Here is a 453,601-nt window from a genome sequence, read left to right as displayed (position 1 = left end):
GTCGGTCATGGAGTGGTCCTTCACTTCATCGGGAGCGGGGCCGATCGACGCCGGGCTAGCCGGGTGGATCCGAGCCGTTACAACGTTGTAAGAGCAACGCGGGTCCATTCTCGCGGGGGCGCGGGGGACGTGTCAACGCGGGCGGCGGCGCGTCCGTCCCGGCCCGTGCGACGCTGGCGGGATGGACTCGGGATCCCCCACGAAGGCGCTCTTCCTCGGCGGGCGCTCGGGCGTCGGCAAGACGACGGTGGCGGCAGAGGTGTCGCGGATCCTCGCGGCGGCCGACGTCGCCCACGCCCTCATCGAGGGCGACGCGCTCGACCAGGCGCACCCGGAGCCGTGGCGGCAGGGCATCCCGCTGGCGGAGCGGAACCTGGCGGCCATATGGCGCAACTACCGCGAGGCGGGCTGGACGCGCGTGATCTACACGAACACCGTCAGCGTGCTCGAGCTGCCAGCTCTCACGGCGGCGCTCGGCGGCGAGGTGGAGGCGGTCGGCGTGCTGCTCACGGCGGACGACGCCACGGCGGCCGCTCGGCTCGCCAGCCGCGAGATCGGGTCGGGGCTGGCGGATGCGATCGCGCGGAGCGCGGCGGCGGCGCCGCGACTGGAGGCGGGTTCCGCCGACGCGGTGCACCGCGTCGCGACCGACGGGCGGACGGTCGCGGAGATCGCGGCGGAGGTGGTGGCGCTCAGCGGGTGGATTCCCGACTGACGACGGCACACCGGCAGCACGTGATGAGGACCGGAGGACTCAGCCGATCCGCGGCCACCCGCTCGTGAGGTACGCCTCGATCGCCCGGTGCCGGAAGCCGTACGCCGTGCCGCGATGGATGATCCCCCGCACCGTGTCGAGACGCCGCGCGGTGGTGCCCGCCTCGGTGGCCTTGGCGTGACCCGCCTCCGCGGCGATGCGGGTGAGCGTCCTATCCTCGGCGGGGAGTCCAGCCATCGCCTCGACGAACGCGCGCTCCCGATCGGGCAACCGGTCGAGGATCCGCTCCACGTGCGCGGTCGCCTCCCGCTCGGCGCCCCGCCAGCCGCTGAGGACGTGCTCGCGCGTGATGACCGCGCCCGCGCCCGCGTACCAGGCCCGCTCTCCGGCCAGCTGGAACAGGAAGGGCTCTCCCCGGCAGACGTCGACGATGGCGGAAGCGGCATCCGCCTCCATCCGGATCCGTCGCGTGCCGCCGCGCCCGTCGGGCACTTCCCATCCCGGTACGACGAAGTCCTGCAGCGCGGCGCGGATGTCGTCGTCGTCGATCGCCGCGAGGACGGTGGTCCTGAAGCGCCGTGCGAAGGTCGCCCCCTTGTGCGCTCCGGCCCGGTCCTCGAAGTCGGGTAGGCCGGTCAGGTAGACCGCGATGGGCAGGGACCTCGCGACCTTCGCGCCACCTGGCAGAGTGACCGCCTCCTCGTGGGTGTTGGCGTCGCCGAGAGCGATGAGGAGCTGGGAGAGCGTGCTCTCGTCGGTGATGTTCTGCACCTCGTCCACGTGGATGAGGGCGACATGGTCATGGCGCATCGCCGCGCGCCCCACCTCGACGACCAGCTCGGTCAGCGCCGCGTAGGGCTCCGGCCCGGAGCCAGCCGCCGACCCACCCAGCGTGAGCGAGATGCCGTGGACCGCCACGGTCTCCACGCGGCTGATGGCGTCCTTGATCCGCCTCTCCCGCGCGGCGGCCAGGCCCGCGGTGTCGGCCAGCTCGAGCACCGCCGTCGCCACCGCCTTCAACGGGTCGGCGCCGAGCGGGATGCGCAGCTGCGGCGTGACCCAGTCCCCGGCTCGAGCAGCGGTCTGCGCGATGCGTCGCACCAGCGACGACTTGCCGAGCCCCGGCTCACCGAGGATCGTGCGGCCCCGCTCGGGGAGCCCCCTGGAGATGCGCGGGCGCACGACGTCGCGCCAGTCGCCGAGCTGCTCCGTGCGGCCGGCCCAGACCTCGGGGACCGTGTCGGAGCCGGGGCTGAAGGGGTTGTCCGTCGAATCGCGCATGCTGATAACTTTATCAAGCCATTCATGCGCTGATAAAGTTATCAATGCGCCGAGACCGCGCGGCCGAGCTGCGCCACGCTCATCCGGCCGTCGCCCTGGAGCTCGGCGATGATCGCGTGATCGGTGGCATCGAGGGTCAGCGGCGGATTCGTCGGCATGGCGCCGAAGCTACCGGGCGATCCGCGGCGCGACGGCCCCGATGCCGCGCGACGCCCCTTCCTCGTCCCCGGCCCCGGCGCTTCGATGGAGGCATGCACACGAGCCTCTCCGCGACCGACTTCTTCGCCGCCAAGCTGACGTACGAGACCGACCCGGCCGACCTCGCCGCCGACCGCGCGAACGGTGCCGCGCCGCTCGTGGTCGACGTGCGCTCGGGCGCCTCGTGGGCGCAGGGGCGGATCCCGGGTGCCGTCCACATCCTCGGCGTGGAGCTCGCCGCGCGAGCCGCAGCCGAGCTGCCCGACCGGGACGCGCGGGTCGTCGTCTACTGCTGGGGCCCCGGCTGCAACGGCAGCACGCGCGAGGCCCTCACCCTCGCGACGCTCGGCTACACGCGCGTGCAGGAGCTGATCGGCGGGTTCGAGTGCTGGGCGCGCGAGGGATTCGCGGTGGTGTCCGACGCGGGGCGGACGCGGCGGGAGCCGGATCCGCTGACGGCGCCCGTCGACTGACGTCGCGGCGGCGGCCAGCAGGTCAGCCGCCGACGGGCGCGGCCTCCGCGACGGCCGCCACCGCCAGCTCCGCGAGCCGATGGTCCCGCTCCTCCTCGTGGGCGGTGATGGTGACGACCGCGTCGCGGGATCCGTCGACCAGCACGTACTGGCCGTAGCGGCCGTCGAGGCGCCAGGCGTCGCCCGGGCCGTCCCAGGTCGCGAGGCCGTAGCGGGCGAAGGGGGTGGTGGGATCGGCGCCGGTGCCGACCCAGGATCCGTGCATCCGGTCGATCCATTCCGCGCTCACGAGCTGCCGGCCGTCCCACGCGCCGCGGTCGCGCAGCAGTCGGCCGATGCGCGCGAGCTCGCCGGTGCGGAGCTCGAGGCCGCTGCCGCCCACGATGAAGCCGAGCGGGCAGCGGTGCCACTGAGGGTCGTCGATGCCGAGCGGTTCGAAGAGGCGCGGGAGGAGCCAGTCGCGCACGTCACCGACGGCCGCGGCGAGCATCCGCATGGCGACGTAGGGGCTGGCGTCGCTGTACTGGAAGACTCGGCCGCGGCTCGGGCGGCCGAGCATCGCCTGCGCGAGGTCGGGGCCGGGCACGGGCTCGTCGCCGAACCAGGCGAAGTCGACGCCGCTCGTCATGGTGAGGAGGTGCTCGACGGTGACCTCGCCGACGCCCGCGCCGAGGTCGAGGTCGGGCAGCAGCTCGGGCACGCGGGTGCCGAGATGGAGGATCCCCTCGTCCACCGCGATGCCGACGGCCAGCGCGCACACGCCCTTGGACACCGAGTACAGGTTCTCGCGGTCGTCGCTGCGCCAGCGGTGCGCGGCATCGTCGTCGCCGATCCGCACGACCGCGCCGTACGCGCCGAGCCGCTCGCGGTCGATCCCCTCGACGAGGCGGGCGAGGGCGTCGGCGGCGGTGCTCATGGATCCAGTGTGGCGCGGGGCCCGGCGGGGGCGCGCGCCTTCCCCGGGTGCAGGAACCATGCGAGGGTGGCGGCTCGGCACACGGCAGGGGACGGCATGAGGTCGGCGACGCGCATCACCATCGGGGTGCTGGCGACGGAGCTCGTCGTGATGGCGGTGCTGCTGCTCCTCGCCGACCGGTGGGAGGACATGGACTGGCCGGCGCTCGGGACGGAGCACCCGCTGATCGCGCTCGGGTTCGCCGTGCCGCCGCTCATCGTGCTGACCGCGGTCGTGCTCGTATTACCGGCTGAACACAGTGCATCGCGTTCGGGGACAATGGTGCCTCCTAGTGAAAATGAGGAAAATTACTTATTGGCCGGTGTCACGCGTCATCTTCAGCCACAAGCTCTTCAATAGACACAAAGGGGGCATAAGTTAGTATTCGCCCGTCGATACTGACGCGGAGCATCGCCGGCAGCACGTCCCAATCCTCAATGCGCTTATCGCCCCATTTGCGCTTGAGTGCGACTTGGACGAGGATTAATGCATCTTTTCCCCGAAACGCGCCCGCTTCCGGAGGATATGCGATCTCGGTTTCTACAATAGCCTTAAGTTCTGAGGCCGTAACCGTTCCTCCAGACGCTTGGCTCGCGACCGCACAAAAGCCGCTGAGCTTTAAGGCCAAGTTTTTAGTATCAATTCGCTGATGCAGCTCGACGCTATTAAAGTTAATACCCCATCCCCGAAGAGCATTTTGCCGGCGAACTAACCCTACGAGCATGGCAAACGTTATGGCCAAACGCCTGAGCTCTTCGACGCCGCCGTTCGCCGCGAGTTTTGTCGGACTTGCTAATTCCTTGATTACATCGTCAAAATACTCCGCACGAACTAGCTCTGCCTCTAGGTCTGCCTCGTTAAATGAGACAACAGGCATGCCTTCCCTGGAAGATCGCTCAGCAAGGTCATCAAAATCACGGTCGATTAAGCCAGCTACGCGCACGACTCCAAGTTCGATAGTTTGAGCCACTACGACAACCACTTCATCGCGAGTGCCGGCAGGGAAAGTGGCCCAACGCTTTCCTGCAACCCTGTCTAGGAGGCGCTGGTCGGAGGGACCCTCCACGACAACCACTCCGCGTCGGTCCGACTGTCGGCTATGGCGAATTCGGTCCGGTAAGTAATCGAGATCTCGGAGCGACTGCGTCATTAATACTCCCCCAAGCCAAGTTCGGATACGATTTCCCAGCGTCCATTTATAACGGCTGTAGAGTGCGTCGCCATCACAATTGATAGACCAGAGATGGCCGCCACTTCCTCAATGTCCGCAACAAACGAGTGCTTCCAGGCTGCATGAAGGCTGATCTCAGGCTCATCAATAAGAACGGTCGAACCCCGGGATGCCGCAAAGAGTAGCTGAGAAAATAGAGCGAGGAGATGCTGCTCCCCCGACGAAAGACGCGAGACGGGAATCGTTACACCATCGCGCTGGAATCGGAGTTCACCGTCGTTCTCAACGGTCATGTGCTTATCGTGGAACTTATCGTTTATGATCCTTGTAAGGATGGTGAGTCTCTCATGAATCGGCAAGAGCGGCTCAAGCTTTTTTACCCAATCCCGTAAGAAAAGATTCAGGACCCTCTTCTCGGTAGGGTTCATTTTCGGGCGCAACTTGACGTCGATCGGCTTTCCCGACAAGCCGTTCTGACTCAAAGCAGCGTTTAGTTGCGCGAGTCGCGCATATTCGGCTTCAATGTATCCTTGCTTCACCGTTTCGTGTGCCATGTTCATGAGATTAAAGGCAAAGCGCTCATCAGCCGACTGCGACGCCTCAAGAGACTTATTCTTTGCCTCGTGAATCTGTACCCGCACTCGGTCCGTGTATTGACTGATTCTGGCGGCAGCCCCCTTAAGATTTCTACGACTGGGCGGTAGGTAGGAATCGTCATCTCGAAGAGACGGCATAGTGTCGAGTCGTTTTGTGTCAATGAAGACTGACTCAGGAACAGAGCGGAGGTCCTCCAGCCAGGGGTTTGTATGAATCAACATTGCGCGCGCATTTCTATTTGGGACTCGTATTCCTAAGCGGCGCTCGATGTCCCGGGTCGTGGAAATGCGATCCGTACGCTCGTCCATCCATAAGTCGTCGTCGAGGGGATGAAGCCACGGAGGCAACTCCTGCGCCGCCGACGGATCAAAGTGTTGAGTCGATGCTCGAGTTGCTCCGAGGTGATTATTATTGTGGTCACTTCGAGATATTCGCACAAGTTCTTCTGTTTTTGTAGACTCTTTAAGTAAGGAAATATGCGAATTATCTTGGAGCTGGAGGACTGCTGACTTGAACGGTAGAGCGAGCAACTCATGGAAATCTAAGGCCAACGTCGCCCGCAAGATGCGCAACGCGTGCGTCTTTCCGCAACCATTTGGGCCTGCGAGAATACTTACTCCGGCCTTCGAAAACTCAATATTGTGATCTATGTGGCCAAACAGGCCCATGATTTCAAGTCTCGCTGGGGTCAAAGCGCCGGGCATTTTAGCTCCTAAATATACGAATCTGACAACTATTGCACAATTGCAGCCAGTGCGGTACTCCTCGATACGTCGAGATGCAGCCCGCACACCAACCTCATGGTGTTGCGCGGTCGATCGGTGGCACACCGGCGTATATGGTTCAGGCCGGCAACGTTTCGATATCAGTTTGCATCTCACGCGCGATAACCGCGCTACCCCGATCGCGATCAGAGAAAAGAACGCTAGCCTAGATTAAGGGAAAAAAGACTCACAAATAATCAATATACATATAGCCTTCCTTGAGTAGAGGCCGTCAAAACCTTCCAGGACCGACTCATCCTCTAACCGGCGCTAGTAGCCGGCGGTCGAGTCCTGCTAGTCGAGCCGGGCCATGCGATCCTTCGAGGCAGCAAGGCGGACGACATGCGTCGACGGTGGCGGCGAAGGCCAGCGGGCGAGAGGCCTAGGCGCGGACGACCAGCGCCGCGAGCCGGTCGAGGTCCGCGGCGACGAGGGCGGCGTCGGCGGCGAGCTCCTCGTCGGTCACGCCCGGGCGCTGGAAGAGCGTGAACACGACCTCGCTGCCGCCGTCGTTCGGGAGCACGCGCAGCGGGTTCCGGACCACGGTGCCGTCGGGGAGCGTCACGTCGTGGTCGAGGATCCCGAGCTCGCGCGGGCCCGTGAAGGCGATCTCGATCGCGCCCATCGGCGAGTCCGACAGCCAGCGTCCGCCCTCGAGCCGGATCCCCGAGCTGACGCCCGCCGCCCACTCGGGCAGCCGCGAGGGATCCCCCGCGACGGCGACGACGGACGCCACGTCGGCGTCGACGGATCGGGTGATGTGCAGCGCGGGCCAGGTCACGGTCCGACGCTACCCGGCAGCGGCGCGACCGCGGGAGGCGGGTCCGTCGCGAGCCGGAGCCCCCGCCTCAGTACTCGATGCGCCCGTGCCGGCTGTGGAACTCGCCCGTCGGCCCATCGGGTCCGACGAGCGCCATCGCGACGGTGGCGTCCGTGCCCTCGGTCACCGTCTGGTGCCCGCTGTTGCCGTTGAAGTCGGTCGCGGTGTACCCGGGGTCGGTGGCGTTGACCCGGAAGCCCGGCAGGTTCTTGGCGTACTGCACGGTCGCGGTGATGAGGGCGGCCTTCGAGGTCGCGTACGGCACAGTCAGCACGTGGCGCTCGTCGGTGTCCTCGCCGCGGAGGGCGCGCGGCCAGCCGACGCCCGAGGCGACGTTGACGATCACCGGGGCGTCGGACGCCCGCAGCAGCGGGAGCGCCGCCTGCGTCACCCGCACCACGGCGACGACGTTCGTCTGCAGCACCGCCAGCATCGCCTCGGGCGTGAGGTCGTCGACGCCCTGCGCGGTGCCGAGGATGCCGGCGTTGTTGACGAGCACGTCCAGCTCCGGCAGCTCCGACATCGCACGGTCGACGCTCGCCTGGTCGTCGACGTCGAGCTGCACGGGGTGGGCGCCGAGAGCGCGGGCGGCGTCGCCGTCTGCGGTGTCGCGCATGCCTGCGTGGACGGTGTGGCCGGCCTCGACGAGGCGGCGGGCGGTCTCGAGGCCGAGGCCCCGGTTGGATCCGGTGATCAGTGTGGTGGTCATGGGTCGAGCCTGCGCCCCGGTCGCCGCATCGCCCAGACACCGGTCGACGGGAGGACCGGCGGTACCAGGCTGATCCGCCCGCCGACGCGGAGGATGGGGGCATGACCGAATTCGCGAGCGTCCTCCGCTCCTGGCGCGAGCGCGTGCAGCCGGCCGACGTGGGCCTGCCCGCGGGATCCCACCGCCGCACCGCGGGCCTCCGCCGCGAGGAGCTCGCCGCGCTGGCCGGCGTGAGCGTCGACTACGTGGTGCGGCTCGAGCAGGGCCGGTCGGTGAACCCGTCGCCGCAGATGCTCGGTGCCCTCGCCCGCGCGCTCCGCCTCACCGAGGACGAGCGCGACCACCTGCACCGGGTCGCGGGCGTCGCCCCACCCGGTCGGGGGGAGGTGCCGCGGCACATCACGCCGGGGGTGCACCGCATCGTCGACCGGCTGGGCGACGTGCCGCTCGCGGTCTTCACCGCCACGCACGACCTGCTCCTGTGGAACCCGCTGTGGGCGGCGCTGAACGGGGATCCGTCGACGCGCACCGGCTGGGACCGCAACCTCGTCTGGACCTACTTCACCCAGGGCCACGCGGGTACCGACTTCGACGCCGTGCACGAGGAGGAGTTCGCGCGCGACCTCACCGCGGACCTGCGCACGGCGGTGGGCCGCTACCCGGCGGACCGCGCGCTCGCGCGGCTCGTGGCCCGGCTGCGCGCCGAGGTGCCGGAGTTCGCGCGCCGCTGGAGCGAGGCCCGCGTCGCCGAGCACCGGTCGAGCCGGAAGACCGTGACGAGCACGCCCGTCGGCCCCATCACGATCGACTGCGACACCCTCTCCGTGCCGGGCAGCGACCTGCGCATCGTCGTCTACACGGCCGAGCCGGGCAGCGCGGACGAGGCGCGGCTGGACCTGCTCCGGGTCACGGGCCTGCAGGCGCTGACGACGGCGCCGGTGGAGGCGGCGGGGGCCTGAGGGCGGTCCGCCGGGGCGCTCGCGCCGCGTGGCGGTGGATCAGCGGGCCGCCGCGATCCGGTCGAGCCACTCCGCGAGGAGCGTCCGCTCGCCCGTGCTGAGCCGGTCGGCGTCGGCCACGTGGGCACGCAGCGCGACGGCGCGCTCGACGAGGCCGGGCTCGCGGCGGGCGCGGCCTCCCGGCGGGGGCGTGAGGATGCGCTCGAGCACGGCCTCCCGCATCACGTCGACCAGGACCCGGTCGCGGTCGGCGGCCGGGCGGCGGATCGTGGACAGCAGCGCACCCGTCGCGGCCGCGTGGAGGAGGTCGACCGCGACGGGCTCGGCGACGCGCAGGCGTCCCGCGAGCGCGACCCGGTGCACGCGCTCCTCGAGGAGGGCCACGCCCGCGCGCACGGCCGGGGAGCCGGGTCCCCGGGCCGGGTCGCTCATGAGGGCGTAGAGGTCGGGGTTGGCGAGCCCGAACGCGATCGTCGCGTCCCAGCCCGCGCGGAGGTCGTCGACGGCGTCGGCCGCGCCCGCCGCGGCGGCGCGCACGGCCTCCGCCTTGGCGGCGCTGAACCGGGTCATCTCCCGCTCCGCGACCGCGTCGAGGAGCCCCTCCTTGTCGCCGAACAGCCGGTAGATGGTGGGGGCCTGCACGCCCGCGGCCTCGGAGACGGCGCGGGTGGTGACGGCCGCCCGGCCGGATGCGCGGAGGAGGTCGGCGGCCACGTCGACGATGCGGTCGCGCGTGCCCGCGCGCGGGTCGGCGGCGGCCTCGTCGGGTGCGGGAGCGTCGGTGGTCATGGACCGACGATAACGCACGGGTGTTAGCGCGGTAGTTCCCGTGCTACCTTTCGATCGTTACCACCGATAACACGAGACGAACGAGAGGCACGCACATGATCGTCATCACCGGAGCCACCGGCGCCCTCAACGGCGCCACCGCCGAGCACCTGCTGCGGACCGTCCCCGCGGCGGGCATCGCCGTCGTCGCACGCGACCCCGCGAGCGCGCGGTCGTTCGCCGACCGCGGCGTGGAGGTGCGCCGCGGCGACTATGCCGACGCGGCATCGCTCCCCACCGCCTTCGCGGGCGCCGACCGGCTGCTCCTCGTCTCCGCCAGCGATCCGGGCGCCGACGCCGTCGCGCTGCACCGCGCCGCCGTCGAGGCCGCGACGGAGGCGGGCGTGGGACGGATCCTCTACACGAGCCACCAGGGCGCCGCCCCCGACTCGCCCTTCGCCCCGGCCCGCGACCACGCCGCCACCGAGGGGATCCTCGCGGCCTCCGGCATCCCGTGGACGGCGCTCCGCAACGGCTTCTACCTGCACAGCATCGACCTGCTGCTGGGCGCCTGGCGCGAGACCGGCGTGATCCGCGTCCCCGCCGACGGCCCCGTCTCCTGGACGTCGCGCGCCGACGCCGCGGAGGGCGCCGCGCGGATCCTGCTCCAGGACGCGCCCGCCGACGGTCCGGTCACCCTCACCGCGAGCGCGGCGCCGACCATGGCCGAGGTGGCGGAGCTGGCGTCCGACGTCGCGGGCCGCCCGGTGCGCCTCGAGGTCGTGGATGCCGAGGACTGGATCGCCGGGCTGGTCGCCGTCGGCACGCCCGCCCCCGTCGCGCGCTTCCTCCTGGGGCTCCCGCTCGCGGCTGCCGGCGGCTTCCTCGCGGGCACGGACCCGCTCCTGGCCGAGCTCCTCGGCCGCGAGCCCGAGGGCGTGCGCGACCACCTCGCGCGCGGCTGACCGGGCGACCCGCGACCGGACGACCCGCGACCGGACGACCCGCGACCGGGCGATCCACGTCCGGGCGTCGGGCCGGCCGCACGACGGAGCCCCGGTCGCCGCGTCGCGAGGACGTGGCGCCTGGGCTCCGCGCTGCGGGCCGGAGTCGGCCGGATCAGCTCGGCTCGAGCACCCGCTCCGGGACGGCCGGCGCGCCCGCGGACGCGCCGACCGGCTCCACCGACGTGCGCACGTACCGCTCGTCCGCGATCGTGACGTGGTGCACGGGTCCGGCGATCTCGATCGCCGCCTCCGTCTCCCGCACGGCGCTCGACGGCCCCACCCACAGCTCCACCGCGCCCGGCTCGACGATGCGGCGGTACCGCGGGTCGGTGAAGGCGAGGCGGGTGGTGGGCACCTCGAACCGGACGCGCGCGGACTCGCCGGCGGTGAGGTCCAGCCGCAGGTAGCCGAGCAGCTGCGCGACGGGCCGCGTCACGCTGCCCTGCACGTCGCGGGCGTACAGCTGCACCACGTCGGTGCCGTCGCGGTCGCCCGTGTTGCGCACCTCGACGGTCGCCGTGAACGACTCCCCCGCCCGCACCTCGGACGCCGCGACCGCGAGGCCGGTGCGCGCGAACGACGTGTACGAGAGTCCGTGCCCGAACGGCAGCACGGGCGTCGGATCGGCGCTCGTCACCTCCGACGGGCCACCCAGGATCGGGTGCAGGTACGAGAACGGCTGCGCGCCCGCGGAGCGCGGGAGCGACACCGGGAGTCGGCCGGACGGCGACACCCGGCCGGAGAGCACGCCCGCGATCGCGGATCCGCCCTCCTCGCCCGGGAAGAACGCCTGCAGCACGGCCGCGGGGGCGGACTCGCCCTCGATCGCCCACGCCACCGCGTACGGCCGGCCGGTGAGCAGCACCATGACCACGGGGGTCCCGGTGGCCTGGATCGCCTCCACCAGCTCGCGCTGCACGCCCGGCAGGTCGAGGCTCTCGACGTCGTTGCCCTCGCCGACCGTGCCGCGGCCGAACAGGCCCGCCCGGTCGCCGACCACCACGACCGCGAGGTCGGCGCGGCAGGCCTCGTCGACGGCGGCGTCGAAGCCGGAGCGGTCGTCGCCCTCCACCTCGGCGCCGGCGACGAGCACCAGCTCGCTGTCGGGCAGCTCGACGCGCAGCGCCTCGGCCACGGTCGGGATCGCGAACCCGAGCGGGGTGCCCGGGTGGTGCGCGAGCACGTGGTTGGCGAACGAGTAGCAGCCCATGAGCGCCTCGGCGCTGTCGGCGTTGGGGCCGATCAGCGCGATGCGGCGCGGCGCGGGCCGGTCGGCCGACGCGAGCGGCAGGGTGCCGTCGTTCGCGAGCAGCACCACGGACTCCTCCGCGAGGCGACGCGCGACGTCCCGGTGGGCCGGGGTGTCGAGGTCGATGCTCGTGGGCGGCGCTTCGAAGGTCGCGTCGAGCAGCCCCAGCTCCTCCTTCTCGGCGAGCACGCGGAGCACCGCGCGGTCGACGAGCGACTCGTCGGCGAGCCCGGCGCGGATCCGCTCCGCCAGCGGCGCGAGGTACGCGTCGCCGGTGGGCAGCTCCACGTCGATGCCGGCGGCGAGCGCGAGCTCGGCCGCCTCGCCGCGGTCGCCCGCGACGGCGTGCATCACCTGGAGGAACGCGACGGAGAAGTAGTCGGAGACCACGACGCCGTCGAAGCCCCAGCGGCCGCGGAGCACGTCGGTCAGGTACTCGGGGGTGGCGCCGACGGGCGCGCCGTCGATCTCCGCGTAGGAGTTCATGACCGAGCGCACCCCGCCGTCGAGCACCGCCATCTCGAAGGGCGGCAGCAGCACGTCCTCCACGAATCGCGGGCCCACGTGCGCGGGCGCGTGGTTGCGACCCGACTGCGAGACCGAGTAGCCGACGAAGTGCTTGAGCGTGGCGTGGATCCCGGCCGACTGCAGCCCGCGGACGTACGCCGTGCCGATGGTGCCGACCACGTACGGGTCCTCCGCGATGCACTCGTCGACGCGGCCCCAGCGGGCGTCGCGGATCACGTCGAGCACGGGCGCGAGGCCCTGGTGCACGCCGAGCTCCCTCATGGACCCACCGATGAGCGCGGCCATCTCCTCCACGAGACCCGGGTCGAAGGACGCGCCCCACGCGAGCGGCGTGGGGAAGGTCGCGGCCTGCCACGCGGCGAGCCCGGTGAGGCACTCCTCGTGCACGAGCGCCGGGATCCCGAGCCGCGTCTCCGTCCGCAGCCGCCTCTGCTCGGCCCACAGCCAGGACGCGCGCTCGACCGGATCCACCGGCCGCGTGCCGTACACGCGGGTGAGGTGCCCGAGGCCGTGCTCGGTCGCCTCCTCGTACCTGCCGGTCGTGGCCATCTCGCCCTGCATGGGCGCGACGACCTCGCCGCCCTGGTCGACCCAGTAGCCGACGATCTGCGCGAGCTTCTCCTGGAGGGTCATGCGCGCGTGCAGCTCGCGCACGCGCTCCGAGACCTCGGGGAGCTCCACGGCGCCGGGCGCAGGGGCCTCCGCCCCGGTCACCCCTTCACCGCGCCGGTGAGGCCGCCGACGATGCGGCGCTCGAAGATCGAGAAGAAGATCAGCGCCGGGATCATCGACAGCGACGTGAACGCGAGCACCTTGGCCGTGTCCACCGAGTACTGCGAGGAGAACGACTGCACGCCGAGCGGCAGCGTGTAGATCGACGCGTCGCTCAGGAGGAACAGCGGCAGCAGGTAGCTGTTCCAGCTGCCGATGAACGCGAGGATGCCCACCGTGATGACGCCGGGCATCGACAGCCGCACGACCATGCGGAAGAAGAACCCGATGCGGCTGCACCCGTCGATGAACGCGGCCTCCTGGATCTCGTCCGGGATGGCCCGCAGGAACGGCACCAGGATGATGATCGTCGTCGGGAGCGCGAACGCGATCTGCGGGAGGATGATCCCCGGCAGCGAGTTGGTGAGGCCCAGCGAGCGGATCACGATGTACAGCGGCGTGATGGCCACCGTGATGGGGAACATGAGCCCCGACGCGAACAGCGCGTAGAGCGCCCCCCGGCCGAAGAACGTGTAGCGCGCCAGCACGTAGCTCGCCATGAGGCCGAGCACGACCGCGCCGACCGTGGTGCCGATGGCCGCGATGAGCGAGTTGCCCACCTGGCGCCAGAACATCGAGCCCCCGAGCACGTCGAGGTAGTTCTGGATCTGGAACGGCGACGGGAATCCCGCCGGGTCGGTCGTGATCTGCGCGTTCGTGCGGAACCCGCCCAGGATGATGTACGCCACCGGCGTCAGCATCAGGGCGATCAGCACGACCGCGACGAGGTAGGGGATCGGGTTGTTCCCCTGGCCGGGAGTCTTCGCCCGCTTGGGCTTCGGCGCCTTCGCCGAGTAGGTGGGATCCAGGTCCGCGTTGCGCGGAGCCGCGGTGACGGCGGTCACTTCTTCTTCCTTCCCGCACCCGTGAGGGCGCCGGCGGTGTCGCGGTTGAGGACGAACCGCTGGTAGATCAGCGCGACGACCAGGGAGATGAGGAACAGCACCACGGCGACGGCGTTGCCGTACCCGTAGTTGCCGGATCCGCGCCCGTTGGCCACGAGGTACGTGGCCATGGTCGAGGTGCCCGCGGTGGCCGAGATGTACTGGCCCCAGATGATGTAGACGAGGTCGAACAGCTGCAGCGAGCCGATGATCGACAGGAACGCCCAGATGCGCAGCGTCGGCGCGAGCAGCGGCAGCGTGATGCGCCGCTGGATCTGCCAGTACGACGCGCCGTCGATGGCGGCCGCCTCGCTGAGCTCCTCGGGGATGCCCTGGAGGCCGGCGAGGAAGAGGATCACCGCGAAGCCGATGTACTTCCACGTGATGATCGTCATGAGCGACCAGATCGCGATGTCCGGGTTGGCCAGCCAGTCCTGCTGGAGGTCGGCCAGGCCGATGTTCGCGAGGAAGCCGTTGAGCGCGCCGGAGCCCTGGAGCATGAGGCTCCAGCCGGTGCCGACGACGACCTCGGAGATCACGTACGGCACGAAGATCAGCACGCGGATGATCGACTGGCCGCGCAGCTTCCGGTTGAGCAGGAGCGCCACGAGGATCGCGACCGGGCCCTGGAGCACGAGCGACAGCACCACGATGACGGCGTTGTGCATCAGCGCCTCGTGGAACGTGGGGTCCTGGAGGATCGTGATGTAGTTCCGGAAGCCCACGAACACCGTGGGCGGGCCGAAGCCCTGCCAGCTGAAGAAGCCGTAGTAGGCCGCCATCACCACGGGGTAGATGACGAAGCCCAGGAAGAAGAGGAGGGCCGGGCCGACGAGGATCAGGACCTCGAGGCGACCGGACCAGCCGAGGCCGCGGCGTCGCGCACGGACCGCCGAGGGCGGCGTCGTCGCGACGCCGCCCTCGGGGTGTGCAGGATCAGCCGCGGGACGCTGCTCGTCGAGCGAGCTCTCGCGGATAGCCATGTCGGGTCGCCTAGGCCTTCTTGGCCGCGTCGCCGACGGTCTGGATGAGCTTCTCCGGGCTGCCGTCGCCCGCCATGAGGTCGACCACGCCGACGTTCATCGCGTTGCCGACGTTCAGGCCGTAGACGGTGTCGAGCCACTGGGAGACGTAGGGGGCGTCGTTGTAGGCCGCGATGATCTCCTTCAGGTACGGCTCGGTGACCGCGGTCTGCGCCTCGGTGTTCACGGGCGGGGCGTTGAAGGCCGCGTAGTACTCCTTCTGCACGTCGGCGGTGCCGATGTAGTTGAGGAAGTCGACGCACGCCTTCGGGGCCTGCGCGGAGCAGGAGTACCCGTCGATGCCGCCCATGATGGAGCCGGGCTCGCCCGCGCCGCCGGAGATCTCCGGGAAGGGGAACCAGGACAGGTCGGCCAGCGGCTTGGTGTCCGGGGTCAGGCCCGCGATGACTCCCGGGTCCCAGGCCCCCATGAGCTCCATGGCCGCCTTCTTGTTGGCGATGAGGCCGGCGGAGGAGCCGGCGCCCTGCTGCGCCGCGGTGGTGAGGAAGCCGTCGTTGAAGGGGTTCGTGCCCACGAGGTCCTCGACGTCCTGGCCCGCCTTGATCCAGCAGTCGTCGCTGAAGTCCTTGTCCGTGGCGGCCTTCTCGAGCGTGGCGGAGCTGCACTCGCGGAGCGCGAAGTTGAAGTACCAGTGCGCGGCGGGCCACGCGTCCTTCGCGCCGAGCGCGATGGGGGCGACGCCCGTGGCCTTGAGCTTCTCGACGGCCGCGTCCAGCTCGTCCATGGTCTTCGGCGTCTCCGTGATGCCGGCCGCCGTGAAGAGGTCCTGGCTGTAGAAGATGCCGCTGGGGAGCACGGCGACGGGCATGGCGTACGCCTTGCCGTCGATCGAGTTCGCGTCGAACGCGCTCTGCGCGATCTGGCCCTTCACGTCGGCGGAGATGCCGTCGGTGATGTCCATGACCTGTCCCGCCGCGACCGTGGCGGCGAGCTTGCCGCCACCGCGCTGCAGGAAGATGTCGGGCGCGTCGCCCGAGTTGAGCGCGGTCTGGAGCTTGCCGTCGAGGTCCTCGTTCTGGATCGACGTGGGCGTGACCGTGACACCCGGGTGCGCGGCGTTGAAGTCCGCGGTCGTCTTGTCCCAGAACGCCTTGCCCGGGCCGGTGGTGGAGTTGTGCCACAGCGTCATCTCGACGGGGCCGCCGTCGTCGCCGCTGCCGGATCCGCTGCCGCTGCAGCCGGTGAGGGCGAGGGCCCCCACGAGCAGGGCCGCGGATCCCGTGAGGATCTTCCGTGCCTTCATGTCGTTCTACCTGTCTCTTCATTGAGCGCACCCTGGCGGGTGTCGGGGCGGGGACGTGCACGAGCCGCGTGCCTGGTGCTGTGGGGTGCGACTCGGTCCGGGCCCTCTGTCGCGTCGTCGCGTCGTCGCTTCGTCGTGACGGGGGCCGGTCGGGCCAGTCTCGGTCGCGCTCCGATCTTCGTCAAACGTTTTCGAAATCCTTTTCTCCGGGCGTAGGGTCCAGTCCATGTCCCGCCGCGCCACCATCCACGACGTCGCCTCCGCCGCCGGCGTCTCGGTGTCCACCGTGTCCAAGGCGGTGAACGGGCGCTACGGGATCTCGGTCGAGACGTCGCGCCGCGTGATGGAGGTCGTCGAGCGCCTCGGCTACGAGTCGAGCCTCGTCGCGAGCAGCATGCGCTCCCACCGCACCGGCGTGATCGGCGTGCTGGTGGCGGGCTTCGAGCCGTTCAGCGCCGAGATCCTCAAGGGCGTGGGCGCGGCCCTCCGGAGCTCGCGCTACGACCTCCTGGCCTACAGCGGCTCCCGGCAGGTGGACAACACGGGCTGGGAGCGCCGGTCGCTCAGCCGACTGAGCGGCACCCTCATCGACGGCGCGATCATGGTGACGCCGACGGTCGTGACCGCGCAGACCGACATCCCCGTCGTGTCCATCGACCCGCACACCGGCCCCGCCGACCTGCCGAGCGTCGAGTCCGACAGCCTCGGCGGCGCGCTCCAGGCGACCCGGCACCTGCTCGAGCTCGGGCACCGGCGGATCGGCTTCCTGGCCGGCCGCCCCGACCTCCGCTCCGCGAGCCTGCGCGAGGCCGGCTACCGACGAGCCCTCCAGGACGCCGGCATCGCGTTCGACCCGGCGCTCGTGCGCGCGGGCCTCTTCCTCACCGCGGCGGCGCGGGAGCCGGCGCGCGCCCTGCTGTCGATGCCGGACCGGCCGACCGCGATCTTCGCCGCCAACGACCTCTCGGGCATCGCGATCCTGCAGGTGGCGGCCGAGCTCGGGATCCGCGTGCCCGAGGACCTCTCCGTCATCGGCTTCGACGACATCCCCGAGGCGTCGCAGATGACCCCGGCGCTCACCACGATCCGCCAGCCGATGCAGCGCCTCGGCACGACCGCGGTCGATCTCCTCATGTCGCTGATGTCCGGCACCGGGCCCGAGGCGATGCACGTGCAGCTGCCGACGCGGCTCGTGCGGCGGGCGACGACGGGGCCGCCGCCGGCGCGCAGCCGCTGACCGGCCAGGCGCCTGACAGGCTGGGCGCATGGACCACGACGACTGGGACGCCCGGGTCGCCGCCTTCTGGGCGACCGCCGACGACGAGCGCGCGGACGAGACCGTCGCCGCTATGCGGGCGCTGGCCGCCGAGCGCCCGGCCGACGATCCGCGGGCGCACTTCGAGCTGGCGTGCGCGCACGACTTCGTGGGGCGCGAGGCGGAGGCAGTGCCGCTCTACCGCACCGCGCTCGACGGCGGTCTGGATCCGGAGCACCGGCCGCTCGCGGTGATCCAGCTCGCGAGCTCCCTGCGGAACGTCGGCGAGGCCGAGCAGGCGGTCGCGCTGCTCGAGGCGATGCCCGACGACGCGCACGCACCCGCCCGCGACGCGTTCCTCGCGCTCGCCCTGCACGACGCGGGCCGTCCGGCGGAGGCGCTGGCCGTGGCGCTGCGGCGGCTGGCCGCGACCCTCCCGGAGTACGGCCGGGCGGTCGCCGCGTACGCGGACGAGCTCACCGAGCGCGGCTGGACGGAACCAGCCGAGGACTAGGAGCCGGGCGCCCCGCGCGCCGGGTCGATCGGAGTCGCGCCGGGTCCGGCACCCGGCCCAGCATCCGCGTCCTCCGCATCCGCCTCCGACCTCTTCGCGCGGGCAAGCCGGATCGCGGCACGGCCGGACGGCAGCGAGATGGCGACCGTGATCACGACGACCGTGATGATCCCCGCCGCGACGAGCAGCGTCTGCACGCTGAGCACGTCGGCGAGCGGGCCGAACGCGACCGCGCCGATCGGGGTCGCGAGCGCCATGACGATGCCGACGTAGCTGAAGACGCGACCGTGCATCTCGGGCGCGACCGTCTCCTGCACGAGCGTCATGAACGGCGCGGAGAACAGCGGCACGAACAGGCCGATCGCGAACGTGAAGCCGTAGAACACCCAGAGGTCGGGGCTGAGGCCGAGCCCCGCGGTGAACACCGCGAAGCCGAAGCAGCTCACGAGGATCAGCGTCATGCGGTCGGACTTCGCGAACAGCGTCGACACGAGCGCGCCGCCGCCGAGCATGCCGACGCTGAACGCGATCTCGAGCACCGCCACCATCCACACCTCGGTGCCGTAGGTGCGGGCCACGAGCAGCGGCGTGATGATCGTCGGCGCCACCGTGAGCAGGAAGACGAACGCGAAGACCACGAGCAGCCAGCGGACGACCGGGTCGCCGCCGATGTAGCGGATCCCCTCGACGAGGTCCTCGCGGTACGTCGACGTCTTGTCCGCGATGGACGCGAGGGTCGGCACCGCGACCGAGAGCAGGAACGCGATGCCGATGGCGGCCGTGATCGCATCGACGAAGAAGAGCGGCACGAGGCCGTAGGCGGCGAAGATCGCGCCCGCTGCAGCCGGCGCGAGCAGGGCCATCGCCGACTGGATGGTGCCGAAGATCCCGTTGACCCGCAGCAGCTGCTCCGGGGGCACGATCTGCGGGATCATCGCCTGCACCGCGGGCGTCTGGAACCCGGCGCCGACGGAGCGCACGGCGACCGCGAGCAGGATGATCCAGAGGTCGGTGACCCCGTTCATCATCAGCAGGGCGAGGGCGAGCGTGACGATCGCGATGGAGCTGTCGGACACGATGACGAGCACGCGGCGGTTCATGCGGTCGGCGAGGGTGCCGCCGAAGATCGAGACGATACCCTGCGGCAGGAACGCGCAGACCGCGTAGAGCGCGACCGCGAGGCCCGACCGGGTCTCGAACGTCACGTACCACATGACCGCGTATTGGACGAGCATCGAGCCGAACAGCGAGACCGTCTGGCCGCTGAGGAAGAGGGCCGCGTTGCGCTTCCAGCGGGCGGCGACGACGGCCGCGTCGGCGTCGCTCATCGCGGGCACGTCGGCCTGCGCTGCCGGGTCGCTCATCGGATCCTCGCCGCTCGCTTTTCCTCAGGTGTGGAACGCCAGGCTACGGGGCGGCGGGGGCGGCGCGCCAGGGGTGGGCGGGGACTCATCCCAGGCATCGGATCATCCGGTCGACGGCTGCCCGACGCCGTGGCCTTCGACCATGGACTGGAGCGTCGCCGGGCTGCGCGGAGCGGGCTTCGAGGGCTTCGTGCCGTTCGACCGCGCTGTGGACGACGCACCGGAGGCGAGCGGCGTCTACGTGGTCGCGCGGCCGGCCCTGACTCCTCCCGCCTTCCTCCCCGTGAGCCCGGCCGGATCGTTCACGGGCCGTGATCCGTCGTATCCGCCCGAGCGGCTCGAGGCCGAATGGGTGGCGGGCAGCGCCGTCGTCTACGTCGGCAAGGCCGGGCGAGCGCCGGGTATCCGACGTGGACTCCGAGCACGGCTCCGGGAGTACGCGGCCTTCGGATCGGGAAAGGCCATCGCGCATCGCGGGGGACGTGCGATCTGGCACCTCGACGACGCCGCGCAGCTGCTCGTCGCATGGCGGGAGACCGCACCTGCGCGCCGGGCGTCGGATGAGGAGTGCGAGATGCTCTCCGACTCCATGGCGCACCACGAAGGGCGCCTGCCGTTCGCGAACATGCGCGGACCGTCCCGTCGTGGCCGACCGCCCGACTAGACGCTCGTGAGGGTGTCAGGGTCGAGCATCACGCCGGGACCCGTAGACCCTCCTCGAGGAGGCGATGCTCGACGAGAGCGGCGATGGCAGCGTCCCAGCACCGCTCCCCCGTGGTCTCCGGCCTGGCCGCCCCGATGGCCGCGCGAGCCTCGCCGTGCGCAGCTGCGAGATCGTCGGCGAGCTGGATGAAGTGGCGCACCGCGTGGTCGCGCCTCCCCTGCGCCAGGCACTCCGCGATGCATGCAGCCACGTCGGCGGCAGCGGATCGGCGAACGAGTCGGCTCATGGGCACCGGAGCCTAGAGGTCCCGGCTCGCCAGCACCACGTCGGAGTCGGAGGGCGTGATCTGCACCGTGCGGATCCGATCCATCGGGAGGCTGGAGGTGGCGGCGAGCAGCCGGGACTCCGCCTGGCCCGCACCCCAGCTGGCGACGACCGTGCGCGTGCCGTCGTCGTCGATCGCGACGAGGTCGTAGGCACCCTGGCCGACGCCGCCGCCCGCGTACTCGCAGCTCCAGTCGAAGCGCGTGCCCCAGGGCTGCGGAGTGAGGGCGAGCTTCGCGGTGACGCCCTCGTCGAGATCGGAGCGCATGCTCACGGCGTCGGCGGGCAGGCCCTCGGACAGGTCCCCGGACGGATCCCCGGCAGCCGAGGAGGAGGCCGGGGACGGATCCGCGACGGGCCCGCTCACGCCGGCGCGGAGCGCGGAGCCGAGGCCCGCGCCGCCGACGAGGAGCACGACGGCGGCGGCCGCGAGGATCCAGCTGCCCGTGCGACGCGACAGCGGCGGGCGCGCGCCACCCGCGAGGGGACGACGGCGGCGGCGCGGCACGCGGTGGCCGGGCGCGTCCTGCGCCGGGGCGATGGGCTGCGGCACGGCGGGGGCCTCGGGCTCGTCCATGAGCGCGATCGCCTCCTCGACGGGCAGCATCCGCAGCACGCCGGGCAGGCCGGAGAGCTCGGCGAGGGAGCGCATGCACGCGTCGCAGCCCTCGAGGTGGGCCTCGAAGAGCGCGCGGTCGGTGGCGCTCAGGCTGCCGAGCACGTACGCGGCATCCCACTCGTGGATGTCGTCGGCGCGGTCGTTCATCGGGTGACTCCTCGTTCCTGCAGGGCGAGCCGGAGCGCCTTGAGCGCGTAGTGGAGGCGGGACTTGATCGTGCCGGGCGGGACGCCCTCGCGTTCCGCGGTCTCAACGACCGTGCGACCCAGGTGGTAGCAGCTGACGACCGCGCGGCGGTGCTCGGCGGACAGCGACGCGAGCGCCTCAGCCACGAGCAGGCGGTCGATGATGGCGTCGGACGCGTCGGCGACGGGATCCTCCGGCAGCACGTCCGTCGGCGTCTCGCGGCCGCGCCAGGCGCTGCGCCTGTCGTCGATCACGAGGTTCCGCACGACGGTGAAGAGCCACCGGCGGGCCGACTCGTCGTCCTCCGCGAGGATCGCCGGCGAGCGCCAGGCCCGCAGCAGCGCCTCCTGCACGACGTCCTCGGCGAGCGCCGGATCCCCCGTCAGCCGCAGCGCGTACCGCTGCAGCGCGGGAGCGTGCGCATCGTGCAGCGCCCGCATGCGGGCCGTGCTCTCCGTGGTCATCCGTGCCTCCTCCCTCCACGACGAGACGGACGGCCGGATGGTTCACCGCTCGCGGGAATCATCTCAGGGGATCCGCGAACCTGGCAGGACCCTGAGCCCGTGAACGATCTCCGCGGCTGGTCCGTCGTCCCTGATGTCGGCGCAGCCTCTCGCGGCGATCAGATGAGCACCATCCGGATCAGGAGACCCCCATGCAGAAGAAGACCAAGATCATCCTCGGCACGAGCGCGGCCGTGGTGGTCGTGCTCGGTGTCAGCGCCGCCGCGTTCGGCCCCGCCTTCTACCGCGACGTGATCGTCGGCGCCCCCGCGGCCGCCCCGTCCGTCTCGGCCGCGCCCGCCGACTCCACGCTCGACACGAGCGACCTGTCCGGCGAGTGGCAGATCGGCACCGGCAGCACCGCCGGGTACCGCGTCGCCGAGGTGCTCAACGGCACCGACGTGACCGTCGTCGGCAAGACCGAGGACGTGACCGGATCCATCACGGTCGACGGATCCACCCTCTCGGCCGCGACCGTGAAGGTCGACGTCGCGAGCATCGCCACCGACGCGGCCCCCCGCGACGAGTACTTCCGCGGCACCGCCATGGAGGTCTCCAAGTACCCGGACGCGACCTTCACGCTGACCCAGCCCGTCGACGCGGCCGTGCCCGCCGACGGTCAGGTCGCGACGGTCCAGGCGACCGGCGAGCTCACCATGCACGGCGTCACGCAGACCGTCACCGTGCCGCTGCAGGCCGCGCTCTCGGGCGACGGCGTGCAGGTGAGCGGATCCATCCCCGTCACCTTCTCGGACTACGGCGTGCAGGCCCCGAGCCTCGGCTTCGTGAGCGTCGAGGACCAGGGCACGGTCGAGTTCCTGGTGAAGGCCACGCCGACGAAGTAGCCGCCGGCACGGCCTCAGGGCCGCACGGCCGAGGGGAGGGGGAGCGCATCCGGGTCGCTCCCCCTCCCCTTCCGCACGCGCTGTCTACTCGTCGTCCATGTCGGCGGCGAAGCGGCGGAAGTCGCCGCGCTCCTGGTGCATGGACCAGAGCGTGTCCGCGAGCACCCGGGGGTCCTTCTCCTCGTGGCCCGGGATGATCGCGCCCGGGATGATCAGCTGGCCCACGTGGATCCCGTCGCCCGCGAGCGCCTCGTGGATCATCTGCCCGTAGGCGCTCTCGCCCGCGAAGGCGATGGAGGTGCCGGCGTACTTCGGCAGCGGCTGCACGGCGGTCCCGCCGTTGATGAAGAGGACGGTCCCGCGGCCGAGCACGCGCATGCCCTGCAGCACCTGGTGCACCGCGGCGACGGGCGCCTGGATGGAGAACTCGAACGCGCCGACGAGGTCGCCGGGGGTGGTCTCGAGCACCGGCCGCAGGAACTCCTTCTGCGGCAGCGGGCTGTACTGGAGCACCTCGACGGGGCCGAGCTCCTGCGCCGCACGGTCGAGCGCGGCGGCGAGCGCCACGTGGTCACGGACGTTCGCGGCGTACCCGCGGGCGGTGATCCCCTCGTCGGCGAGCGTGCGCGCGAGCTCGTCGACGCGCTCCTGGCTGCGCGAGATGAGCGCGACGGCGAAGCCCTCGGCTCCGAAGCGGCGGGCGACGGCGGCGCCGAGGCCAGCACCGGCCCCCACGATGGCGATGGTGGTCATGGTTCTCCTCCTGCGGATCGGACGGATGGGCGGCCGGGCGTCGGGTGCGCGCGCGGCTCGTGCCTCCGACGCTAGGCCGGGTCGGGCCGCGGCGTCCCGGTCGCAGGACCTCTCCGCCGACGAGCGGACAGCTCCTCGCGCAGCAGGCCTGAGAACGGCAGGCGCTCCTCGGGCGACGCGAAGCCGGGCAGCGGCGCGGATCCGTACAGATCGTCGCCCTCCGCGCGCGGGAACACGTGCACGTGGAGGTGCCACACGTCCTGGCCGCCCGCGGTCTCGTTGTGCTGGCGGATCGAGATGCCGGCGCAGCCGTACGCCGCGCGCATCGCGACGGCGACCTCCTGCACGAGGTCCATCACGGCGTGCAGGTCGTCGGGCGTCACGGAGTAGAGGTCGCGGACGTGGACCCGCGGGACCACCAGGGCGTGCCCGCGGTTGCGCGGCCACCAGCGCGGGGCGATGACGGCGACCGCGCGATCGCGCTCGGCGACGACGTCCTGCGGCAGCGGCGCGACCAGCGGCTCGCCACGCAGCAGCGCGCAGAACGGGCAGGTCGCCTGGTCGCTCACCGTCCGGCTCCCGGCGACGCCGCCGCCTCGAGCAGCGCCCGGGCCGCGTCGCGCGCGACCGCCATCGGGTGGGCGAACGTGCCCATGCCGAGCGTCACGAGGCCGCCCTCGTAGATCAGTATCAGCGTGCGGGCGGTGGCCGCAGCGTCCGGGACCCCGGCCTCGTGGCACAGGTCACGCAGCAGCTCGTGCAGCCAGGCCTTCTGCCGCATGACCTCGGGCAGCACGTCGTGGCCGTCGTCGTCGGCACCGAGGTCGCCGGCACCCAGCTCCGCGCGCGCGTTGATCGCGCTGCAGCCCTTGGGCGTGTTCGCGACGGCCCAGGTGATGGCCGCGTCGAACACCGCCACCACGCGGTCGATCCCCGGCTCCGGCGTGCGCGCCAGCCGCGCCGCGAGGTGCTCGCGCCAGCGCGCGTCGCGGTGCTGCAGGTACGCGACCACGAGCTGCTCCTTGGAGCCGAAGCGGTCGTAGATCGTCTTCTTGGTGACGCCGGCGGCCGCGGCGATCGCGTCGACGCCGACCACGTGGATCCCCCGCGCGTAGAAGAGCTCGGACGCCGCGTCGAGCACGCGGCGGGCTCCTGGGGTGAGCGGGGCGAGGTCGGGGACGGGGGTCTTCACACGCCGACTATACCGTTCTGTATAGTCAGGCCCATGGGAAGTAGACAGATCGGTGTACCTCGATCGCTCGTGACCGTCGTGGCCGCCACCGGGTTCGTGCTCGCGTGGAGCTCGGGGTTCCTCATCGCGGCCGTCGGCACGGTCGAGGTGCCCGCGACGACGCTGCTCGTCTGGCGGTTCGCGCCGCTCGCCGCGCTGCTCGTGGGTCTCGTCGCGACCGGCGCGGCCCGGGGGATCGCTCCGCGGATGCTCGGGCGGCAGGCGCTCATCGGCGCGTTCGCGCAGCTCGGCTACTGCGCGTTCGTGTACGCGGCGATCGGCGCGGGCATCGCGACGGGGACGACCGCGCTCATCGACGCGGTGCAGCCGCTCGTGGTCGCGACGCTCGTCGGGCCTCTCCTCGGGCTCCGCGTGCGCGGCGCGCAGTGGGCCGGGCTCGCGCTCGGCGCCGTGGGCGTGGTGCTCGTGGTGCGGTCGCAGGCGGGGGCGGCGGATGCGGATCCGGTCGCGTACCTGCTGCCCGCGGCGGCGATGGCGTGCCTCGTCGCCGGGACGTTCCTCGAGCGCCGGTCGCAGGGCCGGCCACCCGTGCTCGTGACGCTGACCGTGCACGTCGTCGTCACGACGGCCGCGCTCGTGGTCGTCGCGGTCGCGACCGGGACCCTGGCGCCGCCCGCGGATCCGGCGTTCTGGATCACGACCGCCGTCGCCGCGCTCGTGCCGACGCTCGCCGCGTACGGCCTGTACTGGTGGCTGCTCGAGCGGGTGGGGATCACGGCGCTCAACGCGCTGCTGTTCCTCGTCGCGCCGACGACCGCGGCGGCGGGCGCGCTCCTGCTCGGGGAGCGGATCACGGCGGTGACGCTCGCGGGGTTCGTGCTGTGCGGCGCGGGCGTGGCGGCGGTGCTGGTGACGGAGGCGCGGCGTGCGGGCGGTGCGCGACGAGAACAGCTCGTCCGCCGCGGACCACCCCACTCCGGGTGCGGATCGCCGCGAGCCCGCCGCCCGGGCCGCGTGACCCCCTAGCGTCGGGGCATGAGCGCTCCGCGGATCACCGTCGCCTGGGCGGGGCTCTGCGCCGCCGCCGTCCTCACGATGAGCGGGTGCGCGACGCCCGGCGGGGCGGACGGGCTCGCGGCGGAGGATCCGCCCGTCGTGCTGCCGACCGCCGATCCCACGCCCACGCCGACGCCCACGCCCGACAGCGCGGCCGGCGGCGGATACGCCGAGTGCGACGACGCCTCCCCCGCCGCGCTCGCAGCCGTGAACGCGAGCATCGCGGCGCACGACGGGCCGTTCCCCGGGTTGCGGCTCGACGGGCTCGAGACCCGGTGGGACGACGAGCAGCAGGTCTGGGCCCTCGCCGGGACGATCGGGCCCGTCGGCGACGACCCTGACGGCGGGCCGGTGTCCGACGATCGCGTGGCGCTGTGGGCCACGGATCAGGATCCGACGCGCGAGGACTTCGCGGGCACGCTCTGGTCCGCCGTGAACGGCGCCGACATGGTGTCCGACGCGCCGCAGCTCGGCTCGTTCCCGCAGCTGACGATGGACGGCCCGGTCCCGGCCGGGATGTGGTGCAGCGACCTCTACCCCGCGGCGGCCGGCGGCACCGGCGGCTGACCCACGGCCGGCAGCCCCCGCAGCCAGACGTCGACCTCGCGGGTCGACCGCAGCCGCACGATCCGGAGATGAGGGTGCTCGACAGCCGCGAGCACGACGCGCTTCCGTACCTTCGCGCGCCCCCGCCATCCCCACCGCACGATGTGGTCGGGGTCGGTGAGGACGGTGCGCATGGGCGGCTCGACGTTGCCGTGCCACAGCGGCTCGCGGCGCCAGCGGCGGACGACCGTGCGGCGGATCAGGCGCCCCATCTGCACCGCCACGGGCAGGTCGAGCCAGACGAGGGTGTCGGCGCGCGACGGCACGAGGTCCCCGAGCTGGGTCGTGTACTGCCACTCGGTGACCCAGGCCTCGCGCGAGGAGAAGGCCTCGACGTCGTCGCGGAAGGTGGGCAGCTCGGTCCAGGCGGGACCGTGGAAGAGGGAGTCCATCTCGGTGTGGGGCGTGCCCGTGCGCTCCTGGATCCGCCGCGCCAGCGTGGTCTTGCCGGCGCCCGACGGCGCGCCGATGAGGATGCGCCGGGCGGGGGGATCCAGGCGCTGGAGAGGTCCGAGCATCCCGCGATCCTAGGGCGGACCGGCGGACCGCCGTCGGGATCCGCCCCCGCCCTCCGCCCGGGACGGCCCGCCCGCCGCCGCGGTGCCGCTCGCTACCGTGGTACCGCCCACGACGCACGGCCGACCGACCGTCCGACCGGAAGGACCCGATCATCCGATCGCCCTCGCGCGACGACGCGCACCGACCGACCTCCCCCGCATCCACGATCGCGACCGTCTTCACGACCGCGACCGCGGCACCGACCTGGGAGGAGGGGATCGTCGTCGGCAGCGGCCGCCTCGGTGCCGTCGCGCACGGGCCCGCCGACGCGATCACCGTCTCCCTCGCGCACGAGCGCTGGTTCCCGCCGGTGAACCCGCGGCCGCACGCGCCCGACCTCCGGCCCCGCCTCGACGCGATCCGTCGCGCCCTCCTCGCCGGCGACCCCGACACCGCGACCGCCGAGCTCATGGCGGGCGCGCGGGACAGCGGCTACGGCGACGATCTCGTATGGACGGATCCGCTCGGCATCTGCGCGACCCTCGTGATCCGCACCGCGGGTGGAGTGGCGGGGATGCGTCGCACCATGGACCCGGTCGGCGGCGAGGCGGCGGTCGAGTGGACGGATCTCGCGGGCGGCCGTCACGCGCTGCGCCTCGTCGCGCCGCGCGACGGATCCGTCTGCTGGCTGGCGCTCGAGTCCGACCGGGATTCCGTGACGGTCGTCGAGCTCGGCCTCGGCGCGGGCGACACGACGGCGCTGTACACGGGCGGGCCGGACGCGTCCGCGGCGGTCCGGACATCCCTGGCGGGCGGTGCGCGCGGGATCCTCGCGGCCGAGGCCGGCGCGGGGGACGACGCGCTGCGGTCGGTCACGGCGGTCGACGCGCCGGGCGCGGGCAGCGCGGAGGGCGCGGGCAGCACGGGCGGCGCGGGCGGCGCCTGGGAGGTCGACGGCGGATCCGCGCGCATGACCGTCCGCACCGGCCCGGGCGCGACGGCGCTGCTGCGCCTGGCGGTGGCCGTGGGCCCCGCATCCGCGGCGCCGACGCCCGACGGCCCTCCGGCGACGACGCCCGCGTGGGACGAGCTGCGCGCCGCGCAACGCGCGACGCACGGCCGGCTCGTCGCGGCATCCGCCCTCGACCTCCACGGCGAGGCGCCCGCGGACGACGCCGACGCGGACCCGCATCCCACCACCGAGGGCCTCTGGGCGGCGGCCCGCGCCGGAGACCCCGCGGCCCGCCGCCGCGTCGTCGAGGTCGCGTACACCAGCGGCCGCGCGGCGATCATCTCCTCCACCGGCGAGCTGCCGGCCACGCTGCAGGGCGTGTGGCACGGCACCTGGCGCCCGGCCTGGTCGGCGGACTACACGCTCAACGGCAACGTGCAGAACGGCGGGATCGCGAGCCTCATCCCCACCGGCACGCCGGAGCTCGCGCGCACCCTGCTCGAGCTGGTGCTCCCCCACCTCGACGACTTCCGCGAGAACGCCCGCCGCATCTACGGCGCCGAGGGCACGCTGCTGCCGGCGCGCATGTCCACGCACGGACGGGCGGACCACTTCGACGCCGACTACCCGATGCCGTTCTGGCAGGGCTGCGGCGGCTGGATCCTCCGCGTCGCCGCCGACGCCGTCGCCACGACGGGCGACCGCGGCATCGTCGACGACCGGCTGTGGGAGCTCGCGGAGGGCGTGCTGCGCTTCGCCGAGACCGCCACGGTGATGGTCGGCGGGGTGCGCCGCCTCGTGCCCTCCTACTCGCCGGAGAACACCCCGGGTGGCGAGCGCATGCCGGCGGCGACCGACGCGACCATGGACGTGTCGATCCTCCGCGACGCCGCCCGCGCCACGGCCCTGCTCGGCCGGGCACGCGGCGACGACTCCCTCGACGCGCGCTGGGCCGCGGTCGTCCGCGACCTGCCGCCGTACCGCGTGGCCGACGACGGCACGCTCGCCGAGTGGCTGGATCCGCGCTGGCGGGAGCGGATCGCGCACCGCCACGCGTCGCAGCTGCACCCGCTCTGGGACGAGATCGATCCGGCGTTCGTCGGAGACGGGGACGAGTCCGCCCGGCTCCGCGCCGCGGCCGCCGCCACCGTCGCCGCGAAGATCGCCTGGCGCGCCGAGGACCCGACCGCGCCGCCCGGCCGCATGGGCATGGCGTTCGGCCTGGTGCAGGTGGGCCTCGCGGCCGCGGCCCTCGGCGACGGCGAGGCGGCGCTCACGTGCGTGGAGTGGCTCGCCGTCGACCACTGGAGCCCCGCCCTCACGAGCCGGCACGACGCCGGCCGCATCTTCAACCTCGACGCGAGCGGCGGCCTGCCCGCGCTCGTCGCGGCGATGCTGCTGGGATCCGACGCGGGGTCGCTCGCGGTCCTCCCGGCGCTGCCCGTGGCCTGGGCGCGCGGATCCGTCACCGGGCTCCGCGCGCGCGGCGGCCTGGTCGTCGACCGGCTCGACTGGGATCCGGATGGCGCGTCGCTCACGGTGCGGCGCGTGCCGGGCGCGGATTGGCTGGCGCCCGCGGGCGGCACTGCCCTGCGGCTGCCGCGGGCGGCCTCGGTGCGCGTGGACGGGCGCGAGCACGACGCCGGCGCACGCATCGCGTTCGTCAAGGACGCCGTGCGGATCGAGATCCGGTGGCTGCCGGAGCCCGTACGGTGAGCCCGATGCCCACCACCGACGCCGCCGCCCTCCTCGCCGCCTACGACGCCCAGCTCCGCACCGACGCCGAGACGCCGAGCGCGCTCGACGTGCGGCTGCTCGGCCCGCTGCGCCTCGTCGTCTTCCCCGGCGGGCGCGGCTTCATCACGTACGCCGACCTCGGCGGACTCGACGAGGCCGGCCTGCGCGACCTCGTCCCCGCGGCGCTCGCGCGCTACCGCGACGACCCCGCGATCACGACCGTGGAGTGGAAGACCCGCGGCCACGACCACGCGCCCGGGCTCGACGGGATACTCCGCGCGAACGGGTTCGTGGCCGAGGAGCGCGAGTCGATCATGCTGGGCGAGGCCAGGGCACTCGCGGTCGACGTGCCGCTGCCCGCGGGCGTGACGCTCCGGCGCGTCACCGCGGAGGCCGACGTGCGGGCGATGAGCGCCATGCAGGACGAGGTCTTCGGCGAAGCGGTGTCCGCGGATCGTGCCGACGCGATCCTCCACCGCCTCCGGCTCGACGACGGCATGGAGCTCTGGGTGGCCGAGGCCGAGGGACGGATCGTGTCGGCGGGCCGGCTCGAGCCCGTCGCGGGATCCGACTTCGCCGGCCTCTGGGGCGGCGCGACCGTGCCGGAGTGGCGCGGCCGCGGCATATACCGCGCGCTCACCGCGGCCCGCGCGCGCTCGGCCCTCGCCGCCGGCCGCACCCTCATGCACAGCGACTCGACCGATTTCTCCCGCCCCATCCTCGAGCGCTCCGGCCTCATCGCCTGCTCGACGACCACGCCGTACGCCTGGTCGCGCTGACGCTCGGCGCGCCGGCGCGTGATCGATTCCCTCACGCGGGGGTACCGTTGCCGCGTGAGCATCACGAGCAGCGCGGCGCCCTCGGGGCGTGGGGAGGTCGTCGGCGGCACGTCCGTCGGCACCAGGTAGCCACCGGATCCGTCGCCGCGCCCCACGAGGGCCGGCCGCACCCGGCGCGCCGTCGATCCCGAGGATCCGGCCGCACCCCCGACACCCGTTCCCGCGGCACCGCCGCGACCCCGCACGAAGGGCACCACATGCTCCCCCTGACCGAATCCGACATCCGCGCATCGCTCGTCAACGCCTCGCAGCGCGAGCGGCGCGACCTCCACCTGCCCGACGGCTTCGCCGACCTCGCCTGGGACCGCCTCGACTTCCTCGGCTGGCGCGACCCGAAGGCGCCGCAGCGCGGCATCGTCGTCGCGCCCGTCGGCGATGAGCTGATCGGCGTGCTGCTCCAGCAGTCCGCGACCGCACCGCGATCCCGCGCGCAGTGCACGTGGTGCCAGGACGTGCGCCTGCCGAACCCGGTCGTCTTCTACGGCGCGCGCCGGGCGGGCGCCGCCGGCCGCAACGGCAACACCGTCGGCACTCTCGTCTGCACCGACTTCGAGTGCAACGCGAACGTGCGGAAGCCCCGGCCGATCCCGTACCTCGGCTTCGACCCCGCGGCGGCGACGGCCCAGCTCATCGACGACCTGCGGGACCGGGTGGCGGCGTTCGCGGCGGACATCGCGTCGACCGCGTGACGGCGGCCTGACCGGGTGACGCGCCGACCCCTGCGCGACCGTCCGCCATGCTCGGAGCATGCTGCTGCGCACCGTGATCCTGTTCGCCCTCGCCGCGGTCGCCGAGATCGGCGGCGCCTGGCTCGTCTGGCAGGCGGTGCGCGAGGGCAGGCCGTGGTGGTGGGCCGGGCTCGGCGTGATGGCGCTCGGCGCGTACGGCTTCATCGCGTCGCTGCAGGCGGACGCGTCGTTCGGGCGGATCCTCGCGGCCTACGGCGGGGTGTTCGTCGCGGGCTCGCTCGTGTGGGGCGCCGTCGTGGACGGCTACCGGCCCGACCGGTGGGACGTGATCGGCGCCGTCGTCTGCCTGCTCGGCGTCGCCGTGATCATGTTCGGGCCGCGCGGGCAGGGCGCCTGACGCGGACGACGTGCAGCCGCGGTCCACGCGCGGACGCGCGCGTCCACCCCGGAGGGCGGACGCGCGCGTGGGTGGGTCGGCCGGGTCAGCGCATCGGGGCAGCTGGCCCGACCGGGTCGGTGGGCCGGCTCAGGACTCCGGCGTGCAGACGGTCGCGAGGGCCGTGCGGAAGGCCTTGCGGTGCGCGTCGTCGAGGCCCTGGCCGAGCTGGCCGCGGGCGTCCTTCACGAGGTGGCCGCACGCCGGGTCGGCGAGGGCGGCGGACGCGGCGCCGATGGCCGGGACGAGGCGCGCATCCACCGCGTTGATGCGCGGGCGGACGCTCGTGGTGAGGTCGGGCGCGGTCGTCGGCGCCTGCGCGGGGTTCGCGTGCCAGAAGGCGATGAGCGCGTACTGCACCTGCTTGCTCGCCGTGATCTGCGCGCGGATGATGCGCTCGGCGGCGACCGGGTCGACCCCGTCGGCCTTCGCGGCGGCGATGGTGGCGTCGACGACGGCCTGCTCGCGCGCGGGATCCGCCACGGCCTTGCCCGACAGGTACTTCGACGCGGCCACGTCGTCGGCGATCTCGAGGCGGTCGAGCGCGGCGGACGCGACGGCGGTGACCGCCTGCTGCTCCGCCGGGTCGCGCGGGCACGCCTGGGCGGGCGCGGCGGCGCCGAGGAGGGCGGCGAGGGTGACGGCGAACGCGGACGTGGTGAGCAGGGCGCGGCGGGGCATGGCGGATCCGTTCTTCAGGAGCGGGCGGAGGATGTCGGGCGCGGTGTCGGGTCAGGCGGTCGGGTCGGTCGGTCGGGTGCCGCGAGCATAGGCAGACGACGCGCCCGGGCGGACGCCGGAGTGCACAGGCCGGCCCGATCGGGGGCGCGCGGTCGCGGCGACCGCGTCGATAGCGTGGGCGGATGACGACGCCCGACACCGCGCCCGGCACGACCCTCGACCGGCCGGCGGATCGCGCGGTCCCCGGCGTACGCGGCGCGCTCCTCGCGCTGGCCGCGGGCGTCGCCGCGGCGGCGCTCGGCCTGCTGCCGTGGATCCTCGCCGGGCTGCGCCTGCCGCCGCAGGACCTGTGGGCGGATGACGTGACGTCCGCCGCCGACATGCCCTTCGCGCTGCTGCCCTTCGACCAGTACACGGCGGGCCTGCTGGCCGCGGTGATCCTGGTGGGCGGCGGCCTCGCGGGCGCCGCCGCACGCGTGCTGCGGACGCGCCTCCCCCGGCACGGGTCGTGGCTCGTGGTCGCGGGGCTGCTCGCCGCGCAGGTCGTGTCGCTCGTCCAGACGTCCGCGGTCACGGCCGACGGGCTCGGCATGGACGACGTCTCGGGCGCGGGCGACCGCACGGGAGCGAGCATCAGCGAGGCGCAGGTCTACCTCGTGGCGTTCGTGGGCGGCACAGCGGCGATGATCCTGCTCGCAGCCGTCGTCGCCGCGCTCCTCGCGTGTGCGCCCGCCGGGCTCGCAGTCGTCGCGGCGGCGTTCCCGGTCGTGCTGCTCGGCGAGTGGCTCGGCGGGCTCGTGTCCCCGGGCCCGACCGGGGTGCTCAGCGACGCGGCGTACGCGATCCTGCCGGTGATCTCGTGGGTGCCGCCCGTCGTGCTCGGCATCGCCGTCGCGCTCACCGGCCTGCGCTCGGTCGGCCGCGTGATCGGATCGGTCGTCGCGGTGCTGCTGCTCTGGCTGGGCACGGCCATCGTGGTCGGCGTCACCTACGCCCTCGGCAACCGCGTGCTCCTGCGCTATCCGCTGGAGCTCCTCGACGCGGGCGGCATGGTCGGCGGCGCGGTGCTCCGCGGCGAGGGCGGCGTGCTCGGGCGGCTCGCGGTGGCGGTGGTCGTCGGGATCCTCGGCGCGCTCGTCGTGCGCGCGGTGCGGCGACGGGCCGTCGGCGCGGGGTGACCGGATCCTCGTCGGCCGGCCGGTCGCGACCGCCGGCTCAGCCCGCGCGCCCGCGCAGCAGCCGCGGCAGATCCCGCATGTCGTCGAAGACGAGGGCGCCGGCGTCGCGCAGGCGGTCGGCCGGCGTGAGGCCGCCCGCGTAGCCCAGCGCGCGCATGCCCGCCGCCCGTGCGCCCTGCACGCCGTACGGGCTGTCCTCGACGACGACGCAGCGCGCGGGATCCACGCCCATGCGCGACGCCGCCAGGAGGAAGAGATCGGGCGCCGGCTTGCCGTGCGCGACCTCGGTGGCGCTCGAGATCCGGCCGTCGAAGCGCGGGAGCAGACCCGTGCGCGCGAGGTTCGCGCGGATCTTGTGGTGGCCGCCGCTGGACGCCACGCACGTCGGCAGGGCGATGGCGTCGAGCGCCTCCTCGATCCCGTCAACCGGACGCAGGTGCTCCGCGAAGGCGTCGGCGTACCAGTGGTCGTAGGGCGCATCCCAGTCGTCGGCGAGGTCGCGGCCGAGGTGCGCGGCGACCTCCGCCGTGAACGTCGCGTGCGACTTCCCGACGAAGCGCTCGACGATCTCCTCCGTCGTGACGTCCCAGCCGAGCTCGGCGAGGACGCGCTTGTCGACCTCGACGGCGAGCACCTCGCTGTCGACGAGCACGCCGTCGCAGTCGAGGATCACGAGATCCACCGGCGCGCTCACGCCGTCGTGCGCTCCGCGTCAGCGGCGGCGCGCATCACGGCGGACGGATCCACGAGGACGCGCGCGAAGGCCAGCTCGGCCGCGCCGATCATGAGGCGGTCGGGGCCGAGGGCCGCGCGGCGGATCCGCAGGGCCTCGCGGGCGCCGGGGAGCGCCTGGGCGGTGGCGCGGGCGAGGATCCGGTCGGGATCCGCCGCGTGCAGCGACCCGAGGAACCCGCCGAGCACCACGAGCGACGGGTTGAAGATGTTGACCACGTTGCGCAGCGCGACCGCCAGGTTGTCGATCTGCCGCTCGACCTCCGCCGTGACGGCCGGATCCCCCGCCTCGAGCGCCGCCGCGAGCACGTCGCCCAGCTCGTCGGCGCGGGCGCGCTCGAGGCCCGTGACCTCGAGCAGCGCGTCCTGGCCGACCGTGGTCTCGAGGCAGCCGACCGCGCCGCAGTGGCAGAGCTCGCCGCCGGAGTCGACGAGCGTGTGGCCGAGCTCGCCGCCGTAGCCCTCCGCGCCGCCGAACGGGCGGCGGCCGATGAGCACGCCGCCGCCGACGCCCGACGCGCCGCCGTTGAGGTAGACGAGGTCGTCGACGTCCCGGCCGGATCCGAACCGCCCCTCGGCGACGGCCGCGAGGCTCGCGTCGTTGGCGGCGAGCGCGGGCAGCCCGGTGGCCTCGGCGAGGAGCGCGGCGAACGGCTCGTCGACCCAGCCGAGGTGCGGCGCGAGGCGCACGAGCCCGCCGTCGAAGCGCACGAGGCCGGGGACCGCGACGCCGATGCCGAGCACGCGCGCGTCGGGCCGGGTCGCGCGCAGGCGGGCGCGCAGCTCGGCGATGATCGCGCCGGCGAGGTCGGCGGCCTGCGCGGCCGTGGGGATCCCGTCGGTGTCGCGGCGCACGCGCTCCTGCACGACCCCGTCGAGGCCGACGAGGCCGACCGTGACGGCGTCGATCTCGGGGTTCACCGCGAAGACGACCACGCGCGGATCCGCGGAGACGATGGGGCTCGGCCGGCCGACGCGGTTGGTGCCGGGCGGCTCCGACTCCACGACGAGCCCGAGCTCCTGCAGCTCGCCCACGAGCGCGGCGATGGTGGAGCGGTTGAGGCCCGTCTCGCGGGTCAGCTCGGAGCGGGACGCGGGCCCGGTCTCGTGCACGATCTGGAGGACGGTCGCGAGGTTGGAGCGGCGGACGTGGTCGGGCGTGGTGCCGCGGGAGCGGGGATCCGGCGCGAGCGGGACCGACCGGGCGGGATCCACGACCGACGCGAGCGGCTCGGGCGCGCGCGCGGCGTCGCCCGTCTCGTGCCCGGTCACTGGATCCCCACCCGACGAGGCTACCCGGCGGCGGCCGGGCGGGCGACGGCGGCGACGCCCTCGGGGCCCGCGCGGCCAGCGGTCGCCGGCGACCCCTGGAGCGCCTCCCGCACGCCCCGCTCGCGCCACGCCTCGAGCCGGGCGCGCACGTCGTCGCGCCGCTCGTCGGCGAGCGCGGTCGCGTAGGCGCGCTCGAGCACGTCGTCGATCGCGAGCCGCCGGCCCGTGTCCTTCGACTCGATCGCGGCCTCCACCATCGCGAGGCTCATCACGTTGCCGTGCACCTCTCCGTGCGGCCGCTCGCCCGTGCGCAGCGCGCGCACGAACGCGCGGAGCGAGCCGGCGATCTCCACGCCCACCGACTCGGCGGCCGCGGGCTCCGCGGGCGGGCCGCCGGGCGCCTCCGGGATCTCGCTCGTCGGGTCGTGGTCGCCGTCCCAGAGCGCGGTGCCGTGCGCGCCGCTGACCCGCCAGGATCCGTTCCACGATGTCTCCGCGCCCGGGCTGCACCAGCTGCCCGTGTAGACGTACCGCACGCCGCCCTCGAACGCGAAGACCGCGGTCGCTCCCGCGTCGCCGCGGTACCAGCTCCACGCGGGGTTGTACGACTCGCAGTAGACGCTCACGGGATCCGCGTCGAGCAGGTACCGCACGGCGTCGAACTGGTGCACGGCCATGTCGAGCAGCAGCACGTCGTCCATCTCCTCGCGGAACCCGCCGAATCGCGGGGCCTTGAAGAACTCGGTGGTCACGATCCCGACGCCGCCGAGGTCGGCCGCCCGCCGCTTGAGCGCGACGAGGTGGTCGTTGTAGCGGCGCGACTGGCTGACCATGAACAGCTCGCCCGTGATCTCCGCGGCCGCCGCGAGCGACAGCCCCTCGGCGACCGTGAGCGCGACGGGCTTCTCGCCGAGCACCGGGATCCCGGCGAACAGCGCTTGCGTGGTGACGGGGTGGTGCGCGCGCGGGATCGTGACGTCGATGACGGCATCGGGCCGGACCCGGGCGATCAGCTCGCCGAGGTCGGTGGACGCCTCCGCCGACGCCCCGTGCGCGGACGCGCCCGCCCGCGCCGCCTCCTCGTCGAGGTCGACGACGCCCACGAGCTCGACGTCGGGGTCCTCCGCGATGGTCTGCAGCCACTGCCGTCCCATGCCGCCCGCGCCGACCTGCACGACCCGCAGGCGCGCGCCGTCGGCGGGCGCGACGATCCGGTGAGCCGGGCCCGTGCGCTCCTCGACGGCCGTCATCGCTCGAGCGCCCCGGCGTAGTCGGTGCCGTCGTAGTACTCGCCGAGCTCGTAGCGCAGCAGCGTGGGCGTCTCGCGGCGGTCGGGCCGCGCCCACTCGCACGCGTTGGCGATCACCCGGCGGACGTCCCGGTGGTGGTACACGGGGAAGTCCTGGTCGCCGGGCGAGAAGAAGAAGATCCGGCCGAAGCCGCGGCGGTAGGTCATGCCGCTACGGAACACCTCGCCGCCCGTGAAGCCCGAGATGAAGACGAGCTCGTCGGGCGTGGGCACGTCGAAGTACTCGCCGTACATCTCCTGCTCGTCGATGACGATCGGGTTCGGCACGCCGCGCGTGATGGGGTGCTGCGGGTTCACGGTCCACACCAGCTCGCGGTCGTGCTCGCTGCGCCAGCGGAGGGTGCACGTGGTGCCCATCAGCTTCGTGAAGATCTTCGACCAGTGCCCGGAGTGCAGCACGATGAGGCCCATCCCGTCGAGCACGTGGCGGTGCACGCGCGCGACGACCTCGTCGTCCACCTCGGCGTGGGCCGCGTGGCCCCACCAGGTGAGCACGTCGGTGCGGGCGAGCAGCTCCTCGGTGAGGCCGTGCTCGGGCTGGTCCATGGTCGCGATCTCGACGTGCGCGTCGGGCAGGTTCTCCTGCACGCCCTCGGCGACGGCGCCGTGCATCCCGGTCGGGTAGCGGTCGCGGACGTGCTGCTCGATCTGCTCGTGGCGGTTCTCGCCCCAGACGGTGACGCGGAGCGGGGATGCGGTGTCGGTCATGGTGTCTCTCTCTCGGAGGGGTCGTGCGGGATGTCGGAGGCGGCGCGGGCCGCGTCAGGGGCGCGGGCGAGCGGCAGCCGGATCACTTGACCGCGCCGCCCGTCGCGCCCGCCGCGATGAAGCGCTGCGCCGCGAGGAGCAGCACGATCGCCGGCAGCGACGCGAGCACGGCCGTCGCCATCACCGTGCTCCAGTCGGCGGTGTACGTGCCGATGTACTGGTAGATCCCGAGCGTGATCGGGCGCACGTCGTCCGTCGTCGTGAGCGTCAGCGCGAACAGGAAGTCGCTCCAGGTGAAGAGGAACGTGAAGAGCCCGGCCGTGATCACGGCGTTGAGGCTCACGGGCAGCACGATCGAGCGGAAGGCCCGGAAGTTCCCGGCGCCGTCCACCTTCGCGGCCTCGATGATCGACGGCGGGATGCCCGCCATGAACGCCCGCATGATGAGGATCGCGAACGGGATGCCGGCCGTGGAGTCCGCGAGGATCAGGCCCGGGATGGAGTTCAGCAGCCCGAGGTCGTTGTACGCGGCGTAGAGCGCGTTCGCGACGACGATGCCCGGGATCATCTGCGAGATGAGGATCCCGAACAGCACCAGGTTGATCCAGCGGAACTTGAACTGCGCCAGCGCGTACGCCGCCGGGGTCGCGATGGCGAGGCTGAGCACCACGCTGCCGAGCGCGATCACGAGGCTCGTGCCGAGCGCCTGCCCCTGCTCCGAGAGCGCGGTCGCGTAGCCGTTGAACTGCGCCTCGAACGGGAACCACGCGGCCTGGATCGCCGGGCCCGCGGGCTGCAGCGAGATGTTGACCATCCAGTAGACGGGGAACAGCATCACGGCGAGGAGCGCGATCCCGACGACCGTGCCGATCCAGCTGCGGTCCGCGCGTGGTCGGCGGGAGCCCGACGACACCCGGCGGGCCGGGGCGGGGGCGAGGCGCTCGGCTGTGTCAGTCATCGACGGCCTTCCTGTTCGCGCGGAGGTAGACCACCGCGAACACCGCCGAGATGGCGATGAGGATGTTGCTGAGGGCGGCGCCCGACCCGAAGTCGAACTGCTGGAACGAGAGCGTGTACGACTGCGTCGCGATGGTCTGCGTCGAGTTCGCGGGCCCGCCGTTCGTGAGGCCGAGGATGATGTCGAGCACCTTGATCGTGTAGACGACGCCGAGCACGAGCACGACGCCCACCACCGGTCGCAGCAGCGGCCAGGTGATGTGCCGGAAGCCGCGCCAGCCGGTGGCCCCGTCGAGGGATCCGGCCTCGTACAGCTCCGGCGGGATGTCCTGCAGGCCCCCGTAGAGGATCGTCGTGTTGAACGGGATCCCGATCCACACGTTCACCGCGATCACCGTGATCAGCGCGAAGGCAGGGCTCGTGAGCCACGGCACCGGGTCCTGCACCAGCCCCGACCCGAGGAGCGCCTGGTTGAGCACGCCGGAGTCCTGGTCGAGGATCCACTTCCACACCGCGCTCGACACGATGAGCGGCAGCAGCCACGGCAGGAGCAGCAGCGCCCGCAGCAGGCCGTTGAGCGGGAAGGACCGGCGGAAGAACAGCGCCAGCACGAGCCCGATCACGAACTGCCCGGCGATCGACCCGGCCGTGAACAGGAACGTGTTGAGCAGCGCCGTCGAGAAGATCCCCGACGAGAGCACCGACGCGTAGTTCGCGAACCCGACCCACGGCGCCTCGCCCGTGTAGAAGGTGGTCGTCGTGTACTCCTGGAAGCTCATGACGATGTTCTTCACGACCGGGAAGCCGAAGAAGAGCACGAGGTACACGACCGCCGGCACCAGGAACATCACCTGGAAGAAGCGCTCCCACCGGAAGCGGGGACGGCGGCGCACGGGACCCCGCGCGACGGCGGCTTCCCCGGCGCCCCGGGCCCGCCCTGCCGCCTGCGCGGTCGGGCGGGCGGGGACGGCGGTCGTCGCCATCAGCCCTGCTCGGCGTTCTTCAGCGCGTCCTCCGGCGACGACTGGCCGGTGAGCGCCGACTGCACGGCCGTGTAGATCTTCGTGGCGGCCTTCGGCCACTCGGCCCCGAGCTCGCCGGTGCGCGCGCGGGCGTCGGCGACGAGGTCGACGAACACCTGCTCCTCGGGCACCTGCTGGCCGAACTCGGTGGCGACGGCGGTCTTCGACGGGATCGTGTAGCGCTTGGTGGCCATGTCGAGCTGGTTCTCGTCGGAGTTGAGGCACTCGACGACCTTCGCGGCCGTGGCCTGCTTCGCCTTGTCGCCCGTCTGCGGCACGGTCCACACCTCGCCGCCGAGCGGGGCGACGGCGGTGCCGCCCGCCTCGGGTGCGGGGAGCTTCGCGATGCCGTAGTCGACGCCCGACTCGGTGAGCGCGGGGATCTGCCACGGGCCGTTGATCATCATCGCCGTCTTGCCGGCCATGAACTGGTCGTTGACGTCGGACTGGGTCCAGTTGACGACGCTCTGCGACGCCGAGCCGTCCTTCACGAGGTCGGTCCAGAGCTGGAGCGCCTCCGCGGTCTCGGGGGTGGCGATGTCCTTCTCGTCGCCGCCGTTCGACCACATGAAGGGCAGGAACTGCCAGGTGCCCTCGTAGGTGGCGTTGGCGTCCATGGCGATGCCGTAGCGGTCGCCGTCCTTGAGCGCGGCGGCGGCGGTCTTCAGCTCGTCCCAGGTGGTGGGCGGCTGGATCCCCGCGTCGGCGAGCATCGCCTTGTTGTAGAAGAGCGCGATGGTGTTGACGGTGGGCGCGAGGCCGTACGTCTTGCCCTCGTAGGTGCCCGCGTCGACGACGCCCTTCGCGTAGCCGTCGGTCGAGATGCCGAAGTCCTCGAGCGGGGCGAGCGCTCCCGTCGCGGCGATCTGCTGCAGGTCGGGGTTGTCGAGCATGAGCACGTCGGGCAGCGTCTTCGACGACGCCTGCTGCAGCACCTTCTGGATGAGGCTCGAGCCCGGGATCGACGTGCGCTCGATGGTGACGCCGAGCGACTCCCCGCACTTCGTGAGGGTGTCGCCGATGACGGTGTCGTCGTTGCCCTCGTTGTAGTAGTCGGTGACGGTGATGGTCGTCGGATCGCCGCCGGACGAGGATCCGCCTCCCCCGCCGCCGGAGCAGCCGGCGAGAACGAGGGGGACGGTGGCCGCGAGGGCGGCGGCGCCGACGAGGCGGCGGCGGGCGGTGGATCGAGGGGACATCGCGTGGTCTCTTCCTTGAGGTGGCGGTGGATCCGGGCCCTGACGACGCCGTGATCCGCAGCTCGCACGCATCCGGGTGGCGTCGTCGCTGACCCGATGGCGGCGACGCTAACACCGCGCGACCATGCCTGTAAAGCGGTTAACCTGCAATGCGTCCGTCAGAGGAGCGGCCCGTCCCCTCAGGCGGGCCGCTCCGGGAGCGCGCGCCGCCGGCTAGCCGCGCATCGACGGGAAGGGCGCGGCCGGTGCCGTCGTCGGGACCCACACCGCCTTCTGCTGCGTGTACTCGTCGAGCACGCCCGGGCCCGACGAGCGCCCGTGCCCGGACTCCCCGAAGCCGCCGAACGGCACGGCCACGTGGATGGACTTGTAGGCGTTGATCCAGAACGTCCCGGCGTCCACGGCCGCGGCCACGCGGTGCGCGCGCGACACGTCGGAGGTCCAGACGGCGCCCGCGAGGCCGAAGCCCGTGGCGTTCGCGCGCGCGACCACCTCCTCCTCCGTGTCGAAGACGGAGACGCCGAGGACGGGGCCGAAGACCTCGGTGGTCTCCAGCCGGTGGCCGGGCTCGACGCCGTGGAGGATCGTGGGCATGATCCAGCTGCCGTCCGCGAGCGCGCCGTCGGCCACCGAGGCGGCGGGCGTCGCACCCGAGAGCCGCGTGGCGCCGTCCTCCTGGCCCGCCTGGATGAGCGAGCGGATGGTCGCGACCTGGCGGCGGGAGATGATCGGGCCGATCTCGGTGTCGGGGTCGAGCGGGTCGCCGAGCCGGAGCGCGTCGACCTGGGCGACGATGCGCGCCACGAGCTCGTCGTGCACGCCGCGCTCCACCAGCAGGCGGGATCCGGCGACGCACGACTGGCCGGCGCCCGAGAACACGGCGCTCACTGCGCCGCGCGCGGCCTGGTCGAGGTCCGCGTCGGCGAACACGATGTTGGCGCTCTTGCCGACGAGCTCGAGCACGACGGGGATCCCGGCGCCCGCCGCCGCCTGCGCGACCGTGCGGCCGACGGGTACGGATCCGATGAAGCTGAGCTTGCCCACGCGCCGGTCCGTGCTGAGCGCGGCGCCGACCGTCGTGCCCGCGCCGACCGCGACCGAGAGCACGCCCGCAGGCAAGCCGGCCTCCTCGGCGAGCTGCGCCAGGCGGATCGTGCTGAGCGGCGTGTACTCGCTGGGCTTGAGGATCACGGCGTTGCCGGCGGCGAGCGGGGCGGACGAGTTCCATCCGGCGGTGAACAGCGGCGAGTTCCACGGCGTGACCGCGACCACGACGCCCCACGGCACGCGCGTCGTGTAGGTGAGCCAGTCGCCGGGGACGGGGATGGTCTGGCCGGTGACCTTGTCGGCCCAGCCGGCGTAGTAGCCGAACATCTGGGCCACGCGGCCGGCCTCGACGCGGGCGTCGCGGATCGGCTTGCCGGTCGTCACCGTCTCGAGCACGGCGAGCTCCTCCTGGTGCTCGCCGATGGCGCGCGCGACGTCGCGGAGGATCGCGGCCCGGTCGTAGGGATCCATCGCGCCCCACGTGCGCGCCCCGCGGGTCGCGGCGGCGAGGGCGGTCTCGGCGCCCTCGGCCCCCGGATCCGCGTAGCTCGTGACGAGCTCGCCCGTCGCGGCGTCGACGAGGTCGATGGCGGGTCCGGATCCCGGGTGCACGCGCCCGTCGGCCCACGTGCCGATGCCGTCGGAGAACGCGTGGGCGATGAGGTCCCGGGCTCGCCGGGCGGGGTGCGCGGTCGGGTCGACCGCGTCGAGGAGCGCGGTGCGGGAGGTCGGGTCGGGGGCGGTCATCTGGCGGTGTCGTCCTTCCGCGCGGGGAGCTGCGCGGGATCCAGGGCGGTGGTCGCCGTGGTGAAGGTGGAGGTCGCGGCGACGAAGTCCGCGCGCGGGCCGAGGGCGGCGAGCGCCTGCTGCCAGCGCGCGTCCGTCTCGGCGAAGAGGCCGGGGGTGGCGCCGGTCGCGCGGGCAACGTCGTGCGCGAGCGCCACGTCGCGCGCCATGAGGCCCAGCGCGAAGCCGGAGCCGAAGCGGCCGTTGAGGATCTGGTCCGGGAACATCCGCTGGCTGACCGTGCTCGCGCCCGTGGCCGTGTTGAGCGCGGCGACCGCGGTGTCGAGGTCGATCCCGTGGGCCGCGGCCACGTCCATCGCCTCCGCGACCGCGAGCAGGTTGACCGAGACGAGCATGTTGTTGAGGAGCTTGACGACGTTCCCGGATCCAGCGGGGCCGACGTGGCGCCAGCCGCCGGAGGTGAGCGCCTCGAGGACGGGGCGGGCGGCGTCGACGGCCGGCGCGGATCCGCCGACGAAGGACGCGAGCGTGCCCGCGGCCGCGCCCGTGTTGCCGCCGGAGACCGGGGCGTCGACGAACGCGGCGCCGTGCGCGGCGGCGAGCGCGGCCATCGCGGCGCTCGTGCCGGGCTCGGAGGTGGTGGTGTCGACGACGGCCACGGTGCCGGGCACGGCGAGGAGCGCGGGCACCGTCGCCTCGACCACGCGCGCGGACGGCAGCGAGAGCACGACGTACGGGATCCCGGCGAGGGCGGACACGCCGGCGACCGTGGCGAGGCCGCGCGCCTCCGCCGCCTCGCGCGCCGCCGCGGACGGGTCGCAGCCGACGACGTCCCAGCCGCGGCCGGCGAGGGACGCCGCCATGGCGCCGCCCATCGATCCGAGCCCGACGACGCCGATGCGCCGCGGGGTGGTGGGGTCGAGCGGGTCGGTGGGGCTCATGGGTCCTTCCGGTGCCGCGAGGTGCGGCGGGTCGAAGCGGGTGGGATGCGGACGGGCGCGTCAGCCCGTGAAGGTGCCGAGCTGCTGCCACAGCTCCTGCGTGCGGCGGAGGGCTGCGCGGCTGCGCTCGGGGTGCGCCGACTCCATCCCGCTGAGCAGGCCGTAGACGACCGACGTGGTCGCCGCCGTGGACTGCAGGAACGAGACGCCCTCGCTGGGCACGACGAGCACGTGGTCGGCGCTGGCGGCGAGGCGGCCCCGGCGCATGTCGGTGATGGCGACGACGGTCGTGCCCGCCGCGTGGGCCGCGGTCGCCGCCGCGAGCACATCGCGCATCGGCCGCCACAGGCTCACGACCACGAGCACGTCGTCCGCGCCGAGCGCGGTCATGGCGGCCGCGAGGTGGGCGCCGCCCCGGCCCTCGAAGGAGACGGGGTAGCCCATCACGGATCCGAGGTGCGCGAGGATCGACGCCGGCGCGCCGAACGAGCCCATGCCGACCACCAGGATCCGCCCGGCGGAGGCGAGCGCCACGATGGCCGCGTCGCCCTCCGCCGGGTCGATGGACTCGAGCGCCCGCCCGAGGTTCGCGACGTCGCGCTGGATGGACGCGTGCACCGCGCCCGACGCCGCCGCCGGGTGCTCGCGCAGGGTCTCCTCGGAGGTCAGGGTCGCGAGGTACCGCATCCGCAGCTCCTGCTGCAGCTCGGGCCAGCCGCGGAAGCCGAGGGCCTGCGCGAACCGCACCACGGTGCTGGCGTTGACCTCGGCCCGCTGGGCGATCTCGGCGATCTCGGAGTACGACGCGAGCTGCTGGTTCTCGAGGAGCACGCGCGCGATGCGGGCGTGCGACGGCGTGTGCCCCTTCGTCGGCTCGAGCTCGTCGAGCCAGTCGGCGAGCGGATCCGCGGCGCTCACGCCCAGAACCCGAGCGCGAACTCCGCGATGACGGCCGAGAGCAGGAACGACGCCGTGATGGCGACGAGCCCGACGGGCACGATGCGCCAGCCGACCGTCTTCAGCAGCGCCGCGTCCTTGCCGAGGCTGAGGCCCGCGAACGTGAGGGTGGCGCACGCGATGGAGAGGAAGTCGATGGAGGTGACGACCGCGGTCAGCTCGGCGCCGATGGGCGAGTAGGGGCTCGAGGCCAGCGCCCCGATGGTGGTGACGAAGACGATCGCGGACACCTTGCGCGTCACCTTCGCCAGCAGCTGGCTCACCAGCAGCAGGGCGATGAGGATCGCGTAGCCGCCGACGATGGACCAGCTCACGCCGCCCGCGAAGATCGACGCGGTGCCGATGCCCACCACCGCGAGTATCGGGATCGTGATCCACGGCCGGATGTCCACGGGCGCCGCCGCCTCGGCGACGCGCTCCCGGAAGGCGCGGTTCGCCTCCTCGGTCGCGGCGGAGACCGGCGCGGGACCGGACGCGGCCTCGGCCGCCGCCTGCTTCCGCGTGAGGAACCGGTAGAACCGGTCGGCGAGCGGCAGCGCCACGTAGATGCCGACGTACACGCCGAGGACCGTGGTGATGAGGTTCGAGACCGCCGCGATGCCGAGGATCGCGTCCTGCTGGCCGGGGTACGCGGCGATGATGCTGGCGGTCGACGCGGCCATCATCGACCCGGATCCGACGCCCGCGCCCATCGCGAGCGCCAGCGGGTCGAACACGTCGGCCGACGCCACGAGCGAGGTCAGCAGCGTGATGTAGACCGCGCCGAACAGCGTGCCGAACACGTACATGGCGAGCACGCCGCGGTACTGGTCGGAGTCCGGCCCGTACTTCTCGCTCACCATCGCGAAGGCCGGCTCGCGGTCGAGCGAGAAGGTCGCGCCGATGGTGGCCTTGCCCATCCGCAGCAGCACGGCGAGCGGCAGGGCGAGCGCGACCGTGCCGAGCAGGTGCCCGATCTCCTGCAGCAGCAGCGCGGGTCCGGCCTGCAGCAGCGTGGGGATGTTCGGCCCGATGTTGAAGGCGAGCCGCGCGACGAGGAACAGCACGGCGACGCCCACGAACGCGTTCGCGATGCGCTGGAAGCCGAGGCCGACCGGTCGGATCCGCTGGAAGGACAGGGCGGCGGCGATGAGGAGGCCCCACACCATCGGGAAGAAGACGATGGAGGCGGATCCGAGCGGCAGGGTCCGTGACCCGATCACCTGGGCGACGAGCGCGATCACGAGGGCGGCGACGGCCACCGGCGCGACGCCGCGGAGGCCGACGATGGACCTCGTCCTCTCTCCGACGGTCGTGGTCATGGGCGGTCCCTTCGCGAGGTGCGCCGGCGGGAGGCCGGCGCGACGGATCGATGAGGAACGGTTCCTGCAATCGCCGTCGCGGAGGACGAGCTCTGCAATCGCCGTTGCACACGACACTAGGCAGCACGCGTTTCCGCGGCGATGCACGCGTGTTGCGGCCGTGTGAACGCGAGCCGGAGAAGCCCCCGTGCGCGCCGCCCCTTTACCGGGGGCCACGCGGCGCGGATCATGGCGACCACACCCGCCAGCTCGAGGAGGAGCCGCATGCGCCGGATCACCGCAGGACTGTTCGCGTCCGTCGACGGCGTCGTGGAGGCGCCGAACCTGTTCCAGTTCGACAGCTTCGACGCCGAGCTCGGCGCCGGGATGGCCCGCCTCATGGAGACGGTGACCACGGCCGTGCTCGGACGGCACGGCTACGAGGAGTGGTCCTCGTACTGGCCCCAGGCGCCCGCGGACGACGCGTTCGGCGCCTTCATCAACCCGATCGAGAAGCTCGTCGCGTCGACGACGCTCACCGGCGAGCTCGACTGGAACGCGACCCTCATCGAGGGCGACGTCGTGGATGCCCTCGCGGACCTGAAGCGCACGGACGGCGGCGACATCGGCGTCTTCGCGAGCATCTCCCTCGCGCGCGAGCTGCTGTTCGCGGGGGTGCTCGACGAGCTGACCCTGATGATCCACCCGGTCGTCGCGGGCGCCGGCCGTCGCCTGTTCGAGCCGAGCGATCCGGTGACGCGGCTGGAGCTGCGGCGCTCCGAGATCACGAGCGCGGGCAACGCGCTGCTCACCTACGCGCTGCGCGACGGAGGGAGCTGACGATGGAGCTGGTCTTCGTGCACGGCGCCCTGGTGCGCGACGGCGCCTGGTGGTGGGGAGCGACGGCGGAGCTGCTGCGCGAGCGGACCGGGATCCGCAGCCGCGCGCTGGCGCTGCCGTCCTGCGGCGAGACGACCGCAGGCGAGATGGCAGGCGGCCTCGTCGCGGATGCGGCCGCGCTGCGGCGCGCGCTCGACGGGATCGACGACGGCCAGGCGATCGTCGTCGGCCACTCCTACGGCGGCACCGTGATCGCGGAGGCGGGCCCGCACGCGGCCGTCGCGCACCTCGTGCTCATCTCCTCCTACCTGCCCGACGTGGGGCAGGCGCAGGCGCTGATCCTCGGCGGCGAGGCGGACCCCGTCACCCTCGAGGACGCGGGCGACGGGGCGCTCCGGGTGGCAGGGCTGGACGTCGCGTCGTTCGGCGCGCGCTTCCTACAGGACGCTGATCCCGCCACGCAGCAGCAGGCCTGGGCGCGCGTGACGCGGCAGGCGGCGGGGGCGTTCGTCACGCCGACCACGGCGGCCGGCTGGCGCGGCGTCGACTCCACGTACCTGGTGTGCGCGGACGACCTCCGTCGAGCTGCAGCGCGCGCACGCCGCCCGGGCGACGCGTGCCGTGGAGCTGCCGACCGGCCACCACCCGTTCGTCACGCGGCCCGACCTCGTGGTCGACGCGATCGCGGCGCTCCCGCGCGGCTGAGCGCGGCGCGTCGCTCCGCCGCGCGGCCCGCCGATAGGGTCGCGGGATGCGGATCTCTGTGCTCTTCGGCGGCGAGAGCGAGGAGCGCGACGTCTCCATCGCGAGCGCGGCGCAGGTCGTCCCGGCCCTCCGGGCGCTCGGGCACGAGGTGGTCGCGGTCGACACCGCGCGGGGCGCGCTGGCCGCCGCCGCCGAGGCGCGGATCCTCACCCCCGACGTCGGCGTGCGCCCGCCGACGTCCGCGGAGCTGGCCACCGCGGCCACGGGCGGGTCCGCCGCGGTGCTGCGCCTGCCGGCCGACCTCCGCGACAGCGACCTGGTGTTCCTCGCGCTGCACGGCGGATCCGGCGAGGACGGCCGTCTGCAGGCGCTCCTCGAGCTCGCGGGCATCCCGTTCACGGGATCCGGCTCCCTCGGCAGCGCGCTCGCGATGGACAAGGACGTCGCCAAGACGCTGCTGCGCGCCGGCGGCGTGCGGACGCCCGACTGGATCATCGACCCCGAGCCGGATGCGGTCGAGCCCGCCCTCGGGTTCCCGGTGGTCGTGAAGCCGACCGGGCAGGGATCCACCGTCGGGCTCTCCGTGGTGCGCGCCGCCGCGGAGCTGCCCGCCGCGCTCGAGCTGGCGCGGCGGCACGGCACCGTGATGGTCGAGCGGTTCGTGCGCGGCCGCGAGCTGACGGTCGGCGTGCTCGACGGCGAGGCGCTCGCGGTGGGCGAGATCGGCGTGCCCGTGGACGAGGCGTTCACCTACGCCGCGAAGTACCAGGCGGGCGCGATCGCGGAGACGTTCCCGGCCGACCTGCCGAGCGAGGTGGCGGAGGAGGCGCGGGCGGCGGCGCTGGCCGCCCACCGGATCCTCCGGCTCGCCGGGTACAGCCGCTCCGACTTCCGGCTCGACGACGCGGGCGCCCTCTGGATCATCGAGGCCAACAGCCTGCCCGGCCTCACCGCGACGAGCCTCCTGCCGCAGTCGGCGGCGGCCGTCGGCATCGGGTACCCGGAGCTGTGCGACCGGATCGCGCGGATCGCGTTGCGGGGGCGCGCGGGCTGACGGGTCGGGCTACCGCGCCGGCGCGACCGGCGGCAGCAGCCCCTGCTCGGCGGCGGCCGCGCGGGCGATCAGGAGGGTCGGGTCCTCGATGCCGCCCGCGGCGATGAGCGCATCGAGCTCCACGACGGGCATGCGGACGAGGCGCACCTGCTCGGACGGGTCGGAGCGGTCGGCCGTGCCCGCCGTGGTCGGGGTCGTGCAGGCGAAGACGTGCACGAGCCAGGACGCGCGGCCGGGGTTCACGGCGTAGGTGCGCAGCGGGCGGATCTCCGGCGCGACGAGGCCGAGCTCCTCCTCGAGCTCGCGGCGGGCGGCGTCGACGGGTCGCTCGGCAGCGTCGCCCGCACCGCCGGGGAGGTCGAGGATCCACCGGCCGAGCGGGTGCCGGTACTGGCGCGAGAGGATCACGGCGTCGCCGTCGATCACGAGGGTCGCGACCGCGAACGGCACGCTCTCGTCGACCTCGTAGCGCGAGGCGGACCCGTCGGGCAGCAGCACGTCGTGCTCGACGAGGACGACGCGGCCGCGGTGCAGGTCGCGGCGGTCGGTCGTGGCCCAGACGAGCTCGGGGTCGGGATGGGGTTCCGCGCTGCTCATCCGGCGAGCCTAGGCGGGAGCGTCCGGGCGGCGGCGCGCGACGATGGCGAGGTGCGGCCGCTGCCCGGTCGCCGTGCGCGTGTGCAGCTCGTCCACCTCGAAGCCCGTCGCCTCGATCCGCGAGGCCAGCTCATCCGGCTCCCAGCGCCACGCGCGCGTCACGGCGTGGTCGAACGGCTCGGTGACCGTGCCGGCGAACGCGCCGACGAGCAGGCCGCCGCCCGGCCGGACGACCCGCGCGAGCTCGGCGAGCGGCACGGCGACGCGGTCGGGCGCGTGGTGGATGAGCGAGTACCAGGCGAGCGCGCCGCCGAGAGCGGCATCCCGGGCATCGAGCGCATCCAGGTCGCCGACCTCGAACGGGACGCCAGGATGCGCGGCGCGGGCGTGAGCGACGAAGGCCGGCACGAGATCCACGCCGCGCGCGTCGAGGCCGCGGGAGGCGAGGTGCGCGGTCCAGTGGCCGGGTCCGCAGCCGGCGTCGAGCACCGGGCCCGTGATGCCGTCCGCCCACGTCGTGACGAGCGCGAGGTCAGCGGGGTGCACCGCGTCGAGGGTGCCGAGGTGCTCCGCGTACTCCTCGGCGCGAGCGGCGTAGGCCTCGCAGACCGGGCCCGTCATCCGCGGTGATCCGGAGACTCCGCCGCCCCGAGCGACCGCGACCACGCGACCTCGCGCGCCAGCTGACCGGTCGCGCGGAACGCGACGACCTGGCGGGCATCGGGCAGCGCGGCGGCGAGCGCGTCGCGATCGGCCTCCTGGAAGCCGAGGCCGCGCCAGAACGGACCCGACCTGCGCGAGAACAGCCACGCGCGCCCAGCGCCGGCGGCCGCCGCCTCGGCGAGCGCGTGCCGGGCGAGGGTCGAGCCGAGGCCCGCGGACCGCAGGGCGGGGTCCACCGCGACGCTGCGGATCAGCGCGTGCCGCCCGCCCGCGCTGAGCTCGAAGCCGGTGCTGCCGGTGATCCGCCCGTCGCCGTCGCGGCGGATCCAGAGCCGCACGCCCGGGTCGTCGAGCCCGGTGACCGTGAGGTCCGCCGCCGCGAGGAACGCGTGCAGCGCCTCGACGTCCGCGGGACCCACGGGCGCGAGGGCCGTCACAGCGCCCCGCCCACCGCGATCCCGAGGCCCGCCGCCGCGACGCAGACGACGAGCATCCCGACGCCGTTCGCGAGCGCCGCGCCGACCCGGCCCGCCTGCGCGAGCCGCACCGTCTCGAGGCTCGCGGTGCTGAATGTCGTGTAGCCGCCCATCAGGCCGCCGCCCAGGATGAGGAGGAGGTCGTGCGGGAGGCCCGCCTGCGCGGCCGCGCCCGTGAGGAGGCCGAGCCCGAGGGATCCGGTGACGTTGATGACGGTCGTGCCCCACGGGTACGCGGCGCCGAGACGGCCGCGGATGGCGCCGTCGAGCAGCAGGCGGAGGGCGGATCCGATGCCGCCGGCCACGCAGATCAGCGCGAACACGAGGGGGCCGGTCACGACGCCGCCCCCGTCGCGCGGCCGGCCGCGGTGCGGCGGTGGATCGCGGCGCCCGCGGCGATCCCCGCGACGGACGCCGCGGCGCCCACCACGAGCGAGAGCCCCGCGTACGCGAACGCGACGCCGAGCGCGGATCCCGTGAGCGACGCCGCGTCGGTCGCGAGCGAGCTGTAGGTGGTGAAGCCGCCGAGCACGCCCGTGCCCACCAGGAGGCGGATCGCGCGGCGCCTGCCCTCGTCGGGCCCGCGGCGGGCGAGCGACTCCAGCAGCGCACCGAGCACGAACGCGCCGACCACGTTGATCAGGAGGATCGTCACGGGTATGGCCCCGGCCGGCGCGGGCCAGGTGAGCGCGAGCGCTTCGCGGATCCCCGTGCCGACGGCGCCGCCGAGCGCCACGAGGCCGAGGGACGACCAGCGGAGGTGGACCGGGCGACCCGGATCGTCGTCCACCTCGACGTCGCTGTCGAGGGGCACGCTGTCGAGGTGCTGCGGGTGGTCGGTCATGGGGTCTCCCATCTCGGATGGCATGGCTAGCCAAGAGACAGGGACTGTCGTCGACGAGGGTGTCGAGGTTCGGGTACGGCGAGCCCCACCGCCGTGCCTCCCGCGGGAGGCCCCTCCCGCAGGAGGCGGGACCATTGAACCACGGGGGCCGGGCGGATCCCGCGCGTAGCCTGGGCGGATGCGGACCCGCCCCCTGCTCGTCGCCGCCGGAGCCTCCGCCGCGGTCGCCTTCGTCGCCAGCGAGGTCGCGCACCGCCTGGCCAGCACGCGCGGGCTCGACCCCCGCCGGCCGGGCACCGAGGTCGGCCGCGAGGCGATCGTGGTGCTTGGCTACGGCAACCGCGGTCCGCGCGCCAACGCCATCAACCGGTACCGGGTCCGTGCAGGGCTGCGCTCGATGGATCCGCGCGCCACCTCGAGCACCCTCATCCTCTGCGGCGGGTCGGTGATGGGCACCGAGCCCGAGGCCCGGATCCTCGCCAGGTACGCCCGTGACGAGCTCGGCTACCGGGGCCCGCTCGTCCTCGAGGACACGAGCACCAGCACGCGCGAGAACATCGCCAACGCGATCCCGTTCCTCGAGGACGCCGACACCATCCGCATCGTCTCCGACTCCGTGCACGCCGCGAAGGCCCGCCCCTACCTCCGGGAGCTGCGGCCCGACCTGGCCGAGCGCCTCGCGCGCGCCGAGGAGTACCGCGTGGGCGAGGTGCCGTGGATGAAGCCGACCGTGCTCGTCGTGCTCCTGCTGAAGCGCTGGGGCTGGGCGTAGGGGAACGGCGGGGAATCCGCTTCGTGGTCAGAACGCGCAGGGGTGGTGAGATCTTCCACAGGGACGACGCGGGATGCGATGCGCGCATTCCCGCAACCTGCGGAAACAGGCCGGGAATGGCCTGCGGCGCACGTCCGTGATGTCCGCGTGACGTCCTCTCGGGCGCCCTGTAGATAGTTTCCCTATCATTCGAGGATGACCGCCCTGCCCATTTCCGAGCTCGCCGAACGATCCGGCTGCTCCGTCGCCACCATCAAGTACTACCTGCGCGAGGGGCTGCTCCACCCGGGCGTCAAGGTCAACGCGCGCCGCACCGCGTTCGACGAGACCCACCTGGCCCGGCTGCGCCTCGTCCGCGGGCTCATCCACGTGGTCGGCGTCACCATCGAGCAGGCCGGGACGATCCTCGACCTCGTCGCGGATCCGCACCAGAGCGTGGTGGGCGCGATGCGGAAGGCCACGGCCGCGCTCCCCACCGGGGACCGCTCGAGCTCCGCCGCCGGGGAGGCCGCCCCGGCGCGCTCCACCGCGGCGACCGAGGCCCTGCTGGACCGCCTGGGCGTGCAGCACACCGCCGACTCCGTGCCCGTCGCGCAGCTCGATCGCGCCCTGGAGCTCGCGGAGGAGGCGGGGATCCCGCTCGACGAGTCGCAGATCCGCACCTACGTCGACGCGGTGCGGGACATCGCGGACGCCGACTTCTCGCGCGTCCCGTGGTCGGACCCGCAGGGCGCCGTGGAGTTCGCGGTGCTGGGCACGGCGCTCTACGAGCCCGTGCTGCTCGCCCTCCGCCGCGTCGCGCACCACGAGAAGGGCCTCACCATGGAGCGCGGCGAGGCCTGACCGGCTCGGCATGCGCCCCGCCGGCTTCGCGCAGGCCGTCGAGCGCTCCCGCCGCGGGGTCCGGCCGGTCAATGTGCTCGAGCACGCGATCCGCGCCGGCCCGCACCTCCTCTACACGCCCCGGATCTGCTGCGGCGCCCTCGAGGATCACGTCGCCGCCGGCCGCGTCGCCCGCGCGCTCGTGACGCGCGACGCCGTGGTCGCCACGGCCGTCCGCGGCGGGCACGTCGGCTACGCGCTCACCGTCACCACGGCGGCGGGCGACGCCGAGGGCGCGGACGGGCCCGTGCCGTACGTGGCCTGGTACCTCAACAAGCTGCAGGGCTTCGAGTCGGCGGCGACTACGTCGTGACCCTCGACTAGGCGGGCGAGATCGCGCCCGAGCACGTCATCGCCGACCACCGGGTCCAGCACCCGATCATCGACCTGCCGCTCCGGCAGCTGCAGAGGGGGGTCCACCGGCTCACCACGAGCGACCGCGTGGCGCTCGCGGGCTCGTACTTCCACTCGTCCGACCTCGGCTGGGACGTCATCGGATCCCAGGAGGCCGGCTTCACGTCCGGCACGCGCGCGGCCCGCACCCTCCTCGCGGCGCGGGCGGCGGCGGCCCCGGCGGCGGCTCCCTCGGACGCCGTGCCCGCCTGATCCGCGAACGCACGGGAGAGGGGCGGCGAGCCGATGCCCGCCGCCCCTCTCCCGTGCCCGTCGCGCGCTACCGCTCCGCGAGCCTCGCGTGCACGCGCGTGCGCGCCTCCGGCCACTCGGCGGGGAGCGACGCCTTCGGCGCCTCCCAGAAGACGAACACGCTCGACCTCATGCTCTTCGTCTGGCTCCGCTGCGCCGTGGCGTGCGGCTCCTGGCGCGCGTAGGCGTAGATCGCCTCCTTCGACTCCCACGCGGACAGCGTCCAGAACTCGCGCTTGAGCGGCAGGGCCTGGAGCGCGACCCCGACGTTGCCCGCCGTGCGTCGCGCCTGCAGCCACGCCCTGATGGAGTGCACGAAGAACGCCGGCACCGCGCGCACGGTCGTCAGCTCGAACCGCGAGGCCATGATCACGACCTCGGCGGAGGCGGACGCGGACGCGGACGCGGTCCGGGATGCGGGCCCGGAGGTCCAGGGGATCATCGGCATGGTCGTTCCTCCATCACACGGTGGCGCCCGCGCGCGCGGGCCGGGCCGGGTCGGCGACGGCGTCGCCTCCGGTGCTGCTCGGGGTCGGTGCGGCCGCGGACCTGGCGGTGCGCGGCAGGGCGGACATCGCGATGGCGCCCACGCCGGTGATGATCCCGCACGTGATGAGCGCGGGGCGCATCCCGTCCACGAAGGGCTGGCCGGGCAGGTAGTCGCCGTTGCCGACGAAGATCGCGGTGGCCAGGGCGATGCCGACGGCCATGCCGAGCTGGCGGAGCGTGCTGTTCACGCTCGACGCGATCCCGTGCTCCGAGTCCCGGCGCCCCGTGAGCACCGCGTTGGCGAGCGGCGCGAGGGTGAGCCCCATGCCGATGCCCGCGACGACCATCGGGACCACGACGGTGCCGTACTCGGTCTGCGCCTCCACCACGGAGGCGATGACGAGGATCGCGCCCGCCTGGAGAGCGAGCCCCGTGATGAGCACGGGCTTCACGCCAAACCGCTGCACGATGAACCCGCTGAGCGGCGCGACGACCATGGGCGCGAGCGTCCACGGCGCCGCCCGGAGGCCGGCCTCGAGCGCGCCGTAGCCCATCGACACCTGCAGGAACTGGCTGAGCAGGAAGATCGCGCCGAAGACGCCGGCGCTGAACAGGAGCCCGCCCACGTTGGCGAGCGCGAACGCCCGCTCGCGGAAGAAGCGCAGCGGCAGGAACGCGCGCGGGCTCCGGTGCTCGTGCCAGATGAAGGCGGCGAGGCCCGCGGCCGAGACGGCGAAGGCGCCGATGATCTCCGGAGCCGACCAGCCGCGCTCCTCCCCCTCGACGACCGCCCAGATGAGCGGGAGGGTGAACACGATGCCGAGGACGGATCCGGCGCCGTCGAACCCGAGGCCGGTGCCCTTCGACTCCCGCAGCGCGAGCGCCACGAGCGCGATGGTCACGACGCCGATGGGCACGTTGAGCCAGAAGATGCCCGGCCAGGTGAAGCCCTCCACGACGGCGCCGCCGATGATGGGCCCCGCCGCGATGCCGAGTCCGTTGACGCCGCCCCACACGCCGATCGCGATGGGCCTGACCTTCGGCGTGGTGGATGCGGAGACGAGCGCGAGGGAGAGCGGGACGATGCCCGCGGCCCCGAGGCCCTGCAGCGCGCGCATCGCGATGAGCATGTCGGAGCTCGTGGAGAGCGCCGCGCCCATGGACGCGAGCGTGAAGAGCGCGACGCCGGCGAGGAACACCCGGCGGCGGCCGATCCGGTCGCCGAGCGCCGCGACGGGGAGCATGAACGCGGTGAACACCACGCTGTACGAGTTGACGAACCACTGAAGCTGCTCGACGGTCGCGTCGAGGTCCTGCTTGATGATCGGCAGCGCGAACGTCATGACGAGGCTGTCGAGGGCTGCCATGAACATCGGCAGGGAGGCGGCGGTGACGGCGAGGACCACTCCGCGGGGCGGTCGCTCTGCAAGGTCGCGAGACATCGGTTTCCCATCGATGACGTGGTGGATGAACAGCTGGATAGTAGCACTTCCTAGTGAAGGCCGACAGGGTCGGATCACGCGCAGGACCGGGCACCCGCCCTGGCCGCGACCGCGCGCCGCCGGTACCGTCGCAGCATGAGCCCGCACGGCATCGTCGCCCCGCCCCCGCCGCCCGACCGCCAGAAGGCGAAGGGGCCGGCCTCCTACTTCCCGAGCATCGAGACGACGTACGGGCAGCCTGTCCAGCACTGGATCGACCTCGCCGACGCGCGCCTCGACGCCGAGCCGCACATGCAGGTGGTCGCCTGGCTGAAGGCCGAGCACGGCCTCGGGCACGGGCACGCCAACGCGGTCGTCGCGTTCGTCAAGGCGGCGCGTTCCGCCTAGGCCCGCCGGCCGTCGACGCGGGATCCCGCTGGCGCGCGTGCCGGCGCGCTCCGGTACCAGATCCGCCGCACCCGCGCGCGGATCATCCCGACCCGGCCGGGTCTCCCCAGGCGTCCGCCGCTTCTCCTCGCGGGCGGTTAGCGTCAGCCGCGATGAACACCCTCCGACCCCTCCTCGTGATGGACTACGCCTTCTCCTACCTCGGTGGGGCCCAGACGGCCGTCGTCCAGCAGGCGCTCGCGCTCGCGCGCGCGGGCCACGCGGTCACCGTCGCGGCACCCGACGCGACCTCCGTCCGCGAGCTGCACGGGACGGGCGTCGCCCTCTACGACGTCGCGCCCACCCTGCCCGTGCCCCTCCTCGGCCTGCCGGTGATCCGCGCCGACGCCGCCACCCGCCGCGACCTCGGCGCGCTGATGGACCGGTCCGGCACCGACCTCGTCCTCACGCACTCCGAGCACGGGCTCGCGGCGACCGCCCTGCGGCTCGGGCGCGAGCGGGGGATCCCGACGCTGCACACCGTCCACACCTTCTTCCTGCGCGGCCCGGCGTGGGGCGGGTTCCTCGCACCCGCCGTCACGGCCGTCCACCGCGCGATGACCGGGCTGCCGGATCCCCGGGTGCAGCTCGCCCCGCGCCGCCTCGACAGCGCCCTCCGCGGCATGACCCTCGCCGTCTGCCGCGAGGCCGACCTCGTGCTGTCGCCCTCCGCGCACCAGGCCGTCGCGCTGCGCCGCGCGGGCCTGCCCGCCGTCGAGGTGCTCTCGAACACGAGCTGCACCGCGCGCGGGGCGTCCGCCGAGCTCCCCGCGAGCGGCGCGCTGCGGCTCGTCTGGGCGGCGCGGTTCGCGCCCGAGAAGCGGCTCGACGTGATGCTCGAGGCGACGGGGCTGGTCGCCGAGCTGTCCGGGCCGGACGCCGTGCACCTCGACCTCGCCGGCGGCCGGCCGCGCGGCGCCGTCCCACCCGGCGTCACGGTGCACGGCCGCGTGTCGACCGCCACGGTGACCGCGCTCCTCCGCGGGGCGCACGCGGCCGTGATCACCTCGCTCGGCTTCGACAACCAGCCGATGATCGCCATGGAGGCCTTCGCGGAGGGACGCCCGGCGCTCGTCAGCGACCCCGTCCTCGCCACGGAGTTCGGCGGGGCGACGCTGCTCGCCGACGACACGGACGCGGAGGGGCTGGCCGCGTCGATCCTCCGGCTGGCCGCCGACCGGCGCCTGCTCGAGGGCCCCGCCCGCGACGCCAGGCACCTCGCGGCCGAGGTCGCCCCCGCCGCGCACGCCCGCGGCGTCGAGGAGGCCTGCCGTCGCGTGGCCGGCGCCCGACGCGGATCGGCCCCGGCGTGAGCGGCCCGACCACGCGACCGGGGACGCCCGGCGGTGGCGGGGGCGAGATCGTGGGAACCTCATCCGTGCGCATCCTCTTCTCCGTCGTCCGCATCGCCACCGCGATCGCCGCCGTCATCGGCGTCATCGCCCAGTACCACGTCAACTACGCCTACTGGCAGGACCTCGGCGTCACCGGCATCGCCGGGAAGTCGCTCGACTTCGCCCTGTTCTTCACCGTCGACGCGAACCTGCTCGGCGCGGTCGTGCTGATCGTCGGCGGCGTGCGGCTGGCACGGGGCCGCGTGGCGGATCCGGGGGCCGGCTGGGTCACGCTGCGGCTCGCCTCCACCGTCTACCTCGTCATCACGGGCATCGTCTGGAACGCGCTGCTGCGCGGCCAGCCCCAGCCGGAGCCGCTGAAGCTCGACTGGGCGGATCAGATCGTGCACGTCGCCGTGCCCCTGATCGTGCTGCTCGACTGGATCCTCGCGCCCGACCGCCGTCCGCTCCGCGCGGGCGCCATCGGCCGCGTCATCGCGTTCCCGCTCGCGTGGATCCTCGTCACGCTCGCCCGCGGCCCGTTCACCGGCGACGAGGTCTTCCGCACCGCCACCTACTACCCGTACGGGTTCCTGAACCCGGACTCGTCTCCCGGCGGGTACGGCATGGTCGCCGCGTACGTGGTGGGCCTCACGCTCGCCGTCTGCGCGATCACGGGCGCGCTCATCCTCGTCTCGCGGTTCCGCGCCCCGACCGACCCGCACCGCCGCGCGACGCCCGCTATACGCTGAGCACGCGACCGGCCGATCGCCCGCCCGTCGCCGCCCGAACCCGAGGAGCCGCCATCCCGACCATGCGAGAGGTCGCCGCGCGCGCGGGGGTCTCGATCGCCACGGTCTCCTTCGTCGTCAACGGCACCAAGGCCGTGTCCGAGCCGACCAGGCGGGCCGTCACCGAGGCGATGCAGGAGCTCGGCTACCGCAACAACGTCGTGGCCCGCGCGCTCGCCAGCAAGCGCACGCGGATCGTCGCGCTGCTGTTCCCCGCCGACGTGCAGCGCCTCAGCCGCATCGCCCTCGAGATCTTCATGAGCGCCGCCACGCGCGCGTCCGAGCTCGGGTACCACCTCGTGCTCTGGCCCACGGGCACGTCGCCCGACGACGTGTCCGACCTGGTGAGCGGTCGTCTGGTCGACGGCGTCATCGTGATGGAGGTGCGCATGGACGACTCGCGCATCCGGGAGCTCGCGGCGCTCGAGGTGCCGTTCGTCTCCATCGGGCGCACGGCGGACACGCACGACCTGCCCTTCGTCGACATGGACTTCGAGCGGACCGTCGCCGACGGGATCGACCATCTGCAGGCCCTCGGGCACCGCCGGTTCGGGCTCATGGTGGAGGACCTCGAGCGCGGGCCGCTGCGCGGATACGGGCCGACGACGCGCACCGAGCGGGCGTTCCTGCAGGAGACGGCGGCGCGCGGTCTCGGCGGCGCCGTGGCCCGATGCGCGCCGACGCCGGTGGGAGGACGCGCGGCGGCAGGCGAGCTGCTGGCGGCGGATCCGGGGATCACGGCGGTCATGCTGCTCAACGACCAGGCGGCGCGCGGCCTCATCTCGGGGCTCGACGCGGCGGGGCGGCGCGTGCCGGAGGACGTGTCGATCCTGTCGCTCGCGTCGTCCACCGAGGTGGGCGCGCTCGTCGAGCCCGCCCTCAGCACCATGGACGCGCCGGGCCCGGAGCTCGGCCGGCTCGCCGTCGAGATGCTGCTCGCGCGGCTCGACGGCACGGCCACGGAGCTGCCGCACGCGCTCCTGCCGTGCCTCCTGCACGTGGCCGCGTCGACCGGGCCGGCGCCGGCCGGCCGCTGAGTCGCTGGGGACCGGACCGGCGCCGGCCGACGCCGGCCGACGTGGCGGGTCAGGCGGGAGCGCCCGCCCGGTGCACGCGTGCCGCGGTGATCAGCGCGTCGAGCAGCACGAAGCCGACCAGCGGGATCCCGACCAGCGGCAGGGACAGCCCCACGCCGACGCCGACCGCGACGACCGCCGCGATCCCCCACCACGGCGCCCGCACGAGCGCGCCCGCCGGAGCCGGACGACCCGGGCGCGCGACGCCCGGCCGGCGCTTCCACCACATGAGGTAGCCGAACACGACCATCGCGGCGATGCCGAGCGCGGTCACCGCGAGGAGCAGCTGGTTCGGGAGCCCGAACATGGATCCCTGGTGCGTGTCGATCCCCCAGCGCGCGAGCTTCGCGGGCAGCGGGTAGTCGGCGAAGTCGGTGCGGCCCACGACCTGGAGCGTGCTGCCGTCGACGGCAACCTGGTCGACCTCGGTCGGGAAGCTGCGCTGGATCTCGCTCACGGTCCACGCCGTGCTCGCGTCCTTCGGCGGCGTGATCTCCACGAGGCCCGTGTTGACGTTGACGCCGCGCGCGACGCGGAGGACGTCGTCGAAGGTCGCGGGATCCACGGCGGGCGTCGTCGTGGGCGCGGCGGACGCATGATGGCCGACGTGCGGATCCGCCGCCGAGGCCGCGCCGGCACCCGCGCCCGGGAGCGCGGTCGTGAGCGTCGGCGTCTGCCAGCTGAGCGCGGCGCGCAGGTCGGTCACGTTCTGCCCGCCGAACTGCGACCACGTGATGCCCGTGGCCGACAGGAACAGCGCGCCCGCGACCAGCCACACGCCCGTCGACGCGTGCCAGGAGAGGATCCGCCGGTAGCCGGTGGCCTTCGCGTCCGGCCGCACGAGGTCGCGCTTCCGCGGGGACCGACGCCAGCGCGCGGCCCACAGGCCGAGGCCCGCGAGGGTCACGATGCCGAGCCAGCTCGCGGCGAGCTCGCTGTAGAGGCGGCCGGGGTCGCCGAGGCCGAGCGTGCGGTGGAAGTGGCTGATCGCGGTGCGCAGCGGCAGGGCGCCGCTCGTGCCGTAGACGGGCAGGTCGCCGCGGATGGACGCGTCCGCCGGATCCACGAAGATCGCCCGGGTCTGGCTCGGGATGAGGCCGTCGCCCGTGAACATGACGCGCGTCGTGTCGCCCGGCGCGGGGGCGGGGCGGACGGCGACGAGGGTGCCGGATCCGCCGACCACGGCCTCCGCGGCCTCGACCTGCTGGGCGAGCGGCACGGTGGATCCGGTCGCGGGCGCGTGCAGCTCGTCGGCGTAGACGATCTGCTCGGCCGTCGGCGCGAGGGCGTAGGCCGCGCCGCTCAGGGCCGCGGTGAGGATGAACGGGCCCACGAGGATCCCCGCGAGGAAGTGCAGGCGCAGCAGCAGCGGGATGAACCAGCCGCGCTGCGGGCGGGTGACCGCGGGGGTCGCGGCGGAGGCGTCCGTCGAGATGGGCGCGTCGGCGGACCGGGCGTGACCGGCGGCGGCCGCGCGGTCGTCCACGGCGGTCATCGACGGCCGCCCTGCTGCGGGCGGCGCATGCCGATGGTGAGGAGCATCACGGCGACGACGCCCACCACGAGGGCGCCGAGGCCGAGGAGGCGGGCGACCGGGTCGACGGGCGTGACGGCGGTGGAGCCCGCGGCGGCCTCCGTGCCCGTCGCCGAGGAGCCCATGCCGGCCATGCCGCCGCCCGTCCCGCTCGCGGCGTCGGTCAGCGTGATCGCCGGCGCCGGGTGGTCGGGCTCGGTGCCCGCGGCGGGCGTCTCGGCCCAGTCGGTGGATCCGGCGACGCAGGTCTGCAGCGTCGGGAACGTCACGACGTCCCCGGCCGCGCCGTCGACGGGCAGCAGCGCCTCGACCTGCACGGTCGCGCGCAGGGCGTCGGGCAGCGGGGTGTCGGCCGTGTAGGTGACGGTCGTGGCGTCGGCCGCCTCCTGCTCGGCGACCGACCAACCGGGCGCGAGGGTCGGCTTCACGGCCTGCACGTCGGTGGGGAAGCGGATCGCGAGCGACGTGGTGGCGGATCCCTCGCAGCCGTGGCCGACCGCGAAGGTCAGGACGCTGAGCGTGGCGGGGGCGGTGGACGAGGCGTCGAGCTCGACGTGCGCGGAGGCGGCGAGCGGAGCCGACAGGGCGAGCGCGAGGCCGACCGCGGCGCCCGCGATGACGCGGCGCGAGGCGGAGGGGGTGCGGGTGGTGCGGGAGGGCATGGCTGTCCTTCGGTGGAGGCACGGGTGTCCGTGCGGGATCCGGGCGTGCGGGAGGCGCGCGGCGGCACGACGACGGACCCCCGCGGCCACCGCCGCGGGGTGCGCGGCATGCGGGAGGGACGGGTCGGCGCGACGGCGCGGGACCGCGCCCGGGCTCCGGGGGAGCGGCGGGCGCGGATCAGGCGGCGAGCGCGGCGAGCGGCGGGCCGCGGCGTCCGCGGATCCGCGCGGCGAGCAGCGACTCGAGCCGCACGGGACGGAGGTCGGTCGCCAGCCGGCGCGGCCGGGGTGCGGCGGCCGGCTCGGCGAGCGCGGCGGCCAGGGCCACCGCGGCTCCGACGAGCATCCCGACGGCACCGCCCACGGCCGCGCCGACCCGCAGGGCGAGGGCGCGCACGACCCGGCGGATCGCGTCGGCGCCGGCGCGGAGCGAGCAGACGCTGACGAGGCCGGCGATCACGTGGGCGAGCAGCATGGCGCCGTCGTGGTCGGCGGGCATCCCGGCCATCGCGGAGGGACCGGCGAGGGCGCGCGCGGCGTCGGCCGCGGCGTGCGCGTGGGAGTGCCCGACGGACGCGGACGCGGCACCTGAGGCCGCGCCGCCCATGTCCATGCCGGATCCGGGGCCGGACCCGATCGCGGATCCCCCGAACGTGAACGCCGCGTGCAGCACGCCCTGGGTCGCGCCGATCGCGAGCACGAGGTGCGCGAGCGTCACCCGGCGGCCGCCGAGCCCGAAGCACAGCGCGACGCCGAGCACGAGGGCGAGCGCCAGCACGAGCGGATGCGGGATCCCGCCGCCGGCCGCCGCGTGCAGCGTCGCCGTGACGAGCGTGCAGACGAAGGCGGACAGCGCGGCGCGCAGCGTCCGCTCCTGCCGTGCCTGCACCCGTCCGCCTCCCGGTCGTCCGGTCCAGGGTACGCGAGCGCCCGGGGGCGTCAGCTCGCGGTCGGATCCACCGTCTTCCACGCGCTGCCGTCGGCCGAGCTGCGCTCCACGGCGTCGAGCACGCGCTGCACCCGGAGGCCGTCGGCGAACGACGGCTGGGGCTCCTGGCCCGCGGCGATGTCGTGCACGAGGTCGCGCACCTGGTGGGTGAACGCGTGCTCGTAGCCGAGGCCGTGGCCGGTGGGCCACCACGCGGCCGTGTAGGGGTGCTCGGGCTCGGTCACGAGGATCCGCCGGAAGCCCAGCCGGTCGGCGGGCGCGGTCGCGTCGTACAGCTCGATCTCGTTGAGGCGCTCGAGGTCGAAGGAGATGGCGCCGTCGGATCCGCTGAACTCCAGCCGCAGCGCGTTCTTGCGGCCGGTGGCCATGCGCGTCGCCTCGAAGCTGGCGAGCGCGCCGCCGGCGAGCTTGCCGGTGAAGTAGGCCGCGTCGTCGACGGTGACCTGGCCGCGCTCGCTCGACGCGACGCCGCCGAGGCCGCGCGTCTCGGCGAGCAGCGGGCGCTCCTCGACGAACGTGCGGAGCAGGCCGCTGACCGCGTCGAGCTGCTCGCCCGTGATGAACTGCACCGCGTCGACGATGTGCGCGCCGATGTCGCCGAGCGCGCCGGATCCCGCCGCCTCCTTGTCGAGGCGCCACGTCATCGGGCCCTCGGCGTCGGTCAGCCAGTCCTGCAGGTAGAGCGCGCGCACCTGGCGGAGCTCGCCGATCGCGCCCTGGGCGACGAGGTCGCGCGCGAACGTGATGGCGGGCACGCGGCGGTAGCTGAAGCCGACCATCGCGCGGATCCCCTTGGCCGCCGCCTTCTCCGCGGCGGCCGCCATGATCTCGGCCTCCTCGACGGTGTTGGCGAGCGGCTTCTCGCACAGCACGTGCTTGCCGGCCTCGAGGGCGGCGACCGCGATCTCGACGTGCGTGCTCCCGGGCGAGCAGATGTCGACGACGTCGATGTCGTCGCGCTCGATGGCCGCGCGCCAGTCGGTCTCCGCGCGATCCCAGCCCCAGCGGTCCGCGGACTCCTGCGTGCGCGCCCGGTCGCGGCCGACGGCGGACACCATGCGCGGCGCGAGCGGCAGGTCGAAGAACGCGGGGGCGACGCGCCAGGCCTGCGAGTGGGCGGCGCCCATGAACCCGTGGCCGATCATCGCGACGCCGAGGGCGCCTCCGGTCTCCGTGGGCGTCGCTGCGGGCTGCGTGTCGGACATGGGACTCCTTCGTCTCATACGGGGGTGCGGATCCGCGCGCGGGTGATTCGTTGCGGGTCGCGTCAAACCTACGGGGAGGCCGCGGGGCGGGACAAGGCGGCGGCGCGGACGCGACGACGGCCGGACCCCTAGGGATCCGGCCGCCGGTCGTGCGTGATGCGGGTCGTGCCGTGCCGCTACTCCGCGGAGCGCATGCGGCGGCGGGCGACGAGCGTGCCCGCGCCGGCCAGCGCCAGGAGCGCGCCGAGGCCGCCGAGGCCGAGGGCCGCGGCGCCGTCAGTGCCCGTGACGGGCAGGGTGTCGTCGTGGTGCGCGGCCGGCTTGGTGATCGGCTTCGGGGCGGTGCCCGCGGGGTCGATCGAGGGCACGGTGGGCGTCGGGGTGGGCACGCCCGGGATGACCGGTCCGCCCGCGTCCTCGCCGGTCAGCTCGACCGTGCCGCCCTGCGTGAGGCCCGACTCGAGGCCCGCGACGGACACCTGGTAGGTGCCCGGCTGGATGTCGCCGAACAGGATGATCGGCTGCGCGAAGGTGCCGTCGACGTCGGCGCGCACGAGGTCCTTGAGCGAGCGCGTGCCGACGCCGACGCCGCCGTTCTCGTCGCTGATCTGGATCACGCGGCCGTCGGGCGCCGTGACCGTGACCTCGACGGCCTCGTAGCGGAGGTAGCCGGTGGCGTTGACCTTGAGGCCGCCGAGGATGCTCGTGGCCTGCGCCACGGAGATCGGCGAGATGGTCGAGAACGACGCCTCGGCGCGCACGAACGGGCCGACGGGCGCCTCGGCGAAGCGCACCAGGCCGCGGATCTCGCCCTTGACGGTGAGGTCCAGGCCGACCTGCGTCAGCGTGACGCTCGCGGTCTTCGAGTCCTGGAGCAGCTCGGTGAAGCTCGCGGGGAACGCGTACGTGCCGTCCTCGCCGACGATGCCGATGCCGGCGATCGACTTGACGCCCACGGCGTTGAAGTAGCTCGCGGTGACGATGCTGCCCGCCGTGCCGGTGCCGGCGAACGGCACGGCTTCGTTGATCGGAAGGGCGACGCCGCGGTCGGGCGTGGTCCAGGTGAAGGGCAGCTCGACGACGGGGACGGTCGGCTCGAGCGTCGGGAGGCCGGTCGTGGGCGCGCCGGGGACGGTCGGGACGGCCGGGGTCGGCGTGGTCTCGACGGGGGCGTCGGCGACGGGGGCCGTCTCGTCTGCGGTCTCGGTGGGCGCGGGGGTCGGCGTCGCGTCGGCGGCGGGCGTCTCGACGGCGGGCGTCGGCGTCGCGGCCGGGGTCTCGACCGCGGAGGCCTCGACGGCCGGCGTCTCGACGGCGACGGGCGCGGATCCGACGGGGGCGGTCTCGGCGTGGGCGGCGGGCGCCATCGCGAGGGGCAGGATCACGAGCGACGCCGAGAGGCAGGCGCCGGCGGCCGCGCGACGGAACGACCTGCCGCGACCTGCGGCGGGGGTGGGACGGGTCATGACAGCTCCAGTGGTGCAGGACCGCCCGGGCGCGCCATTGCTGTGCCGCGATCGTGCGGTGGAGGGGACGCGCTCGGGGTCTCGAGGACGCGTCGGGGAGGTTCGGCTCCCCGCTCCCGACTGTAGGGATATCTGCTACCCACCTGGGGAAATTATTCGAGCAGTGTGACGCGTGTGACTCCTGATCCCCGGAGTTGCGGGGGTGACTCGCCGCGTCGGCCCCCGGATTGGGGTGGCCGCTGGCCGGCCATTCGGGCACCGCGGCGCGGGCCCGCGCGTCAGACGGCGGGCGCGAGCACGAGGTCGTCGCCCGCGACGGCGATCAGCGCGACCTGATCGCGGCCCGCCCGGCTGCCGGTCACGGACGGCAGGTCGAGGAGCGCGCGCGGGGCGACGAGGTCCCAGCCGGCGTCCGTCAGCCGGTGCACGAGCTCGCGGCGGGAGAGCCGACGCGTCGGCTCCTCGGCGAGCGCCTGCACGACGACGAGGTCCATCGGATCCAGCTCCAGCGGCACGCCCGCGAGCCACGCCTCGCCCGTGGTCGGGTCGAGCACGAGGTCGCCCGCGGTGATCATCGCCGGGGCCAGGCCGCGACGGCGGAAGAGCACGCGCAGCGTCTCGACGACCTCCTCGAGGCCGAACGGCTTGGTGACGTAGTCGTCGGCGCCCGCGCCGAAGGCCGCGAGCCGGTCCTCGAGCGAGTCGCGGCCGGTGAGGAACAGGACGGGGCTGGCGACACCCGCGCGCCGCAGCTCGCCGACGACCTCCACGCCCGAGACGTCGGGCAGCGTCATGTCGAGCAGGATCGCGTCGGGCGCGTCCTCGACGGCGGCGTCGATCGCGGCTCGGCCGGTGGCGAAGACGCGCACGTCCCAGCCCTCCATCCGCAGCGCGAGCGACAGCAGCTGCGTGATGGGCGCCTCCTCGTCGACCACGAAGACGCGGAGCACGCGGGGTGCGTCGCCGGGCACCGCCTGCTCGTCGTCGCGTGCGGCCGAGCTCAGCGTGCTGCCCATGCGGATCCTCTTCCGTCGTGTGCGCCGCCGGCCCGGGGGGACGGGCCGGCGGCGGATGCTCCTCGCGGAGCGCGCGGCCGGGGGTGGGCCGCGCATCCATCCTCGCGACCGGCGGCCTCGAGGTCGTCATCCCCGGGGACCGTCACGGGTAGTCCCTACGGCGCGCACGGGCGGAGCATCGGACACGTCGAGGAGGCGCACGGCGCGTCCGCAGGCGGACGGTGCGACGCCGTGGGCTGTCGCGCCGCCCGCGGGATCCGCGAGACTGATCCGCACGCCGACCTCACGGATCACCCCGCCCCGGCGTCTACCCGGTGTGGAGATGATGCAGCCGTTCGACAGGGTCGTGACCGAGCACGGCGCCGTGGTGCTCCGCGTGTGCCGTGCGGTGCTCGGCGGGCACGCGGACGCAGAGGACGCGTGGTCGGAGACGTTCCTGTCGGCGCTGGTCGCGTACCCGCGGCTCGGCCCCCGCGCCGACGTGCGCGCCTGGCTCGTCACCATCGCGCACCGGAAGGCCCTCGACGCGATCCGCGCCCGCGGCCGCCGCGCCATCCCCGTCGACGACGTGCCAGAGCGGGTCTCGGACCTCGGCGTGCCCGACTCCGGCGACCCCGACCTCTGGCGCGCGGTCGCCGCCCTGCCCGAGCGGCAGCGGCTCGCGGTCGCGTACCGGTACCTGGGCGGGCTCCCGCACGCGGAGGTCGCGGCGATCGTCGGCGGCACTCCGGAGGCCGTGCGGCGCGCGGCGGCGGACGGGGTGGCGAGCCTCCGGCGGACGATGGGGGCGGATCCGCCCCCGTCCCCGCGCGAGCCATCACCCGCATCCGCATCAACCCGAGGAGGACGACCGTGACCGATCCCGACGACACCATCCCCTTCCTCGACGCCGCCGCGCTCGAGCGAGCCGACCCGACCGCGCCCGCCCTCGACGCCCTCCGCCTCCGGCTCGCCGACCGTGCCGAGGCCGACGGCGCCCTCGACGTCGGCTTCACCACGATCGACTCCCCCGTCGGCCCGCTGCTCCTCGCCGCCACCGACCGCGGCCTGATCCGCGTCGCCTACTCCCGCGAGGACCACGACACCGTGCTCGGCGACCTCGCCCGGCGGCTCGGCCCGCGGATCCTGCGCGCCCCCAAGCGCCTCGACCAGGCCGCCCGCCAGCTCGACGAGTACTTCGCCGGCCGCCGCCGCGCGTTCGACCTCCCGCTCGACCGACGCCTGTCGACCGGCTTCCGCGACCGGGTGCAGCGGCTGCTCCCGGAGATCCCGTACGGATCCACGCGCACCTACCGCGAGGTCGCCGAGACCGCCGGCAGCCCGGCCGCCACGCGCGCGGTCGGCACGGCGTGCTCGACCAACCCGCTGCCCGTCGTGATCCCCTGCCACCGCGTCCTCCGCTCCGACGGCACGCTCGGCGGCTACATCGGCGGGCTCGCGGCGAAGACGACGCTGCTGGAGCTGGAGGGGCGGTTCTGACCGGGCTCCGCCGCGCGCGTCCCCCGTCCGGCGGACGCGGGCGCGACGCCCGGCTCCCTAGCGTGGACGCATGAGCGAACCGACGACACCCGCGGATCCCGCCGCCCCGCCCGCCGAGGAGGAGGACTCCTCGAGCACGAACGCCTCGCTGGGCATCACGTTCGCGATGCTCGGCCTCGTCCTCATGCTGACGCTCGACGACACCCGCGTTGCCGGGCTGCCGTTCATCATCCTCGGCATCACGTTCTTCGTGATGAGCGTGCGCCCGAAGAGGGCGAGGACGCGACCCGCTGCGACCGGCTCGGACGCCCCGTCGCAGCCCCCGGAGGCCGACGACCGCTAGAGCCGCACCGCGCCGTGCGGCTCGACCGTCGAGACGATCAGCTCGCGTCGTACGCCGTCGACCGGCTGCGCTCGGCCCACGCGTCGACGTCGGTGCGCAGGTCGTCGAGCGCGCCCGTGACGATCTCGACCGCATCGCCGCCGAGCAGCAGGTAGAAGGGAGCGCCCTGCTCGACCGCGTCCACGAGCACCTTCGCGCCGAGCGCGGGGTCGTTGGGCTGCGTGCCGTCGGTGGTGTCGTTCTCCTTGCGGCGCTTGCCGGCGGTCTCGGCGTAGTCGTCGATCACGGTGGACGACTGCGTGAGCGAGCGGCCCGAGAAGTCGGTGCGGAAGGATCCGGGCGCCACCACCGTCGCGACGATCCCGAGCGGCTCGAGCTCGGTGCGCAGCGCCATGGTCATCTGCTCGATCGCGGCCTTCACGGCGCCGTAGTAGCCGGATCCGGCGCCCGTGCGTGCGGCGCCGATGGACGAGAGGTTCACGATCGTGCCGCTGCGGCGCTCGCGCATGCCGGGCAGCACGGCCTTGATCATGCGGACGCTGCCGTGGAACTGGGTGTCGAACAGGCGCGCGACGTCCTCGTCGTCGCCCTCCTCGACCGCCGCGCGGTAGCCGTAGCCCGCGTTGTTGACGAGCACGTCGACGCCGCCGAAGCGGGCCGTCGCCTCGTCGACCGCGAGGGACACCTGCGCCGGGTCGGTCACGTCGAGGTCGAGCGCGAGGGCGTGCTCGGGGTAGGTGTCGGCGAGGTCCTGCGCGTTCGCGGCGTCGCGCGCCGTGACGACGACGTCGTGCCCGCGCTCCAGCGCCTCGACCGCGAAGGCGCGCCCGAGTCCGGTGGAGCATCCCGTGATCAGCCAGGTCGTCATGCGCGTTCCTCTTCCTCGTGGATGCGGTGGGGGCGGCCGGTGCGGCGTGCCCCCATCGAGGCTAGGCGCATCGCGCGGCGGCGGCATCGCGAGCTGCGGGCGGCCGTCGCCGGGCACGGTACCCGGGACCGGGATGCCGCCCGTGCCCACCTCAGGGGCGCGCAGGCGGCAGCCCTGACCGATCAGTGGTGGATGTCGTGGCAGAAGAAGTACTTGCTCAGGTCGTTCTTGGGCACGCAGACGTCCGCGCCCTTGGGGTGGAAGACGTACGCAGCCGCGCCCTGCACGACGGGTGCTGCCTGCACAGCGGTCGCGGCCAGCGGGGTGAGCGCGAGCGCACCGGCGAGGGCGCCGACTGCCAGCGCGGAGCGCGCAGTGATGGAGCGGGTACGGCGGATGGGCATGGTGATCCTGCTTTCTCGAGGAGGTGGTCGTCCGGGTCACGCGGGTACCCGAGGACGGATCCGCCACCGAGTCGCGGACGCGGAAGGATGTCCGTGGAATCTAGGGCCCGCCTCGGCCCGCCATGCTCCCGCTGCACAGCACGACAGGGACGCCCGTGGAGGAGCCGCTCGGCGGCGACCGGTCTACTGTCGGGACGGATGAGCGACGACGCCCGGCACCCCGAACCCGACCCGCGCACGTCGTGGACCGCGCGCCGCGGCCCTCTCCTCACCGTCGCCCTCATCGTCGGCATCTCGCCCTTCGCGACCGACCTCTACATCCCCGGCCTGCCGGCCATCGCCGCCGACCTCGACGCCTCGACCGCATCCGTGCAGCTGACGTTGACCGCCTTCCTCGTCGCGTTCGCCGTCGGGCAGCTGGTCATCGGGCCGATCAGCGACGGTGCGGGCCGCCGCCGCATCCTCCTCGCCGGGACCGCCCTCTTCACCCTCGCCAGCATCGTCTGCGCGATCTCGCCCGACGCGACGACGCTGATCCTCGCCCGCGTCGTGCAGGGCCTGGGCGGTGCTGCCGCCGCGGTCTCGGCCCGCGCCATGGTCGGCGACGCCTCCACCGGCGCGCTCCGCAGCCGCCTCTTCGCGACGCTCGCCGTCGTCAACTCGGTCGGCCCGGTCGTCGCGCCGCTCGTCGGCGGCGTCGTGCTGACGGTCTGGTCGTGGCGCGCCGCCTTCGTCGTGCTGGCCGCGCTCGGCCTGGCCCTCACGATCGCCGCGGCGCGCCTGCTCCCCGAGACCCTCGTGCGCACCGGCGCGGGCGGCACCTCTCCACGCGCTGTCCTCGGCCGCATGGCCGAGCTGCTGCGGATCCCCCGCTTCCGCTGGTACCTGATCACCGGATGTGCCGCGACCATCGGCTTCTTCTCCTACATCGCCACCTCGTCCTTCGTGTTCCAGGAGCAGTACGGCTTCGGCGAGGGCCTCTACACGCTGGTGTTCGCCTCCAACGCGTCCTGCATGATCGCGTCGACCCTCGTCTTCCGCCGCCTCATCGGGCGCTTCGACGAGGACCGCCTCTTCACGATCGGCCTGCTCACCTGCGCGGTCGGCTCGGCCCTCGTGCTCGTCGGGGCCGTCGGGGGGATCGGCCCGGCGCTGGTCTGGCCGGCCCTCGCCCTCGTCACGGCCGGCTGGGGGTGGGTGATCCCGGGCTCGATCACCCTCACGCAGGCGCTCGGCCATCGCCACCCGGGTACTGCCTCAGCCCTCGTCGGCGGCCTGCAGTTCGGCCTCGGTGGGCTCGCGACGCCGCTCGCGGGCGCCCTCGGCGGCACCGCGACCGCCATGGGCGCGCTGATGTCCGGCTTCATCGCGGTCGGGCTCGCCGCGCAGCTGTGGGCGTCCCAGGCTCGCAGCGGCGGGTGACGACCGCGACGGGCGGATCCCCGGTCGAGCGCGCGGGCGCCTCACGCTGATGCGGCGGGCGCGTACCCGCGAGGATCGACCCCTGGACACCGACGACGACCGCCGCCTGTTCCTCGAGCACCTGCGGCAGGAGGACCTGCCGTTCGCCGATGCCCGCTTCACCATCTCCTCGGTCGTCCTGGAGGGCCGCGCCGACGGCCGGCCCGCCGTGCGCTGGGACCTCCCGCGCGGATCCGTCACCCGCGCCATCGCGGTCCTCGGCCGCGACGGCCGCGGCATCTGGCGGCACGCCAGCCCGCGGACCACCGCCTTCCGCCTGCTCTCCATCCACATGGAGGAGTGGATCAGCGTGCCCGACACGGATCCGGACTCCGACGAGGAGCGCCGGTACGTGCTCGTCGACGGCCGGTTCGATCGGGTGCCGCCGCGCTCCGCTCCCGCGAGCCCCTGACCATCCGCGAACCGTCCCCCCGCATGACCGCACCCTGCACGCCCACCCGCCTCCCGCCCGGAAGTGGCACCATGGGCCGACGATGATGCCGGGCCCGACCGTCGCATCCGCGAGACGGGGTCCCGGCGCCGCCTCAGGAGGATCTCCGTGCACTGCCCGGATCACGGTCAGATGACGTCCCCGCCCCGCTCCGCCACCCCGGCGGCCCGGTCGTGAGCGCGCCGAAGCTGCTGCGCGCGCCCGAGCAGCGGCGCGCCCGCGACGGGATCACCGCGTGGCTCCTCGACGGCCTGCCCGGCGCATCCGGCGCGCACCCCGGCCCGCACGCCGAGACAGTCGAGAAGACGCACTCGTGGTGGCGCGTCATGTGCCTCACGGGCGTCGACTACTTCTCCACGCTCGGCTACCAGCCCGCCATCGCGGCGGTCGCGGCCGGGCTGCTGTCGCCGCTCGCGACGCTCGTCCTCATCCTCCTGACGCTGCTCGGCGCCCTGCCCGTCTACCGGCGCGTGGCGCGCGAGAGCCCGCGCGGCGAGGGATCCATCGCGATGCTCGAGCGCCTCCTCCCGTGGTGGGGCGGCAAGCTCTTCGTGCTCGTGCTGCTCGGGTTCGCAGCGACCGACTTCCTCATCACCATCACGCTGTCGGCGGCGGACGCGACCGCGCACGCCGTCGAGAACCCGTTCGCCCCCGCGTGGTTCGAGGGCAACGAGGTGCTGCTGACCCTCGTGCTGCTGGCCGCGCTCGCGTTCGTGTTCCTGCGCGGGTTCAAGGAAGCCATCTCCATCGCGGTCGTGCTCGTGGGCGCGTTCCTGCTGCTCAACGCGATCGTGATCGTCGTCTCCCTCTTCCACGTCGCCGGGCACCTGCAGGTCATCGACGACTGGTGGCTCGCCCTCACGGCTCAGCACGGCAACCCGCTCGTGATGGTGGGCATCGCGCTCATCGTCTTCCCGAAGCTCGCGCTCGGCCTCTCCGGCTTCGAGACGGGCGTCGCGGTGATGCCGCAGGTGCGCGGCGAGGACGACGCCGACGGGGTGCCGCGCGCCCGGATCCACGGCACGAAGCGCCTGCTCACGGTGGCGGCGCTCATCATGAGCGCGTTCCTCATCACGTCGAGCTTCGTGACGACCCTGCTGATCCCCCAGGCCGAGTTCCAGGACGGCGGCAAGGCCAGCGGCCGCGCGCTCGCCTACCTCGCGCACCAGTTCCTCGGCGACGGCTTCGGCACGCTCTACGACATCAGCACGATCTGCATCCTCTGGTTCGCGGGCGCCTCCGCGATGGCCGGGCTCCTCAACATCGTGCCGCGCTACCTGCCGCGCTACGGCATGGCGCCGCACTGGGCCGCGGCCGTCCGCCCACTCGTGCTGGTCTTCACGGCCATCGCCGTGATCGTGACCCTCGTCTTCCAGGCCGACGTGGACGCGCAGGCCGGCGCCTACGCGACCGGCGTGCTCATGCTCATCACCTCGGCTTCGGTCGCGGTGACGCTGTCGGCGAGGAAGGCGGGACAGCGGAAGCGCACCGTCGGCTTCGCGGTCATCGCGGCGGTGTTCGCGTACACGACCGTCGTCAACGTGATCGAGCGGCCGGACGGCGTGCGCATCGCGGCGCTGTTCATCCTCGGGATCCTCGCGGTGTCGATCGTCAGCCGGATCCAGCGCTCGTTCCAGCTGCGCGCGACCTCGCTCACGATGGACGAGCGGGCGCGTGCCTTCGTCATCGAGGACGCGGAGGACTACGGCGCGGTGAGCATCATCGCCCACGAGCCGGACGAGCCCGACGAGGCGCTGACGGAGGAGGAGCGCATCGCCGAGTACCGCCGCAAGGCGAGCGACGAGCGACGCGACAGCGGGATCCCGGCGCGCGCGCCCGTGATCTTCCTCGAGGTGACCCCGGGCGACTCGTCGGAGTTCGAGGAGGACCTCGTGGTGCGCGGCATCGTGCGCTGCGGCTTCCGCGTGCTCCAGGTCACGAGCGGCAACGTCCCCAACACCATCGCCGCGGTGCTCCTCGCCGTGCGCGACCTCACGGGCGTGAAGCCCGGCGTCTACTTCGAGTGGACGGAGGGATCCCCCGTCGGCAACCTCCTCCGCTTCCTCGTGACGGGCACGGGCGAGGTCGCCCCGGTCACGCGCGAGGTGCTGCGGCGGGCGGAGCCTGTTCGGGCCCGACGGCCGGATGTGCACGTGAGCTGAGGCACGCGCTCCCTGTGGAGCGATCCTCCGTGACCCGATCTTCCGTGTCCTAGCATGCGGGCGATGCCGATCTGCATCCCCGACGAACGGACACCTCATGCCCATCCGCCCGCGGAGCGCCATCGCGCTCCTCGCCCTCACGATCGCGGTCGCCGCGAACGGCCTCACCGCGGAGGCCGCCTCGGCGGCGGACACCGCAGGGGACACCTCGACCCAGGCGCTCGTCGCCCGCGCGCTCGACGCCGTCGGCCAGGGCGCGGAATCGACCGCCGACTGGACGGCACCCGACGCGGTGGATCCATCCGCGCTCCCGCACACGGCCGGCGGCGACGTCGGCGTGACACCCTCGGACACCGACGACTCCCTCGTCCGGGTCGCACCGGGAGAGACGCAGGCGGTCACCGTCCTCCGGGACGGAGCCGACGTCACGTCGTTCGCCCTCGACCTCCCGGATGGCTTCCGGGCCGTGCCCCGCGGGGCGGGCTACGACATCGTCGCCGCGCTCGGATCCGGCTCGGGCAGCATCAGCGCGGGGCACATCGCGGACCCGTGGGCGGTGGACGCGGCGGGGCGCTCGATCCCGACGCGCTTCGCCCTCGAAGGCGACACCCTGGTCCAGACCATCGACGCGGAAGGCGCCGCATACCCTGTCGTCGTGGATCCGCTCGTCACCTTCGGCCTGGCCAACGCACCCCAGGGAGTCGGGTTCTACGTGAACCTGCTCGGCTCCCAGATGCGGGAGGTCACCGCCGTGGCGGCCCTCCTCCTGAGCGCGGGATACTTCGGCATCTGCAAGGCCGCCGGTCGTCTCGCAGCTCCCGCGGCGAAGCTCATCGGGTGGCTCTGCGCGGCCATCGGATCTCCCAACGTGTTCTCGATCGTCGACCTCGTCCACCGCATCTACCAGTCGAACAGGTTCGGCTTCTACGCCTGCTACCAGACGCGGATCGGCAGCGGTCGCGCGTTCGTGTGGACGGAGCACGCGAATTGCGCATGAGGGCGAAGCCATCCCGGATCCTCTACCACCTGACGCTCGCGACGACGGCGACGCTGGGCCTCGTCATGTCCGAGAGGGTGTCCCGGGTCATGGCGCTCGGTGCGTGCTGGGCTCTCGCGTCCTTCCTCCTCGACGCGCGAGAACGCCGACGAGGGCAGGGCGCCACGACGTCAGGGTCGGGAAGGTCCACCGTCTACCTCGAGCTGCACCCGCTGATGCTCGCCGCCGCGGGTGTGATCGCCTTCGTGCGACGCGACGACGTGGCAGTGGTGCTGATCACCACGGGGATCGCAGCGGGCCTGTCGACCGTCCTCGACATGCTCGAAGGACGCGCGTCGGCGGGAGCGCGATGTCATGGACGAGAGCGGCACCTCGACGGCTTCCGCCATGCCCGGCGATCCCCCCTCGTCCTCGCGGCCGTATTCCTCATGGCGATGGGAGGTCTCTGCGTCAGCATCCCCGACGACCCCGGTGCGGTCACGGCGGCGGCCAGCGGAGGGTTCGCTGCGCTGCTCCTCCTGACAGCGCTCGTGATCCGTGATCGACGGCACCGCCTCGCGACGACGGGCACGGGCGCGGGCGTCGGCGAGGGCTGACAGGAGCGGAGCGCGGGGCTCACGCCGCGCCCCCGCATTCGCCACGGGCCCGCATCTCGCCTATCGTTCACCTGAACGATAACGAGGAGGGCCCGTCCCGATGCCATCGATCGTCACCACCCGCACCGCATTCGCGGACGCGAGCTCGCGCACCATCCGCATCGCCGACCGTGCAGCGCGACCCGACCGGCCGGGCACGCCGAGCCGTCGCGCCATCCTCGCGGGCACCGCCGGGATCGCCGGCCTCGGCCTGCTCGCCCTCACCGGGTGCGCCACCGGCGCGAGCAGCACGACCATCCCCGAGGCCGCCGCGACCGGCACGCCCGTGCAGGGCGGCCGCCTCCGCGTCGCGCGCCCGGCCGCATCCGCCGCCGAGACCCTCGACTCCGCCAGCTCGCTCTCCGCGTACGAGTACCTCGGTGCCCTCTACAACCGGCTCGTCAAGCTCGACGAGCAGGGCGAGACGATCCCGGACCTCGCCGAGGAGTGGTCCGCATCCGCTGACGGCATCACCTGGACCTTCCGCCTGCGCCGCGACGTGCGCTTCCACGACGGCACGCGCTTCACGGCCGCCGACGCGATCGCCTCCATCCAGCACGTCATCGATCCCGCGACGGCCTCCCCGCAGGGCGGCGTGCTCGGCGACATGCTCGATCCGGGCAGCATGTCGGCGCCGGATGCGCACACCCTCGTCTTCCAGCTGAAGACCCCCAACGCGGAGTTCCCGTCGCTGCTCACGGCCTACCAGTGCTACATCGTGCCGGCCGACGCGATCGCGACCATCGGCAGCACGGGCATCGGCACGGGGCCGTTCCGCCTCTCGTCCTTCCACCCCGCGGGATCCGGCAGCGTCGAGGCCTTCGACGACCACTTCGCCGGCCGGCCGGTGCTCGACGGCATCGACTTCTCCTCCATCCAGGACACTACGGCCCGCGTGAACGCGCTGCTCGCCGGGCAGATCGACCTCATCTCGCAGACCAACCTCGACTTCGCGACCGCGCGCGTCGTCTCCGCGTCGAGCCGCGCCACGGTCGCGCGCGTCGAGAACGCGCAGTGGTACACGATCCCGATGCTCGCCACGAGCGCCGAGTTCCAGGATCCGCTCGTGCGCCAGGCCATGAAGCTCGCGTACGACCCCGAGCAGATCCTCGCGACCGCGCTGCAGGGCACGGGCACGGCCGGCTGGGACAACCCGGTGCCGCCGTCGCTCGCCGCGTTCGTCGACGTCGACCGCGCCTACGACCCCGACCAGGCCAAGGCGCTCCTCGCGAAGGCGGGCGTGCCGGGGCTCAAGACGACGATCCACACCTCCAGCTACGAGTCGGTGTTCACGCCCATGGCGGTCGCCTACCGCGACCAGGTGAAGGCCGCGGGCATCGACCTCACGGTCACGAACGCGTCCTCCGACTCCTATTACACGGAGATCTGGATGCAGAAGCCGCTCATGGTGAGCTACTGGTTCACCGGCCGGCCCATCGACCAGCTGCTCAACCAGATCTTCCGCACCGGCTCCTCCTACAACGAGAGCGCGTGGTCGAACCCGACCTTCGACGCGCTCCTCGACGACGCCCGCGCCACGATGGACGACGCGAAGCGGCTGACGCTCTACCAGGACGCCCAGCGGATCGTCGTGGAGGACAGCGCGGACATGACGCCCATGTTCGGCGACCGGCTCGTGGGCATCTCCCGCGACGTCGTGAACTACCGCGAGTTCGGCTTCGAGTTCGACCACCTCACGATCGGATTCCGTCGATGAACGCCTCCGCGCAGGTCGCCCGCCGCCTCGGCACCGCGATCCTCACGATCGTGCTCGCGTCGCTGTTCGTGTTCCTCGCGATCCAGCTGCTGCCCGGCGACGTGGCCCAGCAGCTCCTCGGCCAGGACGCGACGCCCGAGGCCGTCGCGACCCTTCGCGAGTCGCTCGGCCTCGACCGCAACGTGTGGCTGCGGTACGGCGACTGGCTGCTCGGCGCCGCGCGCGGCGACTTCGGCACCTCGCTCGTGAGCGGGGATCCGGTCGCGCCGGCCCTCGTCGTCGCCTTCCGCAACAGCATGCTCATCGCGGTGCCGGCGATGCTCGTCGGCGTGACGCTGTCGCTCGTGCTCGGCGTCGTCGCTGGAGTGCGCCGGGGCCGTGCGAGCGACTCGGTCATCAGCATCGTGAGCCTCGTCGTGATGAGCGTGCCCGAGTTCATGGTCGCCACCGTGCTCGTGCTGCTGTTCGCCATCACGATCCCCGTGTTCCCCGCCGTGGTGCTCCGTGGGAGCGACGCGACGGTCGCCGAGCTGCTGCCCTCGGTGGCGCTGCCGGTGATCGTGCTGACGCTCGCCATGGCCGCCTACATCGTGCGCACCATGCGCTCCTCGACCATCGACGTGATGGCCTCGGAGTTCGTCACCACGGCCGAGCTCAAGGGCCTCACGACCCGGCAGGTGGTGTGGCGGCACGCGGTGCCGAGCGCGCTGCTGCCGACGCTCAACGTCGTCGCGCTCAACGTCGCCTGGCTGCTCGGCGGCGTGGTCGTGGTCGAGAACGTCTTCAACTACCCGGGCATGGGCAAGCTCATGCTCGAGTCGGTCTTCACGCGCGACCTGCCGACGATCCAGGCCATCGCGCTGCTGAGCGCCGCCGTCTACGTGGTCTGCAACCTGGCGGCCGACCTCATCGCCCTCGCGCTGGATCCGCGGCTCCGCACGAGGCAGAGCGCGCGCCGCACCCGGCCCGCCCGCTCCGCCGCCCGACCCAGCCCTCGACGGAAGGCCCGCGCATGACCGCGACGCCCCTGCCCACCCGCCGAGGCGGCCGCCTGCGCGGCTGGACGACACCGCTCCGGGCGTCGACGGCGCTCTCCGTCGGGCTCGCGATCATCTCGATCCACGTCGTGCTCGCGGTGCTCGCGCCGTGGATCGCCGGGCACGACCCCGTCGCGACCGACTCGACCGACGTGCTCTCCGGCACGACGTGGGCGCACTGGCTCGGCACCGACCAGTACGGGCGCGACGTGCTCTCCCGCGTCCTCAACGGCGGCCGGTACGCGCTCGTCGTCACCTTCCTCGCGACCACCATCGCGGTCGCGGTCGGCACGGTCGTCGGCTGCGTCACCGCATACGCGGAGGGCTGGCTCGACGAGGTCGTGATGCGGATCGTGGACGCGCTGCTGAGCGTGCCGTCGATCCTGGCGCTCCTCGTGGTGGTGACGGTCTTCGGATCCGGCCTCTGGGTGATCGTGCTCGCGGTGACCGTCGTCTACGCGCCCGCCGTCACGCGGGTGGTGCGCGGCGCCGCGCGGACCGTGATCACGCAGGACTACGTCACGGCCGCGCGCGCCCGCGGCGAGCGCCCGCTGAGCATCGTGTTCCGCGAGATCCTCCCGAACGTGCTCGACGTCGTGCTCGTGGAGTACGCGATGCGCGCCTCGTGGATCGTGCTGCTGATCTCCTCGCTCTCCTTCCTCGGCTTCGGCGCGAACCCGCCGACGCCCGACTGGGGGCTCATGGTGCAGGAGAACCGCACCGCCCTCACGGTCGTGCCGCTCGGCACGCTCGCCCCGATCGTGGCGCTCGCGACCCTCGTGGTCGGCCTCAACCTCAGCGCCGACGGGCTCAGCAAGTCGCTCGGCGTCGACCGCGCGCAGAGGGGGATCGCATGATGCCCGGCAACGTCGAGGACACCCTCACCGGCCAGGTGCGGCTCGGCACCGTCGTCCGCGTCGCCGACCTCGCCATCTCGTACGCGGCCGGTCGCACCGACGTGCCCGTCGTCCGCGGCGTGAGCTTCGAGATCCGCGCCGGGCGCGCGCTCGGGCTCGTCGGGGAGTCGGGCAGCGGCAAGTCCACGGTCGCGCGGACGCTGCTCGCGCACCTGCGCCGGGGATCCCGCATCGTGGGCGGAGCCGTCGAGGTCGCCGGCGACGACGTGTTCGCCCTCTCGCCCGCCGCGACGCGCGAGCTGCGCGGCGGCACCGCGGCGGTCGTCGCGCAGAACGCCGGCCAGGCGCTCACGCCGTCGATGCGCGTGGGCCGCCAGCTCCGCGAGGCGCTCGAGAGCCACGGGCTGCCGAGCGAGGACGAGCGGGTCGAGGAGCTGATCCGGCTCGTGCGCCTGCCCGACCCCGCGACCATCGTGCGGCGCTACCCGCACCAGCTGTCCGGCGGGCAGCAGCAGCGCATCGCGATCGCGATGGCCGTCGCCGCGCGCCCCCGCGTGCTCGTGCTCGACGAGCCGACGACCGCGCTCGACGTGGTGACGCAGGCGGCGGTGCTGACCCTGATCCGCGACCTCGCCCGCGAGCTCGGCATGGCGGTGCTGCTCGTCAGCCACGACCTCGGCGTCGTCTCGACGATGGTGGACGAGATCGCCGTGATGCGCGACGGCGTCATCGTGGAGCACCGGCCGACCGCCGAGCTGTTCGCGTCGCCCGAGCACCCGTACACGCGGGAGCTGCTGGCCGCGATCCCGGGCGGCCCCGGCGCCGCGGGCCCGGCCCCGGCCTCGGCTGACGACCAGGTGACCCCGATGGTCGTCGCCGACGGCCTCGTCGTCCGGTACGCGCGCGGTCTGCCGCCCGCGGTGTCCGACGTGTCGTTCACCATCGCGCCGCGCGAGACCCTCGCGGTGGTCGGCGAGTCCGGCAGCGGCAAGACCACGCTCGCGACCGCCCTCGCGGGGCTGGTGCCCACCGAGTCGGGCACGTTCCGCTTCCAGGGCGACGGGGTCGAGGGCGACCTGACCTCCGCGGTCGCGGGCCGGTCGCCCGCGCTCCGGCGCGCGGTGCAGCTCGTGTTCCAGAACGCGGACACCTCGCTCAACCCGCGGCGGACCGTCGGCGCGGCGATCGCGCGGCCGCTCAAGCTCTTCACGGGCCGGGCATCGGCCGAGCGCGTGGGCGAGATCCTCACCGAGGTGGGGCTGTCGCCGGACTTCGCTGCACGGCTCCCGAACCAGCTCTCGGGCGGGCAGCGCCAGCGCGTGGGGATCGCCCGGGCGCTGGCCGCGGGTCCGCAGCTCGTGATCGCGGACGAGATCACGACCGCGCTCGACGTGCGCGTGCAGGCCGAGATCCTGGATCTCCTCGCCCGCCTGCAGCGCGACAAGGGCCTCAGCTGCCTCTTCATCAGCCACGACCTCGCGGTCGTCCGCGGCGTCGCGGACCGCGTGGCCGTGATGACCGGCGGGCGGATCGTGGAGATCGGCCCGACCGAGCGCGTGTTCCAGGGGCCGAACCACCCGTACACGCGGCAGCTGCTCGCCGCGACGCTCGAGCCGGGCGCCACCGAGCTGCCGCGGGTGGAGGACGTGACGGCCACCTGGCGCGACGCCGCCGGTGGCGGGTGGAGGGAGCTCGGCGACGGGCACCGGATCCGGGACTGGGAGGACGCACGATGACCGACGCCGCGCACGAGACGACCGCGAACGCGACCGAGACCGGCGACGCCGTGACGCATCGCGACGTCTGGATCCCGATGCCCGACGGCACCCCCCTCCACGCCCGCGTCTGGGCTCCCGCGACCGACGAGCCCGTCCCCGCGCTCCTCGAGTACCTGCCCTACCGGCTCGACGACTGGACGGCCCCGCGCGACAGCGAGCGGCACCCCTGGTACGCGGCGCACGGCTACGCGTCCATCCGCGTCGACATCCGCGGCACCGGATCCTCCGACGGCCTGTTCGTCGACGAGTACTCCGCGCAGGAGCTCGACGACGGCGTCGCGGTGATCGAGTGGATCGCCGCGCAGGACTGGTGCACGGGCGCCGTCGGCGTCTTCGGGATCTCGTGGGGCGGCTTCAACGGCCTGCAGCTCGCGGCCCGCGCGCCGGAGGCCCTGAAGGCGGTCGTCACGGTGTGCTCCACCGACGACCGGTTCGACAACGACGTGCACTACATGGGCGGCGCGGTGCTCGGCATCGACATGGCCGCATGGGGCGCGACGATGTTCGCGTTCAACTCGCGGCCCCCGCGGCCCGAGGTCGTGGGCGACTGCTGGGTGGGGCGCTGGCGCGAGCGGCTCGAGTCCAACCGGCCGATGACGCCCACCTGGCTCGCGCACCAGGAACGCGACGACTACTGGCGGCATGGCAGCGTGTGCGAGGACTACTCGTCGATCGACGCGGCGGTGCTCGCGGTCGGCGGCTGGGCGGATCCGTACCGCGACGCCGTGCTGCGCCTCGTGGAGAACCTGCCCGGGCCCGCGAAGGGCATCGTCGGCCCCTGGTCGCACCAGTACCCGGACCGCGGTCTCGCGCCCGGCCCGTCGATCGGCTTCCTGCAGGAGACGCTGCGCTGGTGGGACCGCTGGCTGAAGGGCGTCGACACCGGCGTGGAGTCGGATCCCGCGCTCCGCGCCTTCCTCAGCGACTCCGAGCCGCCCGCCACGAGCTACCCCGAGCGCACCGGGCGCTGGGTCGCCGCGGAGTCGTGGCCGCCGCCCGAGTCCGTCGCCGCGCAGCCCGTGCTGCCGCTCGCCGCGTTCCACGGGCCGGCCGCCGCGGGCGACGCCGTCGTGGTCCGCTCGCCCCAGCGCACCGGGCTCGACGCGGGCCGCTTCTTCCCGTTCGGCAACCCGACCGACCTGCCACCGGACCAGCGCGCGGAGGACGGCCTCTCCGTCTGCTTCGACCTACTGCTCGACGAGCCGCTCGACGTGCTCGGCAACGTGCTCGTCGACCTCGCGGTCACGAGCGACCTGCCGGACGCGAACCTCGTGGTGCGGCTCTGCGACGTCGCGCCCGACGGGTCGTCCACCCTCGTGACGCGCGGCGCGCTCAACCTGAACACGCGGATCGACCGCGCCCGGATCGACCCGATGGTGCCGGGCGAGGAGGAGACCGTGCGCGTGCCGCTCGTCTCCACGGGCCACGCGTTCCCGGCCGGGCACCGGCTGCGCCTCGCGGTGTCGTCGGCGTACTGGCCGTGGATCTGGCCGCACGCCCGCGAGGCGACGCTCGTCGTCGCGCCCTCCCGTAGCGCCGTGACCCTGCCCGTCTGGACGCGCACCGAGGACGACGGCGTGCGCTTCGAGGAGCCCGAGCGGTCGACGCCCATCGCGATCCAGCGGATCCCCGACGACTCCGGCCTGCCCGAGCGCAGCGTCACCCACGACGTCGCGACCGGCGAGTGGACCCTCGACGTCGACCCCGGCTACGGCGGATCCCGGATCTACCCCGACGGCCTGGTCTTCACCGAGTCGAGCCGCGAGACGTACCGGATCACCGACGGCGACCCGACGTCGGCCGTCGCCGAGTCGCGCTGGGCGATCGGCCTCGAGCAGCCGACCTGGCGCGCGCGCCTCGAGACCACCTCGCGCGTGACCGCCGACGCCGACGCCTTCCGCGTCGTCAACACGCTCCGGGCGTGGGCGCGCGACGGCGGCCCTGGCGCGCCCGAGGTGCTCGTCGCCGATCGCGTGTTCGACGACCTCGTGCCGCGGACCTCCGCGTGAGCGCGGGGACGGGCACGACCGCGACCGCGGGCACGACGGCGACCGCGACCGCCGCCCGCCGCGGCGGCAAGCGCGAGAAGCCCGAGGTGCGGCGCGCGATGATCGTCGAGGCGGCGCGCGCGGTGATCCTCCGCCAGGGCCTCACCGCCACCGGCCTCCGCGACATCGCGGCCGAGGGCGGCGTCTCCGTCGGCACCGTGACGTACCACTTCGCGAGCGTGGCGGAGATCCTCGACGAGGTCGTCGTGCTCGAGACCGACCGGTTCTACGCGTCGATCGTCGAGGAGGTGGACGCGGATCCGGATCCCGTCCACGGCATCCGCCTGCTGGTCGAGCCGCTCTTCACAGGCGCCGAGGAGGCCGAGGCGCACTGGCGCCTCTGGTCGGACTACTGGACCGCCGTCGCCCGCCAGCCCGGGCTGTCCGCCGACCGCCTGGAGCGCATCCGCGTGTGGGAGGCATGCCTCGTCCGCACCATCCGCCGCGGCGTCGAGGGCGGCGCGTTCCGGACGGTGGACGCGCCCGAGGTCGCGCTCAAGCTCGCGGCCTACAGCGACGGGATCGCGACGCAGCTGTCCCAGAAGGCGCCGGGCCTCGACCACGCACGGGCGCTCGAGTGGATCTGGACCTTCCTCGACGCCGAGCTCGCCGATCCCGCCGAGGGGACGCCGCTCTTCCGCTGACCGGGGCATGATGAGCGAGGCGACGCGGCCCGACGGCACGCGGACGCCGACCCGCCCACCGCCGAACGCCCGGAGGACCCATGCTCATCGAACCCGTCGACGCCGCCCGCGCGCACGTCAGCAGCCACGTCGACCCGGACGACTTCGACGCGTTCTGGGCCGACACCCTCGCCGAGGCCGCGCGCCACGACCTCGACGTGCGGCTCGCGCCGGTGGAGACCGACCTCGCGCTCGTCGACGTGCAGGACGTGACCTTCGCAGGATCCGGCGGCACCGACGTGCGCGCCTGGCTCCGTACCCCCGCGGGCGCGACCGGCCCGCTGCCCACCGTCGTCTCCTACGTCGGCTACGGCGGCGGTCGTGGACGCGCCGAGGAGACGCTGATCTACGCGGCCGCCGGCTTCGCGCACCTCCAGATGGACACGCGCGGCCAGGGCTCGTACTGGAGCGCCGGCGACACCGCCGACCACGGCGAGGCCGGACCCGCGATCCCCGGCTTCATGACCCGCGGCATCGCGTCCCCTGAGACCTACTACTACCGCCGCCTCTTCACCGACGCCGTGCGCGCGGTCGACGTCGCCCGGTCGCTCGACGTCGTGGATCCCGCGCGCATCGCCGTGCAGGGCGGCAGCCAGGGCGGCGGCATGGCCCTCGCCGTCGCCGGCCTCCGCGACGACGTCGCCGCGGTCTCCGCGTACGTGCCGTTCCTCTGCGACATCGAGCGGGCCACCCACATCACCGACGCGTACCCGTACCACGAGGTCGTCGACTACCTGAAGACGCACCGGGGTCGCGGCGAGGACGTGCACGCGGTGCTGCGGTACTTCGACGGCGTCGCCTTCTCTCGCCGCGCGACCGCGCCCGCACGCTTCTCGGTCGGTCTCATGGACGCGACCTGCCCGCCCTCCACCGTCTACGGCGCCTTCAACTCCTACGCGGGCGAGAAGGAGATCGTCGAGTGGGAGTACAACGGCCACGACGGCGGCGGCATCGACGACGAGCTCGGCACGCTCGCGTTCCTGCGGCGGCGGATGGGCTGACGCGGCCGGGCGACGACCACCGGTGACGCCCGCGGATCGGCACCGGGATGGGGGCACGGCCCGCCCCGACGTCGGCCGTTGCGCGTAATCTGGGAGCACCTCGCCGGTGGAGCGAGCGGACCGGGAGGACGTCATGCCCCGGCCCCGCATCCGCCCCGCGAAGCCCTCCAAGCCCGGCGCCCCGCCGCCGTCCGTGGCCGCCCGCGTCGCCGCGGATCCGGCGCAGAAGGAGGTGCTCGTCGAGGAGGCGCTGCTCCTCGTGGGCGTCGCGCTCCGGATCCAGATGGTCAACCTGATCATCCTGCGCACGCTCCGGGAGCGCCGCCCCTACGACGAGGAATCGCTCATCGAGGCGCTCCGCGGCGAGCTGGCCGAGCTCATCGGCGAGAAGCGCGGCGAGGCCGAGCGGCTGCGCATGGCCCGCGACCGCGCGGCGCTGCGCGACGGCAAGGGACGCCGGCCCGACGACTACCGCGAGGGCGACGTGCCCGGGCTCCGGCTGCGGGCCGAGATCGCGGAGGAGATCGTCGAGCGGTTGGGCGCCCTCTCGCGCGACCCGGAGGCGCTCCGCGAGGTGCTGGTCATCGCGCGCGACTCGGCGCTGGAGCAGATCGTGCGCGCGCGGCTCAGCCCGCAGCTGCTGCCGGGCGCGTTCCCCGCGGAGGGGCGCGACGACCGCGTCGACGAGCTGCGCGCCGAGCTGGCGCGGCTGGCGGCGGATCGGGAGCGGGCGGCCGAGCGCGCCGAGGAGAGGGCTCCCGGCCGGACCCGCGTGCGCACCGGCGGCCGCGGGCGGCCGCAGAAGGTCTGACGCTCACCGCGCGAGCGGCGACCCGGCCGCTCAGGGCGCGAGCGCGAACCGGGGCCCGACGCGCTCGCCGGTCGCCGCATCCGCCGCGAGGCTGCCGATGAGCGGCGCGAACTTGGCGCCGTGGCCGGAGCAGGGCGAGACGATCGTGATCCCCTCGACCCGGTCGATCACGAAGTCCTCCGTGGGCGTGCTCGTGAAGAGGCACGTCGCCTCCGCGTACGGCACGGGCTCGACGCCCGGCAGGTTGCGGCGCACCCAGTCGACGACGCGGGCGCGGTTGACCGGATCCACGACGCCGTCCTGGTGCGCGGCCGACGGGATCACGCGCCCGCCGTCGAACTCCGCGACCTTGTGGCCGCGGTGGTCGGCGTCGCGGCCGCCGGGCAGCGCGTAGACCTGCATGCGCTCGTCCATGTGGATGGAGGTCGGCACGGACCGGGCGGGCGGGCCGTCCATGTACGCACCCTGCCGGTACGGGAAGTGGAACACCTGCTCCTGCCGCACGCGCAGCGGTGGGATGCGGTCGAGCGCGGCGCGCGGCAGAGGCAGCGCGCCGCCGAGCAGCTCGGGCAGCCACGCCCCGGCGCCCACGATCACGCTGTCGCCCTCGACCCGGCGGCCGTCGACGGATCTCACGGCGAAGCCCGCGCCGACCCGCTCGACGGACACGGCCTCCCACCCCTCGTGCACGACGGCGCCGTGCACGACGGCGAGGTCGAGCATCGTGCGCACCGCGGTCTCGGCGTCGACGACGCCCGCGGCCGGGTGGAACAGCACGTCGGAGTCGAAGGACATCTCGGGCCAGCGCCCCTCGGCCTCGCGCGCGGTCATCAGCTCGTGCTCGATGCCGACGCGCTCGAGCACCCGCGCGAGCTCGGCGGGGCGGCGCACGAGGCCGGAGTCGACGGATCCGGTCGGGGTCACGAGCCGCGAGCCCGTGGTGCGCTCGAGCCGGTCCCAGAGCACGCGGGCGTCGCGCATCAGGCGCACGTAGAAGGGGTCGTCGTAGGCGTAGCGGAGGATGCGCGCGGATCCGTGAGAGCTGCCGAGCATGCTCGCCGGCCGGTCGCGCTCCAGCACCGTGACCTCGTGCCCGCGGCTCGCGAGCTGCCAGGCGGTGGCCGCCCCCGCGAGCCCCGCGCCGATGACGACATGGTGCGATGCGCGCCCGCGCCCGGTGGATCCCGCCATGCCCCCAGGCTACGGGCGGCCCGCAGCGGCCGGCCGGGCCCGGCGGGAGCCGTAACCGGTGCGGGCGGGGAGGGGACAGCGGCAGGCGGCCTCAGAAGAGGAAGAGGCGGATGAGCATCGAGCCCCAGCCCGCGAGGGCGCACGCGAAGCCCGTCACGAGCATGGGCCGCGTCGGCCGACGGTCGTCGACCATCCCGCGTGCCGTCATCCAGACGAAGCAGGCCATCAGGCCGACGAGTCCCACGACCGACAGCACGAGGAGCGCCCTCTCGACCACGTCAGCGGCGCGCGAGGGCCTCGAAGGCCGGGAGCGCGTCGGCCGCCGGGGGCAGGGCCGCGATCTGGTCGCGGATCCGACCGGCCGCATCCGCGAAGGACGGCACGCCCCGGATCTCGCGGACCGCCTCGGCGATCTCCTCGGGCGTCGCGGTGGCCGCGTCCAGCATGCGGCCGACCCCGAGCTGCGCGATCCGCTCGCCGTTGAGCCGCTGGTCGGCGCCCATGGGCAGCACGAGGAGCGGGACGCCGGCCGCGAGCGCGCCGGCGACCGTCCCGGATCCGCCGTGCGTGATCACGACGTCGACGCGCTCCAGCACCGCGCCCTGCGGCACGTACCCCTCGAGGCGGCGGCGCGGCGTCGCGCCCGGGAAGGCAGCGGGATCCACGCACGGCCCGATCGTCGCCAGCACCCGCGCGTCCGTGGTCGCGAGGCCGTCGAGGATGCGGTGCAGCAGATCCCCTGAGCGCGTGTTGAACTGCGTGCCGAGGGTCGCGTAGACGCGCCAGGGCTCGTCGCCGGCGGCGAGCCACCGCACGGCCGGGTGGTCGTCTGCCGTCTCGGGCGCCTCAGGTCGCACCCGCAGCACGGACCGCGGCGCCGGCTCCGCGCCGGAGGCCGCGCCCGGCCCGGCACCGGCCACGGACTCCGGGAACGGCACGACGAGGAGGTCGCCCGCGAGCATGGCGAGCCCGGGATCCGGCGCGAGCCCCGCCTCGGTCCGCAGCGCGTCCAGCGCGTGCGCCACCGACGGCCGCCAGCCCGAATACGCCGAGGCGGTCACCTCGACCACGACGACCGGCACCCCCGCGCGCTCCGCGGCCACCATCGCGCCGAAGTCGAACTCGTCGCAGACGACGAGGGACGGGGTCCAGCCGGCGATGGCCTCATCCACGCTCCGAGCGGCCGTCCGCGCCGCCTCGCCCAGGAACACCTCCTCCACCTGCGCGTACGGCCGCCGGGGATCCGCGACGACGAGGCGGCCGGTGCCGCCTTCGGTGCGCGCCGCCCCGGTGTCGCTCGGGAACAGGGGCGCGAAGTCCGCCCGACCCGCCACGAGCTCGCGCGGTCCGGCGAGGGCCGTCTCGTGGCCCCGCGCGCGTGCGGCGCGGGCGAACGGCAGCAGGGGGTTCAGGTGGCCCTGACCGCGCGCGAAGGAGAACAGGATCCGGAGCGGAAGGGGCATGGGACCACGATCGCCGGTCCCCGCAGGCACGAGGAGGCCCTTTCCACACCCGCTCGCCACCCGCGCCGTCCGGGAGACTGGACGCATGTCCTCCCCCGTCACGCTCACCGCCCGCGCGCTCCTCCTCGACATGGACGGGACGCTCGTCGACTCGACCGCGCTCGTGGAGGAGATCTGGACGATGCTCGCCGTGCGCTTCGGCCACGACCCGGCCGACCTCCTGCGGCGGATCCATGGCGTGCGCGCCGCCGACAGCGTCGCCCGGTTCGCCCCCGCCGACAGCGACGTGCCCGCCCTCCTCGCCGAGCTCGACCGGCTCGAGCTCGACGGCAGCCCCGCGACGGTGGAGATCCCCGGCGCCCGCGACCTCGTGGCCGCGCTGCCCGCCGGATCCCACGCCCTCGTCACGAGCGCCGGCCGCGAGCTCGCGCGCGCCCGCCTCACCGGCGCCGGCGTCCGCGTGCCCGACCTGCTCGTCACCGCCGAGGACGTGGCGAACGGCAAGCCGCACCCGGACGGCTACCTGCTCGCGGCCTCGCGCCTGGGCGTCGACCCCGCGGACGCGATCGTCTACGAGGACGCCGAGGCGGGGATCCAGGCGGGCCTCGCCGCGGGCATGCGCGTCGTCGTCGTGGGCGACCACGCGAGCGACGCGACCGTCGGCCTCCCCCGCGTGCGCGACCACCGGGGCACGACGGTCGAGGTGCGCGATGGGATCATCACGCTCACGCTGCCCGGCGTCTGACGCCGACCGCGCCCCTGCGCATCGGCTCGGAGCGACCTGCGCGGCACCCGTGATTGGGCCACCTGGCCTAATCCAGCGATACGGTCTTCCCATGACCTCCCGCTCCCGCTTCCCCTGCCGCAGGGCCGCATCGTGAGGTGGCTCCTCCTCGGCGCCGCCATCGTCTCCGAGGTGGCCGCCGCGCTCGCCCTGCAGGCCGCCGTCGACGTGCCCGGCTGGTACGCGCTCGTCGTCGCCGGATACCTCACCGCGTTCTGGTTCCTCACCCGCGTGCTGAAGGCGGGCATGGCCGTCGGCGTCGCCTACGGGATCTGGGGCGCGTCCGGCGTCGCGCTCACCGCGGTCGGCGCGACGGTGCTGTTCGGGCAGCCGCTGACGGGCCTCATGATCCTCGGCCTCGTGCTCATCGTCGCGGGCGTCCTGCTCGTCGAGCTCGGCTCGCAGCGCGCGCACGCCGCCCGCGCGGCCGCCGCATCCGCCGCGACCGCCGCGCCCATCCGCGCCACCCCGACCGGCGAGGCCCGCTGATGGCCTGGCTGCTGCTCGCGATCGCCATCGTCACCGAGGTCGCCGCGACCATCTCCTTGAAGCTCGCGACCGACGGCCGGAAGCGCTGGTACGCGGTGGTCGCGGTCGGCTACGTGACCGCCTTCTCGATGCTCGCGGGCGCTCTCTCGCTCGGCCTCCCCATCGGCGTCGCGTACGGCATCTGGGCGGCGACGGGCGTGGCCCTCACCGCGATACTCGGCCGCGTCCTCTTCCGGGACCCGCTGACGCGCACGATGCTGGCCGGCATCGCCCTCATCATCGGCGGCGTGCTGCTCATCGAGCTCGGGCACTGACGTCCGCTCCTGATCCGCCGCCACGTCACTGCGGATGCGGCGTCTCCCCGCGCTCGAGCATCGCGACGAGCTTCGCGAGCCGGTTCGCGCGGACGGTCGCGTTCGGCGCGGTCGTCACCCGGTGGATCACGGCATATCGATTGACCTTGGTGAGGGCGGCGAACGTCGCGGCGACAGCGGGCGACGCGGCGAGCGCGGCCGTCAGATCCTCGGGCTCCGCCGCCGACGCCTGGCCCGCGTAGGCACGATCCCAGCGGCCGTCGGCCTGCGCGCGCTCGACCTCGCGGATCCCGGCCGGCCGCATCCGGCCCTCCGCGGTGAGCGTCGCGACCAGGCCGATGTTGCGCTCCGACCACAGCGACGCCTTCCGCCTGGGGGTGAAGCGGCGGCGGAAGATCCGCTCGTCGATGCTCGCGGTCTGCCCGTCGATCCATCCGCTGCACAGCGCCTCGTCGAGGGCCTCGGCGTAGGTGAGCGAGGTCGGATCCGTGGTGCCCTTCTTCGCGAGCACCAGCCACACGCCGTCGGACGACTCCTCGTGCGCGTCGAGCCAGGCGCGCCACGCGGCGCGGTCGGGGACGGTCAGGAGCTCGTGCGCGGCGGCGGGCATGGATCCGATGCTACGGAGCGCCGCCGACGACGCGGCCCCGGTCAGGCGCGGTCGACGGAGAGGCCGGCCGAGATCCACGCGCTCGTGCCGCCCTCGACGTCGACCGCGTCGACGCCACGGGCCGCGAGGGCCTCGGTCGCCCGCGCGCTGCGGCCGCCGGACTGGCAGATCACGTGCACGGGGGCGTCGGTCGGCACCTCGTCGACGCGCGCGTCGAGCTGCGACATGGGCAGGTTCACGGCGCCCGGCGCGTGGCCCGCGGCGTACTCGTCGGGCTCGCGGACGTCGATGAGGACGGGCGAATCCAGGGCGGCGAGCTGGTCGACGGTGATGCGGCTCATGCGGATGCTCCTCGGGTGTCGGTGCTCCCCACGCTAGCCGCGGAGGTCACGCTGGGTCGCCCAGCGCGACCACGAGCTTCTCCGAACCCGATGCCTACCAGATTCATTCGCGCTACCGTATGATTCTGGTCACACAGAGGAGGCGACATGGCGGAGATCAGCGCGGCCGAATACGCGAAGGGGCAGAGCATCTCCGCTCGCAGGGTCCAGGCGGCGGCCGCGGCCGGCGTGCTACCTGCCCGCAAGATCGCGGGCAGGTGGGTCATCGACGCCGCCGAGGCTCGGCACGATCAAGTCGGGCGGCCGCTGTCGTCGCGCTCGGTGCGCGCGCTGCTCGCGCGCCTCTCCGGGGACGACGCATGGCGCGCCGGATTGTCCGCGAGCGAAGCGAGTCGCGTGATCGGGCGTCTCACGAAGCTCCGAGACGCCCCGAACGCAGCGGAGGTGCTGGCAGCCTGGATGCGCAGCGCTCGGCCCGCGGCCCGGTCCTTCCTCGTGGCGGACGAGGACTTGGAGGACCTGCGTGCGGATCCTCGACTCGTGGCCGGGGGGATCAGCGACCTCCGATCGGGCCTGTCGGACGCGCGGGAGCTCGAGGCGCACGTGCACGTCGACGATCTCGACCCGATCATCCACGAGTACCTGCTCGTCTCGGGCGATCGTCCGAACGTCCTCCTGCACGTGCAGGAGCGTCCCGTCCAGCGGCCCCTGCCGCTCGGGGAGCTGATCGCCGACCTGTCCCAGCACCGGGGGCCGCGCGAACGCGCGGCGGCCGCGCATCTCCTCGGGGAGGTCGCATGATCGTCGAGGCACCCCCTCTCCGGCGCGCCCAGGCAGAGGCATGGCATGCGCTCTTCGAGGTCCATGAGCGGATCCCGACCGGGTGGGCGCTCGTCGGTGGCCAGATGATCCAGGCACTGTGCTGGGAACGCGGCGCCCACGCCAATCGCCCGACGGTGGATGCGGACACCGCCCTCGACGTCCGCGCTCATCCGCGGATGCTCATGACGTTCACGACGGCGCTGCGCGACATCGGCTTCGAGCCGGACGGCACGAGCTTCGAAGGACATCAGCATCGATGGGTCCGCGGGGAGGCACTCATCGACGTGCTGATCCCGAGGTTCCTCGGCGAACGGGCCGACGGCCGCCGCGGCGCCGGTGGTGGGACCACGGTCTCCGCTCCCGGGGCGCAGGGCGCACTCGACCGATCGGCCGATGTCCTCTTCCGCGTCGAAGGCCAGGTCGGGACCATCCGCCGCCCGACGCTGCAGGGCGCGATCCTCTCGAAAGCCGCAGCTCTCGAGATCACGGGAGACGACACCACGCGGCACCTCGTCGACATCGCCACCCTCGGAGCGCTCGTGACGCGACGAGACGATGCGGGCGCGAACATCACCGCGACCGAACGCCGTCGTGCGCTGACTGCGGCGGCCCTGATCCGGCGCGACGCCACGTATGCGCGCCTGGCGGGCGTGGACCCTTCGGTCTCCGAGCGGCTGCGCCTGGCCTTCACCGAGCCTCCGCTCGCTGCACCCCGCACCTCGGACAGGCGGGCGCATCCGGCGCGCAGATCCCGGTCATCCGGCAGATCGCGGTCGCTAGAGCGCGACCACCAGCTTTCGCGCCGAGACGCCCGCGCGCAGGCGGTCCATCGCCGGCTGGATCGCCTCGAGCCCGGTGCCGACCACCTCGGCCGCCGGCGCCGCGACGTAGCGGCCCTCCGCGAGCGCGGCCGGCAGGAAGCGCTCCCAGAGCATCGGGCCGACCTCGTCGTGCATGAGGGCGCTGCCCCATATGAAGGTCGCGCGGATGCCCCTGGCGCGCGCGCGGATCATCAGGGCCGGGGTCGCGGTGCCCATGCGGATGCCGAGGCGCACGAGCGGAAGCCCGACGCGGCCACCGCGCGGGAGGGTCTCGAACGACACGGGCGGGCTCGCCATGCTGACCCGCGTCGCGCCCGTCGCGATGGCGATGTCGACGGCCGGGCCGCCGGATCCTGTGCCGATGGCGAGCACGCCCGCCACCTTCCGGTCGCTCGCCGCGAGGTGCGCCGTGATGTGGCGGACGACCGTCGGGCTCCGGTAGTCGAACGCACCGGTCGCGCCGAGACCCGTCACGAGCTCATGGTTGCGCGGGGACGCGGTGGTCACGACGTCGTACCCGGCGGCGACCGCGAGCTGGATCGCGTTCATGCCGACGCTCGTGGATCCGCCCCACACCACGACGGTCTCGCCCGTCGACGGGGTGGTCGCGTCGGGCATGCGGAGGCCGAGCTGGCCGGCGCCGAAGAGGCCGGACGCGGCAGTGGAGATCCCGAGCGGGAGGACGGCGGCGTCCTCGAAGCGCATCGCATCCGGGATCGGCGACGCGAGATCGGTGCGCACGACGACGCGCGACTGGAACCCGCCCTCCGGCGCGTGTCGCCGCCCCTTCTCCATGCCGACCGCGTACGCGACGACCCGGTCGCCGACGGCGAAGCGCGTGACCCCGGGGCCGACCTCCTCGACCTCGCCCGCGACGTCCTCGCCGAGCACCGCGGGGTGCGGGAGCCAGCGGTACATGAGGTCGCCCATGTGCTGCTTCATCGTGTCGAGCGGGTTGATCGCGACGGCGCGCACGCGGATCGCGACCTCGCCCTCCCGGGGAGCGGTCCGCGGCGCGGGTCCGACGGTGAGGTCGGCGGCGGACGAGGCGAGCCAGGCGGCGGTCTCGGTGGGCATGCGGTTCTCCGATCTGCGGATCGCGCTGCCCGATGACATCGCGTGTCATCACCATACACACCCATGACACGGAATGTCATCACTAGGATCGACGCATGAGCAGATGGCAGCCGGACACGCGTGAGCGCCTGGCCGCCGCCGCCCTCGAGCTGTTCCGCGAGCGGGGCTTCGCGGAGACGACCGTGCCCGAGATCACCGCCCGGGCCGGGCTCACCACCCGCACCTTCTTCCGCCACTTCGCGGACAAGCGCGAGGTGCTCTTCGCGGAGGAGGACGAGCTACCCGCGCTCGTCACGCGCATCATCCGCGAGGCGTCGCCCGACCGATCCCCGCTCCAGGTCGTCGAGGACGGCTTCCCGGAGGTCGTCGCGTCGCAGTTCGCGGAGGGGCGCGACACCCTGCTCGCCCGCAAGCGGATCATCGGCGCCGATCCGGGGCTGCAGGAGCGGGAGATGCGCAAGGTCGAGGCGATGCAGGAGGCCGTGCGCGCGGGCTTCGTCGAGCGCGGGTCGGATCCGCTCACCGCCGTGCTCGTCGCCCACGCCACCGCGACCGTGTTCGGCGTCTCCATCGGCCGCTGGCTCTCCGACGGCGGCGGCACGACCGACCTCGCCGAGGTGCTGCGCGAGACGCTCGCCGCGTTCCGGGCGCTGATGGGGGCGGGCGCGTGATGCGGGTCACGTACGACGCGGTCGCCGATGCCGCGTACGTCGAGCTCGCAGGTCCGCTCGGCGAGTCTGAGGCGGCCACGACGATCCACTCGATCGCGACGCCCGGCGACCGCGGCGAGGTCGCGCTCGACTTCGACGCCGACGGGCGCCTCCTCGGGATCGAGGTGCTTCGCGCGAGCGCAGTGCTGCGGGCGTCGGTGCTGGCGGATGCGGTGCGGGTCGGCTAGCTGCCGCGCAGCACCTTGGTCATGGCGCGACCGCGGGCGACCTCGTCGACGAGCTTGTCGAGGATCCGGATCTCCTTCATCAGCGGGTCGTCGAGCTCCTCGATGCGGACGCCGCAGATCACGCCGCGCACCGCATCGGCGAGCGGGTTGAGGCGGGCGGCGGCGAAGAAGTCCTCGAAGGTGGTCTCGGCGTCGAGGTGGTGCTGGAGCTCCGCGGCATCGAAGCCGGTGAGCCAGGTGATCACCTGGTCGACCTCCGCCTGCGTGTGCCCCTTGCGCTCGACCTTCTTCACGTAGAGCGGGTAGACCGCGGCGAACGGCGTCGTGAAGATGCGGTGCATGGTCGGAGCGTAGGCCCGTGCGGTCGGGGGTGCCAGGTACCGTCGCGTCGCTCCCGACGAAAGGCTCCCATGTCCGAGGACGACGAGACCTCCTACCTGCTCCGAAACCCCGCTGGCGCGAAGACGCTGCTGGAGGCGCTCGAACGAGCGCGTCACGGGGAGTCCATCGAGCGCGAGCTGATCGAGCCGTCGGATGACGCGGAGCCGTACGACCCGCGGGAATAGGCGAGCGCCCCGCCGCGGTTCGAGTCCATGCAGACGCATCCACCCGGATGCCGCCGCCGTCGAGCACGAGGAGCGTCCCATGGCCACCAAGATCGGCTTCCTGTCGTTCAACCACTGGCAGGACGTGCGCGGATCCCGCGTGCGCACCGCCCAGGATTCGCTCCTGCAGTCGATCGACCTCGCGGTCGCGGCCGAGGAGATCGGCATCGACGGCGCGTACTTCCGCGTGCACCACTTCGCGCCGCAGCAGGCGTCGCCGTTCCCGCTGCTGGCCGCCATCGCGAGCCGCACCAGCCGGATCGAGATCGGCACCGGCGTCGTCGACATGCGCTACGAGAACCCCCTCTACATGGCGGAGGAGGCGGCCATGACCGACCTCATCTCCAACCGCCGGGTGCAGCTCGGCATCAGCCGCGGATCGCCCGAGCAGGTCGAGGCCGGCTACGAGTCGTTCGGCTACGTGCCGCTCGACGGCGAGACCGACGCCGACATGGCCCGACGCCACACGGGCCTCTTCCTCCGCGGGCTCGAGGGCGAGGAGCTCGCGACGGCGACACCTCAGCGCGGCATCATCGCCGGAGGCGTCGCGATCACGCCGCAGTCGCCCGGCCTCCGCGAGCGGATCTGGTGGGGCGCCGGCACGCGCGCGACCGGCCAGTGGGCGGCCGAGCAGGGCATGAACCTCATGTCGTCGACGCTCCTCTCCGAGGACACCGGCGTTCCGCTCGACGTGCTGCAGGCCGAGCAGATCCAGCTGTTCCGCGACGGCTGGGCCGCCGCCGGGCACGCGTGGGAGCCGCGCGTGAGCGTCAGCCGCAGCATCATCCCGATCGTCGACGACGAGTCGGAAGCTTTCTTCGGCATCCGCTCGCAGATCGAGGGCAAGGACCAGGTGGGACAGGTCGGCGGCGAGAAGTGGCGCTTCGGCCGCTCCTACATCGGCAGCCCGGAGCGCCTCATCGAGGAGCTCGGCGCCGACCAGGCGATCGCCGCGGCCGACACCCTCCTCGTCACGATCCCCAACCAGCTCGGCGTGGACTTCAACCTCCGCTCGCTCGCCGCGATCAAGCAGATCGGCGAGGCGCTGGGGTGGGACCGGGCTGACGTGGCTGTGGGCGCGTCGGCCTGATCCGCTGACGCCTGCCCGCCGACCGCTCAGTCGCCGGTCGGCCGCTTGCGCTGCTGCTTCGTCGCGGAGCGCTGCGTCTTGGCCGCGAGGCGACGGTGCTGCGAGCCCTTCGTCGGTCGGGTCGGCCGACGCGGCGCCGCGTCCGGCGCGAGCGCATCCGCCACGATCTCGCGGAGCGCGTCGAGCGCGGCCACCCGGTTGCGGAGCTGCGACCGCTGCTCGGAGACCGTCACCGTGATTGCGCCCCCGACCAGGCGCCGGCCGAGCCGCTCGAGGATCCGCGCCCGCTGCGGATCGGTCAGCACCAGGGACTCCACCGGGCTCCACGTGAGCTGCACCCGGCTGTCCGAGGTGTTGACGTGCTGCCCGCCGGGCCCCGACGACCGGGAGAACCGCCAGCGCAGCTCGGCCGCGGGGATGGTCAGCGCGGGGCCGACCTCGAGATCCATGCGGCAAGGGTCGCACGGAGCGGGACGTGCTCGTGCGAGCTGTGGCCCTTGCGGGTCAGCGCTGCACCCCCGCCTCCACCGCCCCCGGCCGCCGCGCCGTCAGGTACAGCCGGTGTGCCGTGATCACCACCGCGAGCCACGCGCCGCTGAGGAAGAAGGCCGCGAGCACGTCCGTGAACCAGTGGTGGCCGAGGTACACGCGGGAGGCGCCGATGGTGAGCGCGAAGATCACGGCGACCGTGATCGAGAGCACGCGCGTCACCCGGCGGTGCTGGCGGAGGAGCAGCAGGTAGGCGAGGATCCCGGCGATCGCGACCGCGTTCAGCGTGTGGCCGCTCGGGAACGACGGCGAGGTCTCGTACGGCGGCACCGCGTCGGCGAGGGCGGGGCGGGCGCGTCCGATGAGGTCCTTGCCCGCGATGGTGAGCAGCAGGGATCCGCCGCCGGCCGCGACGACCAGGATGATCGGCGTCCACGAGCGGCGCCGCACCGCGAGGAACAGCATCGTCGCCACCGCGATGATCGGCATGACCACGACGCCCGCGACGTCCGTGTACGCGGTCGCCACGTCGTTCAGCCACGGCGTGCGGATGCCGATCATGAAAGCGAGGAGCGGCTTGTCGAGGCCGGCGACCCCGTCGGCGTCGGTCACGTTGTCGTAGACCTGCGCGGCGATCGCGGAGAGGCCGAACGCGAGCGCGAGGCCCACCAGCAGCGTGATCACGAGGGCGGCGTACGGGCCGAGCGCCCGCATGATCCGCTGCACGACGCGGGCGAGGATCCGGCCGACGGGCGTCACCCAGCGCGTGAGGTCGCGGTCGCCGAGGAAGCGGTCGCGGCGGAGCTCGCCCTCGACGCCCTGGTCGGCGGGGTCGAGGGGGGCGAGGGGCCTGCGCCCGGGGGTGTCGCTCATCGGGGATCCTCCACGTCCGGCGGGGAGTCCCGCCCGTCGAACCTACCGACGGCGGGCCGGGAGATGACCGCCGCCTCCGAGCCCTGGCCGATCCGCGCAGCTCCTCGTCAGCCGCCGCCCCGACCGGCCTACGTTCCAGGGGATCCACCGAAGGGAACACCATGACCACCGCGATCGTCCTCAACTGCACCCTCAAGCCCTCCCCCGCTCCCTCGAGCACCAGCAAGCTCGCCGGCGAGGTGCTCGCTGAGCTCGCAACGCACGGAGTGACCGGCCGCGAGATCCGCCTCGTCGACCACGACATCAAGCCCGGCGTCGAGAAGGACATGGGCGACGGCGACGCCTGGCCCACCGTCCGCGAGGCCGTGCTCGCCGCCGACATCCTGATCCTCGCCACGCCCACCTGGATGGGCCACATGTCGTCCGTCGCCTCCCGCGTGCTCGAGCGCCTCGACGCCGAGCTGTCCGAGACCCGCGAGGACGGCAACCCGATCCTGTTCGGCAAGGTCGCGCTCGCGGTCGTGGTCGGCAACGAGGACGGCGCCCACAAGATCACGGCCGACTTCCTCCAGGGCCTCAACGACGTCGGCTTCTCGGTCCCCGCGCAGGGCGGCGTCTACTGGAACGGCGAGGCGATGAACAGCGTCGACTACAACGACCTCGACGAGGTGCCCGAGCGCGTCGCGTCCGTCACCGCGACGGCCGCCCGCAACGCGGCGCACCTCGCGGAGTTCCTGTCGCAGCACGACTACCCGGCGGCGCCCGCCGAGTGAGACCCGCGTCCCCCCGCTCCGCATCGGGGCAGGGGGACGCGTCTGGCCGCACGCGCCGGTCGGGTGCCGTCGGCCGGTGCTTCGCTGGAGGGGCGTCGCCGGGGATCCACCCGCCGCCGCGAACCGCCGACGAAGGAGTCCCCCATGCCCGCATCCGCGAACGTCACCGTGCTCGGAGCGGGGGTGCTCGGCGCGCAGATCGCGTTCCAGGCCGCGAACCACGGGAAGACCGTGACGAGCTACGACGTGGACGACGCGGCGCTCGAGGCCGCGCGCGGACGGCTCGACGCGATCGTCGCGCAGTTCGTGTCCGAGTCCGGCGAGGAGACGCGGGAGTCCGCGACCGCCGCGGCCGCCGGGATCACATTGACGAGCGATCTCGCGGCCTCCGTCGCCGACGCCGACCTCGTGATCGAGGCGGTCCCCGAGCGCCTCGAGCTCAAGCAGGACGTCTACCGCCGCATCGCCGAGGCGGCGCCCGAGCGCACGGTCTTCGCCACCAACTCGTCGACGCTGCTGCCCAGCGACATCGCCGACTCCACCGGCCGCCCCGACCGCTTCCTCGCGCTGCACTTCGCGAACCACGTGTGGCGGCAGAACACGGCCGAGATCATGGGCACCGAGCGCACGTCGCCCGAGGTGTTCGACCGGGTCGTCGCGTTCGCGGAGGAGATCGGCATGGTGCCGATCCCGCTGAAGAAGGAGCAGCCGGGCTACGTGCTCAACTCGCTGCTCGTGCCGCTGCTCGGGGCGGCCTCGGGCCTCGTGCTGACCGGCGTCGCGGATCCGAAGACGGTCGACACCACCTGGCGCATCGCGACCGGCGCGCCCCTCGGCCCGTTCCAGATCTTCGACCTCATCGGCCTCCGCACGGCCTACGCGATCTCCGCGGCGAGCGATGACCCGGGCGCGCAGGCGTGGGCGGCCCACCTCAAGAGCGAGTACCTCGACAAGGGCAAGCTCGGCAGGGAGTCGGGCGAGGGGTTCTATGCGTACCGGTGATCACCCCCGAAAGGGAACAACGCGCTGAGCCCGTCGCCCCGATCAGCTGGATAGGTTCGAAAGGCATCCCCGAGCACTCGGCCGTCTGGGACGTAGACGAATGGAGTCGCTCCCATGGCGAACGCACCTGTCCTGCTCTTCCTGCACGGCGTCGGAGATGGCGACATGGAGAACACCTGGCGGGCGCACCTCGAGCGCGGACTCCGGGAACTCGGATATCCGGACCTCGACGGTGCGGAAGTCGTCGCCCCCAAGTACGCGCACGCACTGCGCGGGTGGGACGAGAAGCAGAGCGTGCCCGGCCTCACCGCCAAGCAACCGGTCCGCGAGGCGGCACGCACGAATCGCCGTGAGTTCGAGCAGCGCATGGGGGCCATCGAGTTCCGCCTGGGACGCGAGGACGCGGGCTCGGGAGTGCCATTCGCTGAGGCGGCTTTCGACGTCGTCTCGAGGAACAGCAGATTCGCGCAAGCGCACAACTACGCGACCGACGCCCAGATCCGCGCGCAGGTGCTGAACCTGATCCTCGCCCGGGTCCCTTCGAACGGGGACATCGTGCTCGTCGGACACAGCCTCGGCTCCGTGATCGCCGCAGACCTCCTCCGTCGGCTCCCTGCCGAGGTGCGCGTGACGGGCTTCATCACCATCGGCAGTCCGCTCGCGCACGGGAGCGTCAACGTCGACAAGCTGCGCGATGTCCTGCAGGAGCCGCCGGCGAACCTCGGCTGGTGGGTCAACTTCTGGAACTTCGGGGACCCGGTGTCCTCCCATCGGGGCTTGTCGTCCGTCTTCCCCTGGATGATCGACTTCCGGATCAACACGCGGCAGGTCGGCATCCCAGCACATGCGGCCGCGGCCTACCTGGCCCATGAGAGAGTCGCCACCGCGATCGGCTACGCCCTCTTCGGCTCGCTATCTCGCGAGGTGGCCCGCGTGGAGCGCGGTGTGGATGTGCCTCTGGACGCCAGTGAGGGGCTCACTCTCCTCGCCCTCCGATACGGCCACTTGACGGCACACCAGCTCGAAGGCTCCGATCGCGACCGCTTCGTCGGGGCCCTGCGCCTCGTGCAGGCAGCAGCCGTCGACCAGATGAAGAGACGGAATGAGACCGACGGCCGCCCCTTGGCCTCCCGCATCGCGGAGCTGGACTTCGACGTCGCAGACGCTGAGGCCGTCGCTCCCGAGCCAACCCCGAGCCGGCACCTCTCGAAAGAGGACGCGGTCGTGGTGATGACGGTGCTGGCCACCGAGAACGTCATCCGACCATTCGAGATCTCCGTCGCGAGGGACAAGCGGCAGCGCGCGATGGAGGATCTGACGGCCGAGATGGGGCTGTCGAGCCGCTACGGCACCGACGTGTTCGAGGCGGCCAAGGAAGCACAGGACGTCCTGACCGCCAGCCGCAACGTCAACTGGCTCAAGTGGGGAGCTGTCGGAGCCGGTGCAGCGGCGATCGTCGTCGCGACTGGCGGGCTCGCTCTCGCTGCGGGGGCCGGCCTCGCCGGAGCCGCCGCCCTCACCAGCGCCCTCGCTGCTTTCGGGCCAGGCGGGATGATCGGCGGGCTGCTGACCGCGGGAACGCTCGTATCCGCGGGCGGAGGTGGGATCGCGTTCGGCCTCGCGAACTCGGGCACGGCCGCCGAGACGCTCGAGTCGGTCGTCCAGACCCGGCTCGCCGCGACCATCCTCCGCAACCGACAGGGACTCGAGCCGGACCGGGCCGTCTGGGATCTCCTCGTCCAGACGGAGATCGCCGTCCGGCGCGAGCATGAGCGGCTCGACGAGTTCAGCGACGAGACCTCGCCCGCCCTCAAGGAGCTGAAGCGCAAGATCGTCACCATCGAGCGCGCGCTGGAGTACCTGGCCGACAACGGGATGGAGCCCGAGATCTCGGAGTACCCGGACGGCGACAGAGACTGAGCCCCCCTGGCTGCGCTCAGGCCCCCGCCGCGCCGCCACCCAGCACGAACCGCACCAGCCGCGTCACGCTCTCCGCGTGGTCGCCCTTGCGGCCGAGCACGCGGAGCACGATGACGCCGAGGATCGCCTGGCCGAGCTCGTCGACGGGCGCGTCGGCGGGGAGCTGGCCCGCGCGGATCCCCGAGGCCAGGCGCTCCGAGAGGTCGCGGTCGACGCCGAGGCTCGCGCTCAGGCTGTCGCCGACGGCCGCGTCCTCGGCGGCGGCGGCCACGAGCGAGCGCACGAGCGGACCGCCGGTGGGCGCGTCGATCTCGGCGAGCACGTGGGTGAGCCAGCCCTCGATGTCGGCGAGGAGGTCGCCCGTGTCGGGCACGGCGAACTCCACCGGGATCAGGCGCCCCTCGGTCATGCACTCGGCGATGAGCGCGCCGCGCGACGGCCACCACCGGTAGATCGTCTGCTTGCCGACGCCGGCCTCCTTGGCGACGCCCTCGATCGTGAGGTGGTCGTAGCCGACGGCGTGGATGAGGCGCACGGTCGCGCCGAGGATCGCCTCGCGGGCCGCTTCGCTGCGGACCCGTCCGGTTCGGTGCTCGTTCACCTGCACAGGGTAGCTCCAGAAACTAGACGAGACGTAGCGTATCGTCGAAGCGTCCGAAGGAGATGACATGGCGTCAGTGCTGTACCGGCTCGGTTCGATGGCCGCGCGTCGCGCGTGGCTCGTGATCGTCTCGTGGGTGGTGATCCTCGGGATCGGCGTGGGCTCGTTCCTCGCGTTCGCCGGCACCCTCGGCAACAGCTTCGACATCCCCGGCACGGCGTCCGGCGCCGTCACCGACGAGCTCGCGCAGACGCTGCCCGACACCGCCGGCGGCACCGGCACGGTCGTCTACCGGACCACCGACGGCTCCGCCTTCACCGCGGCGCAGGAGCAGGCGATCTCCGCCCTCGCCACGAGCGCGGGCGACCTCCCGGGCGTCGCGCGCGTCGTGGATCCCTTCGCCGTCACCCAGCAGCGCGCCGACCAGGCCGCGCAGCTCACCAGCGGCGACGCGCAGATCACCGCGGGCCGCAGCCAGCTCGACGCCGCGCAGCAGCAGCTCGACGCAGGGAAGGCGCAGCTCGACGCAGGCCAGCAGCAGCTCGCCGCCGCGCGGCAGCAGGCCGAGGCCGCAGGTGCGCCGGCCGCGCAGATCGCCGCGCTCGACGCGCAGCAGGCCCAGCTGGATGCGCAGACGCAGACCCTCCAGGAGCAGCAGGCGACCGTCGACGCCAATCGCACGCAGCTCGAGTCGGGCGTCGAGCAGGCCGAGCTCGGCCGCACGCTCCTCGGCCTCACGGACGGCATCGGCGTCGTCTCGGCGGACGGGTCGACGGCCATCGTCAACGTCTCCTTCACGGATCCGCGCCTCGAGCTCTCCGAGGAGACCAAGCAGGACACCATCGCCCACTTCCAGGACTCCCCCGTGGACGGCACGAGCGTCGACTTCGCGACCGACCTGGCGCAGGGCGTCCCCGAGATCTTCGGCATCGGCGAGGTCGTCGGCCTCGTCTTCGCGGCCATCGTGCTCATCGTGATGCTCGGCACGGTCATCGCCGCGTCGCTCCCCATCGTCACCGCGGTGGTCGGCGTGGGCGTCGGCGTCACGGCATCGCTCGCGTTCTCCGGGATCGTCGACATGGCGTCGGTGACCCCGGTGCTGGGCGTGATGCTCGGCCTCGCGGTCGGGATCGACTACTCCCTCTTCATCGTCAACCGGCACCGGAAGCAGATGCTCGCCGGCACGGGCGTGCGCGAGTCGATCGGGCTCGCCAACGGCACCTCGGGCACTGCGGTCGTGTTCGCGGGATCCACCGTGATCGTCGCGCTCCTCGCCCTCAACATCACGGGCGTGCCGTTCCTCGCGTTGATGGGCACGGTCGGCGCGGTGTGCGTGCTCGTCGCGGTGCTCGTCGCCATCACGCTCACGCCCGCGGTGCTCGGCCTCGCCGGGACGCGCGTGCTGCGGAAGCGCGATCGCGCCCGCGCGTCGGCCGCCGACCCGGCCCGGCCGCAGGAGGCCGCGACGACGCTGAAGCCCATGTCGAACGCGCGCGCCGTGCTCACGGTGCTCGGCACGGTCGTCGCCCTGCTCGTGATCGCGATCCCCAGCCTCTCCATGCGGCTCGGCCTGCCCGACGGATCCAGCGAGCCCGCCGGATCCACCAGCGAGCGCGCGTTCACGACGGTCGCCGACGAGTTCGGCGAGGGCGCCAACGGCCCGCTGCTCGTGGTCGCCGACGTGCCCGCGGGCGTCGCCGACGGCGACCTCCTCGCGACCCAGGTCGAGGTCGCGCAGGCGCTGCACGACCTCGACGACGTGGTCGCCGTCGCCCCGGTCGCGAACACCGACGACGGCACCGTGCTCGCATTCCAGGTGCTCCCGCAGGAGGGCCCGAACAGCGCATCCACCGAGGAGCTCGTGCAGGACATCCGCGCGCTGCCCGAGCTCGACGGCGGCATCACGCTCGGCGTCGCCGGGCAGGCCGCCACCAACATCGACATCTCCGAGGCGCTGGCCGCGGTGCTGCCGCTCTACCTGCTCGTGGTCGTGGGCCTGTCGCTGCTGATCCTGATCGTGGTGTTCCGCTCGATCCTCCTGCCGCTCATCGCGACCGGCGGGTTCGTGCTGTCGCTGTTCGCGACCTACGGCCTCATCGTCGCGGTGTTCCAGTTCGGCTGGGGCGCGAGCCTCATCGGGCTGGAGAGCAGCGGACCGATCCTCAGCTTCCTGCCGGTGATCCTCGTCGGCATCCTGTTCGGCCTCGCCATGGACTACCAGCTGTTCCTCGCGAGCGGGATGCGAGAGGCGTACGTGCACGGCGCCGAGGCGCGGCTCGCGGTGGTGCAGGGCTTCCGGGCCGGGCGCGCGGTCGTCACCGCGGCGGCGCTCATCATGGTGTCGGTGTTCGGCGGGTTCGTCTTCTCGGAGTCGACCATCATCCGGTCCATCGGCTTCGGCCTCGCGTTCGGCGTGCTACTGGATGCGTTCGTGGTGCGGATGCTGCTGATGCCCGCGCTCATGCACCTGCTCGGGCGCTCGGCCTGGTGGCTGCCGCGCTGGCTCGACCGGATCCTGCCGGACGTCGACATCGAGGGCGCCGCGCTCGAGCGCACGCACCCGCACGCGTCGGCACCGGCGGCGGACCTCCCTGCCGGCCTCCCCGCGGACGGCGGGCACGGCGCGCACGCGGCCCCGCCCACCGCGTCCACCATCCAGGCGGAGACGGCGGCGGCCCCGCGCGACTGACCCGGCGCCCGGTATCGTCGGAGCGGGCTCGCCGTCGTGCCCGGGAGGCGAGCACCATGACCACGTCCGATCGCCGACCGGGAGCCGCTGACGCACCCGCATCCGACCGCCTGCCCGTCGTCGTGGTGGGCGCCGGCGTCATGGGCGCGCTGTGGATCCGCATGCTCGCCGGCTCCCCGCACGCCGCGCTCGTGGGGGTCGTCGACCTCGACGTGCCGCTCGCGGAATCCGCCGTGCGCGCCGCGGGGCTCGACGGGATCGCCGTGGGCGCGTCCGTCGCCGAGGTCGCCGCACGCTCCGGCGCGCGGGCCGTGGTGAACGTGACCGTGCCGCAGGCGCACCGCGTCGTGAACGAGCAGGCGCTCCGCGCGGGCCTGCCCGTCCTGTGCGAGAAGCCGCTCGCACCCACCGTCGCCGAGGCGCTCCGCCAGGTCGCCCTCGCCGACATCACCGGCGGGCTCCTCATGGTCAGCCAGTCGCGCCGCTACTTCACGCACCTCACGGCGTTCCGCGAGGCGGTCGCGCAGGTCGGGCCGCTCGCGGTCGTGCACGCGCAGTTCCTGCACGAGGACCACGAGCCGGGCTTCCGCGAGCAGATGGCGCACCCGCTGCTCGTCGACATGTCCATCCACCACTTCGACCAGCTCCGGTACGCGACGGGCGAGGAGCCCATGGCCGTGCGCTGCAGCTCGTGGAACCCGCCGTGGAGCTGGTTCGCGGGCGACGCCGCCGCGACCGCCGACTTCGAGCTCGCGTCCGGCGCGCGCTTCGCGTACGTCGGCAGCCGCTGCACGCCGGGCATGCCCACCTCGTGGAACGCCGACTGGTGTGCGTACGGCGAGCGCGGCGCCGCGCACTGGGACGGCGACGACGTCGTCGGCCTCGACGTAGAGGGCGGCCGGTTCGACGTGCCCGAGCACCCTGAGGGCATCGCCGCGTCGCTCGAGGAGTTCGTCGGATCCCTCCGCGCCGGCACCACCCCGCCGACGGAGGTGCGGCACAACGTGCTCAGCCTCGCGATGGTGGAGGGCGCGATCCGCAGCAGCGAGCGGGGAGGCGAGCGCGTCGTCATCGCCGACCTGCTCGAGGACGCGCTCGCCCAGGCGATCGCCGACGAGCGGAGCGCGGACGTCGCCGACCTGCTGCGCTCGTGGACGAGCGCGGCCGACGGCATCCGCACCCCGGCCTGGGGATCCGCACCCGCCGCCACCCCGCCCGCCACAGCCGCGCGCGACGCCCGCTGACCGACGCGCCCGCCTCCCGTGCGGCGCCGTCCCATCCCGCCGCGGCAGGCTGGCATCGACCGCACCTCCCCTCCGTCTCGACAGAAGGAAGCCCGATCATGACCGACAGCACCGCGACCGCGACCGCCACTCCCGCCGTCCCCAAGCCCGAGCACCCGCGCCCGCAGTCCACGCGCCCCGACTGGCTGAACCTCAACGGCCCGTGGCAGTTCGAGCGCGACCGCGGCGACAGCGGGCTCGAGCGCGGGCTGCTCGAGCGGGACCTCGCGGAGGAGATCCTCGTGCCGTTCGCCCCGGAGTCCACCGCGTCGGGCATCGGCGACGTCGACTTCCTCACGGCCGTCTGGTACCGCCGCACGGTGCGGATCCCCGCGGGCTGGAGCGGCCGCCGCGTCCTCCTCCACTTCGGCGCGGTCGACCACGACGCGACCGTGTGGGTGGGCGGCGAGGAGGTCGCCCGGCACCGCGGCGGCTTCACGTCGTTCACGGCGGATCTCGGCGTGCGCGCCGACGAGGAGGAGCTGACCGTCGTGGTCCGCGCCCGCGACACCCGCGACGAGCCGCAGGCCCGCGGCAAGCAGGCGACCTGGTTCGAGAACACGTCCTGCTTCTACACGCGCACCACCGGGATCTGGCAGACGGTGTGGCTTGAGCCCGTGCCCGAGGCCCACATCCGCTCGGCGCACATCGAGCCGCAGCGCGCGGACTCCTCCTTCACCGTCACCCCCGAGCTCTCGCACCGCACGGCCGGCCTCGTGTTCGAGGCCGTGCTCGCGGACGCCGCCGGGGAGATCACGAGGTCGCGGATCCCCGCGGGCGACATGGGCGCGCGCGTCACCCTCCGCATCCCCGCGGTCCGCGTACGCGAGTGGTCACCCGAGGACCCGCATCTCTACGACATCACGCTGCGCCTGGTCGACGCCTCGGGCGATGACGACCGCGTGGTCGACGAGGTCGCCTCCTATGGCGGCCTCCGTTCCATCGCAATCGACGGCCGCGACGTGCTCCTCAACGGCCGCCGCGTCTTCCAGCGCCTCGTGCTCGACCAGGGCTACTGGCCCGACACGCTCATGACCTCGCCCGACGACGCCGCCCTCGTGCGCGACATCGAGCTGTCGATGGCCGCGGGCTTCAACGGCGCGCGCCTGCACCAGAAGGTGTTCGAGGAGCGGTTCCTGTTCCACGCCGACCGCCTCGGCTACCTCGTGTGGGGCGAGTTCGGCGACTGGGGCGCGGGCGGCGGCCTCGGCAAGGACGCGCAGCAGCCGACGGCGTCGTTCATCACCCAGTGGATCGAGGCGGTCAGGCGAGACCGCTCGCACCCGTCGATCGTCGGCTGGTGCCCGCTGAACGAGACGTACCAGGCGATCCACGACCGCATCACTCAGCTCGACGACGTGACCGCCGGCATGTACCACGCGACGAAGGCGGCGGATCCGAGCCGTCCCGTCCTCGACGCGTCCGGCTACTCGCACCGCGTGCGCTCCTCCGACGTCTACGACTCGCACTCCTACGAGCAGGATCCGGACGCCTTCCGCCGCGAACAGGCGGGCCTCGCCGACGGCCGGCCGTTCGTCAACGACCTTGACGGCCGCGCGATCTCCGTGCCCTACGCCGGCCAGCCCTTCTTCGTCTCCGAGTACGGCGGCATCTGGTGGAACCCCGACGAGATCGACCGCCCGCAGGCCGACGCCAGCGACCCGGCACGCGCGGTCTCGTGGGGCTACGGCGAGCGCGTCGCCAGCGTCGAGGAGTGGCACGCCCGGTTCCGCGGCCTCACCGAGGTCCTGCTCGAGGATCCGCTCATGTTCGGCTACTGCTTCACGCAGCTGACCGACACGTTCCAGGAGCAGAACGGCATCTACGACTTCCACCGCCGCCCGAAGTTCGACATCGCCCGGATCCGCGCGGTGCAGGAGCAGCGGGCGGCGTACGAGGTGCGGGACGACGCCTGACGCTGCACCTGGACTTCCGAACACGTTCCGAATAACATGACGGCATGTCCCTCCTCCACGGCGCCCGCACCACGACCCGCCGCTCATCGGATCTGAGCAAGCACTCGGCGGACGTGTTCGCGGAGGCGGAGCAGCACCCGGTCCAGGTCACGCGTCGGGACGGGGAGACCCTGGTGCTGATGTCACAGAGCGCAGCGGATGCGAATTCGCAGCTCCTCCAGTTCGCGGCCGACCTCATCACCGTCACGCTGGACGACGCGGGCTCCCTGTCCTCGCGCATGACCCAGCGGTTCCCGTGGATGCTCGCCCTTTCGCCCAAGGATCGCGAGACCTGCTCGCGCGAGCTCGTCGACGCCGCGCGCGCCTCCTTCTCCACCGGCCAGCCCCACCTCGCGATCGCCGAGCTCACCTCCTGGCGCGAGACCGCGACGGCCATCGCCGCAGGGCTCGCGTCCTCGCCGGTCGAGTGGCTCGCCCACCCGGCGCCGGTCGAGCGCCCCTGACCGTGGCGAAGGATCCTCAGGTCCCGCGGCCGACGAGGAAGTCCGAGTACACGATCGTCTTCGCCTCCGAGGGCGCGCGGAAGGGGTGGCAGGATCTGGCCGCGACGATCCGCGGACCCCTGGCGGACACATGGGACTTCCTCATCCGGACGCCGACCGAGCGCACTCCGACGAACTACCCGCTCAAGGGCGAGGAGCTCGGGATCATCACCCGCGCGGGCACGCGCCACGTGCGCTGGCAGCACAAGCCGACCGCTCGGGGCGATGCCCGCATCTGGTTCTACGTCGCAGGGCAGACGGTCTTCCTCGAGCAGGTCCACACGAGGCACCCGAACCAGACGAAGTAGCGCACGCACGACGAGAGCCCGCCCCCGCGATCCACATGGACCACGAGGGCGGGCTCTCGTCCGGGGCGAGGCCGCATCACCTCCCGGCGAGCGACCCGCCGATCCCGCCGACGCTGAAGTACTTGTTCAGCAGGGCGAAGATCAGCACGGGCGGCAGCATCATGATGACCGCGACCGCCATCACCGAGCCCCAGTCGGCCGCGTTCTGCTGGAAGAACGTGTTGAGGCCGATGGGGAGGGTGTACTTCGTGAAGTCCTGCAGGAACAGGAGCGCGATGAGGTAGTCGTTCCAGGCCAGCAGGAACGAGAAGATCGCGGTCGACAGGATGCCCGGCAGTGAATTGCGCAGCACCACGTGGATGAATCCGCTGAACACGCTCGCGCCGTCCATCCAGGCCGCTTCCTCGAGGGTGATCGGGATGGAGTCGATGTAGGCCGCCATCATCCAGATCGCGACCGACATGGTCGACCCGATGTAGATGATCGCCACGCCCTGGAGCGTGTTGATGAGGCCCATCGCCGAGAACGTGATGAACAGCGGGATCGCCGCCGTCACCACCGGCAGGGCCTGCACCACGAACAGCACGAGTGAGTACCCGGAGACGAGCTTCGACCGCGAGCGGCTGAGCACGTACCCGGCCGGCGCCGCGATCACGACCGAGACGAGCACGGTCACGAGCGCGACGATCAGGCTGTTGCCGAGCCAGATCATCACGTCGGTGCCGCCGAGCACGCGCTGGAAGTTCTCCAGCGTGAAACCGGTCGCCGTGGAGTTCTGCCCCGGCTGGGTGGAGAGGAACAGCACCGCGAGGATGGGCGTGATCACCACGAGCGTGATGATCGCGATGAGCAGGAAGCGCCACCACTGGCCCTTCTGCTCGCGCTGCTTCGCGGAGGTCCGCTTGACGTCGCCGAGGGTCGCCGATGTGGCGCCGCCGACGGCGAGTGCCTGGCTCATTCGATGTCCGCCTTCTTGATCTGCCGGTACAGCAGCGTCGACACGATGACGAGCACGGCCGTCATCATGAAGGCCACCGCGGTCGCCGGGCCGGTCTGCAGGTTCTGGAACGCCTGCTGGTACGCCAGCACGATCAGCGACGTCGTCGCGTTCACGGGACCGCCCTGCGTGAGCAGGAAGATCGTCGGGAAGTCGTTGACGCAGAAGATCGTCATCAGCACCCAGCTGATGTACGTGGTGCGGGAGATGATCGGGAGGGTCACGCCGCGGAACGCCTGCCAGGCGCTCGCGCCGTCCATCTTCGCCGCCTCGTAGACGTTGGTGTCCACCGACGCGAGCGCCGAGGACATCATCATCAGCATGAACGGGAAGCTGATCCACACCTTGAAGACGCAGACCACGACCTGCGCGAGGACGGGATCGCCGAGGAAGTTCGCGTCGGGGAACCCGAGCCTCTCCAGGATGATCGGCACGGGGCTCTGCGGCGTCGCCACGAGCCAGTTCCACGAGGTCGCCGAGACGACCACCGGGACGATCCACGGCAGGAGCAGCAGCACCTTGAAGAACCCGTTGGCGGGGATCCGGGTGCGCAGCAGCAGCGCGAGCGCGAGCCCCACGATCCACGACCCGAAGACGCCCACGACCGTGAACACGATCGTGAACGTCGTCGCGTTGCGGAACGACTCCGAGGTGAGCACGTTCGCGTAGTTCTCGAGCCCGACGAACGGCGTCTGCCACGGCAACGTCGACGGCGTGCCCTGCTGCAGGGACTGCAGGAACGAGTACACGACCGGGTAGACGTTGAGGAGCACGAGCAGGATGAGGGACGGCAGCGCGAACAGCGCCAGCGTCTTCCCCGCCCGGCCGAGCGGCGTCTTGCCGCGGCCCTTCCGCGGCGCGGCGGGCGGCCGACCGGGGCCGGCCACTCCGACGCCGCGACGCGCCAGCCCGATCTTGTCGGCGACGCGGGTGTCCACCGCCATCAGATCACCCCGTCCACGTCACGGCCTCCGGGACGACGCGGATCACGCGGATCACGCGCCGGCCTCCAGCTCCTTCTGCAGCGTCTCGAGGGCGGCCTTCGCCGTGACGGTGCCGGCGAGGACCGCCTGCGTGAACGAGATGGTCGGCTGCGTGCCGTCGACCTTGGTCACGTTCTGGAACACCGTGTTCGAGCCCGGAGCACCCCAGGTCTTCGAGATGGGCTGCCAGTCGTTGAGGATCTTCGTGGTGTTCGGGTCATCCGCGTACGCCTCGTCGGCGATGGACTTCAGCGGCGGCAGGCCGATGCCCGTCTGCTTCGTCCAGAGCGACTTCATGTTCTGGTAGTAGTACGTGAGGAACGCCTCGCTGTTCTCCTGGCTGGGCGTCGACTTGTACATCATGATGTTGTTCGGGAAGTAGAGCGCGCCCTTCTCGCCGCCGGGGCCCACGAGCGGGTCGCCCACCACCATCTGCGCCGCCGTCTCGGGCGTCACGTTCGCCGTGGCTCCCGCGCCGTCCCAGAACATGCCGAACGTGCCCGCGTCCATCTGCTGGTACGCGTTGTCGGAGGTGTAGGTGGCGCTGCGGGGATCCACGTAGCCGTTCTTCACCATGCCGAGCACCCACTCGACGGCCTCGATGTTCTTGTCCGTCACGACGTCCGGGTTCTGGTCGCCGTCGAAGAGACCGCCGCCGTTGTTGATCATGTGGGCGACGATCTGGTGGAAGCCGGTGAAGGCGCCCGCGCCCGAGCGGGTGCCGTAGCCGTAGACGCCGATCTTCTTGAGGGCGGCGCACGCGGCCTCGTAGGAGTCCCAGTCGGTCGGCACGTCGGCGCCGGCCTTCTCGAGCAGGTCCTTGCGGTACCAGTACATGCGCATGTCGAGGTTGTACGGGACGGCCGCGTAGCCGTTGGCCGTCTTCAGGGTGTCGACGAGGCCGGGGAGGAAGTCGTCGTAGATCCCGTTGCCCTTCCACGTCTCGATGAGGTCGTCGGCGTACGCGATCTTGCCCTGCGACTCGAAGAGGAACGCCGTCGTCCCACCGCCCGAGCTCACGGCCGGGCCGTTGTTGGCGGCGACCGCGGTCGAGAAGGTCTGCGTGAAGTTGGCCCACTGGACCTGCTGGTAGCTGACCTTGCCGAACCCGCTCGCGGGCTTGTACGCGGCGGAGATCACCTTGTCCTCCGTGAGGAAGGCGGGCGCTCCCCAGGGCATGTTCCAGAACTTGAGGTCGCCGGCGGCGCCGCTCGCGCCTCCGCCGCCGCCGCTGCATGCGGCGAGGAGGCCGACCGCCGCGGCGCCGACGCCCGCGCTCAGGAGGGATCGTCGGGTGAGGCCGTTGCCGAAGGCGCTGGATGACTGCTGTGGCATTTCTGACTCCGTTGTCCGGTGGTGCTGTGTGTGGTGGAAGGGAAGGGGCTGGGTCTAGGGGCGCGCGTCGGCGGCGAGCGCGGGCGCGGCGGCGAGGAGCGAGCGGAGGTCGGCGACGTCGTCGGGCACCTGTCGGCCGTGGGCGCCGTCGCGGGCGAGGCGCATCGCGGTGCGGTGGCCGGACTCGAAGACGACCGGGAGGTCCTCGCGGCCGGCGGCGTCCGTGACGCTCGCGCGCCCCGGTGCTGCCGTGCCGGGCGCGGGGAGGGCGACGTGCGCGGCGCGGTCGCCGACGACGAGCCGGAAGGTCGCGCACGCGTGGGCGTGCGCCGTGACGACCGCGCTCACGATCACGTGGACGCCCGAGGCGGTCTGGCCCGAGAGCATGAGGTGGTCGGGGGTCCGGGCGAGCGGCGCCAGCTCGGTGAGCGGGGATCCGACGAGCACCTGCGCGGTCAGGGCCAGCGCGCGGGCTGCGCCGGCGAGGTCGTCGGTCGACGCGACCGTCGCGCGCGCCTCGAACAGGGCGCCGGGGGCGGCGAGGCGGTGGATCCGCGGGGCGACCCGGCGCACGGCCTCGTCGTGCCGCCACGGCACGTCGAGCACCACGGGGACGCCCGCCGCGGCGAGGTCGGCGAGCTCGGGGTCGGAGGCGGGACCTGGGTCGAGCACGAGGAGGGCGCGGGCGCCGGATCGGGCGGCTGCCGTCGCGCGGCCGGCCCAGCCCGCGCCGCCGGCGACCACGACCACGTCTCCCGCGTCGTCGGTGCGGCGGAAGGACTCGGGCAGGGAGGCGAGGGTCGCGACGGCCGCGTGCGCGTGGGTCGCCGATCCGCCGCCGTCGATGCGGAGGGTGAGGGCGGTCATGCCGCGACCTCCGTCCGGGGTGCGTCCACGCCCGTCGCTGTGGGGACGGCGCCGCCCGACCGGATGATCGCCGCGCTCTGCTCCGCGATGTCCGTAGCCAGGTCGAGGTCGGCGAGCTGCGCCTCCATCGGCACCGCCCCGGCCCGGCCCGTGATCACGTCGTGCACGTGCTCCCACTCGCCGACGTAGCCGTTGTCCGGGTAGGGGCCCCAGCCGGTGGTGCCGCGGGTGTCCGTGAGGGTGGCGGTGCTGGATCCGGCGTGCACGTAGGAGAGCGAGAAGTCGACGTGGAGGGAGCGGTCGCGCGCGACGGCGTCGAGCGTCCACTCGGGATCCCACGATGCGCCGCCGATGCCGTGGATCTCGAGCACGCTCTCGCCCACCATCGCGACGATCTCGTAGCCCCACGGCCGGAGGGCGCGCGCGCTGAGCACGCGCGGGCGGGCATCGGGCAGGAGGCGGCGCGCGAGCGGGAGGTCGTGGATCGCGAGGCCGAGCACGCCGCCGGTGACCGCGAGCGCCTGCGCCTCGACGTCCGGCTCGCCCGCGACGCGGGGTGCGGGGCGGCCGACGATCTCGGTGGCGGAGTCCTCGGAGTCGGGGTTCGGCGGGATGACGGCCGAGATGCGGACGGTGTGCGGCGCGCGGCCGGAGGCGTCCCAGGCGTCGACCGCGGCGATCCACGCGGGGTCGAAGGCGTGCATGGTGCCGACGATCACGGGCACGCCGTGCTCGGCGGACGCGCGGGCGATGGCCCGGCCCTCCTCCGCGGAGACGGCGAGCGGCTTCTCGCAGAGCACGGCGCGCTTGCCGGCGCGGCACGAGGCGATCACCTGCTCGGCATGGAAGCGGTTCGGGCTGCCGATGACGACGACGTCCACGGCCGGATCCTGGATGAGCGCGTCCGCGTCGGTCGAGTGCCGGGCACCGGCCCGGGCGGCGACCCGCTCGGCGACGTCCGCGTCGACGTCCATCACGTGGACGACCCGGAACCGGTCCGCCATGCGCGCCAGGGTCGGCAGGTGGATGGCCTGCCCGACCGGCCCGGCCCCGACAAGGCCCACACCGAACACCTCTTCGCCCACGACGCCCTCGTCCCTAGCAATGATCACCGCGGAACGAATACTGACGCTTCGTTTACGGTTGAGTCACTGTACGTCCGGGTCCATGGACGCACAAGAGGGAGGATCTGCATCGTGACCGAGTCGAGGAGCGCCGCCCCGCGACGCCGCGCATCCTCGGTCACGACGGAAAACTTTCCGCATGCTGGTGCGGATGCGGGCACGGATCCGGGCCCGGGCGAGCCCCCGGGATCGACGGCTCGCGGCCTCTACTCCACGGGCGTCCGCCGGCGCGCGGAGATCGTCGCGGCGGCCGTCCGCGTGTTCGGCGTCCGCGGCTACGGTGCCGCGACCATCAAGGAGATCGCCGACGAGGTGGGCGTCTCGCCCGCGGCCGTGCTCCGCTACTTCCGCAAGGAGGAGCTCCTCACGGAGGTGCTGCGGCAGTGGGACCGGCAGCAGCCGTTCGTCTCCGAGGCCGCCCCGGGCCTGCCCGCGCTCCGCGCCTTCGTCGACCTGATGCGATACCACGTGGAGCACCGCGGCTTCCTCGAGCTGTACCTGACCTTCGCGACCGAGACCAGCGACGCCACGCATCCGGCGCACGAGTACATGCGCGGCCGGTATGCGCGCACGATCGCGCAGATCCGCCGCCGCATCGGCGAGGCCGTCGCCCTCGGGCAGGTGCCGCCCATGGACGACGCGACGCTCGCCTACGAGTCCGCGTGCTTCCTGGCGATCCTCGACGGGCTCGAGATCCAGTGGATCCACAACCCGAGCCTCGACCTGCCGGCCCTCGTCGGCGAGTACGTGGAGCAGTCGATCGCGCGCTGGCGCGGGGGCACCCGGGCCGCGGTCGCGCCGGGCTCGGCGAGCTGGGGCTGAGGTGGGCGACGTGCGCCGCCGCGATCCCGAGCGCGGGCCGCGGATCGTCCGGATCCTCTGGATCGCGGGCTTCGGCATCGGCACCACCACCCACGTCCTCGACATCGTGATCGGCGGGGCGGACGTCTACGCCGGCTTCCCGCTCGCGCTCCGCGCCTTCTGGCTGTCGCTCACGGTGCTGGATCCGCTCGTCATCGCCCTGCTGGCCCGACGGCGCCGCACCGGGGTCGCGCTCGGCATGGCCGTGATCGTCGCCGACATCGCGGTCAACTGGACGGTGTTCGCGACGATCGGCGGCCTCTCGGGGTGGGGCGTGGTGGACCAGACCCTGTTCGCGATCCTCGTGCTGACCACGGCGCCGACGCTGCTCCGGTGGTGGCGACGCCCGGAGGCCGCGGCGCGCTAGCGACGCCGCGTCAGCGCCCGCCAGCGCGGCTGCTCGGTGACCACCACCGCGAGGCACAGCGCCGTCACGGCCACGGCGATCCACGTCGGCCAGATCGCCCACGCCGCCAGCGACGCCGCGACCAGCTGCAGCAGCACGAGCAGGATCGTCACGATGCCGGGCGCCGCGACCGGGCCGTCGCCGCCGGGCCGGTCGCCGGGGGTGCTGAAGACCGCGGGGAGGCCGATCAGCAGGACGACCGCGCAGACGGCCAGCGGGATCGAGTGCGGCCACAGCGCCCATGGGGTCGCGACCCACGCGATCAGCTCGGCGAGGAACCGCAGGCCGCCGGCGAGAGGGTCGTGCCCGGGCGGCCGTGTGCCGGGCCGCGCCGCCGTCCGCGTCCCTGGTCGCACGCCGCTCACGACGCGCGCCCGCCGCCGGCCGTCGCCCGGAGGCCGCCGTCGAGGAACGCGACGATCCAGCCGAAGCTCACGTCGATGTCGGTCGCCATCTGGAAGTCGTCGGCGACCTCCAGGGTCGCGAAGCCGTGCAGCACGCTCCGCAGCATCCGCAGCGCGTGGATCCGGTCGGCCTCGTCGAGCCGGTACCCGTGCAGCACGGCGGACAGGGCGTCGAGGGCGCGCTCGCGGGCCGGGTCCAGCGGATCCCCGTCGCCCGTCGACCGCGCTCCGACCGTCGCGGCGTAGCGCCCCGGGTGCGAGGTCACGTAGTCGCGCAGGGCGTGCGCCGCGCCGGTCAGCGCCTCCTCGCCGGATCGACCCTGCGTGGCGTCACGCATCGCGTCGCCCGCCTCGGCGGTGGCGAGGACGGCGATCCGGTGCTGGAGGTCCGCGAGGGAGGCGACGTGCTTGTAGAGCGACGGCGTCTTGACGCCGAGCCGCTCGGCGACCGCGCCCATGCTGAGGCCCGCGAGGCCGATCTCGTCGGCGAGCGCGGCGCCCGCCTCGGTGACCGTCGCGGCGTCGAGCCCGGCCCTAGGCACGGGCGCCCGGGGTCGTCGCGGCGAGCGTGCGGCCGAGGAACGGCAGGAGCAGGGCCAGCACCCGGTCCGGCGTCTCGGTGTGCGGGTAGTGCCCGGCGCCGTCGATGACCGCGAGCTCGCCGAGGCCGTCGGGCAGGTCAGCGAGGATCCGCTCGCCCTCGGCCCGCGGGTCGGCCCAGTCGGGATCCGCGCCGCCCTCGACCACGAGCACGGGGCACCGGACGTCGGCGAGCCGCGCGCCCGCGTCCGCCGGGGTCGTCTTCGCCATCGCCCGCAGCACGGCCATGCGCTCTGGTCGCTCGAGGCTCGTGCGGATGCGGGCGCTCTCGGCGGCCCAGTCGGCGGGCTTGGTGGGGAACGCGAGGTCGAGGTACTTCATCCAGCCGGCGAGGCTGCCGGCGAGGAGCACGCGGGCGAGCTGCACGGTGGCCGCCCTGTGGGCCTTGGCACGGAGGAGACCGCCGATGTCCGCCGACTGCGCGCGGGTGAACGGCGCGAGCTCGACGACGCCGGTGATGACGTCGGGGGCGTCGGCCGCCGCGATGGTCGCCGCGCCGCCGCTGATCGACTGGCCGACGACGACGGCCGGGCCGCCGAGGTGCCGGACGAGGGCGACGAGGTCGCCCGCGATGTCGGTGCGGCTGTAGCCGGTCCAGCCGGTGCTCGACTCCCCGCAGCCGCGGACGTCGACGTTCGCCACCCGGTAGCCGGCGGCCACGAGCCCCGGCACGAGGAAGCGGTAGGAGCGGCGGCTGTCGCCCATGCCGTGCGCGAGCACGACGAGCGGGCCGTCGCCGCTCAGGTCGTAGGCGAGGGTCTCCGCGCCGATCTTCAGGGTCTCGCTCATCGTGTCCTCCCGGGCAGCTAATCGTCTTAGCTACAAGCTAACACGCTTAGCCGCTCGGGGGAAGACCGTCGTCGGACCCGCCCCGACTCCCGACTCAGTGGGCCGCGACGCCCTCCGGGACGGGCTCGGTGGGGCGGCGCACGAAGAACGACGCCACGATCGCGGCCAGCGAGATGAAGCCGCCGATCATGAAGGCCGCCTGCACGCCGGCCGCGGTGGCCGTGACCTCCGACTGGCCGTCGGCGAGGCCCGCGACCGTCGTGGTCGTGAGCACCGTGACGAAGAGCGCGGTGCCCGCGGCGCCCGCGAGCTGCTGCATCGTGGAGACCGTCGCGCTGCCGTGCGAGTAGAGGCGCGGCGGCAGGGATCCGAGCGCCGAGGTGAGCAGCGGCGTGAACATGAACGCCAGCCCGGCGTTGAGCACCAGGTGCACCGCGATGACCCAGCCGATGGACGTGCCCTCGTGCAGCATCGTGGTCATGCCCCAGAGGGCGATGCTCACGATGATGGCGCCGGGGATCACGAGCGGGCGCGGCCCGACGCGGTCGAAGAGGCGGCCGACGATGGGCGACAGGATCGCCATGAGCGCGCCGCCCGGGAGCAGCAGCAGGCCGGTCTCGAGCGTGCCGAGCTCGAGCACGTTCTGCAGGTAGAGCGGCAGGACGATGAGGCTGCCGAACAGCGCCATCATGCTGACGCTCACCATGATGATCGCGACCACGAACGGGCGGCTGCGGAAGGTGCGCAGGTCCATGAGGGCGCGGTCCTGGCGCTGCAGCGCGATCTGGCGGGTGATGAAGGCGGCGAGCGCGAGCACGCCGACCGTGATGGGGATCCACAGCGGCAGCGGCGCGTCGCCCTCGGCCGACTCGCCGAGGCTCGACAGGCCGAAGATCAGGCCGCCGAACGCGAGCGTCGAGAGCACGACGGAGAGGATGTCGAACGGCAGCTTCCGCGGGGTCGTGAGGTTCGTGATCTTCCAGAGGCCGAGCGTGAGCGCCACGAGCGCGATGGGCAGCACGATCCAGAACATCCAGCGCCACGACAGCGAGCTGAGGATGAGGCCGGAGACCGTCGGGCCGATCGCCGGGGCGACCGCGATGACGATGGAGATGACGCCCATGAGGCGGCCGCGGCGCGCGGCGGGCACCAGGTTGAGCACGGTCGTGAACAGCAGCGGCATCATGATCGCCGTGCCGCTGGCCTGCACGATGCGGCCCACGAGCAGGATGCCGAAGCCGGGCGCGATGGCGGCGATGAGCGTGCCGATCGAGAACAGCGTCATGGCGGCGCCGAACACCTGGCGCGTGGAGAAGCGCTGCAGGATGAAGCCGGTCGCGGGGATCACGACGGCCATCGTGAGCATGAAGCCGGTGGTGAGCCACTGCGCGGTGGCGGTGGTGATGTCGAGGTCGGCCATGAGGCTCGGCAGCGCGACGCTCATGATCGTCTCGTTGAGGATCACGACGAAGGCCGCGACCACGAGCAGGCCGATGACGAGCGGGGCGCCGTGCGGCAGGCGCTCGTCCTCGGGCGCGACGGCGCGGTCGGACGCGGCGCGGGCCGCGGCGGGCAGGGTCTCGTCGCGCGAGGTGGCGTCGCGCCGGGTGTCGGCGGTGGGCGGCGTGGTCATGGGGTGTCTCCGGGGAGTGGATGGCGGGGCGCACGCGACGCTGCGGAGCGGGGACGATCCGGATGTCAGACTCGGACCATGTGGCAGTCTATGACACGAACGGCGGATCCGGCAGGTCGGATCCGCGGGAGGCGGAGGACGACATGAGCGCAGCGAGCGACCCGGCGGACGCGGCCGGCACCGGCGCGACCGGCCTCCGCGAGCGGCGGCGCATGGCGACGACCACCGAGATCAGCGAGGCGGCCCTCGCGCTCTTCGAGCAGCGCGGCATGGCGGCCACCACCATCCACGACATCGCGCAGGCCGCTGGCGTCTCCGACCGCACGTGCTTCCGCTACTTCCCGAGCAAGGAGGAGTCGGTCCTCACGCTGCACCCCGTGTTCGACGCGCCGCTCGACGCCTGGCTCGCCGACGTCGACCGTGGATCCGCGCCGCTCCCCCAGCTCGAGGCCGTGTACGAGCGCGTGCTCGCGAGCCTCGACGGCGACCTCTCCGCCATCGCCCACCAGCAGCTGCGCGTGCGGCGGCTCATGGCCGACGAGCCGCAGCTGCGGTCGACCGCGGTCTCGATCGACGCGACGCGCTCGTGGGAGCTGGCCGAGCGGATCACGACGGCGTTCGGCGGCCGCATCACGGCGCAGGAGGCGCGGCTCGTGACGGAGCTCGCGGGCGTCGCGGTGCGCGCGGCCTTCGACGAGTGGGCGGATGCGCGCACGGCCGGCCTCGACGCGACGCTGGTCGCGTCGTTCGCGGCGGTGCGCCGCCGGCTGCGCGACATCGCGGGCACCGGCGCGGCCTGAGGAGCGGGCCCCGGGCGCGCGGGCGCCGCTCAGTCGAACAGGTTCGCTCGCAGGCCGCCCGGCGCCAGCTCGTCGCGGAGGATCCCGCGGCGGCGGAGCACGGGCACCAGGTCGTCGAGCATGCGGTGCAGCGTGACCGGGTGCAGGTCGCCCGAGAGGAGCAGGCCGTCGTTGTCGGCGTCGTCGCCCAGCTCCTCGACGAAGTCGGCGAACGCCTCGGCCGTGCCCACGAACCCGGCCCGCTCGGACACGAGGCCCTTGCGCGCCTTCCGCGTCAGCAGCTCGCGCAGCGGCGCATCCTCGGTGCCGCCGTAGAGGCCCGCGATGGTGCCGTGCGAGACGTGCTCGCCGAAGACGCCGCGGTCCACCGGTCGGTCGAGGTCGAGGCCCGTGAGGTCGGTCTCCAGGTCGCTGGACCAGCCGAGCGCGATCGCCCGCAGCTGCGCGTCGGTCGGGTGGCGCGACGCGTCGACGACGCGGCGGGCCTCCTCCTCGCTCGGCACGATGTCGGGCTTCACGACGAACAGGATCCGGATGTCGCCCGGCCCGCGACCGTGCGCGGCCGCCGCGTCGAGCACCTTCGCGCGGTACGCCAGCAGCTTCGCGGGCTCGAGCGGCGCGAGGCCGAGCTGCACGTCGGACTGCGTGCCGGCGAAGGACAGGCCGCGGGGGGATCCGCCGGGCGAGACGATCACGGGGTCGCCGAACGCGGAGGGCACGGCGTTGAGCGGCCCGTCGACGGAGAAGTGGGCGCCGCGATGCTGGAACGCGTCGAGCAGGGATCCGTCGGCGAAGCGGTCGGTGGCCGGATCCTCGACGAGCGCGCCGCCGTCCCAGCTGTGCCAGAGGCGGCGGACCACCTCCATCCACTCGTCGGCGCGGTCGTACGCGCCGTCGTGCGGGAGCGGCGCGAGGCCCACATGCCGGGCGCTGCCGACGTCGGTGACCAGGTTGATCCCGAACCGGCCGGCGCTCAGGTGCTGCAGCGTCTGCGCCTGCCGGGCCGCGAGGTACGGCGGAGTGATCCCGGCGTTGACCGTCGGCACCAGGCCGATGCGCGAGGTCGCCGCGAAGAGCCACGGCGCGAGCAGCAGCGGGTCGTGCTTGGGGCCGCCGTACGCGCCGCGGACCCGCAGGTCGAGCGTCTCGGGCGAGCCGAGGGAGACGGCGTCCTCCATCACGATGAGCTCGAACCCCGCCTGCTCCAGCTCGCGCGCGGACTGCTGGTAGAGCTCGGGCCGGGTCCAGTCGTGGTTCCACTCGCGGTACGGGTGGCCCCAGCCCTGCGGGCCGAAGCCGCGGGACAGGAACCAGCCGAGGTGCTGGCGGCGGGCCACCGTCAGGATCCGATCGCGCGTGCGGCGGCGAGGCCGCGCTCGAGGTCGCGCAGGATGTCGGCGATGTCCTCGATGCCGATGGACACGCGCAGGAGCCCCGGCCAGATGCCCGCGGCGTCGCGCTCCTCGGGCGTGCGGCCGGCGTGCGTGGTGGACGCCGGGTGCAGCACGAGCGAGCGCACGTCGCCGAGGTGGGTCATGCGGCTGAACAGCCGCACCGCGTCGGTGAACGCCTCGGCAGCCGGCTCGCCGCCCGCGAGCGTGAACGAGAACACGGATCCCTGGCCGTCGGGCAGGTACGTGAGCGCCAGGTCGTGCGACGGGCTCGACTCGAGCCCCGCGTAGTCGACCGACGACACCTCGGGCCGCGCCTCCAGGAAGCGCGCAACCGCGAGCGCGTTGGCCGAGTGGCGCTCGACGCGCAGCGACAGCGTCTCGATCCCCTGCCGCAGCAGGAACGAGCTGAAGGGCGCGGGCGTCGGGCCGAAGCGGGAGGCCACGATCTCCCGCGCGTACGCGGCGAGCGCGCCGCGGCCGAAGCGGTCGGCCCAGCTCGCGCCGCCGAACGAGCGCTCGGGCTGGTTCAGGTGCGGGAAGAGGTCGGGACGGGCGGCCCAGTCGAAGGATCCGCCGTCCACCACCACGCCGCCGAGCACCGAGCCGTGGCCCGCGAGGAACTTGCTCGTCGAGTGCACGACGACGTCGGCGCCGTGCTCGATCGGCCGCAGCAGGTACGGGGTCGCGAGCGTGTCGTCGACCACGAACGGCAGGCCGTGGCGGTGGGCGACGTCGGCGATCCCGGCGAGGTCGAGCAGGTCGTTCTTGGGGTTCGGGATGGGCTCGCCGAACAGCACGCGCGTCTCCGGGGTGATGCGGCGGGCCCACTCGTCGAGGTCGCGGTGGTCGTCCACGAAGTCGACGCCGATGCCGAGCCGGCCGAGGTTCTGGCGGAAGAGGCCGCGGTTGCCCTCGTAGATGCTGCTCGAGGAGAGGATCCGGTCGCCGGCCTGCAGGATCGCCAGCAGCGCCGTGGTGGTCGCCGCCTGGCCGCTCGCGAGGAGGATCGCCTCGGTGCCGCCCTCGAGCTCGGCGAGGCGTCGCTCGACCTCGTCGGTGGTCGGGTTGCCGTTGCGCGTGTAGAGGTAGCCCTCGTCGACCCCGGCGAACCGGTCGCGGGCCTCGGCGAAGCTGTCGAAGACGAAGCCGGCGCTGAGGTGCACGGGCGAGACGCGGGCGCCGTGGTCGCCGTCGATCGCGGATCCGGCGTGCACCTGGCGCGTGGTGAAGCCGGCGGTCGCCGGGGCCGCGGCGCCCGACCCTGAGGCGGAGGCGACCGGCGCGGCGGCGCGGATCCCGTCGAGCACGCTCACGCGCCGAACGCCCGACGCGAGGCGATGGCCGCGCCCTCGACGAGCGCCCCGAGCTTCGCCCACGCCACGTCGGTGGCGACGAACTCGTAGCTCGCGAAGGTCGAGAGGCCGCAGTCGGTGCCGGCGATCACGCGGGTCGGGTCGCCCACGGCGTGGACGACCTCGAGGATCCGGTTGGCGATCACCTGCGGGTGCTCCAGGTAGTTGGTGGTCACGTCCACGACGCCCGGGATGAGCACCGCGCCCTCCGGCAGCGGGTGGGCGCGGAACGACGGCGCCTCGTGCTGGTGCGCGGGGTTGCCGAGCGGGATGCTGAACGCGCCCACGTCCGCCCGGTACAGGTGCGGGAGCAGCACGTCGACGGGCACGTCGTCCTGGTGCGGGCCCTGCCAGTTGCCCCAGCACACGTGCAGGCGCACCCTCTCGCGCGGGATGTCGCGGATCGCGTGGTTGAGCGCGTCCACGTGCAGGTCGACCGCCGCGAGGAACTCCTCGAGCGTGGCGTCACCGAACTGGATCACCCGCTCCATCGCGAGGTCGGGCGCGTCGAGCTGCAGCGTGTGGCCGCGCGCGACGATGGCGTCGTACTCGAGCTTGAGCTGGTCGGCGAGCGCGAAGACGTAGGCGCGGTCGTCGCCGTAGTGCGGGTTCGCGGCGTCGAGCAGCAGGGTCGTCGAGACGATCCCGGGGGTCGCCGCGGAGAAGAACGTGCCGGCGGGCGCGAGGCCGCGGCCGGCCTGCACGGCGAGCTCGCGGTCGAAGCCGTCGAGGTCCTCCGTGATCCCGGCGAGCGCGGGGTCGTACTCGAGGAGGCCCTGGGCGACCGGCGGATCCCAGACCCGCGCCACGTCCGCGCCCTCCACGATCTGCTTCGCCTGGAACGCGGCGTACTCGGGGAACTTGATCGAGTCGAGCGTGGGCTTCCGGTGACCGGCGCCGCCGAACCCGTCGATCCGCTCGAGCACGTAGGTCGAGAAGCCGACGCGCGGCACCTCGCCGTCGTTCACGATGTCGAGGCCGGTCTCGAGCTGTCGGCGCACGGTGTCGGCGACGGCCGACGCGGTGACGTCCGCCAGCTCGCCCGCGTCGAACGCGCGCCGCTGGTCGCGGGCGACGAGCAGCCGGGTCAGCTCGGGCGTGCGCGGGAGGCTGCCGGCGTGCGTGGTCAGGATGCGGTCGGTCATGCGGGTGCTCCTCGGTGGATGACGGCGGGGGTCGGGACGCGGGCGGGGATGCGGGCGGATGCGGCGGATCCGACGGCCGCCGCGATCCGCCGCACGGCCTCCCGCAGCACGTCGGGATCGCAGGCGAGGTTGAGGCGCGCGTGGCCGGCGCCCCCGGTGCCGTAGCAGTGGCCGGCGTTGAGGGCGACTCGAGCCCGCTCGAGCAGCACCGCGGCGGGATCGGCGCCGAGGCCGAGCGGGCGGAGGTCGAGCCAGGCGAGGTAGCCGGCTGAGGGGCGGTGGTGGACGACGCCGGGCAGGTGCTCGGCGAGGAGGGAGGCGAGGAGCTGGTCGTTCGCGACGATTCGGGCGATGGCATCGTCGAGCCAGTCGGTACAGGAGAACGCGACTCGGTTCGCGTGCAGCCCGAGGATGCTCGTGCGACAGGCCACCTCCTCGACGAGGCCGTCGAGGAGCTCGTGGGTGCGCGGATCCCCCGCGATGACGAGCGAGCACTTGGCGCCCGCGAGGTTCCAGCCCTTGCTCGCCGAGGTGACGCACACGGAGCTGGCGCCGAGCGACTCGGCCAGCGGCGCGAACGGCGTGAAGGTCGCGCCCGGGAGTGTGAGCGGCGCGTGCACCTCGTCGCTGATCACGAGCACGTCGTGGCGGGCGGCCAGCCGGGCGACGGCCGCGAGGGTCGAGGCGTCGTGGACGAGCCCCGTCGGGTTGTGCGGGTTGCAGAGGAGGAACGCGTCGACCCCGGACGCGAACGCGCGCTCGAGCCCCGCGAGGTCGAGGGACGCGCGGCCGTCCGCGACGAGCAGCGGCACCTCCTCGACGCGCGCGCCCGCCTCCTCCACCAGCTCGAAGAACGGCGGGTACACGGGCGGCGTGACGACCACGCGGCCGCCGCGCGGCACGGCGAGCCGCAGCGTCTCGACGATGCCCACGCTCACGTCGGTGGCGATGCGCACGCGGCGCTCATCGACGACCCAGCCCCAGCGCTCGCGGGCGAACCGGGCGAAGGCGGGCGCGAGCGGGCCGGGCCCGTCGAGGTAGCCGACGTCGGACGCGCGCACGCGGCGCACCAGCTCCTCGACGACGGGCTCGGCGATCGCGTAGTCCATCTCGGCCACGAACAGGGGCAGCACGTCCGCGGGGAACCGCGTCCACTTGATGCTCGTGCGCTGGCCGCGGATCTGCTCGATCGGCGCCGTCGTGACCTCCACCATGGCGGCCATGGTGCCGCCCGCGGGGCAGCGGCCGCCAGCGCGCGCGTCACACGCCGACACGCGCCGCCGCCGGCGCCGCCTCCCGGTCACGCCGCGGTGCGCTTCGTGTGGACAGATCCGCTGACCTCCAGGGACCGCTCGCTACCGTGCACCACCTGGCCGCGGTCTCCCCGCGCACCCGATCGAGGAGTCCGAGCATGCGTCATCCCCTGCACCGCGGGCTGCCCCTCGTCTGCGCAGCTGCCGCCCTCGGCGCCGGGTGCGTGGCCGCCCTCGTCGTCGGCACGTCCCTCGTGTCGGGCACGGTCGGGCTGCAGCGGCTCCTGCTCGCGGATCCGACCGAGCCCGAGCCCGTGCTCGCCGCCTGCACCTGAGCCGCGGTCCCGCCCACCTCCACCTGCCCCGCCACGCCCCGGTGACGTGCCCGACCGGCGCGCGCCGCCTTCGAACGGAAGCCCCGACATGCCCTCCTACCTGCTCTGCGCCCCGCCCATCTACGGCCACGTGGCGCCGCTCGTCGCCGTCGGACGTGGCCTCGTCGCCCGAGGGGCCGACGTCACCCTGCTGACGGGCGCGAAGTACCGCGAGGCGGTCGCCGACGCCGGGCTCGCCTTCGCGCCCCTGCCGGCCGACGTCGACTTCGACGACGCGCAGCTCGACGGCCGGCTCGCCGAGGCCAGGGCCGCGCGCGGCGTCGCGGCGATCCGCAAGGGGATGATCGCCATGTTCGTGCGGGTGATCCCCGGGCAGCACCGCGCCATGCGCGCGCTCCTGGACGAGGGCCGGTGCGACGCGGTGCTCGTCGAGTCGGCCTTCACCGGGATCGCGCCCTACCTGTCCCTGCCGCGGGCCGACCGCCTCCCCGTGCTGGGCATCGCGACCACGCCCGTGACGCTCACGAGCGTCGACGCGGCGCCGTTCGGCCCGGCCCTCCCGCCCGGCCGCGGGCCGCTCGGCCACCTCCGCGACCGGGCGCTGACGGCGGCGATCCGCCCGGGGCTCACGCGCCCGCTCCGTCGCGCGGTGGACGCCGTGCTGGCCGAGATCGGCGCCCCGCTCTCCGAGACGGACACCTTCGACTACCCCTACCTCTCCTACGACGGCCTCTTCCAGCTGAGCGTCGCCGACCTCGAGTACCCGCGCCGCGAGCTGCCCGACACGGTGCGCTTCGTGGGGCCGCTGCGGGCGGCCCCGGGCAGCGCGGACGATGCGACGCTGCCGGACTGGTGGCCCGAGCTGGTCGGCGACCGCCCGGTCGTGCACGTCACCCAGGGCACCATCGACAACACCGACCTCGGCCGGCTCGTCGCCCCGACGCTGCGCGCCCTCGCGGACGAGGACGTGCTCGTCATCGCCTCCACGGGCGGGCCCCCGGTCGAGGAGGTGGAGCGCGCGCTCGGCGGCCCGCTTCCCGCGAACGCGCGCGTGGCGGAGTTCCTCCCCCACGACCTGCTCCTGCCGCATTGCAGCGCGGTCGTCACCAACGGCGGCTTCGGCGGCGTGCAGCGGATGCTGGCGAACGGCGTGCCGCTGGTGGTCGCGGGATCCACGGAGGACAAGCCCGAGGTCGCGGCCCGCGTCGCCTGGGCCGGGTGCGGCAGGGACCTGCGGACGGGCACGCCGCGGCCGGAGGCCATCCGCCGTGCCGTGCGCGACGTCCTGACCACGCCGTCCTACCGCGCGCGGAGCCGGGAGCTCGCCGCGACGATCGCCGCGCTCCCGGATCCGCTGGACGTCATCGCGGCCGGGTTGGACGCAGCGGTGTCCGCGCGGCGGGGTCGGTCAGCGACGCACGACGCCTGACTGGGCCGGCTCCGCCGCCAGTGCGGTCAGTACTGCGAGAGCGCGAAGAGGATCCCGCCGATCACGAGCACGACGGCCGCGGAGGCGAGCAGCCCGAGGGAGGCCACCGCGATGCCGCCCCCGATGAGGCGCGGCCGCTCCGCGGGGTGCCGCCGAGCGTCGCCGATCCCCCGCCGGACGCCCACGACGCCGATCACGAACGTCGCGATCGACGCCGCCGAGAACGGGAACACCCCTATCAGGAGCTGCGGCTGGAGGCCCCAGTACGCGGCCACGATCGACGCGACGACGCCCACGGGCCCGATGAGGCTGAGCCAGCCGAGCCGCCAGGCGCGGGATCGCGGGCGGAGGGCGGTGTCCGGCGGATCCGTCATGGGTGAAGGGTATTCGCCGACCGCACCTCACGGACGACTGCGCGCCCCCGTCACGGCCCCCGCGCCGCTGCCCGGCACGCGCCTCACGCGATGCGGATCAGCTTCCGGTTCGCGAACTCATCGACCGCGTGGCGGCCGAGCTCGCGGCCCGAACCCGAGCGCTTCACGCCGCCGAAGGGCAGCTCGGCCGCGTCGCCGAGCACGAGGTTGACCCAGACCATGCCCGCGTCGATGCCGTCGGCGACCCGCAGCGCCTGCTCCGGATCCGTCGTGTAGACGTACGAACCGAGGCCGAAGGGGGTGTCGTTGGCGAGCTCGACCGCCTCCTCCTCCGACGCGACGCGGTAGAGCGCGGCGACGGGCCCGAAGAACTCCTCGCGGTAGGCGTCCATCTCGGGCGTCACGTCGGCGAGCACCGCGGGCGGGAAGAGGTTGCCGTCCGGCTCGCCGCTCGCGAGCACGGTCGCGCCCTGATCCACCGCGCGGGCCAGCTGCTCCGTGAGCCGCTCGGTCGCGGCGCGCGAGGAGAGCGGGCCGAGCAGGGTGCCGTCGGCCATCGGATCCGCGGGCTGGGCGGCCGTGAGCTGCTCCGTGAAGCGCGCGGCGAAGTCGTCGTAGAGGTGGTCGATCACGAGGAAGCGCTTGGCGCCGTTGCAGGACTGGCCGTTGTTGTCGAGTCGCGCGTTGACGGCGTCGGTGACGGCCGCGTCGAGGTCGTCGGTCGACAGCAGGATGAAGGGGTCGGATCCGCCGAGCTCGAGCACGACCTTCTTGAGGTGCCGGCCGGCGATCTCCGCGACGGCGGCGCCCGCCCGCTCGGATCCCGTGACGGAGACGCCCTGCACGCGCGGGTCCGCGATCACGCCCTCGATCTGCGCGTTCGACGCGAGCACGCTCACGTAGACGCCCGCGTCGGCGCCCAGCTCGGCGGCCGCGTCGCGGTACATGCGCTGGATCGCCTCCGCCGACTCCGGGCACTGCGGCGCGTGCTTGAGCAGGATCGCGTTGCCGGTCACGATCGCGGGAGCGGCGAACCGGGCGACCTGGTAGTACGGGAAGTTCCACGGCATGATCCCCAGCAGCACGCCGAGGCCGGAGCGGCGCACGAACGCGGATCCGGTGCCGTCGGCGAGCTCGATGGCCTCGTCGGCGAGGAACTCCTCGGCGTTCCGGGCGTAGTAGGCGTGGATGTCGGCGGCGAAGTCGACCTCGCCGAGCGCCTGGTCGAGCGGCTTGCCCATCTCGCGCACGATGATCCGGGCCAGCTCGTCGCGCCGCTCCACGTGCAGCTCGGCGACGCGCGCGACGAGGGCGGCGCGCTCGGCGATCGAGGTGCGGCGCGACCAGCCGCGGTACGCGCCCTCGGCGGCGGCGATGGCCTCCTGCAGCTCCTGGTCGGTGATCTCGGGATGCTCGGCGACGGTCCCGCCGGTGGTCGGATCGGTGACGGCGTAGCTGCTCATGGGGGCTCCTCCTCGTGCTGCCGCGCGGGTCACGCGGATGGGCCCACGATATCGAGCGACCCCGCAGGCCCCGCGCCTGTCCGGCGCGCAGGAGGGGCGCGGGACCGGCGGCCCCGCGCCCCGGGCCATCGGCTGAGACCTAGCCGGCGGCGACCGCCATCTCGTTCGGCGTGACGTCGAGCGTCGCGCTGGTGAGCACCTCGCCGGTGGCGAGGTCCACCGCGTGCACGGTGTTCGCGGACGGCTCCGAGACGTATCCGATGCCGTCGGCGACGACGATCGAGGGGTGCGGGTCCTGCCACTCGGCGGGGCCGTCCCACGCGTCCATGACGGGGTACGCGTCGGTCAGCTCGCCGGTCGCGGGGTCGAGCACGTGGATCCGGCCGTCCGAGGCGATGATGTACGCCTTGTCGTCCGGGCCGCGCGCGACGTCGCGGAACGTGTAGCCGACGCCCTCGGGCATGTCCACGACCTCGTAGGTCCTCGCCTCGGTGTCGATCAGGGTCAGCGCCTCGAGCAGGTAGCCCTCGGCGTCGCGGTCGGACTTGTAGTCGCCGACGATGATCGGGCTGGTCTCGCTGACATAGGCGTTGCCCATGCGGCCGTACGGCTGGTCGGGCGCGGTGAGCTTCGTGATCGCGCCGTCGTCGTAGAGGAGCGCGCCGTCCTCGCAGCCGAAGACCACGACCTCGCCGGCCGCGGTGCCCTCGCCGTGGACGCCGGGGCACTGGTCGCTCTGCGCCATGACCGCGCCGGACGCGTCCCGGGCCTCGATGCCGTTCCGGCCGTCCGCGTTCCCGACCGTGGTGAGGAAGGTCCCGTCCTCGAGGACGATGGAGACGCCGTGGTGCGCCTCGACGCCGTCTATGGTCTCGACCTCGGGCATGCCGTCGGCGGAGGCGAGGTCCGCGGTGTCGAAGACCGTGGTGTCGCTCGTCCCGTCGGCGTAGAGGATCGTCTTGCCCGCGTGGCGGACGACGTGGCCGGGGGTGTCGGCCTCGAAGACCATGTCGGTCAGCTCGGGCTCGTCGCCGGTGCCGGCCGCGGTGTCGAGCACCTGGAAGCCCTCGCTCATCGTGACCATGACGTGCCGGTCGTCGCCCGCGGGGTTGAGGCGGGTGAACTCCTCGGAGTCGAAGTCCGAGACGGTCTCGAGGGTCTCGCCGTCGAGGACGAGGATGCCGCCCTCGTAGGAGACGGCGACGCGGGGTCCGACTGCCTCGCCGGATCCGGCCGCGGACCCGGAGGTGGGGGAGCCCTCCGGGGCGGGGGTGGAGCAGGCCGCGAGCGTCGCGGCGAGTCCCAGGGCGACGGCGGAGTAGCCGGCCCGTCGGAGGCGTGGGGTGCGCATGGTGGTTCCTTCTCTGTGTGATGGATCGCAGGCGCTCAAGGGGAGAGCCCGGTGGCGATGCGCTGCGTGTTGACGCGCATCATGGAGAGGTAGTCGGGGGCGCCGCCCTCGGGTCCGGTGAGGGACTCCGTGAACAGCTCGACCACCTCCACGCGGATGTCGGCCTCGCTCGCCAGCGCCTGCACGAGGCGGTCGGGCTGCGAGGACTCCGCGAAGATCGTGGGGACGCCGGTCTCCTCGACCGCCGACACGAGGTCGGCGAGGTCGCTGGCGGACGGCGCGGCGAGGGTCGTGCCGCCGGGGATCACGGCGCCGACGACCTCGAAGTCGAAGCGGTCGGCGAGGTACCCGAAGACGTGGTGGTTGGTGACGAGGGCGCGGCGCTCCGCGGGGATCGCGGCGAACGCGGCCGTCATCTCGGCGTCGAGGGCCTCGAGCGCGCCGCGGTAGGCGGCCGTGCGCGCGGCGAGCCCTGCGCGATCCACGCCGTCGATCCCCGAGAGCACGGGCTCGAGCGCGTCGACGACGTCGACCATGCGGGCGGGATCCGTCCAGAAGTGGGAGTCCGGCATGCCGGCCGCGTCACCCTCGCCGTAGTCGAGGACCTCGATGGCGTCGCCCGCGACGAAGGTCCGCACGTCGGCGGCGGAAGCTGCGTCGAGGTGCTGCTGCAGCCCCTCCTCGAGGCCGAGGCCGTTGGAGACGACGAGGTCGGCGGAGCGGAGGCCCGCGGCCTGCTGCGCGGAGATCTCGAACGAGTGCGGATCCGCGTTCGGCTTCATCAGCGTCACGACCTCCGCCTCCTCGCCGACGAGCTCCTCCACCACGTCGCCGAGGATGTTCGTCGAGACGTAGACAGTGGGCCGGTCGTCGCCCGCGGCCGCGCAGCCCGTGAGCCCGAGGGCGGTCGCGGCCGCGGCCGTCGCGGCGAGCGCCCTGCGGATCCCGCGCCCGCTCATCGGCCGCTCTCCGCGGTGAACGCCGGCTCGGTCGCGGTGTCGAAGGTGCGGGAGACGCGGGCGCCGTCGGCGAAGTCGATCTCGTGCAGGCGCTGTTCGACCGGGCCCGCGAGGTAGGCGCGCTGCTGGTCGGCGACGAGGGTCGGGATCCGGCCGGCGGCCAACGAGTCGGCCACGAGGGGTCCGGTGTCGGCGAGCACGGCGCCGTCGCCCGCGGACATGACGAGCACGCGGCCGTCCACCGTGAGGGCGAGCAGGTGGTCGTCGGAGTCGTCGACGGCCGTCACGTGCACGAGCGGAGCGGGCGCGGGCAGCAACGTCCAGGCGCGCTCGCGGGTGTCGAGCAACCAGATGCCCTGGTCGCCCGCGAGGCCGGCGACCGTGGGGCGGCCCTCGCGGGTGTCGAAGGACGTGGCGGGCGGCGTGGTGGTGCCCTCGGGGTAGGGGATCCGCTCGACCGCGAGCTCGTCGTCCGTCAGGGTGGCGAGGAGCGCGCCGTTCCCGCAGCCGATGACGGCGCCGACGCGTGTCGTGATGGTGCCCGCGGGATCCGGGCACGGCTCGACGAGGCCGGTGCGCTCGCCCTCGGCCGTGTGGCCGACGACGGTCGCGTCCGCGCCCTGCCCCTCGGTGACGAGCGCGCTGGATCCGACGGGCACGACCATGCCGGGGCCGGGCTCGCCGTCGAGGCGGAACAGCTCCTCGACCTCGCCCTTCGACAGTGCCTCCGTGTCGAGCAGCACGGCCTCGCCGGAGTCGGGGAAGAAGAGGCCCGTGCCGCCCGTCGTGGACAGGTTGGTGGTCGCGACCGTCGCGGTGCCCGCGCCCTCGACCGTGCCGAGGAGGCGCGGATCCGCGCGGTAGTAGTGGAAGTGGTCGACGTGGTCCCAGGTCCAGACGCCGCTGTCGACGATCTCGACGCCCGCGTCGGTCTGGGCGAAGAGGTAGCGGCCGTCGGAGGTCATCGCGGTCGGTGCGCCGATGGAGCCGAGGTCGGTGACCGACTCGTCGAGCAGGTCGAGGTGCGTGACTGCGCCGGTGGGATCGATGCTCGTCAGGCCGAGGCGGGGCTCCGAGAGCTCGGCGGCGCCCGTGACGGCGCCGTGGCCCTCGCCCTGCTCGTCGGCAGTTCGATCTGTGGCTGGTGCGTCGGTGGGAGCGGTCGAGCACGCGGTGAGGGCGAGCGCGAGGCCGGCCAGGAGTGCGGGAGCGGTGGTGCGGGAGCGCACGTGGTCCTCTCGGGTTCGGGGTGGGGTGCGGTGGGCGGACGTCAGGGCGATCACGCGGGGGCCGCGGGGGATGCGGGGACCGGACGCGAGCGCAGAGCGGTGAGGCCCGCACGCGCGGCACCCGAGAGCCCGGCGACGGCGATCGCGGTGGCCGCCACCGACGCGCCGGCCGCCGTCGCCGCGTGCCAGGACACGAGGAGCCCCACGAACACGGCCGCGATGCCGAGCGCGGCCGCGAGCGCCATCCGGGTCGGGATCCGCGTGGTCCAGTGCCCGGCCGCGACGGCCGGCGCGAGCAGCAGGCCGACGACCAGCAGGGATCCGACGGCCTGGTACGACGCGACGACCGCGAGGGTCACGAGGCCCACGAGCGCGGCCTGCGCCGAGCGGGGGCCGAGGCCGAGCACGGCCGCGATGCGCGGATCCAGCGCGAGCGCCACGAGCGGCCGGTGGAAGGCCCACGCCACGGCGAGGCCCACGACGGCCGCGCCCGCGAGCAGGGCGATGTCGACGGGCGCGATGGCGAGGATGTCGCCGAAGAGGATCGCGGTCGCGTCCGTGGCGAAGCTGCCGGAGTGGGAGATCACCACGACGCCGAGGGCCAGCATCGCGACGAACAGCAGGCCGATGCTCGTGTCGTAGGAGAGCCGGCCGCGGCGCTGCAGGGCGGCGATCCCGAGGCTCATCGCGACCGCGCTGAGCGCGCCGCCGACGAGCACGGGCAGCCCGAGGACCGTGGCGAGCGCCACCCCGGGGAGCATCCCGTGGGCGAGCGCCTCCCCCAGGAAGGCCATGCCGCGGATGACGACCCACGTCCCGACGACGCCGCAGAGGATCGCGACGAGCGCGCCGCCGAGGAGGGCGCGCTGGAGGAAGTCGAGCGCGAACGGCTCGAGGATTCCGCGGGTGAGGAACGACACGATCGCCGACCCTAGTCGAGAATGAGAATGCTTATCAACTGAGTAGTGTTGGTCGCATGCCATCTTCGAGGCCCACCGCGCCCGCCGCCGTCCTGCGGGGGATCCGCGTCGAGCTCGGCACCCATCCCGCCCTCGCCGGGGTGGACCTCGACTTCATGCCGGGCGCGCTCACCGTGATCGCGGGACCGAACGGCGCCGGCAAGTCGACCCTGCTGGAGGTGGTCGCGGGGACCCGCCCACCCACCTCCGGCACCCGGACCGCAGCGGATCCCGCGGCCTTCGTCCCACAGCGGACGGCCGTATCCGACCGACTCCCCGTCACCGTCCGCGACGTCGTGACGGTCGGGGCCTGGGGCCGCGTGCACCGGTGGCGCCGGCTCGACCCGGACGCGCGCCGCGCCGTCGACGACGCGCTCGACCGCCTCGGCCTGATCCCCCTCGCGTCGCAGGGATTCGCCGCGCTCTCGGGCGGCCAGCGGCAGCGCGCGCTGCTCGCGCAGGGCCTCGCCCGCGGCGCCGGCCTCCTTCTCCTCGACGAGCCGACCACGGGCCTCGACACCGCGAGCGCGAAGCGGATCCGCGCGATCATGCGCTCCGAGGCGTCCCGCGGCGTCGCCGTGGTGTGCGTCTCGCACGACCGCGCGGTGATCGACGACGCCGACCGCGTGGTGCGCCTGGAGGACGGCCTCGTGGTGGCGGACGCCGTGCGCTGAGCATCGGTCGATCGCCGGTTTCGCCGTCGACCGCGGCCTCGGTCAGGAGCCGGTGCCGCCCTCCCTAGTGCCCCGCGCCGAGCTCCCCCGCGAGGCGGCCGTGCATGGCGGCGGACGAGTCGTTCATCCCGCTGATGACGGCGCGCTTGCCGTGGCGCTCGTACTTGTACGTGATGGCGTCGAGTGCGGCGACCGTCGACGCATCCCACACGTGGGATCCGGTCATGTCGATGACCACGCGCTCGGGGTCGCCCGCGTAGTCGAACTGGGTGGTGAGGTCGTTGCTGGAGGCGAAGAACAGCTCGCCGATCACGGCGTAGTGCGCGACCGGGGCGCCGTCCTCGTCGGTGCGCTCCGTGCGCTCGACCGTGGCGAAGTGGGCGACGCGGCGGGCGAAGACGATCATCGCGGCGATCACGCCGATGATGACGCCGATCGCGAGGTTGTCGGTGAGGACCACGACGATCACCGTGAGCACCATGACGAGCGTCTCGCCGACGGGCATGCGGCGCAGGGTCGACGGCCGGATGCTGTGCCAGTCGAACGTGCCGACCGAGACCATGATCATCACGGCCACGAGCGCGGCCATCGGGATGATCGCGACGACGTCGCCGAGGCCGACCACGAGGATCAGCAGGAAGACGCCGGCGAGGAACGTGGAGATGCGGGTGCGGGCGCCGGATGCCTTCACGTTGATCATCGTCTGGCCGATCATCGCGCAGCCGCCCATGCCGCCGAACAGGCCCGAGAGGATGTTCGCGCCGCCCTGGCCGAGCGTCTCGCGGGTCTTGCGCGAGGGGGTGTCGGTGATGTCGTCGACGAGCTTGGCGGTCATCAGCGACTCGAGGATCCCGACGAGCGCCAGGGCGAGCGCGTACGGCGCGATGATGCGCAGCGTGTCGAACGTGAGCGGCACGTCCGGGATGAACAGGGTCGGCAGGCTGTCGGGCAGCGCGCCCTCGTCGCCCACGGTCGGCACGGCGAGCGCGGTGACGACCACCGCGACGGTGATCACGACGATGGCGACGAGCGGCGCCGGGACGACCTTCGTGATCCGCGGCATCAGCACGATGATCGCGATGCCGACGGCGACCAGCGGGTAGACGAGCCACGGCACGCCCACGAGGTTGGGGATCTGCGCGGAGAAGATGAGGATCGCGAGCGCGTTGACGAACCCGACCATCACCGAGCGCGGGATGAAGCGCATGAGCTTCGCCACCCCGAGGAGGCCGAGCACGATCTGCAGCAGGCCGCCGAGGATGACGGTCGCAATGAGGTAGTCGAGGCCGTGGTCGCGCACGACCGGCGCGACGACGAGCGCGATGGCGCCCGTGGCCGCGGTGATCATGGCGGGCCGGCCGCCGAGGAACGCGATCGAGACGGCCATCACGAACGACGAGAAGAGGCCGACGCGCGGATCCACGCCCGCGATGATCGAGAACGAGATCGCCTCGGGGATGAGCGCGAGCGCGACGACGAGGCCGGCGAGCACCTCGCGGCTGAGGAGGCGCGGGCTCCGCAGCGCCTGGAGGACGGTGGGGCTGGGATGCCGCACGGGCGGCGCGGGGACGGTGGGGGTGGCTGTTCCTGAGGCCATGGCTGGGCTCCGTTCTGTGGCGGGCATCGCGCCCGCTCCAATGAGGTTCGAGGGCGCGTCGTCGCGCGGGTGACGGGCGGCCGGGCGGGCCGCGGGAGGGGGAAGGGGATCGGAGCGGGGCTCCTGGTGCAACCCTAACGTGAAGTGAGGGTTGCCGTCACCTCGGCTCCCGAGCGGGCTCCCGGAGCGGGCTCGCGGAGCGCCCGGGCGGACTCCCCGTCCCGGGCATGGGAGACTCGACCCTGACCGCGCATCGCGCGCCGCCGCTCACCACCGTGACACGGACCTCAGCCGACACCGGCTGGTCCCTGATCCGACCGGGCGCGATACGGCACCCGCACGACGCGCATCGCCCCCGTCGCCCGCGACCCGGCGCCGCACCACCCGTCCACCCGGACGGCCCCTGACATCACCGGAGGCACCGTCTCCACGCACGAACCGCGCGAGCACGACCCGCGCACCTCGGCATCACCCGCACGACCTGACCAGAAAGGCACCATGCCTCCCACGTCCCACGCCCACGCCCTCGACATCGCCAAGCCCGGGCGCCTGCCCCGCGGCGGCCTGCGCGTCACGCCCCTCGGCGGCCTCGGCGACGTCGGCCGCAACATGACGCTGTTCGAGTACGAGGGCGAGCTGCTCATCGTCGACTGCGGCGTGCTCTTCCCCGAGGAGAGCCAGCCCGGCATCAACGTGATCCTCCCCGACTTCAGCACCCTGCGCGGGCGCCTCGACAAGATCACGGGCATCGTCCTCACGCACGGCCACGAGGACCACATCGGCGGCGTCCCCTACCTCCTGCAGGAGCGGCCCGACATCCCCGTCATCGGATCCCGGCTCACGCTCGCGTTCATCAGCGCGAAGCTCGAGGAGCACAAGATCAAGCCCGTCACCCGCCAGGTGAAGGAGGGCGACCGCATCACCGCGGGCAAGTTCGACCTCGAGTTCGTCGCCGTGAACCACTCCATCCCCGACGGCCTCGCCGTCGCGATCCGCACGGGCGCCGGCATGGTCCTGCACACGGGCGACTTCAAGATGGATCAGTTCCCGATGGACCGCCGCCTCACCGACCTCGGCGCGTTCGCGCGCCTCGGCGAGGAGGGCGTGGACCTCTTCCTCACCGACTCCACCAACGCGGAGGTCCCCGGCTTCACGACCGCCGAGAAGGACCTCACGCCCGCCATCGAGAAGGTGTTCCGCACGGCGCCCAAGCGCATCGTCGTCTCCAGCTTCGCGAGCCACGTGCACCGGATCCAGCAGGTGCTCGACTCCGCCGAGCAGTACGGCCGCAAGGTCTCGTTCGTTGGCCGCTCGATGGTCCGCAACATGAAGATCGCGTCCGACCTCGGCTACCTGCGCATCCCCAAGGGCCTCGTCATCGACCTCAAGGCGCTGAACAAGCTGCCGGACGACAAGGTCACGCTCATCTGCACGGGTTCGCAGGGCGAGCCGATGGCGGCGCTCAGCCGCATGGCGCGCCGCGAGCACATCATCGAGGTGGGCGAGGGCGACACGATCCTCCTCGCCAGCTCGCTCATCCCCGGCAACGAGAACGCCATCTACGGCGTGATCAACGGCCTGATCCGCTGGGGCGCCGACGTCGTGCACAAGGGCAACGCGAAGGTGCACGTCTCCGGCCACGCCAGCGCCGGCGAGCTCGTGTACTGCTACAACCTCGTCAAGCCCCGCAACGTGCTGCCGGTGCACGGCGAGTGGCGCCACCTCGTCGCCAACGCCGCGCTCGCCGAGAGCACGGGCGTGAAGAACGCGCTCGTCATCGAGGACGGCGTGAGCGTCGACCTCGTCAACGGCCGCGCCACGATCTCCGGCCGCGTGCCCGCGCCCTACGTCTTCGTCGACGGCATGACCATCGGCGTCGCGACCGAGGAGGCGCTCGAGGAGCGCCGCACGCTCGCCGCCGAGGGGCAGATCACCGTGCTCGGCATCTTCGACGAGAAGGAGCAGAAGCTCATCCACCCGGCCGAGCTCATCACGCGCGGCTTCGTGGAGCACGATGGCTGGATCCCCGAGGCCGAGGCCGCCATCAGCACCGCCCTCAAGAACGCCGCCGCCAAGCGCCACCTCGACGGCGTCGCCGCCGAGCGCGCCATGAGCGACGGCCTGCAGCGCTGGCTCCAGCGCCGCCACCGCCGCACGCCGGTGGTCACGGTCATCGTGGTGGACGCCGACTAGCGGGACCCGCGGAGACGCGACGAGGGGCGCGTGCGGGCTGAGCCCGCACGCGCCCCTCGTACGATGCTCCGGTGCCCACCCGGATCCGCCTCGCCACCGCCGCCGACCTCGTCGCGCTGCAGCGGATCGAGGACGACGCCGACCGCCTGCTCGTCGACCTGCTGCGGCCGGAGGTCTGGCCGCCCGCGCCGACCGGAGCGTCTCGCGCTGCGGAGCCGGGGTCCCTGCTGGTCGCGGAGGATGCGGCCGTGGCCGACGGCGCGCTCGTCGGCTTCGCGCACGTCCTGGAGATCGACGGCCTGGCCCACCTCGAGCAGGTCTCGGTGCCGCCCGAGCACGGCCGCCGCGGCCACGGGCGCGCGCTCGTCGAGGCGTCCGCGGATGAGGCCCGGCGACGCGGCCACCGGCGGATCACGCTGCGCACCTTCGCCGACGTGCCGTGGAACGCGACCGCCTACGCCCGCGCCGGGTTCGCGGAGGAGCCGCCCGCGACGACGTTCCACCTGGCCCTCGTGGAGACGGAGGCGCGGCTCGGGCTCGACCGGCTCGGGCGGCGGATCCAGATGGGGCGCGCGCTGGGTTGAGCGGACCCGGGCGTCCGCCGGGCTCAGCTCCCCGGCTTCTGCAGCTCCCCGGTCACGTACTGGGCGCGGCCGAAGCCGAAGGACCAGTCGGCGGCGGTGTTCTCCACGAAGCCGATGACGAGGTCCTCGCCGGCGACGCCGACCTCGGCGAGGGAGGCCGCGAGGGTGCGGAAGAACTCCTGCTTCTCCTCGGTGCTGCGGCCGGCCTGCGTGAAGATCTGGATGATCACGACCTGCTCGGACCGCTCGATCCCCAGCCCGACGTCGAGGGCCGTGAGCCGACCCGGCGCGTGCTCGGTGACGATCTGGAAGCGGTCGCGCTCCGGGAGGCCGTAGACGTCGACGAGCGTGCGCATGAGGACGTCGCCGATCGCGGTGATCTGCGCGTCGGGTCGTCCTTCGACGAGGTCGATGCGGATGAGGGGCATGGGGTTCCTTTCGGTCGGTCGGGGTTCGGAGGCGGCGCGGAGGACGACGGGCGCGTCGCCCGGCCTTCACCCGAGGTACGCGAGCACGGCGAGCACCCGGCGGTGGTCCTCGCCCGTGTCCTCGAGGCCGAGCTTCGAGAAGATGCTCGTCACGTGCTTCTCGATCGCGCCCGTGCCGATGACCAGCGCCCGCGCGATCGCCGCGTTGGTGCGGCCCTCGGCCATGAGCGCGAGCACCTCCCGCTCGCGCGGGGTCAGCGCGCTGAGGGGATCGCGTCGTCGGGCCATGAGCTGCGTCACCACCTCCGGGTCGAGCACGGTGCCGCCGGACGCGATGCGGCGCACGGCGTCGTCGATCTCCTCGAGCCGGGTCACCCGGTCCTTGAGCAGGTAGCCGATGCCGGCCGTGCCGCTGCGGAAGACCTCCTCGGCGTAGGCGGCCTCGACGTACTGGGAGAGCAGGAGCACGCCGATCCCCGGCACGCGGCGGCGCGCCTCGACCGTGGCGCGGATCCCCTCGTCGGAGAACGTCGGCGGCATGCGGACGTCCATAACCACGACGTCGGGGGCGTCGTCGGCCAGCGCCGCGAGGAAGCCGGCGGCGTCCGCGTGCTGCGCGACGACGTCGATGCCGGCCTCGACGAGCACGCGCGCGAGCCCCTCGCGGAGGAGCACGGCGTCGTCGACCACGGCGGCCCGGATGCGCGCTGCATCCCGGCGGTCGTCCATGGTCCCGAGCGTAGCGAGCGGGTCGCTCACGCGGCGGGGTCGGGCGATGCGGCGACCGGTCCGCCCGCCTCGGGACCGGTGCCGGCGGATCCGTCGGTCGGCACGCCGTTCAGCGTGAGCAGCGGCACCCGTGCCGTGATGCGCGTGGGTCCGCCCTGCGGGCTGGAGATGCTCACGTCGCCGTCGAGCGCGCCGATCCGCCCGACGAGCCCCTCGAGGCCGTGGCCCTCCTGCACGGAGGCGCCGCCCCGGCCGTCGTCGGTCACGCGGGCCACGAGGATCCGCGCGCCGTCGAAGTCGCGCATCAGCACCAGCGTGACGTCCGCACGGGTCGCCTCGGAGTGCTTCGCGACGTTGGTGAGGAGCTCGCTGACGGTGAAGTAGACGTTGCGCTCGACCTCGGTCGGGAGCACCAGGGCCTCGGGCAGGTGGACGTCGAGCGCGACAGGGACGGTCGCCCGGGACGCGAGGGCCTCCAGCGCGGCGACGAGCCCGCGGTCGAGGAGGATCGGCGGGGCGAACCCGCGGGACAGCGCGCGCAGCTCCTCGAGGGTGTCGTGCGCGTGCTCGGAGGCCTCGGCGATGAGCGTCCTCGCCCGCTCCGGATCCGTGTCCAGCGCGCGCTCGGCGGCCGCGAGGTCCATGCGGAGGCGCACGAGCCGCTGCTGCGGTCCGTCGTGCAGGTCGCGCTCGATCTGTCGGAGCGTCTGGCCCTCGGCCGTCACGGCTCCGGCGCGGGACTGCTCGAGGCCCTGCACGCGGCGCTCGAGGGCGTCGGACTTGAAGCCGCCGAGGAGCGCGTGGTCGGTCCAGTAGTGGGCGAGCACGGCGCCGCGCGCCCAGAGCGGGAGCAGCACGACGGACAGGATCATCGCGGTCACGCCGAGGACGCCGGCGAGCGCGAAGGTGCGTCCCGCGTCGTAGCCGTGGTCGGTGAGCACCTGCTCGAAGCGCCAGCCGTAGCCGAGGATCGCGATGCCGCCGGCGATCGGGCCGAGGAACCCGGCCACCAGCAGGGCGCCCGCGCCGAGCGTCACGAACGACACCAGCGGGTAGACCACGACCGCGTGCAGCAGGTGCAGCCAGTAGTGCGGGTTCGCGACGGCCGAGAGGATCCGCATGGCGCGGTTCTGCTGCCACCTGGGCGTCCAGTCGACCGGGCGGATGGGGCGGGGCTCGGCCCACCCGATCCGCACCCGCTCGACCGCGCCCAGCCCGCGCGCCGCGAACAGCGCGACGAGGAGCGCGACGGCCGCGAACAGCCCGGACGCGGACCACAGGATCGAGTCGAAGAGGCTGTAGACCGCGGTGGGGAGCGCGAAGTAGACGGTGGCGAGCAGCAGCGCGGTGAGGGCGAGGTACCCGAGGTCGCGCGGGAGGTGGCGCCAGGCGTCGGCGTAGAAGGAGCGGCGGCGGACGGCGGGCGGCGGTGTGCCGGCGCCCTCATCCGTGTCGGCTCGGTCGTCGGCGTCCGCGGGTGCGGCGGGGAGGTCTTCGGGTGGCACGGGCGTCGATTCGGCCTCGGTGGTGGGCGATGTCTCGTTCATGATCCCAGCCTCGCGAGGCGCCGGTGCGGCTCCCATCCTGCCCGCTCCCGGATCCGAGGTGGGGTCAGCCCCACCCCCGGCGGCGACGGAGCGGGCGACGAGTAGTTCAGCCGATCACGGTGCGGCCGAGCCGACCCGGCGACCGAGTAGGGACAGGGCATCGGTTTCGCGTGCGGGGCACGCGCTCCCCATCCATCGAGCTCGGCACGCATTCGACAGCATCGGCGCAACCCACCTCCGGGAGCACCTCACATCGGACGCATCAACATTCGTAGTACCACTCCTTACAGTGCGCCGCCGAGCAGTAATTGCACCAGATGGCAACGCAGGCTATGAAGACCGGGATCTCGGGAAAAGTGAAACCACAGGGGCCGCAGCATTCAAACAGCCCTTGGAAGTCATATCGGCAACACGTGCCGATCGCATTTCCGAGCACAGTACAGCAGCTCGAAGCCGCATCCGCCGCCTCTATGCTGCCCGATTCGCCAGAAGCCATCATCTTGGCGTGAGCAGCCGGCACGAGATCTCGAACGAGGCTGTCACCTCCCGCCCAGAGAGTCTGCACAGCCTGACGATTCAGATGCCCCGTTCCGAACTCCTTCGTCAGCACGAATACGGACTGCGCATCCAAGATCAGGGAGCACTTGCCGACCCTGTTGCCGCGGGTGTTGACCGACATGGTGGCCTGTGCGACCGCCGAGGATACGACGTCCGGCGCATACCCCTCTTGGACGGCCGCCGCCACCGCTGCCCGATGGAGGACCGCCAGATCATCGGCGCCCGCGCTAGCAGTCGCCGCGAGCGGCTGCAGGTACCACGGATGGTCGGATTCACGGATGGGCGTCGCCGAAGCCGATGAGGCGAACGCCGTGAATGGTCCGCCCTGTCCGGTTGCCGTGAGCGCGGCGGCCCCGATGAGGCCCCTCAAGATGCTGCGTCGAGTCGACATGCGCATGCCTTTCGATTTGAATGGTGATTATCTTCCTATTGCACGATACGAATTGGAGCTGATTACGACGACAAGGAGGCACCCGCATGCCACGACGATGATCTCGCCGGAATAAGCCGGCGCCGCGGATGACATTCCGGCGACCGCCAGCGAGGCGAGCATGACGTTGCGGACGATGAGGAGCGGTGAGACGCGATCGCTCCCCGCGCAGCCGCAATCGTTCTCGAGGCCGCGGAGCAGAGAGGATGCGATGGCGGCAGTGAATGCGGCGAGCAGCAGAAGCAGGACGCACCCCGTCACGGCGGGCCATAGCCCAGCGGCGAAGAACAAGCCGGCGACGAACTCGACGGGAGGCAGCGCGGCAGCGAGCAATCTGGCTTGACGGGGTCCGACGATCTTGTAACCCATGATCTGGGACCAGAAGTGTCGAGACCGGCTCAGTTTCGCGCTGCCCGTCCAGACGAAGAATCCACCTGCGCACATGCGGGCAATGACCAGCAGCGTCCCCAACATGAGTGTCCCCACAACACGGGCGTGGTAGGCGAAGAGGCCCGCGCACGAGAAGCTAGGTGATCCCCCGTCGCCGTGACGTCTTCATCCACACCATCGCGGTCGGCCGGACCACGGACGCCCCTAACGCCCCCGCGCCGCCCGCCCGCGCCACAGCAGCCACACGAAGTACGGCGTGCCGACGAGCGCGGTCACGAGGCCGGCGCCGAGCTGGCCCGGGGCGATCACGGTGCGGCCGAGCAGGTCGGCGAGGGTCACGAGGGCGGCGCCCAGCAGGATCGCGACGGGCACGACGCGCGCGTGGCGGGATCCGACGAGCGCGCGGGCCGCGTGCGGCGCGACCAGGCCGACGAAGCCGATCACGCCCACCGCCGCGACCGCCGTCGCCGTGAGCACGACCGCGATCGAGAGGGCGAGCAGGCGGGAGCGGCCGAGCGAGAGGCCGAGCAGGCGCGGGGTGTCGTCGTCGAGGGCGACGAGGTCGAGCATCCGGTGCCGCGGTGCCGCGACCGCCACCGCGAGCACGAGGGCGGCGAGCACCGGGAGGGCGTCGTCGACGCCGCGGCCATAGGTGGATCCCGACAGCCAGGTGAGAGCCTTCGCACCGTTGAACGGGTCGGTGAGCACGATGATCATGCTGATGGCCGCGGCCGTGCCCGCGGAGACGCCGACCCCGATGAGCACCAGCCTGTTCTGCGGGAAGCCGCCGCGCGCCGCGAGGCCGAAGACGACGGCCGCCGCGGCGAGCGCCCCGAGTCCGGCCGCGCCGGCGATGCCCCAGCCCGACGCGAGCGGCGCGGTGGTCACGAACAGCACGGCGCCGAGCCCCGCGCCGCCGGAGACGCCGAGGATCGCGGGATCCGCGAGCGGGTTGCGGGTCACGGCCTGCACGAGCACGCCCGCGAGCGCGAGCGCCGCGCCCGCGAGCACGGCGGCGAGCACGCGCGGCACGCGGGTGTCGAGCACGTAGCTGACGACCGGGCCGGCGGTGCCGCGGATCCCGTTGACGACGTCGCCGAGGAGCAGCTTCGCGTCGCCGAGGAGCACCGACGCGAGCAGCAGCCCGACGAGCACCGCGACCAGCGCGCCGACGACGAGCGCGACCCGGCGGCGGGAGACCACGCCGTGGCGCTCGGTGGGCGCGGGCGTCGCGCTGTCGCGGGTGCGCACGGCGAGGACCACGAGCACGACCGCGCCGATGAGGGAGGTGACGAGCCCGGTCGGCACGGCGACGGACGCCTCGGCGCCGACCACCGCGCGCAGCAGCACGTCGGCGAGGAGCACGACCGCCGCGCCCATGAGCCCGGCGACGGGGATGAAGACCCACGAGCGGCGGACGCCCGGCACGAGCCGGCGCAGCGGCCGCACGAACGCGGGCGCGTACAGGCCGACGAAGCCGATGGGCCCGGCGACCGTCACCGCGGCGGCGGCGAGCAGCACCGAGGCGAGCACGGCGATCACGCGGGTCGCCCGCACGTCGACGCCGAGGCTGCGGGCGGCGTCGTCGCCGAGCCCGAGCGCGTCGAGCCGGCGGGTGATGAGCAGCAGGATCCCGAGCGCGACCACCACGACCGGCGCCATCTGCGCGACCGCGTCGAAGCCGTTCTGGCCGATGCCGCCCTGGCCCCAGCGGTAGAGACCGGAGGTCTGCTGCGGGAAGAGGAGGAGGAGCGCGCTGGTGACGGATCCGAGGCCGAGCGCGAGCGCGCTGCCCGCGAGCACGAGGCGCACGGTGCCGGATCCGAGGCCCGAGACCGCGAGCACGATCGCCGCCGCGACGAGCCCGCCGACGAACGCGACGCCCGCCCCCGCGAGCACCGGCAGCGTGAGGCCCGTGACCGCCGCGACCGCGAGGGCCGCGTACGCGCCCGCGTTCACGGCGAGCGTGTCGGGCGAGGCGAGCACGTTGCGGCTCACCGTCTGGAGGGCGGCGCCGGCCGCGCCGAGGGCGAGGCCCACGAGGATCCCCGCGGCCATGCGCGGCAGCCGGGACGCGACCACGACGGACGCGTCGCCCGGCGTCGCGCGCCCGGTGAGCGCCTGCCACACCTCGCGCGGCCCGACCGCGGCGGTGCCCTGCGTGACGTCGATCACCGCGAGCACCGCGACGACGAGCGCGAGGAGGGCGACGACCGCGACCGCCCGCACCGGGATCCGGCCCGCCCCGTCGGCGCGCGCGACGGCGGCGAGCGACGGGACGGGTCCCGGGATCGACGCCGCGGCGGCGGACGCGTGAGGCGCGTCGGCCGCCGGGGGCGCGGTGCGGACGGGAGCGGTCATCGGTTCAGCGGGATGCGGGTCAGCCGGCCAGCAGGTCCGACACGGCCTTCGCGTACGCCGTCATCGACGCCGGGCCGCCGAACGCCCAGATGCCGTCGGGCATGCGGTGCACGTCGCCCGCCGTCACGAACGGCAGCGACTGCCACACGGCGTTGCCCGCGAGCGTGGAGGCGAACGGGTCGTCGCCCTGCGTGGAGTTGGAGTTGTAGAGGAACTGCACGTCGCCGACGGTCGTGAGGCCCTCGACGTCGGTGGATCCGAGGCCGTAGGCCGGGTCGACCTCGCCCGTCCACGCGTTCTCGAGGCCGAGCTCGGTGGTGACGTCGCCGATGAGCGAGCCTGTCCCGAACGGGCGGATGGCGACCGCGCCGGCGTCCACGTACGCGTCGGCGAACAGGAACTTGGATCCGGCGAGCCCGGCCGCGTCGAGCTTCGCCTTCGCGTCCGTGACGGCCTGGTCGTACGCGCCGATGACCTCGGTCGCCTTGTCCTCGGTGCCCGTCGCCTTCGCGATGAGCTCGAGGTTGTCCTCGCTCTGCTGGATCTGCTTGCTGCCGTCGGCCGAGTTCACCTGCAGCACGGGCGCGATGGCCTTCAGCTGCGTGATCGCGTCGGCCGGCAGGTCGGTGGTCGCGACGATGAGGTCGGGCGCGAGCGACGCGATGGTCTCCACGCTCGGCTCGCCGCGCGTGCCGATGTCGGCGGGCTCATTGACGAGCGGGACGGCGGACGACCAGGCGCTGTAGCCGGCCACGTCCGCGACGCCCACGGGATCCACGCCCAGCGACACGAGGTTCTCCACGACGTTCCACTCGGTGCCGACGACCTTCGTCGCGGGCCCGTCGAGCGTGACCTCCGCGCCGGTGCCGTCGGTGAGCGTGATCTGCTCGCCGGCCGGCGTCGTGCCGGCGCCCGTGGACGCCTCCTCGGTGGTGCCGCATGCGGTCAGCGTGAGCGCTGTCGCGGCGGCGAGGGCGGTCATCGCCAGGGTTCGTCGTCTCGTGATCACGGGTGGAGCCTCTCGTTCCTGTGGTGGTGGCGGGCGACCGCGCGGGTGCGCAGGCTGCCCGTCGTCGGGTCCGCGTGGACCTCGACGGGGATGCCGTAGACCTCGGTGAGGAGGTCGGGGGTCAGCACCTCGGTTGGGGTGCCGGTCTTGACGATCCGGCCGTCGGAGAGCAGCGCGACGGTGTCGGCGAGCGCGGCGGCCTGATCGAGGTCGTGGAGGACGACGCCGACGGCGATCGATGCGTCGTCGGCGAGGTCGCGCACCAGGTCGAGGAGCTCGACCTGGTAGCGGAGGTCGAGGTACGTGGTGGGCTCGTCGAGCAGCAGCACCCCCGTCTCCTGGGCGAGGCAGCTCGCGAGCCACACGCGCTGGAGCTGGCCGCCGGAGAGCTGGTCGACGCCGCGGTCGGCGAGGGCGACGAGGCCGGTGAGGTCGAGCGCGCGATCCACGGCCGCCCGGCCCTCGGGATCCGCCCCGCCGAAGCGCCCGCGGTGCGGGTAGCGGCCGAACTCGACGACGTCACGCACGCTCAGGCCGCCGGGAGTCGGCCGGCCCTGCGTGAGGAGCGCGACGCGGCGGGCGAAGCGGCGGAGGGAGAGGTCGAGGGCGTCGGACTCGCCCGCCTCCGCGCCTTCCTCGCGCAGCACGAGCGACCCGGAGCGCGCTGCCTGGAGGCGCGCCATCGTGCGCAGCAGCGTCGACTTCCCGCTGCCGTTCGGGCCGACGAGCGCGGTGACGCAGCCGGGCCGGATCTCGAGGCCGGCACCGTGCACGACCTCCGTGTCGCCGTACGCGACCGTGATGCCGCGGGCCTCGAGGGCGGATGCGGCGGGTGACGCGGGCGCCGGATCCGGGTCCGCGGCGCGCGCGATCGGGGCGGTCGAGGCGGGGGAGGTCACGCAGGTGAGGTTAGCCTAACCTCATCACCCGCGACAAGCCGGGGCGGCGATCAGCCCGCGGGAGCACCGGCCGCCGCCGCGCCGGCGCGCGCGTCGACGAGCGCCGCCGACAGGTGCGCGCCCCACGAGCGGTAGGTGCGCTGGTACCGGCTCTCCTCCCCGTCCGGCCGCCACAGCGCGCGCGCGAGCTCCTCGGGGAACGTCACGGCGCGGGTGAGGGGCAGGCCGTCGACCACGTCGCGGGTGTGCCGGTTGAGGGCCTGCGCGTGGACGCCCGCGGCGAGGCGCGCCGGCCGCGAGAGGCTCCCGGCGTTGTCGAGCGGCGGGAAGTCGGCGACGAGGATCCACGCTCCCTCCGGCAGGTGCGCCCGCAGCGCCTCGATCGCGACCCGCATCTGCCGGCTCCACGCGCCGGTGGAGGTCACGCGCAGCACGTCGGTGATCCCGGCGAGGAGCACGACCGCGTCCGCCCGCGCGAGGTCGGCCTCGGCACCGGCGATCACGGCCGGCGCCTCGCGGAGGCGCGAGCCCGGCAGGGACGCGATGGACCAGGCGACGCCGCGGCCCGTGCGGGTCGCGTGGTGCCGCGCGAGGAACGCGGGGAGGGCGATCTGGTGCGTGCGGACCCCGAGGCTGATCATGCCCGTCTCCCCCACGACCGCGATCCGGTCGGGGTCCGGCCCCTCGACGGTGCCGTGCGCGGCGTCGTCCGGGTGGATGTCGCCGGACACGTCCGCCCGGCGGTAGAGGAACTCCCCCACCCGGGCGGCGATGCCGGGGAGGGCGAGGACGTGCACGAGGGGGGCGAGGAGACGTCGCATGGGGGTCCTGGGGCAGGGGGCGGATCCGGCGCGCTCCGTTCCGGGCGCCGACATCCGGCGGCCCGCGCGGAGGGGCGGGGGGCGCGGAGAGCGCGCTCTCCGTCGTGCGCGCGGTGGGTGCTCTGCGCGACTCGGGGTCCAGGGGATGCTCCAGCCTAGGCGCGCGCGGTCGACGGGTGCCGGGTTGCGTGGTCGACGGTCGCTCAGCGGAGGTCGGCGGATGCCAGCCGGTGCGCCCCGCGCAGCCACGCCACGAGTTCACCGGCGGTGGCGTCGGCGGACGACGGCAGCGGATCCGCGCTCGCCAGCGCGTGCGCGATGACGCCGGGCGCGCTGCCCAGCACGGCGTCGAGCAGCGCCGGGCCCCGCAGCCCGACCTCGCCGAGGAGCTCGACCTCCCGCGCATTCAGGCCCACGGGGAGGTCGCCGTTGCCGAGGTCGGTGCCATACGCGATCCGGCCGCCGAGCGCCACGTACCCGCGGGCGTTCTCGAGGGCCGTCGCGAGGTCGGTGCCGTCGTGGATCGCCAGGGTCGAGATCCAGAGCACGTCCCGCGCCGCGGACTCGCGCAGCGTGGCGTCGTCGAGCCGCTCGGTCCACGGCACGTGCACGAGCACGTCGGCGCCCGCCCGGATCGCGCGCGCCGCCTGTCCCGCGCCCTCCGCGTGCACGGCGGCCGGCAGCCCGGCGGCGTGCGCGGCGTCGACGAGCGCGGCCAGCACGTCGTCGGCGAGGAGCGGCCCGCCGTCGTGCAGCACGATCTTCACCGCGCCGGATCCGCCCGCCCTGGCCTCCGCGACGGCCGCCGCCGCGTCCTCGGCACGCGCCACCTCGCGCACCGCAGCTGCGGGCGCCCACGCTCGATCCGAGGGGTAACCGCCCATGGCGGTGTGGAACGGACCCGCGTAGCGGACGTCCACCCCTGCGGGCGGGCGAGCGGCGATGCGGGCGATCTCGGCGGGATCCCACCCGAGGTCGACCACGGCCGTGACGGGCGACCCGGCGAGCGCCGCGCGGTCCACGAGCCCCAGGTGCACGTGCCGGTCGACCACGCCGTCGCTGATCGCCAGGTCGAGCCGTCCGACCACCGCCTCGGCGGGATCGGCGAGCGTCACGCGACCGCCGGCGATCCGCACGGCGACCTCGCGGTGGATCCGGTCGAGCCGCAGCTCCCGCACGCGCCAGACGCCGCTCGGCGCGCCGCGCCCGGCGCCCGCGTCCTCGTGGTCCATGCGCCTCCTCGGGTCCCGCCGAACCTAGCGCGCCGACGACCTCACGTCCGCTCCCCCTGCGGCGTCTACCCGGGGGAGGCGGCCGCCGCCTCGCTCACCTCGACGATCGGATCACCATGGACGCCGCCCACGTGCGCATCGACCCCGCCATCCTCTACTTCGGCACGCCCGTCGCCCTCCTCAGCACGGTCGGCGTGGACGGGCGGGTGAACCTGGCGCCCATGTCGTCGCTGTTCTGGCTCGGCAGCACCGCCGTCCTCGGCATGGGCAGCCGATCCCAGACCGCCGCCAACCTGCGCGACACCGGCGAGGTCGTGATCAACCTGCCCTCCGCGGACCAGGTCGACGCGGTGGACCGCCTCGCGCTCACGACCGGACGCGACCCCGTGCCCGCCGACAAGGCCGCCGTCGGCTACCGGCACGTCGCCGACCGATTCGCCCACGCCGGGCTGACGCCGCACGCATCCGAGACCGTGGCGCCGCCCCGCGCCCTCGAGTGCCCTGTGGCGCTGGAGGGGCGGGTCATCGCGGCGCATCCCCTCGAGGAGGGCGGCGCGGCGACGTACGAGGTGAGGGTCACGCGGGTGCACGTGCACCGGGCGGTCCTCGGGGAGCGGACGGACCGGATCGACCCCGACCGCTGGCGCCCGCTGATCATGGTCTTCCAGCGCTTCTACGGGCTGACCGCTGAGGTGCACCCGTCGCGCCTCGCCACCATCGACGAGGAGTGGTACCGCTGACGTGCCCCGTGCGGCGGCATGTGCAGGAGCCGCGACGGCGGATCCGCGCGGCCCGTAGCCTCGTGCCCCTCCCGTCCGAGCCGCAGCCCGAGGTCCCATGCCGCACGCCCCGCACCCGCGCACGCCGCCCGGCGTCGGCACATCGCACCGCGGCCGCCCCTGCCGCATCGCCCGGGGAGGCCGCGCGTGCTGAGCAGCCCCGACCGCGACGACGACCTCCTGCAGGAGCGGCTGCGCGCGCTGCATGACGTCTGGCCGGGGGATCCCGCCGACGACGACCCGCTCCGCGCGACCCGCCGCGCGACGGCCGCAGCGGATGCCGACCGGACCACCGCGGGGCGGCCGCCCGGCCTCCTCCGCCTGGCCGGGCGCGCGGTCCTCCGCCGCCTCGGATCCAGCGCATCCGGCCTCCCGCTCCCGCCCCGGCTGCCGCCCGACGAGGACCCGCCGCCCGCGCGCCCCTGACCCTCCCCCGCACGGCGCCCGAGCATCGCTACCGTGGACACGTGCCCTCCGCCGCCCGCCGCCCCGCGCCGAACCCGCGCTCCGCAGCCGCCCCCGGATCCTCCGCCCCGCGGATCCGCGCATGAGCCGCCCCGGCGCCGCCCCCACCATCCACGACGTCGCCGCGCGAGCGGGCGTCTCCAAGTCCGTCGTCTCGCGCGCCCTCTCCGGCGCCCCGGGAGTCGCCCCCGCCACGCAGCAGACGGTCCGCGACGCCGCGGCCGCGCTCGGCTACGTCGCCAACGCCCACGCGCGCGGGATGTCGGCGCACCGCACCCACACGCTGGGCGTCCTCGTGCGCGACGCGTCCACGCCCTTCTACGGGCACCTGCTCACGGCGCTGCAGCAGCGGGCGTCGGAGCGCGGGTACCGGGTCGTCACGGCGACGGGCTTCGGCGCGTTCGACGTGGTGGAGGAGCGCAAGGCCCTCGAGACGCTCGTCTCGCTGCAGGTCGAGGGGCTCATCGTGTGCAGCGGCGCGCTCCCCGTCGCGGACATCCTGCCGTCAGCGCGCCGGATCCCCACGGTCGTCGCGGGCCGCCCCGAGGTGGACGCGTCGCTCAGCAGCGTCTACTGCGACGAGACGGCGGGCGGCCGCGGGCTCGCCGACCACGTGGCGTCCCTCGGCCACCGCCGCGTCGCAGTGCTCACGCTCCCGCCCGCCATCTCCCTCACGATGTCCGCCCGCACCCGCGCGATGCTCGACCGACTCCGCGAGCTCGGCCTCGACGCCGTGCACGTGCGCGGGGAGGAGCACCGGGGCGGGCACATCGAGGGGGCGGACGGCATCGCGCAGGCGATCGTCGACGCGGGCGGCGTCACCGCGATCATGGCCCCGAGCGACGGGTGGGCCCTCGCGATCCTCGACGGCCTGTGCCGCCGCGGCATCACCGCCCCCGACGGCGTCTCCATCACCGGCTACGACGGCCTGCCGCCCTTCACGAGCGCGCTCCTCGACTTCACGACCTGGCGCCAGCCGATCCCCGTCATCGGCGCCCTCGCCGTCGACGCCGTGGTCGACCGCATCGACGGCACCGTCACGGGCACGTGCCACACCGCGGTCGACGGCGCGCTGATCCCGGGCCGCACGGCCGCACGCCTCCGCGCCTGACGCACGCCGCGCGGTCGCCGCGCGGGCACCGTCCCCGCGCCCGCGCACCGCGCGTCCACCCGCCGTTCACCCCGCGGCCGCGCTCGCCGATCCGCGATGTGGAACCATCGTCGTCGCCACGTAGGGAACGTTCCCTGCGCTCGATCGACGCCTGGAGGATCCCCATGGACCACGACGACCCCACCGCATACGCGCTCGCCGCCCCCGACACCGCGCCCGCGTCGGCGAGCCGGGTCGAGATGCGTCCGTCGCTGCTCCCCCGCGACGACAGCGACCCCTACCGCTACGGGATCTTCCTCCGCCCCGACGCGCGCACCTGCCGGGCCGTGACCGTCGTCACCGACCAGATCCGCGCGCAGTACGGCCTCGTGTCCGCCGGCGCCTTCCCCCCGCACGCGACGCTCATCGGGAGCCAGCCGTTCGGGCACGACGAGCCGCGGGTGATCGAGGCGGTCACCGAGCTCCTCGCCGACCGTCCCGCGTTCCCCGTGCACAACGCGGGCGTCCGCGAGCACGGCTTCGGCTTCGTCTACGACGTGGACGGCCTGCCGGACGGCAGCCAGAACGCCGAGCTGCTCGCGCTCGCGGCGGACATCGACCGCGTCGCGGCACCGTTCCGCCGACCCATGGACTCCCCCGAGCACCACTCGTTCGACCCCGCGCGCTTCCGGGCGCACCTCTCGCTCGCCTCGCACGACCTCCTCGTCCGCCCCGACCTGCACGACGAGGTCGGCGCCTTCATCCGCGAGCTCGACGAGCCCGTGCCGACGGGCTTCGTCGGCGACACGGTCGTCATGTACCGCACCGCCAGCCCGGACTGGTCCGGCCGCTGGTGGACGACCCTCACGTGGGAGCACGTGCGCACGTGGACGCTCGGGGGCGCCGCCCTCTGATCGCCGATCGGCGGGTTCCCGGGCCTCTCACCCTCGTCTCACCCTCGGATCACCCGCTATTCGTGCACGACTTGTCCTCCAAAGAGAGGACAGGCGACGTAGAGTCCTCTTCAGCACAGCGGATTCCCCCCGATGCCGCCGTGCGAATGGATACCCGAGGAGCGCCCGCCGCGTCCCCCCGCCGAGCGGGGCAGCTCATCAGATCCCTCCGCGAACCGACCCGAACGGACGCGGCAGCAGCAGGAGCCCGGCGCGCGCCGTACCCGTGGACGCGCCGGGCTCTTGTCATCGGTCCGGCCGGCCGGACCCCGGTGGGTCACCGGCCCCGCGATGTCCGCCCCGCGCCGCGCGCGCATCGGGTGCACGGTGCACGCCCGCGACGCGCGAGGATGGGATCACAGCACCAGGGGGGCACCATGCGGACGACCGTCTACACGAGCACGGCCACACGGCAGATGAGCGACGACGACCTGGCCGAGCTCCTCGGCCAGTGCATCCACAACAACGAGCAGACCGGCCTCACCGGCCTGCTGCTGCACCGCGACGGCAAGTTCATGCAGGTGCTCGAGGGCCCGCACGACGCCGTGGAGTCGGTGTTCGCGACCATCGAGGCCGATGCGCGCCACACCGACGTGCGGCTGCTGCTCGACGAGGAGATCCCCGCACGCCAGTTCCCCGCCTGGTCGATGGGCTTCCGCACGGTCGACGACGCGACCCTCCGCCAGCTCCGCGGCTACGACGACTTCCTCGACCGCCCGGCGTCCGCCGCCGCGCGTCCCGACGCGCCGTCCCGTGCCCGCTGGCTGCTGGAGTGGTTCCGCACGCACCCGGCGTGATCCCCGCGGGCCTCGACACCGGGCCCGAGCGCGTGCCACCATATCGACATTCGTTGTAACGATGATCGATGGGACGCACCATGGCACGCACACCCCTCGCCGGCACCGGGTCGGCCGCGCGCGTCACGCGCGGCGTCCTGTGGACGGCCCTCGCGATCGCCGTGCTCGTGCTGCTGGCGGTGGCCGTTGCGGCCGTCGTGAGCGCGGTCGAGACCGTGCGGACCGGGGTGGTGCACACGTCGCTCGAGATGCGCGGATCCTTGCCGACCGAGGCCGACGCCGGCCCCGCCGACCTCCGATCGGGCGCGTACCGCACCGCTGAGGTCGCGGTGGGCGAGCTGTCCGGCGGCATCGTCGCGCTGCACGTCGTCCGCATCGCGCTCGACGCCTCCGTCGGCATGGCGCTCGCGGGCACCGTCGCGATCCTCGCCCGCCGGCTGCTCCGGCCGGATCCGCTCGCCCGCCGCCTGAGCCTCGTGGTCACGCTCGCGGGCGGCACCGTGATGATCGCGGCTCTGCTGTCGCTCGCCGCGCGCACGGGCGTGGCCTGGATGGTCGGCGACGCGCTCAACGACCCCGCCGAGGGGCTCGACGGCTTCTGGCCCGTCGTCGCGGAGGTAGACGCGTCGACCATCGCGCTCGGCTTCGCCCTGATGATCGTGGGCCTCGTGGTCGAGCACGGCGAGACCCTGCAGCGCGACACCCGCGGCCTGGTCTGATGGGCGCCGACGACGACGGCCCCACCGGCGTCCACTGCCGCCTCGACGAGCTGCTCGCGGCCCGCGGCATGACGCTCACGCGGCTGAGCGCGATCGTGGGCGTGAGCCAGGTGAACCTCTCCGTGCTGAAGAACGACCGGGCCCGGGCGATCCGCTACTCGACCCTCGTCGCGGTCTGCCGCGCGCTGGAGTGCGAGATCGGCGAGCTGCTGGTGCTGGATCCGCCGACGTCATGACGAGCGCGGCGCGGACGCCGGCCGGGCGGGGTCAGCCGCGCAACGCGGCGAGCGCCTTCTCGACGCGGCGCGCGCGGGTCTCGGCGGTCTTCGCCTCGGCGATCGGATCCACGACGGCGCGCTGCCGGCTCGACGAGAGCGCGCGGAACGCCGCAGCCAGGGCGGGCTCCGCGGCGAGGGCGGCGGCGACCTCGTCCGGGATCACGGCCTCGCGCGGCTGCTCGTCGAGCTCGATGGTCACCTCGACGTCGTCGTCGGCAGCGACGCCCGACGCGGCGCGATGCGCGGCGCTCAGCGGGATGAGGTGCTGGCCGCCCATCGCGCCGACGCTCGTGCGGTACGTGTAGCCCGCGACGGTGACGACGACCGCGGGGCGCTTCCCGGCGCCCAGCTCGTCGAGGGCCTCCGGGGCACCGGGAGGCCGGTCGCGCTGACGCGGGCCTGCAGGACGCGGGTGCGGAAGGTGGGCATGGCGGCTCCTCGGCGAGCGGGCGCGGGCCGGGCGGCCGCGGTGGACCCGAGGCTAGGCCCGCCGGTCGGGCGTCGTCGAGACGGCGACCGTGAACTTCGCGTTCCGACCCGCCTCGCGCGTGGGGCCCACGATGCGGGTCAGCTGCGGCCGGTAGCCGAGCGGGCTGTTGTAGACGGTCCAGAGCTGGCCGCCGGGGCGGAGCATGCGCGCGGCGGCGGCGAACAGGCGCGGCGCGAGGCCCGCGTGGACGGTGGCGCCCGTGTGGAAGGGCGGGTTCAGGAGCACGAGGTCGGCGGATCCGTCGGGCACGGTGGATCCCGCGTCGTCGCGCACCACGGTCACCCGGTCCGCGACCCCGTTCGCGGCGACGGTCGCGCGCGCCGAGTCGACGGCCGCCCACGACTGGTCGGTCGCGATCACGCGCAGGTCCGGCCGGGCGAGCGCGACGGCCGACGCGAGGACGCCCGTGCCGCAGCCGAGGTCGACCGCGACGCGGGCGTGGGCGGGCAGGTCGGCGAGGAAGGAGAGGAGGAAGCGCGTGCCGATGTCGACGCGGGCACCCGCGAAGGCGGCGCCGTGCGCGCGCACCTCGAGGCCGAGGTCGGGGTGGGACGCGCGGCGGGGGTAGGCGTCGCCGTCGTCGACGGTCGCGGTCAGCGGCTGTCGCGCGACGACGATCCGCGACTTCTGCCGGGCGAGCGTGGCGTGCACCTCGCCGAAGCGGCGGCGGAGCACGTCGGTCATCGCGGGGGTCATGTGCTTCACGCGTCCGCCGGCGAGCACCGTCACGTCGTCGGCGGCCGCCCGCGCGAGCACGCCGGCCCACTCGTCGAGCGCGTCGAGGCTGCGGGGCAGACGCGCGACGACGACGCGGGCACCGGCAGCTAGGGCGTCGTCCAGCCCGTGGTGGGCGATCTCCGCGGTCTCGCCGATCAGCTCCGCGTTGAGGCGGAGCGCGGTCTCGGAGGCGAGGGCGTCCTGGTGGACGCGGATGCGGATGGGATCCGGCGCCCCCGCTCGACGCAGCGCGGCGGCGGCGCCGAGCGCGAGGGCGCCGTACTGGTCGCCGACCACGACGAGCTCCTCGGGCCGGACGGGATGCCCGGCAGCGGAGGCCGCGTCGAGCAGCGCCACGAGCTCGTCGAGGAGCAGCCGGTCGGCCGCGTCCACGGCGAAGAGGTTCTCGGCCTCGACGTCGGGCCGACGGCGGAGCGCGCCGAGGTCGAGCAGGTCGTCGGCGGCGGATGCGGGTGCGGGTGCGGGTGCGTCGCTCACCGCGCGTCGCGCCCGGAGCCGTCGCGCTCGTCGCGGGGCATGGCGAGCGCCGCCCGGTACAGCACGACCTCGGTCGGCCGCGACGGCCGCACGCCCGCGCGCAGCGACACCACGTCGCCGTCGCCGCGGGCCGCGAACACCCGGCGGCCGGGCCGCGACAGCAGCTCGTCGGCGAGCGCCGACTCCAGCTGCCGCACGCGACCGCGGAGCTCCGTCACCTGGTTCTCGAGCTCGAGGATCCGCGCGATGCCCTCCAGGCTCACGCCCTCCGCGCCGAGCCGGGCGACCTCCCGCAGCTGCACGATGTCGCGCATCGAGTAGCGGCGGGAGCGCCCGGCCGTGCGGGTGGGCGACACGAGGCCGAGGCGGTCGTACTGCCGGAGCGTCTGCGGGTGCATGCCCGACAGCTCGGCCGCCACGGAGATCACGAAGACGGGGGCGTCCTCGTCCATCGTGTCGCGGGGATCCACGTCAGCTCCTGGCCCGCTCGATGAGCTCCCGGCGCGGGTCCTCGCCGGGTCCCGAGCTGGCGAACGCGTCGAGCGCCACGCGCTGGGCGTCGGTGAGGCGGGACGGGACCGCGACCTCGATGCGCGCGAGCAGGTCGCCCGTGCCCTTCGGGGTCGTGACGCCGCGGCCCTTGACGCGCAGCACCTTGCCGCTGGACGTGCCGGGCGCGACCTTCAGCCGCACCGGGTCGCCGCCGAGCGTGGGCACCTCGATGGTCGCGCCGAGCGCGGCCTCGGGGAACGTGACGGGCACGTTGACCCGGAGGTTCAGCCCGTCGCGCTCGAACACGGGGTGCGGTCGCACGTGCACGGTGAGGATGATGTCGCCCGACGCGCCGCCGTCGCCCGATGGCTCGCCCTTGCCGGCGAGGCGGATCTTCTGCCCGTCGGAGACGCCGGCCGGCACGCGCACCGTGAGGGGGCGGCCGTCGGAGTCCTGCAGGCGCACGACGTCGCCCTGCACCGCGGTGAGGAAGTCGATCGTGGTGGTCGCCGTGACGTCGCGCCCCTTGGTGGGTGCGCCGTAGCCGCGGTAGCCGCCGGTCGACTGGCCGAAGCCGCCGTTGCCGAACATGCCGCCGAGGATGTCCTCGAACCCGCCCTGGCTGTACTGCGGCTGGCCGGATCCGAACCCGGCCGTCCGCCGCCCGCGGCCGCCGGCCTGCTGGCCGAACATGCCGCCGAACACGTCCTCGAACCCGCCGCCCGGCGCGCCGGCACCGGGCGCGCTGAAGCGCGCGCCGGATCCCATCGCGCGGATCTGGTCGTACTCCTTGCGCTGCTCCTTGTCGGCGAGCACGGCGTGCGCCTCGCTGATCTCCTTGAAGCGCGCCTCGGCCGACGGATCCGGGTTGCTGTCCGGGTGGTACTGCCGCGCGAGCTTGCGGTAGGCCTTCTTGAGGTCGGCCTCCGAGACGTCCTTGGACACTCCGAGGACCTTGTAGAAGTCCTTGTCGAACCAGTCCTGGCTGGCCATCAGACGCCTCCCTTCTTCTTCGTCTCGTGGTGGGGGCCGCACGACCCGGTCCGGGCGCCCGCGCGTGCGGACGCCCGGACCGGGGTGGGTGCAGCCGGATCGATGCTGCGGTTGATGGCGCTACTCCGGCTTGTCGACGACGACCTTCGCGGCCCGCAGCAGCGTCTCGCCGATGTAGTAGCCACTCTCGACGACGTCCGCCACGGTGTCCACCTGGACCTCGGGGTTCGGCTTCTGGAAGATCGCCTCGTGCACCTGCGGGTCGAAGGCGTCGCCGACGGCGCCCACCTTGACCAGCCCGATGCGCTCCACGTTCGTCCGCAGCTTGGCGACGATCGCGGTGAGCGGTCCGCCCTCCGCCAGGTCGCCGTGCTTCTCGGCCCGGTCGAGGTCGTCGAGCACCGGGAGGATGCCCTTGACCACGTCGCCGACCGCGCGCTGGCGCTCGATCTCGCGGTTGGCCTCGGTGCGCTTGCGGTAGTTGGCGTACTCCGCGGTGACGCGCTTCAGGTCCGCGAGGTGCTCGGAGTCGCCCTCGACGGGCTCCGCCCGGGTCTGCTCGATGAGGTCCTGGAGCTCCTCGTCCATGGGGTCGGTCGTCTCGACGTCGGGGCCCTCGGCCTCGACGAACGCGCCGTCCTCGCCCGGGACGGAGGCCTGGTCGGCTGCCTGGTGCGCCGTGGCGTCGGGTCCGTCCGAGGACGGGGGGACCGACTGCTCGGCTCCCTCGTCCTCGGGCCCGCGGCCCTCGCCGTTCGCGGTGTCCTCGGTCATCGGTCGGTCTTCTTGTCCTCGTCGTCCTCGTCCACGACCTCGGCGTCGACGATGTCCTCGTCGTCCTTCTTCGCCTCGGACGCGCCCTCGGGGGTCTCGCCCGCGGCCTGCTCCTGCTGGCCCTGCGCGTAGATGGCCTCGCCGAGCTTGGTCTGGCTGGCGGACAGCTTGTCGAAGGCGGTCTTGACCGCGTCCTCGTCGTCGCCGGCGAGGGCGCTCTTCAGGCCGTCGACGTCGCCCTGGACCTCGGACTTGACGTCCTCGGGCAGCTTGTCGTCGTTCTCCTTGATGAGCTTGTCGATCGAGTAGGCGAGCTGCTCCGCGTTGTTGCGGACCTCGGCCTGCTCGCGGCGCGTCTTGTCCTCCGCCGCGTGCTCCTCGGCCTCGCGCACCATGCGCTCGATGTCCTCCTTGCCGAGCGAGGATCCGCCCGTGATGGTCATCGACTGCTCCTTGCCGGTGCCCTTGTCCTTGGCGGACACGTGCACGATGCCGTTGGCGTCGATGTCGAAGGTGACCTCGACCTGCGGGATCCCGCGGGGCGCCGGCGCGATGCCGGTGAGCTCGAAGGTGCCCAGGTTCTTGTTGTCGCGGGTGAACTCGCGCTCGCCCTGGAAGACCTGGATGGCCACGGACGGCTGGTTGTCGTCTGCCGTGGTGAAGGTCTCGCTGCGCTTGGTCGGGATGGCCGTGTTGCGCTCGATGAGCTTGGTCATGATGCCGCCCTTGGTCTCGATGCCGAGGCTCAGGGGGGTGACGTCGATGAGGAGGACGTCCTTGCGCTCGCCCTTCAGCACGCCGGCCTGGAGCGCGGCGCCGACGGCGACGACCTCGTCCGGGTTGACGCCCTTGTTGGGCTCCTTGCCGCCCGTGAGCTTCTTCACGAGGTCGACGACGGCGGGCATGCGGGTGGATCCGCCGACGAGGACCACGTGGGCCACGTCGCCGACCGACACGCCGGCCTCGCGGATGACGTCCTCGAAGGGCTTGCGGGTGCGCTCGAGCAGGTCGTTCGTGAGCTCCTCGAACTTGGCGCGGGTCAGCGTCTCGTCGAGGTTGGCCGGGCCGTTCTCCGTGAGGGAGAGGTACGGCAGCTGGATCGAGGTGCTGGTGGAGGAGCTGAGCTCCTTCTTCGCCTGCTCGGCGGCCTCCTTGAGGCGCTGCTTGGCGATCTTGTCGTTCGAGACGTCGACGCCCGTCGACTCCTTGAAGCGCTTGACGAGGTGGTCGACGATGCGCTGGTCCCAGTCGTCGCCGCCGAGGCGGTTGTCGCCCGCGGTGGAGCGGACCTGGATGGTGCTGAAGTCGTCGTCCTTGCCCACCTCGAGGAGGGAGACGTCGAACGTGCCGCCGCCGAGGTCGAAGACGAGGATGAGCTCGTCCTCCTTGCCCCGGTCGAGGCCGTAGGCGAGGGCGGCCGCGGTGGGCTCGTTGATGATGCGGAGCACGTTGAGGCCCGCGATCTCGCCGGCCTCCTTCGTGGCCTGGCGCTCGGCGTCGTTGAAGTACGCGGGGACGGTGATGACCGCGTCGGTCACCGAGTCGCCCAGGTACTGCTCGGCGTCGCGCTTGAGCTTGCCGAGGATGCGGGCGGACAGCTCCTGCGACGTGTACTTCTTGTCGTCGATGCCGACGGTCCAGTCGGTGCCCATGTGGCGCTTGACGGACGAGATGGTGCGGTCGACGTTGGTGACGTTCTGGCGCTTGGCGGTCTCGCCGACCAGCACCTCGCCGTCCTTGGTGAACGCGACGACGGACGGCGTGGTCCGCGCGCCCTCGGCGTTGGCGATGACGGTGGGCTCTCCGCCCTCCAGGACCGAGACCACCGAGTTGGTGGTACCCAGGTCGATTCCTACTGCACGAGCCATGGGGTGTTCTCCTTCTGTTGCCGCGGCGCCCGGATCACGGGGGTCGCTTCGTGTGGTGACGCGGGTGTCCCGCGGAGTCTCGCTCGCGGTGCCGCTTCGTCAGCGGCGTGCTACTTGAGCCGCGATGACTCAACTCTACCCGGACCACGCCGAGCGTCAAGTCGCGGTGGCAGGAGTTGAGCGATGTCGGCTCAACTCACAGGATCCACGGCCCGCGGTCCGCTCCCGCGGAGGCGATGTGCCCCGGCCGGGGGGCCGGAGGGCCGAGACGGGGGCTACTGGTTCACCTAGATCGCTACTGGGTCCCTTTTCCCGGGTCGACCTGCTGATTTAGCGTTGCCGACGCGAGGCCGGGGGGCCTCGGGACGCCCTTGACGAGGACGTGGTCTGCAGGGGGTGGTCGAGGTGGTCGGTACGCGTGCGCGCCATGCCGCCGGACCGGGTCATGTCGCGTCCGGCGCGCGCTCCCGCCCCGGGATCCGCCGCCTGGCCGCGCTCGCCGCCGCGGCCGTCGCTGCCGCCCTCCTCGTGACCCTGCCCGCGCAGACCGCGACCGCGGCATCGCAGCTGGTCGCCGAGTCGTTCAGCGGGACGAGCGTGGCCGACGCCGCGTGGAAGCCGCTCGGCAGCGCGTGCCTCACCCGCGCCACCTCCGCGCCGACGAGCGGGTCGACCATCGGCGTGTGCTCGAGCAGGAACCAGTCGCTCCCCGCGAGCGCGAACCCGGGCGCCCTCCAGCTCACCGACAACCGTGCCAGCGCGGTCGGCGGCGTCGTCTACGACAACGCGATCCCGGCGAGCGGCGGGCTCGACATCAAGTTCGACCAGTACCAGTACGGCACCTCCTCCGGCGGCGCCGACGGCATCGGGTTCTTCCTCACCGACGGATCCGTGCCGCTCACCGCAGCGGGCCCGGCCGGCGGAGGCCTCGGCTACGCCCAGACCACGACCGCGGCGGGCGTCGCGGGCGGCTACCTCGGCGTCGGCCTCGACGCGTTCGGCAACTTCTCGAGCCCCACCGAGGGGCGCGGCACGGGCTGCACCACCCCGGTCGCCGGCGTCGGCCAGCGCCCGAACGCGATCGCGCTGCGCGGACCCGGCACGGGCCTCGCGGGCTACTGCTACCTGACGGGCGCCTCGCCCGCGACGAGCCTGCGCGCGACCACCGACCTGAGCACGCCGACCACCAGCCTCGGCCGCACGATCCGCATCACGGTCTCGTCGGCGCGGCTCCCCGTCGTCACCGTCTACATGGGCGCGGCGGCCGGCGCATCCACCGCCTCCCTCACGCAGGTCCTGCAGTACCGGATGACGACCCCCGCCCCCTCCTCCTACAAGCTCGGCTACCTCGCCTCAACGGGCACCTTCACGGACACGCACCTGATCCGCGAGGTGAGCGTCTCGAGCCTCGACAACCTGACCGCCCTGACCCTCGTGAAGCAGATCGACCGGTCGACCGCGCAGCCGACGGCCTACGCCGAGGGGCAGACGATCCCGTACCAGTTCGTGGTCACCAACACCGGCGGGCTCACGCTGTCGAACCTGTCCCTGACCGATCCCCTGGTCTCGCCGATCTCCTGCCCCGGCGGGCTGCTCGGGCTGGGCCTGTTCCTCGTGGGCACGTCGGTGACGTGCACGGGCACCCACGTCGTGACGCCCGCGGAGGCCATGTCCGGCACGCTCGTGAACACCGCGTCCGCGCGCGGCGTCAACACGCTGCTCGCGAGCGTGACGAGCAACTCGAGCTCCGTCACCGCGCAGATCGTGGCGCCGGCGCCCGCGCTCGCGCTGACGAAGACCGGCACGCTCACGGACTCCAACGGCAACGGCCGGGCGGACGTCGGCGAGCGGATCGCCTACTCGTTCGTCGCGCAGAACAGCGGGAACGTGTCGCTCTACACGGTCGCGGTGGCGGATCCGCGCGTCACCGGCATCAGCCCCGCCTCCACGACCCTCGCGCCCGGTGCCTCCCAGACCTTCACCTCCGCGGCCTACACCGTGACCCAGGCCGACGTGGATGCCGCGACGCCGATCGTGAACACCGCCACCGTCTCCGGGAAGACCTTCGCCGGGGTGGCCGCGCCGACAGCGAGCTCGTCGACGAGCACGCCGGTCAGCGGATCCGCGGCCCTGACGCTGACCAAGGGCGCGACGCTCACGGGCGGGTCCAAGGCCGGCTCGACGGTCGCGTACTCCTTCTCCATCCGGAACACCGGCACGGTGCCGCTGACCGGGGTGGCGCTCACCGACCCGCTGCCCGGGCTGTCGGCCGTGACGTACACGTGGCCGGGCACGGCGGGCACCCTCGCCGCGGGGGCGACCGCCACCGCGACGGCGAGCTACACGGTGCGGCAGGCCGACGTCGACGCGGGGCAGATCGCGAACACCGCGACCGTGCGTGGCGCGAGCTCGGGCGGCACCCAGGCTCAGGCCACCGCGACGCGCACCCTGACCCTCGACCGCACGGCGACCCTGGCGTTCACGAAGACCGCGACGCCCGGCAACGTGCCGGCGGCGGGCGGCGTCGTGACGTACGCGTTCCGGCTGCAGAACACCGGGTCGACGACGCTCACGAGCGTCGCCATCGCGGATCCCCGCGCCGGGGTCTCCGCGCTCTCCTACACGTGGCCCGGGACAGCCGGCACCCTCGCGCCCGCCCAGGTCGTCACGGCCACCGCCACGTACACGGCCACGACCGCGGACGTGGCGGCCGGATCCATCGTCAACACCGCGACGGCCACCGCGACCGCGCCGACCGGGCAGGTCAGCGGCACCGCGACCGCGACGGTGCTCGCCGTCGCCGACCCGCTGCCCGACGCCGCGACGACGCCGCAGGGCGTGCCCGTGGTGATCGACGTGCTCGCCAACGACGGACGCGCCGCGACGGGCGCGACCCTCAGCCGCGCGCAGCTCTCGGCGACGCCGGCGCTCGTCGGCGGCGCGGTGGGTCCCGTGCCCGCGTCGCCGACGGCCGGCAGCGCCACGTGCGTCGCGAGCGGCACGGATCGCGGCAAGTGCACGTACCGGTCCGCCGAGGGCTTCACGGGCGTCGACGTCTTCGACTACGCGCTGCAGAGCGGCGCGGGCACGTGGAACGTGCGGGTCACGATCACGGTGACGGCCGTCAACCGCGACGCCGTCGCCCGGGCCGACCGGCTGGTCGCGACCATCGGCGGGCCGGCCGTGACCATCGATCCGCGCGCGAACGACACCGACGTCGACGGCGACTCCCTCGCGATCACGGGCGCCACCCCGCCCGCCGCGCTGCCCGGGTCCTTCGGCTGCACGGCCGCCGTCTGCACGTACCAGCCGCCGGCCACGGGGACACCGGGATCCTCCGTCGTCGCCTACGCGATCACCGACCGGCCGGCGGCGCCCGGCACCGGGATCGTCGCATCGTCCACCATCACGGTGTTCCTGGATCCCGCCCCGCTCGTGCCCCGCGGATTCACGCACCGGGACGACGCCAGCCTCGGCGCCTCCACCGGCACCTGGACGAGCACGACGACCGTCACGGGCGCGACCGCCAGCTGCGTCGCCGGCCGACCGGTCACGGCGCTCGCCTGGACCGCGGTCCCCGGTGCCACCGACCAGCTCGTCGAGCGGCGCGTCGCGGGCACGACGCCCGGCGCCTGGATCACCGTCACCCGCCTCGCCGGCACCGTGACGTCGTTCTCGGACGACCGGCTCGGCGAGTCCCGCTCCTACCAGTGGCGCGTCCGGCCCGACCTGCAGCGCTGGGTCGGCATCCCGAGCGCGCCCTCCCCCGCCGTCGCCCAACCGGCGACCGTCTCCGCGGTGGGCTGCTGATGCCCGCCCCGCGACCACCCAGGCCGCATCCGCCCCCGGATGCGGCGACCGACCTCGACCGACACGCCCATCGCCGCACCAGCAGGAACAGCACCCGCACGACCCGCGCGCACCGCGCACCGCGAGACCCATCGAGAGGAACCACCATGAGCACCACCACAGCACCCCAGCGTCGTCGCCCCTGGAAGAAGATCGTCGCCACCGGCGCGGTCGTCGCCGTGGGCACGATCATCACCGGCGGCGCGTTCGCCATCTTCACCGACTCGGACACGGCGACCCTCCAGGCCGACGCGGGTCAGCTGGACATCGAGCTGGCGACCGGCGACTACACGATCACCGACATCGCGCCGGGCGACACCGTCCAGCGCCCGATCGTGCTCTCGCTGCCGAACGCGACCAACGACGGGAACCTCGTCGAGTCGGTCACGTTCGCGTACGAGGTGACCGACGAGACGCTCGGCACCGAGGACCCGGCGGTCCCCGGCCCGAGCGAGTCGCTGGTGACGGGCACGGAGGGGCTGCAGTACACCCTGCAGACCTGCTCCACGGCGTGGACGCCCTCGGCCGCGGACCCCGCGGGCCCGTACACGTGCAGCGGGACCGCGACCACCACGGGCACCGGCACCCTCGCGTCGCTCACGGGCGCGGGGACGACGTTCACGCCGGCGAACTTCGGCGTGGTGCCGTCGGCCGACGGCACCTTCCCGAGCGACACCGCCGACGTGACGCTCAACACCCTGATGGTCCTGCAGCTGCCCGACACCGCGGACAACGACTACGAGAACGCGGCCGCGACGCTGACGTTCACGGCGTCGGCCATCCAGCGCGACGGCCTGCAGCGCTGATCGCCGCCGATCGGGCCCCGGCACGCGCCGGGGCCCGGTCGGCCGGCGTCGCGTCCGCGCGGCGTCCCGCTCCACCGCACCACCCCCATCCGTCCCGCCCCCGGAGGACACGACCATGCGCGCACACCACGGCACCGGCAGCATCGCCGCCGCCGCGCTGTGCCTGACGCTGGTCGCCTCCGCCCCGGCAGCCCCGGCTCGCGCCGACGCGCGCCCCACCGCGATCGACTCCCCGTCGCTCGAGGTCGAGGAGCTCACCGGACCCGACATCCCGCTCGACGACCTGGCCCCCGGCGACACCGTCGACTGGGCCGCCGACGTCACCAACGTCTCCGGCGACTCCTCGCCGCTCTCCGTCCGCCTCGACGCCATGCGCTCGATGGCCCTCACCGGCGACGCCCTGGGCGGGATCCAGCTGTCCGTCCGGCTCTGCGAGGACGGCTTCGAGACCCTCACGGCGCCCATGCGCTGCCGCGGCCCCGTCGAGCCCCTCGGATCCGGCCCCGCCGCCACCCTCGACAGCGTCGTCACACGCACCCCGCTCCTCGCGGGCGAGACCGTGGGCATCGCCGTGCGCGTGCGGTTCCCCGCGGGCGCCGACAACGGCATGGAGTCCACCGCCGGGATGGTGCGCATCGGCTTCGCCCTGGTGGACGACGGCGGCACCGGCACCGATCCGTCGACCGGCGGCGGCACGGGCTCGGGCAGCGGCTCGGGCACCTCGCCCGCCGGATCAGCCCCGGCCGCCGACGCCCCGCGCGACCTGCTCCCCGTCACGGGCCGCGACATCGCGTCCGCCCTCGCCGGCGCCCTCCTCGCGCTCCTCGGCGGCGGGATCCTGCTGCTCGCCGGCCGCCGACGCCGCCGCACCGCCGAGGCCGCCTCGTGATCCGCGACCGCGCCGCGCGCACCGCCGAGCCCGCCCCCACGGACACCGCCCCGACCGCAGCGCCGACCCTCCGCAGCCCGGCACGCCGCGCCCTCGGCGTCCTCGGCGGGCTCCTCACCGCCGCCGTCGGGCTGGCCGTGATCGCGGTCGTCGCCCTCTCCGCGCTCGGCGTCACGCGCTTCGTCCCCGTCCTCTCGAACTCGATGGCGCCCGGCATGCCGGTCGGCTCCCTCGCGATCACCGCCCCGACGCCCCGCGGGGAGGTGGCGGAAGGCGACGTCGTCGTCTTCACGGCCCCCAGCGGCCCGCGCGTGCGGGTGATCCACCGCGTCACGCACGTCTTCGGCCCGGAGGACGCGGAGCGCCTCGACGGCTGGTCCGACGACCGCCTCGCCATCCAGACCAAGGGCGACAACAACCCCTCGGGCGATCCGTGGATCGTCACCATCGGCGACGACGCCGTGTGGGAGCGCACGTCGGTGGTCCCGTTCCTCGGCTGGCCGTTCGTCTGGCTCGGCGACCCCATCACCCGCGCGATCGCGTTCGCGGTCGTCGGCGCGACGGGCACCATCTGGCTGCTGACCGTGATCTGGCGCCGTCCGCCGCGCACCACCGGCGGGCCGGCCTGATGCCCCGCCATCGCGCCGCGCCCGACGCTCCCGCCCGCCCCGTGCCGCACGGCCGTCGCGCCGCCCGCCGCCCGGTCCGCCGCCGCCGGACCCTGCTCGTCACCGCGATCGCGGTGACCCTCGCCCTCGCGGGCGCCGGCACCGCGTACGCCGTGTTCGCCGACCGCGCCACGTCGCGGGTCACCGTGCGGGCGGGCGCCGTCGAGCTCGACTGGGGCGGCGGCGGAGCGGATCAGCTCGCCGTCCCCATCACCGGGCTGCGGCCGGGTGACGCCCAGGTGCGGCTCGTGGACCTCGCGAACACCGGCACCGTCCGGGCGTCGGAGCTCATGGTCACGCTCGGCGGCACGGCCGTGGCGAGCACGTCCGACGGCCTACAGGTGGCGTTCGACCGCTGCACGGTCGCGTGGACCGGCGCGCCCGGCACCGCCACCTGCTCGGGCACGATCACCTCGGTGGTGGCCGACCGCCCCGTCGTCGGACGCGTCGCGCTGCCGGGATCCCCCGCCCGCGCGGTCGGCGGTCGGGACCACCTGCGCCTCACCGTGCGGCTGGCCGCCTCGGCGCCCACCGGGGCGCAGGACGTCACCGGATCCGTGACCCTCCGCGTCGACGGCAACCAGCGCCCGGGGCAGCAGCGCTGACCCCGATCGGGACGCCCAGGGTCACGAAAGCATCACGGGACCCATCGGCCCGGCGACGGGCACCGAAGCACCATCCGACTCCAACCGGCGACCACGTCGGCCGCCCTGAGAACAAAGGATCCATCATGCGCAACCTCACCAAGTCCGTCTTCGGCCTCGCCACCGCGGGCTTCCTCGTCGTCGGCCTCGCGGCCTGCTCGACCCCCGCCGAGAGCCCCTCGTCCTCCGCGTCGTCCGCCCCGTCCGCGACCGCGACGACCGAGGCCAACCCCACGCCGCTCGCGACGATCCCGACCCTGACCGGCGTCGACACCCAGGTCACCCTCGACTCGGGCTTCACCGGCGCCCTCACGACCCTGGGCCTGACCCCCGGCGTCATCGGCACCGCGACCCTCGACGGCTCCACCGGCACCCTCGCGTTCCCCATCACCGGCGGCAACGTGAAGTACTTCGACCCCGAGCAGTCCTACCGCCCCTACGTCCAGGGCGAGATCGACCACGCCGGCTCCGGCATCAGCCTCACCGCCGGCTCGACCGTCGTGAAGCTCACCGACTTCGTCATCGACCCCGGCACCAGCCGCCTCACCGGCTCGGTCCAGGTCGGCGACGGCGAGGTCATGAAGGACGTCTACATCTTCAACCTCGACGGCACGACCCTGAAGCCCCTCCAGATGGAGGGCGACAACGCCGTCCTCGAGGGCACCACGGTCAAGGTCAGCCCCGACGCCGCCAGCCTCCTGAACAGCACGTTCGGCACGACCGCGGTCACCGACCAGCTCGTCGTCGGCATCGCCAAGATCACCGTCAACACCAAGTAGCACCCACCCCGGGCTCGACTCCGGGACAGCACCACCACGAACGGCCCGGCCCACGACGCCGGGCCGTTCGTCGTGCGCCCGCCGGTCGACGGCGGGTCGGCGACGGCGGCGCGCGAGACGACGTGCACGCGGGCGGATCCCGGCCCCGGACGCAGGGAAGCCCCCTCGCATGCGCAACGAGGAGGCCCCTGCCAGGTGACTCGGACCCGGCGCATGGGCTTCGGAACGGAGGGGCGATCGGGCGGGCGGGCCGACCCGCACGGCCGTGACCGGATGACGCACGGCGAGCGTGACGTAGCAGGAGAAGCCCGCGAGCGCCGCATCCATGCACATCGGAGGCTCCCAGCCGCGGGTCGCATCGTACGTGCATGAGCGTTCAACGAATCCCCGTCTCCCTGCTCGCCTGCGGCACCGCCGCCCTCGCCGGCGTGGTCGTCCTGGCCGGATGCTCCGCTCCCGGCGCAGCCTCGGCCGCCTCCGACACCACCCCCGACGCGACCACCGCCGTCGCCACCACCGCTCCCAGCGCGGCGGGCGACGGCGGCACCACGGCCGACCGCGCGGACTCCGACACGGAGGACCGGAACGCGACCATCATCTCGACCCTCTTCACCGCGGCGTTCCCGGATCCCGCCTCCGCCGGCGCGCAGGCCGCCGTGCTGGCGGCCGTCGCCCCCGACTCGACCGCGAACGGCGTCGGGGCGAAGGCCGGCCCGAGCGGCGTGCTCGACGAGTTCGCCATGGCGCACCAGCGGGTGCCCGGCGCGCATGCCGTGATCAAGCACATCGCCGCCGACGGCGACCTCGTGGCCGTGCACTGGCAGGTCGCCTCGAACCCCGACGACGAGCGCACCGGCGAGGCCGCGGTCGACCTCTTCCGCCTCGCGGACGGCAAGGTCACCGCGCGCTGGACGTTCGACCAGCCGATCCCGCAGGGCAAGCCCGCGAGCGGCAACACGAACACGATGTTCAGCGACCTCTACCAGGGCGAGGCCGACGCGCCCGAGCTGACCGAGCAGCAGGAGGAGGCGAACCGGCAGCTGGCCGTGGGCGCCTACGACACGCTCTTCCGTGATCACGACGCCAGCGTGCTCGACCGCTCGTTCGACCCGGCGTACCTGCAGCACAACACGGTCGCCGCGAACGGCACGGCGGCGCTCAAGGCCTTCTTCTCCGGGGGCGCGCAGTTCCCGGCGCAGCAGTCGGTCATCTCCATCGCCGACGACGACCTCGTCTGGACCTTCTCGCAGCCGGTCGGCGCGAAGGCGGACGACCCGTTCCTCGCCGCCGACATCTTCCGGGTCGACGGCGGCCTCATCCGCGAGCACTGGGACGTGGTGCCCGCGAGCTGATCCACCGCTCGCACGGACGACGGGACGGTCATGCGACCGTCCCGTCGTCGCGTCAGCGGCCGGCGTTGTAGTGGTTCTGGACCTGCGTCGCGGTGAGGGCCGTCTTGTACACGGCCGCGAAGCGCATGCTGCCGACGAAGTAGGCGGATCCCGCGTTCGGCCACCCCGACGTGTTGTCGTAGCCGATCCGCCAGTAGCCGCTGTTGCTCTCCGGGGCGGTGAAGCCCGTGTTCTGGGCGACGCGGGCGCCATCGAGGTACAGGGTCATGCCCGTGCTGGGCGACATCGTGGCGACCACGTGATGCCAGGCGCCGTCGGCGACGTTGGCGGAGCTCGTGATCGTCTGGTAGCCGCCGTTGTAGGTGCCGAAGGACAGCTGGCCCGTCGTGGAGACGTAGGTGTGGCGGTCGTAGGCCGACGAGGATCCGGCCTGCGAGTTGCCGAAGCCGATGAGCTTGCCGCCCTTCACGGTGGTCTTGAACCACACCTCGGTGCTGAACGTCGCCGGGCCCTGGGCCTGCAGCGCGTTCGTGACGGAGTCGCTGCCGTCGAGGACGTAGGCGCCGCCTGTGTCGCGCGAGCAGGCCCGGCTGCTCGTCGTGTCGCTCGTCATGCCGCCGCGGTACGTGCCCGGGTTGGAGCCGGTGGCGGCGTCGACGGCGGTCGTGGATCCGGTCGCCTCGTTGAGCGGGTAGGCGAACAGCGCGTTGGCCTTGTCGGCCGCGAAGGCGCTCGAGCAGGTGAAGAAGGCCGCGGACGACGCCGCGGTGTTGTTCGAGTTGGTGATGGCGGCGGTGTACGCGCCGCTCGTGCCGGGCGCGAGGAGGAGGACGGCGCCGAGGGCGACCGCGGAGACGGAGGCGGCGATCGCGGCGACGCGGGCGGCGACGGTCATGCGCGGCGCTCCTCGCGCTCGGCGGGCAGGCCGACGACGAGCGTGCAGAGGAGGGGGAGCGCGCAGAGGCCGAAGAAGAGGATCCAGCCCCAGAGCGGCAGGTCGAGCGTGGACGTCACGTCGTGGAAGCGGCCCGCCTCGGCCGCGGGCGCGGTGATCGTGCCGACCTGGCCGGCGGCGAGCGTGGTGTGGGTGCCGCCCTCGGCCGCGATGCGGATGGGGAGCATGCCGGTCGACACGACGGTCGCCTCGACGTCGTCGCCGCGGGTCGCGGCGTCGAGCACCACGAGGCCGACGAAAGGCTTGAGCAGGAAGACCGTGAGCGCCGCGACGAGCGCGCCGCCGAGCATGCGCAGGGAGGCGCGGTGCGTCGGCGAGCCGATGGGACGGGTGAGCACCATGACGATGACGAGGCCGGCGAGCAGCAGCGGCACGCCCTTCGCGAGCCAGCCGAAGCCGGGGAGGATCGTCGTGGCCTCGCCGACGAGGTGCGCCTGGTCGGTCTTCCACGGATCCACGGCGCCGTTGATGTCGCCCCGGGTGGTGATCCCGTCGGCGTCGACCGCGATGACGCGGTGCGTGTAGGTCTCGTCCGGCGTGGTGGAGGGGTGGAAGCTGACGACGTCGCCGACGTGCAGGTCCTCGAGGAGGACGGGGGTCGTGAGCAGCAGGGTGCCGACGGGGGCCGTGGTGCCCATCGACGGCGTCTGCACGACGAACCAGCGGCCGCCGGACGCCTGGAAGAGGAGCGTCACCGCGACGAGGGCGGTGAGGAGGACGGTGGCCGCCCACATCAGGACGGTGCGGCGGCGGATCGTGCGGGAGGTGCGCGCGGCGCGTCGGGTCGCGCCGCGCACGGGGAGGACGGGGGAGGCGGGGTCGAGGTCCGCCTCCTCCGTGACGAGGTCCAGCTCGATGAGGTCGAGCTCGAGGGCGGCGATCGCGGAGCCGGTCGCGCGGTCCTGGATGTCGGTCATGGGCACCTCCCGGGTCGAGGGGTGCGGGGCCGCCTCTCGGCGGCCCCGCGGGGGATCCAGCTGGGGGGCTGGCGGACTGGGCTAGGCGGCGAAGGTCCAGGTGAGGGGCAGCGAGGCGCCGAGGCCCTGGTACGTGTTGCCGGCCGAGGCGTCGAGCGTGACGGCGAAGGTGAAGTCCGTGCTGCCGTTGGCGGCGAGCGCGGTCAGCGTCTTGGCGGAGGATCCGGCGAGGGCCGCGGCGGTGCCTGAGTAGACGGGGGTGGCGCTGCCGGCCGCGGTGATGACGACGTTGAGCTTGGCGCAGAAGTCGGTGGCCGAGCCGTTGACGGTGCCGTTCTTGGTCTGCGTGCAGGCGGCGCCGGGGGTCAGCGTGAAGGTCGAGGCCTTGGAGGTGCCCACGTTCTTGATGTTCACGACGCTCGTGACCGTCTGGCCGGGGGTCATCGTGGTCGAGCCGCCGAACTTGTTGATGGTGGAGCAGGTGGCGGCGTTGGAGTCGACGCCGGACGTCGCGCTCGTGCTGAGGCAGGTGACGGTCGGGGCGCCGGTGGCGCCGGCCTGCGACTCCTGCATGACGAGCGAGCCGGAGGCCGCCGTGTTGGTGTCGTTGGTGATCGAGGCGACGAAGCCCGACAGCGTGCCGGACATCGAGACGGAGAGGAGGACGGCGGCGGCGACGCCGCCGGCGATGGCGAGGGGGGCGAAGCGGACGCGCTTGGTCTTGGCGGCGGCGATGTGGTGCGACATGGTCTGACTCCGGGTGTCTCGGGGAGGTAAGGGGCTGGGTGAGCCCCTGGGGTGGGAGCTCGGTGGCTCGCTGTGCGAGTAACTCGAATATACAGCTACTCGGATTGCGCGCAATCCCCCCACTGCGGGGGGGCACCCGTTCGCCGAGGGGATCGCGGCCGCCACGGCGCGTTACAGTCGCTGGACCGCCCACGGATCCGCCGGATCCACCGACGCAGGGACACCCGAGATGACCCCGGAGAGAACCGCCCGCCGCCGCGACGATGCCGCGGCCGTGGATGCCCTCGCCAACGCGCTGCACATGATCGAGACCGCGCAGCGCCATCTGCGCACGCGCATCGCGCAGGACATCGGCGTCAACGTGACCGACCTGACGGTGATCAGCGTGGTCGGCGACCTCGGCCGCATGACCCCCAAGCTGCTCGCCTCGGAGATCTCCATGGGCACGGGCGCGGTGACCGCCGTGATCGACCGGCTGGTCGGCGCCGGGCACCTGGACCGCGTGCCGAACCCGAAGGACCGCCGCAGCGTCTTCCTCGAGCTCACGGCCGCGGGCCGGAAGACCCTCGCGCGCATGGAGGCCGACTACCGCACGGCGGCAGCCGTGGCGCTGCGGGCCTCCCCCGCGCTCGGCACGGAGGAGACGGCCGAGGACATCGCGCGCGCCGCGATCGCGATGACGGCGCACACCATCGACGGCCCCGACGCGACCGCGACCGCGTGAGCGAGGGCTGCCAGGTGGTGCTCGTGGACGCGGCGGGGCGGATCCTGCTGCAGCTGCGCGACGACATCCCGACCATCCCCTTCCCCGGCATGTGGGCGATCCCGGGCGGCATGCTCGAGCCGGGCGAGACGCCGCTCGCGTGCATCGTGCGGGAGGTCGAGGAGGAGCTGGGCGTGCGGATCGCGCCGGCCGAGGTCGCGCACCTCATGACGCGCACGCGCTCCTACGGGATCGAGCACACGTTCACCGCGCCGCTCGACGTGGCGGCGGAGGACATCCGGCTCACCGAGGGGCAGCGCGTCGCGTGGTTCCCGGTGGCCGAGGCGATCGGGATGGAGCTGGCCTACGAGGACGCGGACGTGCTGCGGGAGGTGGCGGGGCGGGTCGCGCGGGGCTGAGCCGTCACGCCGGGTGCGCGCGCTCGGCGTCGAGGATCCCGCGGAGGGACGCGGCGTCGGCGGAGTAGCACGCGGCGTCGGCGCGGAGGTGCGGCTTGCCGAGCTCGTCGGCCTTCGCGAGCGAGATCCCGGCGAGGTCGTGGAGGCGCAGGATCGTGATCCGCAGCACGTCGGCCCAGGTCGCGTCGGATCCGTACGCGTCGAGGAGCAGCTCGACACGGCGGCGGGCGTCGTCCATGCCGGGCGCGCCATCCTGCGCGGAACCGGACAGCGGCACCGCGCGCGTGGCGAGGTACGCGATGTCCCAGATGCGCGGGCCGGGCGAGGCCATGTCCATGTCGATCACGCCCACGAGCCGGCCGTCGGCGAAGACGAGGTTGTGCGGCGCGAAGTCGTTGTGGCAGATCACCTCGGCGGGCACCTTGACCTCCGACTGCCAGACGGAGCCGCCCAGCATGAAGCCGATGCTCGCGTCGTGGAGCTCGCGGAGGCGGCGGCCGGCCTGGACGAGCACGTCGTCGGCCCAGATCCAGCGCGGCAGCGGGTAGACGGGCACGTCGCCGTGCATGAACGTCAGCCGCTCGCGACCGCCCTCGATGCCGAGCGGCTGCGGGATCCCCTCGACGCCCGCGAGCGCGAGGTGCCGGAGCCAGCGGTGCACGGTCGGGGTCCACGGGCCGGCGTCTCGGGTGACGGTGTCGCCCTCGCGATCGACGCGGTTCATGTTGCCGCCTTCGAGGGGTCCGTCCATCGGGCCAGCGTAGGGGCGGGCCCGATCGGCTCGCGACCCGGCCGCGACACGTCCACCGACTAGGTTGCGACCATGACCACCGCCGCGCCCGGACGCATCGACGAGCCCGCCGCCCCTCCCCGCCGACGGGTCGCCGCGTGGGCGCTGTGGGACTGGGGATCCGCCGCCTTCAACGCCGTGGTCACCACCTTCGTCTTCAGCACGTACCTCGCCAGCAGCCTGTTCGTGGATCCCGCGATCGTCGCGGCCGCGGGCGACGACACGCGGAACCCGTCGCTCGTCGCCGCCAAGGCCGACACCTCCGGCGTGATCTCGCTCGCGCTCACGATCGCCGGCCTCCTCATCGCGGTGCTCGCGCCCGTGCTCGGGCAGCGCTCCGACGGGTCAGGCCGCCGCCGCCTCTGGCTCGGGATCAACACCGGCATCGTCGTTCTCGCCATGCTCGGCATGGTGTTCGTCGAGCCCGTGCCCTCCTACCTCTGGCTCGGCGCCGTGCTCCTCGCCACCGGCAACGTGTTCTTCGAGTTCGCGAGCGTGAACTACAACGCGATGCTCGTGCAGGTGAGCACGCCGCGCACGGTCGGCCGCGTGTCCGGCCTCGGCTGGGGCATGGGCTACGTGGGCGGGATCGTGCTGCTCGCGCTGCTGCTCGGCCTCTTCCTCTTCGACTTCGGGACGCCGGGCGCCTCCGGCCTCCTCGGCCTGCCGTCGGGTGCCGAGGGCGGCGCGCTCGACGTGCGCATCGCGATCCTCGTGGCCGCGATCTGGTGCGCCGTGTTCTCGATCCCCGTGCTCGTGGGCGTGCCCGAGATCCCCGCGACCCCGGGCCGGAAGCGGCAGGGCATCGTCGACTCGTACCGCACGCTGTTCCGCCGCATCGCCGAGCTCTACCGGGAGTCGCCGCGCGTGCTCGTGTTCCTGCTCGCGAGCGCGGTGTTCCGCGACGGGCTCGCGGCCGTCTTCACGTTCGGGGCGATCATCGCGGCCCAGGTCTTCGGCTTCTCGACCACCGAGGTGCTGCTCTTCGGCGTCGCGGCGAACGTGGTCGCCGGCATCGGCACCTTCGCGGCCGGCTGGTTCGACGACCGGTTCGGCGCGAAGCCCGTCATCCTCGTCTCGCTCCTCTGCCTCATCCTCGGCGGATCCGCGGTGCTCGCCGTCGGCGACGCCAAGGCCGGCTTCTGGGCGACGGGCCTGTTCCTCTGCCTGTTCGTGGGACCCGTGCAGTCGTCGAGCCGCACGTTCCTCGCGCGCATCTCCCCCGCCGGCCGCGAGGGCGAGATGTTCGGCCTCTACACGACCACGGGCCGCGCGGTCTCGTTCCTCGCGCCGGGCCTGTTCGGCATCGCGGTGGCCATCACGGGCGACACGCGCTTCGGGATCATCGGAATCGTCATCGTGCTGCTCGCGGGGCTGCTGCTCATGCTGCGGGTGCGCGGGGCGGATGCGCGGGTGGCGTGACGACCGCCCAAACTGGCCGATCGCGAATAGGCGAAATCCCTCTAAGTGGGCGACAAGCCATCCCTACTTTCATTAGGGGAAGTAGCAGCGAGCCTTGATCCCTAGTATGGCAGGTCTAGGCCGCGGATATATAGTCCTGCGAGAACGGAGGCGGCTATAAGAAGACCTCCGTGCCCCGCAGCTCGAAGATTACCGTCCCGTCTTAGGTCTAATCTCGACTCCTTGACCGACGATCTCGTTCGAGGCAGCTTGCCCTCCGGATCTGAATCTGCGCTCCTCCGCCAGTGAGTCGTAAAGTCCGCGATGAGCAGGCAGATCACCCCGCCGATGGACGAGGCGAACGAGATGATCTGCCATACCATCTGCTCCCCGGCACAAGATGCAAGTATGACGAGCAGTATAGACAAAAGGCTTACGCCGACAGTACCAATTATCACGTCACGACGCCACGGGTTGCGAATAAAAGATTTCATAGGCTGACCTTATACCGATGAACCCGTTTCAGATACTGAGCTGGATACCTGAGCCGTCGCCTCATGCGCCTGCTCGGACTCTCCTTAGCTCGAGGTCACACTGGAATCCGACCCTAGTTATGAGTGATTCAGTGAATCGGCGCGAGCGGCTCCCCGTCAGTCGAGCGACCCGCCGCCCACCTTCACGTCGGTCGCGTTCGCGAGCGTCGCGCGCACCACGGCCGTGAGGGCCGTCGCGAGCTGGTCCATGCGCATGTAGGGGCGGTCGGTGCCGATCGCCTCCTCCGTCGAGTACGGGATGTGGACGAAGCCGCCGCGGGTGCCCGGGCGGTCGCGCAGCTCGTGCATCAGCAGGTAGAAGACGTGGTTGCAGGTGTAGGTGCCTGCGGTCTGCGAGACGACCGCGGGGATCCCCTTCGTGCGCACGGCGGAGACCGCCGCCTTGATCGGGAGGGTGCTGAAGTACGCGGCGGGGCCGCCGTCGACGACCGGCTCGTCGATGGGCTGGAAGCCCGTGTTGTCGGGGATTCGGGCGTCGTCGACGTTGATCGCGACGCGCTCCACCTCGAGCGTCTCGATGCCGCCCGCGAGGCCCACGGAGATGACGACGTCCGGATCCACCTCGGCGAGCGCCGCCCGCAGCGCGTCGTCGACCTTCGCGAAGTCGACGGGCAGCTGGCGCACCTGGATCTCGGCGTCGCCGTCCCAGCGGTCGCGCACCTCCTGCACGGCCGTCCACGACGGGTTGCTCGTGTCGCCGTCGAAGGGCTCGAATCCGGTGAGGAGGACGGTGGGCATGCGGGGGCTCCTGACGGATCGGGGCGGGTCCCGTCCACGGTACGCCCCGCTCGGGGCGGACCCGGACGGGGGGATGCGGCCGCGGCCGAGCCCGGAGGAGCATCGACGCGGGGACGAGGACGCCCCAGGAGGAAGGACCGCATGATCCGCACCACCGGGGGACGACGTCTCCCGCTCACCGCTCTCGCCGTCGTCGTCGCCGCCGGCACCGCATTCGCGGGGGTCGCGCCCGCGCAGGCGGCCACGACGACCGCGCCCGCCGCCGACGCCGTACCCGCCGCCGCCTCGACGACCGCCGCGGTGCGCATCCCCGCGCCCGTGGTGAGGCCCGAGTGGTTCGACTTCGGCACCCAGCCGGTGTTCCACGGTCTCTTCGAGGTCGACCTGACCGGGATCCCGGAGGGAGCCGATCTGCACTACGAGTACCAGCTGGACGGGACGGGTCCCTGGCGCACCGGCGGATCGGGGTCCGTGACCGGGTACACGGACGAGGTGTACCTGCCGGGGACGGCCGGGACCCATCTGCTCAGCGTCCGCGTCGCGGGCACGGTGGACGGCGCGGCGGTCGTCGGCGCCGCGTCCGCACCCCAGGAGGCCCGGTTCGTCGGCGGCTCCCTGGAGTACACCCCGGAGGTGATCGTGGACGGTCCCTCCGTCACCTTCCGCTGGGATGTGCGCAGCGCTCTGAACGGCTTCACGCCGGAGGAGAGCGCCATCTACTACTCCGTCGACGGCGCGCCCCTGATCGAGGTGGGAGGAGTCGGCTCCCTCACGGTGATGCCGGGCTACGGCAAGCGCGTGTCCTTCGACCTCACCTTCGGCTACATCGCCGACAGCTATCGCGAGGTCCACGTCGACGGACTCACCGCCGACGCACCCGGTGCCAAGGCCCTGACCGCTCCGCTGCCGTCCATCGTCGGCACGGCCGAATACGGGCAGACGCTCTCCGTCCGCACCGGCACCTGGCAGCCCGCCCCCGTGGAGCTCGAGTACCGGTGGTTCCGTGACGGCGAGCGGATCCGAGGCGCCGAGGACCCGACCTACACGGTGACCGCGTACGACGCCGGCCACCGCATCACGGTCTCGGTGCGCGGATCCCGCGACGGCTACATCTCGCAGACCCGCACCTCGGGCCCGACGAAGAGGATCGCCGCCCCGGTCATCACCGCGGGCACGCCGCGCATCACCGGCAACCCGGTCGTCGGCCGCACGCTCACCGCGCAGCCCGGCGTCTGGAAGCCGTCGTCGCTCGAGCTCGGCTACCAGTGGAAGCGCGACGGGAAGGCCATCGCGGGCGCGACCGCGAAGACCTACACGCTGACGGAGGCGGACCGCGGGCACACCGTCACCGCCGTCGTGAGCGCCGTGATCTACCTGTACGACAACCAGGCGCGCGCGAGCGCGGGCGTGAAGGTGCGCTGACCCGCGCATCGCACGCCCGACGGGCCCGGCTCCTCCACGGGGCCGGGCCCGTCGGCGTCCGCCCCCGTGCGGGTGGTCCCTCGTGCGCGTGGTCCCTCGTGCGGCTGGCTCCCTCGTGCGGGAGCGCTCCCGGCCGATAGCTTCGGGGGATGATCTCCTCCGGCATCGGCTTCGGCCTCACCTGGTACCTGTTCGTCTCGCTCGCGGTCGTCGTGCTCGTCGTCGTGCTGGCCGTCGTGCTCATCCGGCTCGCGCTCGCGGCGCGGCGGACGCTGCTCATCACGACGACGCTGCAGGAGGCCCGGCTCGAGCTGATCCGCGAGCAGACCGCGCGCCTGCAGGCCGACAGGCCGGGTGCGCCGGACGCCGGTCCCGTCGATCCGATCGCCTGAGCGGATGCGCGACATGGAGAGCACCGAGCCGCCCAGCATCCTGCTGCCGGCGGCGTACGACGTGGTCTGGTCGGTCGTCGCGGTCGTCGTCATCGTCGCGATCGTGATCGCCCTCGTGGCGCTCGTCCGCTTCGCGCGCGCGGGCCGACGGGCGCGGGCCGCATCCGCCGCGCTCGACGAGGCCCGGCTCGAGCTGGTGCGCGAGCGAACGGCGCGGCTGCGGGCGGGGCTGCCGGACACGGGCGGCGTGGACCCCGGGGATCCGGCCGCCTGACGCGGGGACGCGCCGCGCGGATCAGCCCACGGGCTCCGCGAACACGACGCGGTTGTCCTCGTAGTGGCCGACGCTGCGGTCGAAGATCCCGCCGCAGGTGATGAGGCGCAGCTGGTCGGTGGGCTGCGCGCCGAAGACGCGCGCGGTCGGGAAGTCGGCCTTGGCGAAGTCGGCGACCTCGGTCACGGCGTAGCGCGTGGATCCGCCGCCGACGTCCTGCACGGAGACCTCGTCGCCCACGCCGAGCTCGGCGAGCCGGGCGAACGCGGCGGGCCCGACGCGCGAGTCGACGTGCGCGGCGATCACCGTGGGTCCGCGACCGCCGGGGCGCCCGCCGCCCGTGAACCAGCCGACGTCGTCGAAGTCGACGGGCACCTCCATGCGGCCGTCGGCGGCGATCCCGAGGTCGATGAGCGGCTGGTCGAGGTCGATGGCGGGGATCGCGACGCGGGTGGGGACCGCGCCGAGGCCCTGCACGACCGTGGGGGAGGTCGTGGGCGGGTCGCTCGGCGCGGTGGTCGGCGGCGCGGACGGCGCTGCGGTCGCCGCCGCGGGGGGGAGCGGCCGGAGCCGGTCCCGGGTCGGCGGGCGCACATCCCGCGAGGACGGCCAGCGGGATCAGCGCGCCCGCGAGCACCGCGGCCCGGCGGGCGCGCCGCGCGGGCGACGCGTCCGCCGGGCCGTGGTGCACGGGGATCAGGACTCCTGCGCCAGGCGGCGGCGCATCAGCACGACGCCGGCCGCGGCCAGCGCGACGGCACCGCCGCCCGCGACGACCGGGAGGGCCGAGGTCGTGGTCGCGGATCCGCCGGCGCCCGTGTCGACGCCGCCGACCGGCACCTGGGTCAGCTGGCCGCGCACGGCACCTGCCGTGAACGACGCGGTGTGGGTGTCGGCCGCGAACGAGGCCGGGTCGGCCTCGATCTGCGCGACCGTGAAGCTCGTGCCCGTGTCCTGGTCCTGCGCGTTCATGATCCCCGTGGTGAAGGGCCCCTGCATGCAGCCGGAGCTCGTGCGCGTGCCGTTCCCGGCGTCCACCGGGTTCGGGAACGCGATGCGGGGCGGGCCGGCCTTGCCGACGGCGGCCTGGTGGATGTGCGTGGCCGTCTTCGCGGGGCTCTGGTACTCGCCGGTCACGCCCGTGAGGGTGATGTCGTAGCAGATGGTGTTCGACGCGGAGTCGAGGCGGAGGTCGAAGCGGCCGGTCGCGCCGGGCTCGCCGGGGGTCGCGACGCCGTCGGCGTTGAGCACCTGGTCGGGCGTCGCCATCACGGTGAACGCGCTCGTGAAGCGGTCCGGCTCGGGGACGGTGGTCTCGGCGGACGCGGGCGTCGCGGCGAGGAGGGCGAGGGCAGCCGCGGCGGCGCCCCCGATGGTCATGTTCCGGACGAGTCTCGTGTGCGTCATCGCGTGCAGCCTCTCGTGGTGGGGCACCCGGGCGGGCACCGCTTCTGACAGGGCATACGCACGGCGGGCGGCGGGCGTTCATCGGTCGTGGAGATCCGTCGAGGACGCGTGTCGCGGCGATCCGCGGTCCCTCCCCACCCGACCGATGAACGCCGGGCCCCCTGCCGACGTATCCCCCGGTGAGGGCGCGCACCCGCCGCCTAGGCTGGAGGGGATCACGATGGCGCTCGTCCTGACGCGTCCGGCCCCTGCACCCGAGCGGAGCACGATGAGCGCGTCCCCGCCCGGCTTCGACGTGCGCGAGGCGTTCGCGGAGCACGGCGGTGCGCTGCTCGGCTTCGCGGTCAACGCCCTGCAGGATCGCCAGCTCGCCGAGGACTGCGTGCAGGAGACGTTCCTCCGCGCCTGGCGCGCCCGCGACTCCTTCGACGGCGAGCGCGGCAGCGCGCGCACCTGGCTGTTCGCGATCGAGCGGCGGGTGATCCTCGACGTGCACCGCGCCCGGGCCCGCGCGCCGCGCATCGTCGCCGAGGACGAGGCGCCCGAGCAGGCGACGCGGGAGGCGGATCCGCTCGACCGGCTCGGGATCGTCGAAGGCCTCGCGCGCCTCAGCGACGCGCACCGCGAGGCCGTCGTCGCGGTGCACCTCACCGGGCTCAGCTACCAGGAGCTCTCCAGCGCCACGGGCGTGCCCGTCGCCACCCTGCGCACGCGCGTCTTCCACGCGCTCCGCGCCCTCCGCACGCATCTCGACGAAGTGGATCCCGCATGACCGACGACCGCACCCCCGAGCAGCACGGTCGCGAGCCCGACGACCGCCGCGGCGAGCTCATCGCGGCGGCCCTCGCCGACGACCTCTCCCCCGCTGAGACCGCGGAGCTGGATGCGATGCGCGCGGCCGACCCGACGATCGACGAGGAGATCGCGCTGCTCGGCGGGCTGCCGGCGGCTCTCGGTGGGCTCGGCTCGTGGCAGGAGGCGGAGCCGAGCGACGAGCTCGCGCGCCGGGTCGGCCTGATCGCGGACGGGCGCGGCGAGGTGGAGCCCATGGCGGCGACCACGGCGACGACCGCCGCGGATGGGCCCTCCGACCTCGACGCGCACCGCGCGCGCCGCGGATCCGGCCCCCGCCGCACCGCGTTCCTGATCGCCGGTGCGGCAGCCTGCATCGCCGTCGGCGTCGCAGGAGGTGCGTTCCTGGCGACCCCGCGCGCCGACGTCGCGAGAGGCCCGGCCGGCACCCTCGGCGCCGTCGAGGACGTGACCTTCGCGGGCGCGCCCGCGGGCGTCGACGTGGAGGGCGACGTCGTCGCGCACACCTGGGGCACGGAGACGCTGCTCACGGTCGACGGCCTGACGGTCGGCGACAGCTACTCCGTGGTCGTCGTCGACGCCGCGGGCGGCGAGCACTCCTCCGGCACGATGCTCGGATCCGCCGTGCGCATCGACTGCCGCCTCAACGCCGACGTGCTGCGCCGGGATGCCGCGTCCGTCGAGATCCGCGACGCCGCGGGCGACCGCGTCGCCGTGGCGGAGCTGCCGCCCGTCGACGCCTGACGCGACCGTCCGGACCCGAGAGGACGCGCCCCGAGGGGCGAGCCCCACCCCCTGTGACGACTGCCCGTCGCTCGCTGTGCTGCCGCCCTCCACCGGCAGCATCGCGCGCCCTGAGCTGCCCGGCCGCGAAGTGCAGTGCGCCGCCGGTGACCCGGGAACCTCGGAGGAAGCGGGGGTTTAGTTGTGTCAGTGCAACTACTATCGCGGATCCCCTGGGGGGAACTCCTCCCGGATTCCGTGGTCGTGGCGGCAGCCGACCACGACGTGGACGGAGGCCTGGCCGGCGACGAGAGCGACGCCGTCGCGACCGCGCTCCCGGGCCGCCGGGCGGAGTTCGTGACCGGTCGCGTGCTCGCCCGGCGGGCGCTCGCGGCCCTGGGCAGACGACCCGGATCGATCCCCGTCGCGCGGGACGGAGCTCCCGTGTGGCCGGCCGGGATCGTCGGCAGCATCACGCACTGCGTGGGACTCCGCGCGTGCGCCGTGGGACGACGCGACGAGCACGCCGGGATCGGCATCGACGCGACACCCGCGCGCCCCCTCCCGGGAGGCGTGCTGGCGCGCGTGGCGGACCTCGGCAGCGCGCCCGTCGCCGCGGGCCTCGACGCGCTCCGGGCGACCGGGGTCGAGGCCCCCGGCAGCGTGCTCTTCGCCGCCGCCGAGGCCGTCGCGAAGGCGCGGACATCGGCGCAGGGCGGGTGGCACGGCATCGACGGCGCGGAGATCGCGCTCCATCCGGACGGCTCCTTCGCCGTCCGCGCACGTCGGGGACCGGACTTCACCGGGACCGGGCGGTGGGCGGTGGCCGGGGGGCTGGCGCTGGCGGGGATCGCGCTCGACGAGCACTGGAGCCGGCGCGCAGGGGCGCGCCGGGACGAACGACGAGAGGACGGACACATTGGGGACCGAGCACATGAGCACTGAGCAGATGGGGACCGAGCAGATGGGGAGCCAGCACGAGGACACGTCGATCGAGGCGATCTTCGCGCAGCACGCCGACCGGACGGCGCTGCGGCAGCGATCCGGGCCGGAGGTCACGGACATCAGCTTCCGGGAGCTGTGGGACCGGGCGGGCGCGCTGGCCGCGGCGCTCGGCGAGACCGTGTCCGCCGGCGACCGCATCGCGGTGCTCGGCACGGCGACCGCGGACGCCGTCACCCTCGACCTCGCCGCGTGGATCCTCGGCGCGGTGAGCGTGCCCCTCCAGGCGAGCGCGCCCGTCGCGGCCCTGCGCGCGATCGTCGAGGAGACGACGCCGGTCTGGATCGCGGCCACCGCCGACCAGGCCGCGACGGCCCGGGCGGTCGCCGAGGCATCGGGCGACGGCATCCGGACGATGCGGCTCGACACCGACACCGACGCGGACACCGACACCGACGCCGCCCTGACGCTCGGCGCGCTCGTCGCCCGCGGGGCCGGTCTGCCGACCCGGAGCCCGTGGCACCCCGCACCCGGCGACGACCCGCTCGCGCTCCTGCTCTACACGTCGGGCAGCACGGGCACGCCGAAGGGCGCGATGTACACGCGCTCCATGGTCGAGCGGATGTGGCACGCCCTCCGGCCCGACCCCGCCGCGCCCGCCGACGCATCCACGACCGCGGACGACGGAGACGCCGCAGCCATCGTCGGGTACGCGTACCTCCCCATGAGCCACCTCACCGGCCGCTCCTCCCTGCTCGCCACGCTCGGCCGCGGCGGCACGGTCGCGCTCGCGACCTCGACCGACCTGTCGACGCTCTTCGACGACCTGCGGACCTTCGCCCCGACCGAGTTCGTCTTCGTGCCGCGCGTCGCGGAGCTGGTGCGGCAGGAGGGCGACCGCGAGGAGCAGCGCCGACTCACCGCCGGCAGCACGGACCGGGACGCGGTCCGCGCCGAGGTCCAGGCCGACCTGCGCGCCCGCGCGTTCGGCGGACGGATCCGCCGGGCGATCTGCACCAGCGCCCCTCTGACACCCGAGCTCCGCACCTACATCGAGGGCTGCCTCGGGATCACGCTGCACGACCTGTACGGGTCGACCGAGGCCGGCGGCATCCTCCACGACGGGGTGATCCAGCAGCCTCCCGTCACCGAGCACAAGCTCGTCGACGTCCCCGAGCTCGGGTACCGCACCACCGACCGCCCGCACCCGCGGGGCGAGCTGCTCGTCAAGAGCGCCTCCGTGATCGCCGGGTACTTCCGCCGGCCGGACGTCACCGCCGCGGTGTTCGACGAGGACGGCTTCTACCGGACCGGCGACGTCATGGCGCAGACCGGACCCGGCACCTACGAGTACGTCGACCGTCGGAACAACGTGATCAAGCTGTCGCAGGGCGAGTTCGTCGCGGTGGCATCGCTCGAGGCGACGTACGGCGGGACGCCCGAGGTGCACCAGATCGCGCTGCACGGCGACAGCCGGCACGCGTTCCTCGTCGCGGTCGTCGTCCCGGCGGAGGCCTCGGCATCGGAGCGCGACATCCTCGCGGCCCTCCAGCGCACCGCCCGCGAGCACGGCCTCGCCCCCTACGAGGTGCCCCGCGGCGTGATCGTCGAACCGGATCCGTTCACGGTCGACGGCGGCATGCTCTCCGACGCCGGCAAGCTCCTGCGCCTGCGCCTCACGCAGCGGTACGGCGAGCGCCTCGCCGCCCTCTACGACGCGCTCGAGGAGCAGCAGAGCGGCACCCTCGTCGCCGCGCTCCGCGAACGCGCCGACGACGAGCCGACGGTCGACACGGTGGTGCGCGCCGCCCTGCTGCTCCTCGGGGCCGAGGTGTCCCCCGCGACCGCCGCCGCGGCCCGGTTCTCCGACCTCGGCGGGGACTCGCTGTCCGCGCTGACGTTCTCCGGGATCCTCGAGGACGTCTTCGGCACCGAGGTGCCCGTCGGCGTCCTCACCGACCCGACCAACGACCTCGCCGCCGTCGCCGCCTACGTGGAGCGCTCCGCCTCCGACGACCGGCCGACCGTGACCCGCGTGCACGGCGCCGGCGCATCCACCCTCCGCGTGGGCGACCTCCGGCTCGACCGGATGCTCGGCGGCATCCCGACGCCGGTCCCCCGGGCCTCGGCCGCCCGGCCGGGATCCCGCACGGTCCTGCTCACCGGCGCGAACGGCTACCTCGGCCGGTTCTTGGCCATCGACTGGCTCGAGCGCCTCGCTGCGACGGGCGGCACGCTGGTGTGCATCGTGCGCGGCGCCGACGACGCCGACGCCCGGCGCCGCCTCGAGGCCGCGTTCGCCGCGGATCCCGCGTTCGCCCGGCGCTTCGCCGAGCTGTCGGGCTCGCTCGAGGTGCTGGCCGGAGACGTCAGCGAGCACCGCCTCGGCCTCGACGACGAGCGGTGGATCGACCTGGCCGCGCGGGTCGACCTCGTCGCGCACGCGGCTGCCCTCGTGAACCACGTCCTCCCGTACTCGGCGCTGTTCGGTCCGAACGTCGTCGGCACCGCCGAGGCGATCCGCCTGGCGATCGCCGCCGGCAGCGTGCCCGTCACCTTCGTCTCGAGCGTCGCGGTCGCGGGCGGCGCGCAGCCGGGCGCGACCGCCGACGCCGAGCCGTCGGCGCCCGGCGCGCTCGACGAGCACGCCGACATCCGCGCCACGATCCCCGAGTGGGCCGTCGGCGACGAGTACGCCAACGGGTACGGCGCGAGCAAGTGGGCGAGCGAGGTGCTGCTCCGCGAGGCGCACGAGCACCACGGCGTCCCCGTGGCCGTGTTCCGCTCCGACATGATCCTGGCGCACCCCCGCTGGCGCGGTCAGGTGAACCTCCCCGACGTCTTCACCCGGCTGATCTGGAGCGTGCTCACCACCGGCCTCGCCCCCGCATCGTTCGTGAGGCGCGGCCCCGACGGCGAGCGGCAGCGGTCGCACTACGACGGCCTGCCCGCCGACTTCACGGCTGCGGCGATCGACGGGATCGGCGCAGCGCTCACCGAGGGGCACCGCACCTTCAACGTCGTGAACCCCCACGACGACGGCGTCTCGCTCGACACCTTCGTCGACTGGCTCCGCGAGGACGGCCACGACATCGAGCGCGTGGACGACCACGCGGAGTGGGTCGACCGCTTCCGCGCGGCGCTCGGATCGCTGCCGGACGCGGACCGCGCCCGGTCCGTCCTGCCGCTGATGCACGCGTTCGCCTCGCCCGAGGAGCCGCACGCCGGCTCGGCGATCCCGGCGGATGCGTTCGCCGAGGCCGTCCGCGCGGTGCGCCCGCTCGGGTCGCCGGACATCCCGTCGCTCGACCGCGCGCTCATCGCCAAGGTGGCGGACGACCTCGCGTTCCTGGGGCTGCTCGCGCCGGCGCGGGCGGCGGCTGCCTGACGCACGCGCCCTGAGATCGAGGGGCCGGCAGCCACGCGCTGCCGGCCCCTCCGCACGTATGGGTGGCCAGTGGCGGCGACCGGATCCGTCGCCCCGGAGAAGATACACGCCGGTAACACGAGGGAAACGGCCGCGATACCGGGCAGAACCACACTGGACGGAAATACCTATCGCTCGATAGATACTCCGACCGGGCAACCGGATCTCCGGCGCACACGCTCCATCGCGCCCTCGTGAGAGGCCAGAACATTGAGCACCCCGAACCTCCCGCCGCACCCGTCGGCCCCCACCCCCGTCATCCCGCCCGGCTACGCCCAGGAGCTGCATCGCGGCGTCGGTCCGTTCTCCTCCTTCGCGGCCGGGTTCTCCTTCGTCTCGATCCTCACGACCGTGTTCCAGCTCTTCGGCCTCGGCTTCGGGCTGGGTGGCGCGGCCTTCTTCTGGGCGTGGCCGATCGTGTTCGTCGGCCAGCTGCTCGTGGCGCTGAACTTCGCGCAGCTCGCCGCGTCGTGGCCGATCTCGGGCGCGATCTTCCAGTGGTCGAGCAGGTTGGCGGGCACCACGTTCGGCTGGTTCACCGGCTGGACCATGATCGTCGGCCAGATCCTCACGGTCGCCGTCGCGGCCATCGCGGTGCAGGCCGTGCTGCCGTCCATCTGGGCCGGGTTCCAGATCGTGGGCGGGCCGGGCGCGGATCCGTCGGTCGCCTCCCCCACGGGCTCCGCGAACGCGGTGCTGCTCGGGATCATCATGCTGGCCATCACGACGGTCGTGAACATCCTCAGCGTGCGGCTCATGGCGCGGGTCACGACCGCGGGCGTCGCCATCGAGATGGTCGGCGTCGTCGCGCTCGTCGCCGTGCTGTTCCTGCTGCCGAAGCGGGGACCCGAGGTGGTCTTCACGACCGCGGGATCCGCGAGCGAGGAGCCGTACGTGTGGGCCTTCCTGGCCTCCTCGCTCATGGCCGCCTACGTGATGGTCGGCTTCGACTCCGCGGGCGAGCTGGCCGAGGAGACCCACAGCCCCCGGAAGACCACGCCGAAGACGATCATCCGCGCGCTCACGGTCTCCGGGCTCGGCGGGGCGCTCCTCATCGTGGGCGCGCTCGTCGCAGCGCCCAGCCTCACCGACGGGAACCTCGCCACGCAAGGCCTCGCCTGGGTGATCACCTCGGTCGCCGGCGAGGTGGGCGGCCGCCTCCTCCTCTGCGCGGTCGCGGTGGCGGTGTTCGCGTGCACGCTCGCCGTGCAGACCTCGGGTACGCGCATGATCTACTCGATGGCCCGCGAGAAGGCGCTGCCGTTCCACCGCCAGCTCGCGAAGGTGTCGCCGCGCACGGGCACACCGGTGCTCACCTCCGTCGTGGTCGGGGTCGGCGCGGTGCTCGCGCTCGCGGTCAACGCCGGGCAGTCGGCGATCTTCACGGCGCTCTCGAGCCTCTGCATCGCGATGCTGTACCTCGCCTACCTGGGCGTCACCGGGCCGCTGCTGGTCGCCCGGATCCGCGGGCGGTTCCCGGCCGGCGGCGTCGACGAGGACGGCGAGCCGCTGTTCACGCTCGGCCGCTGGGGGATCCCGATCAACGCCGTCGCGGTGCTCTTCCAGGCGGCGATGGCCGTGAACCTGATCTGGCCGCGCCCCGAGATCTACGACCTCACGGGCGAGTCGTGGTGGCTGCAGTACAGCGCGCTCCTCTTCATCGGCGCGACGCTGCTCGTGGGCTGGGGCTACCACGCGTGGCGGCACCGCTCCGACGGGCCGATCCGGCTGACCGAGGTGCCGACCACGGCGACGATCCCGGTGGTCGAGCCGGCGAGGGCGTCCATCCGATGAGGGATCTGCGCACGACCGACAGCGTCACCGCCTCCCGCGCCGACGCCCGGGCGCAGGCCGACCGCCGCAGCGAGTGGATGCCGTACGTGCCCGCGTCCTCCTCCCCGTCCCGGCCGGACGGCGTCGCGGCGGATGGGCTCACCTGGGCCGAGACCGTGGCGCCGGGCGGGTACGCGCACCGGGTGCTGGCGCGCGGATCCCGCCTGCGGTTCGACGACCCCACGGGCGACGCGTGCGCGCACCTCGTGCTGCACGACGCACTCGCGCCGTGGGAGCGGCTCAACGTCGCCGACACCGTGAAGATCCCGTGGCAGGCGTACCTCGGCGAAGGCTCCCCGCTGCTGAGCGGCGACGGGCGGATCCTCGCGAGCATCGTCGAGGACGACTCCGGCCACCACGACGCCCTCTGCGGCACCTCGACCGACGCGCTCAACGACCGGCGCTACGGCGGATCCGCGCCCGAGGGCCCCACGCCGAGCGGCCGGTCGCTGCTCGTGAAGGCCGCCGCGAAGCACGGTCTCACCCGGCGCGACCTGCCGCCCGGCGTCTCCTTCTTCCAGGGCGTGCGGGTGGAGGCCGACGGCGCGCTGCGGCCCACCGGATCCGCGGGGCCGGGCACGCACGTGACCCTCGTGGCCGAGATGCCGCTCATCGTGCTGATCGCGAACGTGCCGCACCCGCTGGATCCCCGGCCCGAACACGTCGTCGGCCCGCTGCGGATCCACGCGTGGCGCGGCTCCCCCACCGGCCCCGGCGACGCGCGCTTCCACGCGACCCCGGAGCTGACGCGGGCCTACCTGAACTCGATCGACCACTGCGAAGCGAGAGGAACCTGATGACCCGCACCGTGGCATCCCCCGTCCCGACCGGCGCCGTCCACGCGCCCGATGCGGTGCTCGACTGGGGATCCTCGCTCGTCGAGGGCACCGTCGTGCGCGACGACCGCGTCGCGCCGCTCGCGCCCTGGTCGGCCGTGGTGCGCGCCGGCGAGGTGCTCACGATCGTGGACGTCGGCGGCAACCAGTCCGCCGACTGCCTCATCTACGACGCCCAGGATCCGGACGAGCGCTACAGCGTGCCCGACACCCTCGTGGCGCAGGGCAACGCGTACATCCGCACCGGCACCGTTCTCATGTCGAGCGAGGGCCGCCCGCTGATGACCGTGGTCGGCAACGAGATCGACCGCCAGGACACCCTCGGCGGCGCGTGCTCGAAGGAGTCGAACACGCTCCGCTACGGGCACCACACCGCGTACCAGCACGGCTGCCGCGAGAACTTCCTCACGGAGGCGTCGCGGCACGGTCTGGGGGCGCCCGACATCGTGTCGAACATCAACTGGTTCATGAACGTGCCGGTGGAGGCCGACGGATCGCTCGGCATCGTCGACGGCATGAGCGCGCCCGGGAAGCGGGTCGCCCTGCGCGCGGAGCGGGACGTGCTGGTGATCGTCTCCAACTGCCCGCAGATGAACAACCCGTGCAACGACTTCAGCTGCACGCCGCTGCGGATGATCGTGGTGCAGCCGTGAGCGCGCTCGAGAGCGGCGCAGCAGGCGAGCGCCGCGCGCTCGACCTCGACACCGTCCTCGTCGCCAACCGCGGCGAGATCGCGTGCCGCGTGATCCGCACCGCGAAGGCCATGGGGATGCGCACGGTCGCGGTCTTCTCCGACGCCGACCGGGCAGCTCCCCACGTGCGCGAGGCCGACGAGGCCGTGCGGCTGGGCCCGGCGGCACCGCGCGAATCGTACCTGCGCATCGACGCGATCATCGAGGCCGCGCGCGCGACCGGCGCCGGCCTCATCCACCCCGGCTACGGGTTCCTCAGCGAGAACCTGGAGTTCGCGTCGGCCTGCGAGGAGGCGGGGATCCGCTTCGTCGGGCCGACCGCCGACCAGATCCTCGCGTTCGGCGCCAAGCACACGGCGCGCGAGCTGGCCGAGGCGGCCGGGGTGCCCCTGCTCGCCGGCACCGGGCTCCTCGCCGACGCCGACGAGGCGGTCGCGGAGGCCGAGCGCATCGGCCTGCCCGTGATGCTCAAGGCCACGGGCGGCGGGGGCGGCATCGGCATGCAGGCGTGCGCGACGGCCGACGAGGTGCGGGAGGCGTTCGGGCGGGTGACGCGGCTCGCGGAGTCGGCGTTCGGATCCACCGGCATCTTCCTCGAGCGGCTCGTGCGCCCGGCGCGGCACGTCGAGGTGCAGCTCGTGGGCGACGGCCAGGGCCGCGTGGCCGTGATCGGCGACCGCGACTGCTCCCTCCAGCGCCGCAACCAGAAGGTGATCGAGGAGGCGCCCGCGCCCGCGCTGCCCGACCGCGTGCGCGCGCAGCTGCACGACTCGGCCCGCGCGCTCGCGGAGTCGGTCTCCTATCGCAGCGCCGGCACGGTCGAGTTCGTCTACGACCCGGTGCGCGAGGAGGCCGCGTTCCTGGAGGTCAACACGCGCCTGCAGGTCGAGCACCCCGTCACGGAGGAGGTGCACGGCGTCGACCTCGTGGAGCTCATGCTGCGGCTCGCGCGCGACGGCGCCGCCGGGCTCCCCGACGACCTCTTCACCCGGGAGTGGATCCCGGAGGGCCACGCCGTCGAGGCCCGCGTCTACGCGGAGGACCCGGCGAAGGGATACCTGCCCTCGAGCGGCCTCGTGACGCAGGCCGTGCTGCCGGCGGGACCGGGGATCCGCGTCGACGGCTGGATCGAGACCGGCCTCGAGGTCTCCGCCTCCTACGACCCGCTGCTCGCCAAGGTCATCGCCACGGGCGAGACCCGCGACGACGCGCTCGACCTCCTCGGCGAGGCGCTCGACGGGTCGCGGATCGACGGCATCGTCACGAACATCGGCCTGCTGCGGGCGCTCACCGACGACATCGAGCTGCGCACCGCCACGCACTCCACGTCCACGCTCGACGAGACGGACGATCCGGCGCCGCGCATCGACGTGGTCTCCCCCGGCACCATGACCACCGTGCAGGACCTGCCCGGCCGGCTCGGGTACTGGCAGGTCGGCGTGCCGCCGAGCGGCCCGTTCGATCCCGTCTCGCTCGCGGAGGCGAACCTCGCCGTCGGCAACCCGGAGGGCGCGCCGGGGCTCGAGATCACGGCAGACGGACCCGTGCTGCGCTTCTCGACCGCGTCCGTCGTGGCCGTCACGGGAGCGCCCGCACCGGTCACGATCGACGGCGAACCGGCCCCGATGTGGGAGCCGCTCGAGGTCGCCGCCGGGCAGACGCTCGCGATCGGCCGCGCCGACGGACCCGGGCTCCGCCTGTTCCTCGCCGTGCGCGGCGGGATCGACGTGCCCTCGTACCTCGGATCCGCGTCCACATTCACGCTCGGCCGCTTCGGCGGGCACGCGGGCCGGGCGCTGCTCGCGGGCGACGTGCTGCGGCCCGGATCCCCCGACTCCGACGCCGACCACCCCGCGTTCCCCGCGGGCGCGCGCCTCGGGATCATCGGCGGCCCGACGCCCGCGCACCGCCGGCCCGCCCTCACGTCGACGTGGGAGATCGGCGTCACCGAGGGCCCGCACGCGGCGCCCGACTTCTTCACGCGCGCCGACATCGACGTGCTCTACGCCACCGACTACGGCGTCCACCACAACTCGGCGCGCACCGGGATCCGGCTCATCGGCCCGCGGCCCGGCTGGGCCCGCGAGGACGGCGGCGAGGCGGGGCTGCACCCGTCGAACATCCACGACACCCCGTACGCGGTCGGCGCGATCGACTTCACGGGCGACACCCCGATCATCCTCGGCCCCGACGGACCCTCGCTCGGCGGGTTCGTCTGCCCGGCGGTCGTCGCGAGCGGCGAGCTGTGGAAGCTCGGCCAGCTGCGGCCCGGCGACACCGTGCGGTTCGTGCCCGTCACCGAGGCGGCGGCGGCGTCGCTCGTGGACGCGCGCGCATCGCTCCAGGTGATCCGCGCGGGCGGCGACGGCGACGACGGCGTGATCGGCCGGCTCGAGCCGACGGATGCGCGCCCGGGCGTCGCGTACCGCCGCGACGGCGACGACAACGTGCTCGTCGAGTACGGCGACATGACCCTCGACATCGCGCTCCGCATGCGCGTGCACGCGCTCATGACCCGCCTGCAGGAGCACATGCCGCCCGGCGTGCTCGAGCTGACGCCGGGCATCCGCTCGCTGCAGGTCCGCACCGACGCGCGCGTGCTCAAGGCCACGGCCGTCACGCGGCTGCTGCAGGAGCTGGAGGACGAGATCCCGCCCACCGGGCAGCTCGTCGTGCCGTCGCGGAAGGTGCGGCTGCCGCTGTCGTGGGACGACCCGGCGACGCGCCTCGCGATCGAGCGCTACATGGCGGGCGTCCGTGACGACGCGCCCTGGACGCCGTGGAACATCGAGTTCATCCGCCGGATCAACGGCCTCGACTCGGTCGACGACGTCTTCCGCACGGTCTTCGACGCCAGCTACCTCGTGCTCGGCCTCGGCGACGTGTACCTCGGCGCTCCCGTGGCCACGCCGCTGGATCCGCGCCACCGCCTGGTGACCACGAAGTACAACCCGGCGCGCACGTGGACCGCCGAGAACTCGGTCGGCATCGGCGGCGCGTACCTCTGCATCTACGGGATGGAGGGGCCGGGCGGGTACCAGTTCGTCGGCCGCACCGTGCAGATCTGGAACCGCTTCCGCCGCGGCGGCCTCTTCCAGGAGGACCCGTGGGCGCTGCGCTTCTTCGACCGCATCGAGTGGTACCCGGTCGGCGCGGAGGAGCTGCTCGAGCTGCGCGCCGAGACGGACGCCGGACGCGGGCGCTATGAGACGGAGGACGGCGAGTTCTCCATCGCCGACCACCACGCGTTCCTCGCCGCGAACGACGCGTCGATCCGCGACTTCCGCGACACGCAGACGCGCGCGTTCGAGGAGGAGAAGGCCCGCTGGCGCCTGTCGGGCGAGTTCGACGTGCGCGACGAGCCGCCCGTCGTCGAGGCGGCGACCGTGCCGATCCCACCTGGGGCAACGGCCGTGACGGCGCCGTTCACCTCCACCGTCTGGCGGGTGGACGTGCGCCCCGGCGATCTCCTCGGAGTCGGCGACGCCGTGCTCGCGGTCGAGGCCATGAAGATGGAGTCCGTCGTCGGCGCGCCGGTCGCGGGGCGCGTGCTCGACGTCCACATCCGGTCCGGGGAGCAGGTCGCGCCCGGGCAGGTGCTCGCCGTGATCGGCGCCGGATGATCCCCACCTGCGAGGATGGCCGGATGGCCAAGGACGACAAGCCGGCCCGCGTCGGTCGCCCCCGCGCGGTGCCCGACGCCGGGTCCCCGCTGAGCCCGCGCGAGCAGATCCTCGACGCCGCCGCCGCGCTCTTCGCGGAGCACGGCCTGAGCGGCACGTCGACGCGCGCGATCGCGGAGCGGGTCGGGATCCGGCAGGCCTCTCTCTACTACCACTTCGCCGGCAAGGACGACCTGCTCGTCGAGCTGCTCACGCGCTCCGTGCGCCCCAGCCTCGACGTGGTCCGCGGCATCGAGGACCTCGTGCCCGACCGCGCCACCGCGGCCGCCGCCCTGCACGCGCTCGTGATGGTCGACTTCCGCACGCTCGCCGACACCCCGCACAACATCGGCACGCTCTACCTGCTGCCGGAGGTGCAGGGCGAGCGGTACGACGGCTTCCGCCAGCAGCGCCGGGAGCTCCAGGACGCGTACGGGCGCATCGGCACGGCTGCGGCGAGCGCCGACGTCCGCGCGACCATCGGGCCGGAGGCGCTGGGGGCCGTGCTGATCCAGCTGGCCGAGCTCGTGATCCAGCTGCGTCGCCGCGGCGAGCCCGGCGACGTCGACCGCGACGCCATCGCGGCCACGTGCCTGCGGGCGTGCGGGCTGGGGACGGCCGGGATCGCGGAAGCGCGTCGCGAGGCGCAGGAGCTGCTGGCGACCGTGCCCGCGCTCTAGCCGGCGCCGGTCTCGACGACCCGGCTCACGACGACGCCGGCGGCAGCCCCGCCTGCTGGCGCACCCCGGCCAGCAGCAGGTCGAGCCCGGAGCGGAACACGTCGAGGTCGTCGTGCGTCGCCATCTCGCCCGCGGCGTCGTGGGCGAACGGGTACTCGTCGGGGTCGAGCTCCCGCCAGCGGTCGGCGAGCGTCCCCAGGAAGCCCTCCCGGTCCAGCCCGCTGTCCAGGAACTCCTGCGGCGGCGGCTCGGCGAGGTCGGCCGCGACCCCGACCACGTAGCTGACGATGGACGACACCGCGTGGAAGCGCTGCCGCGACGTGAGGTCGAGCCCCAGGAGCTGCTGACCGATGCGCTCGTACATCAGCATCGAGTTCGGCTGCAGCCCGTTGTTCCGGAGCATGTACTGCCCGAACCAGGGCCGGCGCACGAGCTCGTCGAAGAGCGCGAGGGCGACGGCGCGTACGTTGCCGACCGGGTCGGATCCGTGGGTCAGCCGCTCGGTGTCCGCGAGGACCCGGCCCATCACCTCCTCGGTCACCTTCTCGAGCAGCTCGTCGCGGCTCGCGACGTACCAGTAGATGCTCGCCACGCCCCCGCCGAGCCGAGCCGCCAGCGCGCGGAAGGTCAAGGCCCTCTCCCCCGACTCGTCGAGGATCCCGATGGCCTCCGCCAGCACGGTGTCGAGCGAGTGCGACGCCCGCTGGCGCCCTCGGGCGCGGGCGGGCGGCGTGCGGGTGCTCTCCGTCTTCGGGGATCCATTCGCGGCCATGCCTTGCATCCTACCGAACGTCGTTCCATACTATCGAACGTCGTCCGATACTCGTACGGCGTTCGATGAGAAGAGACCCCGATGAGCACCCCCACGATCACCACCACCGCCCCACCCCGCGGCTACGCCTCCCTCCGCGCCGCGGCCATCCCGCTCGCCGCGCTCTGCCTGGCCTTCTTCGTCGAGATGGTCGATAACACGCTGCTCTCGATCGCGCTGCCGACGATCGGGCGCGCGCTCGACAGCGGCACGACGGGGCTCCAGTGGGTGACGGGCGCCTACTCGCTCACCTTCGGCGGCCTGCTCCTCACAGCGGGCTCGGCCGCCGACCGGTTCGGCCGCCGTCGCGTCCTGCTGATCGGCCTCGCTGCCTTCGGCCTCATCAGCGTCGCCGTCGTCCTCGTCACCGACATCGGCCAGCTCATCGCCCTGCGCGCGGCGCTCGGCGCTGCCGCCGCGGCCATGGCGCCCGTCACGATGTCGTTGATCTTCCGCCTGTTCGACGACGAGAAGCTGCGCATGCGGTCGATCACCATCGTCATGGTCGTCGGCATGTCCGGCTTCGTCCTCGGCCCGCTCCTCGGGGGCTCGATCCTCGGCGCCGTCAGCTGGCAGTGGCTGCTCGTGATCAACGCGCCGCTCGCGCTGCTCGTCTGGATCGGCGTCCGCCTCGGGATCCCGGCCGACCGCCGCGACGACCTCACCTCCGAGCGCCTCGACCTGCCCGGCACCGTGCTCACCGTCGCCGCGATCGGGCTCGGCTGCTACACGCTCACGAGCGGCGTCGAGCGCGGCTGGCTCGCCCCCGTCACGCTCGCCTGCGCGCTCGGCGCCGTCGCCGCGGTCGCGGGCTTCGTCCTCCGCGAGCGCCGCGCGGCCTCGCCCATGATCGACCTCGCGATCTTCCGCGCCGGGCCCGTCCGCGGCGCGGCGCTCACGCAGCTCGGGTCGTCGGTCGCGTTCGCGAGCATCATGTTCGGGCTGATCCTGCACTTCCAGTACGCGTACGGCTGGAGCCCGATGCGGGCCGGCCTCGCGAACCTGCCCATCATCGTGACGATGATCGCCGCGAGCCCGATCGCCGAGCGGCTCGCCAGCCGCCTCGGCCACCGCATGGCCTGCCTCGTCGGCACCGGCTTCCTCGTGGGCGGGCTCGTCGGCCTGGCCTGGGCCGTCGAGCACGGCTACCTCGCCATCATGGCGTCGATGATCGTGTTCACCATCGGGCTGCGGACGATCATGACCATCTGCGCGGTCGCCCTCGTCGAGGCGATGCCCGCGAACCGCACCTCCATCGGCGCCGCCCTCAACGACACCGCGCAGGAGCTCGGCACGAGCCTCGGCACGGCGGTCGTCGGCACCCTGATCGCGGCGCTCGTCACGACCGCGCTCCCGGCGGGCGCGTGGAGCGCCGAGCTGGTCCGCTCCTTCTTCGCGGGCGAGCGCGCCGCCTACCTCGTGGTCGCCGTGCTGACCGGCGTGATCGCCACGGTCGGCGCGCTGTCGCTCAGCGACTCCCGCACGACGGAGGAGCCGGCGGCGCCCGAGGCCGCGCACGTCGCGGCATGAGCGGGCGGCTCAGCCGATCCGCGCCAGCAGCTCGAGCGACCGCTCGAGCACGAGGGCCGTGGCGACGGGATCCGACGAAGGCAGCGACGCGTCCGTGAACAGGTGCGCGTCGCCGTCGTAGACGAAGACCTCGGCGAGCTCCGGGCCGACCACGGCGACCAGCTCGCGGGCCGCGTCGAGGTCGCCCTCGCCCGCGAAGAACGGATCCCGCGCCATGCCGTGCACCTGCACCGGCAGCCCCGCCGGCCAGGGCCCGAAGGACCACTCGGCGGACAGCGACACGAAGGACTCGTAGAGGAGCGCGCCGCGGGCGCCCGGGCGGGTCTGCGCGAGGCGCTGCGCGATGGATCCGCCCCACGAGAAGCCCGCGTAGACGAGGTCCGCGGGCAGCCCGTCGAGGGCCCGTGCGGTGCGCTCGGCGACGACGTGGTCGGCGAGGCCCGCCATCAGCGCGAGGCCCGCCTCGATGGACTCGGGCAGCGCGCCGTCGAACAGGTCGGGCACGTGCACGGTGTGCCCGCCGTCGCGGAGCGCGTCGGCGAAGGCGTGGACCCCGGGGGTCGCGCCCTGCACGTGATGGAACAGCACGATCTCGGCCATGGCGCGCCTCTCGTCGTCCGCGCCGGGACGCGGATCCGGGCGCTCCCGTCGCGGGGCGCCGTGCCGCGAACCTACTCCGCGGCTCGATCGGCCCGGACGCGGGATCCGCGACGCCGACGCCGGCTCACCGCGCGGGCGGCCCCCACACCACGAAGTCCATGGCCAGCTCCATGGACCGGAGGCGGGCCGGGGAGAAGTCGTAGGGCATCTTCGTGAAGGCGTCCATCGTGCTCAGGGACCGGGCGGGCCGGCCGGATCCGCCGCGGGCGTCGTCCTCGTCGCCATCGCCGTCGGGGTGCAGCTCGTCCCAGGCGGCGATGAGCTCCTCGTCCTGCCGCGGGAGGTCGGACGCGTCGATCGCCGCCTGCAGCGCCTCCTCGAACGCGCGCCGCTCGGCCGCGACCTCCGCCACGCGGGGGTCGTCGACGGCGACCGTATCGTCGAGCGCCTCCTCGGCGGCGTCGACCCGGTCCGACGCCTCGCGCAGTCCCGGCAGCGTGGCGACCGCGATGTACCGGGTGGCGTTCAGCGCCGCGACGAGCGTGCCGAGGCTGCGCTCCATGACGAGCAGGGCGTCGAGGTCGGCCTGACGGAGGGCTCCCTCGGGCAGGCCCTCGAGGCGGCGGGCGACGAGGTCGGAGAGCAGGCCGAGCCGGCTGCCCCGGGCGCGCAGCCGACGCACGGCGTCCCGCTGCCGACGCAGCTCCGCCTCCTGGGCCGCGAGGGTCGCCTCGAGCCGGCCGAGGACGTCGGCGACGTCGTCGTCCCCGACGGCGGCCGGGGCGGCGTGGGCGGCGGTATCCGCGGCGGCTGCGGCACCCTCCCCTGCCTCCTGGTCGGCGAAGGCGGCGCGGATGTCCTCGAGGGCGATCCCCGCGTCGGCCATGCGCCGGATCCACATCAGCCGGACCATGTCGGCGTACCCGTACCGACGGCGGTCGTCGGTGCCCCGCTCGGGCTCGGGGATCAGGCCGATCTGGTGGTAGTGGCGGATGGTCCGCGGCGTGATGCCGACGAACGCGGCGGCGTCGCCGATCCGGACCCGACGCGGCGGGGTCGGCATGGGGATCGGGGTGGCGGTCACGACGGGGTCGCCCTCGGTCGGGTGGGTCTCGGCGGGGTGGGTCTCGGCGGGGTGGGTCATGGGACCACCCGATCACATGACGCTACGGGAGGTGCAAGCCCGGCCGCCGGGCGAGGTGCGCGCCGAAGGAGCTGCGCCTCGCCTCGTCGACGGCCTCGTCGAAGCGGAGGTCGGGGTCGTCGTGCAGGGCGATCACGGCGAGGGCATGGATCCGCACCCGGGCGTCCGCCGCGCGCCGCGACCGCTCGAGGACCGGCAGCGCCGCCCGGCCGACGCTCGCGAAGGCCCGCGCGAGGCTCGCCTGCGTGTCGCGGTCGCCGCGGCCGAGCTGCGACGCGAGCTGCTGGGAGAGCCAGCGCGCACCGGCCGGATCCCGGTCGCCGTCGACGAGTCCGGATGCCGTGCGCCACGCGGTGCGCGCCACGTGGTCGTCGGGATCCCGCAGCAGCGCGGGCGTGATGGCGGGCAGCGCGCGCCGGTCGCCGATCTTGGAGAGCGTGTGCAGCGCCTGGCTGCGGGCCTGCGGGATGGGCGACGCCAGCTCGGCGATGAGCGGCGGGATCGTCAGCTCCTCGTCGTGCCGGATCAGCGCCCACGTGAGCATCTCGCGCACGTTGAGGTCGGGCTCGACGCGGCACCGGTGGATGAGGCCCTCGACGAGCGCGGGATCCGGCCGGGTGCCCGCGGTGAGCGCGGCCTGCAGCCGGGCGGACGGGTCGGGCGAGCGGAGGGCGGCGGCCAGACGGGCGGCGATCTCGGCGTCGGCGGGGCGGTCGGGGCGCGCGTCGTCCGTCACAGTACGTCCTCGATCGCGGCGAGCACCCGGTCCGGGTCCTCGAGCTGCATGTCGTGGTGGATCCCCGGCAGCCGGCGCACGTCCCAGCCGTGCCGTTCGAGATCCGCCGCGCAGGCGTCGGGCAGCACCGAGGGCGCGTCGTCGGAGAGCACCAGCGTGGAGGGGACCGCCGGCGCGCTCACCGCGAGCGGGTGGAAGGCCACGTCGCGGAAGACGCCGACCGCCATGCCGCGGTCGAAGCGCGCCTGCGCGGCGTCGAGCGATGCGCGGACGGACGCCGGGTAGGCCGCGCGCACGCGGGCGGCGGCCCGGGCCCGCGGGATCTGCGCGGCGGCGAGCCCCACGAGCGGCGCCGCCCAGAACAGGCGGCCGCGGATCCCCGTGGTCGGCAGCGCGAGCCGGAACCCGGGGTCGAGGTAGATCGCGCGCGCGGGCTCGAGCCGGGCGACGGCGCGCACCAGCACGGATCCGCCGAGCGAGTGCCCGACGACCGCGTCGAGCCCGCGCGGCAGCGACGCCACGAGGTCGTCGGCCATGTCCTCGATGCCGTAGGCCGGCGCCCGGTCGCTCTGGCCGTGCCCGCGCAGGTCGACGGTCGTGACGGTGAAGCGGCCGGTCGCGACGAGCCGCTCGACGACGGGCGCCCAGGTCGCGCCGTCCGCGCCGAGGCCGTGCACGAGGCCGACGTGGCGCGCGCCGGCTCCGGTGGTGACGCGGTGCAGCTGCATGGGTCCAGTCTCCTCCGGGTGCCGCCGGGTGCCGAGCGCGGGACGGCCCCGCATCCGTCACCGGATGCGGGGCCGTCGCGAGCGGGTGCCGCGCTACAGCGTCGCTGCCGCCGGGTCCCAGTCCTCCGCGAGCGGCGTCGGCTTCGCGACGCTCGACGCGACCTCCACGACCTCGCGGCTGTCGGCCGCGTCGCGGATCGCGAGCAGCACGTCGAGCACGTGCGCCGCGACCTCGCCGGATGCGCGCACCGGGTCGCCGCCGCGGATGCTGCGCGCGAGGTCCAGCACGCCGGATCCGCGGCCGTACGTGGATCCGACGGCCGTCAGCGTCTCCGGCCCCTCCTGCCCGAAGCGCCACAGCTGGCTGTCGCCCTCGAACGTGTTCGGGTCGGGGAGCACGATGGTGCCCTCGCTGCCCGAGATCTCGACGAAGCCCATGCGCGGCAGCGCGTTCTGGAAGCTGAAGGTCGACTGCGCCGACTGCCCGCCCGCGAACGAGATGAGCGCCGCGTGGTGCGTCGGCACCTCCACCGGGAAGTCGGTGCCCGCGCGGGGTCCGCTGCCGATGGTGCGCGTGGTGCGCGAGGTCGAGGAGACCGCGCTCACCGTCTCCGCCGCGCCGAAGGCGTGCACGAGCGTGGTGACGTAGTACGGGCCCATGTCGAACAGGGGCCCGGCGCCCTTCGCGAACAGGAACTCGGGGTTCGGGTGCCAGGCGTCGGGGCCGGGCACGTGGAACAGCGTCGTCGCGGTGAGCGGCTCGCCGATGTCGCCGCGGGCGATGGCGCGCATGGCCGACTGGATCCCCGCGCCGAGCACGGTGTCGGGCGCGCACGCGACCTGCACGCCGGCGGCACGCGCCGCCTCGAGCAGGTCCTGGCCGGACTCGTGGTCCAGCGCCAGCGGCTTCTCGCTCCACACGTGCTTGCCGGCCGCGACGATCCGCCGGCCGACCTCCGCGTGCGTGGCCGGGAGCGTGAGGTTCACGACGATCTCGATCTCGTCCATCGCGAGCAGATCGTCGACGGTGCCGTGGTTCGGCACGCCGTGCTCCTCGGCGCGCGAGCGGGCGCGGTCGAGGTCGATGTCGGCGACGAACAGGACCTCGAGGTCCGGCATCGCCGTCATGTTCTCGAGATACGTGCCCGAGATGACGCCCGCGCCGATGACGCCGACGCCGACGCGGCCGGTGCCGCCGGTCACTTGTCGTTCTCCTGCAGCCAGGCGAGCGATGCCGCGATGCCGTCGAACACGTCGCCGGCGTAGTCGTCGAACTCGACGACGCGCAGCGCGTGGGGTGCGGCGGCCAGCACGGCGGCGACGTCGACGTCGCCCTGGCCGGCGGGCTCCTGCATCTTGAAGGCCTGCGCGAGCTCAGGCGGCACGACGAGCGCGGACTCGGCGCTCGGCAGCACCTTGGCGATCGCGTCGGAGATCTTGCCGTCCTTCACGTGCAGGAACCGCACGCGGTCACCGAGCTGCTCCAGGAGGGCGGGCGTGTCCATGCCGCCCACGGTCGACCAGAACGCGTCGAGCTCGAGCACGACGTCCGCGTCCAGGCGCTCGACGAACAGCTCGTAGATCGGGCGTCCGTCGACCTTGTTCGCGAACTCCCACTGGTGGTTGTGGTACCCGAAGGCGAGTCCGCGCGCGGCGGCCTGCACCTGCAGCTCGTTGACCCGGTCGGCGATCCTGTGCGCGTCGTCGGCGGTCTGCCAGCGCTCGGAGGGGATGAAGGGGTCGATGACCGTCTGGATCCCGAGCTTCGCGGCGGCGTCGAACGTGCGGGCGGCCTGGTCGTCGTCGCCGTCGATGACGGGCGCGTGGCCGGAGGGCGCGGTGACGCCGGACGCGGCGAACGCGGCGGCGAACTCGTCGGCGCGCTCGACGAACGCGTACGGCTCGACCTGCGTGTAGCCGATCTCGGCGACGCGGGCGACGGCGCCCTGCAGGTCCGCGGAGACAGCGTCGCGGACCGTGTAGAGCTGGACGGAGGGGGCGGTCATAGGCAAGTTGTCTTGGCGATGCACTCGACACGAAGCGGGGACATGCCCGCATTCTCTTGGATGCTGGGCACGCCAATGGTCGCTAACTGATAGCGAGCACGGCGCGTGACGATGGCATCCGTGCCTGACCCGAGGCAGAGATGTACTCGAACCAGGGAAACAGGGCGGTTTCGGCGGCGTCTTCCCCTGCACCCACCGCGTACAGGCCCACGTGTACGCCCACAAAGCCGCCGGCGTGCTCGGTGCTGAACCACGCGCGGGGTACCTTGCCAAGCGTGAGCCAGTCTCCCTGGCGCTCGTCCCAACACGAGAACACGTATGCGTCAAGGTCTCCAATCACGCGGAGCAGCATCTCGCCGTCCGGAGTAACCGCGACCTCGCCGCTGGTGCCCGAAGTGCCGGACCGCTGGAAGCGCACAATTGGCCGTCCGTCCTCATCCAAGGTCACGGCGAGCGTCGCGAAGTGTCGCTCGTCATAGAACACCGCCAGACCAGCTTCGTTCGATGACGATTGCGGGCGGAAGGACACGGACGTTCGCGCCTCGAAGCTCTGGTGCTCTTGCCTACGCGCCAGGAACGAGGGCGTGCCGCGGTCCGAGAGATCGTCGGACGACGCCCTCAGGGACACTCCGGCACCGCAGGCCTGCTCTTGCCCGCGAACAGGACCCCGCAGGCTTCGCCACCCGGGCGGAAGTCCTGCACCCTCGAAGAGCTCTCGCTCGACAGAAGGGGCGTCGGGAGTGGGGGCGTCGCTGAGCATGCTGATCGGGGCACGCTCCATCTCTCGGACATGGCCGAAGCCGGGTGCCAGCAGCAGGCCGTCGTCGGTCCATTCGGCGGGAACCAGGAAGACCTCGCGCCCGAGGGTGTGCGCCCCGTCGAGAGGACGGGTGGCGAGGACGAGAGCCCATGTCTCCCCCGCTGGGGTCTCCACGATGTCGGCGTGCCCGACGTTCTGGAAGACCGCTTCGGGGCCGAGGTGCCGGTGCGTGAGAAGAGGGCTTCGTGGGTCCGTCCGGTATGGGCCCGTCACCGTCGCAGATCGGGCCGCGGTCACCGAGTGGTTTCGCTCCGTCCCTCCCTCAGCTGCGATGAGGTAGTACACGCCATCGCGCTTGTAGATGTGTGGTGCTTCGGCCCACGCGCCGGCGACAGCACCGTTCCAGAGCACGTGTAGCGGCCCGGTCAGCTGCAGGGTCTCGAGGTCGAGCTCCTGGATGTATAGCTCAGCAGGCCCTCTGAGGAAGGGGTCTTCCGCATCCCGACAGGCGGTAAACCAGCACCGTCCGTCATCGTCGAAGAACAGGGATGGGTCGATGCCCTCGGCGTCCAGGACGACCGGCTGCATCCACGGCCCTGCCGCGTCCAAGGCCGTCGTCACGAAGTTCACGCCGCCTCGGCGATCCCGAGCGACGGTGGAGACGACGTAGAAGATACCGTCGTGATGCCGGATGGTCGGCGCCCAGATCCCATCGGACGTGTCGATCCCGGACAGGTCGATCTGCTCCGGCCGGTCAAGGACATGACCGATCTGCTCCCAGTGCACGAGATCCCGGCTGCGGTGCACGGGAATCCCCGGCCAATACGCGAACGACGACGTGACGAGGAAAAACTCATCCCCCACGGCGCAGAGGGACGGATCCGGGTTCATCCCCGTGAGGACGGGATTTTGGAAGGTGCTCATGGTGGGACTCCAAGCGGCGGCGATCGGCGTCTTCATAACGATGACAACGTGAACACTTGACAGTATGGCAACGTTAACAACACGATGGGCATACGCACCCCGAGGTTGGTTCCCCTTCCGCCTCGCACACGTCGAAGGAGATGTGACATGTCAGCACCGCGCCCCCACGCACGCCGAACGGCTTCGAAGGCCCGTCGACGCCGCCCCCTCGTCCTGGCCCTCGCCGCGGCCGGAGCGCTCACCCTCTCGCTCTCGGCCTGCTCCGCCGGTGCCAGTGGAGACGCCGCGGCCGACGGCCCGGTGACGCTCGACTTCTGGACGTACTCCGTCAAGGGCAACGACCCCAAGGCGCAGGCAATCGTCGACCGCTACAACGAGCTCAACCCCGACGTGACCGTCAAGCTCTCCGAGGTCGGCGGCACCGCCGACACGTCCTCGAAGCTGCTCGCTGCCGATCGTGCCGACGAGACCCCAGACATCGTCCAGGTCGAGTATCGGGCCCTGCCGTCACTCGTCGTGGCCGGTGTCGTGAAGGACATCACCGACGACGTCGCCGATGCGAAGGGCGACGTCGCGGACAACATCTGGGACCTCACGACCTTCGACGACCGTGTCTACGGCGTCCCGCAGGACATCGGCCCCGCCATGTTCACCTACCGCAAGGACCTCCTTGAGCAGTACGGAGTAGAGGTCCCCACCACGTGGGCGGAGTACGCCGACGCGGCCGAGAAGATCCACACCGCAGACCCCACGGTCTACATCTCCAGCTTCGACCCGGGCGAGTTCCAGTTCTTTGCCGCCCAAGCGGCGCAGGCCGGCGCCGAGTGGTGGACCAACGACGGAGACACCTGGAAGGTCGGCATCGACAGCGAGGAGTCGCTCGCGACCGCCGACTTCTGGCAGGACCTCGTCGAGCGCGACCTCGTCAAGGTCGAGGCCCTCGTCACCCCCGAGTGGAACGCGGAGATCAACGACGGCAAGGTCCTCTCCTGGGCCGCAGCGTCCTGGGTGCCCAGCGTCATCAACGCCGTCGCCCCCGACACGGCCGGCAAGTGGGAGTCCGCGCCGCTTCCCCAGTGGACTGAAGGCGATGCATCAGTCCCGTTCATCGGCGGGTCGGCCTACTTCGTGCCGGAGAAGTCCTCGGACTCCGAGGCCGCCGCGAAGTTCGCCACTTGGCTGTCGACGTCCGATGAGGGCTCGAAGCTCCTGCTGACGCTCGACCTGTACCCGGGCGGCAACGGCGGACGCGAAGCGACCGCCGAGAGCTCGCCGCCGGCACTCATGCCGGACCAGGCCGACTTCTACCAGATCGCCGACCAGGTCATCGAGGACACCACCATCCCCGTCACCTGGGGACCCAACGTCAACGTCGCGCAGACCGTGTTCAACGACGCCATGAACGCCGCGGCCCTGAACGGCACGTCGTTCCGCGACGTGTACACCGCAACCCAGGACGCCGTCGTCGCCGACCTGAAGAAGACCGGCTACTCCGTCAAGGAGTAGCCCCCCGGAGGGGCTGCGCCCACAGTCGCAGCCCCTCCCCCTCCGCTCACCCGGCACTCGAGTCTGGACACTGATGTCATCGCCCACCGCCACCATCGCGCCTCCCCCGCGCCCCACCACGGGGCGACCGCGGCGCCGTCGCCCGCTCCGAGGAGCGCTGACACCGTGGATGTTCGCCGCACCGGCGATCATCCTGTTCGCCGCGTTCCTCATCATCCCGATCATCTACGCGATCTACCTCAGCTTCCGCGGCTTCCGCGTCAGCGCCGGAGGCGCCTTCGGACGCCGCGAGGAGACCTTCATCGGCTTCGAGAACTACATCACCGCGCTCACAGACACCGAGTTCGTCGCGGGCCTCGGCCGAGTGCTGCTCTACGGAGCCATCTCCATCCCCAGCGTCCTGGGGCTCGCGCTCCTGTTCGCCCTGCTCTTGGACACTCCCCGCATCCGACTCCAGAGCTTCTCGCGCACCGCGATCTTCCTCCCCTTCGCCGTCCCCGGCGTGATCGCGAGCCTGCTCTGGGGGTTCCTCTACCTCCCTAGCACCAGCCCTCTCAGCGACATCTCCCGCGCGCTCGGCGGCGGCGCACTGAACTTCTTCGGCACCCCCACCCTCTACTTCTCCCTCGCGAACATCGCGCTGTGGTCCGGGGTCGGCTTCAACATGATCATCATCTACACCTCGCTCCGCGCGATCCCCACCGAGATCTACGAAGCCGCCCGCATCGACGGCGCGACCGAGCTACAGGTTGCGCTGCGCATCAAGGTGCCCCTCGTCGCCCCCGCGCTCGTGCTCACGGGCCTGTTCTCCGTCATCGGGACCCTGCAGCTGTACAGCGAACCGCAGACCCTACGGCCGTTCACGCCCCGCATCTCCAGCACGTGGGTGCCGCTGATGAAGATCTACCAGGACGCGTTCACCAACGACAACTTGGGCGCCGCCGCGGCCGCGTCGGTCATCCTCGCCGCCGCGATCCTGGCCTTCTCCCTGCTCGTGCTCCGCTTCTTCCAACGCCGGACCTTCGGAGACGCCTGATGGCCACCACACTCCCCGCCCCCGCCCCCGCCACCGCGGTCGTCCGCACGGGCGACCGCCAGCCCCGTCGGCGTCGCACCACCGCCAAGCGACCACGCCTCGCCACGATCATCCTGATCCTGGGCGCGCTCTACTGCCTTATCCCCGTCGCTTGGGTCGTGATCGCGTCGTCGAAGTCGCCGCGTGAGCTCTTCACGTCGTTCTCGTTCGCCCCCGGCACCGGGCTGCTCGACAACTTCGCCAACCTCAGCTCCTATGGCGGCGGGCAGTTCTGGCTGTGGTCGCTGAACAGCCTTCTCTACGCAGGAGTCGGCGCGGTGCTGTCGACGTTGATCTCCGCCATGGGCGGCTATGCGCTGTCCAAGTTCCGCTTCCGCGGGCGTGAGGCGCTGTTCACCGTGATCCTCGCCGGGGTGCTCGTGCCCGGCATCGTCCTCGCCGTCCCGCAGTACCTGTTGATGGCCGCCATCGGCCTGGCCGGCACCCACTGGTCGGTGCTGTTGCCCGTGCTCATCAACCCGTTCGGGATCTTCCTCTGCCGCGTATTCGCGACCGCCGCCGTCCCCGAGGACACGCTCGAGGCCGCGCGGCTCGATGGTGCTGGTGAAGTGCGGATCTTCGGGTTCATCGCGCTGCCGATGATGACTCAGGGGCTCGTCACGGTGTTCCTGCTCCAGTTCGTCGGGATCTGGAACAACTTCTTGCTGCCGTTCATCATGCTGTCCGACCAGGACAAGTACCCGCTGACTCTCGGCCTCTACACGTTCCTCTCCAAGGGTGCCGGCGACACCTCCCTCTACCCGCTGGTGATCATCGGCTCGGCGGTGTCCGTGATCCCGCTCATCATCCTGGTGCTCGTCCTCCAGCGCTTCTGGCGGGCGGACCTGCTCGCAGGCGGGCTCAAGGGCTGAGCGCAGCCGTTCGTCTTCGTCTCTGCACCCGATGCATCTCGTCACCTCAGGAAGGTCTCATCTCGTGATCGCCACCACCCGCCCATGCCCCCCCGCAGCCTCGACCGACGAGAGGACGCAGGCGTGAAGTTCACCGACGGCTACTGGGAGATCCTTCCCGGCGTGACCGCGCTCTACGCGCAGGAGACCCACGACGTGTGGGAGCAGGACGGCGGCCTCGTCGCGTACGCCCCCACCAAGCGCATCGAGACCCGCGGCGACACCCTCAACCTGCCCATGCTCACCGTCTCCCTCACCTCACCAGCAGAGGGCATCATCCGCGTCCGCATCGAGCACCACCGCGGCACCCGAGGCCGAGGCGGCTTCACCCTGCCCGGTGACAAGGGGCAGCGCATGGGCGACGCGACCGTCGTCGACAGCGTCGGCACCCTGACCAGCGGGCCACTCACGGCCACCATCCGCGAAGGCGCACCCTGGTCGCTCGAGTTCCACTCCGGCGGCACACGGCTCACCGGATCTGGCCACCGGTCCGTCGGGTACATGCACGACACGGCCGGACGGGCCTTCGTGCACGAGCAGCTCGACCTCGGCGTCGGTGAGCACATCTACGGCTTGGGCGAGCGCTTCGGCCCTCTCGTGAAGAACGGCCAGTCCATCGACATCTGGAACGCCGACGGCGGCACCTCCAGCGAGCAGGCCTACAAGAACATCCCCTTCTACCTCTCCGACCGCGGCTACGGAGTGCTCGTCAACGACCCGGGAGCCGTGTCTTACGAGGTCGGCACCGAGACCGTCGAACGCGTGCAGTTCTCGGTGGAGGGCGAAACTCTGGAGTACCTCGTTATCGCTGGTCCCACCGGCAAGGACGTGCTCGAGCGGTACACCGCACTCGCGGGACGACCCGCGCTCGTGCCCGCGTGGAGCTACGGACTCTGGCTCACCACGAGCTTCACCACCTCCTACGACGAGGAGACGGTCAACTCCTTCATCGACGGATTCGCCGAACGCGACCTGCCCCTCTCCGCCTTCCACTTCGACTGCTTCTGGATGCGCGAGTTCAACTGGACCGACTTCGTCTGGGACCCCCGCGCCTTCCCCGACCCCGATGGCATGCTCAAGCGTCTGCACGAGCGCGACCTCAAGGTGTGCGTCTGGATCAACCCCTACATCGCCCAGCGCTCGCGCCTGTTCGATGAGGGCGCAGCCGCTGGCTACCTGGTCCGAAAGCCCGACGGCGACGTCTGGCAGTGGGACATGTGGCAGGCCGGCATGGCGCTTGTCGACTTCACCAACCCCGACGCGGTCACCTGGTACCAGGGCTACCTCCGCCAACTCGTCGCGCAGGGGGTCGACTCCTTCAAGACCGACTTCGGCGAGCGGATCCCCACAGACGTCATCTGGCACGACGGCAGCCACCCCGAGGCGATGCACAACCTCTACGCACAGCTCTACAACAAGGCCGTGCACGAGGTGCTCGTCGAGGAGCGCGGCGAACGGGACGCGGTCCTGTTCGCACGATCCGCGACCGTCGGCGGCCAGGCGATGCCCGTGCACTGGGGCGGCGACAACTCCTCCAGCCACGTGTCCATGGCCGAGACTCTCCGCGGTGGCCTCTCCCTCTCCATGGGCGGCTTCGGCTTCTGGGCACATGACATGGGCGGCTTCGAGGGACTGCCGGATGCGGGCGTGTTCAAGCGGTGGCTCGCGTTCGGGCTGCTGTCCTCGCACTCACGACTTCATGGCTCGAGCTCCTACCGGGTGCCGTGGCTGTTCGACGAGGAAGCCGTTGACGTCACGAGGTCCTTCACGAAGCTCAAGCTCTCGCTCATGCCGTACCTGTTCCAAGCCGGCGTTGAAGCCAATGAGCGAGGCGTGCCGGTGATGCGCCCGATGGCGCTCGAGTTCTTCGGCGACCGCGCGGTCACCCACCTCGACACCCAGTACATGCTCGGCGGCGACCTCCTCGTCGCGCCCGTGTTCTCCGCCGACGGCACAGCCGAGCTCTACCTGCCGCACGGTCGCTGGACAAACTGGTTCACCGACGAGGTCGTTCAGGGCGGCGCGTGGCGGACAGAGAAGCACGGTTTCGACACATTGCCGCTCTACGTGCGCGAGGGCGCCGTCATCCCCGTCGGCGGCCGTGACGACCGGCCCGACCACGACTACCTCGCTGGCCTGACGCTGCACGTGTTCCCCGGCCCGGACGGTGCACGCGACGTCACCGTCACCGATGCGCGCACCGCTGAAGCGACGACGTACCGTGTCGAGCGCCGCGGCGGATTTGTCGAGGTGACGCCACCGGCAGGGGTGCCGGAGCCCCGTGTGGTCCTACGCGGCACACAGGAGAGCTGAGTCAATACTGGCCGGGTCCATGCGGGCCTGTCCGGCGTCACGACATCAGCTCGGTAGCGTCGTCGGCGGGTGGCCGAGTTCCCGACTCCACTCGCATGTCGTGACACCGCACGGAATAGAGAACTGACATGCACGACGGAACGCGCACGAGCGAGCACAAAGCGGAGCCCCGCGCTTACGCGCACGCACAGCTGACATCGCCGAGGTCGCTGCCCCTTGAGCCAGAGCGCGCTGCGGCTCCGACGGCTCGCGGTGTTCGGGTTCAAGCTCGTCTTCGGGATCGACATGTCGTCTTGGGTGGTGCGGACGCCCGCCGTCCGCGACCTCCTCACCGCATCCACCGCGGGGTAGGCCTCGTGCTGCTCGGTCTGTCCGTCGGATCAATGACCGGGGTCCTCACCTCGGCCGCGTCCGTGCGCCGCCACGGCGTGCGCCTCACCGTCGCACTTGGCGGGACTTCGTTCACCGTGGGCATCGCGCTGGTCGCGGTGCGCTGCGACTGCCCGCAGCACGCCTACGTCCCTGTCACGCGTCGAGAGCGTCTCGCCATAGCCATGGTCGAGCAAAAGGGGCGTGCGGTTCGGGCGGGACGGCCAGAAGGTGTCCCAACCACCGATTGCTTCCCACTCGGCCCGCGACCCCAAGTACGCCGAGACATTCGGTGAGGGTGTCGTCGGGGCTGTAGCGGAACTTCTCGGAGACGCTGGGGATGTAGTGAAGAATTGTGCGTATCGACATGGCAGCGGCTGCCGGTTCCGCAACATCGAGCGCGACGCCTGAGTAGGAGCGGCCGAAAACGTCGGTGGACAGCCGCCGGGCGTTCGGATCGGCGGCGAGCCCGCCGAGCGGCGGGACGGGGCGCCGCTGTAATCAAGCGTCACGCCGTCTCTCAGTTGCTCAAGCGCTCAAGCGTCGCTTCGAGGTCACGTCTCAGCGCCTCCGGTCCTGCCGTCATCAGTTGGACGGGGAGGTGAACCATGATCATGTCGAGCGTCATCGCTGCGGCCTCCGGGACATTGCTGTCGATGGAGATGCCGGGGAGATGAGTGGCAAAGACCTTGAGTACCTCTTGCCAAGCTCGCCGGTTCTCGACAAGCACCGCGAGTGGAGTATCCAGTCCGTATGTGCGGCGTGCGTCCTGCGTCGTCGCGTAACGCCACGAGTGACCGCCCGGCCCAACCTCCTCGACGAGGTTGTCGGGGTGCAAAGGCAGAACGACTGTCGCCGTTGCTCCTTCGGGAATGACGACGTTGAGCTCCATGTGGCCGCTCTCCAGCTGCCACCCCACTTCGGCACGGCCGAGCACGGTGTCGTGTGCGACACGTGCCGACGTGAGGTTCCCACCAGGGATGGGAGCGATCTTGATCCGCTGCCAGCCGGGCTCGATCCTCTCGAGCCCGCCCACGACGCGATGGAGCCAGTCGGCGACCGAGCCGAGGGCATAGTGGTTGAGCGACGTCATGCCGGTGGAGTTGAGGGTGCCATCAGGGAGGACGGAGTCCCATCGCTCCCAGATGGTCGTCGCACCCATGGTCACCGGGTAGAGGAAGGAGGGGCAACCTTCTTCGAGTAGGAGCAGGTACGCCTCCTGCACGTGACCCGTACTGGTGAGCGCATCGGCCACGTGCGGTGTTCCTGCGAACCCCGTCGAGATCCGGTAGCCAGATTGCGCTACGAGCTCAGCGAGCCGGTCGCCGGCTTTTCGACGCTGCTCGCCTTGCAGGATCTCGAACACGATGGCGAGAGCGTATGCGGTGGATGATTCATTGGTCACTCGTCCTGCCGGGGTGACGTACTGATGGCGGAACGCCGCCCGGACACGCTCGGCCAACGCTGAGAAATGCGCGGCGTCGTCCTCCTCTCCTAAAAGACCAGCGGTAGCGGCAAGTTCTCGTGTGGTCTTGCATAGGTACGCGGACGCGACGAGGTGCTTGTCCGTCTTACCCGCCGCGGCGTTCTCCGGAGGTGCGTCCGGATCGAGCCAGTCGCCGAACTGGTACCCCTTGCTCCATAGGCCATCCTCATCGAGAAGCGGTTCGACCTGCGTCATGAAGGCGACCATCGACGGGTAGCTGCGCCGAAGGATCTCGAGGTCTCCGTACTCGTTGTACAGAACCCACGGAAGGCTGATGGCCACATCGCTCCAGAGTGCAGTGGGCGCGGACGGGTGGGTCAGGATGTCAGGCACGACCCAGGGCACGAAGCCCTTCTCGGTCTGCTCGGCGGCGAGGTCTTCGAGCCAGGATCGGAGCACCCCTCGGACGTCGTAGAGGAAGGCAGCCGACGGCGCGAACGCGTTGAGGTCACCTGTCCATCCCATTCGCTCGTCGCGCTGAGGACAGTCGGTCGGAACGCCGACGAAGTTACCGCGCATCGAGCGCACGACATTGCCGTGGAACTTCGTGACGAGGTCGTTGGACGTCTCGAACCATCCCGATCGGGCCATGTCGCTGTGAACGACGATGGCGCGGATGTCCTCCGCCGACAGCGTGCCGGGCCAGCCTTCGACGTCCACGTAGCGGAAGCCATGGAAGGTGAACCTGGGCTCCCACGTCTCGGGGACCTCTCCCCCGCGCATTGTGTAGCGGTCCGTAGCTGCCGCGCCTCGGTTCGACTCGTACTCTGGCTCGCCACCGGGCGTGAGCGTCTCCGCATGTCGAAGGACCACAGTTGCACCGCGATCTCCCGAGACCCGGATCCGCACCCAGCCCACGAGGTTCACTCCGAAGTCGACGACCGTGCGCCCAGCTGGCGTCGTCGTGATCGCGACCGGTTCGATCTCCTCCATGGCTCGAATGGGGGGCGCGATGTCCGCTCGCAGGGTCGCGAGATCCCACTCGATCACGACGGCCGATTGCCACGCACCGTCATCGAACCCTGGCTGGTCCCAGCCGGTCGGCTCGAGTCGGGCGTCGTACTCCTCGCCCTCGTAGAGGCCGTGGGCCTTGACGGCGCCGGTGGAGCAGCGGGAGGCTTCGCCGCTGACGATCGTCTCAGTGCGGTCGGCGTACTCGACCTCGAGCTGGAGGAAGACGGCAGGGCGGTCGATGTAGTTGTGGCGGATGCCTTCGTAGCTCAACAGGCCAGCGGCCCAGCCCTCCCCCACGACGGCTCCGAGGACGTTCTCTCCCGGCTGGAGGGAGGATGTGACGTCGTAGCTGCTGACTCCGAGACGGTGCCGGTACGAAGTCCACCCGGGCGCGAGGAGTTCGTTGCCGACTTTCGCCCCATTCAACGACGGTTCGACGATGCCGAGGGCTGTGACATGCAGTGTCGCGTTGAGGACGTCGTCACGGAGGGAGAAGGTGTGACGCACGTAGAGTGCCGGATCGCCGGCGCTCGACGGGGTGCTACTGCCGACGAATCTCGCTTGCCAGTCGTGCGCCGTCATCGAGCACCCCGCACCCTGATCACCGTGATGACAGATCCAAGGGCGAGGATGCCTCCGGAGACGAAGAGCAGGGTGTAGTTCGCGCCGGAGGCGCCCGTCGAGAGAACGAGTGGGGCGATGGCCGGCCCCACAGCCGTCGAGAGAGCGCCGGACAGGTGATAGATCGACATCCACTTGCCGCTCTCAGCCTTATCAGGAAGCACATCCGAGGCCAGCGCGAGGTCGACGGAGTTGAAAGCCCCGGTTCCGGCAGCGAGCAGCGCGCCCGCGACGGCGTAGATGACGAAGTCGGAGGAGAAGGCGGCGGTGATCATTCCGGCGGCGATCATGGCCGAGGCGAGGTAGATGAAGGGCTTTCGCCGACGCAGGCGGTCTGAGAGCGTTCCTCCGGCGATCGTAAAGAGCATGGTGGCGAGAAGGGAGATCCCACCGACGACGGCCAGCTGCCGGCCTGCTTCTTCTGCGGTGAAGCCGAGGCGGTCTAGGAGAAAGTACAGCTGGTAGGTCGTGAAGAACGCGAGCCCTATCTGGAGGCAGAACTTGCCGATCCATACCCAGGCGAAGTCGGGGTGCTTGCGCGGGTCGAAGAGCAAGGAACGCAGCGCTGCCCCGATCGGTCGTTGTGCTCCCGCGGGTGCGGGAGCGTCCGGGACGACGAACAGCCACAGCACGACTCCGACGGCCAGCACAGCCACCGGCAGCAGGAAGAGGAGGACGAGATCGCCGGTGAGGAGGCTGCCGACGAGGGTCGCGCTCACGCCGGCGATGGACGCCGCCACGCCGCTCAGAGCGCCCAGCTTTCCGCGTTGTTCAGCCGGTACGCGCTCGGGAAGGGTTGGATTGAGTGCGGCGCTGATCGCACTTGCTGCGACCTGCGCGATGATCCAGCCCGCGAGGACGAGCGGTACAGACGGCGCGATCGCGATCAGGCAGGCCGCAAGAGCCGCCACGCCGAGACCGAAGACGAGGAACGGGCGCCGCCGTCCCCAGCGGAGTCGTGTCGCATCGCTGAGCACGCCGAAGATCGGGCCGAGGATGAGGTTGAAGAGTGCTCCGATCCCGACGATCAGACCCAGAGCCGCCTCCTTCCCCTCGGGCTCGATGAGCTGCACCTTGTACGCGAGGCTGAACAGCGACGGCACGAAGAGCACGAGGAAGAAGCCGAAGTACGTCAGGGAGTAGACGGCGACGAAGCCGGCGCCCACGCGGGGCGGTTCGTTGCTCTCGGACGTCCCGGTGACTACAGGATCGCCGCCGAACGCTCCCGCGGCTTCGCGCTGCGTCGCCTCGATGTTCGGGTCGGTGAGCGGAGAGATGTTGACAAGGGCGTTGCGCGGCGAGTCGGCCCGCCGGGTCCCGCGTTCGTCTTCGGACATGGGTCGTTCCCTTCGACGGCCCGCCAGTGGACCGATCGAGAGAAGAGAACCATGCATATTGGCGCGCGTCAATAGCGCCCCTAGACTCGTTGACGCGCGGCAAAGACGCTGGCCGTCGCAGGACAGGAGACCTCGTGGACGCTCACCGCACCGTGATCTGCAATCCCATCGATCTGCCGTATCGCTATCAGGACTTCGGTCGCGGCCCCGTACGCGCGGTGTTCCGCGAGGCAGCCGACCCCTCCGTCGTGCTGTTCCGGGGCAGGTACTACCTGTTCGCGTCCATGACCGGAGGCTTCTTCCACTCCGACGACCTCGCGTCGTGGGTCTTCGTCGCCACGCCGCAGCTGCCGGAAGGGGATTACGCCCCGGATGTCCGCGACATGGACGGGAGCCTCTACGTCACAGCCTCCCGACGGAGGGGCCCCTGCCCGGTCCTGCGGTCACGCGACCCGCTCGTCGAGCCATTCGCCCTCGTCGCGGAGAGCTCGTTCGCCTACTACGACCCCAACTACTTCCAGGACCGGGACGGGCGGAGGTACCTGTACTGGGGCTGCTCCAACAAGGAGCCTCTACGTGGAGTGGAGGTCGACCAGGACTTCCGCCCGCTCGGAAGCGCCGTCGACCTGCTCTCGGGGCAGCCCGACGAGCACGGCTGGGAACGACCGGGCGAGTCCAATGTGGTGCGCCCGCCGTCGACCATCAGGGAGAAGCTGTCAGCGCGCCTCTTCGGGACCCACAGCACGACGCCGTTCATCGAGGGCGCTTGGATGACGGAGCACGACGGAACGTACTACCTGCAGTACGCGGGCCCCGGTACCGAGTACAACGTGTACTCGGACGGTTACTACACGGCGAGCAACCCGCTCGGCCCCTACACCTACTCACCCGACAGCCCCTTCTCCTCCAAGCCGGGTGGCTTCGTCACCGGTGCAGGGCATGGCAGCACCTTCCAGGACGCGCACGGCAACTGGTGGCATGCCGCGACCATGCGCGTGTCGGTCAATCACCACTTCGAGCGTCGGATCGGCCTCTTCCCTGCAGGATTCGACGAGGACGGCACGCTGTTCTGCAATCAGACCTTCGGTGACTACCCGACCGTCGTCCCGGACGGACCAGCCGATCCGTGGCATGACCACTCGCCGCGATGGATGTTGCAGTCGTATCGGTCGGCGACCTCTGCCACGTCCCATGCTCAGGGCCACGGGCCGGAGCTCGCGGTTGACGAGGACATCCGCACCTGGTGGGCCGCCGGCTCCACGCGTCCCGGTGAAGCGTTGACGCTCGACATGGGGACGCCTCGGACGGTGCACGCGATCCAAGTCAATCTCGCCGACCATGAGATGGTGAAGCACAAGCCGGCTCGGCCACTGCGGGATCCGGACGAAGCACGCGACGCGTTCCGCGCCGTGGTGGTCGAGGATGTGCCGGTCCGTTACCTGCTCGAGGCGTCCGAGGACGGAACCACCTGGGTCACTCTCCATGACGGAGGCGTCGATCCCTCCGATGCGCCGCATCGACTGATCCGACCACAGCAGCCATTCCCCGTCCGCTTCATCCGTGTGACAGGTATCAGCATGCCCTGGGGTGGCGTCTTCGCGATCAGCGGTCTTCGCGTGTTCGGGCATGACGGAAGGCCGCGGCCAGCCGCGGTCGTGCCGCGTCTCCAGAGGACCCAGCCGACAGCTGCCCGAGTGCGATGGCAGGCGGACGACTCGGCTGATGGCGTCGTCATCCGCTATGGACGTCGCCCGGATCGGCTGTACCACTCCTGGCAGGTCTGGGGGGCGGCGGAGCTGGAGCTGCCGACCCTGAACGCCGGGGAGGACTACTGGATCGCTGTCGACGCGTACAACGCCGGAGGGGTCACCCCGGGGGAAGCAGTCGCGCTCTCGGCGTGACTGATCCGCATGGGGCAACCCCTCGACGGTACGTCAGTAGTGGAAGACGCGGAACCTCACCGCTCCTGCGTCAGGCAGGCGCGTCGGGATGACCCGATCCGTCAGCATCGGGGAGTTCGCGAAGGGGAAGGGCACGAGGGTGCCCGCCGCAGTCTCATCGCCGTTGAGTCGACGTGTCACCACGAGTTCGCGGTCGATGAGCGAGTACTCGTCCGCGGAGAGGAGCGACGGGGTTCCCGTGTCGCTGGGCTCCACGGTGACCCAGAAGCCGCGCCCTATGACGAAGACGCCGTCGCCGTCCTCGATGGCGATGCCGTACGCGGGGTACACGGGCTGAGCGGGTATCCACGGTGAACGGGTGTTGATCCTCAGCTCGGCGGACGGAAAGGAGATGACCACGTCGGGATGTTCGTCATCGAGCATGAAGCCCATGGTGCGCGCCGCGGGGTCGCGGCGCAGGAGTTCCGCTGCGATGGCGAGGAGGCCGTAGGTATCGACGACCTGCGCGCTCGATGGGTCGTCGGGGTCGAGACTGTCGATACCGAAGGGTGAGACGCCGATCGCCCGGTACGAACCGAGGGCGGCGAACATCTGCCCGATGCCGACCGCGTCGGCGCGCAGCTCAGGGATGAAGAGCCGGTTGCGGCGACCAGCGAACGCAGTGAAGACCGGGTCGGCATCGGCGACATACATGTCGGGCGCGAGCAGGTCGAGCTGCGGCGCCAGCGCTTCCCAGATCCCCGCGACTCGGGCGACGGGCCCGCCGGAAGGGTATTCCCCCGGCTCCTTCCCGCCGGCGAGGGCGACCGGCCCGTCCAGCACGCTGTCCGCGTCGAGCCATGCGTTGACGAAGTACGGGAGGTCGGTCTCCTCTCGGCCGGCGGCGGCGACCTCCTGGACGTAGGCAGCGTACGCGGCCGCCATGAAGGCCTCGTGTGCCACGGCGTGATCACCGAAGACGTCCGTCCAGGTTCCGCTGCTGAGTCGACCCATGTCCATCCACGCGAGATGGACTGGTGTTCCTGGTTCACCCTGGACTGCGGTGACGACGGCATCGGGAACGAGACCGGCGAAGGCAGCCTCGGCGAGGTCGCTGTAGTCGCGCGTCGCTCCGAGGAGGCCGATCTCGTTCTCGATCTGCACCATCAGGACCGTGCCATCACGGTCCTTCTCCGTGATGCGACGCATCAGGGCGGCGAACGCTCGACCATCAGCGTCGCGCGTCGCGTCGCAGAAGGGCGTGAGGTGGTCGAGGCGTGCACCATCCTTCGACAGTGCGCGAGGGAATCGCTGCTGGTCCGTCTTGACCCAGCCCGGCGCGTAGGTCGAGACCGCGTTCTTCCACGCGCCGAACCACAGGGGCACCAATCGCAGGCCGAGGTCGGTCGCGGTCTCGATCATCGCGTCGATCAGGGTGGTATCGAAACGGCCCTCCTCTGGCTCGAATAGATCCCAGGCGACGGGTGCGAGGACGGTGTTGGCACCGAGCCGATGCACCGTCGCGAACGACTCCGTGATCGCGGGGAGACTGCTCGAGCTCGAGTTGTGCACTTCTGCACCCAGGACGATGAACGGTCCATCATCGGTCCGGAGGTAGTGCTCGGTCCATTGAGCGGAAGTCGTGGTCGTCATGTCGGGTTTCCGTTCCGGACTAGATCGCGTTGGCGATGGCGATGGACCCGAGCCAGGCGAGGCTGGGTTTGGGACGCCGTTCGAAGGTGTCTCGGTCAACGGCGATGAGACCGAAGGTGGGCTCCCATCGTCCCCACTCGAAGTTGTCGAGCAGACTCCAATGGCAGTAGCCGCGGACGTCGATGCCGTCGTCCATGGCAGCCTTCATTCCTTCGAGGGCGGCTCTCGTGTATTCGATGCGCCGCTCGTCGTCGTCGGTTGCGATGCCGTTCTCGGTGACGATGATGGGCACGTCACCGATGACGTCGTGAGTGTGTCGGATGGCGATGCTGAGCGCATCAGGTCGGTACGCCCATCCCATCAACGTGTTCGTGGAGGCGTCAGGGTGAGGGACGACTCCGTTCTCGTCGACGGCCTGGCTCGTGTAGGACTGCACGCCGATGAAGTCGTCCTCACGTCCCGCATCGAGGTACTTGTCCTCCCACCGGTGCTGGATCTCGGCGTACTCGAGTTCCGCTCCGGGCGTCGGCGTGAATGCCTGGTTGGCCACCGTCCAGCCGACCTGGGCATCCGTCAGCCGCCGCACGAGAGGGGCTGCGACCCGGTGGGCGGCGATGAGCGCGTCACCGTATTCAGGGTCGGGATCCGGTGTAGCAGGATACGCGTGGCCTGCGGCGACGATACGTGCCGCCCCATGGTTCATGGCTACGACGTTCGGTTCGTTGATGGTGCACACGTACGGCACGTCCGCGAGGATGCTGCACGCTTCCTCGACGTAGCGGGCGAAGACGTCTGCCGCGTCTGGTGCCAGCCAGCCGCCCCGTTCGCCGAACCAGATCGGGTGCGTGAAGTGATGGAGGGTGACGAAGGGCGTGAGCCCGAGGTCAAGCGCCGTGTCGATCATGCGTCGGTAGTGCGCGAGCTCAGCTCGTGAGAACTTGCCCGGACGAGGTTCGATTCGGGACCATTCGAGGCTGAAGCGATAGGTCGTCAGGCCGGAGTCCGCGAGCAGGCGCATGTCCTCCGCGAAGCGGTGGTAGCTGTCCAGGGCATCGCCGCTGGCGTCGATGTATCCCTCAGCGACCTTCTCCAGTTCCCACCAGTCGTTGTTGAGGTTGTTGCCCTCGACCTGGTGGGCAGCCGTGGCGGCACCCCAGAGGAATCCGGAGGGGAATGCAGCATTCATGATCACTCGTTTCACAAGATTGGGACAAGGCGATGATGTCGTCCTCGTCGGTGGATGGATCGGCCGAGCGCAGGGCGGTCGTCCCCTCGGAGCGTCGAGAATCGACGACGCGATGCGCAGATCGAAGGGACGCCTACCTCGCGCAGCGAGGAGCTCGCGAGGTTCTCGGCTCAGGCGGGCGCACTGGCGCTGATGAGCTCCTCGAGAGCAGTCGTCGCGATGGGGAGCCCGGAGATGGCCACGAACTGACGCATCGTCATGGAGGCCATCATCGCGAGGTGCTCCGGTGAGACTTCGACCGCTCCGAGTCCCAGGACCTCCTTGACACGCGTGCCGACCAGGGGATGATCGAACCAGGTGCTGAGGGGCGTGTCCATGGTGACGGGGACGATGACCCGATCACCGTCCAGGGCGATGGGTGCGGAGTGGAGGACCGTCAGAGCGTCGGTAGCGATCTCGATGGAGTAGTTGCCCGGTGCGACGAGCCACCGCTGGTGCTTGATGTCCCAGTAGCTGAACGCTCGGCGTGGTAGTTCGATGCTGACGGATCGGGTCTCGCCGGCCTGCAGCTCGATCTTGTCGAAACCCCGCAACTCTCGGACAGGTCTGACGACAGGCCCAGCCTCCGTTGTCACGTACACCTGCACGACGTGCTTTCCCGCGCGATGGCCTGTATTGGTCACCTCGACGGTGACGACGAAGCCGTCCTCGAGTGAGCCCTCGACCCTGGGCTCACCCGTCGTGAAGGACGTGTAGGAGAGCCCGTGACCGAACGGGTAACGCACCGGTGTCTGGAAGGTGCTGAAGTAGCGGTAGCCCACCATGACGCCTTCGCCGTAGCGGACATGGCCCTGCTCACCCGGGAAGTTGAGGCTGCTGGGGTGGTCCTGCAGGCGCAGGGGTATCGTCTCCGCGAGGTGGCCGGAAGGGTTCACCCGCCCCAGCAGGATCTGCGCGATCGCGACGCCTCCGCCCTGACCGAGCAGGAACCCTTCGAGGATCGCGTCGACGTGGTCATGCCAGGGCTCGAGCGAGACGACACCGCCATTGGCGAGGACGACGACCGTGCGCTGGGCGACGGCGGCGACCTCGGTGATCAGCCGCACCTGCTGCGCGGGTAGCTCGAGGCTGCCTCGGTCGAACCCCTCGGACTCGGACGCCTCATCGAGGCCTGCGAACACGACGGCGATGTCGCTGTGTCGGGCGACATCGAGCGCCTCGGCTAGCAGACCCTCATCGTCCCCGGTCCCGTCGAGAGAGAAGCCCTCGGCGGAGCTGATCGCGATTCCCTGCTCGATCGTCAGATCCCTCAAGGCCTCGAGAGGCGAGTCGACGCGGGTCGCGTTGACGTGCGCGCTACCACCGCCCTGGTAGCGCGGGGCCTGGGCGAAGGCTCCGATGACAGCCACCTGCTTGCCGTCGGGGATGGGGAGCGCACCGCGTTCATTGCGGAGGAGGACCGCGCACTCGGAGGCGAGCTCCTGGGCGAGGAGGTGGTGCCCGTCCAGGTCGACCGAGGGGCGATCCGAGGATGCGTATCGAGCGAGTGCTGCGACTCGCGTCACGCTCGCGTCGAGGTCTTCGCTCGTCAGCTCGCCGGTCGCCAGTGCGCCCGTCACATCATCGTCGTGGGCACCTGTGCCTCCCGGCATCTCGAGATCGAGTCCTGCCCGGAGCGCAGCGACTCGATCGGTGACCGCGTTCCAATCCGAGACCACCACGCCGTCGAAGCCCCACTCCTCACGGAGGACGTTCGTGAGGAGCCAACGGTTCTCGGAAGCGAAGACACCGTTGATGCGGTTGTAGGAAGCCATGACCGTCGCCGGCTCACCGTCCCGGACCACCCGCTCGAAGGCGGAGAGGTAGATCTCCCTCAAGGTCCGCTCGTCGACATCGGCGCTGACGGTCTGTCGGTGGGTCTCCTGGTTGTTAGCCGCGAAGTGCTTCACCGACACTCCTGGGCCCTCGGACTGCAGCGCTCGCGTGAAAGCGGCACCGAGCACTCCGGACACGAGAGGGTCCTCCGAGTAGTACTCGAAGTTGCGTCCGCAGAGCGGAGATCGCTTGATGTTCACTCCAGGACCGAGCACGATGTCGACGCCCTGTGCTCTCGCCTCACGGCCGAGTGCAGCGCCGAGCCGCTGTGCCACGCGGCGGTCCCAGCTCGAGCCCACCGCGACACCAGGAGGGAAGCATGTGGCGGGCGTGCTCTCGAAGAGCGCGAGGTGGTCGTGCTGCCCGGCCTGGTGCCGGAGCCCGTACGTGCCGTCCGCCAGGACGACCGAGGGCAGTCCCAGCTCCGGGATCGCCTCCGTCTCCCAGAAGTTCCGTCCGGAGAGGAGAGCGGCTTTGCGCTCCGCCGGCAGCTCGGCTGCGGTGGTCGGCGCGGCCGAGGATGCGCGTTCGTCTGCGTTGTCGTCGATCACGAGTGGTCCTTTCGTCAGTGGGACGGTTCAGTGGTGGCAAGACGGTTGGTGTCACCGCTCAGAGGGGAAGCGGGGAGCGGGGCCTGCCCGGGCTCTCGGGCATCCATAGCGAGTTCGGCTGTGCCGAGCGTGCGGCCACGAGCGGTGACGGTGACGGTCCCCGGTGCACCGGTAGAGCGGATCACGGCGAGGACACGACCTCGGAAGGTGCGGTGCGTCGCCGTCGTGTACGACTCCTCCGAGGAGGGTGCCGACGATCCGAATCCGATGACTTCGCCTGGACCGTCGACTGTGACAGCGACCTGCTCGTCGGCGAGCATCTCGACGACTCCGTTCTCGCCGACGACGGTGATCTCTGCGAAGAGCAGATCATCGCCGTCCGCGATCATGTCGCGCGACTCTGCCTCGACTCGCAGTCGCAACGGACCGGTCGCGCTGCGAAGCGATGACCGCGACACCTCGATCCCGTTGCGGTACCCGACAGCCTCGAGGGTGCCCGGCTCGTACGGGACGGTGAAGTCGGCTCGGAAGCCTCTTCGGCGTCCGGCACGTCGACGCCCGACGCGTCGACCGTTGAGGAGCAGCTCGACATGGTCGTCGGCGGAGTAGATCTGGACCTCTGACTTCCTGCCGTCAGACCCGCGCCACGACCAGCTCTCGACCGCATCCGTCACGCGCCATGCCGATCGCACCATGGGCATGCCGCTCCGGTCGAGGGGTCGCACCCCTATGGCCGGCCGGTGCAGGTCTCCCCAAGCCAATTGAGCGAGGCGGAGGGTGATGTCGGGCTGCCCGATCAGGTCGAACATCCCGGGCCCGGCGATCAGGTACGGGTAGGGCTTGGACAGGCCGGCCTTCTTCCCGGGGACCCAGACAGCCACCCCGGCCTCACCGAGGTATTCCCACCCGGCCCACACGAAGTCGCCGATCACGGCAGGATGCTTCAGGACTCGGCCCCAGGCGCGGGCGACATCACCGGGCAGCGTCTCCGTCCCGAGGATGACCCGATCCGGGTATGCCCGGACGTCGCGGTCGTAGCGGCCGATGCCGTAGTTGTATCCGGCGACATCCACTTCGGCGAAGGCGTCCCTCGAGGCCTTGTCCGCCTGCGGCAGCCGAGAGACGACATCCATCATGCGGCCGATCTGATTGATCATCACGTTCGCCTCGGTGCTCCCGGCCATGGAGGTTCCCGCGTCGCCGGCGGCGGCGGCCTCCTTGTAGGGCGACCTGTTGAACGAGACCAGGGTGTTCAGGAACAGGTTGATCGCGAGAGTCACAGGTCGATCAGGATCCGCGGCATGAAGATGAGCCGTGATCTCGCGCGTCAGTTCGACTCCCTGTGGGGTTGCGGTCTCGGGGATCTCGTTCCCTGCGGCGTACATGATGACCGACGGACGGTTGCGGTCCTTTCGGATCATGCGGTCCGCGTCCTCGCGCCACGTCTCGTGGAAGCGGTCGGCTGCGTCGTGCGCGGACTTCGACGCCACCCAGTAGTCGGCGAGCTCCTCGACCACGTACATGCCGAGCTCGTCGCAGGCGTCGAGCAGGTGTCGTGACATCGGGTGGTGCGCGCTGCGGACGGCATTGAACCCCGCTCCCTTGAGCAGGCGGATGCGCCGGTACTCCGCCGCACGATGGGTCGCGGCACCGAGCACGCCGTTGTCGTGGTGCATGCACGCCCCCCGCAAGAGCTCCCTGCGCCCGTTGATGCGCAGCCCGTTCCGGGAATCGACCGCAATCGTGCGCAGCCCCACCCGTTCCCGCCGTTCGTAGGTAGCGTCACCGCTGTCGACCCGAGCGATCAGCTCGTACAGATGGGGCGAGTCGGCGGACCAGGCACGGGGCCGGTCGACGACCAGGGAGAGCACCCCCTCGACACCGACTCCGTCGGCCGAGCTCACCAGCGTCTTCCCGTCGCGCAACTCCACGGCGACGCGCGCTGTCCGATCCTCGAGGCCGAGCACCGAGTATCCGATCTGGACCTCGGCGGTCGCCGCGGTGATGCTCAGCGTGCGCACCTTTAGTCCGTCGGGGGCGAAGCGGACTGCCGGTCGCAGGAGGAGCGAGACAGGGCGGTACAGGCCGGACCCGGGATACCAGCGGCCCGTGGGTTGTGCGGCGTTGTCGACGTCGACCACGAACGTGTTCGACGCTCCCCAAGCGAGGTGTTCGCCGATCTCGAACTCGAACTCGGTGTAGCCGCTCCGGATCGAGCCGACGACGGTCCCGTTGACCGTCACGGTCGCGTCGCCCTGGACCCCTTCGAAGCGCAGAGCGACCGACGATGAGCGGTCCGCAGGTGCGTCCCAGTTGGTGCTGTAGCGGTACGCACCACCGGGAAAGTACGCCGTGTCCGCGCCTCCCGGCGCGCGAGGATCACGGTGCTCGTGGATCATCGCGTCATGCGGTAGACGAACCGGTTGCCCGGCTCCCCCGCCCTTCACCGTGAAGTCCCACTCGGTGAGAGTCATGGCGATCGTGTGCAGGGCGGCCTCGGTCATCATCGTCCTTCCCGTCGGGCATCGCAGCTGATGCCCGGAAGACCACAGAGAAGCACATCTATTGACGCGCGTCAAACATGCGCGTCGCGGGTGGTCTCGCACCAGTGTGCCGAGACCCTCGGCTCCGCTCCATCGAGGCCTCCTCCGGCCAGCGGCGCAGCGACACCACGCTCGGGGGTGTCGGGGTTCGAGATGCCGCAGCCGCGGAGGAAGCGAGGCATTCCATGACAAGCTGGGCTCACGTCGAAGGAGTGGACATGGCGACGAGTACGGACGTTGCGCGACACGCGGGCTTGTCGCGCTCCACGGTGAGCCAGGTCCTCAACGGTCGGGGCCACCTCTTCGCCGAGGAGACGATCGCTCGAGTCCACGCGTCCGCCGAGTCTCTCGGATATCGCCCATCTCTTGCAGGTAGGACGCTTGCCCGCGGGACCAGCGACATCGTCATCACGGTGCTGCCCGACGCCACGTTCAACCCGCGGATACGCGAACTGGTGGACATCATCACCAAGGGCATGGCCGACGCGGGGCTGACGAACCTCCTGCAGTTCATCGACCGCGGACACCGCCTGGAGCACGCTGTGCTGGGCCTGAAGCCCTTCGGCATCGTGAGCCTGGTCCCTCTACCGGCGGAGCAATACGAGCGCTTGCGCGCCCAGGGCGTACGCATCGTGGTGCAGCCCGACCACGTGCAGGTGGCGATCGATGAGGCGATCGGTCGTCTACAGGCGGAGCACCTCGCGGCCGCCGGGTACACGACGATGGCGACCGTGCTGCCGGTCTCTGCACGAGAGTCGACGTTCGCCGCGCCCCGGGATGCGGGAGCCCGCGACTGGGCGTCTCGCCACGGACTCCGGGTGTTGCCGACGATGCACGTAGCGCTCGAGCCCGGTGGCGCGGTGGATGCGATCGCTGGACTCCCTGCCGAGCCGATCGGTCTCGCCGCCTACAACGACGAGGTCGCCATGGCGTTGGTCGGTGCGGCGATCAAGCGAGGCCGCACCTTCCCGGAGGACATCGGAGTCATCGGAATCGACAACTCTCCCATTGCGCGCGCGTCGACGCCGACGATCACGACGGTCGACTTCGACATCTCCTTCAGCGGAGAAGGGATTCTGCAGCTGCTGCTCCAGGAACCGGACGGGCCCCAGCCGAGCGACCCTGCCGGTCTCGTTACCGACCGTCTCACGGTGATCCAAGGCGAGACCACGCGCACGCCACCCGTTCTCTGACCAGCCCCACTCTCCGTGCTGACGTGATGGCATAGTGAGCGTTGACGCGCGACAACGCGACGTCTTCCCTTTGTCGATCAGCCGATCAGCACGACAGTGAAGGAATCACCGAAGATGCCCGACCTCCTGCCATACCGCGACCCCTCCTTGCCCACGATGGAACGAGTCCGCGATCTGCTCGGACGCATGACCCTCGAGGAGAAGGCCGCACAGATCGCCTGTCCGTTCGGTACCGCCGTCGACGTGCACCGACCGCCGCAGGAGGGGTGGGGTACCGCGGTCGCCGCACTCGCCGCCCTCGGAGAGGTGCCTCGCGAGGCGGCCCGTCTGGGAAACGAACTCCAACGCAAGCACGTCGAGGAGACCCGACTCGGGATCCCCGTCCTCCTCGCCGAGGAGGCACTCATCGGCCTCAAGGTCCGTAGCGCCACCACCTTCCCCGACGCCCTCGCCCAAGCCGCGACCTGGGACACCGATCTCATCGAGGCGATGGCGAAGACGATCGGCGTGCAGATGGCGCGGCTCGGCGTGCGTCAGGCGCTGTCGCCACTCGCTGACGTCAGCCGCGACCCGCGCTGGGGGCGGGTGGAGGAGACCTACGGCGAGGAGCCGTACCTCGTGGGATCGATGGCGACGGCCTTCGTTCGTGGTCTGCAAGGGGCGGAGGAGGACACTCCCCTGATCGCCACGCTCAAGCACTTCGTCGCCTATGGCGCCAGTGACGGAGGGCGCAACACGGACGCGGCGCACCTCGGCCACTCCGAGCTCCACGAGGTCTACGCCCTTCCATTCGAGATGGCCATCCGTGTGGGAGGCGCCCAGGGGGTCATGCCCGCCTACAACTCGATCGACGGCGTCCCCGTGACCGGATCCGCGGAATACCTGGTCGGCCTCCTCCGTGATCGGCTGGGCTTCGAGGGTCTCATCACCTCCGACCTCGAGGCCGTCTCGCAGTTGTTCACCAAGCACGGCACTGCCGCCGACATCCCCCATGCATTCGCCCAGGCCTTGCGCGCGGGCGTGAACGCCGACCTCGACAACACGGTATCGACCCGTGTCATCCTCGAGGCCGTCCACGAGGGACTTCTCTCGATCGACGAGCTGGACGCCGCAGCAGCTGGCAGCCTGAGGGCGAAGCTCGAGCTCGGGCTGTTCGAACGGCCGTACGTCGATCTCGACCGTGTGCCCGAGACTCTCGACTCGGAGTCCGACAGGGCCCTCTCTCGAGCAGTCGCCGAGAAGTCCGTCATCCTCCTGCGCAATGCGCCCGTCAACGGCACGCCCCTCCTCCCCCTACCCGACTCCCCGCAGACCATCGCGGTGATCGGTCCGAACGCGGATCGGCTGATGGGGCAGCTCGGTAACTACAGCTACCAGGTCCTCGACAGCATGACGAGGCGCTTCGCGCAGGCGGCCAACCCCCAGGCGCGCATGGAGTCGGCCCAGGCGATGGGCGCCGACAACGCCGACCTGCTCGTCGACTCCGTGCCGGTGGTCACGTTCCTCGACGGCATCCGATCGAGGGCGCACGCCGACTCGAAGATCGTGTATGCGGCGGGCTGTCCCGTCGCCGCCGAGGATCGCTCCGGTATCGCCGCGGCCGTCGCGCTCGCTCGAACCGCGGACGTCGTGATCCTCGTCGTCGGAGACCAGTCCGGCATCGGAGCCTTCGGCACGGTCGGTGAGGGACTCGACAGTGTCACCTGCGAGCTGCCTGGCGTCCAGCGCGAACTCGTGGAAGCCGTCGCCGCATCGGGAACGCCGACCGTCGCCGTCCTGAGCCACGGACGTCCCTTCGTCCTGGGCTGGATGACTGAGAAGGTGCCGGCCATAGTCTCGTCGTTGTTCGGCGGCGAAGAAGCGGGGACGGCCGTCGCGTCGGTCCTCTTCGGCGACGTGAATCCCGCCGGCCGCCTCCCGATCGCCATGCTCACCTCGGTGGGAGCCGCCCCGCTGCCATACTGGCGGACCCTGCAGCCCAGCCACTATGTAGACGGCACCTCGACAGCGGTGTTCCCCTTCGGACACGGACTCAGCTACACCGACTTCGCCTACCGCGACCTCGCGATCGGCTCGCCTGAGGTCAGCACGGATGGGGTCGTACGCCTCGAGTTCACCGTCGAGAACGTCGGTGCCAGTGCAGGCGAGGAAGTCGTCCAGGTATACGGCCAGGACGTCATCGGCAGCACGGTGCGCCGAGGCCGAGTCCTGGTGGGCTTCCGCCGCTTCGCTCTCGAGCCCGGAGAAGCGGTCCGGGTGTGCATCGACGTGCCGACGAGCATGTTCGCCCTCTGGAACGGGACGCGGGGGTGGGTCGTCGAACCCGGGCTGCTGCGCTTCTACATCGGGGGCTCCTCCGCGCGCACACCGCTTCAGGCTCGCGTCACCTTGACCGGTGGGGAGCATGAGCCGGGCGATCAGCGCCCCCTCTTCAGCAGCATCACGCTGAGGGACGTCGAACCCGGCGACCGACTCGACGGAGGAGCCGACGCGTTCGATGCGGGAGCCATCCAGCGCGTCACGGCTGAGAGCACGATTCGGGAGTGGCTGGATCACCCGATCGGCGGGCCGGCGTTGCGTAGTGCGCTTGGTGGCATCGAAGAGAACCTGCTTTCGGCGGCGTTCGGGCTCACTCTGACGAAGATGGCCTTGTACAGCCAGGGAGCGATCACGGACGAAACCGTCGAACGGCTCATCACGGTCGTAGAGCGTGCCTACTCGGACAGCGATCGCGCCTGAGGTGATGAGGTGACGGGAAGGGGAGATCGTGTACGACTTCCCTTCCCGCTGGCCTCTCTCATGGAGCAGCGTCGAGGGCATCCCGCCACGTGATGCCCTCGGTGATCCGACTGCGCCACGTGCGCAGCGCCTTCGCTGCTCCCATCGCGAGCACACCGGTCAAGGCGCCTCCGCGACGGTAGAGCGCGACAAGGCGACGATCGCTGACCGATCCCTCCACGACGACGCACTCATCGTGCTCCTTCAGCCATCCGTGTGCCTGCAGGCGCAGCCCGAACTGGTCAGACCAAAAGTACGGCACCGGCGCGTAGTCGACGTCATCGCCGCGGACGATGCGTTCGGCTACGTGGATCGCCTGATCGACGGCGTTGGTCCGGTGCTCCACCCGCATCGATGTCGTGAAGAGCGGATTCCACCAGCGCGCTACGTCACCGGCGGCATAGATCCCGGGAGCAGCGGAGCAATCGGAGGCGCACCCGACCCCGTCACTCAGGTCGAGTCCACTCATGCGAAGCCAGTCCACAGCTGGTTCCGAGCCGATGGCGATGACGACCAGGCCCGTCTCGAGCACCGAGCCGTCTCCCAAGACGACTCCGCTCACTCGCCCCGTGTCGGTGACGAGGGAGCGCACGCGGGAGAGCGGTGCGGGAATGACGGTGATGCCCATGCTGCGATGCAACGCCATGAGCTCGGCGCCGACAGGCCGACCGATGACACGCTCGAGCAGGTTCTCGCCTGCTGTGAGCAGGACCACCTCACCGACGGACGCCTGGAGGACCGATGCGATCTCCGCACCGAGGAAGCCGCCGCCGATGACCACGACGCGCTTCCCGACGTCGACTTCGGCACGCAGCGCCTCCGCGTCCTCCAAGGTACGCAGGACGTGGACTCCTCGCGTTCCCTCCGTCCCTGCGAGGCGCCGCGGACGGACGCCCGTCGCGATCACCAGTGCGTCATAACCGGTTCGTGCCCCATCCGCGGTCGTCACCTGCCGACCGATCGGGTCGAGGTCGACGGCAGGAGAGCCGAGCCGCTCGTGGACGTCGAGCGACGCGAGATGGGCATCGGGTCGCAGCTGCAGCCGCGTCCCCTCCCACTCACCCGAGAGGAGCTGCTTCGAGAGAGGCGGCCGATCGTATGCGTGGTGCCGTTCTGCGCCGATCACCTCGATGGATCCGGCGTACCCCTGGCTACGAAGCGACTCGGCTGCTGTCACTCCGGCTGCGGAGGCGCCGACGATGAGGGTGCGTCGCACACTCACGGCGCCTGGAGACGGATGACCGCAGCCGGGCACCGTGCGGCGGCTTCGCGGACCGCTTCGTCCAGCTCGGCGGGCGGGTCCTGGTCCAGCACCACCACGATGCCATCATCGTCGTTCTGATCGAAGACATCGGGGGCTGCCAGTGCGCAGACTCCGGCGCCGACGCAACGGTCGATGTCCAGAGCGAATCTCATGCGACCACCTCGTCCCACTCCACGAGGAGTTCTCGAATTCCGTAGACGAGCATGTCGTTCTTGAAGGGGATGTCACTCTCAGGCTGTACCGCTCGCAGACCCTGCACGCGGCGGAACAGCTCGGGAAGCGCGACGGTCAGCTCGAGCCGGGCGAGATGCTGGCCGAGGCACTGGTGCGCCCCATACCCGAACCCGACATGAGCCGAGCGCCGATCGAGATCGAGGCGATCGGCGTCCGACATGAACCTCGGGTCGCGGTTCGCGGACTCGAGGACGACCGCGACGTGCTCCCCCGCTCTGACGAGCTGATCGCCGACGGTGACGTCCCGGACGGCCTTGCGGAGCACGCCGTTGTGGACTATCGAGAGGTACCGGATGAGCTCGTCGACTCCCGTGGACATCATCCCCGGCTCCCCGAGCCGTGCTGCCTGATCAGGATTGCGCAGGAGCGCGTAGGTGCCGAGGGTGATCATGTTGGCAGTCGTGTCGTGGCCGGCGGCGAGCAGGAGCAGCGACAGCCCCATCAGCTCCTCGAAGCCGAAGGGCTCGTCGCTCGGCTCCTGGATGAGCCGACTGAGCAGATCGTCACCGGGGTTCTCGTACTTCGAGGCGACGAGTCGAGCGAAGAACGCCTGCCCTGCAGCTCCCGCCGCCTCGCGTTCTTCGAGCGGGAGGGTGAGGTCGACCTGCGAAGCGGTGAAGTGCCCGAACTCGGCGCGATCCTCGTCTGGGACGCCGAGCACCTCGCTGATCACTAGAGCCGGGATGGGCAGCCCGAAGTTCCTGTACAGGTCGACCGGGCCCGACATCGACGCCAGACGGTCGATGTGCTCTGCGACGAGGGACCGGATGAAGGGTTCGAGCGTCGCGACGCGCTTGACCATGAACTCCCGCGCCAGGCGAAGCCTGAGACGGGAATGAGATGCCCCGTCGTGACGCAGGAGGATCCCAGGAGGCGGCGTCGCCCCGAGCTTGTCCTTGTTCCCCATCAAGTGAGTCGAGCTCGCGTCGACGTTGCTGAACGACTCGCCATCCCCGAGGACCGCGCGCGCATCGTCGTAGCGACTGACCAGCCACACGTCGAACCCGGCCGGCGTGGTCACCCGGGTCACCGGATCCTCCTCCCGCAGGCGCTCGTAACGCGCACTGGGGTCGAAGGGGCAACGATCTTGCGGGAGGGCGCCCCGCGGGACAGGGGCAGATTCAAGAGTCGGCACGGACACTCCTTCGTGATTGGTCGAGGGTCGACATCACCGACGCTAGGTCGACCTTTGACGCGCGTCAACCGTTACACGATGTCGACGTGCTCACGTACCGCCGCTGCGGTAGGAGCGTCACAGCCCCAGGTGGACGCCGTACGCGGCGGCATCGCCGAGGCTGGAGGACGATCCGCCTGAGTGGGCAGTCAATCGATGGGAGCCTTGTGTCCGCACTTCTCTACCGCCTTGGTGTGCTGTCCGCGCGCAGCCGCTGGGCAGTCGTCGCGAGCTGGCTGCTCGTCCTCCTGATCGCCGCGGGTGTCGCCCTTTCCGGTATGCGCTTCTCCAGCGCAGGGTTCGATGTCCCCGGCACCGACTCCAGCCGCGCGTTGAGCACCCTCGAGTCGGAGTTCCCCACTACCGGTGAGGCGACGACGTCGCTCCAGCTCGTTGTCCAGTCGTCCGGAGGACGTGTCACGGATGACGCACCCTCACTCACGTCAGCCTTGGAGCAGGCGCGTGTGATCCCCGGTGTGCTCGCGGTCACCGACCCCCTGGACCCCGCGCGACCCTCGATCTCCGCTGACGGTGCGACCGCTATCGCGCAGGTGACCGTCGGCGACATCGACGAGGAGCAGGCGGTCGACGTGACGTCCGAGCTTGACGCCGTTGCCGCTAGTCTGCGCGACCAGGGCATGGCCGCGGAGATCGGCGGCTCACTGACCAGCGCAGTGCCCGAGATCCTCGGTCCGACGGAGCTCGTCGGGGCCCTTGTGGCCTTCCTGGTCCTGCTGCTCACATTCGGCTCGCTGGTTGCAGCCGGAGCGAACATGCTCGGCGCCCTCGTCGGCGTCGGCGTCGGTGTCCTGGGCATCCTGGCCTTCTCGGCGATCACCCCGATCGGTTCCGTGACCCCCATCCTCGCGGTGATGCTGGGGTTGGCCGTCGGGATCGACTACTGCCTCTTCGTGCTCTCGCGCTTTCGCGCCGAACTGCGTAGCGGGCGCCTTGTGCAAGACGCCATCGGCCGGGCCACGGCCACGGCCGGCTCGTCTGTCGTCTTCGCTGGAGCGACGGTCATCATCGCGCTCGTAGGTCTCACCGTCGTCGGCATCCCGTTCCTCGGCGAGATGGGAATCGCGGCGGCGTTCGCGGTCGCTGTGGCTGTGCTGATGTCCCTGACCCTTCTGCCCGCCCTGCTGTCGTGGATGGGGCGGCGCGCCCTCGGGCGGCGGGAGCGCGCTTCGACCCGCTCAGCCGGGGGCTCCCCTCGCTGGACGACGACATGGATCGGTGCCATCCTGCGTCGTCCCGTGATCGCGACGTTCGCGGTCGTCGGCGGTCTCGCCGTCGCGGCTCTTCCGTTGCTGGGCATGCAGACCAGTCTCGTCATCCCCGGCGGAGAGGATCCCGATTCCACTCAGCGGGCCGCCTACACGACGGTCGCTGACGCTTTCGGTCCGGGCGCGCAGGATCCCCTCGTCGTGCTGGTGCGATCGGATTCCGATGCCGCGTCAGCTGTCGAGACGGTCAGCACCGAACTCGGCTCGCTCCCGAATGTGGCCACCGTCTCCCCGGGTCCTGTCTCGGCCGACGGATCGACCGCCATGCTGACGGTCATCGCCGAATCCGGGCCGCTGGACACAGCCACGACCTCGCTGGTGAGAGACATCCGAGCGCTCGGCGACGATTCCACGAGCGTCCAGGTGACGGGTTCGACGGCGATCGCACTCGACTCGGACGAGCAGCTCCGCTCGGCTCTGATCGCCTATGTCGCACTGATCGTCGGGCTCTCCTTCTTGCTGCTCGTGCTGCTGTTTCGTTCCTTCCTCGTCCCGCTCATCGCCACCGGGGGCTTCCTCCTGTCGCTCGGGGCGGCACTCGGCTCGACCGTGGCGGTCTTCCAGTGGGGATGGCTCGACCCCATCGTCCAGGCCCCGCAGGGCAACCCTCTGCTGAGCCTCCTGCCGATCATCGTGACGGGGATCCTGTTCGGCCTGGCGATGGACTACCAGGTGTTCCTGGTATCCCGCATCCATGAGGCGCATCGCCACGGAACATCGCCCCGAGAGGCCGTACGCGCCGGCTTCCAGCAATCTGCACCTGTCGTGGTCGCTGCCGCGGCGATCATGGCCGCGGTCTTCTTCGGATTCGCGCTCAGCCCGTCCTCGCTGGTGGGATCCATCGCGTTGGCCCTCGCCGTAGGTGTGCTCGCCGACGCCCTCCTCGTCCGCATGATCCTCGTCCCGGCGCTGCTCACGCTCCTCGGCCGCTCCGCCTGGTGGATCCCACGCTGGCTCGACAAGCTCCTGCCGACGATCGACGTCGAGGGCGCCGCCTTCGACGACGACCGTCGTGAGGCCGCCCCGAATGAGCTGGCGTCGACGAGAATGTGACAGTGCATTCGAGATTCGGCTCCCGCTGGGAGGGCCTCTTCGACATCGTGGCCGTGATCACCGCGGTCGCAGCCGTCGTGATCTCGTTCCACGTCGGCGGGGTAGACAGGATCGCCGCGCTCACCGCCACTGTGGTGAGCGCGGGGCTCGTCGCGATACGGCGGCGGTTCCCGATTGCGGCCGCTGTCGGTGCGATCGCGGCCAGCCTCATCGTCTTCGTCGCTCCCGACGGTGCGCTCGGGGTCTGGGTGCTGGCGGAGATCTGCTTGTTCTCGGTACCGCTGCGACGCTCTCGGACCGCGACGACCATCGTCGCCACCATCCACGCGGCCGTTCTGTACGCCGGTGCGATGATCGCGTTCGGCGTCGGCCCCGCCGACCCGTTCGCTCTCATCCTCCCGGTCTGGACAGGGGCTGTGGTAGCTCTCGGCAGCGCGGTGCGCGCTTACCGCGACTACGCCCAGGCGGTGGAAGAACGGCTGAGCGCGGTGACGGCTGCGAAGGAGACCGAGCTCCGCCGAAGGATGAGCGAGGAGCGCGTGCGCATCGCCCGTGATCTGCATGATTCGGTGGCGAACTCGCTCGCCGTGATCGCCCTGCACTCCACCGACGCCGAACGGCACGTCGAGGACGACCCCGCCCGCGCTCGTCGGGCGCTGCGCACCGTGCGAACGGTCAGCGCCGGGACTCTGCAGGAGCTGGCCGCCATCCTCGCCGTCTTGCGGGACGCCCGATCCGACGAAGTCGAGAACAGGACCGTCGCCGCCACGTCCGGGATCCCGACGCTCATCGAGATGATGCAGGCCTCGGGGGCCTCAGTGGAGGTGTCACTCGATGCCCTTGACGGGGCGGGATTGAGCACGTCAGGGGAAGCCGCCCTATATAGAGCCCTTCAGGAAGGCCTGACGAACGCTCATCGATACGGCTCCGGTCCGACCCATGTGACGGCGTCGGCAACTCCGACCAGCATCGTCCTGACGATCGAGAACGCGATCCAGCACCGGTACCCGGGCGCTGACTCGGGCTTCGGCCTGATCGGCATGCGGGAACGCGTCGAACTGGCAGGCGGCAGCCTGGACGTCCGCGAGGACCGTCACTCGTTCGGCCTCCGAGTCGAGCTCCCTCGGGCATCCCACGGAGCAGAGCGATGATCGACGTGGTGCTCGTCGACGACCAAGCGATGATCAGAGCCGGCCTGCGCGGGATCCTCGAGGACGCCGGGATCCGCGTGATCGGCGAGGCCGCGGATGGGAGATCCGCCTTCGCCGTGATCCGCGGCTCGCGTCCGGATGTCGTACTCATGGATCTTCGGATGCCGATCCTCGACGGCGTGGGCGCCACTGCCGCCCTCCGCGCAGACCCAGATCTGAACGCGGTTCGCATTCTCGTCTTGACGACGTTCGACGGTGACGAGGAGGTGCTCGCCGCGCTACGCGCCGGCGCCGATGGCTTTCTGGCCAAGTCAGCTGACTCCGAGGCCCTGATCGCCGCCGTCGAGGCCGTGGCGAAGGGTGACACGTCGCTCTCCGCTGGCGCTGCGAAAACGGTCGTCAGTGACCTTCGCACGCGCGGTCGCAGCGCCACCGACGTCGAGCTGATCGCCCGAACGGCCACGTTGACACACAGGGAGACCGATGTCGTGCTCGGTGCCGCCCGAGGGCTCGACAACGACAGCATCGCCCGCGATCTCTTCATCTCACCCGCGACGGTGAAGACCCATCTGAACCGAGCCATGACGAAGCTCCACGCGCGCGATCGGGGGCAACTCGTCTCCATCGCCTTTCGAAGCGGGCTCGTCGACCGAGCAGAGCATCCCTGATCCGGCCGATCACCATCACGGTGCTGTCCAGACGCCACCCGCTTCTCGGTGCAGCTCCGCGGCGTGGCCACACCATCGTCCAAGAGGTAACGGCATTTCTCCGGCGAAGCGAACCCCTGTTCTCGCCGCGGCGTCGACATCCATGTCCTGCTGGCAGCGAAATTGTTTCGGAGTCCGGCTTGACCTGACGGTCTGATGCGAGCATGAGCGCCTACTCACTCAAAGAGGAGTCTGAGAGGCATCGTCGCCCCCCGCAACGAGAAATGCACTCGGCTCATTCCGCCCTTGCGCCCACCAGCACTGCTGCTGGGTCGCACGCATGCGATTTGGAACCGACCATGAGAACACTGACATCCGCAGCCCTCGCGACCACCGTCGCTCTAGGGCTGACACTGATCGCGGCAGTCCCCGCGAGGGCATCGACCGGCGATGGACCTACGCTGCGTGAGCTGGCCGAGCCGGCCGGTCTCACGATCGGATCCGGCTCGATCAAGGCCGCGGAGTGGACGAAGGACGACCGCCCGTCGAACTACCTGACCGATCCGCGGTTCGCCGACACCCTCGCCGAACAGTTCAATGGCCTTTCTCCCGAGAACGAGATGAAATGGGCCTTCACGCAACCCGAAGAGGGTGTGTACGACTTCGCTGGGCTTGACCGACTGGTCGCCTTCGCCGAAGAGCACGACATGGCGGTAAAGGGCCATGGTCTGATCTCCAGCTGCTGCGATCCGGAGTACGTGACCTCGATCACGGATGCCGGCGAGATGCGGGCGGCGATGACAGAGCACTTCACCACTGTGATGGAGCGTTACGACGGAAGGATCGATCGGTGGGACGTTGTCTCTGAAGCGCTCGAGTCGCAAGGTACGACGCTTCAAAGCACCACCTTCTTTAAGGTCCTCGGTCCCGGGTACATCGCTGACGCCTTCCACATCGCGCGAGCAGCCGACCCGGACGCGAAGCTCTTCATCAACGAGAACCTGGTCGAGTTCGATGCGGCGAAGCGGCAGGCGTTCCTCGACCTGCTCACCGGGCTGGTCGCCGAAGGCGTACCCGTCGACGGAGTCGCGCTCCAGATGCACGAGACGTTCGCGGGCCCTCTCCCCGGAGTGATCACCGAGATGGTCGACTCGTACCGTGCGCTTGGTCTTGACGTCGAGATCGCCGAGCTCGATGTGCACACCTACGACCCCGTCTCGCAGGCGACCATCTACGGTGACGTCGTAGCCGAGGCTCTCGCGGCCGGCGTGACGGAGATCAGCACCTGGGGCTTCACGGACAAGCACCTCTACACCTGGCTCCCGGGAGCCAAGCCACTGATCTTCGACGAGGAGTACGGCCCCAAGCCCGCCTACTTCGCCGTTCGCGACGCACTCCAGCAGTTCGTCACGCCCACCGCTGCCCCCGGCGTGGCCAGCCTCTCCAACACGGGCCGGAAGTCCGGGCTGAGCGACGGTGATTACGACATCAAGATGAACCTCACCAAGGGCGCGCCGGGCAGCTACTACCGCCTCTACGAGAACGATGTCCTCGTGTCCTCGCAGCGCCTCGACTCCCTCGCGACCCCGCGGCAGTCGGCGACTACGTCCTTCTCCGGGAAGGCGGAGGGGAAGTACAGGTACCGCGCGGAGCTCATCAACTCACAGGGCGTCACGTCGACGAAGACCACCACGGTGCTGGTGAAGCACCTCGCACCCAGCAGACCGGTGGTCTCGGTCGACAACAGGGACGGAGACGGCACCTTCGTCGCCACGGCGACGCTGAAGTCAGGGATCAACGCCACCTCCTACGCCTTCAAGCTGGACGGCCGGATCGTCGGGACGGGGCCCCTGACGGCTGCGACGCCCAACAAGCAGACTGCGAAGGTGTCCCTCACCGGAATCGCCGCTGGTCGGCACGCTCTCACCGCCGTTTTCACCAATACGAAGGGATCCACCGAGTCGAGGTCGGTCACCGTCAGGGTGCGCTAGCTGTCGACGCGTGGCTCCTCCCCCTCGAGAAACCGCCTGGTGACTCCCGTCATCGGGCGGTTCCTCGTCACCATGCCCACGCTTCGCGGAGATCATGCTCGTGGAGGCGAGGACACCGAGTCTCGGGCGATGAGCTCGGTGGCGAGCTCGAGTCGACGGGCCACCGGATACCCCCCTCGGAGATCCAGCAGGCTGCGCAGCGCGGCGGCGCCGATCTCTGGAACGGGTTGCCGGACGGTGGTGAGCGGCGGCGATGCCAGTCGAGCCTCCACCAGATCATCGAATCCGATGACGCTCAGCTGTTCGGGTATGCGCAGCTCGAGGGCATGGGCGGCTGCGTACACACCGAGCGCCATGTTGTCGTTGCACGCGAAGACGGCGGTGGGTCGGGAGGGTGACCCCAAGAGCTCCGCTACCACCTGAGCTGTCGTCTCCATCAGCCATCCGCCGTACAGCACAGTGGGCCTCGAATCGGGCAGAAGTTCGCGGATTCGGGACAAGAACCCTCCTGCCCGCTCGCGGCAGTTCAGCGAATGAGGGTCTCCGGCAACCACCGCGAAGGAGGTGTGTCCACGATCGAGAAGGAAGCTCGCGGCATCGGCCCCTCCTGCCCAGTTCGATGCTCCGACACTCGGGGCAGCGCGCTCAGGGGTACCGGCAGGGTCGATGAGCACGAAGGGAATCCGTGCCCGCTCGAGGAGTCGTCGTTCGGAGGCGGTTGGCTGCACAACCGCGATCAGTGCGCCACGCGATCGATGGTCGACGAGCCGCTCCACCCATGACCGGCCCTGCGATTCGCCTGCGCGGACCATGATGATGACCAGATCGAGAGAATTCTGCGCGGCGACGCGCTCGACACCGCCGATCAGCGCGCTCGCCCAGGAATCACCTACCGCGGGAAGGACGAGGTCGACCAGCTGCTCCGCGATGAGCGCGTCGACGGCCGCGGAGGGCATGCGTCGATATCCGACCCGCGCCGTCGCCTCCTGCACACGCTCACGCGTCTCAGCCGATACATCGCCTCGGCCATTGAGGACCTTCGACACCGTCGGAACAGACACCCCCGCGATCCGCGCGATGTCCCGCAATGTCGGAGCGCGTCCTGCGGTCTGTGCCTCCATGCTCACAGGCTATACGCCTCGAAAGTTGCGCAACACGCGTCGCGGATGGGCTTTCGAAGCGTTGCACCTAGCGGGAGATAGGCCCGAAAGACTTTCGGACCAGGGGCGCTCGTGGGCGGTCGCGTCCTAGGTTGGATCCGGTTCTCGCGTGCCGAGATCACCGTGGAATGCAGGAAGAGCCGCCCGCAGCCCGGTATCGACGACCACCCAATCCGGAGTCAGCTGATGAGTCATCCCGCGTTCGCATCGAGCGACCTGTCCATCCCCGAGGAGTTCACCCTGGGAGCCGCTACCGCGGCGTATCAGATCGAGGGCGCGGCATCGAAGGACGGTCGAGGGCCTTCGATCTGGGACACGTTCAGCCATACGCCCGGTGCTACCGCCGAGGGGGCCACAGGCGACACCGCCGCTGGACACTACGACAACGTGACGACCGACCTCGACCTCATGGCCTCTTTGCACCTGGACGCGTACCGGTTCTCGATCTCGTGGTCCCGAGTAATGCCCGAGGGCGAAGGGGCCGTGAACGGCGCCGGCCTCGCGTTCTACTCCACCCTCGTCGACGGCCTGCTCGCTCGCGGAATCCGACCCGTCGTGACGTTGAACCACTGGGATCTCCCCCAGATGCTCGAGGACAAGTACGGCGGCTGGCGAGGACGCGAGACGGCCTACGCATTCGAACGCTACGCGGAGATCGTCGGTGCGGCACTGGGCGACCGCGTGGCGATCTGGTCCACGCACAACGAACCTTGGAACAACTCGTTCGCCGGCTACGGCCATGGCGTCTTCGCGCCGGGAGTGAAGAGCCACGAGGCCGCCCTGAAGGCCGCTCACCACCTCAACCTCGCTCACGGACTCGCCGTGCGCGCCCTCCGGCGCACGATCACCAAGGACGACGCGAAGGTCTCGATCGTCCTCAACATCTTCCGCGTGGAGCCCGAGTCCCCGGCCGATGCCGAAGCAGCCCGCCTGTTCGACGCCATCGCCAATCGCGTGTTCACCGGACCTGTGCTCGATGGCGCGTACCCCGCAGATCTGCTCGAGGACACCAAGGCGTTCACCGACTGGCACTTCCTCCAGCCCGGCGACGAGCAGATCTGCAACCAGCCGATCGACCTCCTCGGCGTGAACTACTACGAGATCATGCACATCCGCCGCCGGCCGGACTACGACCCGACGACGGAGCTCATGGGCGGGACCGAGTTCCCCGGTTCAGAACGCGTGGAGCTCTTCCGTCCCGAAGGCTTCGACAGCACGGCGATGGGGTGGACCGTCGAGCCGTGGGGACTGGAGGACCACCTAGTCGCCCTCTCCGCCCGATGGCCCAGCCTCCCCATCATGGTGATGGAGAACGGCGCCGCCTTCGACGACGTCCTCACCGAGGTCGACGGGCAGCCCGCGGTCCTCGATCGACACCGCACGCAGTACCTCATCGACCACCTCACCGCCACGCTGCGCGCCCGCGACCGAGGCGCGAACGTGGACGGCTACCTCGTCTGGTCACTGCTAGACAACTTCGAGTGGGCCGCCGGATACGGACCTCGCTTCGGCATCATCCGCGTCGACTACGAGAGCTTTCACCGCACCCCGAAGCTGAGCGCCCATTGGTTCGCCGAAGCATGCAGCACACGCACGGTGCCAGCGCTTGCGACCGTGGACCTCAGCGCGTGATGGACCTCGATCCACGCAACCGTCCAGCCGTTCGCGCATAGGTCGTCAGGCACGCGGATCTCCTCACGATCGCTTCCCGACACCGCGCTTAGGAGGGCGAAGTGGCGCCGTCGGGACCGGGAGCACCTTGGAGGACAGCATCCTCAGTACCACCCTGAGCGCTCGCATCGACCTCGGCATGCTCAGTGATGAGCGGCACGGGTGCTGCTCCTGCAGCGATCTCCGGGTCCTGCGCCGTGAGTGACCACCAGGATCGAGCGGCGGCGACGAGTTCCCAGAACGCGTCCACGGCAGCGACCGGATCCACATCGGGACGGTACTGACGCTGCACCTGCAGCCCGTCCATAACCGCGATGCCCAACGCCGTCACCAACTCAGGGCTTACGCCCGCGGGTACGACGCCCGCGTCAGCGCCGGGCTCCCGTGTCTGCTCTTGCGCAGACCGGTAGTGGTCGGCGAAGTACTCGTGCGCAGGGTGCTCCGGGTCGATGGCTTCGGCAGACAGAGCGATGTACAGCGATGTCAGGCCCTCGTGCTCCGCCGCGTGGCGAGCGACCTTCCGAGAGCGCGTCGCGATGTCGCTGTCGGCGATGTCGGCGAGGTACTCGGCGACCGACGCGTCGCGGAGGTTCAGCACCTCGACGAGCAGGTCCTCCTTGTCTGAGAAGTAGTGCAGCAGCAGCGCCTGGGACAGCCCGACACGCTTTGCAAGCTCGCGCATGGAAGCGTGCGTGTACCCGGATTCGCTGAACAGCTGAGCCGCCGCCGCGACGATCTCGCGGCGGCGCTCCACACCCTTGCGGTACGGTCCGCGCGTTCTAGGACTGGTGGGCATGTGCCCCACGATAACCCGCGTCGAGAAGATTTCCCCGAAACCTTGTCATGCGACTAGGTTAGGGCGCATACTCGACTCCGTCACCACCGAACGGCGGCCTCCATCGCTGGATGGTCGTAAGCGATCGAAGGGTGTCCACCGCCACAGCGGACCCGTGGACACGATCGCCTCGCCGGCCCAGCCCCGAGCGGCGTGACCCTCGCACACACAAAGGAGTAGTAATGCGATCAATCCCGAAGGCCCTGGTGCTGCTTGCCGCAGCCCCGCTCGTCCTCCTCGCTGGCTGCTCGGCCAGTGGATCGAGTGACTCGAGCGCGGACGGCGAGGTGACCCTGTCGATCTCCACCTTCAGCGAGTGGGGATACGACGACCTGATCGAGGAGTACCAGCAACTCAACCCCGACATCACCATCGAGCAGAACAAGTTCGCCACCAGCGACGAAGCAAAGGAGAAGTTCCAGACTTCCCTCGGCGCCGGGTCCGGACTCTCCGACATCGTCGGCGTGGACAACAGCTGGCTGCCGCAGGTGCTCGAGAACCCCGACAACTTCGTAGACCTCTCCTCTCCCGACGTCGAGGGCCGCTGGAACCAGTGGAACGTGGACCTCGCCACGTCTGCCGATGGCAAGCTCCTCGGCTACGCCACCGACATCGGCCCGTCCTCCATCACCTACCGTGCCGACCTCTTCGAGGCCGCAGGACTGCCCAGCGACCGTGAGTCGGTCGCCGAGCTCTTCGGAGGAGATGACGCTACGTGGGACGACTTCTTCGCAGTCGGCGAGAAGTTCAAGGCCGCGAACACCGGAGTGCCCTTCTACGACGCCTCGGCGTCGGTCGCGACCAGCTGGGGCGACCAGTACGAGGTGCTGTGGGAGGACCCCGAAAACGGTGACATCATCGCCGGCACCAACCCGGAGCTGAAGAAGATCTACGACACGACCATGAAGCACGACGACCTGTCGGCGCACCTCGCGCGCTGGACCGAGGACTGGAACAGCTCCTTCCAGAACGACGGCTTCGCCGTCATGCTGTCTCCCTCGTGGATGCTCGGTGTCATCGAGGGCAATGCAGCCGGCGTGACCGGTTGGGACGTCGCGGACGTCTTCCCCGGCGGCGGCGGCAACAGCGGCGGCTCCTACCTCACCGTGCCGACGCAGTCGGAGCACCCGGAGGAGGCTCAGGCCCTCGCCGAGTGGCTGACCGCCCCGGAGCAGCAGCTGAAGGCCTTCGAGTCCACCGGCAACTTCCCCAGCCAGGTGGAGGCGCAGAACAGCGAGGAGCTCCAGCAGGTCACGAACGAGTTCTTCAACAACGCACCCGTCGGCCAGATCCTCACCGACCGCTCGGCCGCGGTCAAGGAGATCCCCTACAAGGGCGACAACTACTTCGCGATCACGGACGCCTTCAACAAGGCGATCAACCGCGTCTCCGTCGACAAGACCCAGAATGCGCAGGAGTCCTGGGACATGTTCCTGGATGAACTGGGCAACCTCGAATAAGCCCTGACATCCCCGTAGGCGAGGGGTGCGCGCGGATCGGCGCGCACCCCTCGCCGCGAAAGAGAGAGAAATCCATGTCCGACCCTGTCGCGAACGCGGCCCACCGCGCCCGGAGCGCTCCACCGCCGATCTCCCCCTGGAAAGAGCGGCTCGGTCGCTGGGACTACAAGGCCTCCCCTTATGCCTACATCGCCCCTTTCTTCATCGTGTTCGCGATCGTCGGACTCTTCCCCCTCCTCTACACCGCCTATGTCTCGCTCCACGACTGGGACCTGATCAGTGGGCAGGGCGACTTCGTCGGCTTGGGCAACTTCACGTTCGTCCTCAGCCGCCCCGTGTTCTGGGTCTCTCTCGGCAACACGCTCAGCATCTTCGTGCTGTCCACCGTCCCGCAGATCGCCATCGCCCTGGTCCTCGCGAGCGTCCTCAACGCCAACATCCGCGCCAAGACGTTCTGGCGCATGGGTGTGCTGCTCCCGTACGTCGTCGCCCCGGTCGCCGTCACCCTCATCTTCTCCCGCCTCTTCGCCGACCAGTCAGGACTCGTCAACGCCGTCCTCGAGCTCGTGGGCGCGGACGCGATCGGCTGGCATCGGGACAGCCTCCCCGCCCACGTCGCGATCGCCACGATGGTGAACTTCCGCTGGACCGGGTTCAACACGCTTGTCCTACTCGCGGCGATGCAGGCCATTCCGCGCGAGCTGTACGAGGCGGCGATCATCGACGGTGCCGGACGGTTCCGGCAGTTCGTCTCGATCACGGTCCCCTCCGTACGCCCGACCATCATCTTCGTCACCATCACGTCCACCATCGGCGGTCTCCAGATCTTCGACGAACCGCGTCTCTACGACGCTCAAGGCCTCGGCGGCAACTCCGGACAGTGGAAGACCATCACCCTCTACCTCTACGAACTCGGTTGGAATCAGCAGAGGCTCGGCCGTGCAGCCGCCGTCGCCTGGCTGCTGTTCCTCCTCATCGTGATCTTCGCGCTGGTCAGCAATTGGCTCTCGCGTCGCATCGCGTCCGGCGACGCGACCCCCGTGTCACGGAAGACCCGCCGGAAGTCGCGAGTCGACCAGGTCCCCGCCAGCAGCACCCCCATCGTCAACACCAGCCTGAACGTCTCGGCCGATGAAGTTCTTGAGAGGACGCCATGACCGCCCCCTCCGTCCCCTACATCCGCCAGACAGCCGGTCCCGGCGCTGCGAGATCCGCCTCCAAGAGGCGCGACAAGGGCGCCACCGGGGACAAGCCGAAGTGGGTCACCTACGCGGTCCTCGGTGCTGTCATCCTCATCTCGGTGCTGCCCCTCTACTACACCTTCCTTCTCGCCTCGAACACTTCAGCCGAGGTCGCGCAGAATCCCATCCCCTCCGCCATCCCAGGTGGAGAACTCGTCAACAACCTCACTAGGCTCTTCCAGTCCGACATCGACTTGATGAAGGCGGCGTGGAACTCATTCTTCGTCTCCGCCGTCACCGCGGTGGCCGTCGTCTTCTTCTCCACCCTCGCCGGTTTCGCCTTCGCGAAGCTCCGCTTCCGTGGCCAGGTTCCTCTGCTTGCGATCGTGGTGGCGACCCTTGCCGTCCCCACTCAGCTCGGCGTCGTCCCGCTGTACATCGTGATGCGCGAACTGGGACTCGTCGGCAACCTCTGGGCGGTCATCCTGCCCGGGATCGTCACCGCGTTCGGAGTCTTCTGGATGACGCAGTACCTGTCGGCGGCGCTGCCCTTCGAGCTGATCGAAGCGGCTCGCATCGACGGCGCGTCCACCTTCCGCACGTTCTGGTCGATCGCGCTCCCCGCTGTCCGTCCTGCCGCGTCGATGCTGGGGCTGTTCAGCTTCATCGGCGCGTGGACGAACTACTTCTGGCCTGCCATCGTCCTCGGACCGCAGAACCCCACCCTGCCGGTCGCGCTCCAGCTGCTGCAGACCGGGTTCTTCAAGGACATCCCGTTGATCATGACGGGCGTCCTCGTGTCGATCGTGCCGCTGCTGGTCCTCTTCCTCATCCTCGGCAAGCAGCTCGTCGCCGGCGTGATGCAAGGCGCGATCAAGGGCTGACCGCCACAGCGACCAGCCACCCCTTCCAGACCGCATCGACGCTGCTCTGACCGCACGAAACGGATCCCCATGACCACCACCTCCGCCCGCACGACCGCGGCCTCCCGACACTTCGACGGCAACGACCGCATGGAGCCTTACGAGGACCCGGAACTCAGCGCCCAGGAGCGCACCGACGACCTCCTCCAGCGTCTGAGCCTCGAGGAGAAGATCGGCCTGCTCTTCCACACCGTCATCGAGATCGGGCCGGATGGCGACCTGTTGGAAGAACCGGGAGCGATCAGCAAGTCGCCGACGACGGAGGTCGTTCGAGAGCGCTTCATCAATCACTTCAACGTGCACCGCATCAACAGCGCCCGCGAAGCCGCGCGGTGGAACAATTCGTTGCAGCGCCTTGCCGCGCAGACACCGCACGGCATCCCCGTGACCATCTCGACGGATCCGCGGCATGCGTTCGTCGACAATGTCGGAGCCTCCTTCACCGCCGGCCCCTTCTCGCAGTGGCCCGACACGCTCGGCATGGCCGCGCTGCGGGACAGCGCCACCGTCCGCGAGTTCGCGGAGATCGCCCGCGACGAGTACCGCGCCGTGGGCATCAGCATGGCGCTGCACCCGCAGGTCGACCTTGCGAGCGAACCGCGATGGACGCGGCAGCTGCAATCCTTCGGCGCCGACCCTGACCTGGCCGTGGACTACACCACCGCTTACCTCGAGGGGTTCCAGGGCCCCGCCCTAGACGCCACCAGCGTGGCGTGCGTCACGAAGCACTTCCCCGGCGCTGGTCCCCAGAAGGACGGCGAGGACGCGCACTTCCCGTACGGGCGTGAGCAGGTCTACCCGGCGGATGCATTCGGGGTGCACCTGCGACCCTTCGAAGCCGCCCTCCGCAACGGCACGGCGGCGATCATGCCCTATTACGGCATGCCCGTCGGACTCGAGATCGACGGCGAGCCCATCGAGGAAGTCGGTTTCGGCTACAACAAGCAGATCCTCACGGGGCTCCTGCGGGAGAAGCTGGGCTTCGAGGGTGTGATCCTCACCGACTGGGAACTCGTCAACGACAACATCGTCGGCGACCGGGTCCTGCCCGCCCGGGCCTGGGGAGTCGAGCACCTCGACGCCCGACAGCGCATGGTGAAGATCATCGAGGCGGGCGCCGACCAGTTCGGCGGCGAGCAGTGCACCGATCTGCTCCTGGACCTCGTCCACGACGGCAGCATCTCCGAAGCTCGGATCGACGAATCCGCGCGACGGCTGCTCCTGGTGAAGTTCCAGCTTGGACTGTTCGACAACCCCTTCGTCGACGAGGACGCAGCAGCAGAGCACGTCGGCAACGCCGAGTCGCGGCGGGCCGGCCTGGACGCTCAGTCGAGGTCAGTGGTGGTGCTGAAGAACGGCCGCTCTGAGAGTGCGCCCGTCCTGCCGGTCCTTCCGGGCATGCGGGTGTACTCAGAAGGGATCGACGTGAGCGCCCTCGCCCAGGTCGGCACACCTGTTGCGGAGCTCGAGGATGCCGACATCGCGATCATCCGCATCGAAGCGCCGTACGAACCTCGAGATGACCTGTTCCTTGAGAGCTACTTCCACCAGGGGTCGCTGGAGATGCGTCCGGGACTGGTTCACCACCTCCGGACCATCGCCGAGACGACGCCGCTCATCCTCGACGTCGCGCTCGACCGGCCGGCCCTGCTCGCTCCCGTCGTGGATGCTCTCGCCGGATTGACGGTCACCTTCGGAGTATCCGATGAAGCGCTCCTGGCTGCCCTCGCTGGACGGGTCACCCCGTCGGGACGTCTTCCCGTCGAGATCCCGCGATCGATGGAAGCCATCCGGCTCTCCGCGCCGGATGCACCCTCCAGCACATGGGACCCGCTGTTCCCGATCGGGTTCGGCCTCGATCTCCCCTGAGCAAGGTCAGCGGGAGCGACTGCAGCTGACACGAGTCGGCGGTAGACCGCTCCTCCTCATCCTCACTCTCCCCACCCGCGGCACACAGCAGCCCGGCGAGAGCTTCACTCATGGCAGTGCGGGCTCCGCCCTGAAAGGACGACGATGACGAGCCCCGCAGACACGACGGAGGACCACTTCCTCCAGCACGCGCCCTACCGAGATGCCTCCCGCCCCGTCGTGGAGCGCATCGCCGACCTTCTCGGTCGCATGACCGCGGCCGAGAAGGCGGCGCAGCTGGTCTCACCCTTCGGAGCGATGGTCGACACCCGCACCCCGCCGGACACCGGCTGGGGAATCGTCACCGCCGGCTTGTGCTCAATGCGCATGCCGCCGCGCGAGACAGCCCGTCTCGCCAACGAGCTGCAACGTGTCCACGTCGAGAAGACACGATTGGGCATCCCCGTCCTCTTCGCGGAAGAAGCTCTCGTGGGCTTCAAGGTCCGCGACGCGACGATGTTCCCCGAAGCCATTGCACAGGCCTCGACCTGGAATCCCGACCTCGTCGAACGGATGAGCGCGACGATCGGCGCACAGATGGTCTCCGTCGGCGCCCGACAGGCGCTGTCACCTCTGGCCGATGTCGCTCAGGACCCGCGCTGGGGACGGGTGAGCGAGACATACGGTGAGGACCCTTACCTCGTCGGCCAGATCGCCTCTGCCTTCGTCCGAGGCATTCAGGGAGCCGTCCCTGACCGCCCCGTCATCGCCACACTGAAGCACTTCGTCGGCTACAGCGCCAGCGACGGCGGCCGGAACACGGAGACGGCCAACATCGGAGAGAGAGAGCTTCGAGAGGTGTACGGACGCCCATTCGAAGTTGCTGTCCGCGAAGGCGGGGCACGGGCTGTGATGCCTTCGTACAACGACCTCGACGGCAGCCCCGTCTCCGGATCGCACGACCTGCTCACCGGTCTGCTTCGCGACGAGTACGACTTTACCGGTCTGGTCATCTCCGACCTCGAAGCCGTCCCCCAGCTGCACACCAAGCACGGCACGGCCGAGAACGTCGTCGCCGCCTACGCTCAAGCCTTCACCGCTGGCATGGACGTCGATCTCGCCAACAGCAACTCCGCCGACAAGATCCTCCGGGCCCTCGAGGAGGGGCTCCTTCACGATGCGACCCTCGACCGCGCCGTCACCAAGGTGTTGAGCGCCAAGTTCGAGCTCGGTCTCTTCGAGAACCCCTACGTCGACGTGGAAGCGGTTCCGCAGACACTCGACTCGGAGGAGGCGCGTGAGCTGGCGATGACCGTCGCCTCGGAATCGATCGTGCTGCTCCAGAATCAGGCCGTCAACGGGACACCTCTCCTACCGCTACCAGCAGATCTCTCCTCCATCGCCGTCATCGGTCCGAATGCCGACCGTCCGTTGGGCCAGCTCGGGCACTACAGCTACCACGTGCTTGACAGCATGACCGTCCAGTTCGCCGCCGCCAATGACCCGCAGTCTCGAGCCGCGGACACGGAGGGCCTCGCCGGCGCTGGCCCCGATGACGCGAAGCTGCTGGTGGAATCCGTCCCGATCGTGACGTTCCTGGATGGAATCCGCTCTCGAGCGGGCGCCGACGTCGACGTGCTCTACGCTTCCGGAAGCCGCATCGCCAGCCACGACCGGAGCGGATTCGACGACGCCGTGCGAGCAGCCCGGGCAGCGGAGGTCGCGATCGTCGTCGTCGGCGACCAGTCGGGGATCAACAGCCTTGGAACCGTCGGCGAGGGACTGGACAGCTCAGACCTCGCTCTTCCCGGAGTTCAACGCGAGCTGGTCGAAGCGGTCGTCGCGACAGGAACTCCCACGGTCGTAGTGCTGAGTCACGGCCGACCTTTCGCCGTGGACTGGATGGCGGAATCTGTCCCGGCTATCGTGACCACCTGGTTCGGCGGGGAAGAAGCAGGGAACGCCACGGCCGCAATGCTCTTCGGAGACAGCAATCCGGCGGGTCGACTCCCTATCGCGATGCTGGGATCAAGCGGCGCCGCTCCGGTGACCTACGGGCGCAGCCTCCAAGGGCCGGCATACGTGGATGGTTCCATCCGCGCGCTCTTCCCCTTCGGGCACGGCCTCAGCTACACGGCCTTCGACTACAGCGGTCTCACCCTCGATTCCCCGACCGTCCCTACCGACGGGACCATCCGCCTCGCGTTCACCGTGCGCAATACCGGACAGCGAGCGGGCGAGGAGGTCATCCAGGTGTACGGGCACGACGTCCATGCCCGGACAGTCCGCCCTCCCCGCGTCCTCCTCGCCTTCGATCGCGTCCCTCTCGCCGCTGGAGAAGCACGACGGCTCTCAGTCCACATCCCCACCGCCATGCTCGCCCTCTGGGACAAGCGAGAGGGATGGCTCATCGAACCTGGCCGCGTAGAGCTGTTCATCGGAGGGTCCTCGGCGGACATCAGGCTCACCGCGGAGACGCTCCTCATCGGGGACAGCCACAACGTCGAACCTTCCGAACGCACTCGACCGAGCCGCGTCACGTCCGATCGCTGAGGAGCAAGCCATGCAGATTCACGACAAGGTCTTCGTCGTCACCGGAGGCGGCAACGGCATGGGCCGACAGGTCGCTCTCGAGATCATGCGTCGAGGCGGTCACGTCGCGGCGGTCGACCTCAACGAGAACGGCCTCGCCGACACACTACAGCTCGCGCAGAGCAGTACAGGCCGCATGACCGTGCACACCGCGAACGTCACCGACCGGAATGCCATCGCCGTGCTCCGCGACGAAGTGCTGATGCAGCATCCTCACGTCGACGGCGTCATCAACATCGCCGGGATCATCCACTCCTTCGCCCCGTTCGAGGAGCTCCCCATCGACGTGACTCAACGGGTCATGGATGTCAACTTCTGGGGAACCGTCAACGTGTGCCGCGCGTTCCTCCCGATCCTGCGCTCCCGTCCCAGCGCCGCGCTGGTCAACATGTCGAGCCTGTCAGCGCTCATCCCGTTTGCCAGCCAGACGTTCTATGGAGCCAGCAAAGGGGCGGTCAAGCAGTTCAGCGAAGGTCTCTACGCAGAGGCGCTGGGCACCGGCCTCACTGTCTCGACCATCTTCCCCGGCAACATCTCCACGAACCTCACCGGCAACTCGGGCGTCGCGATGATCGACGCCAAAGGCAAGAAGGTCAAAGCCACGACTCCGGAGGATGCGGGACGGGCGATCGTCGACGGGATCGAGAGGAGCAAGTTCCGCATCCTCGTGGGAAGTGACGCTCGTCTCCTCGACCGACTCGTCCGCCTGGCCCCGCGCTGGGCGACGGGTATGATCGCCAGGCAGATGGCGTCCGTGCTGTAACAGCCACTCGCGTCAAGTAGCCGTCTCCTCTCCACCCCACGTCGACCGCCGCCGCCGTCGCGACCGTCGGCTACGTCGCCTTCCTCGTAGGGCCGCCCCTACCGGGCTTCCTCGGCGAGCAGCTCAGGCCCCGCAATGCGACGGTGCTCGTGCTGGTCCTCGTCGCCGCCGTGTCCTCGCCACCCGAGCTGCCCGTCCCGACACGCTGAGGATTTCCGAGACACGGTGTGACCGCTACGCGAGTGTGAGGAAGAGCCTCTCGATCTCCTCCATGGTGAGCTTTCGAGGTGACGCTTCACCGTTCTTGGTGGCGTCGAGGTCGGTGACGTTGTCAGCGACCAAGCACTGCTGCATCGCGGTGGAGACGATCAGGAAACCGGCACGATCCAGCGCACTGGACACGGCAGCGAGCTGGGTGACGACGTCGCGGCAGTCGCCGCCGTTCTCGACGGCGGCGATGACAGCACTGAGCTGGCCTTGGGCGCGCTTGAGGCGGTTCGCGACCTTTCGCACCGCGACGGCGTCGTGGAGCTGTCCGCTGGTGTCGTTCATGCGCGGTCGGTCGTCAGGTCGGCGTCAATCCAGGCGGTGGTGCCCCCGGTGACCTCGATGGCGTCGATGCCGCAGGCGTTGAGCGCCTCTGTGGCTCGGGCGCTGCGGCCCCCGGACTGGCAGATGAAGTGCACGGGCCGGTCCGCGGGGATCCCGTCGATGCGTTCGCCGAGCTCGGACAGCGGGACGTTCACTGCGGACCGCGCGTGACCGGCGGCGTACTCGTCGGGTTCGCGCACATCGATGATGGTGGCTCCCGCGGAGGCGGCGAGCTGCTGGACGGTGATGCTCGTCATGGTGTCCCGTCTCCTATTAGGCCGCGGTCCCGGTGGTGTTGCGGGTCGTGGATGCGGTTCCGGCGCGCCAGGTGAGCAAGCCGCCGTCGAGGTTGCGGACGTCGTGCCCGAGCTGGGCCAGGAGGCGCGCGGCGGTGTGTCCGCGCTGTCCGACCTGGCAGTGCACGACCAGCGGTCCCGCCGGGAGCTCGTGGTGGCGCGCGCGCAGCTCGTCCAAGGGCAACGACACAGCGCCGGGGATCGCGGCGGTCGCGTGTTCGCTGGCCGTCCTCACATCCACCAGGGTGGCACCGGCGGCAAGGGAGTCCTCGAGTTCGTGCCACTGGATCGAGCGAGTCGTGCCGGTGGCGGCATTCTCAGCGACATAGCCGAGGAGGTTCACGGGGTCCTTCGCGGATCCGTACTGAGGCGCGTAGGCCAGCTCGAGCCGCGTCAGCGCGGAAGCGGTGAGTCCTGCGGACATGGCCACTGCGATCACGTCCAGGCGCTTGTCGACGCCGTCGCGGCCGACGATCTGCGCACCGAGGATCCGGTCGTCGTCCGGGTCGACGAGGAGCTTGATCGCCATATGCTGCGCACCCGGGTAGTAGCCCGCGTGCGAGGCGGAGTGCGTGTGGATGATCCGGAGGGGCCGCCCCTCCGCGACGAGGCGCTTCTCGTTCCACCCGACGAGCCCGACGGTGAGGCCGAGGAGGCCGAGGATCGCGGTCCCGAGGGCGGGCGCGGCGTCCGTCGTCGCGGCGCCGGCGATGTCGTCGGCCGCCGCTCGCCCGTGCCGGTTGGCGAGTCCCGCCATGGTCACCAGCGTCGGGGTGCCGTCGATGTGGTCGATCTTCTCCACGCCGTCCCCGACCGCCCAGATCGACGGGTCGCTCGTGCGCTGACGAGCGTCGACGGCGATGCCGCCGCTCGGGCCGAGACGCAGACTGGCTGCCTCAGCTAAGCCTGTCTCGGGGTGGACGCCGGCGGCCTGGATCACCAGGTCGGCCCGCACGCGCGTGCCGTCGTCGAGGTCTACGTGCCCGTCCGCGGCGCCGGTGACGGTCGTGCCGGCCCGGACGTCCACGCCCGCGGCCTCCAGGGCCTCGCGGACGGGGGCGGCCATCTCCGGATCCAGCGGGGAGAGCACCTGCTGCCCGCGCTGCACGAGCGTCACGTGGACGCCGCGGGCGAGGAGGTTCTCGACAGCCTCGAGCCCGATGAAGCCGGCGCCGACCACGACGGCGTGCGGATCGGGCGCGCCGGCGAGGAGGGCCATGATGCGGTCGACGTCCTCCACGCTGCGCAGGGTGGAGGAGGGGACGCCGCCATCGGTCCCGCCGGGCGCGGCGCCGGCGCCCGCCGCGATGACCAGGTCGTCGTACACGACCGTGTCGACGGTGCCCGCGTCGAGATCGCGCACCGCGACGGTCTTCGCGCCCGCGTCGATGCCGACGACCTCGTGCCGCACCCGCACGTCGAGACGGAAGCGCGCCGCGAGCGACTCGGGGGTCTGCAGCAGAAGCGACGCCCTCTCCGGGATCACTCCGCCGACGTAGTACGGGAGTCCGCAGTTCGCGAACGACACGTACGCGCCGCGCTCGAACACGAGGATCTCGCGCTCCTCGTCCAGTCGACGCAGCCGCGTCGCCGCCGACATCCCGCCGGCCACTCCTCCGATGATCACTGTCCTCATGGCGTCAACTATACCCCTGGGGGTATCATTCGTAGTGTGCTGCAACTGCAGCAGGCGATGAACAGGAGGAACGAGATGTGTCGACGGGTGACATGCCGGGTGTGCGGAAAGGAGGACTGGGCGGGGTGCGGGCAGCACGTGGAGCAAGTCATGCGGGGACTTGCGCAATCGGACCGGTGTCAGGGCCACCCGAAGGGCGAGTCGGGTGGTGGACTAATCGCCAAACTCTTCCGCCGGGGCTAGCGGGCTTTCCCAGCGCCAGGCATGACGCTGGCGACTGCGACGTAGTCCACTCCTAGCCGGCATGTACCGCCGCCCAGCGGCGTAGGTCACACCTGAGATACATGACTCCGCGGCCGCCACTCGACGACGAGGTGATCCGGGCAGGGATCCCGTGCCGGACGATCTGATCGCGTGAGGTAGTTGCGCCTGTGGATCATCACGCCGGTCAGCGCCGATCGGGACAAATAATGAGCGACACAGGGCGAACGGCTGACCCTGGCAGCCTCCACGGCGTCAGCCCGCGTTCCAGCCCACCACACCCCGAACCAAAGGACTGCCATGCCCTTCTCTCCAGTCACCCGCCCCATACGCCACACAGCCGGCGCTCTCGTCCTACTGCTGACCGCCGGGCTTTCCCTAGGTGCCGGAGCCGCGCCGGCCATGGCCAGTGCCCACACCACGCAGGTCACCTTCCAGGCTCATTGGTCGCGCTCGGGTCCGAACGTTCAGTCTATTCTCGTGGAGAACGCGGACGGAACGGATGGCCACTGCTGGCTCCTCTACTCAACTCCTCCTTTGTTCGGGAATCGCGAATGGATGACCAAGACGGTACGCCTGCCGTTTCCTGGACGCTTTCAGATCTTCAGCTACAACAACCCCTTCTGCGACCTCGCGCACTACTACGCCGGGTCGCAGGGGACCATCGACACAGGTCGGTGGCAAAAGTGGTCGGTCTCCGCAACGCGCCCGCCCAAGATGTACCTGTGAAGACGCGGACCACGCAGTGCTCGCCAAGCGGACACGACGCTGCATGACCGTGGTGGGACAACAATTTGCGCAAGGGTGACCGAATTCAAGGGAGACAGGGTCTCAACTGCTGTGCCAGCGGAGCCACTGTGAAGGACATCTGGACCGGTCGTCGATAATGTCAAGTAAGGGTCGATGCGGCGTCGGCTGGCTCTGAAGCCGGGCCTGCGTTGTTCCGGCTCTGGGCTGCCGCGTGCGGCGCAGGATCACGGGAGGCAAAGTTGTTCCTGGCCGCTCAAAGCTATCTGCCGCCTTTCGCGGCGCTTCATGGTTGCGTCGACGTGGCCAGCGCCCACGTGCTGGTTTTGTCGGCGACGGTGCCCGTTCGGGCCGGCGGGTCGCGGTGTACCGGGGACCGTGTCGACGTGGCCCACGATGATGACGCGGTGCTTGCGGCCGACCGTCATCCCCGTCACCACGGCGTCACAGATACGTTCCGTGCAATACGCGGCACCTGGCGATACAAAAGATCACGGAGGGGCACGATCTAGAATAACCTTTATCACCACGGATGTCGTTCGGCGGTGCGAGCGGAAGCCGATCGCCTCACGAATTGGCCCGCCGGCGCGTCTAACCCGGAGGCGTCCAGCGGCGGCATCGCGCTTCCTCCGAGCTGCGCCCGATGGGCACGGCGCGCGGCGTCTCAAAGAGGTACGGCCGCTCTCCGTAGACGGCGCGTACAAGGGACGGATCGGTCTGGTAAGGGCTCCCCTGTCGGACCCTTTAATACTTTGAGTTTCGGTGTCGCTCGTCCACGGACCTGAGCGGCCTTCGTGGAGCAAGAAATGGCCATGTGGTGGCGCCGATGCAGGTCCGCCTGTTCGCGAGCTGAGCTGCCGTATGGATGGTGCTCGCCGGCGTGTGCGCGATCATCGACTACACGAGCACGCTGCACTGCGGAATACACATGCCGCACCCCTGGCTGTCGGAGCTTTGACCGGAGCGCAAGGTGACAGTGAGGCCGCCAGGGGCGGAGTTTTTGAAGTTGTTCGTGATGATACTTCCCAGCTGGTTGTTGATCTCGTAGTAGCAGTCGCTGGGTGCGTCGACGGTCTTGTAGGTGCCGGCGGCGATCACTCGGGGGAGGCGTCGAGGGGGCTGGCGGCGTCGCCTACGGCGAGGCCGCTGTCTTATGGGATGACGCGGCTCGCGTATTCGATGCCGGCTTGGAAGTGCGGGCAGTAAATCTGCACGGCCTCGAAGCCCTCGTCGTACACGCCATCGGCGAAGCGTATGTATGAGGACTGGGGGTGGTTTCCGTGGTAGCACAGGAGGTATGAGCAGTACAGCTTGGCGGTGCTCAACGAGGAGGTGTCGCTGAGCGCCGATCCCTTCCCGGCTGCTTCTCTAGCAACGAGGTACTCGCGGGCTTGAACATCGGCTTCGCTTCGTACAGCGTGCGTGCTCCGGAGGACGGCACGGACGGCTGCGGAGATCTCCTTAGCGTCGGTGCTGTCCTCAAGGCCGGCAAGTGCAGCACGGTCGACGCTGAGCTGCTCGAGTGCGGCGGGCTCCGCATACGCTGCAGCTTCGGCGGCTCGCTCGTCCGCGTCAACGAGATGGCGTTCTCGACTCTATCGAGCGTCGGAAAGTTCTTCAGTAGCCTCCCGTCCCTGTGGCACTTCAGCCGCCAGGGCTCGTTCCTGCCGGGCTATGGCGACAGCTTGTGACTCACGTGCCTGCATCATCAGTGACACTAGTGACCCGCCGACTAGGGTCAGCGCCAGCAGCCCGGCAACACCAGCGGACAGAAGCCGACGCTTCCGGGTGCCTCCGGGAGTGGCCGGCACAGTGCGAATGAACCTCTTGACTTGCTCGACCGATGAGCCGCGGGGCGGTTGGGCCGAAGACAGGCGTTGTTGCGGCGAGAGCGGGTCGTGGTCACAGGCAGAAGCAGAGGGTTGGGCGCCGCTCTGAACATCCCACTCGAACGTTGTCGATCTGCGCAGCGTGTTGGTCACCAATCGGGCCGGATCCGTTCTGTAGCCCTCGCCCTGAGTGTCTCGCTTAGCGGTCAAATCGGTGTCCGCAGATCCTCGGATCGGGACCCTGTGTGAAGATCCGACGCGATATCCCCCTCGGCTCGTACTGTTCATCATCACTGCAGCGCGCGCGATCGGTGACCATCACACAAGCGCTTACTCTCGCGTCACTACGGCGATCCCGGAGGTACTGACATGACTGCCCTATGGAAAAATCGCTTCTCAGTCCTAGCCCTGCTGCTGCTCGTCGTCATGGTCGGGCAGTCGTCAGTTGCTAGACCCGCTCAAGCGGCGGGGCCGACGGGGACGGCGTTCTCTGATGACACCGGCCAGAGCTTTTCCGATGCAGAGGCTTCCGACGCTGTGAGGTCCTGGACTCCGGAGGCACTTGCCGCCGCCAGCGATCTCGACCGCCCGAGCGATGCTGTCAATGCCCCGGTAACAGGTGCCACCGAGCAGGCCCTGATCACGCAGGGCGCTGGGACCTTTGAGCCTGTCTACTGGATCGGTCGCATCTACTTCGATGTTAACGGGCGCCAGTACTCGTGCTCTGGATCCTCCATTCGCTCAGACTCTCAGCTGGTCGTCGCCACTGCGGCCCATTGTCTATACGACCACGGCGAGTGGTCCACCCGCGTGGTATTCATCCCGGCTTGGGACGGCGCTAACAAGCCCCTCGGCGTCTGGGGTGCCTTCTTTTACGCCGTCTCCCGGGACTGGCGGACCACAGAGGACCCGGGTCACGACGCAGCGTTCATCAAGATGGCTCCAAAGACTGCGTGGGATGGTTCCAAGGAGTACTTGGCCAGCAAGGCGGGAGCTCCCGCTCCTACATTTTCGGCCGCGATGCCCGGCCTCCACTTTGAGGCATTCGGGTACAGGCCGCTCGGTGGCTATGTCCCCGCACCCCTCTACACGTGCGCAGGTGAGGGCAGGCACTTCCGCGGATTTGCCTCCATCCCGGAGTACGAGATCGCCAATTGTGACCCGCCGGGAGGAGCCTCTGGTGGCCCCGTCTATCACGCGTCGACGCATGGCCCGAACGGGACTCAATACGGTGTCATCACGGAGACGCGACGCGCTCGAGATGGGTCACCGCTGCTCATCTTCGTACCCTGGGGTCAGGTGGAGTACAGCCTTTATCGGTCCGTTGACCTGTGGCCCAAGTGACGATCGGGTCGGCAGCGAGAGCATATTCCTCAACCGACGAACCGATGGGGTCGCGGCGAATGGCTCTAGCTGGATTTCCCCTACCTCGTACCGGGACGCGCTCCCTGAGTCCTACCTGCGCACGAGCCACGCCACCGCCCGAGTGGGCGTGCCAACCCTCACGCGCGCTCAGGTCTTACGACCCGAAACGTGACCGCGTCGACCACCCGGCACCCTGATGCAGGGCGTATAGAGGCTACGGTGCACGGACAAGGGTCACCGCAGACAAGCCGCCACAGGGCGATGGAGCGCAAAATCATGGATGCGGGATAGGCTGGCGCAATAGGCCGACACGCGTGCAGCGTCCGCCTAAGGCCGTCGCCTGGGCACCGGGGGATCCCCGGACGGGGGTCGAGCGCGGCACCGCCCGTACCAGAGCCGATGGGCGATGGGCATGGCAGTTGACCGCGGACAACGGTTAGGTCATCGCGACCTACGGGAGCCAGGGCTACGAGAACCAGTCCGATGCCCAGCGGATGGGTGATCAGGTGATCTCGGGGACCTACGCCGGACGTACCCGTCTCCGGCGCGGCTGAGCCGTAGCCACCGGCGGCAGCTAAAGAAGCGGCCGACACCGGAAGGTGCCGGCCGCTCGTGCGGTGCTATCCCCGAGGCGGGAAGGGGTCGTTCCCGTACGTGCGCTCGTCCTCGATTGTTCCATCCGACTGATGGATAATGAGCTGGCTGAGCTGATTGGCCCGGGCCAGAGCTACCCCAGCGTCGATCGCGTACTGCTTGGTACTGTGCGTCGAGACGGTCGACCCCGCATGGGTCACCGTCCAGACGGAGAGCTTGTACACGACGTCATATCGCTTGCGAGCCATCTCTACTTCTCCTTCCAGACGCCCTTCGACCCGCGACGCACCCCTGGTGCGGGAGCGCGACGGGGAGCGGTCGGTGCCGGCCGCGCACTGGGGGTACTTGCCCGGGTGGGCGAAGGACTTCAAGAGGCAGCGGCCGCAGCCGATCAGCGTGAGTGTGGAGACGGTGTCGACGTCGCCCATGTTCCGCAAGTCGAACGCGACCGCGCGGGCGAGCATCCCGGCTGCCAGCTGCTAGGAGCGGGTGGTGACGGAAACGGAGACGGGCAAGCAACCGCACTCCATTCACCAGCTGCTCCTCGAGGCGCGGACAAGGAAGCGACCTCCAATAGAAAACGCAGCGTCACCTGCCCCAAACTACCCAGCCCCCGCAGAGGTAAATCCTCAGTGCTTCACCAATGCCAGAACTCCGTACGCGGCACCGCTTGCGGATGATCGCCGTCCCATACAAAACAACGCGATAGATGCCATTCACGCGGGTCATCATCTCGTCACAAGGGCTGACTTGCTGTGCAGCATCGGACTCACGGTTTACGAGCTTAGCGAAGTCTTCGCACGTGATCATCCGGTAAGGAACCTTCGCTGTGGAACCCGAAAGAGCCTCTTCATAATTGGTCTTCATGTAAGCGAGCTTTTTCTCGCAGGTGGAGTCGCCCCCTTTGCGTACACCACCGCGAGCCCCGTGCCGATCCATTCGGGATCGTTTCTCTGGCTGCGGTTGTTCGAGTGGTACCACCCACACACTCGCAGACCCGAGTAGTCGTTCTTGTAGGGACCGATATTGATGGCAGACGCTCCCATGTCCGGCGTCCCGGACACCACCGGCGACCCCGCTACAGCCCGCGTTCCAGCGTCTGCCGCGTGGACAGCGGAAAGCGGGGTAACAGCCAGTAGCAACGCCGTGATGACAACTACGAGAATGCGCGAACCCGCGGATGTACGTGGCACCAGCGACAAGCGATCAGTAACATGAAACAACGTTGTACCCTTCGGTAATATGCTCGGCAATATATAGCTGGCATTGCATGGTTTTACCTCGCGAACTCGCGTCGGCATTCCGCAGCAAGCGCGCACCGCTCTTTGCGCTATATAAATCCCACCGTGAATGGCCGGCGTGATCAAGGCGCTCCCGCAGCCATTCGATTCAACCACTTCGAGACCCACGCCGGGTAAGCCAGGCGGGGACGGACTGCCGGACACTCACGGTCGTAGGACTCGCGGAAAACAATGTTCGGCCCTGCCCGCCGGAGTACCCCACGGGCCGCGCACGTCGATGCGACGTTTAGACGAGCAACACGCCGTGACTCCACGAGTTGATATGTAATAAACAATGTGTAATGAACATCGCGCTGTAGCTCCTCTAGACCCTCATGCGTCGACCCCAATATGGTCAGCGGGCTCAGGGGCTTGCATGGTTAAAACGACGCTACGAGTTTATAAGTAACTCACACGAGTGCCATAACCAGACTCAGCACCCATGAAATCGGCATGTCGATGAAAATGGTCGCGTGAGAATTCTCGGGTTATCACCTCGGATTCTCACGCGACCACACGCGGCACAAATCAGTTCTTATAGTTTGTGTGGAGATGTGGGGAATCGAACCCCGGTCCGCCGTTGCACTGTTACGCCTTCTACGAGTGTATCCCTAAATCGCTTTACTCGGCTCCGACCCTGGTCAGGGCACCTGCGGTCGACAAGCCCAGCCTTGCTTAGTGACCCATGTAGCCACAAGGCGTATCTACACGGCTATTCCCCTTTATGACGCCGGTGCTAGCTAGAGGAAATTGCTAGAACGGCGGATCACTTGATGCTTCGCCTAAGCGGCGAGAACGTGATCAGTGCGCTTAAGTTCGGCACCTATGTTGCGCGGAGGACATTTTCGAGTTGACTCCGCTTTCTCGACCCGCTTCTCGTGACTCTGCTGACGACGTCGAAACCGATCATCCCCATCGTGCGGTACTCCAACTGCCAAGTCGGTACCGCTTCTATACGAACTGCTCTGTGAATTTGATAAGCACCGCGTTTGTAGCTGCCCGACTTACCCTCGGGTCAGCGTACGATTGATGGTGCTGATGGGGCGAACACGACGGCTAGAGCTGTCCACAGGGCTGGCGAGTCGGGCACCAGGACGCTACATGGACACATCGCGTCCGTACGCTGACGCTCTCTTCTGAGATGTACAGTTCCTCGTCAGCGCCACCCCCTCCCCGTCGCAGCTGCCTTGATACTGACTGAGGCACTGGCGTTGCTGGTGCCTTAGCTGGGTGCCGCTGCCGATGATGGTCTCGGCTGCTCGGCACTGAGGCAGCTAATGGTATTGACGGGGCGGGGCGGGAGGCACCCTAAGAGCAGGTGCACTTAGTCGCTGGCGAACGGGGCACGACAGTGAAGGCTGCGTCCGCGCTGGACCCGCCTCGGCGGGCGCGTTCATTGCAAGTCCCGCCGGCAATCGATCCGCAGTCCTCCTCGAGCGCTCCTCAGACAACGGTCACGCCGAGCCGCCTCGAGCACGCGCTTGCTGGCGCTGGATCTTCGTCGGGCGACTCGCGCCAAAGTCGCGAGAGGCAAGTTCACCGCCGGGGGCCCTCAAAGATGGCCATGTCGGCGCTGCCGCGGAGACAAGGTCGATGAATCGCGTCGACCCTCCTAAGGGTGTCGGCCACGGACAGCTTGCTGAGATGGAAACCTCCGCCGCCGCGAGCATGACGCCAGAGCGCATCTCGCAAACCCGACTTGCTCCGATCTATCGCCTTTGGTGCTTTATGCGGGAAGATCGCGGCGTGCCTGCTGCCATGCCCGCGCGGCGCGCCTTACGATCCGCATGCCGTCCCAAAACTGTCACGTAAAGGCGGCCCCGTTACTCTACGGCGTTCTTACGTACCGTGTCGATAGCCTCGGTCACGATCTCAACTGGGGTATCGAAACCCAGGGAGCGACACGCAGCGGGCAAGTGGTCGCCCTGCGTCTTGGAATCGCTGAGGGCGGGTATGCCTGCGAAACAGATATCTCGAGTCCCCGCAGGCGTCCCTTTCGCGCTGATCGCGATCGCTGCTCCGGCGCTTGTCAGTACGAACCGCCCATTGTTAGATCACCGGGCCCGGGCATTCGGCGGGCTTAGTAATGGTCACGTCGACGACGGCAGTTTCGATATTGGGCTTCCACGCACCGTATGCGTATTCGAACAGGAACACAGGGCAAGTGGCGAATTGCCGCCTTTAACGAGAGATCCAACAAAAGACACACCGAGGAAGTTTCTGTGGGCAAGTTTTGACATACGGTGACACGAGCTCGGGCAGGCACCGCGCGACGCTCATGTAGAGAACGCCGCGACAAGCTGCCGTCGAAGCACTTTTCCACTAGGACCCAGTGGCAACGACTCTACAATCTCGATGCGGCGCGGAACCTTATACGCGGCAAGTTGCCTGTACATGAAATCTCTCACTGCCTTAGGGTTCATCGTCATTTCAGGACGTAGAACAACTGCAGCCACGATCTCTTCACCATGCGACTCGTGCGGCACACCGAAGACCGCGCACTGCTGCACCGAAGGGTGGCGGGCGAGCACCTCCTCCACTTCGCGAGGGTAGACATTGTATCCGTTGCGAATGATCATGTCGCTTGTGCGATCAACGACTCGGACGTAGCCGTCGTCGTCGATCACTCCGAGGTCGCCCGTGCGAAACCAACCGTCGACGATGACCCGCGCGGTTTCGTCCGGTCTATTCAAATACCCCATCATAATGTTATGCCCTCGAACGACGAGCTCGCCGAGCTCGCCTACCTGCAGTAAACAGACCGTGTCCAGCCGAGTCGGATCCGCGACCTCAACTTGAACTCCCCAGATTGCTTGTCCAACGGTCCCAGGACGTGGAGAGATACCGACGTGATTAAATGTCGCGACCGGTGAGGTCTCAGTGAGCCCATAACCCTCGTGAATATGCGCCGCGAACTCAACGCGGAAGGCCTCGATTATAGCAACTGGTATGGCCGCACCCCCACTCATCGCGTACCGCAGGGGCGGACGTGCAACGTTACGCTTCGCTGCACCTAGGAGGGCGACGAACATGCTGGGTACACCCATAAAGAGCTGGGTTTCGTACTCGACCATCAGTTTCAGTGCCTCGTCACCGTCGAACCGCGGCATGAGTATCACCGTAGCGCCAATGCGGAATGCGAGGTTCATAGTGCAGGTCTGCCCAAATGTGTGCGACAGCGGAAGACAACCTAGGATTCGGTCACCATGACGCATGTCCAACGTGTTCAGTAGAAGCACATCCACCTGCATTATCAAAGCCTGATGACTGCCCACCGCTCCCTTTGGTCGCCCAGAGGTGCCGGAAGTATACAGAATCGTTGCCGCGTCGCCTGGGAGCGTGGGGACGTACGAATTGATGGGGTTCGACTTTGAGAGTTCGTCCTCAAGACGCGCTGGTGATTCAGGCATGTCGACTGACGAATGTAGGCTGACGACGGTGCAACTTGCCTGGCGAGCCGCGGGCACGGCCTGCTCGAGAAAGGCAGCGGCGCAGACTAGCAGTTGCGCACCGGAGTCGCGTAGTACAAAAGCGATTTCCTCTGATTTCAGCAGGGGATTGATGGGGACGACCACACCTCCGAGGGCCAGCACGGCGTAATAGACGCGAGGGAAGTCCGAAACGTTAGGAATGAGCATGGCAACCGGTATTCCTGGGCTGACGCCGTATGCCGCGAGGGCGCCGGCGGTCGCACGTGTTTGGTTCCACAATTCTTTGTATGTGGTGCGTTCATTCCCTGTCACTATCGCAATCGTGTCGGGGTATCGAATGGCAGACTCCGCCAAGATGGATACAACAGACATCGAACTCTGCTGCGAGAGCCCATTTACAAAATCGTCTTCAGGTGTCGAGGAGTTTACCAAGGGTGGACTTCCTTCATCGCGAATGAGAGGGGGGTAGACGTCTAAGCAGTGTCCGCGATCCTCGCCCGCCGCCGCCCGAGCTATCCACAGGCACGTTTGGGACAATCGTTCGCGTTGCTCCACTCGAGACTCCGAAGCAAACGCTGCCTAGTGGATACACCAGGTGTGCATAACTTCACCACCGATTAGGCAACTTGGCTAGTGTCCTCTGGAACTAGAGGAACGCACGCTTGACAGGGCTATTTCGCGTGACACCTACACCCCTGGCGCAATCCGGGTTGGTAACTATTACGTCCGATGGCCTTTTCGCATCGGCGTGCGCCATGGCATGGCATGGCACGCCACCAACGAATCGCTGTTCTATTGGAGCGACCACTCGCACCGACACGCCTTCAGAGAGGAACATATCTATGAGTAGGAACAAGGGTGACGCATACACGATCACGGCCGTGGAAGCGGATGTGTTTGTGGTTCGCGGGTCCCATGTCAACTGGTCAATTCTGACCGAAGGGTCCGGCATGACGCTCATTGACGCCGGCTATCCCGGGAACAGCGCGGCAGTCCTGGATTCACTTGAAGAAGTCAGCGCCAAAACAGGCGCGCACCGCCTTGAAGCTATAGTCATCACGCACGGCCACTCGGACCATATCGGGGGCCTCACGGCTGTGCTGGACGCGCTCCCAAACACTCCTCGAGTCTTGTGCTCACTGCTCGAGGCGAGCCACGTACGCCGTGAGCACCTGCAGCAGGTGACACTGCGACAGGTGCTCCGCCATGCGGGTCAACCTGGAGTGCTTACATGGTTGCTAGCGGCAATACAGCAGGGCGGCCTGAAGGAGGTGGGCTACTCCGACGTGCAGGCCTTCGCGGGAGATGCTTCCCTTGATATTCCCGGTCGCCCGTCCCCTGTCGACGCGCCCGGACATACGGAGGGCCACACAGCGTACTATCTCGAAAGGGCCGGCGTGCTGGTAACAGGAGACGCCCTCATTACAGCGCATGCGACGTCACGCGACGTGGGACCTCAACTGCTGCATCCTATGTTCCATGGCGATGTCCAGGCGACTCGTGAAACGTACGACCGACTCGTGAACTGGCCCTACGCCGTGCGCTTCGCCCCCGGGCATGGGCCCGTGGTAAGTAGCCGCTGAGGCTACGACGCCAGGATCGGCCCACGTGATCAGCAGACCTCCATGTGGGAGCTACTACCAGTGCGAGGGGCTCGAGGGATCGTGGCCGGCTCCTGTTCAAGCTCGCGTCTAGAATCTTGATGGCGGGCCGCGACTAGCTCCCGACCTCGCGTGACCCGAGGACCGATCTGTCCACGGGACATCGCTCACGACCTAGTCGACACCCCTCGTACCTCCTTTTAGTTATTCGCCGCGGTTACGGCACCCGATAACTCATACCCTTCCCCCGTAGCATCGTGATGTTCATGAGGACTGTAATCATCGGAGGAGTGGCCGGCGGAATGTCGGCGGCGATGCGGCTGCGTCGGCTAGACGACGAGCGCAACGTCGTCGGGCTCAAGCGTGGCCCGTCCGTGTCGTTCGCCAACAGCGGGCTCCCCGGGCGTGATATCGCAGAGGGCATCGCTGCTGCTCCAGACCCCGGACTCGCTCGCCGCCCGATTCCGCCTCGATGTGCGGGTGCGGCACGAGGTCAAGGCAATTCAGGCGAGCGCGAAGTCCGTTCGCGTGCTTGACCTCGACTCGGACGCCGAATACGTAATGAGGGTCCGACGACCTGGTCGAGGCGGTGGGCTCTGGAACGGCACCGGCCGGCAGAGACAGGGACATACCGTCCTCTACGCTGCGGAGCGTTGAGGACGTGGATCGCATCACGGCCGGCCTCGACGAGATTGCCGACGCGCACGCCAGGGTGGTCAAGCGGGCTTCGCCGGCCTGGAGGCCGTCGACAATCTTCTTACCCGAGACGTGCGGGGCACGCTCGTGCGGCGTAACGACAAGATCTTGTCGTTGCTGCATTCCGAGACGGCCACGCCGGTGCAAGGTGCACTGGAGGCGGCAGGTGCGGATCTGCGCACGGGGGCGGCCGTCTTCGGCGCGGCGCACGGGCACGCGCTCCTCTCGGCCGGTACGCGCGTGCGGGCCGATCTCGTGATCCATGCCGCCGGTGTCCACCCTGAGGCCGGGCTCGCGCGCGCGGCCGGACTGCTCCTCGGCCCAGCGCTAGCATTGCTGGTGACGATGGCAGGCCAGGCGAATCGGCACGGACGGCCAGCGGCGGACGACATCGCCGGCGACGCGACGACAGACGCTGCAGGCGTTCTCGCGACCGCGATCCGCGGTCTCTTTGGTCTCTTCGGTCTCACAATTGGCCCCGTTGGGCGGGACGAGAAAACCCTGATCGCCGCGAGGCGTGCGCATCGGGTCATTCATACGCACCCGGCATCCCAAGCGGGCTACTACCCGGGTGCACGGCAGATGGCAATCGAGCGCCTGGACGTGATCGCGGTCGCCATGAGCGCGAACATCACCGCGTCCGCGCCGTCACGGCTCGAGCTGGCCCATGCGCCGCAGTACGGTCCGCGAAGGACCCCGTCAACCTCTCTCTGATACGGCGCCGAGAACGCGGCCACCGGCTGCACCCTCCAGTGGCACGAGCTGGCTGTGCAATACCGGGCCTGTGGACAACTTGTCCCGTCGGGACCACCGGCGCAGTAGCATATTCGCTCGAATGTAAATCACGACAGCCGCATGTATGGACGCCGATTATGTAATCCGATTGCGTGCTGACTTTCCCGCCCGCACCAATAACCTGACAAGGACCATCAGTGAAATCGCACCTCCTCTCTGTAACCAAGCGCGCTCGGCCGCGCTCAGCCCACCGGCTCGCTAATGCAGCGGTGGGTGTCGGCGGCGCAATGATTATTGCCTTGTCAACAGGTGCCGGCGCCGTGTACGCCAGCGAAAACGAGGGGCAGAGCCACATCGCCACGGCGACCGATTCCTCCGAGGCGTCGACGACATACTGGACGACCGCACGGCAGGCACAGGCGATTGCGTCCAGTTCGCCAGAAGCCGACATGACGCCCGAGCTCTCCACTTCCGCAGTACAAACATCAGCTCGCACCCATGCACACGCGGTCCTCCCGTACGTTGGAGAGCTCTTCTTTGTTCAGGGCGGCAAAAACCGCGCATGCACCGCCACCGTAATCAACACACCCGACGGTGACACGATAGCCACAGCCGCAAGCTGCCTCATCGACCGCGGAGCCAAGACCGTATACCGACTCGCGACTTTCGTACCTTCCACAGACCATGCAGCAGCACCACAAGGCATTTGGCCGATCCGCGTGGCCGAAGCCACGCCACAGTGGAACGCAACGGGTGCAACGTCTGCGGACGTAGCGTTCGCAAAGGTCGCCGGCCCGACCGGCACCCACCTAAAGGACGCCGCCGGGTCCGTTCCGGCCGTATTCGACACTATTACACCCCCCGCTACGGAACTTCTCCGCGTGTTCGCGTATCCGCAGGAAAAACCATACAGCGGCCAGAAGCTCGTAGGCTGTGGTGCTATCGCGCATCGGCTCGCTGCGCCGTCGGCAGCACGTGAAATCGGGTGCGATATCAACGACGGCGCAATGGGAGGACCCGCTCTGTCGCCCGCTGGAGAACTACGGTCCGTGATCGCGCAGAGCTCCGATCAGCGAGTCGGAAAGCGAGGTCTGGTTCTGGCAGCATGGGGCACGGACGCCGCAACGACTCTTGCCGATCTGTCCAAGAGGTAGTCGCCGAAAGTTGGATTTGCACAGCGGCGGAGAAGGTCAGGCATCATAAGCGCGAGACCCGCACAGCGCATGCGTCGCTCAGCAGGAATAGTCCGCAGTCAGACTGATAGCCGTTTACAATGTGCGCTGACGAGAGGTATCCCGTGATGGGGTGAAGGGGAGGGCGCACTTGCGTCCTCCCCTTCACCCCTGTTCCAGGAGGTATTCGAGGCCGAGTACGCGGAGCAGTTCGCCGCAGCGGGCATCACCTACGAGCACCGCCTCATCGACGACATGGTCGCCGCCTCGCTCAAGTGGGAGGGCGGCTACGTCTGGGCCTGCAAGAACTACGACGGCGACGTGCAGTCCGACACCGTCGCGCAGGGCTTCGGCTCGCTCGGCCTCCGACCGAGGAGTTTCTCGCGTCGCTCGGGGAGAAACCGCAGACGCGCCTGGCCTGATCCGCCGGCGTCATCCGACACCGCCGCTCGCCGAGAGGCCCCGCCCCCGCATCGGGGGCGGGGTCTCGCCCATATCCGGGCGCGCGGCGCGTGTGCAAAGAGCCGATGGGGGCCGTGGATCCTTCCCTACGGTTCTGCCCATCGCCTCGACGACGTGACTCCGCGACTCCGGCCGGTGCCGTCCTGCGCACCTCGGGCTCCGCGGATCCACGAGCCGGCCGCGGTCGGCGATAGGAGGGAACAGCCATGCCCAGCCACTGACACCCGCTCCCGCCCGGCCGGAGGGCCCGGCTTCGCTCGGCACGTCCCCTCGCGGCCTGCGCGCTCGCCGTGGCGCTCGTCGTCGCCGGGGGATCCGCCGCCGGTGCCGCGGTCCTCCCGCAGGCCGCCGTGTCGCTCGACGCGGCGGACGGCCACTACCTCATCACGCTCAAGGACCAGCCGGCGGCGACCTACGACGGCACGCTCGACGGGCTCGCCCGCACGGAGGTCGACCCGGGGGCCCGACTCGACGCGCGGTCGGACGCCGTCGAGCGCTACACCGACCACCTCGCGCGGGCGCAGCGCTCCGTCGCCGACGCGATCGGCGTCACGCCCACCCACCAGTACTCCCTCACGACGAACGGCTTCTCCGCGTCGCTCACCGCAGCCCAGGTCCGGGCGCTGGCGCACGACGGCGACGTCCTCAGCGTCGAGCCCGACCAGACGCTGCACCCGCAGTCGACGCCCGCCATCCGCTCCCTCGGGCTCGAGGGCGACCACGGGCTCTGGGCCGCCGCAGGCGGCGCGGAGCACGCCGGCGCGGGGACGGTGATCGGCGACATCGACTCCGGCATCGCCCCCGACAACCCGTCCTTCGCGGGGAAGCCCCTCGGTTCGGCCCCGGGTGCCGAGCCCTACCGCGACGGGACGGGCATCGCGTTCCGGAAGGCCGACGGCAGCGTCTTCCACGGCACATGCGAGACCGGCGACGGCTTCACCGCCGCCGACTGCTCCACCAAGGTCATCGGAGCCCGATCCTTTGTCTCGGGGCGCGATGCGAGCGGTGTGCCCCTCGGGCCGCAGGAGCGGCGGTCTGCGCGCGACACGAACGGGCACGGATCCCACACGGCCAGCACGGCCGCCGGGGACGCGGACGTGCCCGCCGTGATCCACGGCCGCACCCTCGACACCATCGCGGGCGTGGCGCCGGCCGCGCGGATCGCCGCGTACAAGGTCTGCTGGGACGGCCCCGACCCCACGGTGGAGACGGACGACGGGTGCGCCGCCTCCGACATCATCGCGGCCATCGACCAGGCCACGGCCGACGGGGTCGACGTCATCAACATGTCGCTCGGCGGCGACGGCCCGTCGCCGGACGAGGAGCAGCGCGCCCTCCTGGGCGCCGCGAGCGCGGGCATCTTCGTGGCCGCGTCCGCGGGCAACAGCGGCCCGGACGCGAGCACGGTCTCGAACCTGGAGCCGTGGGTCACCACGGTCGCCGCCAGCAGCGTCCCCGACAACTACGCCGCGACGCTCACCCTGGGCGACGGCCGGAGGTTCGCGGGCGCGTCCCACATGGGCCCGTCGCCCGTGTCGGGCCCGCTGGTGCGAGCGGCGGCCTCCGGTGTCGCCGGCGCGACGTCCCCGGAGCTGTGCGGGAAGGGCACGCTGGATCCGGCGAAGGTGACGGGCCGCATCGTGCAGTGCGACCGCGGCGTCTCGGCGCGCGTCGACAAGAGCGCCGAGGTCACGCGCGCCGGGGGGATCGGCATGGTCCTCACCAACGTGAAGGCCGACTCGGAGGACCTCGACAGCCACGCCGTCCCGACCGTGCACGTGGACGTCGACGCCCGCCCCGCGATCGTCGCCTACGCCGCGAAGGCCGGCGCCACCGCGACGCTGACCGCCGGCGACACCTCGGGCGTGGAGCGACCTGCTCCCCAGGTGACCGGCTTCAGCTCCCGGGGCCCCGACCCGGCGGACGGCGCCGACATCATCAAGCCCGACATCACGGCACCCGGCTCGGGCATCCCCGCCGCGTACAAGGACGTCGACGGCCGGCCGGGCTTCGCCGCGCTCTCGGGCACGTCGATGTCGTCGCCGCACATCGCCGGGTTCGCGCTCGTCTACCTCGGCATCCACCCGACCGCGTCGCCGTCCGAGATCAAGTCCGCGATGATGACCACCGCGACCGACACGGTGGACGCGCAGGGGAAGGCCGTCACGGATCCGTTCGCGCAGGGCGCCGGCGAGATCGCGTCCGCGCGCTACCTGCACCCCGGCCTCGTGTACGCGAGCGGTCCGCGGGACTGGGCGGGGTACGCCGCGCAGACCGGGCTCGAGCTGCCGCATCCCGTGCCGGCGGTGCCGGTGTCCCAGCTCAACCTGCCGAGCATCGCGGTCGGGTCGCTCATCGGCGGCACGACGCTCACCCGCACCGTGACATCCCAGGCCGCGGGGACCTGGAGGGCGTCCGTGCAGGGCGTGGCCGGAGCCGACGTGACCGTCAGCCCGGCCCGGCTGACCTTCACGGCGCCGGGCCAGACGCGCACCTTCCACGTGCGCATCCAGGCGAAGGTCGGAGCGTCCACCGGCGCGTGGACGACCGGGTCCCTCACCTGGACGGGCCCCGGCGGGACCGTCCGCAGCCCCGTCGCCGTGCGGCCGCAGGAGCTCGGGGTACCGTCGTCGGTCTCCGGTAGCGGGACGAGTGGAAAGTTGGACGTGGCTGTCGACTCCGGAGTGACGGGGCGGATCGCGCTCGAGGCCTCGGGGTTGGCGCCGGCGCAGCGCCTTCACGACCCGTCCGGCACGCAGAGCGGGCCGACCGGATCGCTCGCGCCAAATAGGGAATACGCCATGCAGATCAATGTCCCCGCCAATGAGAAGGCACTCGTGGTCGATGTCGCCCCGCGAGATGGGGCGTCAGATCTGGCACTTGAGCTCGAGCGGATCGGCGACGGCGGCAAGCGCACGGTAATCGACGTCAAGATCACGCCGTCGCCGTCCGAGCGTATCGTCGTTCAAGCACCGGAGGCCGGTGAATACGTTGCGACTGTGGCGGCGGAGTCGGTCGCGGGCAGTGCGGCGATGACCGGCTTTGACCTAACCCGGTACGACGTGGTTGCGAGCGGTGGGCAGGGCGCTTTCGCAACCACGCCGGTGCAGCTCCCGGTGCAACGCGGTAAGAAGGCGACGTACGAAGCCTCTTGGTCCGGGCTTGCCGTTGGGTCCCGTTACCTCGGGCTCTTGTCGTACTCCGGATCAGACGCCACCACATTGTTCGACATCACAGTACCGGCAGACTCGACCGCGCCGTCGGCGAGTGCCCCGCTCGCGGCTACCTCCTACCGGATCAGACGCTGACGGCGTCCATCTGCTCCTGAATCAACTCGGGCACGACTTTCGCCAGGAGCTGTGGCTATCGACTGGAAGGCCAATTGGGGCAGGACGGAATCTGCGCTGCACGACACTGCGCGGTGGCCGGAACGACGCTTAACGCGGACTCACGGCCACCGTGCGGGCTTTTTGACCGGCCCGACTACGAGCGGCATCGTTCCCCGCTCTGCGGTTGTGCGCCTCTGACAGGCGGCCACCCTATCGGAGCTTGTCAGCTACCCAAATGCGGTAAATAGTTTGTATTAGCCCACAAACGCCCCCGCGTCAACTGTTGGGCCGCCTTTGAGGGCACGACGTGCGCGGCTCACCTTGGGCTCATTAGGGAATAGCTTCCCGGCCACCTCACCAACCCTCACAGTCGCGGTCGTGCACAGGTCGGCAAGGTTGGGCTGTGCCCTTCCCGACAGCCCCCGCCTCGCGCTCACGCGCCCGCGCCGCTGCCACGTTGCCCAAGCGGCTGCTAGTGACCAAGCGCGCCTCCGGCACTAACGGGTGGATGAGCTCGTGGGGCACGAACGCGCATGGCGAGATCGCCGACTGCCCGCCGCCAGCCGGCTAGGCCCGCTACCGTCAACCGCGACGCCGGAGCGGAGACGCCCCCTGCTCACGCTCGTCGACGGAAGACCACCATGATCTCGCCCAACCCTGCCTTGCCTACCCCTCCGCACGCCCCGACCGCGCCCGGCCGCGGCGCCCGCCTCTCCCGGTTCCTCAGCCCCGACACCACCGGCGGGATCCTCCTGCTCATCGCGACCGTCCTCGCGCTCGTGATCGCGAACAGCCCCGCCGCGGACCTCTACGAACGCGTGCGTGGCTTCACGTTCGGTCCCGAGGCGTTGCACCTGGACCTCAGCGTCAGCGCATGGGCGGCCGACGGGCTCCTCGCGATCTTCTTCTTCGTCGTCGGTCTCGAGCTCAAGCAGGAGTTCGTCGCCGGATCCCTCCGCGACCCCCGCGTCGCCGCGCTGCCTATCGCCGCGGCTGCGGGCCGCGTCATCGTGCCTGCCGGCATCTTCACTCTCATCAACCTCGGCGCCGGGCCCGAAGCGCTCCGGGGCTGGGCCATCCCCGGAGCGACCGACATCGCGTTCGCCGTGGCCGTGGTCGCAGTGGTCGGCAGGCGCCTTCCCCCGGCGCTGCGGACGTTCCTGCTCACTCTCGCCGTGGTCGACGACCTCCTCGCGATCACGATCATCGCCGTCTTTTACACGGCCGGTATCGCGTTCGTGCCTCTGCTGCTCGCGTCGGTGCCACTGGCCGTCTTCGGGATCCTCGTGCAGCGCGGCGTGCGTGCCTGGTATGTGCTCATCCCGCTCGGCGTCGCCGCGTGGGCGCTCGTTCACGCGTCCGGGATCCACGCCACCATCGCCGGAGTCGCTCTCGGCCTCCTCGTCCCCGCGATCGCGACCGCCCGTGCCGGTGTCACGCACCGCGGCACCGCCGGGCGCGAGGAGCGGCACGCGCTCACGCACTATTTCGCTGAGCGCTGGTCCCCCATCTCGTCCGGCATCGCGGTCCCCGTATTCGCGTTCTTCTCCGCCGGCGTCACCGTCGGCGGCCTCGAAGGCCTCACCTCATCGCTCACCGACAGCGTCGCCGTCGGCATCATCGTCGCCCTCGTGATCGGCAAAGCCGCCGGGATCACCGGAGCGTCGCTCCTCGTGGCCCGCCTGCCCGGCATCCGCCTCGACCCGACGCTGCGATGGCCCGACGTCCTCGGCCTCTCCTTCGTCGCCGGCATCGGCTTCACCGTTTCGCTCCTCGTCGGCGAGCTCGCGTACGGCACCGGCAGCGCGCAGGACGACGCGGTGAAGGTGGGCGTGCTGATCGGATTGCTCACGTCGGCTGTCATCGGCGGCACGCTGCTCGCTCTCCGCGGACGATGGCACGCTGCTGCCTCGCTCCACGAGCCGGTTCCCGCGGCTGTCCGGTAGGGGATCCTTGCCCGTTCATCAGGCAGTACCAGGCGTGTCGGCCGAGCTTTGCTTCGCTAGCGGCCTGCGTTGTAGTGGTTCTGGATCTGCGTGGCGGTGAGGGTGGTCGAGTAGACGGCGGCGTACCTCATGCTTCCGGTGAAGTACCGGTTGCCGGCGGCCGGCCAGGTGTCGAGGTTGTCGTAGCCGATGCGCCACCATCCGGTCGTGTTCTCCGCAGCCCGGAAGGAAGTGTTCGCCGCGACCTGCCTGCCGTCGAGCCACAACGTCATGCCCGCGGTCGGTGACATGGTCGCGACTACGTGATGCCCCTGATGATCGAGGAGGCTGCGAACAACGAGTCAACGACGAAGGACAGCGTTTTTCGCCGTCAATGGCCCACTCCCCCGCCTCAGGCCCTTCAGGCGTCAGGCGGGTTGTCGCTCTATGAACGCGGCCATCCACGGGACGGTGAAGGCGATGCGCCCGTGCTCGGGTGCGTAGATGATGCCCTTGTCGGTGAGGTTCTGGCGGATCTTGCTAAGGCGCTGGGTGGTGCGGTCGAGGCGGCGTGCCACGTCGGCTGTCTTGGATCCGGTGTCGCCGTCGGCGGCCATGGCGCGCAGGTACTCCTTCTCGAGGGGTGTGGCGCGGTCCCATCGGGTTCGGTAGAAGCCGTCGTCGAGGTGGCGGAGGGCGAGCCCGGCGCCGTTTTGGGCGTCATCGCGGGAGATCGGTGATGACGCTGCCTCGAGCCATGCCTCGGAGCCGTACTCCTGGAGGAAGTAGGGATATCCGCCGGTGAGCGTCACGACGAGGTCGATGGCGTCGTCGGTCCACGTGACGCCTTCATCGGCAGCGGGCACCGTGAGGGCATCGGCAGCCGCGTCGGACTCGAGTTCGCGGATGTGCCGGTACTGGAAGAGGCGCTCGGAGTAGGACTTCGCTTCGGCGAGGCGGGTGGGCAGGCTGGGCAGCCCGGCGAGGACGAAGAGGACGGGTCGTTGTCGTTGGGAGGCGCGGTGGGCGACGGTGCAGATGGCGACGAGTTCGTCCGCGGTGAGGTCTTGTGCCTCGTCGATGAGGATCGCGAGGCCGAGTCCCTCGTCGTGCACCGCGTCGAGGATCCCGTCGACGACGGTGGTGAGGTCGAGTTCGATATTGCCCGAGTCGGCGAGCTCGGCCTCGATGTCGTCGAGCGTGAGTCCGAATGTGGTGGTCCCGTCCGTGTCCACGCGAGCGGAGAAGGACAGGGCGGTCTTCAGCGCGCGGAGGAAGGGCCGTTTGCGGTTGCGTCGGGCGATACGGGCGACGTGGCTCTGGAGGGTCGAGGAGAGTGCGCCGCGCATGGATGTCCCGGCAGCCGCTTCGACCTGGGCGACGATCCACCCGGATGCTTCGGCTTCGGCGGACATCTGGCTCAGCAGGACGGTCTTGCCGACGCCGCGGAGTCCGTAGAGGACGAGCGAGCGTGGTGCCCGGCCAGCGGCAGCGCGTGCGACCGAGACGCGCCACGCCTCGAGCTCTGCGTCCCGGCCGACGAGCGCGGGTGGCCGTGCGCCGGCGCCGGGCGCGTAGGGATTCGTCGTACCGTCCACGGTAAATCTCCCCTTGACTCTCTTGATCTGTCAGATCTTGACAGACATCGGGATACACCGGGAGACCGACTCCAGCATTCTTCCGCTCGAACAGGGCGGGCGCTCAACTACTAGCAGAGCGCTAGCGATCTGCATGCACGCGATCTGTACTGCCGTCGGAGCGGCATCCCGACTGATCCGGCGCCGCAGTTCGCGAGACCCGCGTGACAGCCCTGCGCGTCAGCTGGCGGATGCGACCTCCGCGGACAAGCACCTGCACAGTGAGGTCGAGACTCCCACCACTCCCCCACACTGCACGCCCACACTGGCACACACACGCACCGGACGCTCACCGGCGCCACCAAGACCCACCCCCAGTCCTGCGGAAGACCCCTGACCCATCCGCCAGCCATGGCAGGCGCGCCTTCCGCTAGTGCTTGCTATCATATAGCTAGCATCCTGATAGCACCCCAAGTCAGCGGCTGAGGTGTTCTTCGCGGAGGACCTCGAGCCCTCGGCGCAGCGCACGAAGCGTGGTGGCGTGATGCGTGCGCTCTTCTAGGGCGGCGACCTCAGCGAGGAGTTTCGGGAGGTCCTCGTTCGGGTAGCGGATGAGGGCGTTCTTGGGCCAGGCGCGCTGCTCCCCCGGAGCCGGCGCCGGTTGACGATCGCCGGAGGGTGCGACTGCCGGCACCGCAGGTTCCGCAGCGGGCGCCGGCTCGTTGCTGCGCGCCTCGGCGGCGGCGCCGAATGCCTCGATGCGGGCTTCGCGGTCACGTTCCTGCTGGGTCCTCTTCTTGATGGCCATTACGCCGTCACCTCCGCTGCCAGTTCCTGGATCTCTGCTCGTGCCTTCGGGTTGCTCCACTCGACGACGCCGCGTCCCTCGCCGATGACGTCGCGATACGCCTTGCGCTCGAAGACGACGGTCTGCAGCGGGCGCAGTTCGGGGTAGTCCGAGAGATAGTCCTCCGAGTCGGCCCGTTCGGTGACTCCGGGGTTGGTGGGAACCTGGGTCAGGAGGCTGCGGACGTCGAGCCCCGGGTTGAGGTCCCGTGCCTGCTCCACGAGTTCGCTCATGTGCGGCAGGGTGTCGAGGTCGAACTGAGACGGCCGGACGGTGACGATCATCTTGTGCGCGACGACCATGCCGGTGCGCATCTCCTTGCTGTCCTTACCTGCGACGTCGACGATGACGACCCCGTACCTGCTGTCGAGGTCGTTGAGGGTGCCGCTGATGTTGCCGAGCTTCTCGATGCAGGCGATGGCGGGCGTGAGGCCAGCCGCTTCGCGGTCGGCGTGCCAGCGAGCGGAGGAGCGCTGCACGTCGGCGTCGACGAGGACCACGTCACTCCCCCGTCGGGCGTACTCAGCCGCGAGGTTGGTCGCGATCGTCGACTTCCCTGCGCCGCCCTTTTGGCTGCCGACTAGAAGAATCATGTAGAGGCGTTCCCGTCTGTAGCCCTTGCATAGTACTAGCGCCTTGCTAGCAGAGTCATAGTACTAGCCCCATGGCCGACGGAGGGGAACTGGGTTGGTCTGTGTAGACGGCTCAGCCGACGCAGCGCCTCAGGGATACTGCTATGCAAGTGCTAGCACTACAAACGCGAGGAGTCAACACAGTGAGTGCCACGGAACCCCTCTCTGGCGGTAATTCTGCTCCGGTTATATATCGTCAGGGGAATGTCGTTTATAAATCGTCGCACGAGTCTACTCCGGCCGTCGGGCGCCTCTTGCGGTACCTTGAACAACGAGCGCCAGGTTTAACGCCGCGATTTAGTGGTGTGGGAGACGACGGACTGCAGCGCTTAGAGTACATCCCTGGTCACCTCCTCGCCGACCAAGGGCGTCTTTCAGACACGGCTCTACGGGACGCAGGTGCGGCAATCCGCGAATTACACGACGCCCTGGAGTCGTACAAGCCAAATGCGATGGACAGATTTTACCCTAGCTTTCCTACGGAAGCTGGATCTATACTGTGTCACAATGATCTGTCGCCCTGGAACTTCATTCTCCGACCCGATGGCTCTATGTGTATCATCGACTGGGACGGCGTCGGTTGGGGGACACGTGAATGGGACCTGAGGTACGCGATAAAGACGTTTGTGGGTCTCGAGCCTGGTACTGGAGTTGCGAACAACGGTATACGAATGTGTATCTTTCTTGACGGGTATCGTTGGAGTGGATCGCCCGATTTGATACTTTCCAATGTTCTTCTTCGAACAGAATCTATGCGTGATTTGCTCGAAACGGGAAAGCGGAATAATACGCCTCCTTGGTCACGTTTATACGATGAAGGGCACTGGGGTTATTGGTCGGATTGCTATGACTACATTGCAAGCAATATGGAGCACTGGCGGGCGCCCCTATTCCGTCGCGGTATTGAATAGTCGCGCCGGTGGCATCAGGTAATACAATGGGCGTGTTGCTTCTTTATGTCTTATAGTCGGGGCGGTAGATTTTTTTGGAGATATAACGTGCGGAAACATCTGGCAAGCGCGAGTACCATTGTATTCGACTTGGCTGGCACCCTCACACCTTCGGTTCCGGCTTTTGCAAAATCCACTGCATGGGAGGCATACGCGTCAGTTGTGCGACCGGCGGACGTTGAAGCGTCGGTTTTGGCATTAGAGGCGGCAGAGGACTCCGCTCGAGTAGCGTGTGTAGAAAGAGGCAGCTCCTGGTCATTTCGCCGGGTATTAGCTGACTCGAGCATGCCCTATCGACTTGAAGCTGTTGAGGCATTTATTGATACTTGGCGTCCGTGGCTACGTGTACCAGCGGATATATCTTCGCGATTGCGAATAATTCACGACGCCGGATACCGTGTTGGTTTGGTCAGTAACACCATTTGGCCTGCCGATTTGCACGGGCGCCTGCTTGAGGCTGACGGTGCACGCGCGTCGTTCGACTCGACTGTCTACTCGTCTTCTACACCATGGGCGAAACCCAACCCGCGTATTTTCGCTTATGCGCTGCGGGAGCTGGGGTGCGACCGTGCGTCCGACGCCTTGTTTGTCGGGGATAGGACTTTTGAGGACTTAGATGGTGCGCATTTGTCCGGGATGAAGGCTGTGCTTGTGGGCAATGAGCCTGAGGGCGCCCGCAGCGAGTCAGAGCAACGTTGGGATATTCGGGCTCTGCTGGATGGGCTTATCACTCGGTCCATATAGTGAAATGATGTAGTCCGTCGAGGGTATTGCGCATCGGAGGCCCCGCGAGGGCCAGGGCTGTCCCGTGGTCAGTTGCAGGTCTTGGGGGTGTGGTCGATCGCGGCGCGGTGCGCGTCGTCGGTCGTGAGCGCGGAGGCGTGGAGCACGAACGCGAAACGGGTGACGTACATGCAGTAGTAGCCGGCGGCCGGTGGGAGCCACGTCGCCGGCCCGTGGTCCGACTTCGCCTCGTTCGTCGGTCCGTCGATGGCCTGAAGATTGTTGAAGTCGGTCGCGAGCTGCTCGCGGCGGTCCCCCGTCCAGGCGGCGGCGCCGTGCTGGCACGCCCACCCGAGGGGTACGAGGTGGTCGATCTGCACGGCCGCCCTGGTGGCCTTCCCGCGGGTGAGGTCGATGCTGCGGCCCGTGTAGACGTCAGCGAGGTGGCCGGTGGCCACGGTGCAGCCGGGATCCGCCATCGTGTACGTGATCGCGGTGAGATCGCGGGCCAGAACGTCGTTGCGCTGGTCGCACCCGTTGTATTCGGTATCGGCCCAAGAGGGCCCGTACGCGGCACGGTCGTAGTTGGGCGTCCGGGTGTGCGCGTCAACGAGCGAGCGCACCGACGGCGCGTCGACCGCTCCTCCGCGGACGAGGCCGGCAGCGGTCAGGGCGTCGACCACAGGACCGCTCGCGGCCGTGCGGGGTCCCGCTGTCGCGCTATCGGCCGGCTCCTGCAGGTTGCCGAGGCCGCTGCCGTACCGGCCCCCGGCGAGGCCGCCGATGCTGAGGAGCACGGCGGCGAGGAGGTACAGGCGGCGCGTGCGGCCCCTCACTCGTCACCCCGTGCCGGGTTCGCGGCTGCGCTGGCGACGTTCATGATTTCGACAACCAGTTCACGGATCCGTAGGTCACCGGCCAGGCCCGCGGTCTCGAAGGTCTCGGCGACCATGAGGTCGATGTCGCGGGCGTCGCTGTTGCACTCGAGCGCTTTGACGACCCGGGTTCCATCTCCCCGGCGGCGGCGCCTGTGGGCTGCCGGTGCTCGACGGCGTGGCGGGCGCCGCTCCTGGCGGTCTCGTACGCGCCGTAGACGTCGATGACGAGCTGGGTGTCCTCGTCGGCGCCGGGCGTGCTGCCCTCAGCGCTTCCGGTCAGTGAGTCGAGCATCGCTACTCCTCGCCCGCGGTCGTGGTCGTGGACGTGGACGCGGTGCGTCGGGCGATGGTGACGTCCTGGCCGAAGAAGCTGGCGCCGATCTCGTCGACGAACACCTTGTGCTGCAGGATCGTGCCCTTGTCGCCCTGGAACTCGCGCACCGTGTAGGCGCCGCTGAACGTGACGCGGATGTTGCCGCAGGCCTTCGCGGTCGCAACGAGGGCGACAGCTTGCGTGCCGCTGACGGCGAGCTCGTACCGGATCGGCGGGCCCTGGACCCAGGTCCCGTTCTCGTCCTGGAACCGGTCGTTCACGATGACGGCGGCGTAGGTGTACGGACCCTTGGGCCCCTGGCGGAGGACGGGGGTGCCGGCGAGGTTGCCGGTTCGGCTGATGTGGCTCATGGTGCGGCTCCTGTTCGTGTGGGTGGTGCCGGACGGTGCGGTGGACGGTGCAGCCGACGGGGCCGAGGCCGCCGACGTCGTGGCGGGAGTGCTGGGGGTCACGCGCTGTGATGCGGGGTCGATTCCCCAGGATCGGAGGGCGTCGTCGACGGTGATGGGCTGCGCGGCCTCCCACGCAGCTCGGCGTCGCTCTTCCAGCTCCTCGCGGGTGACGATGGCCCGGTTCTGCGGGCGACGCTCGTCGCCGTACGGGGCGCGGTAGTACCGGTCGGCGAGATCCTCCATGGCGGCTCGGCCCTCGATGATTCCGATCTCGCGGCCGAGGTCGAATGCGAGCTCCTGCTCGGATGACAGCTTCTGCGTATCCATCACAACGTCTCCTAGAGAAGAGATTCTCACTGGCAGCTATCGCACTGGAGAAGATCCATCGGGTCGACGGAACGACATATTCGTCGACGGTGGAGGTACCGATGGCCTGTGCGAGGTTCTGGTCGTTGGCGCTGGTGGTGTTCATCGGAGCTCCGTTCTCGTCGTTGCCGCTACGGTTGCTTTCCCTATATAGAACAATACGGTATCGGAGGCACTGAATGCAATACTTTGGGGCATTCTTCTTGGGACTCTGGTGCATTTCCCACGAGCTTGAAATACATATCTGGCCCTACCGTGCGCGGGACTCCCAGAACATTCCCGCGGCGAACTAATTGGCGCGTTGCGTGGTACAGGGGACTGTTGTGCGCGCATCCCTCGCATGAATCTGGGACCGATGTGGGGACTGTGGTCGATGACATTGGGGGGTGAATGACTGCGGGAGGGCTGGATATCCATCAGCGCTCTGGTCCGGTGCTTTCGACAACGGACGGCCGCCCTGGGGGAGCCTGCTGCGCCCTTCTCACCAGGTCGTCGCTGCCCGCCGCGGAGCGGCTACCAGCCCTCTCGCCGGCGTGCGCCGGGCGGCCAGCATGGGTCCGCACGACGTCGCCGAAACTGGGGCTCGCCCGGTCTGCCCTATCGGACTGGCCGGGAGCCACAGATCACGCGATGACAGGGAGGGTCGCGGGAGTCGTCTGGTCAAGCACTGCGGCGGCCGGCGGCCGCGAGTACGCGGGGTGCGGGCTGGGCGCCGGGGGCTGCCGCGCCTGGGGACCGGCGAGTTCGTGCACGAGCTCGACGTCTAAACCGCCGTTGACCTGGCTCGCGTCCAAGACCCGTCGAATGACTACCCGGGGAACACGGCTATGGGTGCGTCGCTGTGGTCGCAGCCAATCTCCTGCGCACATGTCTTGAGCGACGACCTTCGAGGCGCGTGCCCCGCAACGAACCCCTGCGTCACCCTCCGCTCAACCGGCGCACGGCGCTGCCGCGCCTGGGGAGTACTAGATCCAGGTGTGCACCGAACGAGAGATCCTCTGACCAACGTCTCCTTGAACGCACGCCCTTCTACTGGCGTCGAGATGCCCCCAACGACCTCTGAAAGAAAGAAGCCCCTCATGCCCAAAGGCTCTGATTACCCCTCCCGTCGTATCCCCGCATCCGACCGGATGCCCCAACGACGCCGACAATACAATCGCTTTTTTAGGCTGTTTGTACTCAGCTTGCTCTTGTCCGTGACTCCGGCTGTGACGACAGCGATACCAGCCCAGGCTGTCGGCTCTAATCGCACCTCTCTACCCATTGTCGCAGGATCGGTACTTACGTTTCATTCACCCACCCCACCCCACCCGGCACGTACAGTGCGGACGTGCGGTGCACTGCGGGAGCGGTGCTGAAGAGCACGACTCTGTACTCGAGAATACTCCCATTTGCGGCCGCTAAGAGATACATCCCCACCGCGAAGCACTGCGGTGACCTTAACGCGGATGTCTACGCAGGAGATACGAATGTAGGAAAAGTGATCTGGCAGTCTCCAGACAGGGACCTTGAGCTTGTTGAAGTGGATCCTGTTGTGTCGAGAAGTACACATTGTTCAGGCACTCCCAGCGGTGCGCCCCGGTGCAGTATTGTTCAGTCTTACACGCCGCGAGCGGTCGGAAAGATACTTTTGAACCTGCCGTTCAGTAACTTTGAACGGGCAGTCCCGATAGCCGGAACAGGTGACCCCAATAGTACGCAGTCCATTTGCATATCCGGCTATGTGACTGGCGTGAACTGCACGTTCAAGCTTGTAACGCTACCACCGACGGAGGAGGCGCAGGCTCGGTCGCGCGGACAGAAGGTAATTCGCAGCGGAAGCAGGGGATCGGAACCCGAGGATTCAGGCGGGCCGGTTTCCAGCGAGTCGGGCGTACTGTTCGGCATTCACCATGGGTCGGCCGACCCCACGCGGTTCAAGAATGTATCCATCTACACTCCAATTTCTGAGTTCTTTCGGGAGCAGCCAAACTATGCCATAGCGCCCTCGAGCTAGGGGGGTGCCGTCGATGGGGGGAGCGCGAGGGGATCGCCCCTCGCCGGGCGCCCGCGGCGGCCGTGGTGCCCGGGCGGGGCGGGGCGCTCCTGGCCAGGAGCGCCCCGCTGCCGCTACGCGGCCTCGGCCGGGTCGGGCTCCGGGTCCTCGGAGGGATCAGCGGTGATGGGCTCGTGGCCGTCCTCGACGGTGGCCGTGTCCACTTCGGCGGCGTCCGTGTCCGTTTCCGCGGCCGCGGTGTCCGCGTCGGCATCGTCGGCATCGTCGTCCGCGTCGCGCGCGGCGCGGCGCTTCTCGTCGGTGTTGACGATGAGCTGCTCGACCTCGCTCAGCGGGTACCCCCAGGCGGCGAGCTGTCGGAGGTACTCGGCGACCTCGGGCTGGGCGCTCCGCCACGACTCGCGACTGACCGACGCCTCGATGCCGCCGAGGACGACGGCGAGGGCGACGTGCTGCGCCTTCGTGGGCGTCGCCGCGGCGTACTGCCCGAGGGCGTCGCTGTAGTAGCCGCGCTCACGCGCAACGCCGAGGAACTCGTGCGCGAGCGGGCTGCCTTCCTGGACGGCGCGGCCAACCTCGTGGCGGTAGGTGGTGAGCCCGGCCGCGATGACCTGCACGGCGTTCTTCGGGAGGGCCTTCCGCGTGACGAGCGACGCGACGAACGTGCGGCGCACGGTCTCGGCGTTGTCCCATGCCTTGTTGTTGGCGATGACCCTCCGGCGCTCGGCCTTCTGCTCAGCCTTCTGCTCGTCGGTCATCGTGACCTCGGCCGGGGTCTCGTGCTGGCGTCGGCGGAAGCCGACCGCTTCGGGGTCCCGGAGGTAGTAGGTCGCCTCCGGGCCGTCGAAGTAGTCCACGATCCGTGCGCCGCGGCCGTCGAGGGCATCCATCTCCTCGGCGCTCAGCCGCGGGTAGCGACCGTCGGCGGTCACGAGCTGGAAGACGGGCACGAACGCCTCGTGCTCGGGGTTCTCGTGGTCGACGATCACGTAGCCGCGGCTCTCGTGGTCGGTGATCGCCGCCTGCAGGGCCTCGCGGCGGGCGCGCTCGTCGCGGGCGCGCTGTAGCTCGTGCTCGAACTGCGCGGGCACGGTCACGGCGGTCTTGATGAGCGCTGCCCGGGTCTCCTCGTCGTCGTCGAGCTCGACGAGCCCGGCGGCCTGGTCCAGCGTCAGCTGGTGCGCGGTCATCGCGTCGGCCGCGGCGGGCGTGTTTGCCACCTGCAAGGTCGTCTTGACCGTCGCGGTCTTGGTGCCGGTGCGCTTGGAGATCGCCGCGGGCGTGAGTCCGGCGAATTCGAGCTGCTTGAACGCGACCGTGCGGTCCGCGTCGGTGAGGGCCAGGCGCTGGTCGTTCTCCACGAGCTGCTGCACGATCCGCTCGGCGGTGGCCTCGTCGCCGTCGATGATGTGGACGGCGATCGTGGCCAGGCCGACCTCTCGCGCGGCGAGGGTGCGGCGCTGTCCGGCCCGGACGAGCACGCGGCCCTCCGCGTCGCGGCGAGCACGGACCGGCGTCAGGACGCCGTTCGCCCGGATGCTCTGCACGAACTCCCGGTTGAGGTCCGCGCTGGGGCGCACGTTCTCCTCGATGATGAGCGTGTTCGGGTCCAGGTACTCGATGACCCCGACGGGACTGGTGGTGTTCTCGGTAATTGTCACGTGTGTTCTCTCTTCCACTCGTTTTTTTGCCGTGAAGGCGTTTTTACGCCTTAGCGACCGGAGGGCGTAGTGCAACCCGAAGGGCGGTGGGGGAGAGAATTTCGGGGCGAAATAAGGGAGCTTGCGACCGCGTCCCGAAAATCTCGGAGGAGCCAGCGGCGCAGCCGCTTGCGCGGAGCCCGCAGGTGGCTACGAGGGAGCGCAGCGACCGAGCCGCCGAAGGCTTCACGGCCAAAAAACGGGCCCGCAGGGCCCAGAGAGGGGCGCCGCGCAGCGGCACAGATGAGGCCAACAGCGCCGCATCGCGGCTCCGCCCAAGCGTCGCCCGCCATGCTGGACGCAGCGCACGAGACGGCGGACACCACCGCCGTATTCACCCTCGTTTGCCGGCGCGCACATCGTCCTCGCCGATGTGGACGTCGTGCTCGCCGTCCCCGGCACCTAGCCCTTGGTGGGTGTGCCGGCATGCCGGCACACCCACCCCGAGCGCAGGACCGCGGCACCACCACGGTGCCCAGGTGCGAGTCGGCGACGCGTCGACGTCGTGGCGCTCGGGCTAGCGCTCGAGCGCGTCGTCCCCGCGGGCACGGTGAGGCTCGTGAGAGGTCACACTCGTCGACGACGACCCGCGATGCGGCGTACTGCGCTCGTCCGGGTCGATGCCCGCCGTGCGGAGCATCTCGCGCTCGGCGAGGTCACGGCGGCTGTAGGCCGGCGTCTCGCCTGCGTCGCGGGACGGCGCCTGCTCGCGCCCAGCGGTGCGCGCCGCGCCGAGCGGCGCCGCGCCCTCGGAGCCCCGGGTCGAGGCCGTGTCGATCAGGTGCGCTCGGAGGTAGCCGGCGAGGGGGCGGTCGGTGCCGGCGATCGCCTGCAGGCGGTGGTGGCGGAGCTCGTCGACGTCGATGCTCGCCCAGTCGATCGGGTGGCCGGCCCGCTGCGCGAGAACGGCCACGAACATGGACTGGCTGCGGGTGTTGCCGTCGCGCCAGGGGTGGATCGCAGAGAGCTCGCCCCAGCGGTCGGCGAGACGCTTGGTGAACGTGTCGGCGTCGAGCCCGGTGAGGTAGTCCTCGCGCTCGAGCTTGCGGAACAGCGTGTCGAGGTTGGCCTCGATGAAGTCGGGCCTGCAGTACGGGATCCCGGTGCCCGTCGCCTGGACGTCGACGTCGCGGATCCGGCCGGCGATCCCCGGGAGGAGATCCCCGAACATGCGCACGTGGATGCCGCGGAGGTACTCGATGTCCAGGCGCTCCGGGGCGGGCTCGGTGTAGATCTTCGCGAGCACGAACGACGCGACGTCGTTCATGGCCTCGTCGAGCTGCGCGTGGTCGCGGATGCCCGCCGCGTTGATGAGGACGCCGCCGCTGCCCGGGTACGTGTACTTGTCGTCGACGCTCATGCGGTCGTCAGGGCGACGCCGGCGCTCAGCGCTGGCGGAGGGGAAACCCGTACTTCGCTGCGACCTCCGCGCGAGCCTCGTCCTCGGTCAGCGTCCCCTCGAGGACGCTCCGGGCCCGGCCGAGCGCCTCGGCGTTCGGGAAGTGTCCGGCGAGCTGCTGTGCCTTCTCGACAAGCGCCATGCCCTGCTCGACGTCGACCGTCGGCGCACTGCGCTGCGTGATCTTGGTGCCCATGGGAACCCCCCTGCTCACCTGTAATTATACGGGTTGTGAGCGCTGTCCGCGCGGGAATCGTGACCCCGTGAGGGCCCGGTTACGAGGGGCTGGACGGGCCTCGCCAATCACGACGTGGTCATGCCCGGGCGAGCCCGCTGAGCGTGATCCAGATGCCGCGGTCGCGGAACGCGCGAGGGCTCTCCTCGAGCGCGATCTGGCGGTAGATGTTGGGCGTCGACGCCCACCACTGGCCGGGCTTCACGGTCCGCCACGCATCGTGGATCCAAAGCGGGGCTGCCCAGCCGTCCCGCTCCGCGAGGTAGTCCGCCAGCGCGGCGAACGCCGCGTCGAGCTCGACAGATCCGGTCGGGGCCGGCGGCTCGGTGAACACCTGCGCGCCCAGCTCCGTGCCGCCGCGCAGGCAAGTGGACGTGTAGTCGTCGAGGGCCTGAAGGACGCCGAACCGCCAGCCGGCCGTCGCCGGCTCGCCGGCGTCAACGAGCTCGGCGGCGTCGCGGGCAGCGCCCACCGCGGTGTGGAGCACCCCTGCGGAGCTCCGCGGTGCCGGCGGGGCCAGCTCCGCGAGCCGGATCATCTCTGTCACCGACAAGATCTCGCCTTGGAACGCCACACCCCACCTCCTTCTACATCCGGCCTCGCCTTGCCGGCTCCTGCTCCGGACACGGGCCGTGTGTGTCAGCCGCTCGCTACATCTTGACGCGATGCGACGATGACCGCACGACCCTTGAAGACCACACCTCCATCGACGCGGTTCTCATCCTCGAAGCCCTGGCCCGGCTGGTTCGCCTCCCGGGAGTGGGCGAAACCGAAGACAATGAGACATGCGCAGCCCGCATCGACGGCGCCGCACAAGCTGTCATCCGCGACGCTGGCATCACCGCCGAGGATCTGAACAAGGCACGGCAGGAGACCGCCGCCGAGTGGGAGGTCGGCATGATCTTTGCGCTGCTTCCCGGTGACGAGGTCTTGAGGTTCTTCGCGGACCTGCTCAGGACAGCGCGACGGTTCGGGCCGAGGATCTTCACAGCGGAGCCCCCGGAGACCGCGCGCTGATGACCACCACATGACGACGGCATCACCTACTCAAGGAGGAGAACGGGCATGACCAACTACGACGAGCTCGCTGTGCGCGCCGAGCGCGGTGAGCTCGCGCTCATCCCCGGCACCCAGAGGCGCAGCCGCGCCGCCCGCACGGAAGCCCAAGCCATGCTCATGGACGCCACCGGCACGGACAGCCTCACCGCCGCCATAGCCGTCGCTCTCGGCCGCCCGCGTCTTAACGAGTAGTCGCCGGCCGAGTCGAGGACCCCAGCGGTGAGGTCGACGACCGGATCGTCCGCTCAGCTCTTCCTCCCCCAGCCCTTCCGTCGGACGCGCCACGCCCCGGCCAGACGGGACCAAGGGGCGCGACCTGCTCCATCGAGGCGACTTGCGCTTCGGCCAGCGTCCGTACGGCGCCGATCCGAACTCGCTCGAGGGGAACGTCGAGAACGACTGCCGCGCAGTCCCGCGCCATGATTCGGATCTCCTGTGTCGATCGCGCTTGCGTGACCGCGCCCACTGCAGGGATGACGACGATCCAGTAGCGGCCTTCGCGGTAGACGTACACGTGCAGCAGGAGCGGCATCGCTCTCCCTCACCAGACTCCAGGCATCGCCCGAAGAGAGCACCCTACCTGTGCTCCCACGTGGCCTGCAGTCCCGGAGGATGTGCAAGACGGCGGCGAGCACCACCGGCCGTCGGAGCGAAGCTGCTCTATCCGTCCCGCAACCGACGGTTGGCCCGGCGCGCCGTGTAGACCCTTGCGGGCCATCGCTGCGGGACGCTCGCGTCCGCGGTGCTCCGCGGCGAGCTCCGACCGCTCGCGGGACGTCCCACAACCCAGGCTTGCGGGACGCCTGGTGTCGAGCCGAGGAACGACGTGGGGTCAGTTGGCGGGTGCGAGCTTGTAGCTCGACAGTTCGTGGAGGACCTGCGCCATCGGGGTGTAGACAAGGAAGTGAGTGTTCGGCACGTCGCCGGAGATGATGCCAAGCAGCCGCCTGTCCTTGCTGACGACGGGGCCGCCGGAGTCGCCGGGCCGCAGCGCTCCCACGGCGGCTGACTGTCCAGCCGCAAGGTGCTCATACGCCCTGAGGACCCCGACAGGCAGGCTCGTGGGCTGGAAGTCGCAGATGACGCCGGTGACGTGCCCGCTCGTGCAGAACGTGCCCGTGGCCGACGGAATACCCGTCCCTGCGATCGCTCGCCGCCCGACGATCGGTGAGGGCGGTGCGGTCATGAAGACTTGGCCGTTGGCTCGAGGGGTGAAGGTCTGGATCGGGCTGCATGTTGCGGGGGTGGAGTGGCCGGCGCAGTGCAGGGTCATGTTGTCGCGCGAGGGCGATACGCGGACCAGCTCGATGTCAGATGCTGCTGACTGCCAGACGACGTCTCCGATGTCCTGCTGCGCGAAGTAGATGGGCGAGTTGAGCGGAGCGCAGTGCTTGGCGAGGACGAGGTAGCGAACAGCGCGCTGATATGGGGTGATCCGCTGGAAGATGCTGCTGGGAACGAGCACGGCTCCGACGCTGCAGTAGCCATTCGGAACGCCGACTTCGGAACCGGCGATGATGGGGAAGTTTCCGCGGTCCGGGTTGCTGAGTCCGTTCGCGTAGGCGGGTGTTCCCGCCATGCAGGTCAAGACAAGGGTCGCCAGCAGAGCGAGAAGAGCAGCCCCTATTGAGCGCTTGCGCTGGATGGTGTGATGGCGAGCAGGCAAGAGTTCCTCCGTAGCGTGGGCTGTCCGCCATGGGGCGGTCGACGCGACCGTAGGTTGGCGCGCCCGCTCGAGGAGCTGTCTCTACACAGAGACGCGACAGAGCATCACCGAGCGATCGGCGCCAGCACGAAGTGGGCCCGTCTCGCAACCCAAGGGTTGTGGGACGTGACAAACGCCCGCGGCGGGAGGGGCGACATGGCCTCCCCTCCCGCCTTCACCGGATCATGCGTCGGGCAGGTCGCGCAGGTTGTTCCTCGTCGTGTTGTCTGAGTCGGTCCGAAGGTACTTACCCTTCGGATCCGGCACGACGCGGATCTCCGTGCGCCCGGCGGTCTTCCACGGCACGTGGTACGTGTGCAGTCGATTCTCGATGTCGTAGATCGCCTGAGCCTTCGACACAGGTGACCACGAGCTACCCCGGTCGGCGAGCGACGTGATGTCGCCGTCGCGGTCCTTGCCGGTCTGTCGTACGGCACGGTCTGCCATGAGATGTTCCAATCTGGACGAGCATCACTTGGGCCGAAGGCACTCGGGTAGCGCCCCTTGCGACGGTGTTAAGGTCGATGAACCGGCCTGGAAACTGGTAAATCGGCCCCGTACCACTCGGCTTCCCCGACGGGTGCGGGGTCGTACTACGTTCCGCCGCTAATTCTACGGGCGGGGTACGACATGTTCGTGGCGCGCCTGTTGTAGAACCCCACATGTTGTGGTTCTGTGACGATCTGCTCCTAGGCATAGCTGCGCTGCTGTGGCGCCCGGGAACTGGCGCCATCAGTCCTGGCGGCGGTTGCAGCTCTCACAGGTCATCGGTGGGCCGGACGGCGGCGGATGGTCGACGGGACCAGGAGCCCGCCGGCGAGGATCACGGCCGCCGACGTCGCGCACGCCGGCGACGAACGCGCACGCCACGGCCGCGGCGAAGGTCGGCACGTAGCCGGCCGCTGCGAGGACGACCCACGTCCTAAAGGTTCCGGGACGTCCCGCGAACGGCCGCCGGGCAGTAGTCGCACCGTGGATACAGCGGCGCCCCCTCCCCGGAAGGGGAGGGGGCGAGAATGCGGCGGGTCGTCGTCGCGTTCGTCCGATGAGGCGGCGGGCCTACTTGCCGCCCTTGGCCTGAGCGAGGGCGCTGGCGGCGATGCTCTTCGAGTTGGCCGACGTGCGGCCGTCGCGAAGGATGCCGGACGCCTTGCTGGCGATCGACGGGCTGGTCACCTTGCTGGAGGATTTCTTACTCATGGACGCTCTACCTCCTTCCTCACCTGCGTAGCGATGTACGCTCGGCTGATCCCATCTCACAAGGATGCTGAGCTCCCCTCCGACGACCTCGGTGGGGTTCTTCGCTTTAAGAGACCGACGACCCGCAGATGAGGGCAGTCGGTGGCCGGGGGCGAGCCCCGGTGGTCTAGTGGGCGCTGCGTGCAGCGCGGCATCGCTCGCGGACGTCACAGGGCCGCCAAGCCTCGGCCGGCGTACTTGATGAACGCCGTGTTGGGCTCCTCGAACTCCCACAGGAGCATGTACCGCTGGGGACGACCCGGGACCATCACGGCCACGGCTTACGCCCCCGGGGGCTTGAGGTACGTCTGCCGCAGCTGCACGGCGCCGTTGGGCGGCGCAGCCTCGAGCTCCCCGATCACGCGATCGAACGCGTCAGCGAGCAGCGTGTCGCGCTCGTCGTAGTGATCGAGCTGATCTGCTGCTTCGTCTGCGTATGCCAGGTTCATGATCCAGCCAGCGCGCACCCCTTGGCCCATTTGTGCACAGGTGGGCTGTGCCCCTGTTGGGTTTCACCCACGTGTGTTCGCGTCCTTACTCAGTGATCCACGGATCACGAAGCGTGAGGCTGATACCCCTCACGGTCAGCAATGAGAGCGCCCCCCGGCCCCGGCTGGAGGCCCGCGCAGTTGTAGGTCCAGACATGGGTCTGCGCTAGCCACCCCAAAGAAATATAAGAAAACCTGCCCCTCATCAGGGCACGGCCTTTCCGCACCCACGTAGACGGAAAGAAGAGAGACGAGCAATGACCTCCACCATCGCCCCCACCTTCGTCCAGATCGACGCACGCAAGCGCGCAAGCCTTGGATCCATGGCGAAGTTCGACCAGTACCTCGTCCGCGAGGAGCCGAACGGCACGATCATCTTCGAGCCGGCCATCATCATGACCCCAGCCGAGCGCGAGTTCATGAACGACCCCGAGCTGGTTGCCGCGCTCGCCCGCGTCAACGCCAACCCGGAGCGACGACGCACCCGAGAGCGCCGCGGCGCACGAAGCACCGCCGTCTAGGCGAGTACGAACAGGAGCGGCCGGGACCCACCAGGGTCCCGGCCGCTCGTGCATTGGACCCCAGATGGTCGTCTACGGCATACGTCCCCCGCTCGAAGAGAGCTCGCCGCGGCCGCCCAGCCTCATGCCGGCGCTCGTCCGTACGGTCGAACCGGGAGAGCGCCACATCTGAGCGGCTGCCCACTGCCGAGAGCAGCCGGCGCCCACGAGGGGCGCCGACCGCCCTGCGGCGGGGAGCGACCTAGGCGACGAGCTCGAACCAGGTCTTGCAGCGGGCGCACTGCATGTCACCGGTGGTGACCTGCGAGAACGGCCCGTGCTCGTGGCGACAGTGAGGGCAGGGGATGAAGATCCAGCCCTTCACGTACTTCGTCTGCGCCCGTCGGCCCTCAGTGCTTCGTGGGGTCGACGAGCGTGAACGTCTGCCCCGGCTTCGGAGTGGGCGGCAGCGGGTTGCCCCGCGTCGACGTCCGCTCCTCGCCGGTGTGGCCCCCACGGGGTCCACGGATCTCGTACTGCCCGGAGCGCGGCGTGGGGTCTCCGGACGTCAGCGGCGATGAGGCCATGGTGATCAGTTCCTTACTGACCGAGCTCGATGTGAGCCATGGGCGCTTCCGTCGCGCCCGACGATGTAGGTTCGACGCACTGGCCTGCCAACCGGTACTTCGACCCCGCAACGCTCGGCTCGCCCGCAGCTTGCGGGGTCGTCTCATGTCTTCGCTCACTATATGTAGTACGACCGACGCTGTCCTAGTCACAACATGTTGTGGGCGTGTTATCCCCAGGGTGGGGAAAAGTCCACCCCCGTTGTCCACAGGTAGATCCCCACTTCGGGGGGCATCATCCGGTCTCGCTCGGCAGCCTCCGCCGGCGCATCCCGAGCGCGAGGCGGCCATGTGAGCGCGCCGCCGCGGGTGCTCCGCGCGCTCGGACAGCGGCGCGATGCCGCTCACTGTCGAACGGCAGCTCGTCCACCCGTCGGTGGTCGCTCCTGCGCGCGTCGACGAGCGCGGCCGGACGCGGACAACGTGCCGCCGCTCACCACCTACCCGAAGATGGTCCATCCGTCGGTGGCCCTTCGTACGCTCGTCGATGAGCGCGGCCGGACGCTCCCACTCGATCGCATCGACGGAGGAGAGCACCCGGTGAGCAGGGTCAAGAGCAAGCTCGACGGCATCGACAGCCTCGTGCGCAGCACAGGACAGCACCCGTGGGCGCACCTCCAGGCCGGCTACTGGCGGATCCAGGTCGAAGACCGTCCTGTGCTCGGGTACGTGATCCGGCACCGGGCGGAGCTCGGAGACCCGTTCACCTTCGACGTTTACGCCGACGCCCGCAACGACCAGGGCCAGCGCATCTGGATCCGCCGCGAGCCCTCGCTGGACACGGCCGTGGCGTGGATGGTGCAGCACAGCGCCGAGCTGATCGCGTTCGCGGCGCGCTCGCGCTCAGGTAGCCGGGGGCCGGCGGAGACGACGGCCGCGGAACATGCCTCCGCCGACGTCGACCAGGCCCGGGAGCTCGGCCATGTAGAGCGCGGCCAGTTCGGGTGACGCGGCCGTCGCGTGGATCGTCACGCGCCGGGCGTCCGCGACGGGCAGCAGCTCGGGCAGCAGGAGGATGCGTAGCGCACGGCCACGGCCCGTTCCCGGTGCCGCCGCGATGTGGTCCCCGATGTGCCACCCGGCGCGGGTCCCGAACAGCGCGAGCACGACGTCGCGCTCGGGGCTGAGGTAGTACCGCGTCCACGGGCACATGACGAGGACGTACCACCATTTAGTCCAAGCCCTGCACGAAGGCCACCCCAGCCGAGGCGCCAATCTTCCCGCCTCGGCGGCGGGCGGAAGCTCCACGGCCGACGCCGCCCTTTGAGATCGAGGCCGCACAGTCTTCAGTCGATCGCCGCTTCCCACCGAGCTCGAGAGAACCGCGCTCGCGTGGATGCGATGTTGAGGACCCTGTCGATGAGGCTCACAGGCGGGCTCTGACGACAGCCAGCGCAGGCCGCCTCCGGGGCAGGGAGGCGCCTCAGAGCCAGAGCGGTTGCGGCTCCCGATACGAGAAACCGCTTGGAATGTATCTCCCAGAGAGATACAATCCTCACATGAAGTCCCTCGATGCCCTTCCTCTCCTTGCAGAACTCACCGCAGGGCAGTGGGGCATGGTCACGACAGCCCAGGCCGAGGCCGTCGGGGTGTCCCGCCTGCAGCTGTCACGACTGGCTCAGCGCGGCCTACTCGAGCGGATGGCACACGGCGTGTACCGCGATGCCGGCAGCGCGCCGGGGGAGTGGGACCCGATCCGAGCAGCATGGATCAGCACCGACTCACGTAGGACGGCAGAGGAACGCATCACATCGGGTGACCCTCGCGCTGTGGTCGGCGGTAGCACGGCGGCTCACCTCCACGGCTATGGCGACCTGCAGCCGGAGCCCTACGACTTCATCACCTCGAAGCGCCGCCAGTCGCAACGGAGCGACGTCCGCTACCGGCAGGATCAGCTCGACCCACATGACGTGACGGTCGTCGCCGGGCTCCCGACGACGACCGTCGAACGCACCATCGCCGACCTCGTCCTCGAGGACCAGGACCTCAGCCTGGTCGCGGACGTGCTCGCCGATGCTGTCCGCGCTGAGTCCATCGACCTTGACCGCCTCGCCGATCTTCTCGAGCCGGCCGCCCGGCGCCCCGGCCGGCCAGCCGATGATGGAGCCGGGTTCCTCCACCGGCTCCTCGAGCTCGGGGGAGTGGACGCCGCCTCTCGGCTCCGGCGGGCTCTCGAGGGTGCATCCCGAGGCAACGCGACGGCATTCAATGCGGTGCAGGTCAGGATCGGCGAGGAGATCGCGAAGTCGCTCTCCCGCTCGATCCTTGAGACGTCGGGCGTCCTGCCGGACATCTCTCGGATCGCATCCGCGGCGATCGGACGGATCGGCGTCTCGGAGATCGTCAGCGAGTCGGTCGCCCGTGCGCTCAGGCCGCAGACTGGCTACATTTCGGAGATGCTCCTCAGCGAGATCCGCGGCATCCCCGCGCGAACGCAACGCACCAGCGATCGCTCCGAACAGAGCAGAGCGCGCGAGAGCGCGACGAGGGACTCCGGTGCCTGACCTGCTGGGCTACAGCTCGGGTCCCGCAGCCAGGGCCGCGATCAAGACGGCCGCGCAGAAGGCCGCGCAAGGGGCATCGCCCTCCGTGGGCGATCTCATCAAGCAGACGATGTTCGATCGCTTCCTCTGCCGCGTGTTCGCCGACGACGAGCCCATGTTCGTGCTGAAGGGAGGGACGGGCATGCTGGCGCGCATGCCGCGCAGCCGTTCGACGCTCGACATCGACCTGGCGGCAACGGAAGGCGCGCTCGACGCCGCCGTCGACGAGCTCGTCGAATGCGCATCACGGGATCTCGGCGATCACTTCCGCTTCGTCTACAAATCGCGGACAGAGCTGCTCACCGGCGAGAACCAGCCGTACACGAGCGGATGCCGGGTCACATTCGACGCGTTCCTCGGAGTGACCTCGCACGGCAAGATCGGGATCGACCTGGCCGTAGGCCACATGCCCTCGGCAGCACCCGAGCGTCGAGCGCCGGCGAACCGGCTGACGCAGCTCAAGTTCCGCACGTACGACTACCTGCTGTACCCGCTCGTCGACCAGGTCAGCGACAAGCTCTGCGCAACGATCCAGGTGTACGGCCCAGAAGGCCGGCCGTCGTCACGGGAGAAGGACCTGGTCGACCTCGCCATGATCGCGTCCTTCGAGACCGTCGACGCGGCCGAGCTCCGGGTCGCCGTCAGCCAGGAGTTCCTGCTTCGCTCCCTCGAACCGGTCGATCACCTCACCGTGCCCGAGCACTGGGGCGCCGCATATCGACGCATGGCCGCGACGACGCCGCTGGCGGATCACCGCCCTCGGATCGAGGATACGGTGGAGCTCGTTTCTTCATTCCTCGATCCCGTCCTCGACGGAACCACCACCGAGGGGCGTTTGGATCCGGCCACATCGACGCGGGTCGCAGGCGAGGGCAGATCCTCGCGAGGACGGGTGACGCGCGCAGTTGTTGAAGGCGATTTATTGCCCTTCTCACAGCTTCGACTCGCGCACCGCTAACGAACGTTATGTCGCGGTTTGGTCCATCGAGCGAGACTGGCCGCTCCAGACCATAGCCGTCTCACCAGACTCGGTACGGCTTGTGGTCGGCACTGACCCGCCACGTCCACTGCATGGCCGCGAGAACCGGCCCCACGGCGGCAAGATGGTAAGTCCACGGCTTGCATATCGGATTGGCTAGGTAGCTGACGACGTGGAACGGACCTGCGGACGATACGGTCAGGTTCACGAACGCAACGGTCTCGTTGAGGCCCTTCCTTAAAACTAGACAGGTGCCACCCGCCGGCAGCCCGGGGCCAAAGACGCGAACTGATCCAATGTCGCTGTTCTGGCCTGTCCAGACGGCATCGAATTGAATCGTTCGCGGGCCTTTCAGGGGCGTAAGTCCGGGTTCATTGCCCGGTGCCTTCGCCGAAGTGGGGACTGCGACCCCACCGACGAGGAGGCAAAGCAAGGTCACGAAGACGAGTCCGGCTCGGACGAGGCGGACCTGCGCTTTCGGCTGTGAATTGTAGGGCAACGTTCTTCCTTCTGGTGATACCGGAGGCGAGGGGCTGAACCACACACCGATGGGCAATTGCGCAGCGTCAGATAACTTTCGCGGGTGTGGAGAGGAGCACGCTTCTTCTCTCCACAGGGAGGCTGTCTCGCGTCGAGAGACCGGCGGTTTGCGCGCTCCCGGATGCCGATGACACGCTTGCTGCGCCGCGGCATGAGTTACGGCGACGTCGATGATCTAATAATGTTAGTGCTCGCAGCGCTTACGATGACATTAATCTCAGACAGGGTGATCATTCACGTGACCTTCTACTTGCTGGAGGTTTAAAGAACCTGCGTGAGCGTCCGCTTGTTGTTTGCGTCCAACACTTACAGTCCCCACCATGCACCCGTCGTCAATAACAACTGATCAATCCCCTGAGGCCAATTGATAATCGTGGAGCTCGGATAGCACCTGCGACATTGGTGTGTATAACATGAGCGTCGTGCGGGGCAGGACGCTGGAGATAATCCCCAGCAATTCGGCAGAATAGTTTACTACAGGTCCGCCTGAGTCGCCCGGATCGAGATTCAGAAGCTGGCCCGATTCACCTGCAACCAGGTGCTCATACGAAAGCGGTGTTCTCGGCGGAATACTCACACCATGCCAGATGCACTGTACTCCGGTTGACCATCCACTGGTGCAGAACCGATCGTCGTCCGCCGCTCCCGAACCGGTGACGGGGAGGCGCGCCACGTGACCTCGTGCTGTCATAAATACTTGACCGGCCGCTCGTGCCGTGAAGGTCTGAAACGGGCTACAAACCGCCGGGTTCTTGGGGTGATGCGCCACACAAATGAGCGGCGAAGGGTCTGGTCGCGGCGAGACGCGGACGAGTTCGATATCCGACGTTGCAGATTGCCAGACGACGTCACCGAGTATTGACGTGCCGACGTGAATGGGGGCATACATGCGTGCACAGTGCTTCGCGATGACGAACCATCGCGTGGCTCTTTGGTATGGCGTGATGCGGGAATAGATGCTGCGTGGAATGAGGACGGCTCCGACCGTGCACGAACCGGTGGGCGTGTTGACCTTACTGCCGGCTACGACCGGCTCGCGGATGCGGTCTGGATTCGAAGGGATCGTCACTGCCTGCGCTGGCGTGGCATAGTTGAGCGTTCCTGTCAGAACAGCCACCACAGTAAGAAGGATAGCTGCTTGGCGGCGAAGAACCCCGCGCGTGTGACGTGCTTGTGCGGCGTGCGATGCTTGAACCGCCACGGCGGCCTCCTCAAAGTTTGTTCGATAGACGATTCGTCATCGGACAAGCTATCTGCCTTCGGCGCGTGTGCTCCGAGTCTCTGCACAGCTCCGACCTGTCCCGTCGGTGAGGCCTACCCGTTCGGCCGTCGCGGACCTGCCATACCGGTACCTTCGCTGCTTTCGGGGACGTCGGACTGACCGATCGTGGCGCGCAGGGAGCGATCGCCGCGGGAAGCGTTCTCCGTCGTGCTTCCAAGTCGCACCGGACTCCTGGGCGTGCGTAGACGTCTTGACTGACTTTAAGATCGCGGACGTGCACCTCTCGAGCGGGACGCCGCTGCCCTATACCGCCGACGGGAGCTACGGTATTCAGACTTTGGCGCTAAGGCATGTCTCTTAGACGGCCTATCTAGGCGATGACGGCGTTGAGGACGACGGGAGTGCAGTAGACGATCGCGAGCTTGTCGTACCGGGTCGCGCGGCCACTCCACTGCCTCAGCCGACAAATCCGCGCTCGATGACGTTGCGCTATTTGTTGTCGACCGGGTTGTAGGTCAAGGGCCCACCATCTGGCTGTCCGCGAACTTCGGCGACGGCCGCCGAGGTCGCGGTCAACCGCGCGACGCTTGGCCACGGAATCGACGACTCATGTCGTCTCGATCTCGCGCTTCGCTTGCCTGAGCGCGGCCACTATGGTAGGTACCATCGCGCCTACGATCGTGGACGTGCCGACGTCGCCGCCGCCGCCGAAGTTGAGCACCCGGAGGCCGACGTCGGCCGCATCGAGCAGAGGCCTGTAGAGACGGTGTCGCGGATGACGCTGTAGGCGTCCGGCCGGGCTGAGCCGTGGAACCAGGCGGCCGGAACAGGCGAGGTGTGCCGGGCAAGCAGCCTGTGTAAAACCCGCCAACGGTTCGCGGCCGCCGCGTAGCTTATGGGCTTACTTATCCAATTCGGACGATTGAGCATGGTTCCATGAAACCTTCTGTCTCCTCACCCTTTCCTTTCACTTCCCGGGACTACCGTCGTCGAAGTCGGGCCATAGTCTCCACGATTGCGACACTGAGCATCGTCGGGTCGCTCATGACGGCGGCTCCGGTAGCGAATGCCGCTGAAGAGTCGATCGCCGACGCTGTGCGTGACGGTTCGTTTCTGCAGAACGTCGTCGACGGGCGCATCAGCGTTGACCAGCTCGTCGACGCAAGTATCGCCGGACACGCGCAGGGAGTCGCCACTCTAGACCGCGCCATCTTACCTCAAGGAATGACGGCCGAAGTGGAGCAGCTCCGCAGTACTGGCAGCATTGTCGGCTGGGGACAGCTGGGTAGCGACACGGACCAGGGCCAACCCGTGATCCTGCAGTCCGCAGCGACCGCCGCCCCCAACCCGGCGGCTGGTACGCAGCTATCGTTCTGGCGCAAGTTCAAGCACTTTTTTCATCATTGGGTAACCGCCAGGATTACCGCCCCTACCGGAGGTGCCCTCCTCGGCGGCGGCACAGCGGTGGGTATCGCGTCCATCGTCGCGGGCGCGTTCGGGCTGATCGCGTCCGCGATCATCATAAGCATCGGCGCCGTCGCATTCATCACTCTCGGGTCGGTCGCAGTAAGCTGCTATTCTCGGCATCTGAAGTACCTTTACATCAAGTTCCCTGACCTTGGAAACAGCCATTGCGGTAACTAGCTCACCTCTTTCCTCGAATGACCGACCCCTCGGGTACTCATACAGGTCACGGTTACCTAATGGGCACGAACGTCCGGAGGACGTCTACCAGCATCGCTCACCCGCCTCCGATCCGTGTTAGCCGCCTATCTCAGAAGACCGGTCCGGCGGAAGGGTCCGGGCAAGGGGGCTAATGGAGATATACTCGGAGGCCTACCAACGCGGGATCGCGGCTGCTGCTTCGGCTTTCTGAATGTCCGGAAGTCGGGGGTATAGCGTCGCCCTGGACATGCCCGTGACGCGCGCGAGCTGGGTGGCCGGCTCGCCGGCATCAATCAGCCGGGCAGCGTTCGCAACTTGACTGTCGGTGAAGGCCTGGCGCCGGCCGCCCAGGTCCTCGCCCGCAGCCTGCCGCTTTGACAGCGAGTCCGTGATCCGCTTCCGCTCGATCTGAAATTCTATCTGCGGCGGCGCCGCCATGACGGTGAACACCATCGACCCCATCGGGGTCGCCGTGTCCTAATCTCCCCCGCCAAGATTTAACACCCGAAGCGATGCTCCCCTCCCCGGCAGGTCCTTTACTAGTACGAGCATGTTGTGCGTTCATCGGCCCCAGCCGGTCGAGAGTCGTGATCGCGAGGGTGTCGCCGTCGTGCCGCGCGCGCAACGCCTCATCGAACACCGGCCGGGACGCGCGAGCTCCCAAGACGCCGTGATCGACGTAGAGGTCATTGCGCCGATCGCCGGACGCGAGGAGGTCCGTCGCCTGTCGGTCAGTGTCCTGCTGACGCGTCGACACCCGCGCAGACCCGATGAGCTTCCTCACGACGACCAACCTGTGTCACAACCGACGATGCGTAGGTTTAGTCAAGCACCTACTTGAAGTACATCAATTCGCCCCCTGGGAATCGTCAGCGCTTCCCCCTCGACTCACGAGACGTCTCACAAGCCAAGGGTTGCGAGAGGCTGCGGACAGTACATGGGGGCCATTTCCTATTGACCTGTTCCCCTTGACTCACATCGAATGCGGCCGTGTGCGTCGCCTTCGAGGCAGCAAAGATCCGTCGGGCTTGACGATCATCCCGAACACAACACTCAGGACCGGAACCAGAAGAACGATGGTCCACAGGATCTTGAAGACACGACCAGGTCCCGCGAGACGAGCGTGGAAACAACACATACGCCTGTGGGCCTGATCGAGCAGCTGCAGCACCTCCCGTGATCCCGCCCTCGCCCGCCCTGCCGCTCGGTGCCGCATCGACTCGGATAGGGCTACTCCTCGGAGAGCTCCGCCCGACCACTCTGTAGTTTTCGGTCTTCACGCTGACGTTCAGCACCCCGTCTGTGGACAAACAAAGCGCTTCGGATTAAGACCTTTGTAAGTTTAGCGTTCGTCTAGTGTGCTTTAGAGGCAAGTGCACCATTGTATACGCAATTTGATACGCTTTAGATCCATATCGGGTCATTATGGAGATTTTGATTCAATGTCAAAAACGCATTTTCGCGGTATTTACTTTATTGTCATTCCCATCGCTCTTGGGCTAATGGCCGCCAGTTCTACGGTTTGGAGCGCGTTCGCTACCGAGGGCGCCAGGCAGACACGACCAGTAATTGCGGGTTCGCAGCTTGAATTCGAGTTCGGCGGCGATTGCACTGCAGGTGCTGTGGTACAAAAAAATAGTTGGAGTGCAGTGTTCTTCGCAAAAGAGCGCGCGACTAGATACGTAGTGACTGCTAATCACTGTGTTGCGCGCATAGGGGAAAGGGTATTTGTTAGAAACGAGCTCGAGTCTCGTCACGGTCATGTTCCCCCCATCGGAACGGTTTATTGGAGATCTGATGACGTCGATCTAGCGTTAATTAAAATTGATCCCATTGTTCACGTGTCGTACACGTGTGGGAGTTCTTCACATGGCGCGCCCCACTGCTTGCCGGTGACCACCTGGACGCCAAACGCCCTTCCTCGGGTGCTCACCGCGTCGCTGAGAATGCGGAGCATATATGCCCAACCCGTAATCGGGTACGATAACCCCGGGCTGAATGAAGCTTTTGCTACAAGCGGTAGCACCACTGGTGTACAGGTGAACTGGCGGAATCTATCCGTTCGTGCTTGGCCACCGGGTTTCAGGGACCCTCGAAGCGGAGACCAAGCAGCATCTTCCACAACTGACTTTTTGCTTCCGGGCGATTCCGGAGGGCCTGTATTTAACCCGGATACGGGTATGCTATACGGAATAATGACCGATCAAGTTCCTCATCGTCTCACAGAGCAGAGCACGATGGTGTATATCAAGCTATCTCAGTTTTTCCATGAGCAGAGAGAATACAATCTCGTGACACGTTGACGCGTAATCGATTTCGTGATCAAGGCATGCGACGTAGTTTGCGGGCAGCCGTCTCGACTTGACCGATGTACTCGTGCACGGTCACGTCGTCGGCGTGCTCGGCGCCGTCGGTGCCGGTCTGCCAGATGGCATCGGCTGGCAGTTCGGCCGGGGGAGCGAACGTGATGCGGCCGGTGCCGGCCGCGATGGTGAGCACGACGTCGCCCGCTCCGCGAGCAGCGTCGGCGGCGGCGGCGTCGGCGGCGGCGTCGGCGGCGGCGAGCTCATAGCCGCGACCGGTGAGCATCCGCGTCGGTCGGAGCACGCGGCCGTGGAAATCCTGGACGGCCGGCGGAAAGCCCGACGGGCGGCGGCCGCCGCCGAGCAGTGCGGCCGTGACGAGCTCGTCTATCCCGGCCACCGCGGCGGCGTCCGACGAACGGGGCGTGGGCTGGTCTGGGAGCGTGACCGGCACGGCCCGCGCCGAGATGCCGCCGCCCGGATCTCGCACTCCTGCTCCAGGAACGCCCGGTGCTCCGGGGAGTCATCACCGCCCCACCGCGCAGCCCCCCTCCCCCGAGCAGCCTCCGTCTGGCGCTGCTGGGCACGCTCGGCGGCGGCCTGCCCCCGGTCGTATCGCTCTATGCGTGTCTCCGCGCTCAGATCAATCGCCATCTCAATACCCCACTCGAGATGTCCGATCGGGTCGCGCTGCACAGGCGCATCCAGGAACGGAACCCTGCCTCGGACAGCTCGAGGGGCGCGGGATCCCGTCGCCGCACTACGACGCGGTACTTCGTGGCGAGCTCCTGCCGTTCACGAGACGTCTTGCAGGCCAAGGCTTGGGGGTCACGGACCGCACCACCTCATCCGTGCTCGAACAGGATGGTGGCGTAGCTGAAGTCGCACACCCCCGCGTAGGGGTCTCCGCTCCCTCCGGGTACCTCCTTGGCGGGCGTGCCGCGGCCACCGATGGTCCTGTCGCAGACTTGCATGCGTGTTCCGCGGATGGTGATGTGGTCGAGCTTGGCGGTGTCGCCGAAGTTCTGGTTGACGCCGGCGACCTTGTAACGGCCACCGTCGATGAAGACGTCGCTGACCACCATGTGCCGCGGGTACTGGTGCGGGCAGTTACCGCAGGAACGCACAAGAGATCCGATGTCGGACGCGGCGAAGTGCGAGATCCGGACAGTGCCGGCGCCATCCATCTGGACGACCTTGTCGTATGCATGCTGGACGCCTCCGCCCTGGATGGTGACGACGGAGGACGTCGGGGATCCGTCGAGCAGGGTCACGGCGTCCTCCCCGACGTGACTCGAGTACATGTTCTCGATGGTGCAGGATGCTTCGCAGTGGATGCCGTCGGCTGCGAGCGAGCCGATGATCACGTTCTTCACCGTTCCTCCCGGGTGGACGAGGATGACCGGTTGCTGGAACTCGCCACGCCCTGACGTCGAACCGTTGAGTTCCGCGTTGTTGTAGTCGACGGTTTGACCCGCGGGCACTTCGTATGGGGTTGCTCGTGGCGGCTTGACTGATGTGGGTGCGGGAAACGCCGGGAGGGTCGAGATGGTTGATCCCTGCGCGGGTAGCCCTGCTGCGTGAGCCGAGGATGCGGGCACAGCAGCGACGCCTCCGATAGCGATGAGGACGACGAGCGCAACCGCCCAGGGTCTCGTGGCTAGGTGATGACGTTGGGCAGGGAGGAGTGGGGGCATGGCGGAGAGTCCTTTAATAAAGTGCGCATGCCGCGACGGTCGCGGTTGGCGAGACGTTACAACGCAATGCCTTCCTGGTGGGTGGACTATCGTCCTCAACTGGTCATGTGTGCACTTCGCTCGCTCCGGGGGCGGTTAACGCCATGGTGCCTTGTTCGCTGATCAGCGTTCAATGACTCGCGAGAACAGGATGCTCACATGGCTACACGCACTGGCTCCACCCTCATCGGCGCGGCAACATGTGCCACGCTCGCCCTCACCCTCATGGGCGCGGGGGCTGCGACCGCAGCAACCACAGCGGAACCCACCGGCACACTCCGACACACCATCTCGAGCACCGAGACCGCCGCTGCCGGCTCTACATGGTCACGCGCCCGAATGCACGCTGCCGTCACCAACTCCTTCGTCGATCCCGACCCCGCCGACGGGAACCCACCCGCCGACGACCAGGACAGCGCACTCACCGCCACGAGCACCAGCGACGCGTCCCCCGGAGCAGCTTCCCCGCACGTGTCAGAAACCACGCCCGTGCCAGGCTTCACCGCGAACGATCACCTCGGCGTCGTGTTCTTCCGCAGCCGCGGCATCGACCAGCGCTGCACTGGAAACGTGGTCGTATCCGACTCCGGCAATCTCGTCGCAACGGCCGGCCGCTGCGTCTCTGCCATCAAGGATGCATTCGTCACTGACCTGGTCTTCGTACCCCAGTACGACGGGACCGCCCCCAAGGGCATCTGGCCCGCGACTGCTGTCACGGTCCAGTCGCAGTGGGTGACGGGTCGACAGGTCGACTTCGACACGGCCTTCTTCCAGGTCAAGGCACCCGTCGGTGCAGCTGCGGGTACGACCTTGTCCTCCAATGTCGGCGCCTCTGGCGTCCGCTTTGCCGGACAGGAGGACGACGATGACTACCGTTCGACCGGCTACGCGCTCGACGGCGGGCACGACGGCACGAAGCCCATCAGCGTCGAGAGCTCGGTCGAGCCGAACCCCTGGATGAACAAGGACTACGCCATCGAAGGCATCGAAACCGACCTCCGCGCCGGCATCAGCGGATCCCCGTGGGTCAACACCGACGATGACTCCGGCGACATCCAGCGCGGAATGACCACCTTCGCCTACCACCAGTTCACGCACGCCGCCTTCGGCCCCCAGTGGACCGCCACCCTTCACGCCACCTACCGAGCAGCCGCCGCTTAGGGACGCGCGAACGGGGACCCACACACGAGCGGGGCTCAGGCGAAGTCAGAGTCTGAGCCCCGCTTCGTTTTTCCTGCGGGCAGGGCACAGACATAGATACTTGTTTTGTGGTTTGCGCGCTTTCCGCTCGGGAAAAGAAGTGACTAAGACTACTACTCTGACCGCGGCGTATCGCTTACCCATTAATTGACAGGCCACGCACTAAGTCGACGACGTGCGGCTTGAGCTCCCGGAGGGGCCCGGTATGTGCGGAGGTTGTCCCGGGAGAACCGGCGAGCTCTTCTCTCAGCGGTGGGGAAGCGGCGGGCGCAACGGATCGCTCCGGTCGCGCTGAGTGCTGACTCCACACCCCGGTCGATTTGCGCCCGAGACGCGTTGGTCGTCGAGCGAGGGCGTCCAGGTGGACGCCTTAGGTATCAGGAGCGGGTGCGCCTGACGTGCGAACCCCGCGGAAAGAGCACGTCTGTGCCGTCGCTGAATGGGATGTCCACGGCCAGCACGCTGGTCCCCGCAACTTCTCCGTGGAGGACACGACCCAACGCTTCGAGGGCGTTCTTCGCGTACGAGTATGTAAGGAGGTGCGTGCGTACCTGGGGAGTGTGAGCGATGTCATACGGCTCCAGCACCGCGACGGAGATGACCGGGGTACCGGACGCGATAAGCGCGGATACGAGGCTCAACTGTCCGGAGCTCGTGTCAGCGCCCAGATTGCGCGTACACACTACGACGAGGTCGACCTGCTTTGCGAGTGTCGCTGCACTCGTGACGGTCGCCGCATCTGGTGAGATGCCGGTGGTGGAGAGCGTGGTGGTGTCTCCATGAGCGGTGAGTACGTCGGCGAGGCTTGCGGTGGTGACGGCGCCCCAACCGGTCACCAGCACCTTCCGGGGTCGAGCTGGCAGAGGGAGGAGGCCGTCGTCGTCCTTCAGGACCGTGATGGTGCGATCGGTGACCTCCGCAGCGGTCGCGAGGTGCGTCACGCTCCGGACGATAGAGGGGTCGCCATGGACCTTCGCTGTGGTGAGGAGTCCAAAGCGCTGCTTGAGACGCAGGATGCGGGTCACGGACTCATCGATTCGCGCCTCCGTGAGCTCGCCGGCACGGATGGCCGCGAGGACCCCGTCGCGTGCGGCGAAAAAGTCTGGAGGCGTGAGCAGCTGGTCGACTCCGGCCTTGATCGCCAGCACGGGAACGCGCGCATCGCTGTAGCGCTGTCGTACACCCGCCATGTCAAGTGCATCCGTGATGACGACACCGTCGTACCCGAGCTTTTGGCGGAGCACTCCGGTGAGGATGGGGTAGGACAGGGTAGCCGGGTCGCCGCTGGAGTCGAGGGCCGGCACGACAATGTGGGCGGACATGATGACGCCTACGCCGGACTTGATTGCCGCGGCGAAGGGCGGGAGGTCGTTGTCCTCCAGTTCCGAGCGGCTTCGGTTGTTTACGGGAAGGCCGGTGTGGCTATCAGTGTCGGTGGCGCCGTGACCGGGGAAGTGCTTTGCCGCAGCCACGATCCCCTGCCGCTTCTGGAACGTGCCGATCTGGGACTGCGCGAGCGAAGCAACCCGGTCCGGATCGTCCCCGAAGGAGCGCACGTGGATGATTGGGTTTGCGGGGTTGGAGGCCACATCCACCACCGGCGCGAAGGCCTGGTTGATGCCCATCGCGAGGAGCTCGTCCCGCGTGATGGTCGCCACCGCGCGAACGTCGGCAGAGGAACTCGGGCTCGAGGCCAATCCCATCTGTCCGGGAAGCAACGTGCACGGAGCGCGCACGACATAGCCTCCCTGCTCTTGATCCGTGGAGACGAGGAGAGGGATTCGGCCCGCTCCCTGTGACGCACGCTGCAAGTCGCCGGACAGCCGCGCGATCTGCCGCGGGTCGACGAGGTTGTCCTTCTCTCCGGCGAAGTAGATGATGCCGCCAGGCCGGTGCCGGGCGACGACTTCCGCCGGAGTAGCGACGCCGTAAGCCGCGCGATTGGCCGTCACAGCCGCGGGGTCTGCGGTGTCGGCCGTACGGCCGGAGACCGCGAGGACGAACAACTGTGCGACCTTATCCTCGAGCGACATGCCCTGGACCAGGCGGACGACATCAATGTTCGCTGTCGATGCACGAGCTGCGTCGCCCCCTTCCTCCGTCGCCTGCACGGCGACCGCAGCGCCGATGGAGGCCGCGGCGGTAAGAAAACCCCTTCGGCTGAAGGAGCTACCGTTGTCAGGTTCTAATTCGTGAGCCATGAGCGTTCTCCTATCGTCATGTTTGAGGGCGGCCGGGGCCATCTGCTGATGAGGGTCCGGACGAGGCGCGCTGTCCCCGATGGGTATCGAGGACGCTACTGATCCGCGCCGGTCCTCGCGCTCCCAGTGCACAGACCGCGCACCAGACGAGGACGCGGCACCGTTAGCCCGCACGATCGGGAAAGTCGCCGGCCGAGCCGCCGATGCGCGCCGATGAGTCGAGCTGTTGATAAGCGACGAGGCAGAACGGCTCATACCCATGGCGCTCGACCCCCTAGGCGATTGGCGCGACCGCGAGCACCTCGCGAATATCCTCACTGGCATGCCCGACATCGACCAGCGCTTCCGCTACTACGTGCAGCTTTACAGCCGCCTCAGCTTCGCGGTCGTGCTGATCGCCTAGCTCGCCTCCGTGGTGTTGGCCGTCTTGTGGATCCGTGCGCGGACGGTCGTGGGCATCGTCGGGGGCGTACTGCAGCTCGTGATCGCCATCGTCGTGGGATTCCTGGATGCCATGTTCTGGGTACTTGAGCGCGCGGGCGGGCTCCTGATCCAGATGTGACGCTCAGGCCTGCTGAGGCGCTGCGCGCCGTCTACGGGGAGGGGGAGGGCGAGGGGATCGCCCCTCGCCGGCCGCTCGCGGCGGCCGTGGCGCCCGGCCGGGGCGGGATCCGCGATGGTCCCGGGTCCGTCCTCCACGGCCGCCGTGTCCAGTGCGGGGCCGTCCGTGTCCGCTTCGGGCTCGGTCGTGCCCACTACGGCGACGGCCGACTCGTCGGCGTCGTCCGCGTCGCGCTGGGCACGGCGTGCGTCGTCGACGTCGGGGACGATCTGCTCGACCTCGCTGAGCGTGTACCCTCACGCGGCGAGCTGGCGGAGGTACGCGGCGTCGTGGGCCGACACGCTGCGCCACGACTTGCGGCTCATCGCGCCCTCCATGCGCCGACGACGACGGCAAGGGCCACGTGCTGCGCCTTCGTCGGCGTCGCGGCCAGGAACTTCCCGAGCGCGTCCCCGACGTCCCAGAGCTGCGACGTAAGATGCCAGACCCCCGTTGATGATGACAGCGCGTCTGGTGCGCGGTGATAGCCCTGTGCGATCGCGGTTACGGGGACAGTGATCACTCCTAGCCCGAAGGTGAAGACAGCGCTGATGCTCGACAGCGTTTTCGCTCCGATGAGCAGTCCAGTCACAGACACAGCGAGCGTCGCAGGCATCAGGATCAGGTAGCTCAGTAGCACCACGAGCCCACGTCGTCCGTCAGTCGTCGCCTTTGCCTGATCAAACCAAGCTCTCACGCCTGCTGCTCTCACTCCCCGTCACGCCAGCCGTCGTCGTCATCGTCATCGTCATCGTCGAAGCCGTGACGCCGGCCCCGAACGAGAACCACAGGACGCAGCCGGTCTCAGCCTTCGCCGCTCCACGGCCAGCACCGTCGCCATCACCAGGCGAGGACCCGCGATCACGATGCCACAGCACCCGCCACCTCATGAGCGCACCCCGCCAAGGGCTCGGGTTCGTGGAGCGCAGCGGAACGAAGCCGCGGCGCCTCGATGTACGACCGGATCGGCCTCCATCATCTCGACGTTAGATGTGGCCTGCTTTTTGTGAAATGCTTTATGCGTAGGAGTTGAGTGGAGGAGCAGCGCAGACAAGCACGGGATCCCACACGCTGATGCGCTGTACGCAATCGGTCACGCCGAGGGTGCAAAGCAGATCGACGGACACCCCGGCGAGATCACCACTGTCTATGTCAGACACCCGCACGGGCAGACCGATCGCTACATCGAAGTGATCGCCGCCATGCGGCCGCCGAGGCCGGTCACGTTCTTCCACGGCATGCTGCTCAGCGATCTGTACCGGCACCTGCTCAACGAAGGCAACTGACATGACCGACTACAACGACCTCGCCGCTCGCGCCGAGCGCGGCGAGCTCACACCCATCCCCGGGACGGACTTGCATGGCGCCGCCGCCGCCAACGCCGGCCGCGCCATGCTCATGGACGCCACGGGCACCGACACCCTCGACGACGCGATGGCCGTTGCCCTCGGCCGCCCGCGATTCGACGCCGAGGAGCCGGCCGGACCCATGTGGAAGGTGCGCGCCACGAAGGCCCTCGACGAGCAGGTGGAGGCGCTCGCGAAGCGCCAGGGCCACAACAACAAGTCACGGATCATCCGCGAGGCCACCGCCGCCTACATCCGCGCGTCCTGATCACCCCCGTGGACCTCGAAGCCGTCCGCCGGACCGTAGACGAGGTGACCCAGGCCGTCTTTGCAACTGACCCTCTTGAAGCTCGATTCGTTCGGAATAGGTACCCATGCGGCTACTGCGAGTACATCGCAGTCCCTCTCGCCGCGGTCCTCGAGGACCGCGGCTTGGGGCAGTGGACGCTAGTGACTGCGGGCCGTCCTGGACAAGAGAAATCCGGCCACGCGTGGCTCGAGTGGCGTGAAGCGGATGGGACGGGGCTGTTCTCGATCGACGCGACCGTGCACCAGTTCGAGCACCTGGCGGCCGAACCGTTCCTAAACATCGGGCGAACGCCTGCGGCAGCAGAGTTCACGCAGCTTCGCTCAGCGGGCCCGTTGTCCGAGCGGCCCGAGCTCGGGGGAGAGGACGACTACTGGTGCGGGCTGATCCGAGCGGTGCGGGAGCAGCTGCGGATTGCCTAGCCTGCGTGGCTCCGAGGAGATAAGCCCACTGGCACACTCGACGCCCCCGTTACTACCGATGCGGCGCTTCGCGCTTGGTCAGACGAGTCGCCCCGGAAACGACCGCCACGACCGATGGAACGGTGAAGAAGACGTTGAGCTCTCCGGCGGAGACGAGGACGGCGCCGGCGACTCCGGTGATGAGACCGACCAGCATGAGAACGAGGTGGGCAACATCGAGCCGACGATGTGACTCTGGCTTGCTAGTCGTCGTCACCTGATGCCCTCCTGTGCTGTAGCACCTCCAGAACAGTCCATCTGGTGCTCGTACGGCCGTTTGTCGTCGACGTGTCCACGCGAAGGCGAATCTGGAAGATGTCCTCCTTGCGGATGGCCAACCCGTTCGACACGTGGCCCAGGAAGTCCTCGTCCTCGACCGTCGCCGATCGCTTGAGGGTCTTCCCGTCGAAGGTTGCCCGCACACGCCACTTGGTCGAGTCGTCGAAGTCGATGGCAGTCATCTGCGCCTCAGCGTTGACGATCTCGCTTCGCTCATCGGTCTTGTCGTCTGGCTTGACGGCATCGTAGTCGGGCTTGGTGAGAACGAACACATCCGGCGCGTCATCAGGAGTGAGCTTCTCGAGCTCCTTCGACGAAGGGCGCTCCACGTCGACAGCCGACACACGCGAGTCGCTGAGGGGGGCCAGGATCTGCCGAAGCTGCCTCTTGCGCCTCGGAGTGTTCTTCTGTAGCTCCTTCCACGCGGCTAGCGGAACCTCCTGAGCAGTCCCGTCCTGCCACTTGACCTTGACGTTGCCGTTGCCGAGATGCTCGAACTCCTCCACGTCCGCCCTCGCCGACTTCGTAGCCCACAAGATGATTTGCGTGAGCGTCGGGGGGCCGGCGACGGTCGAAATCGCCTCCCAGTTCTCTGTGACGACTCGCACCACCTCGATGAGGAACGAGCCCTCCTGCGCGGGCCGGACGAGGACCTCGGAGTCAACGATGCCTTCGCTGTTGAAGGCGCCCGCCTTGGCGAAGTCACCGGACAGCCCGACGAGGCCCGTGAGCACCTCTGCGACGTGTGACGCTCGGAGCTCGTGTAGTTGGCTGCCGTCCTCGTTCTCGCCCGTGAAGCGGAGGGTCAGGGAGTCAACGATGCCTTCATCGGCTTTTTCACCATGTGTCGAAACGTACAGGCGCGGCTCTCAATTCAGCCTAGGTGAGTACCCCCGGAACAGGGGCCGAGCGTCTCGGCGTCACTAGGGGTGGATGACCCTAGAGGGCTCAGAGGGGAGCAACGTCCAAGCTGTAGCGACGCTCGTGGACCTTGCTGTACGGGGTGCGCGTTGCCCTGTAGCCCATCGCCTCGATGCGAAAGAGGACCTGCTGCAGCTTGGAAAAACCCTCTGTGCCGGAGGCAGGAAACGGCTCGCCCTTATGGTCCTCCCCGTCAGAAGTCGTGAGGGTGAGCTCCCACATCTCTTCCCCCTCGACGAACAGCATGTGCACGACGTCTTCTCGCTTTTCGACCATGTCTCAACGTACCCACCAGTCGGACCTACAGCACTGCCCGGACCGCACCAGACGGCTCGATGTCCCGTTACGCACGCCGCGTTGAGCGGCCCGCTCCGCGGTGACTCCAGCCGCCGATAATGCACCTTATGTCATATACGGCGCCCGTGATGTAACCCGCGTACGTCTAACTGTGCACGTAGTCCGTCGTGTCGCCCCGAGGCCTCGCAACCGAGCTAGAGGCCGAGCGTCTCATTGGTCGGACATCGACCACCCCAAGATCGCGAAAGCGAGGTCGTCACCGAGCACCGCATCAGCGTCGCCCGTGACTACGATAGGTGTTCATCAGCCGCGCTCGGTCGAAGACCTGCCGCCATCGCGCCTCGTTGCACTTCACGGCTTCCGCACAAGCGAACCTGTGGACAGGTTTCGCGCCGCACCGGGCAATTGCCTAACGTCTCGTCAACTGGTACCTACGCCTTCTCAGGGCTGCAATGCGCCCTGCAACCGCCCCCGGGCCACCGGGGAGTAATTCCTGAACCCTTTCGCTGATTAGTGAGGCTCTCAGTGCGTGCATCTTCTTCTTCTCTCACGTTTCCCACAATGCGAGCAGCCGGCTCCCCGCTGGCCATCGCCCTGACTTTCATCGTACTTTTGTCCGTTTCGCTCGTAGTCGGCATCCCAGACGTCGCTCGTGCCGAGACCAGGGCTGATCCGACTCCATACTCCATCGTGTCTCACCACAGTACACCGACTGGACCTAACATTGTCGACGCACGCACAAACGCCGAGCTGGCGCCGACGTCCCCGCAAGTAACATTCGTGCCCAAGAGTCCCGCATCGGGACCACAGGACGTCAACCAGCATTTGCAGGACACAAAAAGCTGGGGCTCTTTTAGAAGGTGGCTTAACCGGCATTTCCATGCGACGATTCACCTTAGTGGCCTAACCGTCAGAGCTATCGTTGGCACCGCCGTGGGTGTTGTCGGCTCTGTGACTTGCTCGCAGCTCTATTTGACTCCCGTAGCGTGCGCCGTGGTCGGAGGCGCCCTGGGCGGGATACTCTCTCTCATCGCTACCTCCAAGTGCGGCCATAGTGGTATCTACATTCCCATCCCGGACTACTGGCACGCTTGGTGCGGATGAAAGTCCTCATTCGCGTCGATATCATCGCGAAATAGGCGATAACCGCGTCCACCGACTCAGCGGCATCTCACAAGCCCCCGTCCGCTCAATAGATATGAGTGCACGCTTCGCTGCGCCCGTCGCGCCCGCGTCGAACGTTATGTGCTCGGGTGCCCGTGTACACGGGCACCCGAGCGAACGAGCAAACGAGCAAGTGAACGTCCCGGTTCTCGGGCATCCGGCTGGCCGGGCCTACCGAGACGCCGAGTGATATCACGCGGTACGTAGATGGAGATGTTGTCCGACGGTACGGCACCTAACGTCACGAAACGGTATCGAGGCTCCATCGACGAGGCTGCGCAGGCGCGGGCCTCGAAGCATGGCGGCACCGCTGTGGATTGAAACTGCTCGGCTTCACCGTCATCTTCGGGCGGCATGTCGTCATGCGCTGCCCATACACCCCCGTCCCAGAACTGCTGAAACCTATCACCGCCGAGAGGACCTCCGTGCCCCTCGCCTGGTCGAGGCCCCACGAGCGAGGTCTTCACCTCGGCAGCGATCATGCGGAGCCGCGGCGCGCCCGAGACGGCCGCTGATACGTAGTTCAGTTGCTGCTGAAACGCATAGAAATCAGGAGGGAGCGCATATAAATATCGTCTCCTGACCCTGGTAAACTACCGCCGCATATAATACCGACTATTTTGATGTCCCTGCTGCCCCCCTGAGTCTCCTTGCCTCGTTGCAGCTGAAAAGGTTTCCGCCACGACTTGGTGACTTCCTACTTCCAGCCCTCGCGGGGGTGGGGCTGATACCCAATAACACAAGATGCCCGTTATTGCCCCGCTGGTGCAGAAAATCTCTCAATCAGCCCGGATTTCTGTTCCGACTACCTGCACGGCGGACTCCTGGCCTGATCGGTTCCACGCGGCGGAGACTTCACCGCTAGTCCGAGGCTCGTCGTCCTTGACGAGAGTGCAGCGCATGCCGGCCGAAGTCGGATAACAACTTATTCTGGTCGTCTACAAGGGCTCGATTCGGACAATCGAGAGGTCGGCGTCTGGCGATTCCCAAATCACCGAGCCGACTTGCACGTCACCGACGCACACATGCGCACTACGGCCACCGCAATGCTTCGCGGTAACGGCATATCCGACAGCACGTTGATATGGGGGTGATTCGCGAGAGGATCCCCGACCCCGTCAGCACAGCCCCAGCCGGGCAGTCGTAGTCCGGCGATCGAGCAGGAACTTGTCTGTCACCGAAGATGAGATGAGTACCCGACCGTACAGGCAACGAAGCACGAGCTACGCGGTCTACAGCCTGGGCTGGTGCGGCGGCGACACCGCAAGCGAGAACGCTGAGGACACTGATTACAGCCACAAACAAAGGCCTATCTATGCGCCACATGAACTAGAACGTAGCGCCCGAGACAGGCCACGAGCGAGCGCTCTACAGATACGAGCCCCGGTCGGCGTGAGACCATTACGAAAAAACAGCATAGACCGCGTGACGTTTTGATGATAAAACTACCCCGTCGGTAAACAATCCAACCGACGGAGCGGATGTGACACTCCTACGAACGAACTGAGATCTTCGCACCTTGGTGCCGCTGACGCCCTGTAGATGATCTCAACCGACATGGCCCGGTGAGGTCAGGATGAAGTGCTTCCCTCCTCCGACGCCTCTCCTTACGCCGCTCGGCGGCCACACCTACCTTTACGAGGTTAGATGCCTATCCATGCACCGAATGGGTCCATCGAATGTAACGGCCACTGTTGTATTCCAGCACCATAACGTCACCGTAAGGTCCGCGTAGTCGTCTTAGCGGTTGCGGTTTGTGCTTTGACGTCCAGCCTAGTCGTGGCCCCGCTTCATACAGTCGCTGCAGACGCATCGTTTCGGATGGTCAATACGAGGCTGTCCATGATTCAACGTAGACCAACGACCGGCGTCATACCTCCCCCGAGGGTGAGGCCAACGCGACGCTCGCCTACTGGACCGACAAACGGCTAAGGGCTGCTGACCCGTTCGAACGGATCGTCGAACCAGCAATACATGTCCTGTTGAGTCTCCCGAGTGACTTCTCAGGGGCCGCAGAGGGCGGCCTACTAGCCCTCCCCTGGCGTGGGCGGCGATCACGAGTCGCTGCCGCGAGGCGCCTGCCTCCCGAACGAGACTGACTTCGCCGCACGCTTCGCGCCTCGAGCGGCCACGCCGGTCCTGTACTGCTCGTCTCGGTAGGGCATTCCTTCCCGGACCACCTCGGCAACCATGCCGATGACCCCCACGCGACCTCCAAAAGGACCTGGCCTCGATGCACCGCACGGCCCGCGGTTTGTTGAGTCAGCCGCGGATCCGTGCGGAGCGGGGCGATGACCGCGACTCATGCGGCATAGGTGGGCGGTACGGGCACTGCTCCATAGCAGGGGCCTCGTGGACGACGATTCTAGGCCTCCGGCCGAGCCGTAAGACTAGGCGGCCAGGACAGGCGAAGTGAAGCGGGCAGCCGGCCTGTGGAAAAACTGCCAGGCGTTCGCGGTCGCTTCGTACCTTACAGACGTACTTATCCGATTCGAACGGTTGGACTGCTCCCATGAAGTCTTTTGTCTCCTCAAGCCCTTCTTCCACTTCCTGGGACCACCGTCGTCCAAGTTGGGCCGCAGTAGCCACGATCGCGACGCTGAGCGTCGTCGGGTCGCTCATGACGGCAGCCCCGGCAGCGAACGCCGCTGAAGAGTCGATCGCCGTCGCTGTGCGGGACGGCTCATTCATACCGGACGTTGTCGACGGGCACATCACCGTCGACCAGCTCGTCGACGCAAGCATAGCCGGACGCGCACAGGGAGCGCCCGCTCTTGACCGCGCGACCTTGACTCGAGGGATGACGGCCGAGGTTGAGCAGCTTCGTAGTACTGGCAGCGTTGCCGCCTGGGATCAGATGGGTACCGACACGGATCTAGGTCAGCCGCAGATCCTGCGGTCGGCAGCGCCCGACGCGGCGCTCGGCACACAACTATCGCTCTGGCACAAGTTCAAGCGCCTCTTCCACCACTGGGCGACCGTCAGAATCACCGCCCCTACAGGAGGAGCCCTCCTTGGAGGCGGCACCGCGGTAGGCATCGCGGCGATTGTCGCTGGCGCGTTCGGGTTGCTCGCATCCGCCATCTTCGCGAGCATTGGCGCCGTCGCGTTCATCACCCTCGGGTCGGTCTCATTGAGCTGCAACACTCGGCACTTGAAGTACCTCTACATTGAGTTCCCTGACCTCGGAAACAGCCACTGCGGTAACTAGCTCATGCATTTCCTCGAAGGACCCGTCGGGTGCTCACGCGGCTCATGGTGACCAGATGTGCGCGAAATACCGAGGGGCGTCATCCAGCAGCCGCTAACGCTCGACCGAGCGCCCGCTGAGGTCGTCTGGACCGTTGAACCGGTGCCGGCGGCACACACCCACGCCGGTACTGCTGTGTTGGACGGGCGTCCCACCAACAGGCTCCCCAGCGCCCTGATAACCGCGAGGCGGGGGGGGTAGAGACTTGATGTCGACATGCGAAGGTCGCGGGCCACCTGCGCGCCCGGCTTGTCGGCTGCGATGAACTGAGCGGATTGCCGATCTCTCTGTCTGTCAGCTTCAACCGGCGGTCGCCGAAGTCTCGGCCGGCGGGCACGCAAGTGGCCGGAGTACGAGGATCTGCTCACGCGGGCAGCAGCGTCCCGCGCCGATCAAGAGATCACGTTCACGACCACGGACGTAAGGCCCCCCCGCCTACCGCGGGTGCCCGATCGGGGATCCCTACACGCATAGCGACGGTGGCTGCGTCCGGCCCTTTCCCGTTGCGCAACCGTCGTGTGTCCAGCGGATCGCGAGGGCCGGGGATCACTGGGGTTCAGCGGTCGATGCACCAAAGACGCGTTTGCTCGTCCACGCGCGCGGCAAGCATCTGTGCGAGCTCGTCCTCGACGATGTCGCGGCATTCCGCGATCGTGTGATGTGGCAGCATCGAGCGGATCCGTCGCACGGCGTCGTCGATGAGGCGTTCGTAATCGACATGCGCTTCCACGAGCGCCACATTGCCAGATTGCATTACCCCGCGTCGAGGAACGGGGGCAGTCTCGTCAGAGCGTCCGGACGACGATCTGCTCAGCCATGACCGCTGCCCGTGAGCGATACACGCGACCGTAGAAGGTACCGTGCCCGTCCGGCGTCTCGAAGTCGTGGACAAGGGCGGTGGGGAACGGAACGCGCTCTGCGCCATATCGATGTCCGCGACCACATCGCGAGTGACGACGTTGAGCACGTTCGCGTGATGCCCGCCCCGGTGGGCGATGGACATCGGGACCTCGGGTGAAAGCTTTAGCGGAGGTATCTCGGCGATGAGGATCGTCACAGTGGATGCGAGGTGCCGCTGCAGGTCGGCGAGCTGCGCGCGCCACGCGTTGGGTGTGGTGAACCGGACGGCGTCGCCTATGCCGAGGATCACGATCATGATGTCGACGACGACGAGTCTCGGGTTCTCGCGGAGCAGGATGCGTGCGGTGCGGATCGTGAAGTCGGATGTCGCCATCGCCTGCCACTGGACGCCCCTGTTGCTCCGCTGGTGCAGGCGCCGTCCGAGCTGTGCGCCGACGGTCATTGCGCGTCTGAGCGAGGCTGTCGACGCGCACGACGTCGTCGAGCATCCCGCCCGGCTCCCACAAGTTGTGGAGCTGTGGACGACGACGGCCGCGATCGACCAGGACGCGCTCTGGGGGCAGCACCCTGCGCGGGTAGCCAAAGGTCCTGACGCCTGCCGCGTCCGCCGCTGCCGACGGGTACCGCTTGGTCACTCGCGTGCGGCACAGGCGTCCTGAGCGCGCAGACCCACCCCGTAGCCGCCCCGGGACGAGCTCGTGCGCATCGCCGTCCTCGCTAGGGAACGCATTGCCGCTCTCCGCCGAATTCCGCCGACAAATCACCATCGCATCGATGGGCCGGTACACCGCGATGCGGCGAGCATCCCAACGCCCGTCGCAAGGGGAAAAGTCCCGACGCCTCGGCATCAGCCGTCAGAAGGGGTCCGAGCTCGTGAACAAGACCGACGTGACCGAGCAGTGCGAGATGGCCTTGTCCTACCTGGCCCGCACGATCCCAGCAGAACGATGATGGCAGCCCGCTGCCCGCAGCCGCTGCACCCGCACCACACCGACGGACACCTGGCCGCATAGACAGCCAGGCTCGCCCCTTATGAGCGAAGGCTTCGCCATCACGGCGTGAGCACGGCTGGCGGGCTTCCGCCGTAGTTTCATAGCAGTCTTCGCACGCCCGGGTGTGTCCGCCGCGACGTCGGTCTGGGGACAGCATCCGCGGCGTCGACGCGTGCCTGTCATGGTCAGCACCTCAGGTTCGCGCGCACGGCTCATGAGAGCACTTTGTTCGCGACATCACAGAAGGAAGTCAATATGCGCAAGCTCCCTATATCTCGCGTTCGCCCGAGGGCATCATCGTCACAGCAAGGACGGCGTTCGGTTCGCGTTCTGACGATGATCGCTGCCGCTACGGCCTCCGTCGCTGCCGGAGGGGTGATCCAAGGCGGCGCGCTATCCGCGGCACCAGCCCTGGCGGCGACACCTGACGTCTCCGCTGTGTCCGCCGCCTCCCTGGGCAGCCGAGCCTTCTCCGATGAGGAGATGACGTCCACCTCGGACTACTGGACCGTGGACCGGTTGCAGCGAGCCATCCCCGACGATGGCTCCGCGTCTGTCGTCGGAGCGTCGGATGCGGGCTCGGGCGTCGTGCACTCCGTGTCGGGCTCCATCACCGCAACAGCATGGGTCGGCAAGATCGCCTTCAAGAGGGGCGGGCTGGACCGCCTGTGCTCGGCTTCGGCAGTCCATTCGGACTCTGGTTACCTCGTCGCCACTGCGGGGCACTGCCTCCTCAACGACGACCAGACCGCGACCGGCGTCACCTTCGTGCCCGGCTGGGACGGTAAGAACATGCCCTACGGGACATGGATTGCGAAGTTCTACAGCGTGACCCCCGAGTGGAGAGTCCGCGCAGACGACTCCCACGACGTGGGCTTCATCAAGGTCCAGCCCATCGGCTCCAAGTCATTGGCGGATACCGTCTCGGCCCTGAGGGTGAATTTCTCGCTTGCTAAGCCCCAACTGCACTACTTTAGCCTCGCGTACGGGAACATCGGCGGCGGATTCCAGGCTAAGCCGTTGTCAACGTGCGTCGGCCCGGCATACCGGCTGCACGATGAGCAGTCCTTAGCCATGATCGGGTGCAAGGCAGTCGGTGGTATGTCAGGAGGGCCCGTGTACCACGCGTCGACCGAAGAGCCCCGGGGCACGCAGGTCGGAGTGATCGGCCGGAACGTAGAGACGGCATATGGAGATGCCATTGCTTTTACGCCCTTTGGAAAGGCTGAGCTCTCGACGTACAAGACTGTGGACTCGTTCACGAAGTAAGACGGTAGCCGTGGCGGGGCCGTCGGGTGAGGGCCGCAACGCGCGGGTGCCCGACACCCCGTGATCCACGCACAGGTCATCCCGCCGCACGCCGGCCGCGAGTAGGTCGACGACCTATCGGCCCGTGCTCTACTACCGGGTCGAGACCCGCGCGTACCCGATGAGCTTCCCCAAGACGTCCTACATGTCCCGCAACCGACAATGAGCACCCCCTTGCGGCCCATGGTTGCGGGACACTCGCGGCCGCGACACTCCGCAGCGAGCTCCAACCGCTCGCGGGACGTCCCACAACCCGAGGCTTGTGCGACTGGACTCGGGTCACCTCATCCGTGTTCGAAGAGGATGGTGGCGTAGCTGAAGTCGCATACGCCCGGGTAGGGGTCTCCGCTCCCGCCGGGTACCTCCTTGGCGGGCGTGCCGCGGCCACCGATGGTCCTGTCGCAGACTTGCATGCGTGTTCCGCGGATGGTGATGTGGTCGAGCTTGGCGGTGTCGCCGAAGTTCTGGTTGACGCCGGCGACCTTGTAACGGCCACCGTCGATGAAGACGTCGCTGACCACCATGTGCCGCGGGTACTGGTGCGGGCAGTTACCGCAGGAACGCACGAGGGAGCCGATGTCGGACGCGGCGAAGTGCATGATCCGGACAGTGCCGGCCCCATCCATCTGCACGACCTTGTCGTACGCGTGCTGGACGCCTCCGCCCTGGATGGTGACGACGGAGGACGTCGGGGATCCGTCGAGGAGGGTCACGGCGTCCTCGCCGACGTGGCTGGACCACATGTTGATGATGGTGCAGGATGCTTCGCAGTGGATGCCGTCGGCTGCGAGCGAGCCGATGATCACGTTCTTCACCGTTCCTCCCGGGTGGACGAGGATGACTGGTTGCTGGAACTCACCACGCCCAGAGGTTGACCCGTTGAGCTCCGCGTTGCCGTAGTCGACGGTTTGACCGGCGGGTACTTCATACGGCGTCGCCCGCGGCGGCTTGACCGACGTGGGTGCCGGGAAGGCCGGCAAGGTCGAGATCGATGACCCCTGCGCGGGGAGCCCTGCAGCGTGAGCCGAGGAAGCGGGCGCCGTCGCGATGCCTCCGACAGCGACGAGGATGACGAGCACAACCACCCAGGGTCTCGTGACGAGGTGATGGCGTTGGGTCGTGGGAACAGGGGGCATGGCGGGGAGTCCTTAGATAAAGCACTGGGGCCGCGACAGTCGCGGTTAGCGAGACCTTACGGCGCAACGCTTCCCCGGCGGGCGGACCATGCACCTGCATTGATGACATGTGCAGGGCGCCCACGATCGGGGAGCGTTTAGGGCAATGGTGTGCTGTTCGCTGATCAGCGATCAACCACTCGCGAGAACAGGATGCTCACATGGCTACACGCACTGGCTCCACCCTCATCGGCGCGGCAACATGTGCCACGCTCGCCCTCACCCTCCTAGGTGCGGCGGCTGCGACCGCAGCGACCCCAGCGGAACCCACCGGCACACTCCGACACACCATCTCGAGCACCGAGACCGCCGCTGCCGGCTCTACATGGTCACGCGCCCGAATGCACGCTGCCGTCACCAACTCCTTCGTCGATCCCGACCCCGCCGACGGGAACCCACCCGCCGACGACCAGGACAGCGCACTCACCGCCACGAGCACCAGCGACGCGTCCCCCGGAGCAGCGTCCCTGCACGTGTCAGAAACCACGCCCGTGCCAGGCTTCGCCGCGAACGATCACCTCGGCGTCGTGTTCTTCCGCAGCGGCGGCATCGACCAGCGCTGCACTGGAAACGTGGTCGTATCCGACTCCGGCAATCTCGTCGCAACGGCCGGCCGCTGCGTCTCTGCCATCAAGGATGCATTCGTCACTGACCTGGTCTTCGTACCCCAGTACGACGGGACCGCCCCCAAGGGCATCTGGCCAGCGACTGCTGTCACGGTCCAGTCGCAGTGGGTGACGGGTCGACAGGTCGACTTCGACACGGCCTTCTTCCAGGTCAAGGCACCCGTCGGTGCAGCTGCGGGTACGACCTTGTCCTCCAATGTCGGCGCCTCTGGCGTCCGCTTTGCCGGACAGGAGGACGACGATGACTACCGTTCGACCGGCTACGCGCTCGACGGCGGGCACGACGGCACGAAGCCCATCAGCGTCGAGAGCTCGGTCGAGCCGAACCCCTGGATGAACAAGGACTACGCCATCGAAGGCATCGAGACCGACCTCCGCGCCGGCATCAGCGGATCCCCGTGGGTCAACACCGACGATGACTCCGGCGACATCCAGCGCGGAATGACCACCTTCGCCTACCACCAGTTCACGCACGCCGCCTTCGGCCCCCAGTGGACCGCCACCCTTCACGCCACCTACCGAGCAGCAGCAGCTGCCTAGCGACACACCAGCGGGGCTCAGGCACAGTCGAGCCTGAGCCCCGTTCCGTTGCTCCTACCGGCAGATGCCGAGCGTGGAAGTGCTCAAGCCCCGTACCAAAGCACTGCCACGCTCCGCATGCATGAATGGCCTATATGAGCAAGACCCTAGCGCCCCCAGGCGTCCACTGTTCGAAATACCTGGTATTCGGCATCCCCCCAGGGCGCAAACGTCATGATGCTATGTTCCCCTTGAGGAATAACGGAGCTCACAACCCCTACCTGCGTACCATTGACCCCCTTTCCTGATTCATGATAGACAGGCCCACCGGAGCCCCCGCCCACCATGACGCAGTCATTTATACTAAGAAGTGAAAATTGGGAAAAACGGCGGTACCCATTTCCCGAGCAGGTCAGAAGAGGATGGGACGTGAATCCTGAGACCTGTTCGTAACCAAATGCTTCGTAATGCAACCCCGTCTTTGCAAGACCAAAATTGGTAGCGGTCGCGCCAGCCCTATCGGCCAGGTATTGCTTGGCACCGAGCCAGGATCGCTGCGGCTTTAGCTGAACAAATCCTGCATCGTGCTGCTGGTCCTCCTGGTACCGCCAGGCTCTCGGGACCTGATAGTCGTTGGCGCCCCACGTCAAAAGCGGCTTGTTAGCCCCATCCCAAGCGGGAATGAACCGGAGGTTGGTACTAAATTCGCCCTTGTGATAGAGGCAGTGCCCGGCGGTTGCTATGACCAGCTTCGAGTCTGACTTGATGGACGACGCCGTACAAGAATAATCGATGCCGCCCGCGGTGTAGTAAAGTCGCCCGATCCAATACACGGGCTCGAAGACACTCGTGACCGCGCTAGCCCCGAGAGACGGACTTTGCTTCTGGGGCGTGACCGTCACCCCATCAGCGGGCACTGCCGCCGCAATTTTATCCGGAGTCCAGTAGTTTTCAGATTCTGCGGCATCTGCATCCGAAAAACTCATGCCCGTATCAGACGCACCGCTTTCAGGGACCGAGGCCGAGCTTGCGGCCCGAGCACTTTCCCCACCAATATCATGGGGCCCGCAAACCAGAACCAGCCCGATTCCAACGGACAACGCCGCCATAGACGCCGCATGCCTACGCTTCGGATATATCTTTTTCATTTGATCCCCTAAATCTCTAACGGATAGTATGGGTTTACTATGGGTATGCACGCGCATAGATCTGGATGCGCGGGCCACCGCCCGATGTTGATCATTACGTGACCGATTGGCGAACCATGCGATTTATCAACATCTCGAACCTTTGTAGTTCAGTGTGAGCAAGCGAGTGAAGCCCTAGACGCGATGCGCATGGTGAACCAGTTCGGAGCAGCGGCAACGGCTTGGCGCGCGACGCCGGCGCGGACCTCGTCCACCTCGAGGCGCGCTACTGGTGGATCCAGGTCGAGGACCGGCCCGTGCTCGGGTACGTGATGCGGCACCCCGCGGAGCTCGGGACCCGTTCACGTTCGAGGCCTACGCCGACGCCCGCGACGAGCTCGGGCAGCGGATCTGGCCTCGGCGTGAGGAGTCGTTGAACTTGGCGGCCGCGTGGATGATCCAGAACAGCGATCGCCTCATCTCGTTCGCGGGACAGCACGCGGCCGCGGCCTCCGACGTCGATGGGCCTCGCGAGCCCGGCGACGTCGGCGCCGATCGTCTACCCGGCGGGTACGAGGAGGCCGATCTGCACGGCCGCGATCGTCGGCTTCCCGCGGGGTGAAGTCGATGCTGCGGCCCGTGTAGGCGTCGGCCACGTGCCCCATAGCCACGATGCAGCCATCTCCCTCTCGACGTGAACGCCTCGTCTCGAGGAGGCATGTGCAGGAACCGCCCTGACGCTTCTACTTCCGACTAGCTTGTCCGCGAACCTCGCCGATCCCTAGAGGTCTCGTTAGTAGAAACTACAGCAATTTATGACGGGAGAATGATGAAACATTTTAAGATCTTGACGTCCGCGGCAGTCATGGGCGCTATAGCACTCGCACTCATGGCTCCAAGCGCGGCTAACGCGCGAACTTCGCCGGAGCGGAGTTCCGTACCTGTGGTCGTTGGCACGGAGGTGTGGGGCAAATGGAGCGGCCAAAACTGCACAGTTGGAGTCGTACTTCAGAAATCCGGCCTGTGGGCCGCGTTGTCTCCCAGTGAGCGGGGCGCTCGGTACGTGGTCATAGCAAAACACTGCGTTAGACGCACCACCGAGCCTATCGAGGTACGAACGGCGAACGGCACAGACGTCGAAGTAGGAAGCGTAGTTGCGCTGGCAGACCCCGACGACCTCGCCCTGGTCCGAATCGAGGGGTCACCACACGGGGCGCGGACCTGCTCTGCCACGTCCGGACACTTCATCTGCATGCCCTCGACGGTTTACTCCCCGCAAGCCTTCAACCGAGTATTCCTCCCCGGCTTCGCACCAGGGCATGAGACAACGCTACCGATGACCAGACAGGGCGTGCCGGGCCCGAGAGAAACGTTCTGCACAAGCGGTGCGGTTACACGATCCCTCTGCGAGTGGACCAGTACAAACGTACCGCCCGCATGGGTGCAGCACCATGTCTACGCCGCCGCCCACAGCACAGGCGCTAATCTATTGAAAGGGGACTCAGGCGGCGCGGTCGTCAGCCGGACGGGAGATTTTTACGGGATCGCGACGGACTCCGGGCTCTATGACTCCGACCATTCCAACATCGACATCATGGGATATACCGACGCCGCCCGCGTGCTTTCCGACTTCCGCGGATACCACATGGCACCAGCAAGCTAAAGGGCCCGCATAGCGCAGCACTGGCGGGTCGATCACCGGCCCGGAGCCGACGCAGTATGCCGAGCTCATCCAGGCGCAGCCCCGCATCACCTTCGCTCCCGGAGACTTCCGCTACTGGTTCGGCGGGTGAGCGTGGACCATCTCCAGAGCATGATCCGACAGGCGGAGCAGCGGCAGCGCGCGGCCGTGCAGAAGTACAACCAGGCAGCCCGGTAGTACAACCAGGCGGTGCAAAAGAGCGCCGACGAGCACAACCGCGAAGTGCATGCTCACAACGCACGCCTCTTAAGCCGCAGCTGACCCTTCCTACGATGCGAGGCGGAGTACGCCTCCCCGCTCCGTGGCGGCCAGCCGACGGCGGTGCTGGTCCAAGCTCGTACGCTTGCCGACGAGCGCGGCCGGGCGCTCCCACCCGATCGCATCGACGGAGAAGAGCACCCGGTGAGCAGGGTCAAGAGCAAGCTCGACGGCATCGACAGCCTCGTGCGCAGCACAGGACAGCACCCGTTGGCGCACCTCCAGGCCGGCTACTGGCGGATCCAGGTCGAAGACCGTCCTGTGCTCGGGTACGTGATCCGGCACCGGGCGGAGCTCGGAGACCCGTTCACCTTCGACGTTTACGCCGACGCCCGCAACGACCAGGGCCGACGCATCTGGATCCGCCGCGAGCCCTCGCTGGACACGGCCGTGGCGTGGATGGTGCAGCACAGCGCCGAGCTGATCGCGTTCGCGGCGCGCTCGCGCTCAGGTAGCCGGGGGCCGGCGGAGACGACGGCCGCGGAACATGCCTCCGCCGACGTCGACCAGGCCCGGGAGCTCGGCCATGTAGAGCGCGGCCAGTTCGGGTGACGCGGCCGTCGCGTGGATCGTCACGCGCCGGGCGTCCGCGACGGGCAACAGGAGGATGTGGAGCGCGCGGCCGCGGCCTATTCCGTGTGCTGCCGCGATGTCGTTACTGATGTGCCACCCGGTGCGGGTCCAGATCACGCGAGTACCCCGACGACGCGCTTGCGCGCCTCGGCAGAACTCTCGACGCGCACGACGCCGACGAGCATCCCGCCCGGCTCCCACAGGTAGTAGAGATGTGGGGCAGAAGCGGCGTCGTGGCGGCCGGCAGCCGCCACGACGCCGCCTACGAATACATGCACGTTTCCGGACCGTTTAACAGCTGAGCGCGTAAAAGCTCCCAATCAACGACGGCGACCAAAGAACGTTTCAGGAAGGCGCGAGGGCATATGTGCCCGCGTCTTCGAAAAATTGAACAATACGCGTGTACTTCATGATAGTAAAGCTTGGCCCGGTAGACGTCTCGCCGGCTATACCGTATATCCGAGCGTCTGGTGAGGAGACGGGTGCCCCGGAATCTCCGGGGAAGATAAGTGTGTCACCCCGCGCTGCTACCTCTCCGCGATGCTGATCACCGAAGCGAGGAAGCCATGGCGTCGATGTGAACTCACAAGACTCTCCACTACTTTTACCGCTGATGCAGAAGATCTCGTTATCACCAGGGGCACCTGTGCCAGCGACGGGAGTCGATTGGAGGCTCCTGTACCGGAGTGTGGACATGAGGATGCGGCCCACTGCTCGAGGAGTGTATGTCTGGGTTCCGGAGCAATGGAAGCCACTACTAGTGGGAGCGCATATAGGCTGGCCGTGTATCTCCGGGTCGATTTTGACGAGTTCAAGGTCGGCTGCCGGATCAACCCAGGAGACTACGCCAACGCGTCGGCCCCCTACAGAGACTACTGAGTTCAAGGTTCCGCAATGCTCGGCAGTCACCACGTAACGAGTCGCTCTTTGATAGGCGGAGATGTTTCTGAACATTCCAGTCCTTACAACAACTGCACCGGCAGTGCAATTCCCGTGGGGGGAACTGTAACTCAGTGCCAGCTACAATTGGTAGAACAATACGCTGTCGATCGATCGCCGATGCGGCGGCGGCGGGAAGAATGACCGCGCAAAGGCAAGTAATTGCGGCAACTGCTGCAAGATGCGGGTTTAGCATTCGCGTGTATTATTTCGATGCGCGAGTTCTATACCTAGACAAAATGTACCTATCTATGGAAACGGTTTACGGTTCGACATAAAGGGCGTCAGCGTACATCGTGTGATTCCCGTGTTGACTGCTGAGTACACAGCCACCCAACGGGCCAGCCATAGTGCGTGTCTCCTATCCCCTTGGGTGATCGTGTTGCAGGGTGGGGTCGCGTCGGGTGCGTGGAAGTTGTCGGATTCTTAACTGGAGCGGAGCGCGTCGTAGATGCCGGTAGCGTCGCCGGGGGGCGGTCATCAGTTCGGTGATCACCGCTTGGTGGTCGTGGGGATCATCTGGCGATACCGGACCGGCGTGCCGTGGCGGGATGTCCCGATCGAGTTCGGCCCCTGGCAGACGATCGGGAAACGGTGTGACAGGTTCCGCCGCAAGGGCACCTGCAAGTGGTGGGGGTGTGGCCAATCGCGGCCCACTTCCCACCGACCCTGCTGAGCACGAATGTGGCAATGAGAATGCGATGCCGCTGAGGAAGATCCACAGGGGCGTGTACGGCAATAGCACGCCCTGGGGCGGAGGAGATCACGGTCAGGAGCGTTTCCGCCTGTGCACAACTCACTTAGGACCGTCTGACGGATGCCTAGCGCGCACGGAACATCACGCAACCTTCCACCCATCCGTCGGCATGAACCGCGCCGTCCTCCCACCGGAGTCCCTGCGCACGCCTCGCATCATGGATCGGACGAGGTTCATCGTGTCCATCGCATCAATCACCCCTACGTCAGGTCCTCGCTGTTGCCACCGGCGACTCTGTTCCCGCGTGATGGCGATCGCGACGATGTTGGCGGTCATCAGCGCCGTCGTCATCGCTCCCGCATCCGCCGAGGCCGCCACCAAGCCTTCCTCGGTCGAGACCATCGCGGCCTCTCTGAAGGCCGACACGATCATCTCCGACATCACGACAGGGAAGCTCTCGGTGGATCAGCTCCTCGACGCCGACCTAGCCGCCTGGCCAGGCGATGGGTCCACGGCCACAACCCCGACCCGGGATCAGGTGAAAAAGGAGATGACCTCGGAGGTCCAATCGGTCAAGGACTAGGGCGATCTCCAGGTGGCCCAGGACATCGACGTCACGGCATCCAATGACGGACGTGTCTCCGCGTCGGCCAGCATGCCCGGCTCGTCCTTTTTCTCCTTCAAGCACCTCTTCAAGCACTGGGCGACCATCACACTCGACGGTAGGGTCGCGAAGATCATCGTCGGAACTCAGGCCGCGGTCGCTACGGCCTTCATCTGCGCGACTCCCGGTGTTGGCGCGCTGATGTGCGGCCTCACCGCCGCCATAATCGGCGTCATAGTGGGCATCTACCTCAACTGGCCGCCCTGCCGAGGGATGACCATCTATATTTAGATCTCGGATGTGAACAACACCCACTGTTAGCGGAGCAAGATCGCCGATCCTGCCGGGACGGAGCGCGTCCGGTGGCCGTGGCGACCCTCCCGGACCCGAGCGCCGACATCGAACGACGCTCGTTGCGGCACCCTCTCCTTGGCCCACCGGCCAGCGAGGTCCAGGATCTCCTCGGCGCGAGCCGGCCCGGGGAAGGCGAGGTCGAGTCCGTCCAGGACATAGGGCTCCCCCGAGAGGCTGGTCACCGACGCGCGCGCCCGCAGCAGCCCCGTCGGGAGCAGCTCGAGTATCAGGCCCAGCCGGAGATCGGTGATGAGGTCGACGGCGCTGACGCTCAGGCCCCCACCTCCCCGCGCGTGCTGCTCCACCGACGAGTCCGTGGGCACGAACTGGGGAGACCACTGCTCTCCCATGCGGTGCCCCCGGAGCCCCGGCGTGCCCGTCCAACCCGTCCACGCCTCGGGCGGCAGCGCCACCCGCGGAGGGACGTCCACGCCGTTGGCTGCATTCGGAGCCGTCGTGGCTCGGATCAGCTCGCCCAGGACCGAGTCGGGCACCGGACCGATCTCGCGCCCCAGTGGACGATGCGGGGCAGGGCGTCGACAGGGAGCTCGACGACGACCGATACACCCGCCGTCGTGAGATGCACGAGGCGCCCGGTCGTCATGCGCTCCATCGCGTCCGGGTCGTGCGTGAGGGGTGGAGTCACGGCCACGGGGCCACTCCTTCGTGGATCCTGGCAGGAAGTCCTGCAAACGTTGGTCAGAACTTTGACATGCCCCCCCGTGCGGGCTGCAAACGTAGGTCAGGAGCGACTCACCTAAGGCGTTTGTCGGCCAAGTGACGGTGCTTCAGGACCGCTTAGCGCGGTGGAGCTGTAGTCTCACGCAGAACCAGATGGGGTAGCGCGGTGTCGTCCGCAGGACGGTCACCTGTAGTCATCCACTCCCGCAGTAGCCCGAAGGTTCGCCGTCCGAGGTCACCGAAGTCCTGTCTCACGGTAGACAGCGCCGGCCGCCACATCGCCGCAAACGGCTGATCATCGAACCCCATCACACTGACCTCACGAGACACGTCTATGCCCTTCGAGGCGAGACACCGCAGTATGCCGATGGCGAGTTCATCGTTGCCGCAGAGAACGGCTGTAGCACGAGCATCGAGACCATCAACGACGGCCAGGCCTGACGCGGGATCGTACTTTGCCCGCACGACGTCAGGCACGTAGGCCCCGGCGACCTCGAGTGTTCGACGCCAGCCCCACTCGCGCCCGCTTCGCTCCCGCGTCGCCGGGATCGCTACGTGATGAACCGTCTTATGTCCAAGGTCGAGGAGGTGCTGTGTGTCAAGGCGGCTTCCTTCGAAGTCGTCGAGATAGGCATGAGGACGAGCCTCAACGTTCTTTGGCGCCCCGGAGGCTGCTACGACTGGAAGCGTCTCAGGTAATGCGGACAACGTCGCCGCCCCGACTGCGTCAAAGTCGATCACGATGGCACCCGCGACGCTACGTGTGACGACCGAGTCGACCGCGCGGGTAAGTTCCATTGGGATTATCTGACTCGGCAACAGCAATCATCACCGTGTAGCCGGCTGCACGAGCCGCCTCCTCGATGCCCTGCAGAGTCGCAGCAAAGCCCCACCTGAGAGTGTTGGCTGCTAGGACAGCCACCATGGTCGACCGGCCGCTGACTAGTGCCTGGGCGGCGGCATTGGGCCTGTAGTCGAGTTCGGCGACAGCCCTCTCGACCCGATCCCGAGTCACCGGATGAACAGGAGTTCGCCCAGTCAGGACGCGGGAGACGGTGGACAGGCTCACGCCCGAGAGTTCAGCAACGTCAGCTAAGACCGCAGGACGCGCCAGGCCATTCATGCCTGAAGCTTATGACCCGCGCGGCCAATTAGCTGATCCGGACAGAGCCGACGCCCTGATCACCGCCAGTCACCGTCACCCGCGAGGTGGCCGAACCCGCACTACCCGGGTTCGTGCAGGCCCTGCAAAGCGCGGCGTGGCCTCGGGGGGCAGGTGAGCGCTTCCGGCACCCTCGCTCTGTCCCAAGAGCCGGCCTAAGTAATGAGCACAAACGGCACTAGAAGACGCTCCATTGGCTGTCGATCAGTAGATCAATGCGGGCGGGGAGCAGCGGTACTCTTTCTCACCACGAGCGTTGGAGGGATCTGCCGTCGTACGGGCTCCTGACCGGCCATCGACGACAGCAACGTTTCGATTGCGCTACTACCCAGTGTCATGAAGTCCTGTCTAATAGTGGTGAGCGCCGGGATGAAGTGGTCTGCGCCGGCGATATCGTCGAAGCCGACGAGGGAGACATCGTCTGGGGCAGACAGGCCCAGTTCCGCGAGAGCTGCGAGAACCCCCAATGCCATCAGGTCGTTACCGGCAAAGATTGCCGTCGGCAATCCATCTGAGCTACGGGCGAGCTCCATGGCGCCCCGGTAGCCACTCTCTGCGGTGAAATCTCCTTCGAGTAGCTGCTGAGGCAGAGAGGGAGAGCATGCGAGCTCGTCCCGCCAACCTTGCACTCGAGCGGCGGCGTCGAAGGTTTCAAAGTTACCCGCGAGATGCGTGATGCGCTCATGGCCGAGGTCTCGCAAATGCCGGACCGCCAAGCGCGCGCCGAGTTCCTGATCGAGTTCCACGAAGCTGATCCGGGGATTTAAGACGCTGCCCGACATGACGACACTCATTGGAATATCGGCAACAACGTCAGAGAGTGCGTCGACGGCTACCTGACGGGCTGCGATCACAGCTACGCCTTCTACGGATTGATCCGTCAGACGGCGCACCATCTCCGCCAGGTCAGACGCCGCCCCGCCTTGCCAACTTGCCAAGTTGATCTCGTACCCGGCCGCTCGTGCCGTGGTCTCGATGCCGAGAAGCACGCGAGGGAGCTCATAAAGGCCAGACCCTGCCATTACGACGCCGATGGTTGACGACCGCTTGCTCTTCAAGGCACGGGCGACCGTGTTGCGGCGGTATCCAAGCTGCGCGATTGCGGCTTCGACGCGGGCGCGAGTCTCCGGTCGGACGGATGGATGGCCGTTCAGCACGCGGCTAACTGTGACGTGCGAGACACCTGCGACCTGTGCGACATCCACCATTCCTGGTGCTCGACCCATGACCTGGACTCCCACTCTGGACGGTTCTCGCTGTTCGCTGATCGTCCCACAGCTCGAGCTCGTCGAGGGCACGCTCGTACGATAGATGTCGACCTACATAGCTGCACGGGGCCTGGTGGCGTCGAGGAGCCGTTCCCCGTGCGGACGGCGAACGGCCCCGCATCCACGGGGGATGCGGGGCCGTAGGGTCGAGCCGCGAGCGGGTCGAGCGGGTCGAGCGGATCCGGCGCTACAGCGTCGCCGCCGCCGGGTCCCAGTCCTCGGCCAGCGGCGTCGGCTTCGCGACGCTCGACGCGACCTCCACGACCTCGCGGCTGTCGGCCGCGTCGCGGATCGCGAGCAGCACGTCGAGCACGTGCGCCGCGACCTCGCCGGACGCGCGCACCGGGTCGCCGCCGCGGATGCTGCGCGCCAGGTCCAGCACGCCGGATCCCCGGCCGTACGTGGATCCAGCCGCCGTCAGCGTCTCCGGCCCCTCCTGCCCGAAGCGCCACAGCTGGCTGTCGCCCTCGAACGTGTTCGGGTCGGGGAGCACGATGGTGCCCTCGCTGCCCGAGATCTCGACGAAGCCCATGCGCGGCAGCGCGTTCTGGAAGCTGAACGTCGACTGCGCCGACTGCCCGCCCGCGAACGAGATGAGCGCCGCGTGGTGCGTCGGCACCTCCACCGGGAAGTCGGTGCCCGCGCGGGGTCCGCTGCCGATGGTGCGCGTGGTGCGCGAGGTCGAGGAGACCGCGCTCACCGTCTCCGCCGCGCCGAACGCGTGCACGAGCGTGGTGACGTAGTACGGGCCCATGTCGAACAGGGGTCCGGCGCCGCGCGCGAACAGGAACTCGGGGTTCGGGTGCCAGGCGTCCGGGCCGGGCACGTGGAACAGCGTCGTCGCCGTGAGCGGCTCGCCGATGTCGCCGCGGGCGATGGCGCGCATGGCCGACTGGATCCCCGCGCCGAGCACGGTGTCGGGCGCGCACGCGACCTGCACGCCGGCGGCACGCGCCGCCTCGAGCAGGTCCTGGCCGGACTCGTGGTCCAGCGCCAGCGGCTTCTCGCTCCACACGTGCTTGCCGGCCGCGACGATCCGCCGGCCGACCTCCGCGTGCGTGGCCGGGAGCGTGAGGTTCACGACGATCTCGATCTCGTCCATCGCGAGCAGATCGTCGACGGTGCCGTGGTTCGGCACGCCGTGCTCCTCGGCGCGCGAGCGGGCGCGGCCGAGGTCGATGTCGGCGACGAACAGGACCTCGAGGTCCGGCATCGCCGTCATGTTCTCGAGATACGTGCCCGAGATGACGCCCGCGCCGATGACGCCGACGCCGACGCGGCCGGTGCCGCCGGTCACTTGTCGTTCTCCTGCAGCCAGGCGTACGATGCCGCGATGCCGTCGAACACGTCGCCGGCGTAGTCGTCGAACTCGACGACGCGCAGCGCGTGGGGAGCGGCCGCGAGCACGGCGGCGACGTCGACGTCGCCCTGGCCGGCGGGCTCCTGCATCTTGAAGGCCTGCGCGAGCTCAGGCGGCACGACGAGCGCGGACTCGGCGCTCGGCAGCACCTTGGCGATCGCGTCGGAGATCTTGCCGTCCTTCACGTGCAGGAACCGCACGCGGTCACCGAGCTGCTCCAGGAGGGCGGGCGTGTCCATGCCGCCCACGGTCGACCAGAACGCATCGAGCTCGAGCACGACGTCCGCGTCCAGGCGCTCGACGAACAGCTCGTAGACGGGGCGTCCATCGACCTTGTTCGCGAACTCCCACTGGTGGTTGTGGTACCCGAAGGCGAGCCCGCGCGCGGCGGCCTGCACCTGCAGCTCGTTGACCCGGTCGGCGATCCGGTGCGCGTCGTCGGCGGTCTGCCAGCGCTCGGAGGGGATGAAGGGGTCGATGACCGTGCGGATCCCGAGCTTCGCGGCGGCGTCGAACGTGCGGGCGGCCTGGTCGTCGTCGCCGTCGATGACGGGCGCGTGGCCGGAGGGCGCGGTGACGCCGGACGCGGCGAACGCGGCGGCGAACTCGTCGGCGCGCTCGACGAACGCGTACGGCTCGACCTGCGTGTAGCCGATCTCGGCGACGCGGGCGACGGCGCCCTGCAGGTCCGCGGAGACAGCGTCGCGGACCGTGTAGAGCTGGACGGAGGGGGCGGTCATGGTCGCTCCTTTCAGGAGGTGACTGGTGGCCCGACGGCCACCGCACGCTCCCGCCGTCGCGTACGACGGCTGAGCCACGATGCCCGCAGGGTGTTCCGGCGCGAGACGCGCCGTGATGTCAAACCTACCGGTGGTCGGGGTCCGGATCCCAGGGGGGCGGGCGGCGGATCCTGGTCGGTATCGGACGCTGGTGCCAGGCGATCAACCCCTGATGACCAGCATGTCGTCGCCGTGGTCACCGCCCGAGCGGGTCACGCATCGGCTCCTTACTGCCTCTTCCAGGTTCCGCAACGGTTGGAGCTGAACGAGTAGTCACTCGCGCGAATGGTCACCTCGGCACGGAGGGCGCTTCCGATGAAGTTATTGTCGATAATTTCTCCGGCACCGTCCGTGCGCTCCCAATAGCAACCATTCAGGGCCCCCTCGGTTGCATACGTTCCCGGTTGCACCTCCTGGCCAACGCGCTTGACTCCTGATCCGAACGCCGTCCCGTCTGCGAGAGCGGCCGCTTCCGCTAGTGATGAATCGACTTTCGCCCGTATCTCGCCCGCTTTCGGGTGATCAGGGCAGATGCTCAGTGCCCCGTAGAGTTCCTTCGCTTGACTCTCGCTGTATGCGGTCATGCTCCCATAGGAGCTGGACCCGAGTGCCCCGCAGATACTGTCGAGAACTCCAAGCTCGTCGACGCCACTCACAGCGCCGGAAGCGACAGCAGACTTCTGCTCATCACTAAAGAAGTCACCTTTTCTCTCGTCCTCACGGCAGCCGCTGAATGATATGGTCGATTTCCAGGCTTCGCGGAAGTTCACGAATTCATGGGACCGTGACGCAAAGTCAAGACACGACAACGACCATGTATATGGGACCTTAGGTACACCCACATTCGTCTTCCCGTTCCTAACCGACTGCACTGCGGTGCGAATCGTCGCCGCATCGCTTAACGGCATCTTCTCGAGTTCCCCAACGGCCTCTTTCAGCGCGGTAACCGTTGCTTCAGGTGCATAGCCAAGGTCGCCCATGAGGAATGCCCGCGCGTCATCAAGCGTCTCCTGCCGATCGACGAGCGCGTCGTCGCGAGCTTCGACAGCGAGTCAAGCCGCTCGTACCTCGATCTCTCGAGCGGCCGCCTGCTCACGATGGCTCGTTTCCACACCGTTGATGACCGTTGGAATAATTAGTGCGGCGAGAACCACAGCGACCAGGCCCGCAGTGATCCATCGCCCCCGCACCATCCTGATGAAGGAAGAGACGCTGGACGCGGACGTAAGCGGCCCGGTATCGGACTGCCGTCCGGCGACCAGCGCGCTGGAACTTTGTAGGTGCGCGTTGCCTTTGTTCTCATCCTGGCGCGGGAAGTCCGGTGCCATGTTCGGAGTCACCGCGACTCGTCGTCGATCGCCCGTCCATCGAGACCCGTTCCAAAACACTTCAAATTCGGGTTCAGCTTGATCAGGGAACCAGCCGGGGGCGCTCGAGCTCATCCACTCATCATCTCTGTCGCCTCCAGGCACGGGAAGACCCCTTCCGGGGGCGTCATGGACGCCACCCCTCGATTTGAAAGCTCGTCGCCTTTCAACCCCTGGTCGTGTCGGACGCCGGTGCGAGGCTGGCGTCAACGCTCGACGACGAGAGAAGGAACGCGCATGAGGATCCGGCAGACGATCGTGGTGCTCGACGCACCTGACCTGGCCGCGGAGAGCGCCTTCTGGGCCGGGCTCCTCGAGGGCGAGGTGCACGCGGAGGACGACTGGCACAGCGTCCGCGTCGACGGCGAGTGGCGGATCGGGATCCAGCTCGCCCCCGACTTCGAGCCGCCCGTGTGGCCGGGCGATGGCCCGCGGCAGCAGCAGCAGATCCACCTGGACTTCTACGTCGACGACCTCGCCGAGGGCCGCGAGCGCGTGCTCGCCCTCGGCGGCCGCCTGCTCCAGCCCGCGGCGGACCCGACCGCGGCCGACCGCTTCGACGTGTACGCGGATCCGGCGGGGCACCCGTTCTGCCTGTGCGTGTCGGGCGGGGAACGAAAGACGCGTAGGAACGGAGACGGCTACATTCTCAGAAGCGCACGTTCGTCACCACGGCGTCAGACAAGGCGATGAACACACATGAGGACATATTGCAAACTCGAGCGCCGTATTCAGCCCCCGGTCTCGCTGTCGGCATCAGAGGTCACGGCCAGCAACCTGCGAGATGTCCGGTTCTCGCTCACCAACTCCTCATGGCTTCCCTCTGATCCGCTGACCCTGGACAACATCCGGGACATTCTGAACCTGGCGCGCGCATCGGAGAAGGCGCTTCGCGCCGTGAGCCCCGACGAGCGGGTGGAAAAGTTGCAGGAAGCCGTGCAGCTTCACCCGTGGCAGGTCTCGCTCGCGAACAATGTTCTCGATCTCCTCCTGCAGATACGGCACGGCAATCTCCAGTTGGCTGATCTGGTACCCGATCAGCTGCTGCCCGTCAACGACGCGCATACCGGCTGTTGGGGGTTGATCATCGTGGACCGCAGCGCGGTCCACGTGCGGATCAGGTCCTCGGACGTCTCAGCCCTCCGCGCTGCGACGGAAGGATTGCTCGCCGCCCTTCGCATCAATCAGTGGACCCAGTCCACAGCAGGTACAGACGGCCCGGCATCCACACACCGTCACATGTTCCATATAGACGAGGCCCACGAGCACGTCATCCAGTCCAACCGCGCTGACGGCCAAGAGGCCATCGGACACGTCCATGTCCTCTCTCGCCTGGGTCTCGTCGCCTATTCCGCATCTCGCGGTCCTGCCTTGGCATTGTGGATCGTCACGGCGGCGTTGGCGGTCATTTCCGCGGCTCTCGCCGCAGGACACTTCGGTGGCACAGATCCCGGCTGGCTCAGCAATTGGACTCACACGACGCTGGATCGCGTCTTCACTGGAGCCCTAGGAGCAGCACTCGTGGCCAGCGTGACGGGCGCGCAACTACTGCAGGATGCGCGTCGTCAGGGAACCCGACGCGTCCTCATACGCTGGACGTGAAAGGCGCGCCCGCGTGCCAGCGTCGAAGGCGATGCTGCACGAAGTGCCCGATCTCATGCGAATGAGATGATGGCCCTCACATGGGAGGGTCGGACGTGCTAGATGTCGCCGGCAGTGCCCGGCTCCTCGCCGCTCGCGTCCATCGATTTGCGTCTTGCAGCCGGAATCCACCCGTCCGCCGCAGGAGGCACCGCATGACCCAGCACGGCCGCCCCGCCACGACCGTCCGCGTCACGCGCCTCGTGCACCGCGGCCTCACGGTGCGGATCAGCACCCTCGGCAGCCCCGACGGCCGCGCGTTCGTGCTCGTGCCCGGCATCGGCGTGAGCTCCGACTACTTCGAGCGCCTCGCGCCGCGCCTCGACGGGCACGGCACCGTGCACGCCCTCGACCTGCCGGGGTTCGCGGGCGTGCGCCACCCCGGGCGGGCGCTCCAGATCCGCGAGTACGCCGACCTCGTGGGCGCCGCGATCGACGAGCTCGGCCTCGACGACCCTGTGCTGGTCGGCCACTCCATGGGCACGCAGATGGTGGCGGATCTCGCGGCCAGGCGCCCCGGGATCAGCACGCTCGTCATGATCAGCCCGGTGGTGGATCCGGCCGCGCGCTCGGTGCCGGTGGCCGCCGTGCGGTTCCTGCGGTCGTCGCTGCACGAGCCCCGCCGGATCCAGGTGCTCGCCATCCGCGCCTACCTCGTCTGCGGCGTGCGCTGGTTCCTCCGCGTGCTGCCGCGCATGATGTCGTTCCCGATCGAGGCGCGCCTGCCCGGCATCCGCGCGAGCGCCCTCGTGATCCGCGGGGAGCACGACGCCGTCGTCCCGCGCGCGTGGGTGGAGGAGATGGGACGGCTGCTGCCGCGCGCGCGGGTGTGGGAGATCCCCGGCGCCGCCCACTCGGTGATGCACGACCACGCCGACGAGGTCGCCCGCCTCTGCCTCGCCCACCTCGAACGACCGCCGGCCGAGGGCTCCTCGACCGAGGACTCGTCCGCCCAGCTGCGGCGGTTCCCGGTGGGCGAGGGGGAGCGGGACGAGGAGCACGCGGACTTCGCGCCCACGTTCCGCGACTCGATCCGGGCGTTGCGCGCGCAGGTGGTCGAGGGCATCGCGATCCGCCGCGACGACGACGCCGCGATCGGCCGCGCCAAGACCGCGCACGCGGAGGCGATGGCGGATGCGGCGGAGCGGGCCCGGCGGCGACAGGCGTGGAGCGTTCCCGGGGGGCGGACCGGAACGCGCCGCTAGCCCGAGCCGGGGATCCGCGTCACGCGCGTTCGCGCCCGCCCGTGCCGCCGAACGCGTGCAGCCCCAGCTCGTCCGCGAGCCGCTGCGCGAGCACCGCGCCGCGCACGCTCGTGCCCTGGTCGTCGAGCGGCGGGCTGAAGACGGCGGCGCCGAGGCGACCGGGCGACGCGAGGACGATGGCGCCGGACACGCTCGACTTAGCGGGCACGCCGACCCGCCGCATCCACCGGCCGGAGCCGTCGTAGACGCCGCACGTGGCCATGACCGAGACCGAGTCCCGGGCGACCTCCCGCGAGACCACGCGTGACCCGGTCAGCGGGTTACGGCCACCGCACGCGAGCGTCGCGCCCATGGCCGCGAGGATCTCCGGCGTCACGAGCACCGCGCACGCCCGCGCATAGGCGGCCACCGCGTCGTCGGCCGAGACGTGCAGCGTGCCCTCCGAGCGCATGAGGTGGGCGAGCGCGTGGTTGCGGTCGCCGAGGAGCTGCTCGCACTCGGCGACGTCCTCGTCGACCTCGAGGTCGTGGCCGGCGAAGGCGCTGAGTCCCGCGAGGATCCGCGCGGTGCGCTCCTCGAGGGTGGACCCGCGCACCAGGCTCGCCGTGAGGATCGCCCCCGCGTTGACCATCGGGTTCGGCGGTCGGCCGGTGCCGCTCTCCAGCTTGATGGCGTCGAACGCCTCGCCCGTCGGCTCGATGCCCACCGCGTCGAGCGCGGCGCCGTCGGTGTCGGCGAGCGCCAGCGCGAAGAGGAACGGCTTCACCGCCGACTGGATGGAGAAGGCGTGCGCGCTGTCCCCGGCCGCGTGCGTGCGGCCGTCGGGCGTGACGAGCGCGATGCCGGCGAGCGACGGATCCGTCTCCGCGAGCTGCGGGATGCTGTCGTCGACCTGCCCGCCGACCTCGTCGGCGACCGACGCGAGCAGCCGGTCGAGATCGAGCGCGTGGGCGGGGTCGTGCGCCGCGTCGTGCGAGGCGGATCCGGGAGCGGTCATGCCTCGAGCCTGCCAGCGCGGACGGCCGCCGACCCGGGAGCGCCGCGGACATGGATCCCGCCGTGACCGCGATTCCGCGGAAGAGGGTGTGGCCCGGCCTCCGTGCACGGAGGGCCGGGCGGTCGGACCCTCTCCCCCGAGAGGCCGACGCTGCGCGAGGACGTCCCACCCGAAGGGCTCGTCCCGCTGATTGACAACGTAGGCCAACGGAGAACTGCATGCATCTGCATCGACGTTCCGCGGCTAGTCCACCCGGTCAGCCGACGGTGTCGCGCGTGTCCGTCCCGGCCTCATGCGCGCGCCGCGCGTCCCGGGAGACGAGCCGCTGGAAGAGCACCGCGAGCACGGCGATCCCGACCGGGATCCACCCCCGCGGGTTCCCGACCACCAGCCCGGCGACGCCCGCGAGCCCGATGGCGATCGCGGTGCCGTACGTGATCCAGCGGCTGCGGTGGAGGAAGGAGAGGTGTATGAGCCCACCCTCGCAGACGCCCTCGCTCACGCCGGCTGCAGCAGCCGCCCCTCCTCCACCAGCTTCCGCGACAGCACGCGGTACCCCTCGCTCTCGAAGAAGACGGTGATCCGGTCCTCCTCCGTGCTCATGACCGTGCCCGGCCCCCACTCCGCGTGCGTGACCCGCGACTGCGCGGGGAACGCCTCGTCCGAGGCGGCGGCAGCGGCGGGATCGGCAGCGCCCGTCCCCATCGCCTCCTCGTGCGCGTCCTCCGCGTCGAGCCGGTCGCACGCGTCGCAGTTCCCGCAGCGCTCCGGGGACTCCTCGCCGAAGTACCCGAGCAGGAACTGGCGGCGGCACTGCGGCGTCTCCGCGTAGCCGCGCATCATGTCGAGCCGCGAGACCTCGATGCGCTCGCGCTCCTGCGCGACGTGCTTGCCGCGTGCGGCGGCCTCGCGCGGATCCAGCTCCTCGCGCACGAACGCGCCGTCGCGATCGGATCCGAGCACGCCCGCATCCACGAGGAGGTTGAGCACGCCGCCAACGGTGCGCGCCGACATCCCCGCGCGCTCGGCGACCGCGGCCGGCCGCACCGGACCGTCGACGCCCGCCACCGCGACGGCCGCGTACACGTCGCGGAGGCTCGCCGGCCGGGGAGTGCGCGCCGTGAAGAAGCGGCGGAGGCCGAGGTCCTCGGCGCGATAGTGCAGGATCCCGACGGCCGGCTCCCCGTCGCGGCCCGCGCGCCCGACCTCCTGGTAGTACGCGTCCACCGACTCGGGCGGCGCCGCGTGGATCACGTACCGCACGGTCGGCTTGTCGATGCCCATGCCGAACGCGCTCGTGGCGACCACCACGTCCACGTCGTCCTCGTGGAACGCGGTCTGCACGCGATCCCGCTCGGCCGCCGCGAGGCCCGCGTGGTACGCGTCGACCCGGAGGCCGGCCGCGCGGATCTCGTCGGCGTAGTCCTCGGCGTCCTTGCGCGTCGCGACGTAGACGAGGCCCGGCTGCGTCTGCTCCACGACGTGCGCGACGATCGCGCGCCGCTTCTCGGCCTCCTCGGTGTGCCGCCGCACCTCGAGCCGGATGTTCGGCCGGTCGAAGCCCGAGGACAGCACGAACGGGTCGCGCAGCCCCAGCCGCTCCGCGACCTCGGTGCGGATGGGCGTGGATCCGGTCGCCGTCATCGCGACGGTCGGCGGGTGCCCGAGCGCGTCGATCACGCCGCCGAGCCCGAGGTAGTCGGGCCGGAAGTCGTGGCCCCACGACGCGACGCAGTGCGCCTCGTCGATCACCACGAGCGACACCCCGCGCGCCACCAGTCGCGCGACGACCTCGTCGCGGGCCAGCTGCTCGGGCGTGAGGAACACGATCCGGGCGCCCGGCTCCTCGACGGTCGCCCACGCCTCGTCGAGCGCCGCCCCGCGGATCGTGCTGTTGATCACGCGCGCGGGCGGCGCGGCGGGCGCGTCCTCGAGGTTCTGCACCTGGTCGGCCTGCAGCGCGATGAGCGGCGAGACGACCACGGTGAGGCCCTCCATCAGCACGGTGGCGACCTGGTAGATCGCGGACTTGCCGTACCCCGTGGGCATCACGACGAGCGCGTCGCGGCCGCGGACGAGCGGCCCGATCGTGCGCACCTGTCCGTCGTGCAGCTCGTCCCAGCCGAAGGACTCGCGCGCGACCCGGAGCGCGTCCTCGGGCTCGGGGCCTGGCGTGGGCTCCGGGACGATGGCCGGGTCCTCGGCGGCGGGCCGGTCATCGGCCGGGCGGTCATCGGCCGTTCGATCGTGCGCGGTGCGGGTCATGGTGCGGGTGGTGCGGGTCGTGCCCGCCGCGGTGCGGTTCTGCTTCACCTCCCCACTGAACGCCGGGCGCCGAGCAGTGACCAGGCGCGCGCATCCCCTCTCGGCTGGCCGTCACGCTCCCCGGCGGCCGGGCGCGCCGCGCCGGGGACCGGGAGCGTGCCGGCCCCGCGGCGCCCTCAGCCCGCGTCCACCCGGGGGAACGGATCCGCGTACCCGACCCACGCCGCCGGCCCCGCCGCGAGCTCCTCCCCCGTCAGCACGGCCCGCCCGATCGCCCGCCGCAGCACGGCCGGCCGCAGCCCCACGCCGAAGAACGCGATCTCCGTGCCGTGCGGCGCGCCCGCCTGCCACGGGTCGATCCCGGTCGGCTGGAGGGTCAGCATGGATCCCACGCTCGACCACCCACCCACCTCGCCCGGCCGCGACGCGAGCGACACGAAGCCCTTGGAGCGCAGCACGAGGCCCGCGCGGTCGGGCCGCAGCTCCTCCTCCACCGCGAGCGCGAGCCGTGCGGGGTGCAGCGGCCGCGGGTCGCTCACGACGACGGATCCCACGGGCCCGCCCAGCCGGTCGACCTCCCCCGTCCGCGACGCGACGCCGGCCGCCGTGAGCTCGCGCATCCACCCGGCCGAGGCCGCGAGCCCTGCCACGTCGCCCCAGCGCGGCAGCCGGTCGAGCGCGAGGGGCCTGCGGGCGTCCAGCACGGCGGCGCGGGGCGCGAGCCGACGGACGAGCGCGAGCAGCGTGCCGCGCGACTCCAGCGGCACGCGCGCCATGCCGGTCAGCACCACGACGGTCGCGTACTCGACGAGGTCGGCGAGCGTCTCGGCCTCGTCGAACGCGTCCTCCACCCGGCCGAAGGCGATCGAGTGCAGCCGGTCGGCGGCCACGACCGAGACGACGTGGCGCAGCCCGAAGCCGGATCCCGTCCCGCCGAGCGAACGCTGCAGCTCGTGCTCGCGGCGCAGCAGCAGGTCGAGCTGCATCCCGGTCGCGCGAGCGCCGGCGGTCGCGGGGATCCCCACCACGGCCTCGACGCCTGGCCCGCGCTCGGCGAGGTCGTCGAGGAACCGCGCGATGGGCTCGACCGGATCCGCCTCCTCGGGCGGCAGCACGAGCAGCGTCCCGGCGATGTCGTCGACGGCGTCCCGCAGCACGGAGCGCAGGCCGGATCCCTCGCCCACGACGAGGAAGACGCCCGACGGCGGCTGCGGGTACACGGGGAGCGGGAGGTGGTCGCGGGCGGGCATGCCGCTAGTCTATTGAGAACCGTTCTCGTGAAAGGACCATCCCTATGAAGGTGCGCAACTCGATCAAGGCCCTGAAGAAGCTCCCCGGCGCGCAGGTCGTGCGCCGTCGCGGCCGCGTCTTCGTCATCAACAAGCAGAACCCGCGGAACAAGGCGCGGCAGGGCTGAGGCGCGCGGCGCCGTCCGCGCCCGACGTGACGACGCGCCTCAGAGCGGGAACCGCAGCCGCAGCAGGTGGGATCCGTCGGGCCGCGTCCCGGCCGTGAGGCTCCCGCCCAGCAGCTGGGCTCGCTCGCGCAGTCCGGTGAGCCCGTGCCGCCCGCTCGGCAGGTCGAGCAGCGGGAGCGTCGCCCGGCCCGCCTCGACCTCGAGCACGACGTGGCCCGCGTCCAGCCGTCCGGTGATGCGCACGTCCGCGCCGGTCGCGTGCTTGCGCGCGTTGGTGAGGCCCTCCTGCACCGTGCGGTAGACGGCGCGCTGGGCGGCCGCGGGGAGGTCGGCGGGGAGGTCGAGGTCGGTCGTCGCGCGGATCCCGCTGGCCGCCACGAGCGCCGGCACGTCCCGGAGCGTCGGCTGCGGCGCGAGCTCCCGCCGCTCGCCGCCCGCAGCGCGCAGCACCTCGACCATGCCGCGGAGCTCCTCCAGCGTCACCGTGCTGAGCCCGCGGATCGTGCGCGCGGCCTCCCGCGAGCGCTCGTCGGCCGCGCCCACCTGCAGTGCGCCGGCCTGCACGGCGATGAGGCTGACCTGGTGCGACACCACGTCGTGCATCTCCCGCGCCAGCACCGCGCGCTCCCGGGCGAGCGCGACCTCCGCGGCCTGCCGCTGCCCGAGGGTCTGCGCCTCCCGCAGCTCGCGCAGCTGCGCCGCGGCCGTCCGCCGCTCCCGGAGGAAGGCCCCGAGGAGCGCCGGCCCGACCGTGTAGAGCGTCGCGTCCACCAGCGGCTCGACCACCGACTGCAGGTCCTCGGGCGGCGTGATGGGCAGCAGGTACGCGAGGACGGACACGCCGCTCGCGACGCCCACGCGCCAGCGCGCGGCGCGCGAGAGGCCGAGGTCGAAGAGGGCGACCACGAGCGGCACGTACGCGATCCCGATGTAGAAGGCCGGCATCGCGGCGAGGAGGCTGAGCCACGGCCAGCGCCGGCGCAGCAGCAGGCCGACGCACGCGACGACGCCGGCGACCGCGTCCCACGGCGACTCGGCGGTGGAGAGGAACGTGTACGAGGCCGCCGTGGCGATGCCGGCCACGAGGAGGTCGACGAGCGCCGCCCGGATCCGGTCGGCGCCGGTCGTGGTCACCGCGTCGGCCCCGCTCACGCGCATCGCCCGCTCACCTGCGGGGCACGAGCCCGGCGCGGTCGGCGACGACGGCCGCCTCCACGCGCGTGCCGACGCCGAGCGCCTGGACGATCGAGCTGACCGTCTCCTTCACCGTGCCGAGCGTGAGCCCGCACTCCGCGACGATCTCCGCGTTGGACAGGCCGCGCGCGAGCGCCTTCAGCACGATCGTCTCGCGGTCCCCGAGCCGGGCGACGCGCGCCCGGGCCGCGTCGTCCTCGAGCGAGCGGAAGAGCCGGCCGGGCCGGAGGCCGGGCGCGAGCACGATGCCGCCGGACGCGAGCGTGAGCACGTGCCGGGCGAGCTGCTCGGGATCCGTGTCCTTGAGGAGGAAGCCCGACGCCCCGCGGTGCAGGGCCTCGAGCACCTGGTCGTCGGTGTCGAACGTCGTGAGCATGGCGACGGCGGGTGGCCGGGGCTCGGCCATCAGCTCGGCGAGGATCGCGAGGCCGTCGGGCGCGGGCATCCGGATGTCGAGGAGCACCACGTCGGGCGCGTGCTCCCGCACGGTCGCGACGGCCGTGTCGCTCGAGACGGCCGCGCGGACGGCGATGCGCGGGCTGGCGCCGAGCACCATGGCGATGCCGGAGCGCACGAGCGACTCGTCGTCGATCACGACGACGCTCACGACGGGTCCGGCCTCGGAGATGCCGTCGCCCGCGCCGGGTCCGTCGCTCACGCGTCCCGCCTCCCGCCGGTGGATCCGCCGCCGTCGCCGGTCGCGGCGCCGCGGTCCCCCGCATGGCCGAGGCTAGCGCCCCGTGCCGCGCGCCCGGCCGCCCTGCCGGCCCGGCGCCCGGCACGGGCCTCACCCCGCGCCGCCCGCAGCGCGCCCACCAGCTGCCGGATCCGCAGGGTCGGCACGTACGCGGCCGTCAGCGCGCGACCGATCGGCGCGAGGTCCGCCGCCGTGGGGCAGGCGAGCCAGAGCGTCTCGTAGCGCGGGTCGAACTTGGACTTGAAGCGCAGCAGCGAGGTGAAGCCGTAGGACGGCTCGAGCACGCGGCCGGTCGCCTGGAGCAGGCGCGCCACGACCCGATCCACCGCGCCGGCCGGCCGTGTCGCCCCGACACCCGCGAGCGGCGTCCCGGAGAGGCTGAGCGTCTCGAGCCCCTCCTCCTGGAAGGCGCGCGCGGCGGTCGCGATGAGGAACTCCATCACGCCGGGCATGGGGTCGGCGCCGCGGCGCATCACATCGAGCGTGCGGCCGACGAGGCGCCCCTCGCGGAAGACCGGCAGCCAGCTGGTGACGCCGTGCACGCGGCCGGCGGCGTCGACCGCGAGCAGCATCCGGACCTCGGGGTCGTCGAGCTCGCGCAGGCCGCCGAGCGTGAAGCCCATCTCGGGCAGCGCCTTCGCGTCGGCCCAGTCGTCGCTCAGGGCGTCGACGGCGGCGCGGAGGTCGTCGGGCAGGCCGCGGTAGGTCCCCCACAGCGCGTCGACCCCGTCGCGAGCGGCGCGGTTGGTCGCCGTCCGGAGGTCCTGGCGGCGCTTGCCCGAGGTGGAGAAGCCGGGGAGGTCGATCACGGCCTCCTCCGCGACCGGCGTCACGCTCCAGCCGAGCTCGGCGAAGACCGGCAGGTGGCGCGAGTGGATGCTGTAGAAGGCCGGCACGAGGCCGCGGGCCGAGCAGTGCCGGGCGAAGGCGCGGATCGTCGCGGGCGCGTCGCCAGCCGAGGCGAGCGGATCCGAGACCGTCAGCGCCACCCCGTGCGCCGCGCGGTAGGCGACGGCGCCGAGGACGGCCGGGTCGCCGTCGTCGCCGTCGTCGCCGGCGAACCAGTGGCTGCTGCCCGTCCACGTGCCCATGAAGCCGAGGGATCCGGCGTCCGAGCGCATCAGCTGCGCGAGGACGCGGTCGCGCCCGGCCGAGCGCCCGTCGGCGACCGCGCGTGCTGCGAACGAGCGCCGCCGCACCACGAGCACGACGAGCGCGGCCGCCGGCAGGAGCCAGGTCGTCAGCACCAGCAGGGGCAGCTCGAGGTCGACCCAGGAGTCGATCGGGAACGCGAACCAGTCCTCGGCGAGCGGGATCACCGTGTAGTACCAGCCGAGCAGCCCGGTGACGAGCAGCAGCGCGGCGATCCCGAGCACGAGGCCGAGCCGACGGCCCCGAAGGAGGAGCGCGACGGCGACGATGAGGACGCACAGCACCGCGACCGTGGGGCCGGGATCGAGCAGCGAGCCCATGGCGCTCAGCACGCCGATCGCGTCGCCCGAGACGGCGGCGATCCACCAGCTCAGCGTGACCGTGCCGAGCACGGTCGCGGCGACCACGCGGGCGCTCGACGCCGCCCGGTCGTGCCAGGCAGGACGGGCGGAGAGCGGCACGAGGATCCGCCCGAGCCCGAGCCCGATGAGGAGCGCCACGCCGCGCGTGAGGTCGACGCCGTGGCCCCCCGCGAGCAGCCCCGCGAGGACGGCCGCGAGGACAGCTGCGCGGAGGCCGTCGCGGTGGGCCGGCGCGAGCCCGCGGCTGGCGGCGGCGGCCACCGCGACCAGCACGACGGACGGCGCCCACAGCCGGTCGGCCGCGTCGAGCTGCGAGTAGAGGTCGCCGAGCGCGACGCCCGCGGCGAGGAGGAGGGAGGCGACGGCGACGGGTGCCAGCGAGCCGAGCGCGGCGACGAGCGCGGTGCGGAGGATCCCGATGCGGCTCTCGGACCAGGCCAGCACCATCACGGTGACGGCGATGCCGATCGCGGTGGCGGCCGGGTGCGCGAGCTCGCCGAGGCCCGCCATGAGCCCGATCCACGCGCTGCCGCCGAGCACCGCGGCGATCGCGAGCGGGTGGCGGACCACGGCGCGGCCGACGGCGCGGAGCGCACCGCGAGCACCCGGTGCGGTGGCGTCGACGGGCCCGGAGGTGCCCTGCGTCGGCGGTCGATCCGCGGGGTCGGCGGGGAGCGCTCGGGCGGCGGGGGCGAGCGTCGGGTGCGTCACGTCCCCAGTGTGCGCAGCGTGGGCGCGCCGGAGCATCCACCGGGGGATCCGATCGGTCCGACCATCGGCTGGGACCTCCCGCCGATCGGCTGGGCCCGGAGGACCGCTCCCGTCGACGCCGCGACGGAGACGCGAAGAGGCCCCCGGTTGAACCCGGGGGCCTCTCGTGCTGGTGCGCGAGGGGGGACTTGAACCCCCACGTCCTCACGGACACACGGACCTGAACCGTGCGCGTCTACCAATTCCGCCACTCGCGCCAACCGGACGACATTATCACGCCCCGAGGCCGATCCCGCGCCGCGGCGAGGCGGGACGGGCGCCTCCCCGGCCCGCCGGACGACCCCGCGAGCGGCCGTCGCGCACCCGCCACGTGGCCGGTGTCCAGGGCGGCGCCTCGCGAGTTGGCTACGATCTCCCTATTCATCCGCGGAAGGACCGCGCGAGGACGGATCACACGTGGGAATCCTGGACAACTTCGAGAAGGGCCTCGAGCGCGCCGTCAACGGCGCCTTCGTGAAGACCTTCAAGTCCGGCCTGCAGCCCGTGGAGATCGCCGCGCAGCTCCGCCGCGAGCTCGACACCCACGCCGCCGTCGTCGACCGCGACCTCATCCTCGTGCCCAACTCCTTCACCCTCCGGGTCTCCCGAGCCGACGCGGAGCGCATGGCGAGCATCGGCACCGCGCTCACCGACCAGCTGCGCCAGGCGGTCGAGAAGCACGCGTCGTCGCAGGGCTACCAGTTCGCTGGCGTCGTGCAGGTGGGCTTCCGCGAGGACGACGCCGTCTCCGAGGGCGTGCTCGAGATCGACAGCCGCACGGCCGAGGGCAGCGTCACGTGGATGCCCGTGGTCGACGTCGCCGGCACCCGCCACCCGCTCCCCGTGGGGCGCACCGTCATCGGCCGCGGCAGCGACGCCGACATCACGGTCGACGACCCGGGCACGTCGCGCCGCCACGTCGAGATCGCGTGGGACGGATCCCGCGCCCAGGTCCGCGACCTCGGCTCCACGAACGGCTCCGAGCTGAACGGCGCGCCCGTCACCAAGGCGCCGCTCCCGCCCGAGTCCGTCATCCGCATCGGCCGCACCGCCATCACCTTCCGCGTCGTGCCGCAGGCCACCGAGGAGCGCGGCGGACGCGGCACCCGTGGCCAGCGCCACGACGACGGGTTCTGGGGAGCGTCGTGACCGAGCTGACCCTCCTCGTCCTCCGCCTCGCGTTCCTCGCGGTGCTGTGGCTGTTCATCTTCGGCATCGTCTACGCGCTGCGCTCCGACCTCTTCGGCCAGCGCGTGCGGAAGCTCCGCGAGGAGACGGGCGCGGCCGGCGGATCCCCGTTCCCGCAGTCCCCGTACGCCTCGGCCGCCGCCGCCCCGCCGAGGTCCCCGCAGCCCGGCGTGCAGCCTCCGCCCATCTCGTCGATGCCGTCCGGCGCCAACTCCGGCGCCGTCCCGTCCCGCGCGAAGGCCACCACATCGACCGCCCGCCACCTCGTCATCACCTCGGGCGCCAAGGCCGGCACCGAGATCCCGCTCGGCACCGAGCCGCTCACCATCGGCCGCTCGAGCGAGTCGGGCCTCGTGATCCGCGACGACTACACGTCCACCCACCACGCGCGCCTGCTGCTCTGGAACGACGAGTGGATGATCCAGGACCTCGACTCGACCAACGGCACCTTCCTCGACGGCAAGCGCGTGAGCGTGCCGACGCAGGTGCCGCTCGACACGCCGATCCGCATCGGCGCGACCAGCTTCGAGCTCAGGCGGTAGCGGCGTGGCGACAGTGACGCAGGCCGCTGCCGTCTCCCACGTGGGCAAGGTCCGGTCGAACAACCAGGACTCGGGCTACGCGGGGCGGGACCTCTTCGTCGTCGCCGACGGCATGGGCGGGCACGCGGGCGGCGACGTCGCCTCCGCTGTCGCCCTCACGCGCATCATCGAGGCCGACAAGCCGTACGCCTCCGCGCACGATGCCGAGTTCGCGCTGCAGGCGGGCCTCGTCGCCGCCAACCAGCTCCTCGCCGAGACCGTGTTCGAGCACTCCGAGCTCACCGGGATGGGCACCACCGTCAGCGCGCTCGCCCGCGTGGGCCGCCACGTCGCCATCGCCCACATCGGCGACTCGCGCATCTACCTCTTCCGCCGCGGCGAGCTCAGCCAGATCTCCGCCGACCACACCTTCGTGCAGCGCCTCGTCGACAGCGGCCGCATCACGCCGGAGGAGGCGCTCGTCCATCCGCGCCGCTCCGTCCTGATGCGCGTGCTCGGCGACGTCGACGCGGCGCCCGAGGTCGACACCCAGGTGCTCGACACGCACACGGGCGACCGCTGGCTGCTCTGCTCGGACGGCCTCAGCAGCTACGTCTCCGAGGAGCGGATCACCGAGATCCTCGCGACCGCGGGCACGCCCGACACCGTCGCGGACGCGCTCGTGAAGGAGTCGCTCGACCACGGCGCCCCCGACAACGTCACGGTCGTGGTCGTCGACGTGCTCGACGAGGACGACGAGACCGCCGCATCCCGCCCCGCGCCGGAGCCGGTGGTCGTCGGATCCGCGTCGCAGCCCCTCGCGTTCGGGGACGAGCCGGCGAAGCGCGCCGTGCGCATCCCGTCGCTCCTGCTGCACCCGCTGCGCGCCACCACGGCCGCGCGCGACGCGCAGTTCGAGCCGGAGTCGGACCAGTACCTCGAGGCCCTCATCGCGGAGGACAAGCGCCGCGCCCTCCGCCGCCGCGTGACCTGGCTGGTGGGCGTCACGCTGATCGTCGCGGGACTCGTCCTCGCGTGCGTCCTCGGCTACCGCTGGACCCAGTCCCGCTACTACGTGGGCGAGTCCGACGGGGTCGTCGCGGTCTACAACGGCGTGCAGCAGACCATCGGGCCGATCGAGCTCTCGCACGTCTACGCGCGCACCGAGGTGCAGGTCGACGACCTCCAGCCCTTCTACCGCCAGCAGGTGGAGCAGACCATCAACGCCGACTCGCTCGCGGGCGCCGAGGAGATCGTCAACCGGCTGCAGGAGGCCGCCGGTGGCTAGCGCGGGCATGGCGGACGCGCCGGCGCGCCCCCGCGAGCGCGCGCCCAAGGTGCCGCGGATCCACGTGCCCCGACGCCTCAGGAACCTCGAGCTCGCGCTGGTCGTGCTCGCCTCCGTCATCAACGGCGGGGCCCTGTACCTCGTGCAGCTCGGCGTGCTCGGCGCGTTCGACCAGAGCTTCTTCATCCCCGCCACCGGCCTCGCGGTCCTCGTGCTCGGCATGCACGTGGCGCTGCGCTGGCTGGCGCCCGACGCGGATCCGTTCATCCTCCCCATCGCCACGGTGCTCAACGGCCTGGGGATCGCCGCGATCTACCGTCTCGACCTCGCCGCGGGGCTGTCCGGCTGGGACAGCGTGGCCGTGCGGCAGATCGTCTGGTCGGGCCTCGCCATCGTGTGCGGTCTCGCGGTCATCGTGCTGCTCAAGAACCACCGCGTGCTGCAGCGCTACCGCTACATCGCCATGTTCGTCGGCCTGATCCTGCTGCTCCTGCCGATGCTCCCGGTCCTCGGCCAGAACATCAACGGCGCACGCGTCTGGATCCACATCGGCGGCTTCTCGTTCCAGCCCGGCGAGATCGCGAAGATCTGCCTGGCGATCTTCTTCGCCGGCTACCTGGTCACCGCCCGCGACAGCCTGTCGATGGTCGGCGTCAAGGTCCTCGGGATGCGCTTCCCGCGCATCCGCGACCTCGGCCCGATCCTCCTGGTCTGGGCCGTGTCGATGAGCGTGCTCGTCTTCCAGCGCGACCTCGGCACCTCGCTGCTCTACTTCGGCCTCTTCATCGTCATGACCTACGTGAGCACGGGCCGCATCGGCTGGGTCGTGCTCGGCCTCGTCCTGTTCCTCGGCGGCGCGTACGGCGCGAGCACCCTCGGCTACGTCGGCGGCCGCGTCGACGCCTGGCTGAACCCGTTCGACCCCACGGTGTACGACGCGAACGGCGGCAGCTACCAGCTCGTCACGGGCCTGTTCGGCATGGCGGACGGGGGCCTGTTCGGGCGCGGGCTCGGCGAGGGGATGCCCAACCTCACGCCGCTCGCCAACAGCGACTTCATCCTCGCGAGCCTCGGCGAGGAGCTCGGCCTCACGGGGGTCTTCGCGATCCTCGCCCTCTACCTGCTGCTCGTCTCGCGCGGCTTCCGCATCGGGTTCGCGGGCCAGGACGACTTCGGCAAGCTGCTCGGCATCGGCCTCTCGTTCGTCATCGCGCTGCAGGTCTTCATCGTCATCGGCGGCGTCACCCGCGTCATCCCGCTCACGGGCCTGACGACGCCGTTCATGGCGGCGGGCGGATCCTCGCTCCTCGCCAACTGGATCATCGCGGCCCTGCTCCTCCGCCTCTCCGACACCGTCCGCAACCAGCCCCGATTGGTGGTCGAGTCGTGAACCGCGAGCTCAAGCGCGTCTCCGTGTTCGTCCTGGCCATGTTCGTGGCCCTGTTCGTCGCGGCGTCGGTCATCCAGGTCATCTCCGCGCCCACGCTGCAGGCGGATCCGCGCAACAGCCGCACGATCATCGCGAGCTACTCGGCCGAGCGCGGCTCGATCCTCGTCGACGGCACGCCCATCGCCTCCTCGGTGCCGGTCGACGACCGCTACAAGTTCCTCCGCACCTACGCGCAGCCCGACCTCTACAGCGCGGTCACCGGCTACTACACGCTGGGGCAGGGATCCACCGGCCTCGAGGACTCCATGAACGACGTCCTCAGCGGCACGAGCGGCACGCAGTTCTTCGACAGCCTCACGCGCACCTTCACCGGGCAGGACCCGAAGGGCGCGTCGGTCGAGCTCACCATCGACCCGAAGGTGCAGCAGGCGGCGTACGACGCGCTCGGTTCGCTGCAGGGATCCGTGGTCGCGATCGAGCCGAAGACCGGCCGCATCCTCGCGATGGTGTCGAAGCCCGGCTACGACCCGAACACCCTGGCCTCGCACGATCGCGCGGCCGTGCAGCAGAGCTACTCGTCGCTCCTCGCGGACGAGTCCAACCCGCTCATCAACCGCGCGGTGAACAGCCTCAACCCGCCCGGATCCACGTTCAAGCTCATCACCGCGGCCGCCGCCATCGAGTCCGGCCAGTACACGCCCGACTCGCTGCTGCCCAACCCGCCGACGTTCACGCTCCCCGGCACCGGCACGGTCATCACCAACGCCGGCGAGGGCGCGTGCGGCCCGGAGGCCGAGGTCAGCATCGCGACCGCGCTGCGCCTCAGCTGCAACATCCCGTTCGCTCAGCTCGGCATCGCGCTCGGCTCCGAGCGGATCGCGAAGATGGCCGAGGCGTTCGGCTACGGGAAGTCGATCGACGTGCCCATGGCGAGCGCCAAGAGCGTCTTCTCCCCCGACCTCGACGACGCCCAGACCGCGCAGTCCGCGTTCGGGCAGCTCGACGTGCGCGCCACCCCGCTGCAGACCGCCATGGTCACCGCCGGGATCGCGAACGGCGGCGAGGTCATGAAGCCGTCCGTCGTCGACAGCGTCCTCAACCCCGACCTGAGCGAGCTCTCCGGCTTCTCCCCCAGCCGCTTCGCCGACCCGATCTCGAAGGAGACCGCCGACACCATGACCCGGATGATGATCGACGACGTCCAGAGCGGCGTCGCGTCGAATGCGAGAATCAGTGGCGTCGACGTGGCCGGCAAGACGGGCACCGCCCAGAACGGCAGCGACGACCCGTACACGCTGTGGTTCACCGGCTTCGCGCCGGCGGCGGACCCGCAGGTGGCGGTCGCGGTCCTGGTCGAGGACGGCGGCGGACGAGGACGATCGGGCTCGGGGAACACCCTCGCCGCCCCCGTGGCGAAGAAAGTGATTGAGGCGGTGCTGGACAGATGAGACCCACGAGCGGACTGACCTTCGGAGGGCGTTACCAGCTGGGCGATCGCATCGCCATCGGCGGGATGGGCGAGGTCTGGGAGGCCACCGACCTCGTCATCGGGCGCAAGGTCGCGATCAAGATCCTCAAGGACGAGTACCTCGGCGACCCCGGGTTCCTCGAGCGCTTCCGCGCCGAGGCCCGCCACGCCGCGCTCGTCAACCACGAGGGCATCGCCAACGTCTTCGACTACGGCGAGGAGGACGGCAGCGCCTTCCTCGTGATGGAGCTCGTGCCCGGCGAGGCGCTCTCCACCATCCTCGAGCGCGAGCGCGTGCTGTCCACCGACAAGGTGCTCGACATCATCGCCCAGACCGCGCTGGCCCTACACGCCGCGCACCAGGCCGGGCTCGTCCACCGCGACATCAAGCCGGGCAACCTGCTCATCACCCCCGACGGCCGCGTGAAGATCACCGACTTCGGCATCGCCCGAATCGCCGACCAGGTGCCGCTCACCGCGACGGGCCAGGTCATGGGCACCGTCCAGTACCTCTCCCCCGAGCAGGCGAGCGGGCACCCGGCATCGCCGTCGACCGACGTCTACTCGATGGGCATCGTCGCGTACGAGTGCCTGGCCGGCCGCCGCCCCTTCACGGGCGAGTCGCAGGTCGCCATCGCCATGGCGCAGATCAACGAGCTGCCGCCCGAGCTGCCGGTCACGGTCGCCGAGCCCGTGCGCAACCTCGTGATGTCGTGCATCGCGAAGAAGCCGGCCGACCGCCCACAGAGCGCCGCGCACCTCGCGCGCGCCGCGCAGGCGCTCCGCCGCGGCGACGTCGCGACCGCCACCATCGCGGTCGCTGCCGTCGCGGGTGCCGCCGCCCTGGCGGATCCGGGCACGCCCACGCAGGCGACGCAGCTCATGCCGTCCGGTCGCCGCGCCGCCGACACGGGCGCGACCACGGTCCTGGCCTCGTCCGCGCCGCGCGCCGGCGCAGCCGACCCCTTCCTCCTCGACGACGCGGACGACGAGGAGCCCGAGGAGCCGCGCGCCCGCAAGCGCGCCATCTGGATCTTCGTCGTCGTCGCGATCCTCGTGGTGGCAGCCATCGTCGCTGGCCTCCTCGCGTACTTCGCCAGCCAGGAGACCGCCGCCCCGACCCCCGCGGCCACCGAGACGAGCGCCTCGCCGAGCCCGAGCGCGTCACCCACGCCGTCCCCCACCCCCTCGCCCACGGCGAGCACGGTGGACGTGAACCGCGACGACTACATCGGCCGCGACCAGAAGACGGTCACGGCGGAGCTCACCGCCCTCGGCCTCAAGGTCACCGTCGTCACGGGCAGCGCCGCGCCGTCCGGCGAGGAGGAGGGTCGCGTCACCGCGATCACCCCCACCGGCACCGTCGCGAAGGGCGCCACCATCCAGATCACGGCCTATGGGCCGCCCACCCTGCCCACCACGGCGCCCGGCACGCCCACGGTCACCCCGACGGACGTCCGCGCCGGCCAGACGGTGGACATCTCCTGGCCCGCCTACTCCTGCCCCGCCGGCCAGACGCTCAACGGGTACCAGATCCAGGCGGACTCGGTCTCGCAGGGCGCCACCGGCACCTGGGGCGGCAGCACGAACCCGACGAACGCGCAGACCACGTCGGGCGAGATCAAGGTGGGCACCAACCCGGGCACGTTCACCGTCAAGTACCTCGCCATCTGCGGCACCAACGAGTCGCCGTACAGCAGCACCGTGACGGTCACCGTCGAGGCCGCCCCCGGCGGCACCGGCACGGGCGGCACCGGCACGGGCGGCGGGACGGGCGGCGGCACCGGTGGCACGGGCGGCGGCACCACCGGCATGGCGCCCACGCCCGCGCCGGGGCGCACGGACGAGCGCTCGCTCGTCTCCAGCTCCCACAGGAACCCCTGACCGGCGCTGTCCGAGGGGGCGGGCGGCGGCGGGTCGCCCGCCCCCGTCCGGGCGTCGCCGTGCCACCCGGATCCCCAGCGGACCCCCGGTAAGCTCATCCCCGTTCGATTCCCGATCCCGACGAGAGGCAGTCCGTGACCGACACGCGTGTGCTGGGCGGCCGCTACGAGGTCGGGGCGCTGCTGGGTCGCGGGGGCATGGCCGACGTCTTCGAGGGCGTCGACTCCCGTCTCGGTCGCCGGGTGGCCGTCAAGGTCCTGCGCCGCGGCCTCGCCGAGGATCCCGCCTTCCGCAGCCGCTTCCGCCAGGAGGCCCAGGCGGCCGCGCGCATGTCGCACCCCACCATCGTGCGGGTCTTCGACGCGGGCGAGGACGTCGTCACCGACCAGGACGGCGCGTCGCACACGGTCCCCTTCATCGTCATGGAGCGGGTCGAGGGCCGCCTGCTCAAGGACGTCATCACCGACGGCCCGCTCGATCCGGACGAAGCGGTCCGCATCATGGGCCAGGTCCTCACCGCCCTCGAGTACTCGCACCGCGCTGGCGTCGTCCACCGCGACATCAAGCCCGGCAACATCATGGTCACGCCCACCGGCCAGGTGAAGGTCATGGACTTCGGCATCGCGCGAGCGGTGTCCGACACCTCGGCCACCATCGCGCAGACCACCGCGATCCTCGGAACCGCCCGCTACTTCTCCCCCGAGCAGGCCAAGGGCGAGTCGGTGGATGCGCGCACCGACCTCTACTCCGCCGGCGTCGTCCTCTTCGAGATGCTCACCGGCCAGGCGCCGTTCCGCGCCGACACGGCCGTCGCCGTCGCGTACCAGCACGTCAGCGAGACGCCCGTCGCGCCGAGCACCGTGCAGGAGGCCGTCTCCCCCCAGCTCGACCAGGTCGTCCTGCACGCCATGGCGAAGGACCGCTACGCGCGGTTCCAGACGGCGGGCGACTTCCGCACCGACCTCGATCGCGCCGCGGCGGGCACGCTCGCTCCCCGCGAGGCGCCGACCAACGACGTGGGTGCCACTCTCTTCGGTGCCCCCGCCGGCCCCTCCTCCTCCCAGCAGGCGCTCCGTCAGCTCGGCGTCGACGACGACCGCACCGTCCGCACCCAGAGCCGCCCGCCGGTCCCGTGGATCTGGGCCGGCGTCACCGTGGTCGTCGTGATCCTCATCGCCGTCGTCATCTGGGTCACCAGCCTCAGCAACATCGCGCCGCCCGACATCAGCCCCACCGTCCCCGACGTCACGGGTTCGACCTACGCGAGCGCGGCCGCGGCCCTCGAGGAGGCCGACCTCGTCCCCCTCGAACGCGAGGAGGCCAGCACAACGGTGGCCGAGGGCATCGTGCTGCGCACCAACCCGGACCCGGGCGAGAACGTGGCCGCCAAGACCGAGATCGACGTGTTCGTCTCCTCCGGCCCGCCGGAGGTCCAGGTCCCGAACGTCATGAACATGGACGAGGGCACCGCCACCGCCGCCCTCGAGGCGGCGGGGCTCAAGGTGGGCGAGGTGGTCCGCCAGTCGTCGCCGACGGTCCCGGACGGCGTGGTCATGCAGACGGAGCCGGCATCCTCCCAGCAGGTGGACCAGGGCTCCGCGGTCAAGCTCATCCTGTCCAACGGCAAGGTCGCCCTGCCGGACGTGCTCGGCCAGCCGCTCGTGGACGCGCAGAAGCTCCTCGAGGCGTCGGATCTCGTCGTCACCACCCGTCGCGACCCGTCCTGCAGCCGAGCGGACGGGTCCCCGGTGAGCCAGCAGTCGGTCGCTCCCGGAGACGTCGCCCAGCGCTCGACGGTGGCCCTCACGTACTGCACGGGCGCGGTCCGCAGCACGCCCGCGCCCACCACCGGCACGCCGAGCCCGGATCCCGCGCGCGGCTGACCCCCGCACTCGACACACCGCGCATGACGCCGCCCGACCTCGGTCGACGAGAGCGCCAGCCAGGAGCGCGGGCGCCCGGCGTCAGGCGCTGAGCGGCGTCCCCGCCGGACGGCTCAGGCCACGCGGACGAGCGGCGACAGCCTCGAGGCGGTGTCGCGAGCCCCGACGAGCCCGGCCCCCTCCAGCCAGTTGCCGAGCATGCGGTAGCCGCCCTCGGTCAGCACCGACTCCGGGTGGAACTGCACGCCGACGATGGGGGCAGCCTCGTGACGCAGGCCCATGATCACCCCGCCCTCGGTCCGTGAGGTGACCACCAGGTCGGACGGGACGGTGCCGTCGACGACCGCGAGCGAGTGGTAGCGCGTGGCCGTGAACGGCTTCGGCACGCCGAGGTAGAACTCCCCGTCGTCGTGCGTCACGAGCGAGGTCTTGCCGTGCATGAGCTCCTCGGCGTTGGTGACCGTCGCGCCGAACGCCTCCGCGATCGCCTGGTGCCCGAGGCAGACGCCGAGCAGCGGAGTGCCGGATGCGAGCGCCGCAGTGACCGTGGGGATCGAGACGCCGGCCTCGGAGGGCTTCCCCGGCCCCGGCGACACGAGCACCGCGTCGTACTCGGAGATGACCCCGGCCATGTCGACGTCGGCGTGGTCGTCATTGCGCATCACCACGGTCTCCGCGCCCAGCTGCTGCAGGTACCCGTTGAGCGTGTAGACGAAGCTGTCGTAGTTGTCGATGACGAGGACGCGTGTCACTGATGCACCGTGACTTCCTGGGTGTTGACGATGGAGTCGACCCAGGGGAAGACCCAGGTGACGAGGGAGAAGAGGACGGCCGCGAGCAGCACGAGGACGATGAGCAGTCGGACCCACACCGGACCGGGCAGGACGCGCCAGAACGCCGCGTACACGCTCAGCCCGCCTTCGCGAACGACGTGCCGGCCAGTGCCGCGGGCGTGGACGCATCCGAGCGCGGTTGCCAGGACTCGAAGACGCTGTACGCGACCACGCGCTCCGCGGCCGAGAAGAGCGGGTTGCAGCTCGTCATCGTGAGGATGCGGTCCCCGGGCTGCGCGTCGGGTGCCTGTGGCACCTCGTCGAGCACGTCGACTCCGGTGGGCTTCACGTACTCGAGTGTACGGAAGCGGTAGGTGTACCAGCCGTCCTGCGTCTCGACGACGATCGCATCCCCCACCCGCAGATCCGTGATCTGGTTGAACGGCTTGCCGTACGTCGTGCGGTGCGCGGCGACCGCGAAGTTGCCCACCTGGCCGGGCATCTGGGTCTCGCGGTAGTGCCCGATCTTGCCGAGGTTCAGCACGTTGCCGAGCCCGACCCCCGTCGCGACCGGCACCACGTAGTCCGCTCCGAAGCGCGGGATGTAGATGTTGCCGAAGTCGGTGGCGTCCGACGTGGGCGCGGTGGTGATGACGGGATCCCCCGGTGCCGCGGGCGTGGCGGCCGGGTCGGGTGACGCCGCCGCGTCCGGCGCGGCCGTGGCCCAGCTCCGGCTGTTCTCCAGTGCCTGGTCCCGCTGGCCGCTGCTCACGACGATGTCGTTGAACCACAGCTGCCACCCCAGGAACAGCATGATGAGGACGCCGGCCGTGAGGAGGAGCTCGCCGAGGACGCCGACCGTGCCGAGGAGCGCATCGCCCCGCCGGCCGCGTCGCCGCGTCGCGCGGCGAGAAGGGGCGGGTTCCTGAGCGCTCATGTGCCGATTGTAGGTGGCCGGGATGTGCGGGACGCCGCCACCGGCGCCCCGTGGAGCCGGGCATCCTCCCGGCCCGGTGGAGGAGGGTACGGCTAGAATCTCCGCATGGCCCGCGACAAGACGACGAGACCCTCCCGCCAGGAACGCGTGCGCGACGAGGACGCCCCGAACCCCGTGTGGTTCAAGCCCATCATGTTCGGCTTCATGCTCGTGGGGCTCGCGTGGCTCATCGTCTACTACGTCAGCCTCAACGCCTTCCCCATCCCCGACCTCGGCGTGGGCAACATCCTCATCGGCTTCGGTCTCATCCTGGTCGGCTTCCTCATGACCACCAGGTGGCGCTGACCCCAGCGCGATCACGAGAGCCCGTCACCATCAGCTGGTGACGGGCTCTTCTGCATCCGGCCATGGGAGCCCTGGTGCCCCACGTTGTCCACAGAGGTACTGTGCACAACCGTCCACACATGTGGAGAACCGCGCCGGGCGCTCCGCCGGATCCCACCGGCACTACGGGTTACCCGTGGAAGCCCACGGGCGTAGCGATCCGCTCGGACTCGACATCGCGCCGTGCAGGCGGGGACGGACCCCCCTCGCCCGCTAATCACACGCGTGTAACTATCCCCACTGTGGACTGGCCTGTGGATAACCCGGCTTCTGCCCGCGGGCATGCGAATCCGCTGACGGCGGGCACGACGAACGCGCCGCCCCGTGCAGGGCGGCGCGCACGTCGGGATCGGTCAGAGGGTGACGGGGAGCACGGCAGCCGCGACGACGATGGCCACCGCGAGGCCCGCGAGGGAGCCGATCTGGGCACCCCGCTGGCGCGCGTCCCGCGTGCGCAGGAGCACGAGCGCCACGAGCGCTCCCGTCACCAGGCCGCCGACGTGCGCCTGCCAGGAGACGCCCTGCACGACGAAGCCGAGCAGGAGGTTGATCGCGATGATGCCGAGGAGAGGGCCCACGTTGCCGCCGAGCTTGCGGGCGAGCACGAAGTAGCCGCCCATCAGCCCGAAGATCGCGCCGGAGGCGCCGACGACGGCTTGCAGCGGCTCGCCCATGGCTGAGCCGATGACCTCGACGGCCAGGGATCCGCCGAGGGCCGAGATCAGGAAGAGGGCCAGGAAGCGGGCACGGCCGAGCATGGGCTCGAGGACGCGACCGAAGACGAAGACCGACAGCATGTTGAAGACGATGTGGAGGATGCTGTCGGGCGAGTGCGTGAAGGCGCTTGTGAGCATGCGCCACGGCTCGTAGGCGCCGGAGGCGACGCTGCCGTAGACGGGTGCGAACCACAGCGACGTGGTCACGTACGCACCGACGACGGGCAGCACCTGCAGGATCCATACGACGGCGCAGACCGCCATGATCCCGTACGTCACGACGGGCGCGGAGCTCCGCGTCATCCGCGTGACGAAGGACGCCCGGGAACGGGGAGCGGTGCGACGCTGCTCCTTCATGTCCTCGGGGCAGATCACCCCGACGGCGGCCGGCGTCTGGCACTCGGGGCAGATGGTCCGCCCGCATCGCTGGCACAGCACGAAGCTCTGCCGGTCGGGGTGCCGGTAGCAGCGGTCGGCCGCCGTACGGGGTGAGTCGGTCATCAGACCTTCTCGACGGTGACGCTCTCGATCACGACGTCCTCGCGGGGACGGTCGCGGCCGTCGGTCGGGACCGCGTTGAGCGCGTCGACGACCTTCTTGGACGCGTCGTCGGCGACCTCGCCGAAGATCGTGTGCTTGCCCTGGAGCCAGGTGGTGGGCGCCGTGGTGATGAAGAACTGCGAGCCGTTCGTGCCACGACCACCCTGCGTGCCGGCGTTGGCCATGGCGAGGACGTACGGCTTCGAGAAGTCGAGGTCGCGGCTGATCTCGTCGTCGAACTGGTAGCCCGGTCCGCCGGTGCCCTGGCCGAGCGGGTCGCCGCCCTGGAGCATGAAGTCCTTGATGATGCGGTGGAAGACGACGCCGTCGTAGAGCGGGTCGGTCGACTTGTTGCCGGTCTGGGGGTGGGTCCACTCCTTCTCGCCCGTGGCGAGGCCGACGAAGTTCTCGACGGTCTGGGGCGCGTGGGACCCGAAGAGGTTGAGGACGATGGTGCCGTGGTTGGTCGTCATGGTGGCGACGTGAGTGTGCGCAGACATGGAGCAATGGTCTCATGGCGGAGCTGGGACTCGGCGGACGCACAGGGTCCGTCGTGTTTGCCCGCAGAGGCACCCGTGCCAGACTGGGATTCCTGGCGAAATCACACCGATGGAGGTCCCCTTGGGTCTGTCACGCAAGAACAAGAAGGAGTTGGCGAAGCTCCGCACCCACGCGGCCGCCGTCCTCAAGGAGCAGCGCGAGGTCCTCGACCGGGCCAATGTCGTCGTGGCCGAGGCCGCGCACACGGCGCGCAAGCTCTCCGACCAGCATGTCGTCCCCGCCGTCAAGCGCGGCGTCGACGACCACATCCGTCCCGGCTACGAGGCCGGTGCAGAGCGCGTGCGCACCGCGGCCGACTCCGCCTACAAGGGCTTCACGCACACGGTCCTCCCGGCCGTCGCCGGTGCCGCCGGATCCGCGGTCGCCGCGACCGAGGGCATCCGCAACAGCAAGCAGGTGAAGGACGCCGTCAAGAAGGCGAACAAGGTGTCGTCCAAGGCGCAGGAGTTCGGCAAGCACTACGTCGACAACGGCCGCTCCTACGTCGGCCGGTACGTGCCGCAGGTGGCGCCCGCGAAGAAGGGCCTCGGCTTCGGCGGAGTCGCCCTCATCGCGCTCGGCGTTGTCGTGGTCGGCGGCGTCGGGTACGCGCTGTACCAGACGTTCCGCGCGGACGACGACCTCTGGATCGCCGACGACGAGCCCGAGGCCGTCGACGGGACCGCGAAGGACCAGCCCGCGAGCTGATCACCGCACCGCTCACGACGAAGCCCCGGACACCTCTCGGTGTCCGGGGCTTCGTCGTATCCCCGACGGCGCCGTGCGAGCGAGTCGTCGCTGGCGTGCCCCGGGCGGAAGGGAAGCGGCTCGAGCCGAGGACGGCGAGCACGTGCGGACCCGACGACGGGCGAGATGTGGAGTCACGGGGAATCGAACCCCGGACCTCCTGCTTGCAAAGCAGGCGCTCTACCAATTGAGCTATGACCCCGATCGGCGAGCCTCGGATCGCGATGCGATCGGCCGACTCGATGCCCGCCATGCCCCCGGATCGTGCGGATCCGGGGGTGTTGGTGGGGATACCAGGATTTGAACCTGGGACCTCTTCATTATCAGTGAAGCGCTCTAACCAACTGAGCTATATCCCCATCGGGCAGGTACACGTTACCGTACGCCTGCCCGTTTCTCCCAATCGGCTACGCGTTGGTGAAGCCGACGAGGACGCCGCCCGTGATGCGCACGCTGAGGTTGTAGAGCAGCGCGGCCACGGCGCCGAGCACGGTGCCGACGACGATGTTGAGCACGGCCACGACGATCGCGAAGCCGAGCACCTGACCCAGGCCGAAGACGTCCTGGAGGGTGAAGTCCGCGGATCCGGACACCTCCTGGAACAGCTGGTCGACCGTGCCGAACACGTTCGTGGTCTGCAGCACCACGTAGATGAGGAACGTCGCGACGACGGTGATGATGCCGAGCACCACGGAGAAGAGGAACGCGAGCTTCAGCGCCGACCAGAAGTCGACGTACACGAGCTTGAGACGCACCTGCTTGGTGGTGGTGGCACGCGACGACTTCTTCGCGAGCTTCTCGGCGACACTACTCATCAGGTGTTCCCTTTCCAGCAGCGGTACCGTCGGACGCGTCGGGCGCAGCTTCGGGGACCACCAGGTTGCGTTCGGAGTTCTTGGCCAGTGAGATGATCCTGTCGTCGTCCGCGAACCGGGCGAACACGACACCCATGGTGTCTCTGCCCTTAGCCGGGACCTCGGCCACGACAGACCGTACCACCTTGCCGCTGGCGAGCACGACGAGGATCTCGTCCTCCTCGCCCACGATGAGCGCGCCGGCCAGGTCGCCTCGCGCGTCCTGCAGCTTGGCCACCTTGATGCCCATGCCGCCGCGGTTCTGCACGCGGTACTGGTCCGCGGCGGTGCGCTTCGCGAAGCCGCCCTCGGTGACGACGAACACGTAGCCCTGCTCGCCGACCACGGATGCGCTGAGCAGCGTGTCGTCCCCGCGGAACGTCATGCCCTTCACGCCGGACGTGGATCGCCCCATGGGACGGAGCGCCTGGTTGTCGGCGGAGAACCGCAGCGACATGCCCTTGCGCGACACGAGGAGCAGATCGTCGTCCTCGTCCACGAGGAGCGCCGAGACGAGCGCGTCGCCGTCACGGAGGTTGATCGCGATGATGCCGCCGGTGCGGTTCGTGTCGTACTCCGTGAGGGCCGTCTTCTTCATCAGGCCGTCGCGGGTGGCGAGCACGAGGTACTGCGCCACCTGGTAGTCGCGGATGTCGAGGACCTGCTGGATCTCCTCGTCCGGCTGCATCGCGAGCAGGTTGGCGACGTGCTGGCCCTTGGCGTCGCGGCCGGCCTCCTGCAGCTCATAGGCCTTGGCGCGGTAGACGCGGCCCTTGTCCGTGAGGAAGAGCAGCCAGTGATGCGTGGTGGTGACGAAGAAGTGCTCGACCACGTCGTCGGCCCGGAGCTGTGCGCCGCGGACGCCCTTGCCGCCACGGTGCTGGCTGCGGTAGTTGTCGATGCGCGTGCGCTTGATGTACCCGCCGCGCGTGACCGTGACCACCATCTCCTCCTCGGGGATGAGGTCCTCCATGCTCATGTCGCCGTCGAAGCCGAGCATGATCTCCGTGCGCCGGTCGTCGCCGTACTTGTCGGTGATCTCCTGCAGCTCGGTGCTGATGATCTCGCGCTGCACGGTGGGAGTCGCCAGGATGTGCTTGTACTCGGCGATGCGCTGCTCGAGCTCGGCCGCCTGGTCCTGGATCTTCTGGCGCTCGAGGGCGGCGAGGCGGCGGAGCTGCATCTCGAGGATGGCGTTGGCCTGCAGTTCGTCGATGTCGAGCAGCTTCATCAGCCCGCCGCGCGCGACCTCGACCGTCTCCGAGCGGCGGATGAGCGCGATGACGTCGTCCAGCGCGTCGAGCGCCTTGAGGTAGCCGCGCAGGATGTGCGCGCGAGCCTCGGCCTCGTTGAGCCGGTACTGCGTGCGGCGGACGATCACGTCGATCTGGTGGTCGACCCACGCTGAGATGAAGCCGTCGAGCGCGAGCGTGCGGGGGATCCCGTCGACGATCGCCAGCATGTTCGCGCCGAAGTTCTCCTGCAGCTGCGTGTGCTTGTAGAGGTTGTTCAGCACGACCTTGGCGACCGCGTCGCGCTTGAGCACGATGACGAGGCGCTGCCCGGTGCGGCCCGAGGTCTCGTCGCGGATGTCGGCGACGCCGCCGAGCTTGCCGTCCTTCACGAGCTCGGCGATCTTGATCGCGAGGTTGTCGGGGTTCACCTGGTAGGGCAGCTCGGTGACCACGAGGCACACACGGCCCTGGATCTCCTCGACCGCGACGACCGCGCGCATCGTGATGGATCCGCGGCCGGTGCGGTACGCCTCGAGGATGCCCTTGGTGCCGAGCACCTGCGCGCCCGTCGGGAAGTCGGGGCCCTTGATCCGCTCGAGGAGCGCCTCGAGGAGCTCCTCCCGGTTCGCGTCGGGGTGCGCGAGCAGCCACTGCGCGCCGGACGCGACCTCGCGGAGGTTGTGCGGCGGGATGTTGGTGGCCATGCCGACCGCGATGCCGACGGACCCGTTGACCAGCAGGTTCGGGAAGCGCGAGGGAAGGATCTTCGGCTCGAGCGTGCGGCCGTCGTAGTTGTCCTGGAAGTCGACCGTGTCCTCGGTGATGTCCCGGACCATCTCCATGGCGAGCGGCGCCATCTTGGTCTCGGTGTACCGAGGGGCGGCGGCGCCGTCGTTGCCGGCGGACCCGAAGTTGCCCTGGCCGAGCGCGAGCGGGTAGCGCAGGCTCCACGGCTGGACCAGTCGCACCAGCGCGTCGTAGATGGACGAGTCGCCGTGCGGGTGGAACTGCCCCATGACCTCGCCGACCACGCGGGCCGACTTGAAGAAGGAGCGGTCGGGGCGGTAGCCGCCGTCGTACATGGCGTAGATGACGCGACGGTGCACGGGCTTGAGGCCGTCGCGCACCTCGGGCAGCGCGCGCTGCACGATGACGCTCATCGCGTAGTCGAGGAACGAGCGCTGCATCTCGAGCTGGAGGTCGACCTGCTCGATGCGGTCGTGCGTGACGACCACGGTGGCATCGGGGTCGACGATCGCACCGGGCAGGGAGTCGGACGCCGCGGCGGCGGAGGACGCCGGCGTCACGCCTTCCTGGGGCAGGGCGTCGTCGGTCGACGAGGCCTGCTCGTCGTCCGGGGTCGCCCCCGTGCCCTGCTCGTCGTCCGGAGTGTTGTCGTCGGCCATGGAGGTCCCGTTCAGAGGTCGGTGGATCGTGGGGTCGGCATGGGGCGGCGGTCGGCATCGGGCCGAGCCGCCGCCCGGTCGATCAGATGTCGAGGAACCTGACGTCCTTGGCGTTGCGCTGGATGAAGCTCCGGCGGGACTCGACGTCCTCGCCCATCAGCGTCGAGAACACCTCGTCGGCGCCCGCGGCGTCGTCGAGCGTGACCTGCATGAGCGTGCGGGTGGCCGGATCCATGGTGGTCTCCCACAGCTCCTTGTAGTCCATCTCGCCGAGGCCCTTGTAGCGCTGGATGCCGTTGTCCTTCGGCATCTTCTTCCCGTTGGCCTGCCCGTGCACCAGCAGGGCATCGCGCTCGGCATCGGTGTAGACGTACTGGTGCTCGGCGTTCGACCACTTGAGCCGGTAGAGCGGCGGCTGCGCCAGGTAGACGTAGCCCAGCTCGATGAGCGGCCGCATGTAGCGGAACAGCAGGGTGAGCAGCAGGGTCGTGATGTGCTGTCCGTCGACATCCGCGTCGGCCATGAGCACGATCTTGTGGTACCTGACCTTCTCGGCGTTGAAGTCCTCGCCGATGCCCGCGCCGAACGCGGTGATCATCGACTGCACCTCGTTGTTCTGCAGCGCGCGGTCGAGCCGGGCCTTCTCGACGTTGAGGATCTTGCCGCGCAGCGGGAGGATCGCCTGCGTCGTGGGGTTGCGCCCCTGCACCGCGGATCCGCCGGCCGAGTCGCCCTCGACGAGGAACACCTCGCTGAGCGCCGGGTCCTTGCTCTGGCAGTCCTTGAGCTTGCCAGGCATGCCGCCCGACTCGAGCAGGCCCTTGCGCCGGGTCTGCTCGCGCGCCTTGCGGGCGGCGAGACGCGCCTGCGAGGCCTGCATCCCCTTGCGGATGATGTCCTTCGCCTGTGAGGGGTTCTTCTCGAGCCAGTCCCCCAGCTGCTGTCCGACGATGCGCTGGACGTAGGCCTTCGCCTCGGTGTTGCCCAGCTTGGTCTTGGTCTGGCCCTCGAACTGCGGCTCGCCGAGCTTCACCGAGATGACGGCCGTGAGGCCCTCGCGGACGTCGTCGCCCGTGAGGTTCTCGTCCTTCTCGCGGAGCAGCTTGTTCTCGCGCGCGTAGCGGTTGACGAGCGTGGTGAGCGCCGCGCGGAACCCCTCCTCGTGCGTGCCGCCCTCGTGCGTGTTGATGGTGTTCGCGTAGGTGTGGACGCTCTCCGTGTAGGAGGTGGTCCACTGCATCGCGACCTCGAGGCTGATCTTCTTGACCGTGTCCTCGGACTCGAAGGCGATGACGTCGGCGTTGACGACCTCGGTCTTCTTCGCCTTCACGAGGTGCTCCACGTAGTCGACGAGGCCCCGCTCGTAGAGGAACTTCTCGGTGCGGTGCTCAGCGCCGTCCACCTCGCGCTCGTCGTGCAGCGTGAGCGCCAGGCCCTTGTTGAGGAACGCCATCTGCTGGAAGCGCGCGCGGAGGGTGTCGTAGTCGAACTCGACGGTCTCGAAGATCTCGCGGCTCGGCCAGAAGGTGATGTTCGTGCCGGTCTCGGTGGATCCCTCGCCCTTCTGGAGAGGTGCGTCCGGCACGCCGATGGTGAAGCTCTGGCGCCACACGGCGCCCTGGCGGCGGACCTCGACGTCGAGGCGCTCGGACAGCGCGTTCACGACGGAGCTGCCGACGCCGTGCAGGCCGCCGGACACCGCGTATCCGCCGCCGCCGAACTTGCCGCCGGCGTGCAGCTTGGTGAGGACGAGCTCGACCGTGGAGATCCCCTCGACGGGGTGGATGTCGACCGGGATGCCGCGGCCGTCGTCGACGACGCGGATCCCGCCGTCCTTGCGCATGGTGATCTGGATGTCGCTGGCGAACCCGGCGAGGGCCTCGTCGACGGAGTTGTCGACGATCTCGCTCACCAGGTGGTGCAGACCGCGCGGTCCCGTGGACCCGATGTACATGCCGGGGCGCTTGCGCACTGCCTCGAGGCCCTCGAGCACCTGGATCTCGTTGGCGCCGTAGTCGTTGCTCACCTGCTGGCGGGTGATGTGGTCGGAGTCGTTGTGCGTCTCCTCGACCTCCACCTCGTCGGGGGTGGAGTCGTCGGGGAGGTCCTGTGTGGCATCCGATGTCATGAAGTGGTGGCTCCTGCCGCGTCGACGCGCCCCTGCCCGACGGCGGACGCACGCGGATCACGAGATGATCCGGGGACCGTCGTCCCTGGACTGCGGGCGACCCCTCATTCTATCGCAGTAGTAGGCTCCGCACCTCTCTATCCGGCCCGCTGAGGCGCTTTCGCGACGGGGGTGACCTGATTCGCCTCCCTAGCCGTAGGTATCGCGCGGGCCCCGCCCTGGGATCGACCTGGGACCCTTTTTCCAGGACGGGGCGTTCGGCCCCTGGAAGCGGATCGACCGGATGCCCGCGTCCGGGAAGCGCTCGGCGATGCGCGTCGTGATCTCCACGCGCATGAGCCGCAGCTGCGTCGCCCACGCCGTCGACTCGCACTCGACCGTGAGGAGGCCGTCCTCGATGCCGACGGGCGACGAGTGCACGGCCGTCTCCTCGCCGGCGATGGTCGTCCACGCGGCCATGAGCTCGGCCTGCGACAGTGAGGACGTCCAGCCCATCCGCGAGGTGAGCGAGTCCATCACGTTGCCGAGGGAGTCGGGATCCCGTCCGGGTTGGAACGGCGAGCTGCCGGCCTTCTGCTCGCGGCGCTTCCGGGCCGACGGCGAGCGGACGGACGCGTCGCCGAACACCTTGCGGAACCGGCGGTACACGGCCACCGCCTCCGACTCGGGCATCGGACCGCCGTCCGGCGCGCGGGGGATCACGCCGCTCCCCCGCCCTCGGCGTCGGGTTCCGAGGCAGGCGCCGGAGCGTCCACGATCTCGCCGGCCCGGATGTGCACGGCGTTCGCCGCCAGGTGCGCGGGCACGTCCTCGAACACGGCCGCGGTGATCAGCACCTGCTCGAAGCCGGTGACGGCCTCCGCGAGGCGCCCTCGCCTGGCCTGATCGAGCTCGGCGAACACGTCGTCGAGGATCAGCACGGGATCCCCCGTCTGCGAGTCGCGTCGCAGCAGCTCGGCCGACGCGAGCTTCAGCGCCAGGGCGAACGACCACGACTCCCCGTGACTGGCGTAGCCCTTCGCGGGTAACCCGTTGAGCCGGAACAGCACGTCGTCGCGGTGCGGGCCGACCAGGGTCAGGCCCCGCTCGAGCTCGCGTGGTCGCATCCGCGCGATGGCCGCGGTGAAGACGGGCACTACGTCATCGGTCCGCGTGAAGCGGCCGCCGTCGCGCGCACCCGTCTCGTCCGCGATGTCGTCCTCGCCCGGGTCGTCCGCGAGGATGCTCAGCTCGGGACGCGCGGAGGGACCGTGGTCGGATCCCGCCACCGCCAGGTACGCGCGCGCGAGCTCCGGCTGCAGCGCCTCGACCAGGGCGCCGCGCGCTGCGATGATCTGCGATCCGATCGCCACGAGCCGCTCGTCCCAGATGTCGAGCGTCCCCAGCTGGTCCGCCTTCATCCCGCGCGCCCGCGCCGACTTCAGCAGGGTGTTGCGCTGCTTCAGCGCCCGGTCGTAGTCCGACAGCACGCCGGCGAGGCGCGGCGTGCGCAGCACGAGCAGCTGGTCGAGCAGCCGGCGACGCCCCGACGGATCCCCGCGCACGAGCGCCAGGTCCTCCGGCGCGAACAGGACGCTCGAGAAGTACCGCGGCAGCTCGCGCGGCTTGGTCGGCGTGCTGTTGACCTGCGCGCGGTTGGCCGCGGACCGGTTGATCTGCACCTCGACCCGGAGCTCCCGGCCCGCGTGCTGCAGCAGCGCGCGGATCACGGCGGATTCGGCACCCTGGCGGATGAGCGCCTGGTCGGTGGAGACGCGGTGCGACCCGAGCGTGCTCAGGAAGCCCAGCGCCTCCACCAGGTTCGTCTTGCCCTGCCCGTTGCTCCCCACGAAGAGGGTGGCACCGGGCAGGAGCGCGACGTCCGCGCGGGTGTAGTTGCGGAAGTCACCCAGGGAGAGGTGACGGACGATCATCCGGTGGTCAGGACTTCTTCTGCACCGAGTGGCCGCCGAACTGGTTGCGCAGCGCCGCGACGGCCTTCATGGCCGGGGAGTCCTCCTGGCGGGAGGAGAAGCGCGCGAAGATCGACGCGCTGATGGCGGGCATCGGGACGGCGTTGTCGAGCGCCTCCTCGATGGTCCAGCGGCCCTCGCCGGAGTCCTGCACGAAGCCCTCGATGTCCTCGAAGCCCGGGTCCTCCTTGAGGGCCTTGACCAGGAGCTCGAGCAGCCAGGAGCGGACGACCGTCCCGCGCTGCCACGCCTCGAAGGTGCCGGTGACGTCCTTGATGATGTCCTTGCGTGCCGCGAGGAGCTCGTAGCCCTCGGCGAACGACTGCATCATGGCGTACTCGATGCCGTTGTGGACCATCTTCGCGTAGTGCCCCGCGCCGGAGTCGCCGACGTGGACGAAGCCCTCCTCGCGGGGTCCCTCGGGACGCAGCGCGTCGAAGACGGGCATCGCGCGCTGGACCTGCTCGACCGGACCGCCGACCATGAGGCCGTAGCCGTTCTCGAGGCCCCAGACGCCGCCCGAGACGCCGGCGTCGACGAAGTCGATGCCCTTCTCCGCGAGCAGTCCCGCGTGCGCGAAGTCGTCGGTGAACTTGGAGTTGCCGCCGTCGATCACGAGGTCGCCCGGCTCCAGGATGCGGGCGAGGTCGCCCACGACGTTCTGCGTGACCTTGCCGGCCGGGACCATGACCCAGACGAGGCGCGGGGTGGGCAGCGCGGCGGCGAGGTCGTCGAGCGTGGCCACGTCGGAGACGTCGGGGTTGGTGTCGTAGCCGGTCACCTCGATGCCGTTCGCCTCGAGGCGCGCGCGCATGCGGGCGCCCATCTTGCCGAGTCCGACGAGTCCGATGTGCATGTTCTCTCCTTGGTCGCGGTCTAGCGCAGCAGCAGGTTCGGCTGCAGCAGGTACCGGTAGTTGTCAGCGCCGGCCTGGTCCTTGGAGGACTGGCTCGTGATGAGCACGGGGCCGGGCTTGTTGGGGTTGTCCGTCTTCGTGAACGAGAGCCGGACGAACTCGGAGTGGACGGCGCCGAGGCCGTCCAGCAGGAACTGGGGCTTCAGGGACACCACGGTGTCGACGCCCGTCAGGAGGGCGTCGATGCTCTCCGACGCCTGCGCGTGCTCGGAGCCGATGGCCTCCAGGGTGAGGCCGTCGATGCTGAAGGTGAACCGGAGCGCCGCTTCGCGCTCGAGCACCAGCTGGACGCGGCGAGTCGCCTCGATGAGGTCGGCCGTGTTGATGACCGCGTAGTTGTCGACCGTCTCGGGGAAGAGCCGCTTGACCGGCGGGAAGTTGCCGCGGATCAGCAGCGACGTGACGGTCTTCCTGTCTGCGCTGAACGCGATGAGCTGGCGGTCGTCGGTGTCCGTGATGGCGACGGAGATGGTGCCGCTGTGACCGAAGGTCTTGCCGATCTCCTGCAGGGTGCGGGCGGGCACCAGAGCGGTGCGGCTGGTGCCGTCGGTCGTGGAGTCGCCGCCGTCCCAGTCGATCTCGCGCACGGCCACCCGGTAGCGATCGGTGGCGATGAGGCCGAGGCTGGTCTCCCCCACCTCGAGCTGGACGCCGGTGATGACGGGCGTGACGTCGTCCCGCGACGCGGCCACCGCGACCTGCGAGACGGCTGCGGCGAACTGCTCGGCCGGCAGGAGGCCGGACTGCTCGGAGATCTGCGGCAGGGTCGGGTACTCCTCGACGGGCATGCTCAGCAGCGTGAAGTGCGCGGATCCGCACGAGACCGTGATCTTCGAGTCCTCGGTGGTGAACCGCACCGGCGCGTTCGGGAGCCGGTTGGCGATGTCGGCGAGCAGGCGGCCGGAGACCAGCACACGGCCGGGCTCCTCGATGTCCGCCTGGATCTGCGTGCGGGCGGAGACCTCGTAGTCGAACGACGACAGCGTCAGTCCGTCCTCGGTCGCCTCGATGAGCACCCCGCTCAGGATCGGGAGGGTCGTGCGCTGCGGCAGGAGCTTGACGGCGAAGGACACCGCCTCGCTGAAGACGTCCCTGTTGACTTGGAACTTCACGTTGTGGACCCCTCGATGAGCGGAAGATTTGTCGGTCAATGCTAGCCGTGCCGACGGGGGACCCCACGACCGTCGATCCCTCCACACCCTGAGGTTCTTGGGCGACATCCAATGAAGGGTTTAAGGATCAATAGTCTTAACCGCTGTGGAATCTGTGGACAACTCCCGGAGTCCCCGTCATCGAGCGGGAACTACACGTCTGGAAGTTGTGGGACGGGTGTGGAGCGGCCTGGGGACTCGGCGGGATGGCAGCGGCGCGACGACGTCGGTTCCACAGGCCGGGTCCTCGAACCCACATCGGCTCCGGCGGTTCTCCACAGTTATCCACACTCTGTGCACACTGTGGGGAACGGCGGATCCAGCCCCTCGGAGGTTCTCTCCCCACCTCGGAGGAACGCTCCAGGGCCGGCCGGCCGTCCTCGTGGGGCGGTCGGCGTCGTGCCGCTGTCGCCCGCACATGCAGAGAGGGGCCGGACCTGGTGGTCCGACCCCTCTCTGCTGCCTGATGTCCCGCACGCGCCTCAGAGACGTGTGCGGACGGCGTCACATCTTGCCGTAGCGGTGGTTCTGCTTGATCCGGCTCGTGAGCTCCGTCACCTGGTTGTAGATGGAGCGGCGCTCCTTCATGAGCTCGGTGATCTTCTTGTTGGCGTACATGACCGTGGTGTGGTCCCTGTTGCCGAACAGCTGGCCGATCTTGGGCAGCGAGAGGTTGGTCAGCTCGCGGCAGAGGTACATGGCGATCTGGCGTGCGGTGGCCACGGCCTGGGACCGGGACGAGCCGTAGAGGTCGTCGACGGTGAGCTTGAAGTAGGCCGCGGTGTGGTTGATGATGTCGACCGGCGCGATGACGTTGTCCTCGTCCAGCGTGATCAGGTCCTTCAGGACCGTCTGCACGAGCGCGAGGTCGACGGGCGTCTTGTTGAGGCTCGCGAACGCCGTCACGCGGATCAGCGTGCCCTCGAGCTCGCGGATGTTCGACGTGACCTTGGTGGCCATGTACTCGAGGATGTCGTCCGGCACCTGCAGCTTCTCGCTCTGCGCTTTCTTCCGGAGGATCGCGATGCGCGTCTCGAGGTCGGGCGCCTGCACGTCGGTGATGAGGCCCCACTCGAAGCGCGAGCGCATGCGGTCCTCGAAGCCCGTGAGGTGCTTCGGCGGCAGGTCGCTCGTGATGACGACCTGCTTGTTGTGGTCGTGCAGGGTGTTGAAGGTGTGGAAGAAGGCCTCCTGCGTGGAGTCCTTGCCCTGGAGGAACTGGATGTCGTCGATCAGCAGGATGTCGTTGTCGCGGTAGCGCGACTGGAACAGCGAGGACCGGTTGTTCGCGATCGAGTTGATGAAGTCGTTGGTGAACTCCTCCGAGCTCACGTACCGCACGCGGATGCCGGGGTAGAGGCTGATGGCGTAGTGGCCGATGGCGTGCAGCAGGTGGGTCTTGCCGAGGCCCGAGTCGCCGTAGATGAAGAGAGGGTTGTATGCCTTGGCCGGCGCCTCGGCGACGGCGACTGCCGCGGCATGGGCGAACCGGTTGGACCCGCCGATGACGAAGGTGTCGAAGCCGTACTTCGGGTTGAGACGGGAGTCGCCTCGTGAGGGCGAGGCAGGCAGCCCCGGGTTGTCCGTGGGCGCCGTGATGGTCGGGGTCTCGATGTACGGCTGCTCGGCGGCCGGCTCGGGGTGCTGGGCGAAGGCGTCCTGCGCGATCTCGGGGTTGACCACGATGGCGAAGTTGCTGACACCGGCGGCCTCGTCGAGCGAGCCGATGGCGTTCAAGAGCGGGACGCGGATGCGCTGCTCGAGCATCCCGCGGGTGAGGTCGTTCGGGACCTCGAGGTACAGGGTGCCGGTCATGACGCCCTTGGGCTCCACCAGGCTGATGAAGCCGTGCAGCTGCGGGGTGATCCGATCGTCCGCGGTGAGGGCGGCGAGCACCTTCTGCCAGATCGCGTGAGTCGGGTCGGAGCGGTCGGACATGTTTCCCCATCTGCCGTCACCAGGCTCGGTCCCGCGGCTGGTGCCGGGGCCGCCACGCGGTGCGCGGACTGCTGTCGACGCTGGAAGGGCGTCGCGGTCGTGCATGCGGCGTCCGTCCCCGGAGGCTCCGAGGGTGCGGACCATCCGGGTACCGCGACCGCGGACAGCATAGTTACTCACAGGGTTATCCACCCTGTGTGCGAACGGGCCGTCAGCACCGCGCGGGCGATCCCCGACGCGTCGCGGCCACGCCACACGGTAGCCACTGTCGGAGATCAGGACAAATCGACCCTATCGACGGCGGCATGTCGATACAGGCCGATGGCCGGTCTGTGTGGATAATCACGATCCGGCCCCCGGGTTTGACCGCAGCCCGCCCGGCCCGTAGATTTAGGCAGTTGACCCAGCCCCTCGAGGCTGCCCCATCTTCCCAGCCGCACTCGTCGGCCCCGTGGACCAACCTGAGTGGAGACTCACCGTGAGCAAGCGCACCTTCCAGCCGAACAACCGCAAGAAGGCCAAGAAGCACGGCTTCCGCCTCCGCATGCGCACCCGTGCCGGCCGTGCCATCCTCGCCGCCCGTCGTGGCAAGGGACGCACTGAGCTCTCCGCGTAGCACGTGCTCGCTCGGCGGAATCGTGTGACGAGCGGTGCGGACTACCGCATCATCGTCAGGCGAGGACGCCGGACGACCACGGGTACGGCCGTCGTATCCGCACTCGCCGGCCCCGATGACGCGCCCACCCGCTTCGGATTCATCATCTCGAAGAAGGTCGGCAACGCCGTGACCCGGAACCTGGTCCGAAGGCGCTTGAAGGCGGTATCGGCGGGCCTCCTCCACTCCGTCCCCCCGGGGACCTCCATCGTGATCCGCGTACTGCCAGGCATGGAGCGGACTGCGTGGGATACCCTGCAGGAGGAGATGGCGTCAGCCGTGACGCGGGCCGTGAGGACGATATGAAGAGGGCACTGACCTCCGTCGTCCTAGCGCCTCGGAACGCCGCCATAGCCGTGATCAGTCTCTACAGGCGCGTGGTCTCCCCTATCTATGGGGATGTCTGCAGGTACTACCCTTCCTGCTCGGCGTACGGCCTCGAAGCCGTGCAGGAGCACGGGCTCGTCCACGGTGGCGTCCTCGCCGCGTGGCGCGTGTGCCGGTGCCACCCCTGGGCGGAGGGCGGCATCGACGACGTCCCCGCTCGTCGGGTCCAGCAATACCGGCGCACGAGGCTCGGATTCGTCGTCGCACCCAGCCACGGAAAGGGCTAACGACCACCTCATGGACTTCCTCGGAACGATCCTGTGGCCGATCAAGTGGGTCATCGAACTCATCCTGGTCGGCTTCCACACGCTGTGGACCACCCTCGGGCTCGATCCCGACAACGGCGCCACCTGGGTGCTCTCGATCGTGGGCCTCGTGCTCGTGGTCCGTGCTGCGCTCATCCCGATCTTCGTCCGGCAGATCAAGAACCAGCGCCGCATGATGGAGGTCGCGCCGCAGCTGAAGAAGATCCAGGACAAGTACAAGGGCAAGCGCGACCAGTTCTCCCGCGAGGCCATGTCCCGCGAGACCATGGCCCTGTACAAGGACACCGGCACCAACCCGCTGAGCAGCTGCTTGCCCCTGCTCCTGCAGATGCCGATCTTCTTCTCCCTCTACTCCGTGCTCCACCGTGCCGCGGTCGAGGAGCTGCCGGGCATCGGCCTGCTGAACGCTCAGCTCTCCCGCTCGTTCGGCGAGTCGTCGTTCCTCGGCGCTCCGCTGCAGTCGGCCATCTCCACGGCCAACGGCAACGTCACCGTCATCGTCATCGCGACCACGATGGTCATCCTCATGAGCGCGTCGCAGTTCATCACGCAGCTGCAGATCATGGCGAAGAACATGTCCGAGGAGACCAAGGCCAGCCCGATGTTCAAGCAGCAGCGCATCCTGCTGTACATCCTCCCGCTGGTGTTCGCGGTGTCCGGCATCGCCTTCCCGCTCGGCGTGATGTTCTACTGGCTGGTCTCGAACTTCTGGACGATGGGGCAGCAGTTCCTCGTCATCCGCAACATGCCGACCCCGGGTAGCGAGGCAGCGCGTGCTCGTGAGGCGCGGCTCGCGCGCAAGGGCAAGCTGGTCGCCCCTGAGACGTCGCCGGAGTCGTCGACCATCGTGGTCGAGGAGCGCAAGCCGGCGCAGCGGCAGCAGCCGGTGAGCAAGAACCGCGCCAAGAAGCAGGCCGGATCCAAGAGCCGATGACCGACGTGGAGAGTGAGCCTGTGCTTGTGCCTACGGCAGATGGCGTGGACGGTGTGACGGAGACCTCCGAGACCGAGAAGGTCGCGGATGCTGGCGGCGATGATGCTGTCGACGAGGGCGACATCGCAGCCGATTACATCGAGGAGCTCCTCGACATCTGCGACTTGGATGGCGACATCGACATCGATCAGCGCGGTGGCCGTGCGTACGTCTCCGTCGACGCTGCGGACTCCCAGGACCTGCGCTTGCTGTCGAATCCGGAGACCGTCACGGCACTGCAAGAGCTGACCCGACTCGCGGTCCAGAACAAGACAGGCGTGTTCAGCCGTCTGATCCTCGATGTCGGGGGCTCTCGGGATGCCCGGCAGGTGGAGCTCGCGCAGCTCGTCGACCGTGCCATCGAGCGCATCTCCGCCGGATCTGCGACTGCGTCCCTGCCGCCCATGTCCTCGTACGAGCGGAAGCTCGTCCATGACATTGTGGCCGAGCGGGGGTACACCTCGGAGTCGGAGGGTGAGGGGCGCGACCGTCATACGGTCATCACGAAGGCGTGAATTCCGCGGCGTGAATGGAGAGGCCCGATCCGGTGGATCGGGTCTCTTCTGCTTCCGGGCACAGCCGAGTAACGGCGCGCAAGTATCACGAGTGTGTCACCAAAGCACCACGGGCATGTTCGGGGATGTGACGAGGAGGTCGTCGCGAGCACAAGGCGCAGGGCTGGCCATTCCGGGTGATGGACGCTCGGATTGCAGTGAGTGCAGAGTGGACGACGTCCATCGACTGTTCTCGGCGCATGGTGAGGCGTGTTTCACGTGAAACATGCACCGACTCCCGCCAGGACGGTTCCCGCGTACTGCGCATACATCGGCGGAGCATCACACCTCCACCTGCTGAGCCCGCGCGGTTTCACGTGAAACATGAGCGGGGAGCCGGCGTCCGGAATGACAGACCGAGTATCGAGTCGATCCCGTCCTCGCGCAACACTCTCGAACGCTAAACTCACAGAACGCGCCTCACCAATCATCACGAACGGCTCGATGCTGAGACGGGTCGTGGGACATGGCGAAGCCGACACAGCCACTGAACACAGGATGGATACGCGATGCCTGAGCCGATCATCATCGAGACGGAGCCGGCGGTCGCTGGGTCGCTGTTCGGAGACCGCATCGACGTGGCGCGTGAATTCACGGCGCAGCTCGGACAGCGGGGAGAGGAGCTCGGCCTCATCGGCCCACTGGAGCCCCCGCGACTCTGGTCTCGTCACGTCATCAACTCCGTGCTGGTCGCTCCGCTTCTCCGCCCCGGACTTGTCGGCGACATCGGAACCGGCGCGGGTCTGCCCGGTTTGGTGCTCGCCATCGCCCGACCAGACGTGGATTTCGTCCTCATCGAGCCCATGGAGCGCCGCGTCGCCTGGCTGGAGGAGCAGGTGGCACACCTGGCCCTCGGCAACGTGTCAGTGAGACGAGCTCGTGCGGAGGAGGTGGCGCAGGAGTTCGACCTCGACCAGGTGACCGCTCGGGCCGTCAGTGCATTCGCCAAGCTGATCCCACTCACCGTTCCGCTCGTGAAGACCGGAGGGGAGCTCGTCCTGATGAAGGGGTCGAATGCGGAGCGCGAGGTCGAGGCGGCGAGCAAGGCCATTCGCAAGTACCACTTGGAGGATGTCGAGGTGATCACCCTCGGCTCAGGGCAGGTCGACGAGGTGACTCGAGTGGTACGGGCCCGAGTCGCGTGAGAGACGAGTACTACAGATTGCCTATAGAAAAGCTGGTCATGTCGCTATTCTGGACGATTCTCACCGAGACCGAAGACCGGATGTTCCACGTGAAACATGCGAGCAACCACCGCGTCCGCGTGGCCCACATCGATCGATCGAGAGCAACCCATGGATGAAGACCTGAGTCCCATCGCTCGAGAGCTCTCCGAGACGAGCCGACGACGAAAGGCCCTCGCGGGTCTCGTCCTCCCGCGTCCTACACATACTCGTGTCTTCACGATCGCCAACCAGAAGGGTGGAGTCGGGAAGACGACATCCACCGTGAACCTCGCCGCTGCGCTCGCGAAGGCGGGCTCGCGGACGCTGGTCATAGACCTGGATCCGCAGGGAAACGCATCCACAGCGCTGGGTGCAGACCGTTCCAGCGACCTCATGAGCGTCTACGACGTGCTCGTCAATGACGTCTCCGTGGAGAAGGCCGTGCAGGCGAGTCCCGAATTCGACACTCTCTTCTGCGTACCCGCGACGATCCATCTCGCGGGGGCCGAGATCGAGCTCGTGAATCTCCCGCACCGCGAACGTCGGCTTCGGAAGGCCCTCGATGCCTTCTTGGCATCGGACAGCGGGCGCGACTTCGACTACGTCCTGATCGACTGCCCACCCTCTCTCGGGCTGCTCACGATCAACGCGTTCAGCGCCGCCAAGGAGGTGCTGATCCCCATCCAGTGCGAGTACTACGCGCTCGAGGGCCTCAGCCAGCTGCTGTCCAACATCGAGTTGATCGCGCAGCACCTGAACCCCGAACTGGCCATGTCCACCATCCTGCTGACCATGTACGACGGACGCACGAACCTCGCCCAGCAGGTCGCGGCCGAGGTACGTGAGCACTTCCCTCAGCAGACCCTCACGACGCTCATCCCACGGTCGGTCCGCATCAGCGAGGCGCCTAGCTACGGCCAGAGCGTCATCAGCTACGACCCCAACTCACCTGGCGCTCTCTCCTACCTGGAGGCAGCAGCCGAGATCGCACACCGAGGAGCCCAGAGATAATGGCAACCAAGAGAACCGGCCTGGGTCGCGGCATCGGCGCGCTCATCCCCACCTCCGACGAGCGCAGCAGGCCTGTCGACGTCTTCTTCCCGGACAGCATCGGTGCGGGTGCGCCGAGCGGCGTGCAGGGGGACGCGCAGGGAAAGGGCGAGCCGGAACTCGTCGCTGTTCCCGGAGCGCGTTTGGCCAACCTCGATCCCGCGGACATCACCCCGAACGCGCAGCAGCCGCGCACTGACTTCCGCCAGGACGAGCTCCAGGAGCTCATGGTGTCCATCCGGGAGTACGGGGTGCTCCAGCCGATCGTGGTGCGCCCGCTCGGTGCCGACGCGGATGGCCGAGCCCGCTACGAGCTCGTGATGGGGGAGCGTCGTCTTCGGGCTACCAAGGAACTCGGGCTGGACACCATCCCGGCCGTCATCAAGGACACCGCCGACGAGTCCATGCTGCGGGACGCCCTGCTGGAGAACCTGCACCGGTCGGAGCTGAACCCCCTCGAGGAGGCCAGCGCCTATCAGCAGCTGCTCGCGGACTTCGCCATCACACAGGACGAGCTCGCCCAGCGCCTCGGGCGGTCGCGGCCGCAGATCACCAACACGATCCGCCTGCTCCGTCTGCCCGAGGACGTGCAGCATCGCGTCGCCGCTGGCGTGCTGTCGGCAGGGCATGCGCGCGCGATCCTGTCATCCGGGGACGACGAAGCCATGCGTCATCTCGCCGAGAAGATCGTCAACGAGGATCTCTCCGTGAGGGCGGCGGAGGCTGCCGCGCAACGGGGGCAGCGGACCAGCAAGCCGCGCAAGTCCGCGAGCTCGGCGCGCAACGCGCACCTGGACGACACGGCCCAGCGCATCGGGGACCACCTCAACACCAGCGTGCGGGTGACCATGTCGGCCCAGAAGGGGCAGATCGTCATCGACTTCGCGACGGTGGGGGATCTGACGCGCATCGCCCAGGAGATGGGCGTCCCGGACGCCGACGCGAGCTGATGCGAAGGGTGGCGACCTGGGTGGGTCGCCTCCCGGTGACGCGCTACAGGCGTCAGGGGCCGGAGGAGGCTCCCCGCGCGGCCTCGGCGAGGCGGCGGTAGAGATCGCCCACCTCGACCCCAGCAGCGGCGAGTCCCTGCGGGAGCAGCGACGTCTCGGTGAGACCCGGGATGACATTGACCTCGATGAACCAGGGCTCGCCCGCGGCATCGATGATGATGTCGACTCGCGACATCTGTCCGATGCCGAGAGCGCGGTGGATCCCGATGGCCGCCGCAGAGGCCGCGGCGTTCGCGTCGGGGGAGATGCGCGCGGGGGTGAAGAAGCGCGTGAGTCCCGCGTTGTAGCGCGCCTCGTAGCCGTACACGCCGGAAGTCGGGACGATCTCCGTCGCCGGCAGCGCCTCGGGGCCGTCGCCGGTGTCGAGGACGCCGATCGCGACCTCGGTGCCCTCGACGAGCTGCTCGATGAGGGCGACGTCGCCGTAGGTGTACGCGTCCACCATCGCCCGCGGCAGGGCCTCGGCGTCGGTCACGATCGTGACCCCCTGGGCTGACCCGCCTCGGGCCGGCTTGACGGCGTAGGGGGCCGGCACGGCTTCGGTGACGAGGCGCAGGACGGCCGCGGCGCCGAGCTCGCGGAACGTGTCCTTGGGCAGGGTCACGGATCGTGGCGTTCGGATGCCCGCGGATTCGGCGATGGCCTTCGCGGTCGGCTTGTCCCACGCGAGACGTGCGGATCGGGCCGAGGAGCCCACGTAGGGGACGCCCGCGAGCTCGAGCAGTCCGAGGAGCGCGCCGTCCTCGCCGCTGGCCCCGTGGAGGACCGGCCAGACGACGGCGGGAGGGGTGTCCCGGAGGAAGTCGAGGAGCGTGGCGTCGGGATCGCGGAGGGACGCCTGGACACCGGCCGCGCGCAAGGCGTCGGCCACGCGGCGACCGCTGCGGAGCGACACGTCGCGCTCATGGGAGATCCCGCCCGCGAGGACGAGGACGGAGAGGGGCTCGTGTGCGGTCATGATGCTCGATCCGGTTGCGGTCGGTGTTCGTGGACGCGGATGGTCAGTCGAGGTCCGGCGGCGGCGTGACGACGGAAGTCGTGGGGCGTGACGTCAGCGCACCCGTGCCGGAGAACGTGGTGAGCAGATCCAGCTCGTCGTCGATGACCCCCGCCATGCGGCGGATGCCCTCGCGGATGCGCTCGGGCGTCGGGTAGCAGAACGACAGCCGGATGGCGTCGCGACCGCGGCCGTCGGCGTAGAACGCGGTGCCGGGCGTGTAGGCGACGAGGGCCGTGACGGCACGGGGGAGCATCTGCTTGGAGTCGAGCTGCTCGGGGAGCTTCAGCCAGACGTAGAAGCCCCCGTTGGGGACCGTCCACGTCAGGCCCGGCAGGTGCTCCTGGAGGGCGGACAGCGTGGCGTCGCGTCGCTCTCGGTACACGCCGCGGAAGGTGTCGATCTGGCCCTTCCAATCGGAGGCGTGGAGGTACTCCGAGATGATCAGCTGGCTGAAGGAGCTGGGGGAGAGGACCGCCGACTCCTGGGCGAGAATGAGCTTCTCGCGGATGGCATGCGGCGCGAGCGCCCAGCCGACGCGGAAGCCGGGGGCGAGCGTCTTGGAGAAGGAGCCCAGGTAGATGACGCCCTCATCGTCGAGGCTGCGCATGGCGTCCGGCGCCGGTCGGTCGAACCAGAGGAGACCGTAGGGGTTGTCCTCCAGCACGAGGATGTCGTTCGAGCGGCAGATCTCGAGGATCTCCGGACGGCGGGCGGCGGACATCGTGACGCCGGCCGGGTTGTGGAAGTTGGGGACCGTGTAGAGGAACTTGATGGTGCGACCCTCGCCGCGGATCCTGGCGATGGCCTCGCGCAGCGCCTCGGGGACGAGGCCGTCGTCGTCCATGACGACGTGCTCGACGACCGCCTGGTAGCTGCGGAAGACGCCGATCGCGCCGACGTAGCTGGGGGCCTCCGCGAGGATCACGTCACCCGGGTCGATGAAGAGCTTCGTGACGAGGTCGAGCGCCTGCTGCGAGCCCGTGGTGGTGACGATGTCGTCGACGCTGCCGCGGATGCCCTCGAGGGCCATGATCTCGAGGATGTCCTCGCGCAGCTCGGGCGTGCCCTGGCCGCCGCCGTACTGGAGCGCCACCGGCCCGCGCTCCCGCATGACCTTCTCCATGGCCGTGACGATGAGCTCCTGGGGGAGGGCGGAGACGAACGGCATGCCGCCAGCGAGCGAGACGACCTCGGGTCGGCTGGCCACGGCGAAGAGGGCGCGGACCTCGGAGGCGCTGAGCCCGGAGGTCCTCTCCGCGTAGTGGGGGAACCAGGGGTCGAGGTTGGTACCCGCGGATTCGCGGGGGCTGCCTGCAGGTGTCACGTCACGTCTCTCACTGTCCGATTGCCGTCCAGCCTAACGGGCGCCGGCCCGCGATCCTCCGGGACAGCGCCCCTGGCCGGCGACGGTGTCGGCGGGACGACGGAGGGCCCGGCACCTCGCGGTGCCGGGCCCTCCGGTGATCCTCGTCGCCGGTTCGGCGCGAGCGACGCCTACTTGAGGAAGTCGGCGAACTCCTGCTCGAGGGCCGGCTTCGGCTTGGCGCCGATGACCGTCTTCACGACCTCGCCCTTCTGGAACACCTTCATGGCCGGGATCGACGTGATCTTGTACTTCATCGCGATCTCGGGGTTGTCGTCCACGTCGATCTTGACGAGCTCGATGCCGGGGTTCTCGGCGGCGATCTGGTCGAGGACGGGGGAGACGGCCTTGCACGGGCCGCACCAGGGCGCCCAGAAGTCGACGATGACGGTCTTCTCGGCGTCGAGGACGTCGGCCTGGAAGCTGGCGTCGGTGACGTCGCGGGAGTGGGACATGGGTTCTCCTTCGTGTGGTTCGCGTGGATCCGAGCGGGTGCCGGATCGGGTCGTGATGAGGCTTCGGCTACTGGTGGTCGGCGCCGACGAGCTCGCCGTCCGGATCCACCGCGCTGCCGGCTGCCGGCGCGCCGTGGCCCGCGGGCCCGTCCGGTCCGTCGGATGCGGCGTCGAGCAGGGTGTCCGGCAGCGACGCGAGGAAGTGCTCCGCGTCGAGCGCCGCGACCGTGCCCGACGCGGCTGCCGTGACGGCCTGGCGGTACGTCGGGTCGATCACGTCGCCGGCGGCGAACACGCCCGGCAGGTTCGTGCGCGAGGAGCGGCCGTCGACGGCGATGGTGCCCTCGGTGGTGAGCTCCAGCTGCTGGTGGAAGAGGTGCGTGCGCGGGTCGTTGCCGATGGCGATGAAGAGGCCTTCGACCGCGAGCGGACGCTGCTCGCCCGTGACGGTGTCCTCGAGGACGACGCCCTCGACCTTCTCGCCGCCCGTGATGTCGACCACCTGCGCGTTCCAGACGAACTCGATCTTGGGGTTCTCGAACGCGCGGTCCTGCATGATCTTGGATGCGCGCAGCGTGTCCTTGCGGTGGATCACGTAGACCTTCTCCGCGAAGCGCGTGAGGAAGGTGGCCTCCTCCATCGCGCTGTCGCCGCCGCCGACGACCGCGATGGTCTTCTGGCGGAAGAAGAAGCCGTCGCACGTGGCGCACCAGGAGACGCCGTGGCCGCTGAAGCGGTCCTCCGCGGGCAGGCCGAGCTTGCGGTACGCGGACCCGGTGGCCGCGATGACCGCGAGGGCCTCGTGCACGTCGCCGTTGCCGAGGGTGACGCGCTTGACGTCGCCCGTGAGCTCGACCGACGTGACGTCGTCGAGGACGACCTCGGTGCCGAAGCGCTCGGCCTGCGCCTGCATCGCCATCATGAGGTCGGGGCCCTGGATGCCGTCGGTGAAGCCGGGGTAGTTCTCGACCTCGGTGGTGTTCATGAGCTCGCCGCCTGCCTCTACCGAGCTCGCGATGAGGAGGGGCGTGAGGTTGGCGCGCGCGGCGTAGATGGCGGCCGTGTACCCGGCCGGACCCGAACCGATGATGATGATCTGACGCACGACGGCTTCTCCTCCACTGCTCGGCGGGGCACCTTCCCGGCGCCCGCTCACCTCTGCAACAGACCCACGGTAGCGGCTATTCCTGCGGCTCCACCGGGCGGGGGCGCGGGGGCGGACAGGCCTCCGGGCCGGTCGAGCCGGGGGCGGCGCGCAGGGTCAGCGGCGACGGATGCGGCGCATCACGGGGCCCGCGAGCTGCTGCAGCTCGGAGGAGCGCATCGCGGCCAACGCGGCGAGGTAGACGGCCGTCATGACGGCGGCCAGGGGGATCCCGACGAGGAGCGCCTGCCCCTTCGACGCGACGCCCACACCCTCGAAGGCGCCGCCCGAGACGAGGGCGAGCAGCGCGATGCCGACGAGCGCGGTCGGCACCGCGGCGACGACGAACCGGACCGCGCTGCGGAGGATCCGGCGCCCGTCGATGCGCCCGATGCGGCGGCGAAGGAGCACCGCCGCGAGCACCGCCTGTCCGGTGACCGTGACGGTCTGCAGGACGGCGAGCCCCACGCCGATCAGCTCGACGGGCTGCTGCGAGATGACCAGCGCGCCGGCGATGAACAGCACGACCTGCGCGCACTGGATGACGAACGGCGTGCGCGTGTCCGAGAGCGCGTAGAACGCGCGCTGCAGGACGAACAGGGTGCTGAACGCCGGCAGGCCGAGGATGAAGGCGATGAGGACGATGCCGTAGCCGCGGACCTCGCCGATGTCGCCCGAGACCATCACGCGCGCCACGGGTCCGGCCAGCACGGCGATGAGCGCGGTGGAGAGCACGGTCATGAGCGCGACGAGACGCACGGCCGAGGAGAGGTCCGCGCGCATGCTGTCATGGTCGCCCTCGCCCGCGTGCGTGCTCATGCGGGTGAAGTACGCGGTGGCGATGGAGACCGCGAAGATCGAGTGCGGCAGCATGAAGAAGAGCCACGCGTTGAGCAGGATCGTGCTCGACGGGCTGTCCGAGGTGGCCGCGATGTTCGCCACGTTCGACTGCGCGATGCCGGCGAGCTGCGTCACGACGAGCATGCCGAAGGTCCAGCCGGCGAGGCGGCCGGCGGTGCCGAGGCCCACGCCGCGCCACGCGAAGTCGAACCGGAAGCGCAGGCCCACGCGGCGCCAGAACACGAAGAGGATCAGCGCCTGGGCGACGACGCCGAGGGTCGCGGATCCGGCGAGCACGACGATCTTGTCGAGGCTCCAGTCGTCGACCGGGCGGCTGCCGGAGCCGAACATGGCCTGGAACACGAGGAGGCCGGCGATGGCGACCACGTTGTTGAGGACGGGCGCCCACGTGAACGGCCCGAAGGATCCTCGTGCGTTCAGCACCTCGCCGAGCACGGCGTAGAGCCCGTAGAAGAGGATCTGCGGGAGGCACCAGTAGGCGAACGCGACGACGAGCGCGAAGACGTCGGGCGGCAGGGTGGCGGCGTAGAGGCGCGAGACGACGGGAGCGCCGACGGTCGCGAGGATCGTGACGCCGCCGAGCACGACGATCGCGATGGTGACGAGCTTGTTGATGTAGCCGGCGCCGCCGTCCGCGTGCTTCGCCGCGCGCACGACCTGCGGCACCAGGACGGCGTTGAGGACGCCGCCCGCGATGATCACGTAGATGTTGTTGGGGAGCTGGTTCGCGTTGGAGAACGCGTTGGAGCTGCCGAGGGTCGCGCCGATGGTCTGCAGCAGCACGATCGCCTTGACGAAGCCGAGGATCCGCGAGACGAACGTGCCCGACGCGAGGAGTGCGGACGCTCGGCCGATGCCGCCGCGGGGAGCGGGTGACGCGGTCATGCCGCGTCCCATCCGGGCGCGGGCGGCACGATCCGGTCAGTCATCGATCTCCTCGGGAAGGCCGGCCAGCTGCCGGGCACGGGCTCGGCGGCGCTTGCGGATGCTACGGAACAGGCCGAAGCCGAACAGGAGCGCGACGGCGGCGACGAACAGCGTCGTGACGACGGCCTCGAACCCGGCCCGGATGAACAGCTCGACGGGCGCGCTCTCGCCGATCTGCACGGAGCCGTCCTCGGTGGTGAGCCGCGCGGTGACCACGACGTCGCCGTTGGAGATGGAGGTGATGGGCGGGCGGGCCGACGCGCTGCCGTGGGCGGGGACCGTGACCAGCGCGGAGTCGTCGACGCGGATCCGGCCGCTGCCCGCGATGATCGACAGCCGCACCGTGACGGGCTGGTCGAGCGCGTTGCTCACGTTGATGAGGAGGCTCGTCGTGTCGCTGATGACGGTGTTCTGGCGGGTGGTGATGGCGACGGAGCCCAGAATCGCGTCGGCCTGCGCCGTGTAACCGTCCTGGACGGTCACCAGCCCATCCGGGTCGTCGCGCCAACGGTTGGAGAGCGTGGCGAGGAGCAGCATCCGCTGCTGCCCGGTGATGAGCTCGGGGCGCTCGACCGCCTTGGCGAACGCGTCTACCTGCGCCTCGAGCGACATGGCATCGGCGACGCGCTGGACCCGCGTGGCATCCTCCGGGTGGTCCACGACCTGGAGCGGCACGGGCGAGGTCGCGAAGGCGGCGCCCAGCTGCGCGGTGTCGCTGAAGGTGAGCCCCTGGATCGCGTCGAGCAGCTGACCCAGCCGCCCCCCGGAGGCCGCCCAGCCGCGCTCGAGGCCGGCGACGACCACGTGCCCGTCGGCCGCGCGCGCGTCGGCCGCGAGCGTCGCCGAGAGCTGGGCCAGCGCGATCCCGAAGGCCTCGTCCGTCTCGGCGGAGAGCGCACGGTCGACGAGGGCGGAGACCCGGGCGTCGGTCACGAGCACGGTCGTGTCGCCGATCGTCCCGGTCGCGGCGACGGACGCGGATCCCGTGGACTGCACGTCGCCGCTCCCGAGGATCGCCGTGGTGGTTCCGCTGGCGGCGAGCACCCCGAGGTCGCCCGAGGTCACGGTCCCCGCGGCCGGCCAGGAGACGCCGGAGATCGTGTAGTCCCAGGCGGTCAGGTCGGCGAGGCTCGGCGCGGGGGCCAGCGCAGGCGCCGATGGCGTGGGGCTCGGCTCGGGACTGGAGGAGGGGGCGGGCGTCTCGGCGGGGGCGGCGGTCGCGGCTCCGGCGATGGCGGATCCACCGCGCGTGCTGCTGGCGGCGGGGGATTCCGCGGCCGCGGGGGTCTCGCTGGGCGTCGAGCTCGGGGAGGGTGCGGGCGTCGAGCCCGGTGCCGCGAACCGGCTCGACCGCACGGCGTAGGAGGCGTCCGTGGGTGCGAGGAGGGTCGCGGCCCCCGCCTGCGCCTGCACCGCGACGTCGGCGTCCGCCCAGGCCAGCGCGAAGGTCTCGTTGGGGATCTCGCGGAGGCGCTGCAGCCACTCGACGGCGGACGCGGGGGCGTCGGCGCCGAGGATCCGGATGGACGCGATGATGCGCGGGTCGATGCCCACCGCGACGGGGCGGCCGTAGACCGCGTCGAGCTGACGCGTGAGCGTGCCGCCCGCCGCCGTGTAGGTCGCGAGGGCCTCGGCGTCGACGAAGTCCGATGCGCTCGGCGGGACGGTGAGCGGCATGACGGCCGCGACGGGCGTGGGCGCCGGATCCGCGCCGGGGCTCCAGACCACCGCACCGCGGCCGGTCGCGACGTCCGCGCCGGCGGCATCGAGCTCCGCCGTGAGCCCGCGCGGCCCGAACCCGCCACGGCTGCCCTGCAGGGCGACGGTCGCCGACGGCACCGTGATGGCCACGTCGACCGTGCCGCCTGCGGGCACCTCCGGGGTGTCGGCGCGTCCGATGCGCGGGCCGGTGCGCGTGTTCTGGTCGGTGGACGCGGTGTCGAGCCAGCCGTCGATCTTCGTCCGGGTGTCGAGGACGGTGCGGTTGAGGTCGAGGTCGATGCGCCCGGCCGGCACCGCGGCCTCCGTCGCGTTGACGACGGACACGGTGACGGCGAGGTCCTGGCCGGGGGTCAGGATCCCCTCTGCCGCGGGCGTGACGGTGAGCGTCACACCGTCGGTGGCCGCGTGCGCCGGGGTCGACGGACCCGCGACCGTCCCGGCGGCGAGCGTCCCGGCGGCGACCGCGACGCACACGAGGGTGGAGATCGTGCGTCGAGCGGATCGCCGGATCAGCCGGAGGGCTCTGTCCGTGCGGGTGGGGCCGGCGTCGTGTCGAGGCGCGGCGTGCATCTGCCGATTCTAAATGGCTGGCCCCGCGCGGCCCGTGTGCGCTCGCCGTGGACGCCGGAAGCCCGTCGCCGCCCCGCCGTAGACTGTCCGACCATGCACAGCGTCGCACAGGCCCTCGAGCGTCTCCGCGAGCTGGCCGCATCGCCCCCGGTCGCCGTGCTCGCGCGCGCCTTCCACGAGGCGGGCCACGAGCTCGCACTCGTCGGCGGCCCCGTGCGCGACGCCTTCCTCGGCCGCGCCGCGACGGACCTCGACCTCACCACCGACGCCCGACCGGATCGCATCCTCGAGATCGTGAAGCCCGTCGCCGAAGCCCACTGGGACATCGGCCGCGCCTTCGGCACCATCGGCGCGCGCGTGAAGGGGGAGCAGGTCGAGATCACGACCTACCGCACGGACCAGTACGACGGCGTCTCCCGGAAGCCCGAGGTCGAGTTCGGCTCGTCGCTCGAGGAGGACCTCGTGCGCCGCGACTTCACGGTGAACGCGCTGGCCGTGCGCCTGCCGCAGGTGGTGCTGGTGGATCCGTCCGGCGGCATCGACGACCTCCTCGCCCAGGTGCTGCGCACGCCCGTGGCCCCCGAGGTCTCGTTCGGCGACGACCCGCTCCGCATGATGCGCGCCGTCCGCTTCGCCTCCCAGCTCGGCTTCCGCCTCGACGATGCCGCGCTCGCCGCCATCCGCGACATGGCCCCGCGGATCCTCGACATCTCGGTCGAGCGCGTGAGCGACGAGCTCTCCAAGCTGCTGCGCACCCCGGAGCCGCGCGCGGGCCTCGATCTGCTCGTCGAGGGCGGCCTCGCGGACCACGTGCTCCCCGAGCTGCCGGCGATGAAGCTGGAGGCGGACGAGCACCACCGCCACAAGGACGTCTACCAGCACTCCCTCCAGGTGCTCGACCAGGCCATCGACCACGAGCGCTCCCGCCACCCGGGCGAGGCTCCGGATCTCGTCCTCCGTCTCGCCGCGCTCCTCCACGACATCGGCAAGCCGTCCACGCGCCGGCTCGAGCCGGGCGGCGTCGTCACCTTCCACCACCACGACGTGGTCGGATCCAAGATGGCCAAGCGCCGGCTCCGCGCGCTCCGCTTCGACAACGACACGATCGCGTCGGTCGCGCGCCTCATCGAGCTGCACCTCCGCTTCTTCGGCTACACCGAAGGCGGCTGGACCGACTCGGCCGTCCGCCGCTACGTGCGCGACGCCGGTCCCGAGCTCGAGCGCCTGCACATGCTCACGCGCGCCGACGTCACCACGCAGAACCGTCGCAAGGCCGACCGCCTCGGCTTCGCCTACGACGACCTCGAGGCCCGCATCGCCGAGCTCGCCGAGCAGGAGGAGATGGCGGCCGTGCGTCCGGACCTCGACGGTGAGGCGATCATGCGGATCCTCGACGTGCCGCCGGGGCCGGTCGTGGGCCGGGCCTACCGCTTCCTGCTCGAGCTGCGCCTCGATGAGGGCCCGCTCCCCGCGGAGGAGGCCGAGCGCCGGCTCGTCGCGTGGTGGGCGGCCGGGCAGGGCTGATCCGCTCGGCCGCGACCCGCGGCCTGGTGCGACTCCTCCCCATCCGGTAGTCTTGCGAGGTTGTCCGCCCGGCAACGGGACTCCCCTGCCCCGCGCGGACAGATGCACATACCCTCCTGTCGCAGATCGTCTGCGACCGTTCAAGTCCGAAGGAGGTGGGTTAGTGACGCATCAGTACGAACTCATGGTGATCCTGGATCCCGAGATCGATGAGCGCACCGTCGCTCCCAGTCTCGACAAGTTCCTCAACGTCATCCGCACCAGCGGTGGCACCGTCGACAACGTCGACGTCTGGGGCCGTCGTCGACTGGCGTACGAGATCAACAAGAAGAACGAGGGCATCTACGCCGTCGTCCAGCTCACCGCCACGAGCGAGGCCACGCAGGAGCTCGACCGCCAGCTGGGTCTGTCCGAGGCCGTCATGCGCACCAAGGTGCTGCGTGCCGAGGAGGCCATGGCCATGGTCGCGTCCGCTCGCAAGCTCGCCGACGAGAAGGCCGCCCGCAAGGCAGCCGCCACGTCCAAGGCCGCAGACGCCGCGCCCCAGGCGCCCGCCACGGACGCCGCTCCGGCGACGCCCGGCAAGCCGGCAGCGCAGGCTGCTTCCAGCGAGAAGACCGGGGAGTAGTCGATGGCCGGCGAAACCATCATCACGGTCGTGGGCAACCTCACCAGTGATCCGGAGCTGCGGTACACGCAGAACGGGCTGGCGGTAGCCAACTTCACCATCGCCTCCACGCCGAGGTCCTTCGACCGCGCGAGCAACGACTGGAAGGACGGCGACGCCCTCTTCCTCCGTGCGAGCGTGTGGCGCGAGTTCGCCGAGCACGTGGCGTCCTCGCTCACCAAGGGCTCGCGTGTCGTCGCGACCGGCCGCCTCAAGCAGCGGTCGTACGAGACGAAGGAGGGCGAGAAGCGCACCTCCATCGAGCTCGAGGTCGACGAGATCGGCCCCTCGCTCCGCTACGCGACCGCTCAGGTCACGCGCGCGGCCGGCGGCGGCGGCAACGGCGGCGGGGGCAACTCCGGCGGCGGTGGCCGTGGCCAGTTCGGCGGCGGACAGCCCCAGCAGCAGCAGGTGGCCGAGGAGCCGTGGGGAACCCCCGCGAGCTCGGGCGGCAACTCCGGCGGCGACGGCGGCTGGTCCAACCCCGGCAACTTCAACGACGAGACGCCCTTCTAGGGCTCGTCGCACTACGTACGAAAGACAGGAAGAATCATGGCTGGAAAGAGCAGCGGCGACCGCCGCAAGCCTCTCCGCGGAGCCAAGGGCGGCAAGAACGCCGCCCCGGCGAAGTCCATCCGCGTCGGCGTCATCGACTACAAGGATGTCGCCACCCTCCGCAAGTTCATCTCCGAGCGGGGAAAGATCCGCGCTCGTCGCATCACCGGTGTCTCGGTGCAGGAGCAGCGCCTCATCGCGCGCGCAGTCAAGAACGCGCGCGAGATGGCACTTCTCCCCTACGCCGGCTCTGGCCGTTAAGGGGTAATGGAATGTCGAAAGTGATCCTCACGACCGAGGTCTCCGGCCTCGGTTCCCCCGGAGACGTCGTCGAGGTCAAGAACGGGTTCTCCCGCAACTACCTCGTGCCCCAGGGCTTCGCGGTCATCTGGAGCCGCGGCGGCGAGAAGCAGATCGAGCAGATCAAGGCAGCGCGTGCCGCTCGCGAGCACGCGACCATCGAGGAGGCGCAGGACCTCAAGAGCCGCCTGGAGGCCAAGATCGTCAAGCTCACCGTCAAGGCCGGCCAGGGCGGGCGCCTCTTCGGCTCCGTCAAGACGTCCGACATCGCCAAGGCGGTCGAGGAGTCCGGCATCGGCCAGGTCGACAAGCGCAAGATCGAGATCCCCAACGCCATCAAGGCCACGGGGAACCACGAGGCCACGATCCGGCTCCGTGACGACATCGTCGCCACGATCAGCCTGCAGGTCGTCGCCGCGAAGTAACGCAGCACGAGATCGATGGCGGTGGGCTCCTGGAGCCCGCCGCCATCGGCGGTTAACCAGCCGGTCAGAGGCCTCTGGATCCCCAGTCCCATCCACAGGCCAGGCCCTAGCAGACGAACTCTCAAGCCCTAGTTCAGACTAGTTTTCCCACACCGGTGGGGGAAAACTCAATGCCTGGTCAGTCCGGGATTCGGACCAGAAAAATCTCAGTAGTGCACAGGCTTGTCCCCAGGTAGTCCACACGATCCCCGGCGTTTCGCCCACTTTGTCCACAGTCTCGTCCACAGGGGCATTTGGTCCTGGCAGGACCGAATCCATATCGTGGGGCAGCGCCCGTCGAACGGGTCGCAGGAGGACCCGTCAGCGGTCCGGCCGACGTCGTCTGAGCGGTGTCGGAGGTCCGAGCTAGAACGGTCGTGCGGGCGCATCCGCCCAGCCGACCGAGGGGAGCCGCACGTGTCCATCGCCCATCTGGGTCTCGCCGGCGAACGGGACGAGCGCGACAAGCGCGCCGGCCACGAGCGCACGCCGCCGCACGACCTCCTCGCCGAGCAGAGCGCCATCGGCGGCATGCTCCTCAGCAAGGACGCGGTCGCCGACGCGGTCGAGCAGGTGCGAGCGATCGACTTCTACATCCCCAAGCACGAGATCATCTTCGATGCCATCCTGTCGCTGTACTCGCACGGTGAGCCCACGGACGTCATCGCGGTCACCGACGAGCTCACCAAGCTCGGCGAGCTGAGCCGCGCGGGTGGCGCCGACTACCTCCACACCCTCACGAGCGTCGTCCCCACGGCAGCCAACGCCGGCTTCTACGCGTCCATCGTCGCCGAGAAGGCGGTGCTGCGGCGCCTGGTCGAGGCCGGCACCCGCATCGTGCAGATGGGCTACGCCAGCGAGGGCGAGGTCGTCGACCTCGTGAACAACGCGCAGGCGGAGATCTACGGCGTCACGGGCGGCGTCGAGGCGGAGGACTACGTGCCGCTCACGGACGCGGTCACGGTCGCCATCGACGAGATCGAGGCGGCCAAGGGCAAGGACGGCCAGATGACCGGCGTTCCCACGGGCTTCGCCGACCTCGACGCGCTCACCAACGGCCTGCACCCGGGCCAGCTCATCATCGTCGCCGCGCGCCCCGCGCTCGGCAAGTCGACGTTGGCGCTCGACTTCGCACGCGCCGCGAGCATCAAGTACGACATGCCGTCGATCTTCTTCAGCCTCGAGATGGGGCGCAGCGAGATCGCGATGCGCCTGCTGTCCGCCGAGGCGTCCGTGCCGCTCCAGAGCATGCGCAAGGGCACGGTGGACGCCAGGGACTGGACGACCATCGCGCAGACCCGCGGCCGCATCAACGACGCGCCGCTCTACATCGACGACAGCCCCAACATGACGCTCGTCGAGATCCGCGCAAAGTGCCGTCGGCTCAAGCAGAAGGTCGGGCTGAAGCTCGTCGTCATCGACTACCTGCAGCTCATGACGAGCGGCAAGAAGGTCGAGTCGCGACAGCAGGAGGTCTCGGAGTTCTCGCGTGCGCTCAAGCTCATGGCGAAGGAGCTGCAGGTGCCGGTCATCGCGCTCTCGCAGCTGAACCGAGGGCCGGAGCAGCGCGCCGACAAGATGCCGGCCATCTCCGACCTCCGCGAGTCCGGTTCTCTCGAGCAGGACGCCGACATGGTCATCCTGCTGCATCGCGAGAGCGCCTACGAGAAGGACAACCCGCGCGCGGGCGAGGCCGACTTCATCGTCGCCAAGCACCGCAACGGGCCGACGGGCACCATCACGGTCGGGTTCCACGGGCACTTCTCGCGCTTCGCGGACATGCCGGCGGGCGGGTAGCCGCACCAGATCGACACCGCCGACGTGGGTCGCGGGCAGCCGGTCCGGGAGCCGGCGGCATGCGGCGAGCCGCTGCTCGGGGCAGCGGGTGGGCTGCGGCTGGGCCCGATCAGGGTGCGAAGTACAGGTGGGCGTGCAGGGCGCAGCCCGGGTTGAAGGCGGCGCCGCAGCTCGGGCAGGAGTCCGCCGCCAGGTACTCGGGCACGCTCATGGTGGCGCGGCAGATGCCGCAGAGAGCGGCCGGCAGGTGGTGCTCGGAGCGGGGGATCACCTCGAGCGGGTGATCGGCGACGGCTGCATGGCAGAGGTGGCACGGGTACCACGCGTCGCAGCACGGGGCGCGGAGGGCGACGATGTCGAGCGCTGTGCCGTAGTGGACGCAGCGGGTCTCGTCGTCGATGGATGGTCCGCGCACGGGGAGCGAGGATGCGTCCCATGGCGCGGCGTCGGTGACCTCGGGGTCCCCGGACGCTGCCGCGGTTCGCGGGGCATCGTGCGCGGGAACAGCGCGTGGCGCGGCCGGCCCCGCACCGTGACCGGTCTGGGTGGTCACGCGCGGATCCCCGACATCACGCGTCGGGGAGTGCCGTCGCCGCGTCGACGAGGGTGAGCTCGGGGCTGTCGCGCTGGATCGCCTTGAGGCGCCACGGGGTGGTGATGAGGGCGATGTGGGTGCCGTCGGATCGGACCAGCACCTCGACGCCGATGGTCTTCGCGAGGGCCGGCGCGGAGGCGGCGTCGGTGATCCGGGCCACCTGGTACTCGAGCGGCTCCATGCGCAGCGGGGCGCGGAACTCGTTCGTCATGCGCTCGACGACGACCTCGAACTGCATGGGGCCGACCGCGCCGAGAACCGGGGCCTGGTCGCCACGGAGGTCGGAGCGCATCACCTGGATGACGCCCTCGTGATCCAGCTGCTCGATGCCCTTGCGGAACTGCTTGTGCGTGCTCGTGTCCTTGGAACGGACGACGCGGAAGAGCTCGGGCGCGAACTGGGGGAGGCGCGGGAAGGTGACGGGTGCGCCGTCGAACAGCGTGTCGCCCACGCGGATGTTCGACGCGTTCACGAGGCCGACGACGTCGCCCGGGTAGGCGTCGTCGACGGTGGAGCGCTCGCGGCCGAAGAGCTGCTGCGCGTACTTGGTGACGAAGGGGCGCCCGGTCTGGGCGTGCGTGACGGTCATGCCGCGGTGGAAGACGCCCGAGCAGATCCGCATGAAGGCGAGGCGGTCGCGGTGCGCGGTGTTCATCCCGGACTGCACCTTGAAGACGAAGCCGGAGAAGTCCTCCTCGACGGGACGCGTGCGGTCCTGCTCGTCGGGACGCGGCTGCGCGGCCGGGGCGATGGCGTCGAGCGCGTCGAGGATGTGGGTCACGCCGAAGTTGAGGACCGCGGCCGCGAAGAGCACGGGCGTCGTGCGGCGGGCGAGGAACGACTCCTCGTCGTGGTCCTGGCCCTCCTCGTGCAGGAGCTCGCTCTCCTCGACGGCGTTCGTCCACGCGGATCCGGCCGCGGCCAGCGCCTCGTCGGGCGACATGCGCGTCTCGGGGGCGATGCTCGCGCCGCCCGCGGTGCGCGTGAAGTGCACGCACTCGCCGGTGGAGCGGTCGACGACGCCGAAGAACGCGCCGGACTCACCGACGGGCCACGTGAGCGGCGTGGGGAGGAGACCCGTGCGCTCCTTGATCTCGTCCATGAGGTCGAGCGGCTCGCGGCCGGGGCGGTCCCACTTGTTGATGACGGTGATGATCGGGATGCGGCGCTGGCGGCACACCTCGAACAGCTTCATGGTCTGGGTCTCGAGGCCGCGGGATGCGTCGACGAGCATGATCGCGGCGTCCACCGCGGAGAGGACGCGGTAGGTGTCCTCGGAGAAGTCGGCGTGGCCGGGGGTGTCGACGACGTTCATGACGGTGTCGCGGTGGGTGAACTGGATCGCGGCGGAGCTCACCGAGATGCCGCGCTCCTTCTCCATGTCCATCCAGTCGGAGACCGTGGACTTGCGGCCCTGCTTGCCGTGCACCGCACCCGCGGATCCGATGGCGTGCGCGTGCAGCAGCAGCGCCTCCGTGAGCGTGGACTTGCCCGCGTCGGGGTGGGAGATGACGGCGAAGGTGCGACGGCGGGACGCCTCGCGCAGCACGGGAGAGGCGGAGGCCGAGGCGGGCGCGCGGGGAGGGGTGATGGTCGACACCTCCCCATGGTACGAGGCGGTGTCGGGCGAGGGATGCGCGCGGTCGGGTCAGCGGGCCCGGAGGCGGTCGAGGAACTCGTCGGCCATGGCGAGGTGCTCGGCCAGGCGGCGACGCCGCTCCTCCGCGTCGGCGACGAAGGCGGCGAGGTCCGCGCGCAGGGAGGCCACGTCGTCGCCGGGCCCGGCGGCGTCGAGGGCGTCCGTGACCTCGAGCAGGCGCACCATCTCCTCGAGCGAGAAGCCGAGCGGCTTCATCCGGCGGATGAGGAGGAGGCGCTCCAGGTCGTCGGCCGTGTAGAGGCGGAAGCCCCCGTCCGAGCGGCCGGACGGGCGCAGGAGGCCGGTCTCGTCGTAGTGGCGGAGCGTGCGGTGGGACATGCCGGTGCGCTCGGCGAGCTCGCCGATCTGCATGGTCGCGGGGCCGGCAGGTCGCGTCATGCGGGCCTCCAGACGGGTCCTCCCCGGGCGAGGGAGGGTGGACGGGTTGCGGACGGGCGACCGCATCCGTCCATTGTCGCCGATCCGGGCGCGCGGCACCTCCGGGGTCCGCACGGCGTCGCCGTCCGGACAGGGCGTGCGCGCGGAGCCGCTCGTAGGATCGGGCGCATGAGGATCGCGTTCGTCTCGCTGCACACGTCGCCGATCCAGACACCCAGCACCGGCGACGCAGGTGGGCTCAACGTCTACCTGCTGGAGCTCGCGCGGAGCCTCGGACGGCAGGGGCACGAGGTGCAGCTGATCACGCGCGCCACGGATCCGGCCGACCCGGCCGTGCTCCCCGTCGCGCCGGGCGTCGAGCTGCGGGCGCTCCGGGCGGGGCCGGTCGGCCCGCTCGCGAAGGAGGAGCTGCCCGGGATCACGGACGCCTTCGCCGCGGCGCTCGCCGCGCTGCCGCCGGCGGACGTCGTGCACGCGCACTACTGGCTGTCGGCCGTCGCCGCGCTGCCGGTCGCGCGCGCATGGGGCGTGCCGCACGTGCTGACGCTGCACTCGGTGTCCGCGGGCAAGAACCGCCGACTCGTGGCGGGGGACACCCCGGAGCCCGCCTCGCGGCTCGCGGACGAGGGGCGGCTCGTGCGCGCGTCGGACCTCGTGGTCGCGTCCGCGGAGTCGGAGAAGCGGCTGCTCGTGGAGGCCTACGACGCGGATCCCGCCGCGGTGCACGTCGTGGCGCCTGGCGTGGAGGAGGCGTTCCTACGGGAGCCGTCGGGCCGCGACGGCGGGGGGCGGGTGCGGATCGTGCTGCTCGGGCGGATCCAGCCGCTCAAGGGCCAGGACGTCGCGCTGCGAGCCCTCGCCCTGCTGGATCCCGCGACCCGGCCCCTGCTCGTGATCGCCGGCGGGGTCTCACCCGGCCGGGACGCGTACGCGGCGAGCCTGCACGCGCTCGTGCGGTCGCTCGGCCTCGAGGACGACGTCCTCTTCGCGGGCGCGCTCGACCGGGCGGCCACCGCCCGCGTCCTCGCCGGCGCGCACCTCGCGCTCATGCCGTCGGCGGCCGAGACCTACGGGCTCGTGGCGCTCGAGGCCGCCGCGTGCGGCACGCCCGTCGTCGCGGCGCGGACGGAGGGACTGGTCGACTCGGTGCGGGACGGCGTGAGCGGCGTGTTCGTGCCGACGCGGGATCCCGCCGACTGGGCCCGGGCGATCCGCGACCTGCTCGCCGACCGGCCCGCCCTCGCGCGGCTCTCGGCGTCGGCCCGGGCGTACGCGGCCAGGCGCACGTGGGACGTCGCGGCGGCGGACGTGGCGGAGGAGTACCGGGCGCTGCGGGAGCGGGGCACGTCGGGTGGCGCGGGGGGCGCGGAACCGGGCGCGGGCGCTCGGGACTGAGCCGGCCGGATCCGCCTCAGTCGCGCCACTCCTGCCCGCGCGCCAGGTCCTCCGCGGCGCGCTCGAGCCAGGTGACGGCGTCCGCGCGCGCGGCGGCGACGGATCCGGCGAGGTCGGTGAGGGAGCGCGCGGCCGCGAACCCGTCGGTGGGGGCGGCGATGGCGCCGGCCACCATGATCGCCGCGGTCCCGTGCGCCCTCGCCAGGTCGAGCACGTGCGAGGCGACCTTGCCCGTCCTCGACTGCGCGTCGAAGCGGCCCTCGCCCGTGAGCACGACGTCGGCGTCCGCGACGAGCCCGGCCAGGCCGATCGCGTCGGCCACGCCGGCGGATCCGGATCCCACGACCGCGCCCCACGCGACGAGGCCGGCCGCGGTGCCGCCCGCCGCGCCCGCACCCGGGGTGGCCGGATCCACCTGGAGCAGGCCGGCGAGGTGGGCGAGGCCCGCGCCGAGAGCGCCCACGTCCGCGGGCGTCGCGCCCTTCTGCGGGCCGTAGACGGCGGCGGCGCCGGCGGGCCCGGTGAGGGGAGCGGTGACGTCGCCGAGGATCAGCGCTCCGCCCGCCGGGAGCGCCCGGAGCCCGGTGAGGTCGACCGTCGCGACGTCCGCGAGCGCGACGCCGCCGTCGCCCACCGGGGATCCGTCCGCGCGGAGGGCCCGCGCCCCGAGCTCGCGGAGCGCGCCCATGCCGCCGTCCGTGGACGAGCTGCCGCCGAGCGCGAGGAGCAGGCGCGGGACGCCGGAGTCGAGCGCCGCCCGGATCGCGCGGCCGAAGCCGCGGGTGTGGGCGGTGAGCGGTCGGAGCGGATCCAGCAGCGTGATGCCGCTCGTCGAGGCGACCTCGACCACGCCCGTGCCGTCGGGCAGCAGGAGCCAGCGCGCGTCGACGGGCCGGTCGTCGGGTCCGGGGACGCGGACGGGCACGCGGCGCGCTCCCGGGATGGCGGCCGCGAGCACGTCGATGGTGCCCTGCCCGCCGTCGGCCATGGGCGCGATCACCACGTCGTCGCCGGGTCGTGCGCGGAGCCAGCCGCGGCGGAGGGCCTCGGCGGCCTCGACGGCGGTGGCGGATCCGGTGAGCGAGTCGGGGGACATGACGACGCGCAGCGTGCGGGGAGCGGCGGTGCTCATGACGCCAGTCTGCCGGACGTGGTCGGAGCCACGCAGCGGACCGCCGCGGCCGCGGCCGCGGCGGACCCGATCGGACGCCGCGGCGCCGGATCAGTCGGGCGCGACGCCCGCCCGGTGCGCGAGCAGCGCCGCGCCGACCAGCCCGGCGTCGTTGCCCCGGCTGGCCGCGATGATCTCGGTGTCGAGGTGCAGGAACGCCGAGAAGCGCGCGAACTCGTGCGCGGCCGCGCCGCCCACCACGATGAGGTCGGGCGACATGATCGACTCGAGGTGCCGGTAGTACCGCTCCAGTCGCGCCGCCCACGCCTCGAACGTCAGCCCCTCGCGCCGGACGGCGGAGAACGCGGCCTGCATCTCGTAGTCGCCGCCGTCGATGTGGACGTGGCCGAGCTCGCTGTTCGGGATGAGCGTGCCGTCGTGCAGCAGCGCCGTGCCGATGCCGGTGCCGAGCGTCGTGAGGATCACCAGGCCGCCGCGGCCCTGCAGCACGCCGTACTCGAGCTCCGCCACCCCGGCTGCGTCGGCGTCGTTGACGGTGAGGACGTCGATCCCGCTGCGCTCGCGGATCGCGGTGCGCGCGTCCATGCCGAGCCAGCGGTCGGAGATGTGCGCGGAGGAGCGCACGATGCCGTCTCGCACGATGCCGGGCACGCCGACGCCCACGGGCAGGTCCTCGTCGGGCGTCAGCTCCAGCACGATCTCGGCGATCACGTCCGCGATGTCCTCGGGCTCACCGCCGACGGGCTTCGCCACGGTCATGCGCTCGGTGAGCCGGATCCCCGTGGTCACGTCGACGATCCCGGCCTTGAGCGTCGTGCCGCCGATGTCGATGCCGAGGGCCAGCCGATCGCGTCGGAGGAGAGCCTCCGCGGCGCCCTCGGGGGCGGCGACGACGGCACGGTCGACGGGGATGAACCCGCCGGTCGCCCGGCCGCTCTCGGAGGCGGGCCGCGGCGCGGTCTCGGGCTGGGGCACGGCGGGGCCTCTCGGTTGCGGTTCGCGCCTCGCAGGTTGCGGGGCACCGGTTGCGCGGGTGCGCGGCGGACGGGCGCGGATCGGGCGGACCCGACCCGCGGATCCCGGGCCGTCGGCCGCGGGGCCGCCGCGGCTCAGAACGCCCGGTTCGCGTAGACGATCCCGCAGGCCACGCCCACGGCGCACACGACCGCGAGCCCGACGACCGCGCCGGCCGCCGCAGCGGCCAGACGGGGGAGGGGACTCGTCACGTGTCGAGCCTAGGCCAGCTCGCCGGGGCCGCCATCGCGGGCCCAGGCCGAGCATCCGCCCAGGAACCCACCGAGTAGGCTGGCCCGGATGGAGAGAGAGGCTGCCGTGTCCGAGGACGAGCTGACGTTCCGGGCGGCGTACTGGCCCGTGCTCCTCCTGCGCGCACTGCCCGCCCTCGCGCTCGCCGCGTTCATCACCTTCTCGACCGACCACTCGCCGTCCCTCGGCCTGGTGGCGTTCGGCGCCTTCGCGATCCTGTCCGGCCTGATCACCGCGGGCCTCGGCGCCCGGGCCCTCCGCGGTCCCGCCGCCCGCCTCCGCACGAGCGCCGTCGCGCAGGGGGCGATCACGGTCGTCGCCGGCGTCGCGGCGCTGCTCGCCAGGGATGGGGGCGTCCTCGTCCTCCTCTACGCCGTCAGCGTCTGGGCCGTCGTCACCGGGTTCCTGGAGCTCGTCGCCGGCCTGCGCTCGCGCGGCCGCGTGCCGGGCGCCACCGACGCGATCACCGCCGGAGCGCTCACCGTCGTGCTCGCCGTCGCCTTCCTCCTGGTGCCGCCGGACCTCGTCGTCCAGTACGGCGGGGTCGAGCAGCGCGAGGGCCAGCTCACCGCGCCCGTCGTGGCCGTCGGCCTCCTGGGCGCCTACGCGGCGATCGTCGGGGTCTTCCTGGTCATCGCCGCCCTGAGCTTGAAATGGGGCACCTCCACGCCCACCGCGACCTCCGCGGCGGACGCCCCCCGGACCACCGAGAGCGCGAGCTGACCGTGACTTCCAACATCCGCAAGGACCGCATGCGCCCCGCCGAGCTGCTCGGCATCGCCGCGGCCCTCGCCGCGTTCGTGGGCCTCATCGTGGGGCTCAGCACTCGGCCCGCCGACGCCCAGGGCTGGACGGTCGTCGTCGTGTTCACGGGCGTGGCCTTCATCGGCGCCCTCGTGATGCTCGCGATGCTCGCCCTGTCGTTCAAGCCGAACCGCGACGAGCTGCAGGACATGGACGAGCAGGACCACCCGGATCGGCCGACCCGGCACTGAGCCAGCGTGATCCGTTCCGGCGGGACCCTCGCCGCGGCGAGGGTCCCGCCCGACCGGCTCAGAGGATGTGGTCGACCAGCCGCGACGCCAGGCCGGCGTACCCGGCCGGGGTCAGCTCGAGCAGTCGCGCCTTCGCCTGGTCCCCGATGTCGAGCCCGGAGACGAACGCCCGCATCTCGTCGCGGCCCACGCGCTTGCCGCGCGTGAGCTCCTTGAGCACCGCGTACGGGTCGCTGATGGAGCTGCGCCCCGCGACGATCTCGGCGCGGATGACCGTCTGGATGGCCTCGCCGAGGATCTCCCAGTTGGCGTCGAGGTCGGACGCGAGCAGCGCCCGGTCGACGTCGATCTCGAGGAGACCGCGCCCGATGTTGTCGAGCGCCAGCAGCGAGTGCCCGAGCGCGACGCCGACGTTGCGCTGCGTCGTGGAGTCCGTGAGGTCGCGCTGCAGCCGGGACGTGACGAGCGTGGACGCCAGCGAGTCGAGCAGCGCGTCCGACAGCTCGAGGTTCGCCTCGGCGTTCTCGAACCGGATGGGGTTGATCTTGTGGGGCATCGTCGACGACCCGGTGGCGCCCGCCTGGGGGATCTGCCGGAAGTAGCCCATGGAGATATAGGTCCACACGTCCGTGCAGAGGTTGTGCAGGACCCGGTTGACGTGGGCGATGCGCGTGTAGAGCTCCGCCTGCCAGTCGTGCGACTCGATCTGCGTGGTGAGCGGGTTCCACACGAGGCCGAGCGACGTGACGAACGCGCGGGACTCGGCGGGCCAGTCGACGTCCGCGTCGGCGGCGAGGTGCGCCGCGAACGTGCCCGTGGCGCCGCTGAACTTGCCGAGCACCTCGACGTCCTCCACGTCGGCCCGCAGGCGCTCGAGCCGGTGCACGAACACCGCGAGCTCCTTGCCGAGCGTCGTGGGCGTGGCCGGCTGCCCGTGCGTGCGCGACAGCATGGCGTCGTCGCGGAAGAGGAGGGCCCGCTCGCGGAGCGCGCCGATGACGGAGACCAGCTTCGGGAGCCAGACCTCGCGCACGGCCCGGTCGATGACGAGCGCGTAGGAGAGGTTGTTGATGTCCTCGCTCGTGCACGCGAAGTGCGTGAGCTCGGCGACGTGCGCGAGGCCGAGCTCCTCCAGGCGGTCGCGCACGAAGTACTCGACGGCCTTCACGTCGTGCCGGGTGACGGCCTCGACGCGGGCGAGCGCGTCGATCTGCTCCTGGCCGAAGCCCGCGACGACCCCGCGCAGCGCCGCCTTCTGCGCGTCCGTGAACGGCGAGGAGGAGAGGAGCGACCGGTCGGTGAGGTGGATGAGCCACTCGATCTCGACGTGGATGCGCGCCCGGTTGAGGCCCGCCTCCGAGAGGTGCTCGCCGAGCTCGGTGACGACGGGGGCGTAGCGGCCGTCGAGTGGGCTCAGCACCTGCGGGGGCAACGGGCTCATGCGGGGGGATCTCCTAGCTGGGGGGACGGATGCCGGGCTCCACCTGCGCGAGGAGGGCCCGGGCGGCTCGCTCTATCATCCCAAGAACCCGATCGAACATCGCCGCGTCCGTGTAGTACGGGTCGGGCACGTCCCGCAGGTGGGCCTGTGGAGGATCGAACGACAGCAGCAGGTGGATCTTCGCCCGGTCCGCCTCCGTCCGCGCCCACTGGCGCAGCGTCCGCTCCTGGCCGCGGTCGAACACGACCACCAGGTCGAGGTCGGGCAGCGTGTCCGGGTCGAACTGCTTGGCGCGGTGCGCGGATCCCGACAGGCCGCGGCGCTCGAGCGCGGCGAGCGTGCGCGCGTCCGCCTGCTCGCCCACGTGCCAGTCGCCCGTCCCGGCGCTCGTCACCGAGACGCGGTCAGCGTGCCCGGCGCGCTGCACGAGGTCTCGGAAGACGACCTCCGCCATCGGGGAGCGGCAGATGTTGCCGGTGCAGACGAAGGCGATCCGGAAGACGGGTGGAGCCGTCGCGGCCGGAGAGTCGGGGGCTCCCATGCGCTCATTCTGTCGGCTGCGGTCCCTCCTCACACCTCCGGATCGCTCCTCCGTCCCCCGGATGCGGCATCCGATGGCCTGCTGTCCTCGCCCCGACGCACGATGCGGGCGGACGGGAGAGGACGGGACGCGATGCAGGAGCAGCCGGGTGGACGGGGTGCGGGCGGGGGCGATCCGCTCGGAGGGACGGGGCGGGAGACCGGCAGCACGCCGGGCCAGCTCCGCGCCGAGGCGCTGACGCGCGCGCATGCGCTCGCCGCCCTCGCCGACGCGGTGGCGGAGACGCACCGCGGCATCGCGTCCTGCCGGGACGACCCGTCCTGGTCCGGACGCGCGCACGACGCGTTCGTCCGCGCCCTCGACGACCTCGCCGGTCGCGTCGCGCTCGCCGGGACCCTGCTCCACGACGCGCATCCGGCCTCGGGGTCGACGCCCGGCTGCCCCGGAGCGCACGCGTGACCGCGGTCGCGGGGCTCACCGTCACCGAGGGAGGCGGCACCGAGGTCGAGACGGACGACCTGACGCGCATCGCCGCGCGGCTCGACGACGACGCCGGCCGGCTGGACGACCATGCCCGCGCGCTGGCCCTGCCGCCGCTGGTGGCCACGACCACCGGCGATCACGATCCGAGCCTCGACGCCCCGCGCGGTCTCCTGTCGTCCGCCGCCCACGACGCGCGGGCGCTCGCCGCCGACCTCCGTCGCGTCGCCGCCGAGTACGCGGACGGGGAGCGGGACGTCGACCGCTGCGTGCGATCCGCCGCGGGCGACGGTGCGACGGATGCGGCTCCCTCCTCTCCGGGCGGGACCCTCCGGATCCTGCTGCCCGCCGTCGTCCGGGACGTGGTCTCGGACATCGCGGCCGCGGCCGCGCGCTTCCTCCCGGACCGCCCGGCCGGCGACGACGGCGTGCGGGAGACGACCGCGGGCCTCCTCGCCGCACTCGGAGCCCTCGGCGTCCTGCGCGACGCGCCCGCCGTCGTCCACGTCCGCCGTGACGCCGTCCGCCCGGCTCCGGCGAGCCTGGAGGACCTGGCCGACCGGATCCCCGACCCGGTCCCCGGCACCCCGCAGATGCGCGTCGAGGAGTACCGGGCACCGGACGGCCGTCGCCGCTTCGTCGCGTACCTGGGCGGCATGGTCACCCTGGATCCGGGCACCGGCCGCGAGGACTTCGGACCGGCCTCGGCGGCGGCCGCGCTCGCCACCGAGGGCGGGTCCGCCGTGCACGCGGCCGAGACCGCGCTCCGCGAGGCCGGCGCGACCGCGGGTGACGAGGTCTACGTCGTCGGCTACTCGATGGGCGGGATCCTCGCGCGATCGGTGGGCGACGCCCCGGGCCTCCACGTCACCCACGAGCTCACGTTCGGCTCGCCGGTGGGGCAGCTGCCCATCCGCCAGGGGATCGACGGCGTGGCCGTGGAGCACACGGACGACCCCGTCCCCTCGCTCGGCGGCGTGCGCCCGTCCGACGGCGACGCGGGCGACGACGTCGTGGTGCGCGCGCCGGCCTTCGCGCCGACGGCCCGCGCTGGCGTCCTGGACGCGCACGACCTCGGCACCTATCGGGCGACCGCGTCCGAGATGGACGCCTCGCGCTCGCCGCTCCTGGAGCGGGCACGCGACGAGCTCCACGACTTCCTCGACGGGGCGACGCCGGTCACGTCGCACCTCTACCGCGCGGAGCGGGCCCCGCTCACTCCGCCAGGAGGATCGGGCGGTGGGATGTGACGCGCGGGTCAGGCCCTCGAGGTCACCGGTCGGAGCACGAGCCCCACCAGCCAGCTGAAGAGCGCCATCAGAAGAGCGCCGAGCACGCCCCACCAGAACCCCTCGACCGTGAGGCCGAAGCCGAGCGCGTCGGAGATGGCGCCCACCAGGAGGAAGAGCAGACCGTTGACGATGAGCGCGATCAGGCCGAGCGTGAGGATGTAGAGGGGGAATGCGACGATCCGGATGGCCGTCCCGATCACGCCGTTCACGACGCCGAAGATCGCGCCGAGCAGGAGGTAGGTGAGCACCGTGGCCGTGGTGTCGCCCGGTTCGTACGCGGTCACGACGGTGCCGGAGACGATGAGCGTGGTGAGCCAGAGCGCGACGGCGTTGACGACCACGCGGACGAGGAATCGGGGCATGCTGCGATCCTCGCAGACGCCACCCCGCGGACCACGGGCCGGGCGGCGACCCGCCCGTAGAATCGCCCGGTGATCCCCGAACCCGCGCCCCTCGACGCCGCCGCCCCCGTGAGGCTCCGTCCCGCCATCGCGGCAATGGTCGCCTACCGCCAGGGCAAGCCCGCCGGCGAGGACGACTTCAAGCTCTCCAGCAACGAGAACCCGTTCGACCCGCTGCCGTCGGTGCTCGCCCGCATCGACCAGGTGCGCGACGTGAACCGCTACCCCGACGCGGGCGCGACCCTGCTGCGCACCGCGCTCGCCGAGCGCTTCGGCGTCACGGTCGACCACGTCCACGCGGGAGCCGGATCCGTGGCGATCCTCTCGCAGCTCATCACGGCGGCCGCGGGCCCGGGTGACGAGGTCGTCCACGCGTGGCGCTCCTTCGAGGCGTATCCCACGCTCATCACGGTCGCGGGGGCGACGGGAGTCCCCGTCCCGAACCTGCCGGACCACTCGCACGACGTCGACGGCATGATCCGGGCGCTCACCGACCGCACGCGCGTCGTCATCGTCTGCACGCCGAACAACCCCACCGGCACGCTCGTCACGGAGGCCGACCTCGAGCGCCTGCTCGCGGCGGTCCCGCGCGACGTGCTCGTGCTCCTCGACGAGGCGTACGGCGAGTTCGTCGGCCCGGAGCATGCCCTCGACGGCATGCGCCTCCTCGCCGACCACCCGAACCTCGTCGTCCTCCGCACCTTCTCCAAGGCGTACGGCCTCGCGGGCCTCCGCATCGGGTACGCGGTGGGTCACCCGCGCATCCTCGACGCCGCCCGCTCCGCCGCCATCCCGCTGTCCGTCACCGGCCACGCGCAGCACGCGGCGCTGGCCTCGCTCGAGCACGAGGACGAGCTGCTGGAGCGCGTCGCCGTGCTCGCGCGCGATCGCGACGAGGCCTGGCGCGCGCTCACGGAGCAGGGCTGGGACGTCCCGCGACCCCACGGCAACTTCGTCTGGCTGGCCACGGGCGCCGAGACCGCCGAGGTGGAGGCGCAGCTCGCGGCCGCCGGGCTCGTGGTGCGCGCGTTCGCGGGCGAGGGGATCCGCGTCACCATCGGCGAGCCCGCCTCTGTCCGGAAGCTACTGAACGCGTCGGCGGGAATTGTCCGGGGGCTGCCGGAGGGCCACCCGGCGCGCCGGTAGGTTGGGACGATGCCGGAAAGCGATGTGACGGTCCAGCTCCTGACCCCCGCGGGCGAGCTCGCACCGAGCGACTCCGCAGAGGAGTTCCTCCCGTACTTCGAGCGACTCACGGAGGACGACCACCGCGGCTTCCTCCGCGACATGCGCCTCACGCGGGCGTTCGACCTCGAGGCCACGAACCTCCAGCGCCAGGGCCACCTCGGCCTCTGGGCGCCGAGCACCGGGCAGGAGGCGGCGCAGGTCGGATCCGGTCGGGCCACGCGCCCGCAGGACCACGTGTTCCCCGCCTACCGCGAGCACGGCGTCGCGCTCATCCGCGGCATCGACCCGGTCGACATCGTGCGCCTCATGCGCGGCGTCACGCACGGCGGCTGGGATCCGGCGGCGGGCAACTTCCACCTCTACACGCTGGTCATCGGCTCGCAGGCGCTGCACGCGACGGGCTACGCGATGGGCGTCGCGTTCGACGGCGACGTCGCCACCGGGGATCCCGACCGCGACACCGCCGTCATCGCCTACTACGGCGACGGCGCCACCAGCCAGGGCGACGTGAGCGAGGCGTTCGTCTTCGCCGCGAGCTTCCAGACCCCGCAGGTCTTCTTCCTCCAGAACAACCACTGGGCGATCTCGGTCCCCGTGAGCACGCAGTCGCGGACGCCGCTCTACCTCCGGTCGCGCGGCTTCGGCGTGCCGAGCACGCAGGTCGACGGCAACGACGTCTTCGCGAGCTACGCCGTCACGGCCAAGCACCTCGACGACGCACGCAACGGCGGCGGCCCCTCCTTCATCGAGGCGCTCACGTACCGCGTCGGCGCGCACACCTCGAGCGACGACCCCACGAAGTACCGCACCGACGAGGAGCTGCAGGGCTGGGTCGCGAAGGACCCCATCGCCCGGCTCGAGGCGTACCTGCGGAAGCAGGGCGCGCCGCAGTCGCTCTTCGACGGCATCGACGAGGAGGCCAAGGACCTCGCCGCCGACGTCCGCCGGCGCACCATCGAGCTCACGAGCCCGGCGCTGCCCGGCATCTTCGACCACGTCTACTCGGAGCCGCACCCCGTCACGACGGAGCAGCGCGAGTGGCTCGAGCGCTACGAGGCGTCCCTGGAGGGGAACCGATGACCGACACCATCGACCGCGCCGCGACCCCCGCGGGATCCGACGACGCCGCGACGCGCGGCACGGGCGCCCCCGCCGGCATCGAGAGCATGCCGATGGCCAAGGCCCTGAACGCCGGCCTCCGCCGCGCGCTCGAGGAGGACGACAAGGTCCTGCTCATGGGCGAGGACATCGGCCCGCTCGGCGGCGTCTTCCGCATCACCGAGCACCTGCAGCGCGACTTCGGCGACCGCCGCGTCATCGACACGCCGCTCGCCGAGTCCGGCATCGTCGGCACGGCCATCGGCCTCGCGATGCGCGGCTACCGGCCCGTGTGCGAGATCCAGTTCGACGGCTTCATCTACCCGGCCTTCGACCAGATCACGAGCCAGCTCGCCAAGATCACCAATCGCCACGAGGGCGCCATGCGGATGCCCGTCGTGATCCGCGTGCCGTACGGCGGCCACATCGGCGCCATCGAGCACCACCAGGAGAGCCCCGAGGCGTACTTCGCGCACACCCCCGGCCTCCGCGTCGTGAGCCCGAGCACCCCGCACGACGCCTACTGGATGATCCAGGAGGCCATCCGGTCGGACGACCCGGTCATGTTCTTCGAGCCCAAGGCCCGCTACCGGCCGAAGGGCGAGGTGGACTTCTCCGCTCCCGGCATCGGCCTGCACGAGAGCCGCGTCGTCCGCTCCGGCACCGACGTCACGCTCGTCGGTCACGGCGCCATGGTCGCGATGCTCCTCCAGGCCGCCGAGCTCGCGGCCGAGGAGGGCACGAGCGTCGAGGTGGTGGACCTGCGCTCGCTGTCGCCCGTCGACTACGGCCCCATCCTCGAGTCGGTCCAGCGCACCGGCCGCCTGGTCGTGGCGCAGGAGGCACCGGGCCACGTGTCCGTCGGCTCCGAGATCGCGGCGACGGTCACCGAGCGGGCGTTCTACTCGCTCGAGGCGCCGGTCATCCGCGTCTCCGGCTTCGACGCCCCGTTCCCTCCCGCGAAGCTCGAGACGCTGTATCTCCCGGATGCCGACCGCATCCTCGAGGCCGTCGACCGCTCGCTCGCCTACTAGACGCCCGCCGCCCGAGCGGCACGGAGAAGAGGACCGCACGATGGCTGATTCCGAGTTCACCCTGCCCGACGTGGGCGAGGGCCTCATCGACGCCGAGATCGTCTCGTGGCGCGTGCAGCCGGGCGACCGGGTGGCGCTCAACCAGGTGATCGTCGAGATCGAGACCGCGAAGTCGCTCGTCGAGCTGCCGAGCCCGTTCGAGGGCACCGTCTCCGGGCTGCTCGTGCAGGAGGGGCAGACGGTCGAGGTGGGCACGCCCATCATCGCGATCGCGCAGGGCTCGCCGAGCCTGTCCGCGCCGGCCGAGACCCCGGCCCAGATGGCCCTCCCGGGGGAGACGGTGATCGAGGACGACACGGCCATCGAGAACCGCGAGCCGGCCCCCGCGCCCGCAGCCGAGGAGACCTCGGGCGCCGTGCTCGTGGGCTACGGCACGGTCGGCAAGGTCGCGAGCCGACGCCGTCGTGCCGAGCTGGGTGACGCCGCGCCCGCCGCCCGCCGCCCCGCGAGCCCGAGCGCCCCGGCCGGAGCGCCCGCCGCCCGCGCGCCGCGGCCCGCCTCGGTGCCCGCCGCCTCCGCGGTGCCGATCATCGCCAAGCCCCCCATCCGCAAGCTCGCGAAGGACCTCGAGGTCGACCTGGCCCAGGTCGAGGCCACCGGGCTCGTCGGCGAGATCACGCGCGAGGACGTCATCCGCACCGCGCAGCAGGCGAGCGTCTTCAAGAACATCGAGACGCCCGAGTGGCCGGATGCGCGCGAGGACCGGATCCCCGTGAAGGGCGTCCGCAAGGTCATCGCCGCGGCCATGGTGCAGAGCGCGTTCCAGGCGCCCCACGTGAGCCTGTTCGTCGACGTCGACGCCACCCGCACGATGGAGTTCGTCAAGCGCCTCAAGGCGTCCACCGACTTCGCGGGCGTCAAGGTCTCGCCGCTGCTCATCATGGCGAAGGCGATGATCTGGGCCGTGCGCCGGAACCCCACCGTGAACTCCTCGTGGACCGACCAGGAGATCATCGTCCGCCACTACGTGAACCTCGGCGTGGCCGCCGCGACCCCGCGCGGCCTCGTGGTGCCGAACGTCAAGGAGGCGCAGGCGATGTCGCTCCTGGAGCTCGCCCGCGCGCTCGAGCAGCTCACCCTCACGGCGCGCGACGGCAAGACGAGCCCGGCGGACATGAGCCAGGGCACCATCACGATCACCAACATCGGCGTCTTCGGCATGGACACCGGCACGCCGATCCTCAACCCCGGCGAGGTCGCGATCGTCGCGCTCGGCACGATCAAGCAGAAGCCGTGGGTCGTCGACGGCGAGGTGCGCCCGCGCTTCGTCACGACCATCGGCGCGAGCTTCGACCACCGCGTCGTCGACGGCGACGTGGCGAGCCGATTCCTGGCCGACGTGGCGAGCATCATCGAGGAGCCGGCGCTGCTCCTGGAGTGACCCCCTCGCACTCCACAGCTCCGGCACGGTGGTAGTGAGACCGGTTATCAATACCGTATCGTCGGATCCATGAACCGTCGCCCCCTCACCGCCCTGCTCGCCGTCTCGCTGCTCGCCGTCCCGCTCGCGGGCTGCGCCTCCGGATCCGCCACTCCCGCCGCGGACGCCTCGTCCTCCGCGTCCGGCGGCGGCACGCTCGAGGTCGTCGCGTCGACGGACGTCTACGGGGACATCGCGCAGCAGATCGGCGGCGACGACGTGAAGGTGACGTCGATCATCGACAGCCCGGACAAGGACCCGCACGAGTACCAGGCCACCTCCCGCGACCAGCTGGCGCTCTCCACCGCCGACGTCGTCATCCAGAACGGCGGCGGCTACGACGACTTCGTCGACACGATGATCAAGGCGCTCCCGGGCGGCAAGAGCCCCGTCCTCCTCAACGCGGTCGACATCTCCGGCTTCGACCAGAAGCCGGCCGAGGGCGAGCTCAACGAGCACGTCTGGTACGACATGCCCACGATGAAGAAGCTCGCCGAGGAGATCGAGCAGGCGTTCTCGAAGGCCGACAGCGCCGGTGCCGCCACGTTCGAGGCGAACGAGCAGGCCTTCACGGCGAAGCTCGACGGCATCGCCGCGGCCGAGGCGGCCGCGAAGCCGGCCGGCACCGGCAAGGGCGTCGCGATCACCGAGCCCGTGCCGCTGTACATGACGAGCGCCATGGGCCTCGAGAACCGCACTCCGGACGAGTTCAGCGAGGCCGTGGAGGAGGGCACCGACGTGCCCGCCGACGTGCTCAAGGAGACGCTCGCGCTCTTCGCCGAGAAGAAGGTCGCGGCGCTCGTGTACAACTCGCAGACGACGGGTGCCACGACCGACCAGGTGGTCGCCGCCGCCAAGGCCGCCGGCGTCCCCGTCGTGCCGGTCACGGAGACCCTCCCCGCCGACCTGCCCGCGGGCAGCGGGTACGTTGAGTGGATGACCGAGAACGTCGACGCCGTGGCCTCCGCGATCCGGGGATCGTGACCGGCGCACCCGTCTTGAGCCTCCGGGACGCGACGCTCGCGTTCGGCTCCCGCACCCTCTGGAGCGGACTCGACCTCGACGTGGCACCCGGCGAGTTCGTCGCGGTGCTCGGCCCGAACGGATCCGGCAAGACCAGCTTCCTGAAGTCCGTCCTCGGCGCCCAGCGCCTCACGTCGGGGGAGATGCGCTTCCTCGACGAGCCGGTGCGCCGCGGTGCGCGGCGCATCGGCTACATCCCGCAGCAGAAGCTCATCACCGCGGCCACGCCAGTGCGGGCGCGCGACCTCGTCGGCTTCGGCGTCACCGGCCACCGCTGGGGGCTGCCGATCAGCCGGCGGGCCGAGCGCGCCCGGGTCGACGAGCTGCTCGACGCCGTGGGCGCCACCTCGTACGCCGACGCCCCGGTCTCCACCCTCTCCGGCGGGGAGCAGCAGCGGCTGCGCGTGGCCCAGGCCCTGGCGTCGGATCCGCGGCTCCTCCTCTGCGACGAGCCGCTCCTCAGCCTCGACCTCGGGCACCAGCGCGTGGTCAGCGAGCTGATCGACCGGCACCGCAGGGAGACCGACGCGGCGGTCGTGTTCGTCACCCACGACGTCAACCCGGTGCTCGACATGGTCGACCGGGTGCTGTACCTCGTGGGCGGCCGGTTCCGCATCGGCACGCCCGACGAGGTCCTCGACTCCGAGGTGCTGAGCTCGCTCTACGGCACGCCCGTCGACGTGGTGCGCGTGCGCGGCCGCGTCGTCGTGGTCGGCGCCACGGACGATCCGCACGGCCATCACTCGCACGACGACGAGGACCACGAGGAGCACGGCGACCACGGGCCGCACGGCGTGCACGAGGCCGCCCCCGCCGACGGGAGGGCCGCGTGATCCACCTGCTCGCCGACGCGGGCGACGTCTGGTCGCGCCTGTTCGACTTCTCCGACTACGGCGCGCTCGTCGCGCTGCTGCGGAACAGCATCATCGCCGGTGCCGTGCTCGGCGTCGTCGGCGGCCTCATCGGCGTCTTCGTCATGACGCGCGACCTCGCCTTCGCGGTGCACGGCGTGAGCGAGCTGTCGTTCGCGGGCGCGGCGGCGGCGCTGCTCCTCGGCGTCAACGTCGTCGGCGGATCCCTGGTCGGCTCCCTCATCGCGGCGATCGCCATCGGCGTGCTCGGCACGCGCGCGAAGGACCGCAACTCGATCATCGCCGTCATCATGCCCTTCGGCCTGGGCCTCGGGATCCTGTTCCTCGCCCTCTACGACGGCCGCGCGAGCAACAAGTTCGGCCTGCTCACCGGGCAGATCGTCTCGGTCGACAACCCGCAGCTCGGCTACCTCGTGGCGATCAGCGCCGTCGTCATCGTCGGGCTCGCCGTCGTCTGGCGGCCGCTGATGTTCGCGAGCGTCGACCCCGACGTGGCCGCCGCACGCGGTGTGCCGGTGCGCCTGCTCTCCATCGTGTTCATGATCCTGCTCGGGCTCGGCACGGCGGTCTCCATCCAGATCGTCGGCGCGCTGCTCGTGCTCTCGCTCCTCGTGACCCCGGCCGCCGCCGCGATGCGCGTCTCGTCGACGCCGCGCGTGGTCGTCTCGCTCAGCGTGCTGTTCGCGCTCGCGAGCATCGTGGGCGGGATCATGCTGGCGCTCGGCAGCAGCATCCCCATCAGCCCGTACGTCACGACCATCTCGTTCACGATCTACATGGTCTGCCGCGGCGTCGACGCCCTCCGCGCGCGCAGCGGCACGTCGGGTGGGACGCGTACCCTGACGGGGCGGGGAGGATCGCCCGTCGGGAGGGCACGGGCATGAAGCGGAACACGTGGCAGCGCGAGGCCGTCCGGCAGGCGCTGGACGCATCGACGGAGTTCGTGAGCGCGCAGCGACTGCACGCGCGCCTGCACGAGGCGGGATCCCCGATCGGGCTGGCCACCGTCTACCGCGCGCTCGGCGACCTCGCCGCGGAGGGCGACGCCGACTCGCTGCAGTCGCCCGACGGCGAGGCGCTCTACCGCACGTGCGCCACGGGCGGCCACCACCACCACCTCATCTGCCGCGTCTGCGGGAAGACCGTCGAGATCGCGGCCGACGAGGTCGAGTCCTGGGCGCACGACGTCGCCGCGCGCAACGGCTTCACGGCCCCGAGCCACGTGGTCGACGTCTTCGGCCTCTGCGCCGAGTGCACGCGCCGCGCGGCCGAGGCGGCGTCCGCCGAGGAGCCGGCGTCGACGACCGCGGAGGCCCCCGCATCCGCATGATCCCGGGCCCCCGGCTTGCGCCCGGGCGTGTCGTCGCGTAGCCTCGATCCTTGGCCGAGCGGCTCATCCGCTCGCATGTGCGCCCAGTGCCCCTCCCGAGGGGCAGCGCCCCTCCCGAGGGGCGGATCCCCCTCTCTCGAGATCCGGGGACGGGCGTGCCGACAAGAAATCTTGGGTAGGGCGGTCTCGCCCTACGGTACCTACGGAGGAAACCATGGCAGCAACCTGCCAGGTGACCGGCGCCGTCCCCGGCTTCGGACACAACATCTCGCACTCGCACCGGCGCACCAAGCGCCGCTTCGACCCGAACGTGCAGAAGAAGACGTACTACGTCCCCTCGCTGCGTCGCAACGTCAAGCTCACGCTCTCCGCGAAGGGCATCAAGGTCATCGACGCCCGCGGCATCGAGTCCGTCGTCAAGGACATCCTCGCTCGTGGGGTGAAGATCTAATGGCCAAGCAGCAGGACGTCCGTCCGATCATCAAGCTCCGCTCGACGGCTGGCACCGGGTACACGTACGTGACCCGCAAGAACCGCCGCAACAACCCCGACCGCCTCGTGCTGAAGAAGTACGACCCGGTCGTCCGCAAGCACGTCGACTTCCGCGAGGAGCGCTAAACATGGCCAAGAAGAGCAAGATCGCCCGCAACGAGCAGCGCAAGGTCATCGTCGAGCGGTACGCCGCGAAGCGCCTCGAGCTGAAGAAGGCCCTCGTGGACCCGAACGGCACCGACGAGAGCCGCGAGGCGGCCCGCGCCGGCATCCAGCGCCTCCCGCGCGACGCATCGCCCATCCGCGTGCGCAACCGCGACGGCATCGACGGTCGCCCCCGCGGCAACCTGTCGAAGTTCGGCATCTCCCGCGTGCGCTTCCGTGACATGGCCCACCGCGGCGAGCTTCCGGGCATCACGAAGTCCAGCTGGTAGGTTCCAAGCGGCCGTACGGCCGAACGGACCGCTGATGGCCTCTTCGGCTCGCACGGTCCGCTGACGTAGACAGACCCCATCCACCACACGGCCGCTCGCGAAGAACGGCACCAGGTCCGAGGAGGACACCCATGGCTGACAAGTCACTCAACCGCACCGAGCTCGTTGCCGCCGTCGCCGCGGAGTCGGGCCAGAGCCAGGCCGCCGTCAACGGCGTCCTGGACGCGCTCTTCTCCACCGTCGCGACCAACGTCGCCGACGGCGTCAAGGTCACGATCCCGGGCTGGGTCGCGTTCGAGCAGACGGCTCGCGCCGCGCGCACCGGCCGCAACCCGCAGACGGGCGAGCCGCTCGAGATCAAGGCGTCCAAGGGCGTCAAGGTCTCCGCCGGCAGCAAGCTCAAGGCAGCCGTCAAGTAGTCCTCCTCACCACACGCCCAGCGGGGGCGCCGACTCCGGTCGGCGCCCCCGCTGTGTCGTTCCCGGCCGGTCGCGGCGGCCCCGCGGCCGCCAGCCGCCCGTCAGGACGGGCGAGTTAGGCTGAACCCCTCATGCCCAGACTCCTCCGCGTCGCGGGGCCCGCCGCCCTCCTCATCGTCGCGTTCCTCTCCCTGCTGGCTGCGCTCGCCATCGGTGGAGGCGCCGCCCCGCAGCTGCTCGAGGACGCCGGGCCCGTGGTCCGCTACGGTCTGCCCGCCGCGAAGATGATGGTGAACATCTCGGCGGCCACGGCCATCGGCGCGCTGCTGCTCGCGGCCTTCGCGCTGTCGCGCCAACGCCCCGAGTACGGCCGCGCGCTCGACATCGCGGCCGCGGGGGCCGCCCTCTGGACGGTCGCCTCCGCGATCACCGCGTTCTTCACCTTCCTCAGCGTCTCGGGCACCGCGTTCTCCTTCAGCGCCGAGTTCGGCACGAGCCTCGGCCTGGTGCTCACGCAGATCTCGGTGGGCCAGGCCTGGCTCGCGACCACGCTGATCGCCGCGACCGTCACGGTGCTGTGCTTCGCCGTGCGCAACCACACCGCCATCGCGTTCGTGCTCGTGATCGCGGTCGGCGGCCTCGTGCCGATGGCGCAGCAGGGCCACGCGGGCGGCACCGAGGGGCACGACGCCGCGGTCAACGCTCTCGGCCTGCACCTCGTGTTCGCGGCGATCTGGCTGGGTGGCCTCCTCACGATGGTGCTGCTGCGGTCGAAGCTCGACGGCGACCGGCTCGTGCCGGTGCTGCGCCGCTACTCGGCGGTCGCGCTCGTGTGCTTCGTGGTCGTGGCGGCCTCCGGGTACGTGAGCGCGGAGATCCGCGTCGGCTCGCTCGACCGGCTGCTGACCGCGTACGGGCTGCTCGTGCTCATCAAGGTGGCGGCGCTCCTCGCGCTCGGGCTCTTCGGCGCCGCGTACCGGCGCGTGCTCATCGGGCGGCTCGAGGAGCGCGGATCCGCGGCGCGCGGGCCGTTCTGGTGGCTCGTCACCGCCGAGCTGGCGTTCATGGGCGTCGCGTCCGGCGTGGCCGCGGCGCTCGCCCGCACGGCCCCGCCCGTGAGCCAGGTCGTCGCGGCGCAGCTGCCGGATCCGACGCCCGCCCAGATCCTCACCGGCGAGCCGCTGCCGCCGGAGCTCACGCCCATGCGCTACCTCACCGAGTGGAACTTCGACCTGCTCTGGATCCTGCTGTGCGCGTTCGGGATCTTCTTCTACCTCGCCGGGGTGCACCGCCTCCGGAAGCGCGGCGACGCCTGGCCCGTGCACCGCTCGATCCTCTGGGTCGCGGGCATGATCGGCCTGTTCTACATCACCAACGGCGGCGTGAACGTCTACCAGAAGTACCTCTTCAGCTCGCACATGCTGGCGCACATGGTGCTCGCCATGGTCATACCGCTGCTGCTCGTGCCGGGCGCTCCGGTCACGCTCGCGATGCGGGCCATCCGCAAGCGGCAGGACGGCAGCCGCGGCGGCCGCGAGTGGATCCTCATGGCCGTGCACTCGCGCTTCGCGTCGTTCGTGGGCCACCCGATCGTGGCGGCCGTGCTGTTCGCCGGCTCGCTCCTCGTCTTCTACTACTCGCCGCTGTTCAGCTGGGCGACGACCGACCACATCGGGCACCAGTGGATGATCGTGCACTTCCTCATCGTCGGGTACCTCTTCACGCAGAACCTCATCGGCGTGGACCCGATGCCGGTGCGCCTCGCCTACCCGATTCGCCTGCTGCTGCTGCTCGCGACCATGGCGTTCCACGCGTTCTTCGGACTCTCGCTCATGACCGGCACCGGCCTGCTGCTCGCCGACTGGTTCGGCGCGATGGGGCGGCCGTGGGGCGAGTCGGCGCTGGCCGACCAGCAGGCCGGCGGCGGCATCGCGTGGAGCATCGGGGAGATCCCGACGGTGATCCTCGCGATCGTCACGGCGATCATGTGGAGCAAGAGCGACAAACGGGACTCCGTGCGGTACGACCGCAAGGCCGACCGCGACGGCGACGCCGAGCTCGAGGCCTACAACCGGAACCTCGAGGCGCTGCAGGCGGCCGAGCGGCGCTAGCGGGCGCCGCCGGCCGGGCTGCCCGGGTCAGTCGCGCGGGCTCCCGCGGCGGCGGCGCGCGGCGGCGACGAGCACGGTGACGCCCGCCATCAGCTCCCACGCGGTGACCGTGTAGACGGATCCGCGCTCCCAGACGCCGTCGACGTCCGACCCGCCGAGCGTCTGGAGCAGGGCGAGCGCGATGAGGCCGACGGCGCCCAGCGCCACGCTCGCGACGCGGAAGGCCCGCGCGGCGCCGACGCGTCCGGAGCCGAGTCCCGCCGTGATGGAGGCGGCGTTGCCCGCGATGATCGCCATGCCGGCTCCGACCACGTGCATCCAGCCGATGCCGCTGGCGGCGCTCGAGGCGCTGCCGTGGATGAGGCCGACCACCGTGATCCCGACGGCGTGCACGGCGGCGAGGGCGAGGAACGCGCGTCGGGGGCCGGCGCGGAGGGCGCGGGTCGCGATCACGGAGGCCACGAGGTAGAGGACGCCCTGCAGGATGAAGCCCGCGTTCATCACCGCGGAGAGCGGCGAGTCGATGGCGCGGCCCTGGAACACGGCGACGTCGGGGACGCCGAGGTCGCTGATGTAGTTGGCGGAGTAGCTGTAACCGGGGAAGGCGGACGCGGCGATCGCCTCGGTGCCGACGTAGACGACGGCTGCGGCGATCCAGGCGATGCCCGCGGCCGCGGGGACGCTGTCGGTGCGGGTGCTCATGGGTCTCCTCCCGGCGCGCGTCCGTGGTCGCGCGCTCCTGTCGATGATGGCGGAATGACGCGGCACCGGAGACGACGAGGGCCCGCCGCGCTGCGTGCGCGACGGGCCCTCGGGGGTGCGGATCCGGATCAGCTCGTGGCGGTCTCCAGCAGCGGCACGAGCTGGTCGAGCGCGTAGCCGGTGGAGAGCGTGGTGCCGATCGAGTAGGCCGACGAGACGTCGCCGTCGAGGACGATGGAGTGGCCGGCCGCGACCGCGGGGATCGCCTGCCACAGCGGGTCGTCGGTGATGACGGACTTGTCGATGAAGATCGGGAACGCGACGATCACGTCGGCGTCGAGCAGGTCGAGCTGCTCGGAGGAGACGTCGACCGAGAAGCCGCCGGCGTTCGCGGGGATCCCCGCGATGGTCGGGCTCTGCTCGAAGCCGAGCTTCTCGAGGAACGCGACGCGCTCGCTGCCCTCGACGTAGGCGCCCCAGCCCTCGCTGGTCTTGGTCGCCGCGGTGACGGTCTTGCCCTTCCAGTCCGGGTGCGCCGCCTCGACCTGGTCGAAGCGCTGGTCGACGGCGTCGAGGAGGGCGTCGCCCTGGTCCTCCCGGCCGAGGGCCTCGGCGACCATGTCGACCTGGTCCTCCATGTCGGTGAGGTAGCTGTCGGCGCCCTCGGGCACGCCGATGGTCGGCGCGATCTGCGAGAGGCGGTCGTAGCGGGCCTGGTCGCCGGAGCCCTTGGTGTCGAGGATGAGGTCGGGCTTGAGCGCCGCGATCGCCTCGTAGGAGGGCTCGAGCGTCTCGATGATCTGCGGCTTCTGCGTGTAGAGGCCCTGCGCCCACGGGCCGACGCCGTCCGCGTCGGCGCCGAAGCCGAGCCAGTCGGACGCGCCGACGGGCTGGACGCCGAGCGCGAGCGCGGTCTCCGCGTCGCCCCAGCCGAGGGCGACGACGCGCTTCGGCTCGCTCGGCACGGTGACGTCGCCGAACTTCGTGTCGACCGTGACGGGGAAGGCGCCGGTGGCGGATCCCGACGCGGGCGGGGCGGAGGCGCCCGGGTCGGACGAGGCGGTGCATCCGGTGAGGGCGAGCGTCGCGACGGTGAGCGCGACGAGGGCGGAGCCGGTGGTGGTGAACCTCATGGTGCGGGGCCTCTCGGGTGTTCGGGTGCGGGCTGACGAGCCGGTGTGGATCGCGTCAGGCAAGGGCAGCCTAACCTAAGGGCACGGTAAGCTGACCGGGCCATGTCGCTCCGGGTCCTCGCGCGCGCATCCGCCCCCGACGCCCCCGAGGGCCGGGCACGGAGCGGACCGACGCGCGCGGCGGGCCTGCTGCTGGCGCTCGGCGTGCTCGTGCTCGCGGCGCTCGCGAGCATCGCGATCGGATCGCGCGACATCCCGCTCGGCGCGGTCGTCGACGCCCTCGCCGGACGGCCGCGCGACCCGGCCGAGCTCGTCGTGATCCTCGACCTCCGCGTCCCGCGCACCCTCGTCGGCCTCGCCGCTGGCCTCGCGCTCGGGGTCGCCGGGGCGCTCATCCAGGCCGTCACGCGGAACCCGCTGGCGGATCCCGGCATCCTCGGCGTCACCGCCGGCTCGGCCTTCGCGGTCGCCATCGCGACGGGCGTCCTCGGCGTGACCGCCGTGAGCGGTTACCTCTGGTTCGCCTTCGGGGGCGCGCTCGTGGCGGGCGTGGTGGTCTACGTCGTGGGATCCGCGGGGCGCGGCGGCGGGGATCCGGTGCGCCTCACGCTGGCCGGCGTCGCCCTCGGCGCGGTGCTCGCGGGCATCACCTCGGGCATGCTGCTGGCCGACCCGCAGGGCTTCAGCGCGATGCGCGCGTGGGAGTCGGGCTCGCTGCAGGGCCGCGGCTGGGACGCGCTCCTGCCGGTCGCGCCGTTCCTCGCGGCGGGCGTGCTGCTCGCCGCGCTCATCGCGCGGAGCCTCGACGCGGTCGCGCTCGGCGACGACCTCGCGCGGTCCCTCGGCGCGAACGTCGTCGTGGTGCGGGCCGTGGCCGTCGTGGCCGTGACGCTGCTGGCGGGCGGGGCGACCGCGATGGCCGGGCCGATCGCGTTCGTCGGGCTGATGATCCCGCACATCGCGCGCTGGATCGTCGGGCCCGACCAGCGCTGGATCCTCGCGTACACGATCGTGCTCGCGCCCGTGCTGCTGCTGGCGGCCGACATCGTGGGCCGCGTCGTGCTGCGGCCGGCCGAGCTGCCCGCCGGGATCGTGACGGCCGTGCTCGGCGCGCCCGTGCTGATCCTGCTCGTGCGCCGGCAGAGGGCGTCGGGGCTGTGAGCGCGCCCGCCCGCGCCGGTCGCCGCCCGGACGCGACCCGATCCGGCGCGACCCGAGCCGCCGCCGCCCGCCCCGCCCGGGTGGCCGGCACCGTGCGCCTGCCCGTCGTCGGGATCCGGCTGCAGCGTCGCGAGGTGCTCGTGGGCGCGGCGCTCGCCGTCGCGACCGTCGCGCTCGCGCTGGTGGCGCTCGGCACCGGCGACTTCCCGCTGACGGTGCCCGAGGTGATCCGCGCGATGGCGCTCCCCGACGGCTCCTTCGCGTCCACCATCGTGCTCGAGTGGCGCCTGCCGCGCGTCCTCGCCGCGCTCGCGTTCGGCGCGGCGCTCGGGGTCGCGGGCGCCGTGTTCCAGTCGCTGACGCGCAACCCGCTCGGCTCGCCCGACATCATCGGCTTCTCGACGGGCTCGTACACGGGCGCGCTGATCGTCACGACGCTGGCGGGCGCGGTCTTCCTGCCCACGGCGGTCGGGGCGCTCGCGGGCGGGCTCGGCACGGCGCTCATCGTCTACCTGCTCGCGTACCGTGGCGGCGTGCAGGGGTTCCGGCTGATCATCACGGGCATCGCCGTCACGGCGGTGCTGCACGGGGTCAACACCTTCCTGCTGCTGAAGGCGGGCACCGAGGTCGCGATGGCGGCCTCGATCTGGGGCGCCGGATCCCTCGCGCTCGTCGGCTGGGACCGCGCGCTGCCCGCCTTCGTCGCCCTCCTCGTGCTCGCGCCGGCGATCCTGCTGCTGTCCGCGCCGCTGCGGCAGCTCGAGCTCGGCGACGACGCCGCTCGGGCCCACGGCGTGCGGGCCGAGCCCACGCGCCTCGCGCTGCTGATCCTCGGGGTCGCCCTCACGGCGATCGTGACCGCTGCCGCGGGTCCCATCGCGTTCGTCGCGCTCGCCGCCCCGCAGATCGCCCGCCGCCTGACGCGGAGCGCCGGCCTGCCGCTCGTGCCGGCCGCGCTCACGGGCGGCCTGCTGCTCCTCGCCGCCGACTTCGCCGCCCAGCACGCGCTGCCCGGGACGGTGCCCGTCGGCATCGTCACGGTCGTCGTCGGCGGCGCCTACCTGATCGCGCTGCTGATCCGCGAGGCGTCCCGCCGTGCCTGACGCCGCCGCCCCCGACCCGATGGGAGATCCACCCGTGGACGACACCGCCACCGACACCGACACTGCCGCACCCGCCATCGCCGCGCCCGCCGCGCCGCGCCTCCGGGCCGAGGGGGTCACGCTGTCCTACGACCGGCGGGTGATCTCCGAGCACCTCGACGTCTCCGTGCCCGACCGCTCGTTCACGGTGATCGTCGGCCCGAACGCGTGCGGGAAGTCGACCCTGCTGCGCGCCCTGTCGCGCCTGCTCGCGCCCACCGCGGGCGGCGTGCTCCTCGACGACCGGCCGCTCGGCTCCTACCGCGCCAAGGAGGTCGCGCGGATCGTCGGCCTCCTCCCGCAGAGCGCCATCGCGCCCGACGGGATCACGGTCGCCGACCTCGTGGCGCGCGGCCGCTTCCCGCACCAGAACCTCATCCGCCAGTGGACCCCGACCGACGAGGACGCCGTGCAGGAGGCCATGGCCGCCACGGGCGTCGCCGACCTCGCCGCCCGGCACGTCGACGAGCTCTCCGGCGGCCAGCGCCAGCGCGTGTGGGTCGCGATGGCGCTCGCGCAGCAGACCCCCGTGCTGCTGCTCGACGAGCCGACGACGTTCCTCGACATCGCCCACCAGATCGAGCTGCTCGACCTCCTCGCCGACCTGCACCGCGACGGCAGCACCATCGTCGCCGTGCTGCACGACCTCAACCACGCCGCCCGCTACGCCGACCACCTCATCGTGATGAAGGACGGCCGCGTCGTCTCCTCCGGCGCCCCGCGCGACATCGTCACGGCCGAGCTCGTGGAGGAGGTCTTCGGCCTCCCGTGCCTCGTGATCGACGACCCCGTCTCCCACACGCCGCTCATCGTCCCGCGCGGCGGCCGCTGGGCCTGAGACCGGCGACCCGGCCGGCCGGATCAGGAGTCGGTCGGCGGGGAGGCCTGCGCGATGGACACCATCCAGTCGATCCCGTACCGGTCCGTGCACATGCCGAACCGCTCGCCCCACGGAGCCAGCTCCAGCGGCAGCACGATCGTGCCGTCGGCCGTGAGCGCGTCCCACCACCCGTCGAGCACGGCCGCGTCGTCGCCCGAGAGCGAGAGCGTGATGGCGGATCCGCTCGGCACGCCCATCGACGCCGGGGTGTCCGACGCCATGAGCACGAAGCCCGCGCCCGAGTCCAACCGGCCGTGCATGACCTTGTCGGCCTCGGCCGGGTCCGGGGCCATGCCGCCCTCGGCGAAGGTGGTCGTCGCGACGTCGCCGCCGAAGATCCCCTGGTAGAAGCGGAGCGCGTCAGCCGCCTGGTCGCGGAAGGACAGGTACGGGGTCATGATCGCGGACATGGGGGCGCTCCTCGGGTGACGGATCCCCGCGGTCGCACGGACCCTGTTGCGTCCCGATCCTGGCCCTGCCGCCTCGCCACCGCACCGTGACGCCGGGGGAGGGTGCCGTGGGCGGCTACAGCCCCTGGATCCGCACGCCCGCCGTGTCGTCCACGCTCACGCGCCAGCCCACGCTGAACGGCACGTCCTCGTCGAGGTCCTTCACGCTGCCGTCGTAGAGGGACCGGACGGGCACCTGGATGTGCGCGGTACCCACGGTCGACGGCACCACCCAATCGAGGTCCGCGGGGTCGTCGCTCGCCGGCTGCAGGGTGATCTCGGGCATGGCCGTCATGCTCCACACGGGCGGCGCGGTGATCCGGTCGCGGATCGTCTTCCCGAACGGGCAGCCCGACGGGAACAGCACGGCCTGCGTCGTGCACCCGGTCAGGTACGCCTCGACCTCCGACTGCACGGAGGCGACGAGCTCGTCGGTCGGCTCCGCGTCGATGCGCGCGGGTACGACGCTGCCCGGCTCCGTGACGGCGACCTCGGCGTCCGCCGCCTGCAGGTACTCCGACGCGTGGTCGAGCGCGAGGGACGCGGGCGCGAGCACGAGGTACGTGGATCCGGCACCCGCTGCCGTCTCGCCGCCCGGCGTCGCGGAGACCGCCACCCCGTTGGCCGTGAACGTCGCCGCGTGCCGCAGCTCGAGGTCGATCGCCGCGACCGGGCTCGTCGCGAACTCCCACCGCGCGAAGAGGCCGAGCGCCGCGGGGGTCTCGCGCACGCGGAACTCGGTGGATCCGGGACCCGACGGCAGCGTGTAGGAGTACGTGACCGCGCGCTCGCCGCCGCCCGCGGGCTCGTCGGAGACCAGCTCCACGTCGGCGAGGCCGGGCAGCGCGCGGGCGTCGAGGAGGGCGCGGCTGCCGTCGTCCGGCAGCACGACGCCGGGCGTCGCGAGCGCGTCGCGGCTGTCCTCGCGGGCGAGCGCGTCGAGGTAGGAGCGCACGAAGCCGTGTGCGCTGTAGGTGCCCTGGTTGAGCGCGGCGACAGTGCCGAGGAACGCCCCGACCAGGAGGGCCGCGAGCAGGGACCAGACGACGACGGCCCGACGCAGCTCGCCGCGCGCGTCGACGGCGGGGCTCGGCATGCGGATCATCCTACGTGCGGGGCATCGACGCCTCGCCGGGCGGGCGCCGGGGTAGATTCGAGTGCGCATCGCGCGGCGCCGCCGCCGCCGGACGCGCACCCTCCCGTCCCCGACCCGCCAGGAGCCCCGCGTGAGCACGGTCCCCCTCTCCCCGGAGCAGGCCGCGGTCTTCCAGGCCATCGAGGGAACGCGCGACCACATCTTCGTCACGGGCCGGGCCGGCACCGGCAAGTCGACCCTCCTCACGCACCTGTCGTGGAACACCGAGAAGCAGATCGTCATCTGCGCGCCCACGGGCGTCGCGGCGCTCAACGTGGGCGGGCAGACCATCCACTCGCTGTTCAAGCTGCCCATCGGGGTCATCGCCGACGAGGAGATCGAGCAGACCGGCGAGCTGCGGAAGCTGCTCAACACCATCGACACGCTCGTCATCGACGAGGTCTCCATGGTCAACGCGGATCTCGTCGACGCCATCGACCGCAGCCTCCGCCAGGCGCGCCACAAGAAGGACGTGCCGTTCGGCGGCGTGCAGGTCGTGCTGTTCGGGGATCCGTACCAGCTGGCCCCCGTGCCGGGCGACGGCGACGAGCGCGCCTACTTCGCCGACCGCTACCGCTCCATGTGGTTCTTCGACGCGAAGGTGTGGGAGGAGTCGCAGCTGCGGATCTACGAGCTCACCGAGATCCACCGGCAGCACGAGGAGGCGTTCAAGGAGATGCTGAACGCCGTGCGCCACGGGCGGGTCACGGCGGAGATCGCGGGCGTCCTCAACGCGGCGGGCGCCAGGCCCGCGCCGACCGACGGCGCCATCACGCTCGCCACCCGCAACGACACCGTCAACCGGATCAACGCGGAGGCCCTCAAGCGCCTGCCCGGCCGCTCGCTCACCGCCACCGCCGACGTCACGGGCGACTTCGGCGGCCGCACCTACCCGGCCGACGAGAAGCTCGACCTCAAGATCGGCGCGCAGGTGATGTTCCTCCGCAACGACGTCGACCAGCGCTGGGTGAACGGATCCGTCGGCGTCGTCACGCGCATCGACACCAACGTGTACGTGGAGCTCGACGGCGTCGTGCACGAGGTCGAGCCGGTCACGTGGGAGAAGCACAAGTACTCGTACTCGCCGACGACGAAGCAGCTGCGGCGCGACGTGGTGGCCGACTTCACGCAGTTCCCGCTGCGGCTCGCGTGGGCGGTCACCATCCACAAGTCGCAGGGCAAGACGTACGACCGGGCGATCGTCGACCTGGGCGCGCGCGTGTTCAGCCCGGGTCAGACCTACGTAGCGCTCAGCCGGATCACCGACATCGACGGCCTGTTCCTCACGCGGCCGCTGCGTCCGGGCGACATCATCGTCGACGAGAACGTGCGCCGCTTCATGAGCGAGGCCACGCGGATCCGCGTGACGCCGGCGGTCGCGCCCGCGAGCTGACCGCGAGGCCGATGGCTGGTGTGGCGCCGGCTCAGTGGCCGGAGTGCTCGCCCTGGATGCCGTCGAGGTCGATGGAGCTGTGCTGGCCGTGCGGGACGGCGAACTCGCCGGCGCGCGTGAGCGAGAGGGCCGGGGTGACGAGGCCCGCGACGACGAAGGCGCCGACGAGCACGCCCACGAGGTAGCGGCCGCCCGTGCGCTCGGGCTCGGGGCCGGCGGAGGAGGCGTCGCCGGCGGCGGTCGCTGCCGGCAGGGCGGTGGCCGCGACGGCGGGCGACACTGCGGCGGACGGGAGCGACGCGCCGGATCCGACGAGCACGTCGGCCGGGAACGTGGCCTCGACGGCCGTGCACGCGGCCTGGGCCTCGGACTCGGCGCGGGAGCGGAGGTGGCGGCCGACGACCGCGGCGACCACCAGGTCGAGCAGGGTGGCGGCGAGCATGGGGATGGCCGGCAGGTCGCTCGTGATGCCGGGGGCGGACATGACGACCGCCGCGGTCACGAGGAGAGCCCAGCCGGCGACCGGGACGAGCGCGCCGAGAGCCGCCCAGCCCGGGACCGGAAGGCGGTCGGAGCGGAGGACCGCGATGGCCCACGCGCCCTCGGCGACGCCGATGAGGAGGAGGGCCACCATGGCCGCGGGCGGGGATCCCGCGCCGACGGCCAGGTGGATGAGCGCGGCGCCCAGGGCGGCGAGGGCCAGCCAGTGGCGGATAAGCAGTGACACGTGCTGGTCCCTTCGTCGTCCCGGGCGCCGCGGGTGGTGCGGTGCTGCGTGCTGTCGTGCGGTGGTGCGGTGATGCGTGACGCGCCCGGTGCAGCGGCGCGGCGGGTGCGCTGCCTAGGCGGCGCGGGCGGCGCGGTTGCGCACGCCCTTCTCGGCGCCGAGGCCCACGATCAGGAGCACGACGGCGCTGCCGAGGTGCAGGAAGTGGTCCGCGGTGTTGAGCGCGAGGATGTTGAAGTCGGTGTTCACGAGGAAGAAGCCGACGATGCCGAGCGCGAGGTACGCGAATCCGATGGTGGAGTTCACGGCCTTGGCCGACGCGACGCTGGAGAGGCCGCCGATGAGGAGGGCCGCGCCGATGAGGAGGTGGGCCACGTTGTGGAACGGGTTCACCATGAAGATCCCGAGCAGCAGGCCGCCGTCGGAGGAGAAGAAGCCCCCGCTCTGCGGCGGGAACAGGAAGCCGAGAAGGCCGACGAGGACGTAGACGGCGCCGAAGACGGTGCCGAGCAGGCGGTTCGGGGATGAGCTCATGATGGTGCCTCCACTGGTAGGGAAGAGCCGGGGTTCTCCCAGGCTCCCTACATTCGTACCGCCTAAGCGACCGGATTGGTGCTAGCGCGACACTGATCGGTCACGGGTTTCCGAGATGCTCCAGCAGGAAGGCCTCTGTGCGCCGGTAGGCGAGGGCCGCTGCGTCGGGGTCGAAGCGGTCGCGGAGGCTCGCGTTCGGGAAGACGGGGGTCGTGCCGGGGTAGGTGTGCGCGGTGACCGGCGTGCCGTGCTCGCGGAGCCGGCCGATGAACTCCTCGGGCCGCTGGTCGTCGATCCACTCGTCGTGCTCGGCGAGGTGGAGGAGCACCGCGCACGGGATGACGCCGTGCTCCTGGGGCCCGAGGCTCGCGCAGTGCGCGACGACCGCGTCGGCGCCGCCGTCCTGCGCCTCGAGGAGCGCGAGCCAGCCGCCGGGCGCGAAGCCGACCAGGCCGACGCGCCGGGATCCGCGGGCGCGCGCCGAGTCGATGCCGTCGCGTATCGTGCCGAGGGCGAACCCGACGTCGAGCTCGGCGGCGAGGCCCGCGGCGAGGCCGTCGTCGAGGGTGGCGCGGCCGTCGTAGAGATCGGGGACGAGCACGTGGAAGCCCGCGCGGGCGAGCGCGAGCGCGTACTGGTCGAGCCACGGGAGGCGGCCGTGGTCGTCGTGGACGAGCACGACCACAGGGCTGCCGGGTTCGCCGAACTCGAGGGTGGCTCCGGGATGCGGCAGGTCGACGATCTCGGGCATGGGGAGAACCTATCGTCGGCCCCTCCGACGCCGCGCCGTGGAGGAGGATCGTCGCATGGGATACCGCAACCGCATCGCCGCCGCCACGACCGCCCTCGTCATCGCCGCCGCGCTCGCCGGCTGCTCGACGCCCCCGCGCACGCCCGAGGATGCCGCCAGCCCCAGCGCCGACGCGGCCGCGCCCTCCGAGACGGAGTCGCAGGGCTGGAACCGCGCCGACCTCTCCTTCGCCGAGGAGATGGGCGACCACGCCGCCGGATCCGTCGAGCTCGCCGTGGCCGCCCTGCAGGTGCGCGACCTGCCGCCGGGTGCGGGGGAGCTGGCCGCGCAGATCCGCGACGAGCAGGGCCCGCAGGCCAGGACGCTCGCGCAGCTCGCCGAGGAGTGGTCGGGCGAGGAGGGCGGATCCGGCGCCACCGGCACCGAGGACCGCGACGAGGCGGGCGGGGTCTCGGCCAGCAGCGGATCCGAGGACGGCAGCGCCGGCGGCACGGCGGGCGGCGGCGCGTCCGAGGCCGACATCGACGCGATGAGCGACACCGCGTTCGACTCCGAGCTGCAGGTGCTCAAGCAGGCGAGCGGCACGGACGCCGGCCGGCTGTTCCTCCAGGGGATGATCGCCCGGCACCAGGCCGCGATCGAGCTGGCCGACGGGGAGGCGCAGCTCGGCACGTCGACCGAGGCGCTCGAGCTGGCGGGCGCGATGGCGGCGGCGCAGGGCGACCAGCTCACGAAGATGCGCTCGCTGCTGGAGTCGTACGGGGGCTGATCCCCTATGCACGACCGAGGGCCCGGCGCGGATCGCGTCGGGCCCTCGGTCGTGCGTGGTGCGTGGTGCGCCGCTCGGGCGTCAGGCGGCCGGGCGGAGGAACGCGGCGGCCGCGGCGGCGAGGTGCCCCGGGTCGTCGGCGCCGCACAGCTCGCGGGCGGAGTGCATCGAGAGCAGCGGGATCCCGACGTCGACCGTGCGGATCCCGAGGCGCGTGGCCGTGATCGGGCCGATGGTCGAGCCGCACGGCACCGCGTTGCTGGAGACGAACTCCTGGTACGGCACGCCGGCGCGCTCGCAGGCCAGCGCCCACTCGCGGGCGCCGACGCCGTCCGTCGCGTAGCGCTGGTTCGCGTTGATCTTCAGCAGCGGGCCGCCGTTCGGCACGGGCCGGTTGGCGGGGTCGTGGCGGTCGGGGTGGTTCGGGTGCACGGCGTGGCCGGCGTCGGCCGAGAGGCACCAGGAGGAGGCGAACGCGCGGCGGCGGTCCTCCGAGGAGGCGCCGAGGCCGGCGGAGATCCGGCCGAGCACGTCCTCGAGGATCGGGCCGGCGGCGCCGGACGGGGTCGCGGATCCGACCTCCTCGTGGTCGAAGGCGGCGAGCACCGCGATCGGCGCGTCCGGGTCCTCGTCCGCGGTGGCTGCCAGCTCGAGCAGCGCGGCGAGGCCCGCGTGCACCGAGCTGAGGTTGTCCATGCGGCCGGCGGCGAAGAGCTCGCCGTCGATGCCGAGGGATCCGGGCGCCTGGGTGTCCGCGACGCCCACGTCGTAGCCGAGCACGTCGTCGGCGGCGACGCTCGCGAGCCCGGCCAGGTGGCCGAGCACGTCGGCGTCGGCGGTGGAGCCCGTGCCGAGGATCGGGGACATGTGGCGCTGCGGATCCAGTCGGAGGCCGTCCGTGTTGACGCCGCGGTCGAGGTGCACGGCGAGCTGCGGGAAGCGCAGCAGCGGGCCGGTGCGGACGAGGTGACGGGATCCGTCCCGCATCACGAGGCGGCCGGCGAGCTCGAGGTCGCGGTCGAGCCAGGAGTTGAGGAGCGGGCCGCCGTAGACCTCGACGCCGGCCTGGATCCAGCCGTCGGATCCGATGGTGGGCTTCGGCTTCAGCTTGAAGCCGGGGGAGTCGGTGTGGGCGCCGAGCACGCGGAAGGGCGTGGTGGCGTGCGCGCCGGCGGGCTGGATCCACGCGAGGAGCGCGCCGTCGCGGACGATGAACCGTCTCCCGGCGCCGGTGGGCCAGGCGTCGCGCTCGTCGAGTCGGGCGAAGCCCGCGGCCTCGAGGCGGCGCGCGCCCTCCTCGGCCGCGTGGAAGGAGGAGGGGGAGGCCTGGATGAAGCGGCCGAGGTCCGCGAGGTGCGCGCGGCGGTCGGCCGGCATCAGTAGCCGCTCGATCCGAGCGCGCCGTTCTCGGGCGTCTGCACCGGACCCGCCAGCACGACCGCGCTGCCCGAGACGCCGAGGCGCGTGGCACCGGCCTCGATCATCTGCACGGCGGTCTCGTAGGTGCGGATCCCGCCGGACGCCTTGACGCCGGCCTTCCCGTCGACCGTGCGGCTCATCAGCTCGACCGCGTGCACGGTCGCGCCGCCGGTGGGGTGGAAGCCCGTCGAGGTCTTGACGAAGTCGGCCCCGGCGGCGACGGCCGCCTGGCAGACAGCGACGATCTGGTCGTCGTCGAGCGCCGCGGACTCGATGATCACCTTGAGCACGGCGGGCGCGGGCACGGCCTCGCGCACGGCGCGGATGTCGGCCTCGACGTCGGCGAAGCGGCCCTCGCGGGCGGCGCCCACGTCGATCACCATGTCGACCTCGTCCGCGCCCTGGCGGATGGAGAGCGCGGCCTCGGCGGCCTTGACCTCGCTGTGGTGCTTGCCGCTCGGGAAGCCGCAGACGACGGCGACCTTCAGGTCGGATCCCGCGGGCAGCTCGAGCGGGAGCATCGAGGGCGAGACGCACACGGAGAAGGTGCCGAGCTCGGCGGCCTCGGCGACGAGCGCGGCGACCTCGTCGCGCGTGGCCTCGGGCTTCAGGAGCGTGTGGTCGATGATGCGGGCGATCGCGGCCGTGTCGGTCGCGGGCGTGGACGGGCTGGTGCTCATGCGGGATTCCTCACCTCGTGCGGGACCTCGATCCTACGGCGGGGGTGCGGATGGGCCCGGCCGGTCGGGGGTCAGCCGCCGACGGTCCGCGCCGGTAGCGTCGATGCGTGATCTCCGACGGCACGACCACTGCGCTCCTGTACGTGGCCCTCGCGGCCCTGGCCGTGGGGATCGTGCTCCAGGTGATCGGCGCGATCAAGGGGATCCGCGCCCACGGCACGGGGAAGGTCGGGCTCTTCGCCCAGCCCGTCCGGCCCTGGACGCTCGCGTCGCTCGGTGCGCTCGCGATCAGCGTCCTCTGCTGCCTGCCGATCGTGTGGAGCTAGAGGAGCGCGACGGCTCCGCGGATCAGGAGTAGTCGGCGCCCGGGATGCCGGCGGGACGGTAGACGTAGCCGTCCGCGTCGGAGTCGAGCTCCCACACGACCTCCTCCTCGCTGAGCGAGGTCGCGCGGACGAAGCTCTTCACGGGCTCGCCGTTGAGGAACTCGACCTCGGTCTCCTCCGTGCCATCGGGGCCGACGAGCTGTGCGGTGTACGTGGGATCAGTCATGTCCCGACCCTACGACCGTCGGCCCGCGACGACCGGGCCGGCCGCATCCGCACTGCTCCTGCGCAGGTCGGCGACGGTGCCCTCCCCAGCGGCGATCCATTACCACATGCGGATCCCCCTTCCGGACGAGGCGATCCGAGCGGACAACGCTGGCATAGTGGGTGGGCACGGCCGAAGCTCAGCGCCGCTCTCTGGCCCCCTCTCCGTCGGCGCGGGGCCCGAGAGCTCATGAGGGGAACACGGGATCGATCATGGGGACGTTCAAGTACGACTCGACGCTGACGGCGGAGTTCGATGACCGCCTGCTCGCTCACCTGCAGCTCGTCATCGGCGCGAAGCTGCGCCGCGGGGAGAACTTCTACTTCTCCTGGCGCGACGACGTGGAGGTGGGCGACGGGCGCACGACCATCTGGATGCACAACTCGCTGCCGCTGGTGTTCAAGTACCACGGCAGCCGCGTGCCGCCCATCAACCGCAAGTGGGTGGACGCCCTCATGACCACGGCGAACAGCCCCGGCGGCCTGCTCATCATGCGCGAGCCCCCCGAGGACGAGCCGCGCGACGACGCGCGCTGACCCCGGCGATCGCGGCGACGACGGCGACGCGCTTCTCCCCGACCGCTCAGTACGCTCTGCGGATCCCGGTGTCAACCCCTCTTGCGGTGTCTATGTCGAACGCATGGAACCTGTCATCGTGATGCCCATCACGACGACGCGCGGGGTGCGTGGCGCATGACGACGCACGAGGGGGACGCGATGCACGACACGCAGGCCGGTCGGATGGGCGACCTCGTCCAGGCTTCGGCGAGCGAGCACCTCCCCATCGGGAGGCTCCGGCGCGTGCGCAGCGCGACCGAGCAGGCCCGGTTCGTGGCGGGCTACTTCGGCTGGTCCATGACCGGGGACGAGATCCGTGAGTCGGACGGCACCGTCGCCCTCTTCATCGAGGACATGGCGGTCGCGCTCACCGACCTCCACTGGATCTCCGACGACGGCATCAGCTGGGACCTCATGCCCTTCGACGAGCTCGAGGCCGCCGATGCCCTCCGTGTCGCGCAGCGCGCTCGCGGCTGGGAGATCTGAGCCCCGCACCTGGCGATCCGCCGGGTGACGCATCCGCGCTCTTCTCATTTCCTCACGCGAGGAGCAGACTGCGGCCACGAGGCCGTCGCGGGCTCGGGCGCTTGAGGGTTGTCGAGAGTCCTCCTATGCAGTCCGGACCGTCATCACCGGCCTTCAGATCCGCCCCGGTCCGGTCGTGTCGTGGACGACCGACTCCCCGGGGCGGATCGTCTGAGCGGCCCACGTCCCCGCGCTCGCAGCTCCCTGATCGCCGCGCCCGGATGTCCCCGCTGCCTGGACGCGGCCTGACCTTCGCTTGGCGGACAGCCCGCGAGGGCGTTGTGTGGAGGAGCGCGTGTCCCACGAGGATCCGCGCCCGAGGACGAAGGAGCACGATGAAGGCACTCACCTGGCAGGGCATCCACGACGTCGAGGTCAAGGAGGTCGCCGACCCCGTGATCGAGCAGGACACCGACGCGGTGATCCGGATCACGTCGACCGCGATCTGCGGATCCGACCTCCACCTCTACGAGGTCTTCGGACCGTTCCTCGAGAAGGACGACGTGCTCGGCCACGAGAACATGGGCGTCGTCGAGCAGGTCGGCAGCGCCGTCACGAAGCTCAAGGTCGGCGACCGCGTCGTCGTCCCCTTCGTCATCGCGTGCCACGACTGCTTCATGTGCGACAAGGGCCTGTTCACGCAGTGCGAGACCACGCAGGTGAAGGCGCAGGGCAGCGGCGCCGCGCTCTACGGCTTCAGCGAGATGTACGGATCCATCCCCGGCGGCCAGGCCGAGCGCCTCCGCATGCCGCTCGCCGACGTCAACGCGATCGTCGTGAACTCCGAGCTCCCCGACGAGCGCTACCTCTTCCTCAGCGACATCCTCCCCACCGCCTGGCAGGGCGTGCAGTACGCGAACGTGCCCGAGGGCGGCACGCTCGGCGTCATGGGCCTCGGCCCGGTCGGCCAGTTCGCGGCCCGCATCGGCAAGCACCTCGGCTACCGCGTCATCGCGGTGGATCCCGTCGCCGAGCGCCGCGCCATGGCCGAGCGCCACGGCGTCGAGACCCTCGACCTCACCGACGACGTGGCTGACCAGCTGCGCGAGATGGTCGACGGCCGCGGGCCCGACGCCATGGTCGAGGCCGTCGGCATGGAGGCGCACGGCAGCCCCGCCGCCTCGTTCGCGCAGAAGGCTGCGGGCCTCCTGCCCGACGGCATCGCGAAGAAGGTCATGGACGTCGCGAGCGTCGACCGCCTCGCGGCGCTGCACACGGCGTTCGACGCGGTCCGCCGCGGCGGCACCGTCTCCATCTCGGGCGTCTACGGCGGCGAGGCCGACCCGCTGCCGATGAAGTCGCTCTTCGACAAGCAGATCGCGATCCGCATGGGCCAGTGCAACGTCCAGCACTGGATCGAGGACCTGCTGCCCCTCGTCGAGGACCCGTCCGACCCGCTCGGCGTCATGGACCTCGTCACGCACTCCGTGCCGCTCAGCGAGGCCGCGCACATGTACGAGATCTTCCAGAAGAAGGAGGACGGCTGCATCAAGGTGGTGCTGAAGCCGTAGCCTCTCCGGGCTCGCACGACGACGGCCGCGTCCCCTCGGGACGCGGCCGTCGTCGTGCGCGGGCGTGGCGCCCGGTGCCGCGGTCGGCGGCGTCGGGTCAGGCGGCGCTCGCCGAGGTGCGCACCGCGTCGAGCACCTCGCGGAGCTGCGCCACGACCTCGGCGTCGTCCGCCGGGTGGCGCTCGGCGAAGCGGATCACCGACTCGGGGACGGCCATCTTCACGTCCTCGAGCACGTGCGCGCCGGCGATGCCGAGCGACTTGCGGGCCTCGTCCTGCGCCCACACGCCGCCGTACTGGCCGAACGCGCTGCCGATCACCGCGGTCGGCTTGCCGGCGAGGGCGGACGCGCCGAACGGGCGCGAGGCCCAGTCGATGGCGTTCTTCAGCACCGCGGGCATCGTGCCGTTGTACTCGGGGGTGACCACGAGGAGCGCGTCGGCCGCGGCGATCGCGTCGCGGAAGGCCACGGCCGCGTCGGGCACGGATCCCTCGACGTCGATGTCCTCGTTGTAGAAGGGGAGCCGGTCGAGGCCGGCGTGGATGTCGAGGGTCACGCCCTCGGGGGCGTGGCTCACCGCCGCCTCGGCGATCTGCTGGTTGGTGGAGCCTGAGCGCAGGCTGCCGACGAGCACGAGGACGTGCGTCATGGTGTTCTCCTTCGGGGTCGTTCCGGTCGGATCGTCTCCGTCGACGTGCCGCAGGGGGAGGCGCATGCCTCCTCATCGACCATAACGACCGTCATCTGACGGCTCCCCGGACGGACGCCGCCGGTGCCGATCAGCGCGCGCCGATGTCCGCGAGGATCCGGTCCATCAGCTCCGCGAGGGCCACCGACTCCGCGTGCGGCATCTCCGCGCACTCGACGCGGCCGGCGCGGATCGCCTCCTGGGCCGCGCGGAACATGGGCACGTAGCCGCGGCCCTCGATCGCGTGCTCCTGCCGCTCGGGCTCCCCATCGACGGGAACGACCGCGAGGCCGGGGGAGGCGAGGAACAGCGGATCCACCTCGATGCGGCCGGCCGTGCCGCTGACGGTCGCGCCCGTGGGGAGCGCGGCGACGAGAGAGCAGGCGAGGGTGGCGTGGCGGCCGTCGGGCCAGCCGAGCAGGATCGCGACCTCGGTGTCGACGCCGCCCTCCATCACTGTGCCGACCGCGGAGACGGACGACGGCGTGCCGAACAGGCCGTGCGCGAAGGCGAGCGGGTAGACGCCCATGTCTAGCAGCGTGCCGCCGCCGACCTCCGGGTCCCAGAGGCGGCCCTTGCCCTCCTCCGTCACGAAGCCGAAGGCGACGGAGATCGCGCGCGGATCCCCGATGCGGCCCTCGGCGATGGCCGCCCGCACGGCGAGGTAGCCAGGGGAGAACGCCATCCAGAGCGCCTCGAGGAAGAGCAGGCCCTCGGCGCGGGCGAGGTCGACGAGCGCGCGGGTGTCCTCCGCCGTGGTGGTGGTGGGCTTCTCGCAGACGACGTGCTTGCCGGCGCGGAGGGCCGCCTCGGCCTGCGACCGGTGGAGGGTGTGCGGGGTGGCGACGTAGACGGCGTCCACCTCGGGGTCGGCGAGGAGCGCCTCGAGGGTGTCGTGGATCCGCGCGATGCCGCACGCCTCGGCCAGCGCCTCGGCGCTCGCGCGGGTGCGGGAGTGCACGGCCACGACCTCGACGCCGGGGACGAGCAGCATGTCGGGCACGACCGAGGCGGCGATGCCGGCGGCACCGATGACGCCGAAGCGGATGGGGCGGGCGTCGTCCCCGTCGGGCGTGCGGGTGGAGGCGGGCGGCATCGTCGTCGACATGGATCGAGCCTAGGCGCGGGTGCGCGCGGCCGACCGGTCCAGCCGGCGGCCCGGCGGATCAGTGCCCGCTGAGCAGCGCGAGCATCTCGTCGTGGCGGCAGTCGCGCTCGGCGAAGCGGAGGCCGTGCACGTCCTGCACGAGGATCTCCTCGTCCTCCGGGCGCGCCTGGAGGATCCCCATCACCTCGTCGAGGAAGTCCTCGAGCGGCATGGCGTCGGCCGCCTCGGCCTGGCCGGGCATGAGCGCGGTCTGCACCTTGGGCGGCACCAGCTCGACCACCTCGACGGACGTGCCGTCGAGCTGCGCGCGGAGGCTCTGCGTGTACGAGTGCACGGCGGCCTTGGTGGCGGAGTAGGTGGGCGTGGCGGGCAGCGGCACGAACGCGAGGCCGGACGACACGGTCATCAGGGTGGCCTCGTCGCTCGCGAGGAGGCCGGGCAGGAACGCGTCGATGGTGCGGATGGTGCCGAGGAGGTTCGTGGTGACGATGGACTCGGCGGTGGCCTGGTGCGCGGGATCCCGGAGGTCCTCGGCCTGCATGATGCCGGCCGTGGTGATCACGACGTCGAGGTCGGGATGGCTCGCGGCGAGCTCGTCGCGCGCGGCCGTGATGGAGGCGGGGTCGGCGACGTCGAGCACGACCGAGGCCATGCCGTCGTGCTGGGCGGTGATCTCGTCGAGCAGCTCCCGGCGGCGGCCCGCGATGACGACGCGGTTGCCCGCGGCGTGGAACCGCTCCGCGAGCCCGCGGCCGATGCCCGAGGTGCTGCCGGTGATGAGGACGGTGCGGCCGGTGATCTTCATGGTGCTCCTTCGCCGCGGTGGCGCGCGGCAGTCGGGACGGGCTTCGGGTTCGTGGGCCGAGTGTGGCCCGTGGCGCGGGCGGTGGCGGCGGGCGCGCGGGGATGCGCGGAGGATCCAGCGGGAGTTCACGTGGGGAGGGGCGGCGGGGCTCGAACGGGGGCCAGCCGCGGGTCGGGCGGCTGATCGCCCGGCCGATACGTTCGAGGGATGAGCGGACGCGGCACGGACCCCGGATCCACCCCGAGCGCACCCCGGGGAGGCACGGCACTGTTGATCACGGTGCTGGCCCTGCTGGGCCTCGGCACTTTCGTGCTCCTCTTCGTCGGAATGTTCCTGACATTCATGGACGTGCAGGAGGATCCGCCGTTCGTCCTCCTCGTCGTGCAGATGATGGCCGGCACGATCGCCGTGGGGTTGGCTGCCGGGGTCGGGCTCCTTGTCGTACAGAGCCCTCTGCGTGAGCAGGCCGGCCCGACCCCGCGCCCGGTCCGGCTGCTCGTCTTCGGCGGCGTGGCGGCGACGATGGCCGCGCTGCACGCGGTCGCCGCGCTCATCGTGGGGACCCCCGTCCTCATCGTCGTCGGGTTCCTGCTCGGTCTCGGCGGGATGGCGGCTGCGGGAGGGATCCTCGGCCACCGAGCACGTCTCGCCTCGCACCGGAGGGAGCAGGATCGGGCGGGCGCCGGGCCCGGGACCGCCGCGTCGCCGGATCTCGGGTGGAGCCCGGAGGTGATCCGCAGGAAGTGGCGGGCTGTCCTCCTCGCCTTCGTGATCGGGGTCGTCGCGACGACCGCGCTCGCCGTGGTCCTCGCCCTCACGACCGACGAGGGGCTCGACGAGACCTGGGCCTTCATCGTGCAGCTCTCGTTCCTCGCCGCGGGCATCACGTCCCTTGTCGTGGCCTTCCCGGCGCAGTTGGCTGCGGCCCCCATCACGCGCGACCTGGGCATGCCGGACCGCAAGGAAATCAACCGCCGCGTCTTCGGCAAGGGCGACCCGCTCACGCCGGACCTCGAGTGGCGGGCCGCGCGGGTGGCGGCGGTGACGCGTGTCTCGCAACCGTTCCTCATGGCGCAGAGCGGGCTCGTCTTCATCGGGATCGTCGTGCCGAGCATCTTCCGCGGGATCTTCGAGGGCTGGTTCCTCATCGTCTTCGTCGCACTGGGTGTGTTCCTGCTGGCCATGACGCCCTACATAGTCCGGTCGCAACGTGGTCTCCGGCGCTTCTCGGATGCGACGCGCGAGCTCGCGCTCTCGCCGCATCCGGCCGGTGCATCGAACGCGGAGACGGCCCCGCGGTAGCCGCGGTCGCCCGTCCCCGTCGGCGGCCCGGACTACCGTCGACCCATGCCCGAGGGTGACTCCGTCTTCGTCCTCGCCGCCCGCCTCCGCGCCCAGGTCGGCGGCGCGCTCGTCGCCGACGGGGAGCTGCGGTCCGGCGCGCGGGCGGGCGCGCGGCTCGGCGGCAGGCGCATCACCGGGTTCGACACGCACGGCAAGCACCTGCTCATGCGGCTCGACGACGCCACCACCCTCCACACGCACCTGCGCATGCAGGGTTCGTGGACGGTCACCGGCGCCGGCAAGCGCGTGCCGCAGCGGATCCAGCACCAGGTGCGCGTGCGCCTCCGCCTCGACGACGGCCGCACCCTCTGGGGCATCGACCTGCCGGTGGTCGAGCTGATCCCCACCCGCGACGAGCGCGCGGCCATCGGCCACCTCGGGCCGGACCCGCTGCGCGACGACTGGGACGCGGCGCTCGCCGTGTCCCGCCTCGCGGCCCGTCCCGACGACGCGATCCGCGCCGCCCTCCTCGACCAGCGCCCGATGGCGGGCCTCGGCAACCTCTGGGTCAACGAGGTCGGCTTCCTGCGCGGCGTGCATCCGGCCACCCGGGTCCGCGACGTGGACCTGGCGCCCCTCGTCGACCTCGCCGCCCGCTCGCTCCGGCGCTCGGCGACGGTGCCGGCCGCGTACCAGATCACGACAGGCGATCCCCGTCGAGGCCGCACGCACTGGGTCGTAGGCCGCGCGGGCCGGCAGTGCCTGCGGTGCGGGACGACGGTGATCGGCCTCGACGACCTGGGCAGCACGAGCGAGCGCGGGCGGCGGGCGTGGTGGTGCCCGCGGTGCCAGCCGGCGCCGGATCCGACCTGAGGGCATCCGGCCCCCGCCGCACCCCCGCCCGCGAGGATGGACGCATGACCTCCGACGACTTCGCCCGCTGGCTCCGCGCCCAGCCCTCGCTGACCGGATCCGCCCCCGCGCTCGACACGGCTGACCTGCCCGACGACCCCGATGACCTCTTCCGCGCGTGGATCACCGCGGCCGCCGACGCGGGCGTGCCCGAACCGCACGCCGCGACGCTCGCGACCGTCGACGCCGACGGCCTGCCCGACGCGCGCACGCTGATCCTCAAGGACGTCTCCTCGCGCGGCTGGGCGTTCGCCAGCGCGCGCTCCTCGGCCAAGGGCGCCCAGCTCGCGGCGAACCGGGCCGCGGCGCTCGCGTTCTGGTGGCAGCCGATCGTGCGGGCGGTGCGGGTGCGCGGATCCGTCGAGGAGGCCACGGCGGAGGAGAGCGCCGCCGACCTCGCTGCCCGGTCGGCCGCGGCTCGCGCCGACGTCGACCCGGGCGACTGGGTGCTGTGGCGGATCCGACCGGTGCACGTGGAGTTCTGGCAGGGCTCGCCCGACCGGCGGCACGCGCGGATCCTGTTCGACCGCGTCGGCGAGACGTGGACGCGACGCGGCGCCGCCGGCGAAAGGGCGACCCCGCCGGCGTGACCGGCGGGGCTCCCGGCCTCACAGGGCCGCGCGCGCTCCGTGCCCGTCGTGGTCGCGCGACGTCTCGATCTCCGCGAACGCCGGGTCGTCGTCGTACGACTTGATCTTCGCGACCTGGAAGATGATGAGCGCGTAGACGGCCTTCGCGACGATGTCGGCGACGGAGTACCCGACCTGCTTGGCGACCCACGCGTCCGCGCCGGAGATGTCCAGCAGCGGCAGGAGATACGCGATGGGATACACGCCCCAGCTGAGCAGCAGGAGGTAGCGGAGGTTGCCGATCGTCTTCCGCACCTTCGGCGGCTGGTTCTTCAGCGACTTGCTCAGCTGCACGAACAGCACGTAGAGGATGTACGCGAAGGGGATTGTCGACAGGATCCTGAACAGTCCGCGGACGCCGTTGTCGCCGCTGATCTCGCCGGGATATCCGAGGGCGATCATCAGGGCCGAGGCGGGCACGAGCTGCAGGAGCAGTCGCGACTGCACCCGGCGGGCCAGCGCGAGGACGGCGATCAGCTCGACCAGGAGCAGCGGCACGGTCAGCAGCCAGTCGACGTAGCGATATCCCTCGTTGAATCCCTCGCCCGCGGCCTGCGAGTAGGTGCCGGTGCCGCCGATGGATTCGGTGACGAATGCGCCCGTGAACGAGTCGAAGATGCGGAAGTAGTGATAGGCGGCGATGCCGCACACGATGATCGCGACGGTGATCGCCTGCCGATATCGGGGCAGGATCCGCGGCAGCGCGATGAGCAGGAACACCGCCGTGAACAGCTGCGAGGCGATGACGAGCGAGAGGAAGTTGTAGACGGTGTCGAACTGGCCCTGGGTGAGCGAGTCGGGGATCATGGCGGCCTCCGGCGAACGCCTCGCCGATGCGGGTGCCCGGGCACAGGGCCGTCTGCTCGGAGGCTAGGCCGCCGCTCTCCGGGCGAACAGGCCGAAGGACCCTGGTGCCGGTGCGCGATCCGTGCATTTCCCGCCGCCGGAGCCGAGGCCCGCCCGCCCCGCCGCATCACGCCAGCGACGCCACCCCGAACACCGCCGTCGCGATCGCGAAGCCCATGACGCCGATGGTGGTCTCCATCACGGTCCACGTCTTGAGGGTCGTCTTCACGTCCATCTCGAAGAAGCGGCCGACGAGCCAGAAGCCGGAGTCGTTCACGTGGCTCGCGACCACGGATCCACCGGCCACCGCCACGACGAGCGCCGCGACCTGGAACGCGTTGTAGTCGCCCGCGAGGATCGCCGGGGAGACGAGGCCCGCGGCCGTGGTGAGCGCGACGGTCGCGGATCCCTGCGCGATGCGGAGGATCGCCGCGATGAGGAACCCGGCCAGGATGATCGGGATGCCGAGGTCGCCGAGCACGTCGGCGAGGGCGTCGCCGATGCCGCTGGTGCGGAGCACGCCGCCGAACATGCCGCCCGCGCCGGTGATGAGGATCACGGAGCAGACCGGGCCGAGCGCCGACTCGAGCGTCTTCTCGAGTGCGTTCTTGTCGATCCCGCGGCGACGGCCGAGCATGAACGCCGCGAACAGCAGCGAGATGAGCAGCGCGACGGGCGTCTCGCCGATGGTGCGGAGCACCTGGTACCAGGCCTGGTCGCTCGTGCCCTCGGGGAGGATCCCGCCGGTCGATGCCGCGTTGAGGCCGGTGTTCATGAAGATGAGGATCAGCGGGAGCAGCAGCACGGCGAGGACGGTGCCGAACTTGGGCGGGTTCGACTCGGCGTGCTCGTCGGCCTGGCCGAGGATCGAGGGGATCGGCAGCACGAACTTCTTGCCGATCCAGATCCCGTAGAGGTACGCGGTGACGTACCAGGTGGGTATCGCGGCGATGAGGCCCACGATGATCACGATGCCGACGTTCGCGCCGAAGAACTCGCTGGCCGCGACGGGGCCGGGGTGCGGCGGCACGAAGATGTGCATGACCGAGAAGGCGCCGGCTGCGGGGAGGCCGTAGCGGAGCACGCCGCCGCCGAGGCGACGCGCCACCGAGAAGACGATGGGCAGCATCACGACGAGCCCGGCGTCGAAGAAGATCGGGAAGCCGAAGATGAGCGACGCGACCCCGAGCGCGAACGGGGCGCGCTTCTCGCCGAATATCCGGATCAGCGTGTCGGCCAGCGTCTTCGCGCCGCCGCTGGTCTCGACCAGGCGCCCGAGCATCGCGCCGAGTCCCACGAGCAGCGCGACCGTGCCGAGCGTGGAGCCGAAGCTGCCGACGAGCACGGTCACGATCTGCGGGGTCGGGATCCCGGTGGCGAACGCGGTCGCGAGGCTCACGAGGATCAGGGCGACGAACGCGTGGATGCGCAGCGTGATGATCAGGATCAGCAGCACGGCGATGGCGCCCGCGGCGATCAGGAGGAGCGGACCCGCGGTGAGGGTCTGCGTCCAGTCTTCGATGGTCATGTTCTCTCCGTTGATGAACCGTGCGGTGTGCGGTGTGCGGTGTGCGGTGTGCGGTGTGCGGGTGGGGAGCGCGCGGGCGGGCGGGCGCGTCAGCTCGCGACGAGGCCGAGCTCGTCGACGATGCGGGTCGTGACCTCGTCGGGCGTCCCGGTGTTCTCGAGCGTCAGGCCGCGCTCGCCGGCGTCGAGCGGTTCGAGCGTGCTGATCTGCGACGGCAGCAGCGAGGCCGGCATGAAGTGGCCGCTGCGCGTCTTCATGCGCTCGCGGATCAGCTCGGTGTCGCCGGAGAGGTGCACGAAGCGCACGTCGCCCTCCGCGCTGTCGAGGAGGTCGCGGTAGGAGCGCTTGAGGGCCGAGCAGGTGACCACGGTGCTGTGGCCGGCGTGGGCCTCGCCGTTCATCCAGTCGCGCATGGCCTCGAGCCACGGCCAGCGGTCGTCGTCGGTGAGGGGCGTGCCGGCCGACATCTTCGCGATGTTCGCCTCGGGGTGGAACTCGTCCGCCTCCGCGAAGGTCCAGCCGAGCCGTTCGGCGAGGGCGGTGGCGATCGTGGTCTTGCCGGATCCGGAGATCCCCATCACCACGACGTGGCGCGGACGTGCGGGCATGCGGACTCCCTCGTCGGTCGATGCAGGCGGCGACGGGTCGCCGTGCCGAAAAGGTAACACCTTTCATGCGGCAGGTGTTCGGTGGGCGACGCGCGCCGACCTATGGTGGAGCGGTCGGCGGCCCGCCGGCCGACACCCGGAGAGGACCATGACGACGCGGTCACCCTCCACCCCGGCATCGGCGCCGGATCCCGGTCCCGCAGCTGCCCCGGCTCCGGTCGCCGCGGTCCCCGCCGCCACGGTGCTGGCCACGCGGATCATCGAGGAGCTCGGCCGCGACATCGTCGACGGCCGGCTAGTCGAGGGCACCCGCCTAACCATCGAGGACCTGCAGCAGCGCTTCGGCGTCTCCCGCACGGTGGTGCGCGACTGCGTGCGCGTGCTCGAGGCGATGGCGCTGCTCGTGCCGAAGCGCCGCGTGGGCCTCGTGGTGCAGGGCCCGGATCGCTGGAACGTCTACGACCCGCGCATCATCCGCTGGCGCCTCACCGGCCCCGGTCGCTCGGACCAGTTCCGCTCCCTCACCCAGCTGCGCCGCGCGGTCGAGCCGGTCGCGGCGTCACTCGCTGCCCGCCACGCCACCGCTGCTCAGCGCACGCGCATCGCCGAGCTCGCGGTGGATCTCCGCCGCCTCGGCGAGGCCGGCGCCCTCGTCGACTTCCTCGCCGCCGACATCGAGTTCCACCACCTGATCCTCGAGGCCAGCGGCAACGACATGTTCTGCGCCCTCCGCGAGGTGATCACGGAGGTCCTCAGCGGTCGCACGCACCAGGGGCTGATGCCGCGGACGCCGCGTCCGCACGCGCTCGACACGCACGAGCAGGTGGCGCACGCGATCCGCGACGGCGATGCGGCGACGGCAGAGGCGGGGATGGCGTCGTTGCTGGCGGAGGTCAGCAGCGCGATCACCTAAGCAGGCGGCATGCGGCCGCCGGCGTCGACGCGGCCGCGAGCGATGCGACGGCCGAGGACGAACGCAGCGGCGGCCGCGAGGATCACCGGCACGAGCATGAACGCCACGTCATCGCCTGCCCCGACGGGCCACGCCCAGACGGCGACGGTCCCCCCGGCCTCGCGGCCGAACAGCGAGGCCAGGAGGAGGTAGACGACCGGGGTGATGGCCTGCTGGCGGTAGCCGACGTACGCACCCGTCACCATCGCGAGACAGATGTACGCGATGGTGTTCCGCATCCCCGCCTCCACCACGGACGGCGATGCCCCGAGCGGCAGGGCCGCCACCATCGTGATCGCCGTCACGGCGATCACGCCGATCGTCAGCAGCGCGTCCCCGACCATGACCCGTCGTGACGCGACGAGGTGGTTCCCCCGGCTCCCGGCATGCAGTGCGGCGGAGAGCGCGATCGCGGGCACGACGGGGACCGCGGCGACGAGCGCCACCCGACCGAACGGGGTCGAGCCCTGCAGCGCAGGGAAGAGGAAGGTGACGTCGCCGACCGTCGCCACGAAGACGCCCGTCACCACGGTGAGGGCGAGGAGCCACGCGCCCCGGTGCGTGCGGATCCACCAGCTCATGAGGTGGGCACCGGGACTGGCGCGACGGAGCAGTCCTCGAGCGAGGGCAGTGCCGCCTCGACCCAGGTGAGCTGCCTCTGGGGATCGAGACGTGCCAACGCGTCGTGGTCACCCGGCTGACCCGCGGAGACCGGCTGTACGGACGCGGGATCGACGATCCCCTGGGCCGCGACGCGCACGATCCACGCTCCGACGGTCGAGTAGGTCGCCTGCCGCTGCTGGAGGTCGGTGGCGGTGCCGCACGCGGGGGCGCCGGAGAGGGGGAGGAAGGAAACGGCGAGCGAGTGGATGACCTGCGCGTCGGTCATGCCGACCGTCACGACCATGCTGAGGGTGTCATCGGTCCGCGCATCATCGCCCATGCGGACGGTGGCCGGGACGGGCAGGCCCGCCGACTCGAGGTTCTGGACCGCCCGGCGGATGGTTCCCTCGGCGGTACCCGAGCCGCGGACCTCCGGATACAGGCAGACGGAGGGAGCCGTGCCGGAGCATGCGGCCGCGGAACCCGGGCGCGCGACCGCCGGGCTGTACCCCAGATCCCCGGCGATGAGGATCCCCGCGACGGTCACGGCGGTCGCCGCCGCGGCGACGGATGACCACCGGATCGCGAGGCGCGCGGTGCTCTCGGTGGACCGGATGACCGCGGCGGCGATGAGCAGGAGCCCCATCCCGAGGCTGAACACGATGGCCGCCAACGGGGCGCGTGCGTCGAGGGCCGTGTCGACGCTGCAGCAGTCGGCCAGCACCAGCCCGGAGAGGTAGCGCAGCGGGAACCAGTTCACCGACCACGTGAATCCGAGCCATGAATACGAGAGCAGCAGTGCCACGGGGATGCTCGCCGCGAGGGGAAGGTGACGGCCGAGGAGATACCCCATCGCGGTGTGGAGGACGAGGATCGCGACGAACGCGCCGGCGAGCAGTACGAGCGTGAAGGGGTCGGTCGCGGCTGTGCCCCAGGTTCCCCGACTCAGGATCAGCACGGCGGCGAGCTGCACCGCGGCCGCGCAGGCGAGCGACGGCCACAGCGCCGCCACGACGAGCTGGATCTCCCGCCGCGCGTGCGGCACGGTGCTTAGTCGACCGCGCCGAGCGCGTGCACCCTCTTGGGCGGCGGACACAGAGGCGACGGCGCACGGGAAGAACAGGAAAATGGCGGATCCGGCGACCACGGCGGGCCAGTATCCCCGCACGGATGACAGATCGAAGTAGAGGCCGCAGAACGCGTACACGCAGGCGATCGCCGGGAGCAGGAGCCAGAGGGCGACGCGGGAGCGCCAGGGGATGACGGGTCGCATCAGTCCTCCTCGGGCACGTGTCGCGCATACGCGCGGGCGACGCTGTCGCGCACGTCCTCGGTCGCCGACGAAGGGCCGACGAACTCGCGGACGGTTCCCTCGAAGGGAACCCGGCCGCGGTGCAGGAGCACGACGCGGTCGTAGGACTCGTGCACGTCCTCTGTCTGGTGCGTGGACACGACGACGGCGACCTCGGGCGCGATGCGGCGAAGGATCCCCCGGAAGCGCTCGCGCTGCGATGGATCGAGGCCGGCGGTGGGCTCGTCGAGCAGGATGACCTCGGAGTCGTGGACGAGCGCTCCGGCGATGCCCATCCGCCGCGCTTGTCCGCCAGAGAGCTCGGTGGCTCGCAGGTCGGCTTTGGCCCCGAGGTCGACGACGTCCAAGGCGCCGACGGCACGTCGCCACGCGTCGCGCCTGCTGAGGCCCTTCAACCACCCGGCGTACGCGACGTGCTCGCGGACGGTGAGCCCGGGGAAGGGGGTGATCTGCTGGGGGAGCCACGCCACGCGCGAGCGGTACGCGCGTCGTGACGCGCGGATCCGGGGGCTGCCGACGGACTCGAGGACGACTCGTCCCGCTCGGGGACTCAGTGCGTCGGCGGCGAGAGCCAGGAGTGTGGACTTGCCGGCTCCGTTGGGGCCGAGGAGCACGGTGCGTCCGGCGTCGAACTGGAGACGAAGGCCGTCGAGGACATCGCCGCCACGTCGGTAGGCGAATGATATTTCTTCAAGGCGCAGAATTGACATGCTCATCAGTGATCATTTCCCTCTTGTAGGAGAAGCAGGGCCGGTATGCCTTGACGGCGTTCCTGTGTAGCACCTCTCCATCACACGCGTGGCAATTCTCCACATGGGAAACTCCGCCACGCGTGCGCTCCCTGCCGCACGGCCTTCGTGCGTCAGCTCGCGTTTCTCACGGAAGGAAGATACATCATGTCCACATCATCACGCCGGCGTGCTCGCATTCTCGTCGGTGCCATCGGGGTATCGACTCTCAGTGTTGCCATCGGTGCACTGCCCGCCTTTGCCGAAGGAAATTGGTCGTCGTCGATATCAGGCGCTGCGGTGGGCTTCAGCTCGCGTTCGTGGCAGGACTCGAACGTCGACGCTGCTCACACCGTGGTCACCTTCTCAGGGTGCTCCGTCGACTTCGCACCGAGTGGCTTCTCGTCGACCGACGTGAACCTCTACGACGAGTTCGGCGGATTCCCCGACCAGAGCGTCGGGACCAAGAACAACACATGCGGTACGAGCGATTGGGGTCGCATGACACGGTCCGACCAGTATCACTGGACGATCGACGGCATCAACGGCGACGGATCTTCTCAGCCCCGACTCAACGTCGATTCGGTGACGCAGTCGTATTGACAGGCGGCTACAAAAAGAACTGACGAAGAAATTGTAGAAAAAGTCAGGGGCCGGTCGGAGCGCCGGGGCTACCTATTGGTCGTCTCTGCTCCGCCCGGCCTCTGCTCCACGATGGGGGAGCGCAGGCCGTCAGCGATGGTTCGGCCGAGTTCTCACCCGCAAAGCTAACATCCATGTTTGATCCGAAATACAGGGGTCTCGACGACGAGTTGCCCTCAAGGTCCTTATCCCCGCCGGACCCGGGTCGTGGACCCGGGTCCGGCGAGGGCCCGTCACCCAGCTGTGCCGCGCGGTCGAGCCGGTCGCGGCGTCACTGGCTGCACGCAATGCCACTGCCGGTCAGCGAACCCGCATCGCCGAGCTCGCGGTGGATCTCCGCCGCCTCGGCGAGGCCGGCGCCCTCGTCGACTTCCTCGCCGCCGACATCGAGTTCCACCACCTGATCCTCCAGGCCAGCGGCAACGACATGTTCTGCGCCCTCCGCGAGGTGATCACGGAGGTCCTCAGCGGCCGCACGCACCAGGGGCTGATGCCGCGGACGCCGCGGCCGCACGCGCTCGACACGCATGAGCAGGTGGCGCACGCGATCCGCGACGGGGATGCCGCGACGGCGGAGGCGGGGATGGCGTCGCTGCTGGCGGAGGTCAGTAGCGCGATTACCTGACGGTGCCGAGCACTCGCCTAGGTGCTCCACATATTTGATTACTTCCTCCGTATGAAGGACACGCAAGACAGACATGGACATGGACATCGCTGGCCCGCCGACAGTGGCTAAGCGAGCCAGTGCCCGACCGCATGCTGTAGATCGGAGAACTGGTGCGACTGCTAGGTAGGCGGTCTGCCCAAGGTAAGAACATGACCGTGGTCCTCTACGCGCGAGAGCAGCAGCAAAAGATGCTGCACAAATCGCGGGTGCGTACCATGCATCTGCGCCCCGGCCGCGTGCGCTCTCTGTGAGGAAGACGCGGCAAAGGCGGTGCAGCGCGTCGGTGCTGGCAGAGGTCGGTAGAACGATCAGCTGAATGGCACCTATCGAGCCTGTCAGCCGAAGCCCGTTGTAGTCGGCTCCAGTCCGCAAAGGTGTCAAATCGTGCCGAAAGTGAGTTGGTCTGCTGTAGAGCCTTAGTGGCCTCCGTAGATAGCGGTGCGCTTGTTGAGGGCGGTGCTCTCGGATGTCTAATTCTGTTGGTAGGAGCGAGTGTTGCGCCTCAGTAAAGGAATCGAAATTCCTACGCGAGACTTCATAGCGGGTAGAATTGGCCCTACTTCTGGGGGTACCCTTTCTAATATACCTTAACCATTAAGGCACTAATCTCGATTATATGCAGAGTATTCAAGAAGAGATGACTACATCAAGCGCAATGTTCTCGCAAGGTGGTGAGTTATTTACGTCGTTCTTTGCGCCTGTTCGGCAAGTCGATCATCTGTTGGCTTCGAGCACGGGCGGCGAGTATTCCACGCTCTTGTGGAACAGCGCTACAGCCGCCTTGTTTGCGGAAAACCTGGCGACGCTGGTCCAAATCATATTTTGGATAATAGTAGCAACAGTTACTGTTCTCACTTACCTAAACGCACGACGCACCTTTTTCCAGCCCATGCGTGCGGAGACATACAAGCAACAGATACTTTTGTTGAGGGACATTGAACATAGCCTACCCAGAACGGATAGCGACTACCTGCTTAAGTATGATGTACACAACGCAGTACTCGAGTTTGGCTACGGACTGCGCACTTCATACGCAGAAGAGATTTTTGCTATAGAGGACATGCGTAGCGAACTGCTGGAGGAAATTCGTGGCGTTACTTCTGAACCGCAACGGCGGGCGATGCTTGACGGGTACATGCCCAAATGGGAAGAGCCGGAAATCGAGCCCTTACCCGAAACGATTAACGAGAACAGTCGCCTGTGGATGAAATTTGAACACCGAATGCATCATTCTACGGTGCGTATTGAGGCTATGGCGGGGCTCGGGGCCTGGGAAAACGACTCATTAACGCCGTCAACCGTAAAGCTTGCACTAGCGGAGCTGCGAACTTTTGCCGAAGCCGATCTTGCTAACGCGGAAAGCTGGGTCTTAAGTAAGGCCCGAAGCTGGTTCGGTGCCCGCATCAGGACCGGCAAGCAATTGCGCTACAGTGCAGACGTCGCACAGTATGCCGACGCATGGCAGGGTACTCGTAAATCGTCCGACGCGGTGTTGAACGGGGTTAGAGTGGCAATGCGTGAATACCTGCAACCAGACGACATAGCAATTGGGCGGCTGGGTAGCTAACGAGTAAGAATGTGTGGACACGAGTGAGGCGCGGGGGCTGACAACCGACCATGGCGTGGGGCCCGGACCGCTGGAAGCTCTACGACCTGCAAAACGCATGCCGGCGCCTCACCGGCCGTTGCTGCGTAGAGCACGCGCACGCGCATAACCAAGCTCGAGGTGGCTTTCCGCCGCCTTGGAGGCTGAACATGTAGGCATTTTGCTGCGTCGTGTGCCATAGGTATGCACGCGGCACAAGTTCAAAACTCGCTCCACCCGCCTGGTCAGTTCCGGCACGCCCGTTCCTGCCCCACAATGGGGGGCGGCGAGGTGGCGTTTTAGTGTATACGTTCATAGAAACGTACAAGGAGAAAGATGCTCCGCACTATTGCAACTGATCAAGCTTTTCGTGGGCTTCGGCGAGCCCCTTTCGCTACGGCGGCGGAATCGTGTGTTTTGGGATACACGACTATTATTTACGGAAGAAATGGTGCGGGTAAGACATCTTTAAGTGAACTGCTGCGGATAGGGGGAATGCCCGCAGGCGCAGACGGTAGCACTGTGACTGCATCAGTCCGCCAAAACAATCAAAACAAGCAAGTACGACTTCAGTCACCCGACTTTCCATATAGCGTACACGTCTACAATAGGTTGTATGTGCAAGAGTCGCTAGGTCTGTTTCTTGAGGGCCACGGGCACTCAGAGCCTATAGTAAAGCTTGGTAAGCGTAGCGTTGAAGCGGCCCAAAAGATTTTGCTGTTTGAAGAAGCGGGCGTCAGGCTTCGCAAGTGGCACAAAGAGGTGAGAAGCGCGCTGGTAGCTGCACGCAAGAGCGTCGACATGCGTGAAGGGATCGTTAAATCCAAGGTTATTGAGCTTTTATCGCCGGGCGATGCTGGACGCTACGGTACCGCTACATATCGAATCGACGTTGTTCGGAAACGAATGCACAAAGCTGACGGCAGCGATCGTCTTACCGACGAAAACGTGGCTAAGTGGGTTGCTGTTGCCAATGCTTTTTCTAGAGATGCGATCGACATAGTCCTGGAACCTGAAGGCATCTCGAATTTAGTCGAACGAGTGTACAATATCGTGGCACGTTCAGTTGATGCAGAACCTCTGGAATATCTTCGTGCGGAAAAAACTCGCGAGGCATGGACGGAAGTGGGCGTTTCGATTCATGACGAGGGTTCGGCTTGCCTGTTTTGCCAGAATGGCACCGTAAGCGCTGACTTACTGGCGGCGTACAGGGCGCACTTTAGCGACAGCCTTGCAACACTGAGACAAGATTTGCAGACGAGTAAATCGGACTTGCTTGCGTGGCGGGAGTCGTGGGTGCAATTAATGCGCGACCTTCCAGATGAAAACTCCCTGCTTCCTGTGCACCAAGCGGACTACGCGGAATGTTTACTCGCCCTAGACGGCGCGGTTCGAAACGCCATCACAGCGACGGTTAGCGTGGAGTCCGTTATAGACAAAAGAGCTGGAGACCCGCTCGAGCCGATCGCCTATGCATCTCCTGGGTTCCATGTGGAGACGTCATCTGCCCTGCAAGCGCTCAATCACGTCATCACTGCACACAATGAGGATTGTGCGACTCAAGATAAAGCAAAGCGCGCCGCTCAGGATAAGATTGAAGCACACGTCGCTGCTAGCGAGGTTCTGGCGTACAAGGAAGACGGCGCGCGTATCATGAAAGCCGAGCGGTGCAATTTGGCTTTAATTAAGGCTCTCGGGTCTAATGACGCAGCGCTTCAGGCTGTCAAGAATAGCCAGCAGGACACGACGATTATGGCCAATCGCATCGACGCAACGCTACAACAGTACTTCGACCACGACCATCTCAGCGTCTCCGTCTCGAAAGACGGCAAGGGTTATGTAGTGATGAGAAGCGGGCATGTAGCGACGGCGTTGAGCGAGGGGGAGAGTAACTCTATAGCGCTTTGTTACTTCCTTGAGGGGCTCGACGCTGAAGGAGTTAGGCCTGAAAGTAGTATCGTCGTAATAGACGATCCAGTGTCCAGCATGGATAGAGAGTCGCTGTTTGCCGCATTCGCGCTGCTGGACGCGAAGATCAGCGGCGTGATGCAAAGCATTATCTTCACGCACGATTATGAACTATTTCGGCTGCTACTAAGGAATAAGCAGACGAGCTACACCAAATCTCAGAAAAAGATATCGGAAGGTGATGCTATGGAGACGGCAGCGCCAGCAGTCTCGGTTCTTGAAACGGTGAGCATGCGCCCGGGCGCCGGTGCACGTGAAGGCTCGCTTCGGCCAATGTCGCGTCAGCTGCTTAGTCATGCCAGCGAGTACCACTACTTATTCAAGAAGGTAGTATCGGCGGTTGCTTCCGATCAAAGTGACGAACTGCCGCTTCTTGGTAACGCCGGTAGGCGTCTGTTAGAAGGATTTCTCAGCTTTAAGGCTCCGAGTGCCCCCGATTTTCAGGCGAAGGTTAATGCTGTTGTTAAAGCGTCCGAAGTTGACTCGATAGTCGCCACTCGGGTCGTCAAGTTTGCGCATGCGCATTCGCATAGAGACGACCCGAGCCCGGCGTCTGGGCTTGATTTTCCGTCGATCGAACTCGAACTTGAAGCGCTTATGGCTTTCATGCAAGCCGCAGATGGGGCGCACTTTTCTAGTATGTGTGCTGCCGTTGGCGTGGTTGAACCAGAGTTTGACTTTAAGCCCACTCGATTATAATGTTCTGGGAAAAGCCATTTGTATCTGTCTGGCGGACACTGAGAAGCTCAAAAACGATCCTGATGTGGAGCGAGTGACGGGAATCGAACCCGCGCTATCAGCTTGGGAAGCTGAAGTTCTACCATTGAACTACACTCGCGCGACCGGCCTGGGGCCGGGTCGAGACCACAGCCTAGCAAGAGTCCGGCCGGGCGCCACCCAGCGCCGGTAGGCTCCTGCCGTGCTCCTCTCCGACCGTGACATCACCGCCGAGCTCGACGCCGGACGAGTGGCCCTCGATCCCTACGACCCCGGGATGCTGCAGCCCGCGAGCATCGACGTGCGCATCGACCGCTTCTTCCGGCTGTTCGACAACCACAAGTACCCCTACATCGATCCCGCCGAGGACCAGCCCGAGCTGACGCGCGTCATCGAGTCGAAGCCGGGGGAGCCGTTCATCCTGCACCCGGGCGAGTTCGTCCTCGGATCCACGTTCGAGCTGGTCACGCTGCCCGACGACGTCGCCGCGCGCCTCGAGGGCAAGAGCTCGCTCGGTCGCCTCGGCCTTCTCACGCACTCCACCGCCGGCTTCATCGACCCCGGATTCTCCGGTCACGTCACGCTCGAGCTGTCGAACGTCGCGACGCTGCCCATCAAGCTCTGGCCCGGGATGAAGATCGGCCAACTCTGCTTCTTCCGCCTGTCGTCGCCCGCCAAGAAGCCCTACGGATCCGGCGAGTACGCCTCCCGCTACCAGGGCCAGCGCGGACCCACGGCTTCTCGCTCGCACCTCAACTTCGTGCACACCGACGTGACGGTGACGGACGCGGGGCAGCAGGGGGAGTAGCCCAGCCGTCGGGCTAGGCGCCCGGATCCCCCACAGCCGGCCCCGAGTAGTGGTGGTCGAACACCACGCTCGTGCGGGTCGACGCCACGGCCGGGTGCGCCGAGAGGTGCTGCAGAACGAAGTCGCGGAGGTGGTCGCTGTCGCGGACCGCGATGTGGACGATGAAGTCCTCGGATCCGCCGAGGAAGAAGAGCTGCACCACGTCGGCGAGCTCGCGCATCTCGTCGGCGAAGCGGGCCATCTCGTGGCGGGCGCCCGCGCGGATCGCGATGCTGATGAGCGCCTGCAGGCCCACGCCCACCGCGTCGGCGTCGATCGTGGCGGTGAAGCCGGTGATCACGCCGCGCTCCACGAGGCCGCGCACCCGGGTCACGCACGTCGACGGCGCGATGCCCGCCTGCTCCGCGAGGCGGCTGTTCGGGGTGCGCGCGTCGGCCCGGAGGAGGGCGACGAGCTTCCGGTCGATCGCGTCGAGCGGCTCGGGCGCCCGCATTTCCTTCGTCGGCATCGGCCATCCTCGCTGTCGGGGCGAAGGATCGCGCAGGTGAGGCGATCCGCGCCGACGATCCTACGGAGTTCACGCGTTCGAAACGCACGATGGCCACCATGAGTCTCGCCCTCCCGCATCGCTGCCGCCGGCCGCACCTCGCGGGGAGACGAGACGGAGCACGCATGAAGGTCGGGATCCCCACCGAGATCAAGAACAACGAGAACCGGGTCGCCGCCACGCCCGCGGGCGTGCACGAGCTCGTGCGCCGCGGCCACGAGGTGCTCGTGCAGGAGGGCGCGGGGCTCGGATCCAGCATCACCGACGCCGACTACGTCGAGGCGGGCGCGACCATCGTCGCCACGGCCGACGAGGTGTGGGGCGCGGCGGATCTGCTGCTCAAGGTCAAGGAGCCCATCGCGGAGGAGTACCCGCGCATGCGCCCGGGCCAGACCCTCTTCACGTACCTGCACCTCGCGGCGTCCCGCCCATGCACCGACGCGCTCGTCGCCTCCGGCACCACGGCCATCGCCTACGAGACGGTGCAGCTGCCCAACCGCCAGCTGCCGCTCCTCCAGCCGATGAGCGAGGTCGCCGGCCGGCTCTCCACCCAGGTCGGCGCGTACCACCTGATGCGCGCGGCCGGCGGGCGCGGGATCCTCCTCGGCGGCGTGCCCGGCACCCCGAAGGCGCGCGTCGTCGTGATCGGCGGCGGCGTCGCGGGCGAGCACGCGGCCGCGAACGCGCTCGGCATGGGCGCCGACGTCACGATCATCGACCTCTCCATCCCGCGCCTCCGCGAGCTCGAGATCCGCTTCGGCGGGCAGGTGCAGACGCGCGTGTCCTCGGCCTACGAGATCGCCGCGCAGCTGAAGGACGCCGACCTCGTCATCGGCTCGGTCCTCATCCCGGGCGCGCAAGCCCCGAAGCTCGTGACCGATGCGATGGTCGCGACGATGAAGAAGGGATCCGTGCTCGTCGACATCGCCATCGACCAGGGCGGCTGCTTCGAGGGATCCCACGCGACCACGCACGACGACCCCACCTTCGACGTGCACGACAGCGTCTACTACTGCGTCGCCAACATGCCGGGCGCGGTGCCGGAGACCTCGACGCGCGCGCTCACCAACGCGACGCTGCCGTACGTGATCGCGCTCGCCGAGAAGGGGTGGAAGCGGGCCCTCGCGGAGGATCCCGCGCTCGCCCTCGGCCTCAACGTTCACGACGGGCACGTCACGAACTCGCACGTCGCGGCGGCGCTCGACATGCCGCTGACGCCGGTCGCGGACGTGCTCGCCGCCTGACGCGCGCCCCGACCGTCGCGGGGCCCGGCCGTCGCGGGATCGTGACCCCGTGACGGCCGGATCCGCCCGCATCCCTGGCAGGGTCGAGGCATGACCTTCCGCTACGCCCCCGAGCCCGCGCCGACCGCACCCCGCGAGCGGAAGACGTCGAACGGCGTCGGGCTGGCGGCCCTCATCGTCGGCGTGGTGTCGCTCGTCGGCTCGGTCATCCCGCTCCTCAACTACGCGTCCGGGTTCCTCGCCCTCGTCGGCATCGTGCTCGGGATCATCGGCCTGATCCTCAAGGACCGGCCCAAGGGCATGGCGCTCGGCGGCCTCATCGCGAGCGTCGTCGCGCTGATCCTCTCGATCGTGCTCGCGATCGTCTACACGGCCGGCATCGTCACGGCCATCACGGGTGCGGTGCGCGAGTCCGAGGCGCGGTCGTCGGCTGAGGCGTCCGACGAGCCGCGCGTCACGTACCAGGTGGAGGGCTCGGGCGGCACGGTCACCGCGGGCGTGCTCTGGACCACGTCCGTCGGCGGCACCGCCGGATCCGAGCAGGCGTCCGACCAGCCGCTCCCGTTCAGCCGCGAGGTCGTCATCCCGGACACCACCAACTTCGACATGGCGGCGTTCTCCGTGAGCGCGGTCGCGAGCGTCGACCCGACGGTCTCGGCGGACGGCGACATCACCTGCCGGATCCTCGTCGGCGACCACATCGTCACCGAGCAGCGGGCCGAGGGCGACGGCGCCACGGTCACCTGCACCGCCACCGCGGAGGACCTGCGGGAGCTCGCGGACTGATCCACGCCGAGCGCGTCAGACGGTGCCGAAGCGCGCCGCGCCCGCCGTCGCGGAGGTGGCGAGGCCGTCCTTCGGGAGCGCCTCGCCCGCAGCGACCGCCGCGATCCACGCGTCGGTCGTCGCGACCGCGGCGAAGTTGGAGTGCAGCAGCGCCATGAGGGTGCCGTGCACGGTCGCGGCGTCGACGGATCCGGCCGCGTTGGCGATCGCGATCGCGCCGGTCGCGTCGGAGAGCACCTCGGCCGCGATGTCCAGCCCCTCAGCCTCCACCGACGACGCGAGGATGCAGTTGTTGGTCATGTAGCCGACCAGCGTGATCGTGTCGACGCCCTCGGCGCGCACCCACTCGACGAGGTCGGTGCCCGCGAACACGGAGCCCTTCGACTTCGTCACTGCCTTCCACGCTTCCGTACGGCGCGACTCCAGCTCGGGGTGCAGGCGGAACGCATCGGTCGTCGGATCGAAGACGGCCGCGCCCGCGCCGGAGTCGTGCTGCACGACGACGACCGGGATCCCGGCCTCGGTCGCGGCGTCGATCGCGCGGCCGATCACGCGCACGGACAGGGCGGGATCCGGGTGGCGGATCTCGAGCGGACCGGCGAAGTACTCCTGCTGGACGTCGACGAGGACGAGGGCGCGGCGGGGTGCGGGCATGGGGGCTCCTGGGCTGGGCGGGTGGGCGTCGTCCGACGCGCACCTCGATCATCGCGCGTGGGGGCGAGGTCCCCGAACCCTCCCTCGTCGTCCGACCGGCACGTGGTGGTGAGCTGTACCCGTGCACCGTCCCCGGTGCGAGGTGCGGGGCTGACTCGTGCTCGGCTCTCGCCGGGTGCGCTGCCCTCCGCGCCACAGGTGGATCGGATTGCCCGCCGATCCATCGGGGTGTGCCCGCTCCGGACGACTACCGACTCGCCCCTGCGCTTCCGTCCCTCAGGCCTCCTCGGCCAGCTCCACCTCCCAGTTCGCGCGCTGGATCCGGGCGTCGAGCTCCCGGAGCTCGCGCGCCGTGTCGTCCGCGCGGTCGCGCACCTCGCGGATGGGCAGCGCCGAGATCTGCCGCAGCTCGCTCCGCATCTGCCGCGGCGCGTACCCGGCGGCGCTCACGCCGCCGCGTCCGGAGGCGGCGTCGGCCGCGGCCGTGAGGATCCCGTGCCGCGTCCGGAGCGCGTCCCGCCGGGCGAGCGCGGCGGTGAGGGGCGTGCCGTCGTCGAGGCGGGCTGCCGTGTTGGTGAGGTTGATCCGCGTGACGAGCGCCGCGAGCCGGTCGACGGTCTCGCCCGCCTCGGCGAGCAGCGCGGCGGCGTCCTCCGCGGGATCCTCGCCCTCCTGGTACCGGGCGCTCGCCTGGATCCGGCTCCGCAGCGACTCGATGCGCCTCTGCATGTCGGACCGTTCCATCAGCGCCTCGGCGAGTCTCATGCCCCCACCGTGCCACACGGCGCGGACGCGGGGAACGGGCCCCGGGATACCATTCCCGACATGCCGTCGACCCCGCCGAGCGACCGGCCCGCCCTCGGCCGCCCCGCCGCGATCGACGCGCAGGACCTCGCCCGCGTGGCCATCGGCCTGTTCGCCGAGCGCGGGTACGACGCCGTGAGCATGGCCGACATCGCGGAGGCCGCGGGCGTCGGCCGCCGCAGCCTCTTCCGCTACTTCCCGTCGAAGGCCGACCTCGTGTGGGGCGGCGCGGACGTCGTCGGCGCCGAGCTCGAGCGCCTCCTCGCCGAGGGCCCGGGCGACCGGCCGCTGGGGGACGCGTACGCCGACGCATTCGTCGCCGCGCTCGGCCCGCGCTTCGCCGACATGGGCATGACGCGCGTGCGGCTGCGCATCATCGACGCGCACCCGGACCTGCACAGCCGGTCGTCCCCGCGCATCACCGCCGCGTCGCCCGCGCTCGCCGAGTTCGTGGCCCGCGGGCTGCCCGACCTCCGCGGCACCCTCGAGGCGGCCGCGGTGGCCGAGGCCCTCGCCTCGGCCAGCCACACGGCGCTGCGCTGGTGGGCGGCGCGCTCGGACGAGGAGCGGCCCGACGCGTCCATCCGCCGGGCCGTGCGGGCGCTCGCGCTCCCGGGCGGCGCCCGCTAGACCGCGGACCAGCCGCCGTCGGACGCGAGGATCACGCCGGTGACGTTGCTGCTCTGGTCGCTCGCGAGCCAGATCACCGAGTTGGCCATCTCGTCGGCCTCGACCGGGGCCGGCACGATCGTCTGCATGATCGGGCCGAGGACGCGGCCGGCGCGCTCCGAGCGCATGGGCGCCTCGATGGCCGTGTTGGTCGCGCCCGGCGCCACCGCGTTCACCCGGATGCCCTGGCCGGCGTAGAGCACGGCCGTGTTCTTCGTCATGCCGGCGACGGCGTGCTTGGAGGCCGTGTACGCGAGCCCGGCGGCGGATCCGCGGAGCGCGGCCTCGGAGGCGATGTTGACGATCGCGCCCTTCCCGGCCTCGACCATGAGCGGCAGCACCGCGCGCGTCAGGCGCATGACGGCCGTGACGTTCACCGCGAACACGAGGTCCCACGTGCGGTCGTCGACCTCGGCGGCGGGCAGGAAGCCGTCCATGATCCCGGCGACGTTCGCGAGCACGTCGACCCGGCCGTCCGCCGCGGCGACGATCGCCTGCACGCCGTCCTCGGTCGTGATGTCGCCTACGACGGGCACGAGCTCGAGGTCGGGGTGCTCCGCGACGAGCGCGTCGAGCCGCTCGGCCGAGACGTCGGCGGCGATCACGCGCGCGCCCTCCCGGGCGAAGCGGAGCGCCGAGGCACGGCCGATGCCGCTGCCCGCTCCCGTCACGATGGCGGTGCGTCCGTCGAACTGCTGGTCCTGGGTCATGTGGTTCCTCCGCTGTCGGGCCGGCCTCGACGCCGGCCCGATCATTATGGCACGCGGTGCCATATATGTGGGCGGGTCACTCCGCGACGGTCCCCGCCGCACGGCGGCCCGGCTGGCGCGACGGCCACCAGAACCGGTCGCCCAGCAGGAAGACCAGCGCCGGCACGAGCAGCGTCCGCACCACGAGCGTGTCGAGCAGCACGCCGATGCAGACGATGACGCCGATCTGCGTGAGCGCCACCACGGGCAGCACGCCGAGCACCGCGAAGACCGCGGCGAGGAGGATGCCCGCGCTGGTGATCACGCCGCCGGTCGACGCGAGCGCCCGCACCATGCCCTCGCGCGTGCCGTGCAGTCGCCGCTCCTCGCGCGCCCGGGTCACGAGGAAGATGTTGTAGTCGACGCCCAGCGCCACCAGGAAGAGGAACGCGAACAGCACCACGTTCGCGTCGAACGCGGGAAAGCCGAGCACCTGCTGGAAGAGCACGTTCGCGGCGCCGAGGCTCGCGAAGAAGGTCGCCAGCACGCTCGCGATGAGGAGCACCGGCGCCACCAGCGACCGCAGGAGCAGGCTGAGGATCACGAACACGATGGCCAGGATGATCGGGATGATCAGCCCCTGGTCCCGCTCGGACGAGGCGGCGGTGTCGGCGGCGGTCGCGTCGCTGCCGCCCACGAGGGTCGTGGACTGCTCGCCCGGCGCGGCGGCGTAGGCGTCGCGGAGGTCCTGCACCGCGGCGAAGGCCGCGGCGCTCTCAGGCTCGGCGTCGAGCTGGACGTCGATGCGGGTGCGGCCCTCCGCCGACTCCCCCGCCCGGGCGCTCGCGACGCCGGGGACGGACTCGGCCGTGGCGACCGCGTCGGCGGCCACCGCATCGGGCGCCAGCACCACGGTTTGCGCGGTGAGCCCCGCGGAGAAGGAGGCGTCGACGACCTGCTGGGCCGCGACCGACTCGGGGTCGCCGAGCAGCTGGTCGGTCTGCGAGAGGCCCACGCGCGCGCCGACGAGGCCGAGGGCGAGCACGCCGACCCCGGCGAGGGCGACCACGGCCACGACCGCGGGGCGACGCCGGACCCCGAGGCCGAGCCGGCGCCAGACCCCCGGCTTCCCGCCGTGGTCGGCGTCGGTGCCGACGCGCGGCACGAAGGGCCAGAAGAGGCCGCGCCCGCAGACCACGAGCGCGGCGGGCAGCACGAGCAGGGCCGCGGCGATGGCGATCAGCACGCCGATCGCGCACGCGAAGCCGAGCGCGCGGTTGCCGGAGAGCTCGGCGAGCAGCAGCGTGATGAGGCTGAGCGCGACCGTGCCGCCGCTCGCCGCGATGGCGGGCCCCGCGCTCGTGACCGCCGTGAGCATCGCCGCGTGGCGGTCCTCCTGGCGCGTCAGCTCCTCCCGGTAGCGCGCCACGAGCAGCAGTGCGTAGTTCGTGCCGGCGCCGAAGACCAGCACCGAGAGGATCCCGCCGATCGAGGCGTCGATGGTGATGCCGAGCGGATCCGCGAGGGCCGTCACGACCACGCGCGCCAGGCCGTCGGCGGCGCCGACCACGACGAGCGGGACGATCCAGAGCACGGGGCTCCGGTACGTGACGATGAGCAGCACCGCGACCACCAGCACCGTCACGAGCAGGAGGCGGAAGTCGGCGCCCGCGAACGCGTTCGAGATGTCGGCCTGGAAGCCGACCGGGCCGGTGAGCCGAGCGACCAGCCCGTCCGGGAGGCCGTCCGATGCCGTGGTGCGGAGGGTCGCGGCGGTCCCGGCGACGTCGTCGGCGACCGCGGACGCGTCGAGCGGCACGGCGACGAGCGCCGCGCGGCCGTCGTCGCTGGCCTGCGGGACGACCGCCAGCGGGGCGGTCGAGTCGGCGGCCAGGGCCGCGGCGCGCTGCGCGATCGCGGCGGTGTCGGCGTCCGTGAGCGCGGCGCCGTCCCGGCTGAAGACGAGGATCCCGACCGTCGTGTCGGCGCTCGGGAACCGCTCGAGCAGCTCGCTCACCTGCTTCGCCTGGCTCGAGTCCGGCAGGCCGGAGGGCGGGAAGGCGTCGGCCTCGCCCTTCGGCAGGAAGGCGAACAGGGCGGCCACGGCGGCCGCCGCGATCACGAGCGCCATCCAGGCGGTGCGGCGGGCGCTGACGAAGCGGGCGATGGATCTCACGGGTCCTCCGGGGGTGCGGTTATCGTCAGCCTACTGATGATCAAGCGGCTTAGCTACCTGCGGCGTACCATGGCAGCATGTCGCGCGCCCGTCCCCGCCCCGATCCGGACGCGCCCGCCGCCCCGACGGCAGCCGCCGCGGCCCTGCCCGCCCCCGGCGCGGGCGTCCCCGCCGACGCGGGCGCGGCCGGCGAGCTCGGCCGGATCCTCCGCGACGTGCTGGGCCTCGCCGCCGGGTTCGAGCGCCGGCTCGGCGGCGTCCTGGAGGTCAACCCCACCGACATGAAGGCGATGGAGCACCTCATCCAGGAGGGGTCGCTGTCGCCCACGGAGCTGGCCGGCCGTCTCGGGGTCTCCACCGCGGCCGCGACGCTCGTGGTCGACCGGCTCGTCGAGGTCGGCCACGTCGACCGCCGACCGCACCCGCACGACCGCCGCCGCGTCGTCGTCGTCCCGCGGCCGGCCTCCGTCGGCCAGGCCATGGCGGAGCTGATGCCCATGATCGGCGGGGTCGCGCGCGCGGCCGACGCCCTGACCGACGCGGAGCGCGCCGCCGTGACGCGGTTCCTCGGCGAGGTGCGCGAGGTCTACCGGGAGGCGGCCGCGGGTCCCGCCGGTCCCGCCGCGTCCGCATCCGCCGCGGATCCGTCCGCCGCGCGCTGAGCCCGCCCGCGTCCACCGCGCGTGCATCGGGCGCTCGGGCGCCGTCCACCGTGTTCGGGGATGATGGAGCCGCATCAACCACCATCACGACGAGCACGCAGGCCCGGGCCCGCGGAAGAGGAGGACCATGACCGGCACCGAGCGGGACACGACCACGCCGACGCGAGGGCTCGTCCTCGGCGGCGGCGGCGTCGCCGGCATCGCGTGGGAGACAGGCCTCCTCTCGGGCCTCATCGCGGCGGGCGTCGACGTCGGCGCGGCCGACACGGTCGTCGGCACCTCGGCGGGATCCGTCGTCGCCATCAACCTGCGGGCGGGCGCCATCGACGCCGCCTACGACGAGCACTTCGTCGACGTCGCGGGCATGGCCGAGCCGATGGGCAGCCGTGACCTCTCCCACACCGTCGAGGTCATCGGCGAGGGCGTCGCGAGCACCGAGGGCGAGATCCCGACCCGGCAGAGGATCGGCGAGTTCGCGCTCGAGGAGTACGACCCCGAGGTGGACGACGCCGCGAGCGTCGAGCGCATCGGCCAGCTGCTCCCGATCCGCGACTGGCCCGAGCGGGATCTCCGCATCACCGCGGTCGACGCCGGCACCGGCCGCTTCACCGTCTTCGACAGGGACTCCGGCGCCGACCTCGTGCGCGCGTCCGCCGCGAGCTGCGCCGTGCCCGGCGTCTTCCCGCCCGTCACCATCGACGGCCGCCCCTACATGGACGGCGGCATGCGCTCCGGCACGAACGCCGACGTCGTCGCCGACCACGAGCGGATCCTCGTCATCGCGTGCGGCCCCGAGGCCCCGCAGAGCGGCATGGGCCCGACCCTCTCCACCGTCGTGCAGCAGCTGCGCGGCCGGGCCGACGTGCTCGTGATCCAGGCCGACGCCGAGAGCACCGCCGCCTTCGGCGAGAACTCGCTCCTGCTCTCGACCCGGAAGGCCTCGGCCGAGGCGGGCCGCCGTCAGGGCGAGCGGCTCGCCGAGGAGATCCGCGCCTTCTGGGGCTGAGCCCGCCCGCACCACGACGAGGGGCCCGGCCGCGCATCGCGGCCGGGCCCCTCGTGCCGGTGGATCCGGGGATCAGGCGGCGGGCACGGCGGCGGCTGCGGCGGCCGTCTCCGCGAGCCCCGAGTGCGCCGCGTGCTCCGGGTACAGCAGCGGCAGCTGGAGCGTGAGCCACGGGCTGAACGCCCACGGCGTGTGGGCGACCGCGGGGATGAGCTGCTCGGGATCCACCCACTGGTACTCGCCGACCTCCTCGGGCCGGGGGTCCACGGGAGACGCCGCGACGGCGCGGAACACCGGGCAGATCTCGTTCTCCACGACGCCCGCGGCATCGGTGGCGCGGTAGCGGAAGTCCGGCAGCACGAGCTCGACCGACTCGAGCTCGAGGCCCAGCTCCTGCTCCGCCCGGCGGTGCACGGCCTCCCGCATGTCCTCGTCGGGCGCGGGGTGGCCGCAGAACGAGTTGGTCCAGACGCCCGGCCAGGTGAGCTTGCCGATGGCGCGGCGGGTGACGAGGATCCGCCCCTCCGCGTCGAACACGTGGCACGAGAACGCGAGGTGCAGCGCGGTGTCGCGGGTGTGGACCGTCGCCTTGGGCGCCGTCCCGATGGTCTCGCCGTCGTCGTCCAGGAGGACGACGAGTTCGGTGTGCTGTGGCATGCGCTCCCTGCTTTCCGTTACCCCCACGATGTTAGGTTTCATCCGTGGACGCCACCAACCTCGCTGCCGTCTCCACATCGAGGCAGGCCCATGTGAACGGCGTGCTGGATGCGTTCTTCGCCCGCTCGCTCGTCCGCGCGGAGGTCATGGGCGACGAGTACGTGAAGCTGTGGCGCACGCTCGAGTCCAACACGGCCGGCGGCAAGCGCTTCCGCCCGCGCATGGTCATGGCCGCGTACGACGGCCTCGGCGGCCAGGACGTGCAGGCCGCGGCCCACGTCGGCGCCGCGTTCGAGATGCTGCACACCGCGCTCATCGTCCACGACGACGTCATCGACCGCGACTTCACGAGGCGCGGCGGACCCAACGTCTCCGGCGCCTACCGCGACATCGCCACGACGCAGGGCCTGCCGCAGCCGCTCGCGGAGCACCGCGGCATGTCGGCCGCCGTCATCGCGGGGGATCTGGCGCTCGTCAACGCGTACCGCCTCATCGACGCGAGCGGCGTGCGCGACCTCACGCGGTCGCACCTGATGGAGATCCTCGACGACGCCGTGTTCGCGTCGGCCGCGGGTGAGCTCATCGACGTCGAGTTCTCGCTCACCGCGGACGTGCCGAGCGTCGACGAGATCCTCCGCATGGAGCGCCTCAAGACCGCCGTGTACTCGTTCGAGGCGCCGCTGCAGGCGGGCGCCGTGCTGGCCGGCGCGCGACCCGAGGTGGTCGCGGCGCTCGGTGACTTCGGCCGCGACATCGGCATCGCCTACCAGGTGGTGGACGACGTGCTCGGCGTATTCGGCGACGAGCAGGAGACCGGCAAGACGAACCTCGGCGACCTGCGCGAGGGCAAGCGCACCGTGCTCATCGCGCACGCCGTCCGATCCTCGGAGTGGGGCGAGATCAGCGCGCTCGTCGGCAAGGACGACCTCTCCCGCGGCGAGGCGGCGCTCGTGCGCTCGGTGCTGGAGAGCTCGGGCGCGCGGGCCTACGCCGAGGGCGTCGCGCGGGATCTCGCGGTCGCCGCCGTCGCGCGCCTCGACGACCCGGTCGTGCCGGAGGCGCTCCGCCGGGAGCTCGCGCCCGTCGCGGAGTCCGTGCTCGGGCGCATCCGATGACCCGGCGCGTACCCGGGCGCCGGCCCGCCGCCCCCGAGGCGCCCACGGGCCTCGAGAAGTACGACCGGTTGGCGCAGGACACGGCCTCCGTCGTGATCCGCCGCTACTCCACCTCCTTCGGCCTCGCCTCGCGCCTGCTCGGCGCCGACGTGCGCCAGCACATCGAGAACGTCTACGCGCTCGTGCGCATCGCCGACGAGATCGTCGACGGCGCCGCGGCCGGTGCCGGGGTGGATCCCGCGCACGTCGAGGACCTGCTCGACGCCCTCGAGCAGGAGACCGAGGACGCGATGCTGCGCGGCTACAGCACCAACCTCGTCGTGCACGCGTTCGCGATCACCGCCCGCCGCGCAGGTTTCGGCGCCGAGCTGACCGCGCCGTTCTTCGCGTCCATGCGCATGGACCTGCGGCGGATGGAGCACACGCCCGCGTCCTTCACGGAGTACGTGTACGGATCCGCCGAGGTCGTCGGCCTGATGTGCCTGCGCGCCTTCCTGGTCGGCCACGCCACGACGCGGCCCGAGCGGATCCGCTTCGAGGAGGGCGCCAAGCGCCTGGGTGCGGCGTTCCAGAAGGTCAACTTCCTGCGCGACCTCGCCGCCGACCACGGCGCGCTCGGCCGCAGCTACTTCCCGGGCGTCGACGTCGCGACCTTCTCGGAGGCCGACAAGGAGCGCATCCTCGACGACATCGACCACGACCTCCGCATGTCCGGCGCCGTGATCCCCGACCTCCCCGCCTCCAGCCGCCGCGCCGTCGCGCTCGCGCAGGGCCTGTTCGCGGAGCTCACCGTGCGCCTGCGCGACACGCCCGCGTCGGAGCTCGTGCGCACGCGCGTGCGGGTGCCGGATCCCGTCAAGGCCCGCATCGCGCTCGCCGCGGCCGCGGGTGCCGAGCCCTCCGGCGTCGACGGCCGTCTGGTGCGCCGGTCCCGCGCGCCCCGCGTGCACGCCGCGCGCCCCGCCCCCTCGTCCCACGGTGTCGCAGTCCGTCCCGCCCCGACCCAGCCCGCCACGTCCGACCCCGAGCAGCAGGAGAGCGCCATGACCGCACCCACCGCCATCGTGATCGGCGGCGGGATCGCCGGCCTCGCCTCCGCGGCGCTCCTCGCCCGCGACGGCTACCGCGTCACCCTCGTCGAGGGCCGCGACGAGGTCGGCGGTCGCGCGGGATCGTGGGAGAAGGACGGCTTCCGCTTCGACCTCGGCCCCAGCTGGTACCTCATGCCGGAGGTGTTCGACCACTTCTTCCGTCTGTTGGGCACGAGCGCGGCCGAGCAGCTCGACCTCGTGCGCCTGCCCGGCTACCGCGTTCTCTTCGAGGGCGATCCCGACCCCATCGACATCCGCGACTCCCGCGAGGCCAACCTCGACCTGTTCGAGAGCGTCGAGCCCGGATCCCGCCCCGCGATGGCCCGCTACCTCGACTCCGCGAAGGACGTCTACGAGGTCGCGAAGAAGCGCTTCCTCTACACGACCTTCGCCGACTACCGGCCGCTGCTCAAGCGCGACGTCGTGACCCGCACGGGCACGCTCGGGAAGCTCCTGCTCACTCCGCTCGAGACGCACGTGGCCCGCTACGTGAAGGACCGGCGCCTCCGCCAGATCCTCGGCTACCCGGCCGTGTTCCTCGGCTCCTCGCCGAAGCTCGCGCCGAGCATGTACCACCTGATGAGCCACCTCGACCTCGAGGACGGCGTGCTCTACCCGCAGGGCGGCCTCATCACCGTGATCGACGCCATCGAGCGGGTCGCGCGCGCCGAGGGCGTCGAGATCCGCACGGGGTCGCCCGTCTCGCGCATCCTCACCGAGCCGACGAAGGCCGGGAGGGCGCGGGCACGCGGAGTGCAGATCACGACCGACGCCGGCACCGAGACCCTCGAGGCCGACGTGGTCGTCTCCACGGCCGACCTGCACCACACGGAGACCGAGCTCATCCCCGAGGCGTTCCGCACCTACCCGCAGGCGTATTGGGACAAGGCCACCGCCGGCCCCGGCGCCGTGCTCGTGTACCTCGGCGTGAAGGGCGAGCTGCCCGAGCTGCACCACCACACGCTGCTGTTCACGGAGGAC

General features: G+C 70.7%; 435 protein-coding genes, 4 tRNA genes, 1 other RNA gene and 4 pseudogenes (2 of these 444 only partly in view). 219 read left to right on the top strand and 225 right to left on the bottom strand.

Features of this window, described 5'->3' with window-relative positions:
* Positions 1-9, bottom strand: partial view of an arabinosylfuranosidase ArfA gene (arfA, locus tag K0V08_RS12615; RefSeq protein WP_079531123.1) — the 5' portion only. The gene continues 1,533 nt to the left of window position 1, outside the view; only the first 9 of its 1,542 coding nucleotides appear in the window; its start codon is at positions 7-9; its stop codon lies beyond the left edge, outside the window.
* 172 nt (positions 10-181) lie between these two features.
* On the opposite strand from arfA, the gene K0V08_RS12610 reads away from it, so the two are divergent.
* Positions 182-715 carry a nucleoside/nucleotide kinase family protein gene (locus K0V08_RS12610; protein ID WP_079531120.1) on the top strand — a complete coding sequence of 178 codons (534 nt, stop codon included), beginning with the start codon at positions 182-184 and terminating at the stop codon, positions 713-715.
* 39 nt (positions 716-754) lie between these two features.
* Here K0V08_RS12610 and K0V08_RS12605 read toward each other — a convergent pair whose 3' ends face one another.
* A complete protein-coding gene (locus K0V08_RS12605; protein WP_079531117.1) occupies positions 755-1,996 on the bottom strand; it encodes an ATP-binding protein in 1,242 nt (413 codons plus the stop codon).
* Positions 1,997-2,037: 41 nt separating this feature from the next.
* Positions 2,038-2,154: an AsnC family protein gene (locus K0V08_RS12600; RefSeq protein ID WP_128516958.1), complete on the bottom strand. Its 117-nt coding sequence runs from the start codon at positions 2,152-2,154 to the stop codon at positions 2,038-2,040.
* A gap of 93 nt (positions 2,155-2,247) precedes the next feature.
* On the opposite strand from K0V08_RS12600, the gene K0V08_RS12595 reads away from it, so the two are divergent.
* A complete protein-coding gene (locus K0V08_RS12595) occupies positions 2,248-2,667 on the top strand; it encodes a rhodanese-like domain-containing protein (RefSeq protein WP_079531114.1) in 420 nt (139 codons plus the stop codon).
* A gap of 22 nt (positions 2,668-2,689) precedes the next feature.
* Here K0V08_RS12595 and K0V08_RS12590 read toward each other — a convergent pair whose 3' ends face one another.
* A complete protein-coding gene (locus K0V08_RS12590) occupies positions 2,690-3,583 on the bottom strand; it encodes a serine hydrolase domain-containing protein (RefSeq protein WP_079531112.1) in 894 nt (297 codons plus the stop codon).
* Positions 3,584-3,679: 96 nt separating this feature from the next.
* Between K0V08_RS12590 and K0V08_RS12585 the strand changes: the two genes are divergently transcribed.
* Positions 3,680-3,982: a hypothetical protein gene (locus tag K0V08_RS12585; protein ID WP_128516959.1), complete on the top strand. Its 303-nt coding sequence runs from the start codon at positions 3,680-3,682 to the stop codon at positions 3,980-3,982.
* On the opposite strand, the gene K0V08_RS12580 is transcribed toward K0V08_RS12585, so the two are convergent.
* The 4 genes from K0V08_RS12580 to K0V08_RS12565 all read right to left on the bottom strand — a co-directional run bounded on the left by K0V08_RS12580 (position 3,948) and on the right by K0V08_RS12565 (position 7,683).
* Positions 3,948-4,592, bottom strand: a complete 645-nt coding sequence (locus K0V08_RS12580; RefSeq protein WP_128516960.1) for a hypothetical protein — start codon at positions 4,590-4,592, stop codon at positions 3,948-3,950. The genes K0V08_RS12585 and K0V08_RS12580 overlap by 35 nt on opposite strands.
* Before the next feature lie 179 nt (positions 4,593-4,771).
* Complete coding sequence (locus K0V08_RS12575; protein WP_079531106.1) at positions 4,772-6,094, bottom strand: AAA family ATPase; 1,323 nt, start codon at positions 6,092-6,094, stop codon at positions 4,772-4,774.
* A gap of 442 nt (positions 6,095-6,536) precedes the next feature.
* Complete coding sequence (locus K0V08_RS12570) at positions 6,537-6,935, bottom strand: polyketide cyclase (RefSeq protein WP_079531104.1); 399 nt, start codon at positions 6,933-6,935, stop codon at positions 6,537-6,539.
* Between the two features lie 67 nt (positions 6,936-7,002).
* Positions 7,003-7,683 carry an SDR family NAD(P)-dependent oxidoreductase gene (locus tag K0V08_RS12565; RefSeq protein ID WP_079531102.1) on the bottom strand — a complete coding sequence of 227 codons (681 nt, stop codon included), beginning with the start codon at positions 7,681-7,683 and terminating at the stop codon, positions 7,003-7,005.
* A gap of 101 nt (positions 7,684-7,784) precedes the next feature.
* Between K0V08_RS12565 and K0V08_RS12560 the strand changes: the two genes are divergently transcribed.
* On the top strand, positions 7,785-8,642 hold the full coding sequence (locus tag K0V08_RS12560) for a helix-turn-helix transcriptional regulator (RefSeq protein WP_079531099.1): 858 nt from the start codon (positions 7,785-7,787) through the stop codon (positions 8,640-8,642).
* A 39-nt stretch (positions 8,643-8,681) separates the two neighbouring features.
* Here the strand turns inward: K0V08_RS12560 and K0V08_RS12555 are convergent, their stop codons facing one another.
* A complete protein-coding gene (locus tag K0V08_RS12555) occupies positions 8,682-9,431 on the bottom strand; it encodes a TetR/AcrR family transcriptional regulator (protein ID WP_011931521.1) in 750 nt (249 codons plus the stop codon).
* A 95-nt stretch (positions 9,432-9,526) separates the two neighbouring features.
* Between K0V08_RS12555 and K0V08_RS12550 the strand changes: the two genes are divergently transcribed.
* Complete coding sequence (locus K0V08_RS12550; protein WP_011931520.1) at positions 9,527-10,375, top strand: SDR family oxidoreductase; 849 nt, start codon at positions 9,527-9,529, stop codon at positions 10,373-10,375.
* A gap of 154 nt (positions 10,376-10,529) precedes the next feature.
* On the opposite strand, the gene K0V08_RS12545 is transcribed toward K0V08_RS12550, so the two are convergent.
* The 4 genes from K0V08_RS12545 to K0V08_RS12530 are packed head-to-tail and all read right to left on the bottom strand — an operon-like array spanning position 10,530 to position 16,135.
* A complete protein-coding gene (locus K0V08_RS12545; RefSeq protein WP_079531097.1) occupies positions 10,530-12,908 on the bottom strand; it encodes a beta-xylosidase/alpha-l-arabinosidase in 2,379 nt (792 codons plus the stop codon).
* On the bottom strand, positions 12,905-13,810 hold the full coding sequence (locus tag K0V08_RS12540) for a carbohydrate ABC transporter permease (protein ID WP_079531094.1): 906 nt from the start codon (positions 13,808-13,810) through the stop codon (positions 12,905-12,907). Before K0V08_RS12540 ends, K0V08_RS12545 begins: the two co-directional genes overlap by 4 nt.
* Positions 13,807-14,832, bottom strand: coding sequence for a carbohydrate ABC transporter permease (locus K0V08_RS12535; protein WP_011931517.1), 1,026 nt, complete (start codon positions 14,830-14,832; stop codon positions 13,807-13,809). The genes K0V08_RS12540 and K0V08_RS12535 overlap by 4 nt, the downstream gene beginning before the upstream one ends.
* Before the next feature lie 10 nt (positions 14,833-14,842).
* A complete protein-coding gene (locus K0V08_RS12530) occupies positions 14,843-16,135 on the bottom strand; it encodes an extracellular solute-binding protein (RefSeq protein WP_079531091.1) in 1,293 nt (430 codons plus the stop codon).
* Positions 16,136-16,361: 226 nt separating this feature from the next.
* On the opposite strand from K0V08_RS12530, the gene K0V08_RS12525 reads away from it, so the two are divergent.
* Positions 16,362-17,372: a LacI family DNA-binding transcriptional regulator gene (locus tag K0V08_RS12525; protein ID WP_079531088.1), complete on the top strand. Its 1,011-nt coding sequence runs from the start codon at positions 16,362-16,364 to the stop codon at positions 17,370-17,372.
* Between the two features lie 28 nt (positions 17,373-17,400).
* Positions 17,401-17,904 carry a tetratricopeptide repeat protein gene (locus K0V08_RS12520; RefSeq protein WP_079531085.1) on the top strand — a complete coding sequence of 168 codons (504 nt, stop codon included), beginning with the start codon at positions 17,401-17,403 and terminating at the stop codon, positions 17,902-17,904.
* On the opposite strand, the gene K0V08_RS12515 is transcribed toward K0V08_RS12520, so the two are convergent.
* Positions 17,901-19,268, bottom strand: a complete 1,368-nt coding sequence (locus K0V08_RS12515) for an MFS transporter (RefSeq protein ID WP_079531082.1) — start codon at positions 19,266-19,268, stop codon at positions 17,901-17,903. The two genes, K0V08_RS12520 and K0V08_RS12515, sit on opposite strands and share 4 nt — an antisense overlap.
* A gap of 142 nt (positions 19,269-19,410) precedes the next feature.
* Here K0V08_RS12515 and K0V08_RS12510 point away from each other — a divergent pair, with 142 nt between their 5' ends.
* Complete coding sequence (locus K0V08_RS12510) at positions 19,411-19,932, top strand: hypothetical protein (RefSeq protein ID WP_079531080.1); 522 nt, start codon at positions 19,411-19,413, stop codon at positions 19,930-19,932.
* Between the two features lie 28 nt (positions 19,933-19,960).
* Here the strand turns inward: K0V08_RS12510 and K0V08_RS12505 are convergent, their stop codons facing one another.
* From K0V08_RS12505 to K0V08_RS12495, 3 genes are read right to left on the bottom strand one after another with little or no spacing between them, the layout of a single operon-like run.
* Positions 19,961-20,218, bottom strand: coding sequence for a hypothetical protein (locus K0V08_RS12505; RefSeq protein ID WP_143330932.1), 258 nt, complete (start codon positions 20,216-20,218; stop codon positions 19,961-19,963).
* Between the two features lie 12 nt (positions 20,219-20,230).
* The gene (locus K0V08_RS12500) at positions 20,231-21,022 is read right to left on the bottom strand and encodes an anti-sigma factor family protein (RefSeq protein ID WP_079531075.1); all 792 of its coding nucleotides are present in this window, start codon (positions 21,020-21,022) and stop codon (positions 20,231-20,233) included.
* Positions 21,019-21,525, bottom strand: coding sequence for a sigma-70 family RNA polymerase sigma factor (locus tag K0V08_RS12495; RefSeq protein WP_011931510.1), 507 nt, complete (start codon positions 21,523-21,525; stop codon positions 21,019-21,021). Before K0V08_RS12495 ends, K0V08_RS12500 begins: the two co-directional genes overlap by 4 nt.
* A gap of 191 nt (positions 21,526-21,716) precedes the next feature.
* Here K0V08_RS12495 and K0V08_RS12490 point away from each other — a divergent pair, with 191 nt between their 5' ends.
* Positions 21,717-22,409, top strand: coding sequence for a YceI family protein (locus K0V08_RS12490; RefSeq protein ID WP_043583105.1), 693 nt, complete (start codon positions 21,717-21,719; stop codon positions 22,407-22,409).
* 84 nt (positions 22,410-22,493) lie between these two features.
* Here the strand turns inward: K0V08_RS12490 and K0V08_RS12485 are convergent, their stop codons facing one another.
* From K0V08_RS12485 to K0V08_RS12475, 3 genes are all read right to left on the bottom strand, one after another.
* Positions 22,494-23,162, bottom strand: coding sequence for an SDR family NAD(P)-dependent oxidoreductase (locus K0V08_RS12485; RefSeq protein ID WP_011931508.1), 669 nt, complete (start codon positions 23,160-23,162; stop codon positions 22,494-22,496).
* 71 nt (positions 23,163-23,233) lie between these two features.
* The gene (locus tag K0V08_RS12480) at positions 23,234-23,731 is read right to left on the bottom strand and encodes an HIT family protein (protein ID WP_079531074.1); all 498 of its coding nucleotides are present in this window, start codon (positions 23,729-23,731) and stop codon (positions 23,234-23,236) included.
* Positions 23,728-24,354 (bottom strand): TetR/AcrR family transcriptional regulator, encoded by a 627-nt coding sequence (locus tag K0V08_RS12475; protein ID WP_079531071.1) that lies wholly within the window; start codon positions 24,352-24,354, stop codon positions 23,728-23,730. The genes K0V08_RS12480 and K0V08_RS12475 overlap by 4 nt, the downstream gene beginning before the upstream one ends.
* A gap of 33 nt (positions 24,355-24,387) precedes the next feature.
* Here K0V08_RS12475 and K0V08_RS12470 point away from each other — a divergent pair, with 33 nt between their 5' ends.
* Positions 24,388-25,380: a DMT family transporter gene (locus tag K0V08_RS12470; RefSeq protein WP_174240014.1), complete on the top strand. Its 993-nt coding sequence runs from the start codon at positions 24,388-24,390 to the stop codon at positions 25,378-25,380.
* Between the two features lie 9 nt (positions 25,381-25,389).
* On the top strand, positions 25,390-25,977 hold the full coding sequence (locus tag K0V08_RS12465) for a hypothetical protein (protein ID WP_079531068.1): 588 nt from the start codon (positions 25,390-25,392) through the stop codon (positions 25,975-25,977).
* Here K0V08_RS12465 and K0V08_RS12460 read toward each other — a convergent pair.
* Positions 25,944-26,534 carry a P-loop NTPase family protein gene (locus K0V08_RS12460; protein ID WP_079531066.1) on the bottom strand — a complete coding sequence of 197 codons (591 nt, stop codon included), beginning with the start codon at positions 26,532-26,534 and terminating at the stop codon, positions 25,944-25,946. The genes K0V08_RS12465 and K0V08_RS12460 overlap by 34 nt on opposite strands.
* A gap of 38 nt (positions 26,535-26,572) precedes the next feature.
* Here K0V08_RS12460 and K0V08_RS12455 point away from each other — a divergent pair, with 38 nt between their 5' ends.
* The 4 genes from K0V08_RS12455 (at position 26,573) to K0V08_RS12440 (ending at position 31,128) form a co-directional block, all read left to right on the top strand.
* Positions 26,573-29,182, top strand: coding sequence for a glycosyl hydrolase family 95 catalytic domain-containing protein (locus K0V08_RS12455; RefSeq protein WP_094182698.1), 2,610 nt, complete (start codon positions 26,573-26,575; stop codon positions 29,180-29,182).
* Positions 29,183-29,187: 5 nt separating this feature from the next.
* Positions 29,188-29,982 carry a GNAT family N-acetyltransferase gene (locus K0V08_RS12450; protein WP_079533602.1) on the top strand — a complete coding sequence of 265 codons (795 nt, stop codon included), beginning with the start codon at positions 29,188-29,190 and terminating at the stop codon, positions 29,980-29,982.
* Positions 29,983-30,239: 257 nt separating this feature from the next.
* Positions 30,240-30,731 carry an FBP domain-containing protein gene (locus K0V08_RS12445; RefSeq protein WP_079531061.1) on the top strand — a complete coding sequence of 164 codons (492 nt, stop codon included), beginning with the start codon at positions 30,240-30,242 and terminating at the stop codon, positions 30,729-30,731.
* A gap of 58 nt (positions 30,732-30,789) precedes the next feature.
* Positions 30,790-31,128 (top strand): YnfA family protein, encoded by a 339-nt coding sequence (locus K0V08_RS12440; RefSeq protein WP_011931499.1) that lies wholly within the window; start codon positions 30,790-30,792, stop codon positions 31,126-31,128.
* A gap of 129 nt (positions 31,129-31,257) precedes the next feature.
* Here K0V08_RS12440 and aroQ read toward each other — a convergent pair whose 3' ends face one another.
* On the bottom strand, positions 31,258-31,848 hold the full coding sequence (gene aroQ, locus K0V08_RS12435) for a gamma subclass chorismate mutase AroQ (protein ID WP_079531058.1): 591 nt from the start codon (positions 31,846-31,848) through the stop codon (positions 31,258-31,260).
* A 182-nt stretch (positions 31,849-32,030) separates the two neighbouring features.
* Between aroQ and K0V08_RS12430 the strand changes: the two genes are divergently transcribed.
* The gene (locus K0V08_RS12430; protein WP_079531055.1) at positions 32,031-33,026 is read left to right on the top strand and encodes a hypothetical protein; all 996 of its coding nucleotides are present in this window, start codon (positions 32,031-32,033) and stop codon (positions 33,024-33,026) included.
* Between the two features lie 37 nt (positions 33,027-33,063).
* On the opposite strand, the gene K0V08_RS12425 is transcribed toward K0V08_RS12430, so the two are convergent.
* The 11 genes from K0V08_RS12425 to K0V08_RS12375 form a co-directional block, all read right to left on the bottom strand.
* A complete protein-coding gene (locus K0V08_RS12425; RefSeq protein ID WP_079531053.1) occupies positions 33,064-33,720 on the bottom strand; it encodes an HAD family hydrolase in 657 nt (218 codons plus the stop codon).
* The gene (locus K0V08_RS12420) at positions 33,717-35,030 is read right to left on the bottom strand and encodes an ROK family transcriptional regulator (RefSeq protein WP_172403996.1); all 1,314 of its coding nucleotides are present in this window, start codon (positions 35,028-35,030) and stop codon (positions 33,717-33,719) included. The genes K0V08_RS12425 and K0V08_RS12420 overlap by 4 nt, the downstream gene beginning before the upstream one ends.
* A 20-nt stretch (positions 35,031-35,050) precedes the next feature.
* Entirely contained in the window at positions 35,051-36,280 is a 1,230-nt protein-coding gene (locus tag K0V08_RS12415) for a Gfo/Idh/MocA family protein (RefSeq protein ID WP_079531050.1), read from the bottom strand.
* On the bottom strand, positions 36,277-37,047 hold the full coding sequence (locus K0V08_RS12410; RefSeq protein WP_011931493.1) for a ThuA domain-containing protein: 771 nt from the start codon (positions 37,045-37,047) through the stop codon (positions 36,277-36,279). The genes K0V08_RS12415 and K0V08_RS12410 overlap by 4 nt, the downstream gene beginning before the upstream one ends.
* An 82-nt stretch (positions 37,048-37,129) precedes the next feature.
* Complete coding sequence (locus K0V08_RS12405; protein WP_011931492.1) at positions 37,130-38,005, bottom strand: carbohydrate ABC transporter permease; 876 nt, start codon at positions 38,003-38,005, stop codon at positions 37,130-37,132.
* Positions 37,998-38,987 carry a carbohydrate ABC transporter permease gene (locus K0V08_RS12400; RefSeq protein ID WP_011931491.1) on the bottom strand — a complete coding sequence of 330 codons (990 nt, stop codon included), beginning with the start codon at positions 38,985-38,987 and terminating at the stop codon, positions 37,998-38,000. Before K0V08_RS12400 ends, K0V08_RS12405 begins: the two co-directional genes overlap by 8 nt.
* Entirely contained in the window at positions 38,987-40,225 is a 1,239-nt protein-coding gene (locus K0V08_RS12395; protein WP_011931490.1) for a sugar ABC transporter substrate-binding protein, read from the bottom strand. Before K0V08_RS12395 ends, K0V08_RS12400 begins: the two co-directional genes overlap by 1 nt.
* A 213-nt stretch (positions 40,226-40,438) precedes the next feature.
* Positions 40,439-42,019, bottom strand: a complete 1,581-nt coding sequence (locus K0V08_RS12390) for an aldehyde dehydrogenase family protein (protein ID WP_079531047.1) — start codon at positions 42,017-42,019, stop codon at positions 40,439-40,441.
* The gene (locus K0V08_RS12385) at positions 42,016-42,960 is read right to left on the bottom strand and encodes an NAD(P)-dependent oxidoreductase (RefSeq protein ID WP_011931488.1); all 945 of its coding nucleotides are present in this window, start codon (positions 42,958-42,960) and stop codon (positions 42,016-42,018) included. Before K0V08_RS12385 ends, K0V08_RS12390 begins: the two co-directional genes overlap by 4 nt.
* Before the next feature lie 60 nt (positions 42,961-43,020).
* Complete coding sequence (locus K0V08_RS12380) at positions 43,021-43,878, bottom strand: MurR/RpiR family transcriptional regulator (RefSeq protein WP_079531045.1); 858 nt, start codon at positions 43,876-43,878, stop codon at positions 43,021-43,023.
* Complete coding sequence (locus K0V08_RS12375; protein ID WP_079531043.1) at positions 43,875-45,218, bottom strand: DUF3100 domain-containing protein; 1,344 nt, start codon at positions 45,216-45,218, stop codon at positions 43,875-43,877. Before K0V08_RS12375 ends, K0V08_RS12380 begins: the two co-directional genes overlap by 4 nt.
* Positions 45,219-45,482: 264 nt before the next feature.
* Here K0V08_RS12375 and K0V08_RS12370 point away from each other — a divergent pair, with 264 nt between their 5' ends.
* From K0V08_RS12370 to K0V08_RS12360, 3 genes and pseudogenes are all read left to right on the top strand, one after another.
* On the top strand, positions 45,483-46,037 hold the full coding sequence (locus K0V08_RS12370) for a dihydrofolate reductase family protein (RefSeq protein WP_079531040.1): 555 nt from the start codon (positions 45,483-45,485) through the stop codon (positions 46,035-46,037).
* Between the two features lie 2 nt (positions 46,038-46,039).
* Positions 46,040-46,582: pseudogene (locus K0V08_RS12365) on the top strand (alpha/beta hydrolase); the annotation flags it as partial.
* 206 nt (positions 46,583-46,788) lie between these two features.
* Positions 46,789-47,796, top strand: coding sequence for a D-alanine--D-alanine ligase family protein (locus K0V08_RS12360; RefSeq protein ID WP_079531038.1), 1,008 nt, complete (start codon positions 46,789-46,791; stop codon positions 47,794-47,796).
* 9 nt (positions 47,797-47,805) lie between these two features.
* On the opposite strand, the gene K0V08_RS12355 is transcribed toward K0V08_RS12360, so the two are convergent.
* The 5 genes from K0V08_RS12355 to K0V08_RS12335 are packed head-to-tail and all read right to left on the bottom strand — an operon-like array spanning position 47,806 to position 50,376.
* Positions 47,806-48,393 carry an NUDIX hydrolase gene (locus tag K0V08_RS12355; RefSeq protein ID WP_011931482.1) on the bottom strand — a complete coding sequence of 196 codons (588 nt, stop codon included), beginning with the start codon at positions 48,391-48,393 and terminating at the stop codon, positions 47,806-47,808.
* Between the two features lie 9 nt (positions 48,394-48,402).
* Positions 48,403-49,014, bottom strand: a complete 612-nt coding sequence (locus K0V08_RS12350; RefSeq protein ID WP_079531035.1) for a class I SAM-dependent methyltransferase — start codon at positions 49,012-49,014, stop codon at positions 48,403-48,405.
* A complete protein-coding gene (locus tag K0V08_RS12345; RefSeq protein ID WP_079531033.1) occupies positions 49,011-49,493 on the bottom strand; it encodes a GNAT family N-acetyltransferase in 483 nt (160 codons plus the stop codon). The genes K0V08_RS12350 and K0V08_RS12345 overlap by 4 nt, the downstream gene beginning before the upstream one ends.
* Complete coding sequence (locus K0V08_RS12340) at positions 49,490-49,870, bottom strand: fluoride efflux transporter FluC (protein ID WP_079531030.1); 381 nt, start codon at positions 49,868-49,870, stop codon at positions 49,490-49,492. The genes K0V08_RS12345 and K0V08_RS12340 overlap by 4 nt, the downstream gene beginning before the upstream one ends.
* Positions 49,867-50,376, bottom strand: coding sequence for a fluoride efflux transporter FluC (locus K0V08_RS12335; RefSeq protein WP_079531027.1), 510 nt, complete (start codon positions 50,374-50,376; stop codon positions 49,867-49,869). The genes K0V08_RS12340 and K0V08_RS12335 overlap by 4 nt, the downstream gene beginning before the upstream one ends.
* 178 nt (positions 50,377-50,554) lie before the next feature.
* Here K0V08_RS12335 and K0V08_RS12330 point away from each other — a divergent pair, with 178 nt between their 5' ends.
* The 4 genes from K0V08_RS12330 to K0V08_RS12315 all read left to right on the top strand — a co-directional run bounded on the left by K0V08_RS12330 (position 50,555) and on the right by K0V08_RS12315 (position 52,636).
* Positions 50,555-51,148, top strand: coding sequence for a YdcF family protein (locus tag K0V08_RS12330; protein WP_011931478.1), 594 nt, complete (start codon positions 50,555-50,557; stop codon positions 51,146-51,148).
* Between the two features lie 195 nt (positions 51,149-51,343).
* Positions 51,344-51,991, top strand: coding sequence for a MerR family transcriptional regulator (locus K0V08_RS12325; RefSeq protein WP_011931477.1), 648 nt, complete (start codon positions 51,344-51,346; stop codon positions 51,989-51,991).
* 10 nt (positions 51,992-52,001) lie between these two features.
* A complete protein-coding gene (locus K0V08_RS12320) occupies positions 52,002-52,343 on the top strand; it encodes a hypothetical protein (protein WP_079531025.1) in 342 nt (113 codons plus the stop codon).
* Positions 52,344-52,471: 128 nt separating this feature from the next.
* A complete protein-coding gene (locus tag K0V08_RS12315; protein ID WP_157444674.1) occupies positions 52,472-52,636 on the top strand; it encodes a hypothetical protein in 165 nt (54 codons plus the stop codon).
* 67 nt (positions 52,637-52,703) lie between these two features.
* On the opposite strand, the gene K0V08_RS12310 is transcribed toward K0V08_RS12315, so the two are convergent.
* Positions 52,704-53,123 (bottom strand): hypothetical protein, encoded by a 420-nt coding sequence (locus tag K0V08_RS12310; RefSeq protein WP_197278533.1) that lies wholly within the window; start codon positions 53,121-53,123, stop codon positions 52,704-52,706.
* Positions 53,124-53,136: 13 nt separating this feature from the next.
* A complete protein-coding gene (locus K0V08_RS12305; RefSeq protein ID WP_158218995.1) occupies positions 53,137-54,531 on the bottom strand; it encodes an MFS transporter in 1,395 nt (464 codons plus the stop codon).
* A gap of 210 nt (positions 54,532-54,741) precedes the next feature.
* On the opposite strand from K0V08_RS12305, the gene K0V08_RS12300 reads away from it, so the two are divergent.
* From K0V08_RS12300 to K0V08_RS12285, 4 genes are all read left to right on the top strand, one after another.
* Positions 54,742-54,993, top strand: coding sequence for a DUF4287 domain-containing protein (locus K0V08_RS12300; RefSeq protein WP_011931474.1), 252 nt, complete (start codon positions 54,742-54,744; stop codon positions 54,991-54,993).
* A gap of 152 nt (positions 54,994-55,145) precedes the next feature.
* The gene (locus K0V08_RS12295; RefSeq protein ID WP_079531019.1) at positions 55,146-56,345 is read left to right on the top strand and encodes a glycosyltransferase family 4 protein; all 1,200 of its coding nucleotides are present in this window, start codon (positions 55,146-55,148) and stop codon (positions 56,343-56,345) included.
* 50 nt (positions 56,346-56,395) lie between these two features.
* Complete coding sequence (locus K0V08_RS12290) at positions 56,396-57,118, top strand: Pr6Pr family membrane protein (protein WP_079533596.1); 723 nt, start codon at positions 56,396-56,398, stop codon at positions 57,116-57,118.
* A 62-nt stretch (positions 57,119-57,180) separates the two neighbouring features.
* Positions 57,181-58,194 carry a LacI family DNA-binding transcriptional regulator gene (locus tag K0V08_RS12285; RefSeq protein WP_079531016.1) on the top strand — a complete coding sequence of 338 codons (1,014 nt, stop codon included), beginning with the start codon at positions 57,181-57,183 and terminating at the stop codon, positions 58,192-58,194.
* A gap of 49 nt (positions 58,195-58,243) precedes the next feature.
* Here K0V08_RS12285 and K0V08_RS12280 read toward each other — a convergent pair whose 3' ends face one another.
* The 6 genes from K0V08_RS12280 to K0V08_RS12255 all read right to left on the bottom strand — a co-directional run bounded on the left by K0V08_RS12280 (position 58,244) and on the right by K0V08_RS12255 (position 65,065).
* A complete protein-coding gene (locus K0V08_RS12280; RefSeq protein WP_079531014.1) occupies positions 58,244-59,728 on the bottom strand; it encodes a PepSY-associated TM helix domain-containing protein in 1,485 nt (494 codons plus the stop codon).
* Complete coding sequence (locus tag K0V08_RS12275) at positions 59,725-60,429, bottom strand: YcnI family protein (protein WP_079531011.1); 705 nt, start codon at positions 60,427-60,429, stop codon at positions 59,725-59,727. Before K0V08_RS12275 ends, K0V08_RS12280 begins: the two co-directional genes overlap by 4 nt.
* Before the next feature lie 178 nt (positions 60,430-60,607).
* A complete protein-coding gene (locus K0V08_RS12270; RefSeq protein ID WP_079531009.1) occupies positions 60,608-61,318 on the bottom strand; it encodes a hypothetical protein in 711 nt (236 codons plus the stop codon).
* A 50-nt stretch (positions 61,319-61,368) separates the two neighbouring features.
* A complete protein-coding gene (locus K0V08_RS12265; protein ID WP_172405416.1) occupies positions 61,369-62,583 on the bottom strand; it encodes a Gfo/Idh/MocA family protein in 1,215 nt (404 codons plus the stop codon).
* A 176-nt stretch (positions 62,584-62,759) separates the two neighbouring features.
* A complete protein-coding gene (locus tag K0V08_RS12260; RefSeq protein ID WP_079531006.1) occupies positions 62,760-64,049 on the bottom strand; it encodes an LPXTG cell wall anchor domain-containing protein in 1,290 nt (429 codons plus the stop codon).
* A 278-nt stretch (positions 64,050-64,327) separates the two neighbouring features.
* The gene (locus tag K0V08_RS12255) at positions 64,328-65,065 is read right to left on the bottom strand and encodes a response regulator transcription factor (protein WP_079531003.1); all 738 of its coding nucleotides are present in this window, start codon (positions 65,063-65,065) and stop codon (positions 64,328-64,330) included.
* 325 nt (positions 65,066-65,390) lie between these two features.
* Between K0V08_RS12255 and K0V08_RS12250 the strand changes: the two genes are divergently transcribed.
* The 3 genes from K0V08_RS12250 to K0V08_RS12240 all read left to right on the top strand — a co-directional run bounded on the left by K0V08_RS12250 (position 65,391) and on the right by K0V08_RS12240 (position 66,887).
* Positions 65,391-65,921, top strand: coding sequence for an RNA polymerase sigma factor (locus K0V08_RS12250; RefSeq protein WP_079533592.1), 531 nt, complete (start codon positions 65,391-65,393; stop codon positions 65,919-65,921).
* The gene (locus tag K0V08_RS12245; protein ID WP_011931462.1) at positions 65,918-66,544 is read left to right on the top strand and encodes a methylated-DNA--[protein]-cysteine S-methyltransferase; all 627 of its coding nucleotides are present in this window, start codon (positions 65,918-65,920) and stop codon (positions 66,542-66,544) included. Before K0V08_RS12250 ends, K0V08_RS12245 begins: the two co-directional genes overlap by 4 nt.
* Before the next feature lie 70 nt (positions 66,545-66,614).
* Complete coding sequence (locus K0V08_RS12240; protein WP_011931461.1) at positions 66,615-66,887, top strand: hypothetical protein; 273 nt, start codon at positions 66,615-66,617, stop codon at positions 66,885-66,887.
* A 37-nt stretch (positions 66,888-66,924) separates the two neighbouring features.
* Here K0V08_RS12240 and K0V08_RS12235 read toward each other — a convergent pair whose 3' ends face one another.
* Positions 66,925-67,755: an oxidoreductase gene (locus K0V08_RS12235; RefSeq protein ID WP_011931460.1), complete on the bottom strand. Its 831-nt coding sequence runs from the start codon at positions 67,753-67,755 to the stop codon at positions 66,925-66,927.
* A gap of 182 nt (positions 67,756-67,937) precedes the next feature.
* Complete coding sequence (locus tag K0V08_RS12230; protein WP_011931459.1) at positions 67,938-68,159, bottom strand: hypothetical protein; 222 nt, start codon at positions 68,157-68,159, stop codon at positions 67,938-67,940.
* 198 nt (positions 68,160-68,357) lie between these two features.
* Between K0V08_RS12230 and K0V08_RS12225 the strand changes: the two genes are divergently transcribed.
* The 13 genes from K0V08_RS12225 (at position 68,358) to K0V08_RS12165 (ending at position 83,797) form a co-directional block, all read left to right on the top strand.
* The gene (locus K0V08_RS12225) at positions 68,358-69,581 is read left to right on the top strand and encodes a multidrug effflux MFS transporter (RefSeq protein ID WP_079531001.1); all 1,224 of its coding nucleotides are present in this window, start codon (positions 68,358-68,360) and stop codon (positions 69,579-69,581) included.
* 49 nt (positions 69,582-69,630) lie between these two features.
* The gene (locus K0V08_RS12220) at positions 69,631-70,032 is read left to right on the top strand and encodes a hypothetical protein (protein WP_079530998.1); all 402 of its coding nucleotides are present in this window, start codon (positions 69,631-69,633) and stop codon (positions 70,030-70,032) included.
* Between the two features lie 212 nt (positions 70,033-70,244).
* Positions 70,245-72,233: an APC family permease gene (locus K0V08_RS12215; protein WP_079530995.1), complete on the top strand. Its 1,989-nt coding sequence runs from the start codon at positions 70,245-70,247 to the stop codon at positions 72,231-72,233.
* A 97-nt stretch (positions 72,234-72,330) separates the two neighbouring features.
* Complete coding sequence (locus K0V08_RS12210) at positions 72,331-73,230, top strand: hypothetical protein (protein WP_079530992.1); 900 nt, start codon at positions 72,331-72,333, stop codon at positions 73,228-73,230.
* On the top strand, positions 73,227-73,826 hold the full coding sequence (locus tag K0V08_RS12205) for a hypothetical protein (protein ID WP_228510795.1): 600 nt from the start codon (positions 73,227-73,229) through the stop codon (positions 73,824-73,826). Before K0V08_RS12210 ends, K0V08_RS12205 begins: the two co-directional genes overlap by 4 nt.
* Before the next feature lie 100 nt (positions 73,827-73,926).
* Positions 73,927-75,582, top strand: coding sequence for an ABC transporter substrate-binding protein (locus K0V08_RS12200; RefSeq protein ID WP_172405415.1), 1,656 nt, complete (start codon positions 73,927-73,929; stop codon positions 75,580-75,582).
* Positions 75,579-76,598, top strand: a complete 1,020-nt coding sequence (locus K0V08_RS12195; RefSeq protein ID WP_079530989.1) for an ABC transporter permease — start codon at positions 75,579-75,581, stop codon at positions 76,596-76,598. Before K0V08_RS12200 ends, K0V08_RS12195 begins: the two co-directional genes overlap by 4 nt.
* Entirely contained in the window at positions 76,595-77,476 is an 882-nt protein-coding gene (locus K0V08_RS12190) for an ABC transporter permease (RefSeq protein WP_079530986.1), read from the top strand. The genes K0V08_RS12195 and K0V08_RS12190 overlap by 4 nt, the downstream gene beginning before the upstream one ends.
* A complete protein-coding gene (locus K0V08_RS12185) occupies positions 77,473-79,212 on the top strand; it encodes a dipeptide ABC transporter ATP-binding protein (protein WP_079530983.1) in 1,740 nt (579 codons plus the stop codon). Before K0V08_RS12190 ends, K0V08_RS12185 begins: the two co-directional genes overlap by 4 nt.
* Positions 79,209-81,263 carry a CocE/NonD family hydrolase gene (locus tag K0V08_RS12180; RefSeq protein WP_079530980.1) on the top strand — a complete coding sequence of 685 codons (2,055 nt, stop codon included), beginning with the start codon at positions 79,209-79,211 and terminating at the stop codon, positions 81,261-81,263. Before K0V08_RS12185 ends, K0V08_RS12180 begins: the two co-directional genes overlap by 4 nt.
* Positions 81,260-81,946: a TetR/AcrR family transcriptional regulator gene (locus K0V08_RS12175; protein WP_231689079.1), complete on the top strand. Its 687-nt coding sequence runs from the start codon at positions 81,260-81,262 to the stop codon at positions 81,944-81,946. The genes K0V08_RS12180 and K0V08_RS12175 overlap by 4 nt, the downstream gene beginning before the upstream one ends.
* 80 nt (positions 81,947-82,026) lie before the next feature.
* Positions 82,027-82,986, top strand: coding sequence for an acetylxylan esterase (locus K0V08_RS12170; RefSeq protein ID WP_079530977.1), 960 nt, complete (start codon positions 82,027-82,029; stop codon positions 82,984-82,986).
* A gap of 133 nt (positions 82,987-83,119) precedes the next feature.
* Positions 83,120-83,797 carry a hypothetical protein gene (locus tag K0V08_RS12165; RefSeq protein WP_011931446.1) on the top strand — a complete coding sequence of 226 codons (678 nt, stop codon included), beginning with the start codon at positions 83,120-83,122 and terminating at the stop codon, positions 83,795-83,797.
* A 30-nt stretch (positions 83,798-83,827) separates the two neighbouring features.
* Here the strand turns inward: K0V08_RS12165 and K0V08_RS12160 are convergent, their stop codons facing one another.
* The 3 genes from K0V08_RS12160 to K0V08_RS12150 all read right to left on the bottom strand — a co-directional run bounded on the left by K0V08_RS12160 (position 83,828) and on the right by K0V08_RS12150 (position 86,451).
* Positions 83,828-84,988: an FAD-dependent oxidoreductase gene (locus tag K0V08_RS12160; RefSeq protein WP_079530974.1), complete on the bottom strand. Its 1,161-nt coding sequence runs from the start codon at positions 84,986-84,988 to the stop codon at positions 83,828-83,830.
* 91 nt (positions 84,989-85,079) lie between these two features.
* Positions 85,080-85,265, bottom strand: coding sequence for a hypothetical protein (locus K0V08_RS12155; protein WP_079530972.1), 186 nt, complete (start codon positions 85,263-85,265; stop codon positions 85,080-85,082).
* A 1-nt stretch (position 85,266) separates the two neighbouring features.
* Positions 85,267-86,451 (bottom strand): glycosyltransferase, encoded by a 1,185-nt coding sequence (locus K0V08_RS12150; protein ID WP_079530969.1) that lies wholly within the window; start codon positions 86,449-86,451, stop codon positions 85,267-85,269.
* An 85-nt stretch (positions 86,452-86,536) separates the two neighbouring features.
* Here K0V08_RS12150 and K0V08_RS12145 point away from each other — a divergent pair, with 85 nt between their 5' ends.
* From K0V08_RS12145 to K0V08_RS12135, 3 genes are all read left to right on the top strand, one after another.
* Complete coding sequence (locus tag K0V08_RS12145; protein ID WP_079530967.1) at positions 86,537-87,196, top strand: HAD-IA family hydrolase; 660 nt, start codon at positions 86,537-86,539, stop codon at positions 87,194-87,196.
* A 132-nt stretch (positions 87,197-87,328) separates the two neighbouring features.
* On the top strand, positions 87,329-87,724 hold the full coding sequence (locus tag K0V08_RS12140; protein ID WP_011931442.1) for a DMT family transporter: 396 nt from the start codon (positions 87,329-87,331) through the stop codon (positions 87,722-87,724).
* A complete protein-coding gene (locus K0V08_RS12135) occupies positions 87,724-88,038 on the top strand; it encodes a DMT family transporter (RefSeq protein ID WP_079530964.1) in 315 nt (104 codons plus the stop codon). The genes K0V08_RS12140 and K0V08_RS12135 overlap by 1 nt, the downstream gene beginning before the upstream one ends.
* Before the next feature lie 25 nt (positions 88,039-88,063).
* Here the strand turns inward: K0V08_RS12135 and K0V08_RS12130 are convergent, their stop codons facing one another.
* Complete coding sequence (locus K0V08_RS12130; protein WP_079530962.1) at positions 88,064-88,648, bottom strand: YdeI/OmpD-associated family protein; 585 nt, start codon at positions 88,646-88,648, stop codon at positions 88,064-88,066.
* Between the two features lie 41 nt (positions 88,649-88,689).
* Positions 88,690-88,989, bottom strand: coding sequence for a rhodanese-like domain-containing protein (locus K0V08_RS12125; RefSeq protein WP_079530960.1), 300 nt, complete (start codon positions 88,987-88,989; stop codon positions 88,690-88,692).
* Between the two features lie 147 nt (positions 88,990-89,136).
* Between K0V08_RS12125 and K0V08_RS12120 the strand changes: the two genes are divergently transcribed.
* Positions 89,137-89,790, top strand: a complete 654-nt coding sequence (locus tag K0V08_RS12120; protein ID WP_011931438.1) for a hypothetical protein — start codon at positions 89,137-89,139, stop codon at positions 89,788-89,790.
* Between the two features lie 797 nt (positions 89,791-90,587).
* On the opposite strand, the gene K0V08_RS12115 is transcribed toward K0V08_RS12120, so the two are convergent.
* A complete protein-coding gene (locus K0V08_RS12115) occupies positions 90,588-91,709 on the bottom strand; it encodes a zinc-binding alcohol dehydrogenase family protein (RefSeq protein ID WP_079533584.1) in 1,122 nt (373 codons plus the stop codon).
* A gap of 95 nt (positions 91,710-91,804) precedes the next feature.
* On the opposite strand from K0V08_RS12115, the gene K0V08_RS12110 reads away from it, so the two are divergent.
* Both K0V08_RS12110 and K0V08_RS12105 read left to right on the top strand, forming a co-directional pair.
* The gene (locus K0V08_RS12110) at positions 91,805-92,380 is read left to right on the top strand and encodes a TetR family transcriptional regulator (protein ID WP_079530957.1); all 576 of its coding nucleotides are present in this window, start codon (positions 91,805-91,807) and stop codon (positions 92,378-92,380) included.
* Positions 92,380-92,607, top strand: coding sequence for a DUF2283 domain-containing protein (locus K0V08_RS12105; RefSeq protein ID WP_079530954.1), 228 nt, complete (start codon positions 92,380-92,382; stop codon positions 92,605-92,607). The genes K0V08_RS12110 and K0V08_RS12105 overlap by 1 nt, the downstream gene beginning before the upstream one ends.
* Here K0V08_RS12105 and K0V08_RS12100 read toward each other — a convergent pair.
* The gene (locus K0V08_RS12100; protein ID WP_011931433.1) at positions 92,604-92,948 is read right to left on the bottom strand and encodes a DUF2200 domain-containing protein; all 345 of its coding nucleotides are present in this window, start codon (positions 92,946-92,948) and stop codon (positions 92,604-92,606) included. The genes K0V08_RS12105 and K0V08_RS12100 overlap by 4 nt on opposite strands.
* A 69-nt stretch (positions 92,949-93,017) precedes the next feature.
* On the opposite strand from K0V08_RS12100, the gene K0V08_RS12095 reads away from it, so the two are divergent.
* Both K0V08_RS12095 and K0V08_RS12090 read left to right on the top strand, forming a co-directional pair.
* On the top strand, positions 93,018-93,173 hold the full coding sequence (locus tag K0V08_RS12095; RefSeq protein ID WP_011931432.1) for a type II toxin-antitoxin system Phd/YefM family antitoxin: 156 nt from the start codon (positions 93,018-93,020) through the stop codon (positions 93,171-93,173).
* Between the two features lie 79 nt (positions 93,174-93,252).
* On the top strand, positions 93,253-94,302 hold the full coding sequence (locus K0V08_RS12090; protein ID WP_079530951.1) for an LLM class flavin-dependent oxidoreductase: 1,050 nt from the start codon (positions 93,253-93,255) through the stop codon (positions 94,300-94,302).
* 26 nt (positions 94,303-94,328) lie between these two features.
* Here the strand turns inward: K0V08_RS12090 and arfB are convergent, their stop codons facing one another.
* Positions 94,329-94,751 (bottom strand): alternative ribosome rescue aminoacyl-tRNA hydrolase ArfB, encoded by a 423-nt coding sequence (arfB, locus tag K0V08_RS12085; protein ID WP_079530949.1) that lies wholly within the window; start codon positions 94,749-94,751, stop codon positions 94,329-94,331.
* A gap of 55 nt (positions 94,752-94,806) precedes the next feature.
* Positions 94,807-95,664: a phosphatase PAP2 family protein gene (locus tag K0V08_RS12080; protein WP_079530946.1), complete on the bottom strand. Its 858-nt coding sequence runs from the start codon at positions 95,662-95,664 to the stop codon at positions 94,807-94,809.
* 161 nt (positions 95,665-95,825) lie between these two features.
* Here K0V08_RS12080 and K0V08_RS12075 point away from each other — a divergent pair, with 161 nt between their 5' ends.
* The 3 genes from K0V08_RS12075 to K0V08_RS12065 all read left to right on the top strand — a co-directional run bounded on the left by K0V08_RS12075 (position 95,826) and on the right by K0V08_RS12065 (position 99,359).
* Positions 95,826-96,437 (top strand): flavodoxin family protein, encoded by a 612-nt coding sequence (locus tag K0V08_RS12075; protein WP_011931427.1) that lies wholly within the window; start codon positions 95,826-95,828, stop codon positions 96,435-96,437.
* Positions 96,438-96,581: 144 nt separating this feature from the next.
* Positions 96,582-97,439: a 3-hydroxyacyl-CoA dehydrogenase gene (locus K0V08_RS12070; protein WP_079530943.1), complete on the top strand. Its 858-nt coding sequence runs from the start codon at positions 96,582-96,584 to the stop codon at positions 97,437-97,439.
* A gap of 114 nt (positions 97,440-97,553) precedes the next feature.
* Positions 97,554-99,359 carry a lipase family protein gene (locus K0V08_RS12065; RefSeq protein WP_011931425.1) on the top strand — a complete coding sequence of 602 codons (1,806 nt, stop codon included), beginning with the start codon at positions 97,554-97,556 and terminating at the stop codon, positions 99,357-99,359.
* Between the two features lie 16 nt (positions 99,360-99,375).
* Here the strand turns inward: K0V08_RS12065 and K0V08_RS12060 are convergent, their stop codons facing one another.
* Positions 99,376-99,960 carry a TetR/AcrR family transcriptional regulator gene (locus tag K0V08_RS12060; RefSeq protein ID WP_227335024.1) on the bottom strand — a complete coding sequence of 195 codons (585 nt, stop codon included), beginning with the start codon at positions 99,958-99,960 and terminating at the stop codon, positions 99,376-99,378.
* A 67-nt stretch (positions 99,961-100,027) separates the two neighbouring features.
* On the opposite strand from K0V08_RS12060, the gene K0V08_RS12055 reads away from it, so the two are divergent.
* The 5 genes from K0V08_RS12055 (at position 100,028) to K0V08_RS12035 (ending at position 106,698) form a co-directional block, all read left to right on the top strand.
* Positions 100,028-102,649 carry an MMPL family transporter gene (locus tag K0V08_RS12055; protein WP_079530941.1) on the top strand — a complete coding sequence of 874 codons (2,622 nt, stop codon included), beginning with the start codon at positions 100,028-100,030 and terminating at the stop codon, positions 102,647-102,649.
* 56 nt (positions 102,650-102,705) lie between these two features.
* The gene (locus K0V08_RS12050) at positions 102,706-103,893 is read left to right on the top strand and encodes a Gfo/Idh/MocA family protein (protein ID WP_079530938.1); all 1,188 of its coding nucleotides are present in this window, start codon (positions 102,706-102,708) and stop codon (positions 103,891-103,893) included.
* Between the two features lie 98 nt (positions 103,894-103,991).
* The gene (locus tag K0V08_RS12045; protein ID WP_079530936.1) at positions 103,992-105,848 is read left to right on the top strand and encodes a glycoside hydrolase family 2 protein; all 1,857 of its coding nucleotides are present in this window, start codon (positions 103,992-103,994) and stop codon (positions 105,846-105,848) included.
* Between the two features lie 44 nt (positions 105,849-105,892).
* Positions 105,893-106,351, top strand: a complete 459-nt coding sequence (locus K0V08_RS12040; protein WP_079530934.1) for a prevent-host-death protein — start codon at positions 105,893-105,895, stop codon at positions 106,349-106,351.
* 2 nt (positions 106,352-106,353) lie between these two features.
* A complete protein-coding gene (locus K0V08_RS12035; RefSeq protein WP_011931419.1) occupies positions 106,354-106,698 on the top strand; it encodes a hypothetical protein in 345 nt (114 codons plus the stop codon).
* A 76-nt stretch (positions 106,699-106,774) separates the two neighbouring features.
* Here the strand turns inward: K0V08_RS12035 and K0V08_RS12030 are convergent, their stop codons facing one another.
* The 5 genes from K0V08_RS12030 to K0V08_RS12010 are packed head-to-tail and all read right to left on the bottom strand — an operon-like array spanning position 106,775 to position 111,965.
* Positions 106,775-107,656 (bottom strand): carbohydrate ABC transporter permease, encoded by an 882-nt coding sequence (locus K0V08_RS12030; protein WP_011931418.1) that lies wholly within the window; start codon positions 107,654-107,656, stop codon positions 106,775-106,777.
* Positions 107,653-108,639, bottom strand: a complete 987-nt coding sequence (locus K0V08_RS12025; RefSeq protein ID WP_079530931.1) for a carbohydrate ABC transporter permease — start codon at positions 108,637-108,639, stop codon at positions 107,653-107,655. The genes K0V08_RS12030 and K0V08_RS12025 overlap by 4 nt, the downstream gene beginning before the upstream one ends.
* Positions 108,640-108,690: 51 nt before the next feature.
* Positions 108,691-110,013 (bottom strand): ABC transporter substrate-binding protein, encoded by a 1,323-nt coding sequence (locus K0V08_RS12020; RefSeq protein ID WP_011931416.1) that lies wholly within the window; start codon positions 110,011-110,013, stop codon positions 108,691-108,693.
* Positions 110,014-110,067: 54 nt separating this feature from the next.
* Positions 110,068-110,880, bottom strand: coding sequence for a hypothetical protein (locus tag K0V08_RS12015; RefSeq protein WP_011931415.1), 813 nt, complete (start codon positions 110,878-110,880; stop codon positions 110,068-110,070).
* A complete protein-coding gene (locus K0V08_RS12010; protein WP_011931414.1) occupies positions 110,877-111,965 on the bottom strand; it encodes a Gfo/Idh/MocA family protein in 1,089 nt (362 codons plus the stop codon). The genes K0V08_RS12015 and K0V08_RS12010 overlap by 4 nt, the downstream gene beginning before the upstream one ends.
* Before the next feature lie 111 nt (positions 111,966-112,076).
* On the opposite strand from K0V08_RS12010, the gene K0V08_RS12005 reads away from it, so the two are divergent.
* Positions 112,077-112,826 (top strand): TetR/AcrR family transcriptional regulator, encoded by a 750-nt coding sequence (locus K0V08_RS12005; RefSeq protein ID WP_079530929.1) that lies wholly within the window; start codon positions 112,077-112,079, stop codon positions 112,824-112,826.
* 10 nt (positions 112,827-112,836) lie between these two features.
* Positions 112,837-113,232 (top strand): hypothetical protein, encoded by a 396-nt coding sequence (locus K0V08_RS12000; protein ID WP_128516961.1) that lies wholly within the window; start codon positions 112,837-112,839, stop codon positions 113,230-113,232.
* On the opposite strand, the gene K0V08_RS11995 is transcribed toward K0V08_RS12000, so the two are convergent.
* From K0V08_RS11995 to K0V08_RS11980, 4 genes are all read right to left on the bottom strand, one after another.
* A complete protein-coding gene (locus tag K0V08_RS11995) occupies positions 113,229-113,636 on the bottom strand; it encodes a hypothetical protein (protein WP_228510799.1) in 408 nt (135 codons plus the stop codon). The two genes, K0V08_RS12000 and K0V08_RS11995, sit on opposite strands and share 4 nt — an antisense overlap.
* Positions 113,633-114,217, bottom strand: coding sequence for a TetR/AcrR family transcriptional regulator (locus tag K0V08_RS11990; RefSeq protein ID WP_079530925.1), 585 nt, complete (start codon positions 114,215-114,217; stop codon positions 113,633-113,635). The genes K0V08_RS11995 and K0V08_RS11990 overlap by 4 nt, the downstream gene beginning before the upstream one ends.
* Positions 114,210-115,064 carry an alpha/beta fold hydrolase gene (locus tag K0V08_RS11985; protein ID WP_079530922.1) on the bottom strand — a complete coding sequence of 285 codons (855 nt, stop codon included), beginning with the start codon at positions 115,062-115,064 and terminating at the stop codon, positions 114,210-114,212. Before K0V08_RS11985 ends, K0V08_RS11990 begins: the two co-directional genes overlap by 8 nt.
* Positions 115,065-115,158: 94 nt before the next feature.
* The gene (locus K0V08_RS11980; RefSeq protein WP_172401801.1) at positions 115,159-116,697 is read right to left on the bottom strand and encodes a DHA2 family efflux MFS transporter permease subunit; all 1,539 of its coding nucleotides are present in this window, start codon (positions 116,695-116,697) and stop codon (positions 115,159-115,161) included.
* 143 nt (positions 116,698-116,840) lie between these two features.
* On the opposite strand from K0V08_RS11980, the gene K0V08_RS11975 reads away from it, so the two are divergent.
* Complete coding sequence (locus tag K0V08_RS11975; protein ID WP_011931407.1) at positions 116,841-117,497, top strand: TetR/AcrR family transcriptional regulator; 657 nt, start codon at positions 116,841-116,843, stop codon at positions 117,495-117,497.
* Between the two features lie 29 nt (positions 117,498-117,526).
* Here the strand turns inward: K0V08_RS11975 and K0V08_RS11970 are convergent, their stop codons facing one another.
* The 4 genes from K0V08_RS11970 to K0V08_RS11955 all read right to left on the bottom strand — a co-directional run bounded on the left by K0V08_RS11970 (position 117,527) and on the right by K0V08_RS11955 (position 122,602).
* On the bottom strand, positions 117,527-118,834 hold the full coding sequence (locus K0V08_RS11970) for an LLM class flavin-dependent oxidoreductase (RefSeq protein ID WP_079530919.1): 1,308 nt from the start codon (positions 118,832-118,834) through the stop codon (positions 117,527-117,529).
* A gap of 2 nt (positions 118,835-118,836) precedes the next feature.
* Positions 118,837-120,105, bottom strand: coding sequence for an O-acetylhomoserine aminocarboxypropyltransferase/cysteine synthase family protein (locus K0V08_RS11965; protein ID WP_079533578.1), 1,269 nt, complete (start codon positions 120,103-120,105; stop codon positions 118,837-118,839).
* Positions 120,106-120,200: 95 nt separating this feature from the next.
* Positions 120,201-121,388 carry a cobalamin-independent methionine synthase II family protein gene (locus K0V08_RS11960; RefSeq protein WP_079530917.1) on the bottom strand — a complete coding sequence of 396 codons (1,188 nt, stop codon included), beginning with the start codon at positions 121,386-121,388 and terminating at the stop codon, positions 120,201-120,203.
* A complete protein-coding gene (locus tag K0V08_RS11955; protein ID WP_169716119.1) occupies positions 121,385-122,602 on the bottom strand; it encodes a MalY/PatB family protein in 1,218 nt (405 codons plus the stop codon). Before K0V08_RS11955 ends, K0V08_RS11960 begins: the two co-directional genes overlap by 4 nt.
* Before the next feature lie 197 nt (positions 122,603-122,799).
* On the opposite strand from K0V08_RS11955, the gene K0V08_RS11950 reads away from it, so the two are divergent.
* Together K0V08_RS11950 and K0V08_RS11945 are read left to right on the top strand one after the other, a co-directional pair.
* The gene (locus K0V08_RS11950) at positions 122,800-122,976 is read left to right on the top strand and encodes a hypothetical protein (protein ID WP_153259499.1); all 177 of its coding nucleotides are present in this window, start codon (positions 122,800-122,802) and stop codon (positions 122,974-122,976) included.
* 88 nt (positions 122,977-123,064) lie between these two features.
* Entirely contained in the window at positions 123,065-124,405 is a 1,341-nt protein-coding gene (locus tag K0V08_RS11945; protein ID WP_079530912.1) for a nucleotide disphospho-sugar-binding domain-containing protein, read from the top strand.
* Between the two features lie 26 nt (positions 124,406-124,431).
* Here K0V08_RS11945 and K0V08_RS11940 read toward each other — a convergent pair whose 3' ends face one another.
* From K0V08_RS11940 to aztB, 6 genes are all read right to left on the bottom strand, one after another.
* On the bottom strand, positions 124,432-124,779 hold the full coding sequence (locus tag K0V08_RS11940; RefSeq protein WP_011931400.1) for a hypothetical protein: 348 nt from the start codon (positions 124,777-124,779) through the stop codon (positions 124,432-124,434).
* 83 nt (positions 124,780-124,862) lie between these two features.
* On the bottom strand, positions 124,863-126,242 hold the full coding sequence (locus tag K0V08_RS11935) for an NAD-dependent succinate-semialdehyde dehydrogenase (protein ID WP_011931399.1): 1,380 nt from the start codon (positions 126,240-126,242) through the stop codon (positions 124,863-124,865).
* Between the two features lie 139 nt (positions 126,243-126,381).
* Positions 126,382-127,593 (bottom strand): zinc metallochaperone AztD, encoded by a 1,212-nt coding sequence (gene aztD, locus K0V08_RS11930; RefSeq protein ID WP_079530909.1) that lies wholly within the window; start codon positions 127,591-127,593, stop codon positions 126,382-126,384.
* Between the two features lie 35 nt (positions 127,594-127,628).
* A complete protein-coding gene (gene aztC, locus K0V08_RS11925) occupies positions 127,629-128,552 on the bottom strand; it encodes a zinc ABC transporter substrate-binding protein AztC (RefSeq protein WP_172405414.1) in 924 nt (307 codons plus the stop codon).
* A complete protein-coding gene (locus tag K0V08_RS11920) occupies positions 128,549-129,781 on the bottom strand; it encodes an ABC transporter (protein ID WP_079530907.1) in 1,233 nt (410 codons plus the stop codon). The genes aztC and K0V08_RS11920 overlap by 4 nt, the downstream gene beginning before the upstream one ends.
* Positions 129,782-129,831: 50 nt before the next feature.
* Complete coding sequence (aztB, locus tag K0V08_RS11915) at positions 129,832-130,701, bottom strand: zinc ABC transporter permease AztB (protein WP_079530904.1); 870 nt, start codon at positions 130,699-130,701, stop codon at positions 129,832-129,834.
* Positions 130,702-130,757: 56 nt separating this feature from the next.
* Here aztB and aztA point away from each other — a divergent pair, with 56 nt between their 5' ends.
* On the top strand, positions 130,758-131,414 hold the full coding sequence (gene aztA, locus K0V08_RS11910; protein WP_079530901.1) for a zinc ABC transporter ATP-binding protein AztA: 657 nt from the start codon (positions 130,758-130,760) through the stop codon (positions 131,412-131,414).
* 64 nt (positions 131,415-131,478) lie between these two features.
* Here aztA and K0V08_RS11905 read toward each other — a convergent pair whose 3' ends face one another.
* Positions 131,479-133,011: a SulP family inorganic anion transporter gene (locus K0V08_RS11905; RefSeq protein WP_079530898.1), complete on the bottom strand. Its 1,533-nt coding sequence runs from the start codon at positions 133,009-133,011 to the stop codon at positions 131,479-131,481.
* Positions 133,012-133,509: 498 nt separating this feature from the next.
* On the opposite strand from K0V08_RS11905, the gene K0V08_RS11900 reads away from it, so the two are divergent.
* Both K0V08_RS11900 and K0V08_RS11895 read left to right on the top strand, forming a co-directional pair.
* On the top strand, positions 133,510-135,204 hold the full coding sequence (locus K0V08_RS11900) for a ribonuclease J (protein ID WP_011931392.1): 1,695 nt from the start codon (positions 133,510-133,512) through the stop codon (positions 135,202-135,204).
* A 71-nt stretch (positions 135,205-135,275) separates the two neighbouring features.
* The gene (locus tag K0V08_RS11895) at positions 135,276-135,788 is read left to right on the top strand and encodes a GNAT family N-acetyltransferase (protein ID WP_079530896.1); all 513 of its coding nucleotides are present in this window, start codon (positions 135,276-135,278) and stop codon (positions 135,786-135,788) included.
* A 23-nt stretch (positions 135,789-135,811) separates the two neighbouring features.
* Here K0V08_RS11895 and K0V08_RS11890 read toward each other — a convergent pair whose 3' ends face one another.
* The 10 genes from K0V08_RS11890 to K0V08_RS11845 form a co-directional block, all read right to left on the bottom strand.
* Positions 135,812-136,216, bottom strand: coding sequence for a tautomerase family protein (locus K0V08_RS11890; RefSeq protein ID WP_011931390.1), 405 nt, complete (start codon positions 136,214-136,216; stop codon positions 135,812-135,814).
* A 66-nt stretch (positions 136,217-136,282) separates the two neighbouring features.
* On the bottom strand, positions 136,283-136,945 hold the full coding sequence (locus K0V08_RS11885) for a response regulator (RefSeq protein ID WP_079533574.1): 663 nt from the start codon (positions 136,943-136,945) through the stop codon (positions 136,283-136,285).
* 26 nt (positions 136,946-136,971) lie between these two features.
* Positions 136,972-138,492, bottom strand: coding sequence for a sensor histidine kinase (locus K0V08_RS11880; protein WP_079530893.1), 1,521 nt, complete (start codon positions 138,490-138,492; stop codon positions 136,972-136,974).
* A 262-nt stretch (positions 138,493-138,754) separates the two neighbouring features.
* On the bottom strand, positions 138,755-139,441 hold the full coding sequence (locus tag K0V08_RS11875; protein WP_128516962.1) for a hypothetical protein: 687 nt from the start codon (positions 139,439-139,441) through the stop codon (positions 138,755-138,757).
* Positions 139,442-139,468: 27 nt separating this feature from the next.
* A complete protein-coding gene (locus K0V08_RS11870) occupies positions 139,469-139,954 on the bottom strand; it encodes a MauE/DoxX family redox-associated membrane protein (RefSeq protein ID WP_011931387.1) in 486 nt (161 codons plus the stop codon).
* Positions 139,955-140,074: 120 nt separating this feature from the next.
* Positions 140,075-142,231: an iron ABC transporter permease gene (locus K0V08_RS11865; RefSeq protein ID WP_079530887.1), complete on the bottom strand. Its 2,157-nt coding sequence runs from the start codon at positions 142,229-142,231 to the stop codon at positions 140,075-140,077.
* Between the two features lie 19 nt (positions 142,232-142,250).
* Positions 142,251-143,240 (bottom strand): iron-siderophore ABC transporter substrate-binding protein, encoded by a 990-nt coding sequence (locus tag K0V08_RS11860; protein WP_011931385.1) that lies wholly within the window; start codon positions 143,238-143,240, stop codon positions 142,251-142,253.
* Positions 143,237-144,139: an ABC transporter ATP-binding protein gene (locus K0V08_RS11855; protein WP_079530884.1), complete on the bottom strand. Its 903-nt coding sequence runs from the start codon at positions 144,137-144,139 to the stop codon at positions 143,237-143,239. The genes K0V08_RS11860 and K0V08_RS11855 overlap by 4 nt, the downstream gene beginning before the upstream one ends.
* Before the next feature lie 50 nt (positions 144,140-144,189).
* Positions 144,190-144,960 (bottom strand): SGNH/GDSL hydrolase family protein, encoded by a 771-nt coding sequence (locus K0V08_RS11850; protein WP_079530882.1) that lies wholly within the window; start codon positions 144,958-144,960, stop codon positions 144,190-144,192.
* Positions 144,961-145,163: 203 nt separating this feature from the next.
* The gene (locus K0V08_RS11845) at positions 145,164-146,192 is read right to left on the bottom strand and encodes an amidohydrolase family protein (protein WP_079530879.1); all 1,029 of its coding nucleotides are present in this window, start codon (positions 146,190-146,192) and stop codon (positions 145,164-145,166) included.
* Positions 146,193-146,308: 116 nt separating this feature from the next.
* Here K0V08_RS11845 and K0V08_RS11840 point away from each other — a divergent pair, with 116 nt between their 5' ends.
* The 7 genes from K0V08_RS11840 (at position 146,309) to K0V08_RS11810 (ending at position 151,231) form a co-directional block, all read left to right on the top strand.
* The gene (locus K0V08_RS11840; protein ID WP_011931381.1) at positions 146,309-146,932 is read left to right on the top strand and encodes a flavin reductase family protein; all 624 of its coding nucleotides are present in this window, start codon (positions 146,309-146,311) and stop codon (positions 146,930-146,932) included.
* Between the two features lie 186 nt (positions 146,933-147,118).
* On the top strand, positions 147,119-147,397 hold the full coding sequence (locus K0V08_RS11835) for a hypothetical protein (protein ID WP_050976274.1): 279 nt from the start codon (positions 147,119-147,121) through the stop codon (positions 147,395-147,397).
* Between the two features lie 121 nt (positions 147,398-147,518).
* Positions 147,519-148,547, top strand: a complete 1,029-nt coding sequence (locus K0V08_RS11830; RefSeq protein WP_079530877.1) for a LacI family DNA-binding transcriptional regulator — start codon at positions 147,519-147,521, stop codon at positions 148,545-148,547.
* Positions 148,548-148,711: 164 nt separating this feature from the next.
* Positions 148,712-149,440, top strand: coding sequence for a 2'-5' RNA ligase family protein (locus K0V08_RS11825; RefSeq protein WP_079530874.1), 729 nt, complete (start codon positions 148,712-148,714; stop codon positions 149,438-149,440).
* Between the two features lie 416 nt (positions 149,441-149,856).
* On the top strand, positions 149,857-150,276 hold the full coding sequence (locus tag K0V08_RS11820) for a BLUF domain-containing protein (protein WP_043560403.1): 420 nt from the start codon (positions 149,857-149,859) through the stop codon (positions 150,274-150,276).
* An 80-nt stretch (positions 150,277-150,356) separates the two neighbouring features.
* Entirely contained in the window at positions 150,357-150,995 is a 639-nt protein-coding gene (locus K0V08_RS11815) for a hypothetical protein (protein ID WP_079533572.1), read from the top strand.
* Entirely contained in the window at positions 150,995-151,231 is a 237-nt protein-coding gene (locus K0V08_RS11810) for a helix-turn-helix domain-containing protein (protein WP_079530872.1), read from the top strand. The genes K0V08_RS11815 and K0V08_RS11810 overlap by 1 nt, the downstream gene beginning before the upstream one ends.
* A gap of 31 nt (positions 151,232-151,262) precedes the next feature.
* Here K0V08_RS11810 and K0V08_RS11805 read toward each other — a convergent pair whose 3' ends face one another.
* The 6 genes from K0V08_RS11805 to dnaK form a co-directional block, all read right to left on the bottom strand.
* Positions 151,263-151,622, bottom strand: a complete 360-nt coding sequence (locus tag K0V08_RS11805; protein ID WP_228510910.1) for a YdeI/OmpD-associated family protein — start codon at positions 151,620-151,622, stop codon at positions 151,263-151,265.
* 132 nt (positions 151,623-151,754) lie between these two features.
* A complete protein-coding gene (locus K0V08_RS11800) occupies positions 151,755-152,978 on the bottom strand; it encodes a class I SAM-dependent methyltransferase (protein WP_172405413.1) in 1,224 nt (407 codons plus the stop codon).
* Positions 152,975-153,430, bottom strand: a complete 456-nt coding sequence (locus K0V08_RS11795; RefSeq protein WP_169716127.1) for a heat shock protein transcriptional repressor HspR — start codon at positions 153,428-153,430, stop codon at positions 152,975-152,977. Before K0V08_RS11795 ends, K0V08_RS11800 begins: the two co-directional genes overlap by 4 nt.
* Before the next feature lie 19 nt (positions 153,431-153,449).
* Complete coding sequence (locus K0V08_RS11790; protein WP_079530867.1) at positions 153,450-154,463, bottom strand: DnaJ C-terminal domain-containing protein; 1,014 nt, start codon at positions 154,461-154,463, stop codon at positions 153,450-153,452.
* 120 nt (positions 154,464-154,583) lie between these two features.
* Complete coding sequence (locus K0V08_RS11785) at positions 154,584-155,237, bottom strand: nucleotide exchange factor GrpE (protein WP_079530864.1); 654 nt, start codon at positions 155,235-155,237, stop codon at positions 154,584-154,586.
* A complete protein-coding gene (gene dnaK, locus K0V08_RS11780) occupies positions 155,234-157,105 on the bottom strand; it encodes a molecular chaperone DnaK (RefSeq protein WP_011931370.1) in 1,872 nt (623 codons plus the stop codon). The genes K0V08_RS11785 and dnaK overlap by 4 nt, the downstream gene beginning before the upstream one ends.
* 405 nt (positions 157,106-157,510) lie before the next feature.
* Between dnaK and K0V08_RS11775 the strand changes: the two genes are divergently transcribed.
* The 7 genes from K0V08_RS11775 (at position 157,511) to K0V08_RS11745 (ending at position 166,092) form a co-directional block, all read left to right on the top strand.
* Positions 157,511-160,915, top strand: coding sequence for a DUF7507 domain-containing protein (locus K0V08_RS11775; protein ID WP_079533568.1), 3,405 nt, complete (start codon positions 157,511-157,513; stop codon positions 160,913-160,915).
* A gap of 146 nt (positions 160,916-161,061) precedes the next feature.
* On the top strand, positions 161,062-161,760 hold the full coding sequence (locus K0V08_RS11770) for a TasA family protein (RefSeq protein WP_079530862.1): 699 nt from the start codon (positions 161,062-161,064) through the stop codon (positions 161,758-161,760).
* Positions 161,761-161,875: 115 nt separating this feature from the next.
* Entirely contained in the window at positions 161,876-162,649 is a 774-nt protein-coding gene (locus K0V08_RS11765) for a sortase (protein ID WP_079530860.1), read from the top strand.
* Entirely contained in the window at positions 162,646-163,278 is a 633-nt protein-coding gene (locus K0V08_RS11760) for a signal peptidase I (protein WP_079530858.1), read from the top strand. Before K0V08_RS11765 ends, K0V08_RS11760 begins: the two co-directional genes overlap by 4 nt.
* Positions 163,278-163,922: a TasA family protein gene (locus K0V08_RS11755; protein WP_079530855.1), complete on the top strand. Its 645-nt coding sequence runs from the start codon at positions 163,278-163,280 to the stop codon at positions 163,920-163,922. Before K0V08_RS11760 ends, K0V08_RS11755 begins: the two co-directional genes overlap by 1 nt.
* 125 nt (positions 163,923-164,047) lie before the next feature.
* The gene (locus K0V08_RS11750) at positions 164,048-164,740 is read left to right on the top strand and encodes a hypothetical protein (RefSeq protein WP_011931364.1); all 693 of its coding nucleotides are present in this window, start codon (positions 164,048-164,050) and stop codon (positions 164,738-164,740) included.
* A 368-nt stretch (positions 164,741-165,108) separates the two neighbouring features.
* Entirely contained in the window at positions 165,109-166,092 is a 984-nt protein-coding gene (locus tag K0V08_RS11745; protein ID WP_079535046.1) for a nuclear transport factor 2 family protein, read from the top strand.
* A 52-nt stretch (positions 166,093-166,144) separates the two neighbouring features.
* Here K0V08_RS11745 and K0V08_RS11740 read toward each other — a convergent pair whose 3' ends face one another.
* From K0V08_RS11740 to K0V08_RS11730, 3 genes are all read right to left on the bottom strand, one after another.
* Positions 166,145-166,987: a LamG domain-containing protein gene (locus K0V08_RS11740; RefSeq protein ID WP_079535047.1), complete on the bottom strand. Its 843-nt coding sequence runs from the start codon at positions 166,985-166,987 to the stop codon at positions 166,145-166,147.
* Positions 166,984-167,964, bottom strand: coding sequence for a S26 family signal peptidase (locus tag K0V08_RS11735; RefSeq protein WP_079535048.1), 981 nt, complete (start codon positions 167,962-167,964; stop codon positions 166,984-166,986). The genes K0V08_RS11740 and K0V08_RS11735 overlap by 4 nt, the downstream gene beginning before the upstream one ends.
* An 81-nt stretch (positions 167,965-168,045) precedes the next feature.
* Positions 168,046-168,711: a COG1361 family protein gene (locus tag K0V08_RS11730; RefSeq protein ID WP_011931360.1), complete on the bottom strand. Its 666-nt coding sequence runs from the start codon at positions 168,709-168,711 to the stop codon at positions 168,046-168,048.
* A gap of 229 nt (positions 168,712-168,940) precedes the next feature.
* On the opposite strand from K0V08_RS11730, the gene K0V08_RS11725 reads away from it, so the two are divergent.
* Together K0V08_RS11725 and K0V08_RS11720 are read left to right on the top strand one after the other, a co-directional pair.
* Positions 168,941-169,435: a MarR family transcriptional regulator gene (locus tag K0V08_RS11725; RefSeq protein ID WP_011931359.1), complete on the top strand. Its 495-nt coding sequence runs from the start codon at positions 168,941-168,943 to the stop codon at positions 169,433-169,435.
* Complete coding sequence (locus tag K0V08_RS11720; RefSeq protein WP_231689078.1) at positions 169,432-169,833, top strand: NUDIX hydrolase; 402 nt, start codon at positions 169,432-169,434, stop codon at positions 169,831-169,833. Before K0V08_RS11725 ends, K0V08_RS11720 begins: the two co-directional genes overlap by 4 nt.
* 4 nt (positions 169,834-169,837) lie before the next feature.
* Here K0V08_RS11720 and K0V08_RS11715 read toward each other — a convergent pair whose 3' ends face one another.
* A complete protein-coding gene (locus K0V08_RS11715; protein ID WP_079535049.1) occupies positions 169,838-170,584 on the bottom strand; it encodes a phosphotransferase in 747 nt (248 codons plus the stop codon).
* A 72-nt stretch (positions 170,585-170,656) separates the two neighbouring features.
* Here K0V08_RS11715 and K0V08_RS11710 point away from each other — a divergent pair, with 72 nt between their 5' ends.
* The gene (locus tag K0V08_RS11710) at positions 170,657-172,045 is read left to right on the top strand and encodes an MFS transporter (RefSeq protein ID WP_079535050.1); all 1,389 of its coding nucleotides are present in this window, start codon (positions 170,657-170,659) and stop codon (positions 172,043-172,045) included.
* Positions 172,046-172,674: 629 nt separating this feature from the next.
* Here K0V08_RS11710 and pcp read toward each other — a convergent pair.
* A complete protein-coding gene (pcp, locus tag K0V08_RS11705; RefSeq protein WP_079535051.1) occupies positions 172,675-173,316 on the bottom strand; it encodes a pyroglutamyl-peptidase I in 642 nt (213 codons plus the stop codon).
* A 141-nt stretch (positions 173,317-173,457) separates the two neighbouring features.
* On the opposite strand from pcp, the gene K0V08_RS11700 reads away from it, so the two are divergent.
* From K0V08_RS11700 to K0V08_RS11690, 3 genes are all read left to right on the top strand, one after another.
* Entirely contained in the window at positions 173,458-174,738 is a 1,281-nt protein-coding gene (locus tag K0V08_RS11700; protein ID WP_079535052.1) for a hypothetical protein, read from the top strand.
* A 149-nt stretch (positions 174,739-174,887) separates the two neighbouring features.
* Positions 174,888-175,130, top strand: coding sequence for a hypothetical protein (locus tag K0V08_RS11695; protein ID WP_079535053.1), 243 nt, complete (start codon positions 174,888-174,890; stop codon positions 175,128-175,130).
* A 13-nt stretch (positions 175,131-175,143) separates the two neighbouring features.
* On the top strand, positions 175,144-175,404 hold the full coding sequence (locus K0V08_RS11690) for a hypothetical protein (RefSeq protein WP_079535069.1): 261 nt from the start codon (positions 175,144-175,146) through the stop codon (positions 175,402-175,404).
* Between the two features lie 21 nt (positions 175,405-175,425).
* On the opposite strand, the gene K0V08_RS11685 is transcribed toward K0V08_RS11690, so the two are convergent.
* A complete protein-coding gene (locus K0V08_RS11685) occupies positions 175,426-175,881 on the bottom strand; it encodes a class F sortase (RefSeq protein ID WP_079535070.1) in 456 nt (151 codons plus the stop codon).
* Between the two features lie 219 nt (positions 175,882-176,100).
* Positions 176,101-176,811, bottom strand: a complete 711-nt coding sequence (locus tag K0V08_RS11680) for a CHRD domain-containing protein (RefSeq protein WP_079535054.1) — start codon at positions 176,809-176,811, stop codon at positions 176,101-176,103.
* Positions 176,812-177,079: 268 nt separating this feature from the next.
* On the opposite strand from K0V08_RS11680, the gene K0V08_RS11675 reads away from it, so the two are divergent.
* From K0V08_RS11675 to K0V08_RS11635, 9 genes are all read left to right on the top strand, one after another.
* On the top strand, positions 177,080-177,583 hold the full coding sequence (locus K0V08_RS11675) for a sigma-70 family RNA polymerase sigma factor (RefSeq protein ID WP_227266814.1): 504 nt from the start codon (positions 177,080-177,082) through the stop codon (positions 177,581-177,583).
* Positions 177,580-178,368, top strand: a complete 789-nt coding sequence (locus tag K0V08_RS11670) for a hypothetical protein (RefSeq protein WP_079535056.1) — start codon at positions 177,580-177,582, stop codon at positions 178,366-178,368. The genes K0V08_RS11675 and K0V08_RS11670 overlap by 4 nt, the downstream gene beginning before the upstream one ends.
* A gap of 243 nt (positions 178,369-178,611) precedes the next feature.
* Complete coding sequence (locus K0V08_RS11665; RefSeq protein WP_227324862.1) at positions 178,612-179,292, top strand: 4'-phosphopantetheinyl transferase family protein; 681 nt, start codon at positions 178,612-178,614, stop codon at positions 179,290-179,292.
* Positions 179,282-182,677 (top strand): carboxylic acid reductase, encoded by a 3,396-nt coding sequence (gene car, locus K0V08_RS11660; protein WP_079535058.1) that lies wholly within the window; start codon positions 179,282-179,284, stop codon positions 182,675-182,677. Before K0V08_RS11665 ends, car begins: the two co-directional genes overlap by 11 nt.
* Before the next feature lie 249 nt (positions 182,678-182,926).
* Positions 182,927-184,510 (top strand): APC family permease, encoded by a 1,584-nt coding sequence (locus K0V08_RS11655; RefSeq protein WP_079535059.1) that lies wholly within the window; start codon positions 182,927-182,929, stop codon positions 184,508-184,510.
* Positions 184,507-185,346 (top strand): urea amidolyase associated protein UAAP1, encoded by an 840-nt coding sequence (locus K0V08_RS11650; RefSeq protein ID WP_079535060.1) that lies wholly within the window; start codon positions 184,507-184,509, stop codon positions 185,344-185,346. The genes K0V08_RS11655 and K0V08_RS11650 overlap by 4 nt, the downstream gene beginning before the upstream one ends.
* Positions 185,346-186,038: an urea amidolyase associated protein UAAP2 gene (locus K0V08_RS11645; RefSeq protein ID WP_079535061.1), complete on the top strand. Its 693-nt coding sequence runs from the start codon at positions 185,346-185,348 to the stop codon at positions 186,036-186,038. The genes K0V08_RS11650 and K0V08_RS11645 overlap by 1 nt, the downstream gene beginning before the upstream one ends.
* Positions 186,035-189,700 carry an urea carboxylase gene (gene uca / locus K0V08_RS11640; protein ID WP_079535062.1) on the top strand — a complete coding sequence of 1,222 codons (3,666 nt, stop codon included), beginning with the start codon at positions 186,035-186,037 and terminating at the stop codon, positions 189,698-189,700. Before K0V08_RS11645 ends, uca begins: the two co-directional genes overlap by 4 nt.
* Before the next feature lie 23 nt (positions 189,701-189,723).
* Entirely contained in the window at positions 189,724-190,419 is a 696-nt protein-coding gene (locus K0V08_RS11635) for a TetR/AcrR family transcriptional regulator (RefSeq protein ID WP_079535063.1), read from the top strand.
* Positions 190,420-190,444: 25 nt separating this feature from the next.
* On the opposite strand, the gene K0V08_RS11630 is transcribed toward K0V08_RS11635, so the two are convergent.
* Positions 190,445-191,191, bottom strand: coding sequence for a TetR/AcrR family transcriptional regulator (locus K0V08_RS11630; protein ID WP_079535064.1), 747 nt, complete (start codon positions 191,189-191,191; stop codon positions 190,445-190,447).
* An 81-nt stretch (positions 191,192-191,272) separates the two neighbouring features.
* Here K0V08_RS11630 and K0V08_RS11625 point away from each other — a divergent pair, with 81 nt between their 5' ends.
* On the top strand, positions 191,273-192,760 hold the full coding sequence (locus K0V08_RS11625) for an MFS transporter (RefSeq protein WP_079535065.1): 1,488 nt from the start codon (positions 191,273-191,275) through the stop codon (positions 192,758-192,760).
* A 9-nt stretch (positions 192,761-192,769) separates the two neighbouring features.
* On the opposite strand, the gene K0V08_RS11620 is transcribed toward K0V08_RS11625, so the two are convergent.
* The 7 genes from K0V08_RS11620 to K0V08_RS11590 all read right to left on the bottom strand — a co-directional run bounded on the left by K0V08_RS11620 (position 192,770) and on the right by K0V08_RS11590 (position 199,658).
* Positions 192,770-193,360, bottom strand: coding sequence for a dienelactone hydrolase family protein (locus tag K0V08_RS11620; protein ID WP_079535066.1), 591 nt, complete (start codon positions 193,358-193,360; stop codon positions 192,770-192,772).
* A 124-nt stretch (positions 193,361-193,484) separates the two neighbouring features.
* Complete coding sequence (locus K0V08_RS11615) at positions 193,485-194,504, bottom strand: MerR family transcriptional regulator (protein ID WP_227324856.1); 1,020 nt, start codon at positions 194,502-194,504, stop codon at positions 193,485-193,487.
* 22 nt (positions 194,505-194,526) lie between these two features.
* Positions 194,527-195,240, bottom strand: coding sequence for a HEAT repeat domain-containing protein (locus tag K0V08_RS11610; protein ID WP_011931333.1), 714 nt, complete (start codon positions 195,238-195,240; stop codon positions 194,527-194,529).
* Complete coding sequence (locus K0V08_RS11605; RefSeq protein WP_079535067.1) at positions 195,237-195,968, bottom strand: alpha/beta fold hydrolase; 732 nt, start codon at positions 195,966-195,968, stop codon at positions 195,237-195,239. The genes K0V08_RS11610 and K0V08_RS11605 overlap by 4 nt, the downstream gene beginning before the upstream one ends.
* Before the next feature lie 93 nt (positions 195,969-196,061).
* The gene (locus K0V08_RS11600) at positions 196,062-197,171 is read right to left on the bottom strand and encodes a Gfo/Idh/MocA family protein (protein WP_094182699.1); all 1,110 of its coding nucleotides are present in this window, start codon (positions 197,169-197,171) and stop codon (positions 196,062-196,064) included.
* A complete protein-coding gene (locus K0V08_RS11595; RefSeq protein ID WP_011931253.1) occupies positions 197,168-197,974 on the bottom strand; it encodes a sugar phosphate isomerase/epimerase family protein in 807 nt (268 codons plus the stop codon). Before K0V08_RS11595 ends, K0V08_RS11600 begins: the two co-directional genes overlap by 4 nt.
* Positions 197,975-198,056: 82 nt before the next feature.
* Positions 198,057-199,658, bottom strand: a complete 1,602-nt coding sequence (locus K0V08_RS11590) for a glycoside hydrolase family 43 protein (RefSeq protein WP_011931329.1) — start codon at positions 199,656-199,658, stop codon at positions 198,057-198,059.
* A gap of 147 nt (positions 199,659-199,805) precedes the next feature.
* Between K0V08_RS11590 and K0V08_RS11585 the strand changes: the two genes are divergently transcribed.
* From K0V08_RS11585 to K0V08_RS16075, 5 genes are all read left to right on the top strand, one after another.
* Entirely contained in the window at positions 199,806-201,164 is a 1,359-nt protein-coding gene (locus tag K0V08_RS11585; RefSeq protein ID WP_011931328.1) for an ABC transporter substrate-binding protein, read from the top strand.
* Between the two features lie 73 nt (positions 201,165-201,237).
* Positions 201,238-202,200 carry a carbohydrate ABC transporter permease gene (locus tag K0V08_RS11580; protein ID WP_011931327.1) on the top strand — a complete coding sequence of 321 codons (963 nt, stop codon included), beginning with the start codon at positions 201,238-201,240 and terminating at the stop codon, positions 202,198-202,200.
* Complete coding sequence (locus tag K0V08_RS11575) at positions 202,200-203,111, top strand: carbohydrate ABC transporter permease (protein ID WP_011931326.1); 912 nt, start codon at positions 202,200-202,202, stop codon at positions 203,109-203,111. Before K0V08_RS11580 ends, K0V08_RS11575 begins: the two co-directional genes overlap by 1 nt.
* Positions 203,112-203,234: 123 nt before the next feature.
* Positions 203,235-205,463: an alpha-xylosidase gene (gene yicI / locus K0V08_RS11570; RefSeq protein WP_011931325.1), complete on the top strand. Its 2,229-nt coding sequence runs from the start codon at positions 203,235-203,237 to the stop codon at positions 205,461-205,463.
* Between the two features lie 216 nt (positions 205,464-205,679).
* Complete coding sequence (locus tag K0V08_RS16075) at positions 205,680-205,814, top strand: hypothetical protein (RefSeq protein ID WP_259469947.1); 135 nt, start codon at positions 205,680-205,682, stop codon at positions 205,812-205,814.
* 538 nt (positions 205,815-206,352) lie between these two features.
* On the opposite strand, the gene K0V08_RS11565 is transcribed toward K0V08_RS16075, so the two are convergent.
* Entirely contained in the window at positions 206,353-208,854 is a 2,502-nt protein-coding gene (locus K0V08_RS11565; RefSeq protein ID WP_011931324.1) for a glycoside hydrolase family 78 protein, read from the bottom strand.
* Positions 208,851-210,230 (bottom strand): MFS transporter, encoded by a 1,380-nt coding sequence (locus tag K0V08_RS11560; RefSeq protein ID WP_011931323.1) that lies wholly within the window; start codon positions 210,228-210,230, stop codon positions 208,851-208,853. Before K0V08_RS11560 ends, K0V08_RS11565 begins: the two co-directional genes overlap by 4 nt.
* Before the next feature lie 134 nt (positions 210,231-210,364).
* On the opposite strand from K0V08_RS11560, the gene K0V08_RS11555 reads away from it, so the two are divergent.
* Positions 210,365-212,131, top strand: coding sequence for a family 43 glycosylhydrolase (locus K0V08_RS11555; protein WP_011931322.1), 1,767 nt, complete (start codon positions 210,365-210,367; stop codon positions 212,129-212,131).
* A 33-nt stretch (positions 212,132-212,164) separates the two neighbouring features.
* Here K0V08_RS11555 and K0V08_RS11550 read toward each other — a convergent pair whose 3' ends face one another.
* The 4 genes from K0V08_RS11550 to K0V08_RS11535 form a co-directional block, all read right to left on the bottom strand.
* A complete protein-coding gene (locus tag K0V08_RS11550) occupies positions 212,165-213,763 on the bottom strand; it encodes a DUF5597 domain-containing protein (RefSeq protein ID WP_011931321.1) in 1,599 nt (532 codons plus the stop codon).
* A gap of 19 nt (positions 213,764-213,782) precedes the next feature.
* Entirely contained in the window at positions 213,783-214,949 is a 1,167-nt protein-coding gene (locus K0V08_RS11545; protein WP_079535011.1) for a glycoside hydrolase family 1 protein, read from the bottom strand.
* Positions 214,950-215,119: 170 nt separating this feature from the next.
* Positions 215,120-217,375, bottom strand: a complete 2,256-nt coding sequence (locus tag K0V08_RS11540) for a beta-glucosidase (protein WP_011931319.1) — start codon at positions 217,373-217,375, stop codon at positions 215,120-215,122.
* Positions 217,376-217,389: 14 nt separating this feature from the next.
* Complete coding sequence (locus K0V08_RS11535; protein WP_079535012.1) at positions 217,390-219,879, bottom strand: glycoside hydrolase family 2 protein; 2,490 nt, start codon at positions 219,877-219,879, stop codon at positions 217,390-217,392.
* Positions 219,880-220,187: 308 nt separating this feature from the next.
* Here K0V08_RS11535 and K0V08_RS11530 point away from each other — a divergent pair, with 308 nt between their 5' ends.
* Both K0V08_RS11530 and K0V08_RS11525 read left to right on the top strand, forming a co-directional pair.
* Positions 220,188-221,111 (top strand): LacI family DNA-binding transcriptional regulator, encoded by a 924-nt coding sequence (locus K0V08_RS11530; protein WP_231689077.1) that lies wholly within the window; start codon positions 220,188-220,190, stop codon positions 221,109-221,111.
* Between the two features lie 114 nt (positions 221,112-221,225).
* Positions 221,226-223,850 (top strand): glycoside hydrolase family 3 N-terminal domain-containing protein, encoded by a 2,625-nt coding sequence (locus tag K0V08_RS11525; RefSeq protein WP_079534982.1) that lies wholly within the window; start codon positions 221,226-221,228, stop codon positions 223,848-223,850.
* A 58-nt stretch (positions 223,851-223,908) separates the two neighbouring features.
* Here K0V08_RS11525 and K0V08_RS11520 read toward each other — a convergent pair whose 3' ends face one another.
* Genes K0V08_RS11520 through K0V08_RS11510 form a run of 3 tightly spaced genes read right to left on the bottom strand, consistent with a single transcriptional unit; the run spans position 223,909 to position 226,417 of the window.
* The gene (locus tag K0V08_RS11520; protein WP_197278532.1) at positions 223,909-225,066 is read right to left on the bottom strand and encodes an NAD(P)/FAD-dependent oxidoreductase; all 1,158 of its coding nucleotides are present in this window, start codon (positions 225,064-225,066) and stop codon (positions 223,909-223,911) included.
* 41 nt (positions 225,067-225,107) lie between these two features.
* Positions 225,108-225,305, bottom strand: coding sequence for a ferredoxin (locus K0V08_RS11515; protein WP_011931314.1), 198 nt, complete (start codon positions 225,303-225,305; stop codon positions 225,108-225,110).
* Positions 225,302-226,417, bottom strand: coding sequence for a cytochrome P450 (locus K0V08_RS11510; protein WP_227335005.1), 1,116 nt, complete (start codon positions 226,415-226,417; stop codon positions 225,302-225,304). The genes K0V08_RS11515 and K0V08_RS11510 overlap by 4 nt, the downstream gene beginning before the upstream one ends.
* A gap of 338 nt (positions 226,418-226,755) precedes the next feature.
* Here K0V08_RS11510 and K0V08_RS11505 point away from each other — a divergent pair, with 338 nt between their 5' ends.
* The 4 genes from K0V08_RS11505 to K0V08_RS11490 all read left to right on the top strand — a co-directional run bounded on the left by K0V08_RS11505 (position 226,756) and on the right by K0V08_RS11490 (position 232,689).
* On the top strand, positions 226,756-228,900 hold the full coding sequence (locus tag K0V08_RS11505; RefSeq protein ID WP_231689076.1) for an MMPL family transporter: 2,145 nt from the start codon (positions 226,756-226,758) through the stop codon (positions 228,898-228,900).
* Positions 228,901-228,902: 2 nt separating this feature from the next.
* The gene (locus tag K0V08_RS11500) at positions 228,903-230,051 is read left to right on the top strand and encodes a sensor histidine kinase (RefSeq protein ID WP_079534984.1); all 1,149 of its coding nucleotides are present in this window, start codon (positions 228,903-228,905) and stop codon (positions 230,049-230,051) included.
* Complete coding sequence (locus K0V08_RS11495; protein ID WP_079534985.1) at positions 230,048-230,719, top strand: response regulator; 672 nt, start codon at positions 230,048-230,050, stop codon at positions 230,717-230,719. The genes K0V08_RS11500 and K0V08_RS11495 overlap by 4 nt, the downstream gene beginning before the upstream one ends.
* A gap of 338 nt (positions 230,720-231,057) precedes the next feature.
* Positions 231,058-232,689: an endo-1,4-beta-xylanase gene (locus K0V08_RS11490; RefSeq protein WP_079534986.1), complete on the top strand. Its 1,632-nt coding sequence runs from the start codon at positions 231,058-231,060 to the stop codon at positions 232,687-232,689.
* A gap of 92 nt (positions 232,690-232,781) precedes the next feature.
* On the opposite strand, the gene K0V08_RS11485 is transcribed toward K0V08_RS11490, so the two are convergent.
* Positions 232,782-233,810: a LacI family DNA-binding transcriptional regulator gene (locus tag K0V08_RS11485; RefSeq protein WP_011931308.1), complete on the bottom strand. Its 1,029-nt coding sequence runs from the start codon at positions 233,808-233,810 to the stop codon at positions 232,782-232,784.
* A gap of 111 nt (positions 233,811-233,921) precedes the next feature.
* Here K0V08_RS11485 and K0V08_RS11480 point away from each other — a divergent pair, with 111 nt between their 5' ends.
* On the top strand, positions 233,922-235,481 hold the full coding sequence (locus K0V08_RS11480) for a GH1 family beta-glucosidase (RefSeq protein WP_227266798.1): 1,560 nt from the start codon (positions 233,922-233,924) through the stop codon (positions 235,479-235,481).
* Between the two features lie 88 nt (positions 235,482-235,569).
* On the opposite strand, the gene K0V08_RS11475 is transcribed toward K0V08_RS11480, so the two are convergent.
* On the bottom strand, positions 235,570-236,316 hold the full coding sequence (locus K0V08_RS11475; protein ID WP_011931306.1) for a TetR/AcrR family transcriptional regulator: 747 nt from the start codon (positions 236,314-236,316) through the stop codon (positions 235,570-235,572).
* 221 nt (positions 236,317-236,537) lie between these two features.
* On the opposite strand from K0V08_RS11475, the gene K0V08_RS11470 reads away from it, so the two are divergent.
* The 6 genes from K0V08_RS11470 (at position 236,538) to K0V08_RS11445 (ending at position 245,122) form a co-directional block, all read left to right on the top strand.
* Complete coding sequence (locus tag K0V08_RS11470; RefSeq protein ID WP_079534988.1) at positions 236,538-237,815, top strand: ABC transporter substrate-binding protein; 1,278 nt, start codon at positions 236,538-236,540, stop codon at positions 237,813-237,815.
* Positions 237,816-237,889: 74 nt separating this feature from the next.
* Entirely contained in the window at positions 237,890-238,972 is a 1,083-nt protein-coding gene (locus tag K0V08_RS11465) for a carbohydrate ABC transporter permease (protein ID WP_079534989.1), read from the top strand.
* The gene (locus K0V08_RS11460; protein WP_172403966.1) at positions 238,969-239,880 is read left to right on the top strand and encodes a carbohydrate ABC transporter permease; all 912 of its coding nucleotides are present in this window, start codon (positions 238,969-238,971) and stop codon (positions 239,878-239,880) included. Before K0V08_RS11465 ends, K0V08_RS11460 begins: the two co-directional genes overlap by 4 nt.
* A 69-nt stretch (positions 239,881-239,949) precedes the next feature.
* On the top strand, positions 239,950-241,788 hold the full coding sequence (locus tag K0V08_RS11455) for a glycoside hydrolase family 3 protein (RefSeq protein WP_086503599.1): 1,839 nt from the start codon (positions 239,950-239,952) through the stop codon (positions 241,786-241,788).
* Between the two features lie 144 nt (positions 241,789-241,932).
* The gene (locus K0V08_RS11450; RefSeq protein WP_079534991.1) at positions 241,933-244,320 is read left to right on the top strand and encodes a glycoside hydrolase family 3 N-terminal domain-containing protein; all 2,388 of its coding nucleotides are present in this window, start codon (positions 241,933-241,935) and stop codon (positions 244,318-244,320) included.
* A 10-nt stretch (positions 244,321-244,330) separates the two neighbouring features.
* Entirely contained in the window at positions 244,331-245,122 is a 792-nt protein-coding gene (locus tag K0V08_RS11445) for an SDR family NAD(P)-dependent oxidoreductase (protein WP_079534992.1), read from the top strand.
* Positions 245,123-245,356: 234 nt separating this feature from the next.
* Here the strand turns inward: K0V08_RS11445 and K0V08_RS11440 are convergent, their stop codons facing one another.
* From K0V08_RS11440 to K0V08_RS11430, 3 genes are read right to left on the bottom strand one after another with little or no spacing between them, the layout of a single operon-like run.
* Positions 245,357-245,674, bottom strand: a complete 318-nt coding sequence (locus K0V08_RS11440) for a metal-sensitive transcriptional regulator (protein WP_079534993.1) — start codon at positions 245,672-245,674, stop codon at positions 245,357-245,359.
* The gene (locus K0V08_RS11435) at positions 245,671-245,970 is read right to left on the bottom strand and encodes a rhodanese-like domain-containing protein (protein WP_079534994.1); all 300 of its coding nucleotides are present in this window, start codon (positions 245,968-245,970) and stop codon (positions 245,671-245,673) included. The genes K0V08_RS11440 and K0V08_RS11435 overlap by 4 nt, the downstream gene beginning before the upstream one ends.
* A 16-nt stretch (positions 245,971-245,986) precedes the next feature.
* Positions 245,987-247,645: an FAD-dependent oxidoreductase gene (locus tag K0V08_RS11430; RefSeq protein WP_079534995.1), complete on the bottom strand. Its 1,659-nt coding sequence runs from the start codon at positions 247,643-247,645 to the stop codon at positions 245,987-245,989.
* Between the two features lie 561 nt (positions 247,646-248,206).
* On the opposite strand from K0V08_RS11430, the gene K0V08_RS11425 reads away from it, so the two are divergent.
* Positions 248,207-248,635, top strand: a complete 429-nt coding sequence (locus K0V08_RS11425) for a hypothetical protein (protein WP_128517032.1) — start codon at positions 248,207-248,209, stop codon at positions 248,633-248,635.
* 915 nt (positions 248,636-249,550) lie between these two features.
* On the opposite strand, the gene K0V08_RS11420 is transcribed toward K0V08_RS11425, so the two are convergent.
* Positions 249,551-249,751 (bottom strand): hypothetical protein, encoded by a 201-nt coding sequence (locus tag K0V08_RS11420; RefSeq protein WP_079534997.1) that lies wholly within the window; start codon positions 249,749-249,751, stop codon positions 249,551-249,553.
* A gap of 293 nt (positions 249,752-250,044) precedes the next feature.
* Here K0V08_RS11420 and K0V08_RS11415 point away from each other — a divergent pair, with 293 nt between their 5' ends.
* A complete protein-coding gene (locus K0V08_RS11415; RefSeq protein WP_043560372.1) occupies positions 250,045-250,344 on the top strand; it encodes a hypothetical protein in 300 nt (99 codons plus the stop codon).
* A gap of 507 nt (positions 250,345-250,851) precedes the next feature.
* Positions 250,852-251,826: a trypsin-like serine peptidase gene (locus K0V08_RS11410; RefSeq protein ID WP_079534998.1), complete on the top strand. Its 975-nt coding sequence runs from the start codon at positions 250,852-250,854 to the stop codon at positions 251,824-251,826.
* 641 nt (positions 251,827-252,467) lie between these two features.
* Here the strand turns inward: K0V08_RS11410 and K0V08_RS11405 are convergent.
* Positions 252,468-252,689, bottom strand: coding sequence for a DUF2188 domain-containing protein (locus K0V08_RS11405; protein ID WP_079534999.1), 222 nt, complete (start codon positions 252,687-252,689; stop codon positions 252,468-252,470).
* A gap of 46 nt (positions 252,690-252,735) precedes the next feature.
* Here K0V08_RS11405 and K0V08_RS11400 point away from each other — a divergent pair, with 46 nt between their 5' ends.
* Positions 252,736-252,924: an SOS response-associated peptidase family protein gene (locus K0V08_RS11400; RefSeq protein ID WP_310886198.1), complete on the top strand. Its 189-nt coding sequence runs from the start codon at positions 252,736-252,738 to the stop codon at positions 252,922-252,924.
* A 1,341-nt stretch (positions 252,925-254,265) separates the two neighbouring features.
* Here the strand turns inward: K0V08_RS11400 and ssrA are convergent.
* Positions 254,266-254,635, bottom strand: a transfer-messenger RNA (tmRNA) gene (ssrA, locus tag K0V08_RS11395).
* A 1,362-nt stretch (positions 254,636-255,997) separates the two neighbouring features.
* A complete protein-coding gene (locus K0V08_RS11390) occupies positions 255,998-257,524 on the bottom strand; it encodes a long-chain-fatty-acid--CoA ligase (RefSeq protein ID WP_079535001.1) in 1,527 nt (508 codons plus the stop codon).
* Positions 257,525-257,994: 470 nt separating this feature from the next.
* Between K0V08_RS11390 and K0V08_RS11385 the strand changes: the two genes are divergently transcribed.
* The 5 genes and pseudogenes from K0V08_RS11385 to nhaA all read left to right on the top strand — a co-directional run bounded on the left by K0V08_RS11385 (position 257,995) and on the right by nhaA (position 267,093).
* Entirely contained in the window at positions 257,995-258,735 is a 741-nt protein-coding gene (locus tag K0V08_RS11385; protein ID WP_011931291.1) for an MBL fold metallo-hydrolase, read from the top strand.
* 786 nt (positions 258,736-259,521) lie between these two features.
* Positions 259,522-260,163, top strand: coding sequence for an FAD-dependent oxidoreductase (locus K0V08_RS11380; protein ID WP_079535002.1), 642 nt, complete (start codon positions 259,522-259,524; stop codon positions 260,161-260,163).
* A gap of 1,364 nt (positions 260,164-261,527) precedes the next feature.
* Positions 261,528-261,755, top strand: a pseudogene (locus K0V08_RS11375) (isocitrate/isopropylmalate family dehydrogenase); the annotation flags it as partial.
* 353 nt (positions 261,756-262,108) lie between these two features.
* Positions 262,109-265,126 (top strand): S8 family serine peptidase, encoded by a 3,018-nt coding sequence (locus K0V08_RS11370; protein WP_227266791.1) that lies wholly within the window; start codon positions 262,109-262,111, stop codon positions 265,124-265,126.
* A gap of 662 nt (positions 265,127-265,788) precedes the next feature.
* The gene (gene nhaA / locus K0V08_RS11365; protein WP_079535003.1) at positions 265,789-267,093 is read left to right on the top strand and encodes a Na+/H+ antiporter NhaA; all 1,305 of its coding nucleotides are present in this window, start codon (positions 265,789-265,791) and stop codon (positions 267,091-267,093) included.
* 56 nt (positions 267,094-267,149) lie between these two features.
* Here nhaA and K0V08_RS11360 read toward each other — a convergent pair whose 3' ends face one another.
* The 4 genes from K0V08_RS11360 to K0V08_RS11345 all read right to left on the bottom strand — a co-directional run bounded on the left by K0V08_RS11360 (position 267,150) and on the right by K0V08_RS11345 (position 270,089).
* On the bottom strand, positions 267,150-267,365 hold the full coding sequence (locus tag K0V08_RS11360) for a LamG-like jellyroll fold domain-containing protein (protein ID WP_043560370.1): 216 nt from the start codon (positions 267,363-267,365) through the stop codon (positions 267,150-267,152).
* A gap of 135 nt (positions 267,366-267,500) precedes the next feature.
* The gene (locus tag K0V08_RS11355) at positions 267,501-268,670 is read right to left on the bottom strand and encodes an ATP-binding protein (protein ID WP_011931286.1); all 1,170 of its coding nucleotides are present in this window, start codon (positions 268,668-268,670) and stop codon (positions 267,501-267,503) included.
* Between the two features lie 454 nt (positions 268,671-269,124).
* Positions 269,125-269,457, bottom strand: a complete 333-nt coding sequence (locus K0V08_RS11350) for a hypothetical protein (RefSeq protein WP_043560368.1) — start codon at positions 269,455-269,457, stop codon at positions 269,125-269,127.
* Positions 269,457-270,089: an AAA family ATPase gene (locus tag K0V08_RS11345; protein WP_079535004.1), complete on the bottom strand. Its 633-nt coding sequence runs from the start codon at positions 270,087-270,089 to the stop codon at positions 269,457-269,459. The genes K0V08_RS11350 and K0V08_RS11345 overlap by 1 nt, the downstream gene beginning before the upstream one ends.
* A gap of 143 nt (positions 270,090-270,232) precedes the next feature.
* On the opposite strand from K0V08_RS11345, the gene K0V08_RS16190 reads away from it, so the two are divergent.
* Both K0V08_RS16190 and K0V08_RS16185 read left to right on the top strand, forming a co-directional pair.
* Positions 270,233-271,039, top strand: a complete 807-nt coding sequence (locus K0V08_RS16190; protein ID WP_079535005.1) for a phosphotransferase — start codon at positions 270,233-270,235, stop codon at positions 271,037-271,039.
* Between the two features lie 45 nt (positions 271,040-271,084).
* Entirely contained in the window at positions 271,085-271,822 is a 738-nt protein-coding gene (locus K0V08_RS16185; protein ID WP_079535006.1) for an HAD family hydrolase, read from the top strand.
* A 68-nt stretch (positions 271,823-271,890) separates the two neighbouring features.
* Here the strand turns inward: K0V08_RS16185 and K0V08_RS11340 are convergent, their stop codons facing one another.
* Positions 271,891-272,637 (bottom strand): HNH endonuclease family protein, encoded by a 747-nt coding sequence (locus K0V08_RS11340; protein ID WP_079535007.1) that lies wholly within the window; start codon positions 272,635-272,637, stop codon positions 271,891-271,893.
* Between the two features lie 336 nt (positions 272,638-272,973).
* Positions 272,974-273,732: a single stranded DNA-binding domain-containing protein gene (locus K0V08_RS11335; RefSeq protein ID WP_228510936.1), complete on the bottom strand. Its 759-nt coding sequence runs from the start codon at positions 273,730-273,732 to the stop codon at positions 272,974-272,976.
* A gap of 1,369 nt (positions 273,733-275,101) precedes the next feature.
* Here K0V08_RS11335 and K0V08_RS16180 point away from each other — a divergent pair.
* Positions 275,102-275,767 (top strand): trypsin-like serine protease, encoded by a 666-nt coding sequence (locus tag K0V08_RS16180; protein WP_158218998.1) that lies wholly within the window; start codon positions 275,102-275,104, stop codon positions 275,765-275,767.
* Positions 275,768-275,880: 113 nt separating this feature from the next.
* Here the strand turns inward: K0V08_RS16180 and K0V08_RS11330 are convergent, their stop codons facing one another.
* The 4 genes from K0V08_RS11330 to K0V08_RS11315 all read right to left on the bottom strand — a co-directional run bounded on the left by K0V08_RS11330 (position 275,881) and on the right by K0V08_RS11315 (position 279,588).
* Positions 275,881-277,428: a ParB/RepB/Spo0J family partition protein gene (locus K0V08_RS11330; protein ID WP_079535008.1), complete on the bottom strand. Its 1,548-nt coding sequence runs from the start codon at positions 277,426-277,428 to the stop codon at positions 275,881-275,883.
* Between the two features lie 556 nt (positions 277,429-277,984).
* The gene (locus tag K0V08_RS11325) at positions 277,985-278,827 is read right to left on the bottom strand and encodes a Fic/DOC family protein (protein ID WP_011931216.1); all 843 of its coding nucleotides are present in this window, start codon (positions 278,825-278,827) and stop codon (positions 277,985-277,987) included.
* A 25-nt stretch (positions 278,828-278,852) separates the two neighbouring features.
* Positions 278,853-279,062 (bottom strand): hypothetical protein, encoded by a 210-nt coding sequence (locus K0V08_RS11320; RefSeq protein WP_079535009.1) that lies wholly within the window; start codon positions 279,060-279,062, stop codon positions 278,853-278,855.
* 118 nt (positions 279,063-279,180) lie between these two features.
* Positions 279,181-279,588, bottom strand: coding sequence for a hypothetical protein (locus K0V08_RS11315; protein WP_227324831.1), 408 nt, complete (start codon positions 279,586-279,588; stop codon positions 279,181-279,183).
* Positions 279,589-279,737: 149 nt separating this feature from the next.
* Between K0V08_RS11315 and K0V08_RS11310 the strand changes: the two genes are divergently transcribed.
* Both K0V08_RS11310 and K0V08_RS11305 read left to right on the top strand, forming a co-directional pair.
* Positions 279,738-280,118, top strand: a complete 381-nt coding sequence (locus tag K0V08_RS11310) for a hypothetical protein (RefSeq protein WP_227266782.1) — start codon at positions 279,738-279,740, stop codon at positions 280,116-280,118.
* A 48-nt stretch (positions 280,119-280,166) separates the two neighbouring features.
* Positions 280,167-280,352 carry a hypothetical protein gene (locus tag K0V08_RS11305; protein WP_079535010.1) on the top strand — a complete coding sequence of 62 codons (186 nt, stop codon included), beginning with the start codon at positions 280,167-280,169 and terminating at the stop codon, positions 280,350-280,352.
* A gap of 640 nt (positions 280,353-280,992) precedes the next feature.
* On the opposite strand, the gene K0V08_RS11300 is transcribed toward K0V08_RS11305, so the two are convergent.
* The 4 genes from K0V08_RS11300 to K0V08_RS11285 all read right to left on the bottom strand — a co-directional run bounded on the left by K0V08_RS11300 (position 280,993) and on the right by K0V08_RS11285 (position 283,553).
* Positions 280,993-281,739 (bottom strand): trypsin-like serine protease, encoded by a 747-nt coding sequence (locus K0V08_RS11300; RefSeq protein WP_128517009.1) that lies wholly within the window; start codon positions 281,737-281,739, stop codon positions 280,993-280,995.
* A 309-nt stretch (positions 281,740-282,048) separates the two neighbouring features.
* On the bottom strand, positions 282,049-282,312 hold the full coding sequence (locus K0V08_RS11295) for a DUF3892 domain-containing protein (RefSeq protein WP_011931277.1): 264 nt from the start codon (positions 282,310-282,312) through the stop codon (positions 282,049-282,051).
* A 612-nt stretch (positions 282,313-282,924) separates the two neighbouring features.
* Positions 282,925-283,065: a hypothetical protein gene (locus K0V08_RS11290; protein WP_167435291.1), complete on the bottom strand. Its 141-nt coding sequence runs from the start codon at positions 283,063-283,065 to the stop codon at positions 282,925-282,927.
* Between the two features lie 320 nt (positions 283,066-283,385).
* On the bottom strand, positions 283,386-283,553 hold the full coding sequence (locus K0V08_RS11285; RefSeq protein ID WP_153259457.1) for a hypothetical protein: 168 nt from the start codon (positions 283,551-283,553) through the stop codon (positions 283,386-283,388).
* 296 nt (positions 283,554-283,849) lie between these two features.
* Between K0V08_RS11285 and K0V08_RS11280 the strand changes: the two genes are divergently transcribed.
* A complete protein-coding gene (locus K0V08_RS11280) occupies positions 283,850-284,113 on the top strand; it encodes a hypothetical protein (protein ID WP_011931276.1) in 264 nt (87 codons plus the stop codon).
* Between the two features lie 389 nt (positions 284,114-284,502).
* On the opposite strand, the gene K0V08_RS11275 is transcribed toward K0V08_RS11280, so the two are convergent.
* Complete coding sequence (locus K0V08_RS11275; protein ID WP_167435290.1) at positions 284,503-284,679, bottom strand: hypothetical protein; 177 nt, start codon at positions 284,677-284,679, stop codon at positions 284,503-284,505.
* 579 nt (positions 284,680-285,258) lie between these two features.
* Here K0V08_RS11275 and K0V08_RS11270 point away from each other — a divergent pair.
* From K0V08_RS11270 to K0V08_RS11260, 3 genes are all read left to right on the top strand, one after another.
* Complete coding sequence (locus tag K0V08_RS11270) at positions 285,259-285,666, top strand: hypothetical protein (RefSeq protein WP_094106711.1); 408 nt, start codon at positions 285,259-285,261, stop codon at positions 285,664-285,666.
* Positions 285,667-286,217: 551 nt separating this feature from the next.
* Positions 286,218-287,222: a type IV toxin-antitoxin system AbiEi family antitoxin domain-containing protein gene (locus K0V08_RS11265; RefSeq protein WP_079535072.1), complete on the top strand. Its 1,005-nt coding sequence runs from the start codon at positions 286,218-286,220 to the stop codon at positions 287,220-287,222.
* Complete coding sequence (locus K0V08_RS11260; protein WP_079535073.1) at positions 287,215-288,219, top strand: nucleotidyl transferase AbiEii/AbiGii toxin family protein; 1,005 nt, start codon at positions 287,215-287,217, stop codon at positions 288,217-288,219. Before K0V08_RS11265 ends, K0V08_RS11260 begins: the two co-directional genes overlap by 8 nt.
* Before the next feature lie 907 nt (positions 288,220-289,126).
* On the opposite strand, the gene K0V08_RS11255 is transcribed toward K0V08_RS11260, so the two are convergent.
* The gene (locus tag K0V08_RS11255) at positions 289,127-289,981 is read right to left on the bottom strand and encodes a chymotrypsin family serine protease (protein ID WP_011931272.1); all 855 of its coding nucleotides are present in this window, start codon (positions 289,979-289,981) and stop codon (positions 289,127-289,129) included.
* Positions 289,982-290,938: 957 nt separating this feature from the next.
* Between K0V08_RS11255 and K0V08_RS11245 the strand changes: the two genes are divergently transcribed.
* Positions 290,939-291,646 (top strand): hypothetical protein, encoded by a 708-nt coding sequence (locus K0V08_RS11245; protein ID WP_128517031.1) that lies wholly within the window; start codon positions 290,939-290,941, stop codon positions 291,644-291,646.
* Positions 291,647-291,838: 192 nt separating this feature from the next.
* Here the strand turns inward: K0V08_RS11245 and K0V08_RS11240 are convergent.
* Positions 291,839-292,451 (bottom strand): annotated as a pseudogene (locus tag K0V08_RS11240) (recombinase family protein).
* A 658-nt stretch (positions 292,452-293,109) separates the two neighbouring features.
* On the opposite strand from K0V08_RS11240, the gene K0V08_RS11235 reads away from it, so the two are divergent.
* Positions 293,110-293,970: a trypsin-like peptidase domain-containing protein gene (locus K0V08_RS11235; RefSeq protein WP_011931271.1), complete on the top strand. Its 861-nt coding sequence runs from the start codon at positions 293,110-293,112 to the stop codon at positions 293,968-293,970.
* 19 nt (positions 293,971-293,989) lie between these two features.
* On the opposite strand, the gene K0V08_RS11230 is transcribed toward K0V08_RS11235, so the two are convergent.
* Positions 293,990-294,424 (bottom strand): hypothetical protein, encoded by a 435-nt coding sequence (locus K0V08_RS11230; RefSeq protein ID WP_228510934.1) that lies wholly within the window; start codon positions 294,422-294,424, stop codon positions 293,990-293,992.
* 391 nt (positions 294,425-294,815) lie between these two features.
* Positions 294,816-295,454, bottom strand: coding sequence for a pectate lyase (locus K0V08_RS11225; RefSeq protein WP_232265382.1), 639 nt, complete (start codon positions 295,452-295,454; stop codon positions 294,816-294,818).
* 411 nt (positions 295,455-295,865) lie between these two features.
* Here K0V08_RS11225 and K0V08_RS11220 point away from each other — a divergent pair, with 411 nt between their 5' ends.
* Positions 295,866-296,867 carry a hypothetical protein gene (locus K0V08_RS11220; RefSeq protein WP_172403662.1) on the top strand — a complete coding sequence of 334 codons (1,002 nt, stop codon included), beginning with the start codon at positions 295,866-295,868 and terminating at the stop codon, positions 296,865-296,867.
* A 416-nt stretch (positions 296,868-297,283) separates the two neighbouring features.
* Here K0V08_RS11220 and K0V08_RS11215 read toward each other — a convergent pair whose 3' ends face one another.
* The gene (locus K0V08_RS11215) at positions 297,284-299,107 is read right to left on the bottom strand and encodes a glycoside hydrolase family 3 protein (RefSeq protein ID WP_079535077.1); all 1,824 of its coding nucleotides are present in this window, start codon (positions 299,105-299,107) and stop codon (positions 297,284-297,286) included.
* Between the two features lie 259 nt (positions 299,108-299,366).
* Between K0V08_RS11215 and K0V08_RS11210 the strand changes: the two genes are divergently transcribed.
* Together K0V08_RS11210 and K0V08_RS11205 are read left to right on the top strand one after the other, a co-directional pair.
* Positions 299,367-299,510, top strand: coding sequence for a hypothetical protein (locus K0V08_RS11210; RefSeq protein WP_157444673.1), 144 nt, complete (start codon positions 299,367-299,369; stop codon positions 299,508-299,510).
* Positions 299,511-299,519: 9 nt separating this feature from the next.
* The gene (locus K0V08_RS11205) at positions 299,520-299,669 is read left to right on the top strand and encodes a hypothetical protein (RefSeq protein ID WP_158207684.1); all 150 of its coding nucleotides are present in this window, start codon (positions 299,520-299,522) and stop codon (positions 299,667-299,669) included.
* A 361-nt stretch (positions 299,670-300,030) separates the two neighbouring features.
* Here K0V08_RS11205 and K0V08_RS11200 read toward each other — a convergent pair whose 3' ends face one another.
* Positions 300,031-300,405 (bottom strand): hypothetical protein, encoded by a 375-nt coding sequence (locus K0V08_RS11200; protein WP_183130589.1) that lies wholly within the window; start codon positions 300,403-300,405, stop codon positions 300,031-300,033.
* 590 nt (positions 300,406-300,995) lie between these two features.
* On the opposite strand from K0V08_RS11200, the gene K0V08_RS11195 reads away from it, so the two are divergent.
* Both K0V08_RS11195 and K0V08_RS11190 read left to right on the top strand, forming a co-directional pair.
* A complete protein-coding gene (locus K0V08_RS11195; protein ID WP_011931266.1) occupies positions 300,996-301,322 on the top strand; it encodes a ribbon-helix-helix protein, CopG family in 327 nt (108 codons plus the stop codon).
* An 8-nt stretch (positions 301,323-301,330) separates the two neighbouring features.
* The gene (locus tag K0V08_RS11190) at positions 301,331-301,783 is read left to right on the top strand and encodes a hypothetical protein (protein ID WP_043560329.1); all 453 of its coding nucleotides are present in this window, start codon (positions 301,331-301,333) and stop codon (positions 301,781-301,783) included.
* A 242-nt stretch (positions 301,784-302,025) separates the two neighbouring features.
* Here the strand turns inward: K0V08_RS11190 and K0V08_RS11185 are convergent, their stop codons facing one another.
* The gene (locus K0V08_RS11185; protein WP_473700903.1) at positions 302,026-302,910 is read right to left on the bottom strand and encodes an LAPAL motif-containing putative phage structural protein; all 885 of its coding nucleotides are present in this window, start codon (positions 302,908-302,910) and stop codon (positions 302,026-302,028) included.
* Between the two features lie 139 nt (positions 302,911-303,049).
* Complete coding sequence (locus K0V08_RS11180) at positions 303,050-303,274, bottom strand: hypothetical protein (RefSeq protein WP_128517022.1); 225 nt, start codon at positions 303,272-303,274, stop codon at positions 303,050-303,052.
* Between the two features lie 3,829 nt (positions 303,275-307,103).
* On the opposite strand from K0V08_RS11180, the gene K0V08_RS11175 reads away from it, so the two are divergent.
* Positions 307,104-307,694, top strand: a complete 591-nt coding sequence (locus tag K0V08_RS11175) for a hypothetical protein (RefSeq protein WP_043560319.1) — start codon at positions 307,104-307,106, stop codon at positions 307,692-307,694.
* 595 nt (positions 307,695-308,289) lie between these two features.
* On the opposite strand, the gene K0V08_RS11170 is transcribed toward K0V08_RS11175, so the two are convergent.
* Positions 308,290-308,967 (bottom strand): SGNH/GDSL hydrolase family protein, encoded by a 678-nt coding sequence (locus tag K0V08_RS11170; protein ID WP_227266772.1) that lies wholly within the window; start codon positions 308,965-308,967, stop codon positions 308,290-308,292.
* Positions 308,968-310,069: 1,102 nt separating this feature from the next.
* On the opposite strand from K0V08_RS11170, the gene K0V08_RS11165 reads away from it, so the two are divergent.
* A complete protein-coding gene (locus tag K0V08_RS11165; protein WP_128517023.1) occupies positions 310,070-310,855 on the top strand; it encodes a trypsin-like serine peptidase in 786 nt (261 codons plus the stop codon).
* Between the two features lie 323 nt (positions 310,856-311,178).
* Here K0V08_RS11165 and K0V08_RS11155 read toward each other — a convergent pair whose 3' ends face one another.
* Positions 311,179-311,979, bottom strand: coding sequence for a pectate lyase (locus K0V08_RS11155; protein ID WP_231689074.1), 801 nt, complete (start codon positions 311,977-311,979; stop codon positions 311,179-311,181).
* A gap of 251 nt (positions 311,980-312,230) precedes the next feature.
* On the opposite strand from K0V08_RS11155, the gene K0V08_RS11150 reads away from it, so the two are divergent.
* Entirely contained in the window at positions 312,231-313,235 is a 1,005-nt protein-coding gene (locus K0V08_RS11150) for a hypothetical protein (protein WP_172405412.1), read from the top strand.
* Positions 313,236-313,381: 146 nt separating this feature from the next.
* Here the strand turns inward: K0V08_RS11150 and K0V08_RS11145 are convergent, their stop codons facing one another.
* Positions 313,382-314,362, bottom strand: coding sequence for a trypsin-like serine peptidase (locus K0V08_RS11145; protein ID WP_079535076.1), 981 nt, complete (start codon positions 314,360-314,362; stop codon positions 313,382-313,384).
* A gap of 221 nt (positions 314,363-314,583) precedes the next feature.
* Between K0V08_RS11145 and K0V08_RS11140 the strand changes: the two genes are divergently transcribed.
* Both K0V08_RS11140 and K0V08_RS11135 read left to right on the top strand, forming a co-directional pair.
* Positions 314,584-314,778 (top strand): hypothetical protein, encoded by a 195-nt coding sequence (locus tag K0V08_RS11140; protein ID WP_128517034.1) that lies wholly within the window; start codon positions 314,584-314,586, stop codon positions 314,776-314,778.
* A gap of 1,667 nt (positions 314,779-316,445) precedes the next feature.
* Positions 316,446-316,853: a hypothetical protein gene (locus K0V08_RS11135; RefSeq protein ID WP_094106673.1), complete on the top strand. Its 408-nt coding sequence runs from the start codon at positions 316,446-316,448 to the stop codon at positions 316,851-316,853.
* Between the two features lie 134 nt (positions 316,854-316,987).
* Here the strand turns inward: K0V08_RS11135 and K0V08_RS11130 are convergent, their stop codons facing one another.
* Complete coding sequence (locus tag K0V08_RS11130) at positions 316,988-317,152, bottom strand: hypothetical protein (RefSeq protein WP_153259449.1); 165 nt, start codon at positions 317,150-317,152, stop codon at positions 316,988-316,990.
* A 1,112-nt stretch (positions 317,153-318,264) separates the two neighbouring features.
* On the opposite strand from K0V08_RS11130, the gene K0V08_RS16175 reads away from it, so the two are divergent.
* From K0V08_RS16175 to K0V08_RS11115, 3 genes are all read left to right on the top strand, one after another.
* The gene (locus tag K0V08_RS16175; protein WP_079535081.1) at positions 318,265-318,489 is read left to right on the top strand and encodes a transposase; all 225 of its coding nucleotides are present in this window, start codon (positions 318,265-318,267) and stop codon (positions 318,487-318,489) included.
* A 325-nt stretch (positions 318,490-318,814) separates the two neighbouring features.
* The gene (locus K0V08_RS11120) at positions 318,815-319,093 is read left to right on the top strand and encodes a hypothetical protein (protein ID WP_086503602.1); all 279 of its coding nucleotides are present in this window, start codon (positions 318,815-318,817) and stop codon (positions 319,091-319,093) included.
* Positions 319,094-319,105: 12 nt separating this feature from the next.
* On the top strand, positions 319,106-319,405 hold the full coding sequence (locus tag K0V08_RS11115; protein ID WP_079535083.1) for a hypothetical protein: 300 nt from the start codon (positions 319,106-319,108) through the stop codon (positions 319,403-319,405).
* 26 nt (positions 319,406-319,431) lie between these two features.
* On the opposite strand, the gene K0V08_RS11110 is transcribed toward K0V08_RS11115, so the two are convergent.
* The 8 genes from K0V08_RS11110 to K0V08_RS11080 form a co-directional block, all read right to left on the bottom strand.
* Positions 319,432-319,881 (bottom strand): glycoside hydrolase family 36 N-terminal domain-containing protein, encoded by a 450-nt coding sequence (locus tag K0V08_RS11110; RefSeq protein ID WP_160483886.1) that lies wholly within the window; start codon positions 319,879-319,881, stop codon positions 319,432-319,434.
* Between the two features lie 385 nt (positions 319,882-320,266).
* The gene (locus tag K0V08_RS11105; protein ID WP_080580214.1) at positions 320,267-320,947 is read right to left on the bottom strand and encodes a substrate-binding domain-containing protein; all 681 of its coding nucleotides are present in this window, start codon (positions 320,945-320,947) and stop codon (positions 320,267-320,269) included.
* A complete protein-coding gene (locus K0V08_RS16170; protein ID WP_086506664.1) occupies positions 320,907-321,272 on the bottom strand; it encodes a LacI family DNA-binding transcriptional regulator in 366 nt (121 codons plus the stop codon). Before K0V08_RS16170 ends, K0V08_RS11105 begins: the two co-directional genes overlap by 41 nt.
* A gap of 251 nt (positions 321,273-321,523) precedes the next feature.
* The gene (locus K0V08_RS11100) at positions 321,524-322,519 is read right to left on the bottom strand and encodes a LacI family DNA-binding transcriptional regulator (protein ID WP_228510928.1); all 996 of its coding nucleotides are present in this window, start codon (positions 322,517-322,519) and stop codon (positions 321,524-321,526) included.
* Between the two features lie 247 nt (positions 322,520-322,766).
* Entirely contained in the window at positions 322,767-323,876 is a 1,110-nt protein-coding gene (locus tag K0V08_RS11095; RefSeq protein ID WP_094182700.1) for a Gfo/Idh/MocA family protein, read from the bottom strand.
* Positions 323,873-324,679 (bottom strand): sugar phosphate isomerase/epimerase family protein, encoded by an 807-nt coding sequence (locus tag K0V08_RS11090; RefSeq protein WP_086503600.1) that lies wholly within the window; start codon positions 324,677-324,679, stop codon positions 323,873-323,875. Before K0V08_RS11090 ends, K0V08_RS11095 begins: the two co-directional genes overlap by 4 nt.
* 266 nt (positions 324,680-324,945) lie before the next feature.
* Positions 324,946-325,698 (bottom strand): hypothetical protein, encoded by a 753-nt coding sequence (locus K0V08_RS11085; protein ID WP_128516965.1) that lies wholly within the window; start codon positions 325,696-325,698, stop codon positions 324,946-324,948.
* Positions 325,699-325,770: 72 nt separating this feature from the next.
* Positions 325,771-326,160: a DUF2510 domain-containing protein gene (locus tag K0V08_RS11080; RefSeq protein WP_079533794.1), complete on the bottom strand. Its 390-nt coding sequence runs from the start codon at positions 326,158-326,160 to the stop codon at positions 325,771-325,773.
* Between the two features lie 162 nt (positions 326,161-326,322).
* Between K0V08_RS11080 and K0V08_RS11075 the strand changes: the two genes are divergently transcribed.
* The 3 genes from K0V08_RS11075 to K0V08_RS11065 all read left to right on the top strand — a co-directional run bounded on the left by K0V08_RS11075 (position 326,323) and on the right by K0V08_RS11065 (position 328,931).
* Positions 326,323-326,778 carry a VOC family protein gene (locus K0V08_RS11075; RefSeq protein ID WP_158218999.1) on the top strand — a complete coding sequence of 152 codons (456 nt, stop codon included), beginning with the start codon at positions 326,323-326,325 and terminating at the stop codon, positions 326,776-326,778.
* A gap of 6 nt (positions 326,779-326,784) precedes the next feature.
* Positions 326,785-327,687: a hypothetical protein gene (locus K0V08_RS11070; RefSeq protein WP_128516966.1), complete on the top strand. Its 903-nt coding sequence runs from the start codon at positions 326,785-326,787 to the stop codon at positions 327,685-327,687.
* Between the two features lie 194 nt (positions 327,688-327,881).
* Positions 327,882-328,931 carry an alpha/beta fold hydrolase gene (locus K0V08_RS11065; RefSeq protein WP_079533798.1) on the top strand — a complete coding sequence of 350 codons (1,050 nt, stop codon included), beginning with the start codon at positions 327,882-327,884 and terminating at the stop codon, positions 328,929-328,931.
* A gap of 19 nt (positions 328,932-328,950) precedes the next feature.
* Here K0V08_RS11065 and glsA read toward each other — a convergent pair whose 3' ends face one another.
* The 4 genes from glsA to K0V08_RS11045 all read right to left on the bottom strand — a co-directional run bounded on the left by glsA (position 328,951) and on the right by K0V08_RS11045 (position 333,443).
* Positions 328,951-329,928, bottom strand: a complete 978-nt coding sequence (glsA, locus tag K0V08_RS11060) for a glutaminase A (protein ID WP_079533800.1) — start codon at positions 329,926-329,928, stop codon at positions 328,951-328,953.
* Positions 329,929-330,184: 256 nt separating this feature from the next.
* Positions 330,185-330,430, bottom strand: coding sequence for a hypothetical protein (locus K0V08_RS11055; RefSeq protein WP_079533802.1), 246 nt, complete (start codon positions 330,428-330,430; stop codon positions 330,185-330,187).
* The gene (locus tag K0V08_RS11050) at positions 330,427-332,193 is read right to left on the bottom strand and encodes a RecQ family ATP-dependent DNA helicase (RefSeq protein WP_011931246.1); all 1,767 of its coding nucleotides are present in this window, start codon (positions 332,191-332,193) and stop codon (positions 330,427-330,429) included. Before K0V08_RS11050 ends, K0V08_RS11055 begins: the two co-directional genes overlap by 4 nt.
* Positions 332,194-332,369: 176 nt before the next feature.
* A complete protein-coding gene (locus tag K0V08_RS11045) occupies positions 332,370-333,443 on the bottom strand; it encodes a GTP-binding protein (RefSeq protein WP_079533804.1) in 1,074 nt (357 codons plus the stop codon).
* A gap of 44 nt (positions 333,444-333,487) precedes the next feature.
* On the opposite strand from K0V08_RS11045, the gene ykgO reads away from it, so the two are divergent.
* Positions 333,488-333,610, top strand: a complete 123-nt coding sequence (gene ykgO / locus K0V08_RS11040) for a type B 50S ribosomal protein L36 (RefSeq protein WP_011931244.1) — start codon at positions 333,488-333,490, stop codon at positions 333,608-333,610.
* A 39-nt stretch (positions 333,611-333,649) separates the two neighbouring features.
* On the opposite strand, the gene K0V08_RS11035 is transcribed toward ykgO, so the two are convergent.
* The 4 genes from K0V08_RS11035 to K0V08_RS11020 all read right to left on the bottom strand — a co-directional run bounded on the left by K0V08_RS11035 (position 333,650) and on the right by K0V08_RS11020 (position 337,983).
* Complete coding sequence (locus tag K0V08_RS11035) at positions 333,650-334,768, bottom strand: sensor histidine kinase (RefSeq protein WP_079533806.1); 1,119 nt, start codon at positions 334,766-334,768, stop codon at positions 333,650-333,652.
* A gap of 7 nt (positions 334,769-334,775) precedes the next feature.
* Positions 334,776-335,462: a response regulator gene (locus tag K0V08_RS11030; RefSeq protein WP_079533808.1), complete on the bottom strand. Its 687-nt coding sequence runs from the start codon at positions 335,460-335,462 to the stop codon at positions 334,776-334,778.
* Positions 335,459-337,726, bottom strand: coding sequence for a bifunctional lysylphosphatidylglycerol flippase/synthetase MprF (locus tag K0V08_RS11025; RefSeq protein WP_079533810.1), 2,268 nt, complete (start codon positions 337,724-337,726; stop codon positions 335,459-335,461). The genes K0V08_RS11030 and K0V08_RS11025 overlap by 4 nt, the downstream gene beginning before the upstream one ends.
* Positions 337,727-337,896: 170 nt before the next feature.
* A tRNA-Leu gene (locus K0V08_RS11020) sits at positions 337,897-337,983 on the bottom strand.
* 199 nt (positions 337,984-338,182) lie between these two features.
* Between K0V08_RS11020 and K0V08_RS11015 the strand changes: the two genes are divergently transcribed.
* From K0V08_RS11015 to pknB, 7 genes are all read left to right on the top strand, one after another.
* On the top strand, positions 338,183-338,914 hold the full coding sequence (locus tag K0V08_RS11015) for an FhaA domain-containing protein (RefSeq protein WP_011931240.1): 732 nt from the start codon (positions 338,183-338,185) through the stop codon (positions 338,912-338,914).
* Positions 338,911-339,495: an FHA domain-containing protein FhaB/FipA gene (locus K0V08_RS11010; RefSeq protein WP_011931239.1), complete on the top strand. Its 585-nt coding sequence runs from the start codon at positions 338,911-338,913 to the stop codon at positions 339,493-339,495. Before K0V08_RS11015 ends, K0V08_RS11010 begins: the two co-directional genes overlap by 4 nt.
* A gap of 4 nt (positions 339,496-339,499) precedes the next feature.
* Entirely contained in the window at positions 339,500-340,762 is a 1,263-nt protein-coding gene (locus K0V08_RS11005; RefSeq protein WP_011931238.1) for a PP2C family protein-serine/threonine phosphatase, read from the top strand.
* 7 nt (positions 340,763-340,769) lie between these two features.
* The gene (locus K0V08_RS11000; protein ID WP_079533812.1) at positions 340,770-342,152 is read left to right on the top strand and encodes an FtsW/RodA/SpoVE family cell cycle protein; all 1,383 of its coding nucleotides are present in this window, start codon (positions 340,770-340,772) and stop codon (positions 342,150-342,152) included.
* Positions 342,149-343,600: a peptidoglycan D,D-transpeptidase FtsI family protein gene (locus K0V08_RS10995; RefSeq protein WP_011931236.1), complete on the top strand. Its 1,452-nt coding sequence runs from the start codon at positions 342,149-342,151 to the stop codon at positions 343,598-343,600. Before K0V08_RS11000 ends, K0V08_RS10995 begins: the two co-directional genes overlap by 4 nt.
* Complete coding sequence (locus K0V08_RS10990; RefSeq protein WP_079533814.1) at positions 343,597-345,504, top strand: serine/threonine-protein kinase; 1,908 nt, start codon at positions 343,597-343,599, stop codon at positions 345,502-345,504. The genes K0V08_RS10995 and K0V08_RS10990 overlap by 4 nt, the downstream gene beginning before the upstream one ends.
* Before the next feature lie 134 nt (positions 345,505-345,638).
* Positions 345,639-347,387, top strand: a complete 1,749-nt coding sequence (gene pknB, locus K0V08_RS10985; RefSeq protein WP_011931234.1) for a Stk1 family PASTA domain-containing Ser/Thr kinase — start codon at positions 345,639-345,641, stop codon at positions 347,385-347,387.
* A 113-nt stretch (positions 347,388-347,500) separates the two neighbouring features.
* Here the strand turns inward: pknB and K0V08_RS10980 are convergent, their stop codons facing one another.
* From K0V08_RS10980 to K0V08_RS10970, 3 genes are read right to left on the bottom strand one after another with little or no spacing between them, the layout of a single operon-like run.
* Complete coding sequence (locus K0V08_RS10980; protein WP_011931233.1) at positions 347,501-348,139, bottom strand: anthranilate synthase component II; 639 nt, start codon at positions 348,137-348,139, stop codon at positions 347,501-347,503.
* A complete protein-coding gene (locus K0V08_RS10975) occupies positions 348,136-348,294 on the bottom strand; it encodes a hypothetical protein (RefSeq protein WP_043560276.1) in 159 nt (52 codons plus the stop codon). The genes K0V08_RS10980 and K0V08_RS10975 overlap by 4 nt, the downstream gene beginning before the upstream one ends.
* 2 nt (positions 348,295-348,296) lie before the next feature.
* Positions 348,297-349,097: a class E sortase gene (locus tag K0V08_RS10970; RefSeq protein ID WP_011931232.1), complete on the bottom strand. Its 801-nt coding sequence runs from the start codon at positions 349,095-349,097 to the stop codon at positions 348,297-348,299.
* 105 nt (positions 349,098-349,202) lie between these two features.
* On the opposite strand from K0V08_RS10970, the gene K0V08_RS10965 reads away from it, so the two are divergent.
* Entirely contained in the window at positions 349,203-349,442 is a 240-nt protein-coding gene (locus K0V08_RS10965; protein WP_015488825.1) for a cell division protein CrgA, read from the top strand.
* 392 nt (positions 349,443-349,834) lie between these two features.
* On the opposite strand, the gene K0V08_RS10960 is transcribed toward K0V08_RS10965, so the two are convergent.
* Both K0V08_RS10960 and K0V08_RS10955 read right to left on the bottom strand, forming a co-directional pair.
* Positions 349,835-350,698 carry a rhomboid family intramembrane serine protease gene (locus K0V08_RS10960; RefSeq protein WP_011931230.1) on the bottom strand — a complete coding sequence of 288 codons (864 nt, stop codon included), beginning with the start codon at positions 350,696-350,698 and terminating at the stop codon, positions 349,835-349,837.
* Complete coding sequence (locus tag K0V08_RS10955) at positions 350,698-351,237, bottom strand: peptidylprolyl isomerase (protein WP_079533816.1); 540 nt, start codon at positions 351,235-351,237, stop codon at positions 350,698-350,700. The genes K0V08_RS10960 and K0V08_RS10955 overlap by 1 nt, the downstream gene beginning before the upstream one ends.
* A gap of 121 nt (positions 351,238-351,358) precedes the next feature.
* Between K0V08_RS10955 and K0V08_RS10950 the strand changes: the two genes are divergently transcribed.
* Positions 351,359-351,985 (top strand): hypothetical protein, encoded by a 627-nt coding sequence (locus K0V08_RS10950; RefSeq protein ID WP_227266761.1) that lies wholly within the window; start codon positions 351,359-351,361, stop codon positions 351,983-351,985.
* A 168-nt stretch (positions 351,986-352,153) separates the two neighbouring features.
* Here the strand turns inward: K0V08_RS10950 and K0V08_RS10945 are convergent.
* The 10 genes from K0V08_RS10945 to dnaA form a co-directional block, all read right to left on the bottom strand.
* Positions 352,154-352,226 (bottom strand) — tRNA-Ala (locus tag K0V08_RS10945).
* Positions 352,227-352,306: 80 nt separating this feature from the next.
* Positions 352,307-352,383 (bottom strand) — tRNA-Ile (locus tag K0V08_RS10940).
* 48 nt (positions 352,384-352,431) lie between these two features.
* Positions 352,432-352,839, bottom strand: a complete 408-nt coding sequence (locus K0V08_RS10935) for a DUF3566 domain-containing protein (RefSeq protein WP_079533818.1) — start codon at positions 352,837-352,839, stop codon at positions 352,432-352,434.
* Complete coding sequence (gyrA, locus tag K0V08_RS10930; protein WP_086503539.1) at positions 352,832-355,519, bottom strand: DNA gyrase subunit A; 2,688 nt, start codon at positions 355,517-355,519, stop codon at positions 352,832-352,834. The genes K0V08_RS10935 and gyrA overlap by 8 nt, the downstream gene beginning before the upstream one ends.
* Before the next feature lie 82 nt (positions 355,520-355,601).
* Complete coding sequence (gene gyrB / locus K0V08_RS10925) at positions 355,602-357,647, bottom strand: DNA topoisomerase (ATP-hydrolyzing) subunit B (protein ID WP_094182701.1); 2,046 nt, start codon at positions 357,645-357,647, stop codon at positions 355,602-355,604.
* 189 nt (positions 357,648-357,836) lie between these two features.
* Positions 357,837-358,349 (bottom strand): DciA family protein, encoded by a 513-nt coding sequence (locus K0V08_RS10920; RefSeq protein WP_079533820.1) that lies wholly within the window; start codon positions 358,347-358,349, stop codon positions 357,837-357,839.
* Positions 358,346-359,560, bottom strand: a complete 1,215-nt coding sequence (gene recF / locus K0V08_RS10915) for a DNA replication/repair protein RecF (protein ID WP_079533822.1) — start codon at positions 359,558-359,560, stop codon at positions 358,346-358,348. Before recF ends, K0V08_RS10920 begins: the two co-directional genes overlap by 4 nt.
* A gap of 7 nt (positions 359,561-359,567) precedes the next feature.
* Positions 359,568-360,455 carry a phosphogluconate dehydrogenase (NAD(+)-dependent, decarboxylating) gene (gene gnd / locus K0V08_RS10910; protein ID WP_011931222.1) on the bottom strand — a complete coding sequence of 296 codons (888 nt, stop codon included), beginning with the start codon at positions 360,453-360,455 and terminating at the stop codon, positions 359,568-359,570.
* A 20-nt stretch (positions 360,456-360,475) separates the two neighbouring features.
* Complete coding sequence (gene dnaN / locus K0V08_RS10905) at positions 360,476-361,627, bottom strand: DNA polymerase III subunit beta (protein ID WP_011931221.1); 1,152 nt, start codon at positions 361,625-361,627, stop codon at positions 360,476-360,478.
* Positions 361,628-362,170: 543 nt separating this feature from the next.
* Positions 362,171-363,604, bottom strand: coding sequence for a chromosomal replication initiator protein DnaA (gene dnaA, locus K0V08_RS10900; RefSeq protein ID WP_011931220.1), 1,434 nt, complete (start codon positions 363,602-363,604; stop codon positions 362,171-362,173).
* Between the two features lie 478 nt (positions 363,605-364,082).
* Here dnaA and rpmH point away from each other — a divergent pair, with 478 nt between their 5' ends.
* From rpmH to K0V08_RS10860, 8 genes are all read left to right on the top strand, one after another.
* The gene (rpmH, locus tag K0V08_RS10895) at positions 364,083-364,220 is read left to right on the top strand and encodes a 50S ribosomal protein L34 (protein WP_012039665.1); all 138 of its coding nucleotides are present in this window, start codon (positions 364,083-364,085) and stop codon (positions 364,218-364,220) included.
* A gap of 3 nt (positions 364,221-364,223) precedes the next feature.
* Positions 364,224-364,565, top strand: a complete 342-nt coding sequence (gene rnpA, locus K0V08_RS10890) for a ribonuclease P protein component (RefSeq protein ID WP_012039664.1) — start codon at positions 364,224-364,226, stop codon at positions 364,563-364,565.
* The gene (gene yidD / locus K0V08_RS10885; RefSeq protein ID WP_012039663.1) at positions 364,562-364,873 is read left to right on the top strand and encodes a membrane protein insertion efficiency factor YidD; all 312 of its coding nucleotides are present in this window, start codon (positions 364,562-364,564) and stop codon (positions 364,871-364,873) included. Before rnpA ends, yidD begins: the two co-directional genes overlap by 4 nt.
* A 10-nt stretch (positions 364,874-364,883) precedes the next feature.
* A complete protein-coding gene (yidC, locus tag K0V08_RS10880; protein WP_012039662.1) occupies positions 364,884-365,846 on the top strand; it encodes a membrane protein insertase YidC in 963 nt (320 codons plus the stop codon).
* Positions 365,843-366,400: a Jag family protein gene (locus K0V08_RS10875; RefSeq protein WP_012039661.1), complete on the top strand. Its 558-nt coding sequence runs from the start codon at positions 365,843-365,845 to the stop codon at positions 366,398-366,400. Before yidC ends, K0V08_RS10875 begins: the two co-directional genes overlap by 4 nt.
* Before the next feature lie 548 nt (positions 366,401-366,948).
* On the top strand, positions 366,949-367,584 hold the full coding sequence (gene rsmG / locus K0V08_RS10870; protein ID WP_079533824.1) for a 16S rRNA (guanine(527)-N(7))-methyltransferase RsmG: 636 nt from the start codon (positions 366,949-366,951) through the stop codon (positions 367,582-367,584).
* Between the two features lie 150 nt (positions 367,585-367,734).
* Positions 367,735-368,616: a ParA family protein gene (locus tag K0V08_RS10865; RefSeq protein WP_079533826.1), complete on the top strand. Its 882-nt coding sequence runs from the start codon at positions 367,735-367,737 to the stop codon at positions 368,614-368,616.
* Positions 368,616-369,605 carry a ParB/RepB/Spo0J family partition protein gene (locus K0V08_RS10860; protein WP_012039658.1) on the top strand — a complete coding sequence of 330 codons (990 nt, stop codon included), beginning with the start codon at positions 368,616-368,618 and terminating at the stop codon, positions 369,603-369,605. The genes K0V08_RS10865 and K0V08_RS10860 overlap by 1 nt, the downstream gene beginning before the upstream one ends.
* A 52-nt stretch (positions 369,606-369,657) precedes the next feature.
* Here the strand turns inward: K0V08_RS10860 and K0V08_RS10855 are convergent, their stop codons facing one another.
* The 6 genes from K0V08_RS10855 to K0V08_RS10830 all read right to left on the bottom strand — a co-directional run bounded on the left by K0V08_RS10855 (position 369,658) and on the right by K0V08_RS10830 (position 377,707).
* The gene (locus K0V08_RS10855; RefSeq protein WP_079533828.1) at positions 369,658-370,623 is read right to left on the bottom strand and encodes a D-alanine--D-alanine ligase family protein; all 966 of its coding nucleotides are present in this window, start codon (positions 370,621-370,623) and stop codon (positions 369,658-369,660) included.
* A 43-nt stretch (positions 370,624-370,666) separates the two neighbouring features.
* The gene (locus K0V08_RS10850; protein ID WP_079533830.1) at positions 370,667-371,989 is read right to left on the bottom strand and encodes an aminotransferase-like domain-containing protein; all 1,323 of its coding nucleotides are present in this window, start codon (positions 371,987-371,989) and stop codon (positions 370,667-370,669) included.
* A gap of 170 nt (positions 371,990-372,159) precedes the next feature.
* The gene (gene trxA / locus K0V08_RS10845) at positions 372,160-372,483 is read right to left on the bottom strand and encodes a thioredoxin (RefSeq protein ID WP_012039655.1); all 324 of its coding nucleotides are present in this window, start codon (positions 372,481-372,483) and stop codon (positions 372,160-372,162) included.
* Positions 372,484-372,550: 67 nt separating this feature from the next.
* On the bottom strand, positions 372,551-373,588 hold the full coding sequence (gene trxB, locus K0V08_RS10840) for a thioredoxin-disulfide reductase (protein ID WP_012039654.1): 1,038 nt from the start codon (positions 373,586-373,588) through the stop codon (positions 372,551-372,553).
* 156 nt (positions 373,589-373,744) lie between these two features.
* The gene (gene murJ / locus K0V08_RS10835; RefSeq protein WP_079533832.1) at positions 373,745-375,373 is read right to left on the bottom strand and encodes a murein biosynthesis integral membrane protein MurJ; all 1,629 of its coding nucleotides are present in this window, start codon (positions 375,371-375,373) and stop codon (positions 373,745-373,747) included.
* Between the two features lie 36 nt (positions 375,374-375,409).
* Positions 375,410-377,707 carry a DUF6049 family protein gene (locus K0V08_RS10830; protein ID WP_079533834.1) on the bottom strand — a complete coding sequence of 766 codons (2,298 nt, stop codon included), beginning with the start codon at positions 377,705-377,707 and terminating at the stop codon, positions 375,410-375,412.
* A gap of 93 nt (positions 377,708-377,800) precedes the next feature.
* On the opposite strand from K0V08_RS10830, the gene K0V08_RS10825 reads away from it, so the two are divergent.
* The 6 genes and pseudogenes from K0V08_RS10825 (at position 377,801) to dnaB (ending at position 383,014) form a co-directional block, all read left to right on the top strand.
* Complete coding sequence (locus K0V08_RS10825) at positions 377,801-379,231, top strand: CCA tRNA nucleotidyltransferase (protein ID WP_079533836.1); 1,431 nt, start codon at positions 377,801-377,803, stop codon at positions 379,229-379,231.
* Between the two features lie 184 nt (positions 379,232-379,415).
* Positions 379,416-379,760: pseudogene (rpsF, locus tag K0V08_RS10820) on the top strand (30S ribosomal protein S6); the annotation flags it as partial.
* Positions 379,761-379,862: 102 nt separating this feature from the next.
* Entirely contained in the window at positions 379,863-380,414 is a 552-nt protein-coding gene (locus K0V08_RS10815) for a single-stranded DNA-binding protein (RefSeq protein ID WP_012039649.1), read from the top strand.
* Between the two features lie 36 nt (positions 380,415-380,450).
* Positions 380,451-380,714, top strand: coding sequence for a 30S ribosomal protein S18 (gene rpsR / locus K0V08_RS10810; RefSeq protein WP_012039648.1), 264 nt, complete (start codon positions 380,451-380,453; stop codon positions 380,712-380,714).
* 11 nt (positions 380,715-380,725) lie between these two features.
* Entirely contained in the window at positions 380,726-381,178 is a 453-nt protein-coding gene (gene rplI / locus K0V08_RS10805) for a 50S ribosomal protein L9 (RefSeq protein WP_012039647.1), read from the top strand.
* 456 nt (positions 381,179-381,634) lie between these two features.
* On the top strand, positions 381,635-383,014 hold the full coding sequence (gene dnaB / locus K0V08_RS10800) for a replicative DNA helicase (RefSeq protein WP_012039646.1): 1,380 nt from the start codon (positions 381,635-381,637) through the stop codon (positions 383,012-383,014).
* Positions 383,015-383,123: 109 nt separating this feature from the next.
* On the opposite strand, the gene K0V08_RS10795 is transcribed toward dnaB, so the two are convergent.
* The 3 genes from K0V08_RS10795 to K0V08_RS10785 all read right to left on the bottom strand — a co-directional run bounded on the left by K0V08_RS10795 (position 383,124) and on the right by K0V08_RS10785 (position 385,647).
* Positions 383,124-383,429 carry a CHY zinc finger protein gene (locus tag K0V08_RS10795; RefSeq protein WP_012039645.1) on the bottom strand — a complete coding sequence of 102 codons (306 nt, stop codon included), beginning with the start codon at positions 383,427-383,429 and terminating at the stop codon, positions 383,124-383,126.
* A gap of 154 nt (positions 383,430-383,583) precedes the next feature.
* Positions 383,584-385,209 carry a peptide chain release factor 3 gene (locus K0V08_RS10790; protein ID WP_079533838.1) on the bottom strand — a complete coding sequence of 542 codons (1,626 nt, stop codon included), beginning with the start codon at positions 385,207-385,209 and terminating at the stop codon, positions 383,584-383,586.
* Positions 385,210-385,257: 48 nt separating this feature from the next.
* Complete coding sequence (locus tag K0V08_RS10785; protein WP_012039643.1) at positions 385,258-385,647, bottom strand: MerR family transcriptional regulator; 390 nt, start codon at positions 385,645-385,647, stop codon at positions 385,258-385,260.
* A 168-nt stretch (positions 385,648-385,815) separates the two neighbouring features.
* Between K0V08_RS10785 and K0V08_RS10780 the strand changes: the two genes are divergently transcribed.
* Positions 385,816-387,042, top strand: coding sequence for a glycosyltransferase (locus K0V08_RS10780; protein WP_012039642.1), 1,227 nt, complete (start codon positions 385,816-385,818; stop codon positions 387,040-387,042).
* Positions 387,043-387,058: 16 nt separating this feature from the next.
* On the opposite strand, the gene K0V08_RS10775 is transcribed toward K0V08_RS10780, so the two are convergent.
* Together K0V08_RS10775 and ppgK are read right to left on the bottom strand one after the other, a co-directional pair.
* Complete coding sequence (locus K0V08_RS10775) at positions 387,059-388,174, bottom strand: glycerate kinase (RefSeq protein WP_079533840.1); 1,116 nt, start codon at positions 388,172-388,174, stop codon at positions 387,059-387,061.
* Positions 388,175-388,264: 90 nt separating this feature from the next.
* Complete coding sequence (gene ppgK, locus K0V08_RS10770) at positions 388,265-389,149, bottom strand: polyphosphate--glucose phosphotransferase (RefSeq protein WP_012039640.1); 885 nt, start codon at positions 389,147-389,149, stop codon at positions 388,265-388,267.
* A 339-nt stretch (positions 389,150-389,488) separates the two neighbouring features.
* Here ppgK and K0V08_RS10765 point away from each other — a divergent pair, with 339 nt between their 5' ends.
* Together K0V08_RS10765 and K0V08_RS10760 are read left to right on the top strand one after the other, a co-directional pair.
* On the top strand, positions 389,489-390,163 hold the full coding sequence (locus K0V08_RS10765; RefSeq protein ID WP_174240065.1) for an HdeD family acid-resistance protein: 675 nt from the start codon (positions 389,489-389,491) through the stop codon (positions 390,161-390,163).
* Between the two features lie 2 nt (positions 390,164-390,165).
* Positions 390,166-390,435: a hypothetical protein gene (locus K0V08_RS10760; protein ID WP_012039638.1), complete on the top strand. Its 270-nt coding sequence runs from the start codon at positions 390,166-390,168 to the stop codon at positions 390,433-390,435.
* A 58-nt stretch (positions 390,436-390,493) separates the two neighbouring features.
* Here the strand turns inward: K0V08_RS10760 and purB are convergent, their stop codons facing one another.
* Together purB and K0V08_RS10750 are read right to left on the bottom strand one after the other, a co-directional pair.
* The gene (gene purB / locus K0V08_RS10755; RefSeq protein ID WP_012039637.1) at positions 390,494-391,876 is read right to left on the bottom strand and encodes an adenylosuccinate lyase; all 1,383 of its coding nucleotides are present in this window, start codon (positions 391,874-391,876) and stop codon (positions 390,494-390,496) included.
* A 13-nt stretch (positions 391,877-391,889) separates the two neighbouring features.
* A complete protein-coding gene (locus K0V08_RS10750) occupies positions 391,890-392,417 on the bottom strand; it encodes a low molecular weight protein-tyrosine-phosphatase (protein ID WP_012039636.1) in 528 nt (175 codons plus the stop codon).
* A gap of 132 nt (positions 392,418-392,549) precedes the next feature.
* Here K0V08_RS10750 and K0V08_RS10745 point away from each other — a divergent pair, with 132 nt between their 5' ends.
* The gene (locus tag K0V08_RS10745; RefSeq protein WP_079533844.1) at positions 392,550-392,876 is read left to right on the top strand and encodes a hypothetical protein; all 327 of its coding nucleotides are present in this window, start codon (positions 392,550-392,552) and stop codon (positions 392,874-392,876) included.
* Positions 392,873-394,147 carry a hypothetical protein gene (locus tag K0V08_RS10740; protein ID WP_079533846.1) on the top strand — a complete coding sequence of 425 codons (1,275 nt, stop codon included), beginning with the start codon at positions 392,873-392,875 and terminating at the stop codon, positions 394,145-394,147. The genes K0V08_RS10745 and K0V08_RS10740 overlap by 4 nt, the downstream gene beginning before the upstream one ends.
* 8 nt (positions 394,148-394,155) lie before the next feature.
* Here the strand turns inward: K0V08_RS10740 and K0V08_RS10735 are convergent, their stop codons facing one another.
* The gene (locus tag K0V08_RS10735) at positions 394,156-394,551 is read right to left on the bottom strand and encodes a phage holin family protein (RefSeq protein ID WP_012039633.1); all 396 of its coding nucleotides are present in this window, start codon (positions 394,549-394,551) and stop codon (positions 394,156-394,158) included.
* Positions 394,552-394,620: 69 nt separating this feature from the next.
* Here K0V08_RS10735 and K0V08_RS10730 point away from each other — a divergent pair, with 69 nt between their 5' ends.
* The 13 genes from K0V08_RS10730 (at position 394,621) to K0V08_RS10670 (ending at position 406,071) form a co-directional block, all read left to right on the top strand.
* Positions 394,621-395,736 (top strand): pyridoxal phosphate-dependent aminotransferase, encoded by a 1,116-nt coding sequence (locus K0V08_RS10730; protein ID WP_012039632.1) that lies wholly within the window; start codon positions 394,621-394,623, stop codon positions 395,734-395,736.
* A gap of 9 nt (positions 395,737-395,745) precedes the next feature.
* Complete coding sequence (locus K0V08_RS10725; RefSeq protein ID WP_079533848.1) at positions 395,746-396,858, top strand: thiamine pyrophosphate-dependent dehydrogenase E1 component subunit alpha; 1,113 nt, start codon at positions 395,746-395,748, stop codon at positions 396,856-396,858.
* 86 nt (positions 396,859-396,944) lie between these two features.
* Positions 396,945-397,910 carry an alpha-ketoacid dehydrogenase subunit beta gene (locus K0V08_RS10720; protein WP_043562076.1) on the top strand — a complete coding sequence of 322 codons (966 nt, stop codon included), beginning with the start codon at positions 396,945-396,947 and terminating at the stop codon, positions 397,908-397,910.
* Positions 397,911-397,950: 40 nt separating this feature from the next.
* Positions 397,951-399,351, top strand: coding sequence for a dihydrolipoamide acetyltransferase family protein (locus K0V08_RS10715; protein ID WP_079533850.1), 1,401 nt, complete (start codon positions 397,951-397,953; stop codon positions 399,349-399,351).
* A gap of 69 nt (positions 399,352-399,420) precedes the next feature.
* A complete protein-coding gene (locus K0V08_RS10710) occupies positions 399,421-400,374 on the top strand; it encodes a metal ABC transporter substrate-binding protein (protein WP_079533852.1) in 954 nt (317 codons plus the stop codon).
* Entirely contained in the window at positions 400,371-401,246 is an 876-nt protein-coding gene (locus K0V08_RS10705) for a metal ABC transporter ATP-binding protein (protein ID WP_012039627.1), read from the top strand. Before K0V08_RS10710 ends, K0V08_RS10705 begins: the two co-directional genes overlap by 4 nt.
* The gene (locus K0V08_RS10700) at positions 401,243-402,169 is read left to right on the top strand and encodes a metal ABC transporter permease (RefSeq protein ID WP_012039626.1); all 927 of its coding nucleotides are present in this window, start codon (positions 401,243-401,245) and stop codon (positions 402,167-402,169) included. Before K0V08_RS10705 ends, K0V08_RS10700 begins: the two co-directional genes overlap by 4 nt.
* Positions 402,166-402,615: a Fur family transcriptional regulator gene (locus K0V08_RS10695; protein ID WP_012039625.1), complete on the top strand. Its 450-nt coding sequence runs from the start codon at positions 402,166-402,168 to the stop codon at positions 402,613-402,615. The genes K0V08_RS10700 and K0V08_RS10695 overlap by 4 nt, the downstream gene beginning before the upstream one ends.
* A gap of 214 nt (positions 402,616-402,829) precedes the next feature.
* Complete coding sequence (gene rpmB, locus K0V08_RS10690) at positions 402,830-403,066, top strand: 50S ribosomal protein L28 (RefSeq protein WP_012039624.1); 237 nt, start codon at positions 402,830-402,832, stop codon at positions 403,064-403,066.
* Positions 403,066-403,233: a 50S ribosomal protein L33 gene (gene rpmG / locus K0V08_RS10685; RefSeq protein WP_011187086.1), complete on the top strand. Its 168-nt coding sequence runs from the start codon at positions 403,066-403,068 to the stop codon at positions 403,231-403,233. The genes rpmB and rpmG overlap by 1 nt, the downstream gene beginning before the upstream one ends.
* A 2-nt stretch (positions 403,234-403,235) precedes the next feature.
* A complete protein-coding gene (gene rpsN, locus K0V08_RS10680) occupies positions 403,236-403,541 on the top strand; it encodes a 30S ribosomal protein S14 (protein ID WP_012039623.1) in 306 nt (101 codons plus the stop codon).
* Between the two features lie 131 nt (positions 403,542-403,672).
* Positions 403,673-403,960, top strand: coding sequence for an HU family DNA-binding protein (locus K0V08_RS10675; protein WP_012039622.1), 288 nt, complete (start codon positions 403,673-403,675; stop codon positions 403,958-403,960).
* A gap of 131 nt (positions 403,961-404,091) precedes the next feature.
* On the top strand, positions 404,092-406,071 hold the full coding sequence (locus K0V08_RS10670; protein ID WP_079533854.1) for a bifunctional copper resistance protein CopD/cytochrome c oxidase assembly protein: 1,980 nt from the start codon (positions 404,092-404,094) through the stop codon (positions 406,069-406,071).
* Between the two features lie 27 nt (positions 406,072-406,098).
* Here the strand turns inward: K0V08_RS10670 and K0V08_RS10665 are convergent, their stop codons facing one another.
* Positions 406,099-406,773: a DUF998 domain-containing protein gene (locus K0V08_RS10665; protein WP_079533856.1), complete on the bottom strand. Its 675-nt coding sequence runs from the start codon at positions 406,771-406,773 to the stop codon at positions 406,099-406,101.
* 128 nt (positions 406,774-406,901) lie between these two features.
* On the bottom strand, positions 406,902-407,906 hold the full coding sequence (locus K0V08_RS10660) for an iron-siderophore ABC transporter substrate-binding protein (protein ID WP_079533858.1): 1,005 nt from the start codon (positions 407,904-407,906) through the stop codon (positions 406,902-406,904).
* 102 nt (positions 407,907-408,008) lie between these two features.
* On the opposite strand from K0V08_RS10660, the gene K0V08_RS10655 reads away from it, so the two are divergent.
* Genes K0V08_RS10655 through K0V08_RS10645 form a run of 3 tightly spaced genes read left to right on the top strand, consistent with a single transcriptional unit; the run spans position 408,009 to position 411,047 of the window.
* Positions 408,009-409,067 (top strand): FecCD family ABC transporter permease, encoded by a 1,059-nt coding sequence (locus tag K0V08_RS10655; RefSeq protein WP_079533860.1) that lies wholly within the window; start codon positions 408,009-408,011, stop codon positions 409,065-409,067.
* Positions 409,064-410,170, top strand: a complete 1,107-nt coding sequence (locus tag K0V08_RS10650) for a FecCD family ABC transporter permease (RefSeq protein WP_079533862.1) — start codon at positions 409,064-409,066, stop codon at positions 410,168-410,170. The genes K0V08_RS10655 and K0V08_RS10650 overlap by 4 nt, the downstream gene beginning before the upstream one ends.
* Positions 410,171-410,189: 19 nt before the next feature.
* Positions 410,190-411,047 carry an ABC transporter ATP-binding protein gene (locus K0V08_RS10645; RefSeq protein ID WP_043562072.1) on the top strand — a complete coding sequence of 286 codons (858 nt, stop codon included), beginning with the start codon at positions 410,190-410,192 and terminating at the stop codon, positions 411,045-411,047.
* Positions 411,048-411,070: 23 nt separating this feature from the next.
* Here K0V08_RS10645 and K0V08_RS10640 read toward each other — a convergent pair whose 3' ends face one another.
* The gene (locus K0V08_RS10640; protein ID WP_079533864.1) at positions 411,071-411,499 is read right to left on the bottom strand and encodes a VOC family protein; all 429 of its coding nucleotides are present in this window, start codon (positions 411,497-411,499) and stop codon (positions 411,071-411,073) included.
* Positions 411,500-411,614: 115 nt separating this feature from the next.
* A complete protein-coding gene (locus K0V08_RS10635; RefSeq protein ID WP_012039614.1) occupies positions 411,615-412,634 on the bottom strand; it encodes a hypothetical protein in 1,020 nt (339 codons plus the stop codon).
* Positions 412,635-412,764: 130 nt separating this feature from the next.
* Between K0V08_RS10635 and K0V08_RS10630 the strand changes: the two genes are divergently transcribed.
* Complete coding sequence (locus K0V08_RS10630; protein ID WP_079533866.1) at positions 412,765-414,066, top strand: ATP-dependent DNA helicase; 1,302 nt, start codon at positions 412,765-412,767, stop codon at positions 414,064-414,066.
* A gap of 31 nt (positions 414,067-414,097) precedes the next feature.
* Here the strand turns inward: K0V08_RS10630 and K0V08_RS10625 are convergent, their stop codons facing one another.
* The 3 genes from K0V08_RS10625 to K0V08_RS10615 all read right to left on the bottom strand — a co-directional run bounded on the left by K0V08_RS10625 (position 414,098) and on the right by K0V08_RS10615 (position 416,078).
* The gene (locus tag K0V08_RS10625) at positions 414,098-414,793 is read right to left on the bottom strand and encodes a hypothetical protein (protein ID WP_012039612.1); all 696 of its coding nucleotides are present in this window, start codon (positions 414,791-414,793) and stop codon (positions 414,098-414,100) included.
* 114 nt (positions 414,794-414,907) lie between these two features.
* On the bottom strand, positions 414,908-415,327 hold the full coding sequence (locus K0V08_RS10620) for a DUF4383 domain-containing protein (protein WP_043583712.1): 420 nt from the start codon (positions 415,325-415,327) through the stop codon (positions 414,908-414,910).
* 100 nt (positions 415,328-415,427) lie between these two features.
* The gene (locus K0V08_RS10615) at positions 415,428-416,078 is read right to left on the bottom strand and encodes a dienelactone hydrolase family protein (RefSeq protein WP_012039610.1); all 651 of its coding nucleotides are present in this window, start codon (positions 416,076-416,078) and stop codon (positions 415,428-415,430) included.
* Between the two features lie 55 nt (positions 416,079-416,133).
* Here K0V08_RS10615 and K0V08_RS10610 point away from each other — a divergent pair, with 55 nt between their 5' ends.
* Positions 416,134-416,847, top strand: a complete 714-nt coding sequence (locus tag K0V08_RS10610) for a DUF305 domain-containing protein (RefSeq protein WP_079533868.1) — start codon at positions 416,134-416,136, stop codon at positions 416,845-416,847.
* A gap of 81 nt (positions 416,848-416,928) precedes the next feature.
* Here the strand turns inward: K0V08_RS10610 and K0V08_RS10605 are convergent, their stop codons facing one another.
* Both K0V08_RS10605 and deoC read right to left on the bottom strand, forming a co-directional pair.
* Positions 416,929-418,224 (bottom strand): M18 family aminopeptidase, encoded by a 1,296-nt coding sequence (locus K0V08_RS10605; protein ID WP_079533870.1) that lies wholly within the window; start codon positions 418,222-418,224, stop codon positions 416,929-416,931.
* Positions 418,224-418,946: a deoxyribose-phosphate aldolase gene (gene deoC, locus K0V08_RS10600; RefSeq protein WP_079533872.1), complete on the bottom strand. Its 723-nt coding sequence runs from the start codon at positions 418,944-418,946 to the stop codon at positions 418,224-418,226. Before deoC ends, K0V08_RS10605 begins: the two co-directional genes overlap by 1 nt.
* Positions 418,947-419,053: 107 nt before the next feature.
* Here deoC and K0V08_RS10595 point away from each other — a divergent pair, with 107 nt between their 5' ends.
* Entirely contained in the window at positions 419,054-419,272 is a 219-nt protein-coding gene (locus K0V08_RS10595) for a hypothetical protein (protein WP_079533874.1), read from the top strand.
* Between the two features lie 22 nt (positions 419,273-419,294).
* On the opposite strand, the gene K0V08_RS10590 is transcribed toward K0V08_RS10595, so the two are convergent.
* On the bottom strand, positions 419,295-419,498 hold the full coding sequence (locus tag K0V08_RS10590) for a hypothetical protein (RefSeq protein WP_012039606.1): 204 nt from the start codon (positions 419,496-419,498) through the stop codon (positions 419,295-419,297).
* Positions 419,499-419,749: 251 nt separating this feature from the next.
* Here K0V08_RS10590 and K0V08_RS10585 point away from each other — a divergent pair, with 251 nt between their 5' ends.
* From K0V08_RS10585 to K0V08_RS10575, 3 genes are all read left to right on the top strand, one after another.
* A complete protein-coding gene (locus K0V08_RS10585; protein WP_012039605.1) occupies positions 419,750-420,073 on the top strand; it encodes a DUF7882 family protein in 324 nt (107 codons plus the stop codon).
* Between the two features lie 180 nt (positions 420,074-420,253).
* Positions 420,254-420,580, top strand: a complete 327-nt coding sequence (locus tag K0V08_RS10580) for a hypothetical protein (protein ID WP_227266746.1) — start codon at positions 420,254-420,256, stop codon at positions 420,578-420,580.
* 374 nt (positions 420,581-420,954) lie between these two features.
* Entirely contained in the window at positions 420,955-422,130 is a 1,176-nt protein-coding gene (locus K0V08_RS10575; protein WP_079533878.1) for a zinc-dependent alcohol dehydrogenase, read from the top strand.
* A 97-nt stretch (positions 422,131-422,227) separates the two neighbouring features.
* On the opposite strand, the gene K0V08_RS10570 is transcribed toward K0V08_RS10575, so the two are convergent.
* From K0V08_RS10570 to K0V08_RS10560, 3 genes are all read right to left on the bottom strand, one after another.
* Positions 422,228-422,779 (bottom strand): NAD(P)H-dependent oxidoreductase, encoded by a 552-nt coding sequence (locus K0V08_RS10570; RefSeq protein WP_079534270.1) that lies wholly within the window; start codon positions 422,777-422,779, stop codon positions 422,228-422,230.
* 130 nt (positions 422,780-422,909) lie between these two features.
* Positions 422,910-423,926: a Gfo/Idh/MocA family protein gene (locus tag K0V08_RS10565; protein ID WP_079533880.1), complete on the bottom strand. Its 1,017-nt coding sequence runs from the start codon at positions 423,924-423,926 to the stop codon at positions 422,910-422,912.
* A 58-nt stretch (positions 423,927-423,984) separates the two neighbouring features.
* Positions 423,985-424,731, bottom strand: coding sequence for an SDR family oxidoreductase (locus K0V08_RS10560; protein WP_079533882.1), 747 nt, complete (start codon positions 424,729-424,731; stop codon positions 423,985-423,987).
* A gap of 207 nt (positions 424,732-424,938) precedes the next feature.
* Here K0V08_RS10560 and K0V08_RS10555 point away from each other — a divergent pair, with 207 nt between their 5' ends.
* Genes K0V08_RS10555 through K0V08_RS10545 form a run of 3 tightly spaced genes read left to right on the top strand, consistent with a single transcriptional unit; the run spans position 424,939 to position 427,517 of the window.
* Positions 424,939-426,033, top strand: coding sequence for a hypothetical protein (locus K0V08_RS10555; RefSeq protein WP_128516969.1), 1,095 nt, complete (start codon positions 424,939-424,941; stop codon positions 426,031-426,033).
* A gap of 45 nt (positions 426,034-426,078) precedes the next feature.
* Positions 426,079-426,888 (top strand): DNA-formamidopyrimidine glycosylase family protein, encoded by an 810-nt coding sequence (locus K0V08_RS10550; RefSeq protein ID WP_079533885.1) that lies wholly within the window; start codon positions 426,079-426,081, stop codon positions 426,886-426,888.
* 44 nt (positions 426,889-426,932) lie between these two features.
* A complete protein-coding gene (locus K0V08_RS10545; protein ID WP_079533887.1) occupies positions 426,933-427,517 on the top strand; it encodes a pyridoxamine 5'-phosphate oxidase family protein in 585 nt (194 codons plus the stop codon).
* Positions 427,518-427,535: 18 nt separating this feature from the next.
* Here the strand turns inward: K0V08_RS10545 and K0V08_RS10540 are convergent, their stop codons facing one another.
* The 3 genes from K0V08_RS10540 to K0V08_RS10530 all read right to left on the bottom strand — a co-directional run bounded on the left by K0V08_RS10540 (position 427,536) and on the right by K0V08_RS10530 (position 430,538).
* Positions 427,536-428,363: a bacteriorhodopsin-like gene (locus K0V08_RS10540; protein WP_079533889.1), complete on the bottom strand. Its 828-nt coding sequence runs from the start codon at positions 428,361-428,363 to the stop codon at positions 427,536-427,538.
* A 166-nt stretch (positions 428,364-428,529) separates the two neighbouring features.
* Positions 428,530-429,930, bottom strand: coding sequence for a GntP family permease (locus K0V08_RS10535; protein WP_079533891.1), 1,401 nt, complete (start codon positions 429,928-429,930; stop codon positions 428,530-428,532).
* 89 nt (positions 429,931-430,019) lie between these two features.
* A complete protein-coding gene (locus K0V08_RS10530) occupies positions 430,020-430,538 on the bottom strand; it encodes a gluconokinase (RefSeq protein WP_079533893.1) in 519 nt (172 codons plus the stop codon).
* 148 nt (positions 430,539-430,686) lie between these two features.
* Here K0V08_RS10530 and K0V08_RS10525 point away from each other — a divergent pair, with 148 nt between their 5' ends.
* Complete coding sequence (locus K0V08_RS10525; protein WP_197278530.1) at positions 430,687-431,451, top strand: FadR/GntR family transcriptional regulator; 765 nt, start codon at positions 430,687-430,689, stop codon at positions 431,449-431,451.
* Here K0V08_RS10525 and K0V08_RS10520 read toward each other — a convergent pair.
* Genes K0V08_RS10520 through K0V08_RS10510 form a run of 3 tightly spaced genes read right to left on the bottom strand, consistent with a single transcriptional unit; the run spans position 431,448 to position 434,121 of the window.
* Positions 431,448-432,071 carry a hypothetical protein gene (locus tag K0V08_RS10520; RefSeq protein ID WP_012039593.1) on the bottom strand — a complete coding sequence of 208 codons (624 nt, stop codon included), beginning with the start codon at positions 432,069-432,071 and terminating at the stop codon, positions 431,448-431,450. The genes K0V08_RS10525 and K0V08_RS10520 overlap by 4 nt on opposite strands.
* Positions 432,068-433,366, bottom strand: coding sequence for a DUF7224 domain-containing protein (locus K0V08_RS10515; protein WP_012039592.1), 1,299 nt, complete (start codon positions 433,364-433,366; stop codon positions 432,068-432,070). Before K0V08_RS10515 ends, K0V08_RS10520 begins: the two co-directional genes overlap by 4 nt.
* Positions 433,366-434,121, bottom strand: coding sequence for an ATP-binding cassette domain-containing protein (locus tag K0V08_RS10510; RefSeq protein WP_012039591.1), 756 nt, complete (start codon positions 434,119-434,121; stop codon positions 433,366-433,368). Before K0V08_RS10510 ends, K0V08_RS10515 begins: the two co-directional genes overlap by 1 nt.
* Positions 434,122-434,301: 180 nt before the next feature.
* Here K0V08_RS10510 and K0V08_RS10505 point away from each other — a divergent pair, with 180 nt between their 5' ends.
* From K0V08_RS10505 to K0V08_RS10490, 4 genes are all read left to right on the top strand, one after another.
* Positions 434,302-434,736 (top strand): hypothetical protein, encoded by a 435-nt coding sequence (locus K0V08_RS10505; RefSeq protein WP_012039590.1) that lies wholly within the window; start codon positions 434,302-434,304, stop codon positions 434,734-434,736.
* Positions 434,737-434,923: 187 nt separating this feature from the next.
* Positions 434,924-435,400 carry a FadR/GntR family transcriptional regulator gene (locus tag K0V08_RS10500; protein WP_323742325.1) on the top strand — a complete coding sequence of 159 codons (477 nt, stop codon included), beginning with the start codon at positions 434,924-434,926 and terminating at the stop codon, positions 435,398-435,400.
* 679 nt (positions 435,401-436,079) lie between these two features.
* Positions 436,080-437,009, top strand: coding sequence for a hypothetical protein (locus K0V08_RS10495; RefSeq protein WP_128516970.1), 930 nt, complete (start codon positions 436,080-436,082; stop codon positions 437,007-437,009).
* A gap of 354 nt (positions 437,010-437,363) precedes the next feature.
* Positions 437,364-439,694, top strand: coding sequence for an AAA family ATPase (locus tag K0V08_RS10490; protein WP_079533895.1), 2,331 nt, complete (start codon positions 437,364-437,366; stop codon positions 439,692-439,694).
* Positions 439,695-439,759: 65 nt separating this feature from the next.
* Here the strand turns inward: K0V08_RS10490 and K0V08_RS10485 are convergent.
* Positions 439,760-439,833: transfer RNA gene (locus K0V08_RS10485), tRNA-Gly, on the bottom strand.
* 81 nt (positions 439,834-439,914) lie between these two features.
* Here K0V08_RS10485 and dcd point away from each other — a divergent pair.
* On the top strand, positions 439,915-440,520 hold the full coding sequence (gene dcd, locus K0V08_RS10480) for a dCTP deaminase (protein WP_079533897.1): 606 nt from the start codon (positions 439,915-439,917) through the stop codon (positions 440,518-440,520).
* Positions 440,521-440,533: 13 nt separating this feature from the next.
* Here dcd and K0V08_RS10475 read toward each other — a convergent pair whose 3' ends face one another.
* The gene (locus tag K0V08_RS10475; protein ID WP_079533899.1) at positions 440,534-441,028 is read right to left on the bottom strand and encodes an Lrp/AsnC family transcriptional regulator; all 495 of its coding nucleotides are present in this window, start codon (positions 441,026-441,028) and stop codon (positions 440,534-440,536) included.
* Between the two features lie 164 nt (positions 441,029-441,192).
* Here K0V08_RS10475 and ald point away from each other — a divergent pair, with 164 nt between their 5' ends.
* On the top strand, positions 441,193-442,311 hold the full coding sequence (gene ald, locus K0V08_RS10470; protein WP_079533901.1) for an alanine dehydrogenase: 1,119 nt from the start codon (positions 441,193-441,195) through the stop codon (positions 442,309-442,311).
* Between the two features lie 90 nt (positions 442,312-442,401).
* Positions 442,402-443,097, top strand: coding sequence for a hypothetical protein (locus K0V08_RS10465; RefSeq protein WP_079533903.1), 696 nt, complete (start codon positions 442,402-442,404; stop codon positions 443,095-443,097).
* A 15-nt stretch (positions 443,098-443,112) separates the two neighbouring features.
* Here K0V08_RS10465 and K0V08_RS10460 read toward each other — a convergent pair whose 3' ends face one another.
* Both K0V08_RS10460 and K0V08_RS10455 read right to left on the bottom strand, forming a co-directional pair.
* On the bottom strand, positions 443,113-443,751 hold the full coding sequence (locus tag K0V08_RS10460; RefSeq protein ID WP_079533905.1) for an isochorismatase family protein: 639 nt from the start codon (positions 443,749-443,751) through the stop codon (positions 443,113-443,115).
* Between the two features lie 276 nt (positions 443,752-444,027).
* Positions 444,028-444,516 carry a DIP1984 family protein gene (locus K0V08_RS10455; RefSeq protein WP_079533907.1) on the bottom strand — a complete coding sequence of 163 codons (489 nt, stop codon included), beginning with the start codon at positions 444,514-444,516 and terminating at the stop codon, positions 444,028-444,030.
* 60 nt (positions 444,517-444,576) lie between these two features.
* On the opposite strand from K0V08_RS10455, the gene K0V08_RS10450 reads away from it, so the two are divergent.
* On the top strand, positions 444,577-445,185 hold the full coding sequence (locus tag K0V08_RS10450) for a TetR family transcriptional regulator (protein WP_012039582.1): 609 nt from the start codon (positions 444,577-444,579) through the stop codon (positions 445,183-445,185).
* On the opposite strand, the gene K0V08_RS10445 is transcribed toward K0V08_RS10450, so the two are convergent.
* Positions 445,182-445,934 carry an SDR family NAD(P)-dependent oxidoreductase gene (locus tag K0V08_RS10445; RefSeq protein ID WP_079533909.1) on the bottom strand — a complete coding sequence of 251 codons (753 nt, stop codon included), beginning with the start codon at positions 445,932-445,934 and terminating at the stop codon, positions 445,182-445,184. The genes K0V08_RS10450 and K0V08_RS10445 overlap by 4 nt on opposite strands.
* A 76-nt stretch (positions 445,935-446,010) precedes the next feature.
* Entirely contained in the window at positions 446,011-448,089 is a 2,079-nt protein-coding gene (locus K0V08_RS10440) for an MMPL family transporter (RefSeq protein ID WP_094106708.1), read from the bottom strand.
* A gap of 77 nt (positions 448,090-448,166) precedes the next feature.
* On the opposite strand from K0V08_RS10440, the gene K0V08_RS10435 reads away from it, so the two are divergent.
* On the top strand, positions 448,167-448,751 hold the full coding sequence (locus K0V08_RS10435; RefSeq protein WP_012039579.1) for a MarR family transcriptional regulator: 585 nt from the start codon (positions 448,167-448,169) through the stop codon (positions 448,749-448,751).
* Between the two features lie 127 nt (positions 448,752-448,878).
* Positions 448,879-449,757: a patatin-like phospholipase family protein gene (locus tag K0V08_RS10430; protein WP_079533911.1), complete on the top strand. Its 879-nt coding sequence runs from the start codon at positions 448,879-448,881 to the stop codon at positions 449,755-449,757.
* A gap of 72 nt (positions 449,758-449,829) precedes the next feature.
* Here the strand turns inward: K0V08_RS10430 and idi are convergent, their stop codons facing one another.
* The gene (gene idi, locus K0V08_RS10425; protein ID WP_079533913.1) at positions 449,830-450,414 is read right to left on the bottom strand and encodes an isopentenyl-diphosphate Delta-isomerase; all 585 of its coding nucleotides are present in this window, start codon (positions 450,412-450,414) and stop codon (positions 449,830-449,832) included.
* Positions 450,415-450,458: 44 nt separating this feature from the next.
* Between idi and K0V08_RS10420 the strand changes: the two genes are divergently transcribed.
* Together K0V08_RS10420 and crtI are read left to right on the top strand one after the other, a co-directional pair.
* Complete coding sequence (locus K0V08_RS10420) at positions 450,459-451,529, top strand: polyprenyl synthetase family protein (protein ID WP_227266735.1); 1,071 nt, start codon at positions 450,459-450,461, stop codon at positions 451,527-451,529.
* A protein-coding gene (gene crtI / locus K0V08_RS16135) for a phytoene desaturase family protein (protein WP_079533915.1) crosses the window boundary here: on the top strand, positions 451,526-453,601 show its 5' portion. 570 nt of this gene lie beyond the right edge of the window; the window shows 2,076 of its 2,646 coding nt (coding positions 1-2,076); it begins with the start codon at positions 451,526-451,528; its stop codon lies beyond the right edge, outside the window. Before K0V08_RS10420 ends, crtI begins: the two co-directional genes overlap by 4 nt.

The sequence above is a fragment of the Clavibacter michiganensis genome (genome assembly GCF_021216655.1).
GTDB lineage: Bacteria > Actinomycetota > Actinomycetes > Actinomycetales > Microbacteriaceae > Clavibacter > Clavibacter michiganensis.
Note: the sequence above shows the minus strand (reverse complement) of the source record. Positions and strands in the feature narration are given on the sequence as shown.

Bases quoted from the DNA above. Each gene is read 5' to 3' on its own strand.
- K0V08_RS12610 (WP_079531120.1), top strand. From the start codon at position 182: ATGGACTCGGGATCCCCCACGAAGGCGCTCTTCCTCGGCGGGCGCTCG.
- K0V08_RS12605 (WP_079531117.1), bottom strand. From the start codon at position 1,996: ATGCGCGATTCGACGGACAACCCCTTCAGCCCCGGCTCCGACACGGTC.
- K0V08_RS12600 (WP_128516958.1), bottom strand. From the start codon at position 2,154: ATGCCGACGAATCCGCCGCTGACCCTCGATGCCACCGATCACGCGATC.
- K0V08_RS12595 (WP_079531114.1), top strand. From the start codon at position 2,248: ATGCACACGAGCCTCTCCGCGACCGACTTCTTCGCCGCCAAGCTGACG.
- K0V08_RS12590 (WP_079531112.1), bottom strand. From the start codon at position 3,583: ATGAGCACCGCCGCCGACGCCCTCGCCCGCCTCGTCGAGGGGATCGAC.
- K0V08_RS12585 (WP_128516959.1), top strand. From the start codon at position 3,680: ATGAGGTCGGCGACGCGCATCACCATCGGGGTGCTGGCGACGGAGCTC.
- K0V08_RS12575 (WP_079531106.1), bottom strand. From the start codon at position 6,094: ATGCCCGGCGCTTTGACCCCAGCGAGACTTGAAATCATGGGCCTGTTT.
- K0V08_RS12565 (WP_079531102.1), bottom strand. From the start codon at position 7,683: ATGACCACCACACTGATCACCGGATCCAACCGGGGCCTCGGCCTCGAG.
- K0V08_RS12560 (WP_079531099.1), top strand. From the start codon at position 7,785: ATGACCGAATTCGCGAGCGTCCTCCGCTCCTGGCGCGAGCGCGTGCAG.
- K0V08_RS12555 (WP_011931521.1), bottom strand. From the start codon at position 9,431: ATGACCACCGACGCTCCCGCACCCGACGAGGCCGCCGCCGACCCGCGC.
- K0V08_RS12550 (WP_011931520.1), top strand. From the start codon at position 9,527: ATGATCGTCATCACCGGAGCCACCGGCGCCCTCAACGGCGCCACCGCC.
- K0V08_RS12535 (WP_011931517.1), bottom strand. From the start codon at position 14,832: ATGGCTATCCGCGAGAGCTCGCTCGACGAGCAGCGTCCCGCGGCTGAT.
- K0V08_RS12530 (WP_079531091.1), bottom strand. From the start codon at position 16,135: ATGAAGGCACGGAAGATCCTCACGGGATCCGCGGCCCTGCTCGTGGGG.
- K0V08_RS12525 (WP_079531088.1), top strand. From the start codon at position 16,362: ATGTCCCGCCGCGCCACCATCCACGACGTCGCCTCCGCCGCCGGCGTC.
- K0V08_RS12520 (WP_079531085.1), top strand. From the start codon at position 17,401: ATGGACCACGACGACTGGGACGCCCGGGTCGCCGCCTTCTGGGCGACC.
- K0V08_RS12515 (WP_079531082.1), bottom strand. From the start codon at position 19,268: ATGAGCGACCCGGCAGCGCAGGCCGACGTGCCCGCGATGAGCGACGCC.
- K0V08_RS12510 (WP_079531080.1), top strand. From the start codon at position 19,411: ATGGACTGGAGCGTCGCCGGGCTGCGCGGAGCGGGCTTCGAGGGCTTC.
- K0V08_RS12505 (WP_143330932.1), bottom strand. From the start codon at position 20,218: ATGAGCCGACTCGTTCGCCGATCCGCTGCCGCCGACGTGGCTGCATGC.
- K0V08_RS12500 (WP_079531075.1), bottom strand. From the start codon at position 21,022: ATGAACGACCGCGCCGACGACATCCACGAGTGGGATGCCGCGTACGTG.
- K0V08_RS12495 (WP_011931510.1), bottom strand. From the start codon at position 21,525: ATGACCACGGAGAGCACGGCCCGCATGCGGGCGCTGCACGATGCGCAC.
- K0V08_RS12490 (WP_043583105.1), top strand. From the start codon at position 21,717: ATGCAGAAGAAGACCAAGATCATCCTCGGCACGAGCGCGGCCGTGGTG.
- K0V08_RS12485 (WP_011931508.1), bottom strand. From the start codon at position 23,162: ATGACCACCATCGCCATCGTGGGGGCCGGTGCTGGCCTCGGCGCCGCC.
- K0V08_RS12470 (WP_174240014.1), top strand. From the start codon at position 24,388: ATGGGAAGTAGACAGATCGGTGTACCTCGATCGCTCGTGACCGTCGTG.
- K0V08_RS12465 (WP_079531068.1), top strand. From the start codon at position 25,390: ATGAGCGCTCCGCGGATCACCGTCGCCTGGGCGGGGCTCTGCGCCGCC.
- K0V08_RS12460 (WP_079531066.1), bottom strand. From the start codon at position 26,534: ATGCTCGGACCTCTCCAGCGCCTGGATCCCCCCGCCCGGCGCATCCTC.
- K0V08_RS12450 (WP_079533602.1), top strand. From the start codon at position 29,188: ATGCCCACCACCGACGCCGCCGCCCTCCTCGCCGCCTACGACGCCCAG.
- K0V08_RS12445 (WP_079531061.1), top strand. From the start codon at position 30,240: ATGCTCCCCCTGACCGAATCCGACATCCGCGCATCGCTCGTCAACGCC.
- K0V08_RS12440 (WP_011931499.1), top strand. From the start codon at position 30,790: ATGCTGCTGCGCACCGTGATCCTGTTCGCCCTCGCCGCGGTCGCCGAG.
- aroQ (WP_079531058.1), bottom strand. From the start codon at position 31,848: ATGCCCCGCCGCGCCCTGCTCACCACGTCCGCGTTCGCCGTCACCCTC.
- K0V08_RS12430 (WP_079531055.1), top strand. From the start codon at position 32,031: ATGACGACGCCCGACACCGCGCCCGGCACGACCCTCGACCGGCCGGCG.
- K0V08_RS12415 (WP_079531050.1), bottom strand. From the start codon at position 36,280: ATGACGGCCGTCGAGGAGCGCACGGGCCCGGCTCACCGGATCGTCGCG.
- K0V08_RS12410 (WP_011931493.1), bottom strand. From the start codon at position 37,047: ATGACCGACACCGCATCCCCGCTCCGCGTCACCGTCTGGGGCGAGAAC.
- K0V08_RS12405 (WP_011931492.1), bottom strand. From the start codon at position 38,005: ATGACTGACACAGCCGAGCGCCTCGCCCCCGCCCCGGCCCGCCGGGTG.
- K0V08_RS12400 (WP_011931491.1), bottom strand. From the start codon at position 38,987: ATGGCGACGACCGCCGTCCCCGCCCGCCCGACCGCGCAGGCGGCAGGG.
- K0V08_RS12395 (WP_011931490.1), bottom strand. From the start codon at position 40,225: ATGTCCCCTCGATCCACCGCCCGCCGCCGCCTCGTCGGCGCCGCCGCC.
- K0V08_RS12390 (WP_079531047.1), bottom strand. From the start codon at position 42,019: ATGACCGCCCCCGACCCGACCTCCCGCACCGCGCTCCTCGACGCGGTC.
- K0V08_RS12385 (WP_011931488.1), bottom strand. From the start codon at position 42,960: ATGAGCCCCACCGACCCGCTCGACCCCACCACCCCGCGGCGCATCGGC.
- K0V08_RS12375 (WP_079531043.1), bottom strand. From the start codon at position 45,218: ATGACCACGACCGTCGGAGAGAGGACGAGGTCCATCGTCGGCCTCCGC.
- K0V08_RS12370 (WP_079531040.1), top strand. From the start codon at position 45,483: ATGCGCCGGATCACCGCAGGACTGTTCGCGTCCGTCGACGGCGTCGTG.
- K0V08_RS12360 (WP_079531038.1), top strand. From the start codon at position 46,789: ATGCGGATCTCTGTGCTCTTCGGCGGCGAGAGCGAGGAGCGCGACGTC.
- K0V08_RS12355 (WP_011931482.1), bottom strand. From the start codon at position 48,393: ATGAGCAGCGCGGAACCCCATCCCGACCCCGAGCTCGTCTGGGCCACG.
- K0V08_RS12350 (WP_079531035.1), bottom strand. From the start codon at position 49,014: ATGACGGGCCCGGTCTGCGAGGCCTACGCCGCTCGCGCCGAGGAGTAC.
- K0V08_RS12335 (WP_079531027.1), bottom strand. From the start codon at position 50,376: ATGACCGACCACCCGCAGCACCTCGACAGCGTGCCCCTCGACAGCGAC.
- K0V08_RS12330 (WP_011931478.1), top strand. From the start codon at position 50,555: ATGCGGACCCGCCCCCTGCTCGTCGCCGCCGGAGCCTCCGCCGCGGTC.
- K0V08_RS12325 (WP_011931477.1), top strand. From the start codon at position 51,344: ATGACCGCCCTGCCCATTTCCGAGCTCGCCGAACGATCCGGCTGCTCC.
- K0V08_RS12320 (WP_079531025.1), top strand. From the start codon at position 52,002: ATGCGCCCCGCCGGCTTCGCGCAGGCCGTCGAGCGCTCCCGCCGCGGG.
- K0V08_RS12310 (WP_197278533.1), bottom strand. From the start codon at position 53,123: ATGCCGATGATCCCCTGGACCTCCGGGCCCGCATCCCGGACCGCGTCC.
- K0V08_RS12305 (WP_158218995.1), bottom strand. From the start codon at position 54,531: ATGGCAGCCCTCGACAGCCTCGTCATGACGTTCGCGCTGCCGATCATC.
- K0V08_RS12300 (WP_011931474.1), top strand. From the start codon at position 54,742: ATGAGCCCGCACGGCATCGTCGCCCCGCCCCCGCCGCCCGACCGCCAG.
- K0V08_RS12295 (WP_079531019.1), top strand. From the start codon at position 55,146: ATGAACACCCTCCGACCCCTCCTCGTGATGGACTACGCCTTCTCCTAC.
- K0V08_RS12285 (WP_079531016.1), top strand. From the start codon at position 57,181: ATGCGAGAGGTCGCCGCGCGCGCGGGGGTCTCGATCGCCACGGTCTCC.
- K0V08_RS12280 (WP_079531014.1), bottom strand. From the start codon at position 59,728: ATGACCGCCGTGGACGACCGCGCGGCCGCCGCCGGTCACGCCCGGTCC.
- K0V08_RS12275 (WP_079531011.1), bottom strand. From the start codon at position 60,429: ATGCCCTCCCGCACCACCCGCACCCCCTCCGCCTCGCGCCGCGTCATC.
- K0V08_RS12265 (WP_172405416.1), bottom strand. From the start codon at position 62,583: ATGTCCGACACGCAGCCCGCAGCGACGCCCACGGAGACCGGAGGCGCC.
- K0V08_RS12260 (WP_079531006.1), bottom strand. From the start codon at position 64,049: ATGACCCGTCCCACCCCCGCCGCAGGTCGCGGCAGGTCGTTCCGTCGC.
- K0V08_RS12255 (WP_079531003.1), bottom strand. From the start codon at position 65,065: ATGGGCAGCACGCTGAGCTCGGCCGCACGCGACGACGAGCAGGCGGTG.
- K0V08_RS12250 (WP_079533592.1), top strand. From the start codon at position 65,391: ATGCAGCCGTTCGACAGGGTCGTGACCGAGCACGGCGCCGTGGTGCTC.
- K0V08_RS12240 (WP_011931461.1), top strand. From the start codon at position 66,615: ATGAGCGAACCGACGACACCCGCGGATCCCGCCGCCCCGCCCGCCGAG.
- K0V08_RS12235 (WP_011931460.1), bottom strand. From the start codon at position 67,755: ATGACGACCTGGCTGATCACGGGATGCTCCACCGGACTCGGGCGCGCC.
- K0V08_RS12230 (WP_011931459.1), bottom strand. From the start codon at position 68,159: ATGCCCATCCGCCGTACCCGCTCCATCACTGCGCGCTCCGCGCTGGCA.
- K0V08_RS12225 (WP_079531001.1), top strand. From the start codon at position 68,358: ATGAGCGACGACGCCCGGCACCCCGAACCCGACCCGCGCACGTCGTGG.
- K0V08_RS12220 (WP_079530998.1), top strand. From the start codon at position 69,631: ATGCGGCGGGCGCGTACCCGCGAGGATCGACCCCTGGACACCGACGAC.
- K0V08_RS12210 (WP_079530992.1), top strand. From the start codon at position 72,331: ATGCCCATCCGCCCGCGGAGCGCCATCGCGCTCCTCGCCCTCACGATC.
- K0V08_RS12205 (WP_228510795.1), top strand. From the start codon at position 73,227: ATGAGGGCGAAGCCATCCCGGATCCTCTACCACCTGACGCTCGCGACG.
- K0V08_RS12200 (WP_172405415.1), top strand. From the start codon at position 73,927: ATGCCATCGATCGTCACCACCCGCACCGCATTCGCGGACGCGAGCTCG.
- K0V08_RS12195 (WP_079530989.1), top strand. From the start codon at position 75,579: ATGAACGCCTCCGCGCAGGTCGCCCGCCGCCTCGGCACCGCGATCCTC.
- K0V08_RS12190 (WP_079530986.1), top strand. From the start codon at position 76,595: ATGACCGCGACGCCCCTGCCCACCCGCCGAGGCGGCCGCCTGCGCGGC.
- K0V08_RS12185 (WP_079530983.1), top strand. From the start codon at position 77,473: ATGATGCCCGGCAACGTCGAGGACACCCTCACCGGCCAGGTGCGGCTC.
- K0V08_RS12180 (WP_079530980.1), top strand. From the start codon at position 79,209: ATGACCGACGCCGCGCACGAGACGACCGCGAACGCGACCGAGACCGGC.
- K0V08_RS12170 (WP_079530977.1), top strand. From the start codon at position 82,027: ATGCTCATCGAACCCGTCGACGCCGCCCGCGCGCACGTCAGCAGCCAC.
- K0V08_RS12165 (WP_011931446.1), top strand. From the start codon at position 83,120: ATGCCCCGGCCCCGCATCCGCCCCGCGAAGCCCTCCAAGCCCGGCGCC.
- K0V08_RS12160 (WP_079530974.1), bottom strand. From the start codon at position 84,988: ATGGCGGGATCCACCGGGCGCGGGCGCGCATCGCACCATGTCGTCATC.
- K0V08_RS12150 (WP_079530969.1), bottom strand. From the start codon at position 86,451: ATGCCCCTTCCGCTCCGGATCCTGTTCTCCTTCGCGCGCGGTCAGGGC.
- K0V08_RS12145 (WP_079530967.1), top strand. From the start codon at position 86,537: ATGTCCTCCCCCGTCACGCTCACCGCCCGCGCGCTCCTCCTCGACATG.
- K0V08_RS12135 (WP_079530964.1), top strand. From the start codon at position 87,724: ATGGCCTGGCTGCTGCTCGCGATCGCCATCGTCACCGAGGTCGCCGCG.
- K0V08_RS12130 (WP_079530962.1), bottom strand. From the start codon at position 88,648: ATGCCCGCCGCCGCGCACGAGCTCCTGACCGTCCCCGACCGCGCCGCG.
- K0V08_RS12125 (WP_079530960.1), bottom strand. From the start codon at position 88,989: ATGAGCCGCATCACCGTCGACCAGCTCGCCGCCCTGGATTCGCCCGTC.
- K0V08_RS12120 (WP_011931438.1), top strand. From the start codon at position 89,137: ATGGCGGAGATCAGCGCGGCCGAATACGCGAAGGGGCAGAGCATCTCC.
- K0V08_RS12115 (WP_079533584.1), bottom strand. From the start codon at position 91,709: ATGCCCACCGAGACCGCCGCCTGGCTCGCCTCGTCCGCCGCCGACCTC.
- K0V08_RS12110 (WP_079530957.1), top strand. From the start codon at position 91,805: ATGAGCAGATGGCAGCCGGACACGCGTGAGCGCCTGGCCGCCGCCGCC.
- K0V08_RS12105 (WP_079530954.1), top strand. From the start codon at position 92,380: ATGCGGGTCACGTACGACGCGGTCGCCGATGCCGCGTACGTCGAGCTC.
- K0V08_RS12100 (WP_011931433.1), bottom strand. From the start codon at position 92,948: ATGCACCGCATCTTCACGACGCCGTTCGCCGCGGTCTACCCGCTCTAC.
- K0V08_RS12095 (WP_011931432.1), top strand. From the start codon at position 93,018: ATGTCCGAGGACGACGAGACCTCCTACCTGCTCCGAAACCCCGCTGGC.
- K0V08_RS12090 (WP_079530951.1), top strand. From the start codon at position 93,253: ATGGCCACCAAGATCGGCTTCCTGTCGTTCAACCACTGGCAGGACGTG.
- arfB (WP_079530949.1), bottom strand. From the start codon at position 94,751: ATGGATCTCGAGGTCGGCCCCGCGCTGACCATCCCCGCGGCCGAGCTG.
- K0V08_RS12080 (WP_079530946.1), bottom strand. From the start codon at position 95,664: ATGAGCGACACCCCCGGGCGCAGGCCCCTCGCCCCCCTCGACCCCGCC.
- K0V08_RS12075 (WP_011931427.1), top strand. From the start codon at position 95,826: ATGACCACCGCGATCGTCCTCAACTGCACCCTCAAGCCCTCCCCCGCT.
- K0V08_RS12070 (WP_079530943.1), top strand. From the start codon at position 96,582: ATGCCCGCATCCGCGAACGTCACCGTGCTCGGAGCGGGGGTGCTCGGC.
- K0V08_RS12065 (WP_011931425.1), top strand. From the start codon at position 97,554: ATGGCGAACGCACCTGTCCTGCTCTTCCTGCACGGCGTCGGAGATGGC.
- K0V08_RS12055 (WP_079530941.1), top strand. From the start codon at position 100,028: ATGGCGTCAGTGCTGTACCGGCTCGGTTCGATGGCCGCGCGTCGCGCG.
- K0V08_RS12050 (WP_079530938.1), top strand. From the start codon at position 102,706: ATGACCACGTCCGATCGCCGACCGGGAGCCGCTGACGCACCCGCATCC.
- K0V08_RS12045 (WP_079530936.1), top strand. From the start codon at position 103,992: ATGACCGACAGCACCGCGACCGCGACCGCCACTCCCGCCGTCCCCAAG.
- K0V08_RS12040 (WP_079530934.1), top strand. From the start codon at position 105,893: ATGTCCCTCCTCCACGGCGCCCGCACCACGACCCGCCGCTCATCGGAT.
- K0V08_RS12030 (WP_011931418.1), bottom strand. From the start codon at position 107,656: ATGAGCCAGGCACTCGCCGTCGGCGGCGCCACATCGGCGACCCTCGGC.
- K0V08_RS12025 (WP_079530931.1), bottom strand. From the start codon at position 108,639: ATGGCGGTGGACACCCGCGTCGCCGACAAGATCGGGCTGGCGCGTCGC.
- K0V08_RS12020 (WP_011931416.1), bottom strand. From the start codon at position 110,013: ATGCCACAGCAGTCATCCAGCGCCTTCGGCAACGGCCTCACCCGACGA.
- K0V08_RS12015 (WP_011931415.1), bottom strand. From the start codon at position 110,880: ATGACCGCCCTCACCCTCCGCATCGACGGCGGCGGATCGGCGACCCAC.
- K0V08_RS11985 (WP_079530922.1), bottom strand. From the start codon at position 115,064: ATGAGCGAGACCCTGAAGATCGGCGCGGAGACCCTCGCCTACGACCTG.
- K0V08_RS11980 (WP_172401801.1), bottom strand. From the start codon at position 116,697: ATGACCACGCCGCCCACCGCCGACACCCGGCGCGACGCCACCTCGCGC.
- K0V08_RS11975 (WP_011931407.1), top strand. From the start codon at position 116,841: ATGAGCGCAGCGAGCGACCCGGCGGACGCGGCCGGCACCGGCGCGACC.
- K0V08_RS11960 (WP_079530917.1), bottom strand. From the start codon at position 121,388: ATGACCGACCGCATCCTGACCACGCACGCCGGCAGCCTCCCGCGCACG.
- K0V08_RS11955 (WP_169716119.1), bottom strand. From the start codon at position 122,602: ATGGTGGAGGTCACGACGGCGCCGATCGAGCAGATCCGCGGCCAGCGC.
- K0V08_RS11950 (WP_153259499.1), top strand. From the start codon at position 122,800: ATGCGTCATCCCCTGCACCGCGGGCTGCCCCTCGTCTGCGCAGCTGCC.
- K0V08_RS11945 (WP_079530912.1), top strand. From the start codon at position 123,065: ATGCCCTCCTACCTGCTCTGCGCCCCGCCCATCTACGGCCACGTGGCG.
- K0V08_RS11940 (WP_011931400.1), bottom strand. From the start codon at position 124,779: ATGACGGATCCGCCGGACACCGCCCTCCGCCCGCGATCCCGCGCCTGG.
- K0V08_RS11935 (WP_011931399.1), bottom strand. From the start codon at position 126,242: ATGAGCAGCTACGCCGTCACCGATCCGACCACCGGCGGGACCGTCGCC.
- aztD (WP_079530909.1), bottom strand. From the start codon at position 127,593: ATGCGCACCCCACGCCTCCGACGGGCCGGCTACTCCGCCGTCGCCCTG.
- aztC (WP_172405414.1), bottom strand. From the start codon at position 128,552: ATGAGCGGGCGCGGGATCCGCAGGGCGCTCGCCGCGACGGCCGCGGCC.
- aztA (WP_079530901.1), top strand. From the start codon at position 130,758: ATGCCATCTTCGAGGCCCACCGCGCCCGCCGCCGTCCTGCGGGGGATC.
- K0V08_RS11905 (WP_079530898.1), bottom strand. From the start codon at position 133,011: ATGGCCTCAGGAACAGCCACCCCCACCGTCCCCGCGCCGCCCGTGCGG.
- K0V08_RS11900 (WP_011931392.1), top strand. From the start codon at position 133,510: ATGCCTCCCACGTCCCACGCCCACGCCCTCGACATCGCCAAGCCCGGG.
- K0V08_RS11890 (WP_011931390.1), bottom strand. From the start codon at position 136,216: ATGCCCCTCATCCGCATCGACCTCGTCGAAGGACGACCCGACGCGCAG.
- K0V08_RS11885 (WP_079533574.1), bottom strand. From the start codon at position 136,945: ATGGACGACCGCCGGGATGCAGCGCGCATCCGGGCCGCCGTGGTCGAC.
- K0V08_RS11880 (WP_079530893.1), bottom strand. From the start codon at position 138,492: ATGAACGAGACATCGCCCACCACCGAGGCCGAATCGACGCCCGTGCCA.
- K0V08_RS11875 (WP_128516962.1), bottom strand. From the start codon at position 139,441: ATGTCGACTCGACGCAGCATCTTGAGGGGCCTCATCGGGGCCGCCGCG.
- K0V08_RS11870 (WP_011931387.1), bottom strand. From the start codon at position 139,954: ATGTTGGGGACGCTGCTGGTCATTGCCCGCATGTGCGCAGGTGGATTC.
- K0V08_RS11865 (WP_079530887.1), bottom strand. From the start codon at position 142,231: ATGACCGCTCCCGTCCGCACCGCGCCCCCGGCGGCCGACGCGCCTCAC.
- K0V08_RS11850 (WP_079530882.1), bottom strand. From the start codon at position 144,960: ATGCGACGTCTCCTCGCCCCCCTCGTGCACGTCCTCGCCCTCCCCGGC.
- K0V08_RS11845 (WP_079530879.1), bottom strand. From the start codon at position 146,192: ATGGACCACGAGGACGCGGGCGCCGGGCGCGGCGCGCCGAGCGGCGTC.
- K0V08_RS11840 (WP_011931381.1), top strand. From the start codon at position 146,309: ATGGACGCCGCCCACGTGCGCATCGACCCCGCCATCCTCTACTTCGGC.
- K0V08_RS11830 (WP_079530877.1), top strand. From the start codon at position 147,519: ATGAGCCGCCCCGGCGCCGCCCCCACCATCCACGACGTCGCCGCGCGA.
- K0V08_RS11825 (WP_079530874.1), top strand. From the start codon at position 148,712: ATGGACCACGACGACCCCACCGCATACGCGCTCGCCGCCCCCGACACC.
- K0V08_RS11820 (WP_043560403.1), top strand. From the start codon at position 149,857: ATGCGGACGACCGTCTACACGAGCACGGCCACACGGCAGATGAGCGAC.
- K0V08_RS11815 (WP_079533572.1), top strand. From the start codon at position 150,357: ATGGCACGCACACCCCTCGCCGGCACCGGGTCGGCCGCGCGCGTCACG.
- K0V08_RS11810 (WP_079530872.1), top strand. From the start codon at position 150,995: ATGGGCGCCGACGACGACGGCCCCACCGGCGTCCACTGCCGCCTCGAC.
- K0V08_RS11795 (WP_169716127.1), bottom strand. From the start codon at position 153,430: ATGGACGAGGACGCCCCCGTCTTCGTGATCTCCGTGGCGGCCGAGCTG.
- K0V08_RS11790 (WP_079530867.1), bottom strand. From the start codon at position 154,463: ATGGCCAGCCAGGACTGGTTCGACAAGGACTTCTACAAGGTCCTCGGA.
- K0V08_RS11785 (WP_079530864.1), bottom strand. From the start codon at position 155,237: ATGACCGAGGACACCGCGAACGGCGAGGGCCGCGGGCCCGAGGACGAG.
- dnaK (WP_011931370.1), bottom strand. From the start codon at position 157,105: ATGGCTCGTGCAGTAGGAATCGACCTGGGTACCACCAACTCGGTGGTC.
- K0V08_RS11770 (WP_079530862.1), top strand. From the start codon at position 161,062: ATGAGCACCACCACAGCACCCCAGCGTCGTCGCCCCTGGAAGAAGATC.
- K0V08_RS11765 (WP_079530860.1), top strand. From the start codon at position 161,876: ATGCGCGCACACCACGGCACCGGCAGCATCGCCGCCGCCGCGCTGTGC.
- K0V08_RS11755 (WP_079530855.1), top strand. From the start codon at position 163,278: ATGCCCCGCCATCGCGCCGCGCCCGACGCTCCCGCCCGCCCCGTGCCG.
- K0V08_RS11750 (WP_011931364.1), top strand. From the start codon at position 164,048: ATGCGCAACCTCACCAAGTCCGTCTTCGGCCTCGCCACCGCGGGCTTC.
- K0V08_RS11745 (WP_079535046.1), top strand. From the start codon at position 165,109: ATGAGCGTTCAACGAATCCCCGTCTCCCTGCTCGCCTGCGGCACCGCC.
- K0V08_RS11740 (WP_079535047.1), bottom strand. From the start codon at position 166,987: ATGACCGTCGCCGCCCGCGTCGCCGCGATCGCCGCCTCCGTCTCCGCG.
- K0V08_RS11735 (WP_079535048.1), bottom strand. From the start codon at position 167,964: ATGACCGACATCCAGGACCGCGCGACCGGCTCCGCGATCGCCGCCCTC.
- K0V08_RS11730 (WP_011931360.1), bottom strand. From the start codon at position 168,711: ATGTCGCACCACATCGCCGCCGCCAAGACCAAGCGCGTCCGCTTCGCC.
- K0V08_RS11725 (WP_011931359.1), top strand. From the start codon at position 168,941: ATGACCCCGGAGAGAACCGCCCGCCGCCGCGACGATGCCGCGGCCGTG.
- K0V08_RS11715 (WP_079535049.1), bottom strand. From the start codon at position 170,584: ATGGACGGACCCCTCGAAGGCGGCAACATGAACCGCGTCGATCGCGAG.
- K0V08_RS11710 (WP_079535050.1), top strand. From the start codon at position 170,657: ATGACCACCGCCGCGCCCGGACGCATCGACGAGCCCGCCGCCCCTCCC.
- pcp (WP_079535051.1), bottom strand. From the start codon at position 173,316: ATGCCCACCGTCCTCCTCACCGGATTCGAGCCCTTCGACGGCGACACG.
- K0V08_RS11700 (WP_079535052.1), top strand. From the start codon at position 173,458: ATGATCCGCACCACCGGGGGACGACGTCTCCCGCTCACCGCTCTCGCC.
- K0V08_RS11695 (WP_079535053.1), top strand. From the start codon at position 174,888: ATGATCTCCTCCGGCATCGGCTTCGGCCTCACCTGGTACCTGTTCGTC.
- K0V08_RS11690 (WP_079535069.1), top strand. From the start codon at position 175,144: ATGGAGAGCACCGAGCCGCCCAGCATCCTGCTGCCGGCGGCGTACGAC.
- K0V08_RS11680 (WP_079535054.1), bottom strand. From the start codon at position 176,811: ATGACGCACACGAGACTCGTCCGGAACATGACCATCGGGGGCGCCGCC.
- K0V08_RS11675 (WP_227266814.1), top strand. From the start codon at position 177,080: ATGAGCGCGTCCCCGCCCGGCTTCGACGTGCGCGAGGCGTTCGCGGAG.
- K0V08_RS11670 (WP_079535056.1), top strand. From the start codon at position 177,580: ATGACCGACGACCGCACCCCCGAGCAGCACGGTCGCGAGCCCGACGAC.
- car (WP_079535058.1), top strand. From the start codon at position 179,282: ATGAGCACTGAGCAGATGGGGACCGAGCAGATGGGGAGCCAGCACGAG.
- K0V08_RS11650 (WP_079535060.1), top strand. From the start codon at position 184,507: ATGAGGGATCTGCGCACGACCGACAGCGTCACCGCCTCCCGCGCCGAC.
- K0V08_RS11645 (WP_079535061.1), top strand. From the start codon at position 185,346: ATGACCCGCACCGTGGCATCCCCCGTCCCGACCGGCGCCGTCCACGCG.
- K0V08_RS11635 (WP_079535063.1), top strand. From the start codon at position 189,724: ATGGCCAAGGACGACAAGCCGGCCCGCGTCGGTCGCCCCCGCGCGGTG.
- K0V08_RS11630 (WP_079535064.1), bottom strand. From the start codon at position 191,191: ATGGCCGCGAATGGATCCCCGAAGACGGAGAGCACCCGCACGCCGCCC.
- K0V08_RS11625 (WP_079535065.1), top strand. From the start codon at position 191,273: ATGAGCACCCCCACGATCACCACCACCGCCCCACCCCGCGGCTACGCC.
- K0V08_RS11620 (WP_079535066.1), bottom strand. From the start codon at position 193,360: ATGGCCGAGATCGTGCTGTTCCATCACGTGCAGGGCGCGACCCCCGGG.
- K0V08_RS11615 (WP_227324856.1), bottom strand. From the start codon at position 194,504: ATGACCCACCCCGCCGAGACCCACCCCGCCGAGACCCACCCGACCGAG.
- K0V08_RS11605 (WP_079535067.1), bottom strand. From the start codon at position 195,968: ATGCAGCTGCACCGCGTCACCACCGGAGCCGGCGCGCGCCACGTCGGC.
- K0V08_RS11595 (WP_011931253.1), bottom strand. From the start codon at position 197,974: ATGACCGCCCCCTCCGTCCAGCTCTACACGGTCCGCGACGCTGTCTCC.
- K0V08_RS11590 (WP_011931329.1), bottom strand. From the start codon at position 199,658: ATGAGCACCTTCCAAAATCCCGTCCTCACGGGGATGAACCCGGATCCG.
- K0V08_RS11585 (WP_011931328.1), top strand. From the start codon at position 199,806: ATGTCAGCACCGCGCCCCCACGCACGCCGAACGGCTTCGAAGGCCCGT.
- K0V08_RS11580 (WP_011931327.1), top strand. From the start codon at position 201,238: ATGTCATCGCCCACCGCCACCATCGCGCCTCCCCCGCGCCCCACCACG.
- K0V08_RS11575 (WP_011931326.1), top strand. From the start codon at position 202,200: ATGGCCACCACACTCCCCGCCCCCGCCCCCGCCACCGCGGTCGTCCGC.
- K0V08_RS11565 (WP_011931324.1), bottom strand. From the start codon at position 208,854: ATGACGGCGCACGACTGGCAAGCGAGATTCGTCGGCAGTAGCACCCCG.
- K0V08_RS11560 (WP_011931323.1), bottom strand. From the start codon at position 210,230: ATGTCCGAAGACGAACGCGGGACCCGGCGGGCCGACTCGCCGCGCAAC.
- K0V08_RS11550 (WP_011931321.1), bottom strand. From the start codon at position 213,763: ATGACGACCACGACTTCCGCTCAATGGACCGAGCACTACCTCCGGACC.
- K0V08_RS11545 (WP_079535011.1), bottom strand. From the start codon at position 214,949: ATGAATGCTGCATTCCCCTCCGGATTCCTCTGGGGTGCCGCCACGGCT.
- K0V08_RS11535 (WP_079535012.1), bottom strand. From the start codon at position 219,879: ATGACCGAGGCCGCCCTGCACACGATCGCCATGACTCTCACCGAGTGG.
- K0V08_RS11525 (WP_079534982.1), top strand. From the start codon at position 221,226: ATGCCCGACCTCCTGCCATACCGCGACCCCTCCTTGCCCACGATGGAA.
- K0V08_RS11515 (WP_011931314.1), bottom strand. From the start codon at position 225,305: ATGAGATTCGCTCTGGACATCGACCGTTGCGTCGGCGCCGGAGTCTGC.
- K0V08_RS11495 (WP_079534985.1), top strand. From the start codon at position 230,048: ATGATCGACGTGGTGCTCGTCGACGACCAAGCGATGATCAGAGCCGGC.
- K0V08_RS11490 (WP_079534986.1), top strand. From the start codon at position 231,058: ATGAGAACACTGACATCCGCAGCCCTCGCGACCACCGTCGCTCTAGGG.
- K0V08_RS11485 (WP_011931308.1), bottom strand. From the start codon at position 233,810: ATGGAGGCACAGACCGCAGGACGCGCTCCGACATTGCGGGACATCGCG.
- K0V08_RS11475 (WP_011931306.1), bottom strand. From the start codon at position 236,316: ATGCCCACCAGTCCTAGAACGCGCGGACCGTACCGCAAGGGTGTGGAG.
- K0V08_RS11470 (WP_079534988.1), top strand. From the start codon at position 236,538: ATGCGATCAATCCCGAAGGCCCTGGTGCTGCTTGCCGCAGCCCCGCTC.
- K0V08_RS11465 (WP_079534989.1), top strand. From the start codon at position 237,890: ATGTCCGACCCTGTCGCGAACGCGGCCCACCGCGCCCGGAGCGCTCCA.
- K0V08_RS11460 (WP_172403966.1), top strand. From the start codon at position 238,969: ATGACCGCCCCCTCCGTCCCCTACATCCGCCAGACAGCCGGTCCCGGC.
- K0V08_RS11455 (WP_086503599.1), top strand. From the start codon at position 239,950: ATGACCACCACCTCCGCCCGCACGACCGCGGCCTCCCGACACTTCGAC.
- K0V08_RS11450 (WP_079534991.1), top strand. From the start codon at position 241,933: ATGACGAGCCCCGCAGACACGACGGAGGACCACTTCCTCCAGCACGCG.
- K0V08_RS11445 (WP_079534992.1), top strand. From the start codon at position 244,331: ATGCAGATTCACGACAAGGTCTTCGTCGTCACCGGAGGCGGCAACGGC.
- K0V08_RS11440 (WP_079534993.1), bottom strand. From the start codon at position 245,674: ATGAACGACACCAGCGGACAGCTCCACGACGCCGTCGCGGTGCGAAAG.
- K0V08_RS11435 (WP_079534994.1), bottom strand. From the start codon at position 245,970: ATGACGAGCATCACCGTCCAGCAGCTCGCCGCCTCCGCGGGAGCCACC.
- K0V08_RS11430 (WP_079534995.1), bottom strand. From the start codon at position 247,645: ATGAGGACAGTGATCATCGGAGGAGTGGCCGGCGGGATGTCGGCGGCG.
- K0V08_RS11425 (WP_128517032.1), top strand. From the start codon at position 248,207: ATGCCCTTCTCTCCAGTCACCCGCCCCATACGCCACACAGCCGGCGCT.
- K0V08_RS11410 (WP_079534998.1), top strand. From the start codon at position 250,852: ATGACTGCCCTATGGAAAAATCGCTTCTCAGTCCTAGCCCTGCTGCTG.
- K0V08_RS11405 (WP_079534999.1), bottom strand. From the start codon at position 252,689: ATGGCTCGCAAGCGATATGACGTCGTGTACAAGCTCTCCGTCTGGACG.
- K0V08_RS11390 (WP_079535001.1), bottom strand. From the start codon at position 257,524: ATGTCTGTTGTATCCATCTTGGCGGAGTCTGCCATTCGATACCCCGAC.
- K0V08_RS11385 (WP_011931291.1), top strand. From the start codon at position 257,995: ATGAGTAGGAACAAGGGTGACGCATACACGATCACGGCCGTGGAAGCG.
- nhaA (WP_079535003.1), top strand. From the start codon at position 265,789: ATGATCTCGCCCAACCCTGCCTTGCCTACCCCTCCGCACGCCCCGACC.
- K0V08_RS11360 (WP_043560370.1), bottom strand. From the start codon at position 267,365: ATGACGTTGTGGCTCGACGGCAGGCAGGTCGCGGCGAACACTTCCTTC.
- K0V08_RS11350 (WP_043560368.1), bottom strand. From the start codon at position 269,457: ATGGCCATCAAGAAGAGGACCCAGCAGGAACGTGACCGCGAAGCCCGC.
- K0V08_RS11345 (WP_079535004.1), bottom strand. From the start codon at position 270,089: ATGATTCTTCTAGTCGGCAGCCAAAAGGGCGGCGCAGGGAAGTCGACG.
- K0V08_RS16190 (WP_079535005.1), top strand. From the start codon at position 270,233: ATGCAAGTGCTAGCACTACAAACGCGAGGAGTCAACACAGTGAGTGCC.
- K0V08_RS16185 (WP_079535006.1), top strand. From the start codon at position 271,085: ATGTCTTATAGTCGGGGCGGTAGATTTTTTTGGAGATATAACGTGCGG.
- K0V08_RS11335 (WP_228510936.1), bottom strand. From the start codon at position 273,732: ATGGATACGCAGAAGCTGTCATCCGAGCAGGAGCTCGCATTCGACCTC.
- K0V08_RS11325 (WP_011931216.1), bottom strand. From the start codon at position 278,827: ATGAGCGTCGACGACAAGTACACGTACCCGGGCAGCGGCGGCGTCCTC.
- K0V08_RS11320 (WP_079535009.1), bottom strand. From the start codon at position 279,062: ATGGGCACCAAGATCACGCAGCGCAGTGCGCCGACGGTCGACGTCGAG.
- K0V08_RS11305 (WP_079535010.1), top strand. From the start codon at position 280,167: ATGACCAACTACGACGAGCTCGCTGTGCGCGCCGAGCGCGGTGAGCTC.
- K0V08_RS11300 (WP_128517009.1), bottom strand. From the start codon at position 281,739: ATGGCGGGAACACCCGCCTACGCGAACGGACTCAGCAACCCGGACCGC.
- K0V08_RS11295 (WP_011931277.1), bottom strand. From the start codon at position 282,312: ATGGCAGACCGTGCCGTACGACAGACCGGCAAGGACCGCGACGGCGAC.
- K0V08_RS11290 (WP_167435291.1), bottom strand. From the start codon at position 283,065: ATGAGTAAGAAATCCTCCAGCAAGGTGACCAGCCCGTCGATCGCCAGC.
- K0V08_RS11285 (WP_153259457.1), bottom strand. From the start codon at position 283,553: ATGAACCTGGCATACGCAGACGAAGCAGCAGATCAGCTCGATCACTAC.
- K0V08_RS11280 (WP_011931276.1), top strand. From the start codon at position 283,850: ATGACCTCCACCATCGCCCCCACCTTCGTCCAGATCGACGCACGCAAG.
- K0V08_RS11275 (WP_167435290.1), bottom strand. From the start codon at position 284,679: ATGGCCTCATCGCCGCTGACGTCCGGAGACCCCACGCCGCGCTCCGGG.
- K0V08_RS11265 (WP_079535072.1), top strand. From the start codon at position 286,218: ATGAAGTCCCTCGATGCCCTTCCTCTCCTTGCAGAACTCACCGCAGGG.
- K0V08_RS11245 (WP_128517031.1), top strand. From the start codon at position 290,939: ATGAAACCTTCTGTCTCCTCACCCTTTCCTTTCACTTCCCGGGACTAC.
- K0V08_RS11235 (WP_011931271.1), top strand. From the start codon at position 293,110: ATGTCAAAAACGCATTTTCGCGGTATTTACTTTATTGTCATTCCCATC.
- K0V08_RS11220 (WP_172403662.1), top strand. From the start codon at position 295,866: ATGGCTACACGCACTGGCTCCACCCTCATCGGCGCGGCAACATGTGCC.
- K0V08_RS11215 (WP_079535077.1), bottom strand. From the start codon at position 299,107: ATGGCTCACGAATTAGAACCTGACAACGGTAGCTCCTTCAGCCGAAGG.
- K0V08_RS11210 (WP_157444673.1), top strand. From the start codon at position 299,367: ATGGCGCTCGACCCCCTAGGCGATTGGCGCGACCGCGAGCACCTCGCG.
- K0V08_RS11195 (WP_011931266.1), top strand. From the start codon at position 300,996: ATGACCGACTACAACGACCTCGCCGCTCGCGCCGAGCGCGGCGAGCTC.
- K0V08_RS11175 (WP_043560319.1), top strand. From the start codon at position 307,104: ATGACGGCAGCCCCGGCAGCGAACGCCGCTGAAGAGTCGATCGCCGTC.
- K0V08_RS11170 (WP_227266772.1), bottom strand. From the start codon at position 308,967: ATGGCGACATCCGACTTCACGATCCGCACCGCACGCATCCTGCTCCGC.
- K0V08_RS11165 (WP_128517023.1), top strand. From the start codon at position 310,070: ATGACGTCCACCTCGGACTACTGGACCGTGGACCGGTTGCAGCGAGCC.
- K0V08_RS11150 (WP_172405412.1), top strand. From the start codon at position 312,231: ATGGCTACACGCACTGGCTCCACCCTCATCGGCGCGGCAACATGTGCC.
- K0V08_RS11145 (WP_079535076.1), bottom strand. From the start codon at position 314,362: ATGAAAAAGATATATCCGAAGCGTAGGCATGCGGCGTCTATGGCGGCG.
- K0V08_RS16175 (WP_079535081.1), top strand. From the start codon at position 318,265: ATGCCGGTAGCGTCGCCGGGGGGCGGTCATCAGTTCGGTGATCACCGC.
- K0V08_RS11105 (WP_080580214.1), bottom strand. From the start codon at position 320,947: ATGGAACTTACCCGCGCGGTCGACTCGGTCGTCACACGTAGCGTCGCG.
- K0V08_RS16170 (WP_086506664.1), bottom strand. From the start codon at position 321,272: ATGAATGGCCTGGCGCGTCCTGCGGTCTTAGCTGACGTTGCTGAACTC.
- K0V08_RS11100 (WP_228510928.1), bottom strand. From the start codon at position 322,519: ATGGTGGATGTCGCACAGGTCGCAGGTGTCTCGCACGTCACAGTTAGC.
- K0V08_RS11090 (WP_086503600.1), bottom strand. From the start codon at position 324,679: ATGACCGCCCCCTCCGTCCAGCTCTACACGGTCCGCGACGCTGTCTCC.
- K0V08_RS11085 (WP_128516965.1), bottom strand. From the start codon at position 325,698: ATGGGCGACCTTGGCTATGCACCTGAAGCAACGGTTACCGCGCTGAAA.
- K0V08_RS11080 (WP_079533794.1), bottom strand. From the start codon at position 326,160: ATGAGCTCGAGCGCCCCCGGCTGGTTCCCTGATCAAGCTGAACCCGAA.
- K0V08_RS11075 (WP_158218999.1), top strand. From the start codon at position 326,323: ATGAGGATCCGGCAGACGATCGTGGTGCTCGACGCACCTGACCTGGCC.
- K0V08_RS11070 (WP_128516966.1), top strand. From the start codon at position 326,785: ATGAGGACATATTGCAAACTCGAGCGCCGTATTCAGCCCCCGGTCTCG.
- K0V08_RS11065 (WP_079533798.1), top strand. From the start codon at position 327,882: ATGACCCAGCACGGCCGCCCCGCCACGACCGTCCGCGTCACGCGCCTC.
- glsA (WP_079533800.1), bottom strand. From the start codon at position 329,928: ATGACCGCTCCCGGATCCGCCTCGCACGACGCGGCGCACGACCCCGCC.
- K0V08_RS11050 (WP_011931246.1), bottom strand. From the start codon at position 332,193: ATGACCCGCACCGCGCACGATCGAACGGCCGATGACCGCCCGGCCGAT.
- K0V08_RS11045 (WP_079533804.1), bottom strand. From the start codon at position 333,443: ATGCCCGCCCGCGACCACCTCCCGCTCCCCGTGTACCCGCAGCCGCCG.
- ykgO (WP_011931244.1), top strand. From the start codon at position 333,488: ATGAAGGTGCGCAACTCGATCAAGGCCCTGAAGAAGCTCCCCGGCGCG.
- K0V08_RS11035 (WP_079533806.1), bottom strand. From the start codon at position 334,768: ATGCGCGTGAGCGGGGCCGACGCGGTGACCACGACCGGCGCCGACCGG.
- K0V08_RS11000 (WP_079533812.1), top strand. From the start codon at position 340,770: ATGGCGGACGCGCCGGCGCGCCCCCGCGAGCGCGCGCCCAAGGTGCCG.
- K0V08_RS10990 (WP_079533814.1), top strand. From the start codon at position 343,597: ATGAGACCCACGAGCGGACTGACCTTCGGAGGGCGTTACCAGCTGGGC.
- K0V08_RS10970 (WP_011931232.1), bottom strand. From the start codon at position 349,097: ATGAGCGCTCAGGAACCCGCCCCTTCTCGCCGCGCGACGCGGCGACGC.
- K0V08_RS10965 (WP_015488825.1), top strand. From the start codon at position 349,203: ATGGCCCGCGACAAGACGACGAGACCCTCCCGCCAGGAACGCGTGCGC.
- K0V08_RS10960 (WP_011931230.1), bottom strand. From the start codon at position 350,698: ATGACCGACTCACCCCGTACGGCGGCCGACCGCTGCTACCGGCACCCC.
- K0V08_RS10955 (WP_079533816.1), bottom strand. From the start codon at position 351,237: ATGTCTGCGCACACTCACGTCGCCACCATGACGACCAACCACGGCACC.
- K0V08_RS10935 (WP_079533818.1), bottom strand. From the start codon at position 352,839: ATGAGTAGTGTCGCCGAGAAGCTCGCGAAGAAGTCGTCGCGTGCCACC.
- gyrA (WP_086503539.1), bottom strand. From the start codon at position 355,519: ATGGCCGACGACAACACTCCGGACGACGAGCAGGGCACGGGGGCGACC.
- gyrB (WP_094182701.1), bottom strand. From the start codon at position 357,647: ATGACATCGGATGCCACACAGGACCTCCCCGACGACTCCACCCCCGAC.
- recF (WP_079533822.1), bottom strand. From the start codon at position 359,560: ATGATCGTCCGTCACCTCTCCCTGGGTGACTTCCGCAACTACACCCGC.
- gnd (WP_011931222.1), bottom strand. From the start codon at position 360,455: ATGCACATCGGACTCGTCGGACTCGGCAAGATGGGCGCCCGCATGCGC.
- dnaA (WP_011931220.1), bottom strand. From the start codon at position 363,604: ATGTCCGACCGCTCCGACCCGACTCACGCGATCTGGCAGAAGGTGCTC.
- yidD (WP_012039663.1), top strand. From the start codon at position 364,562: ATGAAGAGGGCACTGACCTCCGTCGTCCTAGCGCCTCGGAACGCCGCC.
- yidC (WP_012039662.1), top strand. From the start codon at position 364,884: ATGGACTTCCTCGGAACGATCCTGTGGCCGATCAAGTGGGTCATCGAA.
- K0V08_RS10875 (WP_012039661.1), top strand. From the start codon at position 365,843: ATGACCGACGTGGAGAGTGAGCCTGTGCTTGTGCCTACGGCAGATGGC.
- rsmG (WP_079533824.1), top strand. From the start codon at position 366,949: ATGCCTGAGCCGATCATCATCGAGACGGAGCCGGCGGTCGCTGGGTCG.
- K0V08_RS10865 (WP_079533826.1), top strand. From the start codon at position 367,735: ATGGATGAAGACCTGAGTCCCATCGCTCGAGAGCTCTCCGAGACGAGC.
- K0V08_RS10860 (WP_012039658.1), top strand. From the start codon at position 368,616: ATGGCAACCAAGAGAACCGGCCTGGGTCGCGGCATCGGCGCGCTCATC.
- K0V08_RS10855 (WP_079533828.1), bottom strand. From the start codon at position 370,623: ATGACCGCACACGAGCCCCTCTCCGTCCTCGTCCTCGCGGGCGGGATC.
- trxA (WP_012039655.1), bottom strand. From the start codon at position 372,483: ATGTCCCACTCCCGCGACGTCACCGACGCCAGCTTCCAGGCCGACGTC.
- murJ (WP_079533832.1), bottom strand. From the start codon at position 375,373: ATGACCGCGTCACCCGCTCCCCGCGGCGGCATCGGCCGAGCGTCCGCA.
- K0V08_RS10830 (WP_079533834.1), bottom strand. From the start codon at position 377,707: ATGCACGCCGCGCCTCGACACGACGCCGGCCCCACCCGCACGGACAGA.
- K0V08_RS10825 (WP_079533836.1), top strand. From the start codon at position 377,801: ATGCACAGCGTCGCACAGGCCCTCGAGCGTCTCCGCGAGCTGGCCGCA.
- K0V08_RS10815 (WP_012039649.1), top strand. From the start codon at position 379,863: ATGGCCGGCGAAACCATCATCACGGTCGTGGGCAACCTCACCAGTGAT.
- rpsR (WP_012039648.1), top strand. From the start codon at position 380,451: ATGGCTGGAAAGAGCAGCGGCGACCGCCGCAAGCCTCTCCGCGGAGCC.
- rplI (WP_012039647.1), top strand. From the start codon at position 380,726: ATGTCGAAAGTGATCCTCACGACCGAGGTCTCCGGCCTCGGTTCCCCC.
- K0V08_RS10785 (WP_012039643.1), bottom strand. From the start codon at position 385,647: ATGACGCGACCTGCCGGCCCCGCGACCATGCAGATCGGCGAGCTCGCC.
- K0V08_RS10780 (WP_012039642.1), top strand. From the start codon at position 385,816: ATGAGGATCGCGTTCGTCTCGCTGCACACGTCGCCGATCCAGACACCC.
- K0V08_RS10775 (WP_079533840.1), bottom strand. From the start codon at position 388,174: ATGAGCACCGCCGCTCCCCGCACGCTGCGCGTCGTCATGTCCCCCGAC.
- K0V08_RS10765 (WP_174240065.1), top strand. From the start codon at position 389,489: ATGGAGAGAGAGGCTGCCGTGTCCGAGGACGAGCTGACGTTCCGGGCG.
- purB (WP_012039637.1), bottom strand. From the start codon at position 391,876: ATGAGCCCGTTGCCCCCGCAGGTGCTGAGCCCACTCGACGGCCGCTAC.
- K0V08_RS10750 (WP_012039636.1), bottom strand. From the start codon at position 392,417: ATGGGAGCCCCCGACTCTCCGGCCGCGACGGCTCCACCCGTCTTCCGG.
- K0V08_RS10745 (WP_079533844.1), top strand. From the start codon at position 392,550: ATGCAGGAGCAGCCGGGTGGACGGGGTGCGGGCGGGGGCGATCCGCTC.
- K0V08_RS10735 (WP_012039633.1), bottom strand. From the start codon at position 394,551: ATGCCCCGATTCCTCGTCCGCGTGGTCGTCAACGCCGTCGCGCTCTGG.
- K0V08_RS10725 (WP_079533848.1), top strand. From the start codon at position 395,746: ATGCCGGAAAGCGATGTGACGGTCCAGCTCCTGACCCCCGCGGGCGAG.
- K0V08_RS10720 (WP_043562076.1), top strand. From the start codon at position 396,945: ATGCCGATGGCCAAGGCCCTGAACGCCGGCCTCCGCCGCGCGCTCGAG.
- K0V08_RS10715 (WP_079533850.1), top strand. From the start codon at position 397,951: ATGGCTGATTCCGAGTTCACCCTGCCCGACGTGGGCGAGGGCCTCATC.
- K0V08_RS10710 (WP_079533852.1), top strand. From the start codon at position 399,421: ATGAACCGTCGCCCCCTCACCGCCCTGCTCGCCGTCTCGCTGCTCGCC.
- K0V08_RS10695 (WP_012039625.1), top strand. From the start codon at position 402,166: ATGAAGCGGAACACGTGGCAGCGCGAGGCCGTCCGGCAGGCGCTGGAC.
- rpmB (WP_012039624.1), top strand. From the start codon at position 402,830: ATGGCAGCAACCTGCCAGGTGACCGGCGCCGTCCCCGGCTTCGGACAC.
- rpmG (WP_011187086.1), top strand. From the start codon at position 403,066: ATGGCCAAGCAGCAGGACGTCCGTCCGATCATCAAGCTCCGCTCGACG.
- rpsN (WP_012039623.1), top strand. From the start codon at position 403,236: ATGGCCAAGAAGAGCAAGATCGCCCGCAACGAGCAGCGCAAGGTCATC.
- K0V08_RS10675 (WP_012039622.1), top strand. From the start codon at position 403,673: ATGGCTGACAAGTCACTCAACCGCACCGAGCTCGTTGCCGCCGTCGCC.
- K0V08_RS10670 (WP_079533854.1), top strand. From the start codon at position 404,092: ATGCCCAGACTCCTCCGCGTCGCGGGGCCCGCCGCCCTCCTCATCGTC.
- K0V08_RS10665 (WP_079533856.1), bottom strand. From the start codon at position 406,773: ATGAGCACCCGCACCGACAGCGTCCCCGCGGCCGCGGGCATCGCCTGG.
- K0V08_RS10660 (WP_079533858.1), bottom strand. From the start codon at position 407,906: ATGAGGTTCACCACCACCGGCTCCGCCCTCGTCGCGCTCACCGTCGCG.
- K0V08_RS10655 (WP_079533860.1), top strand. From the start codon at position 408,009: ATGTCGCTCCGGGTCCTCGCGCGCGCATCCGCCCCCGACGCCCCCGAG.
- K0V08_RS10645 (WP_043562072.1), top strand. From the start codon at position 410,190: ATGGGAGATCCACCCGTGGACGACACCGCCACCGACACCGACACTGCC.
- K0V08_RS10640 (WP_079533864.1), bottom strand. From the start codon at position 411,499: ATGTCCGCGATCATGACCCCGTACCTGTCCTTCCGCGACCAGGCGGCT.
- K0V08_RS10635 (WP_012039614.1), bottom strand. From the start codon at position 412,634: ATGCCGAGCCCCGCCGTCGACGCGCGCGGCGAGCTGCGTCGGGCCGTC.
- K0V08_RS10620 (WP_043583712.1), bottom strand. From the start codon at position 415,327: ATGAGCTCATCCCCGAACCGCCTGCTCGGCACCGTCTTCGGCGCCGTC.
- K0V08_RS10615 (WP_012039610.1), bottom strand. From the start codon at position 416,078: ATGCCCGAGATCGTCGACCTGCCGCATCCCGGAGCCACCCTCGAGTTC.
- K0V08_RS10610 (WP_079533868.1), top strand. From the start codon at position 416,134: ATGGGATACCGCAACCGCATCGCCGCCGCCACGACCGCCCTCGTCATC.
- K0V08_RS10605 (WP_079533870.1), bottom strand. From the start codon at position 418,224: ATGCCGGCCGACCGCCGCGCGCACCTCGCGGACCTCGGCCGCTTCATC.
- deoC (WP_079533872.1), bottom strand. From the start codon at position 418,946: ATGAGCACCAGCCCGTCCACGCCCGCGACCGACACGGCCGCGATCGCC.
- K0V08_RS10590 (WP_012039606.1), bottom strand. From the start codon at position 419,498: ATGACTGATCCCACGTACACCGCACAGCTCGTCGGCCCCGATGGCACG.
- K0V08_RS10585 (WP_012039605.1), top strand. From the start codon at position 419,750: ATGGGGACGTTCAAGTACGACTCGACGCTGACGGCGGAGTTCGATGAC.
- K0V08_RS10580 (WP_227266746.1), top strand. From the start codon at position 420,254: ATGCACGACACGCAGGCCGGTCGGATGGGCGACCTCGTCCAGGCTTCG.
- K0V08_RS10575 (WP_079533878.1), top strand. From the start codon at position 420,955: ATGAAGGCACTCACCTGGCAGGGCATCCACGACGTCGAGGTCAAGGAG.
- K0V08_RS10570 (WP_079534270.1), bottom strand. From the start codon at position 422,779: ATGACGCACGTCCTCGTGCTCGTCGGCAGCCTGCGCTCAGGCTCCACC.
- K0V08_RS10565 (WP_079533880.1), bottom strand. From the start codon at position 423,926: ATGTCGACGACGATGCCGCCCGCCTCCACCCGCACGCCCGACGGGGAC.
- K0V08_RS10560 (WP_079533882.1), bottom strand. From the start codon at position 424,731: ATGAAGATCACCGGCCGCACCGTCCTCATCACCGGCAGCACCTCGGGC.
- K0V08_RS10555 (WP_128516969.1), top strand. From the start codon at position 424,939: ATGAGCGGACGCGGCACGGACCCCGGATCCACCCCGAGCGCACCCCGG.
- K0V08_RS10550 (WP_079533885.1), top strand. From the start codon at position 426,079: ATGCCCGAGGGTGACTCCGTCTTCGTCCTCGCCGCCCGCCTCCGCGCC.
- K0V08_RS10545 (WP_079533887.1), top strand. From the start codon at position 426,933: ATGACCTCCGACGACTTCGCCCGCTGGCTCCGCGCCCAGCCCTCGCTG.
- K0V08_RS10540 (WP_079533889.1), bottom strand. From the start codon at position 428,363: ATGATCCCCGACTCGCTCACCCAGGGCCAGTTCGACACCGTCTACAAC.
- K0V08_RS10535 (WP_079533891.1), bottom strand. From the start codon at position 429,930: ATGACCATCGAAGACTGGACGCAGACCCTCACCGCGGGTCCGCTCCTC.
- K0V08_RS10530 (WP_079533893.1), bottom strand. From the start codon at position 430,538: ATGCCCGCACGTCCGCGCCACGTCGTGGTGATGGGGATCTCCGGATCC.
- K0V08_RS10525 (WP_197278530.1), top strand. From the start codon at position 430,687: ATGACGACGCGGTCACCCTCCACCCCGGCATCGGCGCCGGATCCCGGT.
- K0V08_RS10520 (WP_012039593.1), bottom strand. From the start codon at position 432,071: ATGAGCTGGTGGATCCGCACGCACCGGGGCGCGTGGCTCCTCGCCCTC.
- K0V08_RS10515 (WP_012039592.1), bottom strand. From the start codon at position 433,366: ATGCGACCCGTCATCCCCTGGCGCTCCCGCGTCGCCCTCTGGCTCCTG.
- K0V08_RS10510 (WP_012039591.1), bottom strand. From the start codon at position 434,121: ATGAGCATGTCAATTCTGCGCCTTGAAGAAATATCATTCGCCTACCGA.
- K0V08_RS10505 (WP_012039590.1), top strand. From the start codon at position 434,302: ATGTCCACATCATCACGCCGGCGTGCTCGCATTCTCGTCGGTGCCATC.
- K0V08_RS10495 (WP_128516970.1), top strand. From the start codon at position 436,080: ATGACTACATCAAGCGCAATGTTCTCGCAAGGTGGTGAGTTATTTACG.
- K0V08_RS10490 (WP_079533895.1), top strand. From the start codon at position 437,364: ATGCTCCGCACTATTGCAACTGATCAAGCTTTTCGTGGGCTTCGGCGA.
- K0V08_RS10475 (WP_079533899.1), bottom strand. From the start codon at position 441,028: ATGCCGACGAAGGAAATGCGGGCGCCCGAGCCGCTCGACGCGATCGAC.
- ald (WP_079533901.1), top strand. From the start codon at position 441,193: ATGAAGGTCGGGATCCCCACCGAGATCAAGAACAACGAGAACCGGGTC.
- K0V08_RS10465 (WP_079533903.1), top strand. From the start codon at position 442,402: ATGACCTTCCGCTACGCCCCCGAGCCCGCGCCGACCGCACCCCGCGAG.
- K0V08_RS10460 (WP_079533905.1), bottom strand. From the start codon at position 443,751: ATGCCCGCACCCCGCCGCGCCCTCGTCCTCGTCGACGTCCAGCAGGAG.
- K0V08_RS10455 (WP_079533907.1), bottom strand. From the start codon at position 444,516: ATGAGACTCGCCGAGGCGCTGATGGAACGGTCCGACATGCAGAGGCGC.
- K0V08_RS10450 (WP_012039582.1), top strand. From the start codon at position 444,577: ATGCCGTCGACCCCGCCGAGCGACCGGCCCGCCCTCGGCCGCCCCGCC.
- K0V08_RS10445 (WP_079533909.1), bottom strand. From the start codon at position 445,934: ATGACCCAGGACCAGCAGTTCGACGGACGCACCGCCATCGTGACGGGA.
- K0V08_RS10435 (WP_012039579.1), top strand. From the start codon at position 448,167: ATGTCGCGCGCCCGTCCCCGCCCCGATCCGGACGCGCCCGCCGCCCCG.
- K0V08_RS10430 (WP_079533911.1), top strand. From the start codon at position 448,879: ATGACCGGCACCGAGCGGGACACGACCACGCCGACGCGAGGGCTCGTC.
- idi (WP_079533913.1), bottom strand. From the start codon at position 450,414: ATGCCACAGCACACCGAACTCGTCGTCCTCCTGGACGACGACGGCGAG.